Genomic DNA, 456,559 nt, shown 5'->3' with positions numbered 1-456,559 from the left:
ATCAGCGGGAACTGCGGATCAGCGATCAGGCGCACCTGCAGCTGATTGCCCTCAACATCCATGGATGAGACGAGAAAGCCTTCCCAGAATGGGAGGCTGAGACTATGATTTGCCATGAGAGCAGTGGATTAGTTTTTGGGTTTGGTCGCACAAACACAATAACTCTTCCTTACTGCTCTCTTGCGTTTACGGCATGCTCATCCCGGCAATCCGTGAAGAACCAATAAAAAGCCGGGCGACATCGATTTCTTCGTGGTGCGGGAAAACACGGAAGGCGAATACTCGTCTGTCGGCGGCCGCATTTTCGAAGGCACGGAACGGGAAACCGTGCTGCAGGAAGCCGTGTTCACCCGCAAGGGCACGGACCGCATCCTGCAATATGCGTTCGACCTGGCGCAGTCGCGGCCGAAAAAACACCTGACGTCCGCCACCAAATCGAACGGCATCGCCATCAGCATGCCGTACTGGGATGAACGGGTGGAAGCCATGGCCGCGCAGTACCCGGACGTGCGCTGGGATAAATATCATGTCGATATCCTGGCGGCGCGCTTCGTGCTGAGCCCGGAACGCTTCGACGTGGTGGTGGCGTCGAACCTGTTCGGCGACATCCTGTCCGACCTGGGCCCGGCATGTACCGGCACCATCGGCATTGCACCGTCGGCCAACCTGAACCCGGAACGCGTGTTCCCATCGCTGTTCGAACCGGTGCACGGTTCCGCGCCGGATATCTATGGCCGCAACATTGCCAACCCGGTTGCCATGATCTGGTCCGGCGCCATGATGCTGGACTTCCTCGGCCAGGACGACGCCACGCATCAAGCCGCGTACAAGGCCGCGCACGACGCCGTCATGCACGCGATTGAAACCGTGCTGGTGCAAGGTCCCCGCACGCCGGACATGGGCGGCCAGGCCAGCACGACCGAGATGGGCACGGCTATCGCCGCCCTGATTTAATCGCCATTTGATCGACATCACAGGCGGCGTGCACGCCGCCTGTCCCGCCTCAATACGCCGGTCGGCGTTTTTATACGGTTCATGTCGCAAAAAATGCAGTTCATCGCACGCCGATAGTACTGCCAGGCCCCCTTGTCTATAGTTCACTCAACGAAACGACATACACACAAGGAGCCGAAAATGAACATCGCTAAAAACATGGAAGCCATCTTCCTCGCAGCCGCCACCCTGGCAGGCGCCACGCTGGTCACCACCGCTGTTGCAGCCGTGCCAGCCACCAGACACATCGCCGCCACCGCCCACGCCGTGCCAGCTTCCGCCGGCAAAATGCAGGTGGTGGTCATCACCGCCAAACGGCTGAGCGCCGCTGAAAAAGCAGCGCTCGCCAATTAATACCGCAGCACGCCACCACCGCAGCACCACCGAATCCGGAGCAGAACGATGAACAAATTTATCAGCGCCACCATGATGGCAGTTTCCCTGTACGCGGCACACGGCTTGGCCGTGGCGGATGAAGTCATCAGCGAGATCCGCACGGTCGATGCACGGGCCGTCAAAGTGGTGCTGGACGGGATCATCAGCCTGAACCTGAAACAGGGCAATACGCCGTCGCTGGTGGTGTCCGGCGACAAGCGCTACGTGCCGAAAATCACGGTGGTGCAAAGCGGCGATACGCTGCGCATCGGTACCGACCTGCGCGGCGTCAACTTCAGCAATGGCAACCTGCGCGCCGAACTGACCTTGCCGAACTTGCGCGAATTCGTGTCGGCCGGCGTGGGTTCGGCCGAACTGTCGGGTTTCACGGGCGACGATATGCGCCTGTCGCTGGAGGGCGCCGGCTCCGTCAACATGGCGTCGCGCTACAAGCACATGGATGCGCGCCTGACGGGCGTGGGCAGCATGACGGTCAATGCGGGCGATGCGGAACGCGTCGACCTGAACCTGAAAGGCGCGGGCCAGATCGTCATCAGCGGCCAGAGCAGGAACCTCAACGCGAAGCTGGGCGGCATCGGCAGCCTCGATGCACAGGCGCTGCGCGCCGACAGCGTCGACGTCGACATGACGGGCCTGGGCGGCGCCACCGTGTACGCAAAAACGTCGGCCAACCTGCGCCTGTCCGGCATGGGCTCGGCCACCGTGTACGGCAAGCCGGCCAACCGCAGCTCGACGGCGCGCGGCATGGGCAGCGTGGCCTGGAACTAAGTCCTACTTCAGTATTCCCGGCATCAGCACGCGCGCCACTTGCAGCGCTGCCGGGCCCAGCAGCACCAGCATCAACGTGGGGAAGATGCAGAAGATCAGCGGGAACAACAGTTTCAGCCCGATTTTCGCCGCAGCCTCCTCCGCCATCACCCTGCGCTTGGCGCGCAGGTTATCCGCATGGATGCGCAGCGAATCCCCCATGCTGGTGCCAAAGCGCTGCGACTGGATCAACATCGCCACCAGGGTATCCATGTCTTCCACGCCGCTGCGCAGCGCCAGATTGCGTAGCGCTTTTTCCTTGCTGAAGCCGGCGCGCATTTCCATCAGGGTCAGTTGCAACTCCTGCGCCAGCGCCACGCTTTTGATGTGGATTTCCGCCGCCACCCGCACCAGCGCCCGCTCCAGGCTCAAGCCCGCTTCCACGCACACGGTCAGCAAATCCAGCGCGTCCGGCAAGTGTTCGAAAATTTCCCGCTGGCGGTGCGACGCGGTACGCGCCAGCACCACATTGGGCAGATAATAGCCCGTCGCGGCGCCCCCCAGCAGCAATAGCAACCATGCGCGCTGCGGCACAGCGCCTGCCGCCGGCACTGCCACCAGAGCGGGCAGCAGCAGCGCCAGCATGGTCTTGGCGGCGAAATACAGCGTGGGCGCGGAAGGCTGGCGCCAGCCCGCCGTGATGAAGCGGGTGCGCAGCGGCGACTGTTCCCAGCCCTCTTCCGGCAGCGACAGCCGCGTCAACGGCTGCGCCACCCGCGCAATGCGCTCGATCCAGTTGCCCTGCCCTTCCCCCGGCGCCAGCGCAGCATCGCCCGGCTGGTCATTCAGTTGGCCGTTCAGACGGGCGCGCACGGCATCCGGTGCGAACAGCCACAGCGCCAGCATCACCGCGGCCACGACCACCACGAACACCAGCAACAGGAAAGCCATGTCCGGGGTATTCATGCGCGTATCCTGATCACGCTGCGCATCCACAACACGCCGGTCAGCATGGCGCCTGCCGCATACCACAGCAATTGCTCACCGTAGGGATCGGTCCACAGCACGCTGACGTAGCCGGGATTGAGCAACGACATCAGCGCCATCACGCCCAGCGGCAGCAAGCCCAGTATCCATGCCGACATCCGTCCCTCGGCGGAAAAGACGCGCACTTGCGCCATCAGTTTCAGGCGCGCGCGCACCATGGCGCTGACGTTGTCCAGCAATTCCGCCAGGTTGCCGCCCGACTCGCGCTGGATCAGCACGGCGATCACCATGTAACGCAAGTCCGTCAGCGGGATGCGCGCGGCCAGGTTGTGCAGCGCTTCATTCATCGGCACGCCGTAATTGATTTCCTCATACGCCATGCGGAATTCACTGCCGGTGGGTTCCGGCATTTCATTGCCGACCATTTGCAGCACGTTGGCAAACGAATGGCCCGCGCGCAATGCACGGCCGAGGAAGTCCGCCACTTCCGGCAACTGCGCTTCCAGCTTGCGCATGCGCCGTTCGCGCGCCTGCAACAGCAACAGCGCCGGTCCCGCCGCAGCCGCTGCCAGCGCCGCCAGCCGCGCCATCCATGGCGCTCCCAGCATGGCCGGCAGCCAGAGCGCGGCCAGCAGCAGCGCGCCCTGCATGGCGCCAAAACGCGCCACCGTCCAGTCCATGCCCGCCTGCAGCAGCAAGCGGTCCAGCTTGTCCATGTGCGGCGTGCGCCGCAGCCAGCCGTCCAGCACGGGCTGCGCGCTGTAGCGGCGCTGCTTGAGGATCGTCACGCGTTCGCTGCCGTCAGCGCGCGCCGCCATCAGTTGCAGGCGGCGCGCAATGCGCTGCGCCGCGCCGCCATGGCTGCCGGACCACCACAGCCAGGCCCCTTCGATTGCCAGGATCACGGCGGCGAACAGCAATACCGTGAAAGCGGAAAACACCAGGTCCATACTGCCTCCTATTCGTAAAACTTGTCGGGATCAAACGCGCTGTCCGGCACCGGCGCGCCATACATGCGCAAGCGCTCGGCAAAGCGGGGCCGCACGCCGGTGGCGCGGAAGCGCCCCAGCACCTTGCCCGCGCCATCGATGCCATCCTGCTCGAAGCGGAAGATTTCATGCATGGCGATCATGTCGCCTTCCATGCCCGTGACTTCCTGCAAGCTGACCAGCTTGCGCGCGCCGTCCGTCAGGCGCGACACCTGCATCACGACGGTAATGGCGGAACAGATCTGCTGCCGCATGGCGCGCGGCGTCAACTGCACGCCCGCCATGCCCACCATGTTTTCCAGCCGCGCCAGCGCATCGCGCGGCGAGTTCGCGTGGATCGTCGCCAGCGATCCTTCGTGCCCTGTATTCATGGCTTGCAGCATGTCGATCGCTTCCGCGCCCCGCACCTCCCCCAGGATGATGCGGTCCGGCCGCATGCGCAGCGCATTGCGCACCAGCGCGCGCTGCGTGACTTCGCCTTTACCCTCGATGTTGGGCTGGCGCGTTTCCAGCCGCACCACGTGGGGCTGGCGCAATTGCAGTTCGGCCGCGTCTTCAATGGTGACGATGCGCTCGCAGCCGGGGATAAAGCCGGACAGCACGTTCAGCAGCGTGGTCTTGCCGCTGCCGGTGCCGCCGGAAATCAGGATATTGATCTTGGCCTGGCCCAGCGCTTCCAGCACTTGCACCATGGGCGGCGTCACGCTTTTATAGGCCAGCAGGTTGGCCATCGTCAGCGGGCTGGAAGCGAAGCGGCGGATCGACAGCATCGGGCCGTCGATCGCCAGCGGCGGAATGATGGCGTTGACGCGCGAACCGTCGGGCAGGCGCGCGTCGACCATCGGGCTCGATTCATCGATACGCCGTCCCACGCGCGACACGATTTTTTCGATGATCTTCATCAGGTGCGCATTGTCGTGGAAAGTCACCGCCGTCAATTCCAGCCGCCCGCCCCGCTCCACGTACACCTTGCTGGCCGTATTGACCAGGATGTCGGACACGCCGGCATCGGCCAGCAACGGCTCCAGCGGTCCGAAGCCCAGCATTTCATTCTGAATGTCCAGCACCAGCCGGTGCCGTTCGTGCTGGTTCAGCACGATGCGTTCATCTTCGATCACACGCTGCACCAGCAGCGCCAGTTCATGGCGGAACTGTTCCTGCGTGAGTTTCTTCAGGCGTTCGAGATCGATACGATCCAGGATCGCCTGATGCATGGATTTGCGCAATTCCTGGTATGCCGCATCCGGCAGGCAGGCCGTCAGCGCGGGACCGCTTCCCGCAGCGATACCATGCGCCGCGCCATGCCCTGCACCATGTCCCACGCGGCCGTCGTCGGCGCCGGCCAAACGCTCCCGCAGGCTCATATATCCTCCCCGCGTCCAAACAACCGGTCAAACAAGCCCTTGCTTTCCGGGATGCGGCGCGCGGTGACCAGTTCCACCAGCTCGCCCAGGCTGCGCGCCAGCGGACTGCTGCGCGACAATTGCAGCAGCGGCACGCCCTGGTTGACCGAATCCGTCGCCGCCATGTAATCGTTGGGCACCGTGTGCGCCACTTCCGCACCCAGTGCGGAAGCCAGGTCGGCCAGCCGCAGCTTGCCGCCTTTTTCATAGCGGTTGACGATCAGGCGGATGCGCTCGTTCGGATACCCCAGCGAGCGGAAAATGTCGAGCAGGCGGCGGGCATCGCGGATATCGGGCAGCGCCAGTTGCAGCACGGGATAAATATTGTCCGCGTGGTCCAGCGCGCGCAGCGACAGCGCATCGATCTGCCGCCCCACGTCCAGCAGGACGTAATCGTAATGCTGGCGCGCCACGCGCAGGATGATGTCCATGTGGTCCGGTTTCATGTCCACCGTCTGGGCCGGATCATCCGCCGCCGCCAGCACGCCAAAGCCGGGCGCCACGTGCACCAGGCAGGAATCGAGGAACGCGCCGTCCATGCGGCCGATCTGCGCGCAGATATCGGACAGGGTCATCACCGGCTTCTGGTCGGACACGTACAAGGTCGCGTCGCCGAACTGCCCGTGCAAATCGATCAGCAGCACCTTGCAGCCGCCCAGTTCCGCCAGCGCATAGCCGAAGTTCGTCGACAGGAACGTGGCGCCGCTGCCGCCCTTGCAGGAGATGAACGCCAAGGCCTTGCCGTCGCGCATGTGCGTGATACCGGCGTCGACTTCGATGCGGTCCATCGCATCGTGGAAAGCGCGGTGGTCGAGCGGCAGCGCCAGCACTTCACGCATGCCGGCGCGCATGGCGCGGATCAGCAAATCCTGCTGCGGCGCGCGCGTCAGCAGCATGAACGACGCGCGCGGATAATGGCGCGCCAGCGGTTCCAGCAATTCCGCTTCGGCGGGCGCCAGTTCGCTGGCGTCCAGCACCACCAGGCCGGGCGAATCCGGCAACAGGCGCTCCACCGCATCGCGCATGCCTTGCCGCACCGCCAGCACTTCCACGGCAGGCATGCGTGCGGAACCCTGCGCGGCGATTTCCGCCTGCAAATCACGGTCATGGCTGATGATCAAGGCTTTCATGGGTCCTCCGTCACGAACATGGCTTGGCGCTGGTGCGGTATCCCAGCGATTCGGCCCGCACCACCGTGGCCGCCGTCGGCACTGTCATGCCCGGCAACGGCAGCCAGGACAGCATGGGCAGGTAAGGCACGGGTGCGCAGCCATCCGGACTGCAGATACGCACCCGCACGAACTGGATGCAATTGCCGCCGCCCGGACTGGCCATGCAATTGATGCGGTTCTGCGCCGGGTCCGCCGCCAGCGCGGCGGCGGCCAGCGGCTGCAACTGCCCCGTATCGTCCTGCCACAGGTAATCGATCACCACGTGGTCTTGCGTGATGCCGCCGCTCAGCAGCAGCACGCCGTCGCTGTCGCGGAAGATGGCATGGCGGCGCACGGTATTCATTGCCGCCGGACAGGAAAAATCCGTGACGGCAGCGGCGCGCGCGGCCCGCCGGGTCACTTCCTGCACCGTGTTCCACAGGTAGACGGCACGCGCCGTCTCCAGCAGCAGGAACACGAACAGCAGGAAGACCGGCAATACCAGCGCGTATTCCACCGCCAGCGCCCCCGTGCGGCGCTTGCGGTCAATTGGTCGCATAGCCATAGCGCATCGTATGTATCGCCTGTAATTGCAGCGTGTCGCTGGTCACCGTGCTGAACAGGCCGGGCAGCATCGGCACATTGACCGACGCGGACACCGTGACGGTCGATGCCGGCAACGCGTTGCAGATCACGCCGTCGCAACCGACAAAGACAATGTCCGCCGTCAGCGGCGTCGCCAGGCCGGCCTGCTGCGCCGTCGCCACCACCAGGGCCGCGGTCGCGGCCCGCGCCTGGACAATGGCGGCATTGTTGCCCAGCGCCTGCGGCGGCAACGCGGCCATGGCGCGCGCCCCCTCGTGCACGGCCTTGTGCAGCGCCACGTAGTTCAGGAACACAGTGCCGATCGACAGCAAGGCAGGCGCCAGCAGCACGCTGGCGCACAGGACCAGCGCCAGTTCGATCGCCGCCACGCCACGCCGGGCGCGCCGGGGCGCAACGCAACGAAAAACGCGGCGCGTCATTGATACAACTCCACCATGCCGCCCAGCGACTGCTCGCTGACCACGCCGGCAAATTCGGCGCTGACCGCGGTGGCGCTGGCCGGCGCCGTCAACAGGAAGCGCGCCACCGCCAGCACCTGCGCCTGGGCGCTGGCGCCGGCCGCCACGGGACAGGCCAGCAGCGGGATGAACACCAGGCGGCGCAGCTTGCGCCCTGCCCTCACCGGGCTGGCGGACTGGCCCAGCGCAGGCGACAGGTAGGGCGACACGCCCAGGTTGCCGGCCGCCGCCGGCGTACTGCCGCCGCCGACCGGGTACAGGTATTGCCACTGGGCTTTGGCAATCGGATCATGCGCCCCGGCAAAGCGCTTGGCGCCGCCATAGACCCACAGCGCGCCATAACTGGCGGCCGTGGTCGTGGCAGCGGCGGCGGTGCGGTCGGCCACCGTGTCAAGCTTCTGGCCCGCGCCGGTGGCGCCCGGCTGCGCATGGGATGCAGTCGGCGCCGCCATCCAGTTCGGCACCGCGTAGGACTTGATATTCGTATCGGGCGGCGTGCCGCGCGCGGTGCAGGGCGACGGCGCCGGAAAGACGTCGAAGCGCGTATTCAGGTGCCCGCTCAAGGTGAAGGCGCCCGGTCTGCCCACCGTCACCGTCGCGCCCGTGACGGTATCGCGCGCCATGCTGCCGCTGCACAGGTACGGGCCTACCTTGCTGTCGGACGTATCGGCGGAACCGGCTTGCGGCGCGACCAGGAAATATTCCGGTGTCGTGGCGCCGATGGCGGGATTCAGGTTCAGCAAGTTATAGCTCACGCCATGGCGGAAACCGTATTGCACCCATTCCGTGTCGCCCAGGCCATTGGCGCGCGCCGCGTCGGGCGTCGCGCTCATCGCGCACACCGCCAGCGGCGCCACTTCGACGCCGCTGCGGCCCGCCACCGCCTGCGCGGCCATGCTGGCCGATGCGTACACCGCGCCCAGCACGGCGGAAAACGGCGTCGCCACGTCGCCGATGCCGTCCAGCTTGCTGGTATCGACCCGCACATAACGCAAGCCAGCGGGACTGGCGGTGGCGCCGGCCACGTCCTGCCATTCACTGCCCGTCGCATCGGCACTGGCGGCAAACGACAGCGCATTGCTGTTCCATGCCACCGGCTTGATGTAGGCATAGTGGTACCCAGCGGCGATCGTCCCGGCCTTCTGCACGGCGCTGTCGATCCCGCCCGCCGTGCCATTCAGTGATTGCGCCGCCGCCAGCGCAACGGCGTCAGCCAGTTGCTGCAACTCTTGCTTGCGGCTGTATAGCTGCGCCATGTCCAGCGCCAGCCCGGCAAACGCCAGCACGCTGGCCAGCATCAGCGCGAAAGCAATGGAAATGGAGCCGCGGCGCCGTGCAAAGGCAGTCATTTTTGCGCTCCCACGCCGATCACCAGCGGCGGCGCCGGCGGCTGGCGCTCGGCAAAGCTTTTGCGATAAGCCTGCTGCGTATACAGCGCCGCCGCGCCATCGATGCCGCTCACCGGCGCAGCCGATGGCAGGGCGACGGCCTGGCGCGCAAACGCGGCGCGCGAGGCCGCGCCGAAATCGAACGGAGGCTCGGTCGCCGGCGGCGATGCGCAGCCCGCCAGCAACAGGCCCGGGAATGCGTAACGCAACAGCTTCGATACGAAGGTGTTAGCGGGGTTCATGGCTGGCCTCCGGCGGGATGGGCGCCCAGGAATAACGATGCGCGGCCGGGGGGCGCCATGTCCCCGGTCGGCAGCGCCTGGCCCGGCTGCTGCGGTTGCACCAGGCGGGCCGTGATCAGGAACAGCAGTTCGGTGCGCTCGTGCAGGAAATCCGTGCTGCGGAACAGTGCCCCCAGTACCGGTATTTCACTCAGCAGCGGCAAGCCTTTGATATCGGTGTTCTGGTTGTTGCGGATCAAGCCGCCGATGGCGAAACTCTGGCCATCGTTCAGTTGCACGGTGGTCGACGAGCGGCGCGTGGTCACCAGCGGCAGGATCGCGGGGCCGGACAGGCCGGCGGCGCGGATGCCGACGCCTTCGCGCGACAGTTCCGACACTTCCGGCGCCACTTTCAGGTTGATGCGCCCGCCCGACAGCACAGTGGGCGTGAAACGCAGGCCGACGCCGAATTCCTTTTCTTCCAGGGTCACGCGGCGGTCATCCTGCGCCACGGGAATCAGGATTTTGCCGCCCGCCAGGAAGCTGCCTTCCTGGCCGCTGACGGCCACCAGGGTCGGTTCGGCCAGGATGCGCACCAGGCTGTCCTGGCGCTCCGCATCGATCATCACGCCCTTGCCCGACTTGCTGGTGAGATCGAGATGGCCTTTCGCCACGCCGGACAGGAAGTTGCTCAGCAGGGTGGCGGTCCAGCTGCCGCCGGTTTTCAACAGCACACTGGTTTCCAGCTTGTCCAGCAAGGTCTTCGACACTTCCGCGATCTTCACTTCCAGCATCACTTGCTGCGGCGCCGTCACTGCCAGCAGGTTGACCACGCGCGGCCCCTGCGCGGTCTCCGCCGGGCCGGCCGCCGCTGCGGCTGTTCCGGCAGGCGGCGCGCCCGGCGTGGCCAGTTGCGGCACGGGGCGGCGCACATAGGCGTGCGCCAGTTCCACCACCTGCGCCAGCGTGGGGCCATCCGACACCGTGCCGCTCAGCACCAGCGAATCGGCGGCGGCCGTGACGCGCACATCTTTCTCTTGCGGCAGCAGGGCCGCCAACGCCCCCTGCAATCCGGCCGCATCGAGCGCCACGTCGATATCGACCAGCTGGCATATGCCGCTGGCCAGTTGCACCACCATGTTGGTGCTGCCGATCGCCACCCCGGCCACATACAGCGTATCGGGCGCCGCCAGCACGGCCTGCGCCACGCCCGGATTGCCGATGCTGCGGCCGGCTATCCGCCCCGTCAGCGGCAGCATGGCGGACTTGCCGGGCTGTAGTTGCAGCCGCAGCGGCGCCCCGGCGGCACCGCGGCAACGCAAGCCGCCGCTGCGCGTCTGCCCGGCGCCGTCGTTATCCTGCGCCGCCGCCAGCAATGGCACCAGCACAGCCAGCAACAGCAACTTCGACGGCAACACTCCAGTCGTGGTGGTCATCGCTCCTCCTTAAAAGCATTCCTGGCCGCTGTGTACGCCGTTGATGACGGCGATGCACTGGCGCTGCACCGGCTTTGCGGCAGCCTGCGCCACGCGCGGACGCGGCGGCGCTGCGGGCGCTGCGGGCGGTGCGGCCGGCGCGGCGGCCGGCGTCTCCGGCACACCCAGCAGCGACAACTTGGTGGCGCCGGCCGTCACGCCCGGCTGCGGGTCGACCTGGTTGCGCAGCGCCAGCGACAGCGCGCCAACACTGCGCGCCAGGTCCAGCTGTTCGGCCTGGGCCGGCGTGACTTCCAGGGTGACGGCATTGACCACGCGCGGCTTGGTGTCGTCGCGCCCCACTTCCTGCGCCACGGCCAGCACCAGGATCCGTTCCAGCACGATTTTTGAAATGGCGTGCTGCGCCGCGCGACCTTCGGCATCGGTCTGCATGTGCACCAGTACGTCGACAAAATTGCCCGGCAATGCGAATCCCGCCACCCCCACCACGTCGTTGACGCGCACCGTGATGGCGCGCTTGCCTTCCGAAATCAGCGCCGACAGGCCGCCGGACGCGCCGGCCGGCGCCAGCTTGCCTTCGCTGAGCGGCTCCCCCCGCTGCACCGGGTGGCGCAGCACCCGTCCTTCCAGGTTGCGCAGTTCGCGCAGCGCACCGGATGGCAGGCTGCCGACCGGCCACTCGGCCAGCTTGATCATGTCCGGCGCCAGCCGCTGGCCCGGACTGGCATCGGTAGCCGCCACCACGATGCGGCCCGATGCGGCCGGTGTTTGCCGCAACAGCCAGCGCGACGCCAGCAACACCGCGGCAAACCCCAGCAATATCGCCAGCCCCAGCATCAGCAATGCGCGCCGGTGTTTCATGGCTGTCCTCCTTCCGGCGACGACGCGGCGAACATGCTGCACCACGCCTGTTCCAGCGCCGTCACCGTCAATTGCGGCGGCTGCCCCGCATAGCTGGCAAAGTCGGCCAGCCGGGCCAGGATTTCGCGCGGATAGCTGGCCAATAGCGGCTGGCCGCTGCCAGCATGCAGTTCGTCGACCAGGTGGCGCAGCGCCGCTTCGTCCACGGCCACGTTGGCGGCGCGGCACTGCTTGCGGAACAGTGCGCAATACGCGCCTTCCGACAGCGCCCCGACGTGCACCTTGTAGCCCAGGCGGCGCAACGCCGACGGATCCAGCAACCGTTGCGGCGGCAGATTGGTGGCAAACACCAGCATCGCGTGGAACGGCATGGAAAACTGGTAGCCGCCTGCCAGCGCCAGCTGGTCCTGCCCGACGTCCAGCGGCTGGATAAAGCGGTTCAGCAGCGCCGGTGCGGCAATCCGCTGGCGGCCCAGGTCATCGACGATGACGAGGCCGTGGCTGGCCTTGCAATGGGCCGGCGCCTGGTAGCAGCCGGAAAAAGCGTCGTGGCGCAATTCCAGCATGGCCGCGTCGAGTTCCGCGCCCAGTTGCACCACGGGCCGCTGGCACAGCATCCACCGCGCATCGCCGCTGCGCCGCTCCGGCGGCAGGCGGCCGCCCGCCAGGGGCGTCGGTGGCTGGTGGATGGCCGCATCGTAAATCTGCACGATTTCCTGGCCCACCGCCACCGCGTGCGGCACCAGCACGACGCCCGGCAACAAGCCGCCCAGCTTGCGCGCCAGCGTGCTCTTGCCGCTGCCGGGCGGGCCATACAACAGGATCGAGCGGCCCGCATGCATGGCGGCGCCGGCCAGCCGGTGCACCACCGGATCGAGGCAGCAATCGGCAAACACGGCGTCGACCTCGTCCGCCGTCACGCCGCCCAGCGCCAGACGCGCCGCCTGGCGCGACGCCATCGCGCGGTAAGCCTCCAGCGTGACGGGGGCCGGTCCCTGGTACGGCGCCCGCTCCAGCCATACGCCGGCGCGCTGGCGTCCCATGCCCGTCAACTGGTATTGCACGTCGATATCGGCGTCGCCCCGCCACGCCACTTCCGCCAACTGTTCCGCCACCATGAAATCGAGCGCTTCGCGCAACACATTGACGGACAGCCGCAGCCTGGTGGCCAGGATCGGCAAATGCGTGCGGCCCGCCGTGAAAATCGCCTTGGCGATCAATTCCACGATCAGTTGCAATTCCAACCCGGTTTCCAGCACATTGCGCGGCTGCGGCGGCAGGATGGGGGTGTGCTCATCCTCGTCGGTGCGGGTGGCGGGCAGCACGGTGGCGATATCGAGCATGGCGGTCCTCTTTCAAGCGAGCTGAACTATAGGAAAGGCGATACTAGCCCTGGCATTCCGAGTGGATATTGATTAGCGGCAAGCGTGGCAAACCCGCTACACGCCGTGCGCCGACCATACAGTCACGACCGTGCCGGCGGCCACGGCCACCCCGTACGGCATGCCGCCCACTGACGCGCCGCCGGCCAGGACCGGCAGCGGCATGCGGACACCGGCCAGCCGCAGCATCCACGCCACCAGCAACTGGCGGACGTTGGCCAGGCCCTGGCGCCAGCGTCCACTGGCGACCAGCATCCCCAGGCCCAACAGGCCGCCAGCCAGGATGCTGGCAAACGCGATAGCGCAAGCCTGCGAGGGCCCGGCAAACGCGCCCGCCATGGCCATCAGCTTGACGTCGCCCGCCGCCATGCCGCCGGCCATATACATCGGCAGGAACAGGCAAAAACCCGTCAGCATGCCGGCCAGCCAGGCGGACAGCCAGGCGCCACCCGGTCCCAGCCAGCCATGCAGCACCAGCGCCAGCAGCAAACCGCTCAGCACCAGCACGTTGGGGATCTTGCGCACGGCAAGGTCCGTGACTGCGGCTTGCAATACCAGCCACAGCAGCGCAAACTCAAAGGCGTTCAGCATGGCGCCACTCCAGGCGCGCCGGCCCAACCGCACCGGCGCGCTACAGGTTATGAGCCGGTCAAGGTCGTCCTGATCGTGTCGAACTTGCCACTGAGGGTGGTCCCCAGCGTGGTCAGCGCGGTGGAAATGGCCACCACGATCAGGGCCGCAATCAAGCCATATTCGATTGCGGTAATGCCTTCTTCGTCGCCGGTAAAATTACGGACGGCTGCAACAAGTGAGTGCATGATGTGCTCCTATCAGAAGGATTGAGGGAACCTGGCGGAGCCTGTCTGCAGCCATGCCGCCGCCATTGAGACCACTATAGGCGTGGCGGTACAAGCGGCGTTGACTACGCGCAATTTTTTCCATACGGAATTTTTTGCACTGTGAGAACGCAGGGCCCAGGCAGCGAATGCCGCGTTTTTTCCACAGGCGGGCGCTCCGGCAGAACCCGGCAGCGTAAAATCGTGGCGTTTTAGCAGATATTCTCAGACTTTAATTGCCTATAAGACAAAAAGGTATTATTCTGCTTAGCTGTCTTTCGGAAAGGCCTCATGCTTTCAAGCACTGTGAGCCTTGCAGCTGCGGTAAAACTCGCTATGATGGGCTCTCGGTATGATGCTTGAGGCTATGGGTGTGTGATCAGAGAACGACGATGGATTCCCTACTGAAACACATGGTGGACATGACTGGCCACCGCGATCACACCATGCTTGACATTTCGGTAATTTCGGCAGTGCAAGAACTTGCCAATGCCAAGCAGACGCGCGTGCTGACCCTGACCACCGTCAAGGGCCAGACCTTCATCCGTTCCCGCGCCATCATTTGCGCCGGCAAAGCCGCCCGCATGGAAGAACAAACCGACCCGGCCAGCGCCGGTGAAGCGTTGTCCAGCTATACGGCGCTGGCCGCCTGCATCGCCCGCCATGAAGCGTCGGCCGAGCAAGTCGATGCGGAAGGCAACCATACGCTGTGGCTGCCGATCTGGCTGGGCGATAAATGCAATACCTGCCTGGAAATCATCGACCCCACACCGTATACGCCGGAAACCATCCACATCGTGGGCGGTATCGTCAGCGTGTACCGCAATTTCCAGAATCTGCTGGATTACAGCGAGCGCGACTCGCTGACAGGCTTACTGAACCGCAAAACCTTTGACGACCAGCTGGCCAAGATGCTGGCCGCCAGCAGCGCGGAACAGGATGCGCTGGCGCTGCCGCCCGGCGAAGAAGAGCGCCGCCATCACTCCGACCAGGAAAAACAATGGCTGGCCGTGGTGGACGTCGACCATTTCAAGCACGTCAACGACAAGTTCGGCCACCTGTATGGCGATGAAGTGCTGATCCTGATCGCCAACCTGCTGCAATCGTCATTCCGCGCGCAAGACCGCGTATTCCGTTTCGGCGGCGAGGAATTCGTCGTGCTGCTGCGTTCGACCACGCAGGAAAACGCCCGCCGCATCATCGACCGTTTCCGCATGAACGTGGAAACGCATGAATTCCCGCAAGTGGGCAAAGTCACCGTGTCGATCGGCTACGTCAGCATCAGCGCCTATGAAGCACCCGTGATCATCCTCGGCCATGCGGACCAGGCGCTGTACTACGCGAAAAGCCATGGCCGCAATATGATTTGCCACTACGATGAGCTGGTCAGCGGCGGCTTGCTGCAGGCTATCGAATCCAACGACGAAGCCGAATTCTTCTAAACCGGGTCAGGCCAGCGTCAGGAAACGCATCGGATCCACATTCCACTTGGCGGCCGACTCATGGCCGACAATCTTGTCGCCGCCGCCAAACCCAATCCCGCGCGCCAAGTCCACGGTTTCCGGCTTGATGTAGGCGTTGCGCTTGGTGTGGAAGAACACGTTGACCTTGGGCGCCAGCAAATTGGTTTCGTGCGGCTCCACCACCACGCCCAGCCTGCCCGATTCCAGCAGCACCAGCGTCCCCACCGGGTAAATCCCCACGCAGCGCATGAATTCCTGCGCATATTGCGGATTGAAGTGGAACTTGCTCCACTCGTAAATCTTGCGCAGCGCCGCGGCCGCCGACATGCCCTTGTGGTAGCAGCGGTCCGCCGTGATGGCGTCATACACGTCGACAATCGCCGCCATCTGCGCCAGTTCGCTGATTTGCGTGCCGCTCAGCTTGTGCGGGTAACCGCTGCCGTCGCACCGTTCATGGTGATGCAGCGTGATGTCGAGCGCGATATCGTTGATTTCCGGCGATTGCTTCAAGATGTTGTAGCCGTCTTCCGGGTGCTTGCGGATCACGGCGAATTCTTCATCCGTCAGCGCGGCCGGCTTGTTCAACACGTCGTCCGGCACCAGCGCCTTGCCCGTATCGTGTAACAGGCCGCCCAGGCCCGCCTGGCGCGTGACTTCCGGCGCCATCCCGCGCGAATTGCAGAACGCCACCAGCAGCGCGCAGACGCTGACCGAATGCAGGAACGTGTAATCGTCCTTGTTCTTGATGCGCAACAAGCCCACCAGCGCGCCTGGATTGCGCAGGATGGATTCCGTGATGTTCTGCACCACGGGCTGCACCTGGCCAATCTCGATGGCCTTGCCGAGGCGGGCGTCCGCCATCACGCTGCGCACCAGCGACGACGCCTGGTGGCGCACTTGCGCCGCGCGCGACAATTCCTCGCCCAGCGATACGCGCATCACCGTCACCGGCTTGGCCGCCAGCTCCGTCAATTCCCGCTCGGTGGCTTCCTGCGCTTCCTGCAACGTGGGCGCGTCCTGCACGTCCAGCCCTTTGTCGCTGTCGATCACCACGTCGTGGATGCCGGCCTGGACGATCTTTCGGATCTCGTCTTCGCTGCTGAGCAGGAAGCGGTTGCGCATGAACGGATGGGACATCCAGTCGCAACTGAGATCATGGATGAACATGCCCACTTTCAGCTGGGACGAGTCGACTTTCTTGAGCATAGGAAAACTCTGCTGCGGGCTATGTGGGGTGTGATAAAAGGTAATAATGCAGCGATCAGGCGTTAGAATCAGTATAACAAATTGTTTCCAGCAGGATTCATCACTATGTCCTGCACACAACACTCTTTACATGGAATTACGCCAGCTCCGCTATTTTGTCGCCATCGTCGACCATGGTTCGCTGTCGCGCGCGGCCGCCATGCTGCACGTCGCACAGCCCGCCCTGACGCAGCAATTACGCCAACTGGAAGAAGAACTGGGCGCGCAATTGCTGCACCGGTCGGCCCAGGGCGTACTCAGCACCGATGCCGGCAAGGTGTTTTACGAACATGCGCTGGCCATCCTCAAGCAAGTGTCGGACGCCCGCTCGGCCGTCACGCAATCGGCAACGCGGCCGTCCGGCAGTGTGACTGTTGGTTTGCCACACAGCATTTCCGGCGCGCTGGCATTGCCGCTGCTGACGGCCACGCGCGCGCAATTCCCGGAAATCACGTTGCAATTGACGGAGGAATTGACGGGCAACCTGGCCGAACAATTGAAGTCGGGCCGGGTCAACCTGGCCGTGCTGTTCGATGACGGCCAGTTGTCGCCCTTCGTCTGTACGCCGCTGGCGGAAGAAGAGCTGCGCTACATTTGCCGTACCGACATGGCGCCCGCCGATGACGGCATTGCGCTGTCACAGGCGCTGTCCACCCAGTTGATCCTGCCCGGCATGCAGCACGGCGTGCGGCCCCGCATCGAGGCGGTGGCGCGCAGCGCGGGCCTGGCGACAGCGAACATCATTGAAATCAATTCCATCGCGATCCTGAAATCCGCCATCCTGGCCGGCATGGGCGCCACGATCTTGCCGGTGGCCCCCGTGCTGGCGGAAGTCGAGCGTGGCGCCATGCGCGCGCTGCCCATTCACAGCCCGTCGATTTCCCGCACTGTGGTGCTGTGCGGCTCGAAAAACATCCCGCTGACGAATGCGGCAGCCGCCGTCAGCCGCCTGATCTGCCAGGTCGCGGCGGAACTGTGCCAGAGCGGCTACTGGATCGGTGCGCGCCTGCTGCCACTGAGTGAGTAAAAGTTAATGTAAAATAAATAACTACCTCAACCTCGTGCCATCCGCACGGCGCCGCATAGAGCATCCGAAATGCAATATCGTCCCGAAGTCGATGGCTTGCGTACTGTCGCGGTCATCCCCGTCATCCTGTTCCACGCCGGCTTCCAGCTGTTCAGCGGCGGCTTTGTCGGTGTCGATATTTTCTTTGTCATCAGCGGCTACCTGATCACCAGCATCATTTACGCGGAATTGATGCTCGGGAAATTCAGCATCGTGAATTTCTATGAACGGCGCGCCCGGCGCATCTTGCCCGCCCTGTTTTTCGTGCTGGCCGCCTGCCTGCCGTTCGCCTGGTTATGGCTGCCGCCGGCCGACACCAAGGGATTCGCGCAAAGCGTCGTGTCCGTCACGCTGTTCAGTTCCAACATCCTGTTCTGGCTGACCGGCGGCTATTTCGATACGGCGACAGAACTGAAACCCTTGCTGCACACGTGGAGCCTGGCCGTCGAAGAACAATACTATGTGTTTTTCCCCTTGCTGTTGATGCTGGTATGGCGCGCCGGCAAGCGGGTCTTGCTGGCAGTGCTGGCCGCGATCGGCCTGGCCAGCCTGGTCGCCGCGCAAATGCTGGTGCATGACAAGCCGGACTTCACTTTTTATTTATTGCCGACCCGCGCATGGGAATTGCTGATCGGCGCCTTCACGGCCATTTATTTCACCACCAGCATCGACGCGCAGGTTTCCGACAGGATGCGCCAGCTGGGCAGCCTGGCCGGCCTGGCCCTCATCGCCTTTTCCCTGTTCGTCTACGATAAAAATACGCCCTTCCCCAGCGTGTATGCGCTGGCGCCAACCGTGGGCGCGGCCCTGATCATCCTGTACGCCCGCCCTGCCACGTGGGTCGGACGCTTATTGGCCAGCAAGCCCTTCGTCGGCATCGGCGTGGTCAGCTACAGCGCCTACCTGTGGCACCAGCCGCTGTTTGCCTTTGCCCGCCACCGCAGCCTGGACGAGCCGTCGCCGGCATTGTTGGCGGCGCTGGTGGCCGCGGTACTGGCGCTGGCCTGCTTCAGCTGGAAATACGTGGAAGCGCCCTTCCGCACCCGCCGCGTCGTCGCCCGCAAGCAAGTCTTCACGTTTGGCCTGGCCGGCAGCATGCTGTTTACCGCAGCAGGCCTCAGCGGCCAGTTCACGCACGGCTTCCTGGAACAGCGCACGACGCCGGAACAGTTGGCCGTGCTGAAAACCGCGCACCCCAGCCCGAAGCGCGAAACGTGCCATACCGAAGGCAAGGATTACCGCAAGCCGGAAGCCGCGTGCGAATACCTGGCAGGAAAGCTGACGTGGGCCGCGTACGGCGACAGCCATGCGATCGAGCTGGCCTATGCAGTGGCTGAAAAGCTGCAACCGCAGGGCATCAAGCTCAAGCATTTTTCTTTCAGCGGCTGCGCGCCGTCGTTCGGCACGATGCTGGAGGAAATGCCGCACTGTTCCGAATGGACGCAGGAAGCCGCGCACTATATCGGCCAGCATCCGGAAATTGAAACCGTGGTGGTGTCGCACCGTATCAATGCCCATTTATTCGGCGTACATGAACTGACGTACCCCCATCTGCCGCACGACTTCAGCGCCGCGCAGCAAGAGCAGCGCTGGACTGCGCTGGTTGACGTGCTGCGTTATTTCATCGGCAGCGGCAAACAAGTGATCCTCGTGCTGCAGGCGCCGGAACTGGCCCGCCCCATGGACAAGCTGCTGTTCCGCGCGACCGATCCCCGCAGCGACGTGGTGTCGGTGCGCCGCGCGTGGTGGGATGCACGCAGCGCCTGGACCAATGCGCGGCTGAGCCAGATTCCGCGCGAAGCGCGCATCGTCGACCCGGCCAAAGTCTTGTGCGACAACAGCAATTGCTACGCCGCCCGGGGCGGCGCTGCCTATTACTTTGACGACAACCATTTGTCCGTTGCCGGAGCAGAACTGGTGGCGGACCAGGTGCTGCAGGCGGCGCAAACGTTCACCCGTCATGCCAGCCGCTAAGCCTGCCATAATTTTTTCTTATACCCCCATCGAGAAACGGTATTTCCGTATACGTCAACTTGCCAATTAAACTGGCACGCTATGCGGATTTTTTAGACCTAAACTATCCGTAAGCACGTTGTAATGCCGCAGACCCGCGGCAATACGCCTGTCCCGCCCGCGCTTACCCGGCGCACCGCGACGACTGGCGGCGATCCCGAATACCCTTTTGGAGACATCACCATGGCCGACACCACGGCACCAGCGGCAACCGCCGACCGCCTTACTTCCGTCACACTCGACGACAAATACACGGCCACTTCCGGCAACATCTTCCTGTCCGGCATCCAGGCGCTGGTGCGCTTGCCGATGATGCAACAGGTGCGCGACCACGCCGCCGGCCTGAACACGGGCGGCTTCATTTCCGGCTACCGCGGTTCGCCGCTGGGCGGGTTGGATGAAACGCTGTGGAAAGCCAAGAAACACCTGGAAGCGCACAACGTGCAATTCGTGCCGGGCGTGAATGAAGACCTGGCGGCGACCGCCGTCTGGGGTTCGCAGCAGGTGGATTTGATCGGCCCGGCCAAGTACGATGGCGTGTTTGCCATGTGGTACGGCAAGGGCCCCGGCGTGGACCGCTGCGGCGATGTCTTCAAGCACATGAACCATGCGGGCACGTCCAGGCACGGCGGCGTGCTGCTGGTGGCCGGCGACGACCACGGCGCGTATTCGTCAACGCTGCCGCACCAGTCCGACCACATCTTCTCCGCCTGCATGATCCCCGTGCTGTACCCATGCAACGTGCAGGAATACCTGGACCTGGGCGTGCACGGCTGGGCCATGTCGCGCTTTTCCGGCTGCGCCGTGGCCTTCAAGGCGCTGGCCGACACGGTGGAATCGTCGGCCTCGGTCGATGCGAATCCATTCCGCGTCGACGTGAAGATTCCGAAAGACTTCCATATGCCGGAAGGCGGCCTGAATGCCCGCCTGTCCGCGATCCCGCTGGGCCAGCAGGCGCGCAACCAGGAAGCGCTGATGCAGGACTACAAGATCTATGCGGCGCTGGCCTATGCCCGTGAAAACAAACTGAATCACACCACCATCGATTCCGCGGATGCCAAGCTGGGCATCATCGCGTCCGGCAAATCGTACCTGGACGTGCTGGAAGCGCTGGAAGAACTGGGCATTGATGAAGAGATGGCCGCCAAGGTCGGCCTGCGCCTGTTCAAGGTCGCCATGCCATGGCCGCTGGAACCGGATTCCGTGCGCGAGTTCGCACAGGGCCTGGACGAAATCCTCGTGGTCGAAGAAAAGCGCCAGTTCGTCGAATACCAGTTGAAAGAACAGTTGTACAACTGGCGCGAAGACGTGCGTCCGCGCGTGGTCGGCAAGTTCGATGACAAGGGCGAATGGGTGGCGCCGCGCGGCGAATGGCTGCTGCCGCCGAAGGCTGACTTCTCCGTGTCGCAAGTGGCGCGCGTGATCGCATCGCGCGTCAAGCAGTACATCACGGACACCCATATCCAGGACCAGATCAAGGCCCGCCTGACCTTCCTCGATGCGAAAGACGCGGTACTGAAAAAGGCCATCGACACGCCATTCCGTCCCGCCTTCTATTGCTCCGGCTGCCCGCACAACACGTCGACCAAGGTGCCGGACGGTTCGTTCGCGCTGGCCGGCATCGGCTGCCACGTGATGGCCACGTCGATCTACCCGGAATACAACAAGCTGACCACGCACATGGGCGGCGAAGGCGCGCCGTGGATCGGCCAGGCCGCGTTCTCGAAAGTGCCGCACGTGTTCCAGAACCTGGGTGACGGCACCTATTTCCACTCCGGCTACCTGGCGATCCGCGCCGCCGTGGCGGCCAAGGTCAACATCACCTACAAGATCCTGTACAACGACGCCGTCGCGATGACGGGCGGCCAGCCGGTCGACGGCACCGTGTCCGTGCCGATGATCGCGCAGCAAATGGCGGCAGAAGGCGTCAAGCGCATTGCGCTGGTAACGGAAGACTTGTCGCGTTATACCGATCGCTCCGCCCTGCCGGCCATCGTGTCGCTGCATGACCGCAAGGACATGGATGCCGTGCAGCGCGAATTGCGCGAACTGCCCGGCGCTTCCGTGCTGATTTACGACCAGACCTGCGCCGCCGAAAAGCGCCGCCGCCGCAAGAAAGGCGAATTCCCCGACCCGGCCAAGCGCATGGTCATCAATGAAGCCGTGTGCGAAGGGTGTGGCGATTGCGGCATCCAGTCGAACTGCGTATCGATCCTGCCGAAGGAAACGGAATTCGGCCGCAAGCGCACCATCGACCAGTCGTCGTGCAACAAGGATTATTCGTGCGTGAAGGGCTTCTGCCCGTCGTTCGTCTCGGTCGAAGGCGGTAACCTGAAGAAATCGAAGACGGGCGTCTCGAAGGACAAGAACGCGGACGATGGCTGGGGCGTGCTGCCGCAACCTGCGCTGCCGGACTGCGAACACCCGTACAACATCCTGATCAACGGTATCGGCGGCACCGGTGTCATCACGGTGGGCGCGCTGATGGGCATGGCCGCACACCTGGAAGGCAAAGGCGCGTCCGTGCTGGACATGACGGGCATGTCGCAAAAGAACGGTTCCGTCACGTCGCACGTGAAGATCGCCCGTTCGCCGGCCCACTTGCGCGCGCAGCGCATCGCCACCGGCGAGGCCGACCTGATCCTGGGCTGCGACATGCTGACCGCCGGCGCATCGGACGCCGTATCGAAAATGCGTCCGGGCCGCACGCTGGCCGTGGTCAACCTGCACGAACAGCCGCCCGGCACGTTTGCCCAGCAGCGCGACTGGGAATACCCGGTGCAGGAAGTCAAAGCGCTGATCCGCGAATCCGTGGGCGCGCCGCAAGACAACAGCAACACGGCTGCCGCCGACTTTATCGACGCCACCAAGCTGGCGACGGCATTGATGGGCGATTCGATTGCCGCCAACCTGTTCATGCTGGGATATGCATGGCAGCGCGGCCGCATTCCGCTGACCGAAGCGTCGCTGCTGCGCGCCATTGAACTGAATGGCGTCGGCGTGGAAGCCAACAAGAAGAGCTTCCTGTGGGGCCGTCGCGCCGCCGTGGATCTGAAGCGCGTGGAAAAAACCGCGATCCCGGCGCAAGCCGTCATCGTGCAAATGCCGCAAAGCCTGGATACCGTCATCAAGAAACGCGTGGAATTCCTGACCGGCTACCAGAACGCCGCCTACGCCGCCCAGTATGAAGAACTGGTGCAGCAGGTGCGCGCCAAGGACATGTCCCTTAATGCGGACAATAAGCTGGGCAACAAGCTGGCCATGGCTGCGGCGAAGTCGCTGTCGAAACTGATGGCGTACAAGGATGAATATGAAGTGGCGCGCCTGTACACGGATGGCCGCTTCGTCGAGCAGCTGCAATCGCAATTCGAAGGCAACTTCTCGCTGAAATTCAACCTGGCGCCGCCGCTGTTCGCGAAAAAGGATGCCAAGGGCCACCTGGTCAAGGCGGAATTCGGTTCGTGGATGTGGAGCGCCTTCAAGCTGCTGGCAAAAATGAAGGGGTTGCGCGGTGGCGCGCTGGATATCTTTGGCTACACTGAAGAGCGCAAGATGGAGCGTGCGCTGATTGCCGAGTACCGTGAACTGGTGACCTTGCTGCTGAGCAAAGTCGATGCCAACAACTATGACACGGCGGTGGCGCTGGCGTTGCTGCCGGAGAAAATCCGCGGCTTCGGCCACGTGAAGGAAAAAGCCGTGGCGGAGTTCCGCGCCGAGAAAGCGCGGCTGTTGGCGATTTTCAATAGCGGCCACAAACACGCCGCGTAATGGCTGGCATGGCGGGTTTGTAAAACCCGCCCTACGGAGTTGAGGTATCGGGTTCCGGCATGCATACCACGTACCGTAGGGCGGTAATTACATTGCCGCCATGCACACCACCAACGCCAAAGAATTGCTTGACTTGACGTTAACGTAAACGTCATATAATTTCAGACACCACGTCCTGAACAGTCCAAGATCAAAGGATTTCCATGAACGACCTCTCCGCACCAAAACTCGCCGCTGGCGCTGATCAGGCGAAGCCGGCCAACAAGGTACGCTTCGTCACTGCCGCTTCGCTGTTCGACGGCCATGACGCTTCGATCAACATCATGCGCCGCATCCTGCAATCGAACGGCGTCGAAGTGATCCACCTGGGCCACAACCGCTCGGTGGATGAAGTGGTGACGGCGGCGCTGACGGAAGACGTGCAAGGCATCGCCATTTCCAGCTACCAGGGCGGCCACGTCGAATACTTCAAATACATGCTGGACTTGCTGCGCCAGCGCGGCGGCTCCCACATCAAGGTGTTTGGCGGCGGCGGCGGCGTGATCGTGCCGGAAGAAATCGCCGACCTGCACGCGTACGGCGTGACCCGCATTTTCAGCCCGGAAGATGGCCAGCGTATGGGCCTGGTCGGCATGATCCAGTGGATGGTGCAGCAGTGCGACAGCGACTTGTCGCAATATGCGCCGACGTCGCTGGCGCCGCTGCAAACGGGTGACATCGCCGAACGCCACCGCCCGCTGGCGCAACTGATCACGGCGCTGGAAAACGACAAGGTGACGCCGGAATTGCGCGCGGAACTGCAAGCCACCGCGGAAAACCTGCCGGCGCCGACCTTGGGCATCACCGGCACGGGCGGCGCCGGCAAATCGTCGCTGACCGATGAACTGATCCGCCGCATCCGCCTGGACCAGGGCGATTGCCTGAACATCGCCGTGATTTCAATCGACCCGTCGCGCCGCAAATCCGGCGGCGCGCTGCTGGGCGACCGTATCCGCATGAACGCGATCGGCCCGTGGGCTGGCCAGACGCGCATCTTCATGCGCTCGCTGGCGACCCGCGAAGCCGGTTCGGAAATTTCGCAGGCGCTGCCGGACGTCATCGCCGCCTGCAAGGTGGCGGGTTTTGATTTGGTGATCGTGGAAACGTCCGGCATCGGCCAGGGCGACGCCGCCATCGTGCCGCACGTCGACGTGTCGATGTACGTGATGACGCCGGAATTCGGCGCCGCATCGCAGTTGGAAAAAATCGACATGCTGGATTTCGCGGACTTCATCGCCATCAACAAGTTCGACCGCAAGGGCGCCCAGGATGCGCTGCGCGACGTGGCGAAACAGTACCAGCGCAACCGCGAACTGTGGTCCAAGCGTCCGGAAGAAATGCCGGTGTTCGGCACCCAGGCGTCCCGCTTCAACGACGATGGCGTGACGGCCCTGTACCAGGCCTTGCTGCCGGAACTGGCGCAATTCGGCATGAAGACCCGCGAAGGCATCCTGCCTCCTGCAGGCGTGCGCTTCTCCAGCGGCAAGAACGTGATCGTGCCACCGGCCCGCACGCGCTACCTGGCGGAGATTGCCGACACCGTGCGCGGCTACCACAAGAACACGAATAAACAGGTGCAACTGGCGCGCGAACGCCAGCAGTTGCAGGAAACCAAGCGCATGCTGGCGGCCGCCGGCAAGGACGCCGACCTGAATACGCTCGATGGCCTGATCACGGAACGCGACAACGCGATGGATGGCGGCGCTAAAAAGCTGCTGGCCATGTGGCCCGACATGCAGGCCGCCTATGCGGGTGACGACTACGTCGTGAAAATCCGCGACAAGGAAATCCGTACCCGCCTGGTGCAGCACACGCTGTCCGGCACGCGCATCCGCAAGGTCTCGCTGCCGAAATACCAGGACCACGGTGAAATCCTGCGCTTCCTGATGTCGGAAAACGTGCCGGGCTCGTTCCCGTTCGCCGCCGGCGTGTTCGCGTTCAAGCGCGAAGGCGAAGACCCGACCCGCATGTTCGCCGGTGAAGGCGATGCCTTCCGCACCAACCGCCGTTTCAAGCTGGTCTCGACAGGCATGGATGCCAAGCGTTTGTCGACGGCGTTCGACTCCGTGACCCTGTACGGCGCCGACCCGGCGATCCGCCCCGACATTTACGGCAAGATCGGCAACTCGGGCGTGTCCATCGCCACGCTCGACGACATGAAAGTGCTGTACGACGGTTTCAATTTGTGCAGCCCGAGCACGTCCGTCTCGATGACCATCAACGGCCCGGCGCCGACGATCCTGGCCATGTTCATGAACACCGCCATCGACCAGCAAGTCGACAAGTTCATCGAAGAAAACAAGCGCCAGCCGACCGACGACGAAGCGGCCAAGATCCGCGACTGGGTCTTGCAAAACGTGCGCGGCACCGTGCAGGCCGACATCCTGAAGGAAGACCAGGGCCAGAACACGTGCATCTTCTCGACCGAGTTCTCGCTGAAGGTGATGGGCGACATCCAGGAATATTTTGTTCACCACCAGGTGCGCAATTTCTATTCCGTGTCGATCTCCGGCTACCACATTGCCGAAGCAGGCGCGAACCCGATTTCGCAGTTGGCCTTCACCTTGTCGAACGGCTTCACCTTCGTCGAAGCCTACCTGGCGCGCGGCATGCACATCGACGACTTCGCTCCGAACCTGTCGTTCTTCTTCTCGAACGGCATGGACCCGGAATACACGGTGCTGGGCCGCGTGGCGCGCCGCATCTGGGCGGTGGCGATGCGCGACAAGTATGGCGCCAACGACCGTTCGCAAAAGCTCAAGTACCACGTGCAAACGTCGGGCCGTTCGCTGCACGCGCAGGAAATCGACTTCAACGACATCCGCACCACGTTGCAGGCGCTGATCGCGATCTACGACAACTGCAATTCGCTGCACACCAACGCGTACGATGAAGCGATCACCACGCCGACCGACGAATCCGTGCGCCGCGCTCTGGCGATCCAGCTGATCATCAACCGCGAGTGGGGCCTGGCGAAAAATGAAAACCCAAACCAGGGTTCGTTCATCATCGACGAGCTGACCGACCTGGTGGAGGAAGCCGTGTTGCAGGAATTCGAACGCATCGCCGAACGCGGCGGCGTGCTGGGCGCGATGGAAACCGGCTACCAGCGCGGCAAGATCCAGGAAGAGTCGCTGCTGTACGAACACCAGAAGCACGACGGCACGCTGCCTATCATCGGCGTCAACACCTTCCGCAATCCGAAGGCGTCCGATGTGCCGGCCCCGATCGAACTGGCGCGTTCGACCGACGATGAAAAGCAGTCGCAGTTGACGCGCCTGGCCGACTTCCACGCCCGTAACGCCGACAAGGCGCCGGCGGCACTGGCCGCCTTGCAGAAAGCCGCGATCGACAATGAAAACGTGTTCGCCAAGCTGATGGACGCGGTGCGCGTCTGCTCGCTGGGCCAGGTGACGGCGGCGCTGTTCGAGGTGGGCGGTCAGTATCGCCGCAATATGTAATTCCTGACCGCAGGGTTTGGTGAAACGGCTTGCAGGGGCGACCCTGCAGGCCGTTTTTTTGAACTTAGGGCCGGGACACTGATCTAATGAAGTGGATGCGCAACACGGCTACAATGCCAAATAAGCCCCTTTTCTCTGATTATATTTTGCACAACATGAGCCTCGCCCTTGTCAATCCAAGCTTAATGTCCTGGTCCCGCCGCCGCGCGGGACTGACTGAGGCTGACGTTGCGCAAAGCCTTCCTGTGAGAGAGGAAAAGATATTGTCGTGGGAAGCAGGGGAAAGCAGTCCGACCTTTCGTCAAGCGCAGCAATGGGCCACGCTGGCCCACGTTCCTTTCGGTTACCTGTTTCTGCGGGAGCCTCCCAAAGACGAATTACCGTTACCCGATCTACGGACGGTAGGCGGAGCACCTTTGGCCAGGCCCAGTCTTGATTTACTGGAGACTGTACGTGACGTGCTACGCAAACAGGAATGGTATCTGGAATACCTGAAAGCCCAGGAGATTGCTCCCCTATCGTTTGTAGGTAAATTCTCCACGGCCACTAGTATTGCCGCCGTCGTCGCAGATATCCGTTCTGTGATTGGATATCCAGAAGGAAGTGCACGGCTGCAAACCGATGAACTCCTGCGTTACCTGATCGCTGGAGCCGATGCTGCGGGAATTTTGGTGATGCGCAGCGGCACAGTGGCAGGTAATTCCCACCGCAAACTCGATGTGGGTGAGTTCCGTGGCTTTGCCATCAGTGATAAATTTGCCCCTGTGGTCTTCATCAACCTGGCCGACGCTCCCGCCGCACGCATATTTACTTTGCTGCATGAACTTGCCCACATCTGGATCGGCAGTACCGGCATTTCCAGCGTGTCGCCAGCGAACAGCCGGAAAGAGGAGCTATTTTGCAATGCAGTCGCCGGCGAATTTCTGGTGCCACAGGCAAAGCTAACTCAGGTGTGGCGCAAGTCTGAAGACTTGAGCCGAATGCTAACGGAACTTTCGTCGTTCTTCTGCGTCAGTAAACTGGTCATTGCACGCCGGGCATGCGACCTTGGTTTTATTTCTCGCGATGAGTACAGCAAACACTATATGGATGAGTTGAATGCTTACCGTGCGAAGAAAGGCAGCGGCGGCAGCTACTACCGAACGGCAGCAGCCAGAAACAGCAAACGCTTCAGCCATGCTGTGTTGTCAGAAGCCCTCAGCGGCAGACTATTGCTGCGTGATGCGGGCAAGTTGCTAGGGATGCAGCCAGCCAAGATTCGGACTTTTGCAGAAAAGGTGAACGAATGATTTACCTACTGGACACGAACACATTTGTTGAAGCCAAGAACCGCTACTACAACATGACGGTCTGTCCAGCATATTGGCAATGGCTACGTCAGAAATTCGCATCGAATGATGTCGCCAGCATCTCCATGGTTGGCGATGAATTGAAAAAAGGCGATGACGAACTCGCCGACTGGGCGAAAGACTATCCTGCGCTCTTCATTGGCGTTGATGACGTGGGTACGCAAACCTGCTTTGCCCAGATAGCGAATCTGATCGTGTCCCAAAGCGCGCAAATGAAGGCCGGCGCAGTCGAAGACTTTCTCTCGGGCGCCGATCCCTGGCTGATCGCCAAAGCCATGGCCACGCATGGCACCGTGGTCACGCACGAAGCATACAACCCCAACGCCAAAAGGAAATTCCTGATCCCGAATGTATGCGAACAATTCGGGATTGACTGGATGAACACCTTCGACATGCTCTCAAGGCTTGAAGCAAGATTTATCTTGGGTGTACCGGTAACGACCTAAAACTCTATCCACTCCAGGTTCATAGAAACCGGCGTTATATCCTTCAACGCCTTAAAAGCCTCGCTAGCCTGGATAAATGACGCAAATTTCTGCACGTCGCTTTTCGATTCGCACCACCGGTTGGATACCTTGATTCCCCGTAGCGCACTGGTCGGCGCGAAATTTGCCGTGAATTGCAGTTGGCTCATGCCATGGTCGCTACTGGTGTTGGGTTCGATGAACTGGCGTGTCAGGTCGAACTCAAAATTCTCCCCTTTACCCCAATTGAAGACGCCCCACTGATACAACAGCATATCGGCTTGCGGTCCCTGGTCGAGACCCACGGTGGGCACGGTCCGGTAAAACTCCAACACGGCATCCATCATTTGCCGTGGTGTTATTCGCGGCATGCGCAGGCCACGGTTTTGCAGGAATTTTCCAAAGAGTTGCACGCAGTTAGTGGGATGCAGCGCTGCAGGCTGCGCCGGCAGTGCGAAAACACTGTCTGCAAACGGCAGGAATGCTGCCGCCAATACGGTACGTCGCAATGGTTTCATGGATGCTTGCTTTAACGTGATAATGTGCAGCCCAACTTATCAAACAAGCAAAGTCACCCCCATGCGCCTTTCCGCCCCCATCCCCGTCCTGCGCAGCTTTTCCGAAGACAAGGCCCGCGAGTTTTATGTGGAGTTTCTCGGCTTCACCATGGAATGGGGACACCGCTTCGAGCCGGATACGCCGCTGTACATGGAAATCAGGCGTGGCGACCTTGTGCTGCACCTGAGCGAACACCACGGCGATGCGGCGCCGGGATCGACGGTCATCGTGCGGGTAGACGATATCGATGCACTGCATGCGGAGCTGTCCGCGAAACGCTACCGCTATGCGCGGCCCGGCATCATCGAACAACCATGGGCGCGTGAAATGACGATCGCCGATCCGTTCGGCAACCGATTGCGTTTCCACGCACCGCCGCAATAGTCACAGGGATAACCAGGCCAGCAACAGCCGGCCTGGTTATCAGCGCACGCTTATGCCGTTTCAGCCGCCTTCTCTTCCGCCGGCGCTTCCGACACGGTCGCTTCCGTGGTCAGGATCAGCGACGCAATCGACGCGGCGTTTTGCAATGCCGTGCGGGTCACCTTGGTCGGGTCGATCACGCCGTTTTCCACCAGGTCGACATACTGGCCGGTGGCGGCGTTGTAGCCGAAGTTGCCGGTGCCTTCGATGACCTTCGCCACCACGACGGATGCCTCTTCGCCGGCATTGGCGACGATCACGCGCAGCGGCTCTTCCAGCGCACGCAGGACGATTTGCACGCCCGCCTGCTGGTCGGGATTGGCGCCCTTCAGCTTGGCGATGGCGGCGCGGGCGCGCAGCAGCGCGACGCCGCCGCCCGGCACGATACCCTCTTCCACCGCCGCACGGGTGGCGTGCAGCGCATCGTCGACGCGGTCGCGCTTTTCCTTCATTTCCACCTCGGTCGCGGCGCCCACCTTGATGACGGCCACGCCGCCGGCCAGCTTGGCGACACGCTCCTGCAGTTTTTCCTTGTCGTAGTCGCTGGTGGCCTGCTCGATCTGCGACTGGATGGCCGCCACCCGCGCATCGATGCGCTGCTGTTCGCCGGCGCCATCAATGATGGTGGTGGCTTCCTTCTGCACTTCGATGCGCTTCGCGCTGCCCAGCTGGTCCAGCGTGGTTTTTTCCAGCGTCAGGCCGGTTTCTTCGGAAATCACGGTGGCGCCGGTCAGGATCGCGATGTCTTCCAGCATGGCCTTGCGGCGGTCGCCGAAGCCCGGCGCCTTCACTGCCGCCACTTTCAGGATGCCGCGCACCGAGTTCACCACCAGCGTGGCCAGCGCTTCGCCTTCCACGTCTTCGGCCACGATGAACAGCGGCTTGCCGGCCTTGGCGGACATTTCCAGTACCGGCAGCAAGTCGCGGATGTTGCCGATCTTTTTGTCGTACAGCAGCACCAGCGGATCGTCCAGCTTCGCCAGCTGCTTGTCAGGGTCATTGATGAAGTAAGGGCTCAGGTAGCCGCGGTCGAACTGCATGCCTTCCACGACGTCGAGCTCGTTCTCAAGCGACTTGCCGTCCTCCACGGTGATGACGCCTTCCTTGCCGACCCGCTCCATGGCCTGGGCAATGATGTCGCCAATCGCGCTATCGGAGTTGGCGGAAATCGAACCGACCTGGGCGATTTCCTTGTTGGTGGCGATCGGACGCGAGATCTTTTTCAGCTCGTCAATCGCCGCCGCGACAGCCTGGTCGATACCGCGCTTGAGGTCCATCGGGTTCATGCCGGCCGCCACGTATTTCATGCCTTCCTGCACGATGGATTGCGCCAGCACGGTCGCCGTGGTGGTGCCATCACCCGCCACGTCGGCAGTCTTGGAGGCGACTTGTTTCACCACCTGGGCGCCCATGTTTTCCAGGCGGTCTTTCAGTTCGATTTCTTTCGCGACCGATACGCCGTCCTTGGTGATGGTCGGCGCGCCAAAGCTGCGGTCGATCACCACGTTGCGCCCTTTCGGGCCCAGCGTGACTTTCACGGCATTGGCCAGCACGTTGACGCCTTTTACGATACGGGCGCGTGCGTCGTCATGGAATTGTACGTCTTTCGCAGTCATGTTTTTTCTCCGTATGGTCTCAGTCAGGTCAGGGGTCAGGCGGCAGCTTTGGCTGCGGCGCGGGTGTGCTCAATCACCCCGAGGATGTCTTCCTCGCGCATCACGAGCAACTCTTCGCCATCGAACTTGACGGTCTGGCCGGCGTATTTGCCGAACAGGACGGAGTCGCCAACCTTGACTGCCAGTGCACGCACGGTGCCGTCAGGCAGTGCCTTGCCATGGCCGACGGCCAGTACTTCACCCTGCTCGGGTTTTTCCGTGGCGGAGTCGGGAATGACGATGCCGGAGGCGGTTTGGCGTTGTTGCTCAATTCGCTTAACAATAACCCGGTCATAGAGGGGACGAATATTCATCGCTTCAATCTCCAATGTGTTGTCAGATCATTCCAAAGTGAATCGGTCCAGACAAAGCTAGAGCCGTTACTTCAGCGATTCCCGAAGTATGTTTTTCCAATCCGGTTTTCAAGGCCATGCCTCAAGGCCATGTGTAACAAAATGTATCAAGGCAGGATGAGGTGCTCGATATGGTCCAGCTGGTAGACCAGCCGCGCATCGCCACCGGCCGGCGCCGGGCGCACCGGGCAATCGGACTGGCGCCCGCCGTCCGACGCCAGGCTGTCGTCGCCGGGACCAATGCCGGCCCACAATCCGCCTTTGACGGGCTGGAACAGCCAGCGCGAATACCCTTTGCGCGCGGCCAGCTCCATCAACTGTTCGCGCGCCGGCAATTCCGACGCCAGCACCGGTTCGTCCGGGTAGTCGGCCGCATTGTCGCCGAAGGCCAGACGGCACGCGTACGCTTCGCTGGCGCGCGCGCCCGGCGTGTTACAGGCGCGCTGCTGCAACCGTTCGACGCTCCACGCGCCCAGCCGCCACGCCGCATCCAGCACGTCTTCTTCGGCCGCGGTGCCGGTGGCCCACGGTCCATCAAACTGGAAGGCGGAACTGGGCACGGGGCGGGCCGGCAAGTCGACGCCTTCCAGTTGCAGCGGCGTCGCGCGGCGGAAGCCATGCCAGTGGAGGAACAGCAGCAGCGGCGTATCGGGCAGGTTGACACGTGTTGCGCTGACGGCATACAGAGGCAAGCCCATGGCGGATACCTGGGCGGAAACGGTATCGAAAATGTGCATGTGGTTGGTCTCCGATTCAAGCAGGTGAACAAGAATCAAATAGCAAATTCATTATAATTTGCTTCCTGAGATACTCGCCGCACCACCATCTGATGCAGGAGGCGTTGTGAAGCTGGATAATGTTTATTGGTCGTGGGATGCCTCGACTGCCGATGGCGGCAACCCTTCGATCCTGGCCATTGGTGATTCGTGGTTCTGGTTTCCGCTGCCCGGCGGTTCGCTGATCAACCAGTTGGGCAAGCTGGTCAATGCCGACCATTACATCCTCGCCGTGGGCAACAATGGTGCGGAAGCCTTCGACTACGTCGAGGGCAAGTACCGCAAGGACGTCAGGCGCCAACTGGGTTTGCATGGCCCGTCGTTATCGGCCGTGTTCATCAGCGGCGGCGGCAATGACTTTGCCGGGTTTAACGACTTGCGCCCTATGTTGAATGACGACTGCTCGCAGGCGACGACGCCGGAACAATGCTTCAGGCCCGGTAACGATGCCCGCACCCTCGAATGGCTGATGACCAAAACCGCCGACAGCCATCGCGCGCTGATCGGGCAAATCATGGCATCGGTGCCGCCGGCCGCGAAAATCGTGCTGCATAACTATGACTATGCACAACCGACCGGCAAAGGCCCTTTTGGCGGCAACAGCGGCTGGCTCAAGCCGGCGCTCGATGACGCGCAAGTTCCCACAGCGCTGCAGGCCGATTGCATCCGCTACCTGATCGACCGGATGACTACGAAATTGCGGGTGCTGACCGCCATCGACCCGAACCGCGTGTTTTTAGTGGAAAGCGCCGGAACGCTCACGCCACAAGACTGGGTCAATGAATTGCACCCGAAGGAATCCGGCTTCAAGAAAATCGCCCGGCAAAAATGGCTGCCGGTGTTAACCGCCATCGGCTTGACCTGATGCTGCCAACAGGAACGGCATCGCCTGCTCCAGCAGCAAGTCCGGCGCTTCCTCCGGGATGTAATGGCCGCACGGCAGCGCCATGCCGCGCACATCGGCGGCCAGCGGCTGCCACTCGGCCAGCGGATCGAAGCATTGCGCCACCGTGCCTTGCGCGCCCCACAGCACCAGCAGGGGGCAGTTGATCTTGCGGCCTGCCGCCAGGTCGGCCCGCTCATGTTCGAGGTCGATGGTGGCGGATGCGCGGTAGTCTTCGCAGATGCCATGCGCGGTGGCCGGGTCTTGCAGGCAGCGCAGGTATTCGGCATACGCTTGTGGCGCAAACGGCGCGAGTCCCGCGCTGCGGCTGCCCATCGTGGCTTTCAGGTAGGCGTCGGGATTGGCGCTGATGGCCAGTTCCGGGAACGGTGCGGGACGGATCAGGAAAAACCAGTGGAAGTAAGCGGTGGCGAACGCCATCGTGGTCTGTTCGTACATTGCCAGCGTCGGCGCGATATCGAGCAGCACCAGCCGCGTCACCGCATCGGGATGATCGAGCGCCATGCGGTACGCCACGCGCGCACCGCGGTCATGCGCCAATACGGCAAAACGTTCGTAACCGAAGTGGCGCATCAGACCCAGTTGATCGAGCGCCATCACGCGCTTGGCGTAATTGCCGTGGTCCGGCAAACCCGGCGGCTTGCCGCTGTCGCCATAACCGCGCAAGTCGGCGGCAATCACCGTGAAACGGCGCGCCAGTTCAGGCGCGACCTTGTGCCAGATGGCCAGGGTTTGCGGATGACCGTGCAACAGCAGCAACGGCGGACCGCTGCCGCCTTTCACATAGTTGATGGGAATGCCGCCGATATCGGCCAGGCCGCGCTCAAAACCGTCAAACATGGTCACCTCCACAGGGTCCCATGCATTGTAAATCCGGTTAGACCGGCCGCCCCACAGTCGCTCCCGGCACCAGCACGGGCTGCCACAGCACCTGCAAGGTTTCGGGCGCGGCGCCGCCGGACAGCGCCAGCAGCATGTCGATCATTTTTGCGCCGGCCGCGCGCGGGTCGGGCTGGTCGACCGTCGTGACGTTGATGCCGGCCAGCGTATCGGCCATCGAACCCCACACGATGATGGAAATATCCTTGCCCACTTCGACACCCGCATCGAGCAGCGCGCGCATCGCGCCCACGCCGGACAGGTGGTTGTCGACGATCACGGCGGTCGGCCGGGGCGAGCATTCCAGCAATTGCTGCATGCCCTGGTAACCACTGCGGCGGTCCATCGTATTGGGAATCATGTGGCGCGGATCGGGCGTCAGGCCCGCTTCCGCCATGCAGGCAATAAAGCCTTCTTTGCGCTGGCACGCAAAGTTCATGTCCAGCGGCGCCGACAGCAGCGCGATGCGCTGGTGCCCGTGCGACAGCAAATGCCGCGTCGCCAGGCGGATGCCCGATTCATTGTCATAGTCGAACCACGCATACGGCGCATCGACCTTGGTGCGGCCATGGGCGACGAACGGGAAGCGTACTTTCAACAGGTAGGCAATGCGCTCGTCGTGCAACTGCGTGCGGCTCACCACCAGGCCGTCGACCCGGCGTCCGCGCACGATCTGTTCATAGGCGTCCAGCTCATTGCCCGCCGAAACGGGGCCGATGATGAAGTTCATCTTGCGCGCTTCCAGCGTTTCCGTCATGCCGCCGACGGTGTCGAGGAACATCGGATCGCCCAGGTCGGACGGCAGCAGCGGATAAATGATGCCGTACACATTGGTGCGGCCGACCGCCAGGCTGCGCGCCATCGGGTTGGCTTCATAGCCCGCTTCGCGCGCTGCTTTCAGCACGCGTTCACGCGTCATGGCGTTGACTTCGGGATAGCCGTTCAGGGCGCGGCTGACCGTCGTTTTGGACATGCCAAGCAAGTTGGCGAGGCTCTTCAGGTTCATGATAGTGCTTAGGTCTGACCGGGCATTATAGCCGGACTGTCAACTTCTTCACTCCCCGCATCGACGGATTTCTTGAAAAAATGCAACATAATCAAGATGATAGAGATCGGGACCAGGGTCAGGTAAAACGCGAAACGGCCATCGAACGTGCCAAAAACATAACCCGTCACCAGCGACCCGGTGGTGCCGCCCAATGCGGAAAAAATCACCAGCAAGCCCGTCATTGCTGAATGTTGATGCTTCGGCAGGGAGCTCAGCATGACCGAATTGATGCCCGGATAAATCGGTGCCATGAACAGTCCGATCAGTGGAAACAGGAAGGCGGCGATGGGCGCCGTGGCCCACGTCACCTGTTGGTTTTGTACAACACCATGCGTCAGCGGCAGCGCCAGCAAGACCATCGCGCCCATGCCCAGCACGCATGCATTCATGACCGGATACCAGTGCAGGCGGCGCATCAGCACGCCGGCTGACAAGCGGCCGACCGCCAGGCAGCCGGCATAGATGCTGGTCACCTGCACGCTCATGGCGGCCGGCAGCATCAGGATTTCATTGTTAAACGTCGGCAGCCACGTGCCAACGGCCTGCTCGATCAGCACGTACAGGAACGCCGTCAGCACGAACACGCACACCAGCGGCTTGAAAAACAGCTTCAGCATGGCGGCAAAGTCTTGCGCCAGCGAGCTGTCGCGCGGCGGCGCGGCCGCATGTTCATCGAACGGCGTGGTGAGCACCAGCACGAACGTCAGCGCACACAGGGCCGACAGCACCCAGTACACCTGCAACCAGTTGGCCGATGCCGGATTGGACGAATCAATGAAATGGCCGAACAGCCAGTACGCCGACAGCACGCCCACCATGAAAAAGCCTTCCAGCATGTTCATCATACCGGCGTGCTGCCGGCGGTTGTCCGCCACCAGACCGATGGTGGAATACACGGACACCTTCACCAGCGCGAACGCGACGCCGGTGCAAAAGAACAGCAGCTTGGCGGTGGCGAACGCCGGCAACAGCGGCATCAGCGCACATGCCACGCTGACCAGCGCCAGCCCCGCCAGCATGGCTTTCTTGTAGCCGATACGGGGCAGGAACGACGCCACCATGAACGACACCACGGCAATCGGCAAATCCTTGAATCCTTCCAGCACGCTGGCGGCGGATTTGCTGACGCCATAATTGTTGATCACTTGCAGGATCACCGTGCCCACGCTGTTGAGCAGGATGGCGAACACAAAGTAAATCAGGAATAACGCAAACAGGATGCGTTGCTTGTTCATGGTACGGTCTCCCCCGTGCTGCTTTATTTTAGTAGTCGTTCAGGTCAAAACGGGTCAGCGCCGGTATCACGAAATCCGCCTGCGCCAGCACGGCGGGATCGCCAATGCCGACCGCCGTCATGCCGGCCGCCTTGATCGACGCCACGCCGGCCACCGCATCTTCCACGCCGAGGCAGCGGGACGGCGCCACGTCGAGCACGCTGGCGGCGTTCAAAAAGATTTCCGGGTCCGGCTTGCCGCGCGCCAGCTTGGCGGCGTCGACCACGTAATCGAATTTATCCGCGATGCCCAGTTTATCGAGCACCGTAAAGGCATTCTTGCTGACGGACGCCAGCCCGACCTTCATGCCGGCCGCGCGGCAACTGTCCAGCGCCCGCACGGCGCCGGGCAGCAAATCGTCCGGCGTCATGTTGGCGATCAGCGCCACATATTGCGCATTCTTTTCTTCCGCCAGCGCCAGCTTTTCCGCCAGCGAATACTGGCGCGTGGCCGCCATCAGGATACGCTCCAGCGACCCCATGCGGTCGATGCCCTTGAGCTGTTCATTGAATTCCTCATCGAAGTGCACGCCTTGGGTGGACGCCAGCCGCATCCACGCCAGGTAATGGTAGCGCGCCGTATCGGTGATCACGCCGTCGAGGTCGAAAATCACGGCATCGTATTTTTCATGCGGGGTGTTCATTGGCATTCCTTCACAGGAGAGTTGACGGTCAGCGCCACGCGCTGGCCCTGGTGGGAAAACGCCAGCGCCGCCCCCTGCAGCAACCGGTACGTGGTACAGCCTTGCTCCACGCGCACTTGCAGCAGGCAGTCGCGCAAGTGCACGTTGAACTGGTAATGCGTCCATTGCTCCGGCAGCACCGGTGCGAAACGCAGGTCGCCATCGACCACGCGCATGCCGGCAAAGCCATACGCCACGCCCATCCACGTGCCCGCCATGGCGGCCGTGTGCACGCCGTAGTGGGTATTGCCATGCGTGTTGTCGAGGTCCAGGCGCGCGGTCTCCATGAAGTACGCATAGGCCTTGTCGCGGTAGCCCACTTCGGACGCGATGATGGAAAAGATGCACGACGACAGCGATGAATCGTGCGTCGTCACGGCTTCGTAGTAATCGAAGTCGCGCCGCTTGTCGTCCAGCGAGAACTGGTCGGACAGCAGCAGCAGCGCCAGCACCACGTCGGCCTGCTTGCAGACCTGGTGGCGGTAAATCACCAGCGGGTGGTAATGCAGCAGCAGCGGATATTTGTCACTCGGCGTATTCGCGAAGTCCCACACTTTCTTGTCGAGGAAACTGTCGTCCTGCGGGTGAATCCGCAGCGCTTCGTCGTACGGCAAATGCATGCAGCTCGCGGCGCGGCGCCACAGCGCCGGCTCGCCTTCTTCCAGCGCGACGGCCCTGGCGATGCGTTGCGCGTGCTGCGGCCATTCGCGTTCGAGGCGCTCGGCGATCGATGCCGCGAATTCCAGGTGCATCTTCGCCATCGCGTTGGTGTAGTAATTGTTGTTGACCAGCGCCGTGTATTCGTCCGGCCCCGTCACTTCGTTGATGCAATAGCGGCCCTGGCGGTCGAAGTGGCCCAGGCCCATCCAGATGCGCGCGGTTTCCATGACGATTTCCGCGCCACAGTTCAGCAGGTATTCCTCATCGTTGGTGGCTTCGATGTACAGCTTGATGGAATACGCGATGTCGGCATTGATGTGGTATTGCGCGGTGCCGGCCGGGTAATAGGCGGAACACTCGACACCGGCAATCGTGCGCCACGGGTACAGCGCGCCCTTGGCATGCGACATCTGGCGCGCCCGCTCACGCGCCAGCTGCAGGCCCGCGTAGCGGTACTCCAGCAGCTTGCGCGCGATGTCCGGTTTCGAATACAGGAAGAACGGGAAGATGTAGATTTCCGTGTCCCAGAAATAGTGGCCTTCATAGCCTTCGCCCGTCACGCCCTTGGCCGAGATATTGGTCTTGCCGTCGCGCCCCACCGATTGCAGCAGGTGGAACTGGTTGAAGCGCATGCCCTGCTGCAGCGCGTCGTCGCCCGCGATTTCCACGTCGGCGTGGCGCCAGAAATCGGCCAGGTAGCGTTCCTGTTCGGACGCCAGTGCGCGGAAGCCGGACGCCGACGCGATCGCCAGCGTGGCCTTGGCGCGCGCCATCAATTCATTATCCGGATAATCGCGCGACGTGAAATAGCAACCGTATTTCGTCAGGCGCACGGTTTCATTCTGGATCGCCGCGACGCGGTAACTCTGTTCCAGGTATTCGCCGTTGCGCGCCAGCGCCACTTCGGCCACGCCGCGCACTTCGGTTTGCGCTGCCGTCACCAGCATGAAGCCGCTGTTGACGGTACGCTGCGCCAGCGCGGAAAAATGCGGCGACTGTTCGATGTCGGCCAGCACCAGCGAACGGCCGGAAACCGCGGAACCCACGCGCGGATCGTCTCCCGCTTCCAGGTTTTTCACGACGCCGTTGATGGTCGACACCAGCATGATGGCGCCGGAAAAATTCAGCGGCGTCACGTCGTACTCGATCGCAAACAAATGCTTTTCCGCGAAGCTGACGAGGCGGCGGCTGCTGATGGAAACCTTGCGGCCCTGCGGCGACGTCCATTCCAGGGTGCGGCGCAACTGGCCTGTGCGGAAATCCAACACCCGTTCATAACTGTCCAGCGTGCCGTGCAACGGATCGAAGCGCTCGTCTTCGAGCCACAGTGCGATGCCCTTGGCATTCGGCACATTGAGCATGAACTGGTTGGTGCGCGCCAGGCCATAGGCGTTTTCGGGATAGTGAATGGATTCCGATTCGTAGAAACCATTCAGGTACGTGCCGTCCAGTGACGTGCCCTGCGGTCCCGTATAGCCTTCCTCGTGGGTGCCGCGCAGGCCGATGTAGCCGTTGCCCAGCGCGAACAGGGTCTCGTCGAGGAAGTGCGAAGCCGTATCGAAAGCGGTTTCGCGGATGCACCACGGTTCCAGTGGATAGGTGTGTTTCAGGGCGTCAGATGGCACGATGCGGTCCTTTGCGTAATTCAAACCGGTTTGAATTTCAGGATAAAAACCGGGCTGCGGTCGTTTGCTACAAAAATGGGGGAAATCGCGCCATGGCGGCGCTACAGCTACATCAAATCGGCATGCAATCGCAATAAGCCGACATCAAGTCTGCCGCACCATCAGCGTGGTGGGCAGCATTTCCGACTGCACCGGCTGGCCCTCGATCAGCGCCAGCATTTTCTTCGCCAGCAGCACGCCGCCGTCGCGCAAGTACTGGTGCACGCTGGTCAGTGGCGGCACGAAACTGGCGGCGCTGGGCGTATCGTCGTAACCGATGACCGATACCGCTTCCGGCACGCGCAATTCTTTTTCAGCCAGCGCGCGGATCGCACCCATGGCCAGGGTATCGCTGGCGGCAAACACGCCGTCCACAATCGTCCCCTTCTTCCTCAACAGCGCGGACATGCATTCAAAGCCCGCTTCAAACGTAAACGCTTTCGGCCGCAGGATATGCACGGAACCCTGGTCACCGATGGCGCCGATAAAACCGGCGCAGCGCTCCTGCACTTCCGCGTGGTCCACGTCACCGAGGAACACCAGCTTGCGCCGCCCCTGCTCGATGAAACGCTGCGCGGCGCTGGCGCCGCCGGCGCGGTTGTCGCTGCCCACGACGACGTAATGGCCGCCCGGTTCCGGCGCGCCCCACACCACCAGCGGCAAGGTCGTCGTTTGCAGCGCATGCGCCGCTTCACTGTGCGAGCCCTGGCCCAGCAGGATCATGCCATCGGCGCCCTGCACCGGCGCCGTGTCCAGCAAATGCTTGGACGTCAGCACCACGCTGTAGCCGGCCGTGGTCAATTCCTGGGTAATGCCGCCCAACAGTTCCAGCGGGTACGGGTCCGACATGGGACGTCCCTTCACGGGCGTCATTTCCACCACCACGGCCACCGAATAGCTGCGGCGCATGCGCAAATTGCGCGCGCTCACATTCAGGCGGTAGCCCTGTTCGGATGCCAACTGCCGTATCTTTTCCCGCGTTTCAGGCGTCACCAGCGGACTGTCGCGCAAGGCGCGGGATACCGTGATCTTGGACACGCCGGCCATGCGGGCCAGGTCTTCCATGGTCAGGCCCGCGTCGCTGTTGCGGATAGCACTCTTGTTTGCCGCCATTGGTACTCTTTGTAATCGTTTTTTGCTTGTCCTTGCGGCGCATTATGACAGGTTTTTTGAAATGCACAAGAAAAATGACATCGATATCATTTCGATTGACATCGATATCATTTGGGTTTTTAATGGCCAAACTTTCGCAAAAGACATAAGCGGAAGCGTGTGGACAGCCGCCTTGCAAACTCTCCCGGGGTGGCGCAATGTCCAGGAGACGACACGACACATACCGACAAGAAAGCTAAAGCTATGAGCCCGAATAAGTTCCTGTTATCGTCAGTCACGCTGGCTGTGCTGACCCTGATTGGCCAGGCGCAAGCCGCCGATGCACCTGAGCAGGCAGCCGCACCGGCCGCCGACTCCCCGGCCCCCGCCTCTGCAAAGAAAGACGCCGTTGCGGCCGAGCTGCAAACCGTGGTGGTGACCGGCGTGGCCGCATCGCGCGGCGTGCGCAAACTCGATTCCGCGTTTTCCATCACCACCGCCACCGAAGAACAGTTGAAAGCCGCGTCGCCCAGCAGCACGGCCGACGTGCTGAAACTGGTGCCGGGCGTGTATGCGGAAGCCACCGGCGGCCAGTCCGGCGCCAACATTGAAGTGCGCGGTTTCCCTTCCGGCTCCGATTCGCCGTTCGTGTCCGTGCAGTTGCAGGGCAACCCGATTTACCCGGTACCGACGCTGTCGTTCTTCGAAGGGTCGTCCGCGTTCCGCCTGGATGACACCATCGAGCGCGTGGAAGTGTTGCGCGGCGGCCCCAGCACCATCTTCTCGGATGGCCAGCCTGGCGCCACCATGAACTTCATCCTGAAAAAGGGCACCGACACGCCGGAAGGCTCGGTGCGCTTCACGACAGGCACGGGTGAATTGCGCCGCGTCGACCTGTACTACGGCGGCAAGCTCAGCGACGGCTGGTATGCCAGCGTGGGCGGCTTTTACCGCACCACGCACGGCGTGCGCGATTCCGGCTTCCCGGCCGACGACGGCCACCAGATGACGGCCACCCTGACCCGGAAACTGGACCAGGGCGAACTGACGCTGTATGCGCGCAGCACCAATGACAAGAACGCGTTTTACACGGGCGTGCCGCTGATCTCCGCCAACGAAGGCCGCACCATCACGTCCTTCCCCGGCTTCGATCCGCTCAAGGGTACGCTGATGAGCAATGAAATGCGCCGCTTCACGGTGGAAGCCGCGCCGGGCAAGACGCTGACCTATGACCTGGGCGATGGCCGCGGCTTGAAAGCCACGGTATTCGGTGCGGAATTCGACCAGAAATTCGCCGGCTGGAATGTGTCGAACAAGTTCAACCGCTTCGATGGCGACATGAACACCATCGCCATGTTCACGGGGAACAACCCGCTGACGATGGGCGCCTATAAAACCCAGGCCATCGCCTCGGCCAACGGCAACGCGGCCGTGCTGGCGGCGGCGGGCCGCACGGCCACGTCGGCCAACGCCACCTTCGTCACGGGCGGCGCCCCGGTGGCCGACAGCACGCAAGTGGTGCAGGCCGGCCTGTGGGCGGTGGAAAAGCAAATGAAATCGTTCACCGACGAATTGCGCATCAGCCGCGAATGGCTGCCCAACAATACCGTGACGGTGGGCGCCTACTTCGCCAACTACACGGCAGCCGATACGTGGTACCTGGGCAGCAGCCATTTGATGACGGCCACGCCGAACGCCAGCCTGATCAACGTGAAACTGAACAACGGCGTCGTCGTTTCCAACAACGGCAAGGAAGGCCCCGTGTTCTTTGCGCCAAACGCGTCGTATGACGGCAGCAATACCGCGTTCTATGTGTCGAACGAATGGAAAGTCAGCGACACCATCAAGGTCGACGCGGGGATCCGCCGCGAGCGCCAGAAGATCAGCGGCAGCGTGTCGAATTTGATTTCCGGCGACACGGACAACAACCTGCTGACCGTGTACAACAATGGCACGTCGATGCCGAGCGGTTCGTACACGGCGCTGAGCCGCAAGGATACCGCGACGTCGTTCACGATCGGCGGCAATTACAAGCTGACCAAGGATTCCAGCATCTTTGCGCGCGCCAATTCCGGCCACACGTTCATCGCCTTCGACACGCTGCGCAACGCCGGCACGCAAGCCAACGTGGACGACCGCAACCAGAACCCGACGCCAACCGTCAAACAGCTGGAAGTGGGCTTCAAGACCGTGGGCCAGTTGTACAGCGCATACATCAATGCCTTCCACACGCAATTCGACGGCATCGCATTCCAGCAAATCCTGTCGAACGGGACGATCCTGAATTCCGTCAGCGGTTCCAAGGGCAGCGGCGTGGAATTCGAAGTAGCCGTGCGTCCGATCCAGAACCTGACGCTGTCGCTGACGGGCGATTATCAAAAGTCGAAGTACAAGGACAATCCGGCCACCGACGGCAAGCTGGTACAGCGCCAGCCAAAGCTGCAGTTCCGCTTCACGCCGACGTACCGCATCCCGCTGGGCGAAGACAACAACCTGAAACTGTACGGCACCTACACGTCGATCGGTTCGCGCTGGGCCGACCAGGCCAACACGCAATACCTGCCGTCGTACCACACGCTGGACCTGGGCGTGCTGCTGCAACTGGGTGAAAAAGTCGAAGTGCGCCTGGCCGGCACCAACCTGAATAATGCGGTGGGCCTGACGGAAGGGAATTCGCGCCTGACCGGCGCCAGCTCCGGCCCGATCAATGCCCGCCCACTGTTTGGCCGCGCGATCGAGGCGTCGCTGCTGTACCGCTTCTGATCCCCGCAATCCTCTCCCTGTAGTACTTCAGGCAAGACCGAGCCCCCCTCCGGTCTTGCCTTTTTTCTTGCCCCCACTGGCACAAATTGTCATTTTGGCCTACCCTTACTGATGAACACAGCCGGTGGTTCCGCGTCGCCACGTCCTGAAATCGCCGGGCCTTCCGCTAGCCGTCAAGAGGTGTCCACGTGGTTTCCGTTTCGTCCGTCGAATCGCTGCGCAACGCGGTAGCCCTTGCTGAACGCAAAGTTCAGCAGGATCAGACGCGCGTTGACCAGGACGCCCGCCGCCTCGAAGACAGTAAAGTGCAATTGAACCGCGACAAGGAACAATTGTCCGGCAACCAGAAAGCCGAACGGCAGGCGGAAAGCGCCGCCACGCCCACTGCGGCGCCGGTCCGGCTGGACCGCGCCTTTACCACCGAAGTCCCGCCCGATGCGTTGCCGCGCGCGCCCCAGCTCAATGCGCAAGGGCAAACTGTGGGACGCGTCATCAATATTGTTGCTTAGTTAAGGCGTTTTCCACCACTGAGCCGTTGCGCCCGGCTGTGTCACGTCCAGCATTTGACCGATTTCCGGCGTCACCACGGCCTGGCCCCGTTCCGCCGCCAGCGCGGTAATACGCTCGAACGGGTCGGTCCACGCGTGCAGCGCCAGGTCGAAGGTGCCGTTATGGATCGGCAGCAGCACTTTGCCCCGCAAATCGATGTGCGCTTGCATGGTTTGTTCCGGCAGCATGTGCACGTCCGGCCATTGCGGATCGTAGGCGCCGGTCTCGACCATGGTCAGGTCGAAGGGGCCGAACTTGTCGCCGATGGCTTTGAACCCGTCGAAATAGCCGGTGTCGCCGCTGAAGAAGATACGCCGGCCGCCGGTCTGGATCACCCACGATGCCCACAACGTCTTGTTCCCGTCCAACAAACCACGGCCGGAAAAATGCTGGGCCGGGGTGGCGCTCAGGCGCACGCCGCCCACCGACGTGGATTGCCACCAGTCCAGCTGCCTGATCTTCGCTGCCGGCACGCCCCACTGGATCAGCGTATCGCCCACACCCAGCGGCGTAATGAACCACTCCACCTTGGGCGCCAGCGCCAGCACGGCCGCATGGTCGAGGTGGTCGTAATGGTCGTGCGACAGGATCACGCCCTTAATGTCCGGCAAGTCTTCGATGGCGATCGGCGGCGCGTGGAAACGCTGAGGCCCCAGCCACTGCACCGGCGAGGCGCGCTCGGAAAACACCGGGTCCGTCAGCCACAGGCCGCCATCGAGTTTCAACAGCATCGTGGAGTGGCCGAGGCGGAACACGCTGTGGTCGGGCGCCGCGGCCAGTTGGGCCGCCGTCAGCGCCTGTACGGGAATCGCGCGGTCCGGCACGGTGTCGGCAGGCTTTTCAAACGCCATTTGCCACATCACGCGCAATGTGCCCATCACACCCATGCGGTGCATCGGTTTCGGATTCCTGAAGCGCCCGTCGATCTGCTGCGGCGAGACATACTCCAGGTCTGGTACAGCGATGTTTTTCGCATTGATCGTGCAGTAAGTCATGGTCATTAACACTCCGGTTAGCAGGGCCGTCAAGGCGCGTTTCATGGGAAGGCTTCAAAAAGTATACTGCACAGTGTAGTTTCGTTTTTTGAAAAAGTAAACTACCCGGTGTAAAATACTTCATATGGAACCTATCGCCCCCCAGCGCCTGACCGACCGTAAGCGGCAGGCCATTGTCGAAGCCGCCGTGGCGGAATTCCGTACCCACGGCTTCGACGCCACCAGCATGGACAAGATCGCTTTGGCTGCCGGCGTATCGAAACGCACGGTGTACAACCATTTCCCCAGCAAAGACGACTTGTTCGATCACATTCTTCAAGAACTTTGGGACAGCAGCGCCCCGTTACAAGCATTCCGCTACCAGCCGAATGTGAACTTGCGCACACAACTGGTTGAATTGCTGGGTCAGAAAATGGCTTTGCTGCAAGACCAGTATTTCCTGGACCTGGCGCGTGTCGCCATTGCGGAAGGGATTTTGCGGCCCGAGCGGGCGCGGGAAATGGTGGAAAAGCTGTCCGACAAGGAAGGCGGCATGACCGCGTGGATACGGGCGGCGCTGGCCGACGGCAAGCTCAAACCGGTGGATCCCGCATTTGCCGCACACATGTTGCAGGGACAATTGAAGGCGTTCGCCTTCTGGCCACAGGTGACGATGGGCCAGCCGCCGCTGGATACGGCCAGCCAGCAGGGGCTGGTGGCGACCACGGCGGACATGTTTCTGGCGTATTACGCCAAGGCTTAAGGGGTTTCGGGTATCCCCGTGAAATTCGGTTTCGGCAGCGGCATCGCGTGCACACGGCTCCACAAACCTGACCAGCCGGGCGGCCACGGCAGCTCCGGACCACCATACGGAGGCAAGCCGACGCGCACGGGCACCACGGGGAGCGGCGGCATGTCCGTCAGCGGCCCGCCATTCGGGCGCTGCATGTCCAGGCTGTACATGTAGCCGGGCAGCAGCGCATCGCACACCATGGCAAACCACGCCGTGTGGTCTTCATCGCGGCCCAGCGCCTGCGCCAAACCCTGCGGATCGAATTTCGCCAGCGCGTGGATCAATTCATCCGTGTCCGCACCGGGGTTGTCGCCCCAGCCCATGACGGGATTGACGTTGTAGTCCGCGCCCGAGCCATACCACCCTTCGCGCCACGAGCGCTGCATCCAGTCGCGCGGCCCCGTGAATAAGTGCCAGCGCCAGTGCAGGCCCGATGGTTTCGGCCACGTATGCAGGTACAGCTTCTGGTACCCGGCCTGGTGCAGCGCGCGCACCACGGCCATCAGGCGCGCATGCGGCATGCGGTCCGGCGGCGCGCGGCGGAATAAAATCGCTTCGCCATCGGCAAACTGCACTTCATCGGTCGATAAATTCAAATCCAGCGCGCGCGCCTCGCCGCCGAAGCGGGCCGAGATCCAGCCGGTCAACAGGTTGACCGCCGTGATCACGCCGTAGCCGCGGAAGCGGTGGAAAATAACAGTGCCGGGTGCGAGTGCTTTCATTGGGAATGCCGATGGAGCCAGAACAAAGAAACCAGTGTAGTCGCAGGATACCGGACTTTCCAGCCCGCCATGCGCGCAAATGCGGAATGTTTCCTGCGCCCCCGCTTCGCGTTATCATTCTGTCCTTGCTCACCCATGGAATGACATCATGACACTGCGTATCATCGCCTCCGGCGGCACGTTCGATAAACATTACAATGAATTGAACGGCACCCTGGGCTTCGCCGACAGCCACCTGCCGCAAGCGATTGCCCGCTCCCGCATGACGATCAACCCGGCGCTGGAATTGCTGCCGCTGATGGATTCGCTCGATATGCAGGACGCGGACCGCCAGCGCATCCTGGCCTCGTGCCAGGCCGCCAAGGAACACGCCATCGTCATCATCCACGGCACCGATACGATGAAAGAAACCGCCGCCGTGCTGGGCGCGGCCAACCTGGAAAGCACCATTGTGCTGACCGGCGCGATGATCCCGTATGAAATCGCCAATTCCGACGCCCTGTTCAACCTGGGCTTCGCGTGCGGCGTCGCGCAAATCCTCACGCCGGGCGTCTATGTCGCCATGAACGGCAAGGTCTTCCCATGGGATGACGTGCAAAAGAACCGCGCCGCCGGCGTGTTCCAGAACCTGTAATCGCAAAAAAACCGGGGCCCGCAGGCCCCGAATTTTTTATGCCTTGGCTTCGCCGCCCAGGGCTTCCACCACGTCGGCCATCAGCTTCGACAGTTCGCCCGTCATCAGCATGAAGTCGCCATCGAAGCGCTCGTCGTCGTTGCGCGTGCTGTTTTCCGTTTCCTTCAGCACGTCCAGCGGCTTGATGCCTTTCAGCGCCAGCGATTCCGTCAGCGTGAACGAAATCTTGCTGTCCCACGTCATCGCCAGGCGCGTGCACTGCTTGCCGGACGCGATGTGGCGACGCACTTCATCCGCTTCCAGCGTGTGACGCACATAGCGCACGGCGGCCTTGCTTTCGCCCGTGGCGCGCAGTTCCGTGTCCATGTCGACCGTGAAGCCCGCCGGCGCGTCGTCGGCCTGCAGCCATTCCGTCATCACGCCCACCGGCGAACGGTTCACGCGCAAGCTTTCCAGCGGCATGCGGTCCACTGCCTTCAGCAGCAGCTTGATCACTTCATCGGCCTTGGCCGGGCTGGCCGCATCGACCACCAGCCAGCCGTTGACCGGGTCGATCCACGTCCATACGTTGCCACGGATCGAGAAGGCGCGTGGCAGCAATTCGTCTGCCACGCGTTCTTTCAATTCTTTCATGGCTTTTTTGCCGGGAGCAAAGCCCTGGGCTTCTTCCATTTCCGCGGCACGGGCCTTGGCCACCTGGTTGATGACGGTGGCCGGCAACAGCTTTTTCTCCGTGCCCAGCAGAATCAGCATCTGCTTGTTCACCACGTGCACCAGGCCGCCGTTCGGACGCGGCTTGTCCCAGCCCTGGCGCAGCAACTCATTGCTGCTGGCGGGCGTGAACGCGTTCGACGCCAGCGCCGCTTCGAGTTGTTCAGGAGTAAATGCCCAGGGTGCGGGCAGACGGTAAATTTGTAGATTTTTGAACCACATACGGTTGTTTGCCTTGTTCAGCTAATTCTGGGGGAACGACATTTTACACGCCGCCCCACCCACTTCTTAAAGGTCGGAAAAAAGTTCACCTTGTGTTGCAACATCATGCTGCGCCAGTTCATCGATGCTCGACAACGCACTGACGCGCACGCCCAATAAGCGCAAGCGCTGGTCCAGCGGCACGCGCCGCAGGCATTCGCCCGCCGCGCGCCGGATGGCGGCGCCGTCGCAAGTCGGCACGGGCAACGTGACATCGCGCGTGACGGTATGAAAGTCCGCGTAGCGCAGCTTGATGCCCACCGTGCGGCCCACGCAACGCTTGCGCTGCAAATCCTCGCCGAGGCGCATGCACAGCCGCGTGAAAATTTCCGACAGTACTTCCTTGTCATGCCTGGCGTGCAAGTCGCGCTCGAACGTGGTTTCCCGGCTCACGGTTTTCGGTTCCGAACTGGTGGCCACCATGCGTTCATCGTGGCCATGCGATACGCGCGCCAGCCACTGCGCATAATTCAGGCCGAAATACTCTTGCAACAGCTTGGGTTCGGCCGCCGCCAGCTCGCCGACGGTAAAAATGCCCAGCGCCGCCAGCTTGTCATTGGCCTTGGGACCGATGCCGTTAATTTTCCGTACCGGCAGCGGCCAGATGCGGGCCGGCACATCGTCCATCGTGATCACCGTCAGGCCGTTCGGCTTTTCCAGGTCGGAACAGACTTTCGCCAGCAATTTATTGGGTGCGATGCCGACCGAACAAGTCAGTCCCGTCGCGTCTTTCACCGCATGTTTCAGGCGCTGCGCCAGTTCCCGCGTTTCGCCTTCCACCTCGGTCAAGTCGATATAAATTTCATCGATGCCCCGGTCTTCGATGTGCGGCGCGACCTGCGCCACCGCCGCCTTGAACAGGCGCGAGTAGCGGCGGTACGAATCGAAATCCGTCGGCAGCAAAATCGCGTCCGGCGCCAGCGCGGCGGCCTTCATCATACCCATCGCGGAAAACACGCCCAGTGCGCGCGCCTCATACGTCGACGTGGTCACCACGCCACGCCCCACGTATTCTTTCAACCTGTAATAGCGGCGGCTGCCATCCGGCAGATCTTCCGGCTGGTGCGCCGTGCGTCCGCCGATGACCACCGGCTGTCCCCGCAATTCCGGGTAGCGCAGCAATTCGACCGACGCGTAAAACGCATCCATGTCGAGATGGGCGATGCGGCGGGCGGCAGGCATGTGTGGCGAAGTTGCAAATAACTGGGATTATATACAGCATTATAAGCCATTGCTGTCCAGAACATACTTGAGCAATGGATGAATTCCGGGCAAGCTGGGATCACAATCCGCGTCTTCGTTCATTCACAACCTCCGTGAAAGGAATCACAGTGAGCTTGTCCAACCTGCGCATCGGTGCGCGCCTCGGACTGGGCTTCGGCCTGACCATCGTCATCATGCTGATCATGTCGCTGGTCGGCATCAACCGCATCCGCCACACTGCCTCACTGACCGACCAGATCCTGCACGACCGCTATGTGAAGGTCGCCCTGACCAATGAATTCCGCAGCTTTGCCAACCGCGGCGCGCAGGCGCTGCGCAACGCGATGCTGGCGCCCAACGCGGCGCAGACACAAACCTTCCTGGCCCAGATGGCCGATGCCGACCGGGCCGGCGATGAACGCGCGGCGAAGTTCGCCACCCTGCTGCGGGATGAAGAGCGCCAGATGTTCAATGAATCCGGCGACGCCTTCAAGGCCTATGCCGCCAAACGCGGCGAAGCGCTGAAGACGCTGGCGGGCGATGACCGCGAAGCGGCCGTGCAGGCGCTGTTCAAGGATGTGATCCCGGTGCAGAACGCGTATTTCGGCAAGCTCGACGCCATGCTCAAATACCAGACCGAGCAAATGGAAAAGGATGGCCAGGAAGCCAGTGCGGCAGCCGGCTTTGCCACCACGCTGATGCTGTCGCTGCTGGCGCTGGCCATTTTGCTGTCGCTGGGCGCCGGCTACATCATCACGCGCTCGGTCACCACGCCGATCAATGAAGCCGTGCACCTGGCGGAAACCGTGGCGCAAGGCGACCTGACCGTCGTGATCGACACCGAGCGGCGCGATGAAGCGGGCCGCCTGCTCAACGCGTTGAAAGACATGGTGGCCAGCCTGACACGCACGGTCGGCGCCGTGCGCACCGGTACCGACACCATCACCACGGCGTCGGCGGAAATCGCCGCCGGCAACCATGATTTATCCGGCCGCACGGAGCAGCAGGCCGCCAGCCTGGAAGAAACCGCATCATCGATGGAAGAATTGACGTCCACCGTCAAGCAAAATGCCGACAATGCGCGCCAGGCCAATCAACTGGTGGTGTTTGCCGCCGACTTTGCCAACAAGGGCGGCAACGTGGTGAGCCAGGTGGTCGACACCATGGGCTCGATCAAGGAAAGCTCGGGCAAGATCGCCGACATCATCGGCGTCATCGACGGCATCGCGTTCCAGACCAATATCCTGGCATTGAACGCGGCTGTGGAAGCGGCCAGGGCCGGCGAACAGGGACGGGGCTTTGCCGTGGTCGCATCGGAAGTGCGCACCCTGGCGCAACGATCCGCCGCCGCCGCCAAGGAAATCAAGGAATTGATCAACGATTCCGTGGCCAAGGTGGACACGGGCGGCAAGCTGGTCGACGAAGCCGGCGCCACCATGCAGCAGATCGTGTCGTCCGTCAAACAGGTGGCCGACATCATGAGTGAAATTGCCGGCGCCAGCGCGGAACAGAGTTCCGGCATCGAGCAGGTCAACCTCGCCATTACCGACATGGATGCGGCCACCCAGCAAAATGCCGCGCTGGTCGAACAGGCCGCCGCGGCGGCATCGAGCCTGCAGCAACAGGCGGTGCAACTGGCCGAAGCCGTGGCGGTATTCAAGCTGCACGGCCACCAGGCGAGCCAGGCACGCAACCTGGCGCTGCGTTAAATGGCCATCGCATCTACCGCGTAGGGCGGTAAGCCGCAGGCTTGCCGCCATTGCAGGCGCCGCGTTGACGCCGGCTACGCGGCAAGGCCGTGCTTCAGGTAGCCACGCTCGCGGAACCACGCCGCCGACGCCTCGTCAGCCGGAAAGAATGATTCCAGCCGCAATTCGTGCACCGTCACGTCATGCGGCGTGCCCAGGGTCGTGATGGTGGTGAACAGGTTCAATTCCACGCCATCCTTGCTGATCTGCATTGGCAGGAACGGCAATGCGCGCCGGTCCAGGTTGGGCGCCGGCGGTGCGCCATCGAGGCCGGCCAGCGCCGTCAATTCCGCCAGCAAGGCGGTGGCTTCGCTGCCGGGACCATCGCTCATGGCTTCGCGCTGTATCCAGTGCAGCAAATCCGCACCCACGTCCTGTTCGTTGCGCACGTATTGGCGTACACCGTCGGGCGCCATCATCAGCTTCAGCACATTGACGGAGCCGTCGCGGGGAATCGGCGCATCGGGCGGCATGTCCAGCAGCCATTTCATGAAGCCGGCGGCAGGGTCATTGAACATCACCAGGTTCCACAAGCGGTCCACCACCAGCGCGGGATACGGCGCCTGTTGCGCCAGCATGAAGTCCAGCGCCTGTTTCACGGCGTGCAATTCCGGGTCATCCATCTTGCGTTCCTGGTAAGCGGGTGCGAAGCCGGCCGCCAGCAGCATCACATTGCGCTCGCGCAGCGGGATATCGAGCACCACGCCCAGTTTTAAAATCAATTCGCGGCTCGGTTGCGAGCGGCCGCTTTCCAGGAAACTGATGTGGCGCTGTGAAATGCCGCTGTCGGTCGACAGCCGCAACTGGCTGTAGCCCCGCTTGCCGCGCCAGTAGCGCAGCGCGGCGGAGAAATCGCTGAAATACTGTTCAGGGGTGGCAACGCTCAAGGTACTCTCCTGGCACGTGGGGTGAAACGTATTGTACGGATTCCCCCTCTGACGGCGATGACGCGCCAGGTAATCGTATCCTGGCAAATATTGACGCAGATTCGATACGATAGAAAAAAACTTGCACATCCAAAAAAGCCCGTCTATAATTCGGCCTCCTTCAGACGTGATGACAAACGTTGGAGTGTTAGAAGCGGGGCGGTTAGCTCAGTTGGTAGAGCGGATGCCTTACAAGCATTAGGTCGGGAGTTCGACCCTCTCACCGCCCACCACCGCCTGACACGGAAATGAAGACAAGATGCGCAAGCAAGGAGTGGTAGTTCAGTTGGTTAGAATACCGGCCTGTCACGCCGGGGGTCGCGGGTTCGAGCCCCGTCCACTCCGCCAGTTTTAGTAGTAGTTGTTTTAGCCGGGCGGTTAGCTCAGTTGGTAGAGCGGATGCCTTACAAGCATTAGGTCGGGAGTTCGACCCTCTCACCGCCCACCAGTTAAAGCATGTTGTACGTTGCGACTTGTCGCAAATGGAGTGGTAGTTCAGTTGGTTAGAATACCGGCCTGTCACGCCGGGGGTCGCGGGTTCGAGCCCCGTCCACTCCGCCAATTCCTGAGAAAGGCCCGATTCGTCGGGCCTTTTTCTTTTTCCGTACGCGCAATGATCCTGCTGCCCAAGCATCCCTATCTGCGTTACCGCGTGCGCATGGCGCACCACGGCTTGCTGGCCTTTCTCGCCAGCCTCACCAATTCCATTGAAATCCTGTTGCTGGTGTTTTCCAACGTGCTGCTGGGCTTGTGCGCCGTGATTGCCTTTCCCGGCATGCTGGCCGTCACGCTCGACTGGCCCGTCATGCTGGCCGTGCTGGCCGGACAGACACTGTTGATCGCCACACCCGCCTGGCTGCTGCGCCAGCGCCTGCACCCGCACGCCGCCATTGCGTGGAGCTGGCCGCTGCCCGTGCCGCCGGCGCTGGGCTGGCGCGCCGACCTGCTGGTGGCCGGCATGCTGGCAGGGCCCGTCACGCTGATCTATGCCATTTCGTGCGGTATCTGGTGCTGGACCTCGCCCGCCTTCCTGCAACCGGTGAAACCGCAAGCCATTGCCGCCACCGTCGGCACGCTGGTGCTGGGATGGCTGGTGGCGGCCGCCATGCTGGCGGCGCGCCGGCGGCAGCCGCACCCTGCCCGGCCGCGCCAGGCGCCGGCACGCGCAGCCACGTCCTATGCGCCGACGCCGCTGCGGCCTCTTTATGTGGCGCTGTGGCGCAAGCTATTCTGGCTGCCATTCTGGCGCGGTGAAAACAAGGTTGGCGTCCAGCAATGCCTGTTGCTGGCCATCGCGCTGGCGGCGACCACTGTCTGGCTGCGCCACGGGATTCCCATGGCGCCGGCCGCCGCGCTGGGCGGCCTCGCCAGCCTGGCGCTGGTGCTGCTGACGGATCGGGGCGATAAAGCCGTGCGCGAACAGGCAGTCCTGATGGCGGAAATGCTGGCCGCGTGGCCATTGCGCAGCACGCCGCTGACCGTGTGCGCGCGGGGGTTCAGCCTGGTTCCCGCGCTGGCCGTGCTGGCGCTGCACGTGCTGCTGGCAGGCCAGACGACGGCCGTACGCGTATGGCAAGTCACGGCGCTGGCCACCTGCAGCGCCATTGTCGCGCTGCCGCTGGCGCCACGGGGCCGTGTCGTCCTGGTGGTGTTATCGATTGTGATCCTGACTGCGATAGGAAGTGAATTCTGATGCTGGCCATCGACCACCTGAACTTTGAATATGCGGGCCACCCGTTGTTCCGCCAGTTTTCCCTGCAACTGGCGGCCGGTATCACGTGGCTGCGCGGTGAAAATGGCGCCGGCAAGACCACGCTGATGAAGCTGGTGGCCGGTGCGCTGTTACCGCACACAGGCACAATTGCCGTGGCCGGCATCGACAGCGCGCAACAGCCGCTGGATTACCGCCGCCAGATCCATTACAGCGGCGGCGACACGCCTGCGCTGCCATGGCTGTCCGTGCGTGAAATGTTCGACCTGCACGTGGCGCTGTACCCGGGCGCCGATACCGCCGCATTGAATGCGCAGCTGGACGCTTTCCGCCTGCATGGTGTGCTGGACCAGCCCGTCACCACGCTGTCGCTGGGCCAGCACAAGAAAATGCAGCTGTCGCTGGCCTTGGCCCTGCCCGTTGCGGTCTTGCTGATCGACGAACCGTTCAATGGCCTCGACACGGCTGCGGTAAGCTACCTGCGCACGCAACTGGCCGATCCCGGCCGCCGGGCGCGGCAATGCATCGTGCTGACCAGCCACGTGGAACCGGACTTGCCACTGGCGCAAACGATACAACTGTGACGGTCGACACTTGCAACTTGACAATAATCAGTCAAAATCGAATGCGTACCCGTGATTTTTCCGGGCCTGATACGCCATGGAGCTGCTCCCGATGTTCGGTTTTTTCACATCCCCCAAGCTGTCGCCGCGCCTGCACCGGTTGAAGGAATCGGCGCTGTTTGCGTCGCTGACGCCGGTGGAGTTGAACATCGTCGACGATTTGATGCACGAGCGCCGCTATGTGACCGATGAAATCATTTTCGACGAGGGCGAAGAAGGCCAGGCGCTGTACCTGGTGATGTCCGGCCGCGTGATCATCAGCCGCGCGCACGCCGACGGCGTGGAAATCGTCGCGGAAATCAGCCCCGGGTCCTTCTTTGGCGACCTGGCCCTGCTGGACAACGCCCCCCGGAATGCGCAAGCCCGCGCGCTGGACCATTGCGAACTGGCGGTCTTCTTCCGCGCCGACTTCATGGGCTTGATGGAAACCGATGCGAAGATCGGCTACAAGATCGCACTCGCGCTTGCCCGCCATATCGGCCACCGCTTGCGCGAATGGATGGCCGGCAAACCGCAGTTCGAGGCGCTGTAAGGCCATGAAAATCGACCACATCCGCCTGCCCGGCGGCGCCCAGCGCCGGCTGGCGCCCGTCAACCACGAGGAAGCCGCCGGCCCGCTGGTCTGGACCGGCATCATCGCCACCACATGTTTGCTGCTGCTGGTGACGCAACACATGCTGTGGCTGGCGATTCCCTTCCTGCTGGCGATCATTTTGTATTACCTGCTGATGCCGCCCATGCAGCGCTTGCTGCGCATGGGCATGGACCGCAACGTGGCGGCGCTGGTGGTGGGCGGCAGCTTTTTACTGGCGGTGGCATTGCCGGTGCTGGCCGGCATCAGCTGGACGTCGGCGCCCGCCGAGTCGTGGCAGGACATGATGGGCCGCTACCTGCAAGGGGGCCTGTCGTTTGTGCGGTCGCTGCTGCTGGGGCTGGAACAGCAATTCCCCATCCTGCATGACATCCACTTAAGCCAGATCATCAATACGCAGTTCACAGCGTACACGGAAGACTTCGTGCAAAGCCATTTGACGGGCTTCGTTGTCTCGCTGGCGGGCTGGCTGCCCGCGCTGTTGCTGGCGCCGTTCCTGACTTTCTTTTTCCTGCGCGACGGCCACCTGTTCAAGAAATTCCTCGCGCGCGCCGTGCCGAATGCGTTCTTTGAACGTACGCTGTGCCTGCTGCATGAAGTGGACCAGACGGCACACCGCTATTTCCAGGGCCTGGCGTGGCTGACCGTGCTCGATACGGCCGTGCTGGCGTTCGGTCTGTGGGCAATCGGCGTGTCGTCGCCGGTGGTGTTGGGCTTGATTTCCGCACTGCTGGCATGGGTGCCGTATGTCGGTTCCATTGTCGGCTGCATCATGGTGGTGATGGTGGCATCCACCGATGCGGCGGGCGATCCGCTGGTCGCGTACAGCGCCATCGGCGTATTCATCCTGGTGCGCCTGCTGGACGATTTCGTGTTCATGCCGCTGACCCTGGGCCGCAGCCTGCACATGCATCCGTTGATTACCGTGCTGATGATTTTTATCGGCGGCGCCGTGGCCGGCGTGGCGGGGCTGATGCTGGTGCTGCCGCTGATGGGCGTGGTGATGGTGGTGGGAGAAACCATCGGCCGGCTGGTCACCAATCCGCGCCTGCGCGCCCGGCATCGGAATGCCCGGGCGCTCAGGGAAAAACAGGCCAGCGCGGATTTGGTGGTGTGAATCAGGCGGCGACCGCGACCGCCGCTTCTTCCACCTCGTCACTGGAGCGGATCAGGTGATCGAAGGCCGACAGCGCCGCCTTCGCTCCTTCGCCGGTGGCGATGATGATTTGCTTGTACGGCACGGTCGTCACGTCGCCGGCGGCAAACACGCCCGGCACCGAAGTCTGGCCACGCGCATCCACTTCGATTTCACCGTGGCGCGACAGGGCGACCGTTCCTTTCAGCCACTCCGTGTTCGGCACCAGGCCGATTTGCACGAACACGCCTTCCAGGTCCACCTGGTGTGATGCATTGGTGGTGCGGTCGGTGTACGTCAAGCCCACCACTTTCTTGCCGTCGCCGAGGATTTCCGTGGTTTGCGCCGATACGATGACTTTCACGTTCGGCAGGCTGCGCAGCTTGCGCTGCAACACGGCGTCCGCACGCAATTCCGCACCGAACTCGATCAGGGTCACGTGCTGCACCAGGCCGGCCAGGTCGATTGCCGCTTCCACGCCGGAGTTGCCGCCGCCAATCACGGCCACGCGCTTGCCCTTGAACAGCGGGCCGTCGCAGTGCGGGCAGTACGCCACGCCGTGGTTGCGGTATTCCTTCTCGCCCGGCACGTTGATTTCACGCCAGCGCGCACCGGTCGCCAGGATCACGGACTTGCTCTTCAGCGTGGCGCCGGTGGCGGTCTTGATTTCAATCAGCTTGCCCGGCACCAGTTCGGATGCACGCTGCGTGTTCATGATGTCGACTTCATACTGCTTGACGTGCTGTTCCAGCGCCACCGCGAATTTCGGCCCGTCGGTTTCCGTCACGGAGATGAAGTTTTCAATCGCCAGCGTATCGAGCACCTGGCCGCCGAAGCGCTCGGCCAGCACGCCGGTCTTGATGCCTTTGCGGGCCGCGTAGATCGCCGCTGCCGCGCCGGCAGGACCGCCGCCGACGATCAGCACGTCGAACACGTCTTTCTTGTTCAATTCCTCCGCGGCGCGGGCGCCGGCATTGGTATCGAGCTTGGCGAGGATTTCTTCCACGCTGGTGCGGCCCTGGCCGAAGTGCTGGCCGTTCAGGAACATCATCGGCACGGCCATGATCTGGCGCTCTTCCACTTCTTTCGGGAACACCGCGCCATCGATGGCGGTGACCTTGATGCGCGGATTGATGACGGCCATCGCGTTCAGCGCCTGCACCACTTCCGGGCAGTTGTGGCACGACAGCGAAATATACGTTTCGAAGTTGTAGTCGCCTTCGAGGTTGCGGATCTGTTCGATCACGGCTTCGTCGAACTTGATGGTGTGGCCGCCCACTTGCAGCAGCGCCAGCACCAGCGACGTGAATTCATGGCCCATCGGGATGCCGGCAAAGGTCACGGCGATATCGGTCCCGGGGCGGGTAATGGCGAACGATGGCGTGCGCACGGCGGCACTGCCCTTGTGTTCCACCAGGGTGATCTTGTCGCTCAAACCGATGATATCGGTGAGCAGCGCCTGCATTTCGCGGGCCTTATCGGAATCGTCGAGCGATGCAACGATCTCAATCGGCTGCACGACCTTTTCCAAATAGGCTTTCAACTGGGTTTTGAGATTTGCATCCAACATGACATTTTTCCTTTTTGTTGAAGCGGCGCCGGGCCGGGCCCGGCGCCGTAATGAAGCGTATTGCTTAGATCTTGCCAACCAGGTCCAGCGATGGGGTCAGCGTAGCGGCGCCTTCGGTCCACTTGGCTGGGCACACCTGGCCTGGGTGCTCGGCAACGTATTTAGCGGCTTTGACTTTACGCAGCAGTTCCGATGCGTCGCGGCCGATGCCGTTGTCATGCACTTCCATCACTTTGATGAAGCCTTCCGGATTGATGACGAAGGTGCCGCGCAGTGCCAGGCCTTCTTCTTCGATCATCACTTCGAAGTTGCGGGACAGCAGGCCGGTTGGGTCGCCGATCAGTGGGTATTGCACTTTCTTGATGGCGTCCGACGTGTCGTGCCATGCTTTGTGGGCGAAGTGGGTGTCGGTCGAGATGCCGTACACGTCCACGCCCAGTTTCTGGAATTCAGCGTGGTTGTTGGCCAGGTCTTCCAGTTCGGTTGGGCAAACGAAGGTGAAGTCGGCCGGGTAGAACACGAATACCGACCATTTGCCTTTCAGGGACGCTTCGGTCAGGTCAACGAATTTGCCGTTGTGATAAGCGGTGGCCTTGAATGGTTTGATCTGGGTGTTAATCAGCGACATTGTGGTTTCCTCGTGAGGTTTGTTATCAATGAGACGTCAGTCTAAAGGTTAGTCAGCCATTTGAAAAATTGATTGTTCCAATGGTTTCAATTGGCTTTGACTATCAAACAAGATAGCCAAGACGCTATTATCCCCGTTCCGGAGGGGATGCGTTATTCGTTGTTCAAGAGAGGCTGGCCGCGCAGGTGGGCGTCGAACTCGATGGCAGGCATGGGTTTGGCGAACAGGTAACCCTGGCCATAGTCGCACCCTGCCTGCGCCAGCAAATCGCGCTGTTCCGGGGTTTCCACACCTTCCGCAATCACGCGCAAGCCCAGTTTGTGGGCCATGACGATGATCGCGTCCGACAGCGCCATGTCGGACGAATCGGGCGCCAGGTTGCGGGTAAAACTGCGGTCGATTTTCAGGTAATCGATATCGAATTTCTTCAGGTACGACAGCGACGAATAGCCGGTGCCGAAGTCGTCCAGCGCGACCTGGATGCCGCCGTCGCGCAATTGCAGCAGTTTCTTCGTGACGGCATTGGACGCATCGAGCAGCAAGCCTTCCGTGATTTCAATCACCACCGATTGCCCCGGCAAGCCCAGTTCCGTCAGCAGCCGCATCCACCCTTCGTAACCGCCTTCGCGCTGGAATTCCAGCGGCGACTGGTTCACGCTGACCTGGAATTCCGGGTGGATTTCCGCGCGCCAGCGCTGGATCCAGCGCGCGGATTCCTGGAATACCCATTCGCCGATTTCGTGGATCAAGCCGGACGCTTCCGCCAGCGGGATGAATTCCAGCGGGCTGACCATGCCGCGCAGCGGATGGCGCCACCGCACCAGCGCTTCCGCCTTGTGGATGCGGCCCGTGCGCAAATGCACAATGGGCTGGAAATACAGCTCCATCTGCCCGGCCTTGACGGCGCCGCGCAAATCGTTGGTCAGGCGCATGCGGTTCAGCGCCGCCACCTGCAGCGCCGGCGTGAAGTAACTGAAGCGGTTGCGGCCCGCGTCCTTGGCTGCATACATGGCCTGGTCCGCGTGTTTCAGCAAATCGTCGACAGAGCTGGCGTCATCCGGATACAGCGTGATGCCGACCGAGGCCGACACGAACGCTTGTTCCTGTCCCAGCTGGAACGGCGCGCGCAGGCTGTCGATGATGTTTTGCGCAATGGTTTCCACGCGGCCGATGTCCGACAGTTCACCGAGGATCACGGTGAACTCGTCGCCGCCCAGGCGCGACACGGTATCGGATTCGCGCACGCAGGCGCCGATGCGGCGCGCCGCGTCGACCAGCAGGATATCGCCCTGGTGGTGGCCCAGCGTATCGTTGACTTCCTTGAAGTGGTCAAGGTCGATGAACAGGATGGCAATGCGGTTGCCGTCGCGGCGGCTCTTGATGATGGCTTGTTCCAGCCGGTTGTGGAACATGCGGCGATTTGGCAATTGCGTCAGCGTGTCGAAATTCGCCTGCTGCCAGATCAGCGCTTCCGTCTGTTTCTTTTCCGTGATGTCTTCGATCATGCACAGGTGCAGCGTCTGCTGGGACGCCGTGCGCGCATCCGCACCCGGCAAGGCGGTAATCGACGCATCGACCCACACCACGGAACCGTCCGGCCGCAGCATGCGCTTGGCCAGCTTGAAGCCCGACTGGCGGCGTGCCGCCATCGCTTCGATTTGCGCCTGCTCGGCCGCCACGTCTTCCGGGTGGCTCAGGTCGCGCCACGTGCTGGCCTTCATTTCATCGAGCGTGCGGCCGGCGATTTGCAGGTAGCGGGGATTGATGTCGCTGAACTGCCCGGTGCGGGTATCGATCAGCGCGATGCCCAGCGGCGCCGCTTCAAACATGGTGCGGAAGCGTTCCTCGCCCTTGCGGATGGCTTCCTGCGCGCGGTTGCGTTCGCGCGTCAGCAGCGAAAAGTGCACCGCCGCGCCCAGGATCAGCAGTACGCTGGCCGCGCCCAGCACGCGGTACAGCCAGGCCAGGCTGGGCCCGCTCTCCACGTTGTACAGGAAACCGTCGAACGTCGCGCCTTTCTGCAGCATACCCAGGTCCGCGTAAATGTCGGCAATATGCTGCCAGCGCTCCGGGTTCATGTAGCCGATTTCCACCAACACAGGCTGCACCAGCGGCACCATGGCGCGCGCTTCGTACAGTAAATGCTGGCGGTCGTTACGGCGCGAATATTTGTTCAGGATCAGGTCCGCGATTTCATCCTGGTGGCTCATCGCGTATTGCCAGCCCCGCATGCTGGCCGCCCGGAATGCCTTGACGCGCTCCGGGTGCTGCTTGATTTCCTGTTCGCTGGTGAACAGGTTGTCGCCATAAAAATCAATGCCCGCGTTGCGCGGGCTGTAGATATCGTAGGGGAAGCCGATGCGGTCCAGGTAATCCGGTTCGTTGGTCACGTACACGGACATCGCATCGATGCGGCCTTTGACCAGGTCGTCCGGATTGTACGTATGTTCGACCCGGATCAGGTTGGCGGGAGAAATGCCTTCCTTCTTCAGGTACGCCATGATTTCGTCGGCCTGCGTCAGCTCGTCCGTCAACGAGCCGATCATCACGCGCTTGCCGACGATCGCATGCACGTCGGGCGTGGCGCCGGTCTGCGCCATGATCAGCGCATACGGTGAATGCTGGAATACCACGCCCAGCACCACCACCGGCTTGCCGGCCAGGCGCGCCAGCAGCAGGCTGCTGCTGCCGACGCCATATTGCGCGGTGCCGGCCAGCACGGCGCGTTCCGGCTCGTTGCCGTCCGCGCCTTCCAGGATTTGCACGTCCAGTCCCGCTTCGCGGTAGTAGCCTTTTTCCACTGCCGCGTAATAGCCGGCGAACTGGAACTGGTGCGTGTGCTTCAGTTGCAGCGTGATCTTGTCCTGCGCCTGCGCCGGCAGCGCGCACAGCGCCGCCAGCAACCAGCACAGCAGGACCAGCCCTTGCCGCAAGATCATGACGCTCCGTTACGGCAGGACGGCCGGCGCCGTCACGTCGGTCTGCGTGCCGTTACCCAGCTGGCCTTCCGTGTTGCGGCCCCACAGCCACACGGAATTATCTTTTTGCAGCGCCACGCTGTGCTGCAAGCCCGATTCCACGTTGACCCACGTGATGGCGGTGCCGATCTGCGTCGGTGCGCCGACGTTGACGGTGCTGCCGTTGCCGACCTGGCCATTGCTGTTCGAGCCCCAGCCATACAGCGTGCCATCGGTGCGCACACCCAGCGAGTGCGCCAGGCCGGACGCGATCACCGACCAGTTGCTGGCGGTGCCAACCTGCGTTGGCACCGGCGCCGTCACGGCGGTATTGGTGGTGGCGACACCCAGCTGGCCGGACGAATTATCGCCCCAGGCCCACAACGTGCCGTCCGCGCGGATGCCCAGCGAGTGGGTGCCGCCGGCCGCCACGCTGGCCCATGTCGAAACGCCGATTTTGGCCGGTTTCTGCACATCGGCGACGGCATTGTTGCCCAGCTGGCTCTTGGTGTTGCCACCCCAGCCCCACAACGTGCCATCCATGGCGCGCGCCAGCGTATGGCTGGCACCGGCCGATACGGCGGTCCACGTCACTGTCACGGCCGGCGTGCCCGTCGTCACCGTGGCGACGCGGGTCGGCGCCAGGCGGTCGACCTTGCTGTCGTCGCCCAGCTGGCCGTTGAAATTGCGGCCCCAGCCGAACATCACGCCGGATTTGTTGATCGCCATGCTGTGCGATTTGCCAGCGGCAATGGAGACCCAGTCCTTGGCCGAGCCGACTTTCACCGGCACGTTCTTGTCGACGGTGGTGCCATCGCCCAGCTGGCCATTCTGGTTGTAACCCCAGGCCCACAGCACGCCATCGCTGTCGATCGCCAGCGTATGCAACTCACCCACGGCGACTTGCTTCCACGGCAGCTTCACGCCGGTGGAGCTCACCAAGGTCGGCGTGGCGCGGTCGCCATTCGATGCCTCACCCAACTGGCCCTGGCGGTTCCAGCCCCACGCATACAGCGCGCCGTCGGCGCGGCGGCCCACGGTGTGGTTACCGCCCGCGGAAATCGCATCCCACTGGCCGCGCACGGTGACATTGGTCGAACCGGTCACGCTGCCCACGGTGGCGGTCACGGTATCGGTACCGATCGCCTTGCCCGTCACCAGGCCGGTGGCGGACAGCACGGTAATGTTAGGACCTTTGACCGACCACGTCAGGCCGGTCGTAATGGCGGCGCTCTTGCCATCCGAATACGTGCCGGTGGCCGTCATTTGCTGCGTCAGCCCCACCGCCACCGTCGGCGTGGCCGGCGTCACGGCAATCGACAGCAGGGTCGGCGTGGTGGTCGTGGAGGAGGAACTGTCTTTGCCGCCGCCACCGCAGGCGGCCAGCAGCGCCAGCATGGGCGCCAGCAACATGTATTTCACGGAAATTTTCATAGTCATCCAGTTGATGTCCGGGGTCCGGTGTATACGTCCCCGATCTGAGCAATCAGTGTAGCCGCAACCCGCCCCGCGCGTTGATGTGAACTGGGATGAATTATCCATGCATTTATGAAATTTGAGGGGAGAAAACAACACGGCGGGCGTCCCGTGAGGAACGCCCGCCGTGTCCTGGGCCTGCTGGCGGATGGCCCGCCGGCGGATTACTTCCGGCCGCGTGGCGCCGGACCTGCCTTGGCGCCCGCTTTCACGCCGGCAGCCGGTCGGCCGCCCTGCTTGGCAGGCGCGGGCGCCGCTTTTTTCACCTTGATGGTGTCCAGGATCGATGGGCGCGCCTTGGTTTCCACCGTGGCGCGCGCCGTCAGCGAACCGGTCAGCGCATTCGGCTTGCCGCCGCGGACCGGTACCGGCACGCCTTTGCCGCCACGCTTGTCGGCGCCCGGCGCCAACATCGGCATCGCGCGCTTGCCCTGAGATACCTTGAAGTTTTCCTCGCCCACCACGTACGGCGGAATCAGGTGGCGCTCGCCGGTGCCGATCAAGTCGCCCCGGCCCATGCGGCGCAAGGTGTCGCGCAGGATCGGCCAGTTTTTCGGATCGTAGTAGCGCAGGAATGCCTTGTGTGCGGTACGCTGTTTTTGCGTGCGCGGGGTTTCCACCACTTCCGAGTCATCCGTGACCTTGTGCAGCGGATTCCTGCGCGAGTGGTACATGGCGCTGGCCATGGCCATCGGCGTCGGCATGAAGGTTTGCACCTGGTCCAGACGGAAATTGTTTTTCTTCAGCCACAGCGCCAGGTTCAGCATGTCCTCGTCCGTCGTACCCGGGTGGGCGGCGATGAAGTACGGGATCAGGTATTGCTTCTTGCCCGCCTCGATCGAGTATTTCTCGAACATGGCCTTGAACTCGTCGTACGCGCCAATACCGGGCTTCATCATTTTGCTCAGCACATTGGTTTCCGTGTGCTCAGGCGCAATCTTCAGCAAGCCGCCGACGTGGTGCGTCACCAGTTCCTTCACGTACTCCGGCGAACGCACCGCCAGGTCGTAACGCAAGCCGGACTGGATCAGGATTTTCTTCACACCCTTGATTTCACGCGCCTTGCGGTACAGCTTGATCAGCGGATTGTGGTTGGTGTTCAAGTTGACGCAGATCGACGGATAGACGCACGACAGGCGGCGGCAAGTCTCTTCAATCTCTTTGCTCTTGCACGTCAGGCGGTACATGTTGGCGGTCGGGCCGCCCAGGTCGGAAATAATGCCCGTAAAGCCTTTGGTCTTGTCGCGGATGTGTTCGATCTCGCGCAGGATCGATGGCTCCGAACGGCTCTGGATGATGCGGCCTTCGTGCTCGGTGATCGAGCAGAACGTGCAGCCGCCAAAGCAGCCGCGCATGATGTTGACGGAAAAGCGGATCATTTCCCACGCCGGGATATTGGCGTCGCCATAGCTCGGGTGCGGGCCGCGCGCATAGGCCATGTCGTAGACGTTATCCATTTCATCCATGGCCAGCGGCAGCGGCGGCGGGTTCATCCACACGTCGCGGTCGCCATGCTGCTGCACCAGTGCGCGCGCATTGCCCGGATTCGATTCCAGGTGGAACACGCGCGAGGCATGCGCATACATCACGGGGTCGTCCTTGACCACGTCGTACGATGGCAGGCGCACCACGGTGCGGTTGTGCTTTTCCTTGGCCATGGCCTGGCGCTCTTCGCGCGTCATGATGCGGATCGGCTTGACGGTCTGTTCCGGCACCGCGTTTTCCGAAGCGCATTCCTTCTTGTCTTCCTTGGCCATCGCATACGGATCCGGATGCGGGTCGATACGGCCCGGCACGTCGACGCGGGTGGAATTGTGCACACCCCAGTCCTCGCCCGGCATCCAGCCCAGCGGCACCATGAACGCGGTGCCGCGCAAATCCTTGATGTCCTTGATGTTTTCACCGGCCGCCAGGCGGGCGGTCATATCGACCAGCGCGCGCTCGGCATTGCCGAAGATCAGCAAGTCGGCCTTGGATTCCGTCAGCACGGATTTGCGCACCTTGTCCGACCAGTAATCGTAGTGGGCGATGCGGCGCAGCGATGCCTCGATCGAGCCGATGATGATCGGCGTGCCCGGATAGGCTTCACGCGCGCGCTGCGCGTACACGGTCACGGCGCGGTCGGGGCGCTTGTTCGCTTCGCCGTTCGGCGTATAGGCATCGTCCGAGCGGGGCTTGCGGTCCGCCGTATAGCGGTTGACCATGGAATCCATGTTGCCGGCGGTGATGCCGAAATACAGGCGCGGCTTGCCCAGCGCGCGGAACGGATCCACGGACAGCCAGTCCGGCTGGCTGATGATGCCGACACGGTAGCCATGCGCTTCCAGCAGGCGGCCAACCAGGGCCATGCCGAAACTCGGATGGTCGATATAAGCGTCACCCGTTACCAGGATGACGTCGCACTGATCCCAGCCGAGCTGATCCATCTCAGCGCGAGACATGGGCAGGAAAGGCGCAGTAGGAGCGCGGGCAGACCGCTTAGGAACGGCCGCAAATAAATTGGTGGGGGTCATAGCCCGGCATTGTACCGGAAATGCACCGGCTGCGCGCATCCGATAGTCTTTTTCAATTGGAAAAACTTATATTTTTCAATAACTTGTGAAGATGGACACGTCCAAAAAAAGATAAGGCACTATCATTGCCTTTGCTGTAACTTTTGCTATAACGAGAACATAACCCGCTCGGAGATTACCATGCGCCGTCGTCTCTACTATTTGCTTCCCGACATTCCCAGCGCGCGCGCCATGCTCGATGAACTGCTGCTCGCGCGCATCGAAATCAGCCACATCAAGTTCCTTGCCAAAGATAAAACCTTGCCTTCTGACATGCCCGATTGCAGCTTCCTGCAGCGTACGGATATCGTGCATGGCGCCCAGCTGGGCATGGTGATCGGCGGTATTGTGGGACTGGGTACCGCTATCCTGCTGACCATGTTCCCGCCGGACGGCTGGACCATCCGCACGGCCGCCATCCTGCTGGTCGCGCTGGGGGGCGCCATGTTTGGCGGATGGGCATCCGGCATGAATGCGGCCGCCGTTCCCAATACCAAACTGGAACAGTTTTCGCCCATGATTGCACAGGGGCAGGTGTTAATGATTGTCGACGTGCCACCCGGCCGGGTGGTGGAAATTGAGGAAATGATCCAGAAGCGTCATCCCAACTTCAACTTTGGCGGTATCGAACCGCCGATGCTGGCGTTTCCGTAACGCTGGCCGCCCGGGACTACTGGTCCCGGGTTCTCATGCCAAAGCCGGGGTTCGTTTGAACCCCGGCTTTTTCTATATCCCCATATTGGCCAGGATGGAACCCAGTTCGCGCAATGCCGGCTCCAGGGTCGGGTGTTTGACGGCAAAGCGGGCGGAAATTTCCTGCGTGCGCTCAGCCAGGCCGTACGGCGACGCGTCATCCCCTTCGGCGGCGCGCTGTTCCAGCAACTGGCGGATATCGCCGTCGAGCTGGCGCAGCAAATCCTGCAATTCCTCGTCAACCGGACCGGAATGCGCCAGCCGGGCATGCAAGGCTTTCAACGAGGCTTTCAGTTCATTATCCATTGCTGTCCCCTGTAGTCTCATTAGGCAATTTATACACCGATTTGCCGCGCCCAGCTACGGATGTGTTCCATTTCCCCGGCATCCAGCCCCAGTGATAATAAAAAGGCCTGGTGCGCTTCCGGCGCCTGCTTTTCAAACAGCGCATGCCACCGTCCCATGGCGGCATCATCGACACCGGCGCCCCGCAACAGCGCGGTCCAGCGGGCCTTGTCCATCGCGGGTTCCAGTGCGGCTTTATCCGACAGCAGCCGCACCAGCAGCGCCTGCTGTTCGCGTAATTGCGCGATTTCGCGCTGGATGTCGTCCAGCCGCCGGCGGATCAGCGACGAACGGTCGCCATCGGCCAGCAGCGCAGCGATGGTCTCCAATGCCAGTCCAGCGGCGCGATATTGCCGCACCTGCCCGACCCGCGCCAGTTCGTGTCCGGAATAGCGGCGGTATCCGGCCTCGCTGCGGCTGGCCGGTTCAATCAGGCCCAGCTTTTCGTAATACAGCAAGGTCGTGCGCGAAATGCCGCAGCGTTTGGCCAGCTGGCCTATCGTATAAAGCGTTTCCATCACTGTAGCTTACAACGGCAGCGGCGCCCGGTCCGGTTGGACGAAGGCTGTGCGGGCAGCGGCATCGGCCAACCGCTCGGGCGAATAATGCAGCGCCAGCCGGGCGCGGGCATCCTGCTCCAGTTCCATATTGGCAGCCAGGAAAGATTGCCAATCCTGCCCGTGGTCGGCGGCGCCGCCCGCCAGCAGCAGGCGCAACAGCGCTTCCGTGATTGTCCAGTGAAACTTGTCCGCAGCGCCCAAGTGGGTGGCATAGCGGCGGATACCGATGCAGGCCTGCATGACCGCGTCATCCGCCGGCAAGCGGCGCAACAATATCCAGCCCAGCCGCAGATGGCCCAGGTGGTTGAAATGTTCGGGCGCCAGTGTGCAGGTGGCGAAGCGGGAGAGGAAATCGTCGTCGGTCATGGCGGCTCCTTAAAAGAGCCGCCACGATAAACCTGTCTACGATAGACAAGTCAAACAATTTCCCAACCGCAGAAAAGTGCCAGGGACTTTTCTGCTTCACAGCAACGAATTACTTCTCCGTCAACCCACGGCGCTCCAGCAGCGGCGCGATCTGCGCATCGCGGCCGCGGAAGTTGCGATACATCTGCATCGCATCCATGGTGCCGCCGCGCGACAGCAGCATCTTGCGGAACCAGTCGCCGTTCTTGCGCAGCATGCCGCCGTTTTCCTGGAACCAGTTGACCGTGTCCGCATCGAGCTTTTCGCTCCACAGGTAACCGTAGTAGCCTGCCGAGTAGCCGCCCGCGAAGATATGCGAGAAGTACGTGGTGCGGTAGCGTGGCGGCACCGGTGCGAAGTCGACGCCGGCATCCTTCAGCGCCGCCGTTTCAAACGCCACCACGTCGCCCGGAATTTGCGACGCGCCCAGCTGGTGCCAGCGCTGGTCAACGATGGACGCGGCCAGGTATTCCGTGGTACGGAAGCCTTCGTTGAATTTCTGCGATGCGATCACCTTGTCCAGCAACTCTTTCGGCATCGGCGCGCCGGTCTGGTAATGCTTGGCATAGTTGGCCAGTACGGCGGGGTACACGGCCCACATTTCATTGACTTGCGACGGGAATTCCACGAAGTCGCGCGGCACGCGGGTGCCGGAGAAGCGCGGATACGTCACGTCCGAGAACATGCCGTGCAACGCATGGCCGAATTCGTGGAACAAGGTGCGCAGTTCGTCGTACGTCAGCAGGGTCGGCTCGCCATCGGCCGGCTTGGGAATGTTGAGGTGATTCGCAATCACCGGCTGCGTGCCCATCAGCTTGGACTGGCTGACGTAGGCATTCATCCACGCACCGCCGCGCTTGTTGGAGCGGGCATAGAAGTCGGCCAGGAAGATCGCCAGCTGTTTGCCGTTTTCGTCATAGACGTCGAATACGCGCACATCCGGGTGGTACACCGGCAAATCCTTGCGCTCCTTGAACGACAGGCCGTACACCTTGCCGGCCGCGAAGAACAGGCCGTTGGTCAACACATTGTTCAGTTCAAAGTAGGGCTTCAGCTGGCTCTGGTCGAACGCATAGCGCTGCGCACGCACCTTATCGGAGTAGAACGACCAGTCGGCCGCGCCAATCTGGAAGCCGCCGTTTTCCGCGTCGATGACTTTCTGGATTTCCGCCGCTTCCTTCTTCGCATTGGCCACGGCCGGACGGGCAAATTCCGCCAGCAGTTTATTCACGGCTTCCGCGTTTTGCGCAGTCTGGTCTTCCAGGTTGTACGCGGCATGGCTGGCGTAGCCCAGCAACGCCGCCTTTTCGGCGCGCAGCCTGGCCACCTTCAGCACGACGTCGCGGTTATCGAATTCGCCGCCATGGCTGCCGCGCGCCATCGACGCATCGAGCAAGCGCTGGCGCACGGCGCGGTTGGTCAGTACGGACAGCGATGCCTGGCCCGTGGTATTGGTGACCGGAATGGCGAATTTGCCTTCCAGGCCGCGCGCCTTGGCGGCCGCAGCTGCCGCGTCAATCGCCTTGTCGCTCATGCCGGCCAGTTCTTCGCGGGTGTCGACGATCAGCGCCGACGCATTGGCCTCCTTCAGTACGTTGGCGCTGAATGTGGTTTGTAGCGCGGCCAGTTCGGCGTTGTACGCTTTTAACTTTTCCTTGTCGGCTGGCGACAGTTTGGCGCCGGCGCGCACGAAGTCCGTGTGGTAGCGCTGCAGCAGGTGTTTCGCCTCCGCGTTCAGGTGCAGCTTGTCGCGCTTCTCATACAGCGCTTTCACGCGTTCATACAGCTTGCCATTCAGGCGGATCGCATCGTCATGGGCGGCCAGCTTGGGCGCCAGTTCCTTGTTCAGCGCCTGAATCGCGTCATTCGTGTTGGCGCCGTTCAGGCTGTAGAACACCGTCGATACGCGGTTCAACAACTGGCCGGAGCGCTCCATCGCCACGATAGTGTTTTCAAACGTGGCGGGTTTCTTGTTGTTGGCGATGGCATCGATTTCCGCCAGGTGCTGGCGCATGCCTTCGGCGAACGCCGGGGCGTAGGCCTCGTTGCTGATCTTGTCGAATGCCGGGTACTGGAATGGCAACGTGCTGGGTTTGGCGAACGGGTTCGTGGCGTCGAACTGCGGCGCGGTTTCCGCGTGGGCGAAGCCGGCAAATGCCAGTGCGACTGCGGCGGCAACAATCTTCATTGGTTTCATAGGTATATCTCGTCAAGGTAGGGCGGATCGGCTTTTTCGAGCCGCCATGCATGCGTCATGGTCCAGCATGCGCTGGTGGCCATGCGGACATGGCGGCAAGCCTTGCGGCTTGCCGCCCTACCGGTTTGGCGTAATCGGTGTAACGGATTATTCGGCCAGCAAGCCGCGGCGTTCCAGCAGCGGTTCGATTTTCGCGTCGCGGCCGCGGAAGTTGCGGAACAGTTGCAGCGCATCGTCGGTGCCGCCGCGCGACAGCAGCTTGTCGCGGAACCAGTCGCCGTTCTTGCGCTGCAAGCCGCCGTTCTCCTTGAACCATTCCACGGTGTCGGCGTCCAGCTTCTCGCTCCACAGGTACGAGTAATAGCCGGCCGCATAGCCGCCCGAGAACGTGTGCGAGAAGTACGTGGTGCGGTAGCGCGGCGGCACCGGCGCGTAATCGACACCCACGTCTTTCAGTGCGGCCGCTTCGAACGCCAGCACATCGGTCGGGATTTGCGTCGCTGGCAACTGGTGCCAGCGCTGGTCCAGCAGCGACGACGCCACGTTTTCCGTGGTGGTGAAGCCCTGGTTGAATTTCTTCGCGGCGGTGACTTTTTCCAGCAACTCCTTCGGCATCGCTTCGCCCGTCTTGTAGTGGCGCGCATAGTTGGCCAGCACTTCCGGGTTCGTCATCCACATTTCATTGACTTGCGACGGATATTCGACGAAGTCGCGCGGCACGCTGGTGCCGGAGAAGCGCGGGTACTTCACGTTGGAGAACATGCCGTGCAGCGCATGGCCGAATTCGTGGAACGCGGTCTTCACTTCATCCACGGTCAACAGGGTCGGTTCGCCGGCCGGCGGTTTCGGGATGTTCAGGTGGTTTGCCACCACCGAATGCGTACCCAGCAACTTCGATTGCGACACGTATTCATTCATCCATGCGCCGCCCTGCTTGGTCGGACGCGCGTACATGTCCGCCAGGAAGATCGCCAGCTGTTTGCCGTCCGCATCGAACACGTCGTACACCTTGACGTCCGGGTGGTACACAGGCAAATCCTTGCGCTCCTTGAACGACAGGCCATACAGCTTGTTGGCGGCAAAGAACACGCCTTTTTCCAGCACATTGGTCAATTCGAAGTACGGTTTCAATTGCGCGCCATCGAAGCTGTAGCGCTGCGCGCGCACCTTGTCCGTGTAGAACGCCCAGTCCGACGCACCCACCTGGATACCGGCCTTCTCGGCGTCCGCCACGGCCTGCAGGTCGGCCTGCTCCTTGCGCGCATTGGCGACAGCCGGCTTGGCCAGTTCCGCCAGCAGCTTGTTGACGGCATCCGTGGACTTCGCGGTCTGGTCCGCCAGCGAATACGCGGCATAGTTCGGGTAGCCCAGCAGCGCGGCTTTTTCCGCGCGCAGCTTGGCGATCTTCAGCACGATCGCGCGCGAGTCGAATTCACCGCCACGGCCGCCACGGGCCAGCGACAGATCCATCAGGCGCTTGCGGGTGACCGGGTTGGTCAGCACGGACAGCGGTGGCTGGCCCGTGGTGTTGATCAGCGCCACGGCAAACTTGCCTTCCTGGCCGCGCGCCTTGGCAGCAAGCGCTGCCGCGTCAATCGCGGCGTCCGACATGCCGGCCAGCTCTTCGCGCGTGTCGACGACCAGCGCCGAGGCATTGATTTCCTTCAGCACGTTTTGCGTGAACGACGTCTGCAGCGTCGCCAGTTCGCTGTTATATGCCTTCAGCTTTTCCTTGTCGGCGGCGGACAGTTGCGCCCCGGCGCGGACGAAATCCATGTGGTAGCGCTCCAGCAAATGCTTCGCTTCCGCATCGAGGCCGAGCTTGTCGCGCTTGTCGTACAGCGCCTTGACACGCGCATACAGCTTGCCGTTCAGGTAAATCGCGTCATTGTGGGCCGCCAGTTTCGGCGACATCTCGCGGTCGATCTCATCCAGCTTGTCGTTGGTGTTGGCGCCTTGCAGGTTGCCGAAGGTAGTGGCGACGCGGCCCAGCAACTGGCCGGAACGCTCCATCGCGATGATGGTGTTGTCGAAGGTGGCCGGCTTCTTGTTATTGGCGATCGCGTCGATTTCCTTCAGGTTTTGCGCCATGCCTTCGGCGTAAGCCGGGGCAAAGTGCTCATCCTTGATCAGGTCGAACTGCGGATAGTGGAACGGCAGCGGGCTGGGTTGGGCAAACGGATTGCCGGCCAGCGATGCGACGCTGTGGGCCGACGCGGCGGCGGCAGTGGTTTGGGCGGCAAAAGCAACAGGAGTCAGGGCAAAGCCGGCAGCGGCTGCCAGGATGAGCAGATTTGGGCGGGACATTTTATCTTTCGGTAAAAGACAAGGGCACACGGCTGGGTGGGGCGGTGTGGGAAGCCGACGATGATATCAGGACACTTTTCGACAGTCACTGGCATTCCATGCTGCGGCGCATTCTGATACTTAACGTTACACATCATTTCCCGCTGGAATAATCTTCTACTTACTACCACATTAGAAGGCATAAATTATTGATTTGACACAGAAAAAGGCGATTTCTATGCTGTAAACTGGATTTTTTGATAACCAGGAGACACGCATGGAATGGACCCTCGGTAGCATCCTGCCAGCCGCAGCGAAACGTTTTGGTACAAAACCCGCGCTGATCTTCAAGGACCGCTCGCTGTCATTCGCGGAACTGGACAAACTCGCCAACCGGCTCGCGGCCGGACTGCAAGCGCTGGGCGTCGGCCCCGGCGACAAGGTCACGCTGTATTCCGTCAACCGCTGGGAATGGGTGGTGTCGTATTACGCGATCCACCAGGTAGGCGCGGTGGCCATTCCCATCAACGTCATGCTGACGGCGGAAGAAGTGGCGTACGTCGCCAACGATTCCGGTTCGCGCATCGTGCTCGCTTCCGGCGACAAGGGCGAAGCGCTGCTGTCCGTGCGCGAGCGCTGCCCGATCGAACACATCGTGCTGTTTGGCGGCGAGCCGTTGCCTGGCACGCAGCGCTTTGAATCGCTGCTGGACAACGCCACGCCGTTTACACCCGTGACGGCCGATCCCGATGCGCTGTCCACCATCGCCTACACGTCCGGCACCACGGGCCACCCGAAAGGCGCGATGCTGAGCCACCGCGCCATCCTGTCGTCCGCCGCCGGCATGGCGCTGATGCACGTGCGCACGGAACACGACACGGGCGTCACCGCCCTGCCCTGCTCGCACGTATATGGCAACGTGACGCTGAACGGCGCCATCATGTATGGCATGACCTTGGTGATCATCCAGAAGTTCAATGAAGAAGAAGTGCTGCGGGCAGTCCAGACGCACCGCGCCACCATCCTGGACGGCGTGCCCACCATGTACATGTACCTGCTGGCGTATCCGGATTTGCACAAGTACGACGTGTCGTCGCTGAAACGCTGCGCGGTCGGCGGCCAGACCATGCCGGTGGCGAAAGCGCGCGCCGTGGAAGAAGCGTTCGGTTGCCCGATGCTGGAAGTGTGGGGCATGACGGAACTGGGCGGCGTGGCCACCACCAACCCGTTCTATGGCGAAAACCGGCACGGCTCCATCGGCCTCGGTGAACCGGGCATGACGTTCCGTATTGCCGACCCCGAAGACGCGTCGAAAACCCTGCCGCCCGGCGAAGTGGGCGAACTGATGGCGCGCGGGAACATGGTGATGCAGGGTTACTACGGCAACGAAAAAGCCACGCGCGACACCATCGAGCCGGACGGCTGGCTGCACACGGGCGACCTGGGCAAGATGGATGACGGCGGCTACATTTATATCGTCGACCGCAAGAAGGACTTGATCATCACGGGCGGCTTCAATGTCTATCCGGCCGAACTCGAACGCGTGGTGTCCGGGCATCCGGCCGTCGCCATGGTCGGTGTCGGTCCCAAACTGGACGACTTGAAAGGGGAAGTGGCCAAAGCCTACGTGGTGCTGAAGCCGGGCGTCACGGCCACGGCGGACGATATCCTGGCGTATTGCCGCGAACACCTGGCCGCCTACAAGGTGCCCCGCAGCGTGCAATTCGTGGCGGACTTGCCGAAGACCAGCAGCGGCAAGATCATGCGGCGTGAATTGAAGACGCTCGATCAGTGAGGCCGGTGCGTGGCGCTCTAACGGGCGCCACGCCTTGTGCCAGTGGTCAGTGGCTGAGATGCGCTTCGATGCGCCGGTCCGGGATAAACCACATCAGCGCCACCAGTACATACAGCGCGGCGCTGAGCCACGGATGCACGAACGTCAGCACGATTCCCGCCACATACATCCCGATCGACAACCAGGTTTTCCTGTCCTTGCCCACCGCCAGCCCTAATGGCGACTGTTTGCCATGCAAACGGATCAGGATATGTTCCAGCAACAGGTAAGCCAGCGCGCACATGGTCAGCACCCCGCCGTAAATCGCCACCGGCACCTTGCCGAAATGGTTTTCGCCCATCCACCCGGTGACAAATGGAATCAGCGACAACCAGAACAGCAAATGCAGGTTGGCCCACAGGACGCTGCCATTGACCTTGCTGATCGCGTGCATCATGTGGTGGTGGTTGTTCCAATAGATGCCCACGTAAATGAAACTCAGCACGTAACTGAGGAACACGGGACCCAGCGGCGCCAGCGTGTCCCAGTCCGCGCCATGCGGCACTTTCAATTCCAGCACCATGATGGTGATGATGATGGCGATGACGCCGTCGCTGAAGGCTTCCAGCCTGCCTTTACCCACAAAACCTCCCGGTAACAATCCATGTCCAAGGCGCCCAAGCGCTGCGAAAACGCATTGTGTTCCCAATCGTGAAGCCTAGACAAGTTGATTTTCATTAAGGTTGCCGCGAAAGAAGATCGCTACGATTTCCTTGCGGAAATGCATCGCGTCCCTCCCATGGTATGGAGTCAATTCTGAGGAGCTTTCATGAAACCCATTCGTTCATCCTTGCCGGAAAATGCCTTACCATCCCTGCCCGCAGTGCTTGCCGGCGTCGCGCTGGCGTTGTCGGCGCTTGCCAGTCCGTTGGCGTACGCCGTGGATTTGGGCGGGCTGGCCAATTCAGCCGGCCTGGCGATCAAGGCGGCAGCCTTGAGTGACGCGGAAGTCATCGATCTGGCCGACAAGTCCTGCGCCGCGCTCGATAGCACGCATAAAATCGCCGCACCGGACAGCAAGTATGCGAAGCGCCTGGCGGCCGCTTTAAAACCGCTGAACATGAGCAAATACAATGGCAAACGGCTCGACGCCAAGGTGTACCTGGTTCGCGATGTCAATGCGTTCGCGATGGACAACGGCTGTATCCGTGTATTTGCCGGCCTGATGGACATCATGAACGATGATGAAGTGCGCGCCGTGGTGGGCCATGAAATCGGGCACGTATTGCTGGGCCATTCGAAAAAATCCATGCAAACGGCCTTTACCTTGCAGGCGGCGCGCGGCGCCGCCGGTGCTGTCAGCGCCACTGCCGCGACGTTGAGCCAGTCCGATCTCGGCGACCTGGGGCAGAAATTCATCCAGGCGCAGTTTTCCCAGACACAGGAAACCGACGCGGACGACCAGTCGTACAACATGCTGCACAAGGAAAAATTGTCTCGCGCAGGCCTGGTGACGCTGTTTCAGAAGCTGGCGAAACTGGAAGGTCCCGGGCACAGCATGTTCAGCTCGCATCCATCGTCGCCGGATCGCGCGCAGCATATTCAGGCCCGCATTGATAAAGATAACTGAATACGCTTGTTCCGCAGCACATCGCTGAGGCACGTAGGTCTCAGCGGCGCCAGCTATTCCGGCTGGCGCCCCTCCTCAGCCGAACGGCCTGACCCCGATCAACACTCCGTGCAGCCAGAACGCAAACAGCGCCCACACCGCCACGCCCGCAACGACGGCGATGGCCGTGCCTTTGCCGGTACCGGCCGGGTACACGGTTCCCGCAACCCGGTCGCGCTGGCGGGCGGATTTGAAGTCAATGACGGCCCACAGCAGGAATGAACCGAACAGCACCACGTCGGCCAGGTTGCCGTTGGCCAGCAAGTGCGCCAGGGCCCAGATTTTCACGCCGATCAGCATCGGATGATGGACTTTGGCCTTGATGCCATTGTTGGGCACGTGGGAAGCGGCCAGGAAGACAAACGCCACCAACGTCAGCAATCCGGCCACGTGGCGCGTCGCCACCGGCGGTACCCACAGGACCACAGGCGACTGCCGTGCCAATCCGTAACCCCACACCAGCAATACGAACCCCGCCAGCGACACCAGCGAATACACGCCTTTCCACCCCTGCTCGCCCATGCGCGCCCGCATTTGCGTGCGCCACGGATCGGCCACGATCCGCACCGAGTGCACACCCAGGAAAATCAGCAAGCCGAGTATCAGTATCGCCATCGCAACCCCTCCGCAAAGATTTTGACGATACTTTAATGTGAATTAACAGGCAACCTTATTCTTTCGCAATATTTGGCAGGTGCGGGCCGATGCAGGTCCGGTGCTACCATCGTCCCATGCACACGCCTTTCCGTTCCAGTTATGACGCCATCGTTGTCGGCAGCGGCCCCGGCGGCGCATCCGTTGCCCGTGAACTGGCGCAGCGCGGCTTGACGGTGGCGATATTGGAACAAGGCAGCGCGGCGCCTGTCACCGGCACCCTGACGCAAATGTCGGCCATGGCGGCCATTCCCGGACGGGGCGCTTATATTCATCAAGACGCTTCCCTGCTGGTACAGGGGATTACCGCCGGCGGTAGCTCCACATTAAATTTCGCCACGGCCGCTCCGCCACCACCCTGGTTATTCGCCAAATATGGCGTCGACCTGTCCAGCGAATTGCAGGCATTGCGCGCCGAATTACCAATGGCGCCATTACCGGATGAATTGATCGGCCCCATGGCGCAACGCCTGATGCAAGCGGGCCAGGCTGCCGGATTAGCCTGGCGCAAACTCGATAAAATGATACGCCCGCAAATCTGCCGCACCGGTTGTTGGCGCTGTGTTTATGGCTGCCCGTTTGGTGCAAAATGGACGGCACGCGATTTTATCGACGAGGCGGTGTGCCATGGCGCGCATTTATTGGATCAAACCCGCGCCCTGCGTATCATGCATGAAAAAGGCCAGGCCACCGGGATTGAATGTCGACATGATGGGAAAACGCTGATCATTCACGCCACCCATATTATTCTTGCCGGTGGTGGTATTGGCACACCCCGTCTATTGCATGCATCGGAATTAGCTCCACGCACTTCCCCATTCTTCAGCGATCCGGTTGTCGCCGTCATGGGTATTGCCGATGATATTCACGGCGGCGCTGAAGTCCCCATGGCTGCCGGTGTTTATTTTCAGGAACAGGGCATTTCACTGGCAGATTTAACCTTGCCAAAACCCATGTACCAAGCATTTGCTTTGCAGGTAGGCCGTATCGACCGCCTCTTTTCCCATGCGCAGACGTTATCGGTCATGGTAAAAATCCGCGATGAAATCGGTGGACATATCGGGCCGCGCTGGGTCAATAAATCACTGCAACAAAACGACAAAGCAAAATTCCGCGACGGAATCGCATTGGCGCGCACGGTATTAAAAGAAGCCGGCGCCCGTCGCCTCTTTAAAAGCTGGCATTTCGCTGCCCATCCCGGCGGCAGCGTGCGCATAGGGCAAGGTGTCGACCATCATTTACGGACGCCATTATCGGGCCTGTATGTATGCGATGCGTCCGTGATTCCCGAACCGTGGGGTTTGCCGCCCACCCTCACCTTATTAAGCCTGGGGAAACGGTTGGGTAAAGCCATCGCTTCCGGCCAATTCAACTGAAACTCCACAAACCGGAGCATTTCGGCCTTTTTATGCTAATTATTAGCGCGATTGCGCCAACTTAAGGCATAAAACCGGCGAAAAAATGCGGCTGGGAAGCCGCACGAGGTAAATCAGTAGTGTGGCGGCCGCTCATTGAGCGGCGTTTGCTGGCCCTGCGCATTATCGCGAATATGCTGCGCCAACGCGGCAATCATGGCTTCCAGTTTATCGATTTGTTTTTGCTGTTCATAAATACGCTGATTCAGCGATTCCACCATGTCTTCCGCATGGGCCAGCTTGATTTCAATATCAATGAAGCGTTCTTCTGTACTCATTTAAAACTCCCGGCAGTGAGAATGCCATTATACTCGGTTGCCGGGATATTACCTTATTTCTTGCTCAGGTCGCGATAGGCCGCCGGCACATTCAAGCCCGGGTGGACCCAGCCAAACAACGCATAACCGCCGAATTCCGGCATCGCGGCACGCTGTACGGTTTGCTCCAGGGTCAAGCCGTCATTTACCGCCGCCTGTACTTTATTGCGCACGGTTTCCAGGTATTGGATATGCCATTGCAAATCTTCGCGCTGCATGGCCACGCCATGACCGGGAATAATCTTCGCGTCGGCCGGCAGGAAAGCATAGACTTTTTTCAGCGTTTCCAGTGTTTCCACCAATCGGCCATCCAGCAGCCATGGCAACGCGGGTTTCGATGCAATCACGGGATTACCGGTCCACAGTACTTTCGATTGTGGTTCCCATACCCATAAATCGCCGCCGGTCTGTCCAAAACCAAAGTCTATGATATCGACTTTTTTATCGCCAAGATCCAGCGATACCGTGCTGCCGGCCGCGACCACGATATCAGGCGCGCGGGCCTTGATGTTTTCAATACCCCGGCCGCTGCCGAAGTTTTTCACCATAAAGGCTTTATCGTCTTCCAAGTGGCCGGCAATATATTGGCGCGTCACCGCATGCTGGACAATTTTTACCGTGGCAGGTAAAAACATATTGCCGTATGAATGGTCGCCATGCGAACTGGTATTGACGGCATACAGAATCGGCTTGCCGCCCAGTTGACGGCTCAACGCCTGCACCTGTTTATTCAGGCGCTGGTTCAGCATGGTATCGATCAGCAGCGCCCCTTTACTGCCAACAATTAATCCGCCACTGGTGGCCGCCGCACCGCCTTTGGCGTTCAATTCGCGGGCGTCCGCCGCGTAATAGGCATAGACGCCCTGGTCCAGTTTTTCACTGACCATCCGGACTTTATTACCATCCCAGATGGGTTCGCCCGCATAAGCAGCAGTGGCCAATAACGTGGCTGTAATGGCGATGAGTTTGGATTTCATGATAACGCTCCTGTTGATGGGTTGATGTGCACAGCTTATGCTGTGCAATCACGCAAGGAAATTCCAAAATCATGCAAACCATCATTGCAGAAACGCACACTGATTTGAACGACTTGCGCTGCGTGGCAGCGATCGTCGAGACCGGGTCGCTGTCCGGCGCGGCGCGCCGCCTGAACGTCAACCACGCCACCGTGTTCCGGCGGCTGGCGCAGATGGAAGAAAAACTGGGGGTGCGGCTGTTCGAGCGGAGCGGCGGACGCTACGTGCCGACCACGGCGGGCGAGGAAATCGCCCGGGCCGGCGCGGCCATCGACGAAACCGCCCAGCAAGCGCTGCTGAAAGTCGCGGGGCGGGATTTGCGACCCAGCGGCACGGTGCGGCTGACCACCACGGACAGCGTGGCGCAAGTGTTGCTCAATCCCGCCATCGCCGCCTGCCGCCGGCAATACCCGGACATCGCATTGCAATTGGGCATCGATAACGGCATGGCCAACCTGTCGCGGCGGGATGCGGATATCGCGATCCGGCCCGCCACGCAGCCGCCGGAACATTTGATCGGCAAGCGCATCGGCCCCCTGGCGCTGGCCGTCTACGGGGCGCCCGCTTACCTGGACGGTCAGCCGCAGCGGCCGCTGGCGGAACATGCGTGGATTGCGCTGGACGATACCTTGGGCCGCCACCGTACCCTGCGCTGGCTGGAAAAAATCGTGCCGCTCGATACGGTGGGATTCCGGGCCAGTACCTTCAGTACCTTGCGGCAGGCGTGCATCGATGGCTTGGGACTGGCGTTATTGCCATGTTTTCTGGGCGACAGCACGCCGCTGCTGCGGCGCGTGACGGAGCCGGACCCGGCGCTGGCGTCGGAATTGTGGCTGCTGACACATCCGGATTTGCGCGATACCGTGCGGATCCAGGCGGTGATGCGGGTGCTGTACGAGGAGTTAGGCAAGGTGGCGGGGCTGGTGGGGGGCGTGCCACTTGTTGCGTGAGGCGCGGGCCAGGCTGGCGGTATCGCTGCTGTGCAGCGATACCGCCCTACGGGTTTTGCGCCAGCGATTTCATTGATTACGCGGCCTTGTCGATGCCGGCGTCGGCCCAGACCGCGCGATCCGCCAAGGGTTTGATGGATGGCATCAGGTTCACGTCCGGCAAATTCTCCGCCACGGCTTGCACCGTCGAATGGCGGGTCAGCGCATCCACCACCACTTGCAGCGGTTCCGCCCAGATTTCCGGCAAATCGCGTTCATCCGGCGCCACTATCGGGAACGCCAGCTGTTCCAGCGGCGGAGCAAAGCGCGCATCCACGCCCGGCTTGTTGCCCCGCGCATCGATGCGGTACCAGCCATACGGTTCCAGCCACACGGCATTCAAGCCATGCAGGCAATACGGCGGGCCTTCCGTGCCGACCGCCAGCCGCTGGTAGCACAACGCGGCGGGAATGCCGTTGGCGCGCAGCAGCGCGGCCAGCAAATGGCTCTTCGCATAGCAATAGCCGGTGCCATGCTTGAGCACGTCGGACGCGCGGCACGTGACCGGGTTGCTCTGGTAATCCCAGCTGTGGCGGATGTCATCGCGGACGAATTCGAAGCAGCGCTGCGCCACCTGTTCCAGCGAAGCGGCGCCTTCAGCCAGGGCAGCAGCTTTGGCGGCCACGTCGGGATGGTCGCCGTCGATCCATGAGGTATGTGCAAGATAAGGTGTCATCCGGCCATGGTACCGTTGGCGGCGGATTCCTGCCCATACTTGTTTTTATTGACGTCCTCCCCTCCCTAAAGTGAGGGAATTCCTGCTGCCAGCGTCGCACGTCCGCGACGGAGAATGTTGATTGCCGCATTGAGATCACGATCATGTACCGCACCGCAATCACTACACCGCCATTCCCTTATTCCAAGGTCTGCGATACCTCTCGGCCGCGAATCGGGCTTAACGCCACAGTTCGAACAGATCTGGGTGGTGAATCGTTCGTCCACTTCTTCAAACGTCGCGCCATGCTTAACAGCCTTGTACGCCAGTTGATTGCGAAGTGTCGACCAGCCAGCGTCCAGTACTGACTTCGCCATGCCGGTTTTGGCGAGCGCCGCTGCGTTGACATTGCCGACCACGATGTGATCGAACTCGAGTACCAAGCGGGTGGACAATTTGTGAAGAAGGTCATACCGACGATTAGCGACTTTGGCATGGATGGATTGAACGCGCTGCTTCTTGCGCGCGCGCTGGGCTACTGCCAGCACCGGTTCGGCTTCGCGGTAAAAGTTCGGCGCAGGGATCGGTTCGCCAGTCGATAACCTAGCCAAGTCATGCAAGCCTAAGTCTATGCCAACCCGTTGCGCCGGCGTTCTCACAGGAGGCGCTGCTACTTCCAACACAATGTTAAGGAACCAATTGCCGCGACGGTCACGGGAGAAATTAGTGCCGTCAACAATCTTTCCTTCCGGCAGGGGACGCGAGTAAAACAAGCGAAAGGTATTGCCTGCAAAGCGAAAGGCGTTGCCCTCGCGCTTCAGTTCACGCCCCTTCAACGGCACCCAGCCCAACGATTTCATGCCACGGTAGCGCAGATAAGGCCGGTTCGATTGATTGCGCGACTTCGCGTATTGCTGGCAGACGTCGTTGATGGTGCCCGAATGCAGCCCAAGTTCTTTGCTGCAGCCGGTGGTCAGATTGATCAAGTCAAAGCCGGTATGCCAACGGCGATGGAAACGCAACGCATCCTTCTGCCTGTCATTGCAGAAATTCCAGACAAAATTCACCTTCCGCGCCTGCTGGTTAAGCAGGCCGGTCAGGGATTTCACGCGGTATCGATAGGCCAGGTTCATCTCCCTTTGACCGCATGGATGGGAATTGGTTCCCCGTTCATCGAAAAGTGTGTCCGGCGGCTTCGGCGCCGGCTCCTTTCACTCGCCGTCCTGAAGGACGAGGTTTCTCGGAGAAAAATCTGATGAAATACATATCAATTTCCCCCTTGCCTTTTCGCCACCACCTTGCCCCGGTATTCGCACTTGAATTCGCCCTTGGCCACTCGAGTTCGACAAATTTTTACGTCAGCATTTGATTCGATTGGAAATGCAATCGCAAATTGGCACTACAGCGCCTTGGCGGAGGGGTCTGGGAGGTTGACGATGTCGAAGAGTCCCTTTGTTCCTGCGATAGCGAAGTAAGTCTGGCGGCGGTTTGGCGCTGGTGCAACGTGACTTGGTGGAATCCGGCGGGCGATTTCAAGGGCACGTTCCGGCGAATAAGCGCTGCCGCGTGCCTTCAAGCGTATGCGCAGATACGGGCGTCGCGCGCCTGGCCTTGTTGTTCCGCCATGTCGGGACGGTGCACCGTGATCAGCCTGAACTGCTGCCACTCGGATGGCTTCGCCGCGGCGCCAGCCAACTCCAGCGGAACGATAAACGAGTCGGTCAGCAACGGCCACTAATTGGCCGTCACATCGCGCATGCCATTAATGAAATACATATCGATTTCACCCTTGCCTTTCGCCGCCACCTTGCCCCGGTATTCGCACTCGAATTCGTCCTTGGCCAGGTCGCTGGTATAGGCCGACACATTGACCCGCATCCCCTCGCCGGAACTCTCCATGCGCGACGCGATATTCACGGTGTCGCCCCAGATGTCGAACGCATATTTGCGCTTGCCCACCACGCCCGCCACCACGGGCCCGGAGTGGATGCCCACGCGCAAAGTCCACTTGAAGGGATTCTTGCGGTTGCGCTGTTCGATATAGGCAATCATTTTCAGCCCGGCCCGCACGCAACGCTGCGCGTGGTCCGTGCAGGGCTTGGGCAAGCCGGCCGCCGCCATGTACGCGTCGCCAATGGTTTTGATCTTTTCCACGCCACATTCGTCGGCAATATCGTCGAACGCCGCGAAAATCTCATTCAATTCCGCGATCATGCGGTCGGCCGGCATGGTGCCGGCCATGGCGGTGAAGCCCGCGAAATCCGTGAACAGCACCGTGGCCGATTCATGCCGGGCCGGTTGCGCCTGGCCCGTGTTCGACAATTCTTCCGCCAGTTCCACCGGCAGGATGTTGTACAGCAGCTCCTTGGTGCGGTTTTGTTCGCGGTTCAATTCCAGCGTACGCTGCGTGACTTTTTGTTCGAGTTCCTGCTCCGAGCGCCGCAAGGTCTGCACCAGCGCTTCCTGCGCCGCCATTTTCTGCAGGCGCTCCTGGTTGAAACGGTCCGCCAGCGCCAGCGCCATCACCAGCAATTCAAACGCGGCGCCCCACATGATGAACACGAGGCTGGGCGGCTCGCCCCGCACGTTTTGCATCGACGTGTAGGTCGACGCCACGATGGCGGGCAAATACGCCACCACCATGAAGCGGGCAAAGCGGTCGCCCCGCAGCGCGCACAGCACGATGCCATAGCCCAGCAGCGGGAAGATCGGTTGCCACAGCAAGCCGCCGATGATGTAAATGGTCTGCATTTGCGCGGCGGCGTTCGGCACTTTCATGATCGTCATCGCGGCCAGCGTGATACTGGTCAGGCAATTGATGACGATGAACGTCCACAGCACCATGCTGACGCGCGGGATCAATTTCCACAGCCCCAGCAAACGGGAAATGAACAGCGGCGTCAGCACGCAGACAAACAGCACCGACAACACCGCCGAACTTTGCTCGAACAGCGGCGATTCCGGCCACAGCATCTGGAACGCGGAACCATAGCCGCCTGCCGCGCTGCTGGTGGTCCAGACGATGGCAAACAGCGACAGCACGTAAATCAGGTTATCCACTTCGCGCTGGTACAGCCACAGCATCAGGTTGAAGGCCGCCAGCGTCAGCGCCATGCCGAGGTATAGCACCCATTGCGTCTGTTCCGAACGCTGCCGCGCCTGGTACGCCTGCGGTTGCCACACCATCGGTTGCAGCATCACGCCCTGGAAGCCCGTGCTGCGCACGCGCAGGTACAGGTCGGCGGTTTCTCCCGCGCCGACGGTGAACGGGAACACAAAGTAATCCGTCGGCAGCGGGCGCCGGGCAAAGGGACGGTTGGCGCCGGCAGACTGGTGCACATAGCCGCCCCGGCCGTCCGGCACGTACAGGTCTGCTTCCTGCAATGTGCGGTTGGCCGTATCGAACCACCACGTTCCCGCCTGCGCGCCGGTATTGCGCACACGGAAATGCAGCCACCACGCGGACGTGCTGAAGCCCGGCGACGCTTTGCCGGCAACGAACCGGTCGGCCTGCGCCGCCACCTGCTGCACCGTCATGTTGCCGCCCGGGTCTTCCAGCAAGACCGTGGCAGCCGTCAGGTCGACGGGCTCGCTGCCGGACGGCAGCGAGCTTTGCGCGGCGACGGACGCCGGCAACATCAGGACCAACCACCACACCAGCCACAACACGCGCATTCCCTTACCCATCCATGGTGACGGCAGCGTTGCGGGCGCCGCGCACAAAATACATATCGATTTCCCCCTTGCCCTTGGCCGCCACCTTGCCCCGGTATTCGCAATCGAATTCGCCGCCGGCCAGGTCGCTGGTATAGGCGGACACATTGACGCGCATGCCTTCGCCCGAACTTTCCATGCGCGACGCGATATTGACGGTATCGCCCCAGATGTCAAATGCATACTTGCGCTTGCCCACCACGCCCGCCACCACGGGGCCGGAATGGATGCCGACCCGCAGCGTCCATTTGAACGGATGGCGGCGGTTGCGCTGCTCGATATAGGCGATCATTTTCAAGCCCGCGCGCACGCAGCGCTGCGCGTGGTCCACGCACGGCTTTGGCAAACCGGCCGCCGCCATGTAGGCGTCGCCGATGGTCTTGATTTTTTCCACGCCACATTCGTCGGTAATGTCGTCGAACGCGGCAAAGATCTCATTCAATTCCGCCACCATGCGGTCCGCCGGCATGGTCGACGCCACCGCCGTAAAGCCCGCGAAATCCGTGAACAGCACGGTGGCCGATTCATGCCGCGCCGGCCGCGCCTGGCCGGTGGCGGACAATTCGTCCGCCAGCTCCACCGGCAGGATGTTGTACAGCAGTTCCTTGGTGCGTTTTTGTTCCGCATTCAATTCCAGCGTGCGCTGCAAGACCTTGCGTTCCAGGTCCTGTTCGTTGCGGCGTGTGCTGTCCAGCAAGGCTTCCTGCGCGCCGATCTTTTCCTGGTGCTCACTGTTCAGGTAATCGGCCAGCGCCAGCGCCATCACCAGCAATTCAAAGGCGGACGCCCACAGCATGTTGGACAACGCGGGCGGCAAGCCGCGCAGCGCCTGCGTGGAAATCGCGGCCGCCACGACGATCGACGGGATATACGCCAGGCAGAAATAGCGCGCCATGCGGTCGCCGCGCCACGCTTCGCGCCCGACGGCAAACGCCACCAGCGGATACACGGGCAACCACAGGAACCAGCCCATCACGTACAGCCCCTGCAGCAGGGGCGCCAGCGATGGACGCTGCAACACGGTCAGCACCACCATGGCCACCATCGCCACGGTCAGCGCCGTGATCACGCCCCAGATCGCGCGGCTCAACCGCGGTGTACGGGCATGCAAGTCCACCAGCTGGAAAGCAAACAGCACGGGCAGCCACGTGACGGGAATTTGCGACAGCATCCACGAACATTGCTCGAAGCCGGGAGAATTCGGCCAGAACAGCTGGAAGGCCGAGCCGAAGCCGCCGGCCGTGCTGGAAATCGCCCAGACGATCGAGGCCAGGGTCAGCACGTACAGCAGGTAATTGCGTTCGCGCAGGTAGACCCACAGCATCAGGTTGAAGGCGCCCAGCGACGCCGTCATCCCCAGATAGGTCAGCCACGCGCGGCGGTCCGCCTGCGCCGCCTGCAAATACGCGGACGGCGTCCACAGGCGCGGCAGCAGGGACACGCCGAGGAAGCCCGTGCTGCGCACACGCAGGTAAACATCCGTGCTGGCGCCGGCCGCCACCGTCAAGGGAAACACGAACGTATCGGTGGGCAGCGGACGTTGCGCAAACGGATAGCGCGAGCCGGTCGCCATTCGCAGCCAGCCGCCCCGGCCATCCGGCTGGTAAACATCCACTTCCTGCAACGTGCGGTTGCCCGTATCGAACCACCATGTCATGGCCTCGCCGCCGGGATTGCGCACCGTGAAGCGCATCCAGTAGGCGGACGTGGTAAAGCCCACGCTGGGCGAACCGGGTGCAAAGCGGTTGCCGGCCGCAATGGCGTCGGCCAGCGCCAGCGTCCCTTGCGGATCTTCCAGCAAAGCGATATCGGGCACAATCGCCGGCACGATCGATTGCGCCGATGCGCAGCACGCCGTGCACAGCAGCCAGGCCAGCCATAATGTACGCAGCAGCTTCATGTTCCCGTGCGCTCGCCGACGACGAAATACATATCGATGTCCCCCTTGCCCTTGGCCGCCACCTTGCCCCGGTATTCGCATTCGAATTCGCCACCTGCCAGGTCGCTGGTGTAAGCCGAGACATTGACTTTCATGCCCGCGCCCGCGCTTTCCATGCGCGACGCGATATTGACGGTGTCGCCCCAGATATCGAACGCGTACTTGCGCTTGCCCACCACGCCCGCCACCACGGGGCCGGAATGGATACCGACCCGCAAGGTCCACTTGAACGGATGGTCGCGGTTGCGCTGCTCGACGTACGCGATCATTTTCATCCCGGCCCGCACGCAGCGCTGCGCATGGTCGGGACAGGGCTTCGGCAAGCCGGCGGCCGCCATGTAGGCGTCGCCGATGGTCTTGATTTTTTCAATGCCGCATGCGTCGGCAATGTCGTCGAACGCCGCGAAAATCTCGTTGAGTTCCGCGATCATGCGGTCGGCCGGCATGGTCGATGCGACCGCCGTGAAGCCCGCGAAATCCGTGAACAACACGGTGGCCGATTCATGCCGCGCCGGCTGCGCCTTGCCGGTCGCCGACAATTCCTCCGCCAGTTCCACCGGCAGGATGTTGTACAACAATTCCTTGGTGCGCTTTTGCTCGGCATTCAATTCCAGGGTGCGCTGCATGACCATGCGCTCGAGTTCCTGTTCCGACTGCTGCAAGTTGTGCAGCATCGCCTGGCGCGCCGCGAACGTATCGAGCCGCTCGCAATGGAAGCGGTCGGCCAGCGCCAGCGCCATCACCAGCAATTCGAACGCGGCCGCCCACATCAGCAGCGACAGGGTCGGCGGCACGCCCTGCACGTTTTCCACCGAGGTCCAGACCGACGCCGCCACGGCAGGCAGGTACGCCACCAGGATGAAGCGCGACATGCGGTCGCCCTTCCACGCCACGTACACGACGCCGCCCAGCACCAGCGGGAAGATCGGTTGCCACACCAGCCAGCCCACGATGAACAATTGCTGCTGCAAGGCCGCCGATCCCGGCGCCAGCCAGAACATCAGCAGGATGGCGGACGCCACCACGGTATTGACCACCACCAGCCAGCGCAACGTCAGGTTCAGGCGCGGCAGGCGCCGCCACAAGTCCGCCAGCCGCGTAATGAACAGCACGGGAAACAGGCCCGCCGCCAGGATGGCGCCCACCCACACGCTTTGTTCGAAGCGCGGCGCATCGGGCCAGTACAGCGCATAGGCGGCGCCATAGCCGCCCAGCGCGCTGCACGTGGCGAACACGATCGACGCCAGCGACAACACGTACAGCAAATGGTCGATTTCGCGCAGGTACAGCCACAGCATCAGGTAAAAGCCCGCCAGCGACGCCGCCATGCCCAGGTAAATTTGCCAGCCCGTGCGCTCCCATTCCATGCGGTCCCTGTACGCTTGCGGTTCCCACAGCCGGGGCTGGACGACGATCCCCATGTACGCCGTGCTGCGCACGCGCAGGTACAGCACGGTCTCCGCGCCCGCTTGCAGGGTGACGGGAAAAACAAACTGGTCGGTCGGCAGCGGCCGCTGCATGTAAGGTTGTTGCGATCCGGTGGCGATGGCGCGCCAGCCACCGTGGCCATCGGGCTGGTACAGCGTGATTTCCTGCAGGGTGCGGTTCCCGGTGTCGAACCACAGCACGGCGCCAGGCGGTTGTGTGGGGGCCTGCACGGTAAACCGCATCCAGTACGCCGACGTGCTCATCCCCACATTGGTCGATCCCGGTTTGAACCGGCCGGCCCGTTCGGCGTCCAGCACTTGCGCCAGGGTCATGGCGCCGGACGGGTCTTCCAGCAGCATGGCGACGGACAATTGCTGTGCCGTGGCGCACGGCATGGCCGCCACAAGCCACATGCATATCGCAAGCAATGTCCGTGACAACCATGCCATGGGGTCCGCCTATTTGCTGCTTGTCAGGAAATCTACATTTACACATTTCCTACCGGAAGTAAACCATTAGCCGCCGGGCTGTGGCTTCCGTGTTGCCAGCATGGCGGTCACGCTTCCTTGTCATTGGCTGCCACGTGGACGTCGGCCCCTTCGCCCGCCAGCAGCTGGTACAGTTGTTCCCGCGTGCGCTTGCGCTCCGCATTCAATTCCAGCGTGCGCTGCGACACCTTGCGCTCCAGTTCCTCTTCGGTGCGGCGTGTACTGTCCAGCAGCGCTTCCTGTGTGCTGACCTTTTCCTTGTGCTCGAGATTCAGGTAGTCGGCCAGCGCCAGCGCCGTCACCAGCAATTCAATCGCGGACGCCCACAGCATGTGCGCCATGGCCGGCGGCAAGCCACGCAACGCCTGCGTGGAAATCACGGCGGCCACCACGATCGATGGCGTATAGGCCAGGCAGAAGTAGCGCGCCATGCGATCGCCCCGCCACGCTTCGCGCGCCATCGCAAAGCCCACCAGCGGATAAATCGGCAGCCACAGGAACCAGCCCAGCACATAGAGCCCTTGCAGCAGCGGCGCCAGTTCCGGGCGCTGCACCGCCGACAACACAACCATGGCCAGCATCGCCACGCTGACGGATTTGATCAGCCGCCACAACAGCCGGCTGATCTTCGGCGCGCGCGCCGGCAAGTCCGCCAGGCGCGACGCAAACATGACGGGCAGCCACGTCACGGGAATTTGCGACAGCATCCACGCGCATTGCTCGAAGCCCGGCGAATTCGGCCAGAACAGCTGGAATGCCGCCCCGAAGCCGCCCGCCGTGCTGGAAATCGACCAGACGATGGATACCATCGTCAACACGTACAGCAGGTAATTACGCTCGCGCAGGTACAGCCACAGCATCAGGTAAAACGCGCCGAGCGCCACCGTCATGCCCAGGTACGTCAGCCAGGCGCGCCGGTTTTCCTGCGCAGCCTGCTGATAGGCGGACTTGGTCCACAGGCGCGGCAACAGCGTGACGCCCAGATAGCCGGTGCTGCGGACCCGCAGGTAGACGTCGACACTGCCGCCGGCCGCCACCGTCAGCGGGAACACATAGGTATCGGTGGGCAGCGGACGCTGCGCGAACGGGAAGCGCGAGCCAGTCGCCATGTGTTGCCAACTGCCATAACTGTCGGGCTGGTAAAAATCCACTTCCTGCAACGTGCGGTTGCCGGTATCGAACCACCATGTGACGGGCGCGCCGCCGGGATTGCCGACCGTGAAGCGCATCCAGTACGCCGACGTGGTGCCGCCCAGGTTGGGCGAACCGGGCCGGAAACGGGGCGCCGCCGCGATGGCGTCTTCCAGCCCCATGTTGCCTTGCGGGTCCTCCAGCAACGCGATCTCCAGCGCGACGGGCAGCGGCTGCGCCGCGGCGCTCGCCGGCGCGCACAGCATCCATGCCAGCCACAGTGCGCCCAGTGCTCCCAACGCGCTACGCAATAAGGTCGACAGCGTCATCGCCCGTGCCCCTCGCTGGAACTTTCCGTATGCGATGCGATGGTGACGGTATCGCCCCAGATATCGAACGCATACTGGCGCTTGCCCACCATGCCCGTTGCCAGCGGACCGGAATGAATGCCGACACACAGCGCCCATTTGAACGGATGGCGGCGGTTGCGCTGCTCGATGTAAGCGATCATTTTCATGCCGGCCCGCACGCAGCGCTGCGCATGGTCCGCGCATGGTTTCGGCAAGCCGGACGCGGCCAGGTACGCGTCGCCGATGACCTTGATTTTCCTGATGCCACATTCCTTGGCGATGTCATCGAAGGCGGAAAAAATTTCGTGCAATTCCGCGTTCAGGCGGTGGGCCGGCATGGTGGCGGCGAGCGCATCGAAGCCTTCGAATTCCGTGAACAGCACGGTGGCCGACGGCGGCCGGGCCGGCTGCGCCTGGTTCCTGGCCGTGGGCCGCCGGGCCAGTTCCATTGGCAGGATGTCATACAACAATTCCTTGGTGCGCTTGTCTTCGGCATTCATTGCCAGGGTGCGCTGCAATACCTTGCGCTCCAGTTCCTGCTCCGACTGGCGCAGCGATTGCAGCAGCGACTGGCGGGCGGCAAAGGTGTTCAGGCGTTCATAGTGGAAGCGGTCCGCCAGCGCCAGCGCCATCACCAGCATTTCAAACGCGGCCGCCCACATCACCAGCGCCAGCGTGGGCGGCACGCCGCGCAAGTTTTCCACCGACGTCCACAGCGACGCCAGCATGGCCGGCAGGTAAGCCACCAGGATGAAGCGCGCCATGCGGTCGCCCTGCCACGCCACGAACGCCACGCCGCCCAGCAACAGGGGATAGATTGGTTGCCAGATCAGCCAGCCCGCGACAAACAATTGCTGCTGCAACATGACCGATGACTCCGGCCACAGCCAGAACAACAGCAGGATGGCGGTGGCCACCACGGTGTTGAGCGCCACCAGCCAGCGCAAGGCCAGGCCCAGGCGCGGCAGGCGCTGCCATAAATCCGTCAGCCGCGCCATGAACAGCACGGGGAACAAGCCGGCCGCCAGGAGCGAGCCCACCCACGCGCTTTGCTCCAGGCGGGGCGCATCGGGCCAGAACAGCGCATAGGCCCCGCCATAGCCGCCGACCGCGCTGCACGTGGCCCAGACCAGCGACGCCAGCGACAGCACGTACAGCAAATGGTCGGGCTCCCGCAAGTACAGCCACAGCAGCAGGTACAAGCCCGCCAGCGCGGCCGCCATGCCGAGGTAAATTTGCCAGCCGGTGCGGTCCCATTCCATCTGGTCCAGGTAGGCCTGCGGCTGCCACACGCGCGGCTGGACCACGATCCCCATGTACGCGGTGCTGCGCACGCGCAGGAATAGCACGGTCTCCTTGTCATCCTGCAAGGCGATGGGGAAAACAAACTGGTCGGTGGGCAGCGGACGCTGCCCGAACGGATAACGGGCTCCGGTGGCCGTGTAGCGCCAGCCGCCTTCGCCGTCCGGCTGGTACAGCGTGACTTCCTGCAGCGTGCGGTTACCGGTGTCGAACCACAGCGCGGGATCGGATGGATAGGCCGGCCCGCGTGGCGGCGCATGCACGGTAAACCGCATCCAGTAAGCGGACGTGCTCATGCCGATATTGGCCGATCCGGGCCGGAAACGCCCGGCCTGCTCGGCTTGCAGCACTTGGGCAAAGGTCATGGTTCCCGACGGGTCTTCCAACAGCAAAGGGGCCACCAATTGCTGCGCGGTGGCGTGCGGTACAACCACCGCACACCACATGCATATTGCTAGCAACAGTTGGAAAAACCTTACCATAGGAAACATACAGTTTTGTCAGGAAACCCGTATTGTATATTTCTTAACGGAAGTAGGTTCTTTTTTAACCGCCCAGCTGTGGTTTCGGCGTGGCCAGCAACGCTTTCATGCGGGCCAGCCGCTCCCGTGGCGACAGGATTTCATCTTCCTTGGGTGGCGCATCGCCCACGTCGAGCTGCATTTCCGGAATAAAGCGCGACGGGTCGCAATGGACCTGTTCGCCGGCGCGTTTGCGCTTCTTGCACCACGTAATGCGCAAGGTGCGCTTGGCGCGGGTAATGCCGACATACATTAGGCGGCGTTCTTCTTCGATGCGCTGCGCCAGCACTTCCACCGGCGTGTCCGGGTCGCCCTTGTGCGGCAGGATGCCCTCTTCGCAGCCGACCAGGAACACGTGCGGATATTCCAGCCCTTTCGATGCGTGCAAGGTCGACATGCGGATCGCATCCTGCTCTTCGTCTTTGCCTTCCAGCATCGACATCAGCGCCACCATTTGCGTCAGTTCCAGCACATTCTTTTCTTCGCCTTCGCGGTCCTTGCCACCCCGGCCCCGGTCTTTCAGCCAGTTGACGAATTCCATCACGTTTTGCCACTTGCTTTGCGCGGCGCGCTCTTCCAGCGTGTCGTACAAATACGATTCGTAATGGATCGCTTCCATCAAGTCATCCAGCACTTGCGCGGCATTGTCGCCGCTGCCGCCGGGGCCCGGGCGGCTGGCGCGCGCTTCCAGGTTGTTGATGAAGTTGCAGAATTCCCGCAGCGGCAGCAATTGGCGGTCGCTCAGCTTGGCTTCGATGCCGCCCTTGAACACGGCTTCGAACAGCGAACATTGCCATTGGCCGGAGAACGCGCCCAGCACTTCCAGCGTCGTCTGGCCGATGCCGCGGCGCGGCGTGGTCACGGCGCGGATGAAAGCGGGATCGTCATCCTGGTTGGCCAGCAGGCGCAGGTAGGCGATGATGTCCTTGATTTCCGCCTTGTCGAAGAAACTCTGGCCGCCGGAAATCGTGTACGGAATGCGGTGGTTGCGCAGCGCCTGCTCGATGATGCGGGCCTGGTGGTTGCCCCGGTACAGGATCGCGTAATCCGTCCACTTGTTCTTGCGCTCAAAGTGGTCGGCGGAAATCATCACGGCGACTTGATCCGCTTCCTGCTCGTCATTGGCCATCGCGTGCACCGTGATGGGTTCGCCGAGGCCATGCTCCGACCACAGGGCTTTTTCAAACAATTTCGGATTGTTGGAAATCACCGCGTTGGCCGCTTGCAGGATACGCGTGGTGGAGCGGTAATTTTGCTCCAGCTTGATCAATTTCAGGTTGGGGAAATCCACCTGCAAATTGCTCAGGTTTTCAATGGTGGCGCCGCGCCACGCATAAATCGCCTGGTCGTCGTCGCCCACCGCCGTAAACATCGGGTATTTGCCCAGGCCCGTCACCAGCAATTTCACCAGCTCGTACTGGCAGGTATTGGTGTCCTGGTATTCGTCCACCAGCAGGTAGCGCAGGCGGCGCTGCCAGCGGTCGCGCACGCTTTCGTTATCGCGGAACAGTTCCACCGGCAAGCGGATCAAATCGTCGAAGTCCACCGCCTGGTACGCCTGCAGGGTGGCGCGGTAGCTGGCATAGATGCGCGCGGCCTGGGCCTCGTCTTCATCTTTCGCATTGCGCAGCGCCACGTCGGGTTCCACCAGGCCGTTTTTCCACAGCGAAATCTCGTTCTGGATATTGCGGATGATGTGCTTGTCGGTGGTGATGGCCAGTTCCTGCACCAGCGAATAGCAATCGTCGCTGTCCATGATGGAGAAACGGTCTTTCAAGCCCAGGTTGTTGGCTTCCTGGCGCAGGATTTTCACACCCAGCGAGTGGAACGTGGAAATCGTCAATTGCTTGGCCTGGCGCGGCTGTTTCAGCATCGTGCCGACCCGTTCCTGCATTTCCAGCGCCGCCTTGTTGGTGAAGGTCAGCGCGGCAATGGTGCGGGGATCGTAGCCCCGGTCTTCGATCAGGTGCGTGATTTTTTGCGTAATAACGCGCGTTTTGCCGGAACCGGCGCCGGCCAGCACAAGGCAGGGGCCGTCGAGGTAAAGCACGGCTTCGCTTTGCGGGGCATTCAGGCCAAACTGTGGTGCATTCGACATTGTTGACGTGCGGCGGAGAAAGGTTAGCCGGCCATTGTAGCAGCGCAAGCATTGAAATCCGGTACGGCGGGGGAATATAGTGTCGTTACCGCCCCCATAAGAAAAGAAGCATCATGAAATTCGAACACCTGATTGAAGTCAACGACCTGCTGAACCCGCTGCTGGATGAAATCAGCCATGAACAACTGTGGCGCGGCCTGGTGCTGCGCGCCGAAGCGCCGAAACTGTTCATGCCGCAGCTGGACGAGTGTGACATCCTGGACCGCGACGACACTGGTTTCCACCGCAAACTGCGCTTTGGCGAACTGGTCGTGGCCGACCGCGTGGTGCTGGAACCCATGCACCGCGTGCGCTACCTGGTCGATGCGCAAGACGAGATCGGCACTTCCAGCCTGACCATGACGATTGAAATCCCGCAGCCGGGCCGCTTATTTGTCCGCTTCCTGTACGAAGACGACCACGACGCGGCCACCGATGAAGTCAACAAGATGTATGACGAGTTCCGCAAGTCGGCTTACCAGGAAAACGATATCGATACGATCCGGGTGCTGCGCGAACTGGCGGAGCAAGGGCGGCTGGATTCGCTGATGAACTAAGGAAGGGCCCCCCGCCCCCACACCTGGCTGAGCCGGAATTCCACATCCGGCTGCGGCGCCGGCAACACTTCGCGGATCGCGTGACCCTCGTTGCGGGTGTCGCGCTGCAGGAAAGGATCGAGCGGGGCGCCACGGGGCCCGACCACCGACGTTACCCATGGCGCAGTGGCATTCAAGCCCTTGCGCGTCACCACGCCGATTTCCCCGTTTTGCAATTTCACCAGCGTGCCGATCGGATAGATCCCCAGTTCGCGGATCAGCACGGCTGCCGGAAGGCTGTCCAGCGTGGTTTTCCCTTCCAGCAAGATATCGCGCAAGGCGGCATTCGGCGCCATCGTCTTGCGGTATTTGCGCTGTGAAATCCGGGCGCAATAGCGGTCGGCCAGCGCGATCAGCTTGGCCGATTCCGGCAAATGCGCCCCGCGCCGCGCCCCCGGATAACCGGTGCCATCTTCATTTTCATGGTGGTACAGCACGCACGACAGCCACCCTTCATGGTTGATGCCGGCCTGGCGCAACAACACCATGCCCGCTTGCGGATGGTGTTGGATCAGCTGCTTCTGGTGCCCGGTCAGCGGCACGGCCTGCTTTTGCATGACGTCGTGCTCGCCCAGCATGCCGACGTTCATTGTCAGCGCCGCCAGGGTCATGGTGAGGATATCGTCGTCCGGTTTGTTCAGCGCCTGCGCCACCAGTTGCGCCACCACGGCCGTATCGACGCTGTGCCGTATGCCGTACGGCGTGCCCTGCTGGTTGTGCAGGATGGCGGCGATGGCGATATCCGCGTTCAGCGCCACCGCTTCCGTCACCAGCCCGGCGATTTCTTCCAGCTTGCGCTTCGCATTGCCCGGATTGCCGGTGGCGATGCGCTGCAGGATGGCTTCCAGTTCCAGCTGCGCCCCGTTCAGCAGGCGCAGCACGGATCGCTGGTCCCGTTCCGTCGCCAGCGCTTCCGTGACATCTTCATAAATGCCCCGCTCCACCAGCATTTCCAGTTGCGTGATCGAAGCAATCAAGTGCCCTTTGCGCGCCAACAAGCCACCACCCGACCCGTACACATCCCACGGCAACAGCTGACCAACAGACAAGTCGCTCGGGCTGATCTTGCGGATTTTCACTTCCAGTCTCCGGTTTTACATGGGTAGCGCGCATTTTACTTATTGCCACACGGAAACAATAGCTTTTTCAGTGCCCTGAAGCCCCGAAATCCCGGTATTGCTTTAATGTCCAATTTATTTCCGTACATCAACTATCTACAGCATAGGTGATACCGGTTGGAATGCAAGCTGAGTGGCAACTTTCATGCTATCAACAGCGCAAATTTCCCAGCGCGAGATTGGAATTAGTATTAGTATTACTTATCCATGAAAATAATTATTAGCGTTCCTTATGGCAAACATCGATTACAAGGCATTGGCGGTCCTGGACGCGGTCGCCACCCATGGAAGTTTTGAAAAAGCCGCCACTGCGCTGGGCATCAGCCAGTCGGCGGTATCGCAACGCATCAAGGCGCTGGAAGACGCCAGCGGCCGCCTGCTGATCGTCCGGGGCGTGCCCTGCGTGCCGACCGGCCTAGGGCAGCGGCTGATTTCCCACCACCGCAACGTGCGGCTGATGGAAGCGGCGCTGGATATCGACCTCGGTAACCGGGTCAGCATGCCGGAAATCTCGATCGCCGTGGATGCGGCCAGCCTGGCCACGTGGTTCCCGCTGGCGCTGGGTCCGCTGTTATCGCCCCCCCGCTGCCAGCTTGACGTGCGGCTGGCCGAGCGCGCGCAGGCGCTGCACCTGGTGCAGGAAGGCGCCGTCTCGGGCGCCGTGGCGGCGCGCAGCGAGCATGGCAACGCCGCGATTGCCGGCCCTGTCAGCACGCCGCTGGGCGCCATGCGCTACGTGTGCGTGGCCACGCCGGTGTTTGCCGGCCACTGGTTTGGCGATGGATTCAGTGCGGAAGCGGCGCAACTGGCGCCCGCCGTCGTGTGGGAGCGGGCCGCCATGGCGCGCTTCCTGGCGGATGCGGTCGGCGTGCACGGCGCCTTCCCCCATCACACGCTGCCGCTGTCGCCCGCCCTGTATGAATGCATCTACGGCGGCCTGGCGTACGGCTTGCTGCCGCAAATGCATATCGTCAGCGCGCTCGACAACGGACGCCTGGTCGACCTGGCGCCCGGCAAATCGCTGGACGTGCCGCTGGAATGGCATGCGTGGGAACTGGATACGCCGTTTACCAAGGCGTTGTCGGAGCAGGTGATCGGCAGCGCCAGGCGCTACCTGTTGCAACCTTGAGGCCGGCGATCTAGATATCGAGCGGATCGACTTCCAGCGACCATTTGACGCGCGTCTTCATGTCGCGCAGCACGTGCATCCACTCGCGCAGGAACGCCTGTAACGCAGGCCGTGACGGCGACTCCACCAGCAATTGCGCGCGGTCCACGTTATGCACGCGCGTCATGCTCATCGGGATCGGGTCGTTGATCGTCACGCCCGGGTGTTCCACGCAATCGCGCGCCTCGGCCAGGAAGGCCAGCGCATTGGCCAGTTCCGGCGCTTCCGCCCGCAGCAGCGCCTGGAACAGGTAGGGCGGCAGCGCGGCCTGCTGGCGTTCCTGCAGCAAGGCCGATGCAAAGCGGTCGTAATCGTGGTTGACCACGGCGCCATACAGAGGATGCTGCGTGTAGCGGGTCTGGATCAGCACTTCGGCCGCGCTGCCGCCTTCCGTTTGCCCCGCGCGTCCGGCGCGGCCCGCCACCTGCATCAGTTGCGCGAACAGGCGCTCGCTGGCGCGGTAATCCTGCGAAAACAGCGCCGTATCGGGGTTCATGATGCCGACCAGGGTCAGCTTTTTAAAATCGTGCCCTTTCGCCACCATTTGCGTGCCGATCAGGATATCCACGTCGCCCCGGTGCACGGTGTCGAACGCTTCCTGCGCGCTGCCCTTGCGGCGCGTGCTGTCGGCATCGATGCGCAAGATGCGCGCTTCCGGGAACATCGCTTGCAGCCCCTCTTCCACGCGCTGCGTACCCCGCCCCACCGGCTGCAAGTCGATGTTGCCGCACGTGGGGCAATGGCGGGGAATCCGCATTTCCAGGCTGCAGTGGTGGCAGCGCAGCTTGTATTCCCCCTTGTGCAGCACCATGAATGACGTGCAGCGCTTGCAATCGCTGACCCAGCCGCACGATTCGCAGCAAATCACGGGTGAATAGCCGCGCCGGTTCAAGAACAGCAGCGATTGCTCGCCCCGCTCCATGCGCAGCTTCAGCGCCGCCACCAGCGGTGGCGTCAAGCCGTCTCGGGGCTTGTCGCGCTCCATGTCGATCAACTTCACCTGCGGCAGCACGGCGGATTTCACGGCCCGTTCGCGCAGCGGCAGCAGCTTGTAGCGCCCGGCCTGCGCGTGGTGCCAGGTTTCCAGCGATGGCGTGGCCGAACCCAGCACGATGGGGATTTTCAATTGCCACGCGCGCCACACGGCCAGGTCGCGCGCGGAATAGCGCAAGCCTTCCTGCTGCTTGTATGACGGGTCGTGTTCCTCGTCGATGACGATCAACTTCAAGTGCGGCAACGACGACAGGATGGCCAGCCGCGTGCCCAGCACGATGCGGGCGCGTCCCGTGTGCGCCGCCAGCCAGTGCAGCATGCGTTCGCCCTCGGACAGGCTGCTGTGCAAGGTCGCCACCATGACGCCGGGGAAGCGTGCGCGGATATTGCCTTCCAGCTGCGGTGTCAGGTTAATTTCCGGCACCATGATGAGGATTTGCGCTTCCGGCGTGCGTTCCAGCACTTCCGCACAGGCTTGCAAATAGACTTCCGTCTTGCCGCTACCCGTTACGCCGTACAGCAGCACCGGCTGGTAACCGTCCGCCTGGCCGATGAAATCCGCCGCCGCCTGCTGTTCCGCATTCAACACCGGCATGTTGTGCGGTGTCGGGTCGTGGCTGTCCGGCAATTTGGCCAATTTCTTCAGCGCATTGTCGAGCGGCACGGATTTCGGCACGCGCACATTCTTCGGCACGCCGGGCAGCGCCACCTCGCCCAGCGGGCGCTGGTAATAGTCCGCCGCAAAGCCGGCCAGCGCCAGCCATTGCTTCGACACGGGGGATAACTGCGTGCGCACGGCCAGCGCGTCCTTGAGCTTGTCTTCCGGCACGTCGCTGTGGTCGGCAATGTCCACGATCAAGCCCATCATTTCCCGGCGGGCAAAGGACACCAGCGCAAATTGGCCGATTTGCGGCCGATCAATGTCCTCGCACGTCCAGCGATAGTCGAAGACCGCATTCAGCGGCGTATCGAGCGCTATTTTCAGGATGCAATGCGCCATCTTGTCCTTGCCTGTGCCGCGCCAGCCTGGTACCTGACGCTATCCACAGATTTTGTGGATAACTTTGTGAACAAACACCTTCTTAATCGTTAGAAAGCGTTCATCGCCTAGGGAAATCTTGGAAAACCTTATTCACAAAATGCAGTTTTCCACATAAAAATCAATCACTTGCAAAACGACCGCCTGCAACCACGCCAGCTGAGGCAGTTATTCACGCACTGTGCATAACTGAGCCTTGTGGAGCGGAATTTTAAGCGGAAAGCAAGCACTTTTTGTGGGCATTTGGACGACCGCGCCCCGCGTTTTCCCTCTGCTGCGGCACAGCATCGGGGCCCAGCATTCTACACATTCGGCGAAGTCTATGTTTGCGCAAACTCAATGACATTTGCTCAAGAAATGTGCAAGTAAATATCATGCACCGCAACATTACTTGATAAGTAACTTTAACAATCCAACTAAGTCGCGGTTTACCAAGCCAATTTGTTCATTATCCACAGTTTTTGTGGATAACTTTGTGGAGAATGCCCCGATAAGACCACTTTAGTTATCCACAGGGGTTTACAACCCCCTTGCCACCCCTCTGGGAGAGGCAAAATAAACTGTTAAAAATCAATGAGTTAAAACATCCATCCCACAGCAGAGAAATACACAGGCCGACGGGGCCACTGCTGAGAAAATTGTGCATAAGTCGGTTCTGTCACCAATGAAAAAGGGCGCGTTTCACGAGGAAACGCGCCCTTTTCATGGAGAAAACTCAGTTTTTACGCAGCGTGCGGCTGTGGCTGTGCACAGCGTCGACCATCGCCGACACGGATTCCGGCGGCGTGAACTGGGAAATGCCGTGGCCCAGGTTGAACACGTGGCCCGTGTTGTGGGGACCGAATGCATCCAGGGTTTTCACGACTTCGGCGCGGATCTGTTCCGGGTTCGCAAACAGGATGGCCGGGTCCAGGTTGCCTTGCAGCGCGACTTTGTCGCCCACCAGCGCGCGCACCTTGCCCAGGTTGGCGGTCCAGTCCAGGCCGATCGCATCGGAACCGATCGCGGCGATTTCCTCGGCCCAGTGGCCGCCGCCCTTGGTGAACACGATGGCGGGGATTTTCACGCCATCTTTTTCACGCTTCAGCAACGACACGACCTTGCGCATGTAGTTCAGGGAGAATTCCTGGAAGGCGCCATCGGCCAGTGCGCCGCCCCACGAATCGAACACCATCACGGCTTGCGCGCCGGCGTCGATTTGCGCGTTCAGGTAATCCGCCACGGATTGCGCATTGATTTCCAGGATGCGGTGCATCAGGTCCGGGCGGCTGTACAGCATTTTCTTGATGGTATGGAATTCGCGCGATCCTTCGCCTTCCACCATGTAGCACGCCAAAGTCCACGGGCTGCCCGAGAAGCCGATCAGCGGCACGCGGCCGTTGAGCTCGGTACGGATTTGCGTCACGGCCTTGAAGACATAGTCCAGCGACGCCAAATCCGGCGCGCGCAGCGCCAGCACGTCTTCTTCCGTGCGCAGCGGACGGTCGAATTTCGGGCCCTCGCCTTCCACGAAGCGCAAGCCCAGGCCCATGGCATCCGGCACCGTCAGGATGTCGGAAAACAGGATGGCGGCATCCAGCGGATAGCGGTCGATCGGCTGCAACGTCACTTCGGTCGCCAGGTCCGGATTGGTGGCCAGGCCCATGAACGAACCCGCTTTGGCGCGCGTGGCGCGGTATTCCGGCAGATAACGCCCCGCCTGGCGCATCAGCCACACAGGCGTGTAATCGGTCGGCTGGCGCAGCAATGCGCGCAGGAAGGTGTCGTTCTTCAGGGGGGCGAATTGTGGCATGGGTGACAAGCTGGGAGCAGATAAAGAAGCTATTATCGCATCCCCTGCCGGCTTTTTTACGCATGGCGCGGGCGTATCTGTATCATTCGCCAGATATTTTCCGGAGCAAGAATATGAGTATGCCGAATATCGCGCCGTACGGCGCATGGCCGTCGCCGATCAGTGCCGCCACCGTGGCGGCCGGCGCCACACCGCTGTCGCAACTGGCGCTGGGCAATCATGATATTTACTGGCTGGCCGGACGTCCCGCCGAAGGGGGCCGCAACACCTTGCTGCGCCGCCGTGGCGCCGAGACGGCGGAACTGACGCCGCTGCCGCTGAACGTACGTTCCCGCGTGCATGAATATGGCGGCGGCGCGTATGCCGTCGATGGCGGCACCGTGTATTTTTGCCATGACGGCGACAAGCGGCTGTACCGCAAGGTTGCCGATGGCGAAGCCGTGCCGTTCACGCAGCCGGGCCGCCAGCGCTTTGCCGATTTCGCCATCGATGCGGCGCGGAGCCGCCTGATCGCCGTGCGCGAACAGCATCCGCACGATCCCGCGTCGCATGCGCATCCCGACAATACCCTGTGCGCGGTCGGCTTCGACGGCGCGGAAACCGTGCTGGTGCAGGGCAACGACTTTTATTCGTCGCCCCGGCTGTCGCCCGACGGCCGCCATCTGGCGTGGCTGTCGTGGGACCACCCGCGCATGCCGTGGCAGGGGACGGAACTGTGGCTGGCAGCCTTTAACGCCGACGGCACCCTGGGCGCCGCGCTGAAAGTAGCCGGTGGCGCGGACGAAGCCATTTGCCAGCCTGAGTGGGCGCCGGATGGCGCGCTGTATTTCGTGTCGGACCGCAGCGGCTGGTGGAATATCTACCGGCATACTGACGCGGGCCCGCAAGCCGTGTGCCCGATGGCGGCGGAATTCGGTTCGCCGCACTGGGTGTTCGGCAATGCCATGTATGGCTTCACGTCGGCCACGGAAATCGCCGCCACGTATATCGAGCAAGGCGTCAGCAAGCTGGCGCGCATCGATACGCTCACCGGCCGGTTGACGGCCATCGAGACGCCCTATGGCGAAATCCGCGAGCTGAAAGCCGGCCCCGGCTTTGTCGCCGTGCTGGCAGGCAGCCCCGTGATCCCGCTGGAACTGGCGCGCATCGACTTGTCCAATGGCGAACTGGAAGTGCTGGCGCAATCGATCGATACGGCGCCGGACACCGGCTACCTGTCCGTTCCCGCCAGCATCAGCTACCCGAGCGCGAACGGCCGCACGGCGCACGCGTTCTATTACCCGCCCGCCAACAAGGATGTGCAGGCGCCGGCCGGCAGCAAGCCGCCGGTCATCGTCATCGGCCACGGCGGCCCGACCGGCATGACGGTCAACACGTTGAAACTCGCCACGCAATTCTGGACCAGCCGTGGCTTCGGCTTGCTGGACGTGAACTATGGCGGCAGCACGGGCTTTGGCCGCGCCTACCGCGACTTGCTCAAGGGCCAGTGGGGCGTGGTCGACGTGGAAGATTGCGTGGCCGGCGCGCGCCACCTGGCGCAGCAAGGCCTGGCCGACCCGGAGCGCCTGATCATCCGCGGCAGCAGCGCCGGCGGCCTCACCACCTTGTGTGCGCTGACGTTCCACGATGTGTTCAAGCTGGGCGCCAGCTATTACGGCGTGTCTGACCTGAAAGGGCTGGACCAGGATTCGCACAAATTCGAGTCGCACTACAATGAATACCTGATCGCGCCTGCCGCCGAAGCGGACGCCGTGTACCGGCAACGCTCGCCGATCCACCATACGGACAAGCTGGCCTGCCCGATGATTTTTTTCCAGGGCAAGGACGACATGGTGGTGCCGCCATCGCAATCGGTGGCCATGGTGCGGGCGCTCAAGGCGCGCGGCATACCGGTTGCCTATGTGGAACTGGAAGGCGAAGGCCATGGCTTCCGCAAGGCGGAGTCCATTATCCGCACGCTGGAAGCGGAACTGTATTTTTACCAGCGCATGTTCGGGCTGCATGATGCCGGCCAGGCCGCCCCCGTCACGATCGACAACTTGTAAAAACGTATGAGCAGTGAACAACAATTGCTGGCCGAATTCGATGCACTCGGCCCGGATGAAAAGGCGATCCTGGCGCTGCTGGCGCTGATCGGCGAAGCGACGGGCCGCCAGGCCATCCTGGATTTACTGAACAAGGCCGGCGTGCGCGACCACAAGGGATTCATGTTCAATGCCGCATCGCTGGATGAAGCCCTGCAGCGGCTGGAGCGGCTGGCCTACATCAGCGTGATGGCCACACGCGGCTTCATGTGCAATACCAAATTGCGCTGGCCCGCGATCCGCGCCGCCATTGGCGCGCACATCCTGCCGGACCTGTGCGCAGCCTATGAAGCGCTCAATCCCATGCGCCAGGGCTGGAATGGCGCGCTGGAGCCGCGCAGCTACCGCCAGGGCGTGGCGCGCCTGCGCATGGCGCTGTTGCGGGGCCAGACGCCGCAGCAAGTGATGCCGCTGCTGCAAGCCTGTATGGTGTGCTATGAAGCGGCGCAATTGCACCCGGTGGTCGATATCTTCACGCGCCCGTTCGAGACCGGCATGCTGGTGCTGGTGCACCCGCTGCTGATGGACGACGTGCTGATGCTGCTGATCCAGCACTGCCAGCGCGAACCGGCGCTGGCGCCCACGATACGGGGCTTTGCCGAGCGCCATATCCAGCGCAAGATCGCGAAAAACGAATACATCAGCGATGCGCTGCGCCTGGCGATGGCGGAACAGGCCATCCTGTGCGGCGAATTGAAGCAAGCCAAGTCGTACCTGGAGGGGCTGGACAATCCGCTGGCGCAACTGTTCACCGCCACCATCCTGTTCCTGCGCGGCGACGCCGACAAGGCGCTGGCTGGCTACGACAGTGCCTTGAAACTGCTGCGCCGCGATTCCGGCAAGCGGAAACAATTGTTCCAGGGCATGGCGGGCCACCTGTACGTGCTGGCCATGCTGCGCAGCCTGGATTCGCGCATGGCGAAAGCCGCGGAAAGCTACCTGGAACTGGCGGTGCACGCGCAGCCGAATCCGGACAGCGCCGTGTACAACCAGTTGAGCATGCTGCGCCAGATCCGCGCCGGCACCATGCAGGCCGATATCGTGCTGACGCGCGGCTGGGAAACCGCGATGCAGGCGCAAATGTTCCAGGGGCTGCTGTATTACTGGCTGTCGTTGCCGCTGGAGAGCAAGCGCGAACAATTGCATACGCTGGCGCACCAGGCGGAAGCGGCCGGCTATAAATTCATTGCCGCGCAAGTGGCGTCCGTGCTGGGCCACCTGGGCGACCACGAGATGATGACGCATGCGGCGGCGCTGCGCGAAAAAGGCGGCTTCACGGACATGACCACGTGGTTCGAGCGTCAGGAAGCGTGGCAGCGCCAGCTCGCCGCGCTGATCAACCTGCAGCAGGCGGCGCCGGTGGCGGCCGCCAATGAAACACGGCTGATCTGGATGCTGGGCTTCGATCCCGCGATCGGCATCACGGAAATCGAACCGCGCGAACAAAAGCGCGACGCCAAGGGCAGCTGGGGCAAAGGACGGCCACTGGCGCTGAAGCGCTTGCGCGAAGATGCGGCGTCGCTGGAATACCTGACGGCGCAGGATATCCGCATCAGCAGCACCATTGCACCATCGCGCCAGGCATATTCGTCCGGCCTGCGCTATGACATCGACCATGAACAGGCGGCGCTGGCGCTGGTGGGCCACCCGCACGTCTACTGGTTCGACGCGCCGGATACGCGCGTGGAATTGCTGGCCGGGGCGCCGGAATTGCTGATCCGCTCGAGCGGCGGCCAATTGCAGCTGACGTTGCAACCACCCGTCACGGACGTGAATGCCGGCGTGGTGGTGGTCAAGGAAACGCCGACCCGTTTGCGCGTGGTGTCCATCGGCGACGAGCACCGCCGCATCGCATCGATTGTCGGCGATGGCCTGACCGTGCCGCAGCATGCGCAGGAACAGGTGCTGAAAGCAATTGGCGCCGTCTCGTCGCTGGTGACGGTGCAGTCGGATATCGGCGGCGGCGACGGCAATGCGGAGCAGGTCGACGCCGATGCGCGCCTGCACGTGCTGCTGCTGCCATACCAGCAGGGCCTCAAGATGCAAATCCAGGTGCGCCCATTGCCGAACGGCGCGTATTACGTTCCCGGCAGCGGGGCGGAAAGCCTGATCGCGGAAAACGACGGGCGGCAAGTGCAGGCCAAGCGCCGCCTGGCCGACGAGCGCGATGCGGAGCGCATGCTGGTGGCGCAATGTCCCGTGCTGGAGCACGCGGAGCAGGAACACGGCGAATGGCTGCTGGGACAGCCCGCACTGTGCCTGCAATTGCTGGCCGAGTTGCAGCAACAGGAAAACATCGTCGTGGCCTGGCCGGAAGGCGAGAAATTCCGCGTCACGCAGCGCGTCGGCGGCAAGCAGTTCCGCCTGCAGATCCGCCGCGAAAAAGACTGGTTTGCCGCCAGCGGCCAGTTGCAGGTCGATGAAAACACGGTGTTGGATTTGCGGTCCGTGCTGGAAATGATGGCGGCCGGCGAAGACCGCTTTATCGCGCTGGGCGACAACCAGTTCCTGGCGCTGACAGAAGAATTGCACCGCCGCCTGCGCGAAGTGCAGGCGCTGGGCGACATCAGCGGCGACGGCGTGCGCATTCATCCGCTGGCCGCCTTCGCGCTGGAAGAACTGGCGCTCGAGGCGGGCGCCGTGGAAGCCGATCCGGCGTGGCGCGAACACTTGCTGCGCATGCAGACCAGCATGGAATTCACGCCGCAAGTGCCCAGCACCTTGCAGGCCGACTTGCGCGATTACCAGCGCGAAGGCTACGACTGGCTGGCGCGCCTGGCCCACTGGGGCGTGGGCGCCTGCCTGGCCGATGACATGGGCCTTGGTAAAACGTTGCAGGCGCTGGCACTGATCCTGTCGCGCGCGCCGAAAGGCCCGACCCTTGTGATCGCCCCGACGTCCGTGTGCCTGAACTGGGTGTCGGAAGCGGCGCGCTTTGCGCCGACCCTGAACGTGAAATTGTTTGGCGCCGGGGACCGGGCGGAAACGCTGGCCGGCGCGGGCGCATTCGACCTGGTGATTGCCAGCTATGGCTTGCTGCAGCTGGAAGCGGAACGCTTCGCCAACGTGCACTGGCACACCATCGTGCTCGATGAAGCGCAAGCGATCAAGAATGGCGCCACCAAGCGCTCGCAAGCCGTGATGGCGCTGCGCGGCGACTTCCGCATGGTGGCGACCGGTACGCCTCTGGAAAACCACCTGGGCGAATTGTGGAATTTGTTCCGCTTCATCAATCCGGGCCTGCTGGGCAGCATCGAGCAATTCAACCTGCGCTTTGCGGGACCGATTGAAAAGCAGCAGGATCACCGCGCGGAAGTGGGCGCGCGCAACCGGCTGCGCCGTTTGATCGGACCATTCATCCTGCGCCGCACCAAGACGCAGGTGTTGACGGAACTGCCGTCTCGCACGGAAATCACCCTGGAAGTGGACTTGTCGAAGGAAGAGGCGGCGCTGTACGAATCGCTGCGGCGCGAAGCGCTGGACAAGCTGGCGCAGGTCGAAGGTCCGGCCGAGAAGAAATCGATCCAGATCCTGGCCGAAATCATGAAGCTGCGCCGCGCGTGCTGCAATCCGAACCTGGTGGCGCCGGGGCTGCTACTGGCCAGCAGCAAGCTGGCCGCCTTCGCGCACCTGTTATCGGGCTTGCTGGAAAACCGCCACAAGGTGCTGGTGTTCAGCCAGTTCGTCGACCACCTGGGACTGATCCGCGACCACCTCGATGCGCAGGGCGTGTCATACCAGTATCTCGACGGTTCGACACCGATGGCGGTGCGCAAGCAGCGCGTCGATGCGTTCCAGGCCGGTGAAGGCGACGTCTTCCTGATTTCGCTGAAAGCGGGCGGCGTCGGCATCAACCTGACGGCGGCCGACTACGTGATCCACATGGACCCGTGGTGGAACCCGGCCGTTGAAGACCAGGCTTCCGACCGCGCGCACCGCATGGGACAATTGCGCCCCGTGACGATCTACCGCCTGGTGGCGCGCCACACGATCGAAGAAGGCATCGTCGACCTGCACCAGCACAAGCGCGACCTGGCCGACAGCCTGCTCGACGGCAGCGACACGTCGGCGCGCATGTCGGCGGCGGACATGCTGGCGATGCTGCAAGAGGGAATGAGTTACTGACACGCTGGCAGACCAGCAACGCAAACGAACCGAGATAAAAAAATGGAACAAGACAACGCCACCCGCCCCGCCGGCCACGGCACCCTGCTCGCCGTCAAATCCTGGACCGCCTACATCAACACGCTGTTGCTGGCCATCCTGCTGTTCGGCTTCGCCCTGCCCCTGGCGTTCCGCTATTCCGAACTGGCGGCCGGCATCGTGATGCTGGTGGCGGTACTGCTGGTCGGTTACCGCATCCTGGTGATCCGCAGCGTCCAGCTGTATTACGACGATGTCGGCGTGTGGCTGTATTCCGGCATCCTGCCATGGGCCAAGGGTGTGCAGGGCGTCAAATGGCGCGACATGGATGAAGCGGTCTTCATCCAATCGTTCTGGAGCTGGCTGTTCCGCTCGTATTCGATCCGCATTGGCCACCGCTTCACGAAATCCAGCGAAATCCTGCTGACCCGCATGGGCAACGGCAAGGCTGCCGTGGAAAAGCTCAATGCCCACCACCAGGAACTGATCCGCAATAACGTGATTTCATAATGTAACGGACGTCCGCAGCGGTACGGTTTGATGTTAATCTCGCACGCTGCAACCTGCGGCGCCGCCACCCACGAGGCAAGCGGCGCCTCCCTGATGAAGGCATATCCGATGATCAAAACTCAAATCGCGCTGGCTGCGATGATGGCCAGCCTTGTGCTGTCGCCTGTGTACGCGAAAGAGCCGGCCAAATCCGGCAAGGCGAAAACCAGCAAAACCACCGGCGGCAAAAAAGCGGCAGGCAACTCGGGCGGCAAAACCAGTGGTAAAACCAGCGGCAAATCCACCGCCAAGGGCAAGGCCGCCAAAGGCGCCGCCGCTACGGCCGCCGTGGCTGCCGCACCGCAAATGATCAAGCAAGCCCCGTCCGAACGCCGCCAGGATCGCAGCATGGACGCCCTGTCCACGCAATTCCTCGGCGCGCTGTGGAAAGCCGATCCGGAAACCGCGATCTCCGTCGGCAAATACGAAACCGCCGCCAACCTCACGATTCCCGATGCCGCGTCGCGCACCGCGCAGCTGGCGTTCATCGACGACTGGCTGGGCCGCCTGGAAAAAGTCGACGCGAAGCAGCTGTCGCCCAAGCAGCGCACCGACCTGGCGCTGCTGGTCAACAAGCTGAAATCGGACCGCTGGTACCTCACCACGTTCAAGGAATATGAGTGGAATCCGGCGCTGTACAACATTGCCAGCCCGATCGATTTCATCCTCAACACGGAATACGCGGCCAAGCCGCAGCGCCTGCGCACGCTGTTGAAACGCATCGCCGGCGTGCCCGCGTATTACGACGCGGCCCGCGCCACCATCAACAACCCGACGCGCGAACATACGCAACTGGCCATCGCCCAGGCGCCCGGCGTACTGCAAGTCCTCGCGTCGCTGGACAAGGAAGCGCAGGCATCGATCCTGACGCCGATCGAAAAGGAATTGTTCAAGCAGCGCATCACGCAAGCCAGGACCGCGGTCGAAGGTTATGCCGCGTGGCTGGGGGAGCTGGACAAGGCGATGGCTACCAGCGGCGGCCGCTCGTTCCGTATCGGCAAGGAACTGTACGAAGCGAAGTTCGGCTTCGATATCCAGGCCGGCAGCACGGGCGAACAGACGTACCAGAAAGCGCTGGCGGCACGCGAGCAACTGCTCACCAACATGGACCGCATCAGCGACGACCTGTGGCCGAAATACCTGGCCGGCGTGGATAAACCTGCCGACCGCTTTGCCAAGATCGGCATGGTGATCGCCAAGCTGTCCGACAACCACGTGGCGCGCGCCGACTTCTTCCCGGAAATCCGCCGCCAGATCCCCGTGCTGCAGGACTGGGTCATCAAGAACAACTTGCTGACGCTGGACCCGAACAAGCCATTGCAAGTGCGTGAAACGCCCGAATACCAGCGCGGCGTGGCCGGCGCCAGCATCGAGGCGCCCGGCCCCTATCGTCCGCAAGACCGCACGTATTACAACGTGACGCCGCTGGACGACGCCACGCCGGAACAGGCGGAAAGCACGCTGCGCGAATACAACCACTGGATCCTGCAAATCCTGAACATCCACGAAGCGATTCCCGGTCATTACGCGCAACTGGTGTACGCCAACAAATCGCCGTCGATCGTGAAATCCATCTTCGGCAACGGCGCCATGATCGAAGGCTGGGCCGTGTATGGCGAGCGCATGATGCTGGAATCCGGCTATGGGGACAATGCGCCGGAAATGTGGCTGATGTATTCGAAATGGAACTTGCGCAGCGTGACCAACACGATCCTCGACTACAGCGTGCACGTGCAGGGCATGACGCAGGAACAGGCGCTCGACCTGCTGACGCGCCAGGCCTTCCAGACCCAGCGCGAAGCCGCGGAAAAATGGCGCCGCGCCACCTTGACGTCGGTGCAACTGGCCAGCTACTTCAGCGGCTACAGCGAAATCATGGAATTGCGCGAAGAACGCAAGCAGGCGCTGGGCAACAAGTTCTCGCTGAAGGAATTCAACGAGCAGTTCCTCAGTTATGGCAGCGCGCCGGTGAAGGTGGTGCGGGAATTGATGACCCAGTAAAGACAAAAGGCGCCAATGGCGCCTTTTTCGTCTGGATCAGGTGGATTCCTCTTCCGGCGCCTGCGTCACCTTGACGAACACCGGGGCCACCAGCAAGCCCAGTTCGTACAGCAGCCACATCGGAATCGCCAGCGAGAACTGGGATACCACGTCCGGCGGCGTCACGATGGCGGCGATCACGAAGGCGCCGACGATCACGTAGGGGCGGATATCTTTCAGCTTCGCCACCGAGACGATCCCCATGCGCACCAGCACCACCACCACCACCGGCACTTCAAACGTGGCGCCGAAAGCCAGGCACATGGACATCACGAAGTCCAGGTAGTTTTCAATGTCCGGCGTCACCGCGATCGATTGCGGCGAGAAGGCGGAAATGAAGCTGAACACGCGGCCGAACACGAAGAAATAGCAAAACGCCACGCCGGACGCGAACAGCAGCGACGAGGAAATCACCAGCGGCGCCACCAGCCGTTTTTCATGCGCATACAGGCCGGGCGCAACGAAGGCCCAGGCCTGGTACAGCACCCACGGCAGCGCCAGGATGAAGGCGATCAGCAACGTCACCTTCATCGGCACCAGGAACGGCGCAATCACGCCGGTGGCAATCATTTTCGAGCCGGCCGGCAAGGCGTTCAGCATTGGCTGCGCCAGGATGTCATAGATACGGGACGGCCCCGGCCACAGCATCAGCGCCGCGCACATGACGACGATGCCGATCGTTGCCTTGACCAGGCGGTCGCGCAGCTCGATCAGGTGCGAGATGAAGGTTTCTTCAACCGGTTGTTGTTCACTCATTTAGAAAAACGATGCGGGAGGTTTGCTGCGGGGACGGTGGCGGGCCACCCGCGCCGCGCCGGAAGTCACGTGGGATTTGATGCCGCTTTGATGCTTGTACCAGGACGGCACATTCGACGTGCGCACCAGCCGCTTGCGGCGGAATTCCTTCGCCTTGCGCGCCTGCTGTTCGATGCTGGCCGTCTGGCCATAGGTGCTGTAACTGTCGTGCGGGGCCCCGTCATCGGCATGCCAGGCATTTTCCACTTCCTGCATGTTCTGCTGGATGGAATTTTCCATGCTTTGCACGCCCTGCTTCACGGAGTCCGCCGCTTCCTGGACTTCCTTGCGCAAGTTGCGCAATTCTTCCATTTCGATTTCGCGGCTGACTTCGGATTTGACTTCCGCCAGGTAGCGCTGCGCGCGGCCGTACAAAGTCCCGGCCATGCGCGCCACTTTGGGCAGCTTTTCGGGACCGATGACCACCAGCGCAACCACGCCGATGATGGCTAATTTGGAGAGACCGAGATCGATCATAGATTAGACATGCCGGCAAATCAGACATTGCCGGCAGCGCCTCAGAGCTTGTTCTTCTCTTTGGCGTCGACGTCGATGGTGGTCTTGTCGGCGACCTGCGACGGCGCCGATGGCGCGGCCGGCTTGTCTTCGTCGCCCTTCATGCCATCTTTAAAGCCTTTGACTGCCTTGCCCACGTCGGAACCGATATTGCCCAGCTTTTTCGTGCCGAATACCAGGATGACGATCACCAGAACGACCAGCCAGTGCCATACGCTAAACGAACCCATCATTTTCCCCTTGCAGGACGCAAGCGTCCAAAACTGTTAATCAGCACAGTATACGCGATTGACGCATGTCATGTGCTTGTCATATTGGCATAACTATATGAGAGAACCCACCGGTTCCCGGATATCAGCCGTGGCGCGGAGGCTCCACCCGCCATGGATGCGGACCGCCAATCACGTGCAAGTGCAGGTGATAGATTTCCTGGCCACCGTCCGGACCACTGTTGATCAGTGTTTTGTAGCCGCCCGATGGTTCGCCGTCGTCGTTGAAACTCACGGCGCAGCCGTGTTCTTCCGCCAGGCGTGGCGCCAGCGCCAGCATGCGGCCCAGCAGCGGCGCATGGCCGGCGGTGCAATCGGACAGGGTCGTGATGTGGGTTTTCGGGATCACCAGCAAGTGCACCGGCGCGGCGGGACGGATGTCCTTGAAGACCATCAGTTCTTCGTCTTCATAGACGATGGACGAGGGAATTTGCTTCTGGGCGATTTTACAAAACAGGCAATTATCCACTACAACTCCGATGAAATTCGTTAGTCCTTGCGCGCGGCTTTTTCTTCCAGCCCGGACAACCCTTCGCGCCGCGCCAGTTCATCCAGCACTTGCTGCGGGGTCAGGCCGAACTGCGCCAGCATCACGATCGAATGGAACCACAGATCGGCGCATTCGTACAGTACTTTGCCGCTGTCGCCGCCATTGCGGGCGTCTTTCGCGGCCATCACGGCTTCCACGGCTTCTTCGCCGACTTTCTTCAGGATCGCATCGTCGCCCTTGGCGAACAATTTGGCGACGTACGACGTGGCGGGGTCGCCGCCATTGACAGGCTTGCGCGCTTCAATGGTTTCGGCCAGCCGGTCCAGGATGGTGCTCATTATTGTTTCTTCGCTTCCGTATAAATCGTTTCCGGATCTTTCAATACCGGATCGGCTGCCTGCCAGTCGCCTTCCTTGGCGTCGCCGTCGAACTTGTTGAAGAAGCACGAATGGCGGCCCGTGTGGCACGCGATGCCGCCAGCCTGTTCAATCTTCAGCAACACCACGTCTTCGTCGCAGTCGAGGCGGATTTCCAGCACTTTCTGCGTGTGGCCGGACTCTTCGCCCTTGTGCCACAGCTTCTTGCGCGAACGGCTCCAGTACACGGCCTCGCCCAGCTCCACGGTTTTATACAGGGCGTCACGGTTCATCCAGGCGAACATCAGCACGTTGTTGGTGCCCGCTTCCTGCGCGATCACCGGCACCAGGCCATGTTCATCCCACTTGATCTTGTTCAGCCACTTGGCTTTCGCCACGCTGGGAGTCTGAGTCGGCATCATGATAGGTCTTCCTTCGTTCAGAGCAGGCGCATCGGGATGCCCTGCTGCGCCATGAAACGCTTGGCTTCCTGTACCGTGTGCTGGCCATAATGGAAAATGCTGGCCGCCAGCACCGCATCGGCATGGCCCAGCTTGACGCCGTCGGCCAGGTCTTGCAGGCCGCCCACGCCGCCGGACGCAATCACGGGGATGCCCACGGCGTCGGACACGGCGCGCGTCAAGCCCAGGTCGAAACCGGACTTGGTGCCGTCGCGGTCCATCGACGTCAGCAGCAACTCGCCCGCGCCCAGCGTTTCCATTTTCTTCGCCCATTCCACCGCGTCAAGGCCGGTGGCTTTGCGGCCGCCATGGGTAAACACTTCCCATTTGCCGGGCGATACCTGCTTGGCGTCGATCGCCACCACGATGCATTGGGAACCATGCTTCTGGGAAGCATCGTACACCAGTTGCGGATTGGTCACGGCCGACGTGTTCATGCTGACCTTGTCGGCGCCCGCGTTCAGCAGGCGGCGCACATCTTCCACCTGGCGCACGCCGCCGCCCACCGTCAGCGGGATGAATACTTGCGACGCCACCGCTTCGATGATGTCGAGGATCAGGCCACGGTTATCGGACGACGCAGTAATGTCCAGGAAAGTCAGTTCGTCGGCGCCCTGCTCGTCATAGCGGCGCGCGATTTCCACCGGATCGCCGGCGTCGCGCAGCTCGGTGAAGTTGACGCCTTTCACGACGCGGCCATCGGTCACGTCCAGGCAGGGGATGATGCGTTTTGCCAGCATGGGTTATTCAGCCTCCAGGCTGCCTTCCGTCAGTTCGTCGGCGCGCAACTGGGCCGAGTTCAGGTCCAGCGTGCCTTCGTAGATGGATCGGCCGCAAATCACGCCTTCGATCCCTTCGTCCTGCACTTCGCACAGTTTTTCCACGTCGGTAATGTTGTGCAGGCCGCCCGAGGCAATGATCGGGATGCGCACGGCTTGCGCCAGGCGCACGGTGGCTTCGATATTGACGCCGCCCATCATGCCGTCGCGGCCGATGTCGGTGTAAATGATCGATTCCACGCCGTAGGCTTCGAATTTCTGCGCCAGGTCGATCACTTCGTGGCCGGACATCTTGCTCCAGCCATCGGTGGCGACTTTGCCGTCTTTCGCGTCCAGGCCCACGATGATGTGGCCGGGGAAGGCGCCGCACGCGTCGTGCAGGAAGCCCGGGCTTTTCACGGCGGCGGTGCCGATGATGATGTAGCTGATGCCGTCGTCGAGGTAGCGTTCGATGGTGTCGAGATCGCGGATGCCGCCGCCCAGCTGGACGGGGATTTCATCGATATCGTTTTCCAGCGCGAACTCTTGCACCACCTTGAGGATGGATTTCACGGCGCCTTCGTTCTTTGGTTTGCCGGCAAATGCACCGTTCAAATCCACCAGGTGCAGGCGGCGGGCGCCTTGCATCAGCCAGTGACGGGCCATTTCGGCCGGGTCTTCGGAAAACACGGTGGCAAGTTCCATATCGCCTTGTTTCAGGCGAACGCAGTGACCGTCTTTCAGGTCGATGGCAGGAATGAGCAGCATAATGGGATTGAAAAGTAGGGGTTATGGTTGCCAGTGAACGAAATTCTTGTACAGCTGGAGGCCGGCTGCGGCACTCTTTTCCGGGTGGAATTGCGTTGCAAAGATGTTGTCGCGCGCCACCGCGCAGCAGAATGGCTGGCCGTAAACGGTTTCGCCGACCTGATGCGCCGGATTCGCGGGCTGTACATAGTAACTATGCACGAAATAGAAATACGCGTTGTCCGGTATGCCTTCCCACAGCGCATGCGCGCTGCTCTGGCGTACCTGGTTCCAGCCCATTTGCGGGACTTTGTAACGGGAACCGTCTTCCTGCAGCAAGCCGTCGAGCTGGAAACGCACGACTTTGCCTGGCAGCAAGCCCAAACCCTGGGCATTGCCTTCCTCGGACGATTCAAACAGCATTTGCTCGCCGATGCACACACCGAGCAGCGGTTTGACTTCCGCTGCGCGCAGCACGGCGTCGAGCAGGCCGGATTCGCGCAAGCCCCGCATGCAGTCCGCCATGGCGCCCTGGCCCGGCAAGACGATGCGTTCGGCATCGGCGATGTCAGCGACTTCGCCGGAAATGCGTACGTCGGCCTCCGGCGCCACGGCGCGCAAGGCTTGCGCGACCGAGCGCAGGTTGCCCACGCCATAATCAACTACTACGATTTTCTTCATAATGCCATTCAAGCAGAGACCACTGCGCTTGCGCAAGTGTCAAGCGCAGCAAGTTTGATCACAAGCTACCTTTAGTCGATGGAATCGTGCCTGCGGCGCGCGCATCGAGCTCCGTGGCCATGCGCAACGCGCGGCCAAAGGCTTTGAACACGGTTTCGCACTGGTGGTGGGCATTGGTGCCCCGCAGGTTATCGATATGCAAGGTGACTTGCGCGTGATTGACGAAGCCGCGGAAAAATTCCAGGGTCAGGTCGACGTCAAACGTGCCAATCATCGCGCGCGTGAATGGGATGTGGTATTCGATGCCGGGACGGCCCGAAAAGTCGATCACCACGCGCGACAGCGCTTCGTCCAGCGGGACGTAGGCATGGCCATAGCGGCGGATGCCTTTCTTGTCGCCGACTGCCTTGGCGAACGCCATGCCCAGCGTGATGCCGACGTCTTCCACCGTGTGGTGGTTGTCGATATGGATGTCGCCGGTGGCTTCGATATCAAGGTCGATCAGGCCATGGCGGGCGATCTGGTCCAGCATGTGGTCCAGGAAAGGGACGCCCGTGTTCAGCTTTTGCTGGCCGGTGCCATCCAGGTTGATGGCCACGCGGACTTGCGTCTCGCTGGTGTTGCGGGTGATTTCTGCGGTGCGGTTCATTGGAAACTCTGTGATGGTCAAGCCGCCATCGCTGCCTTGAAGGCAGCCAAAAAGGCGGCGTTCTCTTCCGGCGTGCTGACCGTGATACGCAGACAATTGGTCAGTACACCATGCATTTTACCCACATTTTTAACCAATACCTTCTGGGATAAGAGATAGGCATTAGCAGCGTCCGCATCCGGTACGCGCGCCAGGATGAAATTGGCGGCCGACGGGAACACTTGTACACCCGGAATTGCTGTCAATGCGGCAGACAGCGCAGCGCGCTCGTTGCGCAGCTGGGCAGCCTGGCCGTTCAGCACTTCGATGTTGTCGAGGGCAAATTCGGCGGCTACCTGGGTCAAAACATTGATATTGTACGGCGGACGGACCTTGTCCAGTTGTTCGAGCAATTTTGGCGCGGCCGACATGTAGCCCAGGCGGATGCCGGCCAGGCCCAGTTTCGACACCGTGCGCATGACCACCAGGTTGTCGAATTCCGGCAAACGGGACATGAAACTCTGTTGCGCAAACGGTTCATAGGCTTCGTCGACCACGGCAATCCCGGTGTCGCCGAGCGCGCGGATGATCTCCACCATGTCGTTTTCATCGAACAGGTTGCCGGTCGGGTTGTTCGGGTACGACAGGTACACCAGCGCCGGCTTGTGCTGGGCGATGGCGGCCAGCATCGCGTCTTTATCGAGCGTCAGGTCGTCCTTCAACGGCACGCCGACGAAATCCATGCCGGCAAATTGCGCGGAACGGGCATACATGACGAAGGTCGGCACCGGCGCCAGCACGACGGCGCGGCGGTCCTGGTGTGCGCACGCCATGTCCAGGATGGAAATCAGTTCATCGGAACCATTGCCCAGCAAGACGTCGTAACCTGCCGGCACGCCCAGCTGCTTGCAGATACGCTCCTTCAGCGTGGTATACGACGCCACCGGATAGCGGTTCAGCGCCACGTTGGCCAGGCGCTGGGCCAGGTCCGTGGCCAGATGGTTCGGCAGCGGGTAAGGATTTTCCATCGCATCCAGTTTGATATAACCGCTGGCATCGGCGACGTGGTAGCCGGGAATGGCCAGTACGTCGGAACGGATGGTATTGCGGATGAGACTGTCGATGGACATCTTGCTGCACTCCTTACACTAGATGGATATTTCTTCGGGGGGTTTGGGGACCCGGGATCGTTTGGGGACGGCGGTTTTCACCGTCTTTGCCGCCTTGGCCGCAGGGGCAGGCTTCGTTGCCTTTACAGCCTTGGCAGTTTTCGTGGTTTTCGCAGTTTTTACGGTTTTCACCGCTTTGGCCGCCTTTGCCGTCCTGGCGCGCGCGGGCTTGCCATTGGCATCGGCCACCGGCAAGGCGGCAGCCAGCGCGGCAGCCGCGTCTTCTTCGGCCAGGCGTGCTTCGATGATCGCGCAATAGTCCGGATTCAATTCGAAGCCGACAAAGTGCCTGCCGCAGCGGCGCGCCGCCAGCGCCGTGGTGCCGCTGCCCATGAACAAGTCCAGCACCACGCCTCCCGGCGGACACGATGCCTTGACCATGCGTTCAATGATTTCCAGCGGTTTCTGGGTCGGATGATCGACCCGTTCCGAATGTTCACGGTGCAGCCGGGACACGCTCCACACGTCTTTCGGGTTGTAACCCACTTCCAGCCACTTGGCGCCGATGAAAATCGAGCGCGAACGGGCTTTTTTCGTCTCGGCGTCGTACGGGATACGCACGGCGTCCAGGTCGAAATAGTAATCCTTGCGGGCCACGAAGAAGCCCACCGTGTCATGCACGGAAGAAAAACTGCGCACGCTGCCGCCCATCGACGGCACGCGGCGATCCCAAATGATTTCATTCATCATCGTCATGCGCTTTTTCAGCATGACGAAGATTTCAGGCGAATAGCGCCACGTCAGGAAGATATACAGGCTGCCGGTTGGTTTCAGCTTCGGCAGCACCGCATCGATCCACCGTTCCGTCCAGCACAGGTATTCTTCCACCGTCTGCTGGTCGGACGCGTTGCCGTAATCCTTGCCCAGGTTGTACGGCGGGTCGGTGAGGATCAAATCCACCGAGCCGTCAGGGATGCGCGCCAGCCCGGCCAGCGCGTCTTCACAGAAGACCTGGTCCAGCCAAGGGCTATCGGATTGTTCAGCCATCGTGGCGCGCATCTCCATCCTTATTTCAACCGCAATTCCGCGCTGCGCGCATGCGCCTGCAAGCCTTCGCCATACGCCAGTTCCGCGGCGACCTTGCCCAGGGTTTGCGCGCCTGATTCGGACACGTAAATCACGGACGAGCGCTTCTGGAAGTCATACACGCCTAGCGGCGACGAGAAGCGCGCCGTGCGCGACGTCGGCAGCACATGGTTCGGGCCGCAGCAATAATCGCCCAGCGATTCAGACGAGAAGCGGCCCAGGAACATGGCGCCCGCGTGGCGGATCTTGTCGGCCCACTGCAGCGGTTCTTCGGCGGAGATTTCCAGGTGTTCGGCCGCGATGCTGTTGGCAATCGCGCACGCTTCATCCATGTCACGCACCTTGACCAGCGCGCCGCGGTCCGTCAGCGACGTGCGGATCACGTCCTGGCGCGGCATGGTCGGCAACAGTTTATTGATAGCCGCTTCCACTTGCGCGATATAGTCCGCGTCCGGGCACAGCATGATCGCTTGCGCCAGTTCATCGTGCTCGGCCTGCGAGAACAAGTCCATCGCGACCCAGTCCGGGTCCGTGGTGCCGTCGCACACGACGAGGATTTCCGACGGGCCGGCAATCATGTCGATGCCGACCGTGCCGAAGACGCGGCGCTTGGCCGCCGCCACATAGGCGTTGCCGGGGCCGACGATCTTGTCGACCGGCGCAATGGTTTCCGTGCCGTAGGCCAGCGCGCCAACGGCCTGCGCGCCACCAATGGTGATCACGCGGGTCACGCCGGCCAGTGCGGCGGCAGCCAGCACCATCTGGTTTTTCACGCCATCGGGCGTCGGCACCACCATGACGATTTCACCGACACCGGCCACCTGGGCGGGAATCGCGTTCATCAGCACGGACGACGGGTAGGCAGCCTTGCCGCCCGGGACATAGATGCCCACGCGGTCCAGCGGCGTGATGCGCTGGCCCAGCACGGTGCCATCGGCCTCGGTATAGGTAAAGCCTTGCAGCTCTTCTTTCTGGCGCTCGTGGAAGGCGCGGATGCGGTCCGCCGCGATCTGCAGCGCGGCGCGCTGCGTGGCTGGCAGGCTGTCCAGCGCCGCCTGCAATTCCGCCACCGGCAAGTCCAGCGTGTCCACGGACGCGGCGCCGCCATTGGGCAGGCGGTCGAAGCGGTTGGTGTATTCCAGCACGGCGGCATTGCCGCGCTTTTTGACATCGGCCAGGATTTTCGAGACGGCCGATTCAATCGCGTCGTCGGTTTCCGCTTCAAACGCCAGCAGGGCGTCCAGCGTGGCCTTGAAATCCGGCGCGGTGGAGTCGAGCTTACGAACAGAGATGGTCATGGTCAGCCTTTCGCACGGGCTTTCGAGGCGCGCTCGAAAGCTTCGATGATCGGTTGCAAGCGGGCGCGCTTGAGTTTCAGCGCGGCCTGGTTGACCACCAGGCGCGACGAGATCTGCATGATTTCTTCGACTTCGACCAGGTTATTCGCCCGCAAGGTGCTGCCGGTCGACACCAGGTCGACGATGGCGTCCGACAGGCCGACCAGCGGCGCCAGTTCCATCGAGCCATACAGCTTGATCAGGTCCACGTGCACGCCTTTGGACGCGAAGTGTTCGCGCGCCGTGGTCGTAAACTTGGTGGCCACGCGCAGGCGCGCGCCCTGGCGCACGGCCGCTTCGTAATCGAAACCGGATTTCACAGCGACGGACATGCGGCATTGCGCAATGTTCAAGTCCACCGGCTGGTACAGGCCTTCGCCGCCATGCTCGATCAGCACATCCTTGCCGGCCACGCCGAAGTCCGCCGCGCCATGCTGCACATAGGTCGGCACGTCGGTGGCGCGCACGATCAGTACGCGCACGTTGGGGTCGTTGGTGGCCAGGATCAGCTTGCGCGACGTGTCCGGATTCTCGGTGACGGTGATGCCGGCTGCTTCCAGCAGCGGCAGGGTGTCTTCGAAAATGCGGCCTTTCGACAGCGCGAGGATCAACTGGTTGTTGGCGTCGCTGTTAAATCCACTCATGATTAATCTCGATTATTTGATACGGCTGATGTCGGCGCCAATCGCCTGCAACTTCACTTCCATGCGGTCATAGCCGCGGTCGAGGTGATAGATGCGGTCGACCAGCGTTTCGCCCCTGGCGGCCAGGCCTGCGATTACCAGCGAAGCCGAAGCGCGCAAATCGGTCGCCATCACAGGGGCGCCCACGAGCTGCTCCACGCCTTTGATAAAGGCCGTGTTGCCATCGGTTTCAATTGCCGCGCCCAGGCGGTTCATCTCCTGGACGTGCATGAAGCGGTTTTCGAAGATGGTTTCGGTCACGCGGCTGGCGCCGTTGGCGATGGTGTTCACCGCCATGAACTGGGCCTGCATATCGGTCGGGAAACCAGGGTATTCGGTGGTGCGGAATGTCACGGGTTGCGGGCGGCCATCCATTTGCGCACGGATCCAGTCGTCGCCTACGGTCAGGCGCAGGCCGATTTCGCGCAGCTTGTCGAGCGCCGCGTCCATGATGTCGGTACGGGTATTGCGGATGGTGATGTCGCCACCGGTGGCGGCCACCGCGCACAGGAACGTCGCCGCTTCGATGCGGTCGGAAATCACCGCGTGCGAAGCGCCGTGCAGTTCAGGCACGCCGGTGATCACCAGGCGGTCGGTGCCGATGCCCTCGATCTTCGCGCCCATCGCCACCAGCAGGTGCGCCAGGTCCGTGACTTCCGGCTCGCGCGCGGCGTTTTCCAGCACGGTTTCGCCTTCGGCCAGCACGGCGGCCATCATCAGGTTTTCCGTGCCCGTCACCGTGATCATGTCGGTCACGATGCGGGTGCCCTTCAGTTTCTTGCATTTGGCGTGGATATAGCCGGCCTCGATGGTGATCTCGGCGCCCAGCGCCTGCAGCCCCTTGATGTGCTGGTCGACGGGACGCGAACCGATGGCGCAACCGCCCGGCAGCGACACTTTCGCTTCGCCGAAGCGCGCCAGCAGCGGGCCCAGCACAAGGATCGATGCGCGCATGGTTTTCACCAATTCATACGGCGCTTCCAGGCTGGTGATGTTCGAACCGTTCAAGGTGACCTTGTCGCCATCCTGATCGACTTTCAGGCCGGTCTGCGCCAGCAGGCGCAGCATGGTGCGCACGTCCTGCAGATGCGGCACGTTCGACAGTTGCACGTCGCCGGACGTCAGCAAGCCCGCGCACAGGATCGGCAGCGCCGCGTTCTTGGCGCCGGAAATGGTGACGTCGCCTTGCAGGCGGTTGCCGCCTTTGATGAGGAGTTTGTCCACGGATGTATCCCTTTGCTTATGCGGCGTATTCTTCAGGCGTCAGCGTTTTCATCGACAGCGCGTGGATTTCTTCGCGCATGCGGTCACCCAGCACGGCGTAGACGATCTGGTGGCGCTGGATCGGGCGCTTGCCGGCAAAGGCCGGCGACACGATCACGGCCTGGAAGTGCTGGCCATCGCCCTCCACTTCCAGGTGGGTGCATTCAAGGCCGGCCGCGATATAGCCGTGGATCGCTTCAGGGGTGGTGGTCATTTTTATATTCCCGATAAAGTGGTGCGTGGTGTACGTGTCTTCAGTTGCCATGGCGATAGTGCCTCAGTGGCGCCTCAGTGGCGCATCCTGTAGCCGCTGGCCAGCAGGCGGATCGCCAGCAGCGACAGCACGGCCAGGAAGCCGCCGACGATGGCCACGCTGATGAGCGGATTGACGTCGGACTGGCCGAAGAAGCCGTAGCGGAAGCCATCGATCATGTAAAAGAATGGATTCAGGTGCGATACGGTCAGCCAGAACGGCGGCAGCGAATGAATCGAATAAAACACGCCGGACAGGAACGTCAGCGGCATGATGAGGAAATTCTGGAAGGCGGCCAGCTGGTCGAATTTCTCGGCCCAGATACCGGCAATCAGTCCCATGGTGCCAAGGATCGCGGCGCCCAGCAGCGCAAACACGGCAATCCACAGTGGCGCCACGAATGACAGGTGGGCAAACCACGCGGTGACGATGAACACGCCCAGTCCGACGGCCACGCCGCGCACCATGGCGGCAATCACATACGCCGAGAACATTTCCCAGTGCGACAACGGCGTCAGCAGCACGAACACCAGGTTGCCCGTGATCTTCGACTGGATCAGCGACGACGACGAGTTGGCGAATGCGTTTTGCAGCACGCTCATCATGACCAGGCCGGGAATCAGGAACGCCGTGTACGTCACGCCCGGATAGACTTGCACACGGCCTTCCAGCACGTGGCCGAAAATCAGCAGGTACAGCATGGCCGTCAGGATCGGCGCGGCGATGGTTTGCGTGGCGACTTTATAGAAACGCAGGGTTTCCTTGTACACCAGCGTGCGGAAGCCGATGGAGATCATACGGGTTTTCCTTCCATGATTTGCAGGAAGATGTCTTCCAGGTCGGCTTGCAGCAACTGCATTTCATCGATGACGGCGCCGGACACGCGGATGCGGGCCAGGATGGTTTCCACTTCGCTGTATTCATTGATGCGCAGGCTGTATTTGCCGCGCGCAGCGTCTTCCGGGTGCGTCACCAGGTGGCGTAAATCGTCCGGCAGCGCGCCCTGTTTCAGGTGCAGCACCAGCTGTGAACCGGAAATGCGGCGGATCAGTTGCGACATGGTGTCCAGCGCCACGACTTTACCGGACTTCAGCATGGCCACGCGCTTGCACATGGCTTGCGCTTCTTCCAGGTAGTGCGTGGTCAGCACCACCGTGTGGCCTTCGCGGTTCAGGCGCGAAATGAATTTCCACAGCGTCTGCCGCAATTCCACGTCGACACCGGCGGTCGGCTCGTCCAACACGATGACGGGCGGCTTGTGCACCAGCGCCTGCGCCACCAGCACGCGGCGCTTCATGCCGCCGGACAGCGCGCGCATGTTGGTATCGGCCTTGTTGGTCAGGTCGAGGTTTTCCATCACCTCGTCGATCCACTTGTCGTTGTTTTTCAGGCCAAAGTAGCCGGATTGCAAACGCAGGGTTTCCCGCACCGTGAAGAACGGGTCGAACACCAGTTCCTGCGGCACCACGCCCAGTTTCTTGCGGGCTTCGCGGAAATCCGTGACGACATCGTGGCCGTGGATGGAAACCGACCCCGCATCGGGCCGGATCAGGCCGGCGATGGTGGAAATCAACGTGGTTTTGCCCGCGCCGTTCGGACCCAATAAACCAAAAAATTCCCCCTCCTCGATGGTGAGGGACACGCCGCCCAGCGCCTGCAGCGATTTGTAGCGCTTTTGGACGTTACTGATTTGAATTGCTGTCATAAAAAAATAGTGTGCGGCGCTGTGACCGTGGTGGAATGCTGGCGCAGTGGCGCTACGGCAACTGCAACGGTCAATTATATGGGAATTTTGATTTCGGCTTACGCCGGGCCCGGGAATCGGGGGTATTACGGGGACGACTGTTGCTACAGGAGCAAGGTCAATGATGGTGGTGATGGTGATGCGTGGTGGCAGCCTCGGCTGCGGGATGGGAAGAAACGTCGGCGCACTCCGCCAGCGACGGCGAAACCAGCGCGCAGACGCCGTACAGCTTGGTGAGGCTGCGCAACTTGGCCGGCAGGTTGCGCAATTCCAAAACCACGCCCGCGGCACGGGCCGCGCGCTGCCATGCCAGCAACACCGACACGGCGGAGGAATCCACCGACTGCACATTGCGCAAGTCGAACACGGTCTGGCCCGCGCTCAACGCGGCCACGCCCTGCGCCAGCGCCGCCGTGGCATTGTCCACGGTCAGCGACGACAGGGGCAACAGGTTGTCGATGGAATCCGGCATGGTCTTCTGATTATTTGGCCGAAGCGGCTTTGATCGGCTTCGACGCCAGTTTCTTGTTCTTGTCAGACAAGGTCTTGATCAAGCCATCGATACCGCCTTTGCTGATTTCCGACGCGAAGGTGCTCTTGTAGGTTTCCACCAGCCAGGCGCCCAGCACATTGATGTCGTAAATCTTCCAGCCGGTGGCCGATTTGGCAACGCGGTAGTTCAGCGGCACAGGTTCGCCACGGGTCATGTTCACTTGCGAACGCACTTCGACTTCCGTGTCGGCCGGATCGGCGCGCAGCGGCTTGAACTCGATGGTTTCATTTTTCACTTGCGACAGCGCACCGGAATACGTGTAGATCAGCAGCGTGCGGAATTCCGTCGACAGTTGCTTTTGCTGTTCCGGGCTGGCTTCGCGCCAGAAACGGCCGGCTGCCAGCGAAGTCATGCGCTGGAAATCGACGTACGGCAGGATCTTGGTTTCCACCAGGTCCATTACACGCTTCGTGTTGCCAGCCTGGATTTCCTTGTCGGTCTTGGCGGTTTCCAGCACTTCCGTACTGATGCGTTTTACCAGTGCATCCGGCGCTTCGTTGGACGAAGGAGCCGAAGGAACGGTTGCGGCAAACGAGGCGGTGGCGAAAGCCATCGTCGCGTAAGCCAAAAGTTGCTTGATCAATTTCATCTGCGATTTACCTTATGTTGTTTTGATGCGGATCACAGGCTGGCGTTTTTCTCCGCAGCCGGTTCCGACATTATAGCCTGAGGCTGATCTTTACCCTTGTCAGCCTTATCACTGTCGGCAGTTGCTGGTTTTTCATCATCCGCATACGCGCTCTTCTTTTTCGCGCGCGGATTCGCTTCGCCGTCAAATACCTTGCTCTCGCGCTGCTGCAGGAAGCCATCGCGGACAAACTCATAACGGTCCAGGGCGGCTTCTTCCAGCAAGTTGGTGGCGTCGAGCAGCCCGGCGCGCTGGTCGATGACACGAACAACGGTGCCGACGTTGCGTACGTTGACACGATCGTTGTATTGCCATGGATCCGCCTTGATATCCAGCGGCAACGCCACCGTGTCGCGCACCGTGGACGGGCCCAGCAGCGGCAACACCAGGTAAGGGCCGGAACGCACGCCCCACATGCCCAGCGTCTGGCCGAAATCTTCCTTGTGCTTTTGCAGGCCGGCGCCGGACGCCACATCCATTACGCCCAGCAAGCCGAAGGTGGAGTTCAGCGCCACGCGCATCACGTCCGAGATACCCTGCTCGCCTTTGCCTTGCATGAAGTTGTTGGCGGCAGTCCACACGTCGGCCAGGTTGCCAAAGAAATTGTTCACGCCCGTCTGCACGAAATTCGGCAGCACGGTCTTATAGACGGTAGCGGCCGGCTTCAGTGCAACTTCGTCAACCTTGTCGTTGAAGTTGAACATGGCGCGGTTATAACCTTCATACGGGTCGCGCGGGTTCGGACCGGCGCAGCCGGCCAGGGTGGCGGCGGCAACGGTGGCCAGCGCCAGCTTACGCATGGAGAAAGTCGAGATGTTCATTACTTGTCATCCTTTCCTTCGGCCGCTTTGCTGTAAATAAACTGATTGATCAGATCTTCCAGCACGGCAGCCGACTGCGTGCGGGCGATTTTGTCACCGGCGGCCAGGTTTGCCGTGTCGCCGCCTGCTTCGATGCCTACGTATTGCTCACCCAACAGGCCGGCCGTCAGGATCTTGGCCGAACTGTCTTTCGGGAATTGATAACCAGACTCCATCGTCAACGTCACCAGCGCCTTATAGCTCTTGTCGTCGAAACGGATGCCCGCGACGCGGCCCACGACCACGCCGGATGCCTTGACGGGCGCCTGCGTACGCAGGCTGCCGATATTGTCGAACTTGGCCGTGATTTCATAAGTCTTGGCGAAGGAGAACGAACTCATGTTGCCTGCCTTCAGCGCCAAAAACATCAACGCCGCCACGCCCAGCACCACAAACAAACCTACCCACACATCCACAGATTTACGTTGCATGACACTATCCTAACTTGTTTGCTTACTTGTTCGATCACTTGCTGAACATCAACGCCGTCAGCATGAAGTCCAGCCACCAGATCATCAGCGACGAAATCACGACGGTACGGGTGGTGGCGCCAGCCACGTCTTCCGGCGTCGGGCGGGCTTCATAACCCTGGTACAGCGCAATGAACGTGATGGCAACGCCAAACACCACGCTTTTCACGAAACCATTGAAGACGTCCTTATAAATATCGACGCCACCCTGCATTTGCGACCAGAACGCGCCTTCGTCGACGCCGATCAGCTTGACGCCAATCAGGTAACCGCCAAAGATGCCGACCGCGGAAAAAATCGACGCCAGGCACGGCACGGCCACCACGCCGGCCCAGAAACGGGGCGCCAGCACGCGCTGCACGGGGTTCACGGCCATCATTTCCATGGCCGACAATTGTTCACCCGCCTTCATCAAGCCGATTTCCGCCGTCAGCGACGTGCCGGCGCGGCCGGCAAACAACAGCGCGGTAATCACGGGCCCCAGTTCGCGGGTCAAGCCCAGCGCCACCAGCAAGCCCAGCGATTGCTCGGCGCCATATTTGTTCAGCGTGTAATACCCCTGTAAACCCAGCACCATGCCGACGAACAGGCCGGACAAGGTGATGATCAACATCGAATAGTTACCAATGAAATGCAACTGCTCGATCACCAGGCGCGGCCGGCGCAACAGGCCGGGCGACACGCCCAGCATATAAAAGAACGTGCGTGCGCTGTACCCGACACCTTCCACGTGATCGCGCACCCACGAACCCAGGCGCGCCAACAAATTCAATGCAAAATTCATGCGCGCGCTCCCAGGCCCAGGTCCGCCTCCAGCGATTTGCCGGGATAGTGGAACGGCACGGGTCCATCGCTTTCCGCATGGACGAACTGTTTCACGTACGGGTCGGACGACGCCATCATGTCGTCCGGCGTCCCGTGCGCAACGACTTTACCCTGCGACAGGAAATACACGTAATCGGCAATCAGGAACGATTCCTTCACATCGTGCGACACTAGGATCGTCGTCGAACCCAGCGCATCGTTGAGATTGCGGATCAGGTTGGCGGTGACGCCCATGGAAATCGGGTCGAGGCCGGCAAACGGCTCGTCATACATAATCAGTTGTGGATCCAGCGCAATCGAGCGGGCCAATGCGACACGGCGCGCCATGCCGCCGGAAATCTCGCCCGGCTTCATTTTTGCGGCATTGCGCAGGCCGACCGCGTGCAACTTCATCAACACCAGGTCGCGGATCAACTCTTCCGGCAAGTCCGTGTGTTCACGCAGCGGGAACGCCACATTTTCATACACGGTCAAGTCCGTGAACAACGCACCATGCTGGAACAGCATGCCCATTTTGCGGCGCAACACGTACAGGTCGTCCGTCTTTAACTGGTGCACGGTTTGCCCGTCGACCATGACCGCACCCTTTTGCGGACGCACCTGGCCGCCGATCAGGCGCAGCACCGTGGTTTTACCGCTGCCCGAACCACCCATCACCGCCACGACTTTCCCGCGCGGGAAATCCATATGGAGGCCATTCAAGATGGCGCGCTTTCCATAGGAGAAGTGTAAATCGCGGATTTCGACGAGGTTAGGCACGAGTTAGCTCACTTTGCAGAATCCCGTATTGTAGTGCAGAAACGCCAAGTTCTGCAGGCGGCTCCCTCTTACGGGCAGGGGAAGGAGGGGATGATACAACACTACTAACTGTCGGGTCAGCAATTTACAATTTGAAAGATTTGCAAATTGGTGCGGTGCGGGAGAGGTGGGGTCTTGCTTTTAATTCACTAGTTTGGAGATGGCAACATATCCGTAAAAAAGGGGCGCAATACGGTTGAAATGGGAACCGTATTGCGCCCCTTTTATTTCGGCATCAGAAACCGATGATGTTGCCGTCTTCGAAACTGATCTGCGTGGCGCTCACACCGACAAGCTTGATCAACGCGTCACCAGCCTGCACGCCGGCCGTGCTGTTGCCGACAACGAACAGGTAGGCGTCGCTGCCATCGTTGAAAACGACCGAGGTGCCGATGTCATCCGTGCCAACGGCTGTAATGACTGCGGCCAGTTTCTGCGCCAGCGTGGTGTCGTCAGCAGCAAATGTTGCCAGGCCCGTGGAGGCGACAGAAGCTTTACCCGCAACAGCCGTCTCGGTGTGACCTACCGCCTCCAGCAGCTTGCCGGCAAAGTAGATGCGGTTACCGGAGCCTGCACTCCAGTTGGCGATCGTGTCAGCGGCAGATGCGAGATCCGAAATGCTGCCTGCAGCCGTAAAATCGCCTTCGGATGCAAATACAAAGGTATTGGCCCCGGTGCCACCCGTCATCAAATCCACACCAGCACCGCCGATGAACGTCACGTCACCGGTTGAAGTCGACGTCAGCACATCACTGCCGTTCCCGCCTTCGAAGCGCAGCACACTGCTGCCTTGAGCGATCAGATTACCGTTTTGGCCCAGCGCGGAGAATTGCGTCACATTATTGAGGTTGTTAACAAGTAGCGACTTACCTGCGCCAACGACCACGCTGACAGAGTTTGCCGTCAACGCGCTGGCGTTGACGATGCCATTGGAAACTTGTACGTCCAGCATCACGTGATCGGCATGCGACGATGGTGTCTGCATGTCGCCGGAGGTGATTTGTACCGCATAAGACGAGTGAAGATCGCCACTCGCCGCATCCAGCGTGTCCACATTACCGGCACTGTCTTTCAGGAAACCGGTCGTCACGCTGAAGGCATCGGTTACCGGCGCTCCATATCCGTCTGCCGCCGTCAGTGCAGCCACCTTGGCGGCAGTGAGAATGACCTTCAGTTCTCCGTCATTCGCGAGCTTGACGCTGTCAATGTCAGCCAATGTGAATCCCACTGTCGTACTGCCACTGGCGTCATTCATTGCCAACGACAGCTTACTCCAGTCAAAATTCGGCTTCAGGTCGGTCGCCAGCGTTTCACCCGTACTCAACAGTGAATCGAAGCCTTCACCGGACACACGCAATGTTCGCGTCGAGATGTCAAGATCAATACCCGTGATAGTGGCGACCGGCGCTACATTATCAGCATTGAACCCAATAATACTTCCGAAAGAGCCAAAAACGATACCGGTAGCTTTGACGTCATTCAGCTTGACCAGCCCATACGCATCCAAACCTCCATTCCAAAGCAGATACGCATTTCCTTCATGATTAAACACGACGGTAACACCTGCCGACTCACCTTTCACTATCGCTTTGACTGCATCCACCTTCAGGGTCAATGTCGAATCCTCCGGCGCAAACGTTGCCAACCCAGCCTTTGATATCCTGGCATGCCCAGACAACGCCACGCCTGCATTGTCTGCCAATGGCAGGTGATTATTCGACAGCAAGCTGATCGAATTATTGGCTGAAGCGTTCCAGTTAGCAATCGTGTCAGTCAACGCAATGGTTTGTTGCGTGTCCCGACCAAGATCATCCGAGGACGACGCGAGCGAGAAAGAATTTCCTTTCGTTCCGCCAGTAAGAATGTCAGCCCCTCCACGAGGAGCGAAATGGGCGTAGTCATTCCCCGTGTACGTCAGAATATCGTTTCCGCTTCCTGTTTCGAAGAATGTAACACTGGAACTTGAAATAACGATATTACCTTGCACAGCCAAGTCGTCTTCAGAAGAAACCGTATTCGCCGTGTAGATGGATTGCGTGCCACCGACCATCAGTAAATTCGTTACGTGATCAGCATTGACAATATTAAGCGTCTTGCCTTTTTCCAAATTGGTCACTGCGACCCGGCCTGATTCAATACCACTGGCATCAACAGCCACGCTGGTGCCGCTGATACCGGCAGCAGACAGAATAGTTTTATTTGCCTGGCTATACGGACTCAGATTACCTGCGCTCAGCGGAACCATCAACAAGGTCGATACAGCGCCGTTGCTGTTGCCATCGGTGCTTGCAGCGTTACCCGCAGCATCCCTGATAAAGCCGGGGGCAACCTGCATCGAACCAGAGTACGAGCTATAACGGTAACTCGACGTTGCCAAGATCGCGTCATGCTTTGCGGAGGTCAATACGATAGCGAGCGATTCGCCAACGACACGTGCGCTTTCAACGTCAGTCAATGCAATATGCCCGTCATCGCTTGCGTTCCAGGCCAGCTTGCTCCAATCCAGATATGCCTTGATATCCTTGGATGAATCTTCCCCCGGGCTGAGGATGGTCGAGAATTTCCCGCCAGCGAAAGTCAGCGTGCGGCTACTTTCCTCATATTGCGCATACTGCTCCAGCGTCACAACCGGTGGTGTTGAATCACCTGGTTTGACGAAGTAGTCCGTCACGCCCAATGTACCAATCGCCCCCAGCCCCTGTGGCAAAGCCAGCTTGATAAACAGGTCGCGGCCTGCTTCCTGGGATCCCGATTGCGGACGATGTACATACAAGTAGGCGCCAGCATATTCACCGCTGGTTACTTTGATCACTCCCGCTTGCATTGCCGCCAAGCCTTGGAAGCTAGCCGATTTATACACGAGATCCGTCAATTTCTGCGCAGACGTCACCAGGCTGCCATCGACGTCGGCAAAACGCACCAGCGAAGACGGCAACACCAAGCCCTCGCCATTCGCATTCAGCAGTTGAATCTTATCCGTACCTGCCTGGAAATTGGTCACGGTGTCATAGGCTGCCGCCGTGGAATCAGATGCACGCACGGATTCTCCATCCTGGAAAATGCCGTGTGCGACAGGAAGCCAGAATATCTGAGGTTTCAGGACAACGTCATTACCGGTAATTGATGCAACGACTTTGCCAGTGCCCAGTGTTACACCATTGCTGGTCGCCGCATCGATAGCGCCCTGCAAATTGGCAGCGCCGCCGCTCAACGTGGCGACATAAGTCTTGTCGAGGTAATTGAAGGTCAGCTTATCGCCGCTGGACAATTTCCCGGCAATATCCGTCAGCTTGATCGTTGCCGGAGATTCAACGGCAGTATATTGCGTGTCGACGGAGCGCACTTCCGGAGCGCCCCCAAACGCATATTCCAGCGTTTGCGCGGCAGTGCCCAATTCAATGCGATCGGCGCCCAAGCCGCCACTGACAGTAGAGGAAGCCGTTGCCGAAATGGCAAACATCTGGTCACCAGCCGCACCAAACACATTGACGCTGCCTTGACCAGCCAGCACTGCATGGTCGGCCTGCCCCGCAGTCAGGATTAATGTTGCCCCGGCACTCACGTCAAAACTGCTGACCTTACCCAGCTGCGTATTGGCATGCACGTCGGTGTTCTTCAACACTTGCACATTTACTTTCGCAACAGACAGGTGCGACAGATCGGTGTCAGCCTCAAGGCCAACAACCATCGCGCTGCCGGCGCCGCTGGCAGTCACGCCGGACAACTTGGCTGCTGTGCCGATCAATTCCGTTCCCTCTTCCAACGCAAACGTGGCGGCGCCAACATTGGCGTTATCGACGTTGACGGTGCCCTTGCCAAGAACAGCCAACACTACCTTGCCGAGTTTGCCGGACAGATTGATGGTTTCACCGTCCAAATTCAGATTGGCATTGACGTTAGCCGTGCTGAGCGCAGACAGGTCTGCAGCAGGGGTGAGCTTCAAGTTCTGGACAGTCACGATACCCGGACCATCAACCGATTTCCCCGACAACTGCGCCGCGTCGGCAGCTAATGTCTGGCCACTGACCAAAGTGATTTTCGCCACATTGTCCAGGTCCGGCTTCGCGCTGGCCACAGTGCCGCCACGCGTAAACGTCGCCACATTGTCCGCATCGAGCTTCATTTCAACGGTGCCGGTCGCCGTACCGCCCAGCGACAGCACCTTGTTGCTATCGATCGCGACGATCAAGGTTTTCGGTGCTTCCGTTGGGGCTTCGGTTGGCGCAATGGTTGGCGCCTGTGTCGGGGCTTCGGTCGGCGCAACAGTGGGCGCTTCAGTTGGAGCAACGGTAGGGGCCACGGTCGGTGCAGCCGTCGGCGCCACCGTTGGCGCCACGGTAGGGGCCACGGTAGGGGCAGCCGTTGGCGCGACCGTTGGGGCAGTGGTCGGCGCTACGGTAGGTGTCGCCGTTGGCGCAGCTGTGGGTGCAATGGTCGGAGCCACTGTCGGAGCCACCGTGGGCGCCACAGTCGGCGCAGCCGTCGGCGTAATCTCCCCCACCTGGCTGGTTGCATTATTGATCGCCTGGTTCAGCGCATTGCCCGTGGTCGTGCTCACGCTGGCCGACACGTCGCCGCCCTTGGCGCCGCTTTCCATGTTCTTTTCCACCGACTCCGCCACCACCTGCACCTTGGCGATTTCCGTCAGCAGCGATTTCGCATCCGCGCCGGCCTTGCTGCTGGCCGCATCGATGGCCTGGTTCAGGTTGGCAATCGCCTTGCCGGCATCATCCGCCAGCTTGTCCACCTGCGCCAGCTTGGTTTCATCGGCGCCGGCTTTTTCCGCCGCGCCTTTGACGATCTGCTTGGCCGCATCCGACGAACCCAGGTCGACCTTGTCTTCCGCCTTGACGATCAAGTCCGCCAGCGCGTTGGTGGCGGCATTCGCGCCGCCATCGCTGCCCTGCGTCACGCCGGCGCCGCTCAGCACCGCACCCACCTGGCCCATCACGGTATTGACCTGCGCCGCCAGCGACTGCACTTTCAGCGCGGTCGCCTTGTCTTCCGTGCTGGCATCCTTGCTGACGGCCGACGCGATCGGATCGTAGCTGCCCAGGTTCACGGTCTCGGCAATGCCCAGCTTGTCCTTCACCAGCGCTTCAGCTTGCGCGGCGCTGATGTTGCCGCTGCTGGCCACCGAGTGCACCAAGGTGGTCAGCGGGCTGATCATGGTGGAACCGGCCGGCGCTTTAAAACTGCCGTTGACGGCGCTGCCGGTGGCCACGTCCGTGCCGCCGATCGAGATCAGGGTGCCGACGCCGCCCGTCAGCGTGAAGTTGCCCTGATCGTCGGTGGTGGTTTTCGCTTCGCCGTCATCGAGCTTGCCATTCTCATTGGCATCGGCAAACACGATGGCGCCTTTGATGTAGCCGTCCGCCAGGGTGCCCTTGATCGGGCCGGACGCGGCCGTCACGACCTGGTCGATGGTCTTGGCCAACCCGACCTTGGCCAGGATCAGGGTCACATTGTCGGTCACGCCGCTGAGCCATTTGCTGGCCAGCGCCAGCGATGCCGCGTTGCCATAGGCAGTCTGCTTGGCCGGCGTATCGAGCGCCGCCGTGAACGCCGAGGCGGCCGATACCTTGTTGGCCGCGTATTCTTCATCGACGTTGCGTGCACCGCGCAAAATGGCGGCCACTGCGTCGGGGGCGCTGATCTTGCCCTGCTCGATCACGCCGCTCCAGTATTCCACACCCGCCGGCTCCGCCGCGCGGTTGAACAAGTTCAGGTAGACCGCTTTCACCAGCTCGGCGGCAGGTTTACCGCCATACAGGGTCTTGAATTCGCTGGAGGCGGCAAACGAGGCAGAGATGGTCTCGATGCTCACACCGGCGTCAAACGCGGCGCTCCAGTAGGCCAGGCCAGCGGCATCGGCGGGACGGTTGAAGTAGGTGACGTACAGCTGTTGCAGCTGGGTGGTGGTGACGCTCATGCGTAATTCTTCCTGAAGTGGGCGTAATTAAATGACAAGGTACGGCCACACCGGAATCACTGCGAGCGCCCTTATTCTATGTAAAAGCTGACAATAAACCGTTCATTATAACAATTTAAATTTGGAAACAAACTATCGAATTGTCACCAAGTCCCATATTAGGTATAGGCCTCGGGAATCGCTGGGCATAAAAAAAACCGGAGAAGCCGAGGATCGCCCGACTTTCTCCGGTGGGAGTTATAACCTTTCGGAAATCTCGCAGAACCTGCTGCGACGGTTTTTCGAGATCCCGTTAAATCAACGTGGCAGTACCGACGAACCCATCAGGAATTCATCCACCGCGCGGGCGCATTGGCGGCCTTCGCGGATGGCCCAGACCACCAGCGACTGGCCGCGGCGCATGTCGCCTGCGGCGAACACTTTCGGCACCGACGTCTTGTAGCTGCTGTCGCCTTCGGTGGTGGCTTTGGCATTGCCGCGTGCATCCTTGTCGACGTTGAACGCGTCCAGGATTTGCTGCACTGGCGACACGAAGCCCATGGCCAGGAACACCAGGTCGGCTTTCATTTCGAATTCCGAGTTCGGCACTTCGGCCATCTTGCCGTCTTTCCATTCCACGCGGCAGGCGATCAGTTTTTCAACCTTGCCATTCTTGCCTTCCAGGCGCTTGGTGGCCACTGCCCAGTCACGCTCGCAACCTTCTTCGTGCGACGACGACGTGCGCAGCTTGGTTGGCCAGTATGGCCATACCAGCGGCTTGTTTTCCTGCTCCGGCGGCATCGGCATCAGTTCGAACTGGGTCACCGACGCGGCGCCATGGCGGTTCGACGTGCCCACGCAGTCGGAACCCGTATCGCCGCCGCCGATCACCACCACGTGCTTGCCGTTGGCCTTGATCTGGTCTTTGACCTTGTCGCCTGCATTGACTTTGTTCTGCTGCGGCAGGAAGTCCATCGCAAAGTGCACGCCCTTCAGATCGCGGCCCGGGACCGGCAGGTCGCGCGGCTGTTCCGCGCCGCCAGCCAGCACCACGGCGTCGAACTCTTTATCGAGGTCTTCCGGGAAGATGGTTTCCTTGGCCCAGTTGTTGACGTTGGCCGGGAAATCTTTACCGATCAACACGCTGGTACGGAATTTCACGCCTTCCGCTTCCATCTGTTCCACGCGGCGGTCGATGTGCGACTTTTCCATCTTGAAGTCAGGGATACCGTAGCGCAGCAGGCCGCCGACGCGGTCGGCTTTCTCGAACACGGTCACGTCGTGGCCGACGCGCGCCAGCTGCTGGGCAGCGGCCAGGCCTGCGGGACCGGAACCGACCACGGCGACTTTCTTGCCGGTCTTGACGGCCGCCGGCTGCGGCACGACCCAGCCATGTTCCCAGCCTTCGTCGATGATCTTGTGCTCGATCGACTTGATGCCGACCGGGTCTTCGCTGATGCCCAGGGTGCAGGCGGCTTCGCATGGCGCAGGGCAGATGCGGCCCGTGAACTCAGGGAAGTTGTTGGTCGAGTGCAGCACGTCCAGCGCTTCGCGGTAGTTGCCGCGATAAACCAGGTCATTCCAGTCAGGGATGATGTTGTTGACCGGGCAGCCGTTGTTGCAGAACGGGATGCCGCAATCCATGCAGCGTGCGCCCTGGATCTTGGCCTGCTCATTCGACAGGTGCAGGACGAATTCCTTGTAGTTCTTGAGGCGCGCCTCGGGAGCCAGGTAGCTCTCGTCCTGGCGCTTGAATTCCATAAAGCCGGTGATTTTACCCACGATTAATTCCTTATCTCTTCATTGAGCACCCGGCGGCGGCATCAGCCGCTCAAGCCGGGAACATCATCACATCAGGCGGCGATAGCCTGGGTTTCCATTTCGAGGGCCTTGTCTTCGGCCAGCTCGATCAGCGCACGCTTGTACTCGTTCGGGAAGACTTTCACGAACTTGCTGCGGCCTTCCGCCCAGTTATCGAGCAGGAAGCGCGCACGGGTGGAACCCGTATGCTTGAAGTGGCGCTCGATCAGGCGCTTCAGGATGACCTCGTCGGCCTCCGGCGTGCCGTCACGGTGCTGGCTGTGCCACGTGTTCTGGTCGACCTTTTGCTCGGAGGCCGGCAGCACCGACTCCAGGCTGACCATCGACAGGTTGCACTTCTGCGCGAAGTCACCGTCCGGGTCGTACACGTAGGCGATACCGCCCGACATGCCCGCCGCGAAGTTACGGCCGGTGGCGCCCAGCACGACCACGGTACCGCCGGTCATGTATTCGCAACCGTGGTCGCCCACGCCTTCGACAATGGCGGTGGCGCCGGAGTTACGCACGGCGAAACGTTCGCCAGCCACGCCGTTGAAGAAGGCTTCGCCGGCAATCGCGCCGTACAGCACGGTGTTACCGATGATGATGTTGTTCACTGCCCAGCCACGGAATTCCGTGTTCGGACGCACGATGATGCGGCCGCCCGACAAGCCTTTACCGACGTAGTCGTTACCCTCGCCCACCAGGTCCAGCGTGATGCCCTGTGCCAGGAACGCGGCGGCGGACTGGCCGGCCGTGCCTTGCAGCTGGATGTGGATGGTGTCGTCCGGCAGGCCGGCGTGACCGTAACGCTTGGCCACTTCGCCGGACAGCATGGTGCCGACGGTGCGGTTGACGTTCTTCACCGGCGAGATGAACGAGACACGCTCGCCTTTTTCCAGCGCCGCCTTGGCTTGCGCGATCAGCTTGTGGTCCAGCGCCTTGTCCAGGCCGTGGTCCTGCTCTTCCACGTGGTAGAACTTCTGGCCTTCCGCCAGTTTTGGCTGGTAGAAGACGTTGGAGAAGTCCAGGCCCTGCGCTTTCCAGTGCGCGATGGCTTTCGACTTGTCCAGCAGGTCGGCACGGCCGATCAGTTCGTCGTAGGTGCGGATGCCCAGTTGCGCCATCAGCTGGCGGGCTTCCTCGGCCACGAAGAAGAAGTAATTCACAACGTGTTCCGGTTTGCCCTGGAACTTGGCGCGCAGCACCGGATCCTGGGTGGCGACGCCAACCGGGCAAGTGTTCAGGTGGCATTTGCGCATCATGATGCAGCCTTCCACCACCAGCGGTGCGGTGGCGAAGCCGATTTCATCGGCGCCCAGCATGGCGGCAATCACCACGTCGCGGCCGGTACGCATCTGGCCGTCAGCCTGGACACGGATACGGCTGCGCAGGCCATTCAGTACCAGCGTCTGCTGCGTTTCCGCCAGGCCCAGTTCCCATGGGGTACCAGCGTGTTTCACGGACGACAGCGGCGACGCGCCGGTACCGCCGTCATGGCCGGCCACCACCACGTGGTCGGCCTTGGCCTTGCTCACACCGGCAGCCACGGTGCCGATACCCACTTCCGATACCAGCTTGACCGAGATCGATGCGCGCGGGTTCACGTTTTTCAGGTCGTGAATCAGCTGGGCCAGATCTTCAATCGAATAGATGTCGTGGTGCGGCGGCGGCGAAATCAGGCCCACACCCGGCACCGAGAAGCGCAGCTGGGCAATGTATTCCGATACTTTGTGGCCTGGCAGCTGGCCGCCTTCGCCCGGCTTGGCGCCCTGCGCCATCTTGATCTGGATCTGATCGGCCGAGTTCAGGTACTCGGCGGTCACACCGAAGCGGCCCGATGCCACCTGCTTGATGCGCGAACGCAGCGAGTCGCCATCCTGCAGCGGGATGTCGACCACCATCTTGTCCGAACCCAGCACGGTCGCCATGGTGTCGCCCTGCTTGATCGGAATGCCCTTCAATTCCATCTTGTAGCGCGCCGGATCCTCGCCGCCTTCACCGGTGTTCGACTTGCCGCCGATACGGTTCATGGCGACGGCCAGGGTGGCGTGCGCTTCGGTCGAGATCGAACCCAGCGACATGGCGCCGGTGGCGAAACGCTTGACGATTTCCTTGGCAGGTTCGACTTGATCCAGCGAGATCGCCTTGCTCGGGTCGATCTTGAATTCGAACAGGCCGCGCAGGGTCAGGTGGCGCTTGGTCTGGTCGTTGATGATCTGCGCGTATTCCTTGTACGTCGAATAGTTGTTGGCGCGGGTCGAGTGCTGCAGCTTGGCGATCGCGTCCGGCGTCCACAGGTGGTCTTCGCCGCGGATACGGAACGCGTATTCGCCGCCCGCGTCCAGCGCGTTTTTCAGCACAGGGTCGCTGCCGAACGCCAGGTTGTGCAGGCGCAGCGCTTCTTCGGCCACTTCGAACACGCCGATACCTTCGACGTTCGATGCGGTGCCCTTGAAGTACTTGTCAACCAGCGACTTGTTCAAGCCGATGGCTTCGAAGATCTGCGCGCCGCAGTACGACATGTAGGTCGAGATACCCATCTTCGACATCACCTTCATCAGGCCCTTGCCGATGGCTTTGGTGAAGTTGTAGATCGCTTGTTCGCCGGTCAGGTCGCCTTGCAGGGTCGGCGCCATTTCCACCAGCGTTTCCATCGCCAGGTACGGGTGCACGGCTTCCGCGCCATAGCCCGCCAACAGGGCGAAGTGGTGGGTTTCACGGGCCGAGCCGGTTTCCACCACCAGGCCGGTCGAGGCGCGCAGGCCTTTCGACACCAGGTGCTGGTGGATGGTCGACGTGGCCAGCAGCGCAGGAATCGCCACGCGGTCGGCGCCGATCGAACGGTCCGACACGATCAGGATGTTGTGGCCGGATTTAACGGCGTCCACGGCTTCCGCGCACAGCGAGGCCAGGCATGCTTCCACGCCTTCGTTGCCCCATGCCAGCGGGTAGCAGATGCTCAGTTCATACGACTTGAACTTGTTGCCCGTGTGTTGCGCGATATTGCGCAGGCGCGCCATGTCGTCGAAGCCCAGCACCGGCTGCGACACTTCGAGACGCATCGGCGGGTTCACGTTGTTGGTGTCCAGCAGATTCGGTTTCGGACCGATGAACGACACCAGCGACATCACCATCGCTTCGCGGATCGGGTCGATCGGCGGGTTGGTCACCTGGGCGAACAATTGCTTGAAGTAGTTGTACAGCGGCTTCAGCTTGTTCGACATGATCGCCAGCGGCGAGTCGTTACCCATCGAACCAGTGGCTTCTTCGCCGGCCACGGCCATCGGCGCCAGCAGGAAGCGCAAGTCTTCCTGGGTGTAGCCGAACGCTTGCTGGCGGTCCAGGATGGACGGCACGGCTTTTTCGCCCGGCGCGCTGCCGTCGTACTTGGCAACGTTTTTCGCCAGCTGGCTTTCCGACAGCTTGATTTCGTTCAGCTTGATGCGCACCGCGTTGATCCATGCCTTGTATGGCTTGGCGTTGGCGTACGTATCTTTCAGTTCCTTGTCGTCGATGATGCGGCCCGCTTCCAGGTCGATCAGGAACATCTTGCCCGGCTGCAGGCGCCATTTCTGGATGATCTTCGATTCAGGAATCGGCAGCACGCCGGATTCCGACGCCATCACCACCAGGTCGTCGTCGGTCACGATATATCGAGCAGGCCGCAATCCGTTCCTGTCCAGCGTACCGCCGATGTAGCGGCCGTCCGTGAAGGCCATCGCGGCAGGACCATCCCATGGTTCCATCATCGACGCATAGTATTCGTAGAATGCCTTGCGGTTGTCGTCCATCAGCGTGTGGTTTTCCCACGCTTCCGGAATCATCATCATCATGGCCTGTGCCAGCGGATAGCCTGCCATCAGCAGCAGTTCCAGCGCGTTGTCGAAGCATGCTGTGTCGGACTGGCCTTCGTAGATCAGCGGGAACAGCTTTTGCAGGTCGTCGCCCAGCACGGCGGATTTCATCACGCCTTCGCGGGCGCGCATCCAGTTGAAGTTACCTTTGACCGTGTTGATCTCGCCGTTGTGCGCGATCAGGCGGTACGGGTGGGCCAGCGGCCATTCAGGGAAGGTGTTGGTGGAGAAGCGCTGGTGCACCAGGGCCAGGGCGGAAATGCAGCGCGGGTCTTGCAGGTCTTTATAGTAGACACCCACCTGGTCGGCCAGCAGCAGGCCTTTGTAGACCACGGTACGGGCCGACATCGACGGCACGAAGAATTCCTTGCCGTGCAGCAATTTCAAGGCCTGGATCGCGTGGCCGGACGATTTGCGGATCACGTACAGTTTGCGTTCCAGCGCGTCGGTCACCATGATGTCGGCGCCACGGCCGATGAAGATCTGGCGGATCACCGGCTCTTTGGCGCGCACGGTCGGCGACATCGGCATGTCGTAGTCGACCGGGACGTTACGCCAGCCCAGCACGACCTGGCCTTCGATGCGCACGGCGCGCTCGATTTCCTGTTCGCAGGCGATGCGGGATGCGTTTTCCTTCGGCAGGAACACCATGCCGACGCCGTATTCGCCTGGCGGCGGCAGTTCCACGCCTTGCTTGGCCATTTCATCGCGGTAGTACTGGTCCGGAATCTGAATCAGAATGCCGGCGCCGTCGCCCATCAGCGCGTCCGCGCCGACCGCGCCCCGGTGATCCAGATTCTTCAGGATCAGCAGGCCTTGTTCAACGATCGAATGGCTTTTTTTGCCCTTGATGTGGGCGACGAAACCGACGCCGCACGCGTCATGTTCGTTGGCTGGGTCGTACAAACCTTGCGATTCCATGTTTTCTCCACTGCATTTAGATAACGAAAACTCAGAATAGTTCAATGCAAATGTAAACTCAACAAAAACAATTAGGGTCGGAGTCAAATTAATTTTCCGAATTTAGATAATTTTTTTAATTAGGGACATAGTAAAAGGCGGCAAAAAAAGACCCGGGGCGTGCCCGGGCCGGTTGAAAAAATTATCTTTTTAATCAACGATCTTCTTGAATGGGCGCCCGCGCTTGGCGGGCAGCACCTGTCGCTGCATCCTGTTTTGCAAGTCGGTTTTGAACTTGTCCGAACCCAGCGGCCACCCCTTCAGCACGGACTTTTCCACGATGAGAATCTGGTCTTTGGACAGGTCCGACGCCGCCATGTCCGCATAAGTATTTTCACGCTGGTAAGGTGTATTGCCCAGCGACCAGTACAGCGGATGGTCGGTCACCACCGGGTCCGGCCGCAAGCCCGCATGCTGGCCATAGCTCGACCACGGATAGGCCGCCGGTTCGAACACCAGGCCGGCCCGCACGGGCAAGTACTCGATATACCGGCTATTGAGCAGCAAATATGAGTCCGCATCGATGACCGCCGTCTTGAACCGGCCCTGCCACAAAGTGCCGGAGCGGCCGTATTTGCGGTTGTAATACGGGACGTAATTGCGGCCGATCCACTGCATGGCCTGGCCCAACCCGCCTTCATCGGCCGGCGACACCAGCATGTGCAGGCTATCGGGCAGCAAGGCATAGGCGTGGATGGAAATCTTCCACGTTTTCGCGGCCGTTCCCAGCCAACCCAGGAATGCCGTGTAGTCGGCGTCATCCTGGAACAGGGAGACGCCGGACAGCGCTTTCTGGATCACGTGATGTGGCTGGAAAGGAACGATGAGGCGGGGCAAACGGGCCATGGTGTCGGAATAAAGTACGATCGGAACGTGCGATCGTACCTTGATTCCTCTACTCTGTCCCTGATTATTTTTTGAAATTCAAAAAATATCCCGACTCTGTCCCTTTTTTAGTACTTTCGCCTATGCCGCCAGCAATCGCCTGCTCAACCGGCCGCCTGGCTGCTGGCTCGCGCCGCCGTGCCCACTGCCCGCCAGGCTGAATGCGCTGACCAGTTTGGCCAGCGCCACGCTTTGCTCTTGCAGCGCATCGGCGGCGGCGGCCGCTTCCTCCACCAGGGCGGCATTTTGCTGTGTCACCTGATCCATTTGCATGATGGCCTGGTTGATCTGCTCGATGCCGTCACTCTGCTCGGTGCTGGCTTGCGTGATTTCGCCGATCAGGCCGGTGACACGGTGTACGTGGCCCACGATGTCGTCCATGGTTTCACCGGCCTGGTCGACGAGTTTGGCGCCGTTTTCCACTTTTTCCACGGAATCCACGATCAGCGCCTTGATTTCCCGGGCCGCCGTGGCGCTGCGCTGGGCCAGGTTGCGCACTTCGGACGCCACCACGGCAAATCCCCTGCCCTGTTCACCGGCACGGGCCGCTTCCACGGCGGCGTTCAACGCCAGGATATTGGTCTGGAAGGCAATGCCGTCGATGACGCCGATGATGTCGGCAATTTTTTGCGCGGACGCATTGATCTCTCCCATCGTATCGACCACCTGGCTGACCACGGCGCCGCCTTTTTGCGCCACCGCCGAAGCCGACAGCGCCAGCGCATGCGCCTGGCGGGAATTATCGCCATTCTGGCGTACCGTCGCGGTCAACTGCTCCATCGACGACGCGGTCTGCTGCAACGAACTGGCTTGCCGCTCTGTCCGGCTGGACAGATCCAGGTTGCCGCTGGCAATTTGGCCCGACGCCATGGCGATGGTGTCGGTGCCACCCCGTACCTGGCCGACCAGGGTGGCCAGGCTGGCATTCATGTCTTTCAAGGCTTGCAGCAACTGGCCCGTTTCATCGCGGCTGGCCACGTCGATCCGGCTGCCCAGATTGCCGGACGCCACGGTTTGCGCCACCTTCACTGCCTGGCGCAAGGGACTGGTGATCGACACGGTAATCCGCCAGGCAAACCAGGCGCCCAGCACCACTGCACAAACTGCTGACCACACGAGAAATTGCGTGCCACTCTGGTAGTTTTCCTGCACTTCACGCGACAACGCCAGGCTGACATTGGCCTGGTGCTTGCCGATATCCCCCAGCCGCTCGAGATACTGGTCCAGCTTGGGTTGCAGCGCGCTATTGGCCAGCGCGCGGGCGCCCTCCTTGTCCCCTTTTTGCTGAAGCGCCATCACGCGGTCGCGGGTGGCGGCATAGTCCTTGCGCACATCGGCCACCCGCGCCAGCAAGGCTTGCTCTTCGGGTGTCGTCAGCATGGTTTCCAGTTGTTTCTGGATATCGTTGACCCGCGCGCGCGTGGCCGCCGCCACGGCGGCATCGGCTTTGGCTTGCACTTCATCGGTTTGCGCATCGCGCGCCAGCGCCAGCACCCGTATGCCGACCATGCCGACCAGCCGGTGCCATTCAGCCGTCAAGCGTTCCTTGGCCATGGCATCGTTCACCATCCTGCCGGTCAAGTTGCCTACCGCCTGCAATTGCCAGGCGCCCGCCAGCGCCATCGTCACCACCAGCAGCATCATGATCCCGAAGCCGCCACCGAGGCGCATGCCAATTTTCAAGTCCCTGATTTTCATCCGTAAACTCCCCACGCAAATTCGGCTGTGCGCAAGATGCTGCACAGCACAAGAATTCATCTTAGGAAATCATTACGAAAAGAAAATCTCCAAATGTCACAAGTGGAAATTATTTGTCTGAAACAAACCGGCAGGAAGGGAATGCGAATTGTTCAGGACAGATTGAAGCTGGTCGACAGGCTATAGCCTTCGCCATACGCGCTGCGCAGCGGCAAATCCTGGCCCAGCCCGCTGCGGGCTTTCTTGCGCAAGCGGTATACCAGCATGTCGACACGGCGGCCCGCATCGGGATCGTCGCCGCCGATACCGGCCACGATCACCTGGCGCGGCACGGGACGCGTATTGATGGTCAGCAGGTGCAGGAAATTACATTCTTTTTCCGTCAGCGTGATGGCCTGGCCCTGCAACTCGAGGCGGCGTGCGGCCAGACGCAACGTCCACTTGGCAGGCAGCGGCACGGTTTCCTGCGGACCGACGCGGCGGTCCAGCGCTTCGATGTGCGCCGCCAGTTCAGGGAATTTGATGGGCTTGGTCAGATAATGGTCGGCGCCCAGGCGCAGGCCCAGAATGCGGTTGTCGAACGCGACGCGCCCCGTCAACACCAGCAACCCGATGTGCGGATACAGCTGGCGCATACGGGGTATGACATTGAAGCCGTCCTCATCCGGCAAACCCAGGTCGAGTACCACCACGCCAACATTACCCTGGCTCAGTGCCGACCACATTTCGCCGGCATTATTGGTGATGTGGACGACGTGTTCAAGCTCAGTCAGAAACTCCGCCATTTCTTCGGCGTAGTCCAGATTGTCTTCCACGATCAATATCTGCGTCATGTATGAAGCGCCATTTAATTGGATGTAAGCATGCGCCTACATGGTGAGAATTATCACCGGATGGTGCTGCATGGCGCAAGGCTTTTCCCGGCTTAAGACGCGATTGGAAGCCAAATCCTAAATTTCTTGCCGCTTTCAGAAAAGTTCTCGACCGTCAGCGTCCCGCCATGCACATCCACCACGGCGCGCGCCATGTATAAGCCCAGTCCCGAGCCCGCAATGCCAGCAGCATTGCGGCCCCGGTAGCCTTTTTCGAACAGCTTATCGATCTCATCCGGGGGTACACCATCACCCTGATCCGATACCGCGAATTCGATACCGCCCTCTGTTGCTTTTTTGCCGATCAGTGTTATGGCGGTGTTATCCGCTGTGTACTTTATGGCATTGTCGATCAGGATGTCGAGGCACAGGCGCATGCCGGCCGGGTCGCAACGCAGCCATTGCGGCATACCCTCCACTTCCACCCGCACATTGGCGCGCCGGGCGCGGGCCTGGTCGGCCGCGGTTTCCAGCAGCGCCAGCGGTGAAATTTCATTGGCCTGGCGCTTGCGGCCGATGGACGCCAGCCGCTCCGGCGACAGGTATTCATCCAGCATGGCCAGCAAGCGGTCGACGGCGGTCTGGATTTTTGTATAACGCTTGCGGGTCGCTTCGTCATGGTGGGCGCCCGTCATTTCCAGGCGCTGGATGGCGCCATCGATGGTCGACAGCGGCGTGCGGAATTCATGCGACAGCATCGACGCGAATTTCTTTTGCTGTTGTTGCCACTCGTAGCGTTCGCTGGCATCGCGGATAGTGCCGGTGACCGCCACCGCGCTGCCCAGCTCATTCAACACCAGCACGGATTCCACGTCGACGGGAATCATGCGGCCGTCGGCCGCGTGGGGCAGATCCAGTTCGCGCCGTACCCGCAGGCGGCTCTGGTCGCCGGCGGCAAAGCGCTCCAGCCTTGCCGGCAAATCCTTGATCAAGCCATTGGCCAGCTGTTGCGCCTGTTCCAGCGTATAGCCGAACCGGCGCCCGGCCGCGGGGCTCAGATACAGCAGCCTGCCGCTGCCGCATTCGAGCATGAAATGCACTTCACTGCTGTTGTCGAGGATCTGGCGGTACAAGGCTTCGTCCGACATGGGTTAATCCACCAGCGGCGCAAAGATTTGCTGCAAGTCTTCCTGCGTCAGCGTCATCTTTTGCGATTCGCCTTCGGCCAGCACCGACTGCGCCAGGTCTGATTTCTTCTGTTGCAGCAGCTGGATCTTTTCTTCCAGCGTCCCTTTGGCAATCAGCTTATAGACGAATACCGGCTTGTCCTGGCCGATCCGCCACGCGCGGTCGGTGGCCTGGTTTTCCGCCGCCGGGTTCCACCACGGGTCGTAGTGGATCACCGTGTCGGCGGCAGTCAGGTTCAGGCCAACGCCGCCGGCTTTCAGCGAAATCAGGAAGATCGGCACGGCGCCCTGCTGGAACGCCGCCACCTGCGCGCTGCGGTCCTTGGTTTCGCCAGTCAGGATGGCGTATGGAATGTCGCGCGCATCCAGTTCTTCCTCGATCAATTCCAGCATCGATGTGAATTGCGAGAACACGAGGATTTTGCGGTTCTCTTCCAGCAAATCCTCCACCATCTGCATCAAGTCCTGCAGCTTGGCGGAACCGGCCGCCTGTTTTTTCGACGGCAGCGTTTTCACCAGGCGGGGATCGCAGCAGACCTGGCGCAGCTTCAACAGCGCTTCGAGGATCACGATCTGGCTGCGGGCCACCCCCTTGCGGTCGATTTCTTCCCGTACCTTCTGGTCCATCGCCAAACGCACGGTTTCATACAGGTCGCGCTGCGCGCCGGTGAGTTCCACCTTGCGCACCATTTCGGTTTTCGGCGGCAATTCCTTCGCCACGCTGTCCTTGGTCCGGCGCAGCAGGAATGGCTTGATGCGTTTATTGAGCAGCATGCGCCGCAGCGGGTCGTCCTGCCGTTCGATCGGGTGACGGAATTGCGAATTGAAAGTTTTCTCGTCGCCCAGCAAGCCCGGCAACAGGAAATGGAACTGCGACCACAGTTCGCCCAGGTGGTTTTCCAGCGGCGTGCCCGACAGGCACAAACGGTGGCGCGACTTCAGCAGGCTCGCGCTTTGCGCAGCCTTCGAGCGGGTGTTCTTGATGTAATGCGATTCATCGAGGATCACCAGGTGGAATTCATGTTCGTGGAGCTTTTCCTCGTCGCGCGGCAGCAGCGCGTACGTGGTCAGCACCAGGTCCGCTTGTGGAATCTGGTCGAACACCTGGGCGCGGTCTTTGCCCTGCAACAGCAGCACGCGCAAGTCCGGCGCAAAGCGCGCCGCTTCATCCTGCCAGTTGCCCATCAGGCTGGTCGGCGCGATCACCAGCACGGGATGCGTCAGGCGCCCCGCTTCTTTTTCCACCAGGATGTGCGCCAGCGTCTGCACGGTTTTACCCAGGCCCATGTCGTCGGCCAGGATGCCGGCCAGGCCGTATTCGCGCAGGAATTGCATCCATGCGAGGCCATCCGCCTGGTAATCGCGCAGCGTGGCGCGCAAGCCGGCCGGTGTCGGCACGCGCTTGACGGAATTGAACTGGTTCAGGCGGCGGCCCATTTCACGCAATTCCTGGCCGCCCGTCCATTCGAAGTCCACCGTGCGCGCCAGTTCGTCGAGGCGCGCGGCATCCAGTGTCGCCATGCGCACCGAGTGGCGGATTTTTTCACTGAAATACAGTTCGCCCAGGGTCGCCAGGATCGGTTTCACGCGGTTCCACGGCAGCGCCACCCGTTCGCCATCGGCCAGGGTCGCCAGCATCTGGTCTTCTTCCGCGTGCATGGCCAGCGCTTTCGGGCTGAAGTCATTGGGCGCGTTGCGGATCATTTGCACCAGCACGGGCAACAGCGGCACCCGTTCACCGGCCACCATGATGCCCAGTTCCAGGTCGAACCACGCGTGGCCGCCATCGGCATCGTCTTCCTCGACTTCCGCATACCAGCCGTCCACGGTGGTCACGTCATAACGGTACTTGGAGGTCTTTTCCACTTGCCAGCCATGGCTGCGCAATTCGGCGATGCCGTCGGCGGCAAAGCGCAGCCAGTCGGCCTGGCTGGCCAACAGCAAGCCGCCGCGCACGGACGACAGCGGCAACGCGTTCGGTTTGCGGAAGCCCAGCGCGGTCAGCGCCGCCAGCGCATCGGCTTCGGCCTGTTCATTGCGCTGGATGACTTCCGTGACTTCGCCCCGCTGGCGCACCACGCGCTGCGACGGGTCGAACGATACGCGCTCGCCATCATAGTCATACGACAATACCGCATAGTCATTCCAGCGCTGGTGCGCGCCGTCGGCCAGCATGGCGGAATCGAGCACCAGGATCGGTTTCGGCATCACGTCATTGCGGATGCGCTGCGGCAGCGGTTGCGGCAGCGGCATCAATTGCTGCAAGCCGTGCGCCAGCAACAGCTGCGACACGCGCAGCTTGTCGTTCGCGCCCAGCAGCGGCGCCTGCGCCACCAAGGCCTGCAAATCGGCCAGCGGGATCTCGGCGCCGCCCTGGTTCAGGTTCAGCACGCCGCACGACAGGTTATCGATGTACCACGGCGGATCGGTCGGCAACATGTAATCGACGGAATCGGCGCCATGGTGGCGCGCGCCTTCCGGCGCTTCCACCGCCCAGCCCAAACGCAAGCCCTTGCCTTCTTCGCGCCATGCCAGGTTGGCCTGGCGCAGCGGACCGGCCTTCATCGGATACACCAGGCCATTGCCGACGTCGGACCAGGAATTGGCCCACAGCAGCTTGTCCTGGTCAGACAGCATTTGCAGCAATGCCGCGCCGATCTTGCCGCGCGGTTCGGTGGCGCTGCCCGTCTGCGAATTCGGGCCGCTGCGCATCGCGACAAAGAAGCGGATCAAATCTTCGTCGCCCGCTTCCAGGAACGATGGCGGCGCGGACAGCAGGGAAAATACTTCGCTGACCGGCGTGGCGGCCGCCACGTCGCCGTTCGGCCGCAGGCGCGCCTTGTACAGGCAGAGCGCCACGTGGCGCCCGCCGCTGGTCGGCGCCAGCACATAAATCAACCGGTATTGCGTTTGCGGCTGTTTCGGATCCGGCTCCGGCGTCACGGCCAGCGTCGGTTTCGGATGGGCAGCAGCATCCACCCGCTGCAGCCACGTGGCAACGGCATAGGGCAGCTGGGTAGCTGGCGCCTGTGCGGGGGCCTGGGCCGGGGTGGTTTCGCGGGTTTCGGCGCGTGTCAAATCCATAGTGCGCATAGCTTTTACGAACTCTTACTTTTGGTACTTACAGTACTGCTGTTTTATTGGAAAGTGGACGGTTCTAAAACTGCAACATGTAATATTATCCGTTTTAGACGGATTCTGGTTTGTGTTTCTTCGAACATATCCCGTCTAAAACATGAAACATAAGGAACACGGTCGCCCGAATGGGCTTTCCATCTTGGCGCTGGCCACCTCATTGCGTATGATTCCGGGCTCGTCTTTGAGGAAAAACGCCATGCTGCCCACCATCGAACAACGCCTTGCCAACGAATTGGCCGCCAAGCCGGCCCAGGTCGCCGCCGCCGTCGCCCTGCTGGATGAAGGCGCCACCGTGCCCTTTATCGCCCGTTACCGCAAGGAAGCCACCGGCGGCCTCGATGACATCCAGTTACGCTTGCTGGAAGAGCGCCTGCGCTATCTGCGCGAACTGGAAGAGCGCCGGGCCGCCATCGTGGCGTCGATTACCGAGCAAAACAAGATGACGCCGGAATTGCTGGACGCCGTCATGCACGCGGAAGACAAGACCCGCCTGGAAGACTTGTACCTCCCTTATAAACAAAAACGCCGCACCAAGGCGCAAATCGCCATCGAAGCGGGCCTGATGCCGCTGGCGGACGCCTTGCTGGCCGATCCGGGCCTGAATCCGGAAACGCAAGCCAATGATTATTTGCGCGAAGCGTTCACCAACAGCGACGGCGTCGCCAATCCCGGCGTGCCGGACACCAAGGCCGCACTCGACGGCGCGCGCCAGATCCTGATGGAACGCTTTGCCGAAGATGCAACCCTGCTGCAATCGCTGCGCGAATACGTGCAGGATCATGCCGTAGTTGAGTCCAAAGTCGTGGAAGGCAAGCAGGAAGAAGGCGAAAAATTCGCGGATTACTTCGATTACTCGGAAACGCTGGCCACCGTGCCGTCGCACCGCGCACTGGCGCTGCTGCGCGGCCGGCGCGAAGGCATCCTGGACGTGACCCTGCGCCTGGATACGGAAACCGAAAAACCAAAGTGGGATGCGCCGCTGAATCCGTGCGAAAGCCGCATTGCCGCCCGTTTCGGCATCAAACAGGCCGGCCGGCCCGCCGACAAATGGCTGGCCGACACGGCGCGCTGGACGTGGCGCGTGAAAAGCTTCATGCACCTGGAAACCGAATTAATGGGCGCGCTTCGTGAAAAAGCGGAAACGGACGCCATCAACGTCTTCGGCACCAATTTGAAAGCCCTGCTGCTGGCCGCCCCCGCCGGCCAGCGCGCCACCATGGGACTGGACCCGGGCTTGCGCACGGGCGTGAAGGTGGCCGTGGTGGATTCGACCGGCAAAGTGGTCGATACCGCGACGATTTATCCGCACCAGCCGAAGAACGACTGGGCCGGTTCGCTGCAAACGCTGGGCCGCCTGGCCGCCAAACACAATGTATCCCTGATTTCCATCGGCAACGGCACCGCGTCGCGCGAGACGGACAAGCTGGCGCAGGAACTCATCAAGCTGTATCCGGAACAAAAGCTGACCAAGATTGTCGTGTCGGAAGCGGGCGCCTCCGTGTATTCCGCGTCGGAATTCGCGTCGCGCGAATTGCCGGACCTGGACGTGTCGCTGCGCGGCGCCGTGTCGATCGCGCGCCGTTTGCAGGATCCGCTGGCCGAACTGGTGAAAATCGACCCGAAATCCATCGGCGTGGGCCAGTACCAGCACGACGTGTCGCAAACCCAGCTGGCGCGCACGCTGGACGCCGTGGTCGAGGATTGCGTCAATGCCGTGGGCGTGGACGTGAATACCGCGTCGGCGCCGCTGCTGGCGCGCGTTTCGGGCCTGTCGGCCAGCGTGGCGCAGGGCATCGTCAACTACCGCGATGCGAACGGCGCGTTCACGTCGCGCCTGGGCTTGAAAAAAGTACCGCGCCTGGGCGACAAGACGTTTGAACAGGCGGCCGGCTTCCTGCGCATCCTTGGCGGCGACAATCCGCTCGATGCGTCGGCCGTGCACCCGGAATCGTATCCGGTCGTGGAAAAAATCCTGTCCGATATCAAAAAGGATATTAAAGGCGTCATCGGTGAAGCGAGCCTGATCAAGTCGCTCAATCCCGCCAAATATGCGGACGACAAGTTCGGCGTGCCGACCGTGACCGACATCCTGAAGGAACTGGAAAAGCCGGGCCGCGATCCCCGCCCGGAATTCACGACGGCGACGTTCAAGGAAGGCGTGGAAGAAATCAGCGACCTGCGCCCGGACATGATCCTGGAAGGCGTGGTGACCAACGTGGCGGCGTTTGGCGCGTTCGTCGACATCGGCGTGCACCAGGATGGCCTGGTGCACATCTCCGCCCTGTCGACCAGTTTCGTGAAAGACCCGCACACGGTGGTGAAGGCCGGCCAGGTCGTGAAAGTCAAAGTGCTGGAAGTGGACGTCAAGCGCAAGCGCATTGCGCTGACGATGCGCCTGTCCGACAGCGCACCTGCAGCCGGCTCCCGCCCGGAACAACGCGGCGACCGCAACGACCGCCGCGCCATGGGGCAACAGCAGAAACAGCAGCAGCGCGAACCCGCCGTGCAAAATTCAATGGCCGCAGCGTTCGCAAAACTGCGCGGCTGACCCCGTTGGGCGGCTTTGCAAAAGCCGCCCATCGATACCCCTTATGCCGAATTCTTATAGAATATCGGCATCTTCACCTTTTCCCCTGAGGCAGTTATGAGCGACGTACAAACCTGGATCAAAGAAACCGTGACCAACACGCCGGTGGTCCTGTTCATGAAGGGCACCGCCCAGTTCCCGCAATGCGGCTTTTCCGGCCGTGCCATCCAGATCCTGAAAGCATGCGGCGTTGAAAACATCGCCACCGTCAACGTGCTGGACGACCCGGAAGTGCGCCAGGGCATCAAGGAATACTCGAACTGGCCAACCATTCCACAACTGTACGTGCGCGGCGAATTCATCGGCGGCTCGGACATCATGTCGGAAATGTTTGAATCCGGTGAACTGAAGGCCCTGCTGGACAACAATGGCTGATCGCCGCCAGCGGCTCGTCATCGCCATGACGGGCGCCACCGGCGCCGTGTATGGGGTGCGGCTGCTGCAAGTCTTGAAGGCATTGCCGCATCCCGTGGAATCGCATTTGGTGATTTCCGATGCGGCGGTGCTGACCTTGCACCAGGAAACCGGTTTGCAGCGCAAGCAAGTGGAAGCGCTGGCCGACGTGGTGCACAAGCAAAACAATATCGGCGCGGCCATCGCCAGTGGCTCGTTCCAGTGCGACGGCATGGTGATTGCACCCTGCTCGATGAAAACCCTGGCAGCCGTGGCGCACGGCCTGTCCGATAACCTGATCGCCCGCGCGGCGGACGTCATGCTCAAGGAGCGCCGCCGCCTGGTGTTGATGGTGCGCGAAACGCCTTTGAATTTGGCGCACCTGCGCAATATGACCGCCGTCACGGAAATGGGCGGCATTATCTTCCCGCCGCTACCCAGCTTCTACCATCAGCCGCAATCGATCGCGGACATGGTCGACCATACGGTGGCGCGCGTACTCGACCTGTTCGCGATCGAACACGAACTCGCTCCCCGCTGGCAGGGCATGTAAATAAGTTTATTTACTGCAACTTATTTACCGAACCGGGTATCTGCCCGTTTCAATTCACGCATTTCTTCCAGCATCCTGCGCTGCGCGATCCTTTTGCGCAGCACTTCGGCATGGCGCGCCGCAGACATCGGCGGTGCGGTCATCAAGTCTTTCAATTGCGCGGAATTGCTGTAGTTGTTTCTAATCAGACGGCTCAATGCAGACTCCTTGAAAACCACGTGCATGGTTATTGTGCCTGAATTTCGTGTCGAATTGATGACGATTTATTACAAGACGGGGCGCACCGGGGAAAAGGGGGCGCGGCGGCGGAGAACTCCGCCGCCGGAATGGGTTACTTCTGATAATTTACGCGCACCAGCATGCGGATAAATTCGCGGGCGATCTGCCGGTGATGTTCGTCCAGTCGCTGTAAATCAGCGATCAGCTTCACATCGGCCGACTCGAAGCGGGACAGGTTACTGCCATTTTCACTCGCAGGCGCCTCCGACTCGGGACCGCCAAAACGCAGCCAGTCGGCGGGCACGCCCAGCCATTGCGCAATCATGCGCAATTTTTCCTGCGTGGGAATAGCCTCGCCCACCAGCCATTTTCGGGCTGCATGGACGGTAATAGGCCTTCCGTCAAAGCGGATATTAAATTCCCTTGCCAGGCGGGTGGGGCTGTCGGGTGAATAATGTGCGTTTTTAAGAGCCTGCTGGAGTCGCTGGCTAAAGCTTTCGCGTTCGTTGGATGAATTCATAGTTGCACTATTTCATGTTGCCGCATGAATGTCAGTCTCTCGGCGCTTGTGACAATCGAGAATTTAAAATGCGACATTTCCCACTTGCCTGTGCAGACGAAGAATCCGGCACTTTCCAAACTTTGTATCAAGTTGGGAATAATACGGAAAATTGTATTCAGTGGCGACATCAATGGATTGAACGTTCGTTCACTCGCCGCATTTTCACCACATTCTATCCAATTGTCACATAAATGTGACACTTATGGGGATACGATGAAACGTATGATGCCGTCACCGCCAGTGGCTCGTCGCACGATACCTTCGCGCCACAATTTGTGAAGGTGGGCCAGCGCCTCGCCCAGCGCAAAGCTCAGCTGGTGGGCGTCGAGCGGACGGCGGAACATCAATGGCACGATTTCCGCCGCCGTACGCCACTGGCCCGTGCAGGCGGCCACCACTTCGGCCAGGCGCGCATCGTGATGGTCGCGCAACTGCCGGATCCGCGTGTGCAGGCCGCGGAATGGTTTGCCATGCGATGGCAGCACCAGCACGTCATCCGGTAAATCCGTATACCTGGACAAGGAATCCAGATATAAGGCCAGCGGGTTCGCTTCCGGCTCCACGGCAAACACGGACACATTGGTGGAAATGCGCGGCAACACCATATCGCCGGAAATCAGTGCGTTCAGGCCCGCACAATACAGCGATACGTGCTCGGGCGCGTGGCCAAAGCCGGTAATCACGCGCCAGTCATGCTGGCCGATGGTGACGATATCGCCATGCTGCATGCGCGTATACGCTGCCGGCACGGCCGGCACCAGCGACGGATAATAATTGCGGCGGCTGCCCATCTTTTCCAGCATGTCCGGGTCGGACAAGCCGTGGCGCTCGAAATGCGGCAGCGCCGATGTGCCGTCCACTCCCGGCAACGCGGCCGCCATCATGCGGGCAAAACCAAAATCCGCCGCCGACATCCACAACGGCGCCCGCCAGCGGCGGCACAGCCAGTCCGACAAGCCGACGTGATCCGGATGGCAATGCGTGACCAGCACGCGCTGCAACGGCTTGCCCTGCAAGCCTTGTGCAAACACGGTTTCCCAGCCAGCCTTGGTGGCGTCGGTGGCGGCGCCGCAATCGACCACGCTCCAGCCCTCTTCCTGCTGTTCGCCAAAGCGGTCATCGAGCAGCCACAGGTTGATGTGGTCGAGGGCAAACGGCAGCGGCATGCGCAGCCATGACAACCCGGGCGCCAGTTGATGCACTTCGCCGGTGGCGGGAATCGTGTCGCCGAACGGATAGTGCAGTTGGGATTCGAGAGAGTTCATTTTTGGTGCCCTGAGGTTCACAGTGGTGACAAGCGCGCTACAATGTGCTTGACGTTACGTAAACGGAAGATAGAAATGCGCAAGCTTGCCATTATGTCCCGTTAAGCCACGTCTTTCCACTGAAACTGCCACCGACATGCCGACTTATACCATTACCGAACTGGCCCGTGAATTTGACGTCACGGCGCGCGCCATCCGCTTTTATGAAGACCAGGGCTTGCTGAGCCCATCCCGCGAGGGCGCGGGCGGACGCAACCGCGTTTACACGCCCCGCGACCGCACCCGCCTGAAGCTGACCCTGCGCGGCAAGCGCCTGGGCCTGTCGCTGTCGGAAATCAAAAGCCTGGTCGACATGTACGAATCGCCCAAGGATACGTCGGCCCAGATGAACCGTTTCCTGGGCGTGCTGAACCAACACCGCGAAACCCTGGAGCAGCAGCGCGAAGACATCGAGATGACCTTGGCGGAAATCACGGCGCACGAAGAAGAGTGCAAGCGCTTACTGGCAGGCCTCGCTGAAAAAGCTGAAAAAACGGAAACGCCATCCGCCGCCGGTTGAAAACCCGCTCTACTTGACGTTTACGTTAACGTCACTTGAGCGTATCATGATCGCTTCATCACTCCGACAACAACGAGGACGACATGCTCCACCTTCCAGGCCTGACCTTTGACCACGGCGAAGACATCGCCGCCCTGCGCGAAGCAGTACAACAGTTTGCCGCCGCGGAAATCGCACCACGCGCCGCGGAAATCGACCGTACCGACCAGTTCCCGATGGACCTGTGGCGCAAGATGGGCGAGTTGGGCTTGCTGGGCATTACCGTGCCGGAAGAATACGGTGGCGCCAACATGGGTTACCTGGCGCATATCGTTGCGATGGAAGAAATCTCCCGCGCCTCCGCCTCCGTCGGCCTGTCGTATGGCGCGCACTCGAACCTGTGCGTCAATCAGATCAAGCGCAACGGTACCGAAGAGCAAAAGAAAAAATACCTGCCGAAACTGATTTCGGGCGAGCACGTGGGCGCATTGGCGATGTCCGAGCCCAACGCCGGTTCCGACGTGGTCAGCATGAAGCTGCGCGCCGACTGGAAAGGCGACCGCTGGGTGCTGAACGGCACCAAGATGTGGATCACCAACGGTCCGGACGCCGATACGCTGGTGGTGTACGCGAAAAACGACCTGGAAGCGGGTCCGCGCGGCATGACGGCCTTCCTGATTGAAAAAGGTTTCAAGGGCTTCTCCATCGCGCAAAAGCTGGACAAGCTGGGCATGCGCGGTTCGCACACGGGCGAGCTGGTGTTCGAAGATTGCGAAGTGCCGGCGGAAAACGTGCTCGGTGGCCTGGGCAAGGGCGTGAACGTGCTGATGTCCGGCCTGGACTTCGAGCGCACCGTACTGTCCGGCGGCCCGCTGGGCATCATGCAGGCGTGCATGGATGTCGTCGTGCCGTACATCCACGACCGCAAGCAATTCGGCCAGCCGATCGGCGAATTCCAGCTCATGCAGGGCAAGATCGCCGACATGTATTCGACCATGATGGCGTGCAAGGCCTATGTCTACGCCGTAGGCCAGGCCTGCGACCGCGCCACCACGCCGGAAGCCGTGCGCCAGCTGCGCAAGGATGCCGCCGGTGCGATACTGTATAGCGCAGAGAAAGCAACGTGGATGGCCGGCGAGGCGATCCAGACGCTGGGCGGCAACGGTTACATCAACGAGTATCCGGTGGGCCGCCTGTGGCGCGACGCCAAGCTGTATGAAATCGGCGCCGGCACCAGCGAAATCCGCCGCATGCTGATCGGCCGCGAACTGTTCGCGGAAACCAAGTAAGCGTTGCGCCAGGGATGCGGCGGGCCGGCCTCAGACAACCCTAACGGACCTGTACATGACGCAAGCCGCATTCCCCAAACTGCTGTCGTCCCAGATAGCGTTCGATATCGCGCGCACCATCCGCGACGGTTTCGACAAGCATTACCGGCTGTTCCGCCAGAGCAGCCAGCAAGCCAAGGTGCATTTCGAGCGGGGCGCGTGGAAAGTCGCGCAGGATGCCGCGCGCGAACGTATCGGCTTCTATGACAAGCGCGTGCAGGAATGCGTGCACATGCTGGAAGACGAATACGACCCGGCGGAATTGACGGATGACGTGTGGCGCGAATGCAAACTGCACTTCATCGGCCTGCTGTCCGGCCACAAGCAGCCGGAACTGGCAGAAACGTTTTTCAATTCCGTCTGCTGCAATATCCTGCACCGCAGCTACTTCCATAACGAGTTCATCTTCGTGCGCCCCGTCGTGTCGACCGAATACATCGACACGGAAGAACCGGCGCCCACGTACCGCATGTATTACCCCGGCGCGGACGGGCTGCGCTTCACGCTGAAGCGCATCGTGACGAATTTCCAGCTCAATGCGAAGTTTGCCAACCTGGACCGCGACGTGGGACAGGTGGAAGCGCGCCTGCGCGACTTGTTCGGCGGCGAAGCGCTGGAGCCGAACCACCAGATCCAGGTGCTGTCGAGCCTGTTCTTCCGCAACAAGGGCGCGTACATCGTCGGCAAGGGCATCAATGGCGCGCGCGAATACCCGTTCGTGGTGCCGATCCTGCACAACCGCCACGGCGAACTGATCCTCGACACGGTGCTGTTCGACAAGGAACAGATCATCATCCTGTTCTCGTTTACGCGCGCTTACTTCCAGGTCGACATGGAAGTGCCGTCCGCCTACGTGCAATTCCTGCGCACGCTGCTGCCGCGCAAACCGCGCAGTGAAATCTACACGGTGCTGGGACTGCAAAAACAGGGCAAGACGCTGTTCTACCGCGATTACATGCAACACCTGAAGCACTCGTCGGACCTGTTCGACGTGGCGCCCGGCATCCGGGGCCTGGTGATGCTGGTGTTCGCGCTGCCGTCGTTCCCGTACGTGTTCAAGATCATCAAGGATTTCTATCCGGCGCCCAAGGAAACCACGCGCGCGCAGATCAAGGAAAAATACCTGCTGGTCAAGCACCACGACCGCGTCGGCCGCATGGCCGATACGCTGGAATATTCGAACGTGGCGTTTCCCCGCCACCGGATGAAGGAAGAACTCATCGCGGAAATCAAACACTACGCGCCGTCATTGCTGGAAGAAGATGGCGACAAGATCGTCATCAAGCACTTGTACATCGAGCGCCGCATGGTGCCGCTGAACATCTGGCTGACGAACGCGGAGCAGGAAGGCGATGAAGCGCGCATCGAACATGGCGTGCGGGAATACGGCAACGCCATCAAGGACTTGGTGGCGGCCAATATCTTCCCCGGCGATATGCTGTACAAGAACTTCGGCGTGACGCGCCACAAGCGCGTGGTGTTTTACGACTACGACGAAATCGAATACATCACCGATTGCCAGTTCCGCGATATTCCGCAGGCGCGCAATGAAGAAGATGAAATGTCGGCCGAACCATGGTACCCGGTCGGCAAATACGACGTCTTCCCCGAACAGTTCGGCCGCTTCCTGCTCGGCAACGCGAAGATCCGCAAATTCTTCCTGAAGCACCATGCGGACCTGTTGACGCGCGAATTCTGGCAAACCCGCAAGGAACGCATCCTGGCGGGCGAAGTCGAAGATATCTTCCCGTATCCGCAAGACGTCCGTTTTTCGTACCAGGGCTTACCCACTACCCCTCCGGCGCATGTCGCGCCGACCTTACTGGAGACTACTGAAAATGAATGATCCTATCGTTATCGTTGGCGCCGCCCGCACCCCCATGGGCGCCTTCCAGGGCGACTTTTCCGCCAAGAGCGCGCATGACCTGGGCGCCGTGGCGATCGCCGCCGCGGTGGAACGCGCCGGCGTGTCGCCGGCCATCGTGGAACACGTGTACTTCGGTAACTGCCTGATGGCAGGCCAGGGCCAGGCCCCGGCGCGCCAGGCCCTGCTGAAAGCGGGCTTGCCGACCACCACCGGCGCCGTAACCCTGTCGAAGATGTGCGGCTCCGCCATGCAGGCCGCTATCTTCGCGTTCGACACGCTGGCCGCCGGTTCCGCCAAGGTCGTCATCGCTGGCGGCATGGAATCCATGACCAACGCGCCTTACCTCATCCCGAAAGCGCGCGGCGGCTACCGTATCGGCCACGGCATGATGTTCGACCACATGATGTACGACGGCCTGGAAGACGCGTATTCACGCAATGAAAAGACCGGCGAAGGCCGTTCGATGGGCACGTTCGCGGAAGAATGCTCGGCGAAGTATGCGTTCTCGCGTGAAGACCAGGACGCGTTCGCCATTGCCTCGGTCAAGCGCGCGCAGGAAGCCACCAATGAAGGCTACTTCAAGTGGGAAATTGCACCGGTGACCGTGACGTCCCGCGCCGGCGACGTGGTGATCGACAAGGATGAAGGCCCGATCAAGGCCAAGCCGGAAAAAATTCCGTCGCTGCGCCCCGCGTTCAAGAAAGACGGTACGATTACCGCCGCCTCGTCGTCGTCCATCAATGACGGCGCCGCCGCACTGGTGATGATGCGCGAATCGACCGCGAAAGAACTGGGCCTGACCCCGATCGCGAAAATCCTCGCGCACGCCACCAATGCGCAGGAACCGAACTGGTTCACCACCGCCCCGATCGGCGCCATCCAGAAGCTGTATGCGAAAACCGGCTGGAACACCAAGGACGTCGACCTGTTCGAGATCAACGAAGCGTTTGCCGCCGTGCCGATGGCCGCCATGCGCGACCTGGAAATCCCGCACGACAAGGTCAACGTGCATGGCGGCGCATGCGCGCTGGGCCACCCGATCGGCGCATCCGGCGCCCGCATTATGGTGACCTTGATGGGCGCGCTGAAGCGCACCGGCGGCAAGCGCGGCGTGGCGGCGCTGTGCATCGGCGGCGGCGAAGCCACCGCCATCGCGATCGAAATGGTGTAAGCCATGCCGTCCGCACTCATCATCGGCGCATCGCGCGGCATCGGCCACGAGCTGGCGCGCCAGTATTTGCGCGACGGCTGGCGTGTCATCGCCACCGCCCGCAAACCGGAAGATGTCGATGCGCTGGCCGCGATGGGCGCGGAAGCCCACGGCCTGGACGTGAACAACGTGGAAGCCGTGGCGGGCCTGGGCTGGAAGCTCGACGGCGAACAGCTGGACGTGGCGATCCTCAACGCGGGCGTGTTCGGCCCGCGCCACGACGGCTTCCCCATGCAGACCGATTTCGACCAGGTGATGCACACCAATGTGCTGGCCGCGATGCGGCTGTTGCCGATGGTCGCGCCATGGGTTGCGTCGGTACGAAGCAGGAATGGCAAGCTGGCCGTGCTGTCGTCGCGCATGGCTTCCCTCAGCGAACGCAACCACCCCAGCGGTTCGCTGTACCGCGCCAGCAAGGCCGCCCTCAATTCCGTGCTGATCGATACGGCGCTGACGTTCGGTCCGAAAGGCGTCACCTGCGTGGCGCTGCATCCGGGCTGGGTGCGCACCGATATGGGTGGCACGGGCGCCGATATCTCCGTGGAGGAGAGCGCGGCCGGTATACGCCATACACTGGCGACGCTGCCCGTATCCCCCACGGCCACGTACCGCAATTACGACGGTACGGAGATAGGCTGGTAAAAGCCCGAGGCGCAAACTCCGTGGGGCGGGTTTGACTCGACGTCCCCGTAAAACCCGCCCTACGTGTTCAAAGACAATAACGAGACACACCATCATGATTCTGAGCGAACAACACCAAATGATCCGCGACGCCCTGCGCACCTTTTCGCAGGAGCGCCTGGCGCCACAAGCTGCCCGGTGGGACAAGGAACACCACTTCCCGAAAGAGGAATTGAAAGAACTGGCCGCGCTGGGCGCGTTCGGCGTGGCCGTGCCGGAAGAACTGGGCGGCGCCGGCATGGACTACGTGTCGCTGGCCGTGGTGCTGGAAGAAATCGCCGCCGGCGATGGCGGCACGTCGACCATCATTTCCGTCAACAACTGCCCCGTGTGCAGCATCGCCATGATGTATGCCAACGACAAGCAGAAGCAGCAATGGCTGCGTCCCCTGGCGCAAGGCGAGATGCTGGGCGCGTTCTGCCTGACGGAGCCCCACACGGGTTCCGATGCGGCGGCGCTGCGCACCACCGCCACGAAGGATGGCGACCATTACGTCTTGAACGGGGTCAAGCAATTCATCACCAGCGGCAAATACGCGGACGTGGCCATCGTCATGGCCGTCACGGATAAAGCGGCCGGCAAGAAAGGCATCAGCGCGTTCTGGGTACCGACCAATACGCCGGGCTACATCGTGGCCAACCTGGAACAGAAAATGGGCCAGCACAGTTCCGACACGGCGCAAATCCTGTTCGAGAATTGCCGCATCCCGGCCGAAAACCTGATTGGCGAAGAGGGGCAAGGCTACAAGATCGCCCTGTCCGGACTGGAAGGCGGCCGCATCGGCATCGCCTCGCAGTCGGTGGGCATGGCGCGCTCCGCCTATGAAGCGGCACTCAAATATGCGAAGGAGCGCGAAAGCTTCGGCCAGGCCATCTTCGACCACCAGTCCGTGCAATTCAAGCTGGCCGACATGGCGACGCAAATCGAAGCGGCGCGCCAGTTGATCCTGCACGCGGCGTCAATGAAGGATGCCGGCTTGCCCTGCCTGAAGGAAGCCGCGATGGCCAAGCTGTTCGCGTCGGAAATGGCGGAACGCGTGTGCTCGGACGCGATCCAGGTGCACGGCGGTTACGGTTACGTGTCCGACTTCCCGGTCGAGCGCATTTACCGCGACGTGCGCGTGTGCCAGATTTATGAAGGCACCAGCGATATCCAGAAGATCCTGATCGCCCGCGCAATTTAAGGCAGGGCGGTCTCGAACGACACGCGGAGTATCCTGGCTCCGCGTGTCCACGTCTGCCGCAACGAACTGCTGTCCTCATCCCGATACCGCTGCATCACGTAACGCCGCTGCGCCAGCGCATCGGCCACGCTGATACGCAGTTGCCGGCCGGCGGCCGGCTTCCACAGCGCATACCAGTCCAGCACCCGCTCCGCTCCCGTCACGCCATCCAGTTCCGCGGAACGGCGCAGTGCGCCGCCGCCCTTGTACGTGAAGTTCGCGCCCATGCTCCATGCGCCGCCTGGCCGCACATCGGCGCCCAGGTTGGCGGACAGCGGCGTCTGGTCCGCCAGCCGGTTGTCCGGTCCCGGCACGCTGTCCAGCTTCGACCAGTTGCGCGCCGCATTGGCGCGCCACGTCCACGCCATGCCGGCCCAGGTGGCGGGCGGCAGCTTCATGTCGAACTCGAGGCCGGACACCGATGCCTTTCCCTCATTAACGGGCGTCGCCACCCACTCCTTGCCATCCCTGTAAAGCCGCCGCACCGTCACATCCGTCACCCGGCGCGCATAGGCGGAGACGCCGATCACGCCGCCGCCCTGCCCGGCCGGATAGTATTCAACGCCACCATCGATGCCCCACGCCAGTTCCGGCCGCAACAGGGGATTTCCCTGCACATGGGGCGCCGTGGGTCCGTTATCGTTGTTGACGGTATAGCGGCGCGGCACCAGTTCCGCCGTCTGCGGCGCCTTGTACGTGCGCGCCAGGGCCATGCGCCAGCGCATGCGCTCGCCGTCCTTCCACAGCGCTTGCGCAACGGGACTCCACACGCTGGAGCGCACGCCAGTTTTCGCCATGCCGCGGCCCGTGATGGACGTGTCCAGCCCTTCCCAGCGCAAGCCCCCATACACTTGCAGGCCAGGAACCGGCTCCCATTCGTCCTGCGCGTACAGCGCCAGGCGGCGCACGTCGGCCGTGTAATCCTGGTCCAGGTCAAACAGGGTTACTCCTTGCGGCGTGCCGTCATGCTGCACGCGGGTTTCCCCGCGCCGCGTCCAGGCGCCATCCCAGCCTGCGCCAAAGCCATGGCCTGTGCCGAGCGGCACACTGGCCTTGCCGCTGGCGGATGCGCTGTCGTCGCTGGCACTGGACAGCACGGAGCGCAGCAGCCACGGCGTGCGCTCCGTATCCGCGCCGGTAAACAGGTAATCGCCATGGCGCCGGTTCAGCGCAATGCCCCCCTTGGCTTCCAGCTTGCCGTCATTGTCCAGGCGATGCGTCCACGTGGCGTCGCTGCGCAGGGTCTCCGTATGCGAGGCAAAGACCACTTGCACGTGGGGCGACGCGGTGGCGCCGCCCAGCAACGTCGTTTCATCGGCGTGGCCGCCGCTGCGCGTGCGGTATGCGTCGAACAGGCTTTGCCACACCAGCGTGTCGCCATCGCCCTTCCATTCGAAGCGGGGCGCCATGCTGGCCTTGTCGACAGTACTGCCGTAGCGTTCATCGAACTGGCGCCGCGACACGCCTGCCGGTCCCGCGTCGGCCGTCTCCGCATGCGACAGGTTGTCGAAGTGGTTGCGCGCCGCCGTGGCCGCCACCGTATAGGCAAAGCCGCCCTCCTTGCCCGCCACCTGCAGCGTGGCGTTGGGGGCCATCTGGCCGCGGCGCACTTCCACGCCCGCCTTGACGTCGTTGCGCGCCGAGGTGGCGCGGCGCAGCACGATGTTGATGCTGCCCGCCACCGCCTGCGCACTGGTGTCGGCCGTGGCGTTGCGCAGGATTTCGATACGCTCCACCAGTTCCGGCGACAGGCTGTCGATGGTGAAGCCGGGCGGCGCGGGATCGCCGTTGACGAGGATTTGCGTATAGCCGTTACCCAGGCCGCGCATGCGTACCTCGTTGCCGCTCACCGTCACGCCCGGCAAGCGTTGCAGCGCGCCGGACAGCGCCCCGTCGCCATACTGCAGCAATTCGTCCCGGCCCACGATGATGCGGCCTGCCGTTTCATTGCGGCGCTGCGCCTGCGCGGCGCTGCCGGTGATTTCCACGCGCTGCACGGCGGCGTCGGCGCTGTTTGCAGCGTATGCGGCGTTACCGCAAGTGGCCAATACTGCGGCCAGCGTGGTTTTCAGTACAGGGTTCATCGGCACGGCGGGATGGGTTGGAAAGGCCCGCAGTATAGTCGTTGCCGTCCTTGCAATGGAAGCGCCATGGGACGAAACGCCATGGCGGCGGGATGGCTTCAAGTGGTCGCGTTTTCCTCGCGCTCCAGCCACTCTTCGGCCAGGCGCAGGGTTTCCGCCAGCACGGTGCGCACTTCCGCGAAATGCGCCGGCCATTCATCGCTGCGCTGTTCCGAGATCGCGTTTTCCGCATCCAGCGTGGCGCGGATCAGGCGCTTGGCGCCCAGCACGCCGATCGCACCGCGCAAGCCATGCAGGATGCGGGCCGCATCTTCGGGGCGGTTTTCGCGCAGTGCCTGGTCGGCATCATCGGCCGGTTTCATGCCGGCGCTGACGGCGCCACGCACCATGCGAAACATCACGGCGCGCCCTTTCGGGTCGTGGCCCATGACTTTCATCAGGCCGGACATGTTGAACAGCGGTTCCGGTTCCGGCGCCGCGGTATCCGCCATGGCGGCAACGGGGGCGGTGGCAAGGGCGGGGGCGGGTGTCACGTCCGGCGCCGCGCCGGCCGGCAGGTGGCGTGCAATCACCGCCAGCATGTCTTCCACCACTACCGGCTTGGCAATGAAATCGCTGATGCCCGCTTCCACGCAACGGTCCCGCTCCGACGCCAGCACACCGGCCGTCATGGCAATCACCGGCAACGTGAGTTTCAATTCGCGGCGCAGTATGGCCGTGGCGGAAAAACCGTCCAGCACGGGCATTTGCATATCCATCAGCACGATGTCGTAGCGCTGCGCGTCCGTGCGCAGCAAGTCGACGGCTTGCTGGCCATCGCCCACCGTGTCGACCGTGGCGCCAGCGTGTTCGAGGATGCCGCGCGCCACGGCCTGGTTCAGCAAATTGTCTTCCACCAGCAGGAAATGGACGCCCTTCAGACGGCCCGCGATGGTGCTGGGCGCGGCGACGCCGTCGCTGCCGGCCGCCTTCGACTGCAGGGCCTGGTGCAGCGCGTCGTACAGGCTGGACGACGTGACGGGCTTGACCAGCACGGCATCCGGGCGCAGTTGCCGCACCGAGGTGGCAGCCGCATCGACCCGGTCGCGTGCAAAGGCGTTGAGCATGGTTACCACCGGCAAGTCTTCGGCGATGTGGCGGACCTTGCGCACCGCATCCGGCGCATCCATGCCGGGCATGTGCCAGTCCGCCAGCAACAGGCTGCAGGGCGGCTGCGCCTGCAGCCGCTCCAGCGCAGCGCCGAACGATACGGCTTCTTCCGCCTCCCAGCCCCAGGCGCGGATTTGCTGGCACACCAGTTCGCGGCTGGTGGCGTTGTCGTCCGCCACCAGCACACGCTGCATGCCCGGCACAGGCTGGCGCGAGACTTTGGGCGCATCGGCCACCACGCCAAATGGCAGGCTGAACCAGAAGCGGCTGCCTTTACCCGGCGTGCTGTCCACCGCGATTTCGCCCCCCATCAATTCAATCAGCTTCTTCGCGATCGCCAGTCCCAGTCCCGTGCCGCCAAAGCGGCGCGTGATGCTTTCATCACCTTGTGTAAATGCATGGAACAATTGCGCCTGCTGCGCCTCGCTGATGCCGATGCCGGTGTCGGCCACTTCGAACCGCAGCACGACCCGGGCCGCGTCGCGCGCTTCGCACGCCACGCGCACCACGACTTCACCTTGCGCCGTGAATTTGATGGCGTTGCCGGCCAGGTTGACGAGGATTTGCTGCAAGCGCAGCGCATCGCCGTGCAACTGGCGCGGCACGTCCTGCGCCACGGCGATCGCCAGCTCCAGCTCTTTCTCGCCCGCGTTCATGGTCATCGTGGTGGCCAGGCTGCCCATGGTTTCATCGAGGTCGAAATCCACCGGCGCCAGTTCCATACGGCGCGCTTCGATCTTGGAAAAATCCAGGACATCGTTCAGGATGGCCAGCAGTGTCTGGCCGGATGCCTCCACCATGTTCAGGTATTTGCGCTGCTGCGCCGTCAGCGGTGTGTTGCCCAGCAAATGCGCCATGCCCAGCACGGCATTCATCGGTGTGCGGATTTCATGGCTCATGTTCGCCACGAAGTCGCTCTTGGCGCGATTCGCTGCTTCGGCGCGGTCGCGCGACTGTTCCAGCGCCGCCGCGTAGGCTTCCGTATCCTGGCGCAAGCGTTCCCGCTCCGTGATGTCGGCAATCACGGCCAGTACTTTCTGGCCCTCGCCCGTATGAATGGCGGACAGGCTGATCTCGGCCGGGAAGCGGGCGCCATCCTTGCGCAAGCCATGCAACGTGCGGCCGGCCCCCATGTGCACCGGCTCCGGCGAAAGCCGCGTCGACGCGAAGCCATGCCGCAATTGCTGGTGCGCTTCACGCTGGTCGGATGGCACCAGCATTTCCACCGGCCGGCCCAGGATCTCTTCGCGGGCATAGCCGAAACAGCGTTCCGCCTCGCGGTTGAAAGTCTCGATACGCCCATCCGCATCCGTCACGACGATGGCGTTCGGCGCCAGGTCGATCATGTCCAGCAGGCGCCGGTCGGCCGCTTCGCGCTGGCGCATCAAGCTGTTGAACGCCAGCGTGACTTCGCCGATTTCATCGTTGGCCGATACGGCAATCGGCGTGAACACTTCGTCGCTGGCGCGCATGCGTAAAATCGCCGCATGCAGGCGCGCCAGCGGCGCCATCAGCTTCATGGTCAGCCAGCCGATCAATGCGGCGGCGGCCAGCGACGCCAGCACGCCCCATGCCGCCACGCGCGACAGCATGCCCTGGAAAGGTTCAAACGCTTCATCCACTGGCAACGACGCGGCCAGCACCCAGTCGACCGTCTTCAATGCCTTGAAACTGTTGAAGGCGCGCAGTCCCGTGCTGTTGGTGCTGACGACCGTGCCTTCAAAACCATCGTTCAGGGCCCGGGTGGTGGCGGGATTCGCATTCGGCGGACGGGGTTTCAGCAGCCGGTCGAGGTCGGGGTGAAGCACGTACAGCGGCACTTCCGAGCGCGTGACGGCAAAGTAATAGCCGGTTCGGCCCACCTTGGCGGTGCGCAGGTGGCCCAGCACATTGTCTTTGTACAGGCGCAGCACACCGATCAGCACGGCCTGCACTTCGCCTTTCCGGTCCAGTACCGGCGCAATCATTTGCACAATGGGCTGCTTGCCGGAACGGCCGATCACCGGTTCCGCGATCAGCGGCTGGCGCGTGGCCAGCACGCGCTTGAAGAATTCACGGTCGCCCGCATTGACCTGCGTACGGCCAGCCACTTCCGGCAAGTCGGCAATGACCTGGCCTTTCGGGTCCAGCACAAGGATGTCGTCGAACAGGGAGAGGACGGCGCGGTCCGCATAATACGCGCGCAATGCGGCAGAATCCTGGGCAATCGCCGGCGGCTGCATCTTGGCGGACATCGCGATGATGCCCAGCAGCATGTTCAGTTTGTCATCCAGCTCTTCCGCCGTGCGGTTGATCAGCGCCGTCTGCTGCGAGAACAGCACCCGCGTGAAATCCTCTTCCAGCTTGCGCATCTGCATCGCAGTCACGAAGCCCACCACGACGACCGATGTGATGCTGGTGGCTAGCGCAACTTTGACTTTGATGCCGAGAGGTTTCATGTGGTCCTTGGCTGGATGCTGGGAATTTTCCTATCTATGCATGTCCAAGGCAAGAATACCATGGCAAAAAGAAAGGAGTTCCTGACAACATTCCCAGGAGGAACCAGCGCCCGTCCGGCCACCTAGGGGATTCACGTACCCGGCGCGGACAGGGTCACCTCCCGCTGCACGGGCCAGTGCCAGCGCCCCTCCAGCCGCCAGTCGCGCTTGTCGCTTTCCACCAGCACTTGCCAGCGCGTGCGTTCCAGCATGGGCAACGCAGCACCAAACACGCCATCCGGTGCAGGATGCACTTCCAGCACCACGTCCTTGGCCGGTTGCGTGGCGTGCGCCAGGCGCAACACCACGGTAGCGGGCATGGCGTTATTGCTGTCGATCTTGCCGGTCAGGATGCCGCGCGCCGCGTCGTAGCGCAGCACCGCCGAGATGCCCAGCTCCGATGCTGCCCGGTCGCGCCGCAAATCCTGGTTGATGGCTTTGCCGCGCTTGTAGTAGTCACCCACGACCAGCGCATCCGGCCGGGAAAACGCCAGCCATCCCGTATACGAGCCTGCCAGCAGCACGATAAACGGCCCCAGCATCAACAGCCAGGGCCAGCGTTGGGTCCACCAGGGGGACGTATCCATGTTGTTTCCTTTCAGCGCGGCACGATAAATACCGCTTCTTCCTGCACATGCAATGCCGGGTTGTCCAGCGCGGTCAGCGCGATGTCGATCCGGTTCGATCCCTTGTGCCCCTGGCCGGCGGCAATGCGCAGGCGCAGCGGCACCGCCAGCGTTTCCGTCGCGCCCACCGGCACCACGTCTTCCGTCACGGGCGCCAGCGATGGCAGGCCGGACACCGTGATGCGGTAGCGGTGCGGCTGTTCCGTGGTATTCATGATTTGCAGCCGGTACACGTTTTCAATCGCGCCATCTTCCACTTCGCGTCCCATGGCGCCGCGATCGCGCAGCACATCGAGCTTCAATGGCGTGCGCAACCACAACGCCGCGCCAAACGCGCCGATGATCAGCCACAGCACGGCGCTGTAAATCAAAATCCGCGGCCGCAGCACGCTGCGCCACCCAAGCTGCTTGCCGTTCCCGGTGGCATAGTGGATCAAGCCACGCGGGCGTCCCACCTTGTCCATCACGCCGTCGCACGCATCGATGCACACGGCGCAGCTGATGCATTCGTACTGCAACCCTTTGCGGATGTCGATCCCGGCAGGGCACACTTGCACGCACATCGAGCAATCGATGCAGGCGCCGCCTTCTTTTCCCATTGGCGCGCGCGGTTCGCCGCGCTGCGCATCGTACGTGACGATCAGCGTATCGCGGTCGAACATGGAACTCTGGAAGCGTGCATACGGACACATGTAGCGGCACACCTGTTCGCGCAGCCAGCCGGCATTGCCATAGGTGGCGAAACCGTAAAACACCACCCAGAACCATTCCCACGGGCCGAACTGCAGTTCGCTCAGCACGCGGATCGGCGTGAAATAGCCGACAAACGTAAAGCCCGTCCACAGTCCGACCAGGCCCCACGACAGATGCTTGCCGCCGCGGCGCCATGCCTTGTCGAACGTCATGCCCTGCTTGTCCAGGCGCAGGCGCGCGCTGCGCGGACCTTCCCAGCGGCGCTCCAGCCACAGGAAAATTTCCGTATAAACCGTTTGCGGACAGGCGAAACCGCACCACGCGCGCCCCGCCACGGCCGTCACGAGGAACAGGCTGTAGGCGCAAATGATCAGCAGCACAGCGAGGTAAATGAAATCCTGCGGCCACAGCACCAGTCCGAAGATGTAGAACTTGCGCGCGGCCAGGTCGAACAGCAGGGCCTGACGGCCGTTCCATTGCAGCCACGGGGCCGCGTAGAACGCTATTTGCGTCAGCCATACACACAGCCAGCGCAGCCGCGTGTAATGGCCTTGCGTCTCGCGCGGGTGGATCGCCTCGCGCGGCGCATACATCTTAATGATTCGTTCCGGGGCGTTCATCATGTGTTGCGGCTACCGCCGTCTCGGTTCCCGTCTTGCCAGTCCGGTTGGACAAACTCCACACATAGGCTGCCAGTACGTGTACCTTGCCTTCACCGAGGAAGTCGGCGAACGCCGGCATGGTGCTGTTACGGCCCTTGGTGATGGTTTCCTTGATGGTTTCCAGGCCGCCGCCATGCAACCACACCTTGTCGGTCAGGTTCGGCGCGCCCAGCGCCTGGTTGCCGGTACCGGCCGCAGTATGGCACGCCATGCAGGCGGCAAACTTGGTCTTGCCGAAGACCGCCTTGATCGGGTCGGCCGAGCCGCCGGACAGGCTGGCCACGTAGTGCGCCACGTTTTCCACGTCCTTGTCCGAACCCAGCGCGGCGCCCATCGGCGGCATCACGCCGTTGCGGCCATGCAGGATGGTGGTCTTGATGACGTCAGGCGTGCCGCCATACAGCCAGTCCTTGTCGGTCAGGTTGGGGAAACCCTTGCTGCCCCGTGCGTCGGAACCGTGGCATTGCGCGCAATACGTCAGGAACAGGCGTTCGCCCATCGCATGCGCCTGCGGATCGGCCGCCACCACCTGGATATCCTGCTTCAGGTAGCCGTCGAACAGCGGGCCGTAATCCTTGGTGGCCTTGTCCAGCTCGGCCTGGTACTGGCCGCTGGATTTCCAGCCCAGCTTGCCGGCGTAGGTCCCCAGGCCGGGATACAGGAACAGGTAGGCCAGGCCGAACACGATGGTGATGTAGAACAGCCACATCCACCAGCGCGGCATGGGCGTATTCAACTCCATCAAGTCTTCGTCCCACACGTGGCCCGTGGTCCCCACCGGGTTATCGTTGCCGGCCGTGATCTTGTGCACCGATTGCGAATACAGCAGCACGGCGCAGCCGATCACGCCCAGCATGGTGAGGGCGACGATGTACAGGTTCCAGAATTCACTGGTGAAGTCGGACATGATCAATCCTCCCCGTCGGCAAAGGGCAGTTGCGCGGCTTCCGCGAACTTCGGCTGGTTATTCCGCGCCCACGCCCACAGCACGATGCCGGTGAACGTGATGAATGAAACGACCGTCATCACGCTGGCGGCGCGGTCGAATAATAAATGCAGGTCCATGTGTTCCTCGCTCAGTTTCTCGTCTTGATGGCGGTACCCAACCCTTGCAGGTAAGCGATCAGCGCATCTTCTTCCGTCTTGCCTTCCAGCTCCTTCGGGGCGGCGGCAATGTCGGCGTCCGAGTACGGATCGCCCAGCCGCTGCAACGCCCGCAAGCGCGGCACGATGTCGCCCGGATTCAACGTGGTCCGTGCCAGCCATGGATAGCCGGGCATATTCGATTCCGGCACCACGTCGCGCGGATTGACCAGGTGCGTACGGTGCCATTCATCGCTGTAGCGGCCGCCCACACGGGCCAGGTCCGGGCCCGTGCGCTTGGAGCCCCACTGGAACGGGCGGTCATACACGAATTCGCCGGCCACGGAATAGTGGCCATAGCGTTCCGTCTCGGCACGGAACGGCCGGATCATCTGCGAGTGGCAACCGTAGCAGCCTTCGCGCACATACACGTCGCGTCCCGCCAGGCGCAGCGGGCTGTATGGCTTGATGCCCGCCACCGGTTCGGTGGTGGACTTCTGGAAGAACAGCGGGATGATTTCCACCGCGCCGCCCACCGATACCACCAGCACCACCAGCGCGATCAGCAGCCACGGGTTTTTCTCGATCCATTCATGGGAAAATTTCATGTCGTTCTCCTGGCCTTACGCGGCCTTCAGTTCAGGGATACGGGCTTCAGGCGTTTTCTGGCCGCGCAGGGTCATCCACGTATTGAAGGCCATCACCCCCATGCCGCCCAGGTACAGCGTGCCGCCGAAGAAGCGCACCACGTAGTACGGATAGGTTGCCTTCACGCCTTCCACGAAGGTGTAGGTCAGCGTGCCGTCCGGATTCACGGCGCGCCACATCAAGCCCTGCATCACGCCGGCAATCCACATGGCGGCGATGTACAGCACGATGCCGATGGTGGCGACCCAGAAGTGCACGTCGACCAGTTGCGTGCTCCACATTTCCTTGCGGCCGGCCAGGCGCGGCAACAGGTAGTAGATCGAGCCCATGGTGATGAAGCCGACCCAGCCCAGCGCGCCGCCGTGCACGTGGGCGATGCCCCAGTCGGTGTAGTGCGACAGCGCATTGACGGTCTTGATCGACATCATCGGGCCTTCGAACGTGGCCATGCCGTAGAACGACAGCGAGACGATCATGAATTTCAGGATCGGGTCGGTGCGCAGCTTGTGCCAGGCGCCCGACAGGGTCATCATGCCGTTGATCATGCCGCCCCACGATGGCGCCAGCAGGATCAGCGAAAACACCATGCCCAGCGATTGCGTCCAGTCAGGCAATGCCGTGTAGTGCAGGTGGTGCGGGCCGGCCCACATGTAGGTGAAGATCAGCGCCCAGAAGTGCACGATCGACAAGCGGTACGAATATACAGGGCGGTTGGCCTGCTTGGGAATGAAGTAGTACACCATGCCCAGGTAGCCCGCCGTCAGGATGAAGCCCACCGCGTTGTGGCCATACCACCACTGGATCATGGCGTCCTGCACGCCCGTGTAGAACGAATACGATTTCCACAGCGTGGCCGGCATGCTCATGCCGTTCACCACGTGCAGCAGGGTCACGGCCAGGATGAAGCCGCCGAAGAACCAGTTGGCGACATAGATATGCTGGACCTTGCGCTTGATGATGGTGCCGAAGAACACGATCGTGTACGCGACCCACACGACGGCGATCAGCAAGGTGATCGGCCATTCCAGTTCCGCGTATTCCTTGCCGCGCGTGAGGCCGGCAGGCAGGGTGAACACGGCGCTGATGATGACCGCTTGCCAGCCCCAGAACGTGAAGGCGGCCAGCTTGTCCGAAAACAGCCGGACCTGGCAGGTGCGCTGCACCACGTAGTACGACGTGGCAAACAAGCCGGAAACGCCGAATGCAAAGATGACGGCGTTGGTATGCAAGGGCCGCAGGCGGCCGTAGGTCAGCCAGGGAATGTCAAAATTCAGCGCGGGCCAGGCCAGCTGGGCGGCGATAATCACGCCAACCAGCATGCCGACCACGCCCCACAAGACAGTCGCAATGGCGAACTGCTTGACGACCCGGTAATTATAGTTTTCCACTTTGGTGTTCTCCCGTAGAACGCTTTGATGATGTAAGTCAAAGGTTACGGGGGTGGGCAGTAAAAAACTTTGATGTGAATCAAAATTGGCCAAACGAGCTTGGGCCAGGGCGATGCAAGCGTGTCACTGATCGTCGTCCTGCAGGATGCGCAAGCCCGGCCCCACCAGGTCGTCGAATTGCCCGCTGTCTGAGGCTTTGAAGAACAGCCAGATCGCGCCGAACACCAGCACGACGCTCAACGGCACCAGCAAATACAAGGCTTCCATGATTATGCCTTTCGCAATCTCAATGCATTGATGACCACCACGGCGGAACTGAGCGCCATGCCGACGCCGGACAGCCACGGGTTCAGCCAGCCCAGCGCGGCGGCCGGGATCGCCGTGGCGTTGTACAGCATGGCCCACGCCAGGTTTTGCCGGATCACGCGCATGGTACGGGACGCGCAAGCCGCGCTGTCCGCCACGGCGTGCAGCTGGCCATTCAACAGCACGGCATCCGCATGGGCTTGCGCCAGCGCGGCGCCACTGCCCATGGCAAACGAGACATCGGCGCAACCCAGCACGGCCGCGTCGTTGATGCCATCGCCCACCATGGCTACCACAGCGCCACCCTGCTGCAATTGCTGGACGTAGTCGACCTTCTGGCCAGGCAGGCAATCGCCCTGCGCCATCGTGATGCCCAGTTCCTGCGCCACCTGCCGTACCAACGGGCCGCGGTCGCCGCTGAGCAGCACCACTTGCTTGCCTTGCGCGCGGAAGTAATCGACAGTCTGCCGGGCATCGGCGCGCAACGCATCGCTGATATAAAAGCATGCCAGCCATGCGCCATCGGTACCCAGGTAGACGGCGGTCATGCCGCTGCCGGCATGGTCCGTGCCGCACTCCGTATCAATAACCTTGCCGGCAATGGCTTCAACGAACGCCGCATTGCCAAGCCGGTAACGCTGGCCGCCGATCATGCCTTCCAGCCCCTGGCCGGATATTTCCTGTACGTCCATGGCTGTCCACCGCGCGGCGATACCGTCTTGCGCAGCCGCGACGATGGCGCGGGCGATCGGGTGCGCACTGTGCGCTTCCAGCGCGGCGGCGATTTGCAATACCGCGCGGTGATCCGGACCGGCGCCCGGACCAAGGCGGACCACGTGGCGCACGGCAGGCTTGCCCTCGGTCAGCGTGCCGGTTTTATCAAACACGATATGGGTGGCGCGGTGCAGTGTTTCCAGCACGTGCGGCTGCACGACGAGGATGCCTTGCGCCAGCAAACGGTCGGTGGCGGCGGCCAGTGCCGATGGCGTGGCCAGCGACAGAGCACACGGGCAAGACACCACCAGCACGGCAATGGCGACCGGCCAGGCGCGGGCCGGATCGGCCCAGTGCCACCACAGCCATGCGCCCACTGCCAGCAACAGCAGCGCCGCCACGAACCACGACGCGGTCCGGTCCGCCCACAGTGCCATGGCGGGCTTGCCGCTGCCGGCTTTTTCCACCAGCTTCAGCAAGCCCGCCAGCGTGCTGTCTCCGGCCGCCCGCGTCACGCGCAGCAGTACGGCATGACCGGCGTTGATGGCGCCGCCCGGCACGCTGGCGCCCGTGGCCATCGCCTGCGGTGCGCTTTCGCCCGTCAGCAGCGACAAATCGGCCGATGTGGCGCCCTCGATAATGTCGCCGTCGGCGGCAAACGCTTCGCCCGGCTTGACGGCAATCACGTCGCCCGCCTTCAACGTGGCGGCCGCGACCACGGTGGCGCTGCGCGCGGCAGGCCAGCCCGCCAACAGCGATGCCGATGCCGGCAAGCCATGCTGCAAGCGTTCCAGTGCGGATGCCGCCTTGCGCCGCGCCGCCAGTTCCAGCCAGCGGCTGCACAGCAGCAGGAAAATGAACATCGTGACGGAGTCGTAATAGACGTCGCCGTGGCCGCGCCATGTGGCGATCACGCTGGCGCCGAAGGCGGCGGCAATGCCCAGCGCCACCGGCACATCCATGCCCAATGCATGCGCGCGCAGGCTGGACCATGCGCCGCGGAAGAACGGCATGGCGGAATAACAGACCGCGGGCAAGGTCAGCAACAGGCTGGCCCACTGCATCAGCGCGGCCATACCCGGCTCCAGCGTGCCCTGGTTGACGGCGTCGTCGGCCAGGTAGGCCGGCGCCACGTACATCATTACTTGCATCATCGACAGGCATGCCACGAACAGGCGGCGGCCCAGCGCGCGGCCCGCTTGCTGCAACTGGCGGCTGTGCCGGGCCGCGTCATAGGGCCACGCCGGGTAGCCGATCGCATGCAATGCGCGTAACACATCGGCCGCCTCGCATGCATCCTTGCGCCACCGCACGCGCAGGCGGCCGGTGGCGACATTCATGTCGGCTTTCACCACGCCCGGCAATTGCAGCAGGCGCCGTTCGATCAGCCACACGCACGCGGCGCAGCGGATACCATCCACCAGCAGCACTGCTTCGCAGTCGGTGGCGTCCAGCGCGAAGCGGGGATCGTCATTGCGGTACAGCGCCAATTCTGGCGGCAAGGCATCGGCGCCGGTGGCGGTGGCGGCGTAGCCGTCCCGCGTCGCGTACCACGATGACTGGCCCGCGTCGGCAATGGCTTGCGCGACAGCGGCGCAACCGGGACAGCACATCCGGCGCTCGATGCCATCGATGGCGGCTTTCCATGGCGTGCCCGCGGCGACGGGCAAGCCGCAGTGGAAGCAGCCGGCGGAATCCGGCGCCGCGCCACCATCGAGGAAGGATTCGCGTACCGCGCCCATCACACGCCTCCGATACACAGCAAATCAACCCATCCATGCAGCGCCGGCATGCCGGGAATGGCCACGCCTGCGGCACGCAGCAAGCCCAGCACGCCAAACGCCATCACCAGGGAACCGCACGCGATGCGCACGGCGCGCCGCTGCAGGAAATGGCGCAAGACCATGCCGGACATGCCCGCCGCAAACAGCAGCGGTGTCGTTCCCAGGCCGAACGCCAGCATGATGCCGGCGCCATCAAAGCCATTACCGCTCAACATGGCGGTGACCAGCATGCTGTAGACCAGGCCGCAGGGTAGCCAGCCCCACAGCGCCCCCGCCGCCAGCGCCTTGACTGGCGTGTCCATCGGTAAAAAGGAATTTAGCAGCGGCTGCGCGTGGCGCCACACGTGCTGGCCCAACCGTTCGATATGGGCCAGTCCGCGCCACGCATTCATCAGGTACAGGCCGGCCGCCAGCAGCATCAGGTTGGCCAGGACCAGCGCGGCTTGTTGCAGCGGCGCTATGGCCGCCAGGCCGATCACGCCTTCTGCCAGGCCGCCGGCGGCGGCGCCCGCCATCACGTAGCTGGCGATGCGCCCCAAGTTGAAGGAGGCAAGGCGCAGCAGGCGTAGCGTCACCACAGACACCGCTGCCGCCGGATGCAGCGTGGCGGCGGCGCGATGCGCATGGAAAACCAGCGGCGCAGCCATATCAGCCACATCAGCCGGTTGCTGCCGTGCCGCCGCGCCGCCCAGGGTGGCGGCAATCCCGCCGCACATGCCCACGCAATGAACGCTGGCAGCCAGGCCGGCGGCGAAGAATGGCAGCAGGTTCATGATATAAACCGTTTATATTGTTCTCGAAAAACGCAACGGTTGCACCGCGTCCTGCGCCTGCGCTTCGCGCGGCATGCCCAGGTAGCGGTCGAAGACCATGCAGATATTGCGGATCAGCAGGCGGCCTTTCTTCGTCACGGACAGCCACGCGCCGTCATACGACACCAGGCCGTCGGCTTCCAATGCCTTCAGCTGCGCCAGTTCTTTCGCGAAATACTGGTCGAAGCGGATCGGATACGCCTGTTCCAGCGACGCCACCGCCAGTTCGAAATTGCACATCAGTTGCTGGATGACGTGGCGCCGCAGCAAGTCATCCGTATTCAGGCGGATGCCGCGCGCCACCGGCAGGCGGCCCAGTTCCAGCTGCTCGTAATAGGCGTCCAGCGTTTTTTCATTCTGGCTGTAGGTATTGCCGACCAAACTGATGGCCGACACACCCAGCGCCACCAGGTCCGCATCCGCGTGGGTCGAATAACCCTGGAAATTGCGGTGCAGCCGGCCCTGGCGCTGCGCAACCGCAAGGTCGTCGTCCGGCTTGGCGAAATGGTCCATGCCGATGTACACGTAGCCCGCCTGCGTCAGCAGGCCGATGCACATGGCCAGCATATCGAGCTTGACCTGCGGCGACGGTAAATCGTCTTCGCTGATGCGGCGCTGCGGCTTGAACAGGTGCGGCATGTGGGCGTAGTTGTACAGCGAGATGCGGTCCGGACTGGCAGCCACCACCTTGGCGATGGTTTGCTTCATCGTCTCCAGCGTCTGCTTCGGCAAGCCATAAATCAAATCGATGCTGATCGAACGGAAGCCCGCATTGCGCGCCGCCTGCATCACCGCCAGGGTTTCTTCCTCCGGCTGGATACGGTTGACGGCTTGCTGTACATCGGGATCGAAATCCTGCACGCCCAGGCTGATACGGTTGAAACCCTGGCGCCGCAGCGCCTGCACCCGTTCCGGTGACACCGTGCGAGGATCGATTTCAATCGAATATTCGCCCGCATGGTCCGGCGCGAAAGCGAAGTGGCGGCGCAGGTGCGCCATCAAATCGTCCATCTGGCGGTCGCTCAGGTACGTCGGCGTGCCGCCGCCGAAATGCAGCTGGTCGACCTGGTGCATGCCGGCGAACAGTTTTCCCTGCATTTCAATTTCCTGTTTCAGGTACGACAGGTAGACGGCCGCCTTGGTGCGGTCGCGCGTGACGATCTTGTTGCAGCCGCAGTAGTAGCAGACGGTGTCGCAAAACGGGATGTGTACGTACAGCGACAGCGGGCCGCGCGGGCCCCGCATCTTGACGTTGGCCAGCGCTTCCAGGAAATCGCCATAGCGGAAGCCGGCGGTAAACCGGTCGGCAGTCGGATAGGACGTATAACGGGGGCCCGACGTGCTGAGACGTTCGATGGTGCAGGCATCGAATTGCACGGGAAAGCTGGCGGGTGTTGCGCTGGTGTTCATTTCAATGCGACCTCAGGCGGCCAGGCGTTTGACGCTGGCGGTATGGGACTTTTCCGCGCCACGGAAAGGGCGCACGGTGGATGGCGTATTCGGTAATGCAGTCCGGCCGTCCGCGGCCCGGCCGAACTTGAACAGGCTGACCGCCTGTTTCAGCCCACCGGCTTCGTTGGCCAGGCTGGCGGCGGCGGCGGCCGCTTCTTCGACCAGCGCGGCATTTTGCTGCGTGACCTGGTCCATGTGGGCGATGGCCTGGTTGACCTGGTCGACGCCGATGCTTTGTTCGCGGGAAGCGATGGAAATTTCACGCATGATGGACGTCACCTGCTGTACCGCGCTGACCACCTGTTCCATCGTGTCGCCGGCGCGGTTGGCGCGCTCCATGCCGACACTGACTTTGCCCACCGAGACGTCGATCAATTGCTTGATGTCCTTGGCCGCCATCGACGAGCGCTGCGCCAGGCTGCGTACTTCGCCCGCCACCACGGCAAAGCCGCGCCCCTGCTCACCGGCGCGCGCCGCTTCCACGGCGGCATTGAGCGCCAGGATATTGGTCTGGAATGCGATACCTTCGATCAGGGCGATGATGTCGACGATCTTCTTCGACGACGCATTGATTTCACTCATGGTGGCAATCACTTCGGACACGATCTGCCCTCCTTCCACCGCCACTTCCGACGCCGCCACGGCCAGGTCGTTGGCTTGCGCGGAATTTTCCGCATTCTGTTTCACGGTGGACGAGAATTCATCGATGCTGGATGCGGTTTCTTCCAGGCTGGCAGCCTGCGATTCCGTACGGCCGGACAGGTCCGCATTGCCTGCGGCAATCTGGCGGGTGGCCACTGCCATGGTTTCCACGTTGACGCGCACGTCGCGGATGGTGGCGATCAGGTTGCTGTTCATTTGCTGCAAGGCGCGCAGCAGCTGTCCCACTTCATCGGTGGCGTGCGTGTCGAACGTCGCGGACAAGTCGCCGGCGGCAATCGACCGGGCCCCTTCCAGCGCCCGGCCCAGTGGTTGCAAGACGCTGGTGCGCAACGTGTACCAGAGGAAGACATTGACCAGCAAGCCGATAAAGGTGGCGGTGAAAATCGTGTAGCGCGTGATTTCCGACGCGCCGTCGCCGAACAGGCTGGCGATGCAGACCAGCGCCAGCAACAGGTTGACGCCGCTGGTGGCGGCCCAGATGCGCATGCCCAGCGACATATGGCTGAGGCGCGACAACAGGTTATTGATGCCGAGGTGGATCACCTGGCCGTTACGGATGGCGATGCGCTTGTCGCCCGCGCGGATCAGCTGATACGCGGCTTGCGCTGCGGCGACCTGGTCGCGGTCGGCCTTGGTGCGCACCGACATGTAGCCCAGGGTGCGGCCCGCTTCCTTGATTGGCGTGATATTGGCTTTGACCCAGTAGAAGTCGCCATTCTTGCAGCGGTTTTTCACCAGCCCCGTCCACGGCGTGCCAGACTGGATCGAGTGCCACAGGTCGGCAAAGGCTTCCGGCGGCATGTCCGGATGGCGCAGGATGTTTTGCGGCGCGCCGATCAGCTCGTCTTCCGAATAGCCGCTGATTTGCACGAAATACGGGTTCACATACGTGATATTGCCGTTCAGGTCAGTCTTGGAAACAATGGCCTGCTCGGCCGATAATTCGACTTCACGGTTGGTAACGGGTAAGTTCGTGCGCATCGCACCCTCCTGCAGTTGATATTCTTGCTATATCGCAAGTTATGCAGCCAGTTTACGGAGTGGGACGCGCAAATTTATTGACTTGGATCAAAATTCCCCGGATTAGGAGACGTTATGGGATCGCAGCAAGGGACGGTGGATTTCCTCGTGGACCAGTTCGCCGCGGCAGGCCTGGTGGCGGCCCGCAAGATGTTTGGCGAATATGCGATTTATTGCGATGGCAAGATGTTTGCGCTGGTGTGCGACGACCGCCTGTTCGTCAAGCCCATCCCCGCCAGCAAGCAATACATGGGCGAACCGGAACAGGCGCCCCCGTATCCGCAAGCGAAGCCGTGGTACGTGGTGCCGGAAGAGAAGTGGGACGAGCGGGAATGGCTGTGCGGACTGGCGCGGGTCACGGCAGCCGCGCTGCCGCCGCCCGCGCCGAAAAAACCCAGGAAAAAGTCAGGCCAGGTCGCTGCCGGCTGAGCGGCTGCTGTCGCGCACATTCTTTTGCACGGCCACGGCGGCAAACAGGCTCAGTACGAACGACATCGCATAAAACCCTTTTTCGCTGGGCGCCAGCGTGGCATGCCACAAGCCCACCGTCAGCAACAGCAACGCCAGCAGCAGCGACATCCAGCACAGGCCGAAATACAGATTCGTCACGGGGATGCCTTCCATGCGGTCGCGCACGGATTTTTGCAGCGACACGGCGGAAAACAATCCGTAGGCCAGCAGCGTGAAGTAATACCCCTTTTCGTTGAGCGCCATGGTGGCGTTCCACAGGCCGGCCAGGTAGGTAATGGCGCCCACCAGCAGGGCAGCCCACGACGCACCGACAAATGCGGCGCTGGGACGCTGGGGTTGGTTCATGTCAGTCTCCTTACGCCTTGCGGCGGAACAGGTTCACCACTTTGCCCACGGCCGTCACCACGGCCAGCACCAGGCCGCCGGCCACCACGCCGCCGATGGCGTCCAGCACAGGCGGCGTGACGGCGGCCAGCGCGGGGCCGACGCCGCCGATCCCTTCCACGGCTTCCACCGCGTGATGAATCACGTCGTGCGCGCCAGGAATGCCGTGCGTGAGGATACCGCCGCCCACCATGAACATGGCCAGCGTGCCCGCCACGGACAGGAATTTCATCAGTTTCGGGGCGGCAGCCAGCAGGAAGCGGCCGACACCCTTGACGAACGCGCTGGCGCCCGTGCGCTGCGCCAGGTACAGGCCGGCGTCATCCATTTTCACGATGGCCGCCACGATGCCGTACACGCCCACCGTCATCAAGGTGGCGACACCGGCCAGCACGGCCACCTGTTGCCCGAATGGCGCTTCGGCCACCGTGCCCAGCGCAATGACGATGATTTCCGCCGACAGGATGAAGTCGGTGCGGATCGCGCCCTTGATCTTGTCCTTTTCCAGCGCCACCATGTCGACGGCCGGATTGACCAGCGCGGCGGTCAGTTCCGCATGGTGCGCTTCGTCTTCCGCATCGCTGTGCAGCAGCGGGTGGGCGATTTTTTCAAAGCCTTCGAAGCACAGGTAAGCGCCGCCCACCATCAGCAGCGGCGTCACCGACCATGGCGCGAAGGCGCTGATGGCCAGCGCGGCGGGCACCAGGATGGCCTTGTTTTTCAGGGACCCCACCGCCACCGCCCACACCACGGGCAATTCGCGGTCGGCTTGCACGCCCGCCACCTGCTGCGCATTCAGCGCCAGGTCGTCGCCCAGCACGCCGGCGGTTTTCTTGGCGGCGACCTTGCTCATGGCGGCCACGTCGTCGAGGATGGTGGTGATGTCGTCAATCAGCGCCAGCAGGCTGGATCCGGCCATATCAGCAGCCCTCCGGGCGCAAGGTGGTGAATCGGGTATAGGCGGCAGGTGTCATGGCAGTTGGAAATCCGTTAATTCGAACGGCAATCTTACCGCATATACAACAGACAACCTAAAAAATGGACTCCCGCTACAATGGCTGGATCTTTCCCCGGAGTACTGCCATGACGTTCGCCACCTGGATCACGTTTGTTATTGCCGCCTGCATCATTGCTGTCTCGCCGGGTTCCGGCGCGGTCCTGTCGATGTCGCATGGCCTGTCGTATGGCGTACGCAAGGCCAGCGGCACCATCATCGGGTTGCAGGCAGGCTTGCTGCTGGTGCTGGCGATTGCCGGCGCGGGCGTGGGTTCGCTGCTGCTGGCGTCGGAAGTGGCGTTCAATGTCGTGAAAACCGTCGGTGCGCTGTACCTGATCTGGCTGGGCCTGGCGCAATGGCGCGCCAAGGCGGCGCCCGGACCGGGCGCGCAAGTGGTGCGCGAGCAGGCGCCATCGCTGCGCCGCCGCGTGCTGACGGGCTTTCTTACCAACGCCACCAATCCCAAGGGCATTATTTTCATGGTGGCCGTGCTGCCGCAATTCATTGCACAAGACCATCCGCTGCTGCCGCAATTGCTGATCCTGGCCGTCACCATGTGCACCATCGACTTGATGGTCATGCACGGCTACGCGTTCCTGGCCGCGTCGATGCAGCGCTTCTTCCGCGACGCCAGGGCGGTCAAGGCGCAAAACCGCGTGTTTGGCGGACTGTTAATGGGTGTCGGCACAGCGTTGTTCTTCGTCAAGCGCGGCGGTGCGCACGCTTGATCTTATTTGTAGCGCCCGATTGAAAAATTCTGTAACGGGAGTCGTCGTTGCGCCCGTTCAAGCGTTTAATACCATCATTCCCCTGCTCCCGGAGCGTAACGCCATGCACCGCAAAATCAAGCATTTGATCCTGTTATCCGCCTTGGTCGCCGTGACCTCGTTGGCGATGGCGGACGATCCGCCGGCCCGCGTGGCGCGCGTGTCAGTGGTGGAAGGCCAGGTCACCTTGCAGGAAACCGACGGCGACGAAGCCGGCGGCAACCTGTTGAACTGGCCCGTGACGTCCGGCACCCGTATCACGGCGGCGCCCGGTTCACGCACGGAATTCCGTGTCGGCTCGACGTCCGTACGGCTCGATGGCGACTCCAGCATGGAAGTCGTCGACCTCGATGACAACGTATTGCGCCTGCGCCTCGATTACGGCACGGCCAATGTCCGTATCCGCAACCCCGACCAGTTGGGCGGTTTCGAACTGACCACGCCGCAGGCGCGCGTCACGCTGGCGGAACCGGCTTCGCTGCGCATCGATACGGAACGTGCACCGGACACCAGCGTGGTGACCATGCTGACCGGCTCCGGCCGCGTGGATGGCGCCGGCGCCTCGACCAGCCTGCGCGCGGGCAAACGCGTGGAAATACGGGGCGACGATATCCATACGGGCATTGCGCAACGCACCCCGTTTGACGACTGGGCGCTGGCGCGCGACCGCCGCGACGACAATTCGCAATCGCTGCGCTACGTGACGGCCGACGTGACGGGCTATGAAGAGCTGGACCAGCACGGCACCTGGCGCGACGACCCGGATTATGGGCCGCTGTGGGCGCCGCGCGGCGTCGCATCGAACTGGGCGCCGTACCGCGACGGCCGCTGGACGTGGCTGGAGCCATGGGGCTGGACCTGGGTCGACGATGCGCCGTGGGGTTATGCGCCGTCGCACTATGGCCGCTGGGTGCTGGTGCAATCGCGCTGGTACTGGGCGCCCGGCCGCGCCGTGGTGCGTCCCGTGTGGGCGCCCGCGCTGGTGGGCTGGGTCGGCGGCAGCGGCTGGAACGTCACGTTCCGCGACCACCGCGCCGGTCCTGGCGTCGGCTGGTATCCGCTGACACCACGCGACCGCTATGTGCCGAATTACCGCGTGTCGGTGGAACATGAGCGCCGCCTGGAATGGCAGCACAACGGCAAGGTGCGCTGGAAGGAAGAACCGCGCCACGACGGCCGCCGCGATGGCGTCACCGTGCTGCCCCGCGAATATTTCGAACGCCGCAGCATCGTCAACGTGGGCCGCGAGCCGCGCGTGACCTTGGCGCCAAACGATGTGCGCAAGGCGCCGCTGATCACCGCGCCGCCGGTGGCGCCGCCTGCGGCCAACCGCCCGGGCCGCGTGATTGAAACGCGCCGCGATGCGCGTGACGACTTCCGCGAGCGCGCCGGCGAGCGCCGTGGCGACGGGCAGCGTCCGCAAGTGGCCCAGCCTGTACCGGGCAATGCATTGCAGGGCCAGCCGCAGCGCATCATGCCGGGCGGCGCCCCCGTGGTGCAGCAGCCGGGCGCCGTGCAGGAGGGCCGCCGCTTCGACCGTCCGGGCCGCGATGGTGATGACCGCCGCGACGAACGTGGCCGCATCAGCCAACCCGCGCAGCAGCAGGCATTGCAGCCGCAACCGGGACAACTGCCGCAGCAAAACGTTGAACAGCAGCGGCAGGAGCGCCAGCGCCAGGAATACCAGCGTCAAGAAGGTCAACGGCAAGAGCAGCAACGCCAGGAAGCACAGCGCCAGGACCAGCAACGGCAGGAATTCCAGCGCCAGGAACGCCAGCGGCAAGATGGCCAGCGGCAGGATGCGCAACGGCAGGAGTTGCAGCGGCAGGAGCAACAGCGCCACGAGGCTCAGCGGCAGGACCAGCAGCGCCAGGAAGCACAACGGCAGGAACAGCAACGCCAGGAAGCGCAGCGCCAGGACCAGCAGCGGCAGGAAGCCCAGCGCCAGGAGGCGCAACGGCAGGAGCAGCAACGCCAGCGCCAGGAAATCCAGCAACGGCAGGACGCGCAGCGGCAGGATCAGCAGCGTCAGGAAATGCAGCGGCAAGAGCAGCAGCGGCAAGAGGCCCAGCGCCAGGAAATGCAGCGCCAGGACCAGCAGCGCCGCGAGCAGCGTGAAGCCATGCGCCAGGAGCGCCAGCAAGCGCCGCAGCAACAGCCGCAACCGCAACCGCAGCGCCAGGAAGCCCGCCCGCAACCGCAAAATGCCCCGGCAGCGGAAAACCGCCGTGGTCCGCGTGAGGAAAACAAGGAAAACAAGGACGGGCGTAACCGCAGGAACCAGGAATGACGTCCCAGGGGCGGGGCTGGTGGTTACGGCCCAGCCCCGCTTTTGTGTCGTTCATCCCCGGAATTCTGCAGTTCGTCCCACGGCGATGGCCGGGCCGGGAGGGATGCCTTACAGTGGCGTCACGTGATCTTCACGCTATTTTCCTCCCAATACAAAATAGTTTCTGCCAGCCCTCAGCGGCTGGCATTTTTTTTGGCTCAACCGCCACCATCTTGGGGATTGGCCAGCAGCCGGATACGGGCGCGCCATTCGCCCAGCGCCGACAGGGCGGCGTTGAATTCACGTTCGATCAAGTCGGCTTCCGTCGGCGTGATTTTGCCGTCCAGCAGCGACTGCGATACGGCTTCCGCCACGTCACCCACCTGGCTCATGACGCGGCAGACGGTCTGCGACAAGTCGTCCTGGGCGATCTTTTCCGGCACCGGGATGACGAATGCCGCCATGCCATGCCGGACCAGCATGGCATGCACCGGCATCAGCGCATTGGGAACGCCGGCTTTCTGGCACAGGTCGATAATGGTCGACACTTCTTCAAACGAAGGGTAGTGGGAAGCGATGGTTGGTGACAATTTGTTACGTAAAACGTTTACCGAGATGCCCATGCATTGGGACAATGCCTCGATGCCGCCAGGATAGTTTCGCGCGACGGTATACAAAGCGTCGTGCTGATTCATGTCAGAGTATTTGCGTGTCATGGTGGTAAATCTGGCGTTTTTTTACCGGTGCGTAAAAGTTTGCCAGCTATTATGCTGTTATTTAATCAACCTCAAGACGATCAGGATACATGATGAAGTCTCTCCGCAAAGCCGTAGTACTTGCTTTATCGCTGTCGCTGGCGATGGGCGGGCCGCTGGCGGAAGCCAGGCCAACCCAAAGTTCGGGCTCTTATAAGGGTGGATTCTCCTCGCAACGCAGCAGTACTGCAAAGAGTACGCCGTCGCGCAGTCCATCGGCAGCGCCGTCGTCCGGCAGTGGCTCGTTTGGTTCATTCGGTTCCCGCCGCGCGCCGGAGGCGGATGCAGCGCCTGCTTCCGGCGGCAGCCGGTCGGCCATGAACCGCGACATGTCGCAACGGACGGCGCAAGACAATGCCGTGCGCACGATGGATGAACGGACCGCGCAGCAGCGTTCGCTGCCGCAGTCCGATCCGGTGATGCCGCGCCAGGCGCCGCAGCAGCCGCCGCCGCAATATGGCAACAATGGCGGCTACAGCAATAACCCCTACAACGGCGGTTATAACGGCGGCTACAGCCAGGGCCAGGACCGCCCGAGCCGCTGGGGTACGGCAGGCGCGGCGGCAGCCGGCGCCGTGCTGGGCAGCGTGCTGGCCGGCGGCGCCCATGCCCGCCAGGCGCCTCCGCAGCAACAGCAGTTGCCGTCCAACGTGCCGTCCGACGTGGGCGCCATCGGCCCGGTGGACAGCAGCGGCACCAGTACCTCGCCCGGTGTGGCGACGGTGCCGAATCCGATGAACCCGGATGCACCGGCCGCCGCGCCGGAGCCGCAAGCGCAAGAGCAGCAAACCACGCAGCAGGCTGAACGTCCAGCCCGCAAGCAGGAATCGGGCATCGGCTGGTTTGGCTGGGTAATGCTGGGGCTGATCGGTTTTGCCCTGTACAAGGTATTTACGCGCCGCAAAGTGAACCGCCAGGGCGCCAACTATTCGCTGGGAGATTGATATGGGTTGGAAGGATGCATTCGGGTACGTACGCAACGCGGCCATGAAAACAGGCGCGGTGGATGCGCCGGAGGATCAACGCCTGCCGCTGAACGCCCGCATCGGCAGCATGGTGACGATCCAGCAAGGGCCGCTGCTGCGCGCCAATACGTCCGGTTCGCTGATTGCGCTGCCGCAGGCATCGGACTTTCGCATTCTGGCGATTTCGCGGCTGAAGTTGAACTTGTCGGGCAAGGTCTACCGCTATTACCTGGACAAGGGCGACGACCAGGCCGATGAAAAGTTCCTTCAAGTGTACGTGGATGCGCAGGGCAACGTGGCGGAAGTGATGTATTGCACGCAACTGGCGCGCGTAATCCCGGAAACCGTGGAAGACCAGGAAGCGTACACGGGCGAACGGGGTTACGGCCTGGGCGACCGCAGCTACACGTTGTGGCGCAACCAGCTGGGCGACTATGGCCTCGACGAACAGGATTTGAACCTGGTGTTCGGCGCCGACGAAGGCATCGATTTCCAGCGCGATGCGGGCGACCCGAGCGCCGAATGGGTGCAGCCCTACCAGGGCGGCGAAACCCGCATCGACGATGCGGCGGGACGCGAAGGCTTGCAGCAGGATGTGTACTACATGCCCTACGTGCGCGATTTGCGCGGCGGGGCAGGACCGGAATTTTTGCTGATCACGACGGAAATCATCCGCAGCGTGAACGGCGATAGCGGCAAACGCGGTATCCACGTCGATTTTGTCATTGGGATACCGGTGGAGCAGGAACGGATCGTCATCCAGTAACAGGGAACGACCTCCGCAATGTGCAGTAACTTTATTTAAACCGAAAGGAAGGACACGACTATGAGCAACTCGAATGGCTGGGGCCTGACCGCACGCCTGATCTCGAAACACTTTGGCGCGCTGGGCGACCGCGTATCCGAAGCAATCGCCAACTTCGATCCAGAAACGGCGACCGAGGCAGACCGTGACCGCCTGGCCGACACATTGCGCGCCACCGCGCAAAAGCTGGCCGCTGCCCGTACCTCCTTCGACAAGGAGCGCAACGACGTCATCAAGCTGCGCGAACTGATCTCCAGCGACGAGCGCGCCGCGGAAACGCTGGGCGAGCGCCTGGCCGCCGGCAAGATTTCGGAAGCCACCATCAACCTGTTCTGCGACGAGCTGGAAGCGAACAAGGCGCGCCTGCCGCTGGAAGAGCAGGAAGCGGCCGATGCGCAAGAGTACATGGACGAGCTGCAAAAAATCGTCGATGCGCTGTCGCAGCAACTGGCCGACTTCGATGCCGCCGCCAAGAAAGCCATGCAGGCGCTGGCAACGGCCAAGGCGCAGCGCGACTTGCAGCAAGTGCGCGCCGAGCGCCAGGAACAGTTGAACGGCCTGAAAGGCTTGCAGGGTAATTCCAGCGCATTGAATGCACTGACGCGCCGCGCGCAGGCCGTGTCGAATGAAGCAGCCGGCATGAAGATCGTGGCCGACATCGGCCAGCGTCCGCACGACCAGAAGGCGGAACTCGATGCGCTGCGCAAGTCGGTGGCGAACGAAGCGGTTGGCGGCGGTGAGTCCGCACTGGATCGCCTGAAGCGCCTGTCGGCCAAACCAGCATAACGGCGGCACGGCGGCCTGGCTCGCGCCAGGCCGCCATCTTGAAAGCCGCGTGCTACGGTACAATATTGCCTGTATCTATTTGTTTTGACAGGAATTACTATCATGGCCACGCCTATCCCCCCATCCGAATCGCTGATCGAATATCCCAGCGACTTCCCGATCAAGATCATGGGTGTTGCCCATGTGGAATTCACTGCCACCATGCTGGAACTGGTGATCAAGCATGACCCGACCTTCCATGAAGGCAAGATGGAAGTGCGTCCATCGTCCAAGGGCAATTACACGGGTTTGACGGTCATCGTGCGCGCCACCAGCCGTCCGCAACTCGATGCGCTGTACACCGAGCTGTCCGCCCACCCGATGGTCAAAGTGGTGATGTAAGACGCAATTGCGGAAGAAATTCCGCAATTTGCGCCAGCAGCCAGGCGCGGAACGCCTCGACATGGGGCTGATCCGCCGCCGCTGGCGGGCTGACAAAGTAATATTCATCCGCACTGGGCGTGGCGATATCGAACAGCCGCACCAGTTGTCCCGACGCGATTTCCTGCATTGCCACCACATGGCGCACCAGCGCCACGCCGTCACCATCGACGGCGGAGCGGATCAGCATCGATAAATCCTCGTACATGACGCCGCCTGACGGCTCGGCCAGGTCCAGTCCCGCCGCGCGGAACCACGGCAGCCACGGTTCGTTCGAGCGCAGCAGCGTGGCGTTGGCCAACTGCTGTGGCGTACGGGGCAAATCCCCGCCCCGGTATGACGGGCTGACCACGGGGTAATAAATATCGCCCATCAAATGCTGCACCACCAGGCCCGGATAGCGGCCCCTGCCAAAGCGGATGCCGACGTCAATGGCTTCCCGCTCCAGGTCTTGCAACTGGCCGGACGCTTGCAGCAGCACTTCGATGTCCGGATGCCGTTCGATGAACTGGCCCAGCCGGGGCGCCAGCCAGCGCGCGGCAAACGAGGGAATCGACGAAATCGACAGGCGGCGGCATCCTTGGCGGGGCCGCACGGCATCGGCGGCCTGCACGATATCGGCAAACGCCTTGTTCAGCGACTGGGCGAACTTGCGGCCATCCGGCGTGATTTTCACATGACGGCCATTGCGGACGAACAATTGCACGCCCAGCTCGTCTTCAAGCGCGCGCACCTGGTGGCTGATCGCGCCGTGAGTCAAATGCAATTCATCAGCGGCGCGGGAAAAGTTTTCATGCCGCGCTGCCGCCTCGAAGGCGCGCAACGCGGGGAAGGCGGGCATACGCATCTCTTGTGAATTAAATTAGCAAGAACAGAGAAAATATATCGTTATGTGGTTATTCCGGCAAGCCGTAACATGAAATGCCAAATCACTCAGGAACAGCCCGCCATGAACCTCAAGCTTTACGTCAACAGTGAATTCTCCAGCCCGTATGCGATGTCCGTGTTCGTCACGCTGAAGGAAAAAGGCATCCCGTTCGACCTGGAAGTGCTGGATCTGGACGCCGGCCAGCACCGGGAAGCGGCTTACCGCGACCTGGCGCTCAATGGCCGCATTCCCGCGCTGGTGCATGGCGACTTCGTGCTGACGGAATCGTCCGCGATCACGGAATACCTGGAAGAAGTGTTCCCTGCCCCCGAATACAAGGCGGTGTATCCGCGCGCTTCGCAGCAGCGGGCGCGCGCCCGTGAAATCCAGGCGTGGCTGCGCAGCGATTTGATGCCGATCCGCGAAGAACGCAGCACCCTGACCGTTTTCCACGAGCCGGCCACGCAACCTCTGTCCCCAGAGGCGCGTGCGGCCGCGGACAAGCTGGTCCGCGCAGCCGACAAGCTTGTCCAGGGTGCCAACCTGTTCGGCGACTGGACCATTGCCGACACCGACCTGGCCATGATGCTGCAGCGCCTGGTCCACAGCGGCGACGACGTTCCGGCCAAGCTGAAGGATTACGCCAATGCCCAATGGCAGCGCGAACCCATCCAGCAATGGCTGGCGCTGGTGGAAAAGGCAAAATTGGCCGCGCGTTAAGCTTGCCAGCCGCACCAACAAAGCAGCGATCCAGCCTGTCAAAACACTATCATTTTGCAATTTTCTGCTGACAAAATAGGCAGGGTGCCGGGAAAGTAATTCAGTAGTGACTTATAATGGCAGGGTTTTCAGTAACAAACCCATCCATGTCTACTGCCCCGGCATTGATCCGCCAACTCGGCCAGGCCGAATACGAACCCACGTTTGCCGCCATGCGCGCGTTCACCGACGCGCGTACGCCCGACACGCCGGATGAACTGTGGATCGTCGAGCACCCGCCCGTGTACACGCTGGGCCTGGGCGCCGACCGCGGCCACCTGCTGGCAGGCGCGGCCAATATTCCCGTTGTGCAAACCGACCGCGGCGGCGAAGTCACGTACCATGGTCCCGGCCAAGTGGTGATTTACATGATGATGGACTTGCGCCGCAATAAACCCGGCGGCAAGCTGTACGCGCGCCAGTTCGTCCACAAAATCGAGCAAGCCATCATCAATGTCTTGCACACGTATAATCTTGCCGGTGAACGCATCGAAGGCGCGCCGGGCATTTACATCGCTGGCGGCCCGAAAAAAGGCGCCAAGATCGCCGCACTGGGACTCAAAGTGCGCGGCAACGGCTGCACCTACCACGGGGTGTCGCTGAATGTGGGTATGGACCTTGCCCCGTTTACCTGGATTAACCCCTGCGGTTACTCTGGACTGGAAACCATCGACATGCGCTCGATGGGCGTGGAGGCGCCGCTGGCCGATGTGCAGCTGGCGCTTGCCAACGAATTGGTGCGGCTGCTACAAGTGGCCGAACCTGCCGAAGTAACCACCGTATCGAATTAAGCCTATGACTACCGAGACCACTTCCAGCACCGCCCCCGCTTACAACGCCAGCGAAAAGCAGAAAGGCGCCAGCAAGACCTCGCGCATTCCAATCAAGATCACCCCGATTGAGCAGGTCGAGCGCCTGAAAAAGCCGGAGTGGATCCGCGTCAAGGCCGCGTCCACGTCGACCCGTTTCTACGAAATCAAGGACATCCTGCGCGAAAACAAGCTGGTGACCGTGTGCGAAGAAGCCAGCTGCCCGAACATCGGCGAGTGCTTCGGCAAGGGTACGGCAACGTTCATGATCATGGGCGACAAGTGCACCCGCCGCTGCCCGTTCTGCGACGTGGGCCACGGCCGCCCGGACCCGCTGGACAAGGATGAACCGCAAAACCTGGCTAACACCATCGCCAAGCTGCGCCTGAACTACGTGGTGGTGACGTCGGTCGACCGCGACGACTTGCGCGACGGCGGCGCCGCCCACTTCGTCGAGTGCATCCAGAAAACCCGCGAACTGTCGCCGCAAACCACGGTGGAAGTACTGGTGCCGGACTTCCGCGGCCGCCTGCAAAAAGCGCTGGATATCTTCGCCGAAGGCTTGCCGGACGTGATGAACCACAACCTGGAAACCGTGCCGCGCCTGTACAAGGAAGCCCGCCCGGGTTCCGACTACATGCACTCGCTGAAGCTGCTGAAAGACTTCAAGGCCCTGTACCCGAACGTGAAAACCAAGTCCGGCATCATGGTCGGCCTGGGCGAAACCGACGAGGAAATCCTGCAAGTGATGCGCGACATGCGCGAGCACGACATCGACATGCTGACCATCGGCCAATACCTGGCGCCGTCGAACAGCCACCTGCCGGTGCGCCGCTACGTGCACCCGGACGTCTTCAAGATGTTCGAGGAAGAAGCGTACAAGATGGGCTTCAAGCACGCGGCCGTTGGCGCGATGGTGCGTTCGTCGTACCACGCCGACCAGCAGGCTCACAACGTGCTGGAACAAGCCTGATTGGCTGAGGTCCGCATCGAGGGGTCCTGGAAGCGCGAGCTCCAGGACCAGTTCGAACAGCCGTACTGGGAAAACCTGACGGCGTTCGTGCGCAATGAATATGCTTCCGGACGCTGTTTCCCCCAGGGCCGCGACATCTTCCGCGCCTTTGACCTGACGCCGTTCGACGACGTCAAGGTCGTCATCCTTGGCCAAGACCCGTATCACACGCCGGGCGCCGCCATGGGCTTCTGCTTTTCCGTCCCGGAAGGCAACCGCCCGCAACCGAGCCTGCAAAACATTTTCCAGGAACTGGCCGACGACATCGGCGTCGTCCGCACCCGCACCGACTTGAGCGACTGGGCGCAGCAGGGCGTGTTCCTGCTCAATGCCGTGCTGACGGTACGGGCCCACACGGCCGGCTCCCATGCGGGCAAGGGCTGGGAACAGTTCACGGACAGCGCGATCCGCAAACTGTCGCAAGACCGCGATAACCTGGTGTTCATCCTGTGGGGCAGCTATGCGATCAAGAAGCGCGAGCTGATCGATACGCGCCGGCACCTGGTCATCACGTCGCCCCACCCTTCCCCGCTATCCGCCCACCGGGGCTTCTTTGGCAGCAAACCGTTTTCACGGGCCAACGCGTACCTGGAAGCCAAGGGCAAAACGCCGATCGTCTGGGCATAAAACTAATCGACATTTTGGGGCCTGGCCCCAAAAGCACTATCGTTCGACTGGGGGCCGATAGTTACTTCACTCGCTGCGGTGCGGCTACCGCCACCTTGTCCGGACGGGGGCTGACGCGCGCCAGTTCGCGCTCGTCGATGACGACGGCCCGCTGCTGGCGTTGCAGCACGCCCATGCGGCCCTGGTCCAGCAAGAACAGTTCGCGGATTTCATAGGGCCCGCTCGCGGCCACACGCAATTCCGGCGCAAACGCCAGCGCGATAGTGCCGCTGCCCGCTTCCATCCACTGCGCCGCGTGCGCGACACCGACCGGCTTCAGCTCGCCCTGCACCGTGCCGTACAACACGCCCCGCACTTCGTAGCGCCCCGCCTGCGCCGCTTCCACGCCGAAGTTCACCTGGATGCCGCCGCTGCTGTTGGCCAGCACCACCTTGCGGTCCAGCTTTGCCGTCGGCATCGCTACGGGGAAGGCCAGGCGCAGCGAACGCTGCACGTCACCCTGCTTCGCCTTGCCCTGGCCATGCGCATGCACTTCCCATAAACCTGGCGCCAATTCCTCGTCGGCATCCAGCGCCAGCTGCGCCGTCATGCGGCCGCCCGCGCCATTCCTGAACGTCAGCGGGAAGCGGCGGCCCGCCGGCGACATCACATAGCCTTCCAGCCTGGTCAACGCCGGCTTCGAACCATCCTTGCCGCGCAATGCCGACACCAGCGACAACTGCTGGCCATGCAGATACGCGGCGGCGCCAGCCTGCATCGTCAGCGACACCGGGCTGTCCGGTTCCACCACATTGACGAGGAAGCGTTCGCCCGCGCCCAGGTTATCCGCGCGCAGCTTGAACTGGCCCGCCCCCAGTCCTGCATGCAAACGGAAAGCCGACGTGCCGGGCGCGAACGGCAGGTCCGCCTTGGCCAGCTTGTCATCCGTCACCAGCGCCTCCATCGCCTCGGCCGAGCCACGCGCGCGCCCGGCCTGGTCGATCACCGTCATCGATTGCGGATGGATCGCCAGGTTCGCGCGGGGACTGGACATATCCAGCGCCTGCACCCGCACCACGGCGCGCGGCGCGGTCGTGTTCAGCGGCACGCCCTTGGCCAAGTCGGCGCCCGTCACGATGGTATAGGACTCGCGGCTTTCCGCTTCATGCGGCGTGGCGGCGGCCATGCCGGCGTCGGACGACGCCCAGCTCAGCGCCACCGTTTCGCGCGACTGGCCCGGCGCGCCCGCCTTGGCCGCTTGCGGCGCAGGCTTGGCCGCCGCCAGCGCGGCAGGCTCCAGGTCGCCCGCCTGTTTCGGCAACAGGTCCACCGCGGATGCGGAAACACAGGCCGCCATCAGCGCAGCCGCCATCATCGATAATTTCAATTGCATAGCAGGCTCCCTGATCAGATATCGTTACGCAGGATAGTGTCCAGGCCGAAGCACTTGCGGCGGCTCTGGTTGTGCGACAGCGGTTCCGCATCGGCGGTACGCTCCTTGTCCTGGAACCAGCGCCAGCCCGCGCCGGACTGGCTGCTGCACTCAAGGAAACCATCCGAGCAACTGTTCAGCCATGCCTGCGTGATTTCCAGGCCCACGTTCAGCGTATAGCCGCCGCAATAACTGTCGCCATCGAACGGCGACGTATCCACGTCGGTGCCCACGACGTGATAGAACGGTTTCGGCAGTGCGGGACGGCCGGCCGTGCCATACAGCCACGACGCGTTATAGCTGGCCATCCAGCTGGTTTGCTGCTGGCGCACGGCGTCACTCTTGTAGCCCAGCAGCCAGCCCACGGCGCTCTCGAACGCATTGCCGCTGATGGACGCATCGGCCAGCGGCGTGCCCAGCGACGATGGAGCCAGCGCATTGACCCAGCGGATCGCATTGATGATGGCGGGATAGCGGCTGTCCTGCGTGGGGTTGGACATCACCCAGCGCAGGATATTGCCGCCGTTGGAATGGGTTTCCACCACCAGGTCCGTGATGTTGTTGTTGACGATGAAGGGATGCAGCTGGTCGGCCAGGCAGCCCGCCGCGCCGGCGGTCCACATGTACTGGTCGAAGTCGCAATTGATGACGACGTACAGATTCTGGTTCGGCAACCCCTGGCGCACCGAGTCGATCATTTCACGGGTCCAGTAATCGTTTGCCGCATCGGTCTGTTTACCCGTGCCGTGCACGAATGCCAGCCCCGTATTGCCTGCCATTGCGGGCAGCGCGGCCATGGCCAGGACGCTCCCTATCACTGCCAACTGCTTTTTCAACACCATTCTCGTCTCCTGTTCTGGTTTAAAAAAACGCTCGTGCCAAATCAGTCTAGGAGTGGGTTTCAGGCGGCGTATTGTTAAAAAATGTCACTCCCTTGATTTATTACGCCAGGCGCTTGAAGAACCGCCAAACGCCTTGGCAGGTATCATGTTGTGTTATCTCTACACGCAAGGAGCCTGTCATGGACATCACCCGCTTCAACCTCGATCACTTCAACCAGCGCAGCAAAGGCAAGCTGCCCGACCACCTGGGCATCCGCTTCACGTCGATCCAGCAAGGCGAATTGCAGGCGGAAATCGAGATCCAGCCGTTCCACCTGGCGCCGAACGGCTTCCTGCATGCGGGCAGTATCGTGACCCTGGCGGACACGGCATGCGGCTATGGCTGCATCGCCCACTTGCCGGATGGCGCGGAAAACTTCACCACCATTGAATTGAAGTCGAACCACCTGGGCACGGCCCGCGAAGGCGTGATCGCGGTAACGGCGAAACCCGTGCACCTGGGCCGCACGACGCAGGTGTGGGACGCCACCGTGATCCACAAAGACACGGGCAAAACCATAGCGTTGTTCCGTTGCACACAAATGGTGCTGTGGCCGAAATAAGCGCCGTCCCGGAGGTTGCGGAGCGTGGCGATCTGCTACATTGGCACGACGATCATGACCTTTTGTCGAGGACAAACGATGCGGAAAGCCCCCCTGTTTGCTGCAACCGGCCTGCTGCTGGCGTCGTCGCTGGCGCTGGCCCAGACTCCTTACACGGAAGACTCCACTTACCGCGGCCTGGGGGGCAAGGAAGGCATCAGGAAGATCACCGATACCTTCCTCGAGCTGGTCCTGGCTGATCCCCGCATCAAGGACAACTTCGCGGATTTCGATATCCCGCAAATCAACCAGCGCTTGCAGGAACAGTTCTGCGAATACGCGGGCGGCCCCTGCAAATACTCCGGCAAATACCGCGACAAGACCATGGACGGCACGGGCACGGTGCGCGACATGAAATCCGTGCACATCGACCTGAAAATCACGGATGCCATGTTCAATGCGCTGGCCGAAGACTTGCAGCTGGCGATGGAACGCCATGGCGTGTCGACCTACGTATCGAACAAGCTGGTCGCCAAGCTGGCGCCGATGCACCGCGATATCGTCACCGCTTCCGCGCCCCCGGCGCCGGCCAGGCCCGACAGGGGCAGGTTCCTGGCCACGGGCGGTGTCAGCACGGTGGAAGGCGCGGGCGGCGGCGGCATTACGCCATGGGCGCTGATCACCGGCTACGGCACGCGCGACAGCTGGGGCGGCAACGTGCACTACACCCGCGTGCAGACGCAGGATTATTCGCTGGGAACGTACGGCGTGGCGGTGGGCGTCGCCGACCGGCTGGAATTGTCGGTGGCGCGGCAGGATTTCCAGGGCGACCTGGCGCCATTGAATTTGCTGCGCATCAAGCAGGACATCCTGGGCCTGAAAGTCAAACTGGCGGGCGACGCCGTCTACGACCAGGACCGGCCCATGCCGCAGGTGGCGCTGGGCATCATGTACAAGAAAAACAAGGGCATCGGCGGCCTGGGCGCGCTCGGCGTGACCAATGTGAAGCAGCTGGGTGCGAAAGATGACCGCGGCTACGATTATTACCTGTCGGCGACCAAGGTCTGCCTGGAGCACAGCCTGCTGGTGAACGGCACGCTGCGCGCCACCAAGGCGAACCAGATGGGCATCCTCGGCTTCGGTGGCGACAAGGGCGACCACGTGAAACTGCAGCCGGAAGTGTCGGTGGCCTGGCTGGCGCACCGCACGCTGGCGATCGGCGCGGAATACCGGCGCAAGCCGCACAACCTCGGCGTCGATCCGGAAAAAGCGTATTACGACGTGTTTGCCGCCTGGTTCCCGACCAAGAACGTGTCGGTGACGGCCGCTTATGCGAACCTGGGGACCATCACGATCTTCAATCCGAAGACGCAAAAAGGCTGGTATTTGTCGCTACAGGCGGGGATTTGATGCGGTGACGCTGCGGCGGCAATCAGCCTTGCAGCGCCTTTTCCAGTAACTGGTGCAGCGCGGGGAATTCTGGCTCGCCCACGTAGCGCTTGATGATGCGGCCCTGCTTGTCGATGACGAACGTGGTCGGCGTCATTTTCACGTCACCATACGCCCTGGCTGCTTCGCCTTTGACGTCCAGCGCCACCTTGAACGGCAACTGGCGGTTTTCCGCGAAATTCAGCACGTAGTCGGGCCGGTCGTAATCCATCGCCACGGCGACGAATTCCAGTCCCTGCGCCTTGTACTTGTTGTACGTGTCCACCATTTGCGGCATTTCTTTGACACAGGTGGCGCAAGACGTGGCCCAGAAATTCACCATCACGACCTTGCCCTGCAGGCTGGCCGGCGTGATCTGTTCCCCTTTGATGCCGACGAACGTGACTTGCGGCGCCGGGTTGGCGCTGTTGAGCGAGAAATAAGCGGTCAAGCCAACGCCGGCCAGGACGGCGGCGGCCAGTGCGGGTTTGATCCAGGCGCGGGAAGAAGTCATGTCAGGCATCCGGGGACATCGGTATGTCCATTATAGGGTGCGGCGCCGCCGTGCGCTGCGGGTCCGTTGATAACCGGTACGCCGCACGCGCATGGCGGGTTCATCAAAATCAGTTGCCGGCGGGTTTGGACTGATATTGCTTCCATTCGTCTTCGGAAATGTATTCGAAGACCTTGACCACCTTGTACACGCCGGGAACGCCACGGGCGATATCGGATGCGATATTGCCTTCGCGCTGCGTGACGCGGCCCATCAGGTACACGTTACCGCGTTCGCTGACGACCTTGACGGAATTGGCGGAAATGTCTTTCGCATCCACCAGGCTGGCCTTGACCTTGGCGGTCAAAATCGCATCGTTGGAACGGGACGTGTAGCTGGACGGACCGGCCACTTCCAGTTCATTGGTCACCGACAGCACGCCTTCGATGGCGCGCACTTCGCGTTCCACGGCATTGCGCGTTTCTTCGTCGCGCACTTCACCCGTCAGCAGAACGCGGCGGTTGAAGCTGGCGATATTCACGTGGCCGCCACTGCCGACCACATTGGGAAACTTGACTTCCGCCTTGACGGCAATGGCCTTGTCTTCCGTTTGCGCGCCGAACGTGCGGCGGTCCGACGCGGCCAGCGTGCCGCCCACGGCGCCGGCGGCCACCAGGCCGACGCAACCGGACAGCGACGACGCCAGCGCGGCGCCCAGCAAGACCATGGCCAGCGGGCGCTGCATCTTGCCCGCGACCTTACGTACAACTTTATTCATTCACATCTCCACCAAACAACGCGACATCGATGCCGTCGCACAAGGCATGAATCGTTACCAGGTGTACTTCCTGGATACGGGCGGTACGGTCGGCCGGCACGCAAATATGCACATCCGCATCGGTCAACATCTTGCCAATCGCTCCGCCGCCCTTGCCCGTCAGCGCGATGATGCGCATTTCGCGCTCCAGCGCCGCTTCGATGGCGGCCATCACGTTGGCAGAATTGCCGGACGTGGAAATCGCCAGCAAGATATCGCCAGCCTGGCCATACGCTTGCACTTGTTTGGAAAAGATTTCACGGTAACTGTAATCGTTCGCCACCGCCGTCAGGATCGACGTGTCGGTCGCCAGCGAAATGGCCGGCAGCGGGAAGCGTTCGCGCTCGAAGCGTCCTACCAGCTCCGCCGCGAAATGCTGGGCATCGGCAGCGGAACCGCCATTGCCGCAGGCCAGGATCTTGTTGCCATTAGACAAAGCCGAAAACATCATTTCAATCGCCTGACCGATAGGCTGCGCCAGCGCAGTCGCGGACTGGATCTTGATTTCGGCACTTTCGTGGAAGTGGGAGAGGATGCGTTGAGTATTCATGGGCGAGAATTATAGTGCAGTCGTCAGCCGGCTCTGACAAGCGCGGTAAAAAATGCTTACATTCCTTGCACGATAGCATTGCGCAGCCACTGCAAGCCAGTGCCGTCGATCGCGACGACATCGAAGCGGCATGGCGGCAGTTGCCGATAACGCAACAGGTAAAACTGGGCTGCGCGCACCATGCGGCGCTGCTTGGCCGGCGTCACGCTGGCAATGGCGCCGCCGAAGTCGCGGCCGTCGCGGCGGCGCACTTCGACGAACACCAGGCTGCCCCGGTCGTTCATGACGAGGTCGATCTCGCCCACTTTGCAGCGGAAATTGCGCTCGACCAAGGTCAAACCTTGGGCGGCCAGGTAATCGAGCGCGCGGTCTTCGCCCGCCTGGCCGGATAACTGGCGGCCGGTGGCGCCCATGTCATGGCTGCTGGCTCAATGTCAGCGGCACCGGCACACCATTTTTGTAGACGGCTTGCAATTCACGCCGTTCGAAACGGGCCGCGCCATCGCCGAAACTCACGTTCAGTTGCCCCGTTACGCCATCGAGGCGGAAACGGGCCAATGGCTGGTCTTGCTGGCGGGCGATTTCACGGGCCACGCGATAGGCATCGATGCCCAGCGCATACAGGCGCTCCATATCGGCGTCCGGCTTGCGCTCGCTGGAGGGAACCAGTTGCGGATACACCATGACGGCGGGATGGTCGCGCTGCAATTGCCACGGCATGTCCAGCAGCCGCACACCATCCATTTCCGTGCCGGGCACTTGCCGCGCGCGGCCCGGATTCAGCGACGACGTGCCATAAATCGGGATGTCACCCAGCGGCGGCGCGGCCAGCGCGATGCGCAACTGGCGCGTCTGGTCCGGGTCCAGCGCGGCAAACACGACAGCGCCGGGCTCCGTTTGCATGCGTCCGCGCAGCGCCACCAGTTCGCCATCGTTGAGGTAACCGTTCACGGTGGTCAATTCCACCACTTTCGACGCATTGCCGATGCGCTGCCATTGCGCGGCAAACGCGCCGGCGCTGCGCCGCTGCCATGCCACGCTGCCGCCCAGCACATAGGCGGTGGCGCCGGGCTGTTCGCGGCCGGCCCAGTCGGCAATCTGGCGCGCCTCGTCTTCGATCGACAGGCCGATCACCATCATTTGCGGCGGCAAGGCCACGGTTTCGCGGTTGTCCGGGTAATTCAGTGCAATCGTGGGTTTCGCGACTTTGCGGCTGTTTGCCACGGCGGACACCGCGGAACGGGCCAGCGGGCCGACGATCATGTCTTGCTGGGCCAGCGCATCGACGTAGGACGCCAGGACGTCCGGCGCGGCGTCGCCGGTCTCGATGACGGACACTTGCACGCCCTGCTTGTCACGCTCCCAGCCCGCCAGGAAGCCGGCGCGCAAGGCTTCCGACGCCTGGCGCAGCGCGTCGGAACGCAACGGCAGCAGCAAACCTATGCGGTAAGGCGGGACCGCGGCGCCCTGTTGCACCGGGCCTGGTTTGATCGCCGTGTCTTCACGCACCGGGATCGCGTTGCTGCCGGATGCGGGGGACGCGCCCAAGACACCTGAAACACCCGATACCCCTGAGACCCCGGAAACGCCCGATACACCGGACACGCCGGACACATTGGCCTTGCCGGCAATGTCGTCGGCGCCAGCCTGGCCGCTGCCACCGCCCGGTTGCGCCGCTTGTGCGGCGGGCGGTTCCGAGGCGCCGGAATTCCCATCCGCGCCCGATCCCCCTGCGGTTTCGGATGCCGGCGGCGTGACCACTTCCACTTTCAGCCCCGGCTGCGCACCGGGCAGCACCCCGGCCAGGTCGACCGGAAAGGCCTGCACTTCGGCTGGCGGCCCCATTTCACGGCGCGGCGCGGTGGAATACACGGGCGCCGGTTTCGGCGACGGCACGGCTTTGGGCGCCGGCGCACTTGTCACGGCGGGGCCGGACGCGCACAATGGCCCGCTCGTGCCGCATCCCATGGATGACATGGTCGGCATCGGCGAGTTGCAGGCGCTGGCGAGACCGGCTACCAGGCAAACCAGCGGCAATTTCACTTTTATCGGCAGCATCACTCTCTCCAATGACAGATCAAGCAACCAGCATTGCCACCCTGCCCGTCCTGGGCGAAGCGGTTAATCAGACCTATCCTATCGCAACATTGTATGTAGTGGCGACGCCCATTGGAAACGTTGCGGATATCACTGTGCGGGCCTTGCATGTCTTGAGTCTGGTCAATGCGGTGGCCTGTGAAGACACCCGCAACACGGCGCAATTGCTGACCCGTTTCGGCTTGCACAAGCCGCTGATCGCCGCGCACCAGCATAACGAGCGGGAGGCAGCGGAAACCCTGATCGCGCGCCTGCAGGCGGGAGAGCGCATTGCACTGGTGTCCGATGCGGGCACGCCCGCCGTCTCCGATCCGGGCGCGCGCATCGTCGACGCCGTGCGCTCGGCGGGTTTGCGCGTGATGCCGTTGCCGGGGGCGTCGGCTGCCGTGACAGCGCTGTCGGCCAGTGGCCTGGTCAACGACCAGTTTCATTTCGTGGGCTTTTTGCCCGCCAAGGCGAAACAGCGCGACACGGTGCTGCAGCAATTGCGCAGTGTGCCTGCCACCATGGTGTTTTATGAAGCGCCGCACCGCATTGTCGAGTGCGCGGAAGCGCTGGCGGCGGCGTTTGAACCCACGCGCCAGGTGGTATTTGCCCGCGAATTGACGAAACTGTTCGAAGAAATCCACCGCTGCCCGCTGTCGGAAGCGGCGCAGTGGCTGGCCGCCGATCCGCATCGCGAGAAAGGCGAATTCGTCGTGCTGGTCGAAGGCGCGCCGCAGGCCAGCGATGCGCAGGACGTGGAAGCGGAGCGGATATTGAACATTTTGCTGGCGGAATTGCCAGTCAAGCAAGCCGCCGCGCTGGCCGCGCAAATCACGGGCAAGAAAAAAAATGCGCTGTACGACCGGGCGCTGCAAATTAAGGGTTGACGGTTTCCGCAAGGCCAGATATAGTCTTGCTTCTTCGGAGTGTAGCGCAGCCCGGTAGCGCATCTGGTTTGGGACCAGAGGGTCCAAGGTTCGAATCCTTGTACTCCGACCAAATTTAAAAGCCTGTGAGATGGAAACATCTCACAGGCTTTTTCCTTTCCGGCCCGCAATAACATGGCGCTTATCAGCCAACGGCTATTTGACCAACGGACTTGATCCGAGTATCATGACGGTATTCGGAGTGTAGCGCAGCCCGGTAGCGCATCTGGTTTGGGACCAGAGGGTCCTAGGTTCGAATCCTAGTACTCCGACCAAATTCAAAAGCCCGTGAGATGGAAACGTCTCACGGGCTTTTTCATTTCATAAAACAAACTACGCGGACAACCGCCGCAAGTTGTCGATGTCGCGCCGCGGCGGCGCGCCAAACAGCCGGCTGTATTCGCGGCTGAACTGGGACGGGCTTTCATAGCCGACGTGAAATGCCGCCGTGGACGCATCCAGGTGTTCCGCCAGCATCATGCGCCGCGCTTCGTTCAGGCGCAGCCATTTCTGGTATTGCAGAGGACTCATCGCCGTCAACAGGCGGAAATGGTGGTGGAACGTGGACGCGCTCATTTGCACGTGCGCCGCCAGCGCCTCGATGCGCAGCGGACTCGCATAGTGCGACTTCAGCCACTCGATGGCCCGGCCGATCCGGTGGCTCTGGCTGCCCACCGAGGCGATCTGCCACAGGCGTGCGCCCTGGTCGCTCATCAGCAGGCGGTAACAGATTTCACGCTGGATCAGCGGCGCCAGTACGGGAATCGAGTCGGGATCGTCCAGCAATTCCAGCAGGCGCGTAAATGCCAGCAGCAGGTGCGGCGTGGTTTCTCCCAGCACCATGCCACTGTCGGCCGCCTGTTCGGACGGCGGCGTCATCCCGCTCTGCATCACCACTTCCGCCACCACCCGCAAATCCAGCTTCATCACCATGCCCAGGTACGGCCGCTCCGGGCTGGCGTCGACGATCCGCATCATGGCCGGCAAATCCAGCGACGTGATCAAAAAGCGCGTGATGTCGTAGTTATAGACGTTATCCCCCAGCAGCGCCTGTTTGGCGCCCTGCACGATCAGCGCAACGCTGGGCTCCACCATGCAGGCAGCCGCCTCGGTCGGTTCATCGCGGCGGAAAAAGGACAGGCCGGGAACGGGTGTGACCAGCTGGCCGGCGCGGCCGGTCCAGCGGGCGACGGTCGCGGCCAGCGGTTGGCGCAGGGATTCAATGGTGGCGGCGTGCTGATTCACTTAAAAGGCTCCGGATAGTCGTGATACTTGTCACGGCCGATGTTAATGCACCTTTACCCATCCGTGGCAGGCTTCACAGGATTAGGCAAAAAACTCACAGGATCGTGCTATCAGAAAGCGCGCCGCGCAGACGAGAATGCAATCCACCTCTTCTTCGTCCACTTACCTGGAGTCATGATGATCACACTCGACATCAACGGCAAGGCGACCCGCGTCGATGCCGCCCCCGACACCCCGCTGTTGTGGGTGTTGCGCGATACGCTGCAAATGACCGGCACCAAATACGGCTGCGGCATGGGCCTGTGCGGCGCCTGCACGGTCCACCTGGCCGGCGAACCCGTGCGCTCGTGCAGCACGCCGGTGTCCGCCGCCGTCGGCAAAAAAGTCGTCACGATCGAAGGCGTGGATCACGCCGCCAGGACCGCCAAGGTCGCCAAAGTGGTGCAGGACGCGTGGCAGAAACTCGACGTCGTGCAGTGCGGCTATTGCCAGTCGGGCCAGATCATGAGCGCCGTGGCGCTGCTGGAAAAAAACCGCAAGCCATCCGACGCCGACATCGACGCCGCCATGGCCGGCAATATCTGCCGCTGCGCCACCTACGTGCGCATCCGCGCCGCCATCCATGATGCTGCAAAAACGCTGGCCTGAAGGAGACGCCATGACCTCGACTACCCGCATTGAAAACGCCAGCCGCCGCAACTTCCTGCACAGCGCGGCAGGCTTGACGCTGGCGCTGTACCTGCCCGGCGCCGCTACGGCCGCGAGCACCGCCGCAGCGGCAACCCCATCGTTCGAGCCGAACGCTTTCCTGCGCATCGCGCCGGACGGCACGGTGACCGTGATGTCCAAGCACCTGGAAATGGGCCAGGGAACATACACGGGCCTGGCCACCATCGTGGCAGAAGAACTGGATGCCGCCTGGTCCCAGGTGCGCGTCGAAGGCGCACCGGCTGACGCCAAGCGCTACAACAACGTGCTGTGGGGCCCGGTCCAGGGCACCGGCGGCAGCACGGCCATGGCCAATTCCTGGGAACAGTTGCGCCAGGCCGGCGCCTCCGCGCGCGCCATGCTGGTGGCGGCAGCGGCCCAGCAATGGCAGGTGCCGGCCGCCGACATCACTGTCAGCGACGGCGTCGTGATGCACGCGCCATCGCAGCGCAAGGCCACCTTCGGCCAGCTGGCGCAGGCGGCGGCGCAACAGCCGGTGCCGGAGAAGGTCGCACTGAAGGACCCGAAGGATTTCAAACTGGTCGGCAAGCGCGCGCCGCGCAAGGATACGGCCGCCAAGATCCGTGGCCAGGCCCGCTTTACGCAAGACGTGCACTTGCCCGGCATGCTGACGGCCGTGGTGGCGCACCCGCCCCGCTTTGGCGGCAAGGTCAAGTCCTTCGACGCGAAGGCTGCCCGCGCGGTGAAAGGCGTGGTTGACGTGGTGGCCATTCCGTCCGGCGTGGCGGTGCTGGCGAAAGATACATGGAGCGCCAAAAAAGGGCGCGACGCGCTGCGCATCGATTGGGACGACAGCGGCGCGTTCAAGCTGGGCACGGACGAAATCTTCGCGCGCTACCATGAGCTGGCGAAATCCCCCGGCACCGTGGCCCGCAAGGTGGGCGACGCGGATGCGGCCTTCGCCGCGCCGGCGCGCGTGCTGCGCGCCAGCTATGATTTCCCTTACCTGGCCCATGCGGCGATGGAACCGATGAATTGCGTGGTGCACCTGAAAAAGGATGGCTGCGAAATCTGGAACGGCGAACAGTTCCAGACCATCGACCAGGCCAAGGTGGCTGCACTGTTGGGCATGAAGCCGGAACAGGTGACCCTGAACATGCTGTATGCGGGCGGCAGTTTCGGCCGCCGCGCCAGCAAGGATTCCGACTATGTCCTGGAAGCGGCCAGCATCGCCAAAGCCATCGGCGGCAAAGCGCCCGTGAAACTGGTGTGGCTGCGCGAAGACGACATGAAGGCAGGCTATTACCGCCCCGCCTTCCACCATGCGCTGGAAGCGGCGCTCGATGCGCAGGGACGCCTGGTCGGCTGGCGCCACCGCCTCGTTGGGCAGTCGATCCTGGCCAATACGCCGTTCGCGGCCATGGTGCAGAACGGCGTGGACCGTGTATCGGTGGAAGGCGCCGCCAACCTGCCGTACGCGATTCCCAACCAGCTGGTGGACTTGCACTCGCCGCAGGATATCGGCGTCCCCGTGCTGTGGTGGCGTTCCGTCGGTTCGACCCATACGGCATATTCGACGGAAACCTTCATCGACGAAGTGGCGGCGGCGGCCGGCCAGGACCCCGTGGCATTCCGCCTGGCGCTGCTGGAACACCATCCGCGCCATGCCGCTGTATTGAAACTGGCGGCCGACAAGGCTGGCTGGGGCACGCCGCTGGCCAAGGGCGCCAATGGCGACCGCCGTGCGCGCGGCGTGGCCGTGCATGAATCGTTCAGCACATATGTCGCGCAAGTGGCGGAAGTCACCGTCAAAGCCGACGGCAGCGTGGTGGTCGACCGTATCGTGTGCGCTGTCGATTGCGGCATCGCCATCAATCCCGACAATGTGCGCTCGCAGGTCGAAGGGTGCGTGGGCTTTGCATTGTCGGCCGCGCTGCAAGGGGCCATCACGCTCAAGGAGGGCGTGGTCGAACAGTCGAACTTCCACGACTACGCACCGATCCGCATCAACCAGATGCCGAAGGTCGACGTGCACATCGTCGCGTCGGCGGAAAAGCCGACCGGCGTGGGCGAACCAGGCGTGCCACCGGTGGCGCCGGCCGTCGCCAATGCGATTGCCGCCGCGACGGGAAAATATGTACGTAGCCTGCCATTCAATGCCGATGCATTGAAGGCTTAAGGGAGCGGCAATATGGATGCGGCCGATATCGCGGTGCTGAAACAGGCGCATGCCTGGGCTGTGGCCGGGCATGACGCCGCATTGGTCACGGTGGCGGCAACCTGGGGATCGTCACCGCGTCCGCCCGGTTCCCTGATGGCGATCCGCGCCGATGGGCTGGTGGCGGGTTCCGTGTCGGGCGGCTGCATCGAGGACGACTTGATTGCCGGCGTCCACACGGACGGGCTGGATGGCTTGTTTGACGGCCGCCCGGCCTTCGCGGTGCGGTATGGCATCGATGCCGATACCGCCCACCGTTTCGGCCTGCCCTGCGGCGGCACCCTGGAACTGGTGCTGGAACGGGTGGGACCGGGCACGCGGCTGGCGGAATTGCTGGACTCCTTGCAGGGACGGGGTTTGGTGGCGCGCGAATTGCATGTGCCGTCGGGCCGGGTCACCCTGGGCGAAGCGGGCAGTTTCCGTCCGGTGGCTTTGCACGGCGAGATGCTGACGATGGTATTCGGTCCCCGTTACCGGCTGCTCGTCATCGGCGCCGGACAACTCAGCGCCTATCTGTGCCAGGTCGCGCTGGGGCTGGGCTTTGACATCACCGTGTGCGACCCGCGCGATGAATACACGCAGTCGTGGGATGTGCCAGGCGTGACCATGGTGCACAGTATGCCGGACGATGTCGTGCAGGCCATGCAGCCGGATTGCAACACGGCCGTCATCGCGCTGACGCATGATCCGAAGCTGGATGACCTGGCGCTGCTGGAAGCCTTGCAGTCGCCAGCGTTTTACGTGGCGGCCATCGGCTCGCGCAGCAATAACGCCCGGCGTCGCGAGCGGCTGATGCTGCACTTCGGTCTGGACAGCGAACAGCTTGACCGTTTACATGGACCGGCCGGGCTGTATATCGGCAGCAAGACGCCGCCGGAAATCGCGCTGTCGATCCTGGCGGAACTGGTCGCCGCCAAGAATGGCGTATTACGTAGCGTGGCGGGTTTGCCGGTACAGGAAGCAAAAATCGCCATAGCGGCATAATCTGCCTGCGCAGCTTGCACCGTAGGGCGGTTTTCACGCAGTGAAAGCCGCCATGCATGCGTTACAGTACTGCCGGCCTCGTATCAGCCGGCGCGCTTGGCCGCGATGGCGTTACCGGCGCGGCTGGCGCCCTTGCGGTTCAGGATGCCGGAAATGTACTGCCCCGCATCGACCACGATTTCGAGGTCGATGCCGGTTTCAATCCCCAGGCCGTTCATCATGTACAGCACATCTTCGGTCGCCACGTTGCCGGTGGCGCCCTTGGCGTACGGGCAGCCGCCCAGCCCCGCCACCGACGAATGGAAGATCGATACGCCCACCTCCAGGCTGGCATAGATATTCGCCAGCGCCTGGCCATACGTATCGTGGAAGTGGCCGGAAATGCCATCGAGGCGGAACACGGATGCGGCACGCTCCATCACGGCCTGGGTCTTGCGCGGCGTCGCGACACCAATCGTGTCGGCAATGTCGATCTCATCGCAGCCCAGGTCGCGCATGCGCGCCACCACGTCCGCCACCGCGTCGAGCGGCACGTCGCCCTGGTATGGGCACCCGAATGCGCAGCTGATCGAGCCGCGCAGGCGCAGGCCGTTGTCCTTGGCGGCTTTCGCCACGTCGACGAAGCGGGCGATCGATTCTTCGATCGAGCAATTGATGTTCTTTTGCGAGAACGCTTCCGAAGCGGAACCAAAGATCACCACTTCGTCCGCTTTCGCGGCCAGCGCGCCTTCCAGGCCCTTCATGTTCGGCGTCAGCGCGGAATAAATCGCGCCGGCGCGGCGCGTGATGCGCTCCATGACTTCCGCGCTGGTGGCCATTTGCGGCACCCACTTGGGCGACACGAACGACGCCGCTTCGATATTGGCAAAACCCGCCGACGACAGGCGGTTCACCAGTTCGATTTTCACGTCGGCGGAAATGGTTTCCTTTTCATTCTGCAGGCCGTCGCGCGGACCTACTTCAACGATTTTTACTTTCCGGGGCAATGCATTCATCTGGTCTTCCTCTCAATATCCTTTGCTGCGCTCAATCACGTCGGCCACCGCTTCGCCCTTGTCCATTTGACGCATCTTGCCGGCGATTTGCTGCACGCTTTCGCGCCGCAACGTCAGCGCGGAAATATGCGGCGTGATCGTGATGCGCGGTTCTTTCCAGAACGGATGCTGCATCGGCAGCGGCTCGTTGCGGAACACGTCCAGGGTGGCTGCTTCGATATGGCCGGTGCGCATCAAGTTCAGCAAATCCGGTTCCGACAGGTGGCCGCCCCGCCCCACATTGACGATGAACGACCCTTGCGGCATTTTCGACATGTTGGTCTGGTTCAGGATGTTGTTGGTCTCGTCCGTCAACGGCAGCATGCACACCGCCACACGGGTGCCGCGTAGGAACGTGTCGAGGCCATCGGCGCCATGGAAGCACTGCACGCCATCGATGGCGCGCGCCGTGCGGCTCCACGCGCGCAACGGGAAACCGAACGGTTTCAACGCTTCCAGCACGCGCGAGCCCAGCACGCCGGTTCCCATGACACCGACCGCGAAATCTTCGCGAATGGGCGGCAACAGCGGCGCCCATTCGCCGGCGCGCGCCAGGTCTTCATATTCGTGGAAGCGGCGGAAGTAGCGCAGCACGGCGTGCGTCACATATTCCGCCATCTGCGCGCCCATGCCCGCATCGGTCAGGCGCACCACGGGGATGTGCGGCGGAATCGCATCGCCAAAGCGCAGGATGCCGTCGGCGCCGGAACCCGTCAGGAAAATCGCTTTGACTTCCTGCAGGTCCGGCAACATTTCTTCGGGCGGCACGAATACCACCGCGTAATCACAGGGCGGCGCTGGCACGCCCTTTTCCCACACGATCACTTCCGCTTCCGGCAGATAGCGCGCGAAATCCTTGATCCACGGCTCCGTCTTGCCGTCCGCGCGATGCAGCAAAATACGCATTTGCTCCTCCTGCAACTGCGCCATTACGCCGCGCGGAACGCCAGCAATGGCGCGCCGTCTGCCACCTGGTCACCCACGGCGTACAGCACGTCGTCCACCACGCCGTCATGCGGTGCGGCGATGGTGTGCTCCATCTTCATGGCTTCCATGATGACCAGCGCATCGCCTTTTTTGACTTCCTTGCCCTTTTCGGCCAGCACCGCCACCACCTTGCCCGGCATCGGCGCCGTCAGCCGGCCGCCTTCCGCTTCGGACTCGCCCGCATGGGCCATCGGGTCGTTGTAGTGCAGCGTGTAGTGCAGGCCGTTGGTAAAGACGTGGAACAGTTCCCCGTCGCGGCGCACACTGCCATGGACCGCCGTATCACCCAGCTTGACGCTGATATCGGCGCCCTGCTGCGACATCAGCGTCAGCAATTGCGGCGACGCCTCCGATCCCGACAAGTTGAACATCCAGCCATCGTTCAGGTACGTGACTTCCACGCCATACGCCTTGGACGGCAGGCCGGCCGCGTAATCGTCGGCAAACGACAGCTTGCGCACGTAAGGCTGGTTCATGCGCCAGCCGAGCGCCTGGCCCCACGGGTCGGCAGCATTGGCGCCCGACTGCGCGGCGGAGCGGTCTTTTTCCGCTTCGATCAGCGCCACAGCGGCCAGCGCCAGCGCACCGCTTGCGGCAGGCTGCGCGGCCGGGAACAGCGCATCGTGGTTGCGTTCGATCAGGCCCGTATCCAGGTCGGCCGTGGCGAACGCTTCGCCCTGCACCAGCCGGTTCAGGAACGCGATGTTCGACGCCAGGCCGACGATCTGGTATTGCGACAGCGCCTGCGCCATGCGGGCCAGCGCCTGCTTGCGGTCCGCGCCCCAGACAATCAGCTTGGCGATCATCGGGTCATAGAATGGCGAAATCGCATCGCCTTCGCGCACGCCCGCATCGATCCGCACGCCAGCCGGGTGGCCGGGAATGCCGCCCAGTTCGAAGTTCACGGCGTCCGGCGTGCCCAGGTGGCGCAACGTGCCGATCGACGGCAGGAAACCCTTTTCCGGGTTTTCCGCATAAACGCGCGCTTCGATCGCGTGGCCGTTGATCGCCAGTTCATGCTGCTTCTTCGGCAGCGGCTCGCCGGCGGCGACACGCAACTGCCACTCCACCAGGTCGGCGCCGGTGATCATTTCCGTCACCGGGTGTTCCACCTGCAGGCGGGTGTTCATTTCCATGAAGTAGAACGAGCCATCCTGGTTGGCGATGAATTCCACCGTCCCCGCGCCAACGTAGCCGACCGCCTTGGCGGCCGCCACGGCGGCTTCGCCCATGGCGGCGCGGCGTTCGGCCGTCATGCCTGGCGCAGGGGCCTCTTCCAGCACTTTCTGGTGACGGCGCTGCACCGAGCAATCGCGCTCGAACAGGTGGATGCAGTTGCCGTGCGTGTCCGCGAACACCTGGATTTCAATGTGGCGCGGGCGCTGCAGGTATTTCTCGGCCAGCACCTTGTCGTCGCCAAAGGAACTGATGGCTTCGCGCTTGCACGACGCCAGCGCGTCGCGGAACGCTTCCGACGATTCCACCACGCGCATGCCCTTGCCGCCGCCGCCGGCCGACGCCTTCAGCAGCACCGGATAGCCAATGCGGTCGGCCTGCGTTTGCAGGAAGTCCGCATCCTGATTGTCACCGTGGTAGCCCGGCACCAGCGGCACGCTGGCCTTTTCCATCAGCGATTTCGCCGCGGATTTGGAACCCATGGCGCGCATGGCCGACGCCGGCGGGCCGATGAAGACCAGACCCGCCTCATGGCAGGCGTCCGCGAATTCCGCGTTTTCCGACAGGAAGCCGTAACCCGGGTGGATCGCCTCGGCGCCGGTGGCCTTGGCCACGGCGATGATCTTGTCGCCGCGCAGGTAGCTTTCCTTGGCGGCCGCAGGGCCCAGCAAGACCGCTTCGTCGCACACGGCGACGTGCCTGGCGTTGGCGTCCGCTTCCGAATACACGGCAACCGTCTTGATGCCCAGGCGGCGCGCGGTAGCGGCCACGCGGCAAGCGATTTCACCTCGGTTGGCAATCAGGATTTTCTTGAACATGGTCTCTCTCTATTCAGCTCGTGGCTCGAAGTTTTGGTATGAGTTCAATTCTGTGACCCTTGCCTTGAGACTTGTGGCGCCGGCAAAGGTCCGGTGTCATTCCCGGCGGCTTTGTAAAAGCCGCCCTACGACGGGCGAGGGCCGTCGCTTTAGCAGCCGCAACGTTCCTTCTGCACCGATTCCAGCGTATTGGCGCGGGTCTTCAAACCCAGCTTGGCCAGCAGTGCGCGGTCGTCGTTGGCTTCGGGATTGTCGGTGGTCAGCAGCTTGTCGCCGTAGAAGATGGAATTGGCGCCGGCCATGAAGCACATCGCCTGGACGGCTTCGCCCAGTTCGCGGCGGCCGGCCGACAGGCGCACGCGCGCTTTCGGCATCGTGATACGGGCCACGGCGATGGTACGCACGAATTCCAGCGGGTCCAGCGGATCCAGGCCGTGCAGCGGCGTGCCTTCCACCTGCACCAGGTGGTTGACCGGCACCGATTCCGGGTAGGGGTTCAGGTTGGCCAGCTGCGCGATCAGGCCGGCGCGCTGGGCGCGGGTTTCACCCATGCCGACGATGCCGCCGCAGCACACTTTCAGGCCCGCGTTGCGCACGTGGCCCAGCGTATCCAGGCGGTCCTGGTATTCGCGGGTGGAAATCACGTTGTTGTAGAACTCGGGGGCCGTATCGAGGTTGTGGTTGTAATAATCCAGGCCGGCGGCCTTCAGGCGCTCGGCCTGTTCGGCTTCCAGCATGCCCAGCGTGGCGCAGGTTTCCAGGCCCATGGCCTTCACTTCGCGCACCATGTTTTCCACTTTATCCATGTCGCGCTCTTTCGGGCTGCGCCATGCGGCGCCCATGCAGAAGCGGGTGGCGCCATTGTCCTTGGCCTGGCGCGCGGCATCGAGCACGGTGTCGATGTCCAGGATTTTCTTGGCTTCCACGCCGGTGTCGTAGCGCGCCGCCTGCGGGCAGTAACCACAATCCTCTTCGCAACCGCCGGTCTTGATCGACAGCAGGGTCGCCAGTTCGACGTCGCCTTCCGGCCAGTACGCGCGGTGGGTTTCCTGTGCACGGAACATCAGGTCGTTGAACGGCAGTTCGTACAGCGCCATCACATCTTCCAGTGGCCAGGTGGCGGCTTCGGGCAGCTTGATCGCCTTGGCCGGACGGTGCAGCTCCACGGTCTGTGCGGTCTTCGGTTCTTGCAGGGTCGCTTGCGACATCATGTTTCCTTCACATTCATTGATTGTTGCGGCGGGTGGGCCAGTTCGGCAGGCCCGCCAGATTCAAATACTCGGCAGCGGCGGCGGCGGTGGGTTGCCCCAGGCGCGGGATGCGTCCCAGCAGCGGCGCACCGATGCGCTGCTTCAACGCCGCCACGTTTTCATCGGCGAACGCCATCTCCGCCTGCACTTCGTTGGCAATCCAGCCCACCAGTTTCAATCCGCGCGCGGCGATGGCTTCGGCTGTCAGCAGCGCGTGGCTGATGCAGCCCAGACGCAAGCCCACCACCAGGATCACTGGCAAGTCGAGCTGCTGCGCGAGGTCGGCGGTGTCGAAACTGTCGTTGAGCGGCACACAGAAGCCGCCCACGCCTTCCACCACCACGGCATCGGATGCAGCAGCGATTTCAAGGTACGCGGCCAGGATCGGCACCGGGTCGATGGTCACGCCTTCCAGCGCCGCCGCGATATGCGGCGCGGCCGGTTCCATCAGCATGTATGGCGTCGTCAGCGATTGCGGCATCGTCACGTTGCCGGCCGCGATCAGCATGTCGGCATCGTCGTTATGCAGCGCGCCATTGCGGATTTCCGCGCCGGCCGCCACCGGCTTCATGCCGCAGGCGCGCACGCCCTGCTGGACCAGCGCATGCAGGATGGCGCTGGACGCCAGCGTTTTGCCGATTTCCGTATCCGTCCCCGTCACAAAGCAAGAGAAACGGGGCGGCCAGCCTGCCAAGGCGGGTTGCGTTTGCGGCGCAGCTTGCGATGCCCCCGCGGGTTTGGGTTCATCCTGGACGACAGCGGCGCCCACCACGGTTTCGCCCACCACGATGACGGGCAAATCCGCTGTGGGCGCGAAGGTGGATGCGACGACATCCGGCTTGTCAGTGCTCATGATTGCTCCTCCAGCACATGGATAGCCGCGACCAGGCGGTCCACTTCGTCCATCGTATGGCCCGCCGCCAGGGTCACGCGCAGGCGCGACGTCCCCAGCGGCACGGTCGGCGGACGAATGCCGCCCACCCAGAAGCCTTGCGCGTACAGCGCGGCGGATACGCGCATGGTTTCAGCATTATCGCCGATCACGATGGGTTGTACCGCCGTATCGGACGGCATCAGTTGCCAACGTTTCAACTTCAAGCTGGCTTTCAGGTGTGCAATCAGCGCCTGCACATGGGCGCGGCGCTGGCGCCCCTCTTCGCTTTCGATGATATCGACGCTGGCCAGCAGCGCATGCGCCAGCGCGGGCGGCGCCGCCGTGGTGAAGATGTAGGGACGGGCGCGCTGGATCAGCGTTTCAATCACGACTTCGTGCGCGGCCACGAATGCGCCGCCGACTCCGGCGGCCTTGCCCAGCGTTCCCACGTACACCAGGTACGGCGAGCGCAAATTGAAGTGTTCCAGCGCGCCGCGGCCGTTGTCGCCCAGCGTGCCGAAACCGTGCGCGTCGTCGACCACCAGCCACGCGCCATGCCGTTCGCACAGCGCCAGCAACTCCGGCAGCGGGGCCAGGTCGCCATCCATGCTGAACACGCTGTCGGTGACGACGATCTTGTTGGCCGCCGTGCTTTGCTCCAGCAGCGCCGCCAGGCTGGCGACATCGGCATGGCCCACCACCTTGACCGTCGTGCGCGACAGGCGCGCGCCATCGATCAGCGAGGCGTGGTTCAGCGATTCGGAAAAGATTTCCGTGTCCTTGTCGCCCACGGCCAGCCCGGTCAGCACGGCCAGGTTGGCCATGTAGCCGGTGCAGAAGTACAAGGCCCTGGGCGCTTCCAGGTGCTGGCCGACAAAGCCGGCCAGGCGTTCTTCCAGTTGCGCGTGCGCGCGGCTGTGGCCGGAGATCAGGTGCGACGCGCCGCTGCCGGCGCCATACAGGTCCACACCCTCTTGCAGCGCGGCCATGACTTTCGGATGGCCCGCCAGGCTCAGGTAGTCATTGCTGGAAAAGCACAGCATGTCGCGGCCATCGACCGTCACGCGCGGGCCGGCCGGCGTTTCCACATGGCGGCGCTTGCGGATCAGGCTTTTTTCTTCCAGGCCCGCCAGTTGCAGTTGCAGTTTATTCAGTAAATCCATGCTCATGCCCCCGCGATGGTGGTTTCGAACACCGACAGGGTGCGCGCAGCGAGGCCGTCGATTTCCTCATCGTTGAGGATGTATGGCGGCATCAGGTAAATCGTGTTGCCGATCGGGCGCAGCAGCAATTCCTGGCGCGTGGCTTCCGTGAAGAAGCGGCGCGAGAATCCCGGGCCCGCATCGATGGCGTCGAAGGCCCAGATCATGCCGCGTTGGCGGGCATGGCTAATGCGTTCATGATTGACCAGCGGCTGCAGGGCGCGCGTCAATTTTTCAGCGCGGATCCTGTTCGTCTCCAGCACCTGGTCTTCTTCGAAGATATCCAGGGTCGCCAGCGCCGCGCGGCACGCCAGCGGATTGCCCGTGTACGAGTGCGAGTGCAGGAAACCGCGCGTGACGTCGGCGCTGTAAAACGCCTGGTAAATTTCTTCGCGCGACAGCACGATCGACAGCGGCAGGTAACCGCCGCTGATACCCTTCGACAGGCACAGGAAGTCCGGCCAGATGCCGGCCTGTTCGCATGCGAAGAACGTGCCGGTTCGGCCGCAGCCGACGGCGATTTCATCGAGGATCAGGTGCACGTCGTGCCGGTCGCACAGTTCGCGCACCAGCTTCAGGTACAGCGGATCGTGCATGGCCATGCCCGTCGCGCACTGCACCAGCGGTTCGATAATGATGGCGGCAATGCTGGCGCCGTTTTCTTCGAACAGTTTTTGCACGTCGGCCGCCGCGCGGCGCGCCACGTCCTCGGCGCTCTCGCCATCAACGGCCTGGCGCGCATCGGGCGACATCACGATGCGCGACGCCCGCAGCAGCGGGCCATAGGCATCCTTGAACAGCGCCACGTCGGTGACGGCCAGCGCACCGATGGTCTCGCCGTGGTAGCTGCCCTTCAGGCAGACGAATTCCTGCTTGTCCGTGCGGCCCATGTTGCGCCACGCATGGAAGCTCATCTTCAGCGCGATTTCCACGGCGGACGCGCCATCCGACGCGTAAAACGCGTGGCCAAGCTGGTGCTGCGTCAGCGCGGACAGACGTTCCGACAGGCGGATCACGGGTTCGTGCGTGAAGCCGGCCAGCATGGCGTGTTCCAGCATGTCCAGCTGCTCTTTCAGCGCGCCGTTGATGCGCTGGTTGGCATGGCCGAACAGGTTGACCCACCACGAACTGATCGCGTCCAGATAACGGTCGCCGTGGTGGTCGTACAGCCACGGGCCACGGCCGTGGCTGACCGCGATCAGCGGCACATGATCTGTACCCTGAGCATGGTGCTGCATCTGCGTGCACGGGTGCCAGACGCTGCGCAGGCTGCGGGCAACCCAGTCGCTGTCGGTTTCTACGCTCTGTTGATGTGCTTCCAAAACTGCTCCGTTTCCGTTACCGCCACGGGCTGCGTGCGGGCTATAGCCAATTCGGCTTGCGCTTCTCCAGGAAGGATTGCACGCCCTCGCGGCCCTGCAGTGACGAGCGGATGTTGGCGATGCGCAGCGCCGTGTCGGCCAGTAGCGCATCGTCGACGGGACGTCCCGCCACATCGCGCACCAGCGTTTTCGCTTCGCGCACCGCGTTCGGGCTGTTGCCCAGCAGGGCCTTGACGAGTTCCGCCGTCTTCGCGTCGATAGTCTCTGGGGTCGCCAGTTCGTGCACGAAGCCGATGCGGTGGGCCTCGGCCGCCCCAAACCGCTCTGCGGTCAGGAAATAGCGGCGCGACGCCTGTTCGCCCATGGCTTTGATGACATAAGGTGAAATGGTGGCCGGGATCAGTCCCAGCTTCACTTCGCTCAGGCAGAAGTTTGCCACGTCCGCGGCAATCACGATGTCGCATGCGGCCACCAGGCCCATGCCGCCCGCATAGCAATCGCCGTGTACTTTGGCGACCACCGGCTGCGGGCACTGGTAAATGGTGCGCAGCATTTCTGCCAGCAGCATCGCATCTGCATTGTTTTCGGCGTGCGTATAGCCCGCCATTTTTTTCATCCAGTTCAAGTCGCCGCCCGCGCAAAAGGCCGGGCCATTGGCCGCCAGCACGATTGCGCGCACGTCGTCTTCCTGCGCCAGCGCGTCGAACGCCAGCGTGATTTCACTGATGGTCTTGTCGTTGAACGCGTTGCGCACGTCCGGACGGTTCAACGTGACGGTGGCAAGCTTACCATCGATCGTCACCTGCAAGGTTTCATAAGTCATATACCCATTCCCCCTTACATGCGGAATACGCCGAACTTCGTGTCCGGGATTTCCTGGTTCAACGCGGCGGACAAGCCCAGGCCCAGCACCATGCGGGTGTCGGCCGGGTCGATGACGCCGTCATCCCACAGGCGCGCGGTGGCGTAATACGGGTGGCCCTGGTGCTCATACTGGTCCTTGATCGGCTGCTTGAACGCGGCTTCCTCTTCCGCCGACCACTGGCCGCCCTTGCCTTCGATGCCGTCGCGTTTCACGGTGGCCAGCACGGAAGCGGCCTGTTCGCCGCCCATCACGGAAATGCGGGCATTCGGCCACATCCACATGAAGCGCGGGGAATACGCACGTCCGCACATGCCATAGTTGCCGGCGCCGAAGCTGCCGCCGATCACCACGGTGAATTTCGGCACGGCGGCAGTCGCCACGGCCGTCACCATCTTCGCGCCGTTGCGGGCAATGCCTTCGTTCTCGTACTTGCGGCCCACCATGAAACCCGTGATGTTTTGCAGGAATACCAGCGGGATCTTGCGCTGCGCGCACAGTTCGATGAAGTGCGCGCCTTTCAGCGCGGACTCGGAGAACAGGATGCCGTTGTTGGCGACGATGCCGACCTTCATGCCATAGATATGGGCAAAGCCGCATACCAGGGTGGCGCCATAGCGGGCCTTGAATTCATCGAAGTCGCTGCCGTCGACGATGCGGGCGATGACTTCGCGGATATCGAACGGCTTGCGGGTATCGACCGGGATCACGCCATACAGTTCGCTGGTCGGGTATTTCGGTTCCACCGCTTCGCGCAGTGCGCCCTGCCGCGGCTTGCTGCGGTTCAGGTTCGACACGATGGTGCGGGCCAGCGACAGCGCGTGCAAGTCATTTTGCGCCAGGTGGTCGGCCACGCCGGACAGGCGCGTATGCACGTCGCCGCCGCCCAGGTCTTCCGCGCTCACCACTTCGCCGGTCGCCGCTTTCACCAGTGGCGGGCCGCCGAGGAAAATCGTGCCCTGTTCCTTGACGATGATGGATTCATCGCTCATGGCCGGCACGTAGGCGCCGCCGGCCGTGCACGAACCCATGACGACGGCAATTTGCGGGATGCCCTTGGCCGACATGTTGGCCTGATTGAAGAAGATGCGGCCGAAGTGGTCGCGGTCCGGGAACACGTCATCCTGGTTCGGCAGGTTGGCGCCGCCCGAGTCCACCAGGTAAATGCACGGCAGGTTGTTCTGGTCGGCGATTTCCTGGGCGCGCAGGTGCTTTTTCACCGTCATCGGGTAATACGTGCCGCCCTTGACGGTGGCGTCGTTGCATACGATCACGCACTCCTGGCCCGCCACGCGGCCGATGCCGGTGATGATGCCGGCCGCCGGCGCCGCATCGTCATACATGCCGAAGGCAGCCATCTGCGACAGTTCGAGGAACGGGGTGCCGGGATCGAGCAGCATTTGCACGCGGTCGCGCGGCAACAGCTTGCCGCGCGCCGTGTGCTTGGCGCACGCCGCTTCACCGCCGCCCTGGGCCAGTTTCGCGACCTTGGCGCGCAGGTCGTCGACCAGCGCCTGCATGGCGGCCGCATTGGACTTGAAATCGTCGCTGCGCGGATTGAGTTTGCTTTCGATATGCGGCATTCGGGTTCCTCTTCTCGACGCGGTGTCTCGGTCCGCGTCACAGTTGGTAACTGGTTATTCGGGAAAAGTACCGTCAACGTAAAACCAGCGCAGCCCCTCGGGTGAAGGTTCGCGCAAAAAGCGGCTGATTTCGTGCAAACGCTGGCCCTTGCCCTGGACACGGAACCTTGCAACAAACTCAACATAATCTTCGTTTTCTGCTTTACGTTGACGTAAACGTAAAGCAGATTTTACCTCAAGTCCCAGCCATTGCAATTTTTCATTTGGGCTGATCACGGGCTCCGTGGGACGGGTGCTGGCGTGCCACGTCGCCTGCAGGTAAGCCTCGTTTTTCTGCGTGTAGGCAGTGTAGCGCGAACGCATCAGTTGCTCCGCCGTTTGCGGCACCGCCGCCCCTTCTATATAAGGGCCGCAGCAGGTGGCAAGGGACGTTCCGCCGCAGGGGCAGGCAGGGGACTTGGATTTGGACATCGGGATACAAAAGACAGCGGAAATCCCGCCATTATCCGCCATATTGGGTATCCCGGCGCATGTTGCCCATACAGCAACATCCCCTGCCGCTGGTCAGGCGATTTCTTGATTGAGAATGTCTATGTATGCGGAGTACGCGTAGATCCGGTTGCGCTTCATGCCAGATAGCTCATGCACGATACCGAGTTGATTTTGCAGTGCATCCAGCGCCTTGCCTATCGTTGCCGCAGTCAGGCCGGTACTCGTGGCCAGTGAATTGATGTTGGCAATCGGGTACTTGAACATAGCGTCCAAGACCTGGGTTGCCGATCCGGCCAGACGGCCCAGCGCGACAAGGCGCGCTTTGTCTTCTGCCAGTTTGCCGGTGAGCTGCTTGGCCGTTGCGACAGCTTGGTTGGCTGTCGCCGCAATCGCATCAACAAAAAACAGCAACCAAGCTTCCCAATCTCCCACCATTCTTACCTGCTGCAATAATTCATAGTACGTTTGGCGATGCCGCTTGAAGAACACCGATAAGTAAAGCAACGGCTCCTTGAGCACTCCGGCTTCGACCAGTATCAAGGGGATTAACAAGCGTCCTAGCCTGCCATTGCCGTCCATGAACGGGTGAATAGTTTCAAATTGCACATGCGCTAACGCCGCTTTTATGACCGGTGACGTTCGAGTATCGGCATCGTTGATAAACCGTTCAAGTGCGCTGAAACAGTCGGCCAAAGCATGCGCCGGCGGCGGAACAAATACCGCTTCGTCCGCGCGATGCCCGCCTATCCAAACCTGGTTGCGCCGAAACTCCCCCGGGCCACGCTGGATACCCCGTCCCGACGTCATCAAAGCCGCATGTACCTCAGCCAGCAACCGATAGGTAATCGGATGACCTTCGCGGACGCGCTCGACACCTAAATTCAATGCTTTTACGTAACATGAGACTTCCTGGACATCATCCATTGGCACGCCTGGCTGCCCTTGCATCTCGTACAGCATCAGGTCGCTAAGCGACGACTGCGTGCCTTCGATCTGCGAAGACATAACGGCCTCTTTGCGGACATAGCTATACAGGAATAGCTTCGCATCCGGCAATAACGTACTGATTGCATCCAGCCGTCCGAGCGCAAGCAATGCATCGGTGATCCGTGCTTGCAGCTTGTCATCGAAGTTCAATGATGGCTGTGGCGGGAGCGGGTCAGGAACGAATGCACGGCAGGCTACGCCGCCGGCAATACTGGAAACGTACGATCCCGTGAGTCCTCTTTGCATTTTATAAAGTTAAATTAAGCGACGCTGCTATTTTAACTTAATGCTAAAATTAAAATAGCCATGCTCCATAATTTTAAGTTCATCCCGTCTAACGAGACAACGCCAGCCCTTCCAGTGCAACTGATTTCCCCTGCATCAGATCAGCCAGCAGCACTGCCGCGCCACACGCAAAGGTAAAACCCAGCGCGCCGTGGCCCACGTTCAGCCAAAGGTTCGGGTAACGGGTGGCGCCAACTATCGGCGCGCCATGCGGGGTGGCAGGACGCAAGCCCGCCCAACTTTCCGCGCGATCATAATCAGCGGCCCGGGGCAAGGTGGCGCAGGCCAAGCGCAGCAAAGAGGTGATGCGGCGCGGGTCGATCGCTGTGTTTTCGCCCACCAGGTCGGCCATGCCCGCCACACGCAAGTTGCCGCCTATGCGCGCATACAGTATTTTCCGTTCGAAGTCTGTCACGCTGACGGCAGGCGCGGCATCGCCAGGACGGATTGGCGCTGTCAGGCTATAGCCTTTCAGCGGGTAGACCGGCAAATAAATGCCAGCAGTTTTAGCCAGGTGGCGGCTCGATATGCCAGCCGCCAGCACATACCGGTCCGCGTGCAGGCTGCCGGAACTAGTCAGCAGCGCGCCAATCCTGCCCTGGCGGACCTGCAACTGCCGAACTTCCGCCCGCACGATTCCGTCAAAACGGGGATGCAACAACAAGCGCTGCGCCAGCGCCAGGCAAAACGCGTGGCAATCGGCCACCGCCTCGCCATCGTCAAAAATGCCACCCGCCAGCTGCGGCGACAGCCCGGAAAGTGCCGGTTCGCGCTGCACGATTTCCGCCGGGGATAGCACCTGGCGCGTATTATCGGGATCGGGAATCACGTCGGCGCGGCTCACCACCGCATCGAACAGCGAACGCGAACGGTACACCACCAGCTTGCCCGCGTTGCGCCACGCAAATTCCTGCAAAGGCACCGCCAGCGCCAGCTGCGCCATGGCATTGCGGCTGAGTTCCCCCAGTTGCAGCAGCGTGGCCGTCGTGCGCCGGTTGGCGCCGGCATTGCAACTGGCAAGAAAACGGGCCAGCCAGCGCCACTGGCGCGGGTCCGCTTCCAGCCGGAAACGCAGCGGACCGTCCGGCTGCCACAGCCATTGCAACGCTTTCCACGGCACGCCCGCATCGGCCAGCGGCGATACGTAGCGGTAACTTAATTGCCCGCCATTACGGTAACTGCACCCGCTGCCCACGCTTTCGGCCTGCTCGACCACCGTGACGCGGCAACCCGCTTCCAACAGCCACCAGGCGGACGCCAGCCCGACGACGCCGGCGCCGATGACAATCACGTGCTGGGCAGGATGCGTGAAATTGGCCATGCCGACAGCTTACCCACGAAATCCGCCATGTGCGGCACATAACATAGGTTCGAGCAAAAAATGGACGTGAAAGCTCCGCGCCGTTTACACTGGAGGCCTAGGAGAAACCCGTATGAGCCAGACCAGCGTTGAATTCCACGCAGATGTATCAGACAATTCGCCGCTGTACATGCAGATCGCGCGCAAGCTCAGTGACGACGTGCGCAATGGGCGTTACCAGGTCGACCAGGCCTTGCCGTCCGAGCGCACGCTGTCGGAACTGTTGAACGTGTCGCGCGTCACGGCGCGCAAGGCCATCGACCAACTGGTCGACCAGGGCCTGGTGGTGCGCCGCCGCGGCTCGGGCAATTACATCGCGCCCCGCATCGAACAGCCGTTGTCCAACCTCACCAGTTTTTCAGAGCAATTGCAGCAGCGCGGCTATACGCCGAAATCGCGCTGGCTGAAGCGCGCCATCGTCACCGCGTCGGCGGACGAACAAATGAGCCTGGCCTTGTCGCCCAGCAGCAAAGTGGCGCGGCTGGAGCGCCTGCGCATGGCGGACGATGTCGTGATGGCGTATGAAGTGTCCGTGCTGCCGCAACATATCGTGCCGAAACCGGAAGCCATCGGCGATTCGCTGTACGCCTACCTGGAATCGACCGGCAAGGCGCCGGCGCGCGCGCTGCAGCATATCCGCGCCATGAATGCGCCGGCCGAGCTGGCGCAGCAACTGGAAGTGCCGGAAGGGCAGGCGGTGCTGTTCATCACCCGGATCGCCTACCTGGAATCCGGCGAAGCCGTGGAACTGACCCATTCGTATTGCCGCAGCGACCATTACGATTTCGTGGCGGAAATGCGACGCGCTCCCGCGTAGACCCCAACCCAACTTCCAGGGCCGAGCGATGCTGAAAACTGAGACTCCCAGTGTTCGCCACGCACAACTGGACCAATACGCGGATGCGGACCTGGTCGGCGCCTTTGTCGACGACCAGCTGCAAGCCGTGCAAGCGGTGCGCCAGGCCGCGCCGCAAATTGCCGCCGCCATCGCCGCCGCCGTGCCGCGCCTGCAGGCGGGCGGGCGCCTGCTGTACGTGGGCGCCGGCACGTCGGGCCGTCTCGGCGTACTCGACAGCGTCGAACTGTATCCCACCTTTTCCTGGCCCCACGAGCGGGCCGTCGCGCTGCTGGCGGGCGGCGCGGGCGCCATGTTCCAGGCGGTGGAAGGGGCGGAAGACGATGCCGCGCAGGGAACGGCGGACTTGAACGCCGTGCATCCCACCGCCGATGACGTGGTGTTCCTGCTAGCCGCATCGGGCGGCACGCCGTATGTGCTGGGCGCGCTGGCCGCAGCGCGCGACGCGGGCGCGCTGACCATCGGCATTGCCAATAACCGCGATGCGCCCGTCGCCCTGCAGGCCGAGATCGGCATCACGCTGGACACGGGCGAGGAAGTCATTTCCGGCAGCACGCGGCTGAAAGCCGGCACGTCGCAGAAAATCGCGCTGAACACGATCTCGAGCGCGCTGATGGTGCGTTTGCATAAAGTGTACGGCAACCTGATGGTAGACTTGCAGGCCACCAACGCCAAGCTGGTGCAGCGCGCCGTGCGCCTGACCATGCACGCCACCGGCGTGGACGAGGCCACCGCCCGCGCCACGCTGGAGCAGTGCCGCCACCACGTCAAGGTCGCCATCGTCGCGCTGCTGAACGGGCAGACCACGGAACAGGCCGCCGCCGTGCTGGCCCAGACCGGCGGCAGCGTGCGGGCGGCGCTGAAATCCGACCGAACCACCTGATACGCACCTGAAAGTCCACATTGGAAGCAACCGAACAACGCAATCCCTGGCGCTGGATTCCCACGCTGTACTTTGGCCAGGGCATCCCCTACGTGGTGGTGATGACACTGGCCACGGTGATGTACAAAAATACCGGCTTTTCCAATACCGATATCGCGCTGTACACGGGCTGGCTGTACCTGCCGTGGGTGATCAAGCCCTTGTGGTCGCCGCTGGTGGAAATGTTCGGCACGCGGCGGCGCTGGGTCGTGGCGCTGCAATTCCTGCTGGGGACCTGCATGGCGATGGTGGCGCTGACCACGCATTTGCCGCTGTTCTTCCAGGCCAGCCTGGCCGTGCTGTGGCTGATGGCCTTCAGTTCCGCCACCCATGACATCGCGGCGGACGGCTTTTACATGCTGGCCCTGCGCAAGCAGCAGCAAGCCGCGTACGTCGGCGTGCGCAGCACGTTTTACCGGGCCGCGACGATTTTGGGGCAGGGCGCGCTGGTCAGCCTGTCCGGCGTGCTGATCGAACGCCATGGCGATGCGCAGACGGCATGGTCCATCGTGTTCTTCGTGCTGGGCGCGCTGTTTCTGACGCTGTTCGCGTGGCATGCGCTGGTATTGCCGCGCCCTGCGGCGGACCAGCCGCCGCCCGCCGGCAAGCAGTTATACCGTGAATTTTTCGACACCTTCGGGGCGTTCTTCCGCAAGGATGGCATCGTCGTCATCCTTGCGTTTTTGCTGCTGTTCCGCCTGGGCGAAGCGCAATTGCTGAAAATGGCCACGCCGTTCCTGCTCGATCCGCGCGACGTGGGCGGCCTGGGGCTGTCGAACAAGGATTATGGTTTTGCCTATGGCACGGTGGGCATCCTTGCGCTGACCCTGGGCGGCTTGCTGGGCGGCGTCACGATCGCCCGCTTTGGCCTGAAAAAATGCCTGTGGCCGATGGCGCTGGCCGTGCACGTGCCGGACCTGGTGTTTGTCTATTTGTCCACCATGATGCCCTCCAGCCTGACCACCATCACGGGCGCCATCGCGCTGGAACAATTCGGCTATGGCTTCGGCTTCGCGTCGTACCTGATGTTCATGATCATGGTGTCGGACGGCGCCCATAAAACCGCGCATTATGCGATTTGCACGGGTTTCATGGCGCTGGGAATGATGGCGCCGCAAATGGCCAGCGGCTGGATCCAGCAGCAACTGGGTTACCAGCACTTCTTCATCTATGCGTGCCTGGCCACCGTCCCCGCGTTTGCCGTGACGGCGCTGATCAAGGTCGACCCCGCGTTCGGGCGCGAAGGTTAGGCTCCTTGGCGCGGTATCGCCCGGCTTACAGCTACAATACCGGCGCAATCACTGAATCGAGGTATGGTTTTGAATCCGAAAAAGCGGCTGACCCTGACCGCCGGCGCTGCCGCCGCGCTGGCGGCGCTGATGAGCGCCTGTTCCACCACATCGCTGGCGCCGCCGCTGCCCAACGCCCAGCCACCGGGCCCGGGCGCCGCGCCTGGCGCCGCCGGTACGGCTGCGGGAACGGCGCCGGCCGCCGGCAGGGCGCCCGCCGTCAACGGCGTGCTGCCGCCACCCGCGCCGCGCGAATTCCGCGCCGCGTGGGTCTCGACCGTGGCCAATATCGACTGGCCAAGCCGCAGCAACCTGCCCGTGGCCAAACAGCAGGCGGAAGCCATCGCCATCCTGGACCGCGCGCGGGCGCTGAATTTGAATGCCATCGTGCTGCAAGTGCGTCCCAGCGCCGATGCGATTTACCCGTCCGAGCTGGAACCGTGGAGCGAATTCCTGACGGGGCAGCAGGGCAAGGCGCCGTCGCCCGCCTATGACCCGCTGCAATTCTGGATCGACCAGGCGCACGCGCGGGGCCTGGAATTGCACGCGTGGTTCAACCCGTACCGCGCGCGCCATGCGACCGCGAAATCGCCGCCCGCGCGCAGCCATATTTCCGTGACCCGGCCGCACACGGTGAAAACCTATGGCCGCTACCAGTGGATGGACCCGGGCGAGCAGGATGCGTCGAAGCACACGCTGGACGTGGTGCTGGACGTGGTGCGCCGCTATGACATCGATGGTGTGCACATCGACGATTATTTCTATCCCTACCCGATCGAAGCGCCCAGCGCCACCGGCGCGGAATCGGCCGCGCTCGACGTGCCCGCCAGCGGCGGCATGAAACCGGAACTGGAATTCCCGGACCAGCCGGCGTGGCAACGCTACCTGCAGGGTGGCGGCAAGCTGGACCGCCCTTCGTGGCGGCGGCAAAACGTCAACCAGTTGATCGAAGCGCTGTACACGGGCATCCACCGCGAAAAGGCGTGGGTGCGCTTCGGCATCAGCCCGTTCGGCATCGGCCGCCCGGACCGCCGCCCGCCCGGCATCGTGGGCTTCAGCCAGTACGACAAGCTGTACGCCGATGCGGAACTGTGGCTGAAAAACGGCTGGCTCGATTACCTGGCGCCGCAGCTGTACTGGCCCATCTCCCAGCAGCCGCAAGCCTTCGACGTGCTGCTCGATTACTGGCTGCGTGAAAACACACGGGGCCGCCACGTGTGGCCGGGCCTGTACACGAGCAAGATCGACAACACGCCGAAATCGTTCGACGCGGAAGAAATCGTCAAGCAGATCGGGGTGACCCGCAGCCGCCAGGGGGTGAATGGGCACGTGCACTTCAGCATTGCCGCGCTGATGCAAAACCGCAAAGGCGTGGCGGACCAGTTGCGCGCGGCCAGCTACACCAGCGCCGCGCTGGTGCCGCCCACGCCGTGGCTGGGTGCGGAAGCGCCGGCGGCGCCGCGCGTCTCGGCCAGGCGCGGGACGGGGGGGCTGGATTTGAGCCTGTCCGCCGGCAAGAGCACGACGCAATTCGCGATCTGGGCCAAATACGGCAACGAATGGCGCTTCATCACGGCGCCGTCGAACCTGACGGAAGTGACCTTGGCCGACGACGGCGCGTTGCAACCGGGCGTCGCCGTGGTCAGCGCCGTGGACCGCCTGGGCAACGAAAGCGAGCGCATCACCGCGCAACTGTAACTAATCGACATTTCGGGGCCTGGCCCCTTTTCTGACAGAATTTAAGTGCCAGGGACTTTTTTTCCAGAAGGAATTTTAGTCCCTGGCACCTTTTTGGTTAATGGAAATATCTGGATGACGATGCTGGGGCTGGGAATCGATGCTGGCGGGACGCAAACGCGGTGGGCGCTCGCGGACGCTGAAGGCGCGGTCGTGGCGGAAGGCCATGTCATGGGCTTGTCGGCGTTGCAAATGACCAGTGCAGCGGGCCGTGAAGTTGTGCACAGCACCTTTGCCGCGCTGGCGCAGGCCGTGCTGGCCTGTGGACAACCCCGCCGCGCCTGCGCCGGGTTGACGGGTTTTGGCGACGACGGCGCCTTGCCCGCGCAATGGCTGGCGCAGTTGCTGGGCATCGCCCCGGACCACGTCACGATATCGAACGACGTGGAAATCGCCTACCTCGACAGTTTTATGCCCGGCGCCGGTTACCTGGTCTATGCCGGCACCGGCTCGATCGCCGCCTATATCGACCCGCACGGCGCCTTCCACCGCGCCGGCGGCCGCGGCGTGGGATTGGACGATGGCGGCGGCGGTTACTGGATCGCCCGCGAAGCGTTGCGCCATATCTGGCGGCGCGAAGATGAAGCGCCGGGCGCGTGGCGCGACTCGCCCATGGCGCACGCGGTATTCGATCACGTGGGCGGCAGCGACTGGGCGTACTCGCGCCAGTTCATGTATGGCAGCGAACGGGGCGCCATCGGCCAACTGGCGGTGGCCGTCGCCGCCAGCGCGGAACAGGACCCGGTGGCGCAAGCCATCCTGCAGCAGGCCGGCCGGGAACTGGCGCGCATCGCGATGGCGCTGGTCTCGCGCTTCGGCGTGCGGCCCGTGGCATTGTCCGGCCGCGCGGCGGAATTGCATCCGCTGATAGAACACGCCATGCGTGATACGCTGCCACCCAACGTGCCGCTGCACCGCCACACGGTGCAGCCCCATTACGCGGCAGCCCGCCTGGCGGCGCGGCCCCGGTCCTGATCGTGAAAAAGCGGAGAGTTCCCTTGTTCAAAAAGCTGTTGTTGCCCCTGATTGCCATCCTGCTGACCGGCTGCGCCACCGCGCCGCCGGCCGCGCGGCTGGATAACACGTACACCGCGCGCAGCCAGAGCAGCCGCGTGAAATTCGTGATCCTGCATTACACCGTCGCCAATTTACCAGGCTCGATCAAGACGCTGACGGAACAGGCGGTCAGCAGCCATTACCTGCTGACCGACGAAGCCGAACCGAAGTTCTATGTGCTGGTCGATGAAGCGCGCCAGTCCAACCACGCGGGCCTGTCGAGCTGGAAAACCTTTTCCAACCTGAATCCCGCCTCGATCGGCATCGAGATCGTCAATCCCGGCTACACGGACCACGCGCGCGGGACTTATGCACCCTACAGCCAGGCGCAGATCGACCAGTTGATCCTGCTGCTGAAAGACATCGTCAAGCGCCACCAGATCGCGCCGCAAAACATCCTGGGCCACGCCGACGTGGCGCCGCAGCGCAAGCAAGACCCCGGCCCCATGTTCCCCTGGCAGCAACTGGCGGAAGCCGGCCTGATCGCGTGGCCGGATGCGGCCCAGGTGGCGGCCCAGCGCGCCGTGTTCGAGACACAGATGCCGGACATCATCTGGTTCCAGAAAAAACTCGCGCAGCATGGCTACGCGGTGGCGCAATCGGGCGTGCTCGACGACGCCACCCGCAACGTCCTGTTCGCCTTCCAGTCGAAATACCGCCAGTCCAGATACGACGGCGAGCCCGATGCGGAAACCGCCGCCATCCTCGACGTGCTGACCCGCACGCAAGCGGCCGCCCCCGTGCCGGTGGCGGCAACCCAGGAACTGCACTAAGCTGTAGTAGCGATACAGGCCGATACAAGCCGATACAGGAACACGATTGCGTGCAGCGGTGCGTTGGCCTATGCTGCACCGGTCTTGCCACCGTGGCAGGACTGGATTCCGGGAAATAAGCCATGCGGCTGCGTCACATCGAAGTTTTTCACGCCATCATGCAGGTCGGCACCATCAGCGGCGCCGCGCAAGTCTTGCACATCTCACAACCGGCCGTCACCAAAGTCTTGCAGCATTGCGAACAGCAACTGGGCATGCCGCTGTTCGAGCGCGTGCGGGGCAAGCTGTACCCGAAACCCGAAGCGCACCGCCTGTTTGCGGAAACTGAAAAGCTCAGCCGCGACCTGCTGGGCATCCGGCGGCTGGCCGCCAGTTTGAAAAGCAGGGCGGTGGAAACCGTGCGGCTGGTATCGACGCCGACTGTCGCCATCAGTGTGCTGCCGCAAGCCATGCGCGCGTGGCGCCAGGATTTTCCGGCCGCGCGCTGCGAACTGGGCACGCACCACACCAGTGAAATCGTCAACATCCTGCGGCTGGGCGAAGCGGACATGGCGCTGTCGCTGCAAGACCCCGGTCATCCGGGCATCGTTGCGGAAGCACTGGCGCAAGGCGTCATGACGGCCATCGCGCCGCGCGGCACATGGACGGACAGGCAATGCCGGCAGCCGCTGACGGCACAGGGATTGACGGGCGAATTGATCGGCCACGAAGACAGCGACCCGCTGGGCGCGCAAGTGCTGGCCGCGTGCGAAGCGCAGGACATCGAACCCGAATTCCGCACCGTGGTGCAGACGTACCAGATCGCCCGCTCACTGGTGGAAGCGGGCGGCGGCATGGCCGTGGTCGATCCGTTCACTGCGGCATCCGCCTCCCCGGCATTGGTGCAGTGCCGCCCGTGGGCGCCGGAAATCCCCGTGCAAATGTATTTGCTGACCGCCAGCCACGCACCGCTGTCGCATGGCGCGCGCCAGCTGGCCGATTGCATTGCCCGCGCGGCGCGCGAGCGGCTGGAGGGCTTTGCGTGAAGCATACGATTTCCAGCGAAGACGTGCCGTCGCATCCGGACTTCCGCCCCTTGGGCAGCATTGCCGGCATCCGCACCGATTTGCGCTATGCGAGCGCCAACAACTTCGTGGGCCGCGACCTGTATTCGCCCTACGATTGCGCGTGGCTGCACCGCGAAGCGGCTGCCGCAATGGAAAAGGCCGTGGCATGGCTGGCGCACGAGCGCCCCGGCTGCACGCTGCTGGTGCTCGATGCGCTGCGCCCACAGCGGGTGCAGCAACTGCTGTGGGATGCGCTGCGCGGCACGGACCTGCAAATCTACCTGGCCGAACCCGCGCGCGGCTCGATCCATTCGTTCGGCATGGCGGTGGACGTCACCATCTGCGACGGGCAGGGCGCTGAACTGGACATGGGCACGGCCTTCGACGACATGACGGACCGTTCCCACCCGGCGCTGGAAGGACAGATGCTGGCCAACGGCGAACTGACGGAAGCCCACCTGGCCAACCGCGACCTGCTGCGCGGCGCCATGATCGCGGCAGGCTTTGTCGGCATCAACACCGAGTGGTGGCACTTCGATTGCGGCGACCGCAATACCGTGCGGCGCGACTATGTCCGCGTGCTCTGAGCGGCGTCGCCCGTAATCACCAGCGCGCGGAAATCGTTGACGTTGGTGCGGGTCGGCCCCGTCATCACCAGGTCGCCCAGCGCCGCGAAACAGCCATAGCCATCGTTATTGTCCAGCATGGCCCTGGGGCGCAATGCCAGCGCCGCCGCGCGCGCCAGCGAATCCGGGCCGAACAGGGCGCCCGCGTTGTCTTCCGAGCCATCGATGCCATCGGTGTCGCACGCGATGCCATGCACGCCGGGCAAGCCTTGCAGCGCCACGGCCGTGCTGAGCAGGAATTCCGCATTGCGCCCGCCACGGCCGCTGCCGCGCACCGTGACGGTGGTCTCGCCGCCGGAAATCAAGACGCAGGGCGCCACGAACGGTTGCTGTTTCAGCGCCACCTGCCGCGCCAGCGATGCGTGCACGTGGCCGACGTCGCGCGCTTCGCCTTCCATGTCGTCCGACAGGATGTACGGCGTGACGCCGGCCGCGCGCGCCGTGGCCGCTGCCGCTTCCAGCGCCATTTGCGCGCTGGCGATCACGTGGTGGGTATTGCGCGCGAAGCGCGGATCGCCCGGCTTCGGCGTTTCACCGCGGCCGGACGCCAGGTGCTGTTCGATCGCGTCCGGCACCGCGATGCCGTACTTGCGCAGCACGGCCAGCGCATCGGCGCACGTGGTCGGATCGGGCAGGGTCGGGCCGCTGGCAACGATGCCGGGATCGTCGCCCGGCACGTCGGAAATCAGCAAGGTCACCACGCGCGCCGGGGCGCACGCCAGCGCCAGCCGGCCGCCCTTGATGGCCGACAAATGCTTGCGCACACAATTCATTTCGGAAATCGTCGCGCCGCTTTTCAACAGCGCCTTGTTCACCGCCTGCTTGTCTTCCAGCGTGATGCCATCGGCCGGCAGCGCCAGCAGCGCGGAACCGCCGCCGGAAATCAGGCACAGCACCAGGTCGTCTTCAGTCAGCCCCTGCACCATGGCCAGCATGCGCGCTGCTGCCGCGCGGCCCGCGCCATCGGGCACCGGGTGCGACGCTTCCACCACCTCGATCTGGCGGCACGCGGCGCCATGGCCATAGCGCGTGACGACCAGTCCGGACAACGCACCTTGACAGTGCGCTTCGACCGCCTGCGCCATCGCGGCGGCGCCCTTGCCGGCGCCGATCACCAGCGTGCGCCCGCGCGGCGGCGGCGGCAAATAGGCGGGCAGGCATCTGGCGGCGCTGACGGCGTCGACGGCGCTGGCATACATGTCCAGCAACAATTGGCGTGGTGCGGTGTTCATGGCATCTCCTGCATAGTTGGTATGCGTGAGATGCTATAGACAAAGCTTTGTATTGATAAGAACAGCAATTGTCAGATGATTCCGTACTCCCGGTATCGAATCAGAGTTTCGATCCTTGCACTGTGGCGACCCAGTCGATCAGCGCATCGCCCACCTTGCGCCCGTTGCCATTGCCCACCAGGTCGTGGTTGACGAACGCCACCACGACGCATTGCTCGCCATGCGCATCCGGCACATAGCCAGCAATCGCCACCACGTTTTTCAATGCCCCCGTCTTCACGCGCGCCCGCATGGCGGCGGGCGTGTCTGCCAGGCGGCGGCGCATGGTGCCGTCGATGGCTGCGATCGGCAGGCTCGTTAAGAGTTCCGGCATCCACAGCGAGCGCTGCGCCGCCTGCAGCAAGGCAGCCAGTTGCGCGGGTTTGATGCGCTCGCTGCGCGACAGGCCGGACCCGTTTTCCAGCACGATGCCGGTATCGTCGATGCCCAGGCGGCGCAGCCAGCCACGGATGGCTTGCTCGGCGCGCGCGGCGGTCGGTTCCGGCGGTGCTGCAGGCGCAGCAGGTGCGGTAATGCCTGCCGCAACTTGCGTCCCCAGCGGCCCGCCGCCAATCACGGGAATGCGCCCTGCCGGCGCGGCCACCGGCCTGCTGCCCAGCATGGGATCCGCTTCCAGGCTGCCGAGACTCAGGTACAAGGTGCGCGCCAGCCCGTTGTCCGACGTCTTGTTAATATCACGCAGCACTTCGGCCAGCGGCCGCGACACGTGTTCGGCCAGCAGTCTGGCCGATGCCGGCGTGGCGCTGTCACCGGACGCTTCGCGCGCCACGCCGCCAAACGCGCCACCCAGTTTCGTCCACGCGCTGCGGAACAGCCGCTCCGCGTAATCGCTGCGGTCGAGCAGATTCACGGCCACGCTCTTGGGCCCGCAATGGCGGGGAAACGTGCCATGCAACGTCACGGTGATGCGCGTGCCCTGCCTTGCCCACGTCGGCGGCTTCCAGCTGTCGTCCCATTTCGCGCAATCGCCATCGGTCAGTGGCATGTCCGCCACCACGTTGACCTTTTCCAGCTGCGGCAGCATATCGAGCCGCAGCTTGCCGCCCGTGGAATCGAGCGTGATGCGCAGCAGGTTCATGTTCAGCAACAGCGCATCGGGAACCAGGTTGTAGTACGCATCCGGATATTCGTCGAATGGCGGCGCGCCAAGGTCGGGACGCGCCGGCTGGAACAAGGTGCGGTCCAGCACCAGGTCGCCATTGATTTTGCGGATACCGGCCGTGCGCAGCTTTTCCAGCATGTGCACCAGCGCATCCTCGTTGAAATCCGCATCGGCGCCGCCCCGCAGATACAGGTCGCCTTTCAGCACGCCCCCCACCACGTCGCCATTGCTGCGCAACTCCGTGCGGCCCTTGAACACGGGCCCCAGCAATTCGAGGCCGGCAAAGGTGGTCACCAGTTTCATTGTCGACGCGGGCTGCATCGCCTTGTCCGCCTGGTGCGACAGCAGCACGGTATTACCCCGCAAGACCACGGCGCCCACCGCATCCTCCGGGATATTGGCCGCTTGCAGTTGCTTCAGCACGGGCTCGGGTAACGCTGCATGAGCGGCATGGCCAGCGCCGCATGTCAGCAGCGCGGAAACAATCAGGCGACGCAGCATGGATGACCCTTTAATGGAAGAACACGTAAGCCACGGCAATCGCGGTGATCACGCCCGCGAAATCCGCAATCAGGCCGCACGAAATCGCATAGCGCGTCTTGCGGATACCCACCGAACCGAAATAAAGCGCGACGATATAGAACGTGGTGTCGGCGGAGCCCTGGAACACGCACGCCAGGCGCCCGACAAACGAATCCACGCCATAGGTTTTCATGGCGTCGATCATCATGGCCTTGGACCCGCTGCCGCTCAATGGCTTCATCAGCGCGGTCGGCAGTGCGGGCACGAAATCCGTATTGAAACCCAGCCCCGAGAAGATCCAGTTGAAGCCGGACACGACGAAATTGAAGATGCCCGCGTTGCGGATCACGCTGATCGCCACCAGCATGCCCACCAGGTACGGGATCACCGTCAGCGACGTCTGTATCCCCCCTTTCGCGCCTTCGATGAAGGCTTCGTACACGTTCACCTTCTTGCGCAGCGCACCGACAATAAACACGGTAATCACGCCGATCAGCACCAGGTTGCTGAACACCTTGGAAAACGTCTCGATTTCCGTGCGGGTCAGGTACTGCGTGAAGTAGTAGATCAGCGAGACGATGGCCGCCGTGATCCCCCCCAGCCACGACAGCACGACGCTGTCGAACAGGTTGATGCGCTGGCGGACGGCCACGCCGATAATGCCCGTCACCGTGGCGACGTAGGTGGCAATCATGCACGGGATGAACACGTCGGACGGATCGGCTGCGCCCAGAATCGCGCGCTGCGCCATGATGGCCAGCGGAATCAAGGTCAGGCCCGACGTGTGCAGCACGAGGAACATGATTTGCGCATTGCTCGCTTCATCCTTGTTGGGATTGAGCGTTTGCAGGCTTTCCATGGCTTTCAGGCCGAACGGCGTCGCCGCGTTGTCCAGGCCCAGCAGGTTGGCGGAAAAATTCATCACCATGTGACCGGTGGCCGGATGGTCTTTCGGCACGTCCGGGAAAATGCGGGAAAAGAACGGTGAAATGATTTTCGCCAGCCAGCCGATGGCGCCCGCCTTTTCACCGATGTTCATGATGCCCAGCCACAGGGTCATCACACCCGCCAGCGGCAGCGCGATATCCATCACCCCCATCCGCGCCGACTCGAAAGTGCCGTCGATGATGCGCTTGAAAATCTCGTTGTCGCCCAGGAGTATCCATTGCGCCAGGGCGGCGGCGAAGCCGACGAGGAAAAAGCCGGACCAGATGTAATTGAGGGACATGACGAGCGCGCGGGATGCAAAGAGTGAAAGTATAGGCTGGTCCGTAGAAATACGGGTAGCCCGCCTGGCGCGCGATGCCGTATGCTGTTGCCCGCAACCGTACCGGACTCCATAGCAAAATGACACGTTTCCAACCATCCGCAGTCATCTTGACGGCCGTATTGACTTCCCATGCGGCGGCCGGCGGCGAGCCCCCGCTGAAACCGCCCGGCCCGCACGACAAAGTCTTGCGCACCTTCCTGTCCACGGGCGAGACGACACTGGACCCCGCCACCGCGTCCGATATCGCCACCCTGGCCCTGCTGGAAAACCTGTTCGACCCGCTGCTGCGCTATGAATACCTGGCGCGCCCCGTCAAATTGCAAGCCAATGCCCTGCGCGACATGCCGCGCCTGGACAAGGATGGCGTCACCTACACGTTCCACCTGCGTCCCGGCATTTACTTCACGCCCGATCCCGTCTTCAAGGGCAAGAAGCGGGAAGTCACGGCGGACGATTACGTCTACAGCATCAAGCGCCTGTACGATCCGGTGCTGAAATCGCCGTGGCTATTCCTGTTCGACGGCAAGCTGGCGGGCGACGCCGCGCTGAAAAAACGCTTCGATGACGCCACCGCGATTCCCGGTTTGCAGGCAATCGACCGTTACACGCTGAAAATCCGCCTCAACCAACCCGACCCGAATTTCCTGTATTACCTGGCCATGCCCGCCACCAGCGTGGTGGCGCGCGAAGCGGCGCAAGCCTATGGCGCGCAACTGGGCAACCATCCGGTCGGCACGGGACCGTTCATGGTGGGCGAATGGAAACGCAGCGACAAGATCACGCTGCTGGCCAACCCGGGCTTCCGCGATACCGTGTTCCACGCCGGTCCCGACACGCCGTCTGAAACGCGCAGCTATGCGGCCAAGCTGGAAGGCAGGCGCCTGCCGCTGGTGCAGCGCATCGAAGTGAAAGTGATGGAGGAATACCAGTCGCGCGTGCTGGGCTTCTTGAACGGGGAATTCGACTATATCGAGCAGGTGCCGGAATCCATGCGCGACCTGGTGCTGGCCGATGGCCCGTCTCCGGTACTGAAACCGGAACTGGCCCGCCGCGGCATGGAACTGTCGCCGTTTCCCGTGCTGCAGACGTACTACATGTGGATGAACATGGACGACCCGGTGATCGGCGGCTATGGCAAGGACAAGATCGCGCTGCGCCGCGCCATTGCACTCAGCTACAACGGGCCGGAAGATATCGCGCTGCTGAAAAAGGGCCTGGCGCTGCCCGCGCAATCGCCGCTGCCGCCCAATGTGCGGGGCTACGATCCCGCCTACCGGAGCCCCGTGGCATACGATCCCGCGCTGGCGCGCGCCCTGCTGGACCGGTTTGGCTACAAGGCCGGCAAGGATGGCTTCCGGACCTTGCCCGATGGCCGTCCGCTGCTGCTGACGATGCACACGGAACCCACCACCGTGGGCCGGCTGCGCGATGAATTGTGGCGCAAGAACCTCAATGCCATCGGGCTGCGCGTGCAATTCAAGAGCGACAAGAAGACGGAAATCATCAAGGCATCGCGGCTGGGCAAGGTCATGATGTTCGAGACCAACTGGATCGCGGACTTCCCCGATGGCGACAATTATTACCAGCTGCTGTACGGCCCCAACAGCGGCCGCGCCAACTACGCGCGCTTCAACCTGCCCGCATACAACACGCGCTACGAACAGGCGCGCACCCTGGGCGATACGCCGGCGCGACGCACGCTGTACCACGACATGAACCAGCTGATTCACGCGTACACGCCATGGGTGGTGCTGACGCATCCGGTATCGGCCGATATCCGCCAGCCGTGGCTGAAAAACTACAAGCGCCATCCGGTCGAACAAACCAACTGGCGCTACCTCGATATCGATATTGCCGAGCGTAATAAAGCTGCTGCGCGCTGACTGAAGCGCAGCCTGCGTACAATGGCTGCATGCGTATACTCAACCGTAAGGCCGCGGCCTGGGTTGCAGCCCACCCCGTGGCATTCTTTATTCAGTGCATCAACGGTTTCCGCGCCAACCAGGGCTTGCTGCTGGCGGGAGCGGTCGCTTATTACTCGCTGTTATCGATCGTTCCCCTGCTGATGCTGGTGGCCGTGGTGCTGTCGCACTGGTTCGACGATGCGGAATTGCTGCAAACCATAGGCCGCTACCTGGAATGGCTGATCCCCGGCCAGTCGCGCGCCATCGTCCATGAAGTCAGCCTGTTCCTGCAACAGCGCGGCGTGATCGGCTGGGTGCTGGCGGGCACCATGCTGTTTTTCAGTTCACTGGCCTTCACCGTGCTGGAAAACGCCATGTGCGTGATCTTCCTGCACCGCGTGGCGATCCGGCGCCGCCATTACCTGGTGTCGGCCATCCTGCCGTATTGCTACATCCTGTCGCTGGGCATCGGCGCGCTGCTGGTGACGGTGGCGGCCGGCGTGCTGCAAGTGATGGGGCAAAAGGAAGTGGTGTTGCTGGGTCACGCGTGGTCGCTGCAGGGGGTGTCCGGTTTCCTGCTGTACATGCTGGGCGTGGCTGGCGAAATACTGGTGCTGACGTCGATTTACCTCGTCATGCCGGTCGGGCGCCTGTCATTTTCCCATGCGCTGATCGGCGGCATCACGGCGACGGCGCTCTGGGAAGTGGCGCGCCATGTGCTGGTCTGGTACTTCACCACCTTGTCACAGGTGAACGTCGTCTATGGTTCGCTGACCACCGCCATCGTCGTCATGTTCAGCCTGGAAATCGGCGCCACGTTGCTGCTGTTCGGCGCACAGGTGATTTCAGAATTCGAGCGGGTGGGACGGGACAAGCACAAACCCGTCGCGGCGCGGTTTTAAACGGGCAGGCGCACGACAAAACGCGCCCCGCCCAGCGCACTGTCTTCCACGTGCACCGCGCCGCCATGCAGCGCGATGGCCTTGCGCGCGATCGACAACCCCAGGCCAAAGCCGCCCGTATTGCGGTCGCGGCTGCGGTCCAGCCGGTAAAACGGTTCAAACACGTGCTCCCGCTCGTCCGGCGGAATACCGGGACCGTCATCGTCGATCGTGATTTCCACATGGTCCGGCAAGCGCACGGCCGCCACCACCACTCGCTGCGCCGCATATTTTCCGGCATTGCCGGCCAGGTTGCCGATGGCGCGCATCAGCAGCCGCGCATCGCCGTCCAAGGTTCCCAGCTCGTCCGCCACCTGGACCTCGATATCGGCGCCGGGCGGCAAACCAGCCATGCAATGGCGCAGCGCGGGGGCCAGGTCGAACGCCTGCCGCTGCAATGGCTGTCCGCTGTCGAGCCGCGCCATGCCGAGCAACTCGCCGACCAGCGCATTCAATTCCACCAGGTCCTGTTCCATCGCGGCGATGCGCTTTTCCAGCGCGGGATGGGATCGCGCGTCCGCCGCGCTGCGCAGCAATTCCAGCCCGAATTCCAGCCGGGCGATCGGCGTGCGGATTTCATGCGACACCGAATGCAGCAGGCTGCGCTGCGACTCCAGCAATTGCCCGATACGGGCCGTCATGGCGTTCATGCGTTCGGCCAATGGGTAAATGCTGGCGGAGCGGGGCATGACGGCGCGCGCCGACAGGTTGCCCGCGCCGACATCATCGGCCACCCGCGACAGATGCTGCAAGCCCTGCCAGTGCGAGCGTGACCACAGCGCAATCGGCGCCAGCAAGGCCAGCGCCACGATCGCGTAACGCAACGCTTCCTGCCGTAAGGCCTGCGACGTATCGATCGGCAAGCCCTGCGCATGGATCACGTCGTCGTCGCTGCCCACATAGCGTTCGCCCTTGAGGTCCACGCGGCGGTAGAACGCCTTGTTGGCCACGTCGATCACCACATCGCCCTGCGCCAGCGCCGCGTGGCGGCCTGCCGGCAGCGCCGCGCGCACCTGCGCCAGCGGCACCAGGTCATAGCGCACGTCGGACACTTCGCGCACCTTGTTCAGCCGGGCCAGCCATTCGTCGGGCGGCGCCTGGTCCACGTAATGCTGCAAGAGGAAGATTTGCGCCGCCGCCTGGCGCCGCGCGATATCGTCCAGCGGGTCGCCATACAGCCGGCTGATCGCAAAATGCACGGCGAACGCCGCCCCGGCGATGGCCAGCATCACCAGGACGAAGAAGCGGAAGAACAGGCGGTTCATGGGGCCGAATTGTATAAGAGTTAACTTCCGGGGACCCCGAAATTACAAATTTTAGACAATTCCGGTACATTTCGAAGGGGAAATCGCCGCCATCGCCACCTAAAATGGTTGTATCGAATACAAGAAAATCCACTTAGGAGGCATCGTGATCAAATTGGCTGGACTGAAGCAATCTTCGCTGCGACTGGAACCCATGGCACTGGCACTGGCGGCCCTCGTCTCCCTCAGCGCGTGCGGCGGCGGTGGCGACGCACCGCAAATGAGCGCGGCCGTCACGCCCGGCACGCAGGGCATCGCCGTGGGCGAACCCAATCCATCGGCGCAGGTGGACAAGAACGTGTTCATCAAGATGGCGCAGGGCGCCGCCTGCAGCGACAAACGCAACCGCCTGTACATCATCGACAATGCGCAAGTGTTCTGGGACGTGGCCGGCAGTTGCGCCGACGCTTCCTATTCCCAAACGCTGTTTGGCGCCACCCCGGACAAGGTGCTGTGCCGGTCATACGATTCGATTGCAGGCCCACGAACCAGTTGCACGAATCCGGATCCCGCCGCTCTGGAAGGGTTCGGCGGCATCATCAAGAATCTCGACAAGCCCAACCTCGGCATGGACAGCACGCACAAGGTGGAAATCGTGGATTTGACGCCTCAGGTCAAACTGGGCAACACCGTGCAGTTCGAACAGTTGATCGTCAACCAGTACTCCGGCAACAGTACGCTGGAAAACCTGACGGTGCGCGATGCCAAGGGCTGGTCTGAAATGTGGAAGCGGATCAACGCCAATATGACGGAGTTGCCGCCCGAGCCATGGGTCGATTTCAGCAAGAAAATGGTGGCAGTGATCTTTGCCGGCAATGCGAGCAATGGATGCTCGGGCGTCGGCGTGGTGCGCGCGTCGGAACAGGATGGCGTGCTGCATGTGGAATATGCGAATGCGCCGGAACCGGAACCGGGCGTGATGTGCACCATGGCCATCACCAGCCCCGTCACCGCGGTGGTGGTGGACAAGTTCGACAACGTCAAGTTTGACCAGATCAAAGCCACGCCCGTGAAATTCAAGCGCATCGAGACCCAGCTGAGCACGACGGACCAGACGGCGCCGTTTACCGCCGTGGTGTCGGATGAACTCAAACTGCGCAAGCTGTGGAACCAGTACGTGGATGCCGCCACGGTAATGCCGTCGATCGACTTTTCCACGCAAACGGTCTTGTTTGCCTGGGGCGGCCTGGGCATGACGTGCCAGTCGACCACGTTCACTGGCGTATTGCGCGCCGGCGGCAAGCTGTATGCCAGCGTGCAAAACCGGACGCCCGGTCCGGCCACCGATTGCATCATGGGCGTGAAAGGCGCCGGCGACGTGGTCATCATCGACCGCAGCGACGAGCCGGTGGTGTTTTCAAGCAGCGTGGTGCAGTTTTAACGGAGACGGATGGAGAGCGGGGACGCTAGAATGACGGCCTGTCCCGTCATCCGGCTCTGACTATCCATCCACTATGCGCGAGTCCCTATTCTTTCTCCTGGCTGGCGCCGCTTGTTGCGGCGCCGCTCCCGCTTGGGCGCAAGCGCCCGAACCCGGCCTGATGCCGGACGGCAGCTATGACATGTATGCCGGCCTCGGTGTGCGCTCGGCGCCGAACTACGAAGGAGGCGGCGACCGCAAACAGCGCTTGATGCCGGTATTGCAGGTGGGATGGAGCAATGGTGCGTTCATTTCCGGCATGAGCGCCGGCTGGCACTGGTCGTCCACGCCGGGCTTCGAATATGGCCCGCTGCTGTCTGTGCACGCGGCGCGAAGCCAGCACGGTTCCAGCGTGCTCGATGGTGCCATTTCCGTCAAAGCCGACATGGGCATCGCTGCCGGCACCAGCATCACCGGCATGGCCAAAGCCTCGTACCGCCTGCGCGACATTCATGCCCGTATCGAAGGCGGCTTCTTCGCCAATTACTATCTGGCCAACCGCTTGCGCCTCACCAACAGCGTACTGTATGGCGCAGGGGAAGCGCGCAACGGCTTGCGCTGGACTGCGGACCTGCAACGCGGCGCGATCGAACTGGCGCCACACCATACGCTGTCGCTGTCGGCCGGCGCCACGTTCGGCAACCGCGCCTATAACACTGGATACTTCGGCCTGCGCTCGGAGGATGTGCTGGCCATCATGCCAGTGAAGCTGGTAACCGATGCCAAGAGCGAGCCGGCGCCGCCGGTGTGGGCCTATGCGCCATCGGGCGGCATCAAGGATATCCATGCGGGCGCACGCTGGAACTGGGCGCTGTCGCCCGCCTGGCTGCTGACCACCAACGTGCAGGTCACGCAATTGCGCGGCGGCGCGAAAAACAGTCCCCTGACCGATCGCGCCACCGGCGTGTCGGTGTCCACCGCGCTGGCTTACCGCTTCTGACCATGAAACCGATCCAGTCCCTGACCGCATGCATCGCCCTGGCCGCCACGGTGGCCGGGGCGCCCGTGCATGCACAGGACAGCGACTGGCTCAGCTACCGCGACGCGTATCGCGGCATGGTGGCGTTTGAAAAATACGGCAAACCCAAGCAATTCCTGCAGCAGCATTACCAGGTCGGCGCGCGCGACGGCAGCCCGTTGCCGGTGGATTTCAGGCTGGCCTTGTCCGGCAAGACCATGCAACTGAATTTGCCGCTCGACGCGGTGGGCCGCGCCGTGTTCCCGCTGCTGAAGGCCGCGTATGACGAAAACGCGGTATTGACCGTCAACCGCAAGCTGGGTGCGTATGTGTTCCGCCCCCGCATCTCGATCGTGGTGCGGCCGGACGGCGTCTACGAAGGCGCGGAACTGCGCGCCGCATGCGAACAGGCGCTGGATTTCCAGCGCACCGTGAATGCGGCCGGCTACCGCGACAAGCACTGCGTGGGCGTGCGTTTTACGTTTGCAAAGAAGCCGGACGCCGACGTGCGCTGGAAAGGCGGCGCACCGCTGCCGGCCGTTCCCGGCCCGGCGTTCCCGGATGAAGCGGGCAATGCCTACAGCGTGGTAACCGTGCGCTTCGATGCGGCCACCGACAAGGGGCAGGTGGTAAGCCAGAATGCGCCGCTGGCGGTGTCGCCGGTGTTTGAATGACCGCCGGGACAATTCCAGTTAAAGTGCTGGTTTATCAACCGGAGGGAACACGTCAATGAAAGCATTGAAGCTGGTAGTGGCAATGGCATTCATGGCGCTGCAAGCGCAATGGGTCCAGGTGCAAGCTGCACAATTCGACTGGGAAGCCAGCGCGCGGCAGGCTGACGAAAGCTACTGGAACGCTTACAACAACGTGGATCCGCAAGGCATGAATGCCATGCTGGCCGATGACGTCGAGTTTTATCACGACCGTGGCGGCAAGATCCTGGGAAAAAAAGCGCTGGCGGCCACCAACGAGGGCATGAAAAAAGCCGAGCATCAGCTGCGCCGGGAAGCGGTTCCCGGCACCGTGCGTTTTTTCCCGATGCGGAAAGGCGACGATGTTTATGGCGTCATGGTCACGGGTGAACACCGCTTCTATGTGCTGCCGAAAGGGCAGCCGGAATTCCTCGTCGGCCGCGCCTACTTTACCCAACTGATGCAACTGAAGGGAAACGCGTGGAAGATTTCACGGATCTTCAGCTATGAGCATGTGGATGCGGAACAGGCAAGTCAGGGCAAGCTGTAGGTCAGCCCATAATAATGCTTGCCTCCTTCGACCCTGATCGTCATCGTGCCTTTCAGTCCCTGCAATTCGCCGGTGCCTGAATCCGGCACGACGTTTACCGTCAATGCCGGCGTGCCTTTCTCCATCAGGCCGGAATGCTGCAGGAAGAACGTCCCCTTGCGGCCTTCCAGCGTGGCCGTGACCTGTTCCAGCGCCACGTAGCCAGCCGAACCCTTGACCGCCGTCCGCACCGCCAACATTTCACCGATGCTGGCGCCTTCCAGCGGGCCATGGAATACCTTTTCAAGACGCTGCCGTCCCCAGGGCTGGGAATCCGGCTGCGGCGTCATGTTGATGTCGAAGGTACCGCTGACTTCCATCGTGTGGCCTCCTGCCGCGTGGGCTGCCACGCACGCGGTAACGAGTAATAGGGAAATGGCGCGCTTCATTGTTGCTCCTGTAAGATTCGCTTCCCACAGTAGACCGCACACCCCTGCTCCAATGATTGGAAAAACGCGACACGCCACGCAAACACCTGCCGACGAACCGCGCGGCGTGCTGGTACCCCGATTCGAACAGGGCCGGTTCAGCCATGACCGGCAGGCGCCATGCGCCGCGCTGGCTGAACTGGTCGAGCATTACTGGCATGTGGCGTGGGATATGGACGGCCATCCGCCGCAGACGCAGGAAACCCTGCCGCACCCGAACGTGCACCTGGTGATCGAACACGATACGGAAGGCATTCATGGCGTGCATACGGCGCGCTATACCAAGCTGCTGGCAGGACGGGGTTTCGCCTTCGGCATCAAGTTCCGTCCCGGCGGTTTCCAGCCCTTCCTCGGCCGCCCGCTGGCCACGATTGCCGACAGCAAGCTGGCGCCGGACACCGTGTTCGGCGCGGCGGGGCTGGCGTATGCGCAGCACATCCGTTCATGCGGCGATGCCCCGTCGCGGTTCGCCGCCGCGGAAGCCCTGCTGCTGGCGCGCCTGCCGCAGCTGGCCGTGCATGGCGACGTGGCGCGCGCCAATGCACTGGTCGCGGCCATCGCGGCCGATACCGGCATGGTCACGGTGGACGCGCTGGCGGAACATTCAGGCTTGAACAAGCGCAGCTTGCAGCGCCTGTTCCAGCATTATGTGGGCGTGGGTCCCAAGTGGGTCATCAAGCGCTACCGCATGCATGAAGCGGTGGCGCAGCTGCAGGCCGGCGTTCCCGTGAAACTGGCGCAACTGGCGCTGGACCTGGGTTACTTCGACCAGGCCCATTTCGTCAATGAATTCACTGCGCTGGTAGGCAAGCCGCCGGGGGAATACCTGCGGACGTTGCCGGCTGGCTGATACCGGTCACTCCCACGCCGACGGCGAAAACAGATATCCCTCGCCCCACACCGTCTTGATGCGCTCGCCGTCGTGGTCATCGAACTTCTTGCGCAGCTTCGAGATACTGTTGTCGATGCTGCGGTCCAGGCCGTCGAATTCGATGTTGCGCATTTTTTTCAGCAAGCTGTCGCGCGACAGCACGGTGCCGGCCGATTCCGCCAGCACCAGCAACAGTTTGTACTCGGTGTTGGACAGGGCCATGGGTTTGCCGTGCCAATGCACCACGCGGTCCGTCAGGATGATTTCCAGCGCGCCGAAGCTCAGGATTTCCGGGCGCACCAAGGCGGTTTGCGCCACCGGCGGCGCGGCGCGGCGCAGCAAGGCGCGCAGGCGGGCCAGCAGCACGCGCGGCTGCACCGGCTTGTTGACGAAATCGTCGGCGCCGAATTCCAGCAACGCCACCTGGTCGTAACTGTCGTCGCGCGCCGTCAGCACCAGCACGGGCACCTGGCTGACCGCGCGCAACTGGCGGCACACTTCGTTGCCGGGCAAGCCGGGCAACATCAGATCCAGCACCACCACGTCCGGCGCGAACGCATGGAAGCGCGCCAGCGCTTCGTCGCCGCGCGCCACCACGTGCACGTCGAATTCATTGGCGGCCAGGTATTCGGCAATCAGTGAAGACAGCCGCTCGTCGTCTTCCACCAGCATCAGTTTGGTCATGACACCTCCTGGCCGGCATTGTACGCAGCATGGCGCAACCATGCCATGACTGACATGGGGTAATCCACCACCGCCCGGGCCATGCCGGGCTACACCTGGCGTACGGCAACCATGCCATCAGGGAGGAGTACGCCCATCCATGCGTACCAGCTGTTCTTCCAGCCGGTCCAGGTTTTCGCCATTGGCATGGGTGACGAATTCCCGCAGTTTCGCGCATGTTTCCGCCGAGGGAAAACGCATGGTCCAGTGCAACAGGGTTTTGCCTTCCTGCTCGATGAACGCAAAAATCGCCTTGAACGGCGTGCCCAGCACGTGGTCGAATTCAATGCGTTCCGGCCGCCTGATGAGCGAAAAAACCGATTCATTGGGATAATTGACGCCGTCCGGCCCGTGCATGGTGAATTTCCACAGGCCGCCCGGCTCGAAATCGAATACTTTGAAGGTATTGGTGAAGCCATCCGGCCCCCACCAGCGGGCGAGGATGGAGGGATCGCTGAAAGCGCGAAACACGCGTTCACGCGGTGCATCGAAGATACGTTCAGTGACGACATCGCAATCACTCATCGTAACCTCCCTCATAATGTCAGTTCTGGCATTCTAATAGTTTATTAATATTTTTTCCGGAGAGATGATGCAAAACAGGCTAGTTTCACTGCCGCCACTCGATGCGTTGCGCGGATTTGTTGCAGCCGCGCGCCGCCTCAGCATTACTGCCGCGGCGGCGGACCTGTGCCTGACCCAGTCGGCTGTCAGCCGCCAGATCCAGGCGCTGGAGGAACGGCTCGGCGTCCAGCTCTTTATCCGCAACAGCCGCAGCATTGCGCTGACGGAAGCGGGCGAGCAATTATTCCACCTGGCATCGCCTTGGCTGGACAAACTGGCCGACCTGGCCGATGCGCTGCAACAGGAAAAGCGCGTGAAACCCGTGACGATTTCCGCCAGCATCGGCGTGGCGTCGCTGTGGATCTTGCCGCGCCTGGGCGCGTTCCAGGCCGCGCACCCGAATATCGACATCCGCCTGGCCGCCAGCAACCGCCTGGTCGACCTGAAGCAGGACGAAGTCGACCTGGCGATCCGCTATGGCGGCCGTGCCCATGTGCCGGACGATGCGCTGCATTTGTTTGGCGAAGCCGTGGTGCCGGTGGCCAGCAAGGCGCTGGCGGCAACCGCGTTCGACAAGCCGGACGGCGTGCTGGATCACGTCTTGCTGGACCTGGACGACCGTGGCCGCACGTGGCTGCACTGGACGCCGTGGCTGGCCGCGCACGGCATGGACCAGCGCCAGCCCAAGGGTTACCTGCACTTCAACCAGTACGACCAGGTGATCCAGGCCGCCATCGAAGGCCATGGCGTGGCGCTGGGCCGCCTGGCGCTGGTGTTGCCGATGCTGAAGGATGGCCGCCTGGCCGCGCAAATGGACCAGCGCATGCAGGTCGACGGCTATGGCTACTGGCTGCTGCAGGCGGCGCCCCATCCGCGCCCGGACGTGGCGATCTTCCGCGACTGGCTGTTGCAGCAGGTGGCGCAAACGTCGCAGCAAATGGCCGTGGCGTAACCTACCGAAAACGTAACCACCGTAGGGCGGTTTCGCGCCAGCGAAGCCGCCATGCCCGCAGTACCGCCCACCGTGCCATGCCATCCCGCGCCTCGCACCCCAATTCAAACGCCGCATGCGGCTCCTGTCCCAGCGCGGAAAAATAATGCCGCTGCGTCGGCGGCAGCAACGCGCTCTCGCCCGCCCCCAGCACCACGTCTTCGCCATTGCGGAATCCGGTAATCCACAAGTATCCCGCATGGCAGCGCACCCGCACCGTGCAGACCGGCGCCAGTGCCGCGCTTTCCCCCGCGTGTAACGTGAATTGCATGATGCCCTCCATTTCATGAATGTCGCTGTCAGTGCTGGCATTGTCGGCGGCCCGCGCCGGCGGGACAAACGGCGAATTCGCATCCGTCGCATGCGTGGCGCGCATTGAAGGCATGCCAAATGACCGTTGGCGCGAAGGGGGACGCCGTCGCTATGCTGGCATTACTGGGATTATTGGGTTCAACGGAGACCGGCATGGACAAACTCAAATCACCGCTGGCCGCGATCGTGTGCGGCGGCATCATCATGGGACTGGCGCTGGGCATGCGCCACGTGCAGGGGTTATTCATGTTGCCGATGACGTCCGCGCGGGGCTGGGGCAGGGAAGAATTCGCGCTGGCGATTGCACTGCAAAACCTCGTGTGGGGCGTGGCGCAACCGTTCACCGGCATGATCGCCGACCGCTGGGGTTCGCGCCGCGTGCTGGCCGGCGCGTGCCTGCTGTATGCGGCAGGGCTGTACCTGATGGCGCACGCGGCCACCGGCATGGAACTGGCGCTGGCAGGCGGGCTGCTGATCGGCCTGGCGTTGTCCGGCACCGCGTTTGGCACCGTGTACGGCGCGCTGAGCCGCATCGTGCCGCCGTCGCGGCGCGGCTGGGCGCTGGGACTGGCCGGCGCGGTCGGCGGCGTCGGCCAGTTCGCCATGGTGCCCGCCACGCAGGGCTTGATTTCCGCGCTGGGCTGGCTGGTGGCGCTGGTGCTGATCGCGTTCGTGCTGGCGTTTGCCGCGCCGCTGGCGTACCCGCTGGATGACAGCGCGGCGGCGGGCAATGCGCAACGGCAGGGTGGCCAGTCGCTGCGCCACGCCATTGCCGAAGCGCTGACGCACCGGGGGTTCTGGCTGCTCAACCTGGGCTTTTTCGCGTGCGGCTTCCAGTTGGCGTTCATTGCCGGGCATTTGCCGGCGTACCTGGCCGACCGGGGTTTGTCCGCCAATACCGGCGTGGCGGCGCTGGCCATCGTGGCCCTGGCCAACGTGGGCGGCATTTACGTGTGCGGGGAACTGGGCAACCAGTACCGCCGCAAGCACGTGCTGGCTTACCTGTACCTGGTGCGCTCGGCAGCCATGCTGCTGTTCGCCACCCTGCCGCTGTCCACGCCCGGCGTCTATGCGTTCGCGTTCGTCATGGGGGCGACGTGGCTGGGCACCGTGCCGCTGACCAACGGTCTCGTCTCGCAAGTGTTTGGCGTGCGCTATATCTCGACCTTGTTCGGACTGGTCTTCGTCGGCCACCAGTTGGGCGGTTTCCTCGGCGTGTGGCTGGGCGGGCGCGTGTTCGATGCGACCGGGTCGTACCAGATCATGTGGCTGGCGTCCGTCGCCTTCGGATTGATTGCGGCCGCGCTGCACTGGCCCATCGACGACCGCGCCATCGCGCGCGCGCAGCCGGCATGAACGAACGTCTGATGCACTGGCTGCTGGCGGCGGTGCTGGCCGCCGTCAGCGCGTGGGCGCTGTGGGCCATCCGGCAACCGGAATTCGCCCACCTGCTGGCATCGCTGATGCCGCTGTGCTGACCTTGCGCGCCGGCGTTAAGCGGCCACCGCGCGTTTGGCGGCGGAGGCGGCCGGCGGCGCCAGGCGGCCCGTCTCGAAGCATTTACGGTATTGCGCGCAGCGGTGGCAGCCCGGCGGGTGCATATCGTGCCGTCCCAGCTTGTCGCCCAGTTCGCGGAAGATGAAACGCTTCCACTTCAAGTCCGTGACGTTACGCTGGAACAGCGGCTGGAAGTACAGCTTCATCAGCGCGGCCACTTCGTGGCGTCCCGCCAGGCCCAGGTCTTGCCACAGCATGCGGTTGCCCAGGCTGGCGGCGGCGATCGCCCGCGCCAGCCAATTCACGTGCTGCGCATCGGCTTCCGGCGTGCGCGACGCCATCAGGTGCGCCACCACTTCGTGGAACAGCGGCGGCACCGTGCCCACCACCACGGCATATTTAAGCTCGGAAATCGGCACGTACGCTTCGTACGGACGGCAGCATTCCAGCATGGCAATCAGCTCGGACTGGGGCAAGCCCAAGGTCCGCACAAACGGCGGCAGCACGTCCACACTGGCATGCCGCAGCACACCGGACACGGCTTTGGTCAGCAACTCATAACCGGATCGCATGGGCGACAGCTCGGCTGCCGGCCACAAAGGAAAAGTTGGACTCATTACAGGCGATACCTCCGAGGTTCAGCACAGTAAAACGGCTTGCTACATGCTTACATCTGGTAAAGCGATATCAACAAGAGCCTTATTACTTTGATACGATTATTGATTTATGTGATCCGATAACTATCAGTTGCACAAGATAGTCAATATCCATGGATCGCTCTGGACAACGGGCGGCAGGCTGCTTGTCCGGCAACTGAACAGCGGTGTATCCTTTTAAATATGGACAGCACGAAACCGACCGACGCCACCAATCCGACCGCGCCTGCCCCACGCAAGCGCGTGAAAGTCTCCCGCTCCACCAAACTGATGGGCCGCTTCGCATGCGCCGCGCTGGCGGCCGCCTTCGCCTGCTACGTGACGATTTCCAACCCCGTGCTGCAATCGTATGGCACACCGGCCGTGGCGGGCATGTCGCTGCTGGGCGCCACCATCGGTTTTTTTGTCAGCGAAATGGCCGTCATGGTGGCAGCGGTGGTGCTCGGCATCGTGCTGTATTCGCTGATGCGCTGACTTACTGGCCTCTTGGAAACAGGCGCGCAATAATCGTGAAACATGCGCGAAATAGTCGGCAATTAGTCGCTAAATAATCTTAAATATGAGCAATCATCATTGGATAGCGATTCTCAACTGAACTATGCTGGTGGCTTTTGGCATCATTGCGGCGCCGCCCGCCGACCACCATGACCCGCACTCCCCGCTTCACCAGCATCGCGCTGGCCCTGCTGTCGGCAACGCCCGCCGCCATCGCCCAGACGTCGCCGCCGCCAGCCACTGCCTTGCCCACCGCCCCGGAAGTCACGATCACCGGCAAAGTGCCGCCGCCGAAGGACAAACCCAAACCGCCGCCGCAGGAACCGGTGGAAATCACGTCCGTGACGGTGGCGGCGGAACGTCCCACCGGCCGCATCGACCGCCAGGTCTATGACGTCAAGTCGGATATCTCCAGCACCAATGGCACGGCCGCCGACGCGCTCAACAGCGTGCCATCGGTGGCGGTGGATCCGGACGGCACGGTGTCGCTGCGCGGCAGCACCAACGTGCAAATCCTGATCGACGGCAAACCATCGGCCATGCTGCAAGGCGATAACCGGGGCGCCACGCTGAACGCCCTGTCGGCGGAAGACATCGATTCCATCGAAGTCATCAACAACCCCGGCGCGCAGTTCGGCAATGAAGGGGGTGGCGGTCCGATCCTGAACCTCGTCATGCGGCGCAACCGCCGGCCCGGCGGCTTCGCGTCCGTCAACGGCAATGCCGGCACGGCGGGGCGCTACAACTCGTCCATCTCCGGCAGCTATAACGAAGGGTACTGGGGTTTCCAGGGCAGCGCGCACGTGCGCCACGACGGCCGCAATGCCCATGGCGACTCGGAGCGCGACCGCATCGATATCCGCAACGGCGTTCCCACGCACAGCGAACAGCAATCGGCCACGGCCGGCCTGAACAACTCAGCCGGTGTCAACGGCGCCGTCAGCTACAACCACGGCGCGCACGACACCTTCAATGCCAGCCTGACCTATAACCAGCGCGACAATGACCAGCGCGCCCGCGACCATTACCTGAACACGGGTCCCGGCCAGGCCACCATCAGCGATTACGTGCGCACGTCGCTGCGCGCGGGCGAGAGCAAAAACTACGCATGGGGCGCCCGCTGGGACCACAAGGGCGATATCGATGGCGAAACACTGAAAGTGGATTTGCGCGTGTCATCCGCCGATAACACCAGCGGCAGCGATTACACCAGCGTGTATGCGGTGACGCCGCCGGGCCGTATCGATACGCACAGCCGCCAGCGCAACGACACCGACAACCGCATCGTCGACTTCACGGGCGACTATGAACGCCCGGCCTTCGGCGGCATGCTGAAAGCCGGCTGGAAAGTCGCCAGCAACCGGAACCGCTTCGACGCGTTCTATGCCGACATCCTGTCCAATGGCGCGGAATCCATCAACCCGGCGCGCACCAACCTGTTCGAAGTGGACGAAGGCGTGACGGCGCTGTACGGCTCGTACCAGTTGCGCCTGAACGAGCAGTGGGGCGCGCTGGCCGGCTTGCGCGCGGAACACACCAGCCTGGACCTGAACCAGGTGACGGGCGGCATCCGTGCGAAGAATAATTATATAAACTATATACCCAGTTTCTTCGCAACCTATAAAGTGTCGGACGACGCCAACCTGCGCTTCTCGTATGCGCACCGGCTGCGCCGTCCCAACGCGGGCGACCTGAATCCGTTCGTCGTGTACCGCGACGAGTTCAACGTCTCGTCCGGCAATCCGCACCTGAAGCCGACGCAGACCGATTCGTTCGAGATCGGCTATGAAACCCGCATGGCAGGCCTGGAAACGGCGCTGCGCGGCTATTACCGCAAGGAAGACGATGCGATCCTGGAGCGCAAGGTGTTCATCAGCGACACCGTGCTGCTGACCACGCGCGGCAACGGCCCGGGCAGTTCGTCGGGCGGCCTGGAATTCACCGTCAACGGCAAGTTGATGCAGGGCCTGTCGCTGAACACCAGCGGCAACCTGGCGCGCAGCGAACAGCGCATCCTCGACAGCAGCGGCGCCCCGACCGGCGATACCCGCACCGCATCGTCGCTGAGCGGGCGCGTGCGGCTGAACTACCAGCCGACTCCGCAGGACCAGTTGCAATTCATGGTGCAGGCGCAAGGCAAGACGCTGACGGGCCAGGGCTTCCGCGAGCCCAACACCACGGCCAACTTCAGCCTGCGCCACAGCCTGACGCCAGCCTTGAACCTGGTGTTGAACGTGACCGACATCTTCAATTCCAACAAGATGGAATCCGTCACCGATACCGACCTGTTGAAGGACCATACGCTACGCCGCTTCGACGGGCGCATCGTGTATATCGGGCTGTCGTACCGCATCGGCGGCGCCGGCGGCGGTGGCAACCGGGCGCCGGGCGGGCGTGGTCCCGGCGGGCCCGGCCCGGGCGGACCTGGCGGCCCGATGTAACGGGCGTCAGGGCAGCTATCGCGGTTACGGCAGCCGCGTCAGCTTCGCGTCCGCCAGGACCAGCTGCTCGACATCGAAGAAGCGCAGGTTGCCCGTCACGATGGCCTGGCGCTGGCCCAGCAGCTTGCGCGCGGCGTCGCGCTCGAATGGCACGTCAATGGCGACGTCGCCGACCTTGACGGAATACGTTTGCGTATCGGCGTTGTAGCCGACCAGCGTCACCAGCGCGCTGTAGGGCGACGACCAGTTGGTCATGCGCTTGTGGTATTCCGCGCTCGATTCGAACTGGTCCTTGACCAGCTGGTTCGCTTCGCGGATTTCCGGCAGCGCCCACAGCTTGGCCATATTGTCGGTGCCGACCGTGACCAGGCGGCGGCCGTCGTCGGAGAAGACGGCGCCGGTGATCGCATCCAGGTGGCCTTTCAGGTGGCCGATGGCGTCGCCGTTTTCCAGGTTCCACAGGGTCAGCATCCCGGTTTCCGTGCTGGTCACGAACAACCCGCCCTTGGCCGACATGTGGGCGCTGACCTGGCCCGGCATGCGCGCCAGCGGCGAAAGGGTTTGCACGTCGACCAGGCGCACGCCTTCGCCGCCCTTGACGATCAGGCGGCGGCCATCCGGCGACACGTGCAGCAATTCCACGCCGGCCAGCGTCGACAGGCGCTTCAGGTTGTTCATGTCGAACACGTACAGGTTGCGGTCGCCCGCATTGACGAACAGGCGCGAACGGTCCGGCGAGAAGCGGTAATTGCGCACCGTGATGCCATCGCCCAGCAGGGTGCCGACGAAATTGCCGCTGGCGGTGTCCCACACGCCCAGGTGCATGACGGCGCCCAGTTCCTGGCGCGCGCTGCGCAGCACATAGGCCAGCAGGCGCTTGCCATCCTGGAAGAAATCGGCCAGTTGCGGCACCGGGTTGCCATCGCCGAAATTGAAGCGGCGCACGCTGTCGCCATCGGACATTCGGAAAATCACGGCCTTGTCGTTGGCGGCGGCGCTCATCAGCCAGGCGCCGTCGCGGGAAAAGCGCGTCATGGCCACCGGGTCCCAATGGTCGCTCATGCGCGCCACCTTGTTGCCCTTTTCACTGTCCCACAGCTTCATCGTGCTGTCGCGGCTGCCCCAGGTCAGCAAGCGGTTGCCGGCCGGTGCGAATTCATAGCGGGGTTCGCCGTCGACGCTGTCAAGCTTGGCCATGCGCTGGCCGCTTTCCGCGTCGTACAGCATGAAACCGTCGTCACGCGTATAAATGACGAGGCGGCGGCCATCCGGCGACAGGCCGGCTTTCGTGATCCCGGCCGGCAGGCCGGCCAGCACCTTCGGCGCCGCTTCATTGTGCAAGTCCGTGATGGTGACCTTGCCGTTGTCAGCCAGGCCCAGCAGGAAGCGGCGGTTGGCCGACATCGACGGCACGCCGTAGCCCGGCTCGGTCGCGGTGGCCGCGCCGGTATCGGTATTCCACACGTGCAGCGTCTTGTCGCCCGTGACGAGGGCGAAATGGTGGCCACTGCCGGAGAAGCCGCCCTGGGCCGCGCCGGCCTGGATCGCGAAATTGCCGGCCAGCTGGTAATTTTCGATCAGCTTGCGCGGAATCAGCGTTTGCGACGCGTTGCGCGCCATCGTGCCCACGCGCGGCGCCTGCACGGCGCTGACGACCGGCTGGGATTGCTGTTCAGCCGTGGGGTTGAAGTAAAAATTCCCGGTAATCGACGACATTTCCCACGGCGTTTGCTTGCCGTCCGATTCCGCCTGCACGCCTTCGCGCACGCGCTTGAACACGTCTTCGACTTTCATGCCGGGTTCGGCCATCGCGGCCAGCAATTGCGCCGTGTACAAGCCATTGGCGCCGCTGCCGTCGGACGCGGTGGAGCCGGGCGACGTCGCATACGCCACCAGGGTGCCCTTCGGCGTCGAATCCATGCCGGCCAGGCCGCGCGAACCGGAGCGGAAGCTGCGCGCGAACGGATTGTCGCGGCACGCGTCCAGCACCACCAGGTTGATGCGGTTCTTAGCCGTGTCCATCTTTTCCAGCACTTCGTTGGCGTTGTACGCCCGCGTCGCCAGTTCATCTTCACGCGCGATATTCGCGTCGACCGGCACCAGGTAATTGACGCCTTTGGCCTGGATGCCGTGGCCCGCGTAATAGAACAGGCCCACGCCGCCGTTTTTCAGCTGGTTGCCGAACTCGCGCACGGCCGACATCATTTCTTCCATGGTGGCGTTTTCGCGCTTGATGACGGTGAAGCCCAGCTGCTGCAGCTTGATCGCCATGGCGCGCGCATCGTTGAGCGGGTTGATCAGCGGCGACGATTTATATGCCGCGTTGCCGATCACCAGCGCCAGGCGCTGTTCGGCGCCCATCGCCACCATTTCCGGCGTGGCCGGGGCGGCCGGCGCCTGCGCATCCTGGGACGTGGCCTGCTCCGCGCCTGCCGCCGCCGGCGCCTGGCCGGGCTGACCGGCTTGAGCAGCCGTTCCGCGCATCAGCGCCGTGGCCGACACGGTAGGCGCCGCCAGCGCTTCCTCGATCCGCGCCTTGCGTTCCGCTTCCTGTTTGGCGGCCGTCGCCTTGGCGGCGGCCGCTTCGGCCATCCGCGCATCTTCCGCCGCCATGGCGGCCGACATTTGCTGTTTCAGCTTGTCGGCAGCGGACAACTTTTGCGCGGTCTGCGCGTGGACGGGGAGGGCGGTCAGGGCCAGCGATGCGCACACGGCGGGCAGGCCGGTACGCACGAACGATTTCAGGGTCATGGTGTATCTGGGGAAGGCGCCACGTCCGGGCAGGCATGGCAAGGCTTAAGTCTGGACTGCTCAACACCTCACTCTAAAGGGTTTTTTGACGCGTAGCAATCATTGTTGCATTGCATAGATGATATGGATGTGGTTAATTTGATACTTCATATACCAAACCGCTCCACGACGAACTCCACAAAACTACTGAGCTTGGGCGTGACCTGGCGGTCGCGCGGATACAGCAAGTGCATGGGGCGCGGCTCCGGCATGTAATCCTGCAAAACCGGCACCAGCCTTCCGGCCGCGATATCGTCGGCCAGCACCACTTCCGCCTGCATGACCAGCCCCAGGCCCGCCAGCGCCGCCTGCCGCAGCGCGGGGCCCTGGTTGGAACGCAAGCGCGACGCGGGCAGCGGCGCATCGGGCGCCATCCCTTGCAGCCGCCAGCGCACGTCGCGCCGCCAGTGCTGGAAATCCAGCGAGTCATGTTCACCCAGTTCGGCCGGCGTCAGCGGCGTGCCGCGCCGCGCCAGGTACGCCGGCGCCGCGCAAATCACCATGCGCGTGGGCCGCAGCGGCCGCGCCACCAGGGCGGAATCCTTTAAATGGCCGATGCGGATGGCGGCATCCAGCCCGTCGTCGACCAGGTCCGCCAGCCGGTTCGACAATTCCAGGTCGACGCTGACTTCCGGATAGCGCGCCAGGTAATCGGCCAGCGCAGGCGCCAGGCAATGGCCGCCAAACGCGGCCGGCGCGCTCAGCTTGATGACGCCGCGCGGCGCGTTGCGCATCGCTTGCGCGCCTTTTTCCGCCGCCGCCACCAGTTGCAGGATGTGGCGGCATTCGTCGCAATAGCGCGCGCCGATTTCCGTCAGGCTCAGGCTGCGCGTGGTCCGGTGCAGCAGGCGCGCACCCACCAGCTTTTCCAGCGCCGCGATGTGCTTGCTGACCATCACGGTCGAGATGGCCAACTGGCCGGCCGCCGCCGTGAAACTGCCCGCGTCCACCACCCGCACGAACACTTCCATGCTGCGCATCTTGTCCATGATTGTTAATCCAGAGTTCACGATGTTGTAAATAGTACGGGATTTATTCCTCATTGTTTCAGTGTGATACTGGATGCTCCCTGACCAACTGCCGTGACGCCATGCTGAAAATCCTTGGAAAAGCCCCGTCGATCAATGTCCGCAAAGTGCTGTGGACGTGCGCTGAAATCGGCCTGCCTTATGAACTGGAAGAGTGGGGCGCGGGCACCGGCCGTCCTGTGCCCACGCCGGAATTCCTGCAACTCAATCCGCATGGGCTGGTGCCGGTGCTGGTCGATGACGGCAACGTGCTGTGGGAATCGAATACGATTTGCCGCTACCTGACAGGCCGCCACCAGCGCTTCGACCTGCTGCCGCCAGACCCGCTGGCGCGCGCCCACGTGGAAAAATGGATGGACTGGCAGGCCACGGATTTGAACGCGTCGTGGCGCTATGCATTCATGGCGCTGGTACGGCGCTCGCCTGATTTCACGGATCCCGCCGCGATTGCCGCCAGCGCGGCGGCATGGAACCGGCAAATGGGCGTCCTCGACGCGCAACTGGCCGCCACCGGCGCCTTCGCCACAGGCGACACCTTCACGCTGGCCGACATCGTGCTGGGCGTCAGCGTGCAGCGCTGGCTGTCCACGCCGATCGACCATGCCAATCTGCCGGCCGTGCGCGCCTATCACGAACGGCTGCGCCAGCGGCCCGCGTTTGTCACGCACGGCGCCACGCATCCCTGAGGCGCGCATGTCGTTATCGCTCTGGCTGTCGTTTGTCGCGGTGGCGCTGGCCGCCACCTTCAGTCCCGGTCCCGGTGTCCTGCTGGCGATTTCCACCACCTTGGCGCTGGGTGCGCGCCGCACCTTATATAGTTCGGCCGGCAATGCGGCCGGTGTCTTCATCGTCTCCTGCGTCGCGGTCAGCGGCGCCGGCCTGCTGTTTTCCCGTTCCCCCGCCGCCTTCACCCTGCTGAAGACAGCCGGCGCAGCTTATCTCGCGTGGCTGGGCATCCAGCAATGGCGCCACGCCGGCCAGCCCCTCGCGCACTCAGCGTCGACCCATGCCGGCGATGGCAGCCGCCGCGCCGTCTTCATGCGCGGCCTTGCCGTCGCGTGCAGCAATCCGAAAAGCATCCTGTTCTTTACCGCGGTATTTCCACAGTTCCTGCCTATGCAGCAGATGACCGGTCCGCGCTTCCTGCTATTGAGCCTGACGTTCGTCGCGTGCATGTTTGTATCACACGTGTCGTACGTCTTGCTGGCCGCCAGGGCCGGCGCGCGCCTGCTCGACGACGGCGGCATGCGGCTTCTGCGCCGGTTCATGGGCGTGCTGTTCGTGCTGATGGCGGCGGCCATGCTGCTTACAAATCTGTAAGCATTTTCATCAATTGTAAGCACGTGTAAAGACCGTCAACGGCGGTATTCCGGCGTTCGTTTTAGGCTCAAGTGACACAGCAAAGTGCACGAAACGAAGCAAACAAAACTACGCAAGCACCTCACGGAAAGAGAACTGAACCATGAAGAAAATGACCGCCGTTCTGATCGCCAGCCTGTTCGCCAGCGCCGCGTTTGCACAGTCCCAATCCTCCGCACCGGCCACGCCTGCACCAGCAGCCCCGGTAGCCAAGGCTGAAGTGAAAGCCGAAGCAAAGCCGGAGGTGAAAACCGAATCCAAAGCCGAAGTCAAAGCAGAAACCAAGACGCAGGAAGTAAAGCCAGCAGCACCAGCCAAGTAACAAAGACAACTGTCAATACCGAATAAACCGTTTATATCAAATTCAAGGAAAACACATCATGACCAAGACCATCGCTACCCTGATCGCCGGCCTGTTCGCTACCGCTGCATTCGCTCAATCGCCTGCTCCTGCGGCCGCACCAGCCGCCGCGCCTGCAAAAGTCGAAGCCAAAGCGGAAGTCAAAGACACCAAGGTGGCAGCCAAGGCGGACACCAAGGAAGTGACGGAAGCCGCCAAGACCGATGTCAAAGGTGAAGTGAAGTCCGAAGCCAAAACTGAAAAGACGGCTGCACATACCAAGCACAAGGCCAAAGCACACGGCAAGGCGAAAGAAGAAGCCAAGCCGGCTGAAAAAGCCGCGGCAGCACCGGCTCCAGCCGCTGCCCCCGCAGTAGCCGCAACCACCAAGTAATACCGGCAACCGCCAATACAGAATAAACCGTTTATATCAAATTCAAGGAAAGACCATCATGACCAAGACCATCGCTACCCTGATCGCCGGCCTGTTCGCTACCGCTGCCTTCGCTCAATCGCCTGCTCCTGCCGCCACCGCACCGGCTGCGGCGCCTGCCAAAGTCGAAGCCAAGGCCGACGTGAAAGCGCCCGTGAAAGCCGAAGCCAAGTCGGAAGCCAAGGACGCCAAGGTGGCGGCCAAGGCCGATACCAAGGAAGTGAAGGAAGTGGCGAAGACCGAAGCCAAAGGCGAAGTGAAAGCCGATGCCAAAGCTGAAAAGACGGCATCGCACACCAAGTCCAAAGCCAAGGACCACGGCAAGAAAGACGAAGCCAAGCCGGCTGAAAAAGCTGCCGCAGCAGCACCGGCGCCGGCCGCGGCGCCCGCAGTCGCCGCCACCACCAAGTAATCCGCTGGCACGTCACTCCGGCCGGAGTGACGGTTCCCCAGGAAGCTCCTGCCCCTCCAAACGGCAGGAGCTTTTTTCTTTTCAGCGGAACTGCTTGCGGTAAGCGGCCGGTGAAATCGCGAACTTCGCCGTGAAATGCTGGCGCAGCGACGCGGCCGAGCCAAAGCCCGCCTGGTCCGCCACCAGGTCGATCGCCTGCCCCGTGGTTTCCAGCAGGCGCTGCGCCGTCGCCAAGCGGCAATTGATCAGCCATTGCGCCACCGTGGTGCCGGTTTTCATCTTGAAGCGGCGCGTGAAATTACGCCGGCTCATCGCGGCGCGCTGTGCCAGCATGTCGACGCTGATCGGCTGCGCCAGGTTGGCGATGGCCCAATCGAGCGCCATGCCGAGCGGATCGTTGCCGGCCGGTTTCGGCATTGGCTGTTCGATGTATTGCGCCTGCCCGCCATGGCGCACGGGCGCCACCACCATGCGGCGCGCCACGCGCCCCGCCACTTCCGCACCGTGGTCGCAACGCAGCAAGTGCAGGCAGCAATCGATGGCGGCCGCCGTGCCGGCCGACGTCAGGATATTGCCGTCATCGACATACAGCACTTTGCGGTCCAGGGTGACCTTGGGATATTTGCGGGCGAAGTCGTCGGCCCACACCCAGTGCGTGGACGCCGTGCGGCCATCGAGCAAACCTGCCTCGGCCAGCACGAATGCTCCCAGGCACAGGCCGACAATCCGGGCGCCGCGCGCATGCGCATCGCGCAGCGCCTGCAACAACGGTTCCGGCGGCGCCACGTCCGGATCGGGCCAGGCGGGAACGATCACGGTATCGGCTTCGGCCAGTGCGGACAGGTCGCGCTCGACGACGATGTCGAAGCCGGACATGGTGGCGATCGGGCCAGGCTTTTCACCGCAGATCAGCAAGCCGTAGCGGGGCACGCCCAGCCGCGACAGATCGTCGCTGAACACCATGCAGGGGACGGACAAGTGGAAGGGACTGATGCCGTCGAACGCGATGACGGCCACGGTATGCGCGGGTTTCAACATGGCCCGATCCTAGCACATCATGTCTTGTTCAATACTTTCGCCAGCCCCATACCGGGCAGATACTGGCGCCTGTTACCAACCCCGAAACAGGAGCATTCCATGAGCCACCCAACCATCCGTACCCTGGCCGGCGCCACCGCGCCAACGACCATCGACGGCGCCCGCACCGCGCTGCTGGTGATCGATTTCCAGAATGAATACTTCACCGGCAAGATGCCGATCCCTGATGGCCTGAACGCACTGCGCAACACGCGCAAGCTGATTGCGCACGCCGATCGCCACAACATCCCCGTGTTCCACATCCAGCACGTGACGCCTGCCGGCAGCCCGGTCTTTGCCGACGGCAGCGACAGCGCGCAACAGCACAGTGAATTGCAGCCGGCGCCACACCACGCGGTGCTGCAAAAATCCACTGTCAGCGTATTCCAGAGCACGGACCTCGATGCGCACCTGAAGGCAGCGGGTGTCCAGCACCTGCTGATCACTGGCCTGATGACGCACGCCTGCGTGGCCGGCGCCGCCCGTGACGCCGTACCGCTGGGTTACAGCGTGCTGGTGGCGAGCGATGCCTGCGCCACGCGCGACCTCGATACGCAGGATGGCGCGGTGCTGCCGCACGCCACGCTGCACCGCGCATCGCTGGCCACCATCGACGACACCTTTGGCGACATCCTCGCCACGGAAGACGTCCTGCGCCTGCCGGTCGCCAATTGTAAGCAAGCTCATCAATTGTAAGCACGTGTAAAGGCCGTCAACGTTGGTATTCCGGGGCGCGTTTTATGCTCAAGTGACACAGCAAAGTGCACGAAACGACGAAGCAAGACTTCCAAACGCAGCACCAGCCAAATTAAAGGAAACCATCATGACCAAGACCATCGCTACCCTGATCGCCGGCCTGTTCGCTACCGCTGCTTTCGCACAATCGCCCGCGCCTTCCGCAACCGTTGCCGTTCCTGCCGCAACGCCCGCGAAAGTCGAAGCCAAAGCCGACGTGAAGGCGCCAGTGAAGACGGAAGCCAAGGCGGAAGTCAAGGACACCAAGGTAGCGGCCAAGGCGGATACCAAGGAAGTGAAGACTGAAGCAAAGGCTGACGTAAAGGCCGATGCCAAGACTGAAAAGACGGCTTCGCACACCAAGCACAAAACCAAGGAACACGGCAAGAAAGATGAAACCAAGCCGGCTGAAAAAACCGCAGCGGCGCCTGCGCCAGCGGCAGCAGCCGCGGCACCTGCGGTAGCCGCCACCACCAAGTAATCTTCAGGCTTCAAGAAACCGCCTTGCACGCGTCACGGCGCTGCAAGGCGGTTTTTCACGTCTGCTTCACCGGCAGCCACGTCGGCTTCATCTCCGTATGCAGCTCCCGCTGCACCGTTCCCGTATAAGCGGGATCCAGCGTCCCCAGCGTGACCGCGATGCGGTCCGGCGACTGCGTACTGCGCCAGTACAGTGTCGACCCGCACACCTTGCAAAAGCCGCGCCGTCCATGGTCGGACGACGCGTATTCCGTCACCAGGTCTTCGCCCCGCTCATATGCGAACGAGGCGCGCGCCACGTTTGCATAGGTGCCGGACGCTGCTCCGTGCTGCTTCTGGCACATGGTGCAATAGCAATGGCTGGTGTGTTTCACCGGACCATCGGCCCGGTACGCCACGCCGCCACATAAACAGCTGCCATGCAATACGTCGCCGCTCATGTCGCCCTCCCGGTCAGAATTTCGCCGCCACGCTCACGCCGATGGCGCGCGGCGTCACGCGGTAGCCTTGCACGATGGACGCCACTTGCGGGTGCTGGATCACGGTATCGTTGTCGAACGCATTCTTGACGTACGCGGTGAACTTGTAGCGGTCCACTGTCAGCCCCGCGCTGAAGTCGGCCGTATGGTAGCCCGGACGGTCGTAATCCGTGCTGGCCGGGTTCAGTGAACCTTTCGATGGGCCGACCCACTGCACGCCGCCGGCAACGAATGCGCTCTTGTCGCCAAACACGGCGAAATTGTATTGCGCGCTGACGGCCGCGTTATATTTCGGCACGCCCTGCACCTGTGCGCCGCGCACCGCGCCCAGCACGCCGTTGTTGACGCCTTCGTCGTTCGTCAATTCCGCCTGCACGTAGCCGCCGGACGCGGACAGCGTCAGGCCGGAGACCGGCTTGGCCTTGACGTCGAATTCAAAGCCCTTGCTGACGGCATTGCCGGCATTGGCGTTGTACGTGTACGCGCAAGTGGGCAGGTACACGCCCTGCTGGATGTTTTTCCACTTGATGTAGAACACGTCCGCATTCACCGACAGGCGGTTGTTGAAGAAGCGCGACTTGCTGCCCAGCTCATAGCTCCACAGGCTGTCCGCCGCATAGGTGGCCGGGCCTTGCGTCAAGCCATTGGCTTCCAGGTCCTGGCCGCAGGTGGTTGGCGGCACGAAGACATTCGAGCCGCCGAGGCGGAAGCCCTTGGCGGCCGTGCCATACACCGTGTGCTGCGGATTGACTTCCCACGTCACCGCATACTTCGGCGTAAACGCGGTGGAGGACAGGCTGGTGCTGCTGTTGTTGCCCGCGCCGGCCAGGTACAGGCCATTACGCTGGTTCAGCGTGGAGTCGCCCTTCAGGTAGCGCGCACCGACGGTTGCGTGCAGCGATGGCGTGAAGTAGTAATTCGCCTCGCCGAAAATCGAGCTTTGCTTTTCGCGGTAGCGGAACACGCCCTGGAACGAGTTATCGCCCGGGAAGGAGGCGCCGTTCCAGCCCGGCAGCAAGTCCGGGTCCGGCGTCGCGTAGCCGAAACTGGCAAAGGTTGCGTTGACGCCGAAGATCGGATCGTTTTCATCGATACCGGTATGCTGGTTCGAGAAATACAGGCCGCCGAGCCACGTCCACGGCGACACTTTTTCATCATACGGCCGCGACGCCAGGCGGAATTCCTGCGACACCTGGCGCACGCGGTTGTTGATGTTGACGGCCGACGGCAAGCTGGCGATCGCGTCGATCAATTCAGGCGATGCGTTGCCGCCATCTTCGGTCGACGTCAGGAACGTCGACAGCGAATAGCTGTTGTAGGCGGAACCGTTCTGGATGCGGTCGAACTTGCGCTTGAAGTAACTGGTGCTGGACACCAGGTCGGCCCAGCCCAGGTCCCAGTTGACCGCCACGTTGGCCGTTTGCAGGATATCCTTCGACGGCTCGCGCACCTGCTTCTGCGCCTGGTAGGGCGGCAATTCGAAATTGAAGGCGGCGATGTCTTTCGCATCGACCTTCTGGTAATAGAACGACGGCGTGATGGTCAACGTGCGCAGCGGCTTCCATTTCAGCGCCACCCGCAATTCCTGGTCGTCGATCTTGTTGATGTCGTTGGCCAGCACCTTGCCCGCGCCATCGACCTGGTCGATAAAACCACCCGCGCGCTGCGTCTGCACGCCGATGCGCAGCGCCAGTTCATCGGCGATCAGCGGGAAATTGGCCACAGCGTTGGCCGAATAACTGGTGCTGCCGCCTTTCAGCGACGACACGTCCGCATAGGTGGTGAATTCGCGATCTTTCAAGTCCGGCTCGTTCGGCACGAACTTGATGGTGCCGCCCATCGAGCTGGCGCCGTACAGGGTTGCCTGCGGGCCGCGCAGCACTTCCACGCGGTCGATGTCGAAGAACTTCGGCTCCACCGTCCCCATCGTGTACACGTTGCCCACGGTGAGCGACACGTCGCCCAGGTAAATGCCGACGGTGGCGGCGCCCGCGGCCGAACTGATGCCCCGCACTTCAATGTTGGACGTGCCGGGACCGGCGCCGCCATTGCCGGTGGCGGCCGTAAACGAAATATTCGGCACCACGCGCGTCAAATCCGTGAAATCCCCCACGTGCTGCGATTGCAGCTGCGCGCCGCTGACCGCCGAAATACTCATCGCCACCTTGTTCGGGTCTTCCTTGCGCTTTTGCGCGGTCACCGTGACGACTTCGATCTGGTCGGACTGCTGCTGCGCCTGGGCGGCAGGGGAGAACAACGCGGCCTGGGCGCAGGCGGCGGCGATGGAGTACGCTAAAACTGTGGGACGGAGACGGGGGCGGAAATTCGGGCGGACAGGCATGGGATGGTTTCCTTGGTCAAAATATTAACTTTGTATTTTATCAATCCCGTATTGTAACCACGCCCGTTACCCCGTTTGCCATCAATGTAAAGATAGATATGTCGTGATTTTTCATATGCATATGCGGCGATAGACTACTTCACATCAATAAGCTAAAAAGCAGGAGATGGAGATGAAGGGCGCTATCGAGAAGTGTTTCAAGGACGTCAAGCTGTTTCCCTACTGGCTCGACAATCCCCTGGCGCCGCAAGTCGAACGTGAACTGATCGGCCAGACGTCGGCCGACCTGGTGATCGTGGGCGGCGGCTTCACGGGCTTGTGGGCGGCGGTGCAGGCCAAGGAATTGATGCCCCACCTGGACGTGGTGGTGATCGAAGCCGGCAAGGTGGCGTACGGCGCGTCCGGCCGCGCGGGCGGCATCATTTCCACCTCCGTCATGCACGGCCTGCCCAACGCCACCCGCGTCTTCCCCAAGGACCTCGACGTCCTCGAACAATTCGGCCACGACAACCTGGACGGCTTCAAGGCAACGGTGGCGCGCTACGGCATCGACGCCGACCTGGAATGGAATGGCGAAATGACGGTGGCGGTCGACGCCGGCCACCTGGAACACTTGAAACAGGATTTCGAACTGCACAAGCAGCATGGCCACAACGTGGTGCTGCTCGATGCCGCCCAGGCGCAGGCGCAGCTGGGTTCCCCGCTGTATGCGGGCGCCATGTGGTCGCGCGACCGCAGCGGCATCGTGCACCCGGCCAAGATGGCGTGGGGGCTGAAAGAAGCCGCGCTCAAGCTGGGCGTGCGCCTGTATGAGATGTCGCCGCTGACGAAATTCGAGGATTGCGGCGCCACCATGCTGGTACACACGCAGGCGGGCCGTATCCGCACGCCGCGCGTGCTGCTGGGGACCGGCACGGCGCACGTCGGCATCAAGGACATCAGCCGCCGCGTGATGCAGGTGCGCGACCATGTGCTGGCCACGCAGCCGCTGACCGCCGAGCAGCTGGACCGCATCGGCTGGAAAAACCGCCAGGGCGTGTACGACACCCGCACCCAGCTCAATTACTACCGCCTGACGAAGGATAACCGCATCATCTTCGGCGGCCTGGTCAGCTACCACTTCAACGGCAACAACAATCCTGCCGCGGACCGCGACGAAGCCACCTACCACCCGCTGGGCAAAGTGTTTTACCAGACCTTCCCGCAATTGCACGACGTGCACTTCTCGCACGCCTGGGGCGGCCCGATCGATTACTGCTCGCGCGGCGCGGTCTTTGCGCGGCGCTACTTCAACGAGAAAGTCGTCTACGTGGCCGGCTATACAGGCTTTGGCGTGGCCGGCAGCCGTTTCGGCGCGCTGATGGGCCTGAACATCCTGTTCGACCGCAAAACGCCTGAACGCTCGCTGGACATTTCGACCCTGGGCCCGTCGTGGATCCCGCCGGAACCATTCCGCTGGGCCGGCGCCAAGATCACGTTCCACGCCTTCGACGGCGCCGACTCCGAAGGGGGCTGGAAGCGCATGTGGATCAGCGGCATCAAGAAGCTCGGCTTCCCCATGTAACACCGGCCCGCCCGGATTCAACTCACTGCACATTTTGACTGCTGGCTGTGGCGCGTCCACAGCCTGGCGGGGACCGTTATCGAAAGGATTTGTTCACCATGCAAGCGCAACCCACCCTGAACCAGCCCTTGGGCGGCAATGCGATGCCGCGCAGCGGCGGTATCGCCACGATGATGCGCCTGCCGCACGCGCCCAGCGCGGAAGGCCTGGATGCCTGCTTCGTCGGCATCCCGTTTGACCTGGGCACGTCGAACCGCACCGGCGCCCGTTTCGGCCCGCGCCACGTACGCGCCGAATCCGTGCTGCTGCGCCCCTACAACATGGCCACCCGCGCCGCGCCATTCGATTCGCTGCAAGTGGCCGACATCGGCGACATCGCCATTAATTCGTACAACCTGCATGACTCGATCCGCCGCATCGAGGAAGCGTATGACGAGATCCTGGCCCACGGCTGCACGCCGATTTCGCTGGGTGGCGACCACACGGTGACGTTGCCGATCCTGCGCGCCATCGCAAAAAAACACGGCCCGGTGGCGCTGGTGCATGTCGATGCGCACGCCGACGTCAACGACACCATGTTCGGCGAAAAAATCGCCCACGGCACGCCATTCCGGCGCGCCGTGGAAGAAGGCTTGCTGCAATGCGACTACGTGGCGCAGATCGGCTTGCGCGGCACCGGCTATGAAGCGGACGACTTCGACTGGTGCCGCCGCCAGGGCTTCCGCGTGGTGCAGGTGGAAGAGTGCTGGAACAAGTCGCTCGCCCCCCTGATCCAGGAAATCGCCCGGCGCATCGGCGACCGTCCCGTGTACCTGAGCTTTGACGTCGATGGCATCGATCCGGCGTATGCGCCGGGCACCGGCACGCCGGAAGTGGGCGGGCTGACCGTGGCGCAGGGCCTGGAAATCATCCGCGGCATGCGCGGCCTGAACATCGTGGGCGCCGACGTGGTCGAAGTGGCTCCTGCCTACGACAACGCCGGCCTGACGTCGCTGCTGGCCGCCAACCTGGCTTTCGAGGCGCTGTGCGTGCTGCCCGGCGTCGCTTACCGCTAATCCGGAGACCATCCATGAATACCCGCGAATTTTCCTCCAGCGCCAGTTGCCGGTTTGCCGTGGCGCCGTCCGAGCTGGCATCCACGCTGGCGCAAGGCGCCGCCCTGGCGCTGCCCGGCGCCCTGATCAACGGCAAATGCGAAAGCGGCGCCGGCGAACAGCACTTCGTCCTGGACCCCGTCACCGGCGGCGCCATCGGCGAATTCCATGCCGCCTCGGCGGCGCAAGTGGAAAAAGCCGCCAAGGCCGCAGCCCGCGCACTGCCCGCATGGAAAGCCAAAAACCGGCTGGAACGGGCCCGCGTACTGCGCGCCATCGCCGACCGCATCGAGCAGGCCCACCACGAACTGGCCGCGCTGCAGCGCCATAACAATGGCAAGCCGGCCGGCGAAGCGGAAGTCGACGTGCTGGACGTGATCAACACGTTCCGCTACTACGGCGACGTATGCGCCACGATGAAAAACCTGCAGGTGGAAGACCTTGACCTGGGCGTGGCCAGCTACAGCGCGCAAATGCACTATGAAGCGTGCGGTTCGGTGGCGCTGATCGTGCCGTGGAACTTCCCGATGGTGACCACCGCATGGAAACTGGCGGCGGCATTGGCGGCAGGCTGCACAGTGGTCCTGAAACCGTCCGAACTGACGCCGGTGGCCGAACTGGCGCTGGCCAACCTGATCCACGAAGCGGGTTTGCCGCCGGGCGTCCTGAACCTCGTGTTCGGCAGCGCCGATACCGGCCGCGCGCTGGTCTCGCATCCCGGCATGGCCAAAGTCTCGTTCACGGGCAGCACGGAAACCGGCGTGGCCGTCATGCGCGAATGCGCACAACGTATTGCCCGCGTCAGCCTGGAACTGGGCGGCAAATCCGCGTTGATCGTGTGCGCCAACGCCAACCTGAACCTGGCGGTCGACCTGGCCGTCAGCGGCGCCTTCTGCAACGCGGGCCAGATGTGCTCCGCCACGTCGCGCATCCTGGTGCACGACAGCGTCTACCACGAATTCACCGCACGCCTGAAAGCCGCCGTGGAAGCGCTGAAGGTCGGCGGACCGGACGCCAACATGGGCCCCGTGATCAGCGCGCGCCAGCTGGAAAAAATCCTCGGCTACGTGGCGCGCGCCCATGCCGACGGCATTCCCGTGCTGGCCAAGGGCCGCTTGCCGGAAGAAACACCGCCCGGCTTCTTTGTCGCGCCGCGCGTCTATGCCGACGTGCCGAACGACCACCCGCTGTGGACCGAGGAAATCTTCGGCCCCGTGGCCTGTGTACGGCGCTTCGCCACCCATGACGAAGCGGTGCGGATCGCCAACGACAGCCAGTTCGGCCTGGTGGCCACGGTGGTGACGGAAGACAGTGCGCTGGGCAAAACCATGTCGGACGGCTTGCAGGCCGGACTGGTATGGGTCAACGCGCCGCAAATGATTTTCCCCGGCACGTCGTGGGGCGGCTTCAAACGCAGCGGCATCGGCCGCGAACTGGGCGTAGCTGGCATGCGCGCCTACCAGGAAATGAAACAGGTGCTGCGCACCGCATGAATTAACAAGGAGACCATCATGACTAAAACCGTAGCAGACATCATCGCCCTCAACACCGGCATCGCCAGCTTCCAGAAACTGGACTATGGCATGGATGAAGGCGACTGGCGCGCCGCCGAAGGCGCCAACAAAGGTTACGCAGTGGGCCTGTGGGAAGGCAAACGGGGCGAAGTGGAATTTCCCGCCATGCCGTACGACGAAGCCTGCTGGATCACGGAAGGCCGCGTGGCGCTGATCGACAGCCTGGGCGGCCGCAAGGAATTCGCCGCCGGCCAGGGTTACGTGCTGCCGAAAGGTTTCGCGGGCCGCTGGATCACGATGGAAGACGCGAAGAAATTCTACGTGGTGCTCGAGTAAGTGGACCGAAGGGTGGACGGGCAACGTGACTTGCCCATCCACGCCGCGCAATCACCATCGCATTCAACAACTGGGAGAGTTGAAATGAAATCGATCAAACATGCAATGACCGCCGTCGCCATGCTGGCCGCTTGTGCAACCGTTTCGGCACAGGAAGAAAAAGTCCTCAATATCTACAATTGGTCCGAATACATTGCCGCCGACACGGTCGCCAACTTTGAAAAAGAGACGGGCATCAAAGTCCGCTACGACATTTACGACACCAACGAAATCCTGCACGCGAAGCTGGTGGGTGGGAAAACCGGCTACGACATCGTGGTGCCATCGTCGATCTGGGCCAAGATGCAGATCGAAGCGGGCCTGATGCAAAAGATCGACAAGAGCCAGTTGACCAACCTGCACAACCTCGATCCGATGGTGCAGGAGCAGATCGCCAAAGTCGATCCGGGCAATGCCCACCTGGTCAGCTGGCTGTGGGGTTACACGACGATCGGCATCAATGTCGACAAGGTCAAGGCGGCGCTGGGCAACACACCGATGCCGGCCAATGCGTGGGACTTGCTCTTCAAGCCCGAATACGCGTCCAAACTCAAGTCGTGCGGCGTCTCCCTGCTCGACGCCGCCTCTGAAGTCTTCCCCTCCGCCCTGCACGCCATGGGCAAAAACCCCTACAGTAAAAATACCGCCGACTACCAGGAAGCCTTCAAGGTGCTGCAGCAGGTGCGCCCCTATGTGACGCTGTTCTCCACCACCGGCTACATCAACGACATGGCCAACGGGTCGATCTGCGTGGCGCTGGGCTGGTCGGGCGACTTCAACGCGGCGCGCCAGCGTGCCATCGACAACAAGACGGGCCAGAAAATCGAAACGCTGATCCCGGCCAATGGCGGCTTGCTGTCGTTTGAATCCATGGCGATTCCCGCCGATGCGCCGCACCCGAAAAATGCCCACCTGTGGATGAATTACATCCTGCGTCCGGAAGTGCATGCATCGATAACCAACAAGGTGCTGTATGCCAACGCCAACAAAGAATCCATCAAGTACGTGAAACCGGCCGTGGCGCAAAACAAGGCGGTGTTCCTGCAACCGGACGACATGAAAAAGATGGTGGCGCCGGACAGCGTGGGCACGGACATCCGGCGCACCATGACGCGCCTGTACACGAAGTTCAAGACCGGAGTCTGACGTCCTTGCGGCGAGGGCCACACCTGCGCCCCGGCCGCAATCCGATTCCATGCATAGAAGTTGAGGAGAACCATCATGGCCGAGACGAGCCAGGGCAGCGCTTTGCCCACCAAATTCCTGTCGATCGACAATGTCAGCAAGGTGTTCGACAACGCCGTGACCGCGGTCGACGACATCAGCCTGACCGTCAACAAAGGCGAGATATTCGCCCTGCTGGGTAGTTCCGGTTGCGGCAAATCCACGTTGCTGCGCATGCTGGCGGGTTTTGAAACGCCCAGCAAGGGCCGTATCAGCCTGGCGGGGAAAGACATCACGACGATGCCGCCGTATGAACGTCCGATCAACATGATGTTCCAGTCCTATGCGCTGTTCCCGCACATGACGGTATGGGACAACATCGCGTTCGGCCTGCGCCGCGACGGCATGCCGGCCAGGCAGATCGCGGAACTGGTGGAACAGAACCTGCGCCTGGTGCAGCTGGCAAAATATGCGCAGCGCAAGCCGCACCAGCTGTCCGGCGGCCAGCAGCAGCGCGTGGCGCTGGCCCGCTCGCTGGCCAAGCGTCCACAGTTGCTGCTGCTCGATGAACCGCTGGGCGCGCTCGATAAAAAGCTGCGCGAACAGACGCAGCTCGAACTGGCCAACATCATCCACAAGGTTGGCGTCACCTGCGTGATGGTGACGCACGACCAGGAAGAAGCCATGACGATGGCGTCGCGCATCGCCATCATGAGCGAAGGCCGTTTCCTGCAGGTCGGTACGCCGGAAGATATTTACGAATCGCCGAATTGCCGCTTCGTGGCGGACTTCATCGGCAGCGTCAACCTGTTCGAAGGCACGGTCGAGGAAGACCATAGCGACCACGCGCTGATCAAGACGGCCAATTGCCCGATCTACGTGGGCCGCGGCGTTGCCGCCGGTCGTGGCTCCAGCGCCGGCGTGGTACTGCGCCCGGAAAAAATTTCGATCTCGCGCGAACCAAGCGGCAAGCCATACAACTCGGTGGCAGGCAACGTGGAAGAACTGTCGTACTACGGCAACCTGACCGCGTTCCACGTGCGCCTGGCCGATGGCCAACGCGTCAAGGTCACCCACCTGAACCACTACCGCCATGACGACCTGGGTTTCAATGCAGGCGACCGTGTCCACCTGCACTGGAGCGACGATGCCATGGTCGTGGTGGGCCGCTGAGGAAACGCCATGTCAGAACGCATACAACAATGGCTGCTGCGCAGCGGCCTCGGACAACGGCTGGTGATCGGCGTTCCGTTCGGATGGCTGCTGGCCATGACGGCGATACCGATGCTGATCATCCTGCAGTTCAGCTTTTCGCAAATGGGCGAAGCCACCATCGTCAGGCCGTGGTCCTTCACCGACGGCGTATTGAGCGTCAAGGTCGACTTCAACAAATACCAGTTCCTGTTCACGGATTCGCTGTACGTGGCGACGTACCTGTCGTCCGTCAAGTACGCCGCCATCAACACGGCGCTGTGCCTGGCGATCGGCTACCCGTTCGCCTACTTCCTGGCCCGTTCACCGGAACACATCCGCCCGTCGCTGCTGATGGCTGTGATGCTGCCGTTCTGGACCTCGTTCCTGATCCGCATCTATTCGTGGAAAGGCTTGCTGGCCACGAACGGCTTGTTCAACAACGTGTTGCTGGGCATGGGCGTCATCCACGAACCGCTGCAAATGCTCAACACGCCGTTCTCGCTGACCCTGGGCATGGTCTACACGTATTTGCCGTTCATGATCCTGCCGCTGGTGGCGAACCTGCAAAAGTTCGATACGCGCTTGCTGGAAGCGGCCGCCGACCTGGGCGCCACGCCGTGGAAGGCGTTCTGGCTGGTGACCGTGCCGCTGTCGAAAAACGGCATCGTCGCCGGTTCCATGCTGGTGTTCATCCCGTCGCTGGGCGAGTACGTGATCCCGGAACTGCTGGGCGGCCCGGAAACCCTGATGATCGGCCGCGTGCTGTGGGATGAATTCTTCGGCAATAACGACTGGGCCATGGCGTCCGCCGTCGCCGTGGTGATGATCCTGCTGATCCTGGTGCCGATGGCTGTCTTTAACAAGTTCCAGCACAAGGGAGAAAAATCATGATCCGCTGGTTTTCCCGCGCCTGGATGGCGGCAGTCTATGCCTTCCTTTACATTCCCATCGTGTCGCTGGTGGTGTTTTCGTTCAACGAATCTTCACTGGTGACGGTCTGGACCCGCTTCTCGCTGAAGTGGTACGAAGCGCTGCTGCGCGACGACGAATTGATCGCGGGCTTCTTCCTGTCGATCAAGGTGGCGCTGCTGTGCGGCGTGCTGTCCGTGATCCTCGGCACGTTTGCCGCGTACACGCTGGAGCGCTATCAGCGCTTCCGCGGCCGCGTGCTGTTCTCCAGCCTGATGAATTTGCCGCTGGTGATGCCGGAAGTGATCCTGGGCCTGTCCGTCATGCTGTTGCTGGTGATGATCCAGGGCGCGTTCGGCATCGGCCAGCGCGACATGTCCACCATCCTGCTGGGCCACACGCTGCTGGGCATGGCGTATGCCTCGGTGGTGATTTCATCGCGGCTGCGTGAATTGAATGGCTCGCTGGAAGAAGCGGCGCAAGACCTGGGCGCCCGTCCGCTGCAAGTGTTCTTCCTCATCACACTGCCGCTGATTACGCCGGCGCTGCTGTCGGCCTTCCTGCTGACATTCACGCTGTCGTTCGACGACGTGGTGATTTCCGCCTTCCTGGCCGGACCGGGCGCCACCACGTTGCCGGTGGTGATTTTCTCGCGCGCCAAGTTCGGCCTGAACCCGACCGTCAATGCGGTGGCCGCCGTGACCATCATGGTGGTGACGTGCGCCGTGATCGCATCCGGCCTGCTCGAAGCCCGCGCGCGCCGCCGCCGGCTGGCGGAAACCCGCCGCGCCATGGCGCCGCAGCCGGCAACGCCGGTGGCCGTTGCCGCCCCCAAAGCGGCGAAGGCTGCGCAACCCGTATCCAAAACGACTGGTGCACCGACCGCACCGGCACCCGTCAGCAGTACACAACTCTAAAAGGAGACATCATGTTCAAGCACCTCGCCCTGACATTGCCATGTTTGATGGCGGCAGCACCAGCGTTTGCAGCGGGTATGGGAGAAAACACCGACATCGAGCAGTTGCGTGCGGAAGTCAAACGCATGCAAGTGAAAATCGATGCGCTGGAAGATGCGAAAACCGAATCCGGCATGGCCGGCCTGAAAATCAGCGGCATGCTCGATCCGACCTACGTCGCCAGCCGCAACCGCCGCAGTTCGGGCTTTAATTTCCTCAACAACTTCGACGCCATCGACCGTGGCGCGGCCGGGCAGGATTCGTCGTACGCATTCGACAATTCCTTCTTCGGCATGGCCATGCTGCAAATCGACAAGGAAATGGAAGGCGGCACCAAATGGCACTTGCAACTGGTGCCGCACAAGAGCGCCAGTTCCACGTTCAACCTCGGTTCCATCGTTCACGAAGCCACCGTCTCGGTGCCGCTGGAAGAACAGGACATCAAGGTCGTCGCCGGCCAGTTTGCCGATTTCACGGGCTATGAATACTTCCTGTCGCACCAGACCAAGCTGGTCACGCACAACCTGCTGTTCGATTTCACGCAGCCCAGCTATTACGCGGGCGCCGGCGTGGAATTCGTGCGCGGCGCCTGGACCACCAAGGCGCTGCTGGCCAACATGAACAAGTCCAGTCATTCGGACAATACGCGCAACCCGATCTTCGTCTTCCGCGCCGATTATGCGCACAGCGAGTTTGCCGGTATCGGTGTCACGGGCCAGTTCGGCAAGTACATGGACAAGGGCTTGCGCATGCTGTCGACGGACGCGTTCTATACGCGCGGCGCGCTGTCCATCAATGGCCAGGTCAATCTCGGTCACTGGAAGGGCATGGCGTTCAATGGTGGCGATGCCCGGTGGGCGGGGGTCTCCGTGCTGGGCGCTTACCAGCTGTCGCCACGGCTGGAATTGATCGCACGGGCCGACTACCTGAAGAACGACAAGAATGGCGGCGGCACGCTGGGCACCATCTTCACGGGCTGCACGGATGGCACGGGCTTGCCGGTGTCGTGTTCCGATTCGTCGGTGACAAGCGTGGGGGCGGGCGATTACCGCAACGGCTTCGGCCCGACGGAAGCGGCGCTGAGCGGCGCGGCGGCCGCCGGCACGCCGGGCAAGGTGCGCGGGACCAACCGCTCGGAAGTCACGCTGGGAGGCGCGTACACCATCAATGCCAACAGCAAGCTGAAATTCGAATACCGCTATGACTGGGCCAACCAGGCGGTGTTGCTGGCGCAGAAGGCCAGCGTTTACCGTAAAAGCAACTCGCTGCTGGCCACGTCGCTGGTGGTGACGTTCTAATGCATATACGTGGGCGACGCCATAGACCCGCCCACCCTGCAGTTACAATAAGCCATCCTTCCCAGGTAGCCACTCTCCCTCGCCATGCTGACCAACCTGTCCGACCTCGACCTTCGCCTGATCCGTGTTTTTCTCGCGGTTGCCGATGCGGGCGGGTTGTCGCTGGCGCAGACCATGCTGAACGTGAACCAGTCGACCATCAGCACGCAGTTGTCGACGCTGGAAGCGCGCCTGGGTTTTCGCCTGTGTGAGCGGGGCCGCAGCGGTTTCCGCCTGACGCCGAAAGGCGAACGCTTTGCCCAGGCGGCGCGGCGCATGCTGGACGTGGTGAACGACTTTTGTGAAGAAGCGCGCAACATTGAAAAAAAGCTCAGCGGCTCGCTGCGCATCGGCCTGATCGGCCATACGGCGCCCGCGCAGAATGCCAAGCTGGGCGTGGCGATTTCCAACTTCCGCAAGCGCGACGAAGCCGTGCGCTTCCACATCTTCAACCGCTCGCCCAATGAAATCGAAGAGCAGATGCTGGCCGGGGAACTGGACCTGGGCATCGGTTATTTCTGGCACCAGTTGCCGGAACTGGAATACGTGCCGCTGTACGTGGAAAAACAGGTCGCCTATTGCGGCCAGGGTCATTCGCTGTATGGCACATCCGACAAGATCAGCACGGTCGACGTGGCGAACTATGAATGGATCGGCCGCAGCTACCCGGTGCCGGAATTCGAAAGCCGCTTCGGCCAGCAAAACTATGGCGCCCGCGCCGACAACATGGAAGCGGTGGCGGTGCTGATCATGTCCGGCCGTTACTGCGGCTTCCTGCCGTCGCACTTCGCCGAACCGTATGAAAAACTCGGCCTGCTGCAAGCGCTCAATACCGACGAACTGGCCTACCGCGTCACCATCCACACGTGCGCGCACAAGGCCAGCCGCCGGGGCGACATCATCGATGCCTTCATGACGGATTTGCGGGCCGTGATGGCGATGCCGTGACGGCGGCCCTACCGGTGGCGATGCGCCCGCGTGCATGACACGACGCCTGCCAGCAGCAACGCCAGCGCCGCACATTCCATCGCTGTCGGCCAGCGCTGTTCCCACACATAGCCGTACAGCATGGCAAACAGCGTTTCAAACACGATCATTTGCCCCGTCAGCGCCAGCGGCAGCACGCGGCTGGCGTAATTCCACAACGCGTTGCCGGCCACGGAGCACAGCACGGCCACGCTGGTCACCACGCCGGCAAATACCAGCCACTGGTGCGCGGAATGATGCATCGGCGCCGCCAGCGACGCCGGCACCAGCAACAGCGCTTCCGCGCCCGTCACCACGCCCGTCAGCAAGCTCCAGTCGCGGCTGGAAACCGATGGCATCCGCGCCAGCCAGCGGCTGTTCTGCACCGCGTACACGGTCCATGAGACCAGCGCCCCCACGGCGCACAGCAGGCCAGCCAGCGATCCCGCTCCGCCGCTGGACAGTGATTGCCATGCAATGCACCCCAATCCCGCCAGGCTCAGCGCCACCGATGGCAGCAACGTCCGCAAGGGCGCCGCATCGGCATGACGGCTGCCCGCCAGGGTGACGGCGACGGGCAGCAAGCCGATCACCAGCGACGTCATCGCCACGCCGCCCCGCTGCACGGCATTGGCCAGGAAAACGTAGTACAGGATATTGCCCAGGAAACTGAGCCACAGCAGCGCCCACCATGCTCGCCGCGTCAGTTGCGCTGTCAGGCGGCGCCACGACGGCGCCACCAGCACGGCGGCCACGATGCCATAGGCCAGGTAACGCCCGGCCGACAATTGCACGGGCTGGAAGTCCGGCGCCAGCTTGGGCGCGATGAATACCAGGCCCCACATGGCGCCCGCCGCCACGCTTGCCGTGATACCGGATGCCAGGCCCGGCGCCGTGCCGGCCAGGGAATGTGTCGGGGAATGTGTTCCAACCATGTCGCCTCTCCTGAAAACAGGGATTCTGGCCGGATGCCGCCGTCAACGCTTGTCGCGTTCTACTGCGTTTTTGTCCCGTTCTCCAGCAGGCGCTTGCGGTAGGCGGCCGGCGTGGTGTCCATCGCATGGCGCATGGCCCGCGTCAGCGCGCTCTGGTCGGCGAATCCCGCCGCCAGCGCAATCTCCGCCACCGTGCGGCCACTGCCGGACAGCCAGTGGCACGCATGCTCCAGCCGCTTTTGCTGCAGCCACGCGTGGGGGCTGGCGCCGAGTTCTTCGCGAAACAGCGCGTGCAGGCGGCTGACGCTGACGCCGGCGCAACGCGCCATGGTTTCCGTGCTCCACGGCGCCGCCGGCTCGCCATCGATACGGGCCAGCAGTGCCGCCAGCCGCGATACCGGCTGCGGGTCCACCAGCGCCAGCGTGTCGAGCAACAGCGGCAGCCAGCCTTGCAGCACGGACGGCGGCGTGGCGTGCCGTTCCGACATCAAGGCCAGGTAGTCGATCAGCTTGCGGGCCGCGGGACTGAGCGTCATGAACGACCGGTCCAGCAGGCGCTGCCACGCGCCATGCGTGATGGCGTCCGCGCCGACGTCGAGGATCAATGAACGGTTGCTGACGGCGCTGCATTGCGCATGCCATGCGCCGGGCGCCACCAGTGCGCCGTGCAGGGGATCGAGCCGGCCCGCCTTGCCTTCGATCTCGAGCCGTACCTCACCCGCCACCGGCAACACCAGCTGCGCGTAGCTGTGGCGGTCCGGGTCTTGCAGCGCGCCGTAGCTGCGCTGGTGCAGGGCGAGGGTGGGGGTCATGGCGACGAGTCTAGCACGGCGCCGCTACTGCTTCGCGGCCTTGCGGCTCGCCACGGCCCGCTGCGCCACACCCGCCGAGGCCGGCGCGGAAGGCTTCAGCCGCGCCACGCCCAGCATCACCAGCGCCAGCCCGACCACCTGGTACGCCGACAAGGCTTCCCCCAGCAGGACGCAACTGGCCACTACCGTCAGCACCGGTCCCAGGCTGCCGAACGCCGCGGCCTGTGCGGCGCCCATGCGCTGGATGGCCAGCGCCATCCAGTAAATCGGCAGCGCGGTCGACAGCACCGCCATCAACCCCGCGTTGACCCAGACGCCGGCCGGCAGCGACGACAACGCGGACGGCGTGCCCGCCACCAGGTAGTGGGCCAGCACCAGCACGGACGACGCGCCGCCGGCCAGGCCCGTCAGGCGCATCGAACCGATGCGGCCAATCATGGAGCCCGTGCCGAGGTAATACAGCGCATACGTGACGGCGCTGGCAAAGACCCACGCGCCGCCCAGCCACACGTGGGCGCCATCCGCCGCGGCGCCCGCGTCATGGATGAAGGCAATGCCCAGCCCCGCATAGCAGATCGCCATGGCCTGCGCCACGCGGCCGGATGGCAGGGTGCGGCGGGCAATCGCCTGGAACACCAGGACCAGGGTCGGATAGACATACAGGATCAGCCGTTCCAGCCCCGCGCTGATGTATTCGAGGCCGTAGAAGTCAAACAGGCTGGAAAGGTAATAGCCGAACATGCCCAGCAACATGATGCGCGCCGCATCGGCCCAGCTCAGGGATGCCTGCGCCGCCTGTGCCTTCGCGCGGCTGAGCCACACCAGCCAGATGAACAGCGGCAGCGCGAAGCCCATGCGCATGGCCAGCAAGGTCAATGCATCCACGGGTCCCGCCGCATAACCCAGCTTGACGAACACCGCCTTCAGGCTGAACCCGGCGGCGGACAGCACGGCATACAGGCGGCCATCGTGCAGCCATTGCTGGAAGGGGACGTGCAAGCGTTTCATGGTGAACCTCCGTGATCGAGGCTTATTTTGACGCGAAGCAAAGTTAGCTAGAATGCTTGTTTCAGATACCCAGCCTTCGCGTCAGGAGAAACCCCATGCATTTCGATCTGGTCGATTTACGCTTGCTGGTCGCCATCGCCGATGCGGGCAGCCTCAGCAAAGCGGCCGCCTCGTTCCCGATCGCCCTGTCCGCCGCCAGCAACCGCTTGCGCCATTTCGAACAGCGCTGCGGGCTGGCCATTTTCCAGCGCCACGCGGACGGCATGGACGCCACGCCGGCGGGCCGGCTGGTGCTGGACCACGCGCGCCACGTGCTGCAGGGCGTGGAAAGCCTGAAAGACACCGTGCAAGACCTGACGGGCCAGCGCAGGATCACGTTGCGGCTGGCCGGCACCACGGTGGCCAACAGCACGTTCCTGCCCGCCGCGCTGGGCCCTTTCCTGGGCGATTACCCGGAAGTGGACTTGCAGCTGGTGGAACAGAACAGCACCGGCGTGCTGCATTCCGTGCAATCCGGGCTGGCCGATATCGGCGTCCTCGACGGCAACCTGGCCACCAGCGGTATGACGTCGCTGCCATTCCGGCAAGACAAGCTGGTGCTGCTGGTCCCTGCCGGCCACCCGCTGGCGCACAGCCGCGCCATCCTGCTGAAAGAAGCGCTGGACTATCCCTTCGTCTGCCTGCCGCCGGAGCGGGCCATGCAGCGCTTTATCGAAGACATGGCAATGCAAAATGCCCGGCCGCTGAAGATCCGCGTGCGCGCCCCCAGCTTTTCCGCCATCGCGCAACTGGTGGCGGAAAACGCGGGCATCGCCATGCTGCCGGAAGTGGCCGCAACGCGCTACCTGCACGACTTACCCGTCGCCACGGTGGCGCTGGACAATGCCTGGGCCACACGCGAGCTGCGCATCTGCATCCGTGCATGGGACACCTTGTCCACCCATGCGCGGCAACTGGTGAAATACCTGTCGAAAGACGACGCCGCCGGCTGAACGGACTCAACGGGCTGAACGCGCGGGCGGGAATCGCATACTGCTTATCTGCCTATCCGAATACCTGGTAGTGCGCCATGCCGATATAGTCGACGGCAAGGACCAAAGGAAACCGATGACAGATCAACGCCGCCTGCTGCGCGAAGCAAGCAGCCCGCCACAGAGTCAACACGCCGAACCGGTGCGCGCCGTGCCTGCCGCGCTGCTGCTGGCGGCCATCGCCGCGGTGGCCCTCAACCTGCGGCCGTTCATCACCGGCATCGGGCCGCTGGCGCGCGATATCGGCGTCCAGACCGGCCTCGATTTGAAAGGGTTGTCGCTGCTGACCCTGGTGCCGATGCTGCTGATGGGCGTCTTCGCGTTTGCCGGCCCGTTCCTGCAGGCGCGCATCGGTCCCCGGCGCGCCATCCTGGCCGCACTGGCCTTACTGGTGCTGGGATCGTTCCTGCGCTTGTTCACCGCCACGGGCTGGCAAATCGTGGGCAGCGCCGCGCTGCTGGGCCTGGGTGTGGCCGTGGTGCAGGCGGTCCTGCCCGGCATCGTCAAGCGGCAATTCCCGCAGCACGTCGGGGTCGTCATGGGGCTGTATTCCGCCATGCTGATGGTGGGCGGCGCCCTGGGTGCGCAACTGGCGCCGCTGGTGGCCGGCGCCGGCGGCGGCTGGCGCATCGGGCTGGCCTGGATGGCGTTGCCGGCGGCGCTGGCACTGGTGCTGGCCGGCTACAGCCTGCCTCGCGACACCACCACCGGCCAGGCCCACATGGCGCTCGCAGGGTATTTGCGGCGGCCCCGCGTCTGGTTGCTGATGGTGTGCTTTGGCTTGATGAATGGCGGCTTTTCCACCGTGGTCGCATGGCTGGCGCCGTTTTACCGCGAGCACGGCTGGAGCGCCGCCGCCAGTGGCGGCCTGTTTGCCGTCATGTCGGCGTGCCAGGCCTGTTCCGCATTGCTGCTGCCGGTCCTGGCGCGCCGGCACAGGGACCGCCGGCCATGGCTGTGGCTCACGCTGGGGTTCCAGGCGGCCGGTTATGCCGCGCTGGCGTTCTGTCCCGGCGTGGCGCCGGTGGCCTGGGTCGTGTTGCTGGGCGTGGGGCTGGGCGGCTGCTTTTCGCTGTCGCTGATCCTGGCGCTCGACCACTTGCCGGATCCGGCGCAGGCCGGCGCCCTGTCCGCGCTGATGCAGGGCGGGGGCTTCCTGATGGCGGCGCTGCCGCCGTGGATCGTGGCGGCGCTGCGCGATGCGACGGGCGGATTCGGCGCCGGCTGGCAATTGCACCTGGCTTGCGTGGCCATCGTCGCTGGGCTGTACTGGCGCATGGACCCGGCCAGCTATGCCGCAGCGATGCGCCAGAAAGCCGATGTGGCGGGATGAGTCAGTCGGCAGGACGCAGCAACGGCGCCGTGTCGGCGATGCGGACGTCGTGCATCTGGTGCAGATAGCCTTCGAGGTAGCCTTTGTGCGCCGCCCCCACGACCACCAGCATGCGCATGCCGGGCTGCGCTTCCAGCACCGCGCGGATATTCGACGCCATCCGTAAATTGCGGGTTTCCCAATAGCCGACGTAGCGGCGGCCGAACCGCTGCGGCGACGGCTCGTTCAGCGCCGCGCCAAAGTCGCTGTCAAAGACGACCCGGCCTTCACCAGGCGCATTGTAGGCGCGGTACAGCGCCAGCACGCCGTCCGCCGTGCCCAGCTGCGCGCGCAGCTTGTCGTCGGCGCGCTTGCGCTGTTCGTTGGCCGGATTGTTCCACGCTTTCATGATGGCGTCGCCATAAGCCTTTTCATCCGGCGTCACACTGTCAGCCGTATGGTCATCCACCGCATACACGCGCTCATGCCCGAGGCGGGCCGCCAGCCGCACCGCAATCTGGTAACTCTCGTCGCGCTTGCGTTCCAGTTTATGCAGCCGCTCGACCAGCGCCGCGTCGAGGCCGTCGCCGGCAACCCGCTCCGCTTCCGGCAGGCGCAGCCACTGCACCACTGCCGAGGCCGGTTCGCCGGCTGCCAGGAACAACGCGGCCAGCCGCCGCCGCTGGGAAGGAGCCGGGGAGGCGGGCCAGGCTGCCAGCAACTGTTCCACCTGCACCGTGGCGGCGGGCACGTCCAGTCCTGTCGCCGCCTGCGCCGGGGCGGTATTGCCGCAGTACGTGTCAATCGTGTCCTTGTACCGGTCCGGATAGCGGCGCAGGAAATCGCACTGCGTGCCGGACAGCGCTTCAATGGCAATGGCTTGCGGCCGCCAGCCGGCCAGCCGCTCGTTCAGCAGTTGCAGCTTGCCCGCATCGAACGCCGGCGGCAATTGCGACAAATGCGGCGAGCCCAATACCAGCACTTCGTTTTGCGTGCCGGATGCGGGGCCTTTCAACGCGCTGGGATCGAAATCTGGCCGGTAGCCGTTGGCGGCCGCCAAGCCGGATAAAGCCATCGACAACAAGCCGCAAACCAGTCGGTGCATGTGGTTTTCTCCATGATATTGTTAATTATCATGCAATATTTACATGGCTTGCATAAAAAGTCACGTCGGCTTGAATTTTCCAGAATTATGCGTACACTATAATTATATCCAATCCATAATTCACACTTATTCCATGAGCCAATATTTCGCCCGCCCGGCCCTTGCCGCTCAAATGGCCCGCCAACTGCTCCGACCAGGTATTCTCGATGAAGGGTTGCGCTCGGGTTTGTTTATCTCAGGACAACGGCGCACGGGCAAAACGACGTTCCTGCTGCGCGACCTCATTCCTGCGCTGGAAGAACAGGGCGCCCTGGTCATTTACGTGGATTTGTGGAGCGACATCAAAGCCAATCCGGCCCAACTGGTTCGTACCGCCATCATTCAGGCGCTGAAAGATTTACAAAATCCCGCCTCGTCGCTGCTAGGCAGACTGGCGCGCATCAGGCAACTGGATGTCGCCGCTGGTGTCTTCAAGTTCGGATTCAAGCTGGAGGCAGTCGGGGAGCCGGGTGGCGTCACGCTGTCCCAAGTCATGGTGGAACTGGTCGACCAGGCCAAATGTGACGTCGTGCTGGTGGTGGACGAAGTGCAGCAAGCCACCACCACGGATGAAGGCAATGAACTCTTGCTAGCGCTGAAAGCTGCACGCGATGCGGTCAATCCACGGCCTGGCACACCGGGCCACTTCATTTTCCTTGGTACGGGTTCGCATCGCGCACTGGTCAGTGAATTGACTACCCGCCGTACTCAGGCATTCAATGGGGCGACGTCCATCCCTTACCCTGTGCTGAACGCAGATTACGTGGATTACTTGCTGGAGCGGCTGACGGAGTCTGGCGCATCTCATATCCCGTCACGTGCCGCGGCAATCAATGCCTTCAATGCACTGGGCAACCGGCCGGAAGAATTGTTGCGCGCGTTACGCCAACTACAGGCTGCACATCCGGCTGAAGGAACAACGGATGCTGCGCTTTCCATCATTGCCATGACCTTGCGCTCAACCGCTGCGGACCTCGAGCTGTCCAAAGTAGAACAATTGGGTGCATTGGCAACCGCCATTTTTGAGCGTATTGCCGGCACTGAAGGCGATGCGACCGGCATCTTTTCGAATGATGCCGCCGCCGCTTATACCCAGGCGGTCGGACGCGAGGTCAAGGTCGAAGAAATTCAGCCGGTGGTCAATGAACTGATGGCTGCCAATCTCGTCATGCGACGCGGACACGGCCGCTATTCGATAACCGACCCGTTTGTGCAAGATGCCTGGAAGGAAAAGCGAGCCTTGCCAGGGCTGGAAAACACGTAAGCTGCCTCGGCAACAGCAAAACCGTCACTCGCGGAACGCCTGGTCAAACTCAGCATCGAAACCCGCTCCCGCCGCCCCCGCCGTATCGAAGCGCAATTGCAGTTCGGGGCCGGATTCCAGCAGCGTCACACCGGGACTGGCCGACAGCAGCTTGCCAGGTGACCGCAGCAGGCGTATTTCCAGCATGGCTTGCTGTTGCGTCGGATCGGCCACGGTCAGGCGCAGTTTGCCGCCGCTGGACGTCACCACGACGGCAGCCGGGCCGCTGCTGGCGAGATAGGGGCGGCCATCCCGCTTGACGGTTCCCGCGCGCCACAGGTTGGCGAACCACGCGTGCCGCCGCACATCCTCGGCCGCCGCGGCCTGTTCGTCATTGCTGTCGATGCGCACACCCGGATTGGCGGCGGCGGCGCGCGTGGTTTGCTGGTCCGCCACGGGCAGCAACAGGTAGGCATAATCGGGGGCACCGTGCGGTATCGCCAGGCTCTGGTAATGCGCGCTCACTTCGGCAGCGCTTTGCTGGTCGTTGATGTCGCGCCAGCTGCCGCGCCGTTCCATCCGCGCCGCCTGCAACGGGACGCCGCCGGGGAAGACATAGCCGATACGGCTGCCCGTCCGCGCATCGGCCAGCCAGGCCCAGCGCGCCTTCTTCTGATTGCCATTTTGCAGCGCCACGCCATCGACCAGCAAGGTCGCTTGCTGGCTGACGCGGCGGTTGTCGACGATGGTTTCCGCCTCGCCCTGGCCGCCGCCAATGCCCGACCCCAGCGCCAGGATGCGGTCACCAAGGAAGAACCACGACTTGCGGCCATGCAGCCCGGAACCCGTCACGCCGCGCAGGGAAAACGCCATGCCCAGCGTGGCCACCTTGCCGTCGCCGGCGCCGCCTACCCACGTTTCAGGGTTCGGATACTGTTTCCAGTCGGCGGGGCGGCCACCGGCGCTGTGGTCGGTGGTAATGCCGGGCAGACGCTGGCTGTCGACGGTGGCCCAGTATTCGTGGCCGTATTGCGACTGGTCGGCATCGTACAGATTGAGCACACCCATGCCGCTCCACCAGCCTTTGGTGTTTTCGCCATTACCGAATTCGAACGACGAGGTACGGGGCGACGTCAGGCTCAGTACGGCGGCAAAGCCGGGGCCGCGCAAGATGGCGCGGTCCATCGCAGGGAACAGCCGCGCGCCCGGCGCTTCGGCCGCCGCTGGAATGGATGGATCGGCGGCTATGGCTTTCAATCGTCCCAATTCATACAGCGGCACATTGGTGATGCCGACGCCATCGGCCCCGGCCAGGTAGTTCGCGCCAAATGTCCGGTCGCGCGCCATCCAGCCCTTGATCATGGCCCGCAATTGCGCCGCATCGTCCGGCGGCGCCGCATCGGCAATCACGGCCAGTGACGACATCATGCCGCGCCCCACCATGTGATCGCCCTGTTCGCGCGACGACATGCGGCGGCCGCGCACGGCATCGGGCGTGGCGCCATCGACGATCCACGGCGCATATGCCTCCCGCGCCCACAGCACGATGCGGCTGGCGCGGGGATCGGTCAGCGGCCAGGCGGAACCGGACAGCAGATACACCAGCCGCGCATAGTCGGCCAGCGCCACCGCGCCATAGCTGCCGGTATAGGGGACGTAACCGTGCTGGATGAACGAATGGTCGCGGTAAAAGCCGTCGCCTTGCGTGGTGAGGTCGAGCGCGGGGCCGATCGCATCGCGCCCGGCCGTGATGCGCGCGCCATCCTTGCCCAGCATGCCGTCGAGAATGGCCGCCAGCGCCTTGTCGAGCAGGTTGGCGCCGGTTTCCACGTTGCGCGGATCGAGGCTGCCATCATGACGGGTGCGGTAGCGCGGATCGGGCGCGTACCAGCGCACGGCGGCCAGCGCGCGCTGGCGCAGGTTGTCAGGCACGTACGCATCCATCAGGCACAGCGCATCGAGCAGGTGCAGCGGCGCGCCGATTTGCCAGTCCCACCAGTTGCCGTAAGCCGGACGTCCTTGCCGGTACAGCGTGCGTTCAAACCAGTCCAGGCCCGCCACGACGGCCCGCGCCAGCCGCGCATCGCCATACGACGGCGAACCCGGCGTCGCCACGGCCAGCGCCATGAGCCGCAGGCGGTTGATATTGCTGGTGACGGCCGCCGATGCCAGCAAGCCTTTGGGGTTGTGGAAGTCCGCGATGTCGTCCCATAGCCGCGTGCTGTCCGCTTCCACATGCATCGCCGCCAGCCATGCCTGCGCCGCGTCCGAGCGCGACGCCAGGAGGGACTGGATTTCCGGCGCGCGGCGGTCCATGCCGGGCGCGCCAACCAGTTTGGTGTGCCAGCGCTGGCGCAGGGCATCAAAGGCGCTGGTGTCAGCTGTGGCGCTGGTTACGTTCGCTGCGGCGACACCATCGGCGGCATACGCAGCCGGCAGACAACCCGCACCTGCCAGCAACACGCTGCCCATCAGCCCCCGCACTGAACAGCCTGCCAGCGATAGAGCAGGCATCCAGGCGCGCGCCTTCATCGCGGCACCGCCCCGGCCGGACGCCGGTAGCGCTTCGCGTCGAAATCCGTCGCCACGAACCACTGGCGCAGCAGCGCCGCCGTATCGGCGCCGGCAGCGGGCAAGACCTGGTTCGGCGTATCGCCCTCGAAGAATTGCCCGCCCTTGAATTCCGCCGTGCCATCGTAGCCATAAAAACGGTTGCCGCTCCAGCGGATGTCGTCGTGGCGCAGTTCCGGTTTGACGGCGCGGAACAGCGTACCTTTTCCCGTCACGTGCACGAACGTGTTGTCGCGGATCTCGCCCGCATTCTTGCTGCCCATGCCGGAATTTTCCGCGGCCGGCGACACCAGGTGCGGCGCCAGGTTGACCACCAGGTTGCGCCGTACCAGCGCGCTGGCTGAACCGGCAAACATGATGATGCGGCGGCCGTCGTTGACGCTCAGGTTGTTCTCGACCACGGTGCCCGATGCCTGCGCCGGATGACCGATGCCATCGTCGCCGCAGCCGCAGAACAGCATGAAGCCGCCGTCGTTGTCATGGCTGTAGTTGGCGACGATGCGCGTATCCCGCGTGCCAAGGTCGGCGTCGAACGCCATGCCGTCGCCCGGGTCCTTGTCCTGGAAGCGTACATGGTGCACTTCGTTGTACTGGAACAGCGCGCCGTCGGTGTTGATGGCCCACGCCCCGGCGCTGTTGCCCGGCGTGCGCATCCAGATGTCGTGCAGCAGGTTCGCCTCGACTTTCGGCTGCACGGCGGTGCGCACGACAATGCCGTCGCCGCCAATATCGTGGATATGGTTATTGCGGAACACCACGCGGGTGGACGGGAAGAATTCCCCGGACGCCTGCGCCGCCGGCTCGGCCAGCAAAGCCTTGTTGCCTTTATAGGGAGGATAGTCGCCGCACGGTGCACCGCCCGCGCGGCACATCCACGCCGAGCGGTTCGACAGGCCGATCGCATCGACATGGAAAATTTCACTGTCTTCCACCAGCACGTCGTCGAAGCGCGTCGGCTGCTGTTTTTTACTCGGCTGCTCGCCATGACGCGTGACGTTGAACAGGATGCCGCCCGTCTCCTTGTACACGTGCCGGCTGGCCGGCGCGTCGGCCAGTTGGCCCCGCACATGGTGCACATAGACGTCGCGCACGCGGTAATGGCTGCCGGTACCGAAGTCTTCCAGCTGCACCAGCAGGCCAACACGCTCGCCTTCGCCGAGGCCGTCGTTGGTCAGTTCCAGTCCGTCGATTTCCCATTGCTGGACATTGTACAAATGGATCGCCGCCCGGTTGACGGCGCCGCCATCGCCGCGGCACAGCGAACGGTAGGGGCTGATGCCGCGCGCCATCCTGGCGCCCGTGGTAAGCGCCTGGCCGGGGTCCGTCACCGCATCGCGGCAGCCCGCCGCGATCACGGCGCGCCCGGCTGCCTTGTCGCCATAGCTGGACACCACGATGGGTGCACCGGGCCGCCCGGAACTGCCCGCGCGCGGTGCAAAGCTGCCATGGCACGTCACGCCGCGCTTGAACAGGATGCGCGTGCCGGGCGCGAATTGCATCGCGTTCAGGGCGTCCAGGCTGGTGACGGTGTGCTGGTTACCTGCGGCTGCCGATGCGCAATCGACGTGCACAACCGGCGCGCCGGAAGGCGATTTCGGCGCCGCCGTGGCGGAAACAATGGAAAACGGGGACAACAGCAGGGACAGCAGCAGTGCGCTCAAACGTATCACGGTGAGACTCCGAAGTAAGGCCGTGCGTTAACGTTACCATTACTTGTTTTGTCACACAACTGCTTTTGTTTGGCGGGTCACTGCGGCGGCAAACCCCGGCTTCGTCTGATCAGCCGACAAATCCCTGGATCAAGCGGTTGAACGCGGCCGGATTCGTCACGTTCATGCCGTGCGACGCACCCGCGATGGTGTGCGTGTCGGCCTGCGGGATCCACTCCGCCAGGCTGGCCACGTTGTCGCGGTACATGCGGGGGCTCTTTTCGCCCGCGATCAGCAAGGTCCGGCACTTGATCTCACCGGCTGCGGCACGCGTATAGGCGGGCAGCGGATCGCGGAACTGCTTGGGCAGGGTCGAGGCATTATCGATGGCCATGGTGCGGAAACCGGACGGGCTCTTTTGCCAGATGCCGGGCATGCTGACCGAGTCGACGAACATTTCCAGCCCGGCGTCCACGTCGCCGCGTTCGATCAAGTCCGCCACCTGGGCGCGCAGGGCCGTGGTCGCTGCCGGCAGGGCCGCTTCCGGCATGCCGTCGATGTGCAGCGGGCCGCCCGGATCGGCCAGGGTCAGCGATTTCACCAGGCCCGGATATTCGCGCGCCAGCTGGAATGCCACGCAGCCGCCGCGCGAGTGCCCGACCAGGTGCACCGGTCCCACGTTCATGGCGGTGATGAACTCGGCGAGTTCGGCCACGTGCGATTGCCAGCTGAATTCGCCGTGGGTGCGGGCGTCGTCCGCCGGCCAGTAGTGGCTCAGGCTGGTGGAAACGCAAAAATAATGTTTCGACAGCACGTTGATCTGGCTGTTCCAGTAGCGGTAGTCGCACAGCGAGCCGTGGACGAAAAATACCGGTTCGCCGGCGCCGGAGGCCACGTACGGCACGCGCATGCCGGACAACAGCGTGGCAAAGTACAACTCGGGCGATGCGAAGATGGATGGGTTGGTGCGTGCGTTCATGAATGGCCTCCTTTCCAATACTATGCCCGACGTGTTAGCCTAAGAAAATCGCATAATATTGATTGCATCGATCAGTTTTTCTGATATTAATATTTATGAAAGCCCTGGATCTCGACGTACTCACCATGCTGGTGGCGGTGGCCGACACGGGGAACATCACCCGCGCGGCGGAAGTCGTGCACCGTTCGCAATCGGCGGTCAGCATGCAGATCAAGACGCTGGAAACCGCGCTGGGCAAGGCGCTGTTCGTGCGCAAGCCGCGCAGCGTCACGCTGACGCAGGATGGCGAAGTGCTGCTGATGTATGCGCGGCGCATGCTGGCGCTGCGCGACGAAGCGTGGGCCGCCGTGGTGCGGCCGGACATCACCGGCCGCGTCGTCATCGGCGTCCCCGACGACTATGCGTATTCGCTGCTGCCGTCGATCCTCAAAAAGTTTTCCGCCACCTATCCCAAGGTGGAAATCCAGGTGGTGGGCCTGCCCAGCGTGGCGCTGGCGCCGATGGTCAAGGATGGCTCGGTCGACCTGGTGTGCGCGACGCGGGTGAAAGGCTTGTCGGGAGAATTCATCCGCTTCGAACCCATGGTCTGGGCCGCGACGCCGAGCGCCAAGGATATCTGGCGCGAGCGGCCGCTGCCGATCGCCGTGTTCCTGCCGGGCAGCGTGGCCCGTGAAAACGCGATCCGCAGCCTGGAGCGGGCAAAGATCCCGTACCGCACGTCGTATGAAAGCCCCAGCCTGATGGGCCTGCTGAGCATGGTCGAAGCGGGGCTGGCCGTGGCGCCGCTGGCGCGCTGCGCCGTCCCCGCCCACCTCGCGTTGCTGGGTCAGGCGCAGGGCTTGCCGGAAATCGATGCGCTGGAAGTCATCCTGGCGCGCAGCAGCAAATCAAAACGCCCGCCATGCGACTTTTTGGCAGAGAAAATCATGTCGGAGCTACGCAGGTGACAAATAAAGTGTGAAACCGGACATGCAATGGCGTACGAAATTTCGTGACACAAATGTTACGATGTTTGCATGAATGCCGCCATCGATACCCCGGAAATCCTCAAAGACTGGTTCCACCGCAGTGGCGTGCATGATCCTTTGCACACCTGCATCGGGCCGCTGCCCAACTCCCGGGCGTCCATCGTCCGCTGGACCAGCGACCATCCCGACGCGATGATCCAGACCGTCAGCCCGCACCTCAACGATTACCGCATTGCCGTCATGATGGAACCGGTCGATGCGCGCATCTGGCAGCAGGGCAGGCCGGTGTGGGGCGGCGTGATTGCCGCCGAGCGGTTCCGGATTTGTCCGCCCGGCGCGGGCAACCAGTGGAGCCGTCTGAGCAGCTGCGATATCGTCAACCTGTTCGTGCCGGCGTCGCTGGTCGACAGCTTCAGCGATTTGCGGCAGACGGGGCAGCCACTCACCCTGGGCGCCAACCAGTTCACGTCGGACCGCTACGTGATGGAAACCGTGCGGCGCATGTTGAACGCCGGAGTGATGGCCGGTCCGTTGCAGTCGCAATATTGCGATGGGCTGATGGTGGCGCTGCTCAGTTACCTGCTGGAGCACTACAGCCGGCCGCAGGAAGCCGCGCAAGCCAGTACGCTGTGCGGCGCCCGCCTGCGGCGCGTGCTCGGCTACATGGAACAGCACTTGTCCGAGGCCGTCACCAACCAGCAACTGGCCGAGTTGTGCGCCATGAGTCCGTCCCATTTCTCGCGCGAGTTCCATGCGGCCCTCGGCTTGCCGCCCCATCGCCACCTGATGAAAATGCGCCTGGAAAAAGCCCGCGACATGCTGCTGGCGGCCTGCCACGCGCTGCCCGATATCGCCGACGCTTGCGGTTTCCATGACGCCAGCCATTTGTCGCGCACCTTCACCCGCCACTTCGGCGCGCCGCCGGCCCGTTTCCGCCGGGAACGTGGCTTGTAACCTACAACCGACGCCCTGGCGGCGTAATGCCAGCAGTTTTGTACAAAAACAGCAGTCCCTTCCGTGACCTGTTTGTGCAGACCCAACACACTCCGGACAGTGCCTTTCAATTCAATCACTGTCATAAAACGGAGACAGCATGTTTGCAACTCGTCCCATTGTCCGTGCCGTCGCGCTGCTGTGCGCCGGTATGGCGCCGCTGGCTGCGCAAGCGCAGCAGCCAACCGACTCCCCTGCGCGGGTGGAAATCACCGGTTCCCGCATCAAGCGCGTCGCCGCGGAAACCGCGTCGGCCGTGCAAGTCATCAGCGCGGAAGACATCGCCCGTTCCGGCGCGAATACCATCACCGACGTGCTGCGCAACCTGCCGGCCGGGAACACGGGGGGCTACAACACGGAAGGCACGCCGTCGCAGGCGTTCGGCTCGGCCGGCGTCTCGCTGCGCGGCCTTGGCGCTGGCGCCACGCTGACGCTGATTAACGGCCGCCGCGTGGCGCCGTTCGGCTTTGGCTCGGCCTCGTTCGTCGATACCAATGCGATCCCCGTGGAAGCCATCGAGCGCGTCGAAGTGCTGCTGGACGGCGCGTCGGCCATCTATGGCGCCGACGCCATCGGCGGCGTCATCAACATCATCCTGCGCAAGAATTACCACGGCCTGTCGGCCAAGCTCAGTGGCGGCACGTCGTCGTACCACGACGGCAACACCGGCGGCGTCAGCATCACGTACGGCCAGGGCAGCATGGACGAGCAGGGCTACAACTGGCTGACCAGCCTGTCCCATCGCGACACCAGCCCGGTCATGGTCAATGCCCGCCCCCGCACCAAGGATGCGGATTTCCGCCGCTTCGGCCTGTCCGACCGCCGTTCGACGTATGCCAGCAATGCCTACACGGCCTCCGGCACCGCCGGCGGCACCTTCCTCGGCATCGTCGGCGATTGCCCGGCGCTGAACGACCCGGCCAGCCCCGCGCTGAACGGCCGCTGCATCAACGACAACACCACCTCCGTGACCTTGCAATCGAAAGCGCAGCGCGACAATGTCTACAGCGCGCTGACCTATGCGCTGGGCGGCGGCTGGGAATTGTTTGGCGATGCGTCGCTGAGCCGCAGCCGCCAGGAATCGACCATGTACAGCTACGGCACCAATGCCTACGGCGCCTACACCAATGACCTGGTCGACAAGGATGGCCTGTACGGCAACGCGCCGGGCACCACCATCGGCTTCCTGCCGCTGCCGGCCAGCCATCCGCAAAACCGCTGGGGCAAGACCGTGGCGGTGCGCTACCTGTTCAACGACGTGCCGACCACCATTGCCAGCGAGAGCCGCAACATGCGCTACACACTGGGCGCGCGCGGCATGGCAGGGCGCTGGGACCTGGAAGGCGCCGTGATGTATTCGCGCTCGCTGACCGATACGCGCTATCACGGCTACCTGCAGGACAGTGTGCTGATCAACGACGTGCTCGATGCGAACGGCCTGGTACGCAACAGCTTCACGCTGCGCAATCCGTCCGCCAACGATCCGGCGCTGATGGCGCGCCTGTATCCGGTGCTGGACAACCATGCCAACACCACCACCAGCAGCGTCGACGTGCACGGCAGCCGCGAACTGGTCGCGTTGCCCGGCGGTCCGCTGACCATGTCGCTGGGAACGGAATTGCGCCGTGAGCAGTTCGATGCGGCGCCGGATACGCGCTTTACCGACGGCTCGATTCAATTGATCGGCATGACCGGTTCCAGCGGATCGCGCAGCGTGGTGGCCGCGTATGGCGAGCTGTCCGCACCGGTACTGAAGTCGGTGGAACTGAGCCTGGCCGCGCGCTCCGACCGTTACAGCGACTTCGGCTCGGCCTTCACGCCGAAGGCCGGCGTGAAATGGAGCCCGCTGCCGCAGGTGGCGTTGCGCGGCACCTATGCGAAAGGCTTCCGCGCGCCATCGCTGCCGGAAGTCCATGCCGGCAATACCAACGGCTATACCAAGGTGCAGGATCCGAAGCTGTGCCCCGTGTTCGATACCGCCAACGACAATTGCGAACGCTACGTGGCGTATACCACGGGCGCGAATCCCAACATCAAGGCGGAGAAATCCAACAGCTATACGGTCGGCTTCGTGGTGGAACCCATCCCGCGCTGGTCGCTGTCGGTGGATGCGTACGACATCAAGCGCCGCGACGAACTGTCGACCATCAGCACCATTTATTTGCTGGACAACGAATCGAAATACGCCAACCGCATCGTGCGCAATCCGGTCAGCGGCAAGCTCGATCATCTGAGCCTGCTCACCGCCAACCTGTCGGAAACGCAGACGCGCGGCATGGACGTCGATGCGCGCGGCGTGGCGTCGCTGGGTGACTGGGGCCGCCTGACCATGACGGCCAGCTATAACCGCATGCACAGCTACAAGAGCGCCAGCACGCCGGACGATCCGCTGATGGAATACGCGGGCTATTACGGGCTGCCAAAAAACCGTGGCCGCGCCGGCCTGGCCTGGGATCGTGGCCACTGGGACGCCAGCATCGACTGGAACTACGTGGGCGGCTACAAGGTGACATCGTCGCCCGACACGGTCTGCTCGTTCAAGGCCGCCACGCCATGGTATTGCGACGTGCATGCGGCGCTGACGGCAAACGTGTATGTCCGCTACAAGGGCATCCGCAACCTGGAACTGTCGCTGTCGGTGCAAAACATCGCCAACAAGGAAGCGCCGTTCGACGCGAGCCAGATCCCTTACCTGCAAGGTTATTCGCCGGCATACCATAGCCAGATGGGCCGCTATTTCCAACTGACCGCGAGCTATAACTTCAAATGATGCAAATGACCATGTTGCGGCGCATGCTGATGTGCGCCGGCATGGTGCTGCTGTCCGCCTGCAGCACCATGGAGCCAATCGATCACAACAACGATGCGTTGCGCCTCGAGTGCCATTGGGACTTGAAGTATCCGGCCGTGGCGCCTTCCGATGCCAGCGTGGCGCAATTGCGCGACGTCGCCACGCACCGCCTCGCGGCGCTGCAACTGAACGCCGTGTGGACGCTGGAACAGGAAGGCGTGACCGGAGAAGCGTTCACGGACAGCCCTGAAGACCGGGCGCGCCTGCAGCGTTTATTGAGCGTGGTGCTGCCGGGGCTGGAGCGCTACCCGCAACCGTTCTTCGCCAACGTGCGCTTGAAAAACATCGTGCTGGTGAAGGAACTGGCGGTGGGCGGGCAGCGCCGCCTGGCGATGCCGATGGCGGAAACGGATGGCGTGGCCTATGCGGACAACAATGCGAAAACACTGTGCCCGGCCGGGATGGAAATGCGCGTGCACCACGAGTTCTATCACTTCATCGACCACCGCGAATACAACGACTACTACCATCCGGACCCCGCGTGGCTGGCAATGAATCCGGCAGGCCTGCAATACGGCAAAGGCGGCGCGACCTTCTATGGCAAGAACCTGCAGGATCTGGGCCACGTGCGGGAAGGGCTGGTCAGCATGTATTCCGGCTATGGCCAGGAAGAGGACAAGGCGGAAACCTTCGGCTGGATGATGACGCCGGACTATGCCGCCCGGCTGGACTTGTTTGCCATGACGGACCCGCACCTGGCGGCGAAGGTGAAACATATGCGCGAGCAGGTGCGCAAGTATAGCCGGCAGCCCGGCTAACGCTGCAAGCGGTTACCCGGGTGGCATATTGGCGAGCCGGCTGCATTGAGCCCACATCCCTTCAATGATGCTTTCAGCTACGTCAGCGGGGTAGCCAGCCGGAAGGATGCCCAGGACTTTCTCGGCGACTTCCGGCGCTTGCGCGAGAACTTCCTCGATAATCTGCTCCGCTGCGACTGCTCCCAGCCCAACCTGGCCAGCCATGGAAGACCAGTGTCGGCGCATGATGCGATCAACCAGGTAATAGTTGTTGCTGCCTCTGACAGCCATGGCCAGCTTGGCTTCATGGCGCGAGATCAAGTTCGGGCCATTTCCGATAATTGGGTGTGCAGAGAGAATGTCATATAACCGCGTGGCACGATATACGCCCCCCGGCCCGAGCACGATGCTGAAGTTCTTTGCGTGACCATCGGTGGCGATGAGCAGCCAGAATACGATTTGCGTCTTGAAGAAGTTACGGCGGTCAAATTCCGCAGATTCCGACCCCAGCAGCAGTTGCATGATGCGCTGGATGCCAGGTCCGCCATCGGCCTGGTACTTGAGCAGCGGTGAGAATCCCATCGCCTGGCACATATCCTCCTGCGGTAACCTCACAATCCACGTGCGGTCATCAGCGTATTTCCGGTCGAAGCGTTCGACGGAAAGTACTTTCTGGTCCTCAAATTCGAGGATGTCCGTCCTGGCGACCGGGAGACCAAAGCCCTCCATGATCTGTGAGCATAACCATTCATTTTCCACGGAGGTGCGCATGTCCGCGCGCCTGTTCCCGACCAGCCCCAATGGCAGTTTCAGGATATGGCTAGTTGGCGTACTGCCCAGTGGCCGATACCACTGTCCTTCATGCCGCAGGAGGGCATTCTTCTCTTGCGCACCGGCGATGGAAAGACGCAGGTCGTTACGGTGATCTTCCCGCCCCAGTCCGCCTGGTGCGGTAGTCGCGCGCAGCAGTTCTGCAATCTCGTGCTCGTCCAGTTGTTCGCCCTGAATGCTGAAGAAGTCTTCGGGTATTTCATCTGGTCCCAGCAGTTGAGTAGCGCCGGCACAATCCCGCCCGATCGCTTGCAGCAGATCGAATGGGGAAGTGCTTCCCGTGTGGTGCCGCTGCGCCAGGCGCCGGCGGATAGGTTCACTGTCGGGCAGCAGGTTGTCGAAGTAGTTCGTGACCACATCGCCGCTATAGGGCGCGTTCGCAGCCGTAAACGGCATTGAGAGTGAGAGCGGACGGCGGTTCTCGTCAGATAACCATTCAGCGAAATAGGTGAAAGTCGACACGTTGCGCCGGATCGTCCATTGCCCCACCGGCGTACCGTTCAGCCACACATTGAGACTATTTGGAACTCCTCGTCGCGCCATGCATCACCACTTGGTCGTATCGTTACGCTTGATTTGTTTAGCGGGCGCCGGTCCGATAGTCGTCCCTCCCGGGTCATCAATGACCGTTCCTTGCACACGCGCCCGGCCTTTTGTCCGCGGCCTGATTCGCGGGTCAGGCACCGTACCCGGATCACTGTCCGTCAACTGGATTTTCACGTCCATCAAGCGCAAGATAGTAAAAAGGCGATCGACACTCGTTGATGCCAGGTTCGCCTCGATTTGAGCGTAACTCTGCTGGCTGATCCCTAATTTTTCAGCCATCGCCGCCTGCGTGAGGTGTGCCTTTTTCCGGAAGCCCCTGATCAGTGGCTTGAGGTGATCCAGTGTATGGATAGTGAATTCCATGGCCGAGTCTTCAATGACGTTAAATACAGTATAGGAACTGTAAAGTACCATTACAAGACAAAACCTGTAAATAATTAAAATTACAGGTTTTACCCTGTAAATTCAGCTTACAGGACTTGGCCTGTTTTGGCAGCCAGCTTGTCCAGATAAGCGCACAGCATATCGGCCAGCGCATCCGCATACGCCGTGATTTCGCCATCCGTGCGCGGCGTTTCAGAAAACTGCTGGCCGACAGCGCTCAGCGTCGACATGACCAGGTCAGCCGCCATCGCGCGGACAGGCTCGGCCGCATCCGGTAACACCTCTTGCATGAAAGCCTGCAACAGGCGGTCGCCCGACGCCCTGGCTTCCAGCGCTTCCGGCGCATCGCGGTAAAACGGCGCCGCGTCATTGAGCGCCGTGCGGACGTCCGCCTCTTCGCATTCGGAACGCACAAAGGCTTGCACCAGGATGCGCAACCGTTGCAGCGGCGGCTTTTCGAAATCCTGCAGGATGGTGGCCAGCATGGCCGAGGTTTGCCGCCATTCATCGCTTTGCAGGCGGAACAGGATCGACGCCTTGTTGGGAAAGTATTGGTACACCGAGCCGACACTGACACCGGCGCGTTCCGCCACCCGCGTGGTGGTGAAGCGGTGGGCCCCTTCTTTCGCCAAAACCTGAATAGCCGCCTGCAAAATCGCGCTGACGAGGTCGTTGGAACGGGCCTGTTTCGGCTTTCTGCGCGAGGCAATACAGGAGTTCTGGCGGTCGGTCATGGCGGGGGCGGGCAACGCGAATATGAAACGTGAAGGATTCTTCATATTATTGACGCTCTTACTTCAAAAAGGAATCCCCCCCATGACGACCCTGACCTCTTCCCCCGTCGCACCGCTGCTGGAGCGCCTGTTTGCCGACGCCGACAGCGTTACGGTGCCCGCCATGACGGCGTTTGCCGCCTTGCCGGTCGCGGAGCGCGGACGCCTGTTGAGCAGCAAGACCGAATACCGCGAAATCTATGCGCAATTGAAGGACGCCGCGATTCCCGTATCGCGCCAGACCGGCACGTTGCTGTACATGCTGGCGCGCAGCGCGAAGGCCCGCGTGATCGTCGAATTCGGCACGTCGTTCGGCATCTCCACGCTGCACTTGGCGGCGGCGCTGCGCGACAATGGCGGCGGCCAGCTGATCACGACGGAATTCGAGCCATCGAAGGCGCGGCGCGCCCGCGACAACCTGGCGGCCGGCGGCCTGCTGGACCTGGTGGACATCCGCGAAGGCGATGCGCTGGAAACCTTGCGCACCGGTTTGCCGGAGCAGATCGACTTGCTGCTGCTCGATGGCGCCAAAGGGCTCTACTGGGACGTGCTGCGCCTGCTGGAACCCCGGCTGCGTCCCGGCGCACTGGTCATTGCCGACAATGCCGATTACTGCCCCGAATATGTGGCGCAGGTGCGCGCGCCCGACGGCGGCTACCTGTCGGCGCCATTGCCGGACGACGTCGAGCTGTCGGTGAAGTGCGGATAATCATTGCGGCGGCCGCTATTCGCTGACCTTGCCCCGCAGCGCCTTGATCTGGCCACTGCGGGCCTTGCCATCGAGCCGGCGGCGCTGCGATGCGCGCGTGGGGCGGGTAGGGCGCCGCACGGCCGGCACATCGGCGGCCTGGTCGACCAGTTGCTGCAGGCGGCGCAGCGCATCGTCCTTGTTTTGTTCCAGGCTGCGCGACTGCTGCGCCTTGAGCACCACCACGCCTTCCTGCGTGATGCGGCTGTCGCGCATGGCCAGCAGGCGCTGCTTGACGTGCTCCGGCAGCGACGATGCCGCGATGTCGAAACGCACGTGCACGGCACAGGAAACCTTGTTGACGTTCTGGCCGCCGGGGCCCTGGGCGCGGATGGCGCTGAATTCGACTTCGGCGGGATTGATGATGGGTGGCATGTTGTCGTGTGGTATAGGCAAAGCGGTCGCGTGCCTATTGTCCCGTAATCCTACAGGCAGGTGGGCACTATTCCGATAGGCCGCCCAGTTCAAACCGGTAAGCTGGCGTGCAGGCGCCGTTCCCTTCGGCGCGACCACGATACAGGAGTGCGCACCAATGAACATCCGTAACCTGCTTTCCTCCGCCCTGATCGGCGCCGTTGCCAGCGCGCGATCGATGACACCCATGGCCACCCTGGCGGCGGCACGCCTGGCGGAACGCCGTACGCCAGGGCAACTGGTCTTGCTGGACCGGCCGCTGTTCAAATTCGGCGCGCTGGCAATGGGCGCCGGCGAGCTGGTTGGCGACAAGATGAAGACGGCGCCCGACCGCACGGTCTTCCTGGGACTGCTGGCGCGCGTCATGAGCGCGGGAATCGCGGGGGCGGCATTGGCGCCACAGGGCCGTGAACGGGCCGGCGCGGCCGTCGCGGTGGCAACCGCCGTCCCGCTTGCCTACCTGACCCTGGCGGGCCGCAAAAAGGCCATGGCGCACATCGGCCAGACCCGCAGCGGGCTGATTGAAGACGCGCTGATCGTGGCCGCCGGTGCCGCCGTGGTGGCGCTGTCGACGAAACGTGCCTAGTTGGAAACTGCCCGGGCAAATATGTTTTCGCTCACCCAGGACAGATCGACGACAATACGCGGCAAGAACAACCGTCAACCAAGGACACCACCGTGAAGAAAACCGACCTGGCGAAGAGCGATGCCAAAAAAATCATGAATAAAATGGCCGCTCCCGGCGCCAAGGGTTTCGGCGGCCCCGCCACCCCGGCCATCGATAAACGCGAACAGCGCAAGCGCGACCAGGCGCTGGGCCTGGTGCCGTTCGCAGTCAAGCTCAACAGCGAATTGGTGAAACAGTTGCAGGCGCTGGCGACCGAGCGGGGCGTCGACATCAATACGGCGGTGGCGGACGTGCTGGCGAAAGGACTCGAAGGCTGAGCCATACCGCCGGCACGGAACCGGCGGTACGGGCCCCTTGGCTTATACCTGTGCCAGGCCGCCGTCGACAAACAGCTCGGCGCCGTTGATGAAGCTGGCGTCATCGGAAGCCAGGAACAGCACTGCCTTGGCGATTTCTTCCGGCTCGCCGACGCGGCCCAGCGGCACCTGCGCGGCCAGCATGTCCAGCAAGCCTTGCTGGGCGGAAGCTTCAGGGCCGGCCAACTCCACCAGTCCCGGCGTGCGGACCGGACCCGGGCTGACCACGTTGACGCGGATCGCGCGGTCCTTCAGGTCGAGAATCCAGCTGCGCGCCAGATTGCGTACGGCGGCCTTGCTGGCGCTGTAGACGCTGAACGCCGGGGTACCGACGATACCGGCGGTAGAGCTGGTCAGCACCACCGAGGCGCCCTTGCCGAGCAGTGGCAGCGCGTTCTGTACGGTGAAGATCAAGCCTTTCACGTTGCGGTCGAAGGCATCGGCGATGTGTTCCTCGCTGATGGCGCCCAGCGGCGCCATCGAGCCGCCGCCGGCGTTCACGTACAGCACGTCGATGCGGCCGGCCAGTTCCCTGATGGTGTCGAACAAACGCTTGAGGTCGGCGCTGTTCGAGGAATCGGCCTGGATGCCGATGGCGTTTGGAATGCTGGCCGCGGCGGCGTCCAGTTCGGCCTGGCGGCGGCCGGTAATGAAGACGCGCGCACCTTCCGCCGCGAACAGTTTGGCGGTGGCCAGGCCAATGCCGCTGGTGCCACCGGTGACTACCGCTACTTTGCCTTGAAGCTTGCTCATGATCGGACTCCTTGTTGGGTTGGTTGATGGAGTCCAGTGTATTTTGTGCAGAATCCTGTGTAAATCCGCCATTTATGGAATCACTATCCATGTAGATGTACAATCAAGCGCATTGATTGGGGGAGTTCCATGGACCACTTACTAGCCTTGCGCGTGTTCGTACAAATCGCCGACGCGGGGACCTTCGGCAAGGCGGCCGACCAGTTGTCGCTGCCACGCTCCACCGCGAGCAAGTTGATCCAGGATCTGGAGCAGCACCTGGGCGCCAAGCTGATCCACCGCACCACGCGCACCATCACCGTCACGCCGGAAGGGGCCCAGTATTACGAGCGCGCACGGCGCCTGATCGCCGACCTGGACGACATGGACGCGGCGGCGCGCCAGACCCGCGCACAACCGCGCGGGCGCCTGCGGGTGGACGTGGGCACCATCCTGGCCAACCGCATCCTGCTGCCGGCACTGCCGCAGTTCCACGCCGCTTATCCGGACATCGAACTGCGGCTCGGTGTGAGCGACCGGCCTACCGACCTGGTGAGCGAGGCAATCGACTGTGTGATACGCGGGGGCCCGCTGGCCGACACCACGCTGATCGCCCGCAAGCTGTGTGACATGGAGTTCGTCACCTGCTGCCACGCGTCCTATATCGCCGCGCATGGCATGCCGTCGCACCCGAATGAGCTGGAGGAAAAGCATCGCGTGGCCGGCTATTTTTCCTCGCTGACGGGCAAGGTTTTCCCGCTGCGTTTCGCGCGCGACGGCGAACACATTGAAATCAACGCCAACGTGGCGGTGGCTGTGAACGACAGTACGGCCCACCTCACCGCGTTGACTGCCGGACTGGGCATAGGCCAGACCTTCGGCTGGTTCGTTCGGGACCAGCTGGCCAGCGGCGAGCTGGTGCGCGTGCTGGAAGATTGGCAGCAGCCGCCCCATCCGCTGCACATCATGTATCCGCCCAACCGGCACCTGAACGCCAAGGTGCGCGTATTCGTCGACTGGGCCGTGCAACTGTTCGCGGCGGTGGATACGCGCCCTCCGCCTACGGTTTCAATATGATTTTCAGGATCTGTGTATTGGTATTGTTCGGGATACTGTCCTTGTCCCCCGCGGCATCGCTGGTCGTCATCCACAAATTGCCGTCAATCGACGGTTCCACGGTGCGGATGCGGCCATAGGTGCCGACAAAGAATTGCCGCACGTTCACCAGGCTGGACCCGCTGATTTCGCTGCGATACAAACGCTTGCCGGCCAGACAGCCGACGTACAGCGCATTGCCGACGATGGCGATGCCGCTGCACGATGCTTCCGTATTGCGATAGGTATATTTCGGCGCGACATAGCCCGCCGTGGCACAGCCAGTCCCGGCGCGCGATATCACGCCTTCGCAATTCGGCCAGCCATAGTTGCCGCCTTTGACGATCAAGTTGGTCTCATCCTGCGAATCGCCAAATTCCTGTTCCCACAAGCGGCCGCTGGCGTCGAAAGCCAGCCCCTGTGGATTGCGGTGGCCGTAGCTCCAGACATAATTCCCGAACGGATTATCAGCGGGCGGCGTGCCATTCGGATTCAGCCGCAGGATCTTGCCGGAAAGTTGCCGGATGTCTTGCGCGAACGGGCCGTTTTGCCCATCGCCCGTCGCCGCGTACAGCTTGCCGTCCGGGCCGAAACGGAGCCGCCCGCCATTGTGGAATTTGTTGCGCCCGATGCCCTTCAACAAGACCTCGAGGGATGCCACGTCGAGCTTCCCGTTCACATAGCGAACGCGCACGATGCGGTTGTCCGTGGGGCTGGTGTGGAACACGTAAAGCCAGTTATCCGCGTCAGGGAAGCCGGCGGGGACGGCGATGCCCAGCAGGCCGCCCTCGCCATCGGTACCCTGGACGTTGGGAATGGTGCCCAGCGACGTCTTGGTTCCGGTGACCGGGTCCAGCCGGATGATGTCTTGCGCGTCGCGCCGGCTGTACAGGACTGTTCCATCCGGCAAGGCAGCCAGCCCCCATGGGATATCCGTCTCGGCAGCCACCTGGGCCGCTGAGCAGATGACATCGGTGCAGCTCTTTCCTGAGGTTAAGGACAAGGTGGTCCCGCGCGGCGAGACGTTGCCTTGCGCGTCGCGGGCAGCGACCGTGTACTGGTACGTGGTCTCGGCGGCGAGCCCGGAGTCGACGTACCCGAGCGAACTGGTGCTGCCGACTTTCGTACTGTTGCGATAGACGTCGTAGCCGGTGACGCCCACATTGTCGGTGGATGCATTCCATGCCAGCGTCGCCGTGGTGCCCGACACGCTTCCGCGCAAGCCGGTCGGCACCGACGGGGCCTGGGTGTCGGTCTCGCACTGCGGAACCTTGAGCGGAAGCGTCGTGCTGGCCTGCGAAACATTGCCGGCCCCGTCGCGCGCATTGACGTACAGGCCCCAACTGGCGCCCGGCGTCAGCGTGAGCTGGGCAGTCAGCGTACTGGCATTCACCGTCCCCAGGGCCTGGCCATCGCGATAAATGTCGTAATACGCGACACCGACGTTGTCGGTGGCGGCCTTCCACGTCAGCGTGGCGGAGCGGCACGTCAGGGCGCTGATGGCCAACCCGCTCGGTGGCGTTGGCGCCTGCGTGTCGTTGGTTGAAGGCGGCACCGCGCTGAATGACCATTGCTGGTGAGCCAAGCCCTGGCAGGGCCACATATCGATGCCGGTGCCGTTCACCGTGCGGCCACCCTGCACCGTCAGGCACAGTCCGGATTGGGCACTGACGATGGTCTTGTCCGGCTTGATCGTCCATTTCTGGTTGGCGCGGCCGTGGCAGGGATAGGATTGCACGATGGCCGTGGGTTGCGTGCTTGCCGCCCTGACGTCCAGGCAGCGCGCGCCATCGAAGGTTCTCAGTTCGCCTGCGGCGGTGTATTCCCACTGCTGGTTGATCCTGCCGTGGCAATCAAAAATGATCGCGGGGGTGGCGGGCTCCTGGCTGCCCATGTAGATGTCCAGGCACCGTTGCGAAGGCCCGCTCACCAGCAGTTGAGTTGGGGCCGCGGCGACGGTGGGCGATATGCTGCATATGCCGAGGCCGGCGATCACGTGCATTACTGCGAAACCGCGTGGCGGACAGCTTGCCTGCAGAGCTTCGATGAAGGGGATGGATTTGATCACGCTTGCACCTCACGAATGGTGTGAGGCAGAGCCGAATGCGAGTGCGGCCGCATCACATGGGGGACCACTGACTGGGCAGGCTATTGAGAGCCTTGGAGATGTTGGGAGGGTAGCAAAAGCCGGCGGAGTGCGGTTTTCATTAGGAGCGCCGCTCTGCAGTGCGCCCCGTCGATCCCCGCAAGCGCGCGCGGTCTTTCCCGGTTACGGTGGATAAGCTGCTAGTATCGGTGCAGTTGGCGACGCGCGATGACACGGTCCGCGCGAAGCGGCCCGGGAACGTCCACGAGTCCAATGCATTCTTATGACGCAACTGCCCGAGATGCAGAAGACAAAATATTTCGACCCCAATCGCCGTGCCACCTGGCTCGAGTTGTTCTTCGACCTGATTTTTGTGGTGGCGATCGGTGACGTCACGCATATCCTGAACCACACGCATGAGGGTCATCTGGCCCCACTGCGGTTCTGGCAATACGTTCTCACTTTCATACCCTTGTGGTGGATTTGGGTCAGCCACACGATGTATGCCAACCGGTTCGACGCGGATGACCGCAAGCATCGGCTGGCTACCCTGTTCATCATGTTCCTGGTGACGATCATCTCAGGCTTGATCGACCAACGGTTCCTGGCCAGCTTTGAGGCCATCATCGTCTGCTACGCCAGTTCGAAATACATCATCGCCATGATGTATTTCGTGTCGAAACACCGGCACAAGGAAAGCGTGCAACTGACAACGGCAGTCGGGTGGGCGACCCTCGTTGGCGCCACCATCAGCCTCGCGGCGATTCTGTTCCCGGCGCCACAGCGCTATGCCGTGCTTTACCTTGGCATACTGTTCGATCTGGTTGCGTTCATCTGTTTTTTGCCGCGTCGTCTGCGAGGCATCCCGGCGCATACCGAACACCTGATCGAGCGTGTGGGCCTGCTCACGCTCATCTTGCTGGGAGAGTCCGTTATCAGCCTGTCGACGGGACTGGCCAATATCAGCTGGAATGTCGAGAAGCTGGTGACCGCGGCCACCGGCTTCGTGACGATATCGAGCATCTGGTGGGTCTACTTTGACAGTTTTCACTTGCTGTCCAGACAGAAGCTCGCGACCGGTCATTCGGTCCTGTACTCGCATTTATTCGTTTTCATCGGCCTGTCGATCCTTGCCAGCCTGATACGGCATGCGATCCTGGACGACATGCGGATAGCCGATTTCCGCGTACTGACGGTCATCGGCACGGTTTGCTTTTTCATTGGCAAGCAGTACGCCTATTTCATGGAGCGTCCCGAGCTGCGGCGCCAGTTGGTGGTCAACACCCTGGTCGTTTTCGTGTTGACCGGATTTGCGCTGCTATTGTCCAGAACCAATTACATCCTGCTTGGTCTGACCGCTGCGGTGATTTGTTATGCGTTCCTCAGTCTCAAATACCTGACCGTGCCCTCCGGGCGTGGGGACCATCCATGATGAGCACAGGGGCGATCGCCCCTGTGCTTTGTCAGACTTTGTTATTTTTCTGCACTCGCGTCAGCGACCGCCTCCCCGCTTACTCCACCGTCACCGACTTCGCCAGATTGCGTGGTTTATCCACGTCCGTCCCGCGCGCCAGCGCCGAGTGATACGCCAGCAACTGCAGCGACACCACGTGCAGAATCGGCGACAGCTGGCCATAGTGTTCCGGCATGCGGATCACGTGCACGCCGTCGCTGGACTGGATGCGCGAATCGACGTCGGCAAACACGAACAGCTGGCCGCCGCGGGCGCGCACTTCCTGCATGTTCGATTTCAGCTTTTCCAGCAGGGCGTCGTTCGGGGCGATCGTCACCACCGGCATTTCTTCCGTCACCAGCGCCAGCGGGCCGTGTTTCAGTTCGCCGGCCGGATAGGCTTCCGCATGGATGTACGAAATTTCCTTCAGCTTCAGCGCGCCTTCCAGCGCGATCGGGTAGTGCAGGCCACGGCCCAGGAACAGCGCGTTTTCCTTGCGGGCGAATTCGTCCGCCCACGCGATGATTTGCGGCTCCAGCGCCAGCACGGCCGAGACCGACGCCGGCAGGTGGCGCAGCGCTTTCAGGTGCGCGGCTTCTTCCTCTTCGCTCAGGCGGCCATTGACTTGCGCCAAGGTCATCGTCAGCAGGAACAGGCCCACCAGCTGCGTGGTGAACGCCTTGGTCGACGCCACGCCCACTTCCACACCGGCGCGCGTGATGTACGCCAGTTTGCATTCGCGCACCATGGCGCTGGTCGACACGTTGCAGATCGTCAGCGTGTGTTCCATGCCCTGTGCGCGCGCGTGTTTCAGCGCCGCCAGGGTGTCGGCGGTTTCACCGCTTTGCGAAATCGTCACCACCAGGGTTTTCGGATGCGGCACGGAATCGCGGTAGCGGTATTCGGACGCGATTTCCACGTTGACCGGCAGCTTGGCGATCGATTCGATCCAGTACTTGGCCGTCAAACCCGCGTAGTAGCTGGTGCCGCAGGCCAGCACCAGCACGCGGTCGATGTCCTTGAACACCTGGTAGGCGCCGTCGCCGAACAGTTCCGGCATCACGCCCGTGACGCCGTCCAGCGTGTCGCCAATGACGCGCGGCTGTTCGAAGATTTCCTTTTGCATGAAGTGGCGGTACGGGCCCAGTTCCGCCGCGCCGGTGTGCGCGTGCACGGTTTTGACTTCACGCTCGACTTGCTTGCCGTTGACGTCGGCGATCCACACGCGGCCCAGTTGCAGGTCGACCACGTCGCCTTCTTCCAGGTAAATGATCTGGTCGGTGGTGCCGGCCAGCGCCATCGCGTCGGAGGCGACAAAGTTTTCACCATTGCCCAGGCCGACGATCAGCGGCGAACCCTGGCGCGCCGCCACCACGCGGTGCGGTTCTTCGCGGCAGAACACGGCGATCGCGTACGCGCCATGCAGGCGCTTGACGGCCTGCTGCACGGTTTCAAATAAATCGCCCTGGTACATGTGGTCGACCAGGTGGGCGATGACTTCCGTGTCGGTCTGGCTCTGGAACACGTAGCCCAGGTCTTGCAGTTCCTTGCGCAGTTCGTCGTGGTTTTCAATGATGCCGTTGTGGACCAGCGCGATGCGGGCGTTGTCCGACGTGGGCGAGAAGTGCGGGTGGGCGTTGTGCGATGCCGGCGCGCCATGCGTGGCCCAGCGGGTGTGGGCGATGCCGGTGAAGCCGTTCAGGCCGGTTTCTTCCACCTGCTTGCCCAGGTCCGCCACGCGGGAGGTCGAGCGCGAGCGCTGCAATTTGCCATCAACGTGCAGCGCCACGCCGCACGAATCGTAGCCACGGTATTCCAGGCGCTTCAAGCCTTCGACCAGGATAGGGGTGATGTTACGCTGCGCTACTGCGCCGACGATGCCGCACATGGTGGTCCTTGTCTGGATGAGTTATTTAATGACAACCAGTGTAGAGCAGCGTCTGTGAAATATGCTTTCCTATTTCAATCGTGCATGAAATTTTATTTCAAGTGTGTATAGTGTAGAAATTAAATTTCATATTCAACGATAATCTGAATGAATATTCCATCCACTTCGTCCTTCGACGATATCGACCGTCGCATTTTGAACGTATTGCAGGACAATGCGGCGCTGACCAATGCGGAATTGGCGCAACTGGTGCACGTGTCCGCCCCGACATGCCTGCGGCGCGTCAAGCATTTGACCGAGACGGGCGTGATTGCGCGCCAGGTGGCGCTGCTGGCGCCGGACAAGGTGGGCGCGGGCCTGACCGCCATTGTGGAAATCACGCTCGACGTGCAGGCTGCCGAACGCATGGAAGAATTCGAGCAGCACGTGGCGGGGGAGGCAGCCGTGCTGCAGTGCTACCGCGTGTCGCCGGGGCCGGATTTCGTGCTGGTGCTGCAGGTGGCGGATATGCCGGCCTATCACGCGCTGGCGCACCGCCTCTTCGCCACCCGCACCAATGTACGCAACGTCAAAACGTACTTTTCCACCTTCCGCAGCAAGTTTGAAACGCGGATTCCCGTGTGAGCGACGCTCTACGAGGCGTAAAGTTTTCCACTGCCGGATGCCAGTTATACGCAGCATATGCAGGGGGTTTTCACAGGGTTACCCACATTGTTATTCACATTTCAAGGTTGATGTCCCGCTAAAAGCCTGTGGATAGTTATGCCTGTGCTATCCCCTGTTTTTACACAGCCTTATACACATGTGCGTTCCGGTTATCCCGGATTATTCAACGGCTATCCACCATTTTTCAGACGCTTATCCAGCCGCTTACCCACAAGTTTATGCACCGCCGCCACAGCCACGGCACGCCGCACTGTCATCGCCACTTATTCACCAGCTTTCCCCTGCTCATACACAGCCTGTCCCCTGCTTAACCCCACGCTTTTCAACAAAGTTATACACATCGCTTATCACCCCAACGCCAGCGAATGATTTCAGCGCACGCGGCAAGTTGTCCTCATCTTATCCTCCGGCACCCCACAGGATATCCGCTGCTTAATCCCAGCTTTTTCGCAGGCTTTTCAACACATTTATCCACAACTTCCGGCCATAAAAAATGGCGCCGCAAAGGGCGCCATTGCAGGGGATCAGCCTGAATTACTTCTTGATTTTCACCGGACGTTTCCAGCCGGCGACCGACGTTTGCTTGGGACGGGAAATCGTCAACTGTTCCGCCGGCGCATCCTTGGTCAAGGTCGTGCCCGCGCCGATGGTGGCGCCGCGGCCGACGGTGACGGGGGCCACCAGCTGGCAATCGCTGCCGATGAACGCGTCGTCTTCGATCACGGTGCGGAATTTATTCGCGCCGTCGTAGTTACAGGTGATGACACCGGCGCCCACGTTGACTTTCGAACCGATGGTGGCGTCGCCCACGTAGGCCAGGTGATTGGCCTTGCTGTGCGCGGCGATCTGGCTGTTTTTGACTTCCACGAAGTTGCCGATGTGGACATCTTCACCCAATTCCGTGCCAGGGCGCAGGCGGGCGTACGGCCCCACCTGCGAAGCGGCGCCGACCACCGCTTCTTCGAAATGGCAGAACGGCTTGATATTGGCGCCGGCGCCCACTGTCGTATTGACCAGCACGCTGTGCGCGCCGACCGTCACGCCATCGGCCAGTTCGACCTTGCCTTCGAATACGCAGCCGACGTCGATCGTCACGTCGCGGCCGCAAATCAATTCGCCGCGTACGTCGATGCGGGACGGGTCCATCAGCGTGACGCCGCGCTCCAGCAGCGCCTGGGCAATGTTCAATTGGTGGATGCGTTCCAGCTGGGCCAGTTGCACCTTGCTGTTCACGCCTGCCACTTCCCACTGGCCGGACGGTTGCGCCGACACCACCGGCACGCCGTCCGTCACGGCCTGGGCCACGATGTCGGTCAGGTAGTACTCGCCTTGCGCGTTGTTGTTTTGCAGCGCGGACAGCCATTTCTTCAGGTGGCGGGTAGGCGCCACGATGATGCCGCTGTTGATTTCCTTGATGGCGCGCTGTTCCGGCGTGGCATCTTTTTCTTCCACGATGCGCTCGATGGCGCCATCGGCATTGCGGATGATGCGGCCCAGGCCGAACGGATCGTCCTGTTCCACGGTGAGAATGCCCAGCTTGTCGGCGCCGGCCGCGTCGACCAGGCGTTGCAGCGAGGCGGCCGTGGTCAGCGGCACGTCGCCGTACAGGATCAACGTCGGATGCGCTTCATCCAGCACCGGCAGCGCCTGCATGACGGCGTGGCCCGTACCCAGTTGCGGTTCTTGCAACGCAGCGGAAATGTCGGTGCCGGGGATTTGCTTTTCTTTTTCCAGGTGAGACAGGACGGCTGCGCCCCCATGCCCATAAATCACGCATAATTTGGACGGGGACAAGCCGCGCGCAGTGTGGATAACGTGGGACAACAGCGGTTTGCCGGCGATAGGGTGCAGCACTTTCGGCAAGGCGGATTGCATGCGTTTGCCCATGCCGGCGGCGAGGATGACGACGTTCATATGGCCGATAAACTGAGAGTTGAAAATATGGAAAAGTTTAACACGCAGGCCCTGCACCACAGGGGCGCACGCTATATTTTCGTCATGCTTTTGCTGGCGCTGCTGGGCGCCTGCAGTTCATTAAAGCTCGCCTATAACAATGGCGACACCTTGCTGTTCTGGTGGCTGGACGCGTACGTCGACCTGACGTCCGACCAGAAACCGGGGGTGAAATCCGATATCGGCGATTTGTTCCGCTGGCACCGCAAAACCCAGTTGCAGGACTATGTGCAACTGCTGCACACCGCCCAGCGCCAGCTGCACGGCACGCCCACCGTGGCGGATTTGCAGGCCGATTACCGTGAAACGCGTGCGCGGGCGGAAGCCGTCCTGATGAAAGCGGTGCCGGATATTGCGGAACTGGCGTTGAAACTCACGCCGGCGCAAATCGTCGCCATGGAAAAGAAGTTCGACAAGAATAACCGGGACTTCCGCAAGAAAAACATGAAGGGCGACCGCACCGAGCAAATGAAGTTCCGCTATAAGAAGTCGATGGAGCAATTCGAACTGTGGTTCGGCGACTTCAGCCGCGAACAGGAAGCGGTGTTGCGCAAAGCGTCCGATGCCCGTCCGCTGGACAACGAATTGTGGCTGGACGAACGCATGCGGCGCCAGCAAAGCATCCTGGACATGGCGCGGAAAATTCAGCAGGAAAAACCCACGCAAGCGGTGGCGGAAGGGTGGATCCGGGACCTGGTGAAGGAATTGTTCGACCGGATGGAAAAGCCGTCCGACCGCAAGGCTTTCTTCGATGCTTACCTGGCGAGCAATATCGAGCTGGTGCACACGGTGATCCGCATCGCAACGCCGGAACAGAAAGAGCATGCGAACAAGCGGATGCAGGGGTGGATCGACGATTTGAACGCACTGGCGCTGAAGTAGGGGGTAAATCCAGCATGGTATAGTTCCGCCCATGCAAAAGAAGTCGACTAAACCTCCTAAAGTCCCGGTCCACGGCCCCAAACACAGCAACCAGGTGCGCATCATCGGCGGCGACTGGAAACGCACGCCGTTGCCGGTGCTGGAAGCGCTGGGCCTGCGTCCCACACCGGACCGCGTGCGTGAAACCGTGTTCAACTGGATCAGCCATTTGCGCAACGCCAACTGGGCACAGGCCAGGGTGCTGGACTTGTTTGCCGGCAGCGGCGCGCTGGGTTTCGAGGCAGCCAGCCGCGGCGCGGCCAACGTGCTGATGGCGGACACCAATACCGCCGTGATCCGCCAGCTCGACACCATCAAGACCAAGCTGAACGCCGCCAACGTGACGTTGCAACGCGCCGATGCGCTGGTGCTGGCGCAATCGCTGGCGTCGCGCGGCCAGCAATTCGACCTGATCTTCCTCGATCCCCCTTACCAGCAGGATTTCCTGGCCCGCGCGCTGCCGCTGTGCACGAAATTGCTGGCGCCAGGCGCGCTGGTCTATGCGGAATCCGGTTTGCCGCTGACCTTTGCCGACGGCGAGGCGCCGGAGTGGATGGCGGGGTGGGAAGTCATGCGCGCTGACAAGGCGGGGATGGTGTACTACCATTTACTTCAGTACAACGGCTGATACCACAGGATACCGGCTGAGGCGCTGCTGCACTGCGGCAAAGCCTGATTTTCAGGCATAATGCGCTTTCTATTGTTTGGAGTAACTGTAGGGAGCCGCAATGGTTGTAGCCGTTTATCCGGGAACATTCGATCCGCTGACGCGTGGTCATGAAGATCTGGTGCGCCGCGCATCGGGCCTGTTCGACCAGCTGATCGTCGGCGTGGCGGACAGTCAGAACAAGCACCCGTTCTTTTCGCTGGACGAGCGTCTGTCCATCGCGAATGAAGTGCTGGGGCATTATCCAAACGTCAAGGTCGAGAGTTTTTCCGGGCTGTTGAAGGATTTCGTGCGCGAACATGATGCGCGCGTGATCGTGCGCGGCTTGCGCGCGGTGTCCGACTTTGAATATGAATTCCAGATGGCGGGCATGAACCGCTACCTGTTGCCGGACGTGGAAACACTGTTCCTGACGCCGTCGGACCAGTACCAGTTCATTTCCGGCACCATTGTGCGGGAAATCGCCATGCTGGGCGGCGACGTGTCGAAGTTCGTGTTCCCGTCCGTCGACCGCTGGCTGCAAAAGAAAATCGCCGCCACGCGCGGCACCGGGGTGTAAGGAGATCCACCATGGCGTTGATGATCACTGACGAATGCATCAATTGCGACGTCTGCGAACCCGAGTGTCCGAACGATGCGATTTACATGGGCCTGGAAATCTATGAAATCGACCCGAACAAGTGCACGGAATGCGTCGGCCACTTCGACGAGCCGCAGTGCGTGCAAATCTGCCCGGTGGAATGCATTCCGCTGCATCCGGACTGGCAGGAATCCAAAGAACAGCTGTTTGCCAAGTACGAGCGCCTGACTGCGGCGAAAACGCCACCCGACGCCTAAAAAGTATGATCGTACGAATCCATGGCGGGGTGCGGATGTTATAGTCGGCACCACAAAACAACACCATGGAGACAGCATGCAATCCTTCCGCAGGACGATCCTGAAATCCGCCGCCGCGGCCGTAGTGCTGGCGGCCGCATCCTTCCAGCCTGCCTTGGCCGCCGTGGACGTGGCCGGCGTGAAATTCGACGACACGGCCACCGTGGCCGGCCAAACCCTGAAGCTCAATGGCGCGGGCTTGCGCACCAAGGTCATCTTTAAAGTCTATGCGCTGGGCCTGTATTTGCAGGACAAGAAAACCAATGTGGCCGACGTGCTGGCGGCGCCGGGTGCACGCCGCGTGCACATCGTCGTGCTGCGCGAACTGACGTCGGAAGAATTCGGCAAAGCCTTCATGGCGGGCCTGAACGACAACACGGACGCGGCCGAGCGCGCCAAGATCGTGCCGCAAACCAAGCAATTTGGTGAAATGTTCGCGTCGTTCCCGGGCTTGAAGAAGGGCGATGCGCTGACAGTGGATTGGATCCCCGGCAGCGGCACGCAATGTTTCCTGAACGGCAAGCCGATCGGCCCCGTCCTGCCCGACCAGGCGTTCTACAACGCCATCCTGCGCATCTGGATCGGCGACAAGCCGGTGGACAGTTCGCTGAAGCCACAGCTGCTGGGCGAAAAATAGTTACCCCAGGGGCCTAACCCCTCCCCCAGGGGCCTGGCCCCTTTTGCACTATCGTTCGCTAAGAGAACGATAGTACGAAAAGGGCCAGGCCCCGAAATATCGACTGGATTCTGGCACTGGAAAAGAAAATCGGCGCCGGCTGGGAAGCTGGGCGCCGATTGGCTTGGTGCGCGGGGGACTTAAGCGCGGGCGGCCAGGGCGCGCAGTTCGGCGGCGTGGCTGGGGGCGACTTCCATCGAGTTGAGCATGCGGTTCAGCACCAGCGCGTCGCGCATCTTGCGGCGCTGGGCGCGTTCTTCGCAGGTTGGCTTCGGGTGGATGGCCAGCGCCAGCGCGCGGACCACACCCAGCAGCAGCGGCTTGAACAACAGGACCAGGAACAGCACCAGCACGGCGCCCAACACCGCTTGCAACGCGGTCATCAGCGAGACTTGCAAAAGTAAGGCTTGTACAGCAGAAATGAAGGTAGACATCGAAGTTCAGGAAACATTACAATCAAGCGTAACTATAGTGCGCTGCAACATATAAATCCAATTTCGTTTCCCGATATCAATCATTCGGAAAGCGAATAAGTCCACACCTACATACCATGAGCTTTCTGACGCTGGACTTAAACTTGCTGCGTGTCTTCGACGCAGTCATGACCGAGCAAAACCTGACGCGCGCAGCCGGCCACCTGGCCATGACGCAGCCTGCGGTGTCGAACGCGATCAAGCGCCTGCGCGAAAGCCTGGGCGACGAGCTGCTGATCCGCACCGCCTACGGTGTCAAGCCGACGCCCCGCGCGGAAGCGTTATGGCCATCGGTGCGCAGCGCACTGGCCAGCCTGGAAGCGGCCGTCACCCCGGAAACGTTCGATGTGTCGAAAGCGCACGCCACCTTCCGCCTGGCGATGGCCGACGCCACCGCCGCATTCTGGCTGCCGTCGCTGATGCGTTCGATCGAGCGCGAGGCGCCCGGCGTCAATGTGCGCATGGTGCCGCTGACCACGCGCGAGCCGCGTCCCATGCTGTTACGCGGCGACGTCGACCTGGCGGTCGGCTTCTTCCCCGGCGTGGCGGCCCAACTGTCGTCCGACACGAGTTCCCCGATCCGCCACGAGCGCCTGTATTCCGGCCACTATGTCTGCGTGATGCGGCGCGACCACCCGCTGGCGAAAGTCGAACTGACACTGGATAACTATTGCGCGGCGAACCATTTGCTGGTCAGCTTCTCCGGCCGCGCGCACGGCCTGGTCGATGAAGCGCTGGCGCAAATCCAGCGCGAGCGCCGCATCCTGCTGACGGTGAACCAGTTCTTCACCGCGGGCCGCGTGGTGGCCAATTCGGACCTGGTCACCGTGCTGCCAAAGCACCTGATCGCCTCGACCGGCATGACGGACGCGCTGGTGCACAAGGAATTGCCATTCCAGCTGCCGGCCGTGCACCTGGATATGCTGTGGCACGAACGCGATGCCCGCAGCCCGGCCCACAAGTGGTTGCGCGCAAACCTGGAAGCCATGAACACCGTGGTACAGAAAACCGCGCCAGGGACGGCGCCGCGCAGCGATATTGATTAAGCATCGCAAAAACCCGTCATTCCTGCGGGGATGACGGGACTCCGGGCTCAGTGCCCCGCCGACTTGTACCCGATCCTGAACCCGCCCCAATGCCGCCCGTTCACGTAAATCGGCGCGGACAGGTCATGCATCACTTCCCCGGTATCCCGCTTGTACGTCTGTAACAGGAACGGCGTCGTGTTCGACCCGCAGCGCTTGCCCGTGCGGTCGCTGAAGATGCGTTTGGTGCGGTTGTTAACGATGTCGATATCGTAATTGCCCGTCAGCGGCTGGGAAAATTTCCGGTTGTGGGTCGGGAAGTAGCCATTGTTGTCCACCGCGCCCGCATAGGCCAGTTGCGGCATCGACGCCAGCAGGCTTTCCTGCAAGTCCGGCAGCACGCGGTCGGTGAACTTGTCGAACTGCGTGGTGTGCTTGGGCGGATCCGTGTTCGGGATCGGCACGTAGTGGCGGTCGAACAGCGCCGCTTCGCTGATCTGGCCGCGCTTGATGGCGTCTTCGAACAGGTGGCCGACTGCGCGCGCCGCGTCCTGCGCCGCGCGAATGATGTCGTCGTGCGCGGTCGGCACCTGCGCACTGCCCAGCGCCGCCGTGATGACTTCGGCCCGCTCCGCCACCGCCATCGCGGAACCGGCCGCGCGCGGCAGGTCGCCTTCCGTCGACAGCATGCTGTCGCGGATTTGCGCAATGGCGTCGGCAATCACGTGCGTCGTGTCGACGTGCTCGCGCGAGGCGCGGGCGATTTCCCCGATTTCCGTTTCCGACACGCCCGACGATTGCTCGATCGACGACAGCAAGCCATGCACGGTTTCCACGTTCTGCGCTGCGTCGCTGACGCTGGACGCCAGCGAATTCATGCCCTTGCTGGCGACTTCCGCCTGCTCATTGATGGCCCGCACCATCAGCGAGATTTCATCGGTGGCTTCCTTGGTGCGCTGCGCCAGTTGCCGCACTTCGCCCGCCACCACGGCAAAGCCCCGGCCCTGTTCGCCGGCGCGCGCCGCTTCGATGGCGGCATTCAGCGCCAGCAGATTGGTACGGGCCGAGATTTCAGTAATGGCGGTGGTAAAGCCGTAAATGCGCTTGGCCTTGTCTTGCAAGTCCGCCATCACGGACGCGGCTTGCTGCGCATCGGCGCGGGCGCGGCGGATGCGCTCCAGCCCCTGGTCCGCCTCGGTGCGCCCGGTTTCCGTTTCCGCACGCACGCGGGCCGCCACTTGCGCGGCCCGTTCCGCATTGGCGGCAATTTTCTCCGTGGTGCGCGCGTTCTGGCCCGAGCCGGTGACGATCTCGCCGGCCGTGCGCACATCCGATTCAATTTTCTTTTTGACGGAATCGACGAAATACGAGGTTTCCGCCGCACCGATCATGATGGCGTCGATTTCTTCGCCCACCGTGCGGGCAAAGCGCTGCGGGCCCTCGTCACTGCGGCCCGCGCCCTTGAACTGGACCAGCAGGGCGCCGGTCAGCGCCGCCAGTGCGGCCGGCCACACCGGGACCGCACCGCCGCCGGCCACTTGCTGCGCCGTCCATGAAACCAGCGAACCCGCCGCGGCCGCCCCCAATACCCAACCAACGTGATGCACCTGCTTGCGCTGCAACTTCATGTCTCCTCCGAGTCGCACAAGCTTGCCTTGCATCCGCGAATACGGGCCTGGACCGGAAGGCAGCAGGTGCGAAGGGAGCACCTGCCGCTTGCCGGTTCCGTTCTGGCTGCGCCCGTGCAGCGGTTTGACTACTTGATAGGCAGCTTGCTTGTATTTTTGACTTCTTCCATCACCGCGTAGGTGTGGGTTTCCCGCACACCCTTCTGTAACAGCGTCTTGCCCAGGAATTCCCGGTAAGCCGCCATATCCTTGACGCGCGCCTTGACCAAGTAATCGAAGCCGCCCGCCACCATGTGGCACTCCAGCACTTCGGGGATCAATTGCACGCTTTGTTTAAATGCATCAAATACTTCCGGCGTGGTACGATCTAGCACGACCTCAATAAACACCAGCAACGACACGTCCAGCAATTGCGGATTGAGTTGGGCGGTGTAGCCCATGATGTAGCCGGACTCGTGCAGCTTGCGCACGCGCTCCAGGCAGGCAGCCGGCGACAGGTTCACGCGCGCAGCCAGTTCGACATTGCTGATGCGCCCGTCGCTCTGCAGCTCCATCAGGATCTTCTTGCTAATCTTGTCCAGCATGGATAATTTCCCCTTCTAATTTTATTTGGTCAAATTCTCTCACCAAAAACAATGTATGGCTAGTACTAAGTAATACCAGAATTAATCCAGAAGAAATCCCTCTACAATCGAATCATCAGCAGTCACACGGAAATACGCTCGCCCAGCCACAAGTCGGGCGGGCGTTTTTTTCACAGTTCCGTGCGGCGGGCTCCTGAAAACACCCCTTTGTAGAGAGACCTCATGCAAGCAGCTGCAAGCACCACCACTCCGTTTTCCGCGCTGTCGGCGGAAATCCTGCGCGATCCTACCCCTCTGCGCGCAGCCATCACCGCGGCCTACCGCCGCGACGAGACCGAAGCCGTGCAATGGCTGTTAAGCCAGGTACGTGACGACGGCAGCACGATGGAAGCACAGGCGCTGGCCCATAAACTGGTGTCGTCCGTACGCAAGGAGCGCACCCGCGCTTCCGGCGTGGATGCGCTGATGCATGAATTCTCGTTGTCGTCCGAAGAAGGCGTGGCGCTGATGTGCCTGGCCGAAGCGCTGTTGCGTATTCCGGACGCCGCCACCGCCGACCGCCTGATCGCCGACAAGATCAGCAAGGGCGACTGGCGCAAGCACCTGGGCGAATCGCCGTCGATGTTCGTCAACGCCGCCACCTGGGGCTTGCTGGTGACGGGCAAGCTGGTGTCGTCGTCCAGTGAAGAAGGCCTGGGCTCGGCCATCACGCGTTTGATCGCGAAAGGCGGCGAACCGCTGATCCGCAAGGGCGTCGACCTGGCCATGCGCATGCTGGGCAACCAGTTCGTCACGGGCCAGACCATCGATGAAGCCATCAAGAACGGCAAGCCGAACGAAGCGCGCGGTTACCGCTATTCGTACGACATGCTGGGCGAAGCCGCATTGACCGCGGCCGACGCCGACAATTACTACGCCGCCTATGAAACCGCGATCCACGCCATCGGCCGCGCGTCGAATGGCCGCGGCATCAAGGACGGTCCCGGCATTTCCGTGAAACTGTCGGCGCTGCACCCGCGCTACTCGCGCGCCCAGCGCGCCCGCGTCATGAGCGAACTGCTGCCGCGCCTGACGGCGCTGGTGAAACTGGCCAAGCAATACAACATCGGCTTGAACATCGATGCGGAAGAAGCGGACCGCCTGGAACTGTCGCTGGACCTGATGGAAGCGATGGCCTTCGATCCGGCGCTGGAAGGCTTCGACGGCATTGGCTTCGTGGTGCAGGCGTACCAGAAACGCTGCCCGTACGTGCTCGATTACCTGATCGACCTGGCCCGCCGCAGCGGCCGCAAGTTCATGGTGCGCCTGGTGAAGGGCGCTTACTGGGATGCGGAAATCAAGCGCGCGCAGGTCGACGGCATGCCCGGCTACCCGGTGTATTCGCGCAAGGTGTATACCGACGTGTCGTACCTGGTGTGCGCGCAGAAGCTGCTGGCCAACACCGACGTGATTTACGCGCAGTTCGCCACGCACAATGCGCAAACGCTGTCGACCATTTACACGTGGGCCAAGCGCGACAACGTTTCCAATTATGAATTCCAGTGCCTGCACGGCATGGGTGAATCGCTGTACGACCAAGTGGTGGGCAAGGACAACCTGGGCAAGGCGTGCCGCATCTACGCGCCGGTCGGTTCGCACGAAACGCTGCTGGCCTACCTGGTGCGCCGCCTGCTGGAAAACGGCGCCAACTCGTCGTTCGTCAACCAGATCGTCGACGAATCGATTGCCATCGAATCGCTGATCAAGAACCCGGTGGAAGTCGCGCGCACTCAGGGCGGCCTGCCGCACCCGGCGATCCCGCTGCCGGTGGACATGTTCGGCGCGGCGCGCCGCAATTCGGCCGGCATCGACCTGTCCAATGAAAACACGCTGCGCCAGGTGGCCGACGCGCTGGCGCAACCGCGCACGTGGACGGCCGGCCCGTTGCTGGCCGGCGCGCTGACCGTCGGCCAGCCATCGCAGCCGGTCGTCAATCCGGCCCAGCGCACCGATATCGTGGGCCAGGTGACGGAAGCGGCGGCGGCCGATGTCGATACGGCGCTGGCGGCGGCCTCGGACTTCGCGCTGGAATGGCAGGGCACGGAGCCGGCGCAGCGCGCCGCCACCCTGGTGCGCGCTGCCGACTTGTTTGAACAGCACCAGCTGGAACTGATGGCGCTGGCGATCCGCGAGGCGGGCAAGTCGCTGCCGAACGCGATCGCGGAAATCCGCGAAGCGGTGGACTTCCTGCGCTACTACGCCCAGGAAATCGTCGGCAAGCCCAATACGCTGGCGCTGGGTCCCGTGACCTGCATCAGCCCATGGAACTTCCCGCTGGCGATCTTCACGGGCCAGGCGGCTGCCGCGCTGGCGGCCGGCAACGTGGTGCTGGCAAAACCTGCGGAACAAACGCCGTTGATCGCGCACCGCGCGGTGGAATTGCTGCACGAAGCGGGCATCCCGCGCGCGGCGCTGCAATTCCTGCCGGGCCGCGGTGACGTGGTGGGAGCGGGCCTGTGCAACGACGCCCGCGTGCGCGGCGTGATCTTCACCGGCTCCACCGAAGTTGCGCAGCTGATCAACCGCACGCTGGCGAAACGCGCCGTGATCGAAGGCGCGGACATTCCGCTGGTGGCGGAAACCGGCGGCCAGAACGCGATGATCGTCGATTCGTCGGCGCTGCCGGAGCAGGTGGTGCAGGATGCCGTGTCGTCCGCCTTCGACAGCGCGGGCCAGCGCTGCTCGGCGCTGCGCGTGCTGTTCCTGCAGGAAGATATCGCCGACAAGACCATCAAGATGCTGAAAGGCGCGATGGGCGAATTGAACCTGGGTTCGCCGGACCGCCTGGTCACCGACATCGGCCCTGTCATCGACAGCGAAGCGCAGCAAAACCTGCTGGCGCACATCGAGAAGATGCGCAAAACCGCCGTGGGCTTCCACGCGCTGAGCGTGCCGGTGGGGGCCAACGGCACCTTCGTGCCGCCGACCGTGCTGGAAATCCGCTCGCTGGAAGAATTGACGAAGGAAGTGTTCGGCCCGGTGATGCACGTGATCCGCTACCAGCGCGCCGACCTGGGCAAGATCGTCGACCAGATCAACGCCAGCGGCTTTGGCCTGACCTTGGGCGTGCATTCGCGCATCGATGAAACCATCGATTTCATCACGTCGCGCGCCCACGTTGGCAATATCTATGTGAACCGCAATATCGTCGGTGCGGTGGTGGGCGTGCAGCCGTTTGGCGGCGAAGGGAAATCCGGCACCGGTCCGAAAGCGGGCGGTCCGCTGTACCTGAAGCGTTTGCAGCGCGGCGCCGTGGTGGCTGGCCCGCAGCAGCGCGCGGCCAATACCGCGCTCGATACGCTGGCGGCATGGGCGAAAACCAGCGGCCGCGAAAAAGTCGCGGCCATGGCGGAACAGTATGGGAATCAATCGCTGCTGGGCACCACCGTGGCGTTGCCCGGCCCGACCGGCGAGCGCAATACCCTGAGTTTCGCTTCGCGCGGCGCGGTGGTCTGCCATGCGGCGACCCAGGCCGGCTTGCTGAACCAGCTGGCGGCCGTGCTGGCGACGGGCAACCAGGCCGTGATCGTGCCGAAATCGGCTGACATCGTGCCGGTGGACCTGCCGGCAGCCGTTAAAAGCCATATCAAGGCCATAGGCGCCCTCGAAAGCTTTAAAGGGTACTTCCAGATGGCCTTGGTGGAAACGCCGCTTGTAGCGGCTGTACGCGAGCCCATGGCGGCGCGCGACGGCGCGCTGGTCGGCATTATCGAGACTGACGACAGCGGCGCCATCCCATTGTGGCGCCTGCTGGCGGAACGTGCGCTGTGCGTGAACACCACCGCAGCGGGCGGCAATGCGAGCCTGATGACCTTGGGCGCGTAAATCAATCGGTTGTGGAAAAGGGGCGGGTTATCCACCTCCCCCTTTTCACCTGCGCGCAGCCGGGCTGGCACACGCCCGTCTGCCTGGGGAGCACCTGATTCTTTGACTGCTGTGGAAAAATGCCGGGTTATCCACCCGGCATTTTTTTTGGCATTTTTTTGGGGCCTGGCCCCAAAAGCACTATCGTTCGTCTCAAATTGGCAGATTAAAGGCTATTACAGGGCCGTGGCGTCACTGGCGCGACTGTTTGCCACCAGGGCCCTTAATTCGCCGCAAAAGCCTTTCCAGGGCCAATGGCATGCTGGCGGGATGCCCCGCCTTCTCCGCACTCCGATCATCAGCGCCCCCCTGCACGTCGTGCAACGCGGTCATAACCGCTGCGACGTGTTTCACCGTGAAAACGATTACCTGGTGTACCTGGCGGCACTGCAGTGGGCGTTGCAGCAATACCGATGTGAGCTGCACGCTTACACACTGATGACCAATCACGTGCATTTGCTGATTTCCCCGGCGGATGTGGACAGTTTGCCGCGGCTGTTCATGTCATTGGGCAGCCGCTACTGCCAGTATTTCAATCAACAGTACCAGCGTACTGGTTCGCTCTGGGGCGGCCGCTATTACGCGTCGCCAATACTGAGCGACGAACAATTGATGCGTTGCTATCGCTATATTGAACTCAATCCCATGCGTGCCGGTATGACGAACGCACCAAGTGCCTATCACTGGAGCAGTTATCGGTGCAATGGTGAAGGGCACCCGGACGACCTTGTCGTCCCGCATGAACTATATCTGCGCTTAGGCCTGGATGAGGCCGCTCGCCAGGCGAACTACCGGGAATTGTGTGCGCAAGCCTTGCATCCCCAGGAAATTGCCGCGATCCGTCGTGCAGTAAAGCGCGGCAACCCGCTTGAATAACTACCGGCCTTGTGGAAAACCCCGAGGTTATCCACTCTGTAGATTTAGTCGACATTTCAGGGCCTGGCCCCAAATTTATACACGGCAAAAGTTGCGCAGCACGCTGAACGCGTAGCGCGACGCGACCTTGTGGACAAACTCCATGAAATCCACAGCCGCATCTTCGTTCGCGTTGTCGGAGATGGTGCGGATCACACCGAACGGGATGCCCAGCTCGAAACAGACTTGCGCGACGGCGGCGCCTTCCATTTCCACTGCCAGTAAATCCGGCAACGCATCCTTCAATGCCCCCAATTGCGCCCGGTGTTTGATGAACTGGTCGCCGCTGGCGATCAAGCCGCGGTGCAATTGCGGGGTGCCCGGCTCTTCCTGCAGGAATTCACGGGCCGCCAGCGCCAGCCGCCGGGTCAAATCGCGGTCTGACGCAATGTGCGATTGCCCGGTTAACGGGATTTCAAAGCGGGGAAACAGGGGACTGGCATCCATATCGTGCTGGACCAGCGATTCCGCCACCACGATATCCCCCACCCGGACACCGACATCCCCACTGCCAGCCACGCCAGTGAAGACGATGTGGGTAACATCGAACTTCTCCACAAGGATACTGGCCGTCATGGCAGCGGCAACTTTCCCTATCCGCGACAGCACGCAGACGGCGTCGATGTCCCACAGCTTGCCCGCAGTGTATTCCCGCATGCCGTGTACGTGTTTTTCCACGTTGTGCATGGCGTCGATCAAGCCCATTTGTTCTTCAGCCAGAGCGCTGATGATCCCTAAACGCATTGTTCCCCCGTTTTTTTGGTGCATACCCGGCGCGGCAGCGCGGTTTACGCCGTAGGTTTACATAAAAGATATATATAAAAAATAGTAGTAGATAGTAAACCGGCGCATTTTTGTGGATAAGCCTGTTAAGAACTGAAAAATCAGCGGTTTACGCGTTTTAAAACCGGCTGAACAAGCATTGTATCGACGCCGGACGACTTCTGGACAACAAAAACCGTCGGTCAGATATCCCGGTTTTTCCACTAACGCTCCTGTGGATATCCAACAGGTTGTTCACATTCGTCTTTTTTTCGTGTTTTTCAGGGAGGTCTGCAAACGCCTTCAAACCAGCTTTAACGTTAAAGCTTTTATATAAAATGATAGTAGTAGTAAACGTGGCTTTTCCTGTGGATAACCATGTTAACCATCTAAAAATCAGTTGTTTACGTTAACGATAAGGAACTGGAAAACTGTTGTACCAGCGCAGGGGTAAATGTTGGACAAAAAATTTCCGGTGTACAACCAGCGTGTTTACTCACATGCTGTCCTGTGGATATTGATGGGCTTATCCACAGACGATAGCAAATCATCGAGCTCATCACTGGTAATCGGCCGCGAAAACACGTAACCCTGGCCGAAATCACAGCCGGCCGCCTGCAATTGCGCTTGCTGGCGCTGGTTTTCCACGCCTTCCGCGATGACCCGGATGCCCAACTTGTGCGCCAGCGCGATCACGGCTTCGCATAAATCCGCGCCGGCGTCGTTTTCCATGAGGAAGGAAGGGTCGATTTTCAAGAAATCCAGTGCATAGCGCTTCAAGAACGCCACGGAACAATAGCCCGTCCCGAAATCGTCCAGCGACAGCGCGATCCCCGCATGATGCAATGCCTGTAATTTGTGCACCACCGTGTGATCGGCCTCCAGCAGCAGGCTTTCCGTGACTTCGACAATGATGCTGTTGGGCGCCAGCCGCAGTTCCGCCAGGTAATCCAGCCATTCCGCCACGTTGAAGCCCCCTTCGAGGAACTGGCAAATGGAACCATTGACGGCCACCTGGAAGTTTTTATCGTGCAGCACCTGCATGCGCTTGGCTGTTTGCGCCGCCTGGCGGAACACCCAGTCGCCGATACCGACGATGGCGCCGGTATGTTCGGCCACGGGAATGAATTCGGACGGGCACAGCAAGCCCCGCGTCGGGTGTTGCCAGCGAACCAGGGCCTCCGCTTTCACCAGTTTGCCGGAGGATAACTCCATGACTGGCTGGTACAGCACGCGGAACTGGTTTTGCATCAGCGCATCGCGCATCTCATTGGCCAGGATCAGGCGCGCACGTGTGGCTTCCTGCATGAATGGGGCGAAATAATTGAAGCGGTTGCGGCCCTGCTGCTTGGCCGTGTACATGGCCTGGTCGGCGTTTTTCAGCAGGGTATCGGCGTCGCGCGCATCGTCCGGGTAGAACGTGATGCCCAAACTGGCGGAAATGTGGACAATATCGGGCCCCAGCTGGATCGGCGCCGACATGGTTTTCAGGATTTCCTGCGCAATACGCAACACGTCCGGCGGATCGTTCAGTTCGGCCAGGATCACGGTGAATTCATCGCCGCCCAGCCGCGCCACGGCATCCGTCCCCCGCACACAATGGCTGAGCCGATCCGCCACTTGTTTCAGCAGCACATCGCCCATGTCGTGACCGAGGGTGTCGTTGACTTCCTTGAAACCATCGAGGTCGATGAACACCAGCGCCATCGGCAACTGGGCGCGATCGGACTTCTTCATTTCCTGCCGCAGGCGCTCGGCAAACATGCGGCGGTTCGGCAAGCCCGTCAGCGTATCGAAGTTGGCTTGCCTCCAGATCAATTCTTCCGACGCTTTTTTCTTCGTAATGTCGGAAAACAGGGCGACGCGCCGGTACGCTTCGCCATTCTGGTCAAACACCGCGTCAAAACGCAGCGCCACCAGGTAATGTTCGCCGTGCTTGTTCTGGTGCCAGACTTCACCCTCCCACTGGCCCGTGTTGCGGATGGCGTTGCGCATCTTGCGGAAAAATTCGTAATCCTGGCGGCCGGACGTCAGTTCGTACGCCCAATGTCCGACCACTTCCGCTTCGGTATAGCCGCTGATGCGGGTAAACGCGGGATTGACGGACAAAATCAAGCCTTCCGCATCCGTCACCATCATCCCTTCACTGCTGTTCTGGTACATCAGCGCGGCAAGTTGCATCGATTCGTTATTTTTCCGCCGTTCCGTGATGTTTTCCGCCATCACGAACAAGCCGCGCACCTGTTTATCCGGCCCGAAATCCGGCACATAGGTAATCGCATCCCAGCGCACGCCGTCCCGGGTTTGCAGCGGACGTTCAAAATGCACGGATTCGCCCAGTAATGCGCGTTGCAAGTAGCGGGCCGACAACGCATACGCTTCCGGTCCGATCATTTGCTGAACGGTCCGTCCCAGCGCACCGCCGGGCGGCAGGTTGAACACTTCTTCAAAACGCCGGTTGGTGAAGGTATAGCGCTGGTCGCAGTCCACGTAGGTGACCAGCGCCGGCAAGTTATCCGCGATCAGGCGCAGCCGCGCTTCACTGGCGGCGAATTTTTCTTCCATTTCCCGGCTCGACGCATACAGCAAGCGGTAGCGGGCTTCCCGGTCTTCCACCTTGGCATAGGATTGCAGCGCGAAATGCCCGGACAACACCATCAATACCAGCAACAGCGCCAGCCCGGACGTTCCCACGACAAAGGCCGGACCGGAAAACCACAAGGCATCGAGGTCGGAACTGCCGACCGCGACAATCAGCGGCAAGTTGTCCATGGCCCGGTAGCTGAAAATGCGGGGCAGCTTGTCGATCTTGCTTATCACCTGGTAAGAACCGACGGGGCTTTCCGCCAAGCTGCGGAACAGGATAGTGTCCGACAGATCCGTGTTGAACGCCGTATCGAAATTCGGTGCGCGGGCAATGACACGGCCATTGCGGTGGATCAAAGCAATGGTGACGTCCTGGGCAATGCGGGCATTTTCAAACACATTGGCAAAGCGCGTTGCATCGAGCGGCGCCGTGATCACCCCCATGAACTGGCCATCGGGTCCTTCGACACGGCGTGCCAGGATGAAAATCCGCTGTTTGGACACCCGTCCGGAAGTCGGACCGCTGACAAACAAGCCCCGCGCCGTGCCGTTTTTCAGTTCGGCAAAGTAATCCCGGTCGGAATAATCCGTGCCGCTCAGGGGAAAACTGCTCGTGGTGGCGATGGCTTTGCCATTCGCATCGATAAATGTGATCCAGAAATCATGATTGAACGCATCGCCAGGGGAGGTCAGCAGCGCACGCATGGTGGCTTCCGAGCGGGTCTGTTCTACAGGCAAGACCTTGATGGTGTTGGCGAAACCGATCAACGTCAGGTCGACGAACTGGATCGCATATTTGACGTGGGCTTCCATGCCGCGCACGAAGTGCTGCGTCTGGCGTTGCAATCCCGCTTGCCGTTCCAGGGTGGATGCGCGGATTTGCCAGGCGACCAGCGCGGTGGCCAGCAGGGCCATCAGGCATAAACCAGCCAGTAAACGGCGGCGAAAACGCAAATATGCGTTCGAGCGGGCAATTTCCGTTCGCTTGCGCAGTTTGGCCACGGGCAACTCCGGCGGGGTCTGGGACGTTGGTTGCCGGTTCAGTATAGAAGAAGCTGATGCTGTCGAGTATCAGTTTCATTGAGGTAGGCACTTTAATCGGACGGCGTGTGGGGTTTTGCCGTCAGCGACGCGTAAGATGCGGTTGGTTTACTTTAAAAGGATGTTTACAAAATAGTAGTATTTGTTAACACCCCCGGTTTTCTGTGGATAAGCGTGTTTACTGGAAAAAAATCAGGCGTTTACAGGCTGTACAAGCACCTGCGTAAACCCTGTATGTAAACAGGACGACTTTTGGACAAAAATCCAACTGGGGACAACATCGCGGTTTACTCACATTTCGTGCCTGTGGATATTCATTAGCTTATCCACAGGCCATCAGGGGGTAATATGACGTGGCTTTCGTTGTTCGAACATCCGATTATTCAGGGGCCCACTGCGGGTGGCGCCAATACGCCCGAGCAAGTGGCTGCCGTGTCGAATGCCGGCGCGCTGGGTTCGCTGGCCGGTTCCCTGTTATCGCCGGATACCTTGCGCAGCCAGGTGGCGGCCATCCGCGAGCGCACCGCGCGCCCGTTTTGTTTGAATTTCTTTGTGCAAAACATACCATCGCCGACGGCGGAAGAAGTGGCGCTGGGCGAGAAATTGCTGCGTCCCGTGCTCGATGCGCTGGGCTGGGACAAGTTGCCGATGCCGGCCAAGTGGTGTGAAGACTTTCACGCGCAATTCGAAGCGCTGATCGAGTTGAAACCCGCCGTCGCGAGTTTTACCTTCAATCAATTACATAAAGAACAAGTTTCACGGCTGCAGGCTGCCGGCATTGCCGTGGTGGGCACCATCACGACGGTCGATGAAGCACTGGCGTGGCAGGCGGCCGGCGCCGATGGCGTGATTGCATCCGGCATCGAAGCGGGCGGGCATCGCGGCACGTTTATCGGACCGCAAAAGGAAGCGCGTTTGACCACGTTCGAACTGTTGCCGGCCGTGGTGAGGGCCGTCGATATTCCCGTGGTGGCGGCCGGCGGCATCATGCGGGGCGCTGACATCGCGCGGGCGCTGGCGCAGGGCGCGCAAGCCGTGCAAATGGGAACGGCGTTTCTTGTCACTGACGAATCCGCCATCCATCCGGCGTACAAGCAGCGGCTGCTGCAAGCGGGCGAACACGCCACGCGGCAGACCCGCGCCTTTTCCGGCCGCTACGCGCGGGGGCTCGATAACCGTTTCATGCAATTGATGGGGCCGGTGGAAGACCAGGTGCCCGCTTATCCGGTGCAAAATGCGCTGACCGGCAGTATCCGCGCGGAAGCGGCCAAGCGCAACGATACCGAATGGATGTCGCTGTGGTGCGGGACACAAGTGCACCGGGCGCGCAGCATGCCGGCGGCGCAACTGGTGCAGACCCTGGTCAACGAGCTGGCCGAAGCAACAAAACAATAGGGGGCGGATTGGAATCAGCAGGCCAGTTTGACTACATCATTATCGGCGCCGGCACTGCCGGCTGCGTGCTGGCAAACCGCCTCACGCGCGACAAAAACGTTTCGGTTTTGCTGATTGAAGCGGGCGGCAAAGACGACTATTTATGGATCCACATTCCCGTCGGCTACCTGTACTGCATTGACAATCCCCGCACGGACTGGCTGTACCGCACGGAACAGGATCCCGGCCTGGGCGGCCGCAGCCTGATTTATCCGCGCGGCAAAGTACTGGGCGGCAGTTCATCCATCAACGGCATGATTTACATGCGGGGGCAGGCCGGTGATTACGACCGCTGGGCCGACGTGTGCGGCGATGACGGCTGGCGCTGGGACGCCGTGCTGCCGCTGTTTCGCCAGAGCGAAGATCACCACGGCGGCGCCAATGCCTTCCACGGCGCGGGCGGCGAGTGGCGGGTCGAACGGCAGCGCCTGTCGTGGCCCATCCTCGATGCGTTCCGCGATGCGGCAGCGGAAACCGGCATCCCCAAAGTACACGACTTCAACCGCGGGGATAACTTCGGCTGCGCGTATTTTGAAGTGAACCAGAAAAAAGGACTGCGCTGGAATACCGCGCGCGCGTTCTTAAAGACAGCGATGCAGCGCGGTAACCTCACGGTGATGACGGGATGCCATGTGGAAAAGTTTGATATTGTCCACACGCCCGACGGAGCCGCATGCCGCGGCGTGATTTTCACGGGCGGCGGCACGTGCTGGCAGGCCACGTCGACGCGCGAAACCATTTCCACGGCGGGCGCCATCGGTTCGCCCCATTTGCTGCAATTGTCCGGCATCGGGCCGGCCGATGTGCTGCGGCCGCAGGGAATCGAACCGGTGGTGGAGTTGCCCGGCGTGGGCGCCAACCTGCAAGACCATTTGCAGCTGCGCATGATTTATAAAATCCAGGGCGCCACCACGTTGAATACGCTGGCCGCCAGCTGGTTTGGCAAGCTGCGCATCGGCCTGGAATATGCGCTGAAACGCAGCGGCCCGATGTCGATGGCGCCATCGCAGCTGGGCGCGTTTGCCCGTTCGCGGCCGGACCTGGCCACGCCCAACCTGCAATACCACGTGCAACCGCTGTCGCTGGAAAAATTCGGCGAACCGTTGCACGGCTTTCCCGCCTTCACCGCCAGTGTGTGCAATTTGCGGCCGACGTCGCGCGGCTTCGTCCGGCTGGTGTCGCCTGATTCTTACGCGGCGCCGAAAATCGCGCCCATGTACCTGGCCACGCCGGAAGACCGGCAGACAGCCATGGAAGCGATCCGCCTGACGCGCCGCATCGTGCAGGCGCCAGCGCTGGCGCGCTACCAGCCGGAAGAATTCCGGCCCGGCCTGCAATACCAGACCGATGGCGACCTGGAGCAGGCGGCTGCGGCCATCGGCACCACGATTTTCCATCCGGTCGGCACATGCAGGATGGGCAGGGCGGACGATGCGCTGGCCGTGGTCGACAGCCAGTTGCGGGTGCGGGGCGTAACGGGACTACGGGTGGTAGATGCGTCCGTCATGCCCTTCATCACGTCGGGCAACACCAATTCACCGACCGTCATGATCGCGGAAAAAGCCGCGCAACTGATCCAATCAAGCAAAACCTGATGCAGCGCAATACAAATGTCGGGTGTGGGATTTTTGACGCACGAAATGTGATCAAAAGTGCAAATTTACCCGTAATAATACTGTATTGTTCAAGGTTTCCAAGCTGTGTATTATCGGAGCACAATTTATCGGTTTTACAAGAATTAACCGGGGGACGTGATGTCAAACTACATCTTGGAAACAAGAAATTTGACCAAAGAGTTCAAGGGATTCACCGCCGTCAACGACGTGAATTTACGCGTGCAGCGCGGCCATATCCATGCACTGATCGGCCCCAACGGGGCTGGTAAAACCACCTGCTTTAACCTGTTGACCAAGTTCCTGGTGCCCACGTCCGGCCAGATCCTGTTCAACGATAAAGACATTACCGCCGCCAAGCCGGCCACCATTGCCCGCATGGGCATCATCCGCTCGTTCCAGATCTCCGCGGTATTTCCCCATTTAACCGTGCTGCAGAACGTGCGCATTGGCTTGCAGCGCCAGCTGGGCACCACGTTCCACTTCTGGAAAAGCGAAAAGTCGCTGGACCGGCTCAATGACCGCGCCATGGCCTTGCTGGCGGAAGTGGATTTGACCAGCTTTGCCGACACCATCACGGCCGACATGCCGTATGGCCGCAAGCGCGCGCTGGAAATCGCCACCACGCTGGCGATGGAACCGGAACTGATGTTGCTGGACGAACCGACCCAGGGCATGGGTCATGAGGATGTCCACCGGGTGACGGAATTGATCAAGAAAGTCTCGTCCGGCCGCACGATTTTGATGGTGGAACACAATATGAAAGTGGTCTCCGGTATCTGCGACAAAATTTCCGTGCTTCAGCGCGGCGCCATGCTGGCCGAAGGCAGCTACGCGGAAGTGTCGTCCAACCCGCAAGTGATGGAAGCGTACATGGGCAGTGAAGCGGCGGAACTGGCGGGGGCGCACTGATGGCGACACCGGCACTGGAAATCTCCGCGCTGCAAGCGTGGTATGGCGAATCGCACATCCTGCATAACGTGAACATCTCGGTGCAGCCCGGTGAAGTCGTGACTTTGCTGGGCCGTAATGGCGCGGGGCGCACGACCACGCTGCGCGCCATCATGGGGCTGACGGGCGCGCGCAAAGGATCGATCAAGGTCAACGGCGTGGAAGCCATTGGCTTGCCGACGCACAAGATTGCCCACCTGGGCATTGGTTATTGCCCGGAAGAGCGGGGCATTTTTTCGTCGCTGTCGGCCGAAGAAAACCTGATGCTGCCGCCGCAACTGGCGGCCGGTCCCGGCATGCCGGTGGCCGAGATTTACCAGATGTTCCCCAACTTGCAGGAGCGCCGCAACAGCCAGGGCACGCGGCTGTCCGGCGGCGAACAGCAAATGCTGGCCGTGGCGCGCATCCTGCGCACCGGCGCGAAATTACTGCTGCTCGATGAAATTTCCGAAGGCCTGGCGCCCGTGATCGTGCAGGGCCTGGCGCGCATGATCACGATGCTGAAAGCCAAGGGGTACACCATCGTCATGGTGGAACAGAATTTCCGCTTCGCCGCACCGCTGGCGGACCGGTTTTATGTGATGGAGCACGGTCAGATCGTCGAGACCTTCGCTGCATCGGAATTGAACGCCAAGATGCCGGTGTTGACCGAGCTTCTGGGCGTGTAATGCATCCATAACAACTTTTTGACGGAGACAACATGAAACTCAAGACTATCGTCGCTGCCACTGCCACTACCCTGTGCGCGCTGTCGGGCGCCCACGCCCAGGTCTCCGGGGACAGCATCAAGATCGGCTTCATCACGGACATGTCCGGCCTGTATTCCGACATCGACGGCCTTGGCGGCGCGGAAGCCATCAAGATGGCGATTGCCGATGCGGGCGTGGTTATCGCAGGCAAGAAAGTCGAATTCGTGTCCGCCGACCACCAGAACAAGGCGGACATTGCCGCGTCCAAGGCGCGCGAATGGTTTGACCAGCAGGGCGTCGACATGCTGATCGGCGGCACCAATTCCGGCGCCAATCTGGCCATGGCCAAAGTCGCTGCGGAAAAGAAAAAAGTCTTCATCGCGATCGGCGCCGGCACCAACCGCCTGACCAATGAAGAATGCTCGCCGTACACCGTGCACTATGCGTACGACACGGTGGCGCTGGCGCGCGGCACGGGCGGCGCCATTGCCAAGCAGGGCGGCAAGAACTGGTACTTCCTGACGGCCGATTACGCGTTCGGCCAGTCGCTGGAAAAAGACACGGCCGACGTGGTGAAAGGCGCCGGCGGCAAAGTGCTGGGCAGCGTCAAGCATCCGTTGTCGGCGTCGGACTTCTCGTCGTTCCTGTTGCAGGCGCAATCGTCGGGCGCGCAAATCCTCGGCCTGGCCAACGCCGGCGGCGACGCCATCAATTCCATCAAGGCGGCCAATGAATTCGGCATTACCAAGAAGATGAAGCTGGCCGGCTTGCTGATCTTCATCAACGACATCCATTCGCTGGGCTTGAACACGACGGCCGGCATGTACCTGACCGATGGCTGGTACTGGGATGCGAATGCCGACACCCGCGCCTGGTCCAAGCGCTACTTCGAAAAGATGAAGAAGGAACCGTCGATGCTGCAGGCCGGCGATTATTCCGCCACGGCCAATTACCTGAAAGCCGTCAAGGCCGTGGGCTCGGATGATGCGGACAAGGTGATGGCGCAGATGAAGAAAACGCCGATCAACGACATGTTCGCCAAGAATGGCGTGATCCGCCCGGACGGCCGCATGGTGCACGACATGTACCTGATGGAAGTCAAGAAGCAGTCGGAATCGAAATACCCGTGGGATTACTACAAGCTGGTGGCCACGATTCCGGGCGACCAGGCGTACCTGACCAAGGCGGAGACGCAGTGCAAGCTGTGGAAGTAATGCTGCTTATGTGACACCTCGTCATCCCTGCGCAGGCGGGGATGGCGATTCAAGCGCTGCCTCGCCGCCGCGCCGCATCTTCTTTCCTCACATCAGTCTGGATTGTTATGGAAATATTCGGCATCCCCTTTTCCGCCCTGCTGAGCCAGCTATTGATCGGTCTCGTCAACGGCTCGTTTTACGCGATGCTGTCGCTGGGCCTGGCCGTGATCTTTGGCTTGCTCAACGTCATTAATTTTTCCCACGGCGCCCTGTACATGATGGGCGCGTTTCTCGCCTGGATGGGGATGACGTATTTCGGCCTCAATTACTGGGCCATGCTGGTGCTGGCGCCGCTGGTGGTCGGCGTGTTCGGCATCGTCATCGAGAAAACCATGCTGCGCTGGCTGTACAAGCTGGACCATTTATATGGCTTGCTGCTGACGTTTGGCATCACCTTGCTGGTGGAAGGCTTGTTCCGCTCGTTTTATGGCGTGTCCGGCCAGCCGTTTGAAACGCCGTCGGCATTGCAGGGCGCGACCGACCTGGGCTTCATGATCTTGCCGAATTACCGCGCGTGGGTGGTGGTGGCGTCGCTGGTGGTATGCCTGGCCACCTGGTTCGTCATCGAGAAAACCAAGCTGGGCGCCTACCTGCGGGCGGGGACGGAAAACCCGAAACTGGTGGAAGCGTTCGGCGTCAACGTGCCGCTGATGGTCACGCTGACCTACGGCTTCGGCGTGGCGCTGGCCGGCTTTGCCGGCGTGCTGGCGGCGCCCATCATCCAGGTGACGCCGCTGATGGGATCGAACCTCATCATTGTCGTGTTTGCCGTGGTGGTGATCGGTGGCATGGGTTCCATCATGGGCTCCATCCTGACCGGGCTGGGCCTGGGTGTCATCGAAGGGTTGACGCGCGTGTTCTACCCGGAGTTTTCGTCCACCGTGGTCTTCCTCGTGATGGTGGTGGTGCTGTTGCTGCGTCCGGCCGGCCTGTTCGGCAAGGAAAAATAAGGAATCCCCGATGAACAAGAAAATCGGATATGGCATCGCCCTGGCGATCGCGCTGGCCGCACCGTTTGTCGGCTATCCCGTGTTCCTGATGAAGTTGCTGTGCTTTGCGCTGTTCGCCTGCGCTTTCAACTTGCTGATCGGTTTTACCGGCTTGCTGTCGTTCGGCCACGCGGCGTTCTTCGGCGGCGCCGGTTACGCGGCGGGCTATGCGCTGAAGGAATTGCACTGGCCGTTCGAGCTGGGTTTGCTGGCCGGCGTGCTGGGCGCGGCGCTGATCGGCCTGGTCATGGGGGCGCTGGCGATCCGCCGCCAGGGCATTTACTTTTCCATGATCACCCTGGCGCTGGCCCAGCTGGTGTACTTCGGCGCGCTGCGGGCGCCGTTCACGGGCGGTGAAGATGGGTTGCAGAGTGTTCCACGTGGAACATTGCTGGGCATGGTCGACCTGTCGCAAGACTTGACGCTGTATTACGTGGTGCTGGCGATTTTCGTGGCGGGATTCGCGCTGATCGTGCGCACCGTGCATTCGCCATTCGGCCAGGTATTGAAAGCCATCAAGGAAAACGAGCCGCGCGCGATTTCGCTGGGCTACGACGTCGACAAATACAAGCTGATGGCGTTCGTCCTGTCGGCGGGGCTGGCGGGGCTGGCGGGCGCCACGAAAACCGTGGTGCTGGGTTTTGAAACACTGACGGACGTGCACTGGGCCATGTCCGGGCTGGTAATCCTGATGACCCTGGTCGGCGGCATGGGCACCCTGGCCGGACCGATCCTGGGATCGATGCTGATCATCATGCTGGAAAACAAATTGGGCGACATTGGAACGTTCCTGGGCAGCAGTACGGGGATTGCCTGGTTCAACACATTGGGTGAAGCGGTGAGCATGGTGACGGGATTGATATTCGTTGCGTGCGTGCTGCTGTTCCGCAAAGGCATTGTCGGGGAGGTGGTGGATCGCGTGGGGCGGCGAAAGCCAGCCTGACCCGCTTACGAACACGCCGGCGCAGTCCGGCGTTTTTTTTGGCTATCAACAGAAAACTAAGGAGATCGCATGAACCAAACTTTGAAATTGACGGTGCTCGCTTCCAGCCTGGCCGCCTGCGGCATGCTGGCCGGTTGCGGCGACAGTGGCAACGGTCCGGAAGACTTGAATATCATTCCGTCGTACCTGGGGACCGTCACGGTCACCAACTATGACGGACAGAGCGACGACTTGCTGACGGCGGGCCTGGGCAAGACCGGGCTGGCGGCGGCCGCGGCGCCCGCCTACGTGGACCCGCGCAATCCCACCGCCGCGGAATTGCGCCGCAACGCCATCTTCGCCAATTACCGCGCCGTGCTCGATATTGCCGCCAACAGCGGCTATGGCACCTTGTATGGCCCCAACGTGAATGCGGCCGGGCTTGCCACCGCCGGCGAAGGCAAAGTCGCGGGCGCCGAATACATCGCGTATGCGGATGACGGCAGCGGCCGCATGAACGTGACGTTGATGGTGCAGGTGCCGGGCTCGTTCGATCCCGCCAACCCGTGCATCGTGACAGGCACGTCCAGCGGCTCGCGCGGCATTTATGGCGCGATCGGCAGCGCCGGCGAATGGGGGCTGAAAAACAATTGCGCGGTGGCGTATGCGGACAAGGGTAGCGGCACCGGCCTGTACACGTTTGACGATGACAGCGTGAACTTGCAAAACGGCGTGCGCGCCACGCGCACGGCAGCCGGCAAGAACGCCAATTTCGCGCCCGTATTGACGGATGCGGAGCGCGCCACCTACAACACCACATACCCGGGCCGGGTGGCGTTCAAGCATGCGCACTCGCAACTGAATCCGGAAAAGGATTGGGGCAAGGTGACGCTGCAGGCGGTGGAGTTCGCGTACTACGTGCTCAATGAACGCTTCGGCACGCTGGCCTCCGACGGCAAGCGCCACCTGGTGCGCTTCACGCCGAAGAACACGGTGGCGATCGCGTCCAGCATTTCCAATGGCGCCGGCTCGGCCTTGCTGGCGGCGGAACAGGACACCAAGGGCTTGATCAGCGGCGTGGCCGCCACCGAGCCGCAAATCCAGCCGAAGACCGCCAGTGGCTACACGGTGCGGCAGGGCGGCGCACCGGTGACGGCGCAGGGCAAGCCGCTGTTTGACTATTCGACGTATGCGGCGCTGTACCAGCCGTGCGCGGCGGGCGGCGCGGCCAGCGTGGGACGCTGCACGTCGCTGGTGGCGAAAGGGCTATTGACGGGCGCCAGTGCGGCGGACCAGCAAGCCAACGCATTGGCCAAGCTCAAGGCCTATGGCTGGACCGTCGACGCGGAACCGCTGCAGGGGTTGCACGCGGGGACGAATATCCTGGTGGCCGTCACCTACGCGTACGCATACGGCAAGTTCTCCGTGACGGACAAAGTGTGCGGCTTCAGCTTCGCGCCGACCGATGCGGCCACCGGCGCCGTCGTTCCCTTCACGGCGGAACAAAAGGCGGCCAGCTTTGCCACGCAAAACGGTATCGTCGGCAACGTCGTGTATGAAGACGGCACCAATGGCGCGCGCCAGTATGCGTTCGGCATTTCCGCCTCCACCGGTGTGGCGGACCAGTCGCTCGACGGTTTCCTGTGCCTGCGTGCGCTGGCGACCGGCAGCGATCCCGTCACGGGCGGCGCGCTGAGCGCGGCGCTGGCGGCGCAAAGCGACCGGGTGCGGGCGGGTATCGCGGAAGTGCAGGCCACGGGGAATTTGAAGGGCAAGCCGGCGGTGATCGTGTCCGGCCGCAGCGATGCGCTGATTCCCGTCAACCATGCGGCGCGCGCCTACCTGGGCTTGAACGCGGTGGCGGAGGGCAGCGCAAGCAAGCTGCGCTACATCGAAGTCACCAACGCCAACCACTTCGATTCGTTCAGCAATGCATTGCCGACGGTGATCGTGCCGCTGCACGTCTACCTGTTCCGCGCACTCGACGCCGTCTACGCCAACGCGAAAAACAGCACGACGTCGCCGCTGCCGCCTTCGCAAGTGGTGCGCACCACGACGCGCGCCAGCAACCTGGTGCCGATCACGGCGGCGAACCTGCCAGCCATCTCGGCCAGCCCGGGCGCCAATGCGATCAATGTGTCGGGCACGGCGGTCGACGTCCCCAACTGACCTCGATGACTGAAGCAACCTGAGCGGCAAGCCATTGCCGCTTAGAAAAAAAGTGCCAGGGACTTAAATTCCTCTCGGAAGTCCCTGGCACTTTTTTGCATTTGGGACAGACTGGTTTACAGCTGTTTTGGGGCGTTTAATCGCTGTGGACAGGGAAAGTCACCAGTTCCGTCAGAAAACGGCTGTAAAGCCTGCTAAAAGGCTGCGGCGTAGATGGCGCGCGCATCAGCCCGGGTCACATCGCGCGGATTATTTCCCAGCAAGCGGGTTTGCAGCATGGCGTCGTCCGCCAGGCGGTCGAGGTCGGCCTCGGTGATACCGACTTGCTGCAGTGTGCGTTCGATGCCGGTCGCGGCCGCCATCTGCTCCATCGCGACCGCCAGCGCTTCCGCGCGGGCTTCCATGCTGCCGCTGGCGTGCGGCACGACGATGCCGGCCAGTTCCGCATACAGCGCGCTGGCGGCCGGCGCATTGAAGCGCAGCACGTGCGGCAATACCAGGGAATTCGACAAGCCGTGCGGCACGTGGAAAATGCCGCCGATCGGATAGGCCAGTGCATGCACGGCCGCGACCGGGGCGTTGGCGAAGGCCTGGCCCGCCAGCAAGGCGCCCAGCAGCATGGACTGGCGGGCCGCCAGGTCGCCGCCGTGTTCGCACACGCGCAGCAGGTTGGCCGACAGCAGTGTCAACGCCTGGCGGGCCAGCATGTCCGACAGCGGATTTTTCTTGTGGCGGCTGGTATAGGCTTCGATCGCGTGCACCATGGCGTCGATGCCGGTGGCGGCCGTGACGGCCGGCGGCAGGCCCACCGTGAGTTCGGCATCCAGCACCGCCAGGTCCGCATACAGCTGCGGCGCCACCACGCCCATCTTCGTGGTTTCGCCCGTGGTGACAATGGCAATGTTGGTGACTTCCGATCCCGTGCCCGCCGTGGTCGGCACCTGCACCAGCGGCAGGCGCTCGCCCCGCACGTTGCCGATGCCATAAATCTGCGCCAGCGGTTGCGCATTCTCCACCGCCAGTACGGCTATCAGCTTGGCCACATCCATCGAACTGCCGCCACCCAGCCCAATGACGATATCGGCGCCGAATTCACGGGCCGCCGCCACGGCGGCCAGCACGATGGCTTCCGGCGGATCGGCCACGACATCGGCATGGATTTTCACGTGGAACCCGGCCGCTTCCAGGCTGGCTGCCGGCGCCTGTACCAGGCCGGTTCGCAGGAAGCCGGGATCCGTCACCAGCAAGGCGCGGTTGGCGGACGGGAAGCGGTTGCGCACGTGCGCCCCCAGATTGCGGGCCGCGCCCAGTTCTGAAACCAGGTGCGCAACGGTGCTGAAGGCGAAGTCATTCATGCTCGGGTACCGGGAAGTGTCGGGCGTTCCAGATTACACCGGCGCCATATCGCCTGCAATCTCCAAGTCGGCCGATGGCGGGAAGCCGATGCGTAATGCTGCGGAAGCAGTCCACCACCGGGTTCCGTACAATGGCGGCTTCGCTTTATTTGGAGGCCGCATAAGCGGCAGTAACATGGTTGATTATTTGACGCTGGGCGTCGCCGCGTTCGCAGCAGGGCTGGTGGACGCGGTAGTCGGGGGCGGGGGGCTGATCCAGATTCCCGCGATTTTTTCCGTCTTCAGCACGACGGCGCCGGCCACCTTGCTGGGGACAAATAAACTGGCGTCGGTGTTCGGCACGTCCGCGGCCGCCGTCAATTACGCGCGCCGCGTGCGCATCGCCTGGTCGACCGCCGCGCCGGCATCGATGGCCGCGCTGGTGTTTGCCTTCATCGGCGCCTACACCGTGACAAAGATTCCGCCCGACTTCCTGCGTTCGCTGTTGCCGCTGGTATTGATCGCGGTGGCGGTCTACACCTTCAAGCGCAAAGACCTGGGCAGCGTGCATGCGCCGCTGTTTGCCGGTTTCCAGGAAAAGGCCTGGGCCATCGGCATCGGCTCGCTGATTGGTTTTTATGACGGCTTCTTCGGTCCCGGCACTGGCAGCTTCCTGGTGTTCCTGTTCGTGCGGTTCTTCGGCTTTGATTTCCTGTCCGCGTCGGCCGTGGCGAAGATCGTCAACGTCGCGTGCAATATTGCCGCGCTGGCCTGGTTTGGGTGGAGCGGCCATTTGATCTGGCAACTGGGTTTGATGATGGCGGTGTGCAACGTGGCGGGGTCGCTGGTTGGCACCAAACTGGCGCTGAAGCATGGCAGTGGTTTCGTGCGTCGGCTGTTCCTGGTGGTGGTGTCGGTCTTGATCGTGAAGACCTCGTACGATGCGTGGGCACGCTGGTGATTTGTTCCACGTGAAACAATCCGGGACATGAGAGGAGGGACGCTGCGGCGTCCCTTTTTCATGCGCGCCGGCGCGCAAATTGTTCCACGTGGAACATCGGCACACGGCCCTGAAGTTGTTTCACGTGGAACAATTGCGACCTGAAATCTGCTGTTTCACGTGCTTAAAAAATTCGCAGCACTTAAAACCCTCTATAATCGGGGTTCAATTCTTCGCTTTTCTCACATTCCCAAACATGTTATTTCCAACTGAATTCGACGTGATCGTCGTGGGTGGCGGCCATGCCGGCACCGAAGCGGCGCTGGCTGCGGCCCGTATGGGCCAGAAAACGCTGCTGCTGACGCACAACATCGAAACCCTCGGCCAGATGTCCTGCAACCCGTCCATCGGCGGCATCGGCAAGGGCCACCTGGTCAAAGAAGTCGACGCCATGGGCGGCGCCATGGCGATTGCCACGGATGAATCCGGTATCCAGTTCCGTATTTTGAACTCGTCCAAAGGCCCTGCCGTGCGCGCCACCCGCGCCCAGGCCGACCGAATACTTTACAAACAGGCAATACGTTCCCGCCTGGAAAACCAGCCGAACCTGTGGCTGTTCCAGCAAGCCGTCGACGATTTGATGGTGGAAGGCGACCGCGTGGTCGGCGCCGTGACGCAGATCGGCTTGAAATTCCTGGCCCCCGCTGTGGTATTGACGGCCGGTACTTTCCTGGATGGCAAGATCCACGTGGGCCTGCAAAACTACTCGGCCGGCCGCGCCGGCGACCCGCCCGCGATCTCGCTGTCGGCACGTTTGAAGGAGTTGAAGCTGCCGCAGGGCCGCCTGAAGACCGGGACGCCGCCGCGTATCGACGGCCGCAGCATCGACTTTTCCGCCATGACGGAACAGCCGGGCGACCTCGATCCGGTGCCCGTGTTTTCGTTCATGGGCAACACCGCCATGCACCCGAAACAGTTGCCGTGCTGGGTGACGCACACCAATGCGCAGACGCACGACATCATCCGTGGCGGCCTGGACCGCAGCCCCATGTACACCGGCGTGATCGAAGGCGTGGGCCCCCGTTATTGCCCGTCGATCGAAGACAAGATCCACCGTTTTTCCAGCAAGGAATCGCACCAGATTTTCCTGGAACCGGAAGGCTTGACCACCAACGAATTCTATCCAAACGGTATCTCCACCAGCCTGCCATTCGACGTTCAAATCAACCTGGTGCGCTCGATGAAAGGCCTGGAAAACGCGCATATCCTGCGTCCCGGCTATGCCATTGAATACGACTATTTCGACCCGCGCGGCCTGAAAGCATCGCTGGAAACCAAGGCGATCTCCGGCCTGTATTTCGCCGGCCAGATCAACGGCACCACGGGCTACGAAGAAGCCGCCGCGCAGGGTATGCTGGCCGGTATCAACGCGGCATTGCAGACGCAGGGCCGCGAAGCGTGGACCCCGGCGCGCTCGGAAGCGTACCTGGGCGTGATGGTCGACGACCTCGTCACGCAGGGTGTAATGGAACCGTACCGCATGTTCACCAGCCGCGCCGAGTACCGCCTGAGCCTGCGAGAAGACAATGCCGACATGCGCCTGACGGAGATCGGCCGCAAGCTGGGCTGCGTGGGCGACGCGCAATGGGAAGCGTTCGAGCGCAAGCGCGAAGCCGTGGCGCTGGAGCTGGAGCGCCTGCGTTCCACGTGGGTGAACCCGCGCATCCTGGCCGCCGCCGAGTCGGAACGGGTGATCGGCCAGGCCATCGAACGCGAGTACAACCTGGCGGATTTGTTGCGCCGCCCGGGCGTGGTGTACGACAAGCTGATGACGCTGGAAGGCGTCGAAGGGCAGGCGCTGGCCGGTCCCGGCGTGGAAGATGAAGCCGTGCGCGAGCAGGTGGAAATCACGCTGAAATACTCGGGCTACATCGAGCGCCAGAGCAAGGAAGTGGAGCGCCACGAGCACTATGAAAACCTGAAACTGCCGGACGGCGTCGACTACATGCAGATCACCGCGCTGTCGATGGAAGTGCGCCAGAAACTCGCGAAAAACCTGCCGGAAACCCTGGGCCAGGCGTCGCGTATTTCCGGCGTCACGCCGGCCGCGATTTCGCTGCTGCTGGTGCACCTGAAAAAGGCCGGCTATGGCGCGTTTGGCGGTGCGTCCGGCGCCAAGGCCGCCGAGCAGGAAGGGGCGGCGTAATGAAGTTTTTCGACCGGGCAGCACTGGCCGAAGTGTTGAAAAATGGCGCAAATGAACTAAAACTGGAGTTGTCCCCTGCGCAGCACGAGCAATTGCTGGATTACCTGGCGCTGCTCAACAAGTGGAACAGCGTCTACAACCTGACGTCGGTGCGCGATCCGATGCAGATGATGACCCTGCACTTGCTGGATTCGCTGGCCGCCGTGCCGGCCTTTGCCGGGGCGGCGAACGTGCTGGACGTGGGCGCGGGCGGCGGTTTACCGGGCATCGTGCTGGCCATTGCGCGGCCGGACATGAAGGTGTCGATGATCGACACCGTGCACAAGAAAACCGCCTTCCTGACGCAGGTGAAGGCGCAACTGGGCCTGGCCAACGTGACGGTGTACACGATGAAGGTGCAGGAACTGGCGGTGGCGCAGCTGTTCGACGTGATCACGTCGCGCGCCTTTGCCGACCTGTCCGATTTCGTGAACTGGTCGGGGCACCTGCTGGAAGAGGGCGGGCGTTTTATTGCCCTCAAAGGCACCGCCCCGGCGGACGAGCGCGAACGGCTGCCGGCGCCATGGCAAGTGACGGATTTGCAGCCCCTGCGGGTACCGGGGCTGGATGCGGAGCGCCACCTGGTGTTCATCAAAAAGGCTTGAAACGCCAATCGAAGTATACGGTATAAATCGTTTATACCGTATAAATCAAATAAACAATATAAACCGTTTATACCATATAAATCGTATAGCTCATTTGAGAGATAATAAGAAGATTCATGGCGAAAATTTTTTGCGTAGCAAACCAAAAGGGCGGCGTAGGCAAAACCACCACGACAGTCAACCTCGCCGCCGGCCTGGCCAAACTCAAGCAGCGCGTGCTGCTGGTTGACCTGGACCCGCAGGGCAACGCCACCATGGGCGCCGGCATCAACAAGGCCGGCCTGGCGGCCTCCACCTATGAAGTCATGCTGGGCACCGCAGACGTGGCCGGTGCGCGCCAGCGTTCGGAATCGGGCCGCTTCGACGTGCTGCCGTCGAACCGCGAACTGGCCGGCGCCGAAGTGGAAATGGTCGAGCTGGACAACCGCGAGCGCCGCCTGAAGGATGCGCTGGCCGCCGTCGACAAGGAATACGACTTCGTGCTGATCGATTGCCCGCCGGCGCTGTCGCTGCTGACCCTGAACGGCCTGTGCGCCGCCAACGGCGTGATCATCCCGATGCAGTGCGAGTACTACGCGCTGGAAGGCTTGTCGGACCTGGTCAACACCATCAAGAAAGTGCACGCCAACCTGAACCCGGACTTGAAGATCATTGGCCTGCTGCGTGTGATGTTCGATCCGCGCATGACGCTGTCGCAGCAAGTGTCGGCCCAGCTGGAACAGCATTTCGGCGACAAAGTGTTCAAGACCATCATCCCGCGCAATGTGCGGCTGGCCGAAGCGCCGTCTTATGGTATTCCGGGCGTCACGTTCGACCCCAGCTCCAAGGGCGCGCAAGCGTATATCGCTTTCGGCGCGGAAATGATCAAGCGCATCAAGAAAATGTAAGGACCCACAATGGCAACGAAGAAACTCAAAGGTCTGGGCCGCGGCCTGGACGCACTGCTGGGCGGCGACCTCGATCCGTCCAACCCGGCTTCCAACGCGGGCGGCGCCAACGGCCACACCACGCAGGAAATGTCCGTCACCGTGATGCAGCCGGGTAAATACCAGCCCCGCACCCGCATGGATGAAACGGGCCTGTCGGAACTGGCGGCCTCCATCAAGACCCAGGGCATCATGCAACCGATCCTGGTGCGCCCGGTGGGCAAATCCGGCGGCAAGATGAAATATGAAATCATTGCCGGCGAGCGCCGTTTCCGCGCCGCGCAAATGGCGGGCCTGGAACAGGTGCCGGTGCTGGTGCGCGACGTGGATGACCGCACGGCCGCCGCGATGGCGCTGATTGAAAATATCCAGCGCGAAGACTTGAATCCGCTGGAAGAGGCGCAGGGCATCAACCGCCTGATCAACGAATTCGACTTCACGCACGAACAGGCCGCCAACGCCGTGGGCCGTTCCCGTTCCGCCGTGTCGAACCTGCTGCGCCTGATGAACCTGGCCGGTCCGGTGCAAACCATGCTGATGGCCGGCGATATCGACATGGGCCACGCCCGTGCGCTGCTGGCGGTCGATGCCGCGACGCAAATTACGCTGGCCAACCTCGTCATTGCCAAGCGCCTGTCCGTGCGCGAGACGGAAAAGCTGGTGCAGCGCACGGTGGAAGAAGCGGCGGGAACGGCGGAACAGCGTCCCGTACGGGAAAAGTCCGGCGACATCCTGCGCCTGGAAGAAGAGTTGTCGGATTCGCTGGCGACCCCGGTGGTGTTCAAGATGGGCGCCAAAGGCAAGGGCCAGGTGGTGATCGACTTTGCCGACCTGGACGTCCTGGATGGGTTGCTGGCGCGCCTGCGCGGTACGCCGGCGTAACTTGCCGCTTAAAAAATCCGTACCGTAAAACTACGAGGCCCGTGATGATCCACATCACGGGCCTTTTTTACTGATCCATTCGAAATTTTCATGGATCGAAATAAGGTAAAAATTTGTATCAAGCTATCTAAAAAGCAACAAAATCACGTAAATGACGATTTTCGTTGCCCTTTATATCAAAAATTATCTTTCTCTCAGGGAAACATCATCACGGAGAGTTATAACCATACTTGATATAAAACGCCGTCCATAAATGCTGCAGCAGATAACAAAATCACACGAAAATGCCCGCTGATAGCGCACACATGGAACGCTAAGTTGGTGCAACTCCTCTAAACCCGCTGCAAATCCGTCGCGTTCCGACAGCAAAACCACCCAAATCGGTGCATCTTCGTTTGACCGGATGGCGAAATTCCTAATATAATCCTGTGTCTTTAGTTGTATACGCTTTCTCTGGGAACCTGGCAAGTGAGTGATTTTACGCAAACCGTTGCCCGGCCCGTGTTTAAAGTAGTTGCCCTGCAGTTCACAATCGCCGTCTTTTTCTCGGCCGCCACCGGATTCTTTGGCAGCCATGCTAACGGCTGGTCTGCCGCCATCGGCGGAGCAATCGCGGTCATCGGAAGTCTGGTGTACGCGATTATTGTCATGCGCGGAACTAATGACGCGAAACAAGCTTTCCGCACGCATTTTCGTGCCGAAATGGTAAAGGTTTTGATAACAGCAGTGCTGTTTGCGAGTGCCCTCGTGTTGTTTTCGTCGGCCGCGACGGTTTGGCTGATTCTAGGATTTGCGGTGGCGACCCTGGCTTACTGGTTCGCGCTGCTAGCGGTTTAATTAACAAAATCTGACGACATTATGACCACTGAACACGGGGGCCACGCAGCCCCGGCTAACGCCACAGAGTATATTAAGCACCACCTGTCCCACCTGAACTCCGCCGGTGACGTCGTAACCCCGAACTCCATCAACCTGGATACGTTCTGGATTTCCGCCGCACTGGGCCTGGTTTTCCTGCTGATTTTCTCGCTGGCTGCCCGCCGCGCCACCTCCGGCGTTCCTGGCAAGCTGCAAAACTTCGTTGAATGGGTCATGGAACTCGTCAACGACACCGTCAATTCCGCCTTCCACGCCAAGAGCAACGTGATCGCCCCGCTGGCCATCACCATCTTCGTCTGGGTCTGGCTGATGAACGCGATGGACTTCCTGCCGGTGGACTTGCTGCCGAAAGTGCTGGAATTCTTCGGCGTCTACAAGCTGCGCGTGGTACCGACCGCTGACGTGAACCACACGTTCGGTATGTCGATCGGCGTCATGCTGTGCATCATCGGCTTCTCGATCAAAGCCAAGGGCGCAGGCGGCTGGACCAAAGAACTGTTTACTGCACCGTTCCACGCCCATGGCTTCGCCGCCATCGTGCTGGCCCCGGTGAACTTCATCTTCCAGATGCTGGAATTGCTGGCTAAACCAATTTCGCTGTCGCTGCGACTGTTCGGCAACATGTATGCCGGCGAACTGATTTTCATCCTGATCGCTCTGCTGCCATGGTGGGCACAGTGGCTGCTGGGTGGTCCATGGGCAATCTTCCACATTCTGATTGTAACTTTGCAAGCTTTTGTGTTTATGGCGTTGACGGTTGTGTATCTGGCCCTTGCGGTTGAGAAGCATTAATCAGCAACTTTTTAATTTTTGTAATTTTCGTATCTTTCGTTTTTTAAATTAGGAGAAATCTAATGCAAGCTCTGATCGCACAAGTACAAAGCATGACCGTTCTGGCCGTAGCAATCATCGTTGGCCTGGGCGCCATCGGTACCGCACTCGGCTTCGCTATCCTGGGCGGCAAGTTCCTGGAAGCTTCGGCACGTCAACCTGAACTGATGCCACAACTGCAAACCAAACTGTTCGTTATCGCTGGTCTGCTGGACGCGATCTCGATGATCGGCGTTGGTGTTGCTCTGCTGTTCACGTTCAACAACCCGTTCCTGACCGCTGTTCTCTCCGCTGCAGCACAGTAATAACCGCTCCAACAGGGGAAACTTTTTAGGAGCAAGGCATGAACATTAATATGTCGCTCATCGGCCAGATGATCACCTTCGCGGTGCTCGTATGGTTCTCGATGAAATTCGTCTTCCCGGCGCTGAACGGTGCGCTGGATGAGCGTGCCAAGCGTATCGCCGACGGTCTGGCTGCTGCCGACCAGGGTAAGGCTTCGATGGAAATCGCTGCAAAGCAATCCGCCCAAGCCTTGTCCACCGCCCGTGACGAAGCTGCACAGCTGGTGTCCGACGCGGAAAAGCGCGCGCAACTGGTAGCCGAAGAAATCAAGGCAAATGCCAAAGCTGAAGCCGAGCGCATCGTCGCTAACGCTAAAGCTGAAGCCGATCAGCAAATCACCCAGGCCCGCGAAGCACTGCGCGCCCAAGTGGCTGACCTGGCTGTCAAAGGCGCCGAGCAAATCCTGAAGCGCGAAGTCACCGCGTCGGCTCACGCCGACCTGTTGAATCGCCTGGCGACCGAGCTGTAATCATGGCTGAAATCGCAACCGTCGCCCGTCCTTACGCGGAAGCCCTCTTCCGCGTAGCTCAAGCTGGCAACCTCGCTGCGTGGTCCGACCTGGTGTCCGAAATGGCCCAGGTCGGCGGAAACGCCGATGTGCTGGCATACGCGCGCAATCCGAAAGTTTCGGATAGCGACATCGCCGCCACCATTCAATCTCTGCTGAAATCGCCGCTGACGCCGGAAGCGAACAACTTCCTGAATATGCTGCTGGCCAATGGCCGTATCGAATTGCTGCCGGAAATCGGCGCCCAGTTCGCCCTGTTGAAAAACAGCGCGGAAGGTGCAGCCGATGCCGACATTATCAGCGCATTCGAACTGAGCGCAGCACAGGTATCCGAGCTGGTAGCGACGCTGGAAAAGAAATTCAGCCGCAAGCTCAACCCGAACGTAACCGTGGACCCATCGCTGATCGGTGGTGTGCGTGTGGTAGTGGGTGACGAAGTGCTGGACACTTCGGTACGCGCCAAGCTGCAGCAGATGCGTACCGCCCTGACCTCGTAATCGTAGATCAGGCGGCAACGCCGGCAGACCACATACCCTCGCGCAAGCGGAGAGAAAACATTTAGGAGTTAGTATGCAACTCAACCCATCTGAAATCAGCGAGCTGATCAAGAGCCGGATTCAAGGCATTGATGGCGGCGCTGAAGTGCGCAATCAAGGCACCGTAATTTCCGTTGCCGACGGTATCTGCCGCATTCACGGTCTGTCCGATGTGATGCAAGGCGAGATGCTGGAGTTCCCTGGCAACACCTTCGGCCTGGCAATGAACCTGGAGCGTGACTCCGTCGGCGCCGTTATTCTGGGTGCTTACGAGCACATCTCGGAAGGCGACACCGTCAAGTGCACCGGCCGTATTCTGGAAGTGCCAGTCGGTCCTGAACTGCGCGGCCGCGTAGTTAACGCGCTGGGCCAGCCGATCGACGGCAAAGGTCCAGTTGAAGCCAAGCTGACCTCGCCAATCGAAAAGATCGCTCCGGGCGTTATTGCCCGTGAATCCGTGTCGCAGCCTATGCAGACCGGCCTGAAGTCGATCGACGCGATGGTACCAATCGGCCGTGGCCAGCGTGAGCTGATCATTGGCGACCGCCAGACCGGTAAATCGGCTGTGGCAGTCGACGCGATCATCAACCAAAAAGGTCAGGGCATGACGTGTATCTACGTCGCCATCGGCCAAAAAGCCTCGACCATTAAAAACATCGTGCGTTCCCTGGAACAGCACGGCGCGATGGAATACACCATCGTTGTTGCCGCGACCGCATCGGAATCGGCTGCAATGCAATACATCTCGGCCTACTCCGGTTGCACGATGGGTGAATACTTCCGTGACCGCGGTGAAGACGCGCTGATCGTCTACGATGACTTGTCGAAGCAAGCTGTTGCTTACCGTCAGATCTCGCTGCTGCTGCGCCGTCCACCAGGCCGTGAAGCGTACCCAGGCGACGTGTTCTACCTGCACTCCCGTCTGCTGGAACGCGCAGCCCGCGTGAACGCCGACTACGTGGAAGCCTTCACCGGCGGCGCCGTCAAAGGCAAGACCGGTTCGCTGACCGCCCTGCCGATCATTGAAACCCAGGCTGGCGACGTTTCCGCGTTCGTTCCAACCAACGTGATTTCGATTACCGACGGCCAGATCTTCCTGGAAACCTCGCTGTTCAACTCCGGTATCCGTCCTGCAATTAACGCAGGTATCTCGGTGTCCCGCGTTGGTGGTGCGGCTCAGACCAAGGTCATCAAGAACCTGTCCGGCGGTATCCGTACCGACTTGGCACAGTACCGTGAACTGGCTGCGTTCGCGCAGTTCGCTTCCGACCTGGACGAATCGACCCGTAAGCAGCTGGACCGCGGCGCCCGCGTGACGGAACTGCTGAAGCAGACCCAGTACTCGCCACTGTCGATCTCCCTGATGGGTGCATCGCTGTTCGCCGTGAACAAAGGCTACCTGGACGACGTGCCTGTGAAAAAAGTGCTGGCTTTCGAAGCCGGCCTGCACAGCCACCTGAAGACCAAGCAAGCAGCCCTGTTGGCCAAGATCGAAGAAAGCAAGCAACTGGACAAGGACGGCGAAGCTGCGCTGGCCGCTGCCATTGCTGATTTCAAGAAATCCGGCGCATTCTAAGCGGCTCAGCGGCTCCTGATGGAGCCGCTGTTCTGCGTACAAGGGAGTAAGGACTCATGGCAGTAGGCAAAGAGATACGTGGCAAGATCAAGAGCGTAGAGAATACGAAGAAGATCACCAAGGCGATGGAAATGGTCGCCGCATCGAAAATGCGCAAAGCGCAGGACCGCATGCGCGCCGCCCGTCCCTACAGTGACAAGGTTCGTAATATCGCCGCTAATCTGGCTTCCGCCAATCCGGAATACACGCACCCGTTCCTGGCAAGCGCCAAGGGCGACCAGGCCAAGAAAATTGGTTTCATCGTTGTCACGACCGACAAAGGTCTGTGCGGCGGTTTGAACACCAACGTCCTGCGCCAGGTGACGAACAAGGCCCGCGAGCTGGAAGCGCAGGGCAACAAGATTGAAGCGGTAGCAATCGGTAACAAAGGTTTGGGGTTCCTGAATCGCGTCGGCGTTTCTGTGGTTGCCCAGGCAACGCAGATCGGCGACACGCCGCACCTGGAAAAACTGATCGGACCTGTCAAGGTCGTGCTCGAGAAGTTCCAGGAAGGCAAGTTGGATGCCGTTTACCTGTGCTATACCAAGTTCATCAACACGATGAAGCAAGAGCCGATGGTGGAGCAGTTGCTGCCCCTGCCGGCTGACAAGATGAAGGCCGATGCGAATACCCACCAGTGGGATTACATCTACGAGCCTGATGCGCAAACCGTGATCGACGAACTGCTGGAGCGCTATATCGAAGCGCTGGTATACCAGGCAGTGGCGGAAAACCTGGCGTCCGAGCAATCGGCGCGCATGGTGGCAATGAAGGCCGCCAGCGACAACGCGGGTAGTGTGATTGGCGAATTGAAGCTGATCTACAACAAAACGCGCCAGGCAGCGATTACCAAAGAACTCTCCGAAATCGTTGCCGGTGCGGCGGCGGTTTAAACGAATTTAACTATATTTGAAGGAACGAACATGGCTGATGGCAAAATCGTTCAGTGTATCGGCGCGGTGGTGGACGTTGAGTTCCCACGCAACGCGATGCCTAAGGTTTTCGACGCCCTGAAGATGGAAGGCTCGGAACTGACCCTGGAAGTACAACAGCAGCTGGGTGACGGCGTGGTCCGTACCATTGCTCTGGGTTCGTCCGACGGTCTGCGTCGCGGCATGATGATCCAGAACACCGGCAAACCAATCATGGTGCCAGTGGGTAAAGCCACCCTGGGCCGTATTATGGACGTGCTGGGTAACCCGATCGACGAATGCGGTCCTGTTGCTCACGACCAACTGGCTTCGATCCACCGCGTGGCGCCTGCGTACGACGAACTGTCGCCATCGCAAGACCTGCTGGAAACCGGCATCAAGGTTATTGACCTGGTTTGCCCGTTCGCCAAAGGCGGTAAAGTGGGTCTGTTCGGTGGCGCCGGTGTGGGCAAGACCGTTAACATGATGGAACTGATCAACAACATCGCTAAAGCGCACTCGGGTCTGTCCGTGTTCGCCGGTGTGGGTGAGCGTACCCGTGAAGGTAACGACTTCTACCACGAGATGGCTGACGCCAAAGTGGTGGATCTGGAAAATCCAGAGAACTCCAAAGTGGCGATGGTGTACGGTCAGATGAATGAACCACCAGGCAACCGCCTGCGCGTGGCGCTGACCGGTCTGACCATGGCGGAAGCATTCCGTGACGAAGGCAAAGACGTTCTGTTCTTCGTGGACAACATCTACCGCTTCACGCTGGCCGGTACCGAAGTTTCCGCACTGCTGGGCCGTATGCCTTCCGCAGTGGGTTACCAGCCTACCCTGGCCGAAGAAATGGGCCGTCTGCAAGAGCGTATTACGTCGACCAAAACCGGCTCGATTACGTCGATCCAGGCCGTCTACGTTCCAGCGGATGACTTGACCGACCCATCGCCAGCGACCACCTTCGGTCACTTGGATTCGACCGTCGTTCTGTCCCGTGACATCGCTTCGCTGGGTATCTACCCTGCAGTGGACCCACTGGATTCGACCTCCCGCCAGCTGGACCCGCTGGTGGTTGGCCAGGAACACTACGAAACCGCACGCGCCGTACAGGGCACGCTGCAGCGCTACAAAGAACTGCGTGACATTATCGCGATTCTGGGTATGGACGAACTGGCGCCGGAAGACAAGCTGACCGTGGCACGCGCTCGTAAGATGCAGCGTTTCCTGTCGCAGCCATTCCACGTTGCTGAAGTGTTCACCGGCGCGCCTGGTAAATACGTTTCGCTGAAAGACACGATCAAGGGCTTCAAGATGATCGCTTCCGGCGAACTGGATCACCTGCCAGAACAAGCGTTCTACATGGTTGGCGCGATCGAAGAAGCAATCGAAAAAGCCAAGAAACTGGGTTAATTCCCGGTGAATTGGTGACGCTCCCGGCTGGCCGGGAGCGTTCAATCCCGATAGGACACACATGGCAAATACCATACACGTAGATGTGGTCTCCGCCGAAGAGCAAATCTTCGCTGGTGAAGCCACGTTCGTCGCGTTGCCAGGTGAACAGGGCGAGCTGGGTATCTACCCAAAGCACACGCCGCTGATCACCCGTATTCGTCCGGGTGCGGTGCGTATCCAGGTGGCTGGCCAGGCTGAAGACGAGTTCGTCTTTGTTGCCGGCGGTCTGCTGGAAGTGCAACCAAACTCCGTGACGGTACTGGCCGACACCGCGATCCGTGGCAAAGACCTGGATGAAGCCAAGGCCAACGCCGCCAAGAAACTGGCGGAAGAAGCCCTGGAAAACAGCACCGGTACGATGGACTACGCAACTGCGCAGGCCGAACTGGCTGCGGCGGTGGGCCAACTGGCCGCCATCGCCAAACTGCGTCAACTGCGCGGCTGATTTTCAGCGTTCGCAGGCAGTAAAAAAAAAGGCAGCTTCGGCTGCCTTTTTTGCGTCCTTGAAATTGCGTTTTTGACAATCCTGAATATGCTAAGGCACAATGTTGTTCCTTTTATAATCAGGAATCACCATGAAACGTTTGCTGCTGGCCGGCCTGTGCGCCGGACTGTTCCAGTTTGCCTTCGCCGCAGCGCCAACCGCGCCGGTGCGGGCAGTGCCTGAGATCAAGGTTATCAACCTTGCCAGCGATTATGCCGCCTTCTGGGACGCTACCCGCCACATGCCGGAAGGGGAGCGCATCGCAGCCTTCAAACAGCAGGTTGCCAGCCGTTTTCCCGAGTTTTATGGCATCGAGCGCTATGACGGCGATTTCACGCAGGCGCAGCAGGATGAACGCATCGCCCGCAGTTTCGTGAAATTCGAACCGATGCGTGCCGCCTACCAAGCCGTGGTCGGGCGGTTTTCAGCGCAGTTGCCGCGCCATATCGCCAGTTTTGCCACGGCCTTCCCGGATTTCCAGCCGACTGTGCCGACCTATCTGCTGCACTCGCTCAATGAAATGGATGGGGGCACCCGCACCTTCAATGGCAAAACGTACCTGATCCTTGGCGCCGACCGCATCGCCACGCTGCACGGCGAGGGCGACGCCGCGCCATTCTTCCATCACGAACTGTTCCATATTCACCATGAGGCCGCCATGGCCGCCTGCGACGGGCAGGGCATGTGGTTGCCACTGTGGCAGGAAGGGCTGGCCACCTATGTGTCCAAGGCGCTCAATCCGCAGGCAACGGAAGAGGACATGCTGCTGGAGTTTCCAGCCGGTAGCCTGCCGCTGACCAAGGCGCGCCTGTATGACTCGTTTGCACACCTGGACACCGTGCTGGACAACACGGATTACGCGAAACAGTATCCGCCGCTGTTCAATTCCGCGAAGGATGACACCGGCCTGGCGCCACGGCGCGGTTATTACCTTGGTTACCTGGTGGCGGCCGAGATTGCTAAATCGCGCGATTTGCAGGCGCTGGCGTCGCTCAGCTGTGACGACGCCAAACAACTGGTGCACGTGACCGTGGCGAAGTTGAAGCAGGCGAACCGGCCGGCACCGTGAATTTTCAGCCGTGGGGATGTTAGTATCGCAATTCGTTCATTTACCGCTACAGGAGCCCCATGGCCGCCACCTTGCACGTCGACGTCGTATCCGCCGAAGGGCAGTATTTTTCCGGTCCCGCCACATTTGTCGTGCTGCCGGGTGAACAGGGTGAATTAGGCATTTATCCGCGCCATACGCCGCTCATTACCCGTATCCGTCCCGGTGTAGTCCGTATTCAAAAGCCGGGCTCGGACGATGAGGAATTCCTGTTTGTGGCGGGCGGATTATTGGAAGTCCAGCCGGACAATATCACGGTGCTGGCCGATACCGTCATCCGCGGCAAAGACCTCGATGAAGCGCGCGCCAATGAGGCGCGCAAACTCGCGGAAGAGCAATTGGTCCAAAATACCGGCAAAATCGATTATGCGAAAGTGCAGGCGGAATTGGCGGTCGCCATTGCGCAATTGGCAGCCATCGCGCGCTGGCGTTCTAAGCATAATTGATTAACTGCACATGCCGTAAGTTTTACGGTCTTCAAAATACCGGTATGTAAATGTGCGTACCGGGTAACGTTCATTCTTGATTTTCATTGCGGGCAGCAGAAAATCAAAACGCTCGGGCAATTTTCCTTTGAAATGCAGGCGGAAACGGTATTGCGTGAAATCGGACGTCCCGATACCCGTCATTAATACCGGTACCTGTTCAATCACGTCGACCATTTCCGGCCGGCCTTCGGTGCCACGGCGATAAATCTTCACGATTTCCGCATTGGTTAATGGCGGCCCTTTCGGCGCCCCGATTTTAAATGCGCGGCTGGTGAATTGCGCCATCACGCCGCGCGGCACCAGGTAAATCACATTGATTTCCACGCCGCCGTCGGGCAGCGCATTAGGTGGCGTTGCCGTTACCGTGATGTTTTCAGGCAATTTAAACGTGGAACCGTCTTCCCATTTCGTGCATTCCGGCGTCACTGCCTGGTACAGTTGTTCGGGCTGGTAATCGTTGCCGCAAGCGGCGAGGGTCAGCAATAAAGCAAGCGGCGTAAAACGACGCATCATTCCTTGGTTCCTTTCAGCGTTTTTCTTCCATCAGCGCCAGTAAATGGCCATCCGGGTCGCGGAAAAACGCCATCCATAATTCGTGATCCGGCATTTTCGCAATCAAATGCGGATCGCCATCAAATTCCACGCCCCGGGCTTTTAATATGCCCGCCATGGCTTCAATTTGTTCCACGTAAAAATAATGGCAAACTCCCGCGCCAGGCTGCACAGTTTTGGGCGTGCCTTCCAGCATCAACCTGACACCGGCGCAATCAAAAAACACGAGGTCGCCATAACGGAACAGCTTATTGAGTCCCAGCGCGCCGCCATAAAATGCTTCCGCCCGGTTGGCGTCGGAAACTGGCAGGGCAATCTGGCCGATGCGGGATAAAGCCATGGGGTTCTCCGGTAAGAGGATGGGGACGTCAGTTTACCGCTTCTTGTACCACAAATCAGCATGATTGCGCTAACTTTTGGCATGAAAAGGCGGTTTTTGCCCCGTAAAGGCGCGCTGACGCCTTCCGGGGCATTACTGCCCGCTGATACGGGACTGACGCGATGCTTATTCGCGTTTTTGCTTGCCGCGGAGGCCGGCGGATTTCATCAGGGTTTTCCAGCGGGAACGTTCCGCAATGCGTTCCAACGGCGTTTGCTGGAGACGGTGCATATCGCGCAAGAGTTTATGGTAGTTAAATACGCGGTCCGGATCGCAATGCTCGCGCACGGCACAACCGGGTTCGGATTCATGGCGGCAATTCCTGAATTGGCATTGCGCCGCCCATTGCTCGATATCGTCAAATGCGGCATGCATGCTATCGTCATCGCCATCCGGCCGTAATGTCCGTAATCCCGGTGCGTCAATTATGCAGGCGCCGTTGATACAGAAATGCATGGAACGGGATGTCGTCGTATGACGGCCCCGGCTGTCATCTTCGCGTATACCGCCGGTTATTTGTCCGGCACCGGTCAGCGTATTGGTTAATGTGGATTTGCCCGCGCCAGACGAACCCAGCAGGCATAGTGTCTGGCCCCTATTCAACCACGGCGCCAGTTGCTGTACCGATGCTTTATCCAATGCATTGACAGCGAATACCGGATATCGCCTTCCAATGCGCTGGATAATTTCCGCTATGCGCAGTTGGGCATTTTCAACCGTATCGGCTTTGGTTAGTACAATGACGGGAGCAATATCGGCTGCCGCGACCAGCGCAATATAGCGTTCCAGCCGGCGTAAATTGAAATCATGGTCCAAGCCCATGACCAGTAAAGCCGTATCGATATTGCTGGCAACCGATTGACGGCGTCCATCGAAAGCGCGGCGGCTTAAATGGTTGGCTGGGGATAACCTTGCAGTTATCCACCATTCGTTTAATGCATTATTTTCACTGACGACCCAGTCGCCGACCGCCAATTGAAGATCGTCTTCCGCCATGGCCGTGACCAGGCGCGGTAAAACACGGGCGGAACAGGAATGCTCCCCGTTGTGCAGGGTGAGCCTGTCTTTATGAACTTCGATAATGCGCATCAGATGCGTATCGGGATTGGCTGGGAGTTCCGCCAGTTGCATGGAAAAAGCGTTGGACAAACCGATACGTTGCAGCGTTTCAAATGAAATAGATAACATGATGTTTCCCATCGAGCGCGCCGGACAGGCGCGCAAAGACACATCCTTTTGCAAAAGCAAAAGGCCGATTTAATCTGGGAAAGCCGGCGCGCGATCGCGCGGCGTTACATCATGTCGACAGACAGGAAGAAGCGGATCAGGCAGCCGGCAGGAGGGCAATATCCAAGGTACGCATGGTTCATTCTCCTGTTCGGTGGATGGGAAGCCGCCAGTGTCGCACTGGCGGCCGTGATGGTCAATAACGATTAAAACGGATCCAGTGCCGGCGTGAATTTACCGGCAGCATCCAGCGCACCCATCGTATAGCCTTCCCAGCCGGGATACGCTTGCGGTTCCCAGTAAAACACGCCCAGGCCATTGCTGCCCAGCGCCCTGGTTTTTGCCAGCAAGTCGGCCAGCATGCTTTTTGCGGTTGCCGCCTGCTGCCAATCCATGCCGGTTTCGCAAATCATCACGGGCTTGCCATAGCGCGACACCATGTCATTCATGTTGGTGGCGACCTGGCTGTTGTACGACGTCCACTGCGCCGCCGGCGGGTAGTGCGACATGCCCGTCACGTCCCATTTGCCGCCGGCGTTTTTCAGGCTGTCAAAGAACCAGCGGAAATCCGCGTTCTTGTAGCCGTTCGCCAGGTGCACGATGACCTTGGCGCCGGGATAGACCGCCTTGGCCGCGTTGTAGCCGTTATTGATCAGGCCAGCCAGGTTGCTGAAGTTCGACGTGCCGCCTTCCGGCCACAGCATGCCGCCATTGATTTCATTGCCGACCTGTACCCATTCGACGGCGATGCCGTTGTTTTTCAGGTACGTCAGGATGCCGCTGGTGTGCTGGTATACATCGTTTTTCAATTGCGCCAATGTGTGGCCGGCCCACGCGGCGGGCTTGGTTTGCTTCCCAGGATCGGCCCAGCTGTCGCTGTAGTGAAAGTCGATCATGATGCGCTGGCCCTGGGCGGCGGCGCGTTTGGCCTTGTACAGCACGTCGGCGCCATTGTTCCAGCCATCGGCGGGATTGACCCACACGCGCAGCCGGATGGCGTTAACCTGCAGGTTTTTCAGCAGGACGAACGGGTCGGTTTGCACGCCTGCCGCATCGTAAAACTTGTAGCCGGCCGCTTCCTGCTTGTCGACCCAGCTGACGTCCGCACCGTTGGCGAACTGGGCTGCCGCGTGGTGGGATAAGGTGAGCAGGCATGTGCCTGCCAGCAGGGCAAGGGCCCGCTTTGCTTTGATCATTTGTCGTCTCCAGAGGTTATTGTTGTGATTACTGCACGGCCATTGTGTGCAAGTTGTGGATTTGTCACTAATGGCGAGTTCGTATAACGGAGACGATTTTTGGCATAGCGGCACCTATGCCATAACAGCATGGTTTCTCAGAGATTATTCATATTTCTGCATGACTTCCTGCCCGTAGACTCCCTGGCAACTATAAAAAAGATTTTCCTGGAGACTACGATGAAACGATTGACTCTGCTGCCGCTGGCGGCAGCCCTTGCTGCTGGCGGCGCGTTTGGCCAGACCCTGTTGACGATCGATGCCAGTGCGCCGGCCAAGGCGCCGCTGGAAAACCAGTTGAAGATGGGGACGTCCGTCGCGCCGTCCGGCGCACGGCTGGGTATCAACAGCCAGTACCTGACCCGAGACGGCAAGCCGTGGATGCCTGTCATGGGCGAATTCCATTACAGCCGCACGCCGGCAGACGAGTGGGACACGGAATTGCGCAAGATGAAGGCGGCCGGCATCGATATCGTCGCCACCTACGTGATCTGGAATCACCATGAACAGCGCGATGGCCATTTCGACTGGTCGGGCCGGAACGACTTGCGCCGCTTCGTGCAACTGGCGGCCAAGGCCGGGCTGGACGTCGTGGTGCGCATGGGACCGTGGGTGCATGCGGAAGTGCGCTATGGCGGCATCCCGGACTGGGTGGTCAACGCCATGCCGACCCGCAAGGATGATCCGCAATACCTGGGCCACGTGGCGCGCCTGTACGGTGAAATCGGCCGCCAGCTGAAAGGTCTGCTGTGGAAGGATGGCGGCCCGGTGGTGGGGGCGCAGCTGGAAAATGAATACAACCTCGATGATGCCGGTGAAGGCGCAGGCCATATCAGCACCTTGAAAAAGCTGGCGTTGCGCGCGGGCGTCGACGTGCCGCTGTACACGGTGACGGGATGGGACCAGACCGTGTATCCGTCCGGCGAAGTGACGCCGGTGTTTGGCGGGTATCCGGATGAACCGTGGGCTGTCAGCACCAAAGAACTGAAGCCGAAGGAAACCTATGCGTTCCGCTTCGACAGCCGGGTCAGTGGCGATTTGGGCGCGCAGACGGCGCGCAAGGGCAAAGGCACGGCGGAAAGCGATATGGATGCCACGCCGTTCCTCGGCGCCGAGTATGGCGCGGGCCTGCCATTCATGTACCGCCGCCGTCCCGTGGTGTCGCCGGACGATATCGCATCGATGCTGCCGGTGCAGCTGGGTTCCGGCGTGAATTTGCTGGGCTATTACATGTTCCATGGCGGCCGTAACCCAATGGAGCTGACGTCGATGGAAGAAAGTTCGCTCAGCGGCGGCTACAACGATACGCCGATGATCAACTATGACTTCCAGGCGCCGCTGGGGCCCGATGGCCAGCAGCGTCCCGTGCTGGCGCGGCTGCGTCCTTACCACTTGTTCATGCACGATTTCGGTGACCGGCTGGCGCCGATGACGGTGCGCAAGCCGGATGTGGCGCCCGCCAGTTCCGACGATCTGGTGACGCCGCGGTGGTCGTTGCGCAGCAAGGGCGACAGCGCGTTCGTGTTCGTCAGCAACCACGTGCGCCAGTACGCGATGCCGGAGCAGCGGCAACTGCAGTTTTCCGTGAAGCTGCCCAATGAAACCAAGGTGTTCCCACGCAAACCGGTGGACGTGGCCAATGGCGCGTACTTCATCTGGCCGGTGAATTTCGACCTCGATGGCACGCGATTGTCGTATGCGACGGCGCAGCCGGTGGCGCGGCTCGATAACGGCAAGGATGGCGTGGTATATGTGTTCGCCGCCAGCGGCAATATTCCGGTGGAGCTGGCGTTTGACACGCAAGTGGCGGACACGCTGCAGATGACGCATGGCGCACGCATGTCCCATGTGGGCAATGCCGTGGTGGTGGATGGCATTGTTCCCGGCACCGGCGCGGCCGTCACCTTGCGCCGCGCGCAGGGACGTCCTGTCACGGTGGTGGTGCTGTCGGAACAGCAGGCGCAGCGCCTTGCCGTGGGCGACATGGCGGGCAAGCGCCGCCTGGTATTGAGCGCGCAGCAGATGTGGTTTGCCGATGGCGGCCTGAAGCTGCGCTCGGACGGCAACCCGGCTTTCCGCTTCGCCGTGTATCCGCCGCTGCCGAAGACAGTCAAGGCGCGGCAGGGCGCGTTGAAGGAGGGGACGGACGGCATCTTCCAGTCGTTTGACATTGCATTGCCGGAGCGCCGCCTGACAGCCACGGTGACGCCGGTGCGGGCGGCGCAGGAAGTGCGGCCCGTCATGATCGGCGGCCTGGCGAAAGCGGCCGTGCAGCCGATACCGGAAAGCTTCCGTGGTGCGGCCGCGTGGCGCATCGACGTGCCGCCGTCATCGGGCAAGGGCGAACCGGATGCGCTGGTCAACCTGGACTTCACGGGCGACATCGGCCGCCTGTTCAACGGCACGCGCATGCTGGATGACTGGTACTACAGCGGCTATGGCTGGCAATATGCATTGAAGCATGCGGCTAAGGGGGAAAATAAGGGCCCGCTGACCTTGTCCGTGCTGCCACTGCGTGCCGATGCGCCGATCTACATCCCGAAAGAAGGCCGTCCCGACTTCGCAGGCAAACCGCAAATCTCCGAACTGCGCGGGGTCACGATCACCCCCGTGTACCGCCTCGACGTGCGCTGATTCGTCCTGTCTGCGTTTGAAAGCAGCCCTTATGCGAACAGGGCAGCTTTCGCACGTGCCTGGCCGGCGTGAGTGAATGATCAAGCTATATGAATTGCTCATAGTTTTGAGCGAATTCAGTATTGGTTTGCGATGCAACGCTTCCGTACGATGAATTTCACGCGGCGCACCGCTGTAACCGACGCCGCGAATAAAACTACAAACTACCAAGTCCTGGGAGACTCGATGAAACAAAAACAGCTCAGCTGGCTGATTGCCAGCGCATTTGCCATGCCCGCCGCCGGCGTGGCCCTTGATGTACAAGCCCAAACGCAGCAAGCGGACCAGGTGCAGCAAATCACCGTGTCCGGCATCCGCGCTTCCGTGCGCAATGCACTTGCGGTCAAGGAGGCATCGAACAGCATGGTGGAAGTGATCGCGTCGGAAGACATCGGCAAGCTGCCTGACACGACGATCGCTGAATCGCTGGCGCGCCTGCCCGGCCTGTCGTCCGGCATGGACCGTGGCAACGCCAGCCAGATCGTGGCGCGCGGCCTGGGCCCGCGCTTTATCGGCGCCACCTTGAATGGCCGCGAACTGGCGTCGTCGGAACCCAACCGCGCAGTGCGCTTCGAGCAATTCCCGTCCGAATCGCTGAGCGGCGCCACCGTGTATAAAACGCAGGCGGCCGAGCTGGTGGAAGGCGGTGTGGCCACCACCATTGATTTGCAAACCGTGTCGCCGCTGAAGTACAGCGGCCGCCAGGCTTCACTGAAAGCCGATGCGCTGTATTACGCGCTGGGCCGCGATATCCCCGGCGCGAAGAAAACCGCGCCGCGCCTGGGCGGCATTTACATCGACCAGTTCGACGACCGCAAGCTGGGCGTGGCGCTGGCGTTCAGTTACCAGGACCAGCCGTCGCTGGAAAAAAACGTCAAGCATTTCGGCTTCAATGAAGACCATTCCCGCGATTTGAACGGCGACGGCAAGATCGACAAGACCCCGTGGGGCTGGAGCGATTCCATCAAGCGCGGCAAGGATACCCGCTCGTCCGTGCTGGGCAAGGTGGAATGGAAAGCCGGCGCCGATGCGCTGATCACGGGCGATGTGTACTACGCCCAGGCGAAGATCAAGGAACCCGGCCTCGCCCACTGGAGCGGCGACGTCGGCAACTGGGATGGCTGGCAAAAGGCCAACTACACCAGCGCCGATATCCGCGACGGTTACGTGGTGGGCGGTACGGTGAAGGACGTGGGCCTGACCACCAACGACACCATCTGGATCCAGAACATGGATAACTTTGCCGCCGGCGTGAACGGCAAGTTCAACGCGGGCGACTGGAAGCTGGAAGCGGACCTGTCGACGTCGCACGCCAGCCGCGCCAGCCAGTGGCGCGACTTGCGCCAGTTCGCCAGGAGCGGCGCCACGGTCAGCTGGTCGTTCACCGGCGATGAGCACCAGCAGTACGCGTATGGCCAGGACACGGGCAACCCCGCCAACTTCGGCCCCGCGACGCTGTACGTCGATACCGATGGCCACCTGCGTGACCGCCTCGATGCCGTCCACCTGTCGGCGGCGCGTCCCGTGGAATTCGGCCCCGTCAACAAAGTCAAAGTCGGCGCGCGCCTGACGGAACGGGAAAAGCAATACCACCAGACCACGTGGAACCTGAACCCGACCGGCACGATCAGCAACGCCGATTATGAAACCGTGACGGTCCAGGGCATGGCGGCGCCATTCATCGCGCTGAAGGACTTCATGGGTACCACCACCAAAGTGTTTGGCGCGAATGCCTTCGATGCGGCCGGCCGCACGCCGACACAAAACGACTTGCTGTCCGGCTGGCGCGTGAAGGAGCGCAGTTCGTCGCTGTATGCACAGGGCGAACTGGATGGCCAGGTGGGCGGGCGCACGTACCGTGGCAATGTGGGCGTGCGCGTGGTGCACACGTCGCAGACCGGCGAAGGCATGCAATCGCTGAATGGCGCGGCGCCGACTGCGGTCAGCGGCGGCACCAGCTACACGGAAGTACTGCCCAGCCTGAACCTGATCTTCAACATGGACGACAAGCAGGAACGGCAAGTGCGCTTCTCGCTGGCGCGCGCCATCTCGCGGGCGCCGCTCGATGAAATGCGCGCGTCGCGCAACCTGAACGTGGACCCGAACCCCGTGCAGCCATTGACGGGCAGCGCCGGCAATCCTGAACTGAAGCCCATGATGGCCAACCAGGCGGACCTGGCGTACCAGTGGTACTTCGGCAAAGGTTCGCTGCTGTCGGCAGGCCTGTTCTACAAGCAGATCAGCCGCTACATCGGCATCACGGGCGACACCACCACCATCAACGGCCGCAGCGCCGTCATCACGCGCTCCGTCAACGGCGAAGGCGGCAATGTGCGCGGCGCGGAACTGGTATACCAGCAATCGTTCGACAATGGCTTCGGCATCTTCAGCAATTATTCGTACACCAGCAGCGACATCAAGGAAAACTTCCCAACCGGGAATCCGTTCCCGATCGAAGGCTTGATGAAGCATAACGGCGGCGTCACGCTGTGGTACGAGAAGAATGGCTTCGAAGCGCGCATGTCGGCCAACTACCACAGCGCCTTCGTGCGCAACCCGACCTGGGGTGCGGGGCAGTTGATCAACAATGAAGCGGAAACGTACGTGACGCTGAACGTGGCGAAGCAATTGACGCCGAATGTGCAGCTGCGCTTCGGTATCGACAATCTCACCAACCAGAAAGTCGTGTATACGACGGCGAAGAACCCGTTCCAGCAAGAGGTGACGGAATTCGGGCGGCGCTTTAATGTGGGGGTGTCGTACAAGCTGTAACGTCCGGCTTGCGCTCGATGGTCTGCACGCGGATCGCCTCCGGCGCCAGTGCGGACCGCAGCACCTGCAACGCCAATTCCGGCCGCGCATCGCCGCACATGAAGATGTCGGCGGCCGCGTAGCCGTGTTCCGGCCAAGTGTGGATGGAAATGTGCGACTCGGCCAGCAGTGCGACGCCCGTCACGCCCTGGCCGGGGCCGAAGCCGTGGAAATGGCTGTGCAGCACGTGCGCGCCCGCCGCTTCGGCTGCCGCGCGCAACAGGCGTTCGATGGCGTCGCAACTGGCCAGCTTGTCCGCATCGATGCCGGACAAATCCGCCAGCACGTGCTGCCCGCGCGGCAAATGCACCATTACTTGTGGCCTCCGCCCCCGCCGCCGCTGTAGCCGCCGCCATAACTGCCGCCGCCGCCCGAATGCGAGCTCCAGCTCGAGCCGCTGCCGGACGAGGAGGCAAAGCTGCTCAGCATATGGGTCCAGCTGCTGATGGTGGTCACCGCCAGCACGACAACCACGTACAAGGTGTAGCGGCCCATTATTGATCCTTGCCTTGCGATTCGATGAACAGCGCGGGCAGGAAAATCGCCAGCGCGCCGATCAGGTTATAAAAGAACGCGCCGCTGAACGACAGCAGGATCGGCACCAGGTTCAGCGCGAGCATCACCATGATGGCTTTCTTGGCCGTGCTTTTCGGGCTGCCGGACCGTGTTTTCGGCGCGGGCTCCTTGCCGCGCAGCGACGTGCCGAACAGCGCCTTCAATTGGTCGTATGGCACCGGCGTGGAGCGCGACCACGTCAACTCTTCCTGTGCCAGTTCGGCGGCCAGCCGCACCTGCCCCTGTTCGAACTCCGTCACGTGCACCGTGTCGCCCGCCTGCACTTTCCAGTTGAACGCGCCCGCCGCGTAGACCACCCGCGCGCCATAGCTGTACAGCTTCTTGAACGATGCCTTGTCCTGCCGCGCATAGTCGCCGCCGTCCCAGCTTGGCCACTCGGACATCACGTTGGCGCGGTACCAGCCCTCGTCCGTCTCCACCAGCCACGAAAAGCCCGAGCGGTTCCCGTACATCAGGTATTCGGTCCAGCGCGTGCCTTCATCGTCTTCGCGCACCATGAAGCCCGTGACGCGGAATTCCTGCTGGTTCATGCGCGCCATGGCGCCCAGTTCCAGCGATGGTCGCATGGCTTCCAGCCGCTCGCCCGCTTGCAGCACCTGCACTTTCGGGCTGGCCGCATCGAGTTGCGCATGGCAGGAAGGGCACAGCAAGGTCGACGTCAGGCCGGGCAGGTATTTGATGGGGCCGCCGCAGGACGGGCAATCGAGCGCCGTGAGCTTGCCCCGGTGGCGTCCTGTGGTGCGGCGGATTTCGTCATCGTCGCGCAGCAGCTGGCACTGCATGCTATCCAGCGTGACGGACACGCCGGTGTACACGGTGGGCACTGCGCCATCCGAATAATCGAGCGTGGCAAAGCTGCCGCCGTCGCGCAAATCGGCCACCTGCGCGCGCCACCCGTCGCCCACCTTGAACGGCAATTCACCCTGGCCGCCAATGCATTGCGCGGTGCGCACTTCGGCCACCGTATAGCGGCGTCCTTCCACGGTGGTGAAACTGCCGGGCGACAGGCTGTCAAACGAAGGCAATGCGCCAGCCGTCTGGCGCGGGGTGGTGAAGACGAACTGGCCGGACGAATCGCCCAGCCATCCGGTCGCGCCGTCGTCGAACAGCAGGTACCACTCGTTCCACATGCCGGCGCTGTATTGCAGCTGGATGCGGCCCACCACGGTGAAGTGGCGGCCGCCCAGCACGCCGGACGTGTTGATCTGGACTGGCGAGTAATCTTCCAGCACGGCGGACATCCTGCCCATGTCCTTGACCGAATCCGCATCCTTGAGGACGCTGGTATTGCAGTACTCGCACACGGCCATGACGGACGCATGCGAGCGGAACGTGACTTCCGCGCCGCAGCTGGGGCAGGCAACTATCTGCATGGGCGGAAATTAACCTATCAGTTTCTTCAACAGTTCCGACTTGGCCGTGTCGTAGTCGGCGGCCGAGATCAAACCCTTGTCCAGCAAGCCTTTCAGCTTGCCCAGGCGCGCTTCGATATCGTCTTCCGCCGAGGCAGGAGCCGCTGCGGGAGCTGCCGCGGCAGGCGCGGCCTGCGGCGATGCCGGAGCCAGCGAGGCGCCCACCACCTGCCCGATCGCCTGGCCCAGCGTGACGCCCGCACCCAGGCCCGCGCCGATACCGGCAATGCCGCCTTCGTTTTGCGCCGCCAGCGGGATCGCATCGGCGACCTGGAACTTGGTGTAGCCGGCCATCTTGTCGGCGCCCAGGCTGCCCTTCATGCCGGCGGAAATGCGCTGGTCCAGCGCGGCCTGCAATTCTTCCGGCAGGCTGACACTGGCCACGTTGAATTCATCGAGTCCCACGCCATAGCGGGCAAAAGCGTCGGCCAGGTCGCCGCGCACCTGCTGCGCCATCAGCGCCTGGTTGGCCGCCATGTCGAGGAAGGCCACGTTGGAGGCACCCAGCGAGCTGGCCATGGTCGCCATCAGGATGCCGCGCAGCTGGTCTTCGACGTTGTCGCGCGTGTAGAGCTCACGCGTGCCGGACAGCTCCGTGTAAAACTTGCGGGGATCGGCCACGCGGTACGAGTACATGCCGAAGGCGCGCACGCGGATCATGTCGAAATCCTTGTCGCGGATCGTGATCGGCTGCTGCGTACCCCATTTGCGGCCGGTCTGCACCCGGGTGCTGAAGAAATACACGTCCGACTTGAACGGGGAATCGAACAGCTTGTCCCAGTTTTTCAGGTTGGTCAGCACGGGCAGGGTTTGCGTGGTCAGCTTGTGCGTGCCGGGGCCGAACACGTCGGCGATCTGGCCTTCGTTGACGAAGACCGCCACCTGCGATTCGCGCACCACCAGCACGCCGCCGTTCTGGATTTCCTGGTCTTGCATGGGGAAGCGCCATGCCAGTACGCCTTCCTGGTCTTCCGTCCACTGGATGACGTCTATAAACTGCTTCTTGATAAAGCTGCCGAGGCCCATGATGGTGTCCTTCAAAGTCAGTAGGGTTTCAGGAAATGCAGGCGGCGTTGATGGCGCCGATCGAGAGCGAAATCGCGCCCAGCAAGCCGCCATACGCGGCATTGCCGTTCTCGATATGGTCGCGCGACATCTTCAGCATATGCGAGGTGACGAAATACGCCAGCACCTGCACCGCCATGGCGCCGAACGCCCACAGGAAGAATTGCTCGTAATTCGCCGTATGCACCAGGCTCGATGCGATGGTCAGTGAAAAACCGATCAGCGCCCCGCCCAGCGACAAGGCCGCCGCCGGGTTGCCCTGGCGGATCAGCAGCACTTCATCGTAGGGCGTGATGCGCGTGTAGATCGCAAAGAACATGACCAGCAGCAGCGCGGCCAGGAACAGGTGGATCGCATAGTTTAGGATGGGCGGCACGGCATTCCTCGGATAGTATCCTGTAATACTGACAATATTAGAACAGAAATACCTGATGACAAAAAGAATTCTGATCCTGTCCGTCTTCGTTGTCGCCTCCTGTGGACTGGCCTACGAATTGATTGCCGGCGCGCTGTCCAGCTACCTGCTGGGCGATTCCGTGCTGCAGTTCTCCACCATTATTGGCTGTTATCTGTTTGCCATGGGCGTGGGCGCCCACGTGTCGAAATACGTGAAGGATGACGACGTGCTTGGGCGCTTTGTCGACATCGAACTGGCGGTCGGCCTGATCGGCGGCGTGTCGGCCGCCGTGCTGTTCCTGACATTTGCGTGGATGGCGGCGCCGTTCCGCGCGCTGCTGTACGTGATGGTGTTCATGGTGGGCGCGCTGGTGGGCATGGAAGTGCCGCTGGTGATGCGCGCGCTGAACGAGCGCAAGACGGAATTCAATGAACTGGTGAGCCGCGTGCTGACCTTCGATTACCTGGGGGCGCTGGCCGTGTCCCTGCTGTTCCCGCTGGTGCTGGCGCCCCACCTGGGGCTGGTGCGCACGGGTTTTTTGTTTGGCATGCTCAATGTCGGCGTGGCTTGCTGGACCATTTATGTGTTTCGCACCGAACTGGCGAACCTGTCCGGCCGCGTGCTGCGCGCCGCCTCCGTGATGGGCGTGCTGGTGGCGGGATTCATCGGCGCGGACCGCATGACGCACTGGGGCGAACACGGGCTGTTTGGCGATGAAATCGTGTATTCCACCACCACGCCCTACCAGCGCCTCGTGATCACGCGCTGGAAAGACGATTTGCGGCTGTACATCAACGGCAACCTGCAATTCTCGTCGCGCGACGAATACCGTTACCACGAAGCGCTGGTGCACCCGGCGCTGGAGGCGTTGCCGTGGGCGAAAAAGGTACTAGTGCTGGGCGGCGGCGACGGGCTGGCGCTGCGGGAAATCCTGCGCTATCCGAACGTCGAACAGGTGACGCTGGTCGACCTGGACCCCGCCATGACAGGCGCCTTCACCACGCGCGACGAACTGGTGAAATTGAACGGCGGGTCGTTCCGCAACCCCCGCGCCCGCGTCATCAATGCCGATGCGGCGATCTGGCTGCAAAACACGGACGAGATGTTCGACGCCGTCATCATTGATTTCCCCGATCCGTCCAGCTTCGCGCTGGGCAAGCTGTACTCGGTGCCGTTCTATGGCATGGTGAAAAAGCACGTGGCGGCCAATGGCCTGATCGTCGTGCAGTCGACGTCGCCGTTCTTTGCGCCGCATGCTTACTGGACCATTGACGCCACCTTGCGCGACGTGGGACTGAAGACGTATCCCTACCACGCCTATGTGCCGTCGTTCGGCGAATGGGGCTTTATCCTGGCGTCGCCGCAGATGGCTTACCAGCCGCCCGGCCAATACCGCTTGCCGATGCGTTACCTGAACGGCGACACCACGCGCGCCATGTTTGCGTTCCCGCCCGATATGCAGCGCATGGAGATGGCGCCGAACCGCCTCAATACGCAATCGCTGGTGCATGAATTCGAGCAGGATTGGCGCAAGGTGATCCGCTGATGGAACGCCGCTCTTTCCTGGTCTGGGCCGGGGCCAGCGGTGCCCTGGCCGCGGGCAGCGTGGCCGGCTTCCAGCGCTGGCAGGAAATCACGCCCGCCATCCACTACCCGGGCCGCGATGAAGGCCACTTCATGCGCGACCGCAAGGCGTTGCCGCCGCCGGCGGAAATCCTGCGCACCGATGTCGCCATCCTGGGTTCCGGTATTGCCGGCATGACGGCCGCATGGAAGCTGCGTAAGCTGGGGCATGGCGACTTCTTGATGGTCGACGGCCCGCAACCGTACGGCAATGCCGCCGGCGGCCGGTTCGGCGACCTGGCATACCCGACCGGCGGCCATTATTTGCCGCTGCCGTCGCCGGAATCGACGCACGTGCGCGATATCCTGTTTGACCTCGGCATCATCGAACGCGATCCGTATGCGGACAAGCCGTATTACGACGAACGGTGGCTGCTGCACGCGCCGGAAGAACGCCTGCTGTACCAGGGGCAGTGGCAGGAAGGCTTTATTCCCACGGAAGGCGTGCCGGCGTGGGAGCTGGCGGAGCACAAGCGCTTCTTTGCCGAAGTGGACAAGCTGCGGCAAACCCACGGCAGCGACGGCAAGCGCATCTTCGTGTTCCCGACCGTGCTGTCGTCGCAAGACCCGCAGTGGCGGGTGCTGGACCGCATCACGCTGAAAACATGGCTGGAACAGCAGGGCTACCGCTCGCCCACCCTGCACTGGTACCTGAATTACTGTTGCCGCGACGATTACGGCGCGCGCTACGACCAGGTGTCCGCGTGGGCCGGATTGCACTATTACTGCAGCCGCTGGGGGCAGGCCGCCAATGCGTCGAATGGGGCGTGGCTGACGTGGCCGGGCGGCTTGCAGCCGCTGGCCGCGGGCCTGGAACAAAAGGCGGCCGTCAGGCGGCATGCCGGTACCGTGGTGTCGGTGAAAAAAAACGCGCAAGGCGTGGAAGCGCTGTGCTTCCGCCTGGAGAACAACAAGCCGGTCAGCTACCTGGTGCGGGCCCGTAAAGCCATTTGCGCCATGCCGCTGTACGTGGCGGCGCGCGTGGTCGACAACATCGCGCAGTATGGCTATGACGGGGAGCGCGACAACCCCGTGTATTCGCCGTGGCTGGTGGCGAACTTCCTGCTCAACCGCTTCCCGCAAGAGAAACCGCACGTGCCGCTGTCATGGGATAACGTGGTGTACCAGGAACCGGGACTGGGCTTCGTGGTGTCCACGCACCAGGATATCCGCGTCACGCCGCCGCCCAAGACCGTGTTTTCCGCCTATGTCGCACTGTCGGACCGCACGCCCGTCTCGGCGCGGCGCTGGATGGTGGCGTCGTCGCCTGCCGAGCTGCTGGCGCTGGCGTCGGCCGATTTGCACGCGGCTTACGGCGCCGCGTTTGCGCCGTGCGTCGAGCGGGTCGACATCACGCTGCGCGGCCATGCGATGGCGGCGCCGCTGCCGGGCTTCCTGTCCAACCGGGGCGCGCAGGCGCTGCGCGACGTGGATGGGCCCATTTTGTTTGCCCATGCGGATTTATCGGGTTTTTCCGTGTTTGAAGAGGCGGCGTGGTGGGGCATCCGGGCTGCAAAATTGGCCATTGCATAAGCCGGGCGCGCCCGAGAGCTATGTGAAAACAGCATAGGCAGGCGTAAAAGTTACATATTTCTGGATTTACGCTCCACCGTAGACTGGCTTCATCGAATTTCCCCTCTGATGAAGCCATGAAAATCACCAAGCTGACCACTTACCGTATTCCACCGCGCTGGATGTTGCTGAAGATCGAAACCGACGAGGGTATCGTCGGCTGGGGCGAACCCGTGATCGAAGGCAAGGCGCGCTCGGTGGAAACCGCCGTTGAAGAATTCGGCCATTACCTGATCGGCCAGGATCCGCGCCGTATCAATGACCTGTGGCAAGTGATGTACCGCGGCGGCTTTTACCGCGGCGGCGCGATCCTGATGAGCGCAATGGCCGGTATCGACCAGGCGCTGTGGGACATCAAGGGCAAGGCGCTGGGCGTGCCCGTGTACGAATTGCTGGGCGGCCTGGTGCGCGACCGCATGAAAACCTACAGCTGGGTTGGCGGCGACCGCCCGGCGGACGTGATTGCCGGGATCCAGGCGTTGCGCGAAGCCGGCTTCGATACGTTCAAGATGAACGGCACCGAGGAATTCGGCCTGGTCGACACGTCGAAGAAAGTCGACGCGGCCGTGGCGCGCATTGCTGAAATCCGTGAAGCCTTTGGCAACGACATCGAGTTCGGCATCGACTTCCACGGCCGCGTGGCCGCGCCGATGGCCAAGGTGCTGTTGAAGGAACTGGAACCGTATCGCCCCCTGTTCGTCGAAGAACCGGTATTGGCGGAACAGGCCGAATACTATCCGCGCCTGGCGGAAGCCACGTCGATCCCGCTGGCGGCCGGCGAGCGGATGTATTCGCGCTTCGAGTTCAAGCACGTGTTCGAGCGCGGCGGCATTTCGATCCTGCAGCCGGACTTGTCGCACGCCGGCGGTATCACGGAATGCGTGAAAATCGCCGCCATGGCGGAAGCGTACGACGTGACCCTGGCGCCGCATTGCCCGCTGGGTCCGATCGCGCTGGCATCGTGCCTGCAAGTGGACTTCATTTCGTACAACGCGGTGATCCAGGAACAAAGCATGGGCATCCACTACAACAAGGGTGGCGAAGTGCTGGATTACGTGTTGAACCCTGAAGACTTCCACCTGGACAAGGGCTACATCAAGCCGCTGCCGAAGCCGGGCCTGGGCGTGGTCATCAACGAAGAAAAAGTCATCGAAGCGAGCCGCAATGCGCCCGAGTGGCGCAACCCGCTGTGGCGCCACTTCGATGGTTCCGTGGCGGAGTGGTAAGCGTGGCAACTGAGATGGCCACCGGACAGCAGGCGCTCGACGCCGCGCAATTGATTGGCGTCGACTGGGGCAGCACCAGCCTGCGCGCCTTCCTGATTGGCGCGGACGGTTTGGCGCTGGCGGAACGCGCCAATGGCGACGGCGCGTCGGTGATCTCGGGCGCGGGGGCTTTCGCCGCCGCGCTGGACGAGGTGGCCGGCGACTGGATGCGCGCCCGTCCCGCCTTGCCGGTGGTGGCGTGCGGCATGGTGGGCAGCCTGCATGGCTGGCTCGATGTGCCCTATGCGGCGTGTCCCGCCGATGCGCGTGCGCTGGCGACGGGCATGCTGCCCAGCCCCGGCGGCGCCGAATCGAAGCAAATCCTGATCGCCCCCGGCCTGCTGTGCGATGAAAGCGGCTTGCCGCCCGATGTGATGCGGGGCGAGGAAACGCAAATCATCGGTGCGCTGCACTTGCAGCCACAGTTATCCGAGGGCGCCTGCATCGTGCTGCCCGGCACCCACTCGAAATGGGCGCAAGTCCGCCACGGCAAGATCCGCCGCTTCGCTACCCACATGACGGGCGAGCTGTATGCGGTGTTGCGCAAGCACTCCGTGCTGGGCCGCCTGATGGAAGAGAGCGCGTTCAATGAAGCGGCCTTCCTGGATGGCGTGGAAGCAGCGCGCCGCCATGGCCATCTCGGCGTGGCGCACCAGATGTTTGCCGCCCGCACGCTGGGCGTCACGGGCCGCATGGCGCCCGCCGCGCTGGGCGACTACCTGTCCGGCCTGTTGATTGGCCACGAGTTCCGCGCCGGCCTGGCATGGCGCGAACAGGCGGGGCTGGAAACCGCTCCGCTGGCGCTGGTGGGCAGCGCGGAACTGTGCCGCCGCTACCAGGTGGCGTTGCGCCACTACAGCGGCGAACGCGCGCTGGCGCTGGATAACACGGCGCCTGCCGGTTTGCTGCTGCTGGCCCGCGCCGCCGGACTGGCGCCATCGCAATCTACCTCCCTGGAATCTGTATGAATACCGCATTGAACCTGTTCGACCGCGCCTTTGACGCACTGCCCCTGGTGGCGATCTTGCGCGGCATCCGTCCGTCCGAAGCGGAAGGCATCGGCGCCGCCCTGTACGAAGCGGGCTTCCGCATGATCGAAGTGCCATTGAATTCGCCGCAGCCGCTGGAATCCATCGCGCTGCTGTCGCGCAGCCTGCCTGACGACGCGCTGCTGGGCGCCGGCACCGTGCTCAGTGTGCAAGCCGCGCACGATGTGCGCGGTGCGGGCGGCAAGCTGATCGTGATGCCGCATGCGGATACGGAAGTGATCCGTGCCGCCAAGGCGGCGGGCATGTATTGCGTACCGGGCGCCGCGACGCCGACCGAAGCGTTTGCCTGTGTCAAGGCCGGCGCCGACGCGGTGAAGCTGTTCCCCGCCGAGCTGGTGACGCCGCCGTTGCTGCGCGCAATGCGCGCCGTCCTGCCTGCCGACCTGCGCGTGCTGCCGGTGGGCGGCATCGCGCCGGACACGATGGGCGAATACCGCGCCGCCGGCGCGGCAGGCTTCGGCCTGGGTTCCGCGCTGTACAAGCCGGGCATGAGCGCTGCGACCGTGGGCGACAACGCCCGCGCGTTCGTGCGCGCTTGGCGGGAACAGGTGTAATCGTGGCGTCGTCCGTGCGGAATGCGCGCGTAGCGCCTGCCGGCGCGGATGAGGTCCATGATAACGGCGCCGTCACCTTGCTGGCGTCGGGGCACGTGGAGAGCTTGCGCTGGCACCATGGCCAATGGTGGTGGTGCGACCCGGACAGCGCTTCCATCTACACGTGGCAGGAGCAGTATGGCGAAGCCCCTGTCAAACCTTCCCGCACCCGCTTGCCGGACCGCGCCGCCGCCCTGGCGTTTTGTCATTCCGGCCGCGTGCTGCTGGCGCAGGCGAAGTGGCTGTGCTTTGCCGACCGCGCCACGCCACCCGCGCAGGGCCTGGGACGGCGTCCACCGCAACCCGGCGTGGCGGTCGATCCGGCCGAACCGCGCACGGGCATCAGCGACGGCGCGGCGGACCGCGACGGCCATTTTGTCTTCGGCACCCGCAACGTGACGCCGGAAGCGCGCCAGATCGGCAGCTATTACCAGTATTCGACAGCACATGGCTTGCGCCGTTTGGCTTTGCCGGCGGCCGCCATGGCGCACAGCATCGCCGTCAGCCCTGACGGCGGCACACTGTATTTCAGCGATGCCGCCACGCGCCGCATCATGCAGTGCGATTACGATTCGGCAGCCGCGAAAGTCGCCAATGTCCGCCTGTTCGCGGAAGTGGAACAGGCGCAGCCGCGCGGCGCCGTGATCGACGCGGACGGCTGCCTGTGGAGCGCACATTTCGGCGCCGGCAAAGTCGCGCGCTACGCGGCCGATGGCCGCCTGCTGCGCAGTATTGAATTGCCCGCGAAATATCCGACCCAGCCCGCGTTTGGCGGGCCGCAGTTCGAACACTTGCTGGTGGGCGCCATGCCGCAGCCGGGCGCCGCGGGCGGTTTGTACCGGCTCGACGCGGGCGGCGCCCGGGGCTTGCCCGGCGCACTGTTCAAAGACCGGTAGATACCAGCAGTCCCCAGGAGGCCGCAACATAAGCCGCAACATAAGCGGCCAGCTCAATTCCGCCCAGGGTTTTGAACTGGATGTGATTTCCGCGTGCGTGCCGCTGGACCAATTGAAATCGCGCGGTGCGACGCACCGCGATTAATGACTGTGGGAGGAAATGTGGTAAACCGTATTAAAGATAAAGTCGCCATCGTCACCGGCTCGACGCAGGGCATCGGCGCCGCCATTGCCCAGCTGTTCGTGGAAGAGGGCGCGTACGTGGTGTACAACAGCCACGCGGACGACGGCGTGGCCGCCGCCATGCGGTCAACCATGGATCCGGAACGGTCGCTGTTCGTGCAGGGTGACGTGGCGGACCCGCAACAGATGCGGGCGCTGGTGTCCAGGACGGTCGAGCGCTTCGGCCGCGTGGATATCGTCATCAACAATGCCGGTATCAATGTGTTTGCCGATCCGCTGTCGATGTCGCGCGAACAGTGGCAGCGCTGCTTCAATGTCGACCTGGATGGCGCGTGGAACGTCACGCAGGCGGCGTTGCCGCACATGCTGGAACAGGGCGCGGGCAGCGTGGTCAATATCGCTTCCGTACACGGCCACAAGATCATTCCGGGCTGTTTCCCTTACCCGGTGGCCAAGCACGCGTTGCTGGGGCTGACGAAATCGCTGGGCATCGAGTATGCGGCGCGCGGCATCCGCGTGAATTCGATTTCGCCGGGCCTGATCATGACGGAAAACACCCGCAAATGGCTCAGCGAAGCGCCGGATCCGGCCGCCGAGGAAGCGCGCCAGACGGCGATCCTGCCAACCAAGCGCATTGGCGAGCCGCGCGAAGTGGCGTATACGGCATTGTTCCTGGCCAGCGACGAGGCGCGCTTCATCAACGCGACGGATATCCTGATTGACGGTGGTAGGACCGCTCTCTATCATGAGTAAATTCGTTTCACTGACGTAACGCCAATGTCCGATCCCCGCGCCGACCGTTTTGTCCGCTCCCACCTGAAAACCCGCCACCTGGTCTTGCTGGTGGAATTGGGCAGGCATGGGTCCATTTTGCATGCGGCGCAGGCTGCCAATCTGACGCAGCCTGCGGCATCGAAGCTGCTGGCGGAGCTGGAACATGCGCTGAACGTACAACTGTTCGAGCGCCTGCCGCGGGGCGTGGTGCCGACCTGGTATGGCGAAGTCATGATCCGCCGCGCCGGCGCCGCGCTGGCCGAAATGGATTCCGCGCACCAGGAAGTGATGGAACTGTTGTCCGGCCTCAGTGGCCGGGTGGCGATCGGCACCGTGCTGACGCCATCGGCGGGCCTGGTGACGGACGCCGTCAAACTGCTCAAGCAGCGCCACGCCAGGCTGCAAGTGTCCGTGACGGTCGATACCAGCAAATTGCTGACGGAGCGGCTGCGCGCGGGCGAACTGGATATGGTGGTGGGTCGTATCCTGGACAGCACGTTGGCCAATGAATTGCAGTTCGAACCGCTGACGGACGAGCCGCACAGCCTGATCGCCGGCGCCGGCCACCCGCTGGCGGGACGCACCGACCTGACCCTGGCCGACCTGGCCGCCACGCCGTGGGTGTTGCCGCCGGCCGGCAGCATCCTGCGCGACCGCCTGACTACGTTGTTCCTGTCGGCCGGGATGGAGCCGCCCGTGGAGACGGTGGAAACCCTGGCGCTGCCGGTGCTGACATCGCTGCTGATCGGCAGCCGCATGGTGGCGGCCACGCCGGAAGAACTGGTGCGGCCTTACCTCGATACGGGCTTGCTGGTGGTGTTGCCGTTCGAACTGGGTTTGCGCATGGATATGTACGGCATCATCACGCGCCAGCGCCACCGGCTGTCCCCCGGCGCGGAAACCATGCTGGCCGCGCTGCGCGAAGTGGCGGCATCGCGTTATCCACAGCGCCGTTGATGCGCCGGCGCCGGGCCGGATCTGCTAGGCTTGCCTCATCGTCAATACGGGGGGGGGATGCCATGAAAGCCCGCGAACAGTTCCGCGTTCCAGATAAATTCACGCTGGATGACGCCGATGCCGCGCGCCAGCCGCTGGGCGATGGCAGCAAGGCGGGCGACAAGGAATGCACGGACGACGTGCTGGAGCGGATCAACGACTTGCAAACCATGCTGTACGCGCAGCGCAAGCACAAGGTGTTGCTGGTGTTGCAGGGCATGGATACGTCCGGCAAGGATGGCGCGGTACGTTCGCTGTACAGCAAAATCAGCCCGGTCGGCTTGCGCACGGCGGCGTTCAAGGCGCCCACCGAGCTGGAAGCGGGTTATGACTACCTGTGGCGCGTCCACCGGCACGTTCCCGCCAAGGGGGAAATGGTGGTGTTCAACCGCAGCCATTACGAGGAAGTGCTGATCACGCGGGTGCTGAAGCAGATCGACGGCAAGGAATGCCGGCGCCGTTATGCGCAGATCCGCGATTTCGAGCGCATGCTGGCGGAAACCGGCACCACCATCGTCAAGGTCATGCTGCACATCTCGAAGAGCGAACAGCGCGAGCGTCTGCAGGCGCGCATCGACAATCCGAAAAAGCAGTGGAAATTCGATCAGTCCGACATCGACCAGCGCAAGCAGTGGCGGGCGTTCCAGCGCGCCTATGAAGAGGCGATCCTGGCCACCGACGCCGACCATGCGCCGTGGTACATCGTGCCGGCCGACTCGAAACCGCATCGCGACTTGGCCATTGCCAGGCTGTTGCTGGAAACGCTGGAAAGCCTGAAGCTGCGCTGGCCGGCGCCGGATGCATCGCTGGCCACATTGAAAATTCGCTAACAAAAAATTGCGACAGATGGCGCGGAATATCGTTAAAAACCGCTGAAAAGCGCTCGCCGTGTCAGTTTTTATCTGATACTAGCTCATGCTCAGAATGCAGGCATGGCTTCTCTATGAAGATCAAAACCGTCACGGCGTGGACCGCGCTGTTTTCCCTGGCAGTGCTGTCCCTTCTTGTTTTCGACCTGTTCCAGCTGCTGAACATTCACCACGACGTGGTGAAAAGCGAAGAAGCGCGTTTCCAGTCTTACAAGCTGGCCGAGCAGTTACGTCAAAGCTCGGATGACTTGACGCGCATGGCGCGCACCTATGTCGTGACGGGCGACGAGCAATACAAGAAAAACTACTTCGCCATCCTCGATATCCGCAATGGCAAGTTGCCGCGGCCGCACCATTACTCGAATACCTACTGGTGGCACGCGGCCGATCCGGGCGGCAGCGATGGCGCCGAAGCCCTGCAAAGCCTGATGCGGCGCGCCGGTTTCAGCGAGGCGGAGTTTGCGCTGCTGGCGGAGTCGCAGGCGCGCTCGGATGCGCTGGTCGGCCTGGAAAAGGAAGCTTTCGACGCCATGCAAGGGCGCTTTGCCGATGCCCGCAAGGGGCGCGCACCCGATCCCGCATTTGCGCAAGCCTTGCTGTTCGGCGCCCGCTACCACGGCGAAAAGGACCGCATCATGCAGCCGATCGACGCTTTCCTGCAATCGGTCGACCGGCGCACCAGCCAGGACTTGCGCGCACTGGAAGCGCGCCAGGCGGCATACCTGCGGCTGGCGCTCGCCATTGCCGTGATCGCGGGCATGGTCACGCTGTCCAGCTGGGGCTACTTGTACCGCAGGATATTGCGCCCGGTGCTGGCGCTGCGCGACCACGTGGCCAGCCTCACGGGCGGCGCCAAGGAAAAGATCGAGACCGTCAACGCGGTGGCCGAGGGAAACCTGGAACACGACATCGCGATCCTGGCGCCGGCGCCGGTCGCACCGGGTATCTCGGCGCCCAACGAGGTGGGGCAGCTGACGGGCGATATCGGCCGCATGAGCGAAGTCCAGCGCTCGCTGGACCTGGCATTGCGCGCGATGACGCAAGCGTTGCGCAGCCACCGCGAGCGGGATGCGCTGCTGGACTGGCACAAGAGCGGCATCAATGAAGTGAACCTGCGCATGCGCGGTGAAGTGCGGCTGGCCGACATGGGGCCGGCGCTGGTCAGCTTCCTGAGCACCTATGTGGGGGCGGCGGTGGGGGCGCTGTATTTGTACGAGCCGCAGCGCAAGATGCTGAACTTGCTGGCCACCCACGCGCTGTCGGATGCCCCCGAACAGGTTGCGCTCGGCGAAGGGGTGGCGGGCGCCGCGGCCGAGCAGCGGCGCGTCTTGCAGGTGAGTGGGGCGCCCGCGTCGTATCCGCGGATTAAGTCATCGACCGGGCATGCCCCGCCGGCGGCCATCGTGGCCGTGCCGCTGCTGCATGAAGGCAAATTGTTCGGACTGATCGAAGTCTCCGGCTTCCAGCCCTTCACGGAGCGGCACCTGGACTGGCTGGCCAGGGCCGGTGAAGCGCTGGCCATCGCCATCGACGTGGCGCAGTCGCGCGAGCGCGTCAACGAGCTGTTGATGCAAACACAGGCGCAGACCGAGGAATTGCGCGTGCAGCAGGAAGAGTTGCAGCAATCGAATGAAGAACTGGAAGAACGCGCGCTGTTGCTGGAACAGCAGCGTGAAATCATCCGCAAGCGCAGCCAGGAAACCGAGGCTGCCGGCGTGGAACTGGTGCGCAAGGCGGCGGAACTGGAGCGTGTCAGCGCGTACAAGTCCGAATTCCTTGCCAACATGTCGCACGAGTTGCGCACGCCGCTCAACAGCATGCTGATTCTTTCCAGCCTGCTGCAGCAAAACAAGGGCGGACGCCTCGATGCGAAGGAAATCGAGTACGCGGCCACGATCCATGGCGCCGGCAGGGATTTGCTGAACCTGATCAACGATATCCTCGACCTGTCGAAGATCGAAGCGGGCCAGATGGCCATGCACATTGAAACGGTGGATCTGGCGGCGTTGCTGCACCAGTTGCAAGCCTTGTTCACGCCGGTCGCCGAACAGAAAAACCTGGTGCTGCACATCGAACAGTTGCCGGACACGCCGGCCAGCTTGCGCAGCGACGAACACCGGCTGTTGCAGATCCTGCGGAACTTGCTGGGTAACGCATTCAAATTCACCACGGAGGGCGAGATTGCCGTGACTGTCGCGCCGTGCGCCGACAGCCCGCTGCAGGGGCCGGCGCTGGCATTCATGGTGCGCGACAGCGGTATCGGCATCGCGCCGGACAAGCACGAACTGATATTCCAGGCATTCCAGCAAGCCGACGGCTCCACCGCGCGCAAGTACGGCGGCTCCGGCCTGGGACTGTCGATTTCGCGCCAGCTGGCGCAGCGGCTGGGCGGCGACATCACGCTGGCCAGCGCGCCGGGGCAGGGCAGCACGTTCACGCTGTACCTGCCGTTGCCAGGCCCGGCGGCGGGCAAGCCGGATGAGCAGGCGCCGCTGGCCGCCTTGCCGGTGCCGCCGGCGGCATCGGCCGCGCCTGCGCCCGCGCCGCCCGGCGCCATCGAAGACGACCGCGCGCTGAACGCGGATGGCCGCCGCACGATCCTGATCGTCGAGGACGATCCCGCCTTTGCCCGCATCTTGCGCGACAAGGTGCGCGAGCAGGGGTTCCTGGCGCTGGTCGCCTGCGATGGCGAGGCCGGGCTGGCGCTGGCGGAGCGGCACGCGCCGCAAGCCATCATCCTGGACGTCATGCTGCCGCAGATGGATGGCTGGGGCGTGATGCGCCGCATCCAGGAAAACCAGGCGACGCGCGACATTCCCGTGCATTTCATTACCTGTTCCGATGACCGTCAGCGGGCGCTGGACATGGGCGCGGCGGGATTTGCCAGCAAGCCGGTCAGCGCCGTGCAGCTCGAACAAATCATTGCCGCCATCGATGGGGCGTCTTCCCAGCCCGGCGGCAAACGCTTGCTGGTGGCCGGCCCGCCGGAACAGTCGGCCGCCATGGCGGCGCTGCTGGCGCGCGACAATCTGGACATCGTCGAGGTGCACAGCGGCGCCGACGTGCTGGCGCAATGGGCGCAGGGGACGTTCGATTGCGTGGTGCTGAACCTGGGCCTGTCGGACATGGATGAATGCGCGCTGCTGGAACGCTTGCTGCGCACGGGGGATGCGGGCCGGGCGCCGGTGATCGTGCATTCCGAGCAGCAGTTGCTGCGGGAAGAAATAACGCGGCTGGAGCGCTACACGGAACACATCATCATCAAGGGCGCCCGCAGCCAGGAACGGTTGCTGGGCGAAGTCAGCCTGTTCCTGCACCAGGTGAAAAGCGCGCTGCCGCGCCAGCGCCAGGCTGCCGCGTTGCGCACGCTCGACAAGGAAGCCGTGTTTGCCGGTTGCACCGTGCTGCTGGTCGACGACGATATCCGCAATGTGTTTTCACTGTCGGCGGCGCTGGGCGGGAAAGCCATGCGCATCGTCCACGCGTCGAACGGGCGCGAAGCGCTGGAACAGCTGGAAGCGTATCCCGCCATCGATATCGTGCTGATGGATGTGATGATGCCGGAAATGGATGGTTTTGAAGCCATGCGACGCATCCGCGCCATGCCCCGCTGGCGCGGCTTGCCCATCATTGCGCTGACGGCCAAGGCCATGGCGAGCGACCGCCAGCATTGCCTGGATGCGGGCGCCAGCGATTACATCGCCAAGCCGGTCGACATCGACAAGCTGTTTTCCCTGATGCGCGTATGGCTGTACCGGGATGCAAACAAATCGTGACTGGCGTAGCATACCGGGCAACCGTCACTCACAGCCAACGGAGACCAGCATGCAACTCAAGAACCCCAGCCTGTTGCGCCAGCAAGCCTATGTCAACGGCGCCTGGACCGGCGCGGACAGCGGCGATACCCATCCCGTCACCAATCCCGCCACGGGCGAACAGATCGGCGTAATCCCCAACCTGGGCACGGCGGAAACGCGGCGCGCCATCGAAGCGGCCAATGCCGCGTGGCCCGCGTGGCGCAAAAAAACCGCCAAGGAGCGGGCCGCGATCTTGCGCAAATGGTCGGATTTGATGCTGGAAAACGCGGAAGACCTGGCATTGTTGATGACCACGGAGCAGGGCAAGCCGCTGGCCGAATCCAGGGGTGAAGTCACGTATGCCGCGTCGTTCTTCGAGTGGTTTGCCGAGGAAGCCAAGCGCATTGCCGGTGATACGCTGGCGTCGCCATGGCCCGATAAGCGCCTGATCGTGACAAAGGAACCGGTGGGCGTCTGCGCCGCGATTACGCCGTGGAATTTCCCGCTGGCGATGATTACCCGCAAGGCGGCGCCCGCGCTGGCGGCAGGCTGCCCCATCGTGCTGAAACCGGCCGAAGCCACGCCGTTTTCCGCGCTGGCGCTGGCGGTGCTGGCGGAACAGGCCGGCGTGCCGCCCGGCGTGTTTTCCGTCGTGACGGGATCGCCGCGCGACATCGGCGCGGAAATGACGTCGAACCCCATTGTGCGCAAGCTGAGTTTTACGGGGTCGACCGGCGTGGGCCGTCTGCTGATGCAGCAGTGCGCCCCCACCATCAAGAAACTGTCGCTGGAACTGGGCGGCAATGCGCCCTTCATCGTGTTTGACGATGCGGACCTGGATGCCGCCGTGGAAGGGGCGATGGCGTCGAAATACCGCAATTCCGGCCAGACTTGCGTATGCGCCAACCGCATTTATGTGCAGGATGGCGTGTATGACGCCTTTGCTGAAAAATTCGTGGCGGCCGTCGGCAAGCTGAAGGTGGGCAATGGCGCCGAGGCCGGCGTCACACAGGGGCCGCTGATCGACGACAAGGCCGTGCAAAAGGTCGAAGAGCACGTGGCCGATGCGCTGGCCAAGGGCGGCCGCCTGCTGGCGGGCGGCAAGCGCCATGCGCTGGGGCACGGTTTCTTTGAACCGACGGTGATTGCCGACGTGACGCCGGCCATGCGCGTGTCCGGCGAGGAAACCTTCGGGCCGCTGGCGCCGCTGTTCCGCTTCAAGACCGATGACGAAGCGGTTGCGCTGGCCAACAGCACGGAATTCGGCCTGGCGGCGTATTTCTATTCGCGCGACATCGGCCGAATCTGGCGCGTGGCGGAAGGCCTGGAATCGGGCATGGTGGGCGTCAATACCGGCTTGATTTCCAATGAAATCGCGCCGTTTGGCGGCGTCAAGCAATCGGGGCTGGGACGCGAAGGGTCGAAGTACGGGCTCGATGAATACCTGGAAATCAAATACATCTGCCTGGCCGGGATTTGACGGCCGCTATTGATGACGGGTCAGGCGATCCACCATGCGCTTGATGGCGGCCATTTGGCGTCCCTGCCTGCGCGCATAGGCGGGGTCGTCATAGCTGAACCAGTCCCAGCACGCATTGGGATTGGCCAGCGGATAAATCGCCGCGGTTTGCGGGTACAGCACGAGCAGGCGGTTGCTGTCGGCCCATGCGTTATAGCCGGCGTGGCGGATGAACTGGTCGCCGACATTGGCCCAGTTTTGCTGGCAGCCATGGAACGCGATGTGCAGCCTGCAACCGCGGCCGTGGCTGGCCTCGCAATCGCGGGGAACGTACAGGTAGCCGCGCAGCGCCATGCCGTGGGCTTCGGGATCGGCAAGGAATTCCGACTGGTCGAACTCGATCATCCGGCCGGCATCCGGGGCGGTGCTGCGCGGGACCAATCCCGGATAAATCCATTGCAGCAGCGCGCCCGCCGCGTCGAAGCCGCAATTGTTGATGTACGGCGTTCCGAGATCGCCGCATGCATTGCCGTAGCGATCGGTGGGCATGGCGTGCTGGGCCGGTAAGTCGCGGCGGTAGGCGATCAGCGTGGTATAGCGGCTGTACCAGGCCTGCAAGTCGTCCATGACGGGACGCGGCACCAGGGTGTCGGCCGCGCCGGAAAACAGCCAGATGCGATGCCGGGCCAGGTTGGCCAGCGGGGCGATACCGCCCTGTTTTTCATACGTGGCGGCCGTGGCGGCCAGCGCGGCGGGATGGGTGCCACCTGGCTTGATGTTGCAAGGCAAGAGACCGGTGCAACTGCAGACTGCCGTGGCGGTGTCGAGCCGGCCCTGTGAGCAGCCGTAGGGGCCGCCGGCAATGATGCCGGCGCCGGTCACCAGGTCGGAATACGCGACATCGAATTGCACGGCCATGTATCCACCCGACGATAAACCGGAAACGGACACGTCGGTCGCCTGCATGGCAGGCAAGTGCGGCGGCTTTGGGGGGCGGGGCGGCCAAGGCCATGGCGGCCACCACCATCGATGGGGCGTCTCCTGCGCAGCGGACGCTGTTGCCGGCGCTGCGGCGCGGGCAGGCGGCAGCACGAAGGCGGCGATGGCAATCAGGATCAGCAACAGGGCGACGGGGATCGTTCGGCGTGGCATGGCAGGCTCCGTAGCAAGAGGAACTTTCCATTTTGCTCGGCAGCGACTGGCGGTATTTGTGCTGTCTCAAGCGCATGTTTGCTTTTTACGCTTGACTGTTGTGGGGATGGCGCACGGTATGGCTTAGAATCGGTTTTTTCACTATGAGCGCCGTCATGTCCACGAAAATCGCCTCCACCCTTGCCATCGCTTCCGTCCTGCTGTTGTCGGCCCAGGCGCCTGCCCGGGCGCAGCAGCCTGGTGCGGCGTCCGCCGCCCCCGCTTCCTGCCCCGCCATCCTCAAGCAATCGTTCAACCGCTTGCAGGATGACGCGCCACAAAACCTGTGCCAGTACGCGGGCAAGGTGATTTTGGTGGTCAACACGGCCAGCTATTGCGGCTACACCAAGCAATACGAAGGGCTGGAAGCGCTGTACGCGAAATACGGCGCCAAAGGGCTGGTGGTGCTGGGTTTCCCGTCGAATGATTTCGGCAAGCAGGAACCGGGCTCGGCCAAGGAAATCGCGGACTTTTGCTACAACACGTATGGCGTGAAATTCCCCATGTTCGCGAAATCCGTGGTGTCCGGTTCCGCCCCGAACGCGTTTTATGCCGACTTGATCAAAGCCACCGGCAAAACGCCGGCCTGGAACTTCCACAAATACCTGATCGACCGCAATGGCAAGGTGGTGGACAGTTTCCCCAGCAAGGTGACGCCGGAAGACAAGCAACTGGTCGGGGCGGTGGAGAAAGCGCTGGGCGGGTAACCCCGCCCCGGCGGTTAAGCGGCGGCCGCCACTGCCGATTTCTCCAGCGCAAACCCCTCATCCAGCCACCCCGTGATGCCGCCCGGCATCACCTTGACGGGCAGCCCCAGCTTGGCCAGGCGCACGGCGGCGCGGGCGGCGCCGTTGCAGTGGGGACCGGCGCAGTAGACGACAAACAAGGTGCCGGCCGGGTACGCCGCCATTTTCGAGCCGATGATCTTGCGGTGCGCCAGGTCGATGGCGCCCGGCACGTGGCCGGCCGCGTATTTCTCCGTGCCGCGCACGTCCAGCAGCACGAAATCCTGTTGGCCCGTGGTGATCGCGTGGTGCACATCCCAGCAATCCGTTTCAAACGTGAACGAGGCTTCGAAGTGGGCCAGGGCGGCGGCGCTCGGTGCTGCGGGGATTTCAGTAACGATGGACATGCTGTTCTCCGGTGGTTGTGTGTTGCGATGGAGTCATTATCCAGGCCGCCGGCAGACGTCTGAAGTGGCACAAATGCCAAACTCCGGTAAGATTGCGCCATGAAAAAACATCTCGTCGTCGCCCTCGCTTATGACCGTTTATGCACGTTTGAATTCGGTTGCGTGGTGGAATTGTTCGCGCTGGAACGCCCGGAACTGGGCGTGCCGTGGTACGACTTCGAAGTGGTGGCGGTGGAGCCGGGGCCGATCCGCGCGGCGGGCGGCATCACCGTGCAGGCGCAATACGAACCGGAATTGCTGGCGCTGGCGGACACCATCGTGATCCCCGGCTGGCGCGATGCGGATGAAGCGCCGCCGCCCGCGCTGGTGAACGCCATCCGCGCCGCGTACGAACGGGGGGCGCGGCTGTGCTCGATTTGTTCCGGCGTGTTCGTGCTGGCCGCCGCCGGCGTGCTCGACGGCAAGCGCGCCACCACGCACTGGCGCTATACGGACCGGCTGGCCAAACGCCACCCGAACATCATCGTGCAGCCGGACGATTTATACGTCGACGAAGGCCAGGTCATCACCTCGGCCGGGTCCGCCGCGGGCATCGACATGTTGCTGCATTTGGTGCGGCGCGATTACGGCGCCCGTATCGGCAATCTGGTGGCGCAGCGGCTGGTGGTGGCGCCGCACCGTGAAGGGGGCCAGGCGCAGTTCTTGCCCCGTCCCATGGCGCATGACGAGCAGGGCCGGCTGTCGCGGCTGATGGACTGGCTGCGCAGCAATCCGGCGCTGCCGCACACGGTGGGCAGCATGGCGCAGCGGGCCGCCATGAGCCCCCGCACGTTGCAGCGGCAATTCCAGGAAGCGACCGGCATGGGCGCGGTGGAATGGCTGATCCATGAACGGGTGGCGCTGGCCAAGGATTTATTGGAAACCGCGGAGATCCCGCTGGTGCAAGTGGCGGAACGGGCCGGCTTCGGTTCCGAAGAATCGCTGCGCCACCACTTCCGCCGCCTGGCCGCCACCAGTCCCGGCGCCTACCGCCGCCAGTTTGCCGGGGCGGATTAAACACCGCTTGTGCCTGCAATCGAACAGGCCTAATCTTGCAAGTCCACCAACTTGAAACATGGAGATTGCCATGCCGTATGTCGATGGATTTGTATTGCCGGTGCCGAAAGCCAATATCGAGGAATACAAAAAGATGGCCAGTCGGTGCGCCGATGTGTGGCGCGAACATGGGGCGCTCGAGTACCGCGAATGCATTGCGGAAGATGTGAAACCGGGCGAACACACGTCCTTCCCGCAAGCGGTCAAGCTGGAAGACAATGAAACCGTGATCTTTGCGTGGATCGTTTATGAATCGCGCGCGAAACGCGATGAAGTCAACGAAAAAGTCATGAAAGACCCGCGCCTCGCGGAAATGATGGATCCGAAGAAATTGCCGTTCGATGGCAAGCGCATGTTCTGGGGCGGCTTCGACATGATCATCCAGAAATGATTTAAACCTTCAATGGCAAGGTCAGCAGGAAGCGCGTGCCCTCGCCGGGCGCGCTGCTGACCTGGATCTGCCCGTTCAACACCGTGGTGGCAATGTTGTAGCAGACATATAGGCCCAGGCCGCTGCCCCCGGCGCCCATCTTGGTCGTGAAAAACGGATCGAAAATCCGTTGCAGATGCGCTTCCGGTATCCCCACGCCGTCATCGGCGATCGTCAATTCCAGCAAGCCCGATGGCGCGATGTCCGCGCTGATGTGGATGCAGCCATGGCTGCGCCCTTCAAAGCCGTGCAGCACGGCGTTGTTGATCAGGTTGGTGATGATTTGTCCCAGCGGGCCGGGGAAACTGTCCAGCTCAATCGCATGGTCGATGCCGTGCATGACTTCGTACGGCGTGGTTTTCAGCGTGGGCGACAGCAACAGCACGGTTTCCGTCACCACGTCCGCCAGCCGGAATTTGCGGCGCTGGGCGCTGGTGCGGTCGACCGCCACTTGCTTGAAACTGTTGATCAGGCTGCCTGCGCGTTCCAGGTTGCGTTGCAGGATGTCGCCAACCTCGTTGGCTTCGTTCAGGTATTTTTCCAGCGCCGAGCGCGTCAATCCTTTGCCATCCTTCAAATCCCGCGTCATGCTGCGGCTTAAATCCGTCAGCGTACTGGCGATCAGCAAACCGTTGCCGATCGGCGTATTGAGTTCGTGGGCAATGCCGGCCACCATCGCGCCCAAGGCGGCCAGTGTTTCACTGCGCACCAGTTCCGCATGGGCCTGGTTCAACTGCGCCACGGTTTTCTGCAATTGCCGCGTCGTGTGGTACAGGTTCAAGTGCGTGGTCAGCCGCATCAGCACTTCTTCCGCCTGGAAGGGCTTGGTGATGTAATCGACACCGCCGGCCTGGAAGCCGGCTGCCTTGTCCCGTGTTTCGCCCAGCGCCGTCATGAAGATCACGGGAATGTCATGGGTGCGGGCATCGTCTTTCAGGCGGCGGCACGTTTCCAGCCCATCCAGCACGGGCATCATGACGTCCAGCAAGATCAAGTCCGGATGCAGGAATTGCGCCCGCATCAAGCCTTCTTCGCCATCCTGCGCCACCACCACGCATAAATCGTGTTGTTCCAGGTAATCGACCAGCACGCCCAAGTTGGCGGGCGTATCGTCGATGATCAGCACGGTTTTTTGCACAGTCGTCATGACGGCAGGCCCAGGTGGTGTTGCGCCAGCGCCAGGATGGCGCGTGACTGGTAGCCGTCCGCCAGCGCTTGCAGGCGCGTGGCAAACGGCCGGTAGCGGGCGTCGCGGGTTGCCAGTTCCGTGGCGAAGCGGTGGATGCTGCGCATATTGCCCGTCATGGCCAGAGCATACAACTGTTCGATGTCGGCCGGCGGCGGCGCCAGCATCGGTGCGTCGGTCGGCGGTTCGGGTGGTGTGGCGGCCATGGCGGTGGTCCAGCGCAGCCGCAGGCAGGCGCCGATGCGCTCCAGCAAGGCCGGCTGGTCGATGGGCTTGGGCAGGAAGGCATTGGCGCCCGCCTCCAGGCTGGCCGCTTCGCCCGCCATGGAAATGCTGGCGGAGACGGCAATGATGGGGACATGGCGCAAGGCGGCATCGGCCCGTACGATGCGCATCAATTCCATGCCATCGATACCCGGCATGGCGATGTCGGTAATCACCAGGTCCGGCAAGTCGCGCCGCATGCTGTCCAGGCCGGACTGGCCATCGATGGCTTCCCACGTGATGAAGCCCAGCCCTTCCAGCAAGTCCGCCAGCATGGCGCGGTTGCCCTCCTGGTCATCGATCACGAGCACGCTGCGGCGCGCGCCTTCATACCCCGCGATGACGGGCGCCATGCGCGTGGCGGCGGGGCTGGACGCCAGCGGCAGCACCAGTTCGAACCAGAAGCGGCTGCCTTCGCGCGGTGAGCTTTGCACGTCGATATGGCCGCCCATCAGCGCCACGATCTGCGCGCTGATGGCCAGCCCCAGCCCCGTGCCGTTGGCGCGCCGCCCCATGTCGCCGGCCTGTTCGAATGGCTGGAAAATGCGGGTCAATTCTTCCGCCGTCATGCCAACACCGCTGTCATGCACGGTGAAGCGTAACCGCGCTTCACCAGGGACGTCATGGGGACGGTGTTGCACGCGCAGGCTGACATGGCCGGCCTGCGTGAATTTGATGGCATTGCCCAGCAAGTTCAGCAGCACTTGGCGCAAGCGTTTTTCATCGCACAGCACGGCGGCGGGCAAGCCCGGTTCCAGCGTGCAGAAAAAGCGCAGCAGCTTTTCCTCCGCCTTGACGCGGACGATGTCGCCGATGCCGTCGATAAAGGCCGCCAGCGCCATCGCTTGCGGTTCCAGCGTGAATTTCGCTGCTTCGATGCGGGACAAGTCCAGCACGTCATTGATCAGCGCCAGCAAGTGCGAACCGCTGCGCTCGATCGTGGTGATGCCGCGCAATTGCCGCTCCGACAGGCCGCCGTCGCGGTCGAGGATTTGCGCATAGCCGAGGATGGCGTTGAGCGGCGTGCGCAGTTCGTGGCTCATGTTGGCGAGGAACCGGCTTTTTGCCTGTGTCGCGCTTTCCGCTTCGGCCCGCGCCGCCTGCACTTCCGCATTCAGCCGCTGCAATTGCTCATTTTGCTGGCGCAAGGCGTCGGTGCGCGCCGCCACCTGGTTTTCCAGGAAGCGGTTGGCGGCTGCCAGCAAGTTGTGCATTTCCTCGTCCGCATGGCGGCCCAGTTGCACGTGCAGGCTGGTGGCGGTGCGCAACTGTTGCGCTTGCGCCAGCGCCCGCGATAACGCCGTCAGCGGGCGCGACAAGGTGTAATAAAACACCACGGTCACGGCCAGCGCCAGTCCCGTGTTTTTCAGCAGGTCGAACAGCACGGTCAATCCCGCCCGGGCCAGCACGCCGGACGCCAGCACGCTGGCGTCGACCTGGACTGTGACGTAGCCCACCGGCTCGTTCAGGTTGGGGGTGTACAGCGGCAACTTGAATTCGCGTTCACCCCGCGTCAGCCAGTCCGCCAGCCACGCCGTGCGGTCCGGGGCCAGCGGGCGGGAACGCTGCGCCAGCACGGCGCCGGTTTCCGTGGACAACGTGGCGGTATGGATAGGCTGGTACTTCAGCAAGCTGTCCACTACGCCTTCCGCCAGGTAGGGACTGACGCTGAACGCCGCCTGGCCGGCGGGACGGCTCAGGCTGTTCAGTACTTGCAGGATGGTGGCGCGCACGTTTTGCCGCTCGTTGTGCAAATCGATGGCGATCTGGATGGTGGAAAACAGTGCGCCCAGCGCCAGCGCCACCGCCAGCACCCGGGCGGCCTGCCGTACGTGCAGGCGGTTCAGGTAGGCGGCAGTGGCGTGTGCCCTGTTCATCAAGGTTTCACTGCGAAAGTATGGCGGCGCATGGCGTCGGCCAACCTGCGCGCATCGTCGTCCAGCCATGCGGCGTAATGCGCGGCCAGCGCTTCGCGCATGCCGGGTTTTGCCAATACCGCGTTGAGTTTGTGGATCACGGCCTGGCCCTGTTCGCTGTTGGCGCAAGCCACGTGGTTGAGCACCACGTCGGCCTGTTCTTCCAGCGCATAAAACGCCAGCGCCTTGACGTCGTCCACGGTCCGGCCACCCAGGTAATACGGCACTTCGAACGGCTGGCCCAGCATGCCGTCGATGCGTTTGGCGATCACCATTTGCGTCAGGTTGCGCGACGCGTCGGGAATGCTGGGGGAAAACAGCTGGGGTTTGTCGCGGTAGGGCTTCAGCACGGCGTCGACCGGGCCGCCATAACTGCGGGCGGAATCGATGCCGAGGTTGAATTTGTTATCGGTCAATAACTTGTCCAGGACGATCTTGCCCTTGGCATTGACATAGGGGGCCACGCGGGCGGCGTCGCCCCGCCGAATAAACATGCCAGCAGGCAAGGCCGCCAAGGTTGGCGTGGAAAACGTCATGAATTGTTCCCGCTCCGCATTGCGGATCAAGCCGGGATTGCATGCCTGGGGATCGGATTTCAGCATCAGGGCGATGCGCTGGATCGGCGCCACCACGACTTTATGCTTGTAATCGGGCAGTGCGGGAATCAGTTGCTGGTGCAGCGCCAGTTCCATGAAGCCCGTGCCCTTGTGCGGGCCGTCGGTGATCACCAGCGGCGGCAGGTCATACAGGTACCACGTGATTTCCTGTGCCGCCATGGCGGACGGCGCGCAGCAAAGCCAGCCTGCGCACAGGATTGCTTGCTTCCATCGTGCTGGCTGGTCCATGGCGGACTCCTGCTGCGTAAGACTCTTGCATTGTATGCCATTGCTGCTACGCAAAGGTGGTAACAATGCCGCATTGCTAGCGGCGTGGAAGTCAGGGCGCGGGCGGGGTGGCCAGTGGGGGGAGCAAGGTGGCGGGCAAGGCGCCGCGCAGCGCGTTGCACAGGACAATCGCATCGGCCCTGGCCAGCATGGCGCGGGTGATGACGGCTTCGGTCGCACGCCAGGCGGGATCGTCCAGCAACACGCCGCGCATGATTCCGGGCAGCAAGCCGCACGCCAGCGGAGGGGTCAGCCAGCGGCCATCCAGTTGCACGAACACATTGCTGCGGCCACCTTCCGTCAATTCATCCCGTTCATTGAAAAACAGCATGTCGAACGCGCCCTGCGCTTCGGCGGTGCGCCAGGCGGCGTCATAGCGGGCCCTGACGCTGCTTTTGTGGCGCAGGAACAGGTCGGCAGCGCTGGTCGCTTCCGGCGCCAGCAGCACGCGCACCGGGCTTTCCAGCGGGGTGAGCACGCCGTGCTGGACCGACAGCGCGCCGGCGGCGTCCAGCGCCAGCCGCAGGCGCATCGGCGTGGCGTCCGGGAAGGCGGCGCAGGTTGCTTGTACCAGCGCACGGGCGGCCGCTTCATCCCAGCCTCGGCCGAAATACCGGGCCGACGCGGCCAGGCGCGCCAGGTGGCGGTCCAGGTGGCGCACGCCGTCTTCGCGCGTGGCGTACATGGTTTCAAACAAGTCGAATGTGTTGGCGAGACCCGTCAGGAAGCGCGCCTTGAGTTGGCACTCGGCATATTCGTCGGCAGGATCGCTGTCGTAGACGATGCCCGCGCCCACACCCAGTTCGCCCCGGCGTAAGCCTTGTACCGGCGCTTGCAGCGACAAGGTGCGGATCGGCACCGACATGCAGAACGGGCCTACCTTGTGGCCGGCGGGTGGCGGTTCGAACCAGCCGATCGCGCCCGTGTACAGCCCGCGCGGCGCCGGTTCCAGTTCCGCGATGATTTCCATCGTGCGGCGCTTGGGGGCGCCCGTGATGGAGCCGCACGGGTACAGCGCGTCGAAAATATCGCCCAAGGCGGCATCCGGCCGCAATTGCGCCTGCACGGTGGACGTCATTTGCAGCACGCTGCTGTAGCGGCGCACGTCGAACAGCGCGGGCACCTTCACGGTGCCGGTTTGCGCGATGCGGCCGATATCGTTGCGCAGCAAGTCGACGATCATCAGGTTTTCCGCGCGGTTCTTGGGGTCTTGCGCCAGGGCGGCGGCGCGGCGCGCGTTTTCCGCCTCGTCGTCGGCGGCTGGCGCCGTGCCCTTCATGGGACGCGCCGTCAATTCGCCATCGGCATGGCGGACGAACAATTCCGGCGACAGCGACAGCACCGCCGTGCCGTCATCGGGCGCAATCAGCGCGCCATACGGCACCGGCTGGCGCGCGCGCAGGCGCTGGTACAGGGCTGCAATGGAACCGTAGGCGTCGAAGCGCAGTCGGTACGTATAGTTGACCTGGTAGGTATCGCCTGCCGCAATGTAGGCGCGGATGCGGTTGATCGCGTCCGTGAATTGCATTTCGTCGACATTGCCGGTAATGCCCGCAATACCGGCAGGTTGTTCCCCGGCGCGTGTGGCCAGCCATGCCGCCACGTCCTCCTGGGACAGCAAAGCGCAGTGGCGGAAAATCAGCACGCGCGCCGTGGGGGCGCCGGCGTCCGTGGCGGGATGGGGCGGCAGGCCGAGGATGTGCGCGCCCAGTTCATACGCGCACAGGGTGACGGCGTGATGGCCTTGCGCCAGGTGCGATTCCATCTGCGCCAGCACGGCGCGCCATGCGGGCAGGCCGCCATGGCCATCGCAGCGCAACGTCGCCACGTGGCCCGTGTACAGGCGCGAACGGGCTTGCGCCAGGCCGTCCGGGCTGGCGTCGTCCAGCAATGCGAAGACTTCGTGGTTCATAACAACAGGGCGATGTGCAGCGCCATGTCCTGCGACGGATCGAGTTTGAAGCCGCTCTTGGCATAGCGGTGCCAGCGGCCGACCACGTAGGCCAGCAGCACGCACGCGCGGGCGCCGATGTCTTCATCGTGGCCATAGCCTTCCGTCGTGGCCAGGCGCAAGGCCTGGCGCAGCGCCAGTTCGATGCGCTCGTGCAGCTGGTTCATGCGCTGTTGCAGGCGCTCGTCTTCGCCCACCAGCGCATCGCCCGTGAGCACGCGGGTCATGCCCGGATTGCTGGCCGAGAATTGCAGCAGCATGCCGACGATGTCGCGCACCTGCCCCACGCCGCTGGCCTGTTTTTCCATGATCTGGTTGATCACGCCAAAAACGCTGGTTTCAATGAAATCGATCAACCCTTCGAACATTTGCGCTTTGCTGGCGAAATGGCGGTACAGCGCCGCTTCGGAAAATTCCAGCTTGCGCGCCAGCGCCGCCGTGGTGATTTTCTCGCCTTTGGGTTGTTCCAGCATTTCTGCCAATGCGACGAGGATTTGCTGCCTGCGCTGGCCGGGCGGTGTGCTTGCCATGATAGGGAAGTAAAAGTGATCGAAAAATTATTAGCGCTGGCGCACCAGGTGGGAGACGCGCGCCGGCAAGTGCCGGACAGATTTTACTTTGACATCGACCCACTGGGGCCGGAAATACCGCTCCGGCACATGCGCCATGCCGATCGGGTCCGCCATTTTCAGGTATTGCGTGACCCATGCGGTGCGCATGCCCAGGCCCCGCGCGGCGCGCAGGTTGGCCAGCGTGTCTTCCACCAGGATGCAGCGGCCTGGCGCGGCCTTTTGCTTTTTCATCACGTTGCGCAGCATCAGGCGCGATGGCTTGGGCCGCAACTGGCGGTGGATGCGCATGTGCTCGATGGCGATGTGGTGCGAAAACGCGCGGTCGATGCCGAGGATGCGCAATACGTCGCGCGCGTAGCGCTGCGGCGCATTGGTCAGCAACACCTTGCGGCCGGGCAGGGTGCGCAACAGCTGGCCCAGGCCCTTTTCCGCCCGCACCATGGAAGCCAGTTCGGGGAAGTCGTGCGTGACCCGCAGGAAATGGGCCGAATCCACGCCGTGGTGTTTCACCAGTCCCAGCATGGTGGCGCCATAGCGCCGCCAGTACAGCGTGCGCGCCGCATTGACGGCGTCCAGGCCGGCCGGCTCGCCATTGCCGCCCAGCACGCGGGCGATATAGGCATTCATGTTGGCGGTGATGGCCGGGAAGATCGCGTGCGATGCATTGTGCAGCGTATTGTCCAGATCAAACAGCCAGACCGGGGAGGAACGGGGTATATTCACGACAGATGAGGGGAAATCATGCAACGCCAGATTATAGTTTTATTTTGCAGCCTGTTCCTGTGGTTCGGCATACCGGCCCAAGCCGCTGAACCCACTGCCGCCGCCAATATCCCCAACCGTGGTGCATTGTTCAAACTGGAACAGGGCGGCCATACAGCCTACCTGTTTGGCACCATCCACGTGGGCGCCAAGGATTTTTATCCGCTGGAACCGCGCGTGACGGAAGCATTGCAGCAAGCGTCCGTGCTGGCGCTGGAAATCGATCCGCTGGGCGACCAGGCGGCCATTGCCCGCGCCGTGCGCGACCATGGCATGGCCCGCAATGGCCGCGGCGCCGTATCGGAAGAATTATCCCCGGCGTACCGTCCCCGCTTGCAGCAATTGCTGCGCCGCTATGCGATTTCGCCGGACACGGTGGCGCCCATGAAACCATGGATGGTGGCCAGCCTGCTGACCATCAGCGAATTTGTCGCGCTGGGCTACGATCCCGCGCTGGCTGTCGATGCGTGGCTGTCGCGCCAGGCCCGGGAGCGCCAGGTGCGCGTAATGGAACTGGAATCCGTGGCGGGCCAAATGATGCTGTTCAACCGCATGAGCAATGCGGAACAGGCGCGCTTCCTGGAAGAAGGCATTGCCGCCATCGAAGATGAGGAGCAGGCGAAACAGGCGCGCGATATTGTCAATGCGTGGCGCCAGGCGGACCAAGAGGGTCTCGATGCGATTGCCCGCAAGGCGGAAGAAGACGATACGTTTTCCGGCAAGTTCGTGCAGCACGTGCTGCTGGACCAGCGCAATCCGGGGCTGGCGGCGGGCATTGCCAGCCTGCTGGCGCGCGAACGGCGCAGTTTTGCGGCCATTGGCGTGCTGCACCTGGTCGGCAAAGGCAGTGTGCCGGAATTGCTGCGCAAGCGCGGCATCAGCGTGCAACGAATTTATTGACGAATTGATTGAATCAGGGAATTTGCTGCGGCAACGACAGGAACTGCGGGAGGGGAGTGGTGCCCTTGACGTGGATTGAACACGTGGCCTCTCCCTTACCAAGGGAGTGCTCTACCACTGAGCTACAAGGGCATTCACATTCAGCGGCAAACACTTCTTTGCCGCCAAATTTTTAGTGAGACCGGATCATAGTGCCAAAAGCCTGTTCCGTCAAGACTTCCAGCAACAAAGAATGCTCGATGCGGCCGTCGATGATGTGCACCGTGTTCACGCCCGACTTGGCGGCGTCCAGCGCGGACGAGATTTTTGGCAGCATGCCGCCGGAAATCGTGCCGTCAGCGAACATTTCATCGATTTCGCGGGCGGACAGGTCGGTCACCAGGTTGCCGCTCTTGTCTTGCACACCGGCGATGTTGGTCATCATGATCAGCTTTTCCGCTTTCAGGATTTCCGCGATCTTGCCCGCCACCACGTCGGCGTTGATGTTGTAAGCCTGGCCATCCTGGCCGAAACCGATCGGCGAAATGATGGGAATAAAGGCGTCGTCCTGCAGCGCTTTCACGACAGCCGGGTTGATCGCGTCGATTTCACCGACGAAACCGATGTCGAGGAACTGGCCGGGATTTTCCCGGTCCGGCATGGCCATCTTGCGGGCGCGGATCAAGCCGCCATCTTTACCCGTCAAGCCGACCGCCTGGCCGCCGTAGTGGTTGATCAGCATGACGATATCCTGCTGCACTTCGCCGCCCAGCACCCACTCCACCACTTCCATGGTTTCTTCGTCGGTGATGCGCATGCCTTGCACGAACGTGCCCTGTTTGCCGATTTTTTTCAGCGCGTTATCGATTTGCGGACCGCCGCCGTGCACCACCACCGGATTCATGCCCACCAGTTTCAGCAGGATCACGTCGCGCGCGAAACCGTGTTTCAGGCGCTCGTCGGTCATCGCATTGCCACCGTATTTGATGACGATGGTCTTGCCATGGAAGTTGCGGATATATGGCAGCGCTTCGGCCAGGATTTGCGCCTTGATCTGCGGTGAAACCTTAGTCAAGTCGCTGGCGGGCACGTCCAGGGTCAGATTGGAGAGAGACGTCATGGCAATTCCGGTAAAGTATGTGTGCAGGTGCGTTTGAGCGCGATTTTACAGCCAACTTCGCATTATAGGGGCTTTTGCCGATTGTCAATTCCGATCCCTTCCGATAGGCTGGCTGCCTATGAGCGACCCTGACCACCTGCACCGGCAACTGGAAACCATGCGGCCCCAGCTTGTCCGGTTCGCATTGTTGCAACTGAGAAACGAATCGCTGGCGGAAGATGCCGTGCAAGACGCGCTGATCGCCGTGCTGGAGCAACCGGACCGCTTCCAGGGCCAGTCGTCGCTGCGCACCTACGTGACCGGCATCCTCAAATACAAGATCATCGACAGCCTGCGCGCCGCCACCCGCGAGCGGCCGATCGAATGCGCCGAAGACCAGAGCGAGGATGACGCCATCGATGCGTTGTTCCGCGCCGACGGCCATACGGTCGACATGCCGCGCCAGTGGGGCGATCCGGACCGCACGCTGGAACAAAAAGACTTCTTTCGTGTGCTGGAAACCTGCCTGGAAAAGCTGCCGGCCCAGGCCGCCCGCATTTTCATGATGCGCGAGTGGCTGGAACTGGAGACGGAAGAAATCTGTAAGGAACTGGCGATCACGTCGTCTAATGCATGGGTGCTGCTGTACCGGGCGCGCTTGCGGCTGCGTGAATGCCTGGACTTGAACTGGTTCGGCGCCCGATCCTGACAGGCAGATCATGGAAAAACTGAAACCTACTTGCCGCGAAATCCACCGCCTGGTGTCCGAAGGAATGGACCGCGACCTGACCCTGGTCGAACGCACCCGCATGCGCCTGCACCTGATGGTGTGCGGCGCCTGCACCCGCTTCAATGGCCAGATGGATACCCTGCGCCGCGCCATGCGCAACTTCCCGCTGGGCGGCGACGACGGAGATAAATAATGAGCACTTGCAAGCGCTGTGGCGCGGATTTCAACTGCGCCATGGTTGACGGCGGCGATGGCGGCCCGTGCTGGTGCACGGCCATGCCACCCGCCGTTCCCGTACCCTCCACCGACACCGACGTGACCTGCTGGTGCCCCGCATGCCTGAAGCTCCATATCGAGCAGCGGGAGGCGCAGCGCCGCGCAGCCGCAACGGACACGCAGCAATGACCATGCGTTTCCAGGACATCCGCATCAGTGTCCGCATCACCGTCGGCTACGCCATCCTGATCTTGCTGATGATGGGCGTGATCCTGGTCGGCGTCTCCCGCATTTATTCGATCCGCGCCGAGACCGACCATATCCTCAGCATGGACTGGGCCGCGGCGGCGGCCGTCAACAGTATCGATACGCAATCGCGCGAAGCGGCCACCCGCATTGTTACGCTGATCATCCAGAAAAAACTGGAACACCGCATCGACAGCTATGCGCGCATCGACGCCATCAAGCTCAATATCGACCGCGAACTGGCGCGGCTGGCCGAGCTGGACGCGACGCCGGAAGCCAAAGTGCTGATCGAGAAGATCAAGCAGGCGCGCGCCGATTACTACGAGTCGTTCATTGCCGTGGCCGACCTGGTGGAAGCGGAAGAGCGGGACGCGGCGGAAGAAAGCATGAACCAGCAGGCGCTGCCCGCGCTGAGCCGCCTGCTGGGCGTGATCCATGAACTGGACCAGGTCCAGCAAAACCAGGTGATGGCCAGCGCATCCCGCGCCCAGGCCGACATCAATTCGTCGCTGATGGCCATGTCCCTGTTCGGGCTGGCCGCGGTGCTGGTGGCCGTGGGCTTTGCCTATTCGGCCCGCTCGATCACGCGGCCGCTGGACGAAGCCATCGCCATTGCCACGCGGGTGGCGCAGGGCGACTTGAGCATGGAAATCGAAGCCACGTCGAAAGACGAGACCGGCGAATTGCTGCGCGCGCTGAAGCACATGACGGTCGCCCTGGCGGCGGAACAGCAATTGCGGCACGCGGTGGAAGTGGCGGAAGATGCGACCAAGGCCAAGTCGGACTTTTTGGCCAACATGAGCCATGAAATCCGCACACCGATGAACGGCATCATCGGCATGACGCACCTGGCCCTGCAAACGGATTTGACGCCGAAGCAGCGTAACTACCTGGAGAAAGTGGAATCGGCCGCGCGCCACCTGCTGGGCATCATCAACGACATCCTGGACTTTTCCAAGATCGAAGCGGGCAAGATGAATTTCGAGCGCATCGACTTTTTCCTCGAAGACGTGATGGCGCAGATTGCCGACCTGTCCGTGATGCGCGCGCAGGACAAGGGGCTGGAACTGTTGTTCGACATCGGCGCCGACGTGCCGGCCGCGCTGGTGGGCGATCCGCTGCGCTTCGGCCAGGTGCTGATCAACCTGACCAATAACGCCATCAAGTTTACGGAAAAGGGCGAAATCGTCGTTACCATCCGCTTGCTGGAACAGCGGGAGGATGGTGTGCGGCTGCGGGTCGATGTGCGCGACACGGGCGTGGGCCTGACGCCGGCCCAGCGCAGCAAGCTGTTCCAGGCCTTCACGCAGGCCGATACGTCGACCACGCGCCACCATGGCGGCACCGGCCTGGGGCTGACGATCAGCAAGCGGCTGGTGGAAATGATGGATGGCGAAATCGGGCTGGAAAGCGAGGCGGGTGTGGGCAGCACGTTCTGGTTCACGGCGAAATTCGGCCTGGCCACCGAGCCACAATTCGAGATGACGCCGGACGCGGAAGTGTCGGGCGTGCGCGTGCTGGTGGTGGACGATAACGCGACGGCCCGTGAAATTTTCCTCGGCATGCTGCAATCGATGAAGTTCGACGCGGCGGCCGCCGACAGCGGCGCCAGGGCGCTGCAGATGGTGGCGCAGGCGCGCGCCGAAGGCAAGCCGTTCGGCCTGGCGCTGGTGGACTGGCAAATGCCGGGCATGAGCGGTGTTGAACTGGTGCAGGCGCTGCGCGCGCAGGCCGAAGAAACCGGGTTCGATCCACCGCGCGCCATCATGGTGACCGCCTACAACCGCGACGTGCTGCTCGACGAGGCGCGCGATATCAAGCTCGACGGCTTGTTGAACAAGCCGGTCAGCGCCTCGACGTTGCTGGACGCGGTGTCGTCCGTGTATGGCAAAGGCTTCGCGGAATGCCGCCGTTCGCGCCGGGCGGCGGATTACCAGTCGGCGGCGGCATCCGTGCGCGGCGCATGGCTGTTGCTGGTGGAAGACAATGAAATCAACCAGGAAGTCGCGCAGCAAATCCTGGGCGACGCGGGCGTGCGCGTGGACGTGGCCAGCAATGGCGCGATGGCGCTGGCGAAAATCGCCGTCAACGATTACGACGGCGTGCTGATGGATTGTCAGATGCCCGTCATGGATGGCTATGACGCGACCCGCAAGCTGCGGGAAAACCCCCGCTATGCGGAATTGCCCGTGATTGCCATGACGGCCAACGCCATGGTGGGCGACAAGGAAAAATGCCTGGCGGCCGGCATGAATGACTTCATTGCCAAGCCGTTCGACGTGGCGCATTTGTTCGCCACGCTGGCGCGCTGGGTCAAGGTGAAAAATCCGCAGCAGGTGGATGTGGCGGCGGTGGCGCAGCCGGAAGAAACCCTGCCCATGATCCCGGGGTTGAAAATGGAAGCGGCGCTGCAGCGCGTGGGCGGCAACGTCAAGCTGATGCGCAAGCTGCTGGCGCGTTTCGCGGAAACGCAGATCGACGTCGTGCAGCGCATCGGCGACGCGATTGAAAACAATGACCTGGCGGCCGCCACGCGCGAAGCCCACACCATCAAGGGACTGGCCGGCAATATCGGCGCGTCCGGCGTGGCCGACAGCGCGGGGCGGCTGGAACACATGCTGGCGCACGGCACGGTGGAGGGCCGCGATGACGCCATGGCGGGGCTGACCCTGGAGTTGCAGGAAGTGGTGGGCGTGATCCTGCTGGCGCTGGATACGCGCCGTCCTGCCGCAATGCCGACGGCGGCGCCGGAAGCCGGCGCCGACCCGGAAGCGCTGCTGGCGGCCATGCGTGAAATGGCGGCGCTGCTGGCGCAGGACGATGCGCAGGCGGCGCGGCTGGCGGAGGGCCTGGAGGCGCAATTGCAGGCGGCGGGGCAGGGCGAGCACGGCCGCCAACTCAGAAGGCAGATTGCGCAGTATGATTTCGAAGGCGCGCTGGCGCAGCTGCATGAAGCGGCGGGCGCGCTGCAGGTAACCTTGTAATTTCAGCCACCATGACAACCACACAAGCCAAACCCACGATCCTGGTGGTGGACGACACGCCGGACAATATCGACCTGCTGTGCGCCATCCTCGAGCAGGATTACCGTACCAAGATTGCTGTCAACGGCGAGCGGGCGCTGAAAATCGCCAACGGCGACAGCAAGCCGGACCTGATCCTGCTCGATATCATGATGCCGGGCATGAGCGGCTATGACGTTTGCCGGCAGTTGAAGGCCACCGCCGCCACGCGCGACATCCCCGTCATTTTTGTGACGGCCATGAGTGAAATCACGGACGAGCAAATGGGTTTGTCGCTGGGGGCGGCCGATTACATCACCAAGCCCGTGTCGGCGCCCATCGTGCTGGCCCGCATCAAGACCCAGTTGGCGATGAAGCGGGTGCACGATTTCCTGCGCGACCAGAACACGTTCCTCGATGCGGAAGTCAAACGCCGTACGCAGGAAGTGGCGGCCCTGCAGGACGTGGCGATCCACACCATGGCGTCGCTGGCGGAAACCCGCGACAACGAAACCGGCAACCATATCCGCCGCACGTCGTGGTACGTGAAGGCGCTGGCCGAGCGCTTGCGCCACCATCCCCGTTTTTCGGATTTCCTCGACGACGCGACCATCGAACTGCTGTTCAAGTCCGCGCCGCTGCACGATATCGGCAAGGTGGGCATACCGGACCGCATCCTGCTGAAGCCGGGACGGTTCACGCCGGATGAGATGGAAATCATGAAGACCCACACCACGCTGGGGCGCGACGCGATTATTTCGGCAGAGCGCGAACTGGGCATCGAAGTGGACTTCCTCAAGTATGCGAAGGAAATCGCCTATGGCCACCAGGAGAAGTGGGATGGCAGCGGTTACCCGGAAGGGCTGGCGGGCGATGCGATTCCGATTTCCGCGCGCCTGATGGCGCTGGCCGACGTGTATGACGCGTTGATCAGCCGCCGCGTGTACAAGGACGGCATGACGCACGAGCAGGCGGTCGCCATCATCGCGGAAGGACGCGGCAAGCACTTCGATCCGGACGTCACCGATGCCTTCCTCGACATCCAGAAGCAATTCGTGGAAATCGCGCAGCGCTATGCCGATACGGACCACGACATGGACAAGAAGCGCGAGCGGATCGAACTGTTCACCAAGGATGCCTGATGCCGCCCATGCCGCTGCCGTACTGGGTTGATGTGCTGGGCTATGTTGCTGCGTTTTGCACGACGATCGCGTTCGTGCCGCAGGTATGGCTGGTGTGGCGCCGCCGCAGCGCGGAAGGCGTGTCCACCATCATGTATATCGTGCTGTCGGTCGGCATCATCCTGTGGCTCACCTATGGCGTGCTGCTGCAGGCATGGCCCGTCATCATCGCCAACGCCATTACCCTGGGGCTGGCGCTGGCGGTGCTGGCGATGAAATGGGTGTTCCGGGGACAGATGCCGCGCGATGACAGCCTTGAGGTGGCACGGCTGAATCGGTAGGGCGGGTTTCGCGAAGCGGAAGCCGCCGTGCGTCGCCGCCAGCACAAGCCGTACCGGCTTGCATGCATGGCGGCTTTGCCTGCGGCAAAACCGCCCTACGGAGTGACGCACGTTTTAAAAAACCGCAGCATCTCCCGGCTGGCATCCGGCCCCTTCGCATCCGTGTAGCTCCCATCGGCGCTACCTCCGCTCCATGCATGCCCGGCCCCGTGCACCAGCCAGTGCTCGCCCAGCGGCTTGCCGTTGCTGCGGCGGTGGATGGTGCGCGTGTAGTGGTGGCCGTCCGGCACGCTACCGGTGTCGATGGCGGCGTTTTCCAGCACGCCGTGGCCGTGCAGCTTCTGGATCATCACTTGTTCGCCATTGCGCGGATGGACCGTGCTGTCCTGGTCGCCGTGGAACACGATGATGGGCAGGCCGCCGCCCGCGATGGGTTCGGCCTGCATGCCCCTCCGCATGGCCGACAGCGCGGACGGCAAATCGCGCGCGGAAGCGAACGGCAGGCCGGAATGCACGCCGACCGCGCAGAATAGGTCCGGATACAGCGCGCCGACAATGGCGGCCATGGCGCCGCCGGCCGACAATCCCGCCACATACACTTCGTTGCGCCGGATGTTGTAGCGGCTCATGACTTCGCTGGCGATGCCGGCAATGATCGACGGTTCGCCCTGGCCGCGCTGCTGGTCCAGTGCATTGAACCAGTTCCAGCAGCGGTGCTGGTTGGCGTCCGCCGACTGGGCCGGATAGACGACGAAGCAGCGGGTTTCCTCGGCCAGCGCATTCATGCGGGTGCCGGTGGCGAAATCGTCCGGGTCTTGCGTGCAGCCGTGCAGCATCACCACCAGCGGCAGCGACTGGCCCCGGTAACAGCCCGGCACATACAGCTTGTAACTGCGGGCGCCGGCATGGTTGGCGAATTCGCCTTGCAGGAAATGGCCTGGTTTGGGGGCAGGAAGGGGAAACAGCGCGGCCAGGAACTGGCGGGTGGCGTTACGTAGGTGCTCAAACAAATCATGGTCGGGCTTCATGGCTTCCTCCAGCGTATGAGTGGATGTCTCCGTTACTCTCCGCGTGGCGTGATCGCCATCTGCTGTCAGTGCCAGTATAAAAGCGAAACCACCGTGCATGTGTATGCTGGCGCACACACGGCGGTATTCACCACTACCCCTGTGCGCGCACCGTGTTAAAGAATCGCATCATTTCGCGGCTGGCGTCAGGCCCGCGCGCATCGGTGTAGCTGCCATCCGCACTGCCGCCGGACCACGCGTGGCCGGCGCCATGCACCACCCAGTGCTCGCCCAGCGGGGTGCCGTCCGCATGGCGGTGCGTGGTGCGCGTGTAGTGGTGCCCGTCCGCCACGCTGCCCCGGTCACGCTCGGCCTGGGCGCCGCGATGGCGGTGCAATTGCTGGGCGATGACTTGTTCACCGTTGCGCGGGTGCACGGTGTGGTCGCGGTCGCCGTGGAACACGATGATGGGCCGGCTGGTGTTGTTGTTGGCGTTGCCGGCGGCCGCGCCCTGTTTCATGGCTTGCAGCGCGGACGGCAAGTCGCGGGCCGATGCGTACGGCAAGCCGGAATGCACGCCGACTGCCGCAAACACGTCCGGATACAGCGTGCCGACGATGACCGCCATGGCGCCGCCGGCCGACATGCCCGCCACGTACACCTGGCCTCGATCGACCGCGTATTGCGTTGCCACTTGCTGGGCGATGCCGGCAATGATGGCCGGTTCGCCCTGGCCGCGTTGCTGGTCCAGCGCATTGAACCAGTTCCAGCACCGCTGCTGATTGGCTTGCTGCGATTGCGCCGGGTAGACGATCAGGCAACCTTGCTCTTCAGCCAGTTCGTTCATGCGGGTGCCGGCCGCGAAGTCGTCCGGGTCCTGCGTGCAGCCGTGCAACATCACCACGAGCGGCACCGGTTGGCCATGGTAGCTGGCGGGGATGTACAGCTTGTATTGGCGGGAGCCGGTTTCGCCACGGAACGTGCCTTCGATAAATTGGGCTCCGGGCGGCAGCGGGCGTGGCGGGCGCGGCTTGCGCATGCCCGGCAAGTCGATGTCGGGCATCGGAATCTTGCCGTCGGGTGATAGAGCGCCAAGTTTGGCCAGCAGCTCGCTGACCAGGGTTTGCGCGCCGGGCATGCCGGCAGCTGGGCTCGCCTTGGCATGCGATGCCCTGTGCCAGCGGGCGCCCGCGGGGCCGGCGTCGGCGCCATGGGCGGCAAAACCGGCGGTTCCCGCGGAACCATTGGAACCGGTGAAGCCGCTGAAACCGGTGGAACCAGTGGAACCAGTGGAACCAGTGGGACCTGTGGAGCCACTCGCGCCAGTGGCATCAGCCGAGCCGGTGGGTGCTGGGCCGGATGCGGTGTCGACCGTGTCGATGGTGTCCGCGGCGGTCGATGGGCCGCTGCGGCGCGCGGGGTGCGCGGGCGGTGCGGGATTCAAGTCGCGCATCGGCGCTGGCGCCGTTGCTGCACCCGGTAGCCCGCCCAGCGCTTGCTGGATGGTGGCGGTGGCGGCCATGGGGCCATCGGCCAGCAATTGCCGGGTCGCATCCTGCAGCTTGTTCAATAGTGCCTGATTCAATTTCATGGGAATTCTCCTTAATGGATGCGCCCTGCAAGGGCGCTCCTGACGGCGGCGCTGGCATGCAGCGCGCCTAACACCGTAATGGATTCTATGGTTGCCAGCGCCAGTTCGGCCGGCACGTCGGGGGCAATGCTGGCCAGGCCGAGTACCTGGATTTGCAGGCGCTCGCCGGCAGCTTGCACCGCTTCCAGGTCGGCGCGGCTGTAATGTTGCATGCCCAGCACCAGGCTTTTGCGGGCAACGGTTTGCCGTATCGCCTCGCCGTGCTGGGCCAGCTGGTTGCGGATGGCGGTACGGATCAAGTCGGTGCGGTTGGCATAAAAGCCTTCCTGCACCAGCAAATCGATCTGGCCGAGGTCGACCGGGCCGAGGTTGATCGTGATTTTTTCCGAATCCGTGTTCTTGGGTTTGAGTTCGTGCACTGCCATATCTTGTCCTTTACCATCCATAAACCATCCACATGGATGGTAGTATAGGGGTGAAATATCGGATTTCAAGCACAATCGTGCACTTTGCGGTAAGGTGGCCACAGAAATAGGAGCCGCCGGCGTACCCGCCTGGACGGCGATAGAAGCATCGCTCCAGGCCGCTGCATACTGCCGGGAAGCCCGGCGCGGTAAAATGTTGCACTCTTTATTGAAATTCTCGCAATGAGCACTGAAATCCCAAGCGCGGCGCCGCTGGCTGGCGCCACGGTGCCTTCCCCCTGCGTCAGCCTGTGCAAAATGAACCGGGACACCGGTTTTTGCGAAGGCTGTTTGCGTACCATCGATGAAATCGTCGCGTGGTCGCGCGCCGATGACCAATTCAAGCGGGCCGTGTGGGAAGAAATCCGCCGCCGCGAAGAATTGATCGACTTCGGATGACGCCATGACGGTTTTGCACGACAACATCCATGTGTTTGAGCGAGGCTGGCTCTCGTCGAACAATGTCCTGATGCTGGGCCGCCACGATGCGACCCTTGTCGATACCGGCTACGTGCTGCACGAACAGCAAACGCTGGCGCTGGTGCGCCACGCGCTGCACGGCCGCCGCCTGGACCGCATCGTCAACACGCACCTGCACTCCGACCATTGCGGCGGCAACGCGATCCTGCAGGCGCATTTCGGCAGCGCCACGCATATTCCCGTATCGGAAGCGGGCAACGTGCGGCACTGGGATGAAGACAAGCTGAGTTTCAAGGCCACCGGACAGACTTGCCCCCGTTTTTCATTTGACGGCACGCTGTCGCCGGGCGACAAGCTGACGATGGCGGACATGGCGTGGGACGTGCTGGGCGCACCCGGCCACGATGCGCATTCGCTGATGCTGTTCTGCGCACAGGAAGGGATCCTGATTTCCGCCGACGCGCTGTGGCAAAACGGCTTTGGCGTGATCTTCCCGGAACTCGATGGCGAATCCGGCTTCGCGGAAGAACGCGCGACCCTGGACTTGATCGCATCGCTCGACGCGCGCGTGGTGGTGCCGGGGCATGGCGCCGTGTTCACGGACGTGGCGCAGGCGCTGAAGCGGGCCCGCACGCGACTCGATTTCCTGTCGGGGAATCCGGCGCGCAATGCGGAATACGCGGTGAAGGTGCTGTTGAAATTCCTGCTGCTGGAAAAACAGCGGATGAAGGTGGACGACGTGCCGGCGCTGTTTGCATCGCTGCCGATTATTGTCGCCGCATCGCAGCGGTACCTGGGCAAGTCGCCGGAAGAGGTGGCGCAGTGGACCGTCAAGCAACTGGTGCGCGCATGCAGTGCGCGGATCGAAGACGGTTATTTATTGAACGACGGTTGATTTACGATCCCGCGCCGGCCAGTTTCGCCAGGTCGGCGTCGGCGCCCTTGATGAAAATCTTGGTTTTTTCCATCACGCTCTTCAGCGCGACGTCATTGGCCCGCCACTGCATCCAGAACGTGTCGGCCGTATAGCACACGGGCGCGATATCGCGTCCCAGCATCGGCGGCAATGTCGCCAGCACTTCCTTCAATTGCGCGTGCAGCGCTTCCGGCGCCACGGCCACCAGTTCGATGGTGCCGCCGCCATGCACGGTGCCTTCCACCGCGTCGCCATGGATAAACACGGCTTGCATCTGGTCCAGCACCGGCGCCAGCGCCGCCTTGATGGCTTCGCCCGTACCGAAGGTTTTCACGACGATGCCGTGCAATTCCTCGAAGATTGGCGCCTCGTGGTTGACCTGGTAGTGTTTTTGATTGCCTGAACGCCAGGCATGCAGCAGGCCGGATTGTTCCAGGCTGGCCAGTTCGCGCTGCACCGCGCCGGAACCGCAGGCGGCCAGGGAAATGATTTCATTGGCGTAAAAGGAACGGTATGGCTGACCATACAGGATGGCCAGCACACGTTGCTGTGTCTTGGAAAACAGTACGTCCGCAAAGATACCCATAATGGGCATCTTAGTACCCGGATTGGGTACAGTCAAAGAGAAATTGCTGACGAGAAATCCCGTCAGCGGGGGAATAGGTTGGTGATGACTTACTTGCTGTCTTCGGTCTTGATGGCCCACAGCCCTGGCAAATTGCGCCAGTAGCCATACGCATCCATGCCGAAGCCGACCACGAAGCGGTTCGGGATCGTGATGCCGACCAGGTCCGGCTTGACCGGTTTGGTCTTGCCGATGGCCTTGTCCGCGAACACGGCCAGGATGACTTCCGATGCGCCCATGTCCAGCAGGCGTTCCTTGACGTGGGCCAGGGTTTCGCCTTCGTCCAGGATGTCGTCCAGCACGATGACGGTACGGCCGGCCACGTTCGAGCGGGGAATGACTTTCCACACCACCTGGCCGCCCTTGTCTTCGTCGCCGTAGCGGCTGACGTGGATATAGTCGAATTCCAGCGGGAAGGTCAGTTGCGGCAACAGGTTACCGGTGAACACCACGGCGCCGCCCATCACGCCCAGCACCAGCGGGAATTCCTGGTTGTCCGGGCTGTTGAAGCGGGCATTCAGCTCATCCGCCATACGCGTCACGGACGCATCGACAGTGGCTTTGTCAAAGATTTCTTCCGCAGTTTCGAGGAGGGCGCGTGCGCGGTTGTGGTGGAAGTCTTGCATGATTTTTATGTGTTATGACAGCTGGTAGGAAGGCATTATTATCCGCCATATCCCGCCAGCCTGCTCCCACGTTGGATGAAAGCCACAGAAATCACGAATAGTCGCGTACGTCGTCGATCACCTTGCCATCGTTCGGCAAACTGCCGCGAACCGCGAATTGCACCTCGCCCCGCAGCTTGGTCAGGTCCCGTATAGTCTCTATGATGGGCGGCGCATAAGCGGTACCCGGATTGTCGACTTCGCAATGCAGGGTCATGACGTCGTTGGAGACGCGGCCCGATACCACCAGGCGCGCTTTCAAAATTTCCGGGTGGCGGCGCGCGATTTCATTGACCTGGGCCGGATGCACGAACATGGCGCGCACCTTGGTGGTCTGGTCGGCGCGGCCCATCCAGCCGCGCATGCGCACATTGGTGCGGCCGCACGGCGATGGCCCCGCATCCGCCAGCACGGCCGACAAGTCGCCGGTGCCGAAGCGGATCAGCGGGTAATCCGGATTGAACACGGTGACCACCACTTCGCCCACTTCGCCGGGCGCCACCGGCTCGCCGCTGCCGGGACGGACGATTTCCAGCAAGACGTCTTCATCGAGCACCATGCCGGGATGCACCACGCCATCGGTACTGGTCTCATACGCCATGCTGCCCGCATCGGCCGACGCATAGGCTTGCAGCACGCTGGGCACGCCATGGTCGATCAGCCAGCGCCGCAGTGATTCCGGCAGCGCTTCCGCGCTGACCAGCGCATGTTTCAGGCACGAGATATCGGCGCCCATGTCGCGCGCTTTTTCAATAATGATTTTCAGGAACGATGGCGTGCCGACATAGGTGTCCGGCCGCAGCAATGTCATGGCTTGCACCTGCTGTTCCGTCTGGCCGCTGCCAGCCGGGATCACGGGGCAGCCCAAATGCGCGGCGCCGCTTTCCACCATGAAGGCGGCCGGCGTGAAGTGGTACGCGAAGCAGTTTTGCAACAAGCCGCCGGCGCGCACGCCGGCCGCGTACAGGGGACGCGAAAAACGCCACCAGTCGGGGCCCACGCCTTCCGGATCGAAAATGGGGCCGGGCGACATGTAGACGCGCTTCAGCTGGCCGACCGCGGTGGCGTTCAGGCCGCCGAACGGACGTTCCTGCTGCTGCAATGCCTTCAGGTCGGACTTGCGCGTCACGGGCAGCGCGGCCAGCGCCTTGCGGCTGTGGATATCGCGCGGGTCGATGCCGTGCAGGATACGGCTCCAGCCGGAAGCGCTTTGCGCGCGCGCCACCAGGCCTGGCAGACGCGCCAGCAATTCGCCTTCGCGCTGTTCCGGATCGCGCGTTTCCAGGCTGTCCAGCGTGTCCAGGGTGCTGCCGATATGGGTGTCGCTCATGTCACGCATCCTTGATTTCCCGCTGCAGTTTTTTGGTCAGTTTGCCGAACACCAGTTCGTACGAACGCTTTAATAGTTCCGACGCCTCCGCGTCGCTGACTGCTTTCAAATCTTCGATCTTGACCCACTTGGCGCGCGCCAGGTACGGCGCGGGAATGATGCCCTGGCGGTCAGTCAGTTCGAGAAAGCGGTCATCGTCGACTTTGAAGCTGATGCCCCCGGCGGCGACGCAATCTCCCGTCACCGCGAACATCTTTTCACCGACTGAAAACACCAGGTCCGCGCCCCATTTGATATCTTCCGTGGCGCCCGGCAGGCTGCGGCAAAATTCCTTGGCTTTCTCGATATTCATGCGTGCCCTCGTCAAGCCAGCCAGCGTTTGCGGCGGCGGTAAAACTTCATGTCGCGGAAGCTCTTGCGGCCGGCGCCGGACATGCCCAGGTAAAACTCCTTGACGTCTTCATTGCTGGCCAGGTCGGACGCCGCGCCTTCCATCACCACGCGACCGTTTTCCAGGATGTAGCCGAAGTCCGCGTAGCGCAGCGCCACCATGGTGTTTTGTTCGGCCAGCAGGAACGACACGTTTTCCTTGGTATTCAAGTCCTTCACGATGCCAAAGATTTCTTCGACGATTTGCGGCGCGATGCCCATCGATGGTTCGTCCAGCAAAATCATCGACGGCTTGGCCATCAGCGCGCGGCCGATCGCGCACATTTGCTGTTCGCCGCCGGACGTGTAGCCGGCCTGGCTGGTGCGGCGCGTTTTCAGGCGGGGGAAGTAGTGGTACACCTTGTCCAGCGATTCGCGCAATTCCGCGCGGCTCTGGCTGCGCGTGTAGGCGCCCGTCAGCAGGTTTTCTTCGATGGTCAGGTGGCCGAAGCAGTGACGCCCTTCCATCACTTGCGACAAGCCCCGTTTCACCAGTTCATTGGGTGTCAGCTGGTCGACCCGTTCACCCTTGAACGTGACTTCGCCCTTGGTGACGTCGCCCCGTTCGCCGCGCAGCAGCGTGGAAATGGTTTTCAGCGTGGTGGACTTGCCGGCGCCGTTGGCGCCCAGCAGCGCAACGATCTTCCCTTGCGGGACTTGCAGCGAAACGCCTTTCAGCACGAGGATCACGTGGTCGTAAATGACTTCCACGTTGTTGACCGACAGGTAGGGCTGCACTGCGCTGGCGGCAGCGGCGGTTTCTGGAGCGGTGGCGATGTTCATAGGCGGTCCCTGTAAGTACGGAAGCTGCGCCGCCGGCAGGCGGCGCAGCGGGATTACGATTTGGCGCAGGCTGGCGTGATCTTCTTCTCTTCCGCATATTTGGCGGACGATTCCTCGACCAGCTTGCGGGTCAGCGCCTTGTCGCCAACGATCCAGTTCGGCGTGATGGCGGTCCATTTGGCGCCATCCCACTGCTGCACCTTGACGGCGCCCGAACCTTCGTGGTCGTCGCATGACGTTTTCACCGGCGGGAACATGCCGAACGCGCCCAGCGCTTTCTGGCGCGCATCGTCGATGTTCATGTTTTCCAGGCCCCAGCGAACCTGCTCGCCCGTCATCGGCTTGCCCTTGCCGAATTTTTCCTGCGCGTGGCGGATCGCTTCCGTCCACAGGATGCCGGCCGTCATGCCGCGCATGTGATAGACGGAACCAATGCGGGCCTGGTCGGACAGGTTGCCCTTGCCGGCCGCGTACACTTTCTTCTTCAGTTCATCGATGACGGGGTAATTGCCCGGCGTATTGAACGTCATCGACGTGTAACCCTTGGCGGCATCGCCGGCGGCCACCGTGTCGTCTTCGGAACCGGCCCACCACACGCCCAGCATCTTGTCGCGCGGGAAGCCGTTGCGCTGCGCGGTCTTGATGGCGACGGAATTCATCACGCCCCAGCCCCACAGGATCACGTAATCGGGCTTGGCCTGGCGGATTTGCAGCCATTGCGACTGTTGTTCGCTGCCGGGAGGCGCGACCGGAATCTTGATCAGTTCAAAGCCATGCTGCTTGGCCAGCGCTTCCAGCACCGGCAGGGGTTCCTTGCCGAACGCGGAGTCGTGGTACAGGTGGACGATTTTCTTGCCCTTCAGCTTGTCCACACCGCCGCTCTTGTCGCCCAGGTACTTGATCATGGCGGCCGCCTGGTTCCAGTAGCTGGTAATCAGCGGGAACACATACGGGAACACTTTGCCGTTGGCCGCGTCGGAGCGGCCATAGCCCAAGGTCGTCATCGGCACCTTGTCGGTGGCCACGCGGTCCAGGATGCCGTACGCGATACCGGTCGACAGCGGTTCGACCAGCGTGGCGCCGCCATTCTTGGTCTTCATGCGCTCATAGCATTCGACGCCGCGCGCCGCGTTGTATTCGGTTTCGCATTCTTCCCACGACAGCTTGACGCCGTTGATGCCGCCGTTGGCGTTGACGAGGTTGAAGTAATCGATGATGCCGCCATAAAAGCCGGAACCGCCCGAGGCATAGGGGCCCACGCGGTACGACGGCAAGGCAATGAATTGTTCGGTATTGGCAAATGCGCCGCCAGCAGTGGCAAGCAGGACAGCGGCTGCGATGGTTTTAACGTATGTCATGTTCAGGTCTCCTGGATGGGTTGTCTACGCTCAGTGCGGGAAAGGCCACAGGCGCAATTTTTCTTTACCGATTTGCCACAAACGCGCCAGACCGTGGGGTTCCACGATCAGGAAGAAAATAATCAGGGCGCCAAACACCATCAGTTCCAGGTTGGACGCCACGCTGGTCGGCAGCGCCAGGCTGTGCGCCAGGATATTCAGGAACACCGGCAGCAGCACGATGAAGGCCGCGCCCAGGAAGCAGCCGAGGATGGAGCCGACGCCGCCAATGATGATCATGAACAGGATGCGGAACGACAGTTCCAGGTTGTACGCTTCCGGTTCCACCGTGCCCAGGTAGGCAAACGCATACAGCGCACCGGCCACGCCGCAGTAGAACGAACTGACGGCGAACGCCAGCAGCTTGGTGCGCATCAGGCGGAAGCCGATCACTTCGGCCGCCACGTCCATGTCGCGCACGGCCATCCACGAGCGGCCCACGTTGGAGCGCACCATGTTTTTCGCCAGCAGCGCCATCACGGCCACCACCAGCAGCACCAGCACATACTTGGTGGCCGGCGTGTCAAAGGCGAAGCCCAGGATTTCAATTTTTTGCGCCGTGATCACGCCCGACGAGCTGTAATTGGTCAGCCAGCCGATCTTGGTCAGGCACCAGACGACAAAAAATTGCGTGGCCAGCGTGGCCGCTGCCAGGTAAAAGCCGCGGATGCGCAGCGATGGCAAGCCGAATGCAATGCCCACCAGCGCGGCGCACAGGCCGCCCAGCACGAACGCCAGGAGGATCGGAATGCCAGGGATGCGCAGCACGAAGTTATACGAAGCAAAGGCGCCCACCGCCATGAAGGCGGCGGTACCGAGCGACAGCTGGCCCGCATAGCCGGTCAGGATGTTCAGGCCCAGCGCGGCCAGCGAAAAAATCAGGAAGGGAATCAGGATCGCCGACAGCATGTAGGGCGACGCCACGAAGGGCAGGGCCACCAGCGCCACGGCCATCGTGGCGAACAGCATGTTGCGGTCCTGCCGGATCGGCAGGATCTGACCATCCGTTTCGTAACTGGTTTTGAATTGGCCGGTTTCGCGATAGAACATGACGGCTCCTTGTTATATACGACGGATGATTTTTTCGCCGAAGAGACCTTCGGGACGGACCAGCAGGAACAGCAATGCCAGCACATACGGGAACCAGCCTTCGATCCCGCCGCCGACCATCGGGCCAATGTACACCTCGGCCAGTTTTTCCGATGCGCCGATGATCAAGCCGCCGACAATGGCGCCTGGTACCGAGGTAAAGCCGCCCAGGATCAGCACCGGCAACGCTTTCAGCGCAATGAAGGTCAGCGCGAACTGCACGCCATTGCGCGCGCCCCACAGCAAGCCCGCCACCAGCGCCACCATGCCCGCCACGGCCCACAGGATGGCCCAGATGCGCTGCAGCGGAATGCCGACCGCCAGCGCGGCCTGGTGGTCGTCAGCCACCGCGCGCAGGGCGCGGCCCACTTTGGTTTTCGAGAACACCAGCGACAGCACGGCCACCATGATGGCGCACACGCCGGCCGCCATCACGTCGAATTGCGACACGATGATGTTGAATTTGTCGGCGAGGAATTCCAGCGGCACGTCCTCGATCGGTAATTCCAGCTTGTGCACCTGGTTACCCCACAGCAGTTGCGCCAGGCCTTCGATAAAGAAGGTCAGGCCGATGGTGGCCATGAACAGCGTGATTTCCGGCTGGTTCACCAGCGGCCGCAACACCACCCGCTCGATGGCCAGGCCCAGGGCTATCATGGCCAGCACGGTGCCGGGAATCGCCAGCCATAGCGACAGGCCGAATTTATCCATGATGCCGACGCAGGTCAGCGCGGCAAAGAACACCATGGCGCCCTGGGCGAAATTGAAGACGCCGGACGCCTTATAAATCAGCACGAAGCCGATCGCCACCAGCGCATACATGACGCCGGACAGCAGGCCGCCAATCAGCACTTCGAAGAAAAAACTCAGGTTCATTTCAATATCCCCTTTATCAGTGCGCGGCGCCGAGGTAAGCCTTGATCACATCCTGGTTGCTGCGCACTTCGTCCGGCGTGCCGTCGCCGATCTTTTTGCCATAGTCCAGCACCACCACGCGGTCCGAAATATCCATCACCACGCCCATGTCGTGCTCGATCAGCACGATGGTCGTGCCGAACTGGTCGTTGACGTCGAGGATGAAGCGGCACATGTCCTGTTTTTCTTCCACGTTCATGCCGGCCATCGGCTCATCGAGCAGCAGGATTTCCGGTTCGGCGGCCAGCGCGCGGGCCAGTTCCACGCGTTTTTGCAAGCCGTACGGCAGGCGGCCGACCGGCGTCTTGCGGATGGCCTGGATTTCCAGGAAGTCGATGATTTCTTCGCACTTCTTGCGGTGCTCGATTTCCTCGCGCCGCGCCGGGCCCCAGTACAGCGCCTGCATCAGGAAGTTCGACTTCATCTTGAGATTACGGCCGGTCATGATGTTGTCGAGTACCGTCATGCCCTTGAACAGCGCGATGTTCTGGAAGGTGCGGGCAATGCCGGATTTCGCGGCCTGGTGGCAATCCATGTTCTTGCGGTGCTCGCCGCGGAAAATGATTTCGCCTTCCTGCGGGCGGTACACGCCATTGATCACGTTCAGCATCGAGCTCTTGCCGGCGCCGTTGGGGCCGATGATGGCGCGGATTTCGTGCTGGCGCACGTTGAACGAAATATTGGTCAGCGCCTTGACGCCGCCAAACGACAGCGAAATATTGCGCAAGTCCAGGATTTCCGGACCGATGCGGCGCGCTGCGTTGAACAGCGCATCGGGTTCATTCATTTGCATGCGGGTCTCCTCGGTCACCGTGGTCAGGCCGCAGCCTGCACGGCTGGCAGCTTCTTGCAATCCCGGATCTGGAGGTCCGCCGACACCTTGCCGGTGCGGCCATCCTCGAACTTGACCTGGGTCTCGATGAATTGCGATGACTTGCCGTCGTACAGGGCGTCGATCAGCACCGCATATTTTTCAGCAACGAACTTGCGGCGCACCTTACGGGTACGGGTCAGTTCATCGTCGTCCGGGTCCAGTTCCTTGTGCAGCACGAGGAAGCGGGAAATTTGCGTGTTGCCCATCATTGGCTCGGCCGCCAGGCCCGCGTTGACCTGTTCCACGCATTCCTGCATCAATTCATAGGTGGACGGATGCGATGCCAGGTCGGTATAGCCGGAATAGGCAATGCCGCGGCGTTCGGCCCAGTTGCCGACCGCGCCCATGTCGATGTTGATGAAGGCGCACACCTGGTCGCGGCCATGGCCGAAGGCCACTGCTTCCTTGATGTACGGGAAGAACTTGAGCTTGTTTTCGATATAGTTCGGCGCGAACATGGTGCCGCAATTCATGCGGCCCACATCGGCGGCGCGGTCGATGATTTTCAAGTGGCCTTCGCTGTCGAACATGCCGGCATCGCCCGTGTGGAAGTAGCCGTGCTGGTCGATTGCCTCGGCCGTGGCGTCGGGCCGCTTGTAATAACCGTCCATCAACGTGGCGGACTTCACCAGCACTTCGCCATTGTCCGCCAGTTTGACTTCCACACCCGGCGCGGGCAGGCCGACGCTGTCGAACTTGATCTTGCCGTCCGGCTGCAGGCACACGTAGGCGCAGGTTTCCGTGGAACCGTACAGTTGCTTGAGGTTGACGCCGATCGAGCGGTAAAAGCGGAACAGGTCGGGGCCGATGGCGGCGCCCGCCGTGTAGGCCACGCGGATGCGCGACATGCCCAGCACATTTTTCAGCGGGCCGTATATCAGCACGTTGCCCAGCGCGTATTTGATCCGGTCGCCGAAAGCGACGGGCTTGCCGTCCAGAATATCGGCGCCGACACGCCTGGCCACGCCCATGAAGTAGTCGAACATGCCTTTCTTCAGCGATCCCGCGTCATCCATGCGGATCGTCACGTTGGTCAGCAGGTTTTCAAACACGCGGGGCGGCGCGAAGTAGCAGGTCGGGCCGATTTCACGCATGTCCGTCATCACGGTTTCGCCGGATTCCGGGCAATTGACGGTGAAGCCGGCCACCATGGCTTGCGCCAGCGAAAACAGGCAATCGCCGACCCACGCCATCGGCAGGTACGACAGGATGTCTTCGCTGTCGGTCAGGTTGTCGAAGCCCACGCTGCCGGCGCCGGCCGACATCAGCGCGTGGTGGGTCTGGCACACGCCTTTGGGTTTGCCCGTGGTGCCGGACGTATACAAGATGACGGCGTTATCGCTGCTGCGGCCCTCTTCGACCTGGGCTTCGAAGAAGCCGGGATGGGCCTGGTCGTAGGCGCGGCCCAGTTCCTGGACCTTGGCGAACGATTGCAGTTCCTTGTGCGTGTAATGGCGCATGCCGCGCTCATCGTCAAACAGGATGTGCGCGATGCGGGGGCACTGTTCCTTTAATTCCAGCAGCTTGTCGACCTGTTCCTGGTCTTCCACTACGGCAAATTCAATTTCCGCGTTATCCAGGACGAAGGCCATGTCGGCCGCCGGCGCGTCCTGGTACAACGGCACCGGCACGCCGCCCAGGCACTGGGCCGCCAGCATGGCCCAATACAGCCGGGGCCGGTTATCGCCGATGATGGCGAGGTTCATGCCGCGCTGGAAGCCCAGCGCAGCCAGTCCGCACGCCAGCGCGCGGACTTCGTCATTGACCTGGGACCAGTTCCACGTTTGCCAGATACCAAGATATTTCTCACGGTACGCCGGCTTGTGGGGCCGTTCCTTCCCATGCTGCAACAAGCGGCGTGGGAATGTGTCCATAGCTGTCTGCACTTTCGTCTCCTTCATAGCCCCGGTTGGATGAAGCTGCGATAATTGTGTTAAGTGCTTTTTTTAAGTGCCTTTTAAGTGTGATGAATATTAGCCTGCGTTTCTCAGCCATGTTGTCTTTTTGACGACAATCAAACGACTTTTTGACGTTGCCCCGCAACAATGACTACTAAGCAACCAACTCAGCATCCGACTTTGCTTGAATCCATCCACGCGGCCACGTGGGCGCCCGTGCTGACGCCGGAGCAAATGGCCCGCGTGGACGCGGAGTGCTATGAAGTATTCGTGCCGAAGGGCGGTTTCGTCTGCCGCAAGGGCGAGGTGGTGGACCACTGGGTGGGCATCATCAGCGGCATGGTCAAGATGAATAACTTTTCGCCGAACGGCAAAAGCGTGACGTTTACCGGCGTGCCGGCCGGCAGCTGGTTTGGCGAAGGATCGCTGCTGAAAAACGAATTGCGTAAATACGACGCCATGGCGTTGCGTGACAGCCGCATAGCGCGCATGCCTGCCGACACTTTTAATTGGCTGTTAGAAACAAGTTTGCCGTTCACGCGCTTTTTGCTGATGCAATTGAATGAACGACTGGGCCAGTTTATCGGCATGGTGGAAAACGACCGCCTGCTCGATGTCGATACGCGCGTGGCGCGCTGCCTGGCCGGGCTGTTCAATACGCAGCTGTATCCGGGCACGGACCATCTGGTGCAGATTTCGCAGGAAGAAGTAGGCTTGCTGTCGGGCGCTTCGCGCCAGCGCGCCAACCAGGCGTTGCAAGTGCTGGAGAAGCAGGGTTTGCTGCGGCTCGACTATGGTGGCATCCGCATCCTGGACCTGGATGGGTTGCGTCATTTCGAAGCGCAAGGGTGAGGCTGGTCTGCTGAAATCAGTGTTAGTGCGCTAACACTGACAGGCGTATAGTTGGATTAAGCTGTGGCATGGCACTCACACCGATAACGGAGGAGCAAACATGGAAACCCTGGCACGCCAAGTAGGCGAAACCCTGGTCGCGCGCGGTACGGCGGCGGCCATTTCCCGATGGGGTATATGGCGCGTCGCCGGCTGGCTGGGCGTGGCCGCGCTGGTCGCGTATTACCTTGGTTCCCGTTATCGCGCGCACCAGGCGGCGCCGCAGTTGCCCGCGCCGGACGCCGGCAAGGGCACGGTTCCGCCGCCGGACCAGGAACGGCGCCGCGTACCGGAATTCGAAACCCACCAGGACGAGATACGTACACTGCACTGATCTCCGCCCATGCATCAGGGGTGTGACGGGCGGTCATCAAGTACGCCCATATAGTGCCCCGGCCGGGCATGCCGCAAGGTATGATAGAGCCAAGTCGACAGCACTACGCAGCTCATGCCCCAACCAGACCTTACCGCCATCGCCGGCCGCCTCGCATCAGTGCGGGAAGCCATGGCGCGCCAACGGATCGACGCCTTGCTGGTGCCATCCGCCGACCCGCACCTGTCCGAATACCTGCCGCCACGCTGGCAAGGCCGCGAATGGCTGTCCGGTTTCACCGGTTCGGTCGGCACCCTGATCATCACCGCGCACTTTGCCGGCGTCTGGACCGATGCCCGCTACTGGACGCAGGCGGAAAACGAGTTGCAGGGCACCGGCATCGCGCTGATGAAAATCCCGTCCGGCGCCAGCACGCTGTACGTGGACTGGCTGGCCGACCATATGCGCCAAGGCCAGGTGGTGGCCACCGATGGCGCCGTGCTCGGACTGGCGATTGCGCGCCTGCTGGACCAGAAACTGGCGCAGCGCGACATCGTGCTGCATACGGAAACCGACCTGCTGAATGACGTGTGGCGCGACCGTCCCGGCTTGCCGCAGGAGCCCGTGTTTGAATTGATGGCGCCGTATGCTGCGGCGCCGCGTGCGGAAAAACTGGCGGCGCTGCGCGCGGCCATGGCGTCGCATGGCGCCGCCTATCACGTGATCTCCACGCTGGACGATATTGCGTGGCTGTTCAACCTGCGTGGCGCCGACGTGCATTTCAATCCCGTGTTCGTGGCCCATGCCGTGATCGGACCGCAGCGCGCCACCTTGTATGTGGCGGAGCACAAAATCCCGGCCGCGCTGGAGACCGCGTTGGCGGCAGCCGGCGTCGACGTGGCGCCGTACCACGAATTTGCCGACGCCCTGGGCGCACTGCCGGAAACGGACGCGGTGCTGCTCGACCCGCGCCGCGTCACCTATGGCACGCGCCAGGCGCTGCCTGCCGGCATTCTCGTGGTGGAAGCCATCAACCCCACCACCGTGGCGAAAGCGCAAAAAAACAGCGACGAAGCGCAGCATGTGCGCGCCACGATGGAACAGGATGGCGCCGCGCTGTGCGAATTCCTGTGCTGGCTCGATGCGCAACTGGCCGACCCTGAACGGGCGCCGCTGACCGAAGTGGCATTGGGCGAGCGCCTGACGCAGACCCGCGCGCAGCGGCCCCATTTCATCAGCCCCAGTTTCGGCACCATTGCCGGCTTCAATGCCAACGGCGCCATCATGCATTACCGCGCCAAGCCGGCCGATTGCGCCGTGGTGGCGGGCGATGGCCTGCTGCTGATCGATTCCGGCGGCCAGTACCTGGGCGGCACCACGGATGTCACGCGCGTGGTGCCGGTGGGCGCCGTGTCGGATGAACAGCGGCGCGATTTCACGCTGGTGCTGAAAGGCTTGATTGCCTTGTCGCGGGCGCGGTTCCCCCATGGCGTGAAGTCGCCCATGCTGGACGCCATCGCCCGCGCGCCGCTGTGGGCCGAAGGCATCGATTTCGGCCACGGCACGGGCCACGGCGTGGGCTTCTTCCTCAACGTGCATGAAGGACCCCAATCGATTTCGCCATCCACCATGCCGGAAGTGCAGACGGCCATGTTGCCGGGCATGATCACGTCGATCGAACCGGGCGTGTACCGCCCGGGACAGTGGGGCATCCGGATTGAAAACCTGGTGCTGAACGTGCCCGCCGGTGATACGGAATTCGGCGCGTTCCTGCAATTTGAAACCCTGACCCTGTGCCCGATCGATACGCGCTGCATCGAACCATCGCTGATGCGCGACGACGAACGCCAGTGGCTCAACGATTATCACGCCGTGGTGCGCACACGCCTGGCGCCGCTGCTCGACGGCGATGCGCTGGCCTGGCTGCACACGCGCACGGAGGCTTTATGAGCAGCGCCCGATCCACCAAAGCCAGCAATGCGCTCGACCGATTGAAGGAGCGCAGCGGCAACCGCATGTATTCGATGTCGCGTACCGGCAACGGCCATTTCTTCCTGACGGAGGGGCCGGGCAAGCCGCCGCTGTGTCCGCCGATGGAGCTGGACGACTTCGTTGCCTTCGTCAATTCGCAAGGTCCGCAAAAGCCGCAGCGCATCAGCAAGCTCGATAAGGAATTTGAAAAGCAATTGACGAAGAAGCCTGCCACCGGCAAAGCGTAAGGACATTCGGCGGCCGCCGCACAGTTACGCATACAATAAAAAGGGAGTGCGCCATGCCCACCTATCACATCCTGTCCGGTTACTGGTCGCTCGGCGAGTTGACCACCAACCTGCTGATCCTGCTGAATATCGTCGGGGCGCTGTTGCTGGGCCTCGTGGTGGGATATGAACGCTCGTACCACGGGCGTGCAGCGGGCATGCGGACTTATGGCCTGGTGTGCATGGCATCGTGTGCATTGACGGTGATCTGCGGCTATCCGAACATGTGGTACGGCGGCAGCATGTCGCATTTGATCGGCACCGATCCCACCCGCGTGGTGCAGGGGATCGTGACGGGTATCGGTTTCCTGGGCGCGGGCGTGATCATGCGCGAGGGGTTCAACATCAGCGGCCTGACAACGGCGGCATCGATCTGGGCGTCGTCGGCGATGGGCATCATGATCGGCCTGGGGTTTTACCTGGGCGCGATCGGATTGGGATTCCTGTGCGCGATGTCGATGATCTTCTTGTCCAAGGTCGAGGCCTGGCTGCCGTCCCGCCACGCTGTCGCCATGACGATGCGCTTCAAGGAAGGCTTCATGCCGGAAGAGCGGGAGCTACGGGCCATCGCGCTGAAGCGGGGGTATGAAATCGCGGGCGGATCGATGATGATCAGCAGCGATCACCAGGCGCAGGAATGGCGTTTCGTCGCCATCGCGCTGAGCAAACGTTCCGGCGCGACGATGGCGGAACTGGCAAAGGAAATGTCGCAGTTCGATGGGCTGGACGGGTTCCAGTTATCGCACGCACGCAACTGATCAGGGAGCTTCATGGAATTAACTGCTGCACAGGATGTGCTGGATTTCTGGTTCTTGCCCATCGGCGTCAAGGGCCACAATACACAACGGCCGGAATGGTTCCGCAAGGATGACCAGTTCGACCGCCAGATCGCCGCGCAATTCGGCCACGTGGTGGAGGAAGCGCTGTCCGGCGGCTTGCGCCGCTGGGATGACGAAGGCACGCAGGGCACGCTGGCGCGCATCATCGTGCTGGACCAGTTCACCCGCAATATGTACCGGGGCACGCCGCAATCGTTCGCGGGCGATGCGCTGGCGCTGGAAGCGGCGCTGGCGCTCGACAATAGTGGCGCCAACCAGACGCTGCCCCCCGTGCAGCGCATTTTCGCCTTCCTGCCGTTCGAGCATTCGGAATCGCTGTCGATGCAACAGCGTTCGCTGGATTTGTATGACATGCTGCGCGCGTCCGCGTCGGGTTTCGACAGCACCTATGACTATGCGCGGCGCCATTACGACGTGATCCGCCGCTTTGGCCGCTTCCCGCACCGCAATGCGATCCTGGGACGCGAATCGACGGCGGAAGAGCGTGAATTCCTCAAGCAGCCCGGGTCCAGCTTCTGATGCAACGGTTTTCCATCATTGGCGGCGGCCACGTGGGGCGCGTGTTCGGGCGCCTGTGGGCCGGGACCGTGTTTGATTTGCAGGACGTGCTGGCCCGTTCGCTGCCGTCCGCCCGCCAGGCGGTGGCGTTCATCGGCGCCGGCATGGCGCAAGATGCCTATGCCGCATTGCACGCAGCCGATATCTACATGCTGTCGGTGACCGACGACCAGATCGTGCCGGCCTGCGAAGCGCTGGCGGCCAGTGTGCCGCTACAGGGCGCCATCGTATTCCATTGCAGCGGTGCGCTGGCGTCGGACCGCCTGCGGGCGGCGCGCGCGGCGGGCGCCCACGTGGCCAGCGTGCATCCGATCCGCAGCTTTGCCGATCCGGCCGGCGTGGCTGCCGCTTTTAACGGCACGTTTTGCGGTATCGAAGGCGACGCGGCGGCAATCGCCGTGCTGGAACCGGCGTTGAGGGCCATCGGCGCCCGTCCGGTCGCCATCGATGCGGCGGCGAAAACCGTTTATCACGCAGCGGCTGTATTTGCCAGTAACTATCTGACCACGGTGCTCGATGCGGCGCTGCGCGCCTACCAGGCCGCCGGCATTCCGGAACCGGTGGCGCGCGAACTGGCGCAACCGCTGGCCTCGGAAACCCTGGCCAATGTTTTCCGTCTGGGCGCGGCGCCGGCGCTGAGCGGTCCGATTGCACGGGGAGACATGGCGACTGTGGCGCGCCAGCAAGCGGCGGTCATGGCCTGGGATGGGCCGACGGGCGCGCTGTATGAAGCGCTGGTGGCGCCCACTGTGGCGCTGGCGCACCGAAAGCACAACAGTTAAATCGTCCCTTGGGGCATGTTGCTCATGCGCATTGCCGAATTCCTTGTAAATCCTCGGCGAAAGCAATAAGCTTAATTGTTGGAATATTTTTGGATCAGAAAAACAAGTCAGGATGCGCGCCCCAGACGGCGTTGCCTAGCAGAGGATAGAGGATAGAACATGTTATTTCTGAAAAGCACTTCGGTCACCAAGGCGCCCGGTATTTATGAAGTGGACATCGCCGCCAAGCCGCCTGGCAAGACGTTTGGCGTGTACATGGCCACCGACCCGGACAATCCGCCTGTGGACGTGATTGCCGCGCTGAAGGCTGCCGGCTTTGAAAACACGCACAGTTCCGGCTACACGCACAAAGACCGCGGCAAAGTGCTGGATATGCATTTCCACAAGGATGGCACCGACCTGTTCAAAGGCTGGAAGCCGGAAGAGAATGCCGCCAACATGGCGCTCATTACGAAAGTGTTTGGCGACGTCGGCATTACCATCACGCCGCGCGTGATGTCGCTGGCCGAAGCATACGCCTGACCTGCCAGCCGGTCTGGCGTCCCTCCTGATCCGGACGTCAGACCACCAACGACTGCACTTCCACGTGATACAAACCCCACGGGCACGAACCGAAACGTTCGGCCACGGGTTTCTTTGCCATGTCCGGCACTTTATCCGCATCGTATACCGCCCACAGGGGACCCAGTCCGCCCAGTGCGATCGGCGCGCCTTCCAGGTGCGTGGCGATGATGTAGCGCTGCGCGCGGGCTTGCGCCACAGTGACGGTGGCGGCATAGCCATCCACCGCGCGTAACACGATGTTGCTGTTTTCCGTCAGGGTGGCGCCGGCCGCTTTCAGCACGTCGACCAGCAGCGGGCCTTTCAGCGTATGCGGCTTGTTGTCGTATTCCAGCGTGGGCTTGATGGTGATGGCGGGCAGCGCAGCCAGCATCGCGAAATCAAACACATAGGCTTTGGTAAAGCTGACCTTGTGCTTGACCAGCATCTGGTCGAAGCCGCCCGGGTCCAGCGGGCCACGGTTTGGTTTGCTGATCGGCCCCGTTACCGTCAACAGCACGGGACCGCTGGTTTTGACGGGGGCCGCGTGGGCGGAGTCCAGGACGGGGAGGGCGCCGGCCGCAGCCAGCGCGCCGAAGAATTGGCGTTTTTTCATGGCTGCTATGATACCGGCTTTGACGTCCTCCTCGCCTTAAAGGACGAGGATTCCTGCAGCCAGCGTCGCACGTCCGCGACGGAGAATGTTTGTCGCCGCATTGAGATCACGATCATGTACCGCGCCGCAATCACAGCACCGCCATTCTCTTATTCCAAGGTCTGCGATACCGTTAGGCCTCGAATCGGGCTTGGCGCCGCAATCCGAGCAGACCTGGGTGGTGAATCGTTCATCCACTTCGACAAACCACGCGCCATGCTTCATAGCCTTGTACGCGAGTTGAGTGCGAAACGTCGACCAGCCTGCGTCCAGTACCGACTTCGCCATGCTGGTTTTGGCAAGTCCCGCCGCGTTGACGTTGCCGACCGCAATCAGGTCAAACGCACGCACGAGGCCGGTGGACAGTTTGTGAAGAAAATCGTGCCGTCGGTTGGCGATTTTGGCGTGGATGGCCGCAACCCGCCGCTTCTTGTGGGCACGTTGCGCAACCGCCAGCGCCGCCTCGGCTTCGCGGTAAAACTGCGGAGCGGGCTCTTTATGGCCGTTCGACAGCGTCGTCAGGTCCTTCAGACCCAGGTCGATGCCAACTTCACGTCCCGGTGGCCGTTTAGGCGGTTCAGGCACGTCCAACACGATATTGAGGAACCAGTTGCCACGCCGGTCCCGGGAAAAATTGGTGCCGTCGCAGATTTTTCCCTCAGGCAGCGGGCGCGAGTAAAACACGCGAAAAGTATGGCCGGCAAAGCGGAACGCATTGCCTTCCCGCTTCAATTCACGGCCCTTGAGCGGCACCCAGCCCAGCGCCTTCCGGCCACGGTAACGCAGGTAAGGACGGCGCCGCTGCTGGCGCGACTTGGCATATTGCTGGCAGACGTCATTGATGGTTCCCGAGTGCAGGCCAAGTTCCTTGCTGCAGCCGGTGGTCAGCTTGATCAGGTCAAATCCCGTGTGCCATGGCCGGTTGAAACGCAGCGCATCCTTCTGCCGGTCATTACAGAAGTTCCAGACGTCATTCACCCTCCGCGCCTGCTCATTGAGCAGGCCGGTCAGGGATTTGACGCGATACCGAAAGACCATTTTCATGCCCCTTTTGACCGCCCGGGCCGAAATTGGTTCGCTCATACTCGAAAAAATGTTCGACTGCTTCGCAGTCGGCACCTTTCACTCCCCGTCCTGAAGGACGAGGTTTCTCGGAGCAACATCTGATGGACTTGTTTGCCGATCAGAACCACACGCTGGAAGCCATCCCCATCGAGGATGGCGAACTGTATTTCATGTCCCGGCTGCCGCTGGCGCAAGACCCTGCCACTGTCATGCAGCGCCTGGTCGAGGAAACGCCGTGGCGCGCGGAATCCATCACGCTATATGGCAAATCCATGTTGCAGCCGCGCCTGAGCGCATGGCATGGCGAACCCGAAGCCCGCTACACGTATTCCGGCACCACCTTCGAACCGCAGCCATTCACGCCGCTGCAACGGGAAATCAGGCAGGCGGTGGAAATCGCCACCGGCCGCCGCTTCAACAGCGTGCTGCTCAACTATTACCGCAACGAGCAGGACAGCATGGGCTTCCACAGCGATGACGAACGGGAACTGGGCCGCAATCCCGCCATCGCGTCTGTAAGTTTCGGCGAAGCCCGCACCTTCATCCTCAAACATAAGAAATTGCCGAAGACGGTGAAAATCGCGTTGGGTGATGGCAGCCTGCTGCTGATGGCGGGCGCCTTGCAGCACCACTGGCGGCACGGCATCAACAAGGAAAAAACGCCGCGCGGGCCGCGCATCAGCCTGACCTTTCGCAATATTGTTATCTTGTAGGCATCTTAAGCCTATCTTAAGCGAAAATCCGCCATCTTGTGGCGATCCCCTTCGTTTCAATAGCGATTACAACTCGTGACAATTCTTACGGAATTCCTAACGACGTAGGCAAATTCTCAATGCTATCTTGCCTACATCGCGATTCCGTGAAATTGCGATCCCAAGCAAACCCAACCAAATCTTTGCGAAAGATCGAAAAATGAAAAAAATTCTGACTGCCCTGATTGTTTCCGCTACCGCCTTTGGCGGCATGTCCGCTGCTTATGCCGATGATACCGGCGCTTACGCCGGTGTCGGCGTGGTGGCCAGCAAGCACAAGTACAGCCTGTCGAACGACACCAGCAACGGCGACCGCAACAGCACTGAATGGTCCGGCAAGATTTATGGCGGCTACCAGTTGAACAAGACGTTTGCCGTGGAAGGCGGCTACACCGATTTCGGTAGTTCTGACTACAACTACAACGTCGGCACGGCTGCTGGCCATATCGACAGCAAGTCGCATGCGTTTTACCTGGCCGGCAAGGGCAGTGTGCCGATCAACCAGCAATTGTCCGTGTTCGGCAAGCTGGGTGTTGCGTACAACAAGAATGAAGTCCACGGCACCGGCCTCGCAACGCCATACGTAACGGGCGATAGCAACCGCACCAACCTGTATGCGTCGGTGGGCGGCGAGTATGCGCTCAATGAAAAAGTGTCGCTGTCGCTCGAGTACGAACACTACGGCAAGAACGGCATCGACCAGGGCCGCAAGAAAGGCGCCGTATCGCTGGGCGCACGCTACAACTTCTGATCAAGGGGCCAGGCCCCGTAATGTCGAGTTGATGCGTACTGCATGAAAAATGGCGCCTTCGTGGCGCCATTGTCATTTAAAAAATTATGTTCCCGGGCACGCGGTTTTTTGCAGGGGGAAATCGATGCCCTTGTTCTTGCCCTTCATCGTGCCTTCGATCCGTGCATGCAACTGATCGCCATCGCGCTTGTAGATGATGCGCTGGGGGAAATCGTGCTGCGGGTTTTCAAACACGGCATGCTGGCCGTCCAGGCTGGCCAGTTTGAACGCGGCTTCCGGCTGGTTGTGCGGTTTCGCCACGTAAGCCAGCTTGCCGTCCACGTCGCGGATGTGCAGCGCTTCCCACGCCACGGTCTTGCCGTTCCTGACGGTGCGGCTCATGCCCATCAACGTGCCGCCGGCCGGCGCCATCCATTGTTCACCGGAACCTGCTTCGCCCCCGCTGGCGGCCCAGCAGCCGGACATCCAGCCCAGCTTGTCGGCGGTGACTTCCTGCGCCGTGGCGGCGCCACAGGCAAACGTCAGTAACGCGATCAATAAGCGCATATCTTCTCCAATAAAAATGGGACCAGCGAACCGGTCCCATTTTACTTACGACAACGCCACTCGTGGCTCAGGTCGTCAGTGGCTTGTAGCGGATACGCTTCGGTTTCGCGCCTTCCTCACCCAAACGTTTCTTCTTGTCCGCTTCGTATTCCTGGTAGTTACCAGCGAAGAACGTAACTTGCGAATCGCCTTCGAACGACAGGATGTGGGTGGCGATACGGTCCAGGAACCAGCGGTCGTGGGAAATCACCATCACGGAACCCGCGAATTCCAGCAGCGCGTCTTCCAGCGCACGCAGGGTTTCCACGTCCAGGTCATTCGACGGTTCGTCCAGCAGCAGAACGTTGCCGCCCTTGAGCAGGGTCTTGGCCAGGTGCAGGCGGCCGCGCTCACCGCCGGACAGGTTGCCGACGATCTTTTGCTGGTCGCCGCCCTTGAAGTTGAAGCGGCCCAGGTAGGCGCGCGACGGCATTTCAAAGCGGCCCACGCTGAGCATGTCGGCGCCGCCGGACACGTCTTCGAACACGGTCTTGGTGTTGGCCAGGTCGTCGCGGCTCTGGTCCACCAGCGAAATCTTCGCGGTCTTGCCGATCACCACTTCGCCGCTGTCCGGTTGCTCGATACCGGCGATCATCTTGAACAAGGTCGACTTACCGGCGCCGTTCGGGCCGATGATACCGACGATGGCGCCCGGCGGGATGGTGAACGACAGGTTGTCGATCAGCAGGCGGTCGCCAAACGATTTCGTGACGTTCTTGAATTCGATCACGTCGTTACCCAGACGCTCAGCTACAGGAATAAAGATTTCCTGCGTTTCGTTACGTTTCTGGTATTCGTATTCGCTCAGTTCATTGAAGCGGGCCATACGGGCTTTCGACTTGGCCTGGCGCGCCTTCGGATTCTGGCGCGACCATTCCAATTCCTTTTGCAGCGCTTTCTGGCGCGCCGATTCCGTGGCTTCTTCCTGCTTCAGGCGTTCCTGCTTCTGGTCCAGCCAGGACGAGTAGTTACCCTTCCATGGAATACCGTGGCCACGGTCCAGTTCCAGGATCCATTCCGCCGCATTGTCGAGGAAGTAGCGATCGTGGGTGATGCCGACCACGGTGCCCGGGAAGCGCACGAGGAATTGTTCCAGCCACTCGACGGATTCCGCATCCAGGTGGTTGGTCGGTTCGTCCAGCAGCAGCATGTCTGGCTTGGACAGCAACAGTTTGCACAGCGCCACGCGGCGCTTTTCGCCACCGGACAGCACGCCGATTTTCTGTTCCCATGGCGGCAGGCGCAGCGCGTCGGCTGCCATTTCCAGTTGCAGGTTCAGGTTGCCGCCGTCGGCCGCGGCAATGATGGATTCCAGGCGTTCCTGTTCCTTGGCCAGCGCATCGAAGTCCGCGTCTTCTTCCGCGTAGGCGGCGTACACGGCTTCCAATTGTGCTTGCGCGCTGAACGCTTCGCCCAGGCCGGATTCCACTTCCTGGCGCACGGTTTTTTCCGGGTCCAGTTGCGGCTCCTGCGGCAGGTAGCCAATGTTCAGGCCCGGCATCGGGCGCGCTTCGCCCTGGATGTCGGTATCGATGCCCGCCATAATTTTCAGCAAGGTCGATTTACCGGAGCCGTTCAGGCCCAGCACGCCGATTTTCGCGCCGGGGAAGAACGACAGCGAAATATCTTTGAGGATCTGGCGCTTGGGCGGGACAATTTTGCCCACGCGGTTCATGGTATAGACGTAATTTGCCATTAGGAAAGTCTCGAGAAAGTGTTAGGTACAGAAGGTCAACAGCATACGACAAACGGCAACGTCTAGCCAGCAGCGCGGCGCGAAATCCACCAGCCTTCCGCCATGTAAACCGCCAGCGCGGACCAGATCACGATAAAGCCCGCCAACCGCTCCGGCGAAAACGCTTCGCCAAAGAACCACAGTCCCAGCAGCATTTGCATGGTGGGCGACAGGTATTGCAGCATGCCCAGCACGGACATGGGAATGCGCCGCGCGCCGGCCGCGAACAGCAGCAGTGGAATGGCCGTGATGGGACCGGCCGCCGCCAGCAGCCAGCGCGTGCTGGCCGGCGAATTGACGAAGGTGTTTTCACCGTGCAGCGACAGCCAGGCCACATAAGCGGCGGCCAGCGGGAACAGGATGATGGTTTCGAACGACAAGCCTTCCAGCGCCGCCAGGGCAGCGGTCTTGCGCAACAGGCCGTAGCCGCCGAACGTCAGGCCCAGCACCAGCGCGATATACGGCGGCTTGCCCGCCTGCCACGTCAGCCAGGCCACGCCCAGCGCCGCGAGGCCGACCGCCGCCCACTGGCCGGGCCGCAGCCGCTCTTTCAGGAACAGCAGGCCGAACAGCACATTGATCAGGGGATTGATGAAATAGCCGAGGCTGGCGTCGATGACGTGGCCATTTTTCACGGCCCAGATATAAAAAAACCAGTTGGCCGTCAGCAGCAGCGCGCTGGCGACAAAACTCACGATGATCTTCGGTTTTTTCAGCACTTCCGGCAGCCAGCCCCACTGGCTGCGCGCCGTCAGCACGACGGCCAGGAAGACCAGCGACCACAGCATGCGGTGCGACAGGATTTCCATCGGCGGCACGGGGCCGATGGCATGGAAATACAACGGGAACAGGCCCCAGCAAAAGAAAGCAAGGGCGGCGTACAGGATGCCTGGATTCATGGATAGTGACAGGTGAGCGCGGCGGATAGCGGCGCGGAAACTTCGAGCGGTCTGTCATTATCGTGGAAATCGTATAACACCGCTGGCGAGGGTAAAATCCGTGGATGACATGGCAGAACGGACTTGCAAATTGACTATAGTTAACCTATTGTGCAATGCACCAAAACAACCTCAGGTGCAATCTTGACCGCGGAACATAAGAAGAGCAGCCTCGTCGCACTGACCCTGGCTGCCGTCGGCATCGTCTATGGCGATATCGGCACCAGTCCCCTGTATACGCTGAAAACCATTTTCGATCCCGAACACGGGCTCGTCCTCAACCCCGCCAACCTGGTCGGCGTCGTGTCCCTGATTTTCTGGGGGCTGACCATGATCGTGTCGCTCAAATACGTCACCCTGGTGCTGCGTGCGGATAACCGTGGCGAGGGCGGCGTCATGGCGCTGATGGCGCTGGCGCTCAATTCCGTCAGCAAGCGCTCGGGATGGCATGGCCCGCTGCTGTTGCTGGGCGTGTTCGGCGCCACCATGTTTTATGGCGACAGCGTGGTGACGCCGGCGATTTCCGTGTTGTCCGCGATCGAGGGCCTGGAAGTGGTCACGCCCGCGTTCAAGCCTTATGTGGTGCCGCTGACGATCATCGTGCTGGTGTCGCTGTATGCGCTGCAACAGCATGGCACGGCCGGTATCGGCCGCTGGTTCGGTCCCATCATGGTGCTGTGGTTTGCCGCGCTGGCGGCCATGGGCGTCATCAATATCGTGCAGGCGCCGCAAATCCTGTCGGCATTGAATCCCCTGCATGCGTTCCAGTTCATGCTCGATAATAAATACGCCGGCTTCGTGGCGCTGGGCGCCGTGGTGCTGGCGTTCACGGGGGCGGAAGCGCTGTATGCGGACATGGGCCACTTCGGCAAGAAGCCGATCCGCATGGCGTGGTTCCTCGTGACCTTCCCCGCGCTGGCCTTGAATTACCTGGGCCAGGGCGCGCTGCTGATCGCCAAGCCGGATGCGATTTCCAACCCGTTCTTCCAGCAGTTGGGCAGCTGGAGCGTGATTCCGCTGGTGGTGCTGTCGACCATGGCCACCGTGATCGCGTCGCAGGCGACGATTTCCGGCACGTTCTCGATGACGCGCCAGGCCATTGCACTGGGCCTGCTGCCCCGCATGCGCGTGCTGCACACGTCGGCGTCGGAAATGGGCCAGGTCTACATCCCTGCGGTCAACTGGCTGCAACTGGCGGTGGTGCTGATCGCCGTGCTGGGCTTTGGCTCGTCGGAAAACCTGGCGGCCGCGTATGGCATCGCCGTGACGGCCACCATGCTGTCGACCACGATCCTGACCTTCTTCGTGATCCGCTACCGCTGGCACTTGCCGCTGTTGGTGTGCTTCGGCGCGACCGGCTTTTTCATCGCCATCGACATCATGCTGTTCTCCGCGACGTCGCTGAAGCTGCTGCACGGCGGCTGGTTCCCGCTGTTGCTGGGTTCCGTGCTGCTGACCATCATGCTGACCTGGCGCACAGGGCGCGAACTGGTGTTCCAGAACCTGGAAAAGCACGCGATTCCGCTCGATGCCTTCCTGGAGTCGCTGTTCATGGCGCCGCCCACCCGCGTCTATGGCACGGCGATTTTCCTGCGCGGCGAAAGCGATGGTGTGCCGCACGCGCTGCTGCACAACCTGTCGCACAACAAGGTGCTGCACGAGCGGGTGGTGTTCATCACCGTGTACATCGTGGAAGAGCCGTGGGTGGCCTCAAGCGAACAGGTCAAGATCACGGAACTGGGACACCAGTGCTACCAGGTCAATGTGCATTACGGCTTCAAGGATGAACCGGACATTCCGAACGTGCTGAAGCTGTGCGGTGCGCACGGGCTGGAATTCGAAATGATGGAAACCTCGTTCTTCATCGCCCGCCAGACCGTGATTTCCACGCCGGGTTCCGGCATGGCGTCGTGGCGCGAGCATTTGTTCGTCGCCATGTCGCGCAATGCCCGCGCAGCGGCAGACTATTACCAGATTCCGCCCAACCGCGTGATCGAACTCGGGACCCAGGTCGAAATCTGAGTTTGCTCTGAGATTGATATTTGTAACGGAAATCTACATCCGCCAAACCGCCTGCGGCAGTCTGCTAAACTGCTGCCCTGGCCGGATCGGCATGTCTACTAATTGAAGGGTTTTATGAAATCGATGTTCCTGACGATGTTCCAGAAAGCCGTGCCGCTGGTCTGCGTACTGGCGCTGACAGCCTGCGGCGGCGCCAAGAAAGCCACGACGGCGGAGATTCCGGCCCAACCGGCGTACGCCAAGACCGACTTGGTGGTCGGCACCGGCGAAACCGTGGTGGCGGGCGATCTGGCCACGGTCAATTACACGGGCTATCTGTACGACAGCACCAAACCGAATTCGCGCGGCGCGCAGTTTGAGACGGGCAGCCGCAGCTTCGCGGCCGGTACTGGCGCCGTGCTGCCGGGTACCAACTACACCTTGCTGGGCTGGGATCAGGGCGTGCCCGGTATGAAAGTGGGCGGCAAAGCCAACCTGGTGATGCCTTACAACCTGGCGTACGGTGTGCATGAATACACCAGCCCGCAGAACGTCAAAGTACCGGTCTATACCCCGGTGGTTTTCGAGGTGGAGGTCGTGTCGCTGAAGAAGGCGTCGCCGTCGGCCGCTGTGCAGATCCTGAAAGAGGTTGCGGGGACCGGTGCGCCGGTCGAATACAGCAAGACGCTGGTCGTAAAATACACGGGCTGGCTGTATGACGCCACCAAGCCGGAGAACAAAGGCACGCAATTCGACACCAGCACCGATGGCACCTTCACCTTCGTGCTGGGTGGTGGTATCAAGGGCTGGGATTCCGCCCTGCTGGGCATGAAAGTCGGCGGCAAGCGGACAGTACAAATCCCACCGCAACTGGCTTACGGCTCCGCTGGCGTTTCGTCGACCGATTCCGCCGGTGTCACCACCGTGAAGATTCCGCCAAATGCCGAATTGATCTTCGATATCGAACTGGTGGGCGTGAAGTAATTCCAGCCCGCTGAAGAAAAAATCCCCGCTTGCGCTCCGCGCAGCGGGGATTTTTTTCGCCCGTGCTAGCCGCGCAGGGCGGCTGCGGGAGAAAGCCGCAGCGCTGTCAATGTATGGCGCGCGGTGGCGGCCAGCGCCACCAGCATGGCCAGCAGCAGCGCGCCCGCCAGCGGCCACAGGCCCAGCGGTGCATGCTCGACAAAACCGCCCAGGTGCTGGCGGATCGCCATGGCGGCGGGCGGCAAGCCGAGCAGGGCGCCGGCGCCCAACAGCGCGGCGAATTCCCGCCCCACCAGTTGCACGATGGCGGCGCGGCCCGCGCCATGCAGCTTGCGCAAGACGATTTCACGGCGGCGGCGCTGCACGCTGTAGGCCGACAGCACGTAAATGCCGCACGCCGCCAGCACCACCGCGATCAGGCTGGCGGCAGCCAGCATGCGCGCCAGCTGCGCATCTTCCTGGTACGCCAGCCCGAACATGCTGGCGGCGCTGCGCAATTCCAGGTCTTGTTCAGGGAAGTAGCGCTGCCACAGCGGCAGGATGGCTTCCCGCATGGTGGCCACGTCGGCGTCTGCGCGCAGGCTGGCCACGGCGCCGCCGCGCGCGATATAGGCCAGCGGCTGCCCCAGTTGGCGCAGGCTTTGGTAGCGGACTTCCGGCGCGATGCCGATGACCAGCTGTTCACCCAGGCGCTGGCCCACCGCGTCTTGCGGCGTGGCGAAACCCAGCGCCAGCGCGGCCGCCACGTTCAGCACCACTTTGCCGGCATCCGGCGGATCTTGCGCCTTGTCGAACAGGCGGCCATACAGCGGTTTCAGGCCGTAGACGCTGAAAAATTCCGGACTGACGGTGCGCAGCTCCATGCGCACGGCGTCGCCATGGCGGCCCAGCATGACGCCGGTCATCATGTTATCGTCGCGCCCCACTGCTTCGGACATGGCGTTCACGCCGTGCACACCGGGCAGGCGCGCCAGTGCGGCCAGGAAGTCGGCGGCGGCGGGCTGGCCGCTATCGGTCGGCAAGTCCAGCACCAGCAGGCCGTCCGGGTTGAAGCCGCGGTCCGCATGGTTGGCGTAATCGGTTTGCCACGCAATGGCGACTGTGGTCGCAGTCAGCGCCATGGCGACGCTGAATTGCAGAACGGTGAGCGCGCGGCGCAGCCACAGGCCTGCTGCCGTTTCACTGTCGCCGCGTCCGGCCAGCGCCACGGCGGGGCGCACCCGCAGCGCGATCCAGGCCGGGTAGGCGCCCGCGCACAGGCCCACAAGCAAGCCCAGCGCCAGGGCCGCCGCGCAGTTGGCCGGCGACAGCACGCTGTCCAGCTTGCGGTTCACCAGCGCGGCAAATGCGGGCAGGCACAACCACACCAGCACCAGGCCCGCCGCAGTGGCAAGCATTGCCACCAGCGACGACTCGGCCAGGAACTGCATTACCAGCCTCGCCGGGCTGGCGCCCAGCAGCTTGCGCATGGCGACCTCGCGCTGGCGCCGCAAGGTGCGCACGGTGGCCAGGTTCACATAATTGGCCGCCGCCAGCAGCAGGATCAGCCCCGCCACGGCCGCCAGCGCCAGCATGCTGCCACGGTTGCCGTACCGGCTGCCATAGCGGCCCGCCGCCAGTTCTGCATCAAAGTACAGGTCCGGCATGGCGGCCAGCGCGATGTCCGTCACGTTGCGGCCGTTCAGGTTTTGTCCCAGCGGACCGGTACGGACCGTGACTTCGCTGGGGTGCTGGTTGACGAATGACTGCAGCTGCTGCGCCAGCAGGCCTGGATCCGCGCCCGGCTTCAGGCGAAGGTAGATCGAGCCGCGGCGGCGCAGGTTGGTGCGGTAATCGGCGCGGTCGGGCCAGGCCGTGCTGGCGGTGCCGATCAGCGCCTCGTATGGCATGGTGCTGTTGGCGGGAGCATCCGCCACCACGGCCAGCACCTGCAGCACGGAGTCGTTGAGCTTCACGCTGCGGCCCAGCGCAGGTTCCGCGCCAAACAGCTTGCGCGCCAGTTCCTGTGTCAGCGCCAGGCCGTCCGGCCGCGTCAGCGCCGCCGGCAAATCGCCCTGCAGCGGGCGCAGGCCCAGCAGCCCGATTGCGGCGGGATCGGCCACGTCCACCGCCGCCTTGTAGCGCTGGCGCTCCACCACCAACTGCATTTCCATTTCGCGCATGATGGCGGCTTGCTCCACCATGCCGCTGGCCAGCGCCGCGTCGCGCAGCGGTAACCCGGCGTACACCGCCCACTCCGGGCGCGGGAAAACGTTGATGCGCTGCTTGATGGCATACACGCGCGCGGCGTCCGGCACGTGGCTGTTGTAGTCCAGGCAGTAGCGCACGAAGCCCAGCAGCAGGAAGCAGGCCGCCAGGCCCACCGCCAGCCCGGCAATGGAGACGATCGAGTAGGCGCGCTCCTGCAACAGCAGGCGCCAGCCAATACGGAAATCGCGCAGCTTCATGCGGCACGCAGCGCGTCGACCATGATGCGGCCATCGAGCAGGTTCAGGGTGCGAGACGCCTGCGCGGCATGCGCGGGCGAGTGCGTGACCATGACCACGGTGGTGCCTTCGGCATTGATGGTGCGCAGCAGCCGCATAACTTCATCGCCGTGCGCCGTGTCCAGGTTACCGGTCGGTTCGTCGGCCAGCAGCACGGCCGGTCCCGCCACCAGTGCGCGCGCGATGGCGACGCGCTGCTGCTGGCCGCCGGACAGTTGCGAAGGACGGTGATCCGCCCGGTGCACCACGCCCAGCTTGTTCAGCATGGCCGTGACCTTGGCCTTGCGTTCGCGCGACGGCATGCCGGTATATTCCAGCGCCAGTTCCACGTTTTCGAACACGCTCAATTCTTCGATCAGGTTAAAGCTCTGGAAAATGAAGCCGATGCGGCCGCGCCGCAGTTCGTTGAGTTTTGCCTCGCTCCAGCCGGCCACGTTTTTGCCGTCGAACCAGTAGTCGCCGCTGCTGGGCACATCGAGCAGGCCAAGTAGGCTGAGCAGGGTGGATTTCCCGCAGCCGGACGGACCGGTGATGGCGACGTATTCGCCAGCGTCGATTTCCAGGTCGATGCGGTCCAGCGCCGTGGTTTGCACTTCGCCTGCCTGGTGGATTTTGCTGACGCCAGATAGCTTGAGCATGGGTTCTCCTTTTTCGTTTGGTGGTGAGCTTACTTGGAAATTTGCAGCCTGGGTGCCTTGCCATAGGAGGCGTAGCCGGAAACGATGACGCGCTCGCCGCGGGCCAGCCCGCCCAGCACTTCGATCTGGCTGTTGTTGCGGCGGCCGGTGCGGATGTCCCGGCGTTCGGCCAATGCGCCGTCCGGCGACAGCACGAACACCCACGCGCCGCCGCTGTCGTTCATGAAGGCTCCGTTCGGCAGCAGCAGCGCGGGCGCCGGTTCGCCCAAGGCGATGCGCGCATCCAGGCTCTGGCCCGGGCTGAGCTGTTCCGGCGCGGCGGCGCTGAACACCAGTTCCACCGTGAAGCGGCCGGCCGTGATTTGCGGGTATACGGTGGCCACGTCGACCGCGTAGCTGCGGCCATCCTGCAGCACCGCGCCGTGGCGGCCCACGGCCACGCGCTTCAGGTAAAACTCGTCCACTTCCGCCGTGAGCTTGAAATGGTCCGGGTCGTCGATGCGGCCCACGTGCTTGCCGGTGGCGATGGATTCGCCCACCTGCAAATGGAAGTCGGTCAGGCGGCCTGCCGTGGGCGCGCGCACGGCCAGCGCATCGACCGTGGCGCTGACCAGCTTCAGGCCGGATTTCAGGCCATCGAGCGCCGTTTGCAGCTGCGCCAGCGCATGTTCGCGTACCCGCGTCTCGGTGCCGTCGCTGTCGCGCGCCTGGGCCAGTGCGCGCTGCTGGCGCGCCAGCCTGTCCTGCGACTCTTCCAGCGCGGCGGCGGACAGATAGCCTTGCGCGGCCAGGCGCGCATTGCGCTCGTGCTGCTTGCGCGTTTGCTCCAGCTGGAATGCCAGGTCGTCGATGCGGCGTTCGCGGTCGCTGCGGCTGGCTTCCTGCGCCACGCGCAGGTTGGACAGGTTGGAAATCTGCTGCGCGTGCTCCGCCTGCCGCGCCAGCAATTCCAGGTTGCGCTGCGGGTTGGAAATGCGGAACAGCAGCTGTCCCTGCTGCACGCGGTCGCCGTCGCGCGCATGGACTTCTTCCACGCGGCCCGACTCCACCGAGTCCAGCATCACGGAACGCAGCGGCGCGGCGCTGGCGCGCACCACGATATCGTCGCGGAATATGCCTTGTTCCACGGTGGCGATGCGCAGGTCGCCGGCCGGCACTTGCAGGCCGCGTGGCATCCAGTACCACAGCGCGCTGGTCGCTGCCGCGATGACGGCCACGGTAACGCAGGCGGCGGCGATTTGCTTGCCGCGCCGCCGGGGGACGATGGTGTCCATGGCGGCGCCGGTGACGAGTTTGGGCTGGGGTGTGTTCATGCAGCCCATCATTGCAAGCCTTGTGCCAGCACGGTTTTCAGGGCTTTTGAAACGCGGTTGTCCGCATCCGGACAATGGCCGGTGTTCATTACCGGACACTCTGAAAAAGCCTGTCCGCATGGGCAAATTGTGCTGCTAGAATGCGCCCCATGCACGACGCCACCGCCCACATCCTGATCCTCGACGACGACGCCGATGTCGCCTGCGCGGCGCAATTGCTGCTGCGCCGCCGCTACGGCAAAGTGGCCACGCTGACCGATCCGGCCCGCTTGTCCCGCTACCTGCAACAGTCGGCGCCGGACGTGGTGCTGCTGGACCTGAATTTCACGCCCGGGCGCATCGATGGCGGCGAAGGGCTGGCGCTGCTGGATTTGCTGCGCGTGCAGCCGCAGCCGCCTTTTGTCATTGCGCTGACCGCCTATGCCGACGTGCCGCTGGCGGTGGAAGCGCTCAAGCGCGGCGCCTGCGATTTCATCACCAAGCCCTGGGACAACGCGCGCTTGGTGGCGGCCGTCGATGCCGCGCTGGCGCGCCGCGCCGTGCGCAGCGCCGCATCGGATGCCTGCACCGCGCTGATGGGCGATTCGCCCGCCATGCGCAGCGTGAAGGCCATGATTGCCAGCGTGGGTCCGACCGACGCCAACGTCATGGTGCTGGGCGAGAATGGTGTGGGCAAGGAACTGGTGGCGCGCGCCATCCACGCGTCGTCGCGCCGCGCGGACGGCATTTGCCTGGCGGTGGACATGGGCGCGCTGCCCGAATCCACGTTCGAGAGCGAATTGTTTGGCCACCGCAAAGGCTCGTTCACGGATGCGAAGTCCGACCGCGCGGGACGCTTCCAGGCGGCGTCCGGCGGCACGCTGTTCCTCGATGAAATCGGCAACATGGCGCTGGCCGCCCAGGCCAAGCTGCTGACGGTGCTGGAGCGGCGCGAAGTGACGCCGGTTGGCGCGGACAGGCCGGAAGCGATTAACGTGCGCATCGTCAGCGCCACCAACCTCGATGAAGTGAAACTGTTCGATCCCGCCGTGTTCCGGCCGGATTTGCTGTTCCGCCTGAATACCATCGTGATCCGCATTCCGCCGTTGCGCGAGCGGCGCGAAGACATACCGGGCCTGCTGCGCCATTACCTCGATGTCTATGAGCGCCAGTACCAGCGCCCCGCGCGTACGCTGGAAGCTTCCGCACGGGAGTTGCTGGTGCAATATGCGTGGCCGGGCAACGTGCGTGCGCTGCGCCATGCTTGCGAGCGCGCCGTGATCCTCGGGGCCGGCGCGGAATATGGGCTGGCCGATTTCGGGCTGCCCGGCATGGACGCGGGAGTATCCGGGCCTGTTGGCATGGCCGGACAGGCGCATTCGGCCAATACCGCACTTGCGGACGGCAGTGGCGACGGCTCGGCCACGCCGCCACGCATCGTCAGCGACGACCTCACATTGAGCGCGCTGGAGCGCGACGCCATCGCCGCCGCGCTGGCCGCATCCAACGGCAACATCAGCCACACGGCGCGCCTGCTGGGTGTCAGCCGCGCGGCCTTGTACCGCAAGCTGGGCAAGCATGGCATCTGACCGGTATCCCGGCATGGCGCCGGTTGCCTGCGTGGCGGCCCTGATGGCGCTGTCCGCGACTGCGGCCACCGTGGCCGGTTCGCCCCGCCTGTTGACGCTGTGCGCGATTGCCGCCCTGCCTCCCATCGCCATGCTGTGGCGCCGGGGCCGGGCCTCAGCACATCGCGGACCGGCTGCCGGCGCCGTGGCGGGTGATCTGTCCCCGGACCGGCAAGCGCTGCTGGCCGCGGCGCAGGGCATGGAAGCGCGGCTGGAGCATGCGCCGATCGCCCTGTTCAGCATTGCCGGCGCGGCGGGAGAAAATGCGGTGACGCCGCTGAACGCCAGTGCGCGGCGGTTGCTGGCGCCGGGGCGCGCCAGCGATCCGCATGCCATCGGGCGCTTGCTGGCTGCGCAGGCGTCCGGCGGCCGCGCGCTGGTCAGTTATGAGACGGAGCGCGGTGCCGAGCGGGCGCTGGCGGCTGTCACCGCGCTGACGGTGCAGGGCGAGGCGCAGCGCCTGGCCGCGCTGCTGCCGGTGGAAAGCCAGCTGGAAGCCGAGGCGCTCAATGCGTGGCGCCAGCTGGTGCAGGTGCTGACGCACGAAATCATGAATTCGCTGACACCGGTGGCGTCGCTGTCGCGCACGGCGGGCGACTTGCTGGCCGAGGCCCAGGCCGGATTGCCGCAAGACGTCAGCGCCGACCTGGGGACGGCGCTGGACGCCATAGCGCGCCGCGCGGCCAGCCTGGTGGACTTCGTTGGCAGCTACCGCAGCCTGTCCACGGTGTCGCCCGCGCAGCCGGAGCCGGTGGCGGTGCGCGACCTGTTCGCGCGCCTGTCGATGTTGATGGCGCCGCAATGGCAGGCGCGCGGCGGCCGCGCGGAATTCACCGTGGAACCGCCGTCGCTGGAAGTGATGGCCGATCCAGGCCAGCTGGAACAGGCGCTGATCAACCTGCTGAAGAATGCGGCCGAAGCCACCAGCGACACGCCGCAGCCGCAATTGCTGGTGAGTGCGCGCCTGAGCCGGGGCGGGCGCTTGCGCATCGAAGTGGCCGACAACGGTCCCGGCGTGCCGGAAGACATGGCAGCGCACATTTTCACGCCATTCTTTTCATCGAAAAAACAGGGGCGCGGCATCGGCCTGGCCATGGTGCGCCACCTGGTGCACGCCAATGGCGGCATGGTGCGCTACGCCAGGCCGGTGGGGCAGGGCGCGCGCTTCATCCTGTCGTTTTAAGAGAACGTCAGCGCACCATCTCGACGTGCATGATGCCGTCTTCATCGTACGGCACGCTGACGGTCTTGAAGCCGAAGCTGCCGTAGAACTGTTCCAGGTATTGCTGGGCGCCGATGCGGCAGGCATGGCCCGGATACAGCGCTTCCGCATAGGCGATGCCCTTGGCCACCAGCTGGCGTCCCACGCCCGTGCCGCGCGCCGCCTGCGTGGACAGGATGCGGCCCAGCGACATTTCCGTGTACTTGACGCCCGGCGCAATCACGCGCAGGCAGGCCGCCAGTTCGCGCTTGCCATCCCGCGTGATCCACGCGGTCAGGTGGTGCGCATCCTGGTCATAGTTGTCGATGTCCGGGTACAGGCATTTCTGCTCCAGCACGAATACCTGCTGGCGGTGGTACAGCACCTGGTACAGGTCCGCCACCGCCATGTCTTTAAACGCTTGCGACTGCCATTCAATCATTCGGAACTCCTGTGGGTAGAGCCCCGATTGTACGTGCAGAAATGCAAAAAGGCGCCGAAGCGCCTTGGTGATGACGAGGACCGCGTCTTATACGACGGTCAGCGTCACGTCGATGTTGCCGCGGGTCGCGTTCGAGTATGGGCAAACGATGTGGGCGGCTTGCACCAGTTTTTCCGCAGTGGCGCGGTCCAGGCCTGGCAGCGAAATGTTCATGGCCACCTGGATGCCGAAGCCGTTAGGGATCGGGCCGATGCCGACCGATGCGTCGATCGATACGTCCGCCGGCACGGCGATGCCGTCGCGGCCGCCGACGAATTTCATGGCGCCGATGAAGCAGGCGGAGTAGCCCGCTGCGAACAGTTGCTCAGGGTTGGTGCCTGGCAGGCCATTGCCGCCCAGTTCTTTCGGGGTGGTCAGTTTTGCGTCCAGGGCGCCGTCCGAGGAAACAGCGCGGCCTTCGCGGCCACCGGTGGATTTAGCGTGTGCGGTGTACAGTACTTGTTCCAGTGCCATGATTAATGCTCCATTTCAATAGTTAGCGATTACATCGTGTACTACGTTGTTTCCGCTGCACATTGTACTGCGCAGCGCGTATGTGCACACTATAGATCGTGCGCTATTTAATTGCAAGCGATTTTTATCGATGGTTTGTATATTTTTTTGAGCCGTGTAGGCTATTGTTCCGTCCAAAAAAAGTCGCAAACAATGAAATAAAGTCGAAAATGGAAAAACATAGTCGAGAACAAGATTTGGACGTGGCTGGTCACGAAGCCTCCCTTGATGAGCCGTCTATTGAAGCGCACATCCGAAAAATTCCAGGAACGGTTCTGGATTGGTTGCCAGGGGAAAGTATGTATAGTTTGATGGCCCGGAATCATAGATTCTGGGGATACCCTCGGCCCCGGGAGACGGTTGAAGTGTTCTTCGGCACGTCCTCAGAGAGGACGTTAAACAACCACCTGAGCGAGATCGAGCTGTTCGTCGCGAAGACTGAAGGAACATTGGGTGGGCCTAACAAAATCCTTGAAAATCATACGCTCTTACAGTTTTACCGCGCATTCATGGACGCAAAGCAGCGGCAAGCACTAACCTCGAAAAGGCTGAGGGCCGAGTCACTGTTGAAGTTTCCTATAGCTGTCTGGACCAGTCGTTTCCAGGTGCAGCACCCGTTGAAGGCTTGTCGAGTTTGTATAAAGGATGACTTGCGTGATATCGGAATGGCTTACTGGCGAGTTGCCCATCAGTACCCTGGTGTGTGGGTCTGCCTGAAACATGGTAGGCCACTACAGGAAACCAAGATCAAACCTTCTGCTCAACAGAGGTTCCTGTGGCATACCCCTGTACGCAAGCACTTGTCACCAGCCCCTGGGATCGTGTCCGGGCAGGCGTATAGCAGCAAGTTTCTTGAACTGGCGCACTTGGTTACCTCGATTGCCGCGGATGAGATAAAAGGCGCTGAACTTGTAAATGCGGGGCGTAGCCGAGTCGTGCGATACGTTGAACAGTTAGGTTTGCTGACATCTTCCGGACGGCTGAAGGTGTTCGCAAAGGAAGAGGTCAAAATACTCTGTAACCGCTTCGTTGAGGTAGGTCAGGAACTTCGGGAGTTGCCAGAGTTCCGTCATTTGCCGAAATGTGCCGAAAGTGCTTACCGCGTCCTGACGAGCTACATCAATGGTCGAAAAGCTCTCAGCCCGACTACGCAGATTGCGCTGATACATTGGTCCAATGGACTGCCATTGTAGGCACTGCCTTTAACGTCCCGCGAGATCTTAACTGATATAATTCGTTGCCCTAGACCTCATATTCAGTCGATTGAATGTGACGGACGATTTCAACGCTTTGTAGGGACAAATATTGCTTCTTCCGTCGCCGTTACCTGATGAGATCCATTCAGGATACTGGGGAAGAATTATTCGTATAAACGGTTTTCGTGATGAAGTAACAGCGCTCTACTATGTTAGTGCAAAGTTGCTGGCGCAGCATTCCAACGACACAAAACCTTACCTGCTCGAAGTACTTGCGACGGCTGGCAACATGCCATTGCAGGACTTCGCTCGCAAGCACACATTAATGCCGTACAGGCGTGCAATCGCGTCTTACAAACCAGAATTGATACATGGGGACCCGGATGACCGGTCTATGATTCGGATGTCTGGTACGCGCCTCGCGCGTCCGGGAGCGTATTTTTGCTCTGCTTGTATTGAGGACGACTGGCGCAAGTATGGGATGAGTTATTGGAAGCGGAAGCATCAACTTCCAGGAATGTATACATGCCCCATGCATGCTACGGCACTGCAATACGTTAAAGACGATAGCGCCTTCATTGAGGCTCCAGCCCGGTGTATTTCGAGCAGCCATACAGTTGATCCAGGTTGGGCTCGGTCACAACATGATCATGCTGATGTGCAGAATTTTCTTCAATTATCTGTTGCACTTGCATCATCTTCACAGCCGCTTGATTTGAGACCTGTTCGCGCTCTGCTTCGTGAGAAGGCGCGTGCATTTGGCATTGCAAGTCACCCCAAGAGTACAGCAAAAAACAAGCTTAGCGACCTTATTGCGTCGAGGTTTCCTAAACAATGGTTGGAAGCGGTGTTTCCGCCAGTTTTGGCTAAGCGCCAAGGGCAGATTTTTACTCAGTTAGACGGCGTGCTTTACTGTTCAACCTGTTCCTCATCGATCGTTGCGTACTTGCTTGGAATTAGCGTTTTGTTCTGCTCCGCAGATCAAGCGCTTGAAATTTTTCAATCGGATTTTTCTGCCAGTTTGCCATCGGTCGCAAGGCGGCGACGCCAATTGAAAAAGACGTTGCCAGACGCAAAGACCATTATTGATCATTACATCCGCTCGCGGGGTAACCATCCCCAGATGGCCCGTGAGTTTGGTGTATCGCTTAGCACCATCAAGGCACATTTGTACTCGATGGGTTTACCGAATCTGAGGCGCAGAGGCGATAAAGAGCAACGCGTGTATGTCGCTGCAAAAAATTTTTATGTACACGAAATGTCGTTGGTTGAGAGCGCCGAAAACGCCAACGTGGAGATCGCCGAGTTGGAGCGCGTTCTACGAGTGGCCGGAGCCAACTTCAGCACAGTTCTCACCGAGATGGAACCTTCAACCTCGATGACGATGAGATTGCGAGGCGCTGTCAATAATACCTATCTGCGCGCACCGGAGTGAACTTAACCACAAGCATCGGCTTGATATGTCCAGCGTGCCTGGCGTAACTGGCCGTCTACTAATTCATCGTCCTCTCAACCCGGTCTAAAGCGGCCGGTCTTGCGTTACATCTATAGCGCTACGCCAGGCTCTCTGGCCGCCGCAAACATCGGTGAGTTAGCATGCCGCCAATCCTACCCTTGCTGGCACTTGGCGCTACAATTGTCTTGCCGATGTCCGGCGACCCTTCTTCTGAACGGTGATAATTCTTATGACTCAATCTGTAAACAACGCTGATCTAAACCGCAGTGACTATCGCATCATCCGGCGCAATGGCAGCGTAGTAGCTTTTGACCCAGCCAAAATTTCACTAGCAATGACCAAGGCGTTTATTGCCGTGTCACCGCGACCAGTTACGCGAGCTGCTCCCATGAGCCAAAAAATGGCTGCGAAGAAGTCTGCTTTGGTAACCGACGACAACGGCGATACTGGCACCGCACCGGAGTCAGACAGCTCAGGCGGCGGTAGTGGCGGCGATGGCGGAGACGATGACAGTGATGGCGATGGGCCCCGACGCCAATCTACACGCCGCTCCCGCAAGTCCTCTTCCCCTCGCTCCAGCGCTGCAAAGCGTCCTCCCAGCACCTCTCCAGACTCGTCCGCGCCGCATTGTCGTGCACTGATTGCGCTCACCTATATAGCTACGTTGCTGGTTGGTTCAGCGGTAGTACTGACGCTGACTGGACACCCGGCGCAAGCTGACCATGCCTGGTATGCCCTCGGTGGCATCGCTGTGCTGGCGGCCTGCTTGGTCAAACCGAAATAGCCATAGAGATTGTTAGCGCTGATTGAAAGCCGAACAGTGGGAGCTTCCAGTCAGCGCCCAAATATATTGCAAATTGCCGTGGGCGCAAGAAAGGGCGGAACTGACTGACCGTGAACAGCATATTTTACGATGGGATATTTGAAAAATTTAGGACGTCCAGAATGAAGCCCAAAATTGTTCGTCCTGCTGAAGCATGTCGTCAAAGTTTGCAATTTGACTTGGATCTCGTGATCGCAGTGCTTTAATAGCAGGCTGCAATGGGGCGAGAAATGTGCTGGCAGCATTGATAAAATCTGCAAGGGTCAAATCGTCTGTTTCACGCTCAAAGGCTACCCGATGGGCGGCAACCCATAACGCAATCATAATCCTCATCACGCCGCCGGATAATTCAAGAAAGAGCTCCGCGAACCTATCGGACAATTCCAGTGGCTTCGCAACGTATTGGTATTGAAACAGGCCTGGCAAAAACGTTTCGCGATAGTTGATGTCTGACGCGTGCTCGAAATAGGGGAAGCGATGATACCCGCCAGTGGTAAAGCGCTGAGTTGTAGCTAGTCGTTTTGTCAGCGCCGCGACGCCATCTGGTGTACCAGAAAACAGCAGTGGCAAACCTGCGTTCGTCATGTTCAGGCACCACTTCAGGCACGTGTCCTCGACTAAACTCAACTCCAATCTTTCATCACTTTTCTTTTTCGCTCTGCGTCTTGCCAGCGCAGGGCTTTTGAATAGATTTTGAATTTCGTCCAAGTGCAAGATTCCGAGGAACTGCGACGTCGCCACCTGAGTCCACTCAGTGAGCAGTTGCATGCCATTGCTTCGGCTTCCTTTGTTGGTGCTGTGAAATCGATCCTGGCCGCACAAAGCGTCCCATGCATGCATCAGAGTTATAGCCAGATCCGCAGACTTACCTGATGCCGGCACGTCAACTGATAACCACACCACTTGCTGAAGCCCGTGGGCACACATAGGGAAAGTCTCATGCAGGATCACCTGGTCATAGGTGGCAAGAGTGTTTTGAATTGCACAGCTCTTGCCAGTGCCGGAATGCCCCGAAACGAGGGCTGCCATTGCCGACGGTTTGCTTGGTCTTCTGCTGATTGGTTCATCTGCTATTTGGGACCAAATCTGCTGGCAGTGTGGCTGCCGATGATAGTATCCACTGCGGATCATCAGGTCCTCTGTTTCTAAAAGCTTTGCCTCCTCCTCCGTTGCAATATGCAGTTCGCGCGCCATGATGATGAGGTAATGGACGCGCACATGGATCGGGAGAGCGGCTACGTTGCCGGGCATCCGCGGCAATTGCGTCAACAGTTTTAACGCGTCCTCACGGGAGACGATCGGGCGGAGCCGATCAATCAGGCAATTACCCTCATACGGATTCAGAAAATTCGTCATCATCGTTACCCTGCCTTAGCGATTTTTGGCATCGATGATTCTCTTCATGATCTCTGTGTAGCGGCTTGGCGCATTGCCTGTAGCAGGAACTGCTGGTGGTGATGCCGTAGTACGAACGGCAGAAGTGATCTCGCTGCCGCCGTGCGTTTGCCCTTCCATCTTGCGCGATTCAGACAGCGAAGGCATTGGGCCGTTGGCTTGTCTCAATGCCTCGGCGGTCATGGCTTTGGCGTTGTTGACGAGTTCATTATTCTTGTGATGCAGACGCATTTTCGTTTGAGTACGATCATGTTCAGTTTCTGGATGACTTAGCTTGCTGTACGCAAAAGCATCCTCCACCTCTTCGTACGTTTGTGTCCTGGTTGCGTTAGCCTGCTCGCTGAGTTGAAGTTCCCACAGCCCAGCGCCGCCCATGTTGGGAGTCCAAATGCGTGATACGGATCCAGGAAAGTGGTACGCCGGGATTCTCCAACTGTTGAAGTTGCGTGCCTCGGCAGTCCATTGGGCAGCTTTCGACTCTTCTGATGCATAGAACAGGTTTTGGAAATTGATTCCTTCCCGAGTCACCGTAGCGTGTTTTTCTGGCAGCAGTTTGCGGACTAATTCTGAATGAGAGAAGTGGCGCGACATTCCGATACCGACAGCATGGCCCCATCGCCAAAGGCCTGCCGGGGACGGCACGACACCGGCCGCAATCATGTCCGTGTCGAGGCGTTTTTCACGGTTGGCGATCAGGTTGTATTCGGTATAAATGTTGTGTAGATAGTTGGCGTATTCGCTGAGCGTGAAAACTCCAGCATTGGGATCAAATTTGCGTAATTCATATTCTGCCCGCCGGGCATCAATCGCACCCGGTATCCAGGACTGATGATCTTTTGTGATCCGGTGTTGAACCTCGACGATGCCTTTCAGGTCCGGCCGGTAAGGCGGGGTGAAACTTGCGCGCTCAATAAGATGGTACGCAGTCTCTTTGGCCGCCAGACTGATGTATTCTCCTCGGTCCCATAGGACAACGGCAGGCAGGCATGGGTGTGGATAAAGCGACGGCATTACCTCGTAGCCCCAAAGTTCGCCAAGTAAATCGGGAGCAGTAATGGCGCTGTATAAACTGACTTTCGCCGTGTCCCAGCTGGGCCCTGCAAGGCAAACATAAAAGCCCACAATTGCCGTGGACCATACGTCAACGACGGTGTACACGATAGGCCTGCCTATGATCCATGCGCGGTTGATGCTGGAGCGTAGATAGATGTCCCCAATGGTCGAATCAATGGCCCAGGTGTGGCCGGGGCCAGCTACGCCCTTCCAACTGCGGCCGACCATGCCTCGCAGGCTACGTTTAAAGTGGCCCAAGGTCGTCATTTGCTGAAGGCGCTGAAGTTTAGGAATCTCAACGTACAGCACCCGGCGTACCTGTGTCTTGTTCGGGTAGTCTCCAAGCTTCAACGGCATAGGGTGCGCTACACCATCCTCTTCTTGAAAGTGTGTAGTAAAACCATGGGCAAGAATTTCTTGATAACGCCTCGGAAACTTCGGTTTGGGCGAACGAATCTTTTTGTCTGCCATGAGGATACGCTGTCGCCATACGGCGTTCATTCCTGGCTGGACCTCCACATAGGGCTGACCGGTACGTTGTGCCATGCGCTGCATGTTGGTTTTTCGCCCCGCCTTTTTTCTCATGTCGGGCGAACAGTCCCTTACTTCACCAGGCGCGCCACACAAGTCAAATCGTCCCGCCAGGCTTTCTGCCGAAAAGCCATAGCGGCACAGCAGGGACCAGCATTTGTAGACAAGGTAGCGGCTGACGTTGTGTTCGGCAGTTGTTTTGGTTACCAGAGGGCCGAGAGTATGGTGTTGAAGAATCGAGGTTCGCAGTACATCGAATTTTAGGAAATCAGCCATGATCCTTCGGCGCACTTCGAAGCGATTGACGCTTGCCGGGGACACTTTGAAGTTTCTTCTTTCCAGTTCAACGAAGCGCAGCGAATTGGATTCGATTAATTGGTCGAGTGTTGTTGTTTCCAGCCACAGTAACTGGCCACAAAGAGGAGTTGGCCCTTTGCGTTTTTGGGGCGGTTGCCCGCCTTCCACTGGCCCAAATGATGAGGCGGGTTCGCTTGCTCTGTCGAGACGGACAAGTACCGTGCAGTTGGCTGCGACTTCGTTCAATACGACTCGGTAAAGACCATCGAGTTCGCCGGTCAAAATGTGGATGGTCTGGTTATGCATCAGTGGTCCCATGCTGTCCTCCCCGAGACGATCGGATTTCGGGCCCAGAACGCTGCTGGCGAGACGAGGAGGAATGGTGCTGAAGCACGCCAGCTGCGGTGCAGATCAAATGGCAGGCGGCCAGTCCATACCGCTTGCCAGAACGCATATTGCGCGGTCTGCGGACAGCCGCATTCTTGAGTGATCCGTCGAAGGATCTGCGTCAGGTTTTTTCGATCGAAGTCTTGCGCCTGATTGCCCACCCATTGCAACAGTGCGTCGTTATGGTTTTCACCCAATGCCCAGTGACTGACGCTCTTAAGTAGGTCAGCCACCCGGTCCTCGTAGAGCTGGGGTGTGATAAGCAACCAGGGGACATTGCGACAGATCCAGTACTGCCGTTCCAGGTTGAGTAATTCCAACTTGCGTCGAGTCATCCATCCAACGGATGGCTTCACTGAAATGGCTAGTAGCTTGAAATGGCCGTCAGGTTCTTTCAGCGTCAGCAGTAAGTCCGTCGTCATAATCCAGGAAGAAGATATTCCAGCTTCGCTGGAAATCGGATGCTTCATCTGCAGGCGCTCGGCCAGTTCGATCGTGCCAGGGGCCCATTCGCGCACAGAACCGGCCTGATAGCCATTGAGCTCGTGTTGTGCCAGCTGAAGATTCAGAGGGAATTGTTCCCGAATATCGACCACGCTCGGATGCATGGTCGAGAATAAGAAGGCCACCAGTTCCAAATCGGACAGAAGTTCACGTTGTCTGCCATGCCAGATTTGGAGATGCGACCGACCGTGACTTGATGGGTCAGAGCGGTTGACACGGTGCCATGGTATGTACTGCTCGTAAGTGCCGGTACCACGGCATTGTGCTGAAAACCTCTTGAGAAGGCTGGGGGGAAATTTCGGCCCTTTTTTCATTTTTTTCTCTCTGTGCAGAATAGACGAAGGCAACACATGGCGTTCCGCAAGTGAGCGAGAAGGGGTTTTTCTAGCTTCAGACGCACGTGTCCATACCAGTGTTGCCAAGGCACCCTGGTTCATTGACATGGGAGGCAGAGAGGGGAGATACTTGGTGTGTCTAGTACCCGTATCACCAAAACCCGTGAGTTAGCCGCTCACGGGTTTTTCTTTGCCGATTCGAATTGCTGCTGCTCGCTTGCTTAGATCTTCATTTTTCTTCCTCGCTCGGTGGTTTCGTTAGCATCGCAGTTTTTCCTCGTTGAGCGGCCACCCACTGGGCTACTTCCTTCGTCAAGGCGAACTTTCCCCGCCGCTTCTCTATGTTGAAGATTGGTACAGGAATAGTGTTGCGGACGATGGCCTGGCGAAAGGCGGCGGATGAGGGATAGCCGAGTGCCTTGCGTAGGCAATCCCCCGTCATCATTGGTCCATGCAATTGCAGAAGATCCTGCTCTAGCTGTGTTGCAAAACATCCACTGCAGTTGTGCATTACGTCCATAAAGTCACACGTAGTCACATGAAAAACATAATGCAATTTTAGGGCCGGAATATGGCACTGGAAAACCTAAACGTTTACGGTTAAAGTCGCTTTTTTTTTACAAATTCAATTTTCACTAAGTGACTGATTTTATTTGATTTTTCCCTTGGCTCTCTGAGCCTATAATACTTAACTCGTTTGCGAATTATCACCGAAGGGACAAGATGCCGCGTGCACAGAGGCGAGACGATCCAGTTGACAGAACGAGAACGATATTCTGGTTTGAGTATTTGGCGTCCAGGATAGGTTCGCCGCGTCCTCGCGATGTTCAGCGCCGGGTTACTCCGCACGCAGAGGTAGATGCGCATGGGGGAAGAATCAAAAACAATACTTTTTTACTTTATTCCCGAGGCGACCATGTGCCCCGTGCTGATGTCGTGCAGAAAGCAGATATGCTTTACCCTGGCTCGGCAGCTGTCTTAAATCATGTGATATGGGAAGTGCTCAGAACCGGAACATCTGTTGAGAAGAAGGCGCGGACTTGGGTCGGGCAACTCGATCCTGGCATTCAGAAGGCCGTGGTCAAGGCCGGGCGACAATTTGGGGATGATAGCCGTACGCTCAAGATGCTGGAAAGACGCCCTGGTTTGGATAGCCTGGCAGTATTGGTAATCCTTTTCCGCTCGTACCGTGAGACTGAGAACGCCAAGGACAATCCACGCTCGGCGGAGGGAGTCCAAGCGTGGGGGTACGCTTGTGCAATTTTACGTATGTTGTTCACGCTCGGGCCAGCTTTCGCCACTGGCAAAGTGCAGAAGACAGTGTTCGAGCTGTTTGTTCAGCGTGTTTTTTCTGGCTTGACCAGCTTTTGGGGCGCGCAGATGCGCGTCGAAGATTTCGATTACGTTAAAGCCGTCCAGCAGTTACAGAATTTTGCGACGCAAGCGCAAATTCATGATGGGATGCCGTTGCATCAAGGCGCGCCTCTTAGTGATAACGATTTATATCGTTTGACAGTGTTGATTCATGATCTGCTGCATCAGGCTGCTTTCAACGGTCAAAGGGAGGTCGAGGTAAACCACTTTTAAAGCGCCGCACGCGTAATGGCCGCTTCTACCGATTGCCCAGCCGATGTTAGCTGGCAACTGCATCTGCTGATAGTGAGGACGTGAGGGACATGGTACGGGCCCCAAGCTTGGGCTGCTTGACACGCTTTGTGAAATGTTCAGAAAAATGCCTACTGCAGCAGGGTCTCACCTCATAGAGGGGCCAGACTTACTTTGCTATGCGGACCAGACTTACTTTGCTTTTTCACCGAAATGTTCCTAGGAATGGCTTCATTCTGGCTCTCTTGAGCTGATATTGGTGCCACTAATGCACTGAGCATACGGCGCTTGTACTCATGAGCCCGCCGAAAAAGGGGGCCGACGTCGAACTCATTGCCGATCGCCTTACAGCCTATTTTAAAGATCTGAACACTATTGCGATGGGACCGGAAAAAACTTCTGCCAACGCATCGTAGCGGTTCCCACTTGGCGTTCGCCGCGGCGCAAGCGCCAGGCAAAAGGCGCCAAACGCCCGCCAGCCCGCGAGGCAGGTTAGACTGAGCGGCAGCGGCTAGGCGAACAGGCGTCCGCAACGTAGTGGCATGACCGGAAGGCGCAACTCGCGCCGAACGCCAGAGCGCAACTAATCGCGGCAACTTCGCTTTAGGGAAAGGGGAAAAGGGCATTGCAAGCCGAAGGAATACGCAAAATAGACGCAGTGCACCTGCGCGAGATTCTGCATGGAGAGATCACCGGCCTGACTGCGGTGGTCACACATGCCAAGATCCCCCTGCTATGCGCAGACCTCGGTATTCCCGTTCCTCCCGACGACATGTCGAAAAGGGACCGACTGGAATGGGCAATCAGCCAGGTCAGTGATGCCGATCTGGCTGACGTGGCCGAGCGCTTCCTCGTGACGCGATCCCCCACTCCCGCAGTGCGGATTAGCTTAGAAGACATGCTCTGGGCCGGCGATGGCTGCCCAGAGATTTCCAAGCGCTGCCGTCGGGATATCGCTCGTGCCCTCGCTCCCGAAGACCTCTATACCTGCGCCAAGGGTTTCGACAAAATGCTGGATACCCTGTGGGACCTTGGCACAGACCCGTGGTCTGAAATATTCGGAGGGGCTCCCATCGGCCTGCGAGCCGAAGTGCAACGTCATGTTCACCAACATCCCGGTGACTGGTCCGTCGAGACGCTTTTCGACAAGCTCGGGACGCTTGACGCGCAAGACCGCCGCTTCGCATATTTTCTGGAGGGACTGGCCTCGGCGAATGTTCGCCCAGACGAGCCGGCCCAGCGCCACTTCGTCGACGTCGTCAACGGCGTACTGCATGGTTACGGCATGGAGCTTCGCGAAACCCGCTACGAAGATGGCTACCCCGTGTTCAGCCTCGTCTCGACGCGCCTAGGACCTCGCAGCCGTCCCAAAAACCTCATCTTCGCCTCGTCGACCAAGCCAGACCTGCGGCTGCGAGACGCGATCAGTAACGACATCGAGATCATGTCCGACCCTGGCGCGGTCTTGGTTTACGACCGGCCTATTGGCGCCGGCGGGTTGACGTGGGCAGAGTTGCAAAACTGGTGGGCAGAGACGGAGGGAATAGCGGAACCGGGCGAAGCCAAGAAGTCACTTTTCAAGCGCTTAAAGTCCTGCTTACCGGCGACGTCACCGCCTCAATCCATGCTGTTCATGGCGTACTTCGAGACGTTCGGCAAGGCGGTCCCGCAGCTGCCCGCGCTTCTTCCAGAAGTCTGGCTGCACTGGGACCCGCAGACCGTCAAGCAACGCGGGGCCGATGCCTTGTTTCGGTTCCGTATGGACTTCCTACTGCTGATGCCCCATGGAGTAAGGGTGGTTATCGAGGTCGACGGGAAGCAACATTACGCGGACTCAAGCGGCAGGGCGGATCCCGGCCTGTACGCCACGACCATGGCGGCTGATCGTGATCTAAAACTGGCCGGCTACGAAGTTTTCAGGTTCGGTGCGGCGGAACTAAGCGGGCCCGACGCGGGACCGATGGCGAAGGCATTCTTCACAGATTTAATAAAGCGCTACGGCGGATAGGTTAGTAGCAGCGAAAAATATACCGGCGGGGAAACGACCACCGTACGGCTTTTCATTACCCAGAACTAGGGAAAGATGCTAAAGGGCAAAATTTACGCCCCGCTACTAGCAGCGGCAGGTTCGCTGAGTGCATCGTCCGCAACGGCCAGATGATTGACGCCGCCATCGTCCAGGCACCGAAGCAATCGCTGAACAAGGAAGAAAAGCCTTCGTCGGGAGCATGTCAATTTCAGTTAATTTGGCGACTATCCGCTTAAATGGACGACTCGCAGCTCAATCAGCGACTTATGACTGGCTACCAGCTATATATCTACCGCGAAATCTGATCCTTTAGGCACGCGCGATTTCGTGTCTCTAGAACTGCTATCCATCCGAACCGCAGGCATGAAGAAGAGTGGAAGCTCAAGCCATTTGAACAATGCAGCAACGCTGAATTTCTCATCCGGGTCTCGCCTCCGTAGACGGTAAAACTTACTTTGATTTGGCCTAAACTTATTTGCTATTCCGCCGAAACACTCCGTTGAACGGCTTCATCCTGGCCCTCTTGAGCAGATACTGCCGCTTACGCTCCGCGAGTTCAGTGAATGTATGCTTAAAACCATTTGTGAACGCAGCCTCCCACTCAGCAATGGTCGCACCTCTCACCACGGTGGTCGGATCCAAGGGAGAAGGAGAGCTGAAACGATTGGTCATCATCTGCGACGCTTTCATGGCGCCCTCGTATTTGCGGAAGTAGACAGCCTCAGTATAGCTCCCAACAGCCACACCCGCCCAGATAGCACCAGCGCAGGACCACTTCGGCACGCGTCAGGCGAGCCGCTTGGCCATATCCGAAAACATATCCGGATCGACCAAGTCCTTCAACGGCACACCAAGCGCTTCAGCCAACTGCCCCATATTATCAATTGAAACATTCCTGACGCCTCGCTCCACCTCACTGACATACGTACGGCTGAGCCCAGCGTTGAATGCGAGCGCCTCTTGCGACACTTCCTTCAGGCGTCGGACGCGTCGCAAATTCCTTCCAAAGATCTCTCGCGGGGTTGCTGTTGCATTGGGCTTTTCCATGCACCCAAGCATCTGTTCCCGTGAGCAGACAGTCCACCAACCATAGAAATCACAAAGACAACTATAAGTGACATTTCACGATATGTTAGTTATATTTAAGTTCCAAGCGGAAATTAATTGAATTCGAAGCAACTATGCGCACCTTGAAAACCTATGTGCCGGCTCTGGCCCTGGTGGCTGCAGCCACCGGATGCCAGCGGAGCCCCATCGACGTCAGCGAGCCCAAGACATACCAGTACTACATGGAACATTCTGACGAAACGAAAGTCGTAGCAGGCAAGTGCAGCGACTTTGAAAAGAAAGAGTTCAGCGTGCTACCACCCAGCAAACAGATGGCTTGGCGTGAAACGCCGACCGGCATTAACTGCGCTAATGCTCGAAACGCTGCGGCCACGCTGGTCATCACCGAACATCAACGCGGTCTGGCCGAAGCTGCGGCAAAGTACAAATAGGCCGCCACTTTACCCGTACACATAACAGGTACCGCTGTAAGCAGTTCACGGCTTTAAGCGTAATGCCAAGCAAAGACAGAAAAACATGACAGCGACCGTCCAATGCCCGGACTGCCATAGCCACGTTCATCCTCGGCTCTGGCACTACAAAAGTGCTCTCCCATTCCGCTATTTAAAAACCCAGCACCTATGCCCAATCTGCGGCGTTTGCATGTATGAATCCGGAGGACAACTTCATTGGACCGGCCACCTGTGGCTGTTCATAGTTCTGCTGCCGGTTTCAGTACTATGCAACCACTTCAACTGGCACGGAAAATGGGTTTCGCTGGCGGTAGCTGCCTACATCGGTTACCTGAGCTGGAAAGTAGCTGTAGCCGCTTATCGAACGTTATGCGCCGCAGGCAGGCAAGTCCTGGCATCGTGGCGACGGATACGCCGACACTGACGGCGGTTAGCTTTCCATATGCTCTAGAGACTGCGCAAAGGTGAGTGTTTTTGATAGGGCATCGGGACAAAGGTACGGGAATCTGCTCTTTCGCGCCGAATTAATAACCCATGTGCATGACTTACTTCTTCTTTAGATAAAAACTATTGGGTTTTAGTTTCCAATTGGAATATTTGAGCCGCCAGATCAAGAACTTGTCACTCATAGTTATCAAAAAGGCTCACCTCAAGCAAAAATCCACATTGTTCACGCAGCACGAGATAAAGGTGGAAACAGCTCGACGTCGCAGGATAACAAGCAGATTGCTCGAGCTGCGCCTTACTGAAAGAAACATCTCCGCTCAAATGCAGGACGCCATTCTGATTTCAGGCATTTCCGATGGCATCGAAAACCCTACCAACTAAAATGAGATCATGTCCGCTCATTGGCATCTTCTGCGTTAGCGGCGTCGGATCAAGACAACGAACCGCAAATAGGTTGACTATGCAAGTATCTGATCAATCGGCTCTGCCGGTCCCCGACGATTTTCCGTTGCCTCCGGAGGTTTTGGGATCGGTATCGGGCGCCGCCCCCAAGTTACTTTTAGTGAAAAGATGGTGCCCTGTATTCATCCGCAGGCCAAACCCGGGCTGAACGATGTAGCCGCTGGGCAATGTGCGAGGATCTGGCCAACCAACTCGCAACCGCGGCGCTGAATTCAAAAGCGGGCAAGCGAACGCACATGTCGGAGATCGATATCCTGGCGCAGTATCTGCCAAGGCTGATCGAAAAGAAATGGGCGTCGCCGCCTGAGTGCCGCTGGATTATTCGAAGGACCGCTTCGCTCTTGGATTGGCCTATACCCGAAGCAGCGACCTGCCTGTAGGGCATTTTCCTTAGCTGATTTTGCTAGTTTATCTGTACAGCTAAACTAGCAAAATCAGCTAAGTCAGACCGGCGGCCGGACGCATAACTTTGCCAAACGGCGAAGTTATGGTTCCAGTGTAAGCGTCCAGGCTGCACCGTCTAGACTTCATGCGGCAGCATCTCCGATGATTGAATCGAAGGCACAACAAATTTGTGCCCACAATTTCAATTATGGACACAAATATTGGATCGGACAGCAAGCAGCCTTCGCGCGGGCCTTACCGGCATCACAGCGAGGAATTCAAGCGGGCCATCGTAGCGCAATCGTTTCAGCCTGGTGTTTCGGTGGCGCGACTGGCGCGTGAAAACGGCGTGAATACGAACCAGGTGTTCGGATGGCGAAAGCGCTATGCATCCGACCAGGGCGCGGTGGATCAAATCAACGCGCCAGCCTTGGTTCCCGTGACCATTGTTGAACAAACCGGGCCCCAACTTTCCGGCAGCGATGATCGTCCGACGGCCATCATGGAGCTAACCGTTGGCCGAGCAAAACTGCGGGGGCGGATCGAGATCGATAACTCGGCCGCAGAGCGGGCGCTGCGCGGCATCGCACTCGGCCGCCGCAATACCTCTTTGCCGGGGCCGACAGCGGCGGAGAGCGGGCTGCGTCCATTTACTCCCTGATCGGCACGGCCAAGCTCAATGGTGTTGATCCTGAAGCCTGGCTGCGCCATGTACTGGCGCACATCGCCGATCATCCGGTCAATCGCGTCGACGACTTCCTGCCCTGGAACTGCGCGCAGCACCTCCCGGCTGGCAAATAAAGAAGGCTGGCCTGCGGCCAGCCATCATCAATCAAACTGCTGCTATGCTCAATACGGCGTTGGCTGGACGCTTACGTTCCAGTGACAAAAAAGCTCACCTCAAGCGAAGTCTCTGCAACTCTTACAGTACGAGCTAAGCGCTGGCAAAAGATCAAGTTAACGCTGCTTAGCAGGAAAACAAGTGGCCTGTTTTCAATCTGCCTAGATGGCTGGGGGGAGGCACACTAGCTGTTTAGCAAGGCAGTTTTACTTTAGTTAAATTGGCTAGTTTAGCTGTGCAGATAAATTAGCAAATAAGCCTAAGAAAAGCGCGCAATCTTGATGAAACAAAACTAACCTTCGAGCAGTATGGTGCAGTTGAGTGGCTCACGCCTGATTGCGGCAAGGGCATTGCTAAGTTTGACAAGGATTGACTACCAAGCAATACGTTCAATGTTGGTCCACCTTGGTAGATGCTTGTGGAGCATTTCAAAATGCTCCTTATAAGAATTTTGGCCCATTTCAGAAAGCCATTTCAGGTTGTTTGGCGTTCCAAAAATTCTCTCAATGGTGCTGTCGCCGAGCTGTACGCCTCGTTTGAAGACTTGCTCACGGTGTTCCTTTTCAATGCTGCCAAATCCATCTGCCAAGAATGCCATGTATAGGGCCTGCAGTCTGAATGGGTGGGGAGGATGAGTCCATTCGGATGGCGACCTGGCTCTCCATGATTCCGAATCCATGAAATAGAAATAGACAAATGCCATTTGAAGGCAGAAAACTGCCAACTCATACTTGTCAGGGACAAGGTTGGTAAACAGGAACCTACCTATCTCGTCAAATCTTTGGGATTCTAAATTAAAGGATGTAAAGGCGAATAGATGATCAAAGGCGAAGTTATCTGCAATAAGCTCGCGCGCTTGCGATTCAATAGAGCCAGCTTGGCTATTGCCAAACATTTCGTCAATGTTGATGGAGTCAATTAGCTCGTTGCGTTCACCATGATTATGCCAAAGATGACCCAGTTCATGAAGTATCACAAGTCGGTAGAGTAGGTTTGATGAAAACATGAAAATTACCTGCTGCTCGCGTTTTTTTATCCAGGGGTACTCGGTTTCATCCCACGAAAAATCTGCAGTTTCATCTAAAAGTGCGCGAGCAGTTTGAGCGTGTTGTGGAGTTTTCATGCTTTTGCGAAAATTCTCATTTAATTGTATGAGTGCGCCGGTTTCGACAATTCTCGCAGCAATCTTAAAGATTGCATCCAACATTCCTTTGTAGATAACAACTGCTTGTTCGGACCCGACCGATACGGCTTGCCGTCTAATGCTATCAGCGATGGCAAATTCTACTTTTCCATCGGTTAATAATTCGCAGAGCTTCTCAGCATCGTAGTTGAATAGCATAAAAAAAGGGTTGCTCTCAACGGACGCAACGTCGAGGAAAGATTCGCCAGTTTTCCGGAATCCGAGGCATTGTTCAAGTCGTGATCTTTTTTTGTTATCCATTCCTGTCATTTTCTATATGGCTCACGGCCATGTAATTTACATGGCTAGCAAATTCCGTCTTAAGTAACTGGTCCGTATGTCGTCAATCTTTATTAGCAATGATTAGATAACCACCCTCCCATACCCCTTTGAAACTAGAATCGATTTTGGCACACATGCGACTCTTTCCAGTTTTTTCGTCGAGCTTACACATCGTGACATCACTTCTGCCTCCTTTCCTCTCCAAGAACGTGATTTGTCTCTTTAACTCGTCGCGTTCCTCTCGAAGTGCCTGAATATCAGCGTTAGTAGGGGCTAAGATCCAGGTAACAGCGACAATCGATGCCGCGGCAATTGCTGTGATACCTAAGGCTGCTAGTGTGATTTTAATAACCACATGCTTTGATGCTCGTTGATATGTTGCTGCTGCGAGATCGGCTTGAACGTTCGCTTCGCTAAAGTGGCTAGCCAGTTTGTTAGCGGCTCCATCAACGGAGTTTTGTAGCGACTTATCGACTCTTTGCGCCATTTCACCAGGTAGCTGGCGAGTCATTTGATCTAGCGTTCTTTGCGAGTACTTTAGCTGCTCCACCGCAGCGTGGATGGCGTCTTGATCACGCCGTGCCATCTCAAGTAAAGTCCCGAGAGTGTCGTGAACGGTATTTTTATCAAGGGCCGTCATAAGATAATCCTTGGTCGTACGAGCGATCGTGACTTTGAGCTGTCAGTTGATGCTCCAATTGTATCTGACGTTGAAGATAAACATCGTGAAGTTTATTTAGCGTAAGCCCTAGGTCACGAAGATCCTCGACCACCACATAGCTAATATTTCCGTTGCTATCTACAGACACAACTATACCGCCTGAAGAACCTTTAATGGAGCCTTGCGCCAGCGCTACTACATTAAGGTATCGATCATAGAGGGTGGAGTAATCAGATTCGGAGTGAGCCTCAGTGATCATTGAATTGATAAAGGAATGAATATTTATTTCAGGCTGATGGGTGTTTCTGAAATCTAAATACGGAACAATTCGTACGTTGAGTGCTTTTTCTTTGCTCAATGACCCGATAAACCAGTGAACCTGACGGGATAGTGGTATGAGATCCTGATGTTCTGCAACTGACAAAGTGCGTGACAAATGTTCCAGCTTGGCGAACTCTTTATTGTCGTCGTTCTCGATACGCTTGAACTCTATTATTCGAAGAGTACGGGCTCCTCTTAATAATACGTCGCCAATACTGCGGTCTAGTGGGGTTTGCTGAAGTAGATTGACCGAAATTGGTAAATGCTCAGAATTATTTCTCTTACCTACACATATGCCAAGGCTGTAGAGAAAATTTCCTATAAAAATATTTTCGTAAATATCCATTGGGTAAAATAGGACTTAAATGGTGGCTGCCCGATCAGTGAATTAATTATTGGAGCCGTGCACGGTGTATGGAATATTTTTTTTCGAATTTTTCATTAAATTCGTTAGGTTTCGAATGATTAAAACCCGTGTTGCTTCAGGCGTGATATTTAATGCTTCTGCTAAGTTAGCGACTGTCGAAGCCACATCGACAGGTCTAGCAGGGCGATCAACATAGGTCACGAAAGGACCATCTGTTTCAGAAAGCAGACGATCTCGAGGGAGTTTGGTAATTAAGGATCTATGCTTTGGAGATTTGAGCATTTCGGAGTTGATTGAAAAGTAACAACCGAGCTCTGCTGCTCGCTTTGCCTCGGCTGCAGTACCAGTAAACCAATGCAAGACCGCTTGTCCGTGATGAGCAAATCTAAGCCGTTCCAAGTGCTGCAAAACTTTACCTACCGATCGAACACTATGTACGCTTAAAATTTTTCCACCCTGTTCGACACACGCAGAGATGATTCTCAAGAAAATGCGTTCTTGTTCCGGGAACGATGAGTAAAACTGCGGACCAGCATCCAGTCCTACTTCGCCAACATAGGGCGTATATTCAAGTAGCTTTTCAAAAAGGTTTACCTCACTGGCTCGCTCGGCAACGAGCTGAGGGTGCAGGCCTAATGCAACGCGCACAAATTTCGAAGACGCTGCTAATTCCTGATTGCGCTGCCATGCTTTCGGCGTAGTAGTCACGGCTAATGTAGCCACCTTAGCCTGATCGCATTCGTCGATAATAGCGAGGTGGTCAGCATAGAGGTCTACATGACAATGAAAATCAACCCACTCGGGACGCATCTATATCACCTTTACGCTAACGCTTTTGCCTGCACGCCAGCAAGCAGTACACCGACTTCGTGCAAACCGTCCACATAGACACGTTCGTATGCAGCTAACTCGCCAGAGTGGTCGGATAAGGGGCCTGGGACGTGAATGTCCCGCTTGGCACGTTCTGGCACTGCATTCAGTCGTGCTAACGCGAGTTGAAACGCTCGTATGTGCTCTCCCTCTGGTTTGGATGAGTCGAGTACTCGCGTACGCAGGCCCTGTAAGGTATACGGTGTTTCGTCCTCGTCTTGGCCAAAGCCGCGCAAAAGTGAGGCACGTCGAATCAAACAAGGGACGCAGTGCCCGCAATGTTGAATCTTGCGCATGGTTTGGTCGGGATGAAAACGGTATTTTGCTGGACCTGAACATGACATAGTCTTTGATGCGTGCATACGAAGGAAAGACATATCCTTACATTGCTCGACCATCTGCCCTTTGGTTATGTGCCTGTACCGATTATGGAGCGTCGCTTTAATTCCTAGCCCCTGCAATAGCTCATTGAATCGCGACATGTAGAACGGATGTGTCGTCCTTGTGCTGAGGGCTCCCAATCTTGATGGATCGAGAGGTACATTCAGCGATATTAAGCCGTTTTCTGGAACATGGATTGTGATGTCTTCCCCGATTGCAGAGGCCGCAAGAGCCGCCAGTGAAAAGAACAGGAACGATCGGCCTCGTAGCGTGTCTTCAGTGGTCGAAGAGGTCACTGTTTCATGGTCGAAACCTACCCGACCAGTCATGTGGTTGCCTACAACAAGGCCCGGGAACCGAGTAGACAGTTCAGCGATGCATTCATTCTGGCGGCTTGCGGTGAGGGTATCCCAACGATGGCTGACGAGTAACGGGCTTTGGCCCTCGCAGAGTAAATCGACTGCACCGATGAAGCTGTCCAGCCCTCCAGAGAATAAGCAGACGGAAGTGGGAGATGTTGTCTTTAGATGTTCCGATTGGCGAGCTAGTTTTCTATATGCTGCTGGCCGCTCACGGAAGAAGATGCGCCAGTGGTCTCCTGTTAGGAAGCGTAGCATGTGTCCCAGACGCTGTTGCTGAGTGCGCCATAGTGCGGTATCGCTAACGGGAATAAATATATCGATCTCTCGGGTCCATCGGTCTTGGGAGTTTTCAGCTCGGCTAATGCGGGTGTCTGCAGCGGTTAACGCGGTAGCCAACACTACCAAATCAATCGCAACTTCCGTTGGCGTAAGCCCCATCTTGTCGAGCTGCGCCAGTGTCATTTCCAGACCGAAGTTGAGTTCGCCGGCGATATCGATGAAGTTAATGTCGGATAGCACAGTCCCGGCCATGATGGGCAGGGGCAAAGAATTAGCCTCGCTGCCTAGGCGGCAGTAGATGGTGTGATGTGTCATTCTGCTTCCTCTCCAGCCTCTTCGATCAAGCTGAACGCGGCCTCGTAGATCAAGTTGATCTTTGCGTCTAGTTGGCGATCGGTAAGGGTTCCTATCGCATCAAGCTCTGTCGCAAGATGGCTATGGCAGCAGCCGGCAATAAAGTCGTGCAGCTGCTCCTGGATTACCAACACATCGTTGACATTGTCGGGTAGCACAACACCTTTGGCACCAATGTCGCTAATGATGCGGCCTTCTATTGAACGTACAACGAAATCGAGAAAGAATTCCTTCAGTTGTGCTGGCGTGAGTGTGTCAAAGTCATTACTCCCTGCGTCGGCTTGGTCACCGATCGCTTCCATGAGCGCTTGTCGTGCTATTGCTTCGTCGATAGGGCCCCCGGGTGGGCAAATTACGTCTATTAAGCCGACGAAAATGGCCTCGACATTTTGCCCAGCCAAGCCCTGCAGACCGCGTACACGCAAGGTCTCATTGATACCCATGCGTTCTGCGTCACGTACAAAGGCAAGCAGTCGGCTTCCCGCAGCCTTTGTAGCCCCCATTCGTTGCGCGGCTTTTCGCGGTCCACCGGAACCTTTCACGTGTTGGCGTAGGGCTCCGCCGAGAGAACTCGAGCTTCTATTCTTTGCGAAATTTGAAAATTTGCTGCGTGCGCCTCTGAAAGTGCCAGCTGTGGTTGTATCTTGAGCTCCCAATGGAGTTGGCGTATCGGTGCCAGACGTGTCTTGCCCTGGTGGCACATTGCCTGAGGATTCGTTAGCAGCTGGAACCGGATCATCGATCCATGACGGTACAAGTCCGTTGGCAGGCCCCCCATAAGCTTTAGAGGTTCCCATCACTTGCCCTTCAGAAGCTTCGTCAATCCTGTAGCCGCACCGCGTAGTTTGGCATTTTCACTTTGGGTAGCCCAAGACTGGACGAGGGAATTAAACTCAGCTGCAACCGGTCCATCTGTGAAGATGGTGCCGAAATTGGAGATCCAAGCACCAATTTTATCCGTCGGCAGGCCTACCAAGAACTCATAGAGCCGGCGTTGCAACATGCCATGTTTTTGAACTACCAGGAGCAGGCCGTGTAAGCCCTTTGGCTCACGAGACAGGTCTTCACTCGTTTGGATGGTTACGGCTAATGCATCAAAGACCTGCTCCGGTTCGGTGCCCGATAATTTCGTGATCTCCTGATCCATGCCAGCTAGTTTCATCCTTGGCCCTATCAGACGATCGACTATACCTTGTAAGTGGCTGGCAGCGGCAAGTCCTCCCAAGTAACTGCGTTTGTCGCGAGTGGCAAACACGTATGGCCGCAGATCCACGTTTCCTAACGGCGGTGCAATGGCTGCCCAGCTCACGGTCCAGTCACTCCTCAACCACTCCGCGACGTCCGGATCGACCTCATCCATCTTGTCGGCATCCTTTGCCTTCGTACGCTCCTTCGTAGGGGGCGGGCTCACGCTTTTTTCCAGTTGCACAAGCGCAGCCGGCTTGCCATCCGGCGCTGTTACCGCAAGTCTGGCGATTTGTGAGTAGAAATTTGGGGCAAAGCTTTCTGCGAGCATAATCTTTGCCAACACAGGCATTGAGATATCATCTGCAAAGCCACGCTCTTGGGCCACCTGGTAACGAAGAGACATCGAGTTCAGGAAGCGCTTGATCTGTCGTGGATTTCCTCGGGTTCCTTCTGTCAGGATTGGAGTGATCTGTGTACTAATGCTGATGGGCTCAACAAATTTTTCGGGAACATTTCCACTGAATATCTGCGATACAGACATCATGTCAAGGCCGCGGCTCAACCATGGTCGCTTAAGCTCATTACGTGCTCCTTCCAGCAACTTTTTGAACTCGCTGTTATTCGCGCCCTTAGCGACTTCGGCCAGAAGAAGGGTGACGTAGATGCGCGTCTCCGCCAAGCCTAAGGCTGGGATACGGAAAGGGACTTGAATCAACTTTTCCAAGTAATTTCGTGCGTACGGTACCGGACCCATCGATGGCGGGAGGTCTGGGAAGTGTTTGCGTACTGCATATTCAATCATCACTTCATCGGCGCCGACGACGAAGGCCGTTTGAGGGACAGAAAGGAATAGTCGGATCGCTTCTAGTGTTGCGATCGCTGTTTCTGGGAGGCACCGGTCTAGGTCGTCAACGATGACGACGAGTTGTTCAACGTCAGCCGCCGCAATCAGTTCCTCGAACTCCTTTCGAAATTTGTGCATGTGCTCTGGGATGTGGTTTCCTTCTTTCTCCGCATCCTTCAGGTAATCCCCTGCGTCTTCCGCGAGTTCCTTCAGTTTATCGAATGAGAAGTCCTCTTTGGCCTTACCGAAAAGGGCCTGGACTCCCTGTGCGAGACTTTGGAACTGATCAGGAGTAGGGATGCCTGACATTGCAGTGAAAGCCAAGCCTCCGGATTTGCGTGCTAGCTTGAGCCAATCAACACGTTTTAGAACCTTTTTCGCGGCTTCAGCCACCTTCGTTGATGTTGGCTTTGCGCGCCGCAGCTCTTCAACGATCGTTTCGATAACGACTGTTTTGGCATCTTCAAATCCTTCAAACGTCCAGCCGTTGAACCAGATGCAGAGAGCCTTATCATCTTGCTTTAGCTCGGATGAGGCCATTTTTAACACGCTGGATTTGCCTGCTCCCCAGTCTCCGTGCACACCGATAGTTAAAGGCACAGCTGGCGTAGATCGGATGAGACGGACAATCGTCTTCGCTGCAGCCTCATAGTAGAGCATGTCTACTGCTGTTTCTTGGTCATTCAGATACATGGGGCCTTCCACGGACATGAAATGGTACTTTCAAGATGAAAGTAAAGTTTACTATTAGTCAACTTAATTGTATTCTTGCTGATGTGCAACAAGCAAGCTTGAGAAGCTGATGGACAGTTGTCGTTCTCGACGTTCTAAAATATTTGAAGCTTGGCGATGAAACTCACCCGCATTTACATCAGCAACTTCCGTAATTTCCGTGAAGTTGATATACCCCTCGACGGCAATATCGTCATCGTCGGCGAGAATCGTGTCGGGAAAAGCAATTTGCTTTATGCCTTGCGGCTCATTTTTGACCCGGGCTTGCCAGACAGCGCGCGTCAACTAGGGCAGGGTGATTTCTGGGATGGACTGGGCGAACCGCTTGAGGGCGAACAGATCACCATATTCGTTGAAATGCAAGAGTTCGAAGACGATCTTGACTTATTGGCCCAACTCACAGATTTCCGCCTAGATGATGACCCAGATACAGTTCGGCTCACCTACGAATTTCGCCCACTTCCTGGATTGGATGAATTTCCGGAGTCTGACGACGATTACGAGTTCCTTTGCTATGGGGGCGAGTCTGAATCAAGGCGGTTCGGCCACGAGTTACGGCGGCGCATCGCTATGGATGTCTTGCCTGCATTGCGTGATGCGGAGAGCGACTTGGCAACTTGGCGCCGATCTCCTCTTCGTCCCTTGCTGGAGCGTGCGTTCTCAGCTGTGCCACTCGAGCAGCTTCAAGATGTTAGAAATGCGGTCCGCGATGCAACAGGACAAGTAGCGACCTTCGATTCCGTACGGGACTTGGAGCAGCAATTGCGAGGGCTCTTCGCATCCATGAGTGGTCCAAAGCACGATATCGAACTGAGCATAGGTTTCGGCGTGACCGAAATAACTCGCCTTTACCGAAATCTTCAACTGCTTATCGATGGAGGACTGCGATCAATCAATGATGCCAGCCTAGGTTCGGCCAATGTGGCATTTCTCACTTTGAAGGTGCTTGAACTACTTCAGTTGATGAGTGAGAACCGTCGCGACCATTCTCTGCTGGCTATCGAAGAACCCGAAGCGCATCTGCATCCCCATCTTCAACGATCCGTTTATCGGTATCTGTTCAAGAAATTCGTTACAGAGAACGTAGATTACCCGCTATCACTGCTATTGACGACCCACTCACCTCATATCGTCAGCGTTGCACCACTGCGCTCCCTGGTGCTACTACGTGATGCGGGGCATGACGGTACTATTGCAACCTCAACTGCGTTAATTGAGCTTTCGGGCGATGAAGAGGATGACTTGGCACGTTACCTAGACGTTACTCGGGCAGAGATGCTATTTGCGCGTGGAATTATTCTGGTAGAAGGTGATGCAGAAAAATTTTTGGTGCCAGTCTTCGCAGCCTCGATGGGGCACGATCTTGACCATCTAGGTATCACAGTGTGTTCGGTAGCAGGGACGAATTTTAAACCCTATGCAAAGTTCCTTACTGCACTCGGCATTCCGTTTGCCGTCATCACTGACTGGGATCCTCGTGATGGACAACTTCCACTGGGCCACAATCGAGTGCTGCAGCTAATCAATGCAGTCGAGCTTCAGCGGACTGGTCAGGAGCCAATACAACTGCTCGCCGAGTTACGTGCGTTATCGAGTTACGCGCAGTTTGACCAACGGTGCGCACAGCATGGGATGTTTACTAACGTAAATACACTGGAAGTTGACTTGTTCGAGGGAGATTTTATCGAACCTATAGTTGAAGCCCTCCGCGAGGAGAACCTCAGTGTACAACGACAGAGATGGGTTACTGCTTGGGAGGAAGACCCGGACACCCTCAATCATGAAAACTATCTGAAACTGATCGAAGCTGTAGGAAAAGGCCGGTTTGCTCAGCGCCTCGCATCACGCATCGAAGGACTGGAGCCACCCAGCTATATTTCAGATGCCATCACTTATGTGGTCGGACGTGTCTGATCGAGCAGCCTATCTGCGCGCGGCAGCGCAACTCCGGGGTAATCCTGGGCAATGGGCAGCGTATGAAGCACGCGGCCATTGTGTAGTGCTGGCGGGGCCAGGAAGTGGGAAAACAAAAACGCTGACAACAAAAATGGCTCGCATGCTAACTGAGGACGTGCACGCACCTCGGGGTATTGCCTGCATCACGTACAACAATGAATGTGCGCGTGAACTCGAGGATCGGCTTGCTGCACTAGGTGTCCTGCACGACAAGCGGGTGTTTATCGGAACTGTACATTCATTCTCTCTCACGCAAATTATCTTGCCGTATGCTCAAGCGGCAGGACTCGGTCTTCCAATGAGCTTCGGCATTGCGAGGCGTGCTGAACAGCAGGCTGCGCTCTTAGAGGCGTTGGGCCGAACAAATATTCCGCAGAACCTAGAGTTCAGGCTGAATAATTATCGCCGTGCCTACCTGAACCGTGATACTCCCGAATGGCGCGAAGCCGACCCCAATCTTGCCGCCCTTATTGAGCGCTACGAAGCGGGATTACGTCGCCGAGGACTCATTGACTTCGATGACATGCCCTTGCTCGCAGTCCGCGCTTTGCGCTCCAATCAATGGCTGCAACGTGCGTTACTCGCCAAGTATCCAATACTCGTCGTTGACGAGTATCAGGATCTTGGCAGTGCATTGCATCGCATGGTAATGGGCCTTTGCTTTAGGACGGGCATGCGGCTGTTCGCGGTTGGTGATGTTGATCAGTCTATTTACGGCTTTACCGGTGCACGTCCTGATCTCTTGCGACGATTGTCCGAGCGCGCTGATGTTCAGACTGTTCGCCTCAGATTGAACTATCGTAGCGGCACGCGCATTGTGTCTGCGTCGCGCGTAGCGTTAGCAGAGGAGCGAGATTTTGAAGCTGCTAATGCTGATATGCAGGGGGCTGTTTTTATTCATTCCATGGCAGGAAACTATGAGAATCAGGCAGTTCGTGTGGTCCGGGACTTGTTACCCCAGGCATTCATTCGTCATCCTGGCCTAAACCTCGGTGACGTTGCTGTGTTGTATCCGGCAGCATGGATCGGGGATGCGATAGCCGATGCCGCGCAGGCGGCAGGTATTGCCTTTATCCGTACAGATGGCAACGCACTTTATCCGCGCTCCAGTCGGCTAATGCAGTGGTTGGAAATTTGTGCGCAATGGTGTTGTGGTGGCTGGAGGTCAGGTGATCCGCGGTTTGCCCGAATTCTTAGGGGAGGAGAACGTTTATTTGGAGAGTCGCTCAAGAGTGACCAACGAAGGCTTGAATTCCACCGCCTACTCATCTCAGTTCTATGGGGCCAACGCGACGAAGGTTTAAGGTTGCATTACTGGCTGGATCAATTGATAACACAGGTAATTCAGCCGTTCGGAAATAGTTGCGCATTATTGCGCGATGAACTCGAAACACTGGCTACTTTTGCGGCACGATTGTCAAAAGCTGGAGACCAACGGCACATGGTTCTGAGTGAATTGGCCGGCAACGGTACGCATCTGAGTCGCTTGACTTTGTCGACACTCCATAGTGCTAAAGGACGAGAGTTCGGATTAGTGTTTATGTTTGGATTAGACAACGGGCGTTTGCCCCGCAATGATGCCGACCATGATCAGCGAGCGGAGGCGCGCCGATTATTTTATGTTGGGCTGACGCGAGCGAAACAAGAGGTTCATTTGTTGCATACAACTGGTCGCACGTCGCCATTCGTTAGTGAAATTGAGCAGCATCTGGCTGCCGAATGAGCCCAATTCTGTTTACCAAATTCTGGATAGCTGAGGGAATCGCGTGCGTCTACAACTCCAATTACGCCAGCCACGCTGCATTACATTGCTCATGTACGTTTAACCTAATCTGTTTACACCCGCTATCGTATGCGCATTATTGACCTGATTCACCAGTTGCTGCCTGCTGGCACCGACGCCGCCTATTTAGTCGAGGCCCCGACGCGAGAAATCCTGAACCGACCGGGTGGCGCGCGGGCAACGTTCCCTAGCTATTCGCTCTGCCCCGTTTGGCCTCCTGATTTGTTTGCGGTAGTTGGTACTATCATCGAACGTAGTGGGTGCTATACAGAAGCAAGTCCTGATCGTAATCGGCTTTCACAGCATGCCGCCGAACTTGCAGCGATGGCGCGGACAGCGGCCAGTTGGCAGCGAATGTTGGAGCGACCGCCACAAGCCGTGCGGCAGTTGTGGCATCAGTTGGTATCCAACTACGGTATGATACCGCTGGCACAGGTAGCCGAGCATCCTTCTGTGCTGCGGGTTTTGCTTCACTTGTTTGCTATCGCCGACGAGGCCAGTGCCGGAATGGGGTGGGATCGCCGTGCACGAGATGGAAGGCACTCCGAGTTGGCGCTAAATGTGTTGATCAATGCAGTTGATGATCCTTCCATTCCCAATCCATTCGTACTGCCATATTGGCCGCATTCACTGTGCGGTATGGTTTCGCCTGACCATGTTGTCGTCCTGCCCAAGTCACTTACGACGACCAAAGGATGTACGATCCGCTCGCTCAGTCATCATTTGGCGCTGTTGCCTTGCAGGACAACGCTTAATCCGTCGTGGTTCCTTGTTTCCCGAAAGGCAGCACAGCGACGGG

403 protein-coding genes, 7 tRNA genes and 2 pseudogenes (1 of these 412 running past the window's edge) are annotated in these 456,559 nt (G+C 61.7%); 195 read left to right on the top strand and 217 right to left on the bottom strand.

Annotated features, from left to right (window positions below; translation table 11 throughout):
• Positions 1-222 precede the first annotated feature (222 nt).
• From GJ700_RS05005 to GJ700_RS04995, 3 genes and pseudogenes are all read left to right on the top strand, one after another.
• Positions 223-954 (top strand): annotated as a pseudogene (locus tag GJ700_RS05005) (isocitrate/isopropylmalate dehydrogenase family protein); the annotation flags it as partial.
• Positions 955-1,134: 180 nt separating this feature from the next.
• Positions 1,135-1,347 (top strand): hypothetical protein, encoded by a 213-nt coding sequence (locus GJ700_RS05000; protein ID WP_154371528.1) that lies wholly within the window; start codon positions 1,135-1,137, stop codon positions 1,345-1,347.
• A gap of 48 nt (positions 1,348-1,395) precedes the next feature.
• Complete coding sequence (locus tag GJ700_RS04995) at positions 1,396-2,157, top strand: GIN domain-containing protein (protein ID WP_154371527.1); 762 nt, start codon at positions 1,396-1,398, stop codon at positions 2,155-2,157.
• Positions 2,158-2,160: 3 nt separating this feature from the next.
• Here the strand turns inward: GJ700_RS04995 and GJ700_RS04990 are convergent, their stop codons facing one another.
• From GJ700_RS04990 to GJ700_RS04930, 13 genes are all read right to left on the bottom strand, one after another.
• Positions 2,161-3,102: a type II secretion system F family protein gene (locus GJ700_RS04990; RefSeq protein WP_154371526.1), complete on the bottom strand. Its 942-nt coding sequence runs from the start codon at positions 3,100-3,102 to the stop codon at positions 2,161-2,163.
• Complete coding sequence (locus tag GJ700_RS04985; protein WP_154371525.1) at positions 3,099-4,073, bottom strand: type II secretion system F family protein; 975 nt, start codon at positions 4,071-4,073, stop codon at positions 3,099-3,101. The genes GJ700_RS04990 and GJ700_RS04985 overlap by 4 nt, the downstream gene beginning before the upstream one ends.
• Before the next feature lie 8 nt (positions 4,074-4,081).
• A complete protein-coding gene (locus tag GJ700_RS04980) occupies positions 4,082-5,476 on the bottom strand; it encodes a TadA family conjugal transfer-associated ATPase (RefSeq protein ID WP_154371524.1) in 1,395 nt (464 codons plus the stop codon).
• On the bottom strand, positions 5,473-6,645 hold the full coding sequence (locus GJ700_RS04975; protein WP_154371523.1) for a CpaE/TadZ family protein: 1,173 nt from the start codon (positions 6,643-6,645) through the stop codon (positions 5,473-5,475). Before GJ700_RS04975 ends, GJ700_RS04980 begins: the two co-directional genes overlap by 4 nt.
• A 10-nt stretch (positions 6,646-6,655) precedes the next feature.
• Positions 6,656-7,225 (bottom strand): TadE/TadG family type IV pilus assembly protein, encoded by a 570-nt coding sequence (locus tag GJ700_RS04970; RefSeq protein ID WP_195763782.1) that lies wholly within the window; start codon positions 7,223-7,225, stop codon positions 6,656-6,658.
• Positions 7,212-7,691, bottom strand: a complete 480-nt coding sequence (locus GJ700_RS04965) for a TadE/TadG family type IV pilus assembly protein (protein ID WP_154371521.1) — start codon at positions 7,689-7,691, stop codon at positions 7,212-7,214. Before GJ700_RS04965 ends, GJ700_RS04970 begins: the two co-directional genes overlap by 14 nt.
• Positions 7,688-9,079, bottom strand: coding sequence for a pilus assembly protein TadG-related protein (locus GJ700_RS04960; RefSeq protein WP_154371520.1), 1,392 nt, complete (start codon positions 9,077-9,079; stop codon positions 7,688-7,690). The genes GJ700_RS04965 and GJ700_RS04960 overlap by 4 nt, the downstream gene beginning before the upstream one ends.
• A complete protein-coding gene (locus GJ700_RS04955; protein ID WP_154371519.1) occupies positions 9,076-9,360 on the bottom strand; it encodes a pilus assembly protein in 285 nt (94 codons plus the stop codon). The genes GJ700_RS04960 and GJ700_RS04955 overlap by 4 nt, the downstream gene beginning before the upstream one ends.
• The gene (locus GJ700_RS04950; protein ID WP_154371518.1) at positions 9,357-10,775 is read right to left on the bottom strand and encodes a type II and III secretion system protein family protein; all 1,419 of its coding nucleotides are present in this window, start codon (positions 10,773-10,775) and stop codon (positions 9,357-9,359) included. Before GJ700_RS04950 ends, GJ700_RS04955 begins: the two co-directional genes overlap by 4 nt.
• A gap of 9 nt (positions 10,776-10,784) precedes the next feature.
• Positions 10,785-11,636, bottom strand: a complete 852-nt coding sequence (gene cpaB, locus GJ700_RS04945; protein WP_154371517.1) for a Flp pilus assembly protein CpaB — start codon at positions 11,634-11,636, stop codon at positions 10,785-10,787.
• The gene (locus GJ700_RS04940; protein ID WP_154371516.1) at positions 11,633-12,979 is read right to left on the bottom strand and encodes a DUF8689 domain-containing protein; all 1,347 of its coding nucleotides are present in this window, start codon (positions 12,977-12,979) and stop codon (positions 11,633-11,635) included. Before GJ700_RS04940 ends, cpaB begins: the two co-directional genes overlap by 4 nt.
• Positions 12,980-13,075: 96 nt before the next feature.
• Entirely contained in the window at positions 13,076-13,609 is a 534-nt protein-coding gene (locus GJ700_RS04935) for a prepilin peptidase (protein ID WP_154371515.1), read from the bottom strand.
• A gap of 47 nt (positions 13,610-13,656) precedes the next feature.
• The gene (locus GJ700_RS04930; protein WP_154371514.1) at positions 13,657-13,836 is read right to left on the bottom strand and encodes a Flp family type IVb pilin; all 180 of its coding nucleotides are present in this window, start codon (positions 13,834-13,836) and stop codon (positions 13,657-13,659) included.
• A gap of 410 nt (positions 13,837-14,246) precedes the next feature.
• Between GJ700_RS04930 and GJ700_RS04925 the strand changes: the two genes are divergently transcribed.
• On the top strand, positions 14,247-15,296 hold the full coding sequence (locus tag GJ700_RS04925) for a GGDEF domain-containing protein (RefSeq protein ID WP_154371513.1): 1,050 nt from the start codon (positions 14,247-14,249) through the stop codon (positions 15,294-15,296).
• A gap of 6 nt (positions 15,297-15,302) precedes the next feature.
• On the opposite strand, the gene GJ700_RS04920 is transcribed toward GJ700_RS04925, so the two are convergent.
• Complete coding sequence (locus tag GJ700_RS04920; RefSeq protein ID WP_154371512.1) at positions 15,303-16,523, bottom strand: HD-GYP domain-containing protein; 1,221 nt, start codon at positions 16,521-16,523, stop codon at positions 15,303-15,305.
• A 130-nt stretch (positions 16,524-16,653) separates the two neighbouring features.
• Between GJ700_RS04920 and GJ700_RS04915 the strand changes: the two genes are divergently transcribed.
• The 6 genes from GJ700_RS04915 (at position 16,654) to GJ700_RS04890 (ending at position 28,704) form a co-directional block, all read left to right on the top strand.
• Positions 16,654-17,589 (top strand): LysR substrate-binding domain-containing protein, encoded by a 936-nt coding sequence (locus GJ700_RS04915; RefSeq protein ID WP_154371511.1) that lies wholly within the window; start codon positions 16,654-16,656, stop codon positions 17,587-17,589.
• 69 nt (positions 17,590-17,658) lie between these two features.
• Positions 17,659-19,602 carry an acyltransferase family protein gene (locus GJ700_RS04910; RefSeq protein WP_154371510.1) on the top strand — a complete coding sequence of 648 codons (1,944 nt, stop codon included), beginning with the start codon at positions 17,659-17,661 and terminating at the stop codon, positions 19,600-19,602.
• 222 nt (positions 19,603-19,824) lie between these two features.
• Entirely contained in the window at positions 19,825-23,409 is a 3,585-nt protein-coding gene (locus GJ700_RS04905; RefSeq protein ID WP_154371509.1) for an indolepyruvate ferredoxin oxidoreductase family protein, read from the top strand.
• A 203-nt stretch (positions 23,410-23,612) separates the two neighbouring features.
• Positions 23,613-26,909 (top strand): fused isobutyryl-CoA mutase/GTPase IcmF, encoded by a 3,297-nt coding sequence (gene icmF / locus GJ700_RS04900; protein WP_154371508.1) that lies wholly within the window; start codon positions 23,613-23,615, stop codon positions 26,907-26,909.
• Positions 26,910-26,995: 86 nt separating this feature from the next.
• Positions 26,996-28,198, top strand: a complete 1,203-nt coding sequence (locus GJ700_RS04895) for a DUF8813 domain-containing protein (RefSeq protein ID WP_229506796.1) — start codon at positions 26,996-26,998, stop codon at positions 28,196-28,198.
• Positions 28,195-28,704, top strand: a complete 510-nt coding sequence (locus GJ700_RS04890) for a DUF4411 family protein (protein ID WP_154371507.1) — start codon at positions 28,195-28,197, stop codon at positions 28,702-28,704. The genes GJ700_RS04895 and GJ700_RS04890 overlap by 4 nt, the downstream gene beginning before the upstream one ends.
• Here the strand turns inward: GJ700_RS04890 and GJ700_RS04885 are convergent.
• Positions 28,701-29,240, bottom strand: a complete 540-nt coding sequence (locus tag GJ700_RS04885) for a hypothetical protein (protein WP_154371506.1) — start codon at positions 29,238-29,240, stop codon at positions 28,701-28,703. The two genes, GJ700_RS04890 and GJ700_RS04885, sit on opposite strands and share 4 nt — an antisense overlap.
• Before the next feature lie 61 nt (positions 29,241-29,301).
• Here GJ700_RS04885 and GJ700_RS04880 point away from each other — a divergent pair, with 61 nt between their 5' ends.
• Positions 29,302-29,664: a glyoxalase superfamily protein gene (locus GJ700_RS04880; RefSeq protein WP_154371505.1), complete on the top strand. Its 363-nt coding sequence runs from the start codon at positions 29,302-29,304 to the stop codon at positions 29,662-29,664.
• A 50-nt stretch (positions 29,665-29,714) separates the two neighbouring features.
• On the opposite strand, the gene groL is transcribed toward GJ700_RS04880, so the two are convergent.
• The 3 genes from groL to GJ700_RS04865 form a co-directional block, all read right to left on the bottom strand.
• Positions 29,715-31,319 (bottom strand): chaperonin GroEL, encoded by a 1,605-nt coding sequence (gene groL / locus GJ700_RS04875; protein WP_154371504.1) that lies wholly within the window; start codon positions 31,317-31,319, stop codon positions 29,715-29,717.
• A 35-nt stretch (positions 31,320-31,354) separates the two neighbouring features.
• On the bottom strand, positions 31,355-31,672 hold the full coding sequence (locus GJ700_RS04870; protein WP_154371503.1) for a co-chaperone GroES: 318 nt from the start codon (positions 31,670-31,672) through the stop codon (positions 31,355-31,357).
• 146 nt (positions 31,673-31,818) lie between these two features.
• The gene (locus tag GJ700_RS04865) at positions 31,819-32,448 is read right to left on the bottom strand and encodes a diguanylate cyclase (RefSeq protein ID WP_154371502.1); all 630 of its coding nucleotides are present in this window, start codon (positions 32,446-32,448) and stop codon (positions 31,819-31,821) included.
• 106 nt (positions 32,449-32,554) lie between these two features.
• Here GJ700_RS04865 and GJ700_RS04860 point away from each other — a divergent pair, with 106 nt between their 5' ends.
• The gene (locus GJ700_RS04860) at positions 32,555-33,352 is read left to right on the top strand and encodes an SGNH/GDSL hydrolase family protein (RefSeq protein ID WP_371867830.1); all 798 of its coding nucleotides are present in this window, start codon (positions 32,555-32,557) and stop codon (positions 33,350-33,352) included.
• On the opposite strand, the gene GJ700_RS04855 is transcribed toward GJ700_RS04860, so the two are convergent.
• From GJ700_RS04855 to GJ700_RS04830, 6 genes are all read right to left on the bottom strand, one after another.
• A complete protein-coding gene (locus GJ700_RS04855) occupies positions 33,329-34,231 on the bottom strand; it encodes an alpha/beta fold hydrolase (protein ID WP_154371501.1) in 903 nt (300 codons plus the stop codon). The genes GJ700_RS04860 and GJ700_RS04855 overlap by 24 nt on opposite strands.
• Before the next feature lie 37 nt (positions 34,232-34,268).
• Complete coding sequence (locus tag GJ700_RS04850) at positions 34,269-35,276, bottom strand: substrate-binding domain-containing protein (protein ID WP_154371500.1); 1,008 nt, start codon at positions 35,274-35,276, stop codon at positions 34,269-34,271.
• Between the two features lie 8 nt (positions 35,277-35,284).
• Positions 35,285-36,553, bottom strand: coding sequence for an MFS transporter (locus GJ700_RS04845; RefSeq protein WP_154371499.1), 1,269 nt, complete (start codon positions 36,551-36,553; stop codon positions 35,285-35,287).
• Positions 36,554-36,581: 28 nt separating this feature from the next.
• Positions 36,582-37,235 (bottom strand): beta-phosphoglucomutase, encoded by a 654-nt coding sequence (pgmB, locus tag GJ700_RS04840; protein ID WP_154371498.1) that lies wholly within the window; start codon positions 37,233-37,235, stop codon positions 36,582-36,584.
• Positions 37,232-39,559, bottom strand: a complete 2,328-nt coding sequence (locus GJ700_RS04835) for a glycoside hydrolase family 65 protein (RefSeq protein WP_371867829.1) — start codon at positions 39,557-39,559, stop codon at positions 37,232-37,234. Before GJ700_RS04835 ends, pgmB begins: the two co-directional genes overlap by 4 nt.
• 144 nt (positions 39,560-39,703) lie before the next feature.
• Entirely contained in the window at positions 39,704-40,711 is a 1,008-nt protein-coding gene (locus GJ700_RS04830) for a LacI family DNA-binding transcriptional regulator (protein WP_154371497.1), read from the bottom strand.
• Positions 40,712-40,954: 243 nt separating this feature from the next.
• On the opposite strand from GJ700_RS04830, the gene GJ700_RS04825 reads away from it, so the two are divergent.
• Both GJ700_RS04825 and GJ700_RS04820 read left to right on the top strand, forming a co-directional pair.
• Positions 40,955-43,453, top strand: coding sequence for a TonB-dependent receptor (locus GJ700_RS04825; protein WP_154371496.1), 2,499 nt, complete (start codon positions 40,955-40,957; stop codon positions 43,451-43,453).
• 188 nt (positions 43,454-43,641) lie between these two features.
• Positions 43,642-43,962: a hypothetical protein gene (locus GJ700_RS04820; protein WP_154371495.1), complete on the top strand. Its 321-nt coding sequence runs from the start codon at positions 43,642-43,644 to the stop codon at positions 43,960-43,962.
• Here the strand turns inward: GJ700_RS04820 and GJ700_RS04815 are convergent, their stop codons facing one another.
• The gene (locus GJ700_RS04815) at positions 43,963-44,997 is read right to left on the bottom strand and encodes an MBL fold metallo-hydrolase (RefSeq protein WP_229506812.1); all 1,035 of its coding nucleotides are present in this window, start codon (positions 44,995-44,997) and stop codon (positions 43,963-43,965) included.
• A gap of 124 nt (positions 44,998-45,121) precedes the next feature.
• Between GJ700_RS04815 and GJ700_RS04810 the strand changes: the two genes are divergently transcribed.
• Positions 45,122-45,739: a TetR/AcrR family transcriptional regulator gene (locus GJ700_RS04810; protein WP_154371493.1), complete on the top strand. Its 618-nt coding sequence runs from the start codon at positions 45,122-45,124 to the stop codon at positions 45,737-45,739.
• Here the strand turns inward: GJ700_RS04810 and GJ700_RS04805 are convergent.
• Complete coding sequence (locus tag GJ700_RS04805) at positions 45,736-46,491, bottom strand: L-asparaginase (protein ID WP_154371492.1); 756 nt, start codon at positions 46,489-46,491, stop codon at positions 45,736-45,738. The genes GJ700_RS04810 and GJ700_RS04805 overlap by 4 nt on opposite strands.
• Positions 46,492-46,639: 148 nt before the next feature.
• On the opposite strand from GJ700_RS04805, the gene GJ700_RS04800 reads away from it, so the two are divergent.
• A complete protein-coding gene (locus tag GJ700_RS04800) occupies positions 46,640-47,125 on the top strand; it encodes an asparaginase domain-containing protein (protein ID WP_154371491.1) in 486 nt (161 codons plus the stop codon).
• 36 nt (positions 47,126-47,161) lie between these two features.
• Here the strand turns inward: GJ700_RS04800 and GJ700_RS04795 are convergent, their stop codons facing one another.
• Together GJ700_RS04795 and dinB are read right to left on the bottom strand one after the other, a co-directional pair.
• A complete protein-coding gene (locus tag GJ700_RS04795) occupies positions 47,162-48,058 on the bottom strand; it encodes a recombination-associated protein RdgC (RefSeq protein WP_154371490.1) in 897 nt (298 codons plus the stop codon).
• A 66-nt stretch (positions 48,059-48,124) separates the two neighbouring features.
• The gene (gene dinB / locus GJ700_RS04790) at positions 48,125-49,279 is read right to left on the bottom strand and encodes a DNA polymerase IV (protein ID WP_154371489.1); all 1,155 of its coding nucleotides are present in this window, start codon (positions 49,277-49,279) and stop codon (positions 48,125-48,127) included.
• 149 nt (positions 49,280-49,428) lie between these two features.
• Between dinB and GJ700_RS35850 the strand changes: the two genes are divergently transcribed.
• On the top strand, positions 49,429-51,009 hold the full coding sequence (locus GJ700_RS35850) for a methyl-accepting chemotaxis protein (RefSeq protein ID WP_371867828.1): 1,581 nt from the start codon (positions 49,429-49,431) through the stop codon (positions 51,007-51,009).
• A gap of 74 nt (positions 51,010-51,083) precedes the next feature.
• Here the strand turns inward: GJ700_RS35850 and GJ700_RS04780 are convergent, their stop codons facing one another.
• The gene (locus tag GJ700_RS04780; protein ID WP_195763780.1) at positions 51,084-51,935 is read right to left on the bottom strand and encodes a helix-turn-helix domain-containing protein; all 852 of its coding nucleotides are present in this window, start codon (positions 51,933-51,935) and stop codon (positions 51,084-51,086) included.
• Positions 51,936-52,131: 196 nt separating this feature from the next.
• On the opposite strand from GJ700_RS04780, the gene GJ700_RS04775 reads away from it, so the two are divergent.
• The 8 genes from GJ700_RS04775 (at position 52,132) to GJ700_RS04740 (ending at position 56,017) form a co-directional block, all read left to right on the top strand.
• Positions 52,132-52,207, top strand: a tRNA-Val gene (locus tag GJ700_RS04775).
• 38 nt (positions 52,208-52,245) lie between these two features.
• Positions 52,246-52,322: transfer RNA gene (locus GJ700_RS04770), tRNA-Asp, on the top strand.
• Positions 52,323-52,346: 24 nt separating this feature from the next.
• Positions 52,347-52,422, top strand: a tRNA-Val gene (locus GJ700_RS04765).
• Between the two features lie 36 nt (positions 52,423-52,458).
• A tRNA-Asp gene (locus GJ700_RS04760) sits at positions 52,459-52,535 on the top strand.
• Between the two features lie 52 nt (positions 52,536-52,587).
• Positions 52,588-53,667: a hypothetical protein gene (locus GJ700_RS04755; protein WP_154371486.1), complete on the top strand. Its 1,080-nt coding sequence runs from the start codon at positions 52,588-52,590 to the stop codon at positions 53,665-53,667.
• Positions 53,667-54,269 (top strand): ABC transporter ATP-binding protein, encoded by a 603-nt coding sequence (locus tag GJ700_RS04750; protein ID WP_154371485.1) that lies wholly within the window; start codon positions 53,667-53,669, stop codon positions 54,267-54,269. Before GJ700_RS04755 ends, GJ700_RS04750 begins: the two co-directional genes overlap by 1 nt.
• Positions 54,270-54,360: 91 nt before the next feature.
• Complete coding sequence (locus GJ700_RS04745) at positions 54,361-54,840, top strand: Crp/Fnr family transcriptional regulator (RefSeq protein ID WP_154371484.1); 480 nt, start codon at positions 54,361-54,363, stop codon at positions 54,838-54,840.
• A 4-nt stretch (positions 54,841-54,844) separates the two neighbouring features.
• Positions 54,845-56,017, top strand: coding sequence for an AI-2E family transporter (locus GJ700_RS04740; protein ID WP_154371483.1), 1,173 nt, complete (start codon positions 54,845-54,847; stop codon positions 56,015-56,017).
• A gap of 1 nt (position 56,018) precedes the next feature.
• On the opposite strand, the gene ahpF is transcribed toward GJ700_RS04740, so the two are convergent.
• The 5 genes from ahpF to GJ700_RS04715 form a co-directional block, all read right to left on the bottom strand.
• The gene (gene ahpF, locus GJ700_RS04735) at positions 56,019-57,605 is read right to left on the bottom strand and encodes an alkyl hydroperoxide reductase subunit F (RefSeq protein ID WP_154371482.1); all 1,587 of its coding nucleotides are present in this window, start codon (positions 57,603-57,605) and stop codon (positions 56,019-56,021) included.
• A 64-nt stretch (positions 57,606-57,669) separates the two neighbouring features.
• Positions 57,670-58,233, bottom strand: a complete 564-nt coding sequence (gene ahpC, locus GJ700_RS04730) for an alkyl hydroperoxide reductase subunit C (RefSeq protein ID WP_154371481.1) — start codon at positions 58,231-58,233, stop codon at positions 57,670-57,672.
• A gap of 152 nt (positions 58,234-58,385) precedes the next feature.
• Positions 58,386-61,172 (bottom strand): EAL domain-containing protein, encoded by a 2,787-nt coding sequence (locus GJ700_RS04725; protein ID WP_154371480.1) that lies wholly within the window; start codon positions 61,170-61,172, stop codon positions 58,386-58,388.
• A gap of 9 nt (positions 61,173-61,181) precedes the next feature.
• The gene (locus tag GJ700_RS04720; RefSeq protein ID WP_308700653.1) at positions 61,182-62,630 is read right to left on the bottom strand and encodes an RCC1 domain-containing protein; all 1,449 of its coding nucleotides are present in this window, start codon (positions 62,628-62,630) and stop codon (positions 61,182-61,184) included.
• A gap of 200 nt (positions 62,631-62,830) precedes the next feature.
• Positions 62,831-65,179, bottom strand: a complete 2,349-nt coding sequence (locus GJ700_RS04715) for a YgiQ family radical SAM protein (protein WP_154371479.1) — start codon at positions 65,177-65,179, stop codon at positions 62,831-62,833.
• Positions 65,180-65,359: 180 nt separating this feature from the next.
• Here GJ700_RS04715 and GJ700_RS04710 point away from each other — a divergent pair, with 180 nt between their 5' ends.
• On the top strand, positions 65,360-65,872 hold the full coding sequence (locus GJ700_RS04710) for a DUF1269 domain-containing protein (RefSeq protein WP_154371478.1): 513 nt from the start codon (positions 65,360-65,362) through the stop codon (positions 65,870-65,872).
• A gap of 72 nt (positions 65,873-65,944) precedes the next feature.
• On the opposite strand, the gene GJ700_RS04705 is transcribed toward GJ700_RS04710, so the two are convergent.
• From GJ700_RS04705 to GJ700_RS04685, 5 genes are all read right to left on the bottom strand, one after another.
• Positions 65,945-66,217, bottom strand: a complete 273-nt coding sequence (locus GJ700_RS04705) for a DUF4404 family protein (protein ID WP_154371477.1) — start codon at positions 66,215-66,217, stop codon at positions 65,945-65,947.
• Between the two features lie 29 nt (positions 66,218-66,246).
• The gene (locus tag GJ700_RS04700) at positions 66,247-66,774 is read right to left on the bottom strand and encodes a MerR family DNA-binding transcriptional regulator (protein ID WP_154371476.1); all 528 of its coding nucleotides are present in this window, start codon (positions 66,772-66,774) and stop codon (positions 66,247-66,249) included.
• A gap of 9 nt (positions 66,775-66,783) precedes the next feature.
• Positions 66,784-67,182, bottom strand: a complete 399-nt coding sequence (locus GJ700_RS04695) for a hypothetical protein (RefSeq protein ID WP_154371475.1) — start codon at positions 67,180-67,182, stop codon at positions 66,784-66,786.
• 109 nt (positions 67,183-67,291) lie between these two features.
• Complete coding sequence (locus tag GJ700_RS04690) at positions 67,292-69,409, bottom strand: M3 family metallopeptidase (RefSeq protein ID WP_154371577.1); 2,118 nt, start codon at positions 69,407-69,409, stop codon at positions 67,292-67,294.
• Positions 69,410-69,565: 156 nt separating this feature from the next.
• Entirely contained in the window at positions 69,566-71,725 is a 2,160-nt protein-coding gene (locus GJ700_RS04685; protein ID WP_154371474.1) for a M3 family metallopeptidase, read from the bottom strand.
• 256 nt (positions 71,726-71,981) lie between these two features.
• Between GJ700_RS04685 and GJ700_RS04680 the strand changes: the two genes are divergently transcribed.
• Positions 71,982-73,499, top strand: a complete 1,518-nt coding sequence (locus GJ700_RS04680) for a class I adenylate-forming enzyme family protein (RefSeq protein WP_154371473.1) — start codon at positions 71,982-71,984, stop codon at positions 73,497-73,499.
• Positions 73,500-73,545: 46 nt separating this feature from the next.
• Here the strand turns inward: GJ700_RS04680 and GJ700_RS04675 are convergent, their stop codons facing one another.
• Entirely contained in the window at positions 73,546-74,121 is a 576-nt protein-coding gene (locus GJ700_RS04675) for a TMEM175 family protein (protein WP_371867827.1), read from the bottom strand.
• Between the two features lie 186 nt (positions 74,122-74,307).
• Between GJ700_RS04675 and GJ700_RS04670 the strand changes: the two genes are divergently transcribed.
• Complete coding sequence (locus GJ700_RS04670; protein ID WP_154371471.1) at positions 74,308-75,108, top strand: M48 family metalloprotease; 801 nt, start codon at positions 74,308-74,310, stop codon at positions 75,106-75,108.
• 75 nt (positions 75,109-75,183) lie between these two features.
• On the opposite strand, the gene GJ700_RS04665 is transcribed toward GJ700_RS04670, so the two are convergent.
• On the bottom strand, positions 75,184-75,762 hold the full coding sequence (locus GJ700_RS04665) for an NnrU family protein (protein WP_154371470.1): 579 nt from the start codon (positions 75,760-75,762) through the stop codon (positions 75,184-75,186).
• A 116-nt stretch (positions 75,763-75,878) separates the two neighbouring features.
• Between GJ700_RS04665 and GJ700_RS04660 the strand changes: the two genes are divergently transcribed.
• Positions 75,879-77,177 (top strand): FAD-dependent oxidoreductase, encoded by a 1,299-nt coding sequence (locus tag GJ700_RS04660; protein WP_154371469.1) that lies wholly within the window; start codon positions 75,879-75,881, stop codon positions 77,175-77,177.
• A 113-nt stretch (positions 77,178-77,290) separates the two neighbouring features.
• On the opposite strand, the gene GJ700_RS04655 is transcribed toward GJ700_RS04660, so the two are convergent.
• Together GJ700_RS04655 and GJ700_RS04650 are read right to left on the bottom strand one after the other, a co-directional pair.
• A complete protein-coding gene (locus GJ700_RS04655; protein ID WP_154371468.1) occupies positions 77,291-77,494 on the bottom strand; it encodes a SlyX family protein in 204 nt (67 codons plus the stop codon).
• Between the two features lie 53 nt (positions 77,495-77,547).
• Positions 77,548-78,510: an MBL fold metallo-hydrolase gene (locus GJ700_RS04650; protein WP_154371467.1), complete on the bottom strand. Its 963-nt coding sequence runs from the start codon at positions 78,508-78,510 to the stop codon at positions 77,548-77,550.
• Positions 78,511-78,581: 71 nt separating this feature from the next.
• Here GJ700_RS04650 and GJ700_RS04645 point away from each other — a divergent pair, with 71 nt between their 5' ends.
• Positions 78,582-79,499, top strand: a complete 918-nt coding sequence (locus tag GJ700_RS04645) for a LysR family transcriptional regulator (protein WP_154371466.1) — start codon at positions 78,582-78,584, stop codon at positions 79,497-79,499.
• A 76-nt stretch (positions 79,500-79,575) separates the two neighbouring features.
• Here GJ700_RS04645 and GJ700_RS04640 read toward each other — a convergent pair whose 3' ends face one another.
• The 9 genes from GJ700_RS04640 to GJ700_RS04600 form a co-directional block, all read right to left on the bottom strand.
• The gene (locus GJ700_RS04640; RefSeq protein WP_154371465.1) at positions 79,576-80,214 is read right to left on the bottom strand and encodes a transglutaminase-like domain-containing protein; all 639 of its coding nucleotides are present in this window, start codon (positions 80,212-80,214) and stop codon (positions 79,576-79,578) included.
• A 65-nt stretch (positions 80,215-80,279) separates the two neighbouring features.
• Complete coding sequence (locus GJ700_RS04635) at positions 80,280-81,326, bottom strand: RNA-guided endonuclease InsQ/TnpB family protein (RefSeq protein WP_154371464.1); 1,047 nt, start codon at positions 81,324-81,326, stop codon at positions 80,280-80,282.
• Between the two features lie 439 nt (positions 81,327-81,765).
• Positions 81,766-81,921 carry a hypothetical protein gene (locus GJ700_RS04630; protein ID WP_154371463.1) on the bottom strand — a complete coding sequence of 52 codons (156 nt, stop codon included), beginning with the start codon at positions 81,919-81,921 and terminating at the stop codon, positions 81,766-81,768.
• 6 nt (positions 81,922-81,927) lie between these two features.
• Positions 81,928-83,868: an adenylate/guanylate cyclase domain-containing protein gene (locus GJ700_RS04625; protein WP_195763779.1), complete on the bottom strand. Its 1,941-nt coding sequence runs from the start codon at positions 83,866-83,868 to the stop codon at positions 81,928-81,930.
• A gap of 4 nt (positions 83,869-83,872) precedes the next feature.
• A complete protein-coding gene (locus GJ700_RS04620) occupies positions 83,873-85,807 on the bottom strand; it encodes an adenylate/guanylate cyclase domain-containing protein (RefSeq protein WP_195763778.1) in 1,935 nt (644 codons plus the stop codon).
• Positions 85,804-87,687 carry an adenylate/guanylate cyclase domain-containing protein gene (locus GJ700_RS04615; RefSeq protein ID WP_195763777.1) on the bottom strand — a complete coding sequence of 628 codons (1,884 nt, stop codon included), beginning with the start codon at positions 87,685-87,687 and terminating at the stop codon, positions 85,804-85,806. The genes GJ700_RS04620 and GJ700_RS04615 overlap by 4 nt, the downstream gene beginning before the upstream one ends.
• A 143-nt stretch (positions 87,688-87,830) precedes the next feature.
• Positions 87,831-89,222, bottom strand: coding sequence for a 7TMR-DISM family protein (locus GJ700_RS04610; protein WP_154371459.1), 1,392 nt, complete (start codon positions 89,220-89,222; stop codon positions 87,831-87,833).
• The gene (locus tag GJ700_RS04605) at positions 89,219-90,991 is read right to left on the bottom strand and encodes an adenylate/guanylate cyclase domain-containing protein (RefSeq protein WP_260117348.1); all 1,773 of its coding nucleotides are present in this window, start codon (positions 90,989-90,991) and stop codon (positions 89,219-89,221) included. Before GJ700_RS04605 ends, GJ700_RS04610 begins: the two co-directional genes overlap by 4 nt.
• A 100-nt stretch (positions 90,992-91,091) precedes the next feature.
• Positions 91,092-93,164, bottom strand: a complete 2,073-nt coding sequence (locus tag GJ700_RS04600; RefSeq protein ID WP_154371457.1) for a UvrD-helicase domain-containing protein — start codon at positions 93,162-93,164, stop codon at positions 91,092-91,094.
• A gap of 113 nt (positions 93,165-93,277) precedes the next feature.
• Here GJ700_RS04600 and GJ700_RS04595 point away from each other — a divergent pair, with 113 nt between their 5' ends.
• Positions 93,278-93,760 (top strand): SRPBCC family protein, encoded by a 483-nt coding sequence (locus GJ700_RS04595; RefSeq protein ID WP_154371456.1) that lies wholly within the window; start codon positions 93,278-93,280, stop codon positions 93,758-93,760.
• On the opposite strand, the gene GJ700_RS04590 is transcribed toward GJ700_RS04595, so the two are convergent.
• The gene (locus GJ700_RS04590; protein WP_371867826.1) at positions 93,757-94,878 is read right to left on the bottom strand and encodes an HD-GYP domain-containing protein; all 1,122 of its coding nucleotides are present in this window, start codon (positions 94,876-94,878) and stop codon (positions 93,757-93,759) included. The two genes, GJ700_RS04595 and GJ700_RS04590, sit on opposite strands and share 4 nt — an antisense overlap.
• A 271-nt stretch (positions 94,879-95,149) precedes the next feature.
• Between GJ700_RS04590 and GJ700_RS04585 the strand changes: the two genes are divergently transcribed.
• Positions 95,150-96,046, top strand: a complete 897-nt coding sequence (locus GJ700_RS04585) for an ArgP/LysG family DNA-binding transcriptional regulator (RefSeq protein WP_154371455.1) — start codon at positions 95,150-95,152, stop codon at positions 96,044-96,046.
• Between the two features lie 10 nt (positions 96,047-96,056).
• Here the strand turns inward: GJ700_RS04585 and GJ700_RS04580 are convergent, their stop codons facing one another.
• Positions 96,057-98,078: a primosomal protein N' gene (locus GJ700_RS04580; RefSeq protein WP_154371454.1), complete on the bottom strand. Its 2,022-nt coding sequence runs from the start codon at positions 98,076-98,078 to the stop codon at positions 96,057-96,059.
• A 754-nt stretch (positions 98,079-98,832) separates the two neighbouring features.
• Positions 98,833-99,909, bottom strand: a complete 1,077-nt coding sequence (hemE, locus tag GJ700_RS04575) for a uroporphyrinogen decarboxylase (RefSeq protein ID WP_154371453.1) — start codon at positions 99,907-99,909, stop codon at positions 98,833-98,835.
• 113 nt (positions 99,910-100,022) lie between these two features.
• Between hemE and GJ700_RS04570 the strand changes: the two genes are divergently transcribed.
• The 4 genes from GJ700_RS04570 to GJ700_RS04555 all read left to right on the top strand — a co-directional run bounded on the left by GJ700_RS04570 (position 100,023) and on the right by GJ700_RS04555 (position 108,686).
• On the top strand, positions 100,023-101,954 hold the full coding sequence (locus GJ700_RS04570; RefSeq protein WP_154371452.1) for a S9 family peptidase: 1,932 nt from the start codon (positions 100,023-100,025) through the stop codon (positions 101,952-101,954).
• A 6-nt stretch (positions 101,955-101,960) separates the two neighbouring features.
• The gene (locus tag GJ700_RS04565) at positions 101,961-106,118 is read left to right on the top strand and encodes a DEAD/DEAH box helicase (protein WP_154371451.1); all 4,158 of its coding nucleotides are present in this window, start codon (positions 101,961-101,963) and stop codon (positions 106,116-106,118) included.
• Between the two features lie 42 nt (positions 106,119-106,160).
• Positions 106,161-106,646, top strand: a complete 486-nt coding sequence (locus GJ700_RS04560; protein WP_154371450.1) for a hypothetical protein — start codon at positions 106,161-106,163, stop codon at positions 106,644-106,646.
• Between the two features lie 108 nt (positions 106,647-106,754).
• Positions 106,755-108,686: a DUF885 domain-containing protein gene (locus GJ700_RS04555; protein WP_154371449.1), complete on the top strand. Its 1,932-nt coding sequence runs from the start codon at positions 106,755-106,757 to the stop codon at positions 108,684-108,686.
• A gap of 36 nt (positions 108,687-108,722) precedes the next feature.
• Here GJ700_RS04555 and tatC read toward each other — a convergent pair whose 3' ends face one another.
• From tatC to GJ700_RS04395, 32 genes are all read right to left on the bottom strand, one after another.
• Positions 108,723-109,481 (bottom strand): twin-arginine translocase subunit TatC, encoded by a 759-nt coding sequence (tatC, locus tag GJ700_RS04550; protein ID WP_154371448.1) that lies wholly within the window; start codon positions 109,479-109,481, stop codon positions 108,723-108,725.
• Positions 109,482-109,997, bottom strand: coding sequence for a Sec-independent protein translocase protein TatB (gene tatB, locus GJ700_RS04545; protein ID WP_154371447.1), 516 nt, complete (start codon positions 109,995-109,997; stop codon positions 109,482-109,484).
• A gap of 41 nt (positions 109,998-110,038) precedes the next feature.
• Positions 110,039-110,266 carry a Sec-independent protein translocase subunit TatA gene (tatA, locus tag GJ700_RS04540; protein WP_154371575.1) on the bottom strand — a complete coding sequence of 76 codons (228 nt, stop codon included), beginning with the start codon at positions 110,264-110,266 and terminating at the stop codon, positions 110,039-110,041.
• A 124-nt stretch (positions 110,267-110,390) separates the two neighbouring features.
• Positions 110,391-110,774 (bottom strand): histidine triad nucleotide-binding protein, encoded by a 384-nt coding sequence (locus GJ700_RS04535; RefSeq protein WP_371867825.1) that lies wholly within the window; start codon positions 110,772-110,774, stop codon positions 110,391-110,393.
• 20 nt (positions 110,775-110,794) lie between these two features.
• Positions 110,795-111,133 (bottom strand): phosphoribosyl-ATP diphosphatase, encoded by a 339-nt coding sequence (locus GJ700_RS04530; RefSeq protein WP_154371446.1) that lies wholly within the window; start codon positions 111,131-111,133, stop codon positions 110,795-110,797.
• Positions 111,133-111,570: a phosphoribosyl-AMP cyclohydrolase gene (hisI, locus tag GJ700_RS04525; protein WP_154371573.1), complete on the bottom strand. Its 438-nt coding sequence runs from the start codon at positions 111,568-111,570 to the stop codon at positions 111,133-111,135. The genes GJ700_RS04530 and hisI overlap by 1 nt, the downstream gene beginning before the upstream one ends.
• A gap of 20 nt (positions 111,571-111,590) precedes the next feature.
• Positions 111,591-112,352 (bottom strand): imidazole glycerol phosphate synthase subunit HisF, encoded by a 762-nt coding sequence (hisF, locus tag GJ700_RS04520; protein ID WP_154371445.1) that lies wholly within the window; start codon positions 112,350-112,352, stop codon positions 111,591-111,593.
• Between the two features lie 3 nt (positions 112,353-112,355).
• A complete protein-coding gene (hisA, locus tag GJ700_RS04515; protein WP_154371444.1) occupies positions 112,356-113,138 on the bottom strand; it encodes a 1-(5-phosphoribosyl)-5-[(5-phosphoribosylamino)methylideneamino]imidazole-4-carboxamide isomerase in 783 nt (260 codons plus the stop codon).
• Between the two features lie 21 nt (positions 113,139-113,159).
• Complete coding sequence (gene hisH / locus GJ700_RS04510; protein WP_154371443.1) at positions 113,160-113,798, bottom strand: imidazole glycerol phosphate synthase subunit HisH; 639 nt, start codon at positions 113,796-113,798, stop codon at positions 113,160-113,162.
• A 58-nt stretch (positions 113,799-113,856) separates the two neighbouring features.
• Positions 113,857-114,447: an imidazoleglycerol-phosphate dehydratase HisB gene (gene hisB / locus GJ700_RS04505; RefSeq protein WP_154371442.1), complete on the bottom strand. Its 591-nt coding sequence runs from the start codon at positions 114,445-114,447 to the stop codon at positions 113,857-113,859.
• Positions 114,448-114,464: 17 nt separating this feature from the next.
• Positions 114,465-115,556, bottom strand: coding sequence for a histidinol-phosphate transaminase (gene hisC / locus GJ700_RS04500; protein WP_154371441.1), 1,092 nt, complete (start codon positions 115,554-115,556; stop codon positions 114,465-114,467).
• Positions 115,557-115,574: 18 nt separating this feature from the next.
• On the bottom strand, positions 115,575-116,582 hold the full coding sequence (locus tag GJ700_RS04495) for a DNA-methyltransferase (RefSeq protein WP_229506794.1): 1,008 nt from the start codon (positions 116,580-116,582) through the stop codon (positions 115,575-115,577).
• Between the two features lie 20 nt (positions 116,583-116,602).
• Positions 116,603-117,919: a histidinol dehydrogenase gene (hisD, locus tag GJ700_RS04490; RefSeq protein WP_154371439.1), complete on the bottom strand. Its 1,317-nt coding sequence runs from the start codon at positions 117,917-117,919 to the stop codon at positions 116,603-116,605.
• Between the two features lie 2 nt (positions 117,920-117,921).
• Positions 117,922-118,602 (bottom strand): ATP phosphoribosyltransferase, encoded by a 681-nt coding sequence (gene hisG, locus GJ700_RS04485; RefSeq protein ID WP_154371438.1) that lies wholly within the window; start codon positions 118,600-118,602, stop codon positions 117,922-117,924.
• Between the two features lie 12 nt (positions 118,603-118,614).
• The gene (murA, locus tag GJ700_RS04480) at positions 118,615-119,865 is read right to left on the bottom strand and encodes a UDP-N-acetylglucosamine 1-carboxyvinyltransferase (protein ID WP_371867824.1); all 1,251 of its coding nucleotides are present in this window, start codon (positions 119,863-119,865) and stop codon (positions 118,615-118,617) included.
• Positions 119,866-119,881: 16 nt separating this feature from the next.
• On the bottom strand, positions 119,882-120,118 hold the full coding sequence (locus GJ700_RS04475) for a BolA family protein (protein ID WP_154371436.1): 237 nt from the start codon (positions 120,116-120,118) through the stop codon (positions 119,882-119,884).
• A 74-nt stretch (positions 120,119-120,192) separates the two neighbouring features.
• Positions 120,193-120,954, bottom strand: a complete 762-nt coding sequence (locus GJ700_RS04470; RefSeq protein WP_154371435.1) for an ABC transporter permease — start codon at positions 120,952-120,954, stop codon at positions 120,193-120,195.
• Positions 120,951-121,862 (bottom strand): ABC transporter ATP-binding protein, encoded by a 912-nt coding sequence (locus tag GJ700_RS04465; protein ID WP_154371434.1) that lies wholly within the window; start codon positions 121,860-121,862, stop codon positions 120,951-120,953. Before GJ700_RS04465 ends, GJ700_RS04470 begins: the two co-directional genes overlap by 4 nt.
• Positions 121,863-122,019: 157 nt before the next feature.
• On the bottom strand, positions 122,020-122,373 hold the full coding sequence (locus tag GJ700_RS04460) for an STAS domain-containing protein (protein WP_154371433.1): 354 nt from the start codon (positions 122,371-122,373) through the stop codon (positions 122,020-122,022).
• A gap of 10 nt (positions 122,374-122,383) precedes the next feature.
• On the bottom strand, positions 122,384-123,043 hold the full coding sequence (locus GJ700_RS04455) for an MlaC/ttg2D family ABC transporter substrate-binding protein (protein WP_154371432.1): 660 nt from the start codon (positions 123,041-123,043) through the stop codon (positions 122,384-122,386).
• A gap of 32 nt (positions 123,044-123,075) precedes the next feature.
• The gene (locus GJ700_RS04450; protein WP_154371431.1) at positions 123,076-123,903 is read right to left on the bottom strand and encodes an MlaA family lipoprotein; all 828 of its coding nucleotides are present in this window, start codon (positions 123,901-123,903) and stop codon (positions 123,076-123,078) included.
• Complete coding sequence (mlaD, locus tag GJ700_RS04445; RefSeq protein ID WP_154371430.1) at positions 123,903-124,373, bottom strand: outer membrane lipid asymmetry maintenance protein MlaD; 471 nt, start codon at positions 124,371-124,373, stop codon at positions 123,903-123,905. Before mlaD ends, GJ700_RS04450 begins: the two co-directional genes overlap by 1 nt.
• 34 nt (positions 124,374-124,407) lie before the next feature.
• Positions 124,408-125,196: a lipid asymmetry maintenance ABC transporter permease subunit MlaE gene (gene mlaE, locus GJ700_RS04440; RefSeq protein ID WP_154371429.1), complete on the bottom strand. Its 789-nt coding sequence runs from the start codon at positions 125,194-125,196 to the stop codon at positions 124,408-124,410.
• Positions 125,193-125,996 carry an ABC transporter ATP-binding protein gene (locus GJ700_RS04435; RefSeq protein WP_371867822.1) on the bottom strand — a complete coding sequence of 268 codons (804 nt, stop codon included), beginning with the start codon at positions 125,994-125,996 and terminating at the stop codon, positions 125,193-125,195. The genes mlaE and GJ700_RS04435 overlap by 4 nt, the downstream gene beginning before the upstream one ends.
• Before the next feature lie 274 nt (positions 125,997-126,270).
• Positions 126,271-131,967, bottom strand: a complete 5,697-nt coding sequence (locus tag GJ700_RS04430; protein WP_154371427.1) for a DUF4214 domain-containing protein — start codon at positions 131,965-131,967, stop codon at positions 126,271-126,273.
• A gap of 297 nt (positions 131,968-132,264) precedes the next feature.
• Positions 132,265-133,728 carry a glutamate synthase subunit beta gene (locus GJ700_RS04425; protein ID WP_371867821.1) on the bottom strand — a complete coding sequence of 488 codons (1,464 nt, stop codon included), beginning with the start codon at positions 133,726-133,728 and terminating at the stop codon, positions 132,265-132,267.
• 71 nt (positions 133,729-133,799) lie between these two features.
• Complete coding sequence (locus tag GJ700_RS04420; RefSeq protein ID WP_154371426.1) at positions 133,800-138,524, bottom strand: glutamate synthase-related protein; 4,725 nt, start codon at positions 138,522-138,524, stop codon at positions 133,800-133,802.
• Positions 138,525-138,713: 189 nt separating this feature from the next.
• The gene (locus tag GJ700_RS04415) at positions 138,714-139,409 is read right to left on the bottom strand and encodes a transposase (RefSeq protein ID WP_154371425.1); all 696 of its coding nucleotides are present in this window, start codon (positions 139,407-139,409) and stop codon (positions 138,714-138,716) included.
• Between the two features lie 120 nt (positions 139,410-139,529).
• A complete protein-coding gene (locus GJ700_RS04410) occupies positions 139,530-141,146 on the bottom strand; it encodes a methyl-accepting chemotaxis protein (RefSeq protein WP_154371424.1) in 1,617 nt (538 codons plus the stop codon).
• 152 nt (positions 141,147-141,298) lie between these two features.
• Positions 141,299-141,979, bottom strand: coding sequence for a response regulator transcription factor (locus GJ700_RS04405; protein WP_154371423.1), 681 nt, complete (start codon positions 141,977-141,979; stop codon positions 141,299-141,301).
• A 92-nt stretch (positions 141,980-142,071) separates the two neighbouring features.
• Positions 142,072-143,106, bottom strand: coding sequence for a PAS domain-containing sensor histidine kinase (locus GJ700_RS04400; protein ID WP_154371422.1), 1,035 nt, complete (start codon positions 143,104-143,106; stop codon positions 142,072-142,074).
• A 3-nt stretch (positions 143,107-143,109) separates the two neighbouring features.
• Positions 143,110-146,229, bottom strand: coding sequence for a DEAD/DEAH box helicase (locus tag GJ700_RS04395; RefSeq protein ID WP_154371421.1), 3,120 nt, complete (start codon positions 146,227-146,229; stop codon positions 143,110-143,112).
• A gap of 250 nt (positions 146,230-146,479) precedes the next feature.
• Between GJ700_RS04395 and GJ700_RS04390 the strand changes: the two genes are divergently transcribed.
• The 3 genes from GJ700_RS04390 (at position 146,480) to GJ700_RS04380 (ending at position 149,816) form a co-directional block, all read left to right on the top strand.
• On the top strand, positions 146,480-148,831 hold the full coding sequence (locus GJ700_RS04390) for a Tex family protein (protein WP_154371420.1): 2,352 nt from the start codon (positions 146,480-146,482) through the stop codon (positions 148,829-148,831).
• A 96-nt stretch (positions 148,832-148,927) separates the two neighbouring features.
• Positions 148,928-149,245 (top strand): Grx4 family monothiol glutaredoxin, encoded by a 318-nt coding sequence (grxD, locus tag GJ700_RS04385; RefSeq protein WP_154371419.1) that lies wholly within the window; start codon positions 148,928-148,930, stop codon positions 149,243-149,245.
• Positions 149,238-149,816, top strand: a complete 579-nt coding sequence (locus GJ700_RS04380; RefSeq protein WP_154371418.1) for a UbiX family flavin prenyltransferase — start codon at positions 149,238-149,240, stop codon at positions 149,814-149,816. Before grxD ends, GJ700_RS04380 begins: the two co-directional genes overlap by 8 nt.
• Positions 149,817-149,836: 20 nt before the next feature.
• Here the strand turns inward: GJ700_RS04380 and GJ700_RS04375 are convergent, their stop codons facing one another.
• From GJ700_RS04375 to GJ700_RS04365, 3 genes are all read right to left on the bottom strand, one after another.
• Positions 149,837-150,040 (bottom strand): hypothetical protein, encoded by a 204-nt coding sequence (locus GJ700_RS04375; protein ID WP_154371417.1) that lies wholly within the window; start codon positions 150,038-150,040, stop codon positions 149,837-149,839.
• Positions 150,041-150,147: 107 nt separating this feature from the next.
• Positions 150,148-150,555 (bottom strand): hypothetical protein, encoded by a 408-nt coding sequence (locus GJ700_RS04370; protein WP_195763775.1) that lies wholly within the window; start codon positions 150,553-150,555, stop codon positions 150,148-150,150.
• A gap of 242 nt (positions 150,556-150,797) precedes the next feature.
• Positions 150,798-151,862, bottom strand: coding sequence for an MBL fold metallo-hydrolase (locus tag GJ700_RS04365; RefSeq protein WP_154371416.1), 1,065 nt, complete (start codon positions 151,860-151,862; stop codon positions 150,798-150,800).
• Between the two features lie 136 nt (positions 151,863-151,998).
• On the opposite strand from GJ700_RS04365, the gene GJ700_RS04360 reads away from it, so the two are divergent.
• The 6 genes from GJ700_RS04360 to GJ700_RS04335 all read left to right on the top strand — a co-directional run bounded on the left by GJ700_RS04360 (position 151,999) and on the right by GJ700_RS04335 (position 158,669).
• Positions 151,999-152,421: a MerR family transcriptional regulator gene (locus GJ700_RS04360; RefSeq protein WP_154371415.1), complete on the top strand. Its 423-nt coding sequence runs from the start codon at positions 151,999-152,001 to the stop codon at positions 152,419-152,421.
• Positions 152,422-152,504: 83 nt separating this feature from the next.
• Complete coding sequence (locus GJ700_RS04355; RefSeq protein ID WP_154371414.1) at positions 152,505-153,689, top strand: isovaleryl-CoA dehydrogenase; 1,185 nt, start codon at positions 152,505-152,507, stop codon at positions 153,687-153,689.
• 55 nt (positions 153,690-153,744) lie between these two features.
• Positions 153,745-155,574, top strand: a complete 1,830-nt coding sequence (gene aceK / locus GJ700_RS04350) for a bifunctional isocitrate dehydrogenase kinase/phosphatase (protein ID WP_154371413.1) — start codon at positions 153,745-153,747, stop codon at positions 155,572-155,574.
• Positions 155,567-156,766 carry an acetyl-CoA C-acyltransferase gene (locus tag GJ700_RS04345; protein WP_154371412.1) on the top strand — a complete coding sequence of 400 codons (1,200 nt, stop codon included), beginning with the start codon at positions 155,567-155,569 and terminating at the stop codon, positions 156,764-156,766. Before aceK ends, GJ700_RS04345 begins: the two co-directional genes overlap by 8 nt.
• A 3-nt stretch (positions 156,767-156,769) precedes the next feature.
• On the top strand, positions 156,770-157,447 hold the full coding sequence (locus GJ700_RS04340) for an SDR family oxidoreductase (protein WP_154371411.1): 678 nt from the start codon (positions 156,770-156,772) through the stop codon (positions 157,445-157,447).
• A 94-nt stretch (positions 157,448-157,541) separates the two neighbouring features.
• Entirely contained in the window at positions 157,542-158,669 is a 1,128-nt protein-coding gene (locus tag GJ700_RS04335) for an acyl-CoA dehydrogenase family protein (protein ID WP_154371410.1), read from the top strand.
• Here the strand turns inward: GJ700_RS04335 and GJ700_RS04330 are convergent.
• The 13 genes from GJ700_RS04330 to GJ700_RS04270 all read right to left on the bottom strand — a co-directional run bounded on the left by GJ700_RS04330 (position 158,666) and on the right by GJ700_RS04270 (position 176,230).
• Positions 158,666-160,792 carry a TonB-dependent receptor plug domain-containing protein gene (locus tag GJ700_RS04330; protein WP_154371409.1) on the bottom strand — a complete coding sequence of 709 codons (2,127 nt, stop codon included), beginning with the start codon at positions 160,790-160,792 and terminating at the stop codon, positions 158,666-158,668. The genes GJ700_RS04335 and GJ700_RS04330 overlap by 4 nt on opposite strands.
• Before the next feature lie 98 nt (positions 160,793-160,890).
• Positions 160,891-164,379 carry a response regulator gene (locus tag GJ700_RS04325; RefSeq protein WP_154371408.1) on the bottom strand — a complete coding sequence of 1,163 codons (3,489 nt, stop codon included), beginning with the start codon at positions 164,377-164,379 and terminating at the stop codon, positions 160,891-160,893.
• A 131-nt stretch (positions 164,380-164,510) separates the two neighbouring features.
• Positions 164,511-165,005 (bottom strand): FixH family protein, encoded by a 495-nt coding sequence (locus GJ700_RS04320; protein ID WP_154371407.1) that lies wholly within the window; start codon positions 165,003-165,005, stop codon positions 164,511-164,513.
• 11 nt (positions 165,006-165,016) lie between these two features.
• The gene (ccoG, locus tag GJ700_RS04315) at positions 165,017-166,357 is read right to left on the bottom strand and encodes a cytochrome c oxidase accessory protein CcoG (RefSeq protein ID WP_154371570.1); all 1,341 of its coding nucleotides are present in this window, start codon (positions 166,355-166,357) and stop codon (positions 165,017-165,019) included.
• The gene (gene ccoP, locus GJ700_RS04310; RefSeq protein ID WP_154371406.1) at positions 166,332-167,306 is read right to left on the bottom strand and encodes a cytochrome-c oxidase, cbb3-type subunit III; all 975 of its coding nucleotides are present in this window, start codon (positions 167,304-167,306) and stop codon (positions 166,332-166,334) included. Before ccoP ends, ccoG begins: the two co-directional genes overlap by 26 nt.
• Positions 167,307-167,308: 2 nt before the next feature.
• Positions 167,309-167,464 (bottom strand): cbb3-type cytochrome oxidase subunit 3, encoded by a 156-nt coding sequence (locus tag GJ700_RS04305; RefSeq protein ID WP_154371405.1) that lies wholly within the window; start codon positions 167,462-167,464, stop codon positions 167,309-167,311.
• A gap of 11 nt (positions 167,465-167,475) precedes the next feature.
• A complete protein-coding gene (gene ccoO / locus GJ700_RS04300) occupies positions 167,476-168,090 on the bottom strand; it encodes a cytochrome-c oxidase, cbb3-type subunit II (protein ID WP_154371404.1) in 615 nt (204 codons plus the stop codon).
• A gap of 15 nt (positions 168,091-168,105) precedes the next feature.
• Positions 168,106-169,518: a cytochrome-c oxidase, cbb3-type subunit I gene (ccoN, locus tag GJ700_RS04295; RefSeq protein WP_371867819.1), complete on the bottom strand. Its 1,413-nt coding sequence runs from the start codon at positions 169,516-169,518 to the stop codon at positions 168,106-168,108.
• Between the two features lie 123 nt (positions 169,519-169,641).
• Complete coding sequence (ccoS, locus tag GJ700_RS04290) at positions 169,642-169,785, bottom strand: cbb3-type cytochrome oxidase assembly protein CcoS (RefSeq protein ID WP_154371403.1); 144 nt, start codon at positions 169,783-169,785, stop codon at positions 169,642-169,644.
• A gap of 2 nt (positions 169,786-169,787) precedes the next feature.
• Complete coding sequence (locus tag GJ700_RS04285; RefSeq protein ID WP_154371402.1) at positions 169,788-172,280, bottom strand: heavy metal translocating P-type ATPase; 2,493 nt, start codon at positions 172,278-172,280, stop codon at positions 169,788-169,790.
• A complete protein-coding gene (locus tag GJ700_RS04280; protein ID WP_154371401.1) occupies positions 172,280-173,095 on the bottom strand; it encodes a sulfite exporter TauE/SafE family protein in 816 nt (271 codons plus the stop codon). Before GJ700_RS04280 ends, GJ700_RS04285 begins: the two co-directional genes overlap by 1 nt.
• A gap of 12 nt (positions 173,096-173,107) precedes the next feature.
• The gene (gene hemN / locus GJ700_RS04275) at positions 173,108-174,544 is read right to left on the bottom strand and encodes an oxygen-independent coproporphyrinogen III oxidase (protein WP_154371400.1); all 1,437 of its coding nucleotides are present in this window, start codon (positions 174,542-174,544) and stop codon (positions 173,108-173,110) included.
• Positions 174,545-174,556: 12 nt separating this feature from the next.
• Entirely contained in the window at positions 174,557-176,230 is a 1,674-nt protein-coding gene (locus GJ700_RS04270) for a methyl-accepting chemotaxis protein (RefSeq protein ID WP_154371399.1), read from the bottom strand.
• Positions 176,231-176,344: 114 nt separating this feature from the next.
• Here GJ700_RS04270 and GJ700_RS04265 point away from each other — a divergent pair, with 114 nt between their 5' ends.
• Positions 176,345-176,698, top strand: a complete 354-nt coding sequence (locus tag GJ700_RS04265) for a TfoX/Sxy family protein (protein WP_154371398.1) — start codon at positions 176,345-176,347, stop codon at positions 176,696-176,698.
• Here GJ700_RS04265 and yiaA read toward each other — a convergent pair.
• Positions 176,675-177,085 carry an inner membrane protein YiaA gene (yiaA, locus tag GJ700_RS04260; RefSeq protein WP_154371397.1) on the bottom strand — a complete coding sequence of 137 codons (411 nt, stop codon included), beginning with the start codon at positions 177,083-177,085 and terminating at the stop codon, positions 176,675-176,677. The genes GJ700_RS04265 and yiaA overlap by 24 nt on opposite strands.
• Positions 177,086-177,095: 10 nt before the next feature.
• A complete protein-coding gene (locus GJ700_RS04255; RefSeq protein ID WP_154371396.1) occupies positions 177,096-178,043 on the bottom strand; it encodes a DUF808 domain-containing protein in 948 nt (315 codons plus the stop codon).
• 164 nt (positions 178,044-178,207) lie between these two features.
• Between GJ700_RS04255 and GJ700_RS04250 the strand changes: the two genes are divergently transcribed.
• Both GJ700_RS04250 and GJ700_RS04245 read left to right on the top strand, forming a co-directional pair.
• Positions 178,208-178,849, top strand: a complete 642-nt coding sequence (locus GJ700_RS04250) for a LysE family transporter (protein WP_154371395.1) — start codon at positions 178,208-178,210, stop codon at positions 178,847-178,849.
• Positions 178,850-178,952: 103 nt separating this feature from the next.
• Positions 178,953-181,178, top strand: coding sequence for a DUF6600 domain-containing protein (locus GJ700_RS04245; RefSeq protein ID WP_154371394.1), 2,226 nt, complete (start codon positions 178,953-178,955; stop codon positions 181,176-181,178).
• A gap of 197 nt (positions 181,179-181,375) precedes the next feature.
• Here GJ700_RS04245 and GJ700_RS04240 read toward each other — a convergent pair whose 3' ends face one another.
• Positions 181,376-181,852, bottom strand: a complete 477-nt coding sequence (locus tag GJ700_RS04240) for a phage regulatory CII family protein (protein WP_308700651.1) — start codon at positions 181,850-181,852, stop codon at positions 181,376-181,378.
• Positions 181,853-181,962: 110 nt separating this feature from the next.
• Between GJ700_RS04240 and GJ700_RS04235 the strand changes: the two genes are divergently transcribed.
• The 4 genes from GJ700_RS04235 (at position 181,963) to GJ700_RS04220 (ending at position 184,849) form a co-directional block, all read left to right on the top strand.
• Positions 181,963-182,856: a hypothetical protein gene (locus tag GJ700_RS04235; RefSeq protein ID WP_154371392.1), complete on the top strand. Its 894-nt coding sequence runs from the start codon at positions 181,963-181,965 to the stop codon at positions 182,854-182,856.
• A 1-nt stretch (position 182,857) separates the two neighbouring features.
• On the top strand, positions 182,858-183,643 hold the full coding sequence (locus tag GJ700_RS04230) for a DUF2491 family protein (RefSeq protein WP_154371391.1): 786 nt from the start codon (positions 182,858-182,860) through the stop codon (positions 183,641-183,643).
• 60 nt (positions 183,644-183,703) lie between these two features.
• The gene (locus GJ700_RS04225) at positions 183,704-184,468 is read left to right on the top strand and encodes a hypothetical protein (protein WP_154371390.1); all 765 of its coding nucleotides are present in this window, start codon (positions 183,704-183,706) and stop codon (positions 184,466-184,468) included.
• Between the two features lie 102 nt (positions 184,469-184,570).
• Positions 184,571-184,849 (top strand): DUF493 family protein, encoded by a 279-nt coding sequence (locus GJ700_RS04220; RefSeq protein WP_154371389.1) that lies wholly within the window; start codon positions 184,571-184,573, stop codon positions 184,847-184,849.
• Here GJ700_RS04220 and GJ700_RS04215 read toward each other — a convergent pair.
• A complete protein-coding gene (locus tag GJ700_RS04215; protein WP_154371388.1) occupies positions 184,833-185,735 on the bottom strand; it encodes a transcriptional regulator GcvA in 903 nt (300 codons plus the stop codon). The genes GJ700_RS04220 and GJ700_RS04215 overlap by 17 nt on opposite strands.
• Positions 185,736-185,837: 102 nt before the next feature.
• Between GJ700_RS04215 and yfcF the strand changes: the two genes are divergently transcribed.
• The 4 genes from yfcF to GJ700_RS04195 all read left to right on the top strand — a co-directional run bounded on the left by yfcF (position 185,838) and on the right by GJ700_RS04195 (position 188,963).
• Positions 185,838-186,476 carry a glutathione transferase gene (yfcF, locus tag GJ700_RS04210; protein ID WP_154371387.1) on the top strand — a complete coding sequence of 213 codons (639 nt, stop codon included), beginning with the start codon at positions 185,838-185,840 and terminating at the stop codon, positions 186,474-186,476.
• Between the two features lie 146 nt (positions 186,477-186,622).
• Positions 186,623-187,306 (top strand): lipoyl(octanoyl) transferase LipB, encoded by a 684-nt coding sequence (gene lipB, locus GJ700_RS04205; protein ID WP_154371386.1) that lies wholly within the window; start codon positions 186,623-186,625, stop codon positions 187,304-187,306.
• 4 nt (positions 187,307-187,310) lie between these two features.
• Positions 187,311-188,297, top strand: a complete 987-nt coding sequence (gene lipA, locus GJ700_RS04200) for a lipoyl synthase (RefSeq protein ID WP_154371385.1) — start codon at positions 187,311-187,313, stop codon at positions 188,295-188,297.
• Positions 188,298-188,963 carry a uracil-DNA glycosylase gene (locus GJ700_RS04195; RefSeq protein WP_154371384.1) on the top strand — a complete coding sequence of 222 codons (666 nt, stop codon included), beginning with the start codon at positions 188,298-188,300 and terminating at the stop codon, positions 188,961-188,963.
• 61 nt (positions 188,964-189,024) lie between these two features.
• Here GJ700_RS04195 and GJ700_RS04190 read toward each other — a convergent pair whose 3' ends face one another.
• Complete coding sequence (locus GJ700_RS04190; protein WP_154371383.1) at positions 189,025-190,335, bottom strand: DUF4785 domain-containing protein; 1,311 nt, start codon at positions 190,333-190,335, stop codon at positions 189,025-189,027.
• A gap of 14 nt (positions 190,336-190,349) precedes the next feature.
• Entirely contained in the window at positions 190,350-191,216 is an 867-nt protein-coding gene (locus GJ700_RS04185) for a hypothetical protein (RefSeq protein ID WP_154371382.1), read from the bottom strand.
• Positions 191,217-191,395: 179 nt separating this feature from the next.
• Between GJ700_RS04185 and GJ700_RS04180 the strand changes: the two genes are divergently transcribed.
• Complete coding sequence (locus tag GJ700_RS04180; protein WP_154371381.1) at positions 191,396-191,818, top strand: PaaI family thioesterase; 423 nt, start codon at positions 191,396-191,398, stop codon at positions 191,816-191,818.
• A gap of 54 nt (positions 191,819-191,872) precedes the next feature.
• A complete protein-coding gene (locus tag GJ700_RS36245; protein WP_371867818.1) occupies positions 191,873-193,207 on the top strand; it encodes a DUF3034 family protein in 1,335 nt (444 codons plus the stop codon).
• Positions 193,208-193,229: 22 nt separating this feature from the next.
• Here the strand turns inward: GJ700_RS36245 and GJ700_RS04170 are convergent, their stop codons facing one another.
• The 5 genes from GJ700_RS04170 to GJ700_RS04150 all read right to left on the bottom strand — a co-directional run bounded on the left by GJ700_RS04170 (position 193,230) and on the right by GJ700_RS04150 (position 197,143).
• Positions 193,230-193,739 (bottom strand): TlpA disulfide reductase family protein, encoded by a 510-nt coding sequence (locus tag GJ700_RS04170; protein ID WP_154371379.1) that lies wholly within the window; start codon positions 193,737-193,739, stop codon positions 193,230-193,232.
• Between the two features lie 109 nt (positions 193,740-193,848).
• Positions 193,849-194,496, bottom strand: a complete 648-nt coding sequence (locus GJ700_RS04165) for a BON domain-containing protein (protein WP_229506792.1) — start codon at positions 194,494-194,496, stop codon at positions 193,849-193,851.
• A complete protein-coding gene (locus GJ700_RS04160; protein ID WP_154371378.1) occupies positions 194,489-195,085 on the bottom strand; it encodes a phosphoheptose isomerase in 597 nt (198 codons plus the stop codon). The genes GJ700_RS04165 and GJ700_RS04160 overlap by 8 nt, the downstream gene beginning before the upstream one ends.
• Before the next feature lie 56 nt (positions 195,086-195,141).
• A complete protein-coding gene (locus GJ700_RS04155; RefSeq protein ID WP_154371377.1) occupies positions 195,142-195,498 on the bottom strand; it encodes a YraN family protein in 357 nt (118 codons plus the stop codon).
• Between the two features lies 1 nt (position 195,499).
• Positions 195,500-197,143 (bottom strand): penicillin-binding protein activator, encoded by a 1,644-nt coding sequence (locus GJ700_RS04150; RefSeq protein ID WP_229506791.1) that lies wholly within the window; start codon positions 197,141-197,143, stop codon positions 195,500-195,502.
• 11 nt (positions 197,144-197,154) lie between these two features.
• Here GJ700_RS04150 and rsmI point away from each other — a divergent pair, with 11 nt between their 5' ends.
• The 3 genes from rsmI to GJ700_RS04135 all read left to right on the top strand — a co-directional run bounded on the left by rsmI (position 197,155) and on the right by GJ700_RS04135 (position 198,368).
• Positions 197,155-198,054 carry a 16S rRNA (cytidine(1402)-2'-O)-methyltransferase gene (gene rsmI, locus GJ700_RS04145; protein WP_154371376.1) on the top strand — a complete coding sequence of 300 codons (900 nt, stop codon included), beginning with the start codon at positions 197,155-197,157 and terminating at the stop codon, positions 198,052-198,054.
• 35 nt (positions 198,055-198,089) lie between these two features.
• Positions 198,090-198,166 (top strand) — tRNA-Pro (locus GJ700_RS04140).
• A 125-nt stretch (positions 198,167-198,291) separates the two neighbouring features.
• Positions 198,292-198,368 (top strand) — tRNA-Pro (locus tag GJ700_RS04135).
• A 58-nt stretch (positions 198,369-198,426) separates the two neighbouring features.
• On the opposite strand, the gene GJ700_RS04130 is transcribed toward GJ700_RS04135, so the two are convergent.
• Positions 198,427-199,338 (bottom strand): AraC family transcriptional regulator, encoded by a 912-nt coding sequence (locus GJ700_RS04130; RefSeq protein WP_371867817.1) that lies wholly within the window; start codon positions 199,336-199,338, stop codon positions 198,427-198,429.
• Positions 199,339-199,515: 177 nt separating this feature from the next.
• Between GJ700_RS04130 and GJ700_RS04125 the strand changes: the two genes are divergently transcribed.
• From GJ700_RS04125 to GJ700_RS04115, 3 genes are read left to right on the top strand one after another with little or no spacing between them, the layout of a single operon-like run.
• A complete protein-coding gene (locus GJ700_RS04125) occupies positions 199,516-199,986 on the top strand; it encodes a (2Fe-2S)-binding protein (RefSeq protein WP_154371565.1) in 471 nt (156 codons plus the stop codon).
• Positions 199,987-199,996: 10 nt separating this feature from the next.
• Positions 199,997-202,186 (top strand): xanthine dehydrogenase family protein molybdopterin-binding subunit, encoded by a 2,190-nt coding sequence (locus GJ700_RS04120; protein ID WP_154371375.1) that lies wholly within the window; start codon positions 199,997-199,999, stop codon positions 202,184-202,186.
• 12 nt (positions 202,187-202,198) lie between these two features.
• Positions 202,199-203,209, top strand: coding sequence for an XdhC family protein (locus tag GJ700_RS04115; RefSeq protein WP_154371374.1), 1,011 nt, complete (start codon positions 202,199-202,201; stop codon positions 203,207-203,209).
• Between the two features lie 83 nt (positions 203,210-203,292).
• Here the strand turns inward: GJ700_RS04115 and GJ700_RS04110 are convergent, their stop codons facing one another.
• From GJ700_RS04110 to GJ700_RS04055, 12 genes are all read right to left on the bottom strand, one after another.
• The gene (locus GJ700_RS04110; protein ID WP_154371373.1) at positions 203,293-204,204 is read right to left on the bottom strand and encodes a hydroxymethylglutaryl-CoA lyase; all 912 of its coding nucleotides are present in this window, start codon (positions 204,202-204,204) and stop codon (positions 203,293-203,295) included.
• 12 nt (positions 204,205-204,216) lie between these two features.
• On the bottom strand, positions 204,217-205,149 hold the full coding sequence (locus GJ700_RS04105; protein ID WP_154371372.1) for a 2-hydroxyacid dehydrogenase: 933 nt from the start codon (positions 205,147-205,149) through the stop codon (positions 204,217-204,219).
• 23 nt (positions 205,150-205,172) lie between these two features.
• On the bottom strand, positions 205,173-207,224 hold the full coding sequence (locus tag GJ700_RS04100) for an acetyl/propionyl/methylcrotonyl-CoA carboxylase subunit alpha (protein WP_154371371.1): 2,052 nt from the start codon (positions 207,222-207,224) through the stop codon (positions 205,173-205,175).
• Between the two features lie 149 nt (positions 207,225-207,373).
• Entirely contained in the window at positions 207,374-208,432 is a 1,059-nt protein-coding gene (gene bioB, locus GJ700_RS04095; protein ID WP_154371564.1) for a biotin synthase BioB, read from the bottom strand.
• Positions 208,433-208,448: 16 nt separating this feature from the next.
• Positions 208,449-209,327, bottom strand: a complete 879-nt coding sequence (gene bioD / locus GJ700_RS04090) for a dethiobiotin synthase (RefSeq protein WP_154371370.1) — start codon at positions 209,325-209,327, stop codon at positions 208,449-208,451.
• Positions 209,324-210,511: an 8-amino-7-oxononanoate synthase gene (gene bioF, locus GJ700_RS04085; protein ID WP_154371369.1), complete on the bottom strand. Its 1,188-nt coding sequence runs from the start codon at positions 210,509-210,511 to the stop codon at positions 209,324-209,326. Before bioF ends, bioD begins: the two co-directional genes overlap by 4 nt.
• A gap of 2 nt (positions 210,512-210,513) precedes the next feature.
• The gene (gene bioA / locus GJ700_RS04080; protein ID WP_195763774.1) at positions 210,514-211,872 is read right to left on the bottom strand and encodes an adenosylmethionine--8-amino-7-oxononanoate transaminase; all 1,359 of its coding nucleotides are present in this window, start codon (positions 211,870-211,872) and stop codon (positions 210,514-210,516) included.
• A gap of 40 nt (positions 211,873-211,912) precedes the next feature.
• Complete coding sequence (locus GJ700_RS04075; RefSeq protein WP_154371368.1) at positions 211,913-212,695, bottom strand: enoyl-CoA hydratase/isomerase family protein; 783 nt, start codon at positions 212,693-212,695, stop codon at positions 211,913-211,915.
• A 14-nt stretch (positions 212,696-212,709) separates the two neighbouring features.
• On the bottom strand, positions 212,710-214,317 hold the full coding sequence (locus GJ700_RS04070) for a carboxyl transferase domain-containing protein (RefSeq protein WP_154371367.1): 1,608 nt from the start codon (positions 214,315-214,317) through the stop codon (positions 212,710-212,712).
• A 54-nt stretch (positions 214,318-214,371) separates the two neighbouring features.
• Positions 214,372-214,830: a YchJ family protein gene (locus GJ700_RS04065; protein ID WP_371867815.1), complete on the bottom strand. Its 459-nt coding sequence runs from the start codon at positions 214,828-214,830 to the stop codon at positions 214,372-214,374.
• A 51-nt stretch (positions 214,831-214,881) separates the two neighbouring features.
• Positions 214,882-215,946 (bottom strand): Fic family protein, encoded by a 1,065-nt coding sequence (locus GJ700_RS04060; protein ID WP_229506790.1) that lies wholly within the window; start codon positions 215,944-215,946, stop codon positions 214,882-214,884.
• Between the two features lie 184 nt (positions 215,947-216,130).
• Complete coding sequence (locus GJ700_RS04055; RefSeq protein ID WP_154371365.1) at positions 216,131-217,402, bottom strand: D-amino acid dehydrogenase; 1,272 nt, start codon at positions 217,400-217,402, stop codon at positions 216,131-216,133.
• Between the two features lie 112 nt (positions 217,403-217,514).
• On the opposite strand from GJ700_RS04055, the gene GJ700_RS04050 reads away from it, so the two are divergent.
• From GJ700_RS04050 to GJ700_RS04015, 8 genes are all read left to right on the top strand, one after another.
• Entirely contained in the window at positions 217,515-218,258 is a 744-nt protein-coding gene (locus tag GJ700_RS04050; protein WP_154371364.1) for a GntR family transcriptional regulator, read from the top strand.
• A 28-nt stretch (positions 218,259-218,286) separates the two neighbouring features.
• The gene (gene murQ / locus GJ700_RS04045; protein ID WP_154371363.1) at positions 218,287-219,180 is read left to right on the top strand and encodes an N-acetylmuramic acid 6-phosphate etherase; all 894 of its coding nucleotides are present in this window, start codon (positions 218,287-218,289) and stop codon (positions 219,178-219,180) included.
• Positions 219,181-219,200: 20 nt separating this feature from the next.
• Positions 219,201-220,469, top strand: a complete 1,269-nt coding sequence (locus GJ700_RS04040) for an MFS transporter (RefSeq protein ID WP_154371362.1) — start codon at positions 219,201-219,203, stop codon at positions 220,467-220,469.
• Between the two features lie 63 nt (positions 220,470-220,532).
• A complete protein-coding gene (locus tag GJ700_RS04035; RefSeq protein WP_154371361.1) occupies positions 220,533-222,206 on the top strand; it encodes a glycoside hydrolase family 10-like protein in 1,674 nt (557 codons plus the stop codon).
• 114 nt (positions 222,207-222,320) lie between these two features.
• Positions 222,321-223,220, top strand: coding sequence for an N-acetylglucosamine kinase (locus GJ700_RS04030; protein WP_154371360.1), 900 nt, complete (start codon positions 222,321-222,323; stop codon positions 223,218-223,220).
• A 23-nt stretch (positions 223,221-223,243) separates the two neighbouring features.
• Positions 223,244-224,074, top strand: coding sequence for an N-acetylmuramoyl-L-alanine amidase (locus GJ700_RS04025; protein WP_154371359.1), 831 nt, complete (start codon positions 223,244-223,246; stop codon positions 224,072-224,074).
• Positions 224,075-224,196: 122 nt separating this feature from the next.
• Positions 224,197-225,099, top strand: a complete 903-nt coding sequence (locus GJ700_RS04020) for a LysR family transcriptional regulator (protein WP_154371358.1) — start codon at positions 224,197-224,199, stop codon at positions 225,097-225,099.
• Positions 225,096-225,707, top strand: a complete 612-nt coding sequence (locus GJ700_RS04015) for a M15 family metallopeptidase (protein WP_371867814.1) — start codon at positions 225,096-225,098, stop codon at positions 225,705-225,707. The genes GJ700_RS04020 and GJ700_RS04015 overlap by 4 nt, the downstream gene beginning before the upstream one ends.
• Here the strand turns inward: GJ700_RS04015 and GJ700_RS04010 are convergent.
• The 3 genes from GJ700_RS04010 to GJ700_RS04000 all read right to left on the bottom strand — a co-directional run bounded on the left by GJ700_RS04010 (position 225,689) and on the right by GJ700_RS04000 (position 229,890).
• Complete coding sequence (locus GJ700_RS04010) at positions 225,689-226,978, bottom strand: glycerate kinase type-2 family protein (RefSeq protein WP_154371357.1); 1,290 nt, start codon at positions 226,976-226,978, stop codon at positions 225,689-225,691. The two genes, GJ700_RS04015 and GJ700_RS04010, sit on opposite strands and share 19 nt — an antisense overlap.
• 100 nt (positions 226,979-227,078) lie before the next feature.
• On the bottom strand, positions 227,079-228,641 hold the full coding sequence (dacB, locus tag GJ700_RS04005) for a D-alanyl-D-alanine carboxypeptidase/D-alanyl-D-alanine endopeptidase (protein ID WP_154371356.1): 1,563 nt from the start codon (positions 228,639-228,641) through the stop codon (positions 227,079-227,081).
• A gap of 10 nt (positions 228,642-228,651) precedes the next feature.
• On the bottom strand, positions 228,652-229,890 hold the full coding sequence (locus tag GJ700_RS04000) for a spore maturation protein (protein WP_154371355.1): 1,239 nt from the start codon (positions 229,888-229,890) through the stop codon (positions 228,652-228,654).
• Positions 229,891-230,009: 119 nt separating this feature from the next.
• Here GJ700_RS04000 and GJ700_RS03995 point away from each other — a divergent pair, with 119 nt between their 5' ends.
• Positions 230,010-231,815, top strand: a complete 1,806-nt coding sequence (locus GJ700_RS03995) for an ABC transporter substrate-binding protein (protein ID WP_154371354.1) — start codon at positions 230,010-230,012, stop codon at positions 231,813-231,815.
• Between the two features lie 29 nt (positions 231,816-231,844).
• On the top strand, positions 231,845-232,738 hold the full coding sequence (locus GJ700_RS03990) for a YihY/virulence factor BrkB family protein (protein ID WP_154371353.1): 894 nt from the start codon (positions 231,845-231,847) through the stop codon (positions 232,736-232,738).
• On the opposite strand, the gene GJ700_RS03985 is transcribed toward GJ700_RS03990, so the two are convergent.
• Positions 232,735-234,042: an ATP-binding protein gene (locus GJ700_RS03985; RefSeq protein ID WP_154371352.1), complete on the bottom strand. Its 1,308-nt coding sequence runs from the start codon at positions 234,040-234,042 to the stop codon at positions 232,735-232,737. The two genes, GJ700_RS03990 and GJ700_RS03985, sit on opposite strands and share 4 nt — an antisense overlap.
• Positions 234,043-234,187: 145 nt before the next feature.
• On the opposite strand from GJ700_RS03985, the gene GJ700_RS03980 reads away from it, so the two are divergent.
• From GJ700_RS03980 to GJ700_RS03965, 4 genes are all read left to right on the top strand, one after another.
• Positions 234,188-235,462, top strand: a complete 1,275-nt coding sequence (locus tag GJ700_RS03980; protein WP_154371351.1) for a protease complex subunit PrcB family protein — start codon at positions 234,188-234,190, stop codon at positions 235,460-235,462.
• Between the two features lie 73 nt (positions 235,463-235,535).
• Entirely contained in the window at positions 235,536-236,441 is a 906-nt protein-coding gene (locus GJ700_RS03975) for a MipA/OmpV family protein (RefSeq protein WP_154371350.1), read from the top strand.
• A 2-nt stretch (positions 236,442-236,443) separates the two neighbouring features.
• On the top strand, positions 236,444-237,133 hold the full coding sequence (locus tag GJ700_RS03970; protein WP_229506789.1) for a hypothetical protein: 690 nt from the start codon (positions 236,444-236,446) through the stop codon (positions 237,131-237,133).
• Between the two features lie 55 nt (positions 237,134-237,188).
• On the top strand, positions 237,189-237,701 hold the full coding sequence (locus tag GJ700_RS03965) for a nuclear transport factor 2 family protein (protein WP_154371349.1): 513 nt from the start codon (positions 237,189-237,191) through the stop codon (positions 237,699-237,701).
• Here GJ700_RS03965 and GJ700_RS03960 read toward each other — a convergent pair.
• Entirely contained in the window at positions 237,686-238,129 is a 444-nt protein-coding gene (locus GJ700_RS03960) for a DUF3224 domain-containing protein (protein ID WP_229506788.1), read from the bottom strand. The two genes, GJ700_RS03965 and GJ700_RS03960, sit on opposite strands and share 16 nt — an antisense overlap.
• A gap of 106 nt (positions 238,130-238,235) precedes the next feature.
• On the opposite strand from GJ700_RS03960, the gene GJ700_RS03955 reads away from it, so the two are divergent.
• Entirely contained in the window at positions 238,236-239,018 is a 783-nt protein-coding gene (locus GJ700_RS03955; protein WP_195763773.1) for a DUF6597 domain-containing transcriptional factor, read from the top strand.
• Between the two features lie 6 nt (positions 239,019-239,024).
• On the opposite strand, the gene GJ700_RS03950 is transcribed toward GJ700_RS03955, so the two are convergent.
• Positions 239,025-239,723, bottom strand: a complete 699-nt coding sequence (locus GJ700_RS03950) for a response regulator (RefSeq protein ID WP_195763772.1) — start codon at positions 239,721-239,723, stop codon at positions 239,025-239,027.
• A gap of 117 nt (positions 239,724-239,840) precedes the next feature.
• Positions 239,841-240,287 (bottom strand): SRPBCC family protein, encoded by a 447-nt coding sequence (locus GJ700_RS03945; protein ID WP_229506787.1) that lies wholly within the window; start codon positions 240,285-240,287, stop codon positions 239,841-239,843.
• A 67-nt stretch (positions 240,288-240,354) separates the two neighbouring features.
• Between GJ700_RS03945 and GJ700_RS03940 the strand changes: the two genes are divergently transcribed.
• A complete protein-coding gene (locus GJ700_RS03940; RefSeq protein ID WP_154371345.1) occupies positions 240,355-241,278 on the top strand; it encodes a LysR substrate-binding domain-containing protein in 924 nt (307 codons plus the stop codon).
• 1 nt (position 241,279) lies between these two features.
• Here GJ700_RS03940 and GJ700_RS03935 read toward each other — a convergent pair whose 3' ends face one another.
• Positions 241,280-241,702: a DUF2917 domain-containing protein gene (locus tag GJ700_RS03935; RefSeq protein ID WP_154371344.1), complete on the bottom strand. Its 423-nt coding sequence runs from the start codon at positions 241,700-241,702 to the stop codon at positions 241,280-241,282.
• 80 nt (positions 241,703-241,782) lie between these two features.
• Here GJ700_RS03935 and GJ700_RS03930 point away from each other — a divergent pair, with 80 nt between their 5' ends.
• Together GJ700_RS03930 and GJ700_RS35845 are read left to right on the top strand one after the other, a co-directional pair.
• Positions 241,783-242,985 carry an MFS transporter gene (locus GJ700_RS03930; protein ID WP_229506786.1) on the top strand — a complete coding sequence of 401 codons (1,203 nt, stop codon included), beginning with the start codon at positions 241,783-241,785 and terminating at the stop codon, positions 242,983-242,985.
• Positions 242,982-243,107 (top strand): hypothetical protein, encoded by a 126-nt coding sequence (locus GJ700_RS35845; RefSeq protein ID WP_260117346.1) that lies wholly within the window; start codon positions 242,982-242,984, stop codon positions 243,105-243,107. Before GJ700_RS03930 ends, GJ700_RS35845 begins: the two co-directional genes overlap by 4 nt.
• Positions 243,108-243,122: 15 nt before the next feature.
• Here the strand turns inward: GJ700_RS35845 and GJ700_RS03925 are convergent, their stop codons facing one another.
• Complete coding sequence (locus tag GJ700_RS03925; RefSeq protein ID WP_195763771.1) at positions 243,123-243,698, bottom strand: nitrogen fixation protein NifQ; 576 nt, start codon at positions 243,696-243,698, stop codon at positions 243,123-243,125.
• Positions 243,699-243,965: 267 nt separating this feature from the next.
• Here GJ700_RS03925 and GJ700_RS03920 point away from each other — a divergent pair, with 267 nt between their 5' ends.
• Positions 243,966-244,256: a hypothetical protein gene (locus tag GJ700_RS03920; RefSeq protein WP_154371342.1), complete on the top strand. Its 291-nt coding sequence runs from the start codon at positions 243,966-243,968 to the stop codon at positions 244,254-244,256.
• A gap of 170 nt (positions 244,257-244,426) precedes the next feature.
• Positions 244,427-246,718, top strand: coding sequence for a TonB-dependent receptor domain-containing protein (locus tag GJ700_RS03915; RefSeq protein ID WP_154371341.1), 2,292 nt, complete (start codon positions 244,427-244,429; stop codon positions 246,716-246,718).
• Positions 246,719-246,742: 24 nt separating this feature from the next.
• Here GJ700_RS03915 and GJ700_RS03910 read toward each other — a convergent pair whose 3' ends face one another.
• A complete protein-coding gene (locus GJ700_RS03910; protein WP_154371340.1) occupies positions 246,743-249,469 on the bottom strand; it encodes a caspase family protein in 2,727 nt (908 codons plus the stop codon).
• Positions 249,470-249,615: 146 nt separating this feature from the next.
• Positions 249,616-250,497: a LysR family transcriptional regulator gene (locus GJ700_RS03905; protein ID WP_154371339.1), complete on the bottom strand. Its 882-nt coding sequence runs from the start codon at positions 250,495-250,497 to the stop codon at positions 249,616-249,618.
• Between the two features lie 101 nt (positions 250,498-250,598).
• Between GJ700_RS03905 and GJ700_RS03900 the strand changes: the two genes are divergently transcribed.
• The 5 genes from GJ700_RS03900 to GJ700_RS03880 all read left to right on the top strand — a co-directional run bounded on the left by GJ700_RS03900 (position 250,599) and on the right by GJ700_RS03880 (position 253,080).
• Positions 250,599-251,222, top strand: coding sequence for a glutathione S-transferase family protein (locus GJ700_RS03900; RefSeq protein ID WP_154371338.1), 624 nt, complete (start codon positions 250,599-250,601; stop codon positions 251,220-251,222).
• Between the two features lie 7 nt (positions 251,223-251,229).
• On the top strand, positions 251,230-251,856 hold the full coding sequence (locus tag GJ700_RS03895; protein WP_154371337.1) for a LysE family translocator: 627 nt from the start codon (positions 251,230-251,232) through the stop codon (positions 251,854-251,856).
• A gap of 142 nt (positions 251,857-251,998) precedes the next feature.
• Positions 251,999-252,217 carry a hypothetical protein gene (locus GJ700_RS03890; protein ID WP_154371336.1) on the top strand — a complete coding sequence of 73 codons (219 nt, stop codon included), beginning with the start codon at positions 251,999-252,001 and terminating at the stop codon, positions 252,215-252,217.
• 58 nt (positions 252,218-252,275) lie between these two features.
• Positions 252,276-252,629, top strand: coding sequence for a hypothetical protein (locus GJ700_RS03885; protein WP_154371335.1), 354 nt, complete (start codon positions 252,276-252,278; stop codon positions 252,627-252,629).
• 58 nt (positions 252,630-252,687) lie between these two features.
• Positions 252,688-253,080 (top strand): hypothetical protein, encoded by a 393-nt coding sequence (locus GJ700_RS03880; protein ID WP_154371334.1) that lies wholly within the window; start codon positions 252,688-252,690, stop codon positions 253,078-253,080.
• A gap of 81 nt (positions 253,081-253,161) precedes the next feature.
• Here the strand turns inward: GJ700_RS03880 and GJ700_RS03875 are convergent, their stop codons facing one another.
• Positions 253,162-254,118, bottom strand: a complete 957-nt coding sequence (locus GJ700_RS03875; protein ID WP_154371333.1) for a GlxA family transcriptional regulator — start codon at positions 254,116-254,118, stop codon at positions 253,162-253,164.
• Positions 254,119-254,217: 99 nt separating this feature from the next.
• Between GJ700_RS03875 and GJ700_RS03870 the strand changes: the two genes are divergently transcribed.
• Positions 254,218-254,853, top strand: coding sequence for a cysteine hydrolase family protein (locus GJ700_RS03870; protein WP_154371332.1), 636 nt, complete (start codon positions 254,218-254,220; stop codon positions 254,851-254,853).
• A 127-nt stretch (positions 254,854-254,980) separates the two neighbouring features.
• Positions 254,981-255,373: a hypothetical protein gene (locus tag GJ700_RS03865; RefSeq protein WP_195763770.1), complete on the top strand. Its 393-nt coding sequence runs from the start codon at positions 254,981-254,983 to the stop codon at positions 255,371-255,373.
• A 55-nt stretch (positions 255,374-255,428) separates the two neighbouring features.
• On the opposite strand, the gene GJ700_RS03860 is transcribed toward GJ700_RS03865, so the two are convergent.
• A complete protein-coding gene (locus GJ700_RS03860; RefSeq protein WP_154371331.1) occupies positions 255,429-255,812 on the bottom strand; it encodes a GFA family protein in 384 nt (127 codons plus the stop codon).
• A gap of 13 nt (positions 255,813-255,825) precedes the next feature.
• The gene (locus GJ700_RS03855) at positions 255,826-258,192 is read right to left on the bottom strand and encodes a TonB-dependent receptor (RefSeq protein WP_154371330.1); all 2,367 of its coding nucleotides are present in this window, start codon (positions 258,190-258,192) and stop codon (positions 255,826-255,828) included.
• 172 nt (positions 258,193-258,364) lie between these two features.
• On the opposite strand from GJ700_RS03855, the gene GJ700_RS03850 reads away from it, so the two are divergent.
• The 10 genes from GJ700_RS03850 to GJ700_RS03805 all read left to right on the top strand — a co-directional run bounded on the left by GJ700_RS03850 (position 258,365) and on the right by GJ700_RS03805 (position 269,247).
• A complete protein-coding gene (locus tag GJ700_RS03850; RefSeq protein WP_154371329.1) occupies positions 258,365-259,756 on the top strand; it encodes an NAD(P)/FAD-dependent oxidoreductase in 1,392 nt (463 codons plus the stop codon).
• Between the two features lie 98 nt (positions 259,757-259,854).
• Positions 259,855-260,811 (top strand): agmatinase, encoded by a 957-nt coding sequence (speB, locus tag GJ700_RS03845; protein WP_154371328.1) that lies wholly within the window; start codon positions 259,855-259,857, stop codon positions 260,809-260,811.
• Between the two features lie 14 nt (positions 260,812-260,825).
• Positions 260,826-262,343: an aldehyde dehydrogenase family protein gene (locus GJ700_RS03840; protein ID WP_154371327.1), complete on the top strand. Its 1,518-nt coding sequence runs from the start codon at positions 260,826-260,828 to the stop codon at positions 262,341-262,343.
• Between the two features lie 18 nt (positions 262,344-262,361).
• Positions 262,362-262,700 carry a cupin domain-containing protein gene (locus GJ700_RS03835; RefSeq protein ID WP_154371326.1) on the top strand — a complete coding sequence of 113 codons (339 nt, stop codon included), beginning with the start codon at positions 262,362-262,364 and terminating at the stop codon, positions 262,698-262,700.
• A gap of 84 nt (positions 262,701-262,784) precedes the next feature.
• Positions 262,785-263,885: a polyamine ABC transporter substrate-binding protein gene (locus tag GJ700_RS03830; protein ID WP_371867812.1), complete on the top strand. Its 1,101-nt coding sequence runs from the start codon at positions 262,785-262,787 to the stop codon at positions 263,883-263,885.
• Between the two features lie 75 nt (positions 263,886-263,960).
• Complete coding sequence (locus tag GJ700_RS03825; RefSeq protein ID WP_154371325.1) at positions 263,961-265,076, top strand: ABC transporter ATP-binding protein; 1,116 nt, start codon at positions 263,961-263,963, stop codon at positions 265,074-265,076.
• A 9-nt stretch (positions 265,077-265,085) separates the two neighbouring features.
• Positions 265,086-265,988 carry an ABC transporter permease gene (locus tag GJ700_RS03820; protein ID WP_154371324.1) on the top strand — a complete coding sequence of 301 codons (903 nt, stop codon included), beginning with the start codon at positions 265,086-265,088 and terminating at the stop codon, positions 265,986-265,988.
• Positions 265,985-266,923: an ABC transporter permease gene (locus GJ700_RS03815; protein ID WP_154371323.1), complete on the top strand. Its 939-nt coding sequence runs from the start codon at positions 265,985-265,987 to the stop codon at positions 266,921-266,923. Before GJ700_RS03820 ends, GJ700_RS03815 begins: the two co-directional genes overlap by 4 nt.
• Before the next feature lie 11 nt (positions 266,924-266,934).
• Positions 266,935-268,260, top strand: a complete 1,326-nt coding sequence (locus tag GJ700_RS03810) for a DUF3138 family protein (RefSeq protein WP_154371322.1) — start codon at positions 266,935-266,937, stop codon at positions 268,258-268,260.
• 84 nt (positions 268,261-268,344) lie between these two features.
• Positions 268,345-269,247, top strand: coding sequence for a LysR family transcriptional regulator (locus GJ700_RS03805; RefSeq protein ID WP_154371321.1), 903 nt, complete (start codon positions 268,345-268,347; stop codon positions 269,245-269,247).
• An 8-nt stretch (positions 269,248-269,255) separates the two neighbouring features.
• Here the strand turns inward: GJ700_RS03805 and GJ700_RS03800 are convergent, their stop codons facing one another.
• The 3 genes from GJ700_RS03800 to GJ700_RS03790 are packed head-to-tail and all read right to left on the bottom strand — an operon-like array spanning position 269,256 to position 272,020.
• On the bottom strand, positions 269,256-270,200 hold the full coding sequence (locus tag GJ700_RS03800; RefSeq protein WP_154371320.1) for a DMT family transporter: 945 nt from the start codon (positions 270,198-270,200) through the stop codon (positions 269,256-269,258).
• Between the two features lie 59 nt (positions 270,201-270,259).
• A complete protein-coding gene (locus tag GJ700_RS03795; RefSeq protein ID WP_154371319.1) occupies positions 270,260-271,012 on the bottom strand; it encodes a helix-turn-helix transcriptional regulator in 753 nt (250 codons plus the stop codon).
• 24 nt (positions 271,013-271,036) lie between these two features.
• Positions 271,037-272,020, bottom strand: coding sequence for a DMT family transporter (locus tag GJ700_RS03790; protein WP_154371318.1), 984 nt, complete (start codon positions 272,018-272,020; stop codon positions 271,037-271,039).
• A 95-nt stretch (positions 272,021-272,115) separates the two neighbouring features.
• Here GJ700_RS03790 and GJ700_RS03785 point away from each other — a divergent pair, with 95 nt between their 5' ends.
• On the top strand, positions 272,116-273,012 hold the full coding sequence (locus GJ700_RS03785) for a LysR family transcriptional regulator (RefSeq protein WP_154371317.1): 897 nt from the start codon (positions 272,116-272,118) through the stop codon (positions 273,010-273,012).
• Positions 273,013-273,127: 115 nt separating this feature from the next.
• Positions 273,128-274,384: a cyanate transporter gene (locus tag GJ700_RS03780; protein ID WP_154371316.1), complete on the top strand. Its 1,257-nt coding sequence runs from the start codon at positions 273,128-273,130 to the stop codon at positions 274,382-274,384.
• A 1-nt stretch (position 274,385) separates the two neighbouring features.
• Here the strand turns inward: GJ700_RS03780 and GJ700_RS03775 are convergent, their stop codons facing one another.
• The gene (locus GJ700_RS03775; RefSeq protein WP_229506785.1) at positions 274,386-275,468 is read right to left on the bottom strand and encodes a DUF5694 domain-containing protein; all 1,083 of its coding nucleotides are present in this window, start codon (positions 275,466-275,468) and stop codon (positions 274,386-274,388) included.
• A 133-nt stretch (positions 275,469-275,601) separates the two neighbouring features.
• Between GJ700_RS03775 and GJ700_RS03770 the strand changes: the two genes are divergently transcribed.
• Positions 275,602-276,771 (top strand): AAA family ATPase, encoded by a 1,170-nt coding sequence (locus tag GJ700_RS03770; RefSeq protein ID WP_154371315.1) that lies wholly within the window; start codon positions 275,602-275,604, stop codon positions 276,769-276,771.
• A 24-nt stretch (positions 276,772-276,795) separates the two neighbouring features.
• On the opposite strand, the gene GJ700_RS03765 is transcribed toward GJ700_RS03770, so the two are convergent.
• From GJ700_RS03765 to GJ700_RS03755, 3 genes are all read right to left on the bottom strand, one after another.
• Positions 276,796-279,264 carry a polysaccharide lyase 8 family protein gene (locus tag GJ700_RS03765; RefSeq protein WP_195763769.1) on the bottom strand — a complete coding sequence of 823 codons (2,469 nt, stop codon included), beginning with the start codon at positions 279,262-279,264 and terminating at the stop codon, positions 276,796-276,798.
• Between the two features lie 14 nt (positions 279,265-279,278).
• Positions 279,279-280,991: a right-handed parallel beta-helix repeat-containing protein gene (locus tag GJ700_RS03760; RefSeq protein ID WP_154371313.1), complete on the bottom strand. Its 1,713-nt coding sequence runs from the start codon at positions 280,989-280,991 to the stop codon at positions 279,279-279,281.
• A gap of 109 nt (positions 280,992-281,100) precedes the next feature.
• Complete coding sequence (locus GJ700_RS03755; RefSeq protein ID WP_154371312.1) at positions 281,101-281,949, bottom strand: alpha/beta fold hydrolase; 849 nt, start codon at positions 281,947-281,949, stop codon at positions 281,101-281,103.
• Positions 281,950-282,044: 95 nt separating this feature from the next.
• On the opposite strand from GJ700_RS03755, the gene GJ700_RS03750 reads away from it, so the two are divergent.
• The 4 genes from GJ700_RS03750 (at position 282,045) to GJ700_RS03735 (ending at position 287,519) form a co-directional block, all read left to right on the top strand.
• Complete coding sequence (locus GJ700_RS03750; protein ID WP_154371311.1) at positions 282,045-282,896, top strand: LysR family transcriptional regulator; 852 nt, start codon at positions 282,045-282,047, stop codon at positions 282,894-282,896.
• Positions 282,897-282,965: 69 nt separating this feature from the next.
• The gene (locus tag GJ700_RS03745) at positions 282,966-283,871 is read left to right on the top strand and encodes a helix-turn-helix domain-containing protein (protein ID WP_154371310.1); all 906 of its coding nucleotides are present in this window, start codon (positions 282,966-282,968) and stop codon (positions 283,869-283,871) included.
• A 139-nt stretch (positions 283,872-284,010) separates the two neighbouring features.
• Positions 284,011-286,680, top strand: a complete 2,670-nt coding sequence (locus tag GJ700_RS03740; RefSeq protein ID WP_154371309.1) for a TonB-dependent receptor plug domain-containing protein — start codon at positions 284,011-284,013, stop codon at positions 286,678-286,680.
• Positions 286,677-287,519, top strand: a complete 843-nt coding sequence (locus tag GJ700_RS03735) for a hypothetical protein (protein WP_229506784.1) — start codon at positions 286,677-286,679, stop codon at positions 287,517-287,519. Before GJ700_RS03740 ends, GJ700_RS03735 begins: the two co-directional genes overlap by 4 nt.
• A gap of 12 nt (positions 287,520-287,531) precedes the next feature.
• Here GJ700_RS03735 and GJ700_RS03730 read toward each other — a convergent pair whose 3' ends face one another.
• From GJ700_RS03730 to GJ700_RS03720, 3 genes are all read right to left on the bottom strand, one after another.
• A complete protein-coding gene (locus GJ700_RS03730; RefSeq protein ID WP_154371308.1) occupies positions 287,532-288,872 on the bottom strand; it encodes a type II toxin-antitoxin system HipA family toxin in 1,341 nt (446 codons plus the stop codon).
• A gap of 3 nt (positions 288,873-288,875) precedes the next feature.
• Positions 288,876-289,238, bottom strand: coding sequence for a helix-turn-helix transcriptional regulator (locus GJ700_RS03725; RefSeq protein WP_195763768.1), 363 nt, complete (start codon positions 289,236-289,238; stop codon positions 288,876-288,878).
• A gap of 107 nt (positions 289,239-289,345) precedes the next feature.
• On the bottom strand, positions 289,346-289,993 hold the full coding sequence (locus tag GJ700_RS03720) for a TetR/AcrR family transcriptional regulator (RefSeq protein ID WP_154371554.1): 648 nt from the start codon (positions 289,991-289,993) through the stop codon (positions 289,346-289,348).
• 82 nt (positions 289,994-290,075) lie between these two features.
• Between GJ700_RS03720 and GJ700_RS03715 the strand changes: the two genes are divergently transcribed.
• Positions 290,076-290,741 (top strand): O-methyltransferase, encoded by a 666-nt coding sequence (locus GJ700_RS03715; RefSeq protein ID WP_154371306.1) that lies wholly within the window; start codon positions 290,076-290,078, stop codon positions 290,739-290,741.
• A 15-nt stretch (positions 290,742-290,756) separates the two neighbouring features.
• Here GJ700_RS03715 and arfB read toward each other — a convergent pair whose 3' ends face one another.
• Entirely contained in the window at positions 290,757-291,155 is a 399-nt protein-coding gene (arfB, locus tag GJ700_RS03710; RefSeq protein WP_154371305.1) for an alternative ribosome rescue aminoacyl-tRNA hydrolase ArfB, read from the bottom strand.
• A 157-nt stretch (positions 291,156-291,312) separates the two neighbouring features.
• On the opposite strand from arfB, the gene GJ700_RS03705 reads away from it, so the two are divergent.
• Both GJ700_RS03705 and GJ700_RS03700 read left to right on the top strand, forming a co-directional pair.
• Positions 291,313-291,780 carry a hypothetical protein gene (locus GJ700_RS03705; RefSeq protein WP_154371304.1) on the top strand — a complete coding sequence of 156 codons (468 nt, stop codon included), beginning with the start codon at positions 291,313-291,315 and terminating at the stop codon, positions 291,778-291,780.
• A 92-nt stretch (positions 291,781-291,872) separates the two neighbouring features.
• Positions 291,873-292,139, top strand: coding sequence for a hypothetical protein (locus GJ700_RS03700; RefSeq protein WP_371867810.1), 267 nt, complete (start codon positions 291,873-291,875; stop codon positions 292,137-292,139).
• A 42-nt stretch (positions 292,140-292,181) separates the two neighbouring features.
• Here the strand turns inward: GJ700_RS03700 and GJ700_RS03695 are convergent, their stop codons facing one another.
• The gene (locus tag GJ700_RS03695; protein ID WP_371867835.1) at positions 292,182-292,934 is read right to left on the bottom strand and encodes an SDR family oxidoreductase; all 753 of its coding nucleotides are present in this window, start codon (positions 292,932-292,934) and stop codon (positions 292,182-292,184) included.
• 126 nt (positions 292,935-293,060) lie between these two features.
• On the opposite strand from GJ700_RS03695, the gene GJ700_RS03690 reads away from it, so the two are divergent.
• Positions 293,061-293,987 carry a LysR family transcriptional regulator gene (locus GJ700_RS03690; RefSeq protein WP_154371302.1) on the top strand — a complete coding sequence of 309 codons (927 nt, stop codon included), beginning with the start codon at positions 293,061-293,063 and terminating at the stop codon, positions 293,985-293,987.
• Here GJ700_RS03690 and GJ700_RS03685 read toward each other — a convergent pair.
• Positions 293,971-296,007, bottom strand: a complete 2,037-nt coding sequence (locus tag GJ700_RS03685; RefSeq protein WP_154371552.1) for a PQQ-dependent sugar dehydrogenase — start codon at positions 296,005-296,007, stop codon at positions 293,971-293,973. The genes GJ700_RS03690 and GJ700_RS03685 overlap by 17 nt on opposite strands.
• 367 nt (positions 296,008-296,374) lie before the next feature.
• Here GJ700_RS03685 and GJ700_RS03680 point away from each other — a divergent pair, with 367 nt between their 5' ends.
• On the top strand, positions 296,375-297,523 hold the full coding sequence (locus GJ700_RS03680; RefSeq protein WP_229506781.1) for a low temperature requirement protein A: 1,149 nt from the start codon (positions 296,375-296,377) through the stop codon (positions 297,521-297,523).
• Between the two features lie 79 nt (positions 297,524-297,602).
• Here the strand turns inward: GJ700_RS03680 and glmS are convergent, their stop codons facing one another.
• Entirely contained in the window at positions 297,603-299,432 is a 1,830-nt protein-coding gene (gene glmS / locus GJ700_RS03675) for a glutamine--fructose-6-phosphate transaminase (isomerizing) (RefSeq protein WP_154371301.1), read from the bottom strand.
• 147 nt (positions 299,433-299,579) lie between these two features.
• On the opposite strand from glmS, the gene GJ700_RS03670 reads away from it, so the two are divergent.
• Positions 299,580-300,056 carry an Lrp/AsnC family transcriptional regulator gene (locus GJ700_RS03670; protein ID WP_154371300.1) on the top strand — a complete coding sequence of 159 codons (477 nt, stop codon included), beginning with the start codon at positions 299,580-299,582 and terminating at the stop codon, positions 300,054-300,056.
• 576 nt (positions 300,057-300,632) lie between these two features.
• Here the strand turns inward: GJ700_RS03670 and glmU are convergent.
• Positions 300,633-302,012 (bottom strand): bifunctional UDP-N-acetylglucosamine diphosphorylase/glucosamine-1-phosphate N-acetyltransferase GlmU, encoded by a 1,380-nt coding sequence (glmU, locus tag GJ700_RS03665; RefSeq protein ID WP_154371299.1) that lies wholly within the window; start codon positions 302,010-302,012, stop codon positions 300,633-300,635.
• Between the two features lie 27 nt (positions 302,013-302,039).
• Between glmU and GJ700_RS03660 the strand changes: the two genes are divergently transcribed.
• From GJ700_RS03660 to GJ700_RS03640, 5 genes are all read left to right on the top strand, one after another.
• Complete coding sequence (locus GJ700_RS03660) at positions 302,040-302,933, top strand: DUF6279 family lipoprotein (RefSeq protein WP_154371298.1); 894 nt, start codon at positions 302,040-302,042, stop codon at positions 302,931-302,933.
• A 31-nt stretch (positions 302,934-302,964) separates the two neighbouring features.
• The gene (gene rsmD / locus GJ700_RS03655) at positions 302,965-303,600 is read left to right on the top strand and encodes a 16S rRNA (guanine(966)-N(2))-methyltransferase RsmD (RefSeq protein ID WP_154371297.1); all 636 of its coding nucleotides are present in this window, start codon (positions 302,965-302,967) and stop codon (positions 303,598-303,600) included.
• A gap of 100 nt (positions 303,601-303,700) precedes the next feature.
• A complete protein-coding gene (gene coaD, locus GJ700_RS03650; protein WP_154371296.1) occupies positions 303,701-304,198 on the top strand; it encodes a pantetheine-phosphate adenylyltransferase in 498 nt (165 codons plus the stop codon).
• 11 nt (positions 304,199-304,209) lie between these two features.
• On the top strand, positions 304,210-304,476 hold the full coding sequence (locus tag GJ700_RS03645) for a YfhL family 4Fe-4S dicluster ferredoxin (RefSeq protein WP_154371295.1): 267 nt from the start codon (positions 304,210-304,212) through the stop codon (positions 304,474-304,476).
• A 76-nt stretch (positions 304,477-304,552) separates the two neighbouring features.
• Positions 304,553-305,152 (top strand): chalcone isomerase family protein, encoded by a 600-nt coding sequence (locus GJ700_RS03640; RefSeq protein ID WP_154371294.1) that lies wholly within the window; start codon positions 304,553-304,555, stop codon positions 305,150-305,152.
• Positions 305,153-305,331: 179 nt separating this feature from the next.
• On the opposite strand, the gene GJ700_RS03635 is transcribed toward GJ700_RS03640, so the two are convergent.
• A complete protein-coding gene (locus tag GJ700_RS03635) occupies positions 305,332-305,574 on the bottom strand; it encodes a hypothetical protein (protein WP_229506780.1) in 243 nt (80 codons plus the stop codon).
• A gap of 167 nt (positions 305,575-305,741) precedes the next feature.
• Between GJ700_RS03635 and GJ700_RS03630 the strand changes: the two genes are divergently transcribed.
• Positions 305,742-306,710, top strand: coding sequence for a LysR family transcriptional regulator (locus GJ700_RS03630; protein WP_154371292.1), 969 nt, complete (start codon positions 305,742-305,744; stop codon positions 306,708-306,710).
• A gap of 47 nt (positions 306,711-306,757) precedes the next feature.
• Here the strand turns inward: GJ700_RS03630 and GJ700_RS03625 are convergent, their stop codons facing one another.
• Both GJ700_RS03625 and GJ700_RS03620 read right to left on the bottom strand, forming a co-directional pair.
• A complete protein-coding gene (locus GJ700_RS03625) occupies positions 306,758-308,317 on the bottom strand; it encodes a methyl-accepting chemotaxis protein (protein WP_154371291.1) in 1,560 nt (519 codons plus the stop codon).
• 128 nt (positions 308,318-308,445) lie between these two features.
• Positions 308,446-308,901 carry an Lrp/AsnC ligand binding domain-containing protein gene (locus GJ700_RS03620; RefSeq protein WP_154371290.1) on the bottom strand — a complete coding sequence of 152 codons (456 nt, stop codon included), beginning with the start codon at positions 308,899-308,901 and terminating at the stop codon, positions 308,446-308,448.
• 222 nt (positions 308,902-309,123) lie between these two features.
• Here GJ700_RS03620 and putA point away from each other — a divergent pair, with 222 nt between their 5' ends.
• Positions 309,124-312,765, top strand: coding sequence for a trifunctional transcriptional regulator/proline dehydrogenase/L-glutamate gamma-semialdehyde dehydrogenase (gene putA / locus GJ700_RS03615; protein WP_154371289.1), 3,642 nt, complete (start codon positions 309,124-309,126; stop codon positions 312,763-312,765).
• Between the two features lie 111 nt (positions 312,766-312,876).
• Positions 312,877-313,680 carry a transposase gene (locus GJ700_RS03610; protein ID WP_371867834.1) on the top strand — a complete coding sequence of 268 codons (804 nt, stop codon included), beginning with the start codon at positions 312,877-312,879 and terminating at the stop codon, positions 313,678-313,680.
• Between the two features lie 75 nt (positions 313,681-313,755).
• Here the strand turns inward: GJ700_RS03610 and GJ700_RS03605 are convergent, their stop codons facing one another.
• Together GJ700_RS03605 and GJ700_RS03600 are read right to left on the bottom strand one after the other, a co-directional pair.
• Positions 313,756-314,463 carry a 5'-methylthioadenosine/adenosylhomocysteine nucleosidase gene (locus GJ700_RS03605; protein ID WP_154371287.1) on the bottom strand — a complete coding sequence of 236 codons (708 nt, stop codon included), beginning with the start codon at positions 314,461-314,463 and terminating at the stop codon, positions 313,756-313,758.
• A 510-nt stretch (positions 314,464-314,973) separates the two neighbouring features.
• Positions 314,974-318,069, bottom strand: coding sequence for a bifunctional diguanylate cyclase/phosphodiesterase (locus GJ700_RS03600; protein ID WP_154371286.1), 3,096 nt, complete (start codon positions 318,067-318,069; stop codon positions 314,974-314,976).
• 387 nt (positions 318,070-318,456) lie between these two features.
• Between GJ700_RS03600 and GJ700_RS03595 the strand changes: the two genes are divergently transcribed.
• The 8 genes from GJ700_RS03595 (at position 318,457) to GJ700_RS03560 (ending at position 328,131) form a co-directional block, all read left to right on the top strand.
• Positions 318,457-319,503, top strand: coding sequence for an NAD(P)H-dependent flavin oxidoreductase (locus tag GJ700_RS03595; RefSeq protein WP_154371285.1), 1,047 nt, complete (start codon positions 318,457-318,459; stop codon positions 319,501-319,503).
• Between the two features lie 8 nt (positions 319,504-319,511).
• Complete coding sequence (locus GJ700_RS03590) at positions 319,512-321,137, top strand: GMC family oxidoreductase (RefSeq protein ID WP_154371284.1); 1,626 nt, start codon at positions 319,512-319,514, stop codon at positions 321,135-321,137.
• Positions 321,138-321,296: 159 nt separating this feature from the next.
• Positions 321,297-322,067, top strand: coding sequence for an ABC transporter ATP-binding protein (locus GJ700_RS03585; RefSeq protein WP_154371283.1), 771 nt, complete (start codon positions 321,297-321,299; stop codon positions 322,065-322,067).
• Positions 322,067-322,774 carry an ABC transporter ATP-binding protein gene (locus tag GJ700_RS03580; protein WP_154371282.1) on the top strand — a complete coding sequence of 236 codons (708 nt, stop codon included), beginning with the start codon at positions 322,067-322,069 and terminating at the stop codon, positions 322,772-322,774. Before GJ700_RS03585 ends, GJ700_RS03580 begins: the two co-directional genes overlap by 1 nt.
• A 32-nt stretch (positions 322,775-322,806) precedes the next feature.
• The gene (locus GJ700_RS03575) at positions 322,807-324,009 is read left to right on the top strand and encodes an ABC transporter substrate-binding protein (protein ID WP_154371281.1); all 1,203 of its coding nucleotides are present in this window, start codon (positions 322,807-322,809) and stop codon (positions 324,007-324,009) included.
• 107 nt (positions 324,010-324,116) lie between these two features.
• The gene (locus GJ700_RS03570; protein WP_154371280.1) at positions 324,117-325,001 is read left to right on the top strand and encodes a branched-chain amino acid ABC transporter permease; all 885 of its coding nucleotides are present in this window, start codon (positions 324,117-324,119) and stop codon (positions 324,999-325,001) included.
• A gap of 10 nt (positions 325,002-325,011) precedes the next feature.
• Positions 325,012-325,983, top strand: a complete 972-nt coding sequence (locus tag GJ700_RS03565) for a branched-chain amino acid ABC transporter permease (RefSeq protein WP_154371279.1) — start codon at positions 325,012-325,014, stop codon at positions 325,981-325,983.
• Positions 325,984-326,052: 69 nt separating this feature from the next.
• Positions 326,053-328,131: a 3-hydroxybutyrate oligomer hydrolase family protein gene (locus GJ700_RS03560; RefSeq protein WP_154371278.1), complete on the top strand. Its 2,079-nt coding sequence runs from the start codon at positions 326,053-326,055 to the stop codon at positions 328,129-328,131.
• A 194-nt stretch (positions 328,132-328,325) separates the two neighbouring features.
• Here GJ700_RS03560 and GJ700_RS03555 read toward each other — a convergent pair whose 3' ends face one another.
• Entirely contained in the window at positions 328,326-329,486 is a 1,161-nt protein-coding gene (locus GJ700_RS03555) for an iron-containing alcohol dehydrogenase (protein ID WP_154371277.1), read from the bottom strand.
• A 175-nt stretch (positions 329,487-329,661) separates the two neighbouring features.
• On the opposite strand from GJ700_RS03555, the gene GJ700_RS03550 reads away from it, so the two are divergent.
• The 16 genes from GJ700_RS03550 (at position 329,662) to GJ700_RS03475 (ending at position 344,181) form a co-directional block, all read left to right on the top strand.
• A complete protein-coding gene (locus tag GJ700_RS03550) occupies positions 329,662-330,426 on the top strand; it encodes a sulfite exporter TauE/SafE family protein (protein ID WP_154371276.1) in 765 nt (254 codons plus the stop codon).
• Between the two features lie 235 nt (positions 330,427-330,661).
• Positions 330,662-332,611, top strand: a complete 1,950-nt coding sequence (gene mnmG / locus GJ700_RS03545; protein WP_154371275.1) for a tRNA uridine-5-carboxymethylaminomethyl(34) synthesis enzyme MnmG — start codon at positions 330,662-330,664, stop codon at positions 332,609-332,611.
• Complete coding sequence (gene rsmG / locus GJ700_RS03540; protein WP_154371274.1) at positions 332,611-333,255, top strand: 16S rRNA (guanine(527)-N(7))-methyltransferase RsmG; 645 nt, start codon at positions 332,611-332,613, stop codon at positions 333,253-333,255. Before mnmG ends, rsmG begins: the two co-directional genes overlap by 1 nt.
• Before the next feature lie 116 nt (positions 333,256-333,371).
• Positions 333,372-334,142 carry a ParA family protein gene (locus GJ700_RS03535; protein WP_154371273.1) on the top strand — a complete coding sequence of 257 codons (771 nt, stop codon included), beginning with the start codon at positions 333,372-333,374 and terminating at the stop codon, positions 334,140-334,142.
• Positions 334,143-334,151: 9 nt separating this feature from the next.
• A complete protein-coding gene (locus GJ700_RS03530) occupies positions 334,152-335,063 on the top strand; it encodes a ParB/RepB/Spo0J family partition protein (RefSeq protein WP_154371272.1) in 912 nt (303 codons plus the stop codon).
• A 468-nt stretch (positions 335,064-335,531) separates the two neighbouring features.
• Positions 335,532-335,900: an ATP synthase subunit I gene (locus GJ700_RS03525; RefSeq protein ID WP_371867809.1), complete on the top strand. Its 369-nt coding sequence runs from the start codon at positions 335,532-335,534 to the stop codon at positions 335,898-335,900.
• Positions 335,901-335,921: 21 nt separating this feature from the next.
• On the top strand, positions 335,922-336,734 hold the full coding sequence (gene atpB, locus GJ700_RS03520; RefSeq protein ID WP_154371271.1) for a F0F1 ATP synthase subunit A: 813 nt from the start codon (positions 335,922-335,924) through the stop codon (positions 336,732-336,734).
• A gap of 62 nt (positions 336,735-336,796) precedes the next feature.
• Positions 336,797-337,078, top strand: a complete 282-nt coding sequence (gene atpE / locus GJ700_RS03515; RefSeq protein WP_057262244.1) for a F0F1 ATP synthase subunit C — start codon at positions 336,797-336,799, stop codon at positions 337,076-337,078.
• 38 nt (positions 337,079-337,116) lie between these two features.
• Complete coding sequence (locus GJ700_RS03510; RefSeq protein WP_154371270.1) at positions 337,117-337,587, top strand: F0F1 ATP synthase subunit B; 471 nt, start codon at positions 337,117-337,119, stop codon at positions 337,585-337,587.
• Between the two features lie 2 nt (positions 337,588-337,589).
• On the top strand, positions 337,590-338,123 hold the full coding sequence (locus GJ700_RS03505) for a F0F1 ATP synthase subunit delta (RefSeq protein ID WP_154371269.1): 534 nt from the start codon (positions 337,590-337,592) through the stop codon (positions 338,121-338,123).
• A gap of 73 nt (positions 338,124-338,196) precedes the next feature.
• Positions 338,197-339,738, top strand: a complete 1,542-nt coding sequence (gene atpA, locus GJ700_RS03500) for a F0F1 ATP synthase subunit alpha (RefSeq protein WP_154371268.1) — start codon at positions 338,197-338,199, stop codon at positions 339,736-339,738.
• Between the two features lie 56 nt (positions 339,739-339,794).
• The gene (atpG, locus tag GJ700_RS03495) at positions 339,795-340,670 is read left to right on the top strand and encodes a F0F1 ATP synthase subunit gamma (RefSeq protein ID WP_154371267.1); all 876 of its coding nucleotides are present in this window, start codon (positions 339,795-339,797) and stop codon (positions 340,668-340,670) included.
• Between the two features lie 30 nt (positions 340,671-340,700).
• Complete coding sequence (gene atpD / locus GJ700_RS03490; protein ID WP_154371266.1) at positions 340,701-342,101, top strand: F0F1 ATP synthase subunit beta; 1,401 nt, start codon at positions 340,701-340,703, stop codon at positions 342,099-342,101.
• A gap of 61 nt (positions 342,102-342,162) precedes the next feature.
• Positions 342,163-342,588 (top strand): F0F1 ATP synthase subunit epsilon, encoded by a 426-nt coding sequence (locus tag GJ700_RS03485; protein WP_154371265.1) that lies wholly within the window; start codon positions 342,163-342,165, stop codon positions 342,586-342,588.
• A gap of 130 nt (positions 342,589-342,718) precedes the next feature.
• Positions 342,719-343,696: a hypothetical protein gene (locus GJ700_RS03480; protein ID WP_154371264.1), complete on the top strand. Its 978-nt coding sequence runs from the start codon at positions 342,719-342,721 to the stop codon at positions 343,694-343,696.
• A gap of 59 nt (positions 343,697-343,755) precedes the next feature.
• Positions 343,756-344,181, top strand: a complete 426-nt coding sequence (locus tag GJ700_RS03475) for a F0F1 ATP synthase subunit epsilon (RefSeq protein WP_154371263.1) — start codon at positions 343,756-343,758, stop codon at positions 344,179-344,181.
• Here the strand turns inward: GJ700_RS03475 and GJ700_RS03470 are convergent, their stop codons facing one another.
• The 3 genes from GJ700_RS03470 to rsgA all read right to left on the bottom strand — a co-directional run bounded on the left by GJ700_RS03470 (position 344,182) and on the right by rsgA (position 346,354).
• Positions 344,182-344,736, bottom strand: a complete 555-nt coding sequence (locus GJ700_RS03470; protein ID WP_154371262.1) for a hypothetical protein — start codon at positions 344,734-344,736, stop codon at positions 344,182-344,184. It abuts the gene before it with no gap.
• A gap of 13 nt (positions 344,737-344,749) precedes the next feature.
• On the bottom strand, positions 344,750-345,115 hold the full coding sequence (locus tag GJ700_RS03465; RefSeq protein ID WP_154371261.1) for a VOC family protein: 366 nt from the start codon (positions 345,113-345,115) through the stop codon (positions 344,750-344,752).
• Between the two features lie 165 nt (positions 345,116-345,280).
• Entirely contained in the window at positions 345,281-346,354 is a 1,074-nt protein-coding gene (gene rsgA / locus GJ700_RS03460; RefSeq protein ID WP_229506779.1) for a ribosome small subunit-dependent GTPase A, read from the bottom strand.
• 36 nt (positions 346,355-346,390) lie between these two features.
• Here rsgA and GJ700_RS03455 point away from each other — a divergent pair, with 36 nt between their 5' ends.
• Entirely contained in the window at positions 346,391-346,591 is a 201-nt protein-coding gene (locus tag GJ700_RS03455) for a hypothetical protein (RefSeq protein WP_154371260.1), read from the top strand.
• On the opposite strand, the gene GJ700_RS03450 is transcribed toward GJ700_RS03455, so the two are convergent.
• Positions 346,588-347,577: a glycoside hydrolase family 53 protein gene (locus GJ700_RS03450; RefSeq protein ID WP_154371259.1), complete on the bottom strand. Its 990-nt coding sequence runs from the start codon at positions 347,575-347,577 to the stop codon at positions 346,588-346,590. The two genes, GJ700_RS03455 and GJ700_RS03450, sit on opposite strands and share 4 nt — an antisense overlap.
• A gap of 219 nt (positions 347,578-347,796) precedes the next feature.
• Here GJ700_RS03450 and GJ700_RS03445 point away from each other — a divergent pair, with 219 nt between their 5' ends.
• Both GJ700_RS03445 and GJ700_RS03440 read left to right on the top strand, forming a co-directional pair.
• Positions 347,797-350,250 carry a beta-galactosidase gene (locus tag GJ700_RS03445; protein ID WP_154371258.1) on the top strand — a complete coding sequence of 818 codons (2,454 nt, stop codon included), beginning with the start codon at positions 347,797-347,799 and terminating at the stop codon, positions 350,248-350,250.
• 225 nt (positions 350,251-350,475) lie between these two features.
• The gene (locus GJ700_RS03440; RefSeq protein WP_154371257.1) at positions 350,476-353,061 is read left to right on the top strand and encodes a TonB-dependent receptor; all 2,586 of its coding nucleotides are present in this window, start codon (positions 350,476-350,478) and stop codon (positions 353,059-353,061) included.
• Here GJ700_RS03440 and speD read toward each other — a convergent pair.
• The 5 genes from speD to GJ700_RS03415 are packed head-to-tail and all read right to left on the bottom strand — an operon-like array spanning position 353,033 to position 356,529.
• A complete protein-coding gene (speD, locus tag GJ700_RS03435; protein ID WP_154371256.1) occupies positions 353,033-353,413 on the bottom strand; it encodes an adenosylmethionine decarboxylase in 381 nt (126 codons plus the stop codon). The two genes, GJ700_RS03440 and speD, sit on opposite strands and share 29 nt — an antisense overlap.
• Positions 353,413-353,595, bottom strand: a complete 183-nt coding sequence (locus GJ700_RS03430; RefSeq protein ID WP_154371255.1) for a hypothetical protein — start codon at positions 353,593-353,595, stop codon at positions 353,413-353,415. The genes speD and GJ700_RS03430 overlap by 1 nt, the downstream gene beginning before the upstream one ends.
• Positions 353,595-355,049 (bottom strand): DUF4178 domain-containing protein, encoded by a 1,455-nt coding sequence (locus tag GJ700_RS03425; RefSeq protein WP_154371254.1) that lies wholly within the window; start codon positions 355,047-355,049, stop codon positions 353,595-353,597. The genes GJ700_RS03430 and GJ700_RS03425 overlap by 1 nt, the downstream gene beginning before the upstream one ends.
• Positions 355,050-355,058: 9 nt before the next feature.
• Positions 355,059-356,114: an SPFH domain-containing protein gene (locus GJ700_RS03420; RefSeq protein ID WP_154371253.1), complete on the bottom strand. Its 1,056-nt coding sequence runs from the start codon at positions 356,112-356,114 to the stop codon at positions 355,059-355,061.
• A gap of 28 nt (positions 356,115-356,142) precedes the next feature.
• Positions 356,143-356,529, bottom strand: coding sequence for a DUF350 domain-containing protein (locus GJ700_RS03415; RefSeq protein WP_371867808.1), 387 nt, complete (start codon positions 356,527-356,529; stop codon positions 356,143-356,145).
• 55 nt (positions 356,530-356,584) lie between these two features.
• Here GJ700_RS03415 and GJ700_RS03410 point away from each other — a divergent pair, with 55 nt between their 5' ends.
• From GJ700_RS03410 to gabD, 11 genes are all read left to right on the top strand, one after another.
• Positions 356,585-358,096, top strand: coding sequence for a polyamine aminopropyltransferase (locus tag GJ700_RS03410; RefSeq protein WP_154371252.1), 1,512 nt, complete (start codon positions 356,585-356,587; stop codon positions 358,094-358,096).
• A complete protein-coding gene (locus GJ700_RS03405) occupies positions 358,096-359,706 on the top strand; it encodes an NAD(P)-binding protein (RefSeq protein ID WP_154371251.1) in 1,611 nt (536 codons plus the stop codon). Before GJ700_RS03410 ends, GJ700_RS03405 begins: the two co-directional genes overlap by 1 nt.
• A gap of 116 nt (positions 359,707-359,822) precedes the next feature.
• Positions 359,823-360,971 (top strand): galactonate dehydratase, encoded by a 1,149-nt coding sequence (gene dgoD / locus GJ700_RS03400; protein WP_154371250.1) that lies wholly within the window; start codon positions 359,823-359,825, stop codon positions 360,969-360,971.
• A gap of 2 nt (positions 360,972-360,973) precedes the next feature.
• On the top strand, positions 360,974-361,978 hold the full coding sequence (locus GJ700_RS03395) for a 2-dehydro-3-deoxygalactonokinase (RefSeq protein WP_371867807.1): 1,005 nt from the start codon (positions 360,974-360,976) through the stop codon (positions 361,976-361,978).
• The gene (locus GJ700_RS03390) at positions 361,975-362,613 is read left to right on the top strand and encodes a 2-dehydro-3-deoxy-6-phosphogalactonate aldolase (RefSeq protein ID WP_154371249.1); all 639 of its coding nucleotides are present in this window, start codon (positions 361,975-361,977) and stop codon (positions 362,611-362,613) included. Before GJ700_RS03395 ends, GJ700_RS03390 begins: the two co-directional genes overlap by 4 nt.
• Positions 362,614-362,615: 2 nt before the next feature.
• Positions 362,616-363,548, top strand: a complete 933-nt coding sequence (locus GJ700_RS03385) for an SMP-30/gluconolactonase/LRE family protein (protein WP_195763767.1) — start codon at positions 362,616-362,618, stop codon at positions 363,546-363,548.
• A 144-nt stretch (positions 363,549-363,692) separates the two neighbouring features.
• Complete coding sequence (locus GJ700_RS03380) at positions 363,693-364,484, top strand: SDR family oxidoreductase (RefSeq protein ID WP_154371247.1); 792 nt, start codon at positions 363,693-363,695, stop codon at positions 364,482-364,484.
• Between the two features lie 24 nt (positions 364,485-364,508).
• Positions 364,509-365,462 (top strand): LysR substrate-binding domain-containing protein, encoded by a 954-nt coding sequence (locus GJ700_RS03375; RefSeq protein WP_154371246.1) that lies wholly within the window; start codon positions 364,509-364,511, stop codon positions 365,460-365,462.
• Positions 365,463-365,524: 62 nt separating this feature from the next.
• The gene (locus GJ700_RS03370; RefSeq protein WP_154371245.1) at positions 365,525-366,331 is read left to right on the top strand and encodes a PPK2 family polyphosphate kinase; all 807 of its coding nucleotides are present in this window, start codon (positions 365,525-365,527) and stop codon (positions 366,329-366,331) included.
• Between the two features lie 113 nt (positions 366,332-366,444).
• Positions 366,445-370,146 (top strand): response regulator, encoded by a 3,702-nt coding sequence (locus GJ700_RS03365; RefSeq protein WP_154371244.1) that lies wholly within the window; start codon positions 366,445-366,447, stop codon positions 370,144-370,146.
• Positions 370,147-370,195: 49 nt separating this feature from the next.
• On the top strand, positions 370,196-371,647 hold the full coding sequence (gabD, locus tag GJ700_RS03360; protein ID WP_154371243.1) for an NADP-dependent succinate-semialdehyde dehydrogenase: 1,452 nt from the start codon (positions 370,196-370,198) through the stop codon (positions 371,645-371,647).
• A 6-nt stretch (positions 371,648-371,653) separates the two neighbouring features.
• On the opposite strand, the gene GJ700_RS03355 is transcribed toward gabD, so the two are convergent.
• The gene (locus GJ700_RS03355; protein ID WP_229506778.1) at positions 371,654-372,778 is read right to left on the bottom strand and encodes an extracellular catalytic domain type 2 short-chain-length polyhydroxyalkanoate depolymerase; all 1,125 of its coding nucleotides are present in this window, start codon (positions 372,776-372,778) and stop codon (positions 371,654-371,656) included.
• A 155-nt stretch (positions 372,779-372,933) separates the two neighbouring features.
• Here GJ700_RS03355 and GJ700_RS03350 point away from each other — a divergent pair, with 155 nt between their 5' ends.
• A complete protein-coding gene (locus tag GJ700_RS03350; RefSeq protein ID WP_154371242.1) occupies positions 372,934-373,524 on the top strand; it encodes a glutathione peroxidase in 591 nt (196 codons plus the stop codon).
• Positions 373,525-373,538: 14 nt separating this feature from the next.
• Here the strand turns inward: GJ700_RS03350 and GJ700_RS03345 are convergent, their stop codons facing one another.
• Positions 373,539-373,949 (bottom strand): rhodanese-like domain-containing protein, encoded by a 411-nt coding sequence (locus tag GJ700_RS03345; protein ID WP_154371241.1) that lies wholly within the window; start codon positions 373,947-373,949, stop codon positions 373,539-373,541.
• A 99-nt stretch (positions 373,950-374,048) separates the two neighbouring features.
• Between GJ700_RS03345 and ftrA the strand changes: the two genes are divergently transcribed.
• Positions 374,049-375,005, top strand: coding sequence for a transcriptional regulator FtrA (ftrA, locus tag GJ700_RS03340; RefSeq protein WP_154371240.1), 957 nt, complete (start codon positions 374,049-374,051; stop codon positions 375,003-375,005).
• Between the two features lie 70 nt (positions 375,006-375,075).
• On the top strand, positions 375,076-375,435 hold the full coding sequence (locus tag GJ700_RS03335) for a DUF1428 domain-containing protein (protein ID WP_154371239.1): 360 nt from the start codon (positions 375,076-375,078) through the stop codon (positions 375,433-375,435).
• A 1-nt stretch (position 375,436) separates the two neighbouring features.
• On the opposite strand, the gene GJ700_RS03330 is transcribed toward GJ700_RS03335, so the two are convergent.
• From GJ700_RS03330 to GJ700_RS03305, 6 genes are all read right to left on the bottom strand, one after another.
• A complete protein-coding gene (locus GJ700_RS03330; protein WP_154371238.1) occupies positions 375,437-376,621 on the bottom strand; it encodes a sensor histidine kinase in 1,185 nt (394 codons plus the stop codon).
• Positions 376,618-378,801, bottom strand: coding sequence for an ATP-binding protein (locus tag GJ700_RS03325; RefSeq protein WP_195763766.1), 2,184 nt, complete (start codon positions 378,799-378,801; stop codon positions 376,618-376,620). The genes GJ700_RS03330 and GJ700_RS03325 overlap by 4 nt, the downstream gene beginning before the upstream one ends.
• A complete protein-coding gene (locus tag GJ700_RS03320; RefSeq protein WP_195763765.1) occupies positions 378,801-379,685 on the bottom strand; it encodes a TIGR02285 family protein in 885 nt (294 codons plus the stop codon). Before GJ700_RS03320 ends, GJ700_RS03325 begins: the two co-directional genes overlap by 1 nt.
• Before the next feature lie 91 nt (positions 379,686-379,776).
• Positions 379,777-381,636 carry an aminodeoxychorismate synthase component I gene (pabB, locus tag GJ700_RS03315; protein ID WP_154371235.1) on the bottom strand — a complete coding sequence of 620 codons (1,860 nt, stop codon included), beginning with the start codon at positions 381,634-381,636 and terminating at the stop codon, positions 379,777-379,779.
• Positions 381,633-382,205 carry a nucleoid occlusion factor SlmA gene (gene slmA, locus GJ700_RS03310; RefSeq protein ID WP_154371234.1) on the bottom strand — a complete coding sequence of 191 codons (573 nt, stop codon included), beginning with the start codon at positions 382,203-382,205 and terminating at the stop codon, positions 381,633-381,635. Before slmA ends, pabB begins: the two co-directional genes overlap by 4 nt.
• A 30-nt stretch (positions 382,206-382,235) precedes the next feature.
• Complete coding sequence (locus GJ700_RS03305; RefSeq protein WP_371867806.1) at positions 382,236-382,970, bottom strand: pyrimidine 5'-nucleotidase; 735 nt, start codon at positions 382,968-382,970, stop codon at positions 382,236-382,238.
• 18 nt (positions 382,971-382,988) lie between these two features.
• Here GJ700_RS03305 and GJ700_RS03300 point away from each other — a divergent pair, with 18 nt between their 5' ends.
• On the top strand, positions 382,989-383,909 hold the full coding sequence (locus tag GJ700_RS03300) for a TraB/GumN family protein (RefSeq protein WP_154371233.1): 921 nt from the start codon (positions 382,989-382,991) through the stop codon (positions 383,907-383,909).
• Positions 383,910-383,966: 57 nt separating this feature from the next.
• On the opposite strand, the gene GJ700_RS03295 is transcribed toward GJ700_RS03300, so the two are convergent.
• Positions 383,967-384,041 (bottom strand) — tRNA-Thr (locus tag GJ700_RS03295).
• Between the two features lie 40 nt (positions 384,042-384,081).
• A complete protein-coding gene (argB, locus tag GJ700_RS03290) occupies positions 384,082-385,008 on the bottom strand; it encodes an acetylglutamate kinase (protein WP_154371232.1) in 927 nt (308 codons plus the stop codon).
• A 118-nt stretch (positions 385,009-385,126) separates the two neighbouring features.
• Between argB and GJ700_RS03285 the strand changes: the two genes are divergently transcribed.
• The 6 genes from GJ700_RS03285 to GJ700_RS03260 are packed head-to-tail and all read left to right on the top strand — an operon-like array spanning position 385,127 to position 390,643.
• On the top strand, positions 385,127-385,696 hold the full coding sequence (locus tag GJ700_RS03285) for a sigma-70 family RNA polymerase sigma factor (RefSeq protein WP_154371231.1): 570 nt from the start codon (positions 385,127-385,129) through the stop codon (positions 385,694-385,696).
• A gap of 10 nt (positions 385,697-385,706) precedes the next feature.
• Positions 385,707-385,910 (top strand): zf-HC2 domain-containing protein, encoded by a 204-nt coding sequence (locus GJ700_RS03280; protein ID WP_154371230.1) that lies wholly within the window; start codon positions 385,707-385,709, stop codon positions 385,908-385,910.
• Positions 385,910-386,122 (top strand): cysteine-rich CWC family protein, encoded by a 213-nt coding sequence (locus GJ700_RS03275; RefSeq protein WP_154371229.1) that lies wholly within the window; start codon positions 385,910-385,912, stop codon positions 386,120-386,122. Before GJ700_RS03280 ends, GJ700_RS03275 begins: the two co-directional genes overlap by 1 nt.
• Entirely contained in the window at positions 386,119-389,163 is a 3,045-nt protein-coding gene (locus GJ700_RS03270) for a response regulator (RefSeq protein ID WP_229506777.1), read from the top strand. Before GJ700_RS03275 ends, GJ700_RS03270 begins: the two co-directional genes overlap by 4 nt.
• Positions 389,164-389,174: 11 nt before the next feature.
• Positions 389,175-390,323 (top strand): response regulator, encoded by a 1,149-nt coding sequence (locus GJ700_RS03265; protein ID WP_154371228.1) that lies wholly within the window; start codon positions 389,175-389,177, stop codon positions 390,321-390,323.
• Positions 390,323-390,643 (top strand): SemiSWEET family sugar transporter, encoded by a 321-nt coding sequence (locus GJ700_RS03260; RefSeq protein WP_308700646.1) that lies wholly within the window; start codon positions 390,323-390,325, stop codon positions 390,641-390,643. The genes GJ700_RS03265 and GJ700_RS03260 overlap by 1 nt, the downstream gene beginning before the upstream one ends.
• Positions 390,644-390,738: 95 nt before the next feature.
• On the opposite strand, the gene GJ700_RS03255 is transcribed toward GJ700_RS03260, so the two are convergent.
• The 3 genes from GJ700_RS03255 to GJ700_RS03245 all read right to left on the bottom strand — a co-directional run bounded on the left by GJ700_RS03255 (position 390,739) and on the right by GJ700_RS03245 (position 393,666).
• On the bottom strand, positions 390,739-391,671 hold the full coding sequence (locus tag GJ700_RS03255; RefSeq protein WP_308700645.1) for an extracellular catalytic domain type 1 short-chain-length polyhydroxyalkanoate depolymerase: 933 nt from the start codon (positions 391,669-391,671) through the stop codon (positions 390,739-390,741).
• A gap of 133 nt (positions 391,672-391,804) precedes the next feature.
• Entirely contained in the window at positions 391,805-393,241 is a 1,437-nt protein-coding gene (locus GJ700_RS36035; protein ID WP_229506776.1) for an extracellular catalytic domain type 1 short-chain-length polyhydroxyalkanoate depolymerase, read from the bottom strand.
• Positions 393,242-393,252: 11 nt separating this feature from the next.
• On the bottom strand, positions 393,253-393,666 hold the full coding sequence (locus GJ700_RS03245; RefSeq protein WP_154371226.1) for a ribbon-helix-helix domain-containing protein: 414 nt from the start codon (positions 393,664-393,666) through the stop codon (positions 393,253-393,255).
• 222 nt (positions 393,667-393,888) lie between these two features.
• On the opposite strand from GJ700_RS03245, the gene GJ700_RS03240 reads away from it, so the two are divergent.
• Together GJ700_RS03240 and GJ700_RS03235 are read left to right on the top strand one after the other, a co-directional pair.
• Entirely contained in the window at positions 393,889-394,104 is a 216-nt protein-coding gene (locus GJ700_RS03240; RefSeq protein WP_154371225.1) for a DUF1289 domain-containing protein, read from the top strand.
• A gap of 4 nt (positions 394,105-394,108) precedes the next feature.
• Positions 394,109-395,020: an MBL fold metallo-hydrolase gene (locus GJ700_RS03235; RefSeq protein WP_154371224.1), complete on the top strand. Its 912-nt coding sequence runs from the start codon at positions 394,109-394,111 to the stop codon at positions 395,018-395,020.
• A gap of 1 nt (position 395,021) precedes the next feature.
• On the opposite strand, the gene GJ700_RS03230 is transcribed toward GJ700_RS03235, so the two are convergent.
• The 10 genes from GJ700_RS03230 to GJ700_RS03185 form a co-directional block, all read right to left on the bottom strand.
• A complete protein-coding gene (locus tag GJ700_RS03230; protein ID WP_154371223.1) occupies positions 395,022-395,627 on the bottom strand; it encodes a helix-turn-helix domain-containing protein in 606 nt (201 codons plus the stop codon).
• 89 nt (positions 395,628-395,716) lie between these two features.
• Positions 395,717-396,292 carry a hypoxanthine-guanine phosphoribosyltransferase gene (locus GJ700_RS03225; protein WP_154371222.1) on the bottom strand — a complete coding sequence of 192 codons (576 nt, stop codon included), beginning with the start codon at positions 396,290-396,292 and terminating at the stop codon, positions 395,717-395,719.
• A gap of 91 nt (positions 396,293-396,383) precedes the next feature.
• The gene (locus tag GJ700_RS03220) at positions 396,384-397,661 is read right to left on the bottom strand and encodes a phenylacetate--CoA ligase family protein (RefSeq protein WP_154371221.1); all 1,278 of its coding nucleotides are present in this window, start codon (positions 397,659-397,661) and stop codon (positions 396,384-396,386) included.
• Between the two features lies 1 nt (position 397,662).
• Entirely contained in the window at positions 397,663-398,013 is a 351-nt protein-coding gene (locus GJ700_RS03215; protein ID WP_154371220.1) for an MmcQ/YjbR family DNA-binding protein, read from the bottom strand.
• 11 nt (positions 398,014-398,024) lie between these two features.
• Complete coding sequence (locus GJ700_RS03210) at positions 398,025-398,873, bottom strand: ABC transporter ATP-binding protein (protein WP_154371219.1); 849 nt, start codon at positions 398,871-398,873, stop codon at positions 398,025-398,027.
• A gap of 53 nt (positions 398,874-398,926) precedes the next feature.
• On the bottom strand, positions 398,927-400,231 hold the full coding sequence (locus GJ700_RS03205; protein WP_154371218.1) for an ABC transporter substrate-binding protein: 1,305 nt from the start codon (positions 400,229-400,231) through the stop codon (positions 398,927-398,929).
• Positions 400,232-400,261: 30 nt separating this feature from the next.
• Complete coding sequence (locus GJ700_RS03200) at positions 400,262-401,320, bottom strand: branched-chain amino acid ABC transporter permease (RefSeq protein ID WP_154371217.1); 1,059 nt, start codon at positions 401,318-401,320, stop codon at positions 400,262-400,264.
• Between the two features lie 12 nt (positions 401,321-401,332).
• Positions 401,333-402,229, bottom strand: a complete 897-nt coding sequence (locus GJ700_RS03195) for a branched-chain amino acid ABC transporter permease (protein ID WP_195763786.1) — start codon at positions 402,227-402,229, stop codon at positions 401,333-401,335.
• Between the two features lie 22 nt (positions 402,230-402,251).
• Positions 402,252-403,067 (bottom strand): ABC transporter ATP-binding protein, encoded by an 816-nt coding sequence (locus GJ700_RS03190; protein ID WP_154371215.1) that lies wholly within the window; start codon positions 403,065-403,067, stop codon positions 402,252-402,254.
• 23 nt (positions 403,068-403,090) lie between these two features.
• On the bottom strand, positions 403,091-405,049 hold the full coding sequence (locus GJ700_RS03185; RefSeq protein WP_154371214.1) for an AMP-dependent synthetase/ligase: 1,959 nt from the start codon (positions 405,047-405,049) through the stop codon (positions 403,091-403,093).
• A gap of 144 nt (positions 405,050-405,193) precedes the next feature.
• Here GJ700_RS03185 and GJ700_RS03180 point away from each other — a divergent pair, with 144 nt between their 5' ends.
• The 8 genes from GJ700_RS03180 (at position 405,194) to GJ700_RS03145 (ending at position 411,209) form a co-directional block, all read left to right on the top strand.
• Entirely contained in the window at positions 405,194-405,898 is a 705-nt protein-coding gene (locus tag GJ700_RS03180) for a Crp/Fnr family transcriptional regulator (RefSeq protein WP_154371213.1), read from the top strand.
• Positions 405,899-405,998: 100 nt separating this feature from the next.
• Positions 405,999-406,271, top strand: a complete 273-nt coding sequence (locus GJ700_RS03175; RefSeq protein WP_154371212.1) for a hypothetical protein — start codon at positions 405,999-406,001, stop codon at positions 406,269-406,271.
• A gap of 114 nt (positions 406,272-406,385) precedes the next feature.
• Positions 406,386-408,200 carry an aminopeptidase P family protein gene (locus GJ700_RS03170; RefSeq protein ID WP_154371211.1) on the top strand — a complete coding sequence of 605 codons (1,815 nt, stop codon included), beginning with the start codon at positions 406,386-406,388 and terminating at the stop codon, positions 408,198-408,200.
• Positions 408,197-408,469, top strand: coding sequence for a hypothetical protein (locus GJ700_RS03165; RefSeq protein WP_154371210.1), 273 nt, complete (start codon positions 408,197-408,199; stop codon positions 408,467-408,469). Before GJ700_RS03170 ends, GJ700_RS03165 begins: the two co-directional genes overlap by 4 nt.
• 53 nt (positions 408,470-408,522) lie before the next feature.
• The gene (locus GJ700_RS03160; RefSeq protein ID WP_154371209.1) at positions 408,523-409,266 is read left to right on the top strand and encodes an MgtC/SapB family protein; all 744 of its coding nucleotides are present in this window, start codon (positions 408,523-408,525) and stop codon (positions 409,264-409,266) included.
• Positions 409,267-409,278: 12 nt separating this feature from the next.
• Positions 409,279-409,866, top strand: coding sequence for a DUF924 family protein (locus GJ700_RS03155; RefSeq protein ID WP_154371208.1), 588 nt, complete (start codon positions 409,279-409,281; stop codon positions 409,864-409,866).
• Positions 409,866-410,687 carry a Rossmann-like and DUF2520 domain-containing protein gene (locus GJ700_RS03150; RefSeq protein WP_154371207.1) on the top strand — a complete coding sequence of 274 codons (822 nt, stop codon included), beginning with the start codon at positions 409,866-409,868 and terminating at the stop codon, positions 410,685-410,687. Before GJ700_RS03155 ends, GJ700_RS03150 begins: the two co-directional genes overlap by 1 nt.
• Positions 410,688-410,846: 159 nt before the next feature.
• Positions 410,847-411,209: a hypothetical protein gene (locus GJ700_RS03145; protein ID WP_154371206.1), complete on the top strand. Its 363-nt coding sequence runs from the start codon at positions 410,847-410,849 to the stop codon at positions 411,207-411,209.
• A 37-nt stretch (positions 411,210-411,246) separates the two neighbouring features.
• Here GJ700_RS03145 and GJ700_RS03140 read toward each other — a convergent pair whose 3' ends face one another.
• Both GJ700_RS03140 and GJ700_RS03135 read right to left on the bottom strand, forming a co-directional pair.
• On the bottom strand, positions 411,247-411,843 hold the full coding sequence (locus GJ700_RS03140) for a putative pterin-binding protein (protein ID WP_154371205.1): 597 nt from the start codon (positions 411,841-411,843) through the stop codon (positions 411,247-411,249).
• Positions 411,844-411,879: 36 nt separating this feature from the next.
• Positions 411,880-412,926 (bottom strand): RNA-guided endonuclease InsQ/TnpB family protein, encoded by a 1,047-nt coding sequence (locus GJ700_RS03135; protein WP_154371541.1) that lies wholly within the window; start codon positions 412,924-412,926, stop codon positions 411,880-411,882.
• Positions 412,927-413,048: 122 nt separating this feature from the next.
• Between GJ700_RS03135 and GJ700_RS03130 the strand changes: the two genes are divergently transcribed.
• Both GJ700_RS03130 and GJ700_RS03125 read left to right on the top strand, forming a co-directional pair.
• Complete coding sequence (locus GJ700_RS03130) at positions 413,049-413,660, top strand: alpha-ketoglutarate-dependent dioxygenase AlkB family protein (protein WP_154371204.1); 612 nt, start codon at positions 413,049-413,051, stop codon at positions 413,658-413,660.
• A 199-nt stretch (positions 413,661-413,859) separates the two neighbouring features.
• A complete protein-coding gene (locus GJ700_RS03125; protein WP_154371203.1) occupies positions 413,860-414,450 on the top strand; it encodes an outer membrane beta-barrel protein in 591 nt (196 codons plus the stop codon).
• Between the two features lie 84 nt (positions 414,451-414,534).
• On the opposite strand, the gene GJ700_RS03120 is transcribed toward GJ700_RS03125, so the two are convergent.
• The 3 genes from GJ700_RS03120 to rarD form a co-directional block, all read right to left on the bottom strand.
• Positions 414,535-414,996, bottom strand: coding sequence for a DUF6265 family protein (locus GJ700_RS03120; protein WP_154371202.1), 462 nt, complete (start codon positions 414,994-414,996; stop codon positions 414,535-414,537).
• 67 nt (positions 414,997-415,063) lie between these two features.
• Positions 415,064-416,731 (bottom strand): energy-dependent translational throttle protein EttA, encoded by a 1,668-nt coding sequence (gene ettA / locus GJ700_RS03115; RefSeq protein WP_154371201.1) that lies wholly within the window; start codon positions 416,729-416,731, stop codon positions 415,064-415,066.
• Between the two features lie 62 nt (positions 416,732-416,793).
• Complete coding sequence (gene rarD / locus GJ700_RS03110; protein ID WP_154371200.1) at positions 416,794-417,669, bottom strand: EamA family transporter RarD; 876 nt, start codon at positions 417,667-417,669, stop codon at positions 416,794-416,796.
• Between the two features lie 183 nt (positions 417,670-417,852).
• Between rarD and GJ700_RS03105 the strand changes: the two genes are divergently transcribed.
• The gene (locus GJ700_RS03105) at positions 417,853-419,730 is read left to right on the top strand and encodes a potassium transporter Kup (protein WP_154371199.1); all 1,878 of its coding nucleotides are present in this window, start codon (positions 417,853-417,855) and stop codon (positions 419,728-419,730) included.
• Positions 419,731-419,844: 114 nt separating this feature from the next.
• Positions 419,845-420,693, top strand: coding sequence for an FKBP-type peptidyl-prolyl cis-trans isomerase (locus GJ700_RS03100; protein WP_154371198.1), 849 nt, complete (start codon positions 419,845-419,847; stop codon positions 420,691-420,693).
• A gap of 65 nt (positions 420,694-420,758) precedes the next feature.
• On the opposite strand, the gene GJ700_RS03095 is transcribed toward GJ700_RS03100, so the two are convergent.
• Genes GJ700_RS03095 through GJ700_RS03085 form a run of 3 tightly spaced genes read right to left on the bottom strand, consistent with a single transcriptional unit; the run spans position 420,759 to position 425,130 of the window.
• Positions 420,759-423,140 (bottom strand): ABC transporter permease, encoded by a 2,382-nt coding sequence (locus GJ700_RS03095; protein ID WP_154371197.1) that lies wholly within the window; start codon positions 423,138-423,140, stop codon positions 420,759-420,761.
• Complete coding sequence (locus GJ700_RS03090) at positions 423,137-423,817, bottom strand: ABC transporter ATP-binding protein (RefSeq protein ID WP_154371196.1); 681 nt, start codon at positions 423,815-423,817, stop codon at positions 423,137-423,139. Before GJ700_RS03090 ends, GJ700_RS03095 begins: the two co-directional genes overlap by 4 nt.
• A gap of 29 nt (positions 423,818-423,846) precedes the next feature.
• Positions 423,847-425,130 carry an efflux RND transporter periplasmic adaptor subunit gene (locus tag GJ700_RS03085; RefSeq protein WP_229506775.1) on the bottom strand — a complete coding sequence of 428 codons (1,284 nt, stop codon included), beginning with the start codon at positions 425,128-425,130 and terminating at the stop codon, positions 423,847-423,849.
• Positions 425,131-425,279: 149 nt separating this feature from the next.
• Here GJ700_RS03085 and GJ700_RS03080 point away from each other — a divergent pair, with 149 nt between their 5' ends.
• Both GJ700_RS03080 and GJ700_RS03075 read left to right on the top strand, forming a co-directional pair.
• Positions 425,280-426,698 (top strand): sigma-54-dependent transcriptional regulator, encoded by a 1,419-nt coding sequence (locus tag GJ700_RS03080; RefSeq protein WP_154371195.1) that lies wholly within the window; start codon positions 425,280-425,282, stop codon positions 426,696-426,698.
• Complete coding sequence (locus tag GJ700_RS03075) at positions 426,688-427,920, top strand: sensor histidine kinase (protein WP_154371194.1); 1,233 nt, start codon at positions 426,688-426,690, stop codon at positions 427,918-427,920. Before GJ700_RS03080 ends, GJ700_RS03075 begins: the two co-directional genes overlap by 11 nt.
• A gap of 7 nt (positions 427,921-427,927) precedes the next feature.
• Here GJ700_RS03075 and GJ700_RS03070 read toward each other — a convergent pair whose 3' ends face one another.
• Positions 427,928-428,380, bottom strand: a complete 453-nt coding sequence (locus GJ700_RS03070) for a GNAT family N-acetyltransferase (protein ID WP_154371193.1) — start codon at positions 428,378-428,380, stop codon at positions 427,928-427,930.
• An 87-nt stretch (positions 428,381-428,467) separates the two neighbouring features.
• Positions 428,468-428,893 carry an organic hydroperoxide resistance protein gene (locus GJ700_RS03065; protein ID WP_154371192.1) on the bottom strand — a complete coding sequence of 142 codons (426 nt, stop codon included), beginning with the start codon at positions 428,891-428,893 and terminating at the stop codon, positions 428,468-428,470.
• Between the two features lie 98 nt (positions 428,894-428,991).
• Here GJ700_RS03065 and GJ700_RS03060 point away from each other — a divergent pair, with 98 nt between their 5' ends.
• On the top strand, positions 428,992-430,125 hold the full coding sequence (locus tag GJ700_RS03060) for a TniQ family protein (RefSeq protein ID WP_154371191.1): 1,134 nt from the start codon (positions 428,992-428,994) through the stop codon (positions 430,123-430,125).
• Between the two features lie 112 nt (positions 430,126-430,237).
• On the top strand, positions 430,238-431,563 hold the full coding sequence (locus GJ700_RS03055) for a TniQ family protein (RefSeq protein WP_154371190.1): 1,326 nt from the start codon (positions 430,238-430,240) through the stop codon (positions 431,561-431,563).
• A 952-nt stretch (positions 431,564-432,515) separates the two neighbouring features.
• Here GJ700_RS03055 and GJ700_RS03050 read toward each other — a convergent pair.
• From GJ700_RS03050 to GJ700_RS03035, 4 genes are all read right to left on the bottom strand, one after another.
• Entirely contained in the window at positions 432,516-433,766 is a 1,251-nt protein-coding gene (locus GJ700_RS03050; protein WP_229506774.1) for an ATP-binding protein, read from the bottom strand.
• 12 nt (positions 433,767-433,778) lie between these two features.
• The gene (locus GJ700_RS03045) at positions 433,779-436,001 is read right to left on the bottom strand and encodes a TnsB C-terminal domain-containing protein (RefSeq protein ID WP_154371189.1); all 2,223 of its coding nucleotides are present in this window, start codon (positions 435,999-436,001) and stop codon (positions 433,779-433,781) included.
• Positions 435,989-436,996 (bottom strand): TnsA endonuclease N-terminal domain-containing protein, encoded by a 1,008-nt coding sequence (locus tag GJ700_RS03040; protein ID WP_195763763.1) that lies wholly within the window; start codon positions 436,994-436,996, stop codon positions 435,989-435,991. Before GJ700_RS03040 ends, GJ700_RS03045 begins: the two co-directional genes overlap by 13 nt.
• 142 nt (positions 436,997-437,138) lie before the next feature.
• Positions 437,139-437,429, bottom strand: coding sequence for a hypothetical protein (locus GJ700_RS03035; protein ID WP_229506773.1), 291 nt, complete (start codon positions 437,427-437,429; stop codon positions 437,139-437,141).
• A gap of 398 nt (positions 437,430-437,827) precedes the next feature.
• On the opposite strand from GJ700_RS03035, the gene GJ700_RS03030 reads away from it, so the two are divergent.
• The gene (locus GJ700_RS03030; protein ID WP_154371187.1) at positions 437,828-438,496 is read left to right on the top strand and encodes a hypothetical protein; all 669 of its coding nucleotides are present in this window, start codon (positions 437,828-437,830) and stop codon (positions 438,494-438,496) included.
• A gap of 643 nt (positions 438,497-439,139) precedes the next feature.
• Positions 439,140-440,522, top strand: a complete 1,383-nt coding sequence (locus tag GJ700_RS03025; RefSeq protein ID WP_154371186.1) for an AbiJ-related protein — start codon at positions 439,140-439,142, stop codon at positions 440,520-440,522.
• A gap of 492 nt (positions 440,523-441,014) precedes the next feature.
• On the opposite strand, the gene GJ700_RS03020 is transcribed toward GJ700_RS03025, so the two are convergent.
• Both GJ700_RS03020 and GJ700_RS03015 read right to left on the bottom strand, forming a co-directional pair.
• Positions 441,015-441,233: a hypothetical protein gene (locus GJ700_RS03020; RefSeq protein WP_154371185.1), complete on the bottom strand. Its 219-nt coding sequence runs from the start codon at positions 441,231-441,233 to the stop codon at positions 441,015-441,017.
• Positions 441,234-441,329: 96 nt separating this feature from the next.
• On the bottom strand, positions 441,330-441,590 hold the full coding sequence (locus tag GJ700_RS03015) for a helix-turn-helix domain-containing protein (RefSeq protein ID WP_154371184.1): 261 nt from the start codon (positions 441,588-441,590) through the stop codon (positions 441,330-441,332).
• 134 nt (positions 441,591-441,724) lie between these two features.
• Here GJ700_RS03015 and GJ700_RS03010 point away from each other — a divergent pair, with 134 nt between their 5' ends.
• Positions 441,725-442,042, top strand: coding sequence for a hypothetical protein (locus tag GJ700_RS03010; protein ID WP_154371183.1), 318 nt, complete (start codon positions 441,725-441,727; stop codon positions 442,040-442,042).
• A gap of 1,522 nt (positions 442,043-443,564) precedes the next feature.
• Positions 443,565-444,157 (top strand): annotated as a pseudogene (gene tnpA, locus GJ700_RS36400) (IS66-like element accessory protein TnpA).
• A 413-nt stretch (positions 444,158-444,570) separates the two neighbouring features.
• On the opposite strand, the gene GJ700_RS02995 reads toward tnpA, so the two are convergent.
• From GJ700_RS02995 to qatA, 7 genes are all read right to left on the bottom strand, one after another.
• Entirely contained in the window at positions 444,571-445,641 is a 1,071-nt protein-coding gene (locus GJ700_RS02995; protein ID WP_154371182.1) for a phage exclusion protein Lit family protein, read from the bottom strand.
• Between the two features lie 82 nt (positions 445,642-445,723).
• Positions 445,724-446,302 carry a hypothetical protein gene (locus GJ700_RS02990; RefSeq protein ID WP_154371181.1) on the bottom strand — a complete coding sequence of 193 codons (579 nt, stop codon included), beginning with the start codon at positions 446,300-446,302 and terminating at the stop codon, positions 445,724-445,726.
• Complete coding sequence (locus tag GJ700_RS02985; protein ID WP_154371180.1) at positions 446,289-446,990, bottom strand: hypothetical protein; 702 nt, start codon at positions 446,988-446,990, stop codon at positions 446,289-446,291. The genes GJ700_RS02990 and GJ700_RS02985 overlap by 14 nt, the downstream gene beginning before the upstream one ends.
• A 42-nt stretch (positions 446,991-447,032) precedes the next feature.
• On the bottom strand, positions 447,033-447,821 hold the full coding sequence (gene qatD / locus GJ700_RS02980) for a Qat anti-phage system TatD family nuclease QatD (RefSeq protein WP_154371179.1): 789 nt from the start codon (positions 447,819-447,821) through the stop codon (positions 447,033-447,035).
• 11 nt (positions 447,822-447,832) lie between these two features.
• On the bottom strand, positions 447,833-449,218 hold the full coding sequence (gene qatC / locus GJ700_RS02975) for a Qat anti-phage system QueC-like protein QatC (protein ID WP_154371178.1): 1,386 nt from the start codon (positions 449,216-449,218) through the stop codon (positions 447,833-447,835).
• Positions 449,215-450,054, bottom strand: a complete 840-nt coding sequence (gene qatB / locus GJ700_RS36030) for a Qat anti-phage system associated protein QatB (protein WP_308700644.1) — start codon at positions 450,052-450,054, stop codon at positions 449,215-449,217. Before qatB ends, qatC begins: the two co-directional genes overlap by 4 nt.
• Entirely contained in the window at positions 450,054-451,982 is a 1,929-nt protein-coding gene (gene qatA, locus GJ700_RS02965; RefSeq protein WP_154371176.1) for a Qat anti-phage system ATPase QatA, read from the bottom strand. Before qatA ends, qatB begins: the two co-directional genes overlap by 1 nt.
• A gap of 156 nt (positions 451,983-452,138) precedes the next feature.
• On the opposite strand from qatA, the gene GJ700_RS02960 reads away from it, so the two are divergent.
• From GJ700_RS02960 to GJ700_RS02950, 3 genes are all read left to right on the top strand, one after another.
• Complete coding sequence (locus GJ700_RS02960) at positions 452,139-453,935, top strand: ATP-dependent nuclease (protein ID WP_154371175.1); 1,797 nt, start codon at positions 452,139-452,141, stop codon at positions 453,933-453,935.
• Positions 453,928-455,700 carry an ATP-dependent helicase gene (locus GJ700_RS02955; RefSeq protein WP_371867802.1) on the top strand — a complete coding sequence of 591 codons (1,773 nt, stop codon included), beginning with the start codon at positions 453,928-453,930 and terminating at the stop codon, positions 455,698-455,700. The genes GJ700_RS02960 and GJ700_RS02955 overlap by 8 nt, the downstream gene beginning before the upstream one ends.
• Positions 455,701-455,829: 129 nt before the next feature.
• A protein-coding gene (locus tag GJ700_RS02950) for a hypothetical protein (RefSeq protein WP_154371173.1) crosses the window boundary here: on the top strand, positions 455,830-456,559 show its beginning. The gene runs 1,019 nt beyond the window's last position; only the first 730 of its 1,749 coding nucleotides appear in the window; its start codon is at positions 455,830-455,832; its stop codon lies off the right edge, out of view.

The organism is Pseudoduganella rivuli, from assembly GCF_009674485.1.
In the GTDB taxonomy this organism is placed as follows: domain Bacteria; phylum Pseudomonadota; class Gammaproteobacteria; order Burkholderiales; family Burkholderiaceae_D; genus Rugamonas; species Rugamonas rivuli_B.
Note: the sequence above shows the minus strand (reverse complement) of the source record. Positions and strands in the feature narration are given on the sequence as shown.

Excerpts from the sequence above, each read along its gene's own strand:
- GJ700_RS05000 (WP_154371528.1), top strand. The coding sequence starts at position 1,135 with ATGAACATCGCTAAAAACATGGAAGCCATCTTCCTCGCAGCCGCCACC.
- GJ700_RS04995 (WP_154371527.1), top strand. The coding sequence starts at position 1,396 with ATGAACAAATTTATCAGCGCCACCATGATGGCAGTTTCCCTGTACGCG.
- GJ700_RS04990 (WP_154371526.1), bottom strand. The coding sequence starts at position 3,102 with ATGAATACCCCGGACATGGCTTTCCTGTTGCTGGTGTTCGTGGTGGTC.
- GJ700_RS04985 (WP_154371525.1), bottom strand. The coding sequence starts at position 4,073 with ATGGACCTGGTGTTTTCCGCTTTCACGGTATTGCTGTTCGCCGCCGTG.
- GJ700_RS04980 (WP_154371524.1), bottom strand. The coding sequence starts at position 5,476 with ATGAGCCTGCGGGAGCGTTTGGCCGGCGCCGACGACGGCCGCGTGGGA.
- GJ700_RS04975 (WP_154371523.1), bottom strand. The coding sequence starts at position 6,645 with ATGAAAGCCTTGATCATCAGCCATGACCGTGATTTGCAGGCGGAAATC.
- GJ700_RS04970 (WP_195763782.1), bottom strand. The coding sequence starts at position 7,225 with ATGCGACCAATTGACCGCAAGCGCCGCACGGGGGCGCTGGCGGTGGAA.
- GJ700_RS04965 (WP_154371521.1), bottom strand. The coding sequence starts at position 7,691 with ATGACGCGCCGCGTTTTTCGTTGCGTTGCGCCCCGGCGCGCCCGGCGT.
- GJ700_RS04960 (WP_154371520.1), bottom strand. The coding sequence starts at position 9,079 with ATGACTGCCTTTGCACGGCGCCGCGGCTCCATTTCCATTGCTTTCGCG.
- GJ700_RS04955 (WP_154371519.1), bottom strand. The coding sequence starts at position 9,360 with ATGAACCCCGCTAACACCTTCGTATCGAAGCTGTTGCGTTACGCATTC.
- GJ700_RS04950 (WP_154371518.1), bottom strand. The coding sequence starts at position 10,775 with ATGACCACCACGACTGGAGTGTTGCCGTCGAAGTTGCTGTTGCTGGCT.
- cpaB (WP_154371517.1), bottom strand. The coding sequence starts at position 11,636 with ATGAAACACCGGCGCGCATTGCTGATGCTGGGGCTGGCGATATTGCTG.
- GJ700_RS04940 (WP_154371516.1), bottom strand. The coding sequence starts at position 12,979 with ATGCTCGATATCGCCACCGTGCTGCCCGCCACCCGCACCGACGAGGAT.
- GJ700_RS04935 (WP_154371515.1), bottom strand. The coding sequence starts at position 13,609 with ATGCTGAACGCCTTTGAGTTTGCGCTGCTGTGGCTGGTATTGCAAGCC.
- GJ700_RS04930 (WP_154371514.1), bottom strand. The coding sequence starts at position 13,836 with ATGCACTCACTTGTTGCAGCCGTCCGTAATTTTACCGGCGACGAAGAA.
- GJ700_RS04925 (WP_154371513.1), top strand. The coding sequence starts at position 14,247 with ATGGATTCCCTACTGAAACACATGGTGGACATGACTGGCCACCGCGAT.
- GJ700_RS04920 (WP_154371512.1), bottom strand. The coding sequence starts at position 16,523 with ATGCTCAAGAAAGTCGACTCGTCCCAGCTGAAAGTGGGCATGTTCATC.
- GJ700_RS04915 (WP_154371511.1), top strand. The coding sequence starts at position 16,654 with ATGGAATTACGCCAGCTCCGCTATTTTGTCGCCATCGTCGACCATGGT.
- GJ700_RS04910 (WP_154371510.1), top strand. The coding sequence starts at position 17,659 with ATGCAATATCGTCCCGAAGTCGATGGCTTGCGTACTGTCGCGGTCATC.
- GJ700_RS04905 (WP_154371509.1), top strand. The coding sequence starts at position 19,825 with ATGGCCGACACCACGGCACCAGCGGCAACCGCCGACCGCCTTACTTCC.
- icmF (WP_154371508.1), top strand. The coding sequence starts at position 23,613 with ATGAACGACCTCTCCGCACCAAAACTCGCCGCTGGCGCTGATCAGGCG.
- GJ700_RS04895 (WP_229506796.1), top strand. The coding sequence starts at position 26,996 with ATGAAGTGGATGCGCAACACGGCTACAATGCCAAATAAGCCCCTTTTC.
- GJ700_RS04890 (WP_154371507.1), top strand. The coding sequence starts at position 28,195 with ATGATTTACCTACTGGACACGAACACATTTGTTGAAGCCAAGAACCGC.
- GJ700_RS04885 (WP_154371506.1), bottom strand. The coding sequence starts at position 29,240 with ATGAAACCATTGCGACGTACCGTATTGGCGGCAGCATTCCTGCCGTTT.
- GJ700_RS04880 (WP_154371505.1), top strand. The coding sequence starts at position 29,302 with ATGCGCCTTTCCGCCCCCATCCCCGTCCTGCGCAGCTTTTCCGAAGAC.
- groL (WP_154371504.1), bottom strand. The coding sequence starts at position 31,319 with ATGACTGCGAAAGACGTACAATTCCATGACGACGCACGCGCCCGTATC.
- GJ700_RS04870 (WP_154371503.1), bottom strand. The coding sequence starts at position 31,672 with ATGAATATTCGTCCCCTCTATGACCGGGTTATTGTTAAGCGAATTGAG.
- GJ700_RS04865 (WP_154371502.1), bottom strand. The coding sequence starts at position 32,448 with ATGCACATTTTCGATACCGTTTCCGCCCAGGTATCCGCCATGGGCTTG.
- GJ700_RS04855 (WP_154371501.1), bottom strand. The coding sequence starts at position 34,231 with ATGTTTGACGGTTTTGAGCGCGGCCTGGCCGATATCGGCGGCATTCCC.
- GJ700_RS04850 (WP_154371500.1), bottom strand. The coding sequence starts at position 35,276 with ATGAACCTGAAGAGCCTCGCCAACTTGCTTGGCATGTCCAAAACGACG.
- GJ700_RS04845 (WP_154371499.1), bottom strand. The coding sequence starts at position 36,553 with ATGAACAAGCAACGCATCCTGTTTGCGTTATTCCTGATTTACTTTGTG.
- pgmB (WP_154371498.1), bottom strand. The coding sequence starts at position 37,235 with ATGAACACCCCGCATGAAAAATACGATGCCGTGATTTTCGACCTCGAC.
- GJ700_RS04830 (WP_154371497.1), bottom strand. The coding sequence starts at position 40,711 with ATGGCGGCAAACAAGAGTGCTATCCGCAACAGCGACGCGGGCCTGACC.
- GJ700_RS04825 (WP_154371496.1), top strand. The coding sequence starts at position 40,955 with ATGAGCCCGAATAAGTTCCTGTTATCGTCAGTCACGCTGGCTGTGCTG.
- GJ700_RS04815 (WP_229506812.1), bottom strand. The coding sequence starts at position 44,997 with ATGACTTACTGCACGATCAATGCGAAAAACATCGCTGTACCAGACCTG.
- GJ700_RS04810 (WP_154371493.1), top strand. The coding sequence starts at position 45,122 with ATGGAACCTATCGCCCCCCAGCGCCTGACCGACCGTAAGCGGCAGGCC.
- GJ700_RS04805 (WP_154371492.1), bottom strand. The coding sequence starts at position 46,491 with ATGAAAGCACTCGCACCCGGCACTGTTATTTTCCACCGCTTCCGCGGC.
- GJ700_RS04800 (WP_154371491.1), top strand. The coding sequence starts at position 46,640 with ATGACACTGCGTATCATCGCCTCCGGCGGCACGTTCGATAAACATTAC.
- GJ700_RS04795 (WP_154371490.1), bottom strand. The coding sequence starts at position 48,058 with ATGTGGTTCAAAAATCTACAAATTTACCGTCTGCCCGCACCCTGGGCA.
- dinB (WP_154371489.1), bottom strand. The coding sequence starts at position 49,279 with ATGCCTGCCGCCCGCCGCATCGCCCATCTCGACATGGATGCGTTTTAC.
- GJ700_RS04755 (WP_154371486.1), top strand. The coding sequence starts at position 52,588 with ATGATCCTGCTGCCCAAGCATCCCTATCTGCGTTACCGCGTGCGCATG.
- GJ700_RS04750 (WP_154371485.1), top strand. The coding sequence starts at position 53,667 with ATGCTGGCCATCGACCACCTGAACTTTGAATATGCGGGCCACCCGTTG.
- GJ700_RS04745 (WP_154371484.1), top strand. The coding sequence starts at position 54,361 with ATGTTCGGTTTTTTCACATCCCCCAAGCTGTCGCCGCGCCTGCACCGG.
- GJ700_RS04740 (WP_154371483.1), top strand. The coding sequence starts at position 54,845 with ATGAAAATCGACCACATCCGCCTGCCCGGCGGCGCCCAGCGCCGGCTG.
- ahpF (WP_154371482.1), bottom strand. The coding sequence starts at position 57,605 with ATGTTGGATGCAAATCTCAAAACCCAGTTGAAAGCCTATTTGGAAAAG.
- ahpC (WP_154371481.1), bottom strand. The coding sequence starts at position 58,233 with ATGTCGCTGATTAACACCCAGATCAAACCATTCAAGGCCACCGCTTAT.
- GJ700_RS04725 (WP_154371480.1), bottom strand. The coding sequence starts at position 61,172 with ATGATCTTGCGGCAAGGGCTGGTCCTGCTGTGCTGGTTGCTGGCGGCG.
- GJ700_RS04720 (WP_308700653.1), bottom strand. The coding sequence starts at position 62,630 with ATGACTATGAAAATTTCCGTGAAATACATGTTGCTGGCGCCCATGCTG.
- GJ700_RS04715 (WP_154371479.1), bottom strand. The coding sequence starts at position 65,179 with ATGACCCCCACCAATTTATTTGCGGCCGTTCCTAAGCGGTCTGCCCGC.
- GJ700_RS04710 (WP_154371478.1), top strand. The coding sequence starts at position 65,360 with ATGCGCCGTCGTCTCTACTATTTGCTTCCCGACATTCCCAGCGCGCGC.
- GJ700_RS04705 (WP_154371477.1), bottom strand. The coding sequence starts at position 66,217 with ATGGATAATGAACTGAAAGCCTCGTTGAAAGCCTTGCATGCCCGGCTG.
- GJ700_RS04700 (WP_154371476.1), bottom strand. The coding sequence starts at position 66,774 with ATGGAAACGCTTTATACGATAGGCCAGCTGGCCAAACGCTGCGGCATT.
- GJ700_RS04695 (WP_154371475.1), bottom strand. The coding sequence starts at position 67,182 with ATGACCGACGACGATTTCCTCTCCCGCTTCGCCACCTGCACACTGGCG.
- GJ700_RS04690 (WP_154371577.1), bottom strand. The coding sequence starts at position 69,409 with ATGAAGATTGTTGCCGCCGCAGTCGCACTGGCATTTGCCGGCTTCGCC.
- GJ700_RS04685 (WP_154371474.1), bottom strand. The coding sequence starts at position 71,725 with ATGTCCCGCCCAAATCTGCTCATCCTGGCAGCCGCTGCCGGCTTTGCC.
- GJ700_RS04680 (WP_154371473.1), top strand. The coding sequence starts at position 71,982 with ATGGAATGGACCCTCGGTAGCATCCTGCCAGCCGCAGCGAAACGTTTT.
- GJ700_RS04670 (WP_154371471.1), top strand. The coding sequence starts at position 74,308 with ATGAAACCCATTCGTTCATCCTTGCCGGAAAATGCCTTACCATCCCTG.
- GJ700_RS04665 (WP_154371470.1), bottom strand. The coding sequence starts at position 75,762 with ATGGCGATACTGATACTCGGCTTGCTGATTTTCCTGGGTGTGCACTCG.
- GJ700_RS04660 (WP_154371469.1), top strand. The coding sequence starts at position 75,879 with ATGCACACGCCTTTCCGTTCCAGTTATGACGCCATCGTTGTCGGCAGC.
- GJ700_RS04655 (WP_154371468.1), bottom strand. The coding sequence starts at position 77,494 with ATGAGTACAGAAGAACGCTTCATTGATATTGAAATCAAGCTGGCCCAT.
- GJ700_RS04650 (WP_154371467.1), bottom strand. The coding sequence starts at position 78,510 with ATGAAATCCAAACTCATCGCCATTACAGCCACGTTATTGGCCACTGCT.
- GJ700_RS04645 (WP_154371466.1), top strand. The coding sequence starts at position 78,582 with ATGCAAACCATCATTGCAGAAACGCACACTGATTTGAACGACTTGCGC.
- GJ700_RS04640 (WP_154371465.1), bottom strand. The coding sequence starts at position 80,214 with ATGACACCTTATCTTGCACATACCTCATGGATCGACGGCGACCATCCC.
- GJ700_RS04635 (WP_154371464.1), bottom strand. The coding sequence starts at position 81,326 with ATGAACCTGGCCTATCGATACCGCGTGAAATCCCTGACCGGCCTGCTT.
- GJ700_RS04625 (WP_195763779.1), bottom strand. The coding sequence starts at position 83,868 with ATGCGCGTGTTGTGGCTGGTGTGGTGGTTGGTCCTGATGTTGCCGGCG.
- GJ700_RS04620 (WP_195763778.1), bottom strand. The coding sequence starts at position 85,807 with ATGAAGCTGCTGCGTACATTATGGCTGGCCTGGCTGCTGTGCACGGCG.
- GJ700_RS04615 (WP_195763777.1), bottom strand. The coding sequence starts at position 87,687 with ATGTGGCTTGTGGCGGCCATGCCGTGCGCCACGGCACAGCAATTGTCC.
- GJ700_RS04610 (WP_154371459.1), bottom strand. The coding sequence starts at position 89,222 with ATGACGCTGTCGACCTTATTGCGTAGCGCGTTGGGAGCACTGGGCGCA.
- GJ700_RS04605 (WP_260117348.1), bottom strand. The coding sequence starts at position 90,991 with ATGTGGTGTGCGGTGGTTGTACCGCACGCCACCGCGCAGCAATTGGTG.
- GJ700_RS04600 (WP_154371457.1), bottom strand. The coding sequence starts at position 93,164 with ATGTCGAATGCACCACAGTTTGGCCTGAATGCCCCGCAAAGCGAAGCC.
- GJ700_RS04595 (WP_154371456.1), top strand. The coding sequence starts at position 93,278 with ATGAAATTCGAACACCTGATTGAAGTCAACGACCTGCTGAACCCGCTG.
- GJ700_RS04585 (WP_154371455.1), top strand. The coding sequence starts at position 95,150 with ATGGCAAACATCGATTACAAGGCATTGGCGGTCCTGGACGCGGTCGCC.
- GJ700_RS04580 (WP_154371454.1), bottom strand. The coding sequence starts at position 98,078 with ATGGCGCATTGCATCCTGAAAATAGCGCTCGATACGCCGCTGAATGCG.
- hemE (WP_154371453.1), bottom strand. The coding sequence starts at position 99,909 with ATGCCACAATTCGCCCCCCTGAAGAACGACACCTTCCTGCGCGCATTG.
- GJ700_RS04570 (WP_154371452.1), top strand. The coding sequence starts at position 100,023 with ATGAGTATGCCGAATATCGCGCCGTACGGCGCATGGCCGTCGCCGATC.
- GJ700_RS04565 (WP_154371451.1), top strand. The coding sequence starts at position 101,961 with ATGAGCAGTGAACAACAATTGCTGGCCGAATTCGATGCACTCGGCCCG.
- GJ700_RS04560 (WP_154371450.1), top strand. The coding sequence starts at position 106,161 with ATGGAACAAGACAACGCCACCCGCCCCGCCGGCCACGGCACCCTGCTC.
- GJ700_RS04555 (WP_154371449.1), top strand. The coding sequence starts at position 106,755 with ATGATCAAAACTCAAATCGCGCTGGCTGCGATGATGGCCAGCCTTGTG.
- tatC (WP_154371448.1), bottom strand. The coding sequence starts at position 109,481 with ATGAGTGAACAACAACCGGTTGAAGAAACCTTCATCTCGCACCTGATC.
- tatB (WP_154371447.1), bottom strand. The coding sequence starts at position 109,997 with ATGATCGATCTCGGTCTCTCCAAATTAGCCATCATCGGCGTGGTTGCG.
- tatA (WP_154371575.1), bottom strand. The coding sequence starts at position 110,266 with ATGGGTTCGTTTAGCGTATGGCACTGGCTGGTCGTTCTGGTGATCGTC.
- GJ700_RS04530 (WP_154371446.1), bottom strand. The coding sequence starts at position 111,133 with ATGAGCACCATCCTGGACCGGCTGGCCGAAACCATTGAAGCGCGCAAG.
- hisI (WP_154371573.1), bottom strand. The coding sequence starts at position 111,570 with ATGCCGACTCAGACTCCCAGCGTGGCGAAAGCCAAGTGGCTGAACAAG.
- hisF (WP_154371445.1), bottom strand. The coding sequence starts at position 112,352 with ATGCTGGCAAAACGCATCATCCCCTGCCTGGACGTGACCGATGGCCGC.
- hisA (WP_154371444.1), bottom strand. The coding sequence starts at position 113,138 with ATGCTGCTCATTCCTGCCATCGACCTGAAAGACGGTCACTGCGTTCGC.
- hisH (WP_154371443.1), bottom strand. The coding sequence starts at position 113,798 with ATGAAGAAAATCGTAGTAGTTGATTATGGCGTGGGCAACCTGCGCTCG.
- hisB (WP_154371442.1), bottom strand. The coding sequence starts at position 114,447 with ATGAACCGCACCGCAGAAATCACCCGCAACACCAGCGAGACGCAAGTC.
- hisC (WP_154371441.1), bottom strand. The coding sequence starts at position 115,556 with ATGTCCATCGACAGTCTCATCCGCAATACCATCCGTTCCGACGTACTG.
- GJ700_RS04495 (WP_229506794.1), bottom strand. The coding sequence starts at position 116,582 with ATGGCTGAACAATCCGATAGCCCTTGGCTGGACCAGGTCTTCTGTGAA.
- hisD (WP_154371439.1), bottom strand. The coding sequence starts at position 117,919 with ATGACCATCTCTGTTCGTAAGCTCGACTCCACCGCGCCGGATTTCAAG.
- hisG (WP_154371438.1), bottom strand. The coding sequence starts at position 118,602 with ATGAGTGGATTTAACAGCGACGCCAACAACCAGTTGATCCTCGCGCTG.
- GJ700_RS04475 (WP_154371436.1), bottom strand. The coding sequence starts at position 120,118 with ATGACCACCACCCCTGAAGCGATCCACGGCTATATCGCGGCCGGCCTT.
- GJ700_RS04470 (WP_154371435.1), bottom strand. The coding sequence starts at position 120,954 with ATGATCTCCATCGGCTTCCGCACGCTGGTGTACAAGGAAACCCTGCGT.
- GJ700_RS04465 (WP_154371434.1), bottom strand. The coding sequence starts at position 121,862 with ATGACAGCAATTCAAATCAGTAACGTCCAAAAGCGCTACAAATCGCTG.
- GJ700_RS04460 (WP_154371433.1), bottom strand. The coding sequence starts at position 122,373 with ATGCCGGATTCCATCGACAACCTGTTGCCCCTGTCGTCGCTGACCGTG.
- GJ700_RS04455 (WP_154371432.1), bottom strand. The coding sequence starts at position 123,043 with ATGAAATTGATCAAGCAACTTTTGGCTTACGCGACGATGGCTTTCGCC.
- GJ700_RS04450 (WP_154371431.1), bottom strand. The coding sequence starts at position 123,903 with ATGAACATCTCGACTTTCTCCATGCGTAAGCTGGCGCTGGCCACCGTT.
- mlaD (WP_154371430.1), bottom strand. The coding sequence starts at position 124,373 with ATGCAACGTAAATCTGTGGATGTGTGGGTAGGTTTGTTTGTGGTGCTG.
- mlaE (WP_154371429.1), bottom strand. The coding sequence starts at position 125,196 with ATGAATTTTGCATTGAATTTGTTGGCGCGCCTGGGTTCGTGGGTGCGC.
- GJ700_RS04430 (WP_154371427.1), bottom strand. The coding sequence starts at position 131,967 with ATGAGCGTCACCACCACCCAGCTGCAACAGCTGTACGTCACCTACTTC.
- GJ700_RS04420 (WP_154371426.1), bottom strand. The coding sequence starts at position 138,524 with ATGGAATCGCAAGGTTTGTACGACCCAGCCAACGAACATGACGCGTGC.
- GJ700_RS04415 (WP_154371425.1), bottom strand. The coding sequence starts at position 139,409 with ATGGCCCGTTTGCCCCGCCTCATCGTTCCTTTCCAGCCACATCACGTG.
- GJ700_RS04410 (WP_154371424.1), bottom strand. The coding sequence starts at position 141,146 with ATGAAAATCAGGGACTTGAAAATTGGCATGCGCCTCGGTGGCGGCTTC.
- GJ700_RS04405 (WP_154371423.1), bottom strand. The coding sequence starts at position 141,979 with ATGACGCAGATATTGATCGTGGAAGACAATCTGGACTACGCCGAAGAA.
- GJ700_RS04400 (WP_154371422.1), bottom strand. The coding sequence starts at position 143,106 with ATGTCGGACGAAGCCTTGTACCGCCAGATCCTCGACAACAGCAGTGAA.
- GJ700_RS04395 (WP_154371421.1), bottom strand. The coding sequence starts at position 146,229 with ATGGATTTGACACGCGCCGAAACCCGCGAAACCACCCCGGCCCAGGCC.
- GJ700_RS04390 (WP_154371420.1), top strand. The coding sequence starts at position 146,480 with ATGCTGCCCACCATCGAACAACGCCTTGCCAACGAATTGGCCGCCAAG.
- grxD (WP_154371419.1), top strand. The coding sequence starts at position 148,928 with ATGAGCGACGTACAAACCTGGATCAAAGAAACCGTGACCAACACGCCG.
- GJ700_RS04380 (WP_154371418.1), top strand. The coding sequence starts at position 149,238 with ATGGCTGATCGCCGCCAGCGGCTCGTCATCGCCATGACGGGCGCCACC.
- GJ700_RS04375 (WP_154371417.1), bottom strand. The coding sequence starts at position 150,040 with ATGCACGTGGTTTTCAAGGAGTCTGCATTGAGCCGTCTGATTAGAAAC.
- GJ700_RS04370 (WP_195763775.1), bottom strand. The coding sequence starts at position 150,555 with ATGAATTCATCCAACGAACGCGAAAGCTTTAGCCAGCGACTCCAGCAG.
- GJ700_RS04365 (WP_154371416.1), bottom strand. The coding sequence starts at position 151,862 with ATGAACTCTCTCGAATCCCAACTGCACTATCCGTTCGGCGACACGATT.
- GJ700_RS04360 (WP_154371415.1), top strand. The coding sequence starts at position 151,999 with ATGCCGACTTATACCATTACCGAACTGGCCCGTGAATTTGACGTCACG.
- GJ700_RS04355 (WP_154371414.1), top strand. The coding sequence starts at position 152,505 with ATGCTCCACCTTCCAGGCCTGACCTTTGACCACGGCGAAGACATCGCC.
- aceK (WP_154371413.1), top strand. The coding sequence starts at position 153,745 with ATGACGCAAGCCGCATTCCCCAAACTGCTGTCGTCCCAGATAGCGTTC.
- GJ700_RS04345 (WP_154371412.1), top strand. The coding sequence starts at position 155,567 with ATGAATGATCCTATCGTTATCGTTGGCGCCGCCCGCACCCCCATGGGC.
- GJ700_RS04340 (WP_154371411.1), top strand. The coding sequence starts at position 156,770 with ATGCCGTCCGCACTCATCATCGGCGCATCGCGCGGCATCGGCCACGAG.
- GJ700_RS04335 (WP_154371410.1), top strand. The coding sequence starts at position 157,542 with ATGATTCTGAGCGAACAACACCAAATGATCCGCGACGCCCTGCGCACC.
- GJ700_RS04330 (WP_154371409.1), bottom strand. The coding sequence starts at position 160,792 with ATGAACCCTGTACTGAAAACCACGCTGGCCGCAGTATTGGCCACTTGC.
- GJ700_RS04325 (WP_154371408.1), bottom strand. The coding sequence starts at position 164,379 with ATGAAACCTCTCGGCATCAAAGTCAAAGTTGCGCTAGCCACCAGCATC.
- GJ700_RS04320 (WP_154371407.1), bottom strand. The coding sequence starts at position 165,005 with ATGGATACGTCCCCCTGGTGGACCCAACGCTGGCCCTGGCTGTTGATG.
- ccoG (WP_154371570.1), bottom strand. The coding sequence starts at position 166,357 with ATGAACGCCCCGGAACGAATCATTAAGATGTATGCGCCGCGCGAGGCG.
- ccoP (WP_154371406.1), bottom strand. The coding sequence starts at position 167,306 with ATGTCCGACTTCACCAGTGAATTCTGGAACCTGTACATCGTCGCCCTC.
- GJ700_RS04305 (WP_154371405.1), bottom strand. The coding sequence starts at position 167,464 with ATGGACCTGCATTTATTATTCGACCGCGCCGCCAGCGTGATGACGGTC.
- ccoO (WP_154371404.1), bottom strand. The coding sequence starts at position 168,090 with ATGAAATTTTCCCATGAATGGATCGAGAAAAACCCGTGGCTGCTGATC.
- ccoS (WP_154371403.1), bottom strand. The coding sequence starts at position 169,785 with ATGGAAGCCTTGTATTTGCTGGTGCCGTTGAGCGTCGTGCTGGTGTTC.
- GJ700_RS04285 (WP_154371402.1), bottom strand. The coding sequence starts at position 172,280 with ATGGGCGCGGTACGCGAATCCTTCCTCGATGGTGGCGCGGCGCCGGAT.
- GJ700_RS04280 (WP_154371401.1), bottom strand. The coding sequence starts at position 173,095 with ATGAACCTGCTGCCATTCTTCGCCGCCGGCCTGGCTGCCAGCGTTCAT.
- hemN (WP_154371400.1), bottom strand. The coding sequence starts at position 174,544 with ATGAACACCAGCGCAACACCCGCCAGCTTTCCCGTGCAATTCGATGCC.
- GJ700_RS04270 (WP_154371399.1), bottom strand. The coding sequence starts at position 176,230 with ATGCGCACGAACTTACCCGTTACCAACCGTGAAGTCGAATTATCGGCC.
- GJ700_RS04265 (WP_154371398.1), top strand. The coding sequence starts at position 176,345 with ATGGGATCGCAGCAAGGGACGGTGGATTTCCTCGTGGACCAGTTCGCC.
- yiaA (WP_154371397.1), bottom strand. The coding sequence starts at position 177,085 with ATGAACCAACCCCAGCGTCCCAGCGCCGCATTTGTCGGTGCGTCGTGG.
- GJ700_RS04255 (WP_154371396.1), bottom strand. The coding sequence starts at position 178,043 with ATGGCCGGATCCAGCCTGCTGGCGCTGATTGACGACATCACCACCATC.
- GJ700_RS04250 (WP_154371395.1), top strand. The coding sequence starts at position 178,208 with ATGACGTTCGCCACCTGGATCACGTTTGTTATTGCCGCCTGCATCATT.
- GJ700_RS04245 (WP_154371394.1), top strand. The coding sequence starts at position 178,953 with ATGCACCGCAAAATCAAGCATTTGATCCTGTTATCCGCCTTGGTCGCC.
- GJ700_RS04240 (WP_308700651.1), bottom strand. The coding sequence starts at position 181,852 with ATGAATCAGCACGACGCTTTGTATACCGTCGCGCGAAACTATCCTGGC.
- GJ700_RS04235 (WP_154371392.1), top strand. The coding sequence starts at position 181,963 with ATGATGAAGTCTCTCCGCAAAGCCGTAGTACTTGCTTTATCGCTGTCG.
- GJ700_RS04230 (WP_154371391.1), top strand. The coding sequence starts at position 182,858 with ATGGGTTGGAAGGATGCATTCGGGTACGTACGCAACGCGGCCATGAAA.
- GJ700_RS04225 (WP_154371390.1), top strand. The coding sequence starts at position 183,704 with ATGAGCAACTCGAATGGCTGGGGCCTGACCGCACGCCTGATCTCGAAA.
- GJ700_RS04220 (WP_154371389.1), top strand. The coding sequence starts at position 184,571 with ATGGCCACGCCTATCCCCCCATCCGAATCGCTGATCGAATATCCCAGC.
- GJ700_RS04215 (WP_154371388.1), bottom strand. The coding sequence starts at position 185,735 with ATGCGTATGCCCGCCTTCCCCGCGTTGCGCGCCTTCGAGGCGGCAGCG.
- yfcF (WP_154371387.1), top strand. The coding sequence starts at position 185,838 with ATGAACCTCAAGCTTTACGTCAACAGTGAATTCTCCAGCCCGTATGCG.
- lipB (WP_154371386.1), top strand. The coding sequence starts at position 186,623 with ATGTCTACTGCCCCGGCATTGATCCGCCAACTCGGCCAGGCCGAATAC.
- lipA (WP_154371385.1), top strand. The coding sequence starts at position 187,311 with ATGACTACCGAGACCACTTCCAGCACCGCCCCCGCTTACAACGCCAGC.
- GJ700_RS04190 (WP_154371383.1), bottom strand. The coding sequence starts at position 190,335 with ATGCAATTGAAATTATCGATGATGGCGGCTGCGCTGATGGCGGCCTGT.
- GJ700_RS04185 (WP_154371382.1), bottom strand. The coding sequence starts at position 191,216 with ATGGTGTTGAAAAAGCAGTTGGCAGTGATAGGGAGCGTCCTGGCCATG.
- GJ700_RS04180 (WP_154371381.1), top strand. The coding sequence starts at position 191,396 with ATGGACATCACCCGCTTCAACCTCGATCACTTCAACCAGCGCAGCAAA.
- GJ700_RS36245 (WP_371867818.1), top strand. The coding sequence starts at position 191,873 with ATGACCTTTTGTCGAGGACAAACGATGCGGAAAGCCCCCCTGTTTGCT.
- GJ700_RS04170 (WP_154371379.1), bottom strand. The coding sequence starts at position 193,739 with ATGACTTCTTCCCGCGCCTGGATCAAACCCGCACTGGCCGCCGCCGTC.
- GJ700_RS04165 (WP_229506792.1), bottom strand. The coding sequence starts at position 194,496 with ATGAATAAAGTTGTACGTAAGGTCGCGGGCAAGATGCAGCGCCCGCTG.
- GJ700_RS04160 (WP_154371378.1), bottom strand. The coding sequence starts at position 195,085 with ATGAATACTCAACGCATCCTCTCCCACTTCCACGAAAGTGCCGAAATC.
- GJ700_RS04155 (WP_154371377.1), bottom strand. The coding sequence starts at position 195,498 with ATGGGCGCCACCGGCCGCCAGTTATCCGGCCAGGCGGGCGAAGACCGC.
- GJ700_RS04150 (WP_229506791.1), bottom strand. The coding sequence starts at position 197,143 with ATGCTGCCGATAAAAGTGAAATTGCCGCTGGTTTGCCTGGTAGCCGGT.
- rsmI (WP_154371376.1), top strand. The coding sequence starts at position 197,155 with ATGACAGATCAAGCAACCAGCATTGCCACCCTGCCCGTCCTGGGCGAA.
- GJ700_RS04125 (WP_154371565.1), top strand. The coding sequence starts at position 199,516 with ATGATCACACTCGACATCAACGGCAAGGCGACCCGCGTCGATGCCGCC.
- GJ700_RS04120 (WP_154371375.1), top strand. The coding sequence starts at position 199,997 with ATGACCTCGACTACCCGCATTGAAAACGCCAGCCGCCGCAACTTCCTG.
- GJ700_RS04115 (WP_154371374.1), top strand. The coding sequence starts at position 202,199 with ATGGATGCGGCCGATATCGCGGTGCTGAAACAGGCGCATGCCTGGGCT.
- GJ700_RS04110 (WP_154371373.1), bottom strand. The coding sequence starts at position 204,204 with ATGAATGCATTGCCCCGGAAAGTAAAAATCGTTGAAGTAGGTCCGCGC.
- GJ700_RS04105 (WP_154371372.1), bottom strand. The coding sequence starts at position 205,149 with ATGCGTATTTTGCTGCATCGCGCGGACGGCAAGACGGAGCCGTGGATC.
- GJ700_RS04100 (WP_154371371.1), bottom strand. The coding sequence starts at position 207,224 with ATGTTCAAGAAAATCCTGATTGCCAACCGAGGTGAAATCGCTTGCCGC.
- bioB (WP_154371564.1), bottom strand. The coding sequence starts at position 208,432 with ATGTCGCAAGCGACCCTGCAAGAACCGAAGACCGCACAGACCGTGGAG.
- bioD (WP_154371370.1), bottom strand. The coding sequence starts at position 209,327 with ATGAGCACTGACAAGCCGGATGTCGTCGCATCCACCTTCGCGCCCACA.
- bioF (WP_154371369.1), bottom strand. The coding sequence starts at position 210,511 with ATGGATTTACTGAATAAACTGCAACTGCAACTGGCGGGCCTGGAAGAA.
- GJ700_RS04075 (WP_154371368.1), bottom strand. The coding sequence starts at position 212,695 with ATGACTTATGAAACCTTGCAGGTGACGATCGATGGTAAGCTTGCCACC.
- GJ700_RS04070 (WP_154371367.1), bottom strand. The coding sequence starts at position 214,317 with ATGCCGCATATCGAAAGCAAACTCAATCCGCGCAGCGACGATTTCAAG.
- GJ700_RS04065 (WP_371867815.1), bottom strand. The coding sequence starts at position 214,830 with ATGGCGGATAATGGCGGGATTTCCGCTGTCTTTTGTATCCCGATGTCC.
- GJ700_RS04055 (WP_154371365.1), bottom strand. The coding sequence starts at position 217,402 with ATGGCCAATTTCACGCATCCTGCCCAGCACGTGATTGTCATCGGCGCC.
- GJ700_RS04050 (WP_154371364.1), top strand. The coding sequence starts at position 217,515 with ATGAGCCAGACCAGCGTTGAATTCCACGCAGATGTATCAGACAATTCG.
- murQ (WP_154371363.1), top strand. The coding sequence starts at position 218,287 with ATGCTGAAAACTGAGACTCCCAGTGTTCGCCACGCACAACTGGACCAA.
- GJ700_RS04035 (WP_154371361.1), top strand. The coding sequence starts at position 220,533 with ATGGTTTTGAATCCGAAAAAGCGGCTGACCCTGACCGCCGGCGCTGCC.
- GJ700_RS04030 (WP_154371360.1), top strand. The coding sequence starts at position 222,321 with ATGACGATGCTGGGGCTGGGAATCGATGCTGGCGGGACGCAAACGCGG.
- GJ700_RS04020 (WP_154371358.1), top strand. The coding sequence starts at position 224,197 with ATGCGGCTGCGTCACATCGAAGTTTTTCACGCCATCATGCAGGTCGGC.
- GJ700_RS04010 (WP_154371357.1), bottom strand. The coding sequence starts at position 226,978 with ATGAACACCGCACCACGCCAATTGTTGCTGGACATGTATGCCAGCGCC.
- dacB (WP_154371356.1), bottom strand. The coding sequence starts at position 228,641 with ATGCTGCGTCGCCTGATTGTTTCCGCGCTGCTGACATGCGGCGCTGGC.
- GJ700_RS04000 (WP_154371355.1), bottom strand. The coding sequence starts at position 229,890 with ATGTCCCTCAATTACATCTGGTCCGGCTTTTTCCTCGTCGGCTTCGCC.
- GJ700_RS03995 (WP_154371354.1), top strand. The coding sequence starts at position 230,010 with ATGACACGTTTCCAACCATCCGCAGTCATCTTGACGGCCGTATTGACT.
- GJ700_RS03990 (WP_154371353.1), top strand. The coding sequence starts at position 231,845 with ATGCGTATACTCAACCGTAAGGCCGCGGCCTGGGTTGCAGCCCACCCC.
- GJ700_RS03985 (WP_154371352.1), bottom strand. The coding sequence starts at position 234,042 with ATGAACCGCCTGTTCTTCCGCTTCTTCGTCCTGGTGATGCTGGCCATC.
- GJ700_RS03975 (WP_154371350.1), top strand. The coding sequence starts at position 235,536 with ATGCGCGAGTCCCTATTCTTTCTCCTGGCTGGCGCCGCTTGTTGCGGC.
- GJ700_RS03970 (WP_229506789.1), top strand. The coding sequence starts at position 236,444 with ATGAAACCGATCCAGTCCCTGACCGCATGCATCGCCCTGGCCGCCACG.
- GJ700_RS03965 (WP_154371349.1), top strand. The coding sequence starts at position 237,189 with ATGAAAGCATTGAAGCTGGTAGTGGCAATGGCATTCATGGCGCTGCAA.
- GJ700_RS03960 (WP_229506788.1), bottom strand. The coding sequence starts at position 238,129 with ATGAAGCGCGCCATTTCCCTATTACTCGTTACCGCGTGCGTGGCAGCC.
- GJ700_RS03950 (WP_195763772.1), bottom strand. The coding sequence starts at position 239,723 with ATGACCAAACTGATGCTGGTGGAAGACGACGAGCGGCTGTCTTCACTG.
- GJ700_RS03945 (WP_229506787.1), bottom strand. The coding sequence starts at position 240,287 with ATGAGTGATTGCGATGTCGTCACTGAACGTATCTTCGATGCACCGCGT.
- GJ700_RS03940 (WP_154371345.1), top strand. The coding sequence starts at position 240,355 with ATGCAAAACAGGCTAGTTTCACTGCCGCCACTCGATGCGTTGCGCGGA.
- GJ700_RS03935 (WP_154371344.1), bottom strand. The coding sequence starts at position 241,702 with ATGCCTTCAATGCGCGCCACGCATGCGACGGATGCGAATTCGCCGTTT.
- GJ700_RS03930 (WP_229506786.1), top strand. The coding sequence starts at position 241,783 with ATGGACAAACTCAAATCACCGCTGGCCGCGATCGTGTGCGGCGGCATC.
- GJ700_RS35845 (WP_260117346.1), top strand. The coding sequence starts at position 242,982 with ATGAACGAACGTCTGATGCACTGGCTGCTGGCGGCGGTGCTGGCCGCC.
- GJ700_RS03925 (WP_195763771.1), bottom strand. The coding sequence starts at position 243,698 with ATGCGATCCGGTTATGAGTTGCTGACCAAAGCCGTGTCCGGTGTGCTG.
- GJ700_RS03920 (WP_154371342.1), top strand. The coding sequence starts at position 243,966 with ATGGACAGCACGAAACCGACCGACGCCACCAATCCGACCGCGCCTGCC.
- GJ700_RS03915 (WP_154371341.1), top strand. The coding sequence starts at position 244,427 with ATGACCCGCACTCCCCGCTTCACCAGCATCGCGCTGGCCCTGCTGTCG.
- GJ700_RS03910 (WP_154371340.1), bottom strand. The coding sequence starts at position 249,469 with ATGACCCTGAAATCGTTCGTGCGTACCGGCCTGCCCGCCGTGTGCGCA.
- GJ700_RS03905 (WP_154371339.1), bottom strand. The coding sequence starts at position 250,497 with ATGGACAAGATGCGCAGCATGGAAGTGTTCGTGCGGGTGGTGGACGCG.
- GJ700_RS03900 (WP_154371338.1), top strand. The coding sequence starts at position 250,599 with ATGCTGAAAATCCTTGGAAAAGCCCCGTCGATCAATGTCCGCAAAGTG.
- GJ700_RS03895 (WP_154371337.1), top strand. The coding sequence starts at position 251,230 with ATGTCGTTATCGCTCTGGCTGTCGTTTGTCGCGGTGGCGCTGGCCGCC.
- GJ700_RS03890 (WP_154371336.1), top strand. The coding sequence starts at position 251,999 with ATGAAGAAAATGACCGCCGTTCTGATCGCCAGCCTGTTCGCCAGCGCC.
- GJ700_RS03885 (WP_154371335.1), top strand. The coding sequence starts at position 252,276 with ATGACCAAGACCATCGCTACCCTGATCGCCGGCCTGTTCGCTACCGCT.
- GJ700_RS03880 (WP_154371334.1), top strand. The coding sequence starts at position 252,688 with ATGACCAAGACCATCGCTACCCTGATCGCCGGCCTGTTCGCTACCGCT.
- GJ700_RS03875 (WP_154371333.1), bottom strand. The coding sequence starts at position 254,118 with ATGTTGAAACCCGCGCATACCGTGGCCGTCATCGCGTTCGACGGCATC.
- GJ700_RS03870 (WP_154371332.1), top strand. The coding sequence starts at position 254,218 with ATGAGCCACCCAACCATCCGTACCCTGGCCGGCGCCACCGCGCCAACG.
- GJ700_RS03865 (WP_195763770.1), top strand. The coding sequence starts at position 254,981 with ATGACCAAGACCATCGCTACCCTGATCGCCGGCCTGTTCGCTACCGCT.
- GJ700_RS03860 (WP_154371331.1), bottom strand. The coding sequence starts at position 255,812 with ATGAGCGGCGACGTATTGCATGGCAGCTGTTTATGTGGCGGCGTGGCG.
- GJ700_RS03855 (WP_154371330.1), bottom strand. The coding sequence starts at position 258,192 with ATGCCTGTCCGCCCGAATTTCCGCCCCCGTCTCCGTCCCACAGTTTTA.
- GJ700_RS03850 (WP_154371329.1), top strand. The coding sequence starts at position 258,365 with ATGAAGGGCGCTATCGAGAAGTGTTTCAAGGACGTCAAGCTGTTTCCC.
- speB (WP_154371328.1), top strand. The coding sequence starts at position 259,855 with ATGCAAGCGCAACCCACCCTGAACCAGCCCTTGGGCGGCAATGCGATG.
- GJ700_RS03840 (WP_154371327.1), top strand. The coding sequence starts at position 260,826 with ATGAATACCCGCGAATTTTCCTCCAGCGCCAGTTGCCGGTTTGCCGTG.
- GJ700_RS03835 (WP_154371326.1), top strand. The coding sequence starts at position 262,362 with ATGACTAAAACCGTAGCAGACATCATCGCCCTCAACACCGGCATCGCC.
- GJ700_RS03830 (WP_371867812.1), top strand. The coding sequence starts at position 262,785 with ATGAAATCGATCAAACATGCAATGACCGCCGTCGCCATGCTGGCCGCT.
- GJ700_RS03825 (WP_154371325.1), top strand. The coding sequence starts at position 263,961 with ATGGCCGAGACGAGCCAGGGCAGCGCTTTGCCCACCAAATTCCTGTCG.
- GJ700_RS03820 (WP_154371324.1), top strand. The coding sequence starts at position 265,086 with ATGTCAGAACGCATACAACAATGGCTGCTGCGCAGCGGCCTCGGACAA.
- GJ700_RS03815 (WP_154371323.1), top strand. The coding sequence starts at position 265,985 with ATGATCCGCTGGTTTTCCCGCGCCTGGATGGCGGCAGTCTATGCCTTC.
- GJ700_RS03810 (WP_154371322.1), top strand. The coding sequence starts at position 266,935 with ATGTTCAAGCACCTCGCCCTGACATTGCCATGTTTGATGGCGGCAGCA.
- GJ700_RS03805 (WP_154371321.1), top strand. The coding sequence starts at position 268,345 with ATGCTGACCAACCTGTCCGACCTCGACCTTCGCCTGATCCGTGTTTTT.
- GJ700_RS03800 (WP_154371320.1), bottom strand. The coding sequence starts at position 270,200 with ATGGTTGGAACACATTCCCCGACACATTCCCTGGCCGGCACGGCGCCG.
- GJ700_RS03795 (WP_154371319.1), bottom strand. The coding sequence starts at position 271,012 with ATGACCCCCACCCTCGCCCTGCACCAGCGCAGCTACGGCGCGCTGCAA.
- GJ700_RS03790 (WP_154371318.1), bottom strand. The coding sequence starts at position 272,020 with ATGAAACGCTTGCACGTCCCCTTCCAGCAATGGCTGCACGATGGCCGC.
- GJ700_RS03785 (WP_154371317.1), top strand. The coding sequence starts at position 272,116 with ATGCATTTCGATCTGGTCGATTTACGCTTGCTGGTCGCCATCGCCGAT.
- GJ700_RS03780 (WP_154371316.1), top strand. The coding sequence starts at position 273,128 with ATGACAGATCAACGCCGCCTGCTGCGCGAAGCAAGCAGCCCGCCACAG.
- GJ700_RS03775 (WP_229506785.1), bottom strand. The coding sequence starts at position 275,468 with ATGCACCGACTGGTTTGCGGCTTGTTGTCGATGGCTTTATCCGGCTTG.
- GJ700_RS03770 (WP_154371315.1), top strand. The coding sequence starts at position 275,602 with ATGAGCCAATATTTCGCCCGCCCGGCCCTTGCCGCTCAAATGGCCCGC.
- GJ700_RS03765 (WP_195763769.1), bottom strand. The coding sequence starts at position 279,264 with ATGCCTGCTCTATCGCTGGCAGGCTGTTCAGTGCGGGGGCTGATGGGC.
- GJ700_RS03755 (WP_154371312.1), bottom strand. The coding sequence starts at position 281,949 with ATGAACGCACGCACCAACCCATCCATCTTCGCATCGCCCGAGTTGTAC.
- GJ700_RS03750 (WP_154371311.1), top strand. The coding sequence starts at position 282,045 with ATGAAAGCCCTGGATCTCGACGTACTCACCATGCTGGTGGCGGTGGCC.
- GJ700_RS03745 (WP_154371310.1), top strand. The coding sequence starts at position 282,966 with ATGAATGCCGCCATCGATACCCCGGAAATCCTCAAAGACTGGTTCCAC.
- GJ700_RS03740 (WP_154371309.1), top strand. The coding sequence starts at position 284,011 with ATGTTTGCAACTCGTCCCATTGTCCGTGCCGTCGCGCTGCTGTGCGCC.
- GJ700_RS03735 (WP_229506784.1), top strand. The coding sequence starts at position 286,677 with ATGATGCAAATGACCATGTTGCGGCGCATGCTGATGTGCGCCGGCATG.
- GJ700_RS03730 (WP_154371308.1), bottom strand. The coding sequence starts at position 288,872 with ATGGCGCGACGAGGAGTTCCAAATAGTCTCAATGTGTGGCTGAACGGT.
- GJ700_RS03725 (WP_195763768.1), bottom strand. The coding sequence starts at position 289,238 with ATGGAATTCACTATCCATACACTGGATCACCTCAAGCCACTGATCAGG.
- GJ700_RS03720 (WP_154371554.1), bottom strand. The coding sequence starts at position 289,993 with ATGACCGACCGCCAGAACTCCTGTATTGCCTCGCGCAGAAAGCCGAAA.
- GJ700_RS03715 (WP_154371306.1), top strand. The coding sequence starts at position 290,076 with ATGACGACCCTGACCTCTTCCCCCGTCGCACCGCTGCTGGAGCGCCTG.
- arfB (WP_154371305.1), bottom strand. The coding sequence starts at position 291,155 with ATGCCACCCATCATCAATCCCGCCGAAGTCGAATTCAGCGCCATCCGC.
- GJ700_RS03705 (WP_154371304.1), top strand. The coding sequence starts at position 291,313 with ATGAACATCCGTAACCTGCTTTCCTCCGCCCTGATCGGCGCCGTTGCC.
- GJ700_RS03690 (WP_154371302.1), top strand. The coding sequence starts at position 293,061 with ATGGACCACTTACTAGCCTTGCGCGTGTTCGTACAAATCGCCGACGCG.
- GJ700_RS03685 (WP_154371552.1), bottom strand. The coding sequence starts at position 296,007 with ATGCACGTGATCGCCGGCCTCGGCATATGCAGCATATCGCCCACCGTC.
- GJ700_RS03680 (WP_229506781.1), top strand. The coding sequence starts at position 296,375 with ATGACGCAACTGCCCGAGATGCAGAAGACAAAATATTTCGACCCCAAT.
- glmS (WP_154371301.1), bottom strand. The coding sequence starts at position 299,432 with ATGTGCGGCATCGTCGGCGCAGTAGCGCAGCGTAACATCACCCCTATC.
- GJ700_RS03670 (WP_154371300.1), top strand. The coding sequence starts at position 299,580 with ATGAATATTCCATCCACTTCGTCCTTCGACGATATCGACCGTCGCATT.
- glmU (WP_154371299.1), bottom strand. The coding sequence starts at position 302,012 with ATGAACGTCGTCATCCTCGCCGCCGGCATGGGCAAACGCATGCAATCC.
- GJ700_RS03660 (WP_154371298.1), top strand. The coding sequence starts at position 302,040 with ATGGAAAAGTTTAACACGCAGGCCCTGCACCACAGGGGCGCACGCTAT.
- rsmD (WP_154371297.1), top strand. The coding sequence starts at position 302,965 with ATGCAAAAGAAGTCGACTAAACCTCCTAAAGTCCCGGTCCACGGCCCC.
- coaD (WP_154371296.1), top strand. The coding sequence starts at position 303,701 with ATGGTTGTAGCCGTTTATCCGGGAACATTCGATCCGCTGACGCGTGGT.
- GJ700_RS03645 (WP_154371295.1), top strand. The coding sequence starts at position 304,210 with ATGGCGTTGATGATCACTGACGAATGCATCAATTGCGACGTCTGCGAA.
- GJ700_RS03640 (WP_154371294.1), top strand. The coding sequence starts at position 304,553 with ATGCAATCCTTCCGCAGGACGATCCTGAAATCCGCCGCCGCGGCCGTA.
- GJ700_RS03635 (WP_229506780.1), bottom strand. The coding sequence starts at position 305,574 with ATGACCGCGTTGCAAGCGGTGTTGGGCGCCGTGCTGGTGCTGTTCCTG.
- GJ700_RS03630 (WP_154371292.1), top strand. The coding sequence starts at position 305,742 with ATGAGCTTTCTGACGCTGGACTTAAACTTGCTGCGTGTCTTCGACGCA.
- GJ700_RS03625 (WP_154371291.1), bottom strand. The coding sequence starts at position 308,317 with ATGAAGTTGCAGCGCAAGCAGGTGCATCACGTTGGTTGGGTATTGGGG.
- GJ700_RS03620 (WP_154371290.1), bottom strand. The coding sequence starts at position 308,901 with ATGCTGGACAAGATTAGCAAGAAGATCCTGATGGAGCTGCAGAGCGAC.
- putA (WP_154371289.1), top strand. The coding sequence starts at position 309,124 with ATGCAAGCAGCTGCAAGCACCACCACTCCGTTTTCCGCGCTGTCGGCG.
- GJ700_RS03605 (WP_154371287.1), bottom strand. The coding sequence starts at position 314,463 with ATGCGTTTAGGGATCATCAGCGCTCTGGCTGAAGAACAAATGGGCTTG.
- GJ700_RS03595 (WP_154371285.1), top strand. The coding sequence starts at position 318,457 with ATGACGTGGCTTTCGTTGTTCGAACATCCGATTATTCAGGGGCCCACT.
- GJ700_RS03585 (WP_154371283.1), top strand. The coding sequence starts at position 321,297 with ATGTCAAACTACATCTTGGAAACAAGAAATTTGACCAAAGAGTTCAAG.
- GJ700_RS03580 (WP_154371282.1), top strand. The coding sequence starts at position 322,067 with ATGGCGACACCGGCACTGGAAATCTCCGCGCTGCAAGCGTGGTATGGC.
- GJ700_RS03575 (WP_154371281.1), top strand. The coding sequence starts at position 322,807 with ATGAAACTCAAGACTATCGTCGCTGCCACTGCCACTACCCTGTGCGCG.
- GJ700_RS03570 (WP_154371280.1), top strand. The coding sequence starts at position 324,117 with ATGGAAATATTCGGCATCCCCTTTTCCGCCCTGCTGAGCCAGCTATTG.
- GJ700_RS03565 (WP_154371279.1), top strand. The coding sequence starts at position 325,012 with ATGAACAAGAAAATCGGATATGGCATCGCCCTGGCGATCGCGCTGGCC.
- GJ700_RS03560 (WP_154371278.1), top strand. The coding sequence starts at position 326,053 with ATGAACCAAACTTTGAAATTGACGGTGCTCGCTTCCAGCCTGGCCGCC.
- GJ700_RS03555 (WP_154371277.1), bottom strand. The coding sequence starts at position 329,486 with ATGAATGACTTCGCCTTCAGCACCGTTGCGCACCTGGTTTCAGAACTG.
- GJ700_RS03550 (WP_154371276.1), top strand. The coding sequence starts at position 329,662 with ATGGTTGATTATTTGACGCTGGGCGTCGCCGCGTTCGCAGCAGGGCTG.
- mnmG (WP_154371275.1), top strand. The coding sequence starts at position 330,662 with ATGTTATTTCCAACTGAATTCGACGTGATCGTCGTGGGTGGCGGCCAT.
- rsmG (WP_154371274.1), top strand. The coding sequence starts at position 332,611 with ATGAAGTTTTTCGACCGGGCAGCACTGGCCGAAGTGTTGAAAAATGGC.
- GJ700_RS03535 (WP_154371273.1), top strand. The coding sequence starts at position 333,372 with ATGGCGAAAATTTTTTGCGTAGCAAACCAAAAGGGCGGCGTAGGCAAA.
- GJ700_RS03530 (WP_154371272.1), top strand. The coding sequence starts at position 334,152 with ATGGCAACGAAGAAACTCAAAGGTCTGGGCCGCGGCCTGGACGCACTG.
- atpB (WP_154371271.1), top strand. The coding sequence starts at position 335,922 with ATGACCACTGAACACGGGGGCCACGCAGCCCCGGCTAACGCCACAGAG.
- atpE (WP_057262244.1), top strand. The coding sequence starts at position 336,797 with ATGCAAGCTCTGATCGCACAAGTACAAAGCATGACCGTTCTGGCCGTA.
- GJ700_RS03510 (WP_154371270.1), top strand. The coding sequence starts at position 337,117 with ATGAACATTAATATGTCGCTCATCGGCCAGATGATCACCTTCGCGGTG.
- GJ700_RS03505 (WP_154371269.1), top strand. The coding sequence starts at position 337,590 with ATGGCTGAAATCGCAACCGTCGCCCGTCCTTACGCGGAAGCCCTCTTC.
- atpA (WP_154371268.1), top strand. The coding sequence starts at position 338,197 with ATGCAACTCAACCCATCTGAAATCAGCGAGCTGATCAAGAGCCGGATT.
- atpG (WP_154371267.1), top strand. The coding sequence starts at position 339,795 with ATGGCAGTAGGCAAAGAGATACGTGGCAAGATCAAGAGCGTAGAGAAT.
- atpD (WP_154371266.1), top strand. The coding sequence starts at position 340,701 with ATGGCTGATGGCAAAATCGTTCAGTGTATCGGCGCGGTGGTGGACGTT.
- GJ700_RS03485 (WP_154371265.1), top strand. The coding sequence starts at position 342,163 with ATGGCAAATACCATACACGTAGATGTGGTCTCCGCCGAAGAGCAAATC.
- GJ700_RS03480 (WP_154371264.1), top strand. The coding sequence starts at position 342,719 with ATGAAACGTTTGCTGCTGGCCGGCCTGTGCGCCGGACTGTTCCAGTTT.
- GJ700_RS03475 (WP_154371263.1), top strand. The coding sequence starts at position 343,756 with ATGGCCGCCACCTTGCACGTCGACGTCGTATCCGCCGAAGGGCAGTAT.
- GJ700_RS03470 (WP_154371262.1), bottom strand. The coding sequence starts at position 344,736 with ATGATGCGTCGTTTTACGCCGCTTGCTTTATTGCTGACCCTCGCCGCT.
- GJ700_RS03465 (WP_154371261.1), bottom strand. The coding sequence starts at position 345,115 with ATGGCTTTATCCCGCATCGGCCAGATTGCCCTGCCAGTTTCCGACGCC.
- rsgA (WP_229506779.1), bottom strand. The coding sequence starts at position 346,354 with ATGGGAAACATCATGTTATCTATTTCATTTGAAACGCTGCAACGTATC.
- GJ700_RS03450 (WP_154371259.1), bottom strand. The coding sequence starts at position 347,577 with ATGATCAAAGCAAAGCGGGCCCTTGCCCTGCTGGCAGGCACATGCCTG.
- GJ700_RS03445 (WP_154371258.1), top strand. The coding sequence starts at position 347,797 with ATGAAACGATTGACTCTGCTGCCGCTGGCGGCAGCCCTTGCTGCTGGC.
- GJ700_RS03440 (WP_154371257.1), top strand. The coding sequence starts at position 350,476 with ATGAAACAAAAACAGCTCAGCTGGCTGATTGCCAGCGCATTTGCCATG.
- speD (WP_154371256.1), bottom strand. The coding sequence starts at position 353,413 with ATGGTGCATTTGCCGCGCGGGCAGCACGTGCTGGCGGATTTGTCCGGC.
- GJ700_RS03430 (WP_154371255.1), bottom strand. The coding sequence starts at position 353,595 with ATGGGCCGCTACACCTTGTACGTGGTTGTCGTGCTGGCGGTGACCACC.
- GJ700_RS03425 (WP_154371254.1), bottom strand. The coding sequence starts at position 355,049 with ATGCAGATAGTTGCCTGCCCCAGCTGCGGCGCGGAAGTCACGTTCCGC.
- GJ700_RS03420 (WP_154371253.1), bottom strand. The coding sequence starts at position 356,114 with ATGGGCCTCGGCAGCTTTATCAAGAAGCAGTTTATAGACGTCATCCAG.
- GJ700_RS03410 (WP_154371252.1), top strand. The coding sequence starts at position 356,585 with ATGACAAAAAGAATTCTGATCCTGTCCGTCTTCGTTGTCGCCTCCTGT.
- GJ700_RS03405 (WP_154371251.1), top strand. The coding sequence starts at position 358,096 with ATGGAACGCCGCTCTTTCCTGGTCTGGGCCGGGGCCAGCGGTGCCCTG.
- dgoD (WP_154371250.1), top strand. The coding sequence starts at position 359,823 with ATGAAAATCACCAAGCTGACCACTTACCGTATTCCACCGCGCTGGATG.
- GJ700_RS03390 (WP_154371249.1), top strand. The coding sequence starts at position 361,975 with ATGAATACCGCATTGAACCTGTTCGACCGCGCCTTTGACGCACTGCCC.
- GJ700_RS03380 (WP_154371247.1), top strand. The coding sequence starts at position 363,693 with ATGACTGTGGGAGGAAATGTGGTAAACCGTATTAAAGATAAAGTCGCC.
- GJ700_RS03375 (WP_154371246.1), top strand. The coding sequence starts at position 364,509 with ATGTCCGATCCCCGCGCCGACCGTTTTGTCCGCTCCCACCTGAAAACC.
- GJ700_RS03370 (WP_154371245.1), top strand. The coding sequence starts at position 365,525 with ATGAAAGCCCGCGAACAGTTCCGCGTTCCAGATAAATTCACGCTGGAT.
- GJ700_RS03365 (WP_154371244.1), top strand. The coding sequence starts at position 366,445 with ATGAAGATCAAAACCGTCACGGCGTGGACCGCGCTGTTTTCCCTGGCA.
- gabD (WP_154371243.1), top strand. The coding sequence starts at position 370,196 with ATGCAACTCAAGAACCCCAGCCTGTTGCGCCAGCAAGCCTATGTCAAC.
- GJ700_RS03355 (WP_229506778.1), bottom strand. The coding sequence starts at position 372,778 with ATGCCACGCCGAACGATCCCCGTCGCCCTGTTGCTGATCCTGATTGCC.
- GJ700_RS03350 (WP_154371242.1), top strand. The coding sequence starts at position 372,934 with ATGTCCACGAAAATCGCCTCCACCCTTGCCATCGCTTCCGTCCTGCTG.
- GJ700_RS03345 (WP_154371241.1), bottom strand. The coding sequence starts at position 373,949 with ATGTCCATCGTTACTGAAATCCCCGCAGCACCGAGCGCCGCCGCCCTG.
- ftrA (WP_154371240.1), top strand. The coding sequence starts at position 374,049 with ATGAAAAAACATCTCGTCGTCGCCCTCGCTTATGACCGTTTATGCACG.
- GJ700_RS03335 (WP_154371239.1), top strand. The coding sequence starts at position 375,076 with ATGCCGTATGTCGATGGATTTGTATTGCCGGTGCCGAAAGCCAATATC.
- GJ700_RS03330 (WP_154371238.1), bottom strand. The coding sequence starts at position 376,621 with ATGACGACTGTGCAAAAAACCGTGCTGATCATCGACGATACGCCCGCC.
- GJ700_RS03325 (WP_195763766.1), bottom strand. The coding sequence starts at position 378,801 with ATGAACAGGGCACACGCCACTGCCGCCTACCTGAACCGCCTGCACGTA.
- GJ700_RS03320 (WP_195763765.1), bottom strand. The coding sequence starts at position 379,685 with ATGGACCAGCCAGCACGATGGAAGCAAGCAATCCTGTGCGCAGGCTGG.
- pabB (WP_154371235.1), bottom strand. The coding sequence starts at position 381,636 with ATGAACCACGAAGTCTTCGCATTGCTGGACGACGCCAGCCCGGACGGC.
- slmA (WP_154371234.1), bottom strand. The coding sequence starts at position 382,205 with ATGGCAAGCACACCGCCCGGCCAGCGCAGGCAGCAAATCCTCGTCGCA.
- GJ700_RS03300 (WP_154371233.1), top strand. The coding sequence starts at position 382,989 with ATGCAACGCCAGATTATAGTTTTATTTTGCAGCCTGTTCCTGTGGTTC.
- argB (WP_154371232.1), bottom strand. The coding sequence starts at position 385,008 with ATGACGTCTCTCTCCAATCTGACCCTGGACGTGCCCGCCAGCGACTTG.
- GJ700_RS03285 (WP_154371231.1), top strand. The coding sequence starts at position 385,127 with ATGAGCGACCCTGACCACCTGCACCGGCAACTGGAAACCATGCGGCCC.
- GJ700_RS03280 (WP_154371230.1), top strand. The coding sequence starts at position 385,707 with ATGGAAAAACTGAAACCTACTTGCCGCGAAATCCACCGCCTGGTGTCC.
- GJ700_RS03275 (WP_154371229.1), top strand. The coding sequence starts at position 385,910 with ATGAGCACTTGCAAGCGCTGTGGCGCGGATTTCAACTGCGCCATGGTT.
- GJ700_RS03270 (WP_229506777.1), top strand. The coding sequence starts at position 386,119 with ATGACCATGCGTTTCCAGGACATCCGCATCAGTGTCCGCATCACCGTC.
- GJ700_RS03265 (WP_154371228.1), top strand. The coding sequence starts at position 389,175 with ATGACAACCACACAAGCCAAACCCACGATCCTGGTGGTGGACGACACG.
- GJ700_RS03260 (WP_308700646.1), top strand. The coding sequence starts at position 390,323 with ATGCCGCCCATGCCGCTGCCGTACTGGGTTGATGTGCTGGGCTATGTT.
- GJ700_RS03255 (WP_308700645.1), bottom strand. The coding sequence starts at position 391,671 with ATGAAGCCCGACCATGATTTGTTTGAGCACCTACGTAACGCCACCCGC.
- GJ700_RS36035 (WP_229506776.1), bottom strand. The coding sequence starts at position 393,241 with ATGAAATTGAATCAGGCACTATTGAACAAGCTGCAGGATGCGACCCGG.
- GJ700_RS03245 (WP_154371226.1), bottom strand. The coding sequence starts at position 393,666 with ATGGCAGTGCACGAACTCAAACCCAAGAACACGGATTCGGAAAAAATC.
- GJ700_RS03240 (WP_154371225.1), top strand. The coding sequence starts at position 393,889 with ATGAGCACTGAAATCCCAAGCGCGGCGCCGCTGGCTGGCGCCACGGTG.
- GJ700_RS03235 (WP_154371224.1), top strand. The coding sequence starts at position 394,109 with ATGACGGTTTTGCACGACAACATCCATGTGTTTGAGCGAGGCTGGCTC.
- GJ700_RS03230 (WP_154371223.1), bottom strand. The coding sequence starts at position 395,627 with ATGGGTATCTTTGCGGACGTACTGTTTTCCAAGACACAGCAACGTGTG.
- GJ700_RS03225 (WP_154371222.1), bottom strand. The coding sequence starts at position 396,292 with ATGCAAGACTTCCACCACAACCGCGCACGCGCCCTCCTCGAAACTGCG.
- GJ700_RS03220 (WP_154371221.1), bottom strand. The coding sequence starts at position 397,661 with ATGAGCGACACCCATATCGGCAGCACCCTGGACACGCTGGACAGCCTG.
- GJ700_RS03215 (WP_154371220.1), bottom strand. The coding sequence starts at position 398,013 with ATGAATATCGAGAAAGCCAAGGAATTTTGCCGCAGCCTGCCGGGCGCC.
- GJ700_RS03210 (WP_154371219.1), bottom strand. The coding sequence starts at position 398,873 with ATGAACATCGCCACCGCTCCAGAAACCGCCGCTGCCGCCAGCGCAGTG.
- GJ700_RS03205 (WP_154371218.1), bottom strand. The coding sequence starts at position 400,231 with ATGACATACGTTAAAACCATCGCAGCCGCTGTCCTGCTTGCCACTGCT.
- GJ700_RS03200 (WP_154371217.1), bottom strand. The coding sequence starts at position 401,320 with ATGTTCTATCGCGAAACCGGCCAATTCAAAACCAGTTACGAAACGGAT.
- GJ700_RS03190 (WP_154371215.1), bottom strand. The coding sequence starts at position 403,067 with ATGCAAATGAATGAACCCGATGCGCTGTTCAACGCAGCGCGCCGCATC.
- GJ700_RS03185 (WP_154371214.1), bottom strand. The coding sequence starts at position 405,049 with ATGAAGGAGACGAAAGTGCAGACAGCTATGGACACATTCCCACGCCGC.
- GJ700_RS03180 (WP_154371213.1), top strand. The coding sequence starts at position 405,194 with ATGACTACTAAGCAACCAACTCAGCATCCGACTTTGCTTGAATCCATC.
- GJ700_RS03175 (WP_154371212.1), top strand. The coding sequence starts at position 405,999 with ATGGAAACCCTGGCACGCCAAGTAGGCGAAACCCTGGTCGCGCGCGGT.
- GJ700_RS03170 (WP_154371211.1), top strand. The coding sequence starts at position 406,386 with ATGCCCCAACCAGACCTTACCGCCATCGCCGGCCGCCTCGCATCAGTG.
- GJ700_RS03165 (WP_154371210.1), top strand. The coding sequence starts at position 408,197 with ATGAGCAGCGCCCGATCCACCAAAGCCAGCAATGCGCTCGACCGATTG.
- GJ700_RS03160 (WP_154371209.1), top strand. The coding sequence starts at position 408,523 with ATGCCCACCTATCACATCCTGTCCGGTTACTGGTCGCTCGGCGAGTTG.
- GJ700_RS03155 (WP_154371208.1), top strand. The coding sequence starts at position 409,279 with ATGGAATTAACTGCTGCACAGGATGTGCTGGATTTCTGGTTCTTGCCC.
- GJ700_RS03150 (WP_154371207.1), top strand. The coding sequence starts at position 409,866 with ATGCAACGGTTTTCCATCATTGGCGGCGGCCACGTGGGGCGCGTGTTC.
- GJ700_RS03145 (WP_154371206.1), top strand. The coding sequence starts at position 410,847 with ATGTTATTTCTGAAAAGCACTTCGGTCACCAAGGCGCCCGGTATTTAT.
- GJ700_RS03140 (WP_154371205.1), bottom strand. The coding sequence starts at position 411,843 with ATGAAAAAACGCCAATTCTTCGGCGCGCTGGCTGCGGCCGGCGCCCTC.
- GJ700_RS03135 (WP_154371541.1), bottom strand. The coding sequence starts at position 412,926 with ATGAAAATGGTCTTTCGGTATCGCGTCAAATCCCTGACCGGCCTGCTC.
- GJ700_RS03130 (WP_154371204.1), top strand. The coding sequence starts at position 413,049 with ATGGACTTGTTTGCCGATCAGAACCACACGCTGGAAGCCATCCCCATC.
- GJ700_RS03125 (WP_154371203.1), top strand. The coding sequence starts at position 413,860 with ATGAAAAAAATTCTGACTGCCCTGATTGTTTCCGCTACCGCCTTTGGC.
- GJ700_RS03120 (WP_154371202.1), bottom strand. The coding sequence starts at position 414,996 with ATGCGCTTATTGATCGCGTTACTGACGTTTGCCTGTGGCGCCGCCACG.
- ettA (WP_154371201.1), bottom strand. The coding sequence starts at position 416,731 with ATGGCAAATTACGTCTATACCATGAACCGCGTGGGCAAAATTGTCCCG.
- rarD (WP_154371200.1), bottom strand. The coding sequence starts at position 417,669 with ATGAATCCAGGCATCCTGTACGCCGCCCTTGCTTTCTTTTGCTGGGGC.
- GJ700_RS03100 (WP_154371198.1), top strand. The coding sequence starts at position 419,845 with ATGAAATCGATGTTCCTGACGATGTTCCAGAAAGCCGTGCCGCTGGTC.
- GJ700_RS03095 (WP_154371197.1), bottom strand. The coding sequence starts at position 423,140 with ATGAAGCTGCGCGATTTCCGTATTGGCTGGCGCCTGCTGTTGCAGGAG.
- GJ700_RS03090 (WP_154371196.1), bottom strand. The coding sequence starts at position 423,817 with ATGCTCAAGCTATCTGGCGTCAGCAAAATCCACCAGGCAGGCGAAGTG.
- GJ700_RS03085 (WP_229506775.1), bottom strand. The coding sequence starts at position 425,130 with ATGAACACACCCCAGCCCAAACTCGTCACCGGCGCCGCCATGGACACC.
- GJ700_RS03080 (WP_154371195.1), top strand. The coding sequence starts at position 425,280 with ATGCACGACGCCACCGCCCACATCCTGATCCTCGACGACGACGCCGAT.
- GJ700_RS03075 (WP_154371194.1), top strand. The coding sequence starts at position 426,688 with ATGGCATCTGACCGGTATCCCGGCATGGCGCCGGTTGCCTGCGTGGCG.
- GJ700_RS03070 (WP_154371193.1), bottom strand. The coding sequence starts at position 428,380 with ATGATTGAATGGCAGTCGCAAGCGTTTAAAGACATGGCGGTGGCGGAC.
- GJ700_RS03065 (WP_154371192.1), bottom strand. The coding sequence starts at position 428,893 with ATGGCACTGGAACAAGTACTGTACACCGCACACGCTAAATCCACCGGT.
- GJ700_RS03050 (WP_229506774.1), bottom strand. The coding sequence starts at position 433,766 with ATGATGACGAATTTTCTGAATCCGTATGAGGGTAATTGCCTGATTGAT.
- GJ700_RS03045 (WP_154371189.1), bottom strand. The coding sequence starts at position 436,001 with ATGGGACCACTGATGCATAACCAGACCATCCACATTTTGACCGGCGAA.
- GJ700_RS03035 (WP_229506773.1), bottom strand. The coding sequence starts at position 437,429 with ATGGACGTAATGCACAACTGCAGTGGATGTTTTGCAACACAGCTAGAG.
- GJ700_RS03020 (WP_154371185.1), bottom strand. The coding sequence starts at position 441,233 with ATGAAAGCGTCGCAGATGATGACCAATCGTTTCAGCTCTCCTTCTCCC.
- GJ700_RS03015 (WP_154371184.1), bottom strand. The coding sequence starts at position 441,590 with ATGGAAAAGCCCAATGCAACAGCAACCCCGCGAGAGATCTTTGGAAGG.
- GJ700_RS03010 (WP_154371183.1), top strand. The coding sequence starts at position 441,725 with ATGCGCACCTTGAAAACCTATGTGCCGGCTCTGGCCCTGGTGGCTGCA.
- GJ700_RS02995 (WP_154371182.1), bottom strand. The coding sequence starts at position 445,641 with ATGGATAACAAAAAAAGATCACGACTTGAACAATGCCTCGGATTCCGG.
- GJ700_RS02990 (WP_154371181.1), bottom strand. The coding sequence starts at position 446,302 with ATGACGGCCCTTGATAAAAATACCGTTCACGACACTCTCGGGACTTTA.
- GJ700_RS02985 (WP_154371180.1), bottom strand. The coding sequence starts at position 446,990 with ATGGATATTTACGAAAATATTTTTATAGGAAATTTTCTCTACAGCCTT.
- qatD (WP_154371179.1), bottom strand. The coding sequence starts at position 447,821 with ATGCGTCCCGAGTGGGTTGATTTTCATTGTCATGTAGACCTCTATGCT.
- qatC (WP_154371178.1), bottom strand. The coding sequence starts at position 449,218 with ATGACACATCACACCATCTACTGCCGCCTAGGCAGCGAGGCTAATTCT.
- qatB (WP_308700644.1), bottom strand. The coding sequence starts at position 450,054 with ATGGGAACCTCTAAAGCTTATGGGGGGCCTGCCAACGGACTTGTACCG.
- qatA (WP_154371176.1), bottom strand. The coding sequence starts at position 451,982 with ATGTATCTGAATGACCAAGAAACAGCAGTAGACATGCTCTACTATGAG.
- GJ700_RS02960 (WP_154371175.1), top strand. The coding sequence starts at position 452,139 with ATGAAACTCACCCGCATTTACATCAGCAACTTCCGTAATTTCCGTGAA.